This is a genomic window from Halobaculum gomorrense (assembly GCF_900129775.1).
Taxonomy (GTDB): Archaea; Halobacteriota; Halobacteria; order Halobacteriales; family Haloferacaceae; genus Halobaculum; species Halobaculum gomorrense.
In genome coordinates this window covers 113,792-450,886 of sequence record NZ_FQWV01000003.1, presented here as the reverse complement: position 1 = coordinate 450,886, position 337,095 = coordinate 113,792, and the positions used below count along the sequence as shown (strand labels likewise).

The window sequence follows — 337,095 nt, the reverse complement described above, 5'->3', positions numbered from 1 at the left end:
TGTGGCGTTTCGACCGACAAGCCGTTGTGGGTCCGTGAACACTCCTGTCCTGCCTGCGGGTTTGAGGCGGACAGGGACGCGAATGCGGCGTGGAATATTCTTTCTCGCGGCCTCGAAGACGTAAGAGTGGGATACTCCGAATCAACGCCTGTGGAGACTGCGCTCCCTGTGGATACCTCGGTATCTGCAAAGCGCGCCGTGGAAGCAGGAAGCCCTACTCTCAAGGAGCGAACGGCGAAAGCCGTGAGCGAGTAGGGTAGGGTAGTTCACGAGCGGTTCAGTGATGCAGTTCGTCCAGCATTGTGCATTCTGGTGGGGCCATAGCTCGTGTAGTCAACTTCCACGACTCACAGTAGTTGAGACTGGTTCTCTCAATGTATAGACCGCAGGCACGGTTTGCTCACTGACAACGGGTACTATTTGGACCGCTTGCACTCAAAGCGTGCCCCGCCATCGGTTCCGTCTGTCACCGAAACCGTCCAGCCGTGTGCCTTCGCAATATCGGCCACGATCGAGAGCCCGAAGCCAGTTCCTCCGTCACTAGACGTGACGCCATGCTTGAACACGTCGTCCTGCTTCTCTTGGGGAATCCCGCTACCGGTATCCTCAACGTAGAATCCATCGTCTCCGTCTAGTCCACCCACGGTCACCGTGACGTCGGCACCACCGTGCTCGATCGCATTTCGGAAGAGATTCTCGAAGAGTTGGGTCAGCCGCCCTGTATCCCCGGTGACTGTTGGAACTTCATCTGCAACTGTAAGCGTTGCCTCCCCAGTGCCGACGTATCCCCACGCCTCCCTCGTAATACTCTCGAGGTCGATCTCTTCTGCACCCTCGATCGTCGTCTCCCCGCGTGCCAGCGTCAGGAGGTCCTCGATGAGCCGTTCGATTCGGTCGTGTGCGGATTCTACTTTTTCAAAGTGCTCTGCCTTCCCGGTCTCCGCTGCGATATCGAGGAATCCCTTTGCGACGGAGAGGGGGTTCCGAAGGTCGTGGGCAACGACGCTCGTGAACTGGTCGAGTCGTTCATTCTGTCGATGTAATTCTTCCTCTCTGCTCGCTCGTGCGAGTGCTGCCTCGACAGTCGCACCAAGAATCCGGAACAGGTCGACATCCGTCTCAGAAAAGACCTGCGTGGAAACTGACCCCGTCGACATGAGCCCATACTCACCCAGTGGGACGAAAATCTCGCTCCGTATTTTTGTATTCGAATTGTGGGGTTGCCCCTCGGCCTGGATATTATCATATACCTGGGTTTCTCCGGACTCAAACGCGTCCCAAGCAAGGCTGTCTTCAGGAGTGAATCGGGGGGACTCGCCAAACAGGTCTCGTGCTGCGGACGTTTCCGTGATCGGGACGAGCGCGTTCTCTTGCTCGTTGTATTCCCAGATTCCGGTGACATCGAGGTCGAGTATCTCGGCCGCGGCAGCGACGGCGATCGCTCCGATCTCCTCGCTTGATTCAGCGCCGCTCAGCTGCTGTGCGGTGTCCTGAAGCGAGCGGAGGAGAGCTTCCAACCGTTTCTGTTCGGTGATGTCCTCCAAGACGGCAAGGACGCTCGTGACTTCCCCATCAGGGCCTGTAATCGGCGCGACCGACAAGAGCAGGTCCAGTTCGTCTCCGTCTTTCGTCTCCCGCCGTATCTCCTTCGCCCGAATCCGCTCGCCACTCAAGGCGCGCTGCTTGTGTGAGGCAAACTCTTCTTGCTGCTCGTCCGGAACGATCGGGTTGAACTCACCAAGCACTTCGTCTCGCGACCAGCCGAACATATTCTCGGCCTCGTCGTTCCAACGGATGACGTTGCCATCGGTGTCGATCTCCATGACGGTGAGTGGCGTGGCCCCGATGAGCGATTCCAGTCGCTCGTTCGTTGCCTCGAGTTCGTGCTCTCGTTCGACCTGCTCGGTGACGTTTCGAGCGATGCCCACGACTCGAACAATCTCGTTGTCGACGATCACTGGTGCGAGGCTGGTGTCCCAGAACTGAGCACCGTCACCGATGTCGAGTTCTTCGCGATACGAGATTGGGGCACCCTGATCGACGCAGCGAGTGTACTTGGTCTCGAGTTCAGCACCCTGCTCGTCGCCGAACACCTCTCGTGGCGACTTGCCGCGAACTTCTTCAGTTGAGAATCCTGTCTGTACCTCGTATCCGGGGCTGAGTCGGGCAAACTCGAACGAGGGGTTCTCACCAGCGGTATCGACGTCAAGCAAGAATATCGCGTCCCCGGACGTTTCGAGCAACGCCTCGTACTCCTCCGCCAGCTCTCGGTACTGACGGCGTTCCGCTTCTCGCTCCGTGATGTCCTGAAAAACGCCTCGAAGTGCTGGGTCGCCCCGTGGTGTGTCCTCAACGTACTCTCCCCACGCCCGCACGTCACGCACCTCGCCGTCGGATCGAACGATTCGGAGGTCGAGGTCGTAGGGTTCCCCGTCTTCGATTGCCTGGTCGACCGCTGCGGTAATCGTCTCTCTGTCGTCGGGGTGGTAGAACTCGATCGCGTCGTCGAGAGCGGGTTCGTAGTCCTCGTCGACACCGTGGATCTGGCGGACCCCGTCAGACCAGGTGAGTTCGCCGCTCGATGGGATGAATTCCCAGATACCGATGTTTGCGATGTCCTGAACGCGGTCGAAGAGGAATTCCTGACGTTCGAGTTCGGCACGGTCACGACGACGCGAGAGTTCGGTACTCACGAGTTGTGCGACCAGCTCGACGAACGTTCGTTCGAGCGCTCCGAACGGCGCGACTCGCGTTGTCGGACTCGAGAAATTGACGGTTCCGTAACGCGTGTCATCGACGACGAGTGGCACGCCGATGTACGATTCTAACTCGAAGTCACGGTAGGCAGGATGCGTCTCTTTCCCGGCGCTAACGGCGTCTACGAACGAACAGACCGAATCCGTGCCGACGACTTCCGCACAGTACGTCGATTCGAGATCGAACTGATCGCCAGCTTTGATATCAGCCTCTGGTGCATGAACTGCTTCGACCGTGTAGTCGCTGTCCTGAATCCGCGAGATGATGCCGATCTCGAGTCCGAGCGTCTGACAACCGACTTCAAGGAGATTCTCGAGGCGTGACTCGGCCGAGACATGGCTTTCTGCCATGACCGCCTGGAGGTCCTGGAGTGCGTCCCGCTCTCGTTCCAATTGACGCTTCACCTCGCTTTCTTCGGTCACGTTTCGAGCGACAACGACTACCTGCTTACTCGCTCGACTCTGAAACGGCGTCACCCGGACGTCGAATGTCCGCTCGCTGGTCCCGACCATGACGTCGAGTTGGAGGTCTGCATCGTACAACCCGGTCGACCCACCATCGCTCTCGATCTCGTCGAGCGTCGATTCGACTGCCTGGGAGAATCGCGATGCATCGGAATCGCTAACGCGGTCTCCGATGACCGTTTCGAGCTGTTGTCCTCTGAGCTGGGCCGACTGATCTCCGGCGAGCAACCACTTTGCAGCCGTATTCGCGAACTCGATATCGCCTTGTTCGTCGAGGACGAACACGACGTCGTGGATGTTCTCCAGAATCGCGTCACTGCGCTCTAGCTCCAGTTCCCGCTCTCGCTCGGCAGTAATTTCACGCGAAAAGACAGTCAGCCCGTCGTCATCTGGGAACGCTCGCACTTCGACCCAGTAGTCGAACGGCTCTTCGAGATGCTGTTCGAACGATACTGGTTCACCGGTCTCCATTGCCGTTCGATACTTGTCTTCGAGTTCCGTTCCGACGATCGACGGGAACTCTTCCCAGATGGTTCGTCCGACGACCGCGTCCGGGTCACGGTCGACTCGCTCGGCCATTTTCTTGTTTATATACTCGATGCGCCAGTCGCTGTCGACGGCGTAAATCGCGTCAGTTGCGCGTTCGAGCGTTCGTCGGAAGCGCCGTTTCGTCTGCTCGGCCTCCGTGCGTTTGCGAGCAGCACTCGTGAGCGTTCGAATGCGGGCCGCGAGTAGTGTGAAGTTATCACGTTCCGACCGGACTGGGATGTAGTCCGAGACGCCGGCACGAGTCGCTTCACTCGCGATATCCTCACTGCCTTTTCCGGTAAAGAGGAGTATCGGGATCTCGTCGTTCTCCTGGCGAATCGACTCCGTGAGCTCGATGCCGTCGGAATCTCCAAGCGAATATGCCGTTACGACGCAGTCGATCCGGTCCGCAGCAAGATTGTGCAGTGCTTCGTCGATACCGTCGGCAGAAACACAGTCGATCTCAGGACTCGTCTGTTGGAGCTTGGTTTGAACCAACTCCGCGAACGCGGGATCGGAGTTCACGTAGAGAACGCGAATTGGATCGTCCAGTTCGTCAGTAGTACCGAGCACAGTTGCAGAGATTCGACTGTCTAACCTGTTAAATATTTCTTGCGAGACACCCTCGTGGGCTATTGAGGTCGCTGACGACTGAAAAAGCGCACTAATCGAGGGGATTTTCGTATTTCGGTCAATATAATGAAACGGGACGGACACGCTGCTAGTATGTCTGCGGAAATTCTGGCTGCTGACGACGAAGACATCAGAGAGATGATCGATGTTAGTCTCAGTGAGGAGTTCGATGTGGAGACTGTAAAAGATGGTCGGGAGGCATGGGAGTACTTAGAAGAGTCCTCGGATTCATTACCGAAAGCGGTCATTCTCGACGTCATGATGCCAGAGATGGACGGGCTTTCGGTTCTGGACCATATTGGAGAGAACGACGGGTTGCAGGATATTCAGGTTATTATGCTGACATCTCGGAGTCGAGAGGAGGACATCGTTCGAGCGCTCGAGGCAGGCGCAGACGATTTCCTGGCGAAGCCCTTCAATAAATCCGAACTGTACGGACGTGTACAGCAACCTCTCCAGTAAGCGACCGTACAGAATTGAAAGGCTCTGTTGAACTCCTTAATCGGTGATATGTTCTCGGGGTCGTGCTGAATACAGAGCGCGTATGCAGTATGTCGCACATCGAGAACTGAGGGCGTCTGCTCCGGTCAGTGCAAAGTGTGTGAAGACTTCTGCATCCTGGCCACCTCGCTTTCAGCTAACCATCACTCAGAGAAGTTTGTCAAGCAATTGGATCGCTGTAGGAAGCGTAACACGTAGTAGTGCTCCATCGAACCCAAGACTAATGAATCCCATGAGAACAGCGAACTGCGATCTCTCGTGCTTGACTCCAACGAGAAAGTGATACAATACAAACGAGCCGGCACTCTGGACGGTGAACCATCCGGTTATGGCTCCGCCAATCACAAAGAGCGGGTCTGATTCGAGCGACAGGAACGGGTACGGTAGATTGAGCACTCCAACAAAACCTGCGACTGATCCGATCACAGCATAGAGCAGAAACCAACTCGCAAAGAAGTGCATACCATATAAACCAAGACGAAACGTGGTCTCAAGATGGGTTTCAAGAAGGATTGCGATCCGAACTGTTCTCGAGTGGGATGATGCCATCCTGTTGGAAACGGTGATCTAGGGTGAAAGTACGTCTGTGGCGATTATCAAGCTATTGTAGGGAATATATAAGACTGGATGGCGGTACGTGTCGAGTCAGTTTCTGAGATCGCTGTACATATACGTATTAAGGAGTGACAAATAAATACGCTATTATGACCGATGAGCCGACTTCGTCTTCTACGCAGGCAGAGGGTGGGCAAAGCGTAACCGAAGAACTCAATCCCGAAATCGGACTGCTCGGGGCACTCGCCATCGGCGTCGGCACGATGATCGCAGCCGGAATCTTCGTCCTGTCCGGCCTCGCAGTCGAGAAAGTCGGAGCCGTCGCCATCCTCTCGTTCATTATCGCAGCCATCGTCGCTGCCTTTACCGCTGCGGCGTACGCCGAATTCTCCTCGGTCTATCGAGAGAGTGGGGGCGGGTACATGTACACCGCCAACACCTTCGACAACGACCTCACCTACATCATGGGCTGGACGATGATTCTCGGCTATCCTGCGAGTGCAGCCTTCTACCTCGCCGCCTTCTCCGACTGGTTCTACCGGTTCATCTACCCGGCACTGAGCATCCCCCAGGCCATCCCGTTCTGGGTACCGGGCATCGCCATTCTCGCCCTGCTCGTGTTCGTCAATATGCGTGGGACCGAGGAGTCCAACCAGTTCCAGATCATCGTCACCGGTCTGAAAGTCGCGCTGTTACTGCTGTTCCTCTACGGGGGACTCCAAGCACTCGACGTCTCGGTCATCCAGCAGTCGGTCGCTGAGAATATCGGCGAATTCGCCAACATCGGGCTGACCAGTGCGCTGGTGTTCATCACGTTCTTCGGGTTCTCCGCGATTGCGACCAACGCCGAGGAAATCAAAGACCCCGGAGAGACGATTCCGAAGGCGATCTATCTCAGTATGGGAATCGTGTCGGTCATCTATGCGCTGGTCGTGCTGGTCATCGTCATCGCGGTCAACAGCGAGGCGTTCGTCCAGTTCCTGGCCGCAAACGTCGATCTCGGCGGGGTCGATGCAGCCGAGTACATCGCCTCTCATGGCGAGGTGTCGATGGGGTACGCCGCCCGGTTCTTCCTCGGGCTTCCCTACAATGCCGGCTTCTACGTCATCATCGTCGGGGCGCTATTCTCGATGCTTTCGGCCGCCAACGCGACGATTATGGCGGGGTCACGAGTGAAGCTCGCTATGGCGCGCCGGGATCATCTCCCCCGGAATTTCGAACAGATTCACCCGAGCTGGAATACGCCGTACAAGACGGTGCTTCTGACTGGAGGACTCATCTTCGTATACATCTTCGTGTTTGCGGTGCTGTTCGGAGAGACCGGCGGATCGAAGCCGCTGTTCGGCGTCCACCTCGGCATCGAGGGACTTGCACAGTTCGCCAACTTCCTGTTGATCACCGGCCTCTCCGTGGTCAACATCGCGCTCGTGGCTAACCGGCGCAAGTACCCCGACATCGACCGCGGGTTCCGGGTGCCTCTCGTCCCAATCATTCCGGCGATCGCCGTCCTCGCCAACATTGCGCTCATCGGAACCATCGTCACCGATACAGTCGGGCAGTACGCGGTCGCACTCGGGATCCTAGCGGAGGTAATCGGTGTCGGCGTCTGGTTCGCCTGGAAGAGCCGCACACCGTCCGTCGAGCAACTCGAAGAGGAGACCCCGACAGCGATCGCCGAGTACACGAATCCTGGCGGTAGTGGCTATCAGATTGTCGTCCCGATTGCCAACCCACGGAATGCACCACAGTTGATGCGGACGGCCACGACGTTGGCTGCCGAGAACGACGGTGAAGTGCTCGTCATGAGTGCGGTGACGGTTCCCGAGCAGACGCCGCTATCGCGGGGACGTGAACGAACCGACGAAAAGCGGGCGGTCCTCGATCAGGCGATCAACATCGCCGAGGACGCCGACGTCCCTGTCAGCGGGACGATCCGGATTGGTCACCACGCCGCCGACGCCATCGTCAACACGGTCGCGCAACACGACAGCGACGCCGTTATCGTGGGCTGGGGTGGCGACCGGTCGAAGGACAGCAATGCTGTCCTCGGTTCCGTCGTCGATCGCGTCGTCGCGGAGGCCGACTGTGACGTCTACGTCGAGCGGATTGGGATGGAAGCCGACGGCACCCTCGAATCGATCCTGCTGCCGACGGCGGGGGGCCCGCATGCGGAACTGGCGGCTGAAACGGCCGCGGCGCTGGCCCGTGGCACCGGCGCGACAGTCACGTCCGCGTACGTTATCGACTCGGACGCGTCCGAGACGGAGCACGAGCAAGCGCGGTCGTTACTGGCGACCGCAAGCGAGGCGTTCGAGAGCGGTGGCGCTTTCGAGACGAAGTTGCTCGAAAGCGACGATGTCGTGACGGCGCTTGTCGAAGAGAGTGCGGACCACGATCTCACGATCATCGGGGCGACGCGGGAGGGTGCGTTCCAGCGGTTCCTGTTCGGGACGATCCCGGAGACGGTCGCCACGCGGGCGGCAAACACCGTCATCATGGCCAAGCGGAATCTGGACGTGCGGTCGCGGCTCCAGCAGTCCTTTGATAAGTTGCGCGAGCGTGCGACGGGCCGTTCCAATACGATGGAACAGATCGAGGGGGACCAACAACCATGACCGGCAGGGATCCGCTCCGAGTCGAGTACACGACGGTGACAGAACTCACCGACTTCATCACGTATGCGATCGAGAGTATCAGTCTCGGATTCGACCGATGGGGACAGGAGTACGTGCGTGGACCAGGACTGTATTTCGTGGTCGTGACGGGCGTCCATTCGGGGCAATATGCCGATCCATTGGGTGAGAACATGTGGCCGACCGAGACCTGTCGGGTCGTCACGGATGATCTCGACAGGTTCGTCGAGGCGGCGCAGACGGTCGGATTGCGGCGTGATGGGGCCGTCATTATTAGTACGGACGGGACGGTCCAAGAACAGATGGTTCGTATCAAGAGCCAGAGTGACACGGGCGCGGACGCGACAAGTAGGACAGTCAAGTATGCCGATTGGATGGGAACGAAACACCTGAGTGCCATCGAGGTGTCGGTCCGTGAGGAAGTGGTTGCGGCCATCACTCTCAGTGAAGAGAACGGCCGGATGTCCATCTTCAAGGACGGTGACTACGACGATTATCAACGTGATGAGTTAGGTGGTACGTGGCGTCCTACGGACTGAACCGTTCTATCCTACGGCCGAAGTTCTGCCAGTTCCGATTAGCGTGAGAGTCGTTACGCAGTTCTACTGACCGGCTAATTCATCTGAAGTGGTGTGAAAACAAGGTGGTCAACTGCTGACTGCAGCCTCTGTATCGGTCAAGACGATCCTGACACACTCCGAGTAGTTCGAGTGGCTCGTGCTGCAGAGAGGGCGCGTATCTCTGATGGGTTGCTACGGGGCTCTCCGGATTAGTGCTCAAAGCCGTACCGGCCGATTCCCACCGCAATCAGCAACAGGACGAGTACGACCGGTGTATAGACGAGGTCGCCCGTATACGCCATTATCCCCACAATCATGGCTGCGATGAAGATCACGACGTTCGTCCAACGGTCGTTCACTCGCTGCTGAATCGTTCGATTCATATACATTATCTGTGTGGGGTCATCTTAGCTGTTGCTCCAATGGACTCTGTAAGGGACTGTTAGTCGTGGTGGCAACGGTCTGAATGATATATAAGCGAATACAGCGATACGCTGCTTCAGCATAGAGGCCGTTCAATCACTGCGGTTCCCCACGTTCACGCTGCTGACTGCAGCCTCTGTATCGGTCACGACTCTTCTGACGAGAATCAGAGGGGTTCGACCCATTTCACGTCCCGTTCATCGATATCCGCTGTTCAGAGTGCCTTTTCGATGTTGTGAGTGAGACAGCCGACAACGAGTTCACGGAACTGCTTCCACCAGTGTCGTGAGCGGACGAATGCGCCATATTTCCGTTTGAGACGAGAGTTCACTGTCTCGTTCTGACTCCGTTGGCCGTAGAGGTCGCCGTCCAGTCGAGCGTTCCACGCCTTGTGGAGCGACGAAAATTCTCGGTGCTTGATTAGGGGACGAACACCAGCCTCACGGGCTACCGCGCGAACCTTCCGGTCGTCGTATCCCTTCTCACCGAGGAGAATCGCCACATTCTCTGCATTCCGCTTGATGAGCGACGGTGCGATCTGCGAGTTGTGTTTTCTGGTCGTCGTCACGTGAAGATCGAGGATAGCATTCGCTCTCGTGTCTACGAGCAGTGTCAGTTTCAACTGCTGAATCGTCAGCTTCGTTCGCTTTGTGTGGCTCTGTTGAAATCCTTCAGAGTTGACATTGGGAAGAGCGACTCTCCCCACCGGTTTTCGTCGGTACGGTTGGAAACTAGTCTCTCAGAAAATCGCAAGACGTGAAGAGGATTTCAACAGAGCCGGAAGAATGAGTGGCACGAGACGACGCTGTTCTACCGCCGCAAAGAGAACGCTGAGCATGACGACCATCGACAGTACTCGGTGTTCATGACGAATAGAGGGACTGGGCACCTCACGGAGTACGGCTACCGATGGGAAATCGAGAGTGGCTACAGGTCGATCAAACGATTCATGGCCACGACGACGTCGAAGGATTTCGGGCTGCGGTTCTTTTACTTCGCGTTCGCCTGTTTGCTCTACTCGATTTGGCGAGCGGTGGACCTGCTGGTACAGGTTGAGTTGACCGATGAGTACGAGCACTCGCCAATTGTGACGGCCGATAACACGCTGATTCTGGTGAAGAAGGAAACGGGAATCGGATAGAGAGAGGTTTTATTTGTGTTAGCGCGGCGTCCGAGTGGCAACGCTGTCGAAAGCCGCCGAAATTCGTGTCTGTAGTTGTATTTCCAATAGGAATGGCCGTTTGGAGAGCAATCTGAGCCAGTTCCCGATCACTGAAACAGCCGAAACCACGCATTAAAGCTCCGCTAACCCCTCTGTAGTCTCAACTTTCAGGACTGAAAACCGGGCTTCGCTACACCGTGACCGAGGACACCGTCCCGGACATGGAGCGGGTGGTCGACCGCTTCTGCTTCTACCACCTCGCGTACGGCGGCCGCGGCGTTCCCGACGCGGACATCACGCCCGAGGCGCGCCGCGACGCCGTCGAGCGCCTCGTCGACCTCACCCGTGAGTACCACGAGGACGGCGAGGAGATCGAGACGCTGCTCGTCGGCAACTACTGCGACGCGGCGTACCTCGGCGAGTACGCCCGCCGTGCGTTCGGCCCCGAGCGCGTCCGCCGCTACCTCGCGGTGAACGGGGGCGACCCTGCGGGCGAGCGCGTCGCCGACATCGACTACCAGGGCAACGTCCACGCGACGTAGTTCTGGCAGTCGTACTCGCTTGGCAACGTCCGCGACCGCCCGTTCGGCGACATCTGGGAGGATGAGTCGAACCCCCTCCTCGGTCGTCTGCGCGACCGCCCGGACAGCCTCGGCGAGGAGTGTCGCACCTGCGCGTACAGCGACATCTGCCGGGGCGCATCGCGCCTGCGCGCGCTCACCGTGGAGGGCGAGTTCGGCGCGCGAGACCCGCAGTGCTACCTCACGCCCGCCGAGCGCGCCGGCGACGGAGCACGCGGTACCGGGTCGCCGCCGTCGACGGCCGACTGACGGGACGAGCGGCCGACCACCGTCGAACGTGTTCGGGGAGAGACTCTCCCCCGTCCGGAGCGGACGACTACGTATGAGCGCCGCAGAAGCGGACCGACACGACAGCCGGGAGGACCGGGAACGCGAACAGGTCGTCACCACCGTCGAGGTGAAGGGAACCGGCAGGCTCTACGACGCCCTGCCGGAACACCGCTTCGAGTACTCATTCGAGGGGACCACCCTCCGAGAGTTCCTCGAGGCGTTCCTCGCGGACTACGACGTGGCGCAGTTCCTCCTCGCCGAGACTCCCGAGGACGCCGTCGCACCCGGTTGGGCGCCCGCGCCCGACCCGGAAGACCTCCCGGACGACTTCAGCGGGAACCCGGAGGGAGACCGAACCCGCGCGTACGCCCGAATCGTCGTCAACGGCCGGTTTAACGAACACCTCGATGGCTTCGACACGGAGCTGTTGAACGGCGATCGCGTCGCGTTGATGTATCCGTTCATGTACTGTTGCTGATAACCGATGTGGACGACGCGCCATTGCGACACGCTGACGTGTCGTACGGTTTCCGCTCTGTGTCTCGTCACCAGCAGACGACGGTAGCACGGCCGACGACACGATCTGTGCGCCGCAAGTGGAACGATCGCGACTGCTCAGTGTCAACCACGCTCTTGTCCGCTCCTGTTCGGTGTTGCGGTGGCGGAACGAGAATCGACTGAGTTCGGATTCGTGAGCCAAACGGGGGTCAAAGCATCCCACCGAGCCCCAACCGACCTCCGTCCAGTGCGACATCCGAACCGGCTAGTCGTCTGCGACGGCCGGCCCGTTCATCATCGCCGGACGTGGGTCGGTCCGTTCGGACACAGGCGTCCATTCCAATGACTCCTCGTAGAGGAAGGCGCGGTGATCCTGCGTCGGATCGACGACCGTCAGTGAGAGCCAGTCGTTGTCCAGAATCTGGATCAGTTCCTCGTGGTCGGCCAGGATGGCTGTGACCCGCTCGACCGGCGCATGGACGACCGTCGAGAGGCGGAGCGGCTGGTGGTGCGGTTCATCGTCCGCGGTCATCAGCGACTGGAGCGGGAGCCCGGTCATCAGGGCGCCGCCGTTGCCTTGGTAGACGCCGACGTTTCCGACCGGGTTCTGGGTCACCTTCGACCCGCTGCCGTAGACGGCGTTGTCGACCGTCGAAAAGTAGTACTGGGTGTTGATCCACTGGGTGACGACCATCGGGCCAGTCAAGATGGCCTCGAGCGCGTCTCCGTCAGGGTCGGTCGACCAGTCGTACGAGTGGAGGAACGCACGCCCGTCGAGATCACAGCCGCTGGTCAATTCGCGGGGGCCGATCACGAAGCCGGCGTTGCCGGCTAGGCCCCACTCAGGACGCGTCTCGGCCCAGTCAGCGGCCCGCCGTTCCGTCTCGGCGACGCCGACCGAGCCGTCGGCGCCCATCGACTCGGCGCGCTCGGCAGTCGCGTGCTCGCGGGCTGCCGTGAGGTCCGTACGCAACTGGTCCAGGTCGTCCGCGTGGCTCTCGGGTACGTCGTCCGCGAACAGGTCCACTTCGTCGGTCGTCGTGTTGTGCTGGGCGGCGACGAAGACCGTGTCCTCGGGGATGTCGAACCCGCGGTCGCTGAGTTCGACCCTGACAGCCTCGTCGTTACAGATGTTCGCGAGGACGCGAGCACTCGGGCCGCCGGGGTTGCCCGCACAGGCACCGCAGTCCAGACTCGAGTCGAAGGGATTGTTTGTCGTCTCGCTGGCGTGGCCCGTGAAGACGACGAGGCGACTGAACTCCTCGAACCCCAGTAGCTCGAAGGCGGTCGCAGCGTACTCGACCTTCTCCTCGTAGGTCAGCCCCACCGGCAGGTCGCCGGAGTAGGTGTGCTGGTGGTGGACCAGCGGCTCACAGAACTCGTGGTCGTCGGGTACCTGTTCGGAAGCGGCGTCGAACAGGTCGTGAACGCGTCCGGGGACGAGCGTCCGGGCCGCAAGCGAGAGTCCGTAGCCGCTCCCAGCGGTCTCGACGTAGCCGTAGGCGGTAGCGGCGTTGGCCTCCAGTATCTCGATGACTTCCTCGGCGGCATCACGGATGCCCGACCAGCGATCGTGGCGTGCCTGTGTGTCGTCGTCGGTCGGGAAGTCGGTGATGTGATACTGCGGGTCGACGATCGGGGGGCACGCGTCGACCGACACGTCGGTTCCGTACCCCTGATACCGCATCGGAATGCCGAAGAAGCCGGCGTACCCGTGGGTCTCGTAGTCGCCCGTTTCCTCGATGTGGCGGCGGATGATCTCCGAGCGGGTGTCGATACAGAACACCAACTGCGCGTCCGGACGGCCCGACGCCTCGCTGCCGTCCAGCGACTGACTGTGGGCCGCGACGGTCCCGACGAGGTCCTCGCGGTAGGTCGCTTCCCACGCACGCAGGAACGCCTGAGCGAGGTCATCCGCCGAGTTCGCGTCGACGGCGTCGGTCGAGGGTTCGATGGTGGCGTCGACAGCGTCCAGCAGCGCCAGCCGCGCCGCAAGGTACCCCTCCAGCGAGATCGGGTACGTCGACTGCCACACACCCTCGTCCTCCGCGCGCTGTTTGATGAGCCCGGTCCAGCCCGGGAGCGCAGCCAGTTGTTCTTCCAGGATGGACACCCACTGGGCTTCCGGGTACGATGTGAGGACCCGCTCGATAGCCTCGAGTGGCGCCTCCGGGAGGTCGGCGACGACCCCCTCGTCGGGGATCTCGCTGTCGTGTTCCGCGATTCCACGGAAGGCGGTGTAGAACCCCGCCTCGCGGTTCGGCATCGCCCAGTGGGCACTCCCCTCGTCGAGGAAGGCCGACAGCCACTTCGTCAGCACTCGGTCGACCTGGTCCGTTGCGGCCTCCGCGTCGCCGTTTTCGGCGTCGGCCGACTCGGCCAGACGGTCGAGTAACCGCTCGGGGTCGTCCTCGTAGTCTGCGTCGGCGAGTTCGCGTTCGAGGATGTCCCGGTCGATCTGGCCGCGTTCCAGCGCCGTTGCGAACGTCTTGGCACTGGGGTAGCCACGCCCCCCAAGCAGCGTAGCCGCCCGTTCGACGGCCTCCCCGAACGGCCGGTCCTCGAACCCCGCGAGGGGGTTGGCCGTCACGAACGAGTGGATGGGCCAGAGGGCGCCGACGGTGGTCGCCGCGTCGTCGATGCTGTCGCGGATGGCGGATTCAGTACTCATTGTACTCCTCCGTCGAAGTCAGTAGGGTGTTCGATGCCGGTTGGGTGGCGTTCAGCAGTGCCACGTAGAGACGCTGGCTGTGCTCGTGGACGCCCGTCTCTATCGCGACGTAGATGCCGAGGAAGCCAACGGCGATGACACCGTGGAGTAGGGTCAGTTCGGTCGTCGCCGTGCTGACAGCCAAGAGGTCCGAGACGCCTTCGTAGACGACGGCGTAGATGACGATCGCCGGGAAGAACACCAGCGGGACGGCCGCGTAGCGGGCGATCGCCGGAAGTGAGGTGTGCTGGACGGTGCTGCGGGCCGCGTGCAGCGTGGTGACGACGACGAAGAAGGTCAACAAGAGGCCGCTGTCGACGCTTGCTCCCTTCCCCGTCAGCGCAGTAAACACGACGCCGCCGGCGAGCCCGGTCAGCACCGCCACGACGAAGCCGACGACACTCGTCAGCCCGCCTATCGTGTGCTCGGTGGTCTCGCTTGGACTCGTGTGTTCGACCCGTTCGCCCGAGCTGAGGAACTGATAGGCCTTGTAGAACCCGTGCAGGATGAGGTGGGTGATCGCGGCCCCGAAGAACCCGAGGCCGACCTGCATGATCATGAAGCCCATCTGCCCGACCGTCGAGCAGCCGAGTTTGCTCTTGATGTCCATCTGAACCGACTTCAGGAGCTTCCCGCCGCCGGCGCTCGCCGCGCCGACGGCGACCACCGCGAACATGAGCGTGGAGTCCACCGTAATGACCGGGGCGAAGCGGGTCAGCAGGATGCCGCCCGCGTTGACGAACCCGGCGTGCATCAGCGCAGACGCGGGCGTCGGTGCGGTCATCGAGGAGAGCAGCCAGTTGTGGAACGGGACGAGGGCCGACTGGATCATCGCCGCGAGCACGAGCGCGCCGGCGGCGACCAGCCACACCGGACCACCGAGCGTGTCGGCGGCCGCGCCGATCCCGGAGACCGTCGTCATACCGGTCGTCCACCACAGCGCTGTGAGCGCGATCCCAAGAAGCGCGCTACTGGCGATAAAGTACCTGCGAGCGACCGTCGCGGCGGCCTGTGCCTGTTTCCAGCCCTCGTTGATACCGATGAGTTCGGCCATCACGAGGCCCATCGCCACCCACAGGAACCCGAACAGCGCGATGTGGTCGGCCGCGACGAGGGCCATCACGAGCGCGGTGAATCCGAACGTGGCGGCGAAGAACTTCGTTTTGTGAGTGCTGCCGGCCATGTAGCGGCGCGAGTAGCTGTGAACGATACCACTGAAGAACGTGACTACCACCCACATTAGCGCAGTCAGGCCGTCGATGGCAACCACCCCGGAGAGCTCCCACACATCACCAACCCGGATCCTGGCGAGGAGGACGACGATGCTCGCGACGAACAGCGACCACACGAGCCACGTTAGTGCAACGGGCACGAGCGGCGAGTCCACCGTCGTGTCCGGGAGTGCTCCGACCGTCGGTTTCGAACTGTGTCCTGACATCGTTCGGCTCATCGGACGACTCATTGCGGCATCCGAGACGACCCCCGAGATTCCGCTTCTGGTCGCTTCTGCCTCTTTCTTGAACAAGATGGTTGTTAAGGCTACCTATATTCACAGTATGTTCGATTTGTGGCTATCAGGGAACAGTATGGTCTTCCAGAGATGTCGAAGACGCCCGGAAGCGGTAGTCAGGTCAGTAGGCTTGCGACACGTATCGACGCATCGTCGGGGAGACGAGCCCGGATTGCGGTCGGATCTGCCGCACCGTCGAACGCGACCAGATACCACCTATCTGGGAACGAACTGTACGCACCGTCTTGATCGTGAACGTAGCCAGCGACCGTCACCGTGGAGGGAAGTTCCTGCTGGAGAACTCGGACCTGTTGGCGGACGTTGTACTCGACGAGTCGGTGCTGTACCGTCTGAAGCGGCAACGATTCCGTCAAGACTCCCTCCTCGAACCCCGCTTCGACGAGCGAGCGGAGCGGGTCCAACCGCAGTTCGAGCCCGGCAGGTGACTCTGAACCGGGTGCGATCCACCGCTCATAGGCGTCTTCGAGAACCTCACAACTCGTGTGCCTCACAACGAGGACCGCTGTGATGTCATGCTACGTTTTGAGGTGTTCGATGGTGCTGTCCGGAACTGGTTGGCCTTCATACGGTTCCTGTGTCTGATTCCCGAGGGTCTGAACGCTAATGACGTTCCAGGTATCGTCGACCGGCCACAGCGGCCCCCGGCTTGCAACTGCCCATCGAGCACGAAACGAGGAGCACCGTCTGCGTGTCCGATTCGTGTCCCACGTCGCTTCGAGGCCCGGCCCAGCCTTGGACCGACGCGACGACAGATTCGAGATCGTTCCCGTTCATTCTCCGGTATCCCGATTCCACTCGGACCCATCACCGTCGCCCATCTCCCCTCTTCGACCAGCTTGGCTTTGATTTATTATTACCTTACCGGATCGTTCGATATATCCACACAGAAACTCATGTCGTTATCTGAGTGGGGTGTTGGTACGGACCACCCTCGGGAACTTCCCCCGTCGGCCGGTCGTTCGTGGTGCGGTCGCGAGCGGAAGGCGTACCGTGTTGAACGGGGTGCCCGTCCGCGACGCGTGTTGCACAGTGGCGAACGCGGACGTGAACGGTGCTCGAGACTATCTGATGGGAAGTCTCTGTCGAGTTCCTTATACACAGGAGTACCGGCTGGCTGACACAGCCATCGACGTACCTGTTCGATTCAGAGAGCGGGTGTTCCCACCGCGAGAACAGGCCACGTCCTACGAATCGTCTCCCGTCTGCGTCCCGGAATCGAACTTGCCGAACGGCGTCGTCTCGTGGCTCCGAACGAGGACCTCGTCGGCGACGGTCAGCCCCATATCGAGCAGTTCCTGTGCAACGGGTGTAATATCGCTGTCCATCTGGCCGACTGCAGTGACCAGGAGGTTCTGTTCACCAGTGACCAACTCCTGGACGGATACGACGCCCTCGATGTCCAGAATCTCGGGCACGATGTCACCACGTTCGGGAATCGCAGCGGTACAATAAATCAGCATTCGGAGCGGATACCCGGATCGCTGATAGTCCACGCTGGCGCTGTACCCTTTGATCACGCCGTCGGATTCGAGACGCTGAATCCGCTTCCGGACAGTGCTGTCGGAGGTGCCGGTCCGCTCTGCGATGTCTCCGGACGACATCTTCCGGGCGTCTTCTTGGAGTGCATACAGGATCGCCTTGTCGACGTCGTCGATCTCCGTGTCAGTCATACCAGTGTGTCCGCGACAAGGGCACTTTATGTTTGGACGTTGCTCGGCTATCTCACGGAACTCTCCACGCAGCAGTTCGTCGGTCGTCCGCTACCCGATTTGTCACTCACGATCGCTCCGAACTGTCGTACAGTGCGTCGAACTCCCGCTCACCACGAATCAGCTCATCGACGCCCTCGGTGAGTGTCACCTCGCCGAAGACGGTCGCCCGATAGTAGGTGTGGAGGCCGTCTTCTCCGCGCTCGGTTCGCTGGCGCTTCTCGATCAGCCCCACATCGACGAGTTTGTTGAGGTGGTAGTGAAGGGTACTGTCGTCGATATCCAACGCGTGTTCCAGTTCCTTCGGACTCATCGCTCCCGAGTGAACAAGACGGTAGAGGACCTCGTAGCGGGTGCGGTGACCAATCGCGGCGTGCATCTCGAGGTACTCCTCAAGCGTGAGCACACTCTCCTCCGGGAGGAGATCCTCCGGATCTTCCGGAACCCCACTGTCAACTGTCTCCGTCTCGTTCGTCGCCATGTCACTCATCAGTACGCGCCGGTACCGTTTAGTCGTTCTCAAGCCGAGAACTCTCAAATACCTTGCTTTTTATATACTCTGCGTAGGCACATTCGTGCATGTCGGGGGATATCACACGAGAGCGGATCAGCGACCGCCTGGGGGCCGTTCGATACGACCGATTTCTGTTCTACGTGATGGGGCCGTACAAGTCGTTCAACCTCAACTACGTGTTGAGCGAGGAGGAACGCAGCGAATTCGACGTCGAAGACCTTCCGGGGCCATTGCGGCGACTCTTTCAGAACAAAGACGAGGTCGACAGGGCACAAGCACTCTTACGGCGCGTACAGGGGTCCCTCCGTGTGAACCCGGGTGTGAATGCGTTCCTCGCGCTTGATGTCGATATCGACACGGACGAGATCGATGCGGCAACACAGAGTATCGCATTCACACGGTGTAGTAATGCGACCGCGTTCGTGTTGCCGTTCTTCGGGCACAACTTCGGCGTTGGCGAAGAGGCGGGAAGCATCCTCGAAGCGCTCGCACCGTCTCACGGCGATCGCCTCATCTTCGCCCACGAGGAGAGCGTGACGAGTGCGATGATCCGCTCTGCGAGGGTCCGATGGGACCTGCGGGTGGAGACATACGAGACGGAAGCAGAACTGGTCCGGAAACTTCGATACTTCGTCGGAGAGATCATGCAACGGGAACGTCGGGGCGACCTCGACCGATTGGACTAGCGTCGGGAGTTCAGTTCCACAACACTCGGCTCACACTCACTCCCCGACCGCCTCCTCGACGATCTCGATTTCTTCGTCGGTCAGCCCGTACAGCTCGTAGACGATTTCGTCGATCAACTCGTCAGTTCGCTCGATCTGCTCTTCCAGTTCCTCAGCCCGCTCTTGCGTCTCGATGTAGCTCTCCAGTCCGTCGCGAACGTCCTCAACCACAGGCAGCGTCAGCCCACGGAGCCGGTCCACCAGCGAGTTCGTCTTCGTCGCGGTCTCACGGAAGCCGGCGAACCCGCCCGCCTCGTCGACGGCGACCGGAACGAACGCCTCGATGAGATCCGCTTCGGTTTCGGTGAGGTCCGTGATTCGCATCGCTGGGAGTGGGTCCGTCTCCGTGTAGCCCCACTGGTCCGTCTCGTGTGCGTCTTCGTCGTCGGGTTTGTAGCGAGCGGTGAGGCGGACCTCGACCGTGGTGTCGGCCTCGCGGATGACTTCTGCGTGGCCGACGCGGAGGTTCGGTTTTTGTTCGGTTGTTTCTTGGAGGATGGAGTCAGCTGCGTTCTCTGGGGGTTGGGTCAGGCCGAATTCTGCAACTTTGAAACCTTCACCGTAGGTTCCAAGATGGTCAACCAGGTTTTGATTCAGGATTCTAAGCTCTTCTCTTGAATTGAGCATATGGACCACACTCTCCTCAAGCCGATGAGGAGCAGAATCTGGCACAGGGAGTTTCGAAAGGACCGCTGGTTTGTATGCTCGATATCCTCCTCTCTTTGGGGGAGAAATTCCTCGGTACAGGTATTCAAGTAAACTGGAATTCAGTAACCCGAGAAGTTGTTTATGCGTGAGTGATGTGTGACTATCGTCAAGAATTATTGATTTCACCTTGGTATTGAAATGGTGCTGTTGGTCCTCATCGAATGCGAAATTGTTCTGATTAGATACATCGGGAGACAGAATTTTTGGTGATGTGTATATCCTTGGCTCCCTTTCACGTTCCAACTCATACCAGTTCCGTTTCCCGGACCCAACAGAGGGTCTGGATTCAAGATCAGCATGGTACTGTTTGAGATGGTCATAGGCATTAGGGAACCTGTCAACAAACTCTGCCTCAGAAAATACGGAACCGTCGTCGTATGGATAAATACAGACCAATTCAGTCTGGCACTTGACGTATCTCTTAATGTCTTTACCCTTCAAAAAGGACCTTAGCACAGCTGACTCAATGCCTAAGTCCTCGGCCCTTTCACGACTTAGAACGAAGGCATCGTTATAACCGGTTTTGATTCCTTCTGACATTACATCTGTGATTTCAGAGAGTGTACGGTTGCGGGCACTTGTCTTCTCCAATAGCATCCGAACGTTCGGGGGAATGATTGGCCAGGCCTCCGAATCTAAATCAGAAATTTCCACAGTATATCTGCTGCTATAGACGCGATTAACTAATTCGGAGGCAGACCTGACAGGGAGAACGTCTATGACACCACTTGCTGTTCCCTTTTCTAGAATGAATATACCGACATAATTGGTAGCTCCCTCAAATACTTGATATTCCGTTAGATCCACAATACGTTCCAGAACAGAATTTGACTGCAGAATGTAGCTCCTCAGTCCACGGCCGTACGCCCTCCGCGTGAACATTGTCGGCTGGATATATCCTAGACGTCCAGAGATCAGTTGCTCTCCTTTCTCTGTAAACAGACAATAGAGGTCCCACTTTCCAGTTGAAGACTCGAATTGGCTCTTGTAGTAGCTCTTATATTTCTCCAATAGGTGGGTAGTGCCTAGGTACGGCGGATTCCCAACAACCGCATCGAACCCCCCATCAGCCCGTTTCTCCCCATCAATCCCGAAGAATACCTCGGGATACTCCAGTTCCCAGTGGAAGAAGTCCTCCGCCTCAGCCAGCGCCTGCGCACTCCGGAACCAATCCTCCTCCCGCACGTCGGCCCACTCGCTCTCGTCTTCGATCGCACCGGCCATCTGCTCGTACACGCCGTCGGGCACGTCCAGCCCGAACTGCTCGGCGGTGTGGACGTTCGCCAACTCGAACAGCCGCCCGTACAGCGGGTCCGAGCGGATCTCGTCGTACGTCTCCTCCATCGACTTGATGTCCGCGAGCGTCTCGTTGTCGATGGCCAGCAGCTCCGACATGAGTTCCATCACGTGCTCGAGCGTATCCCGACGTGCCTTCGCGAACACCTGCGTAAGCGTCAACTGTCCGCCTTCCTGGGCGCTATCATCAGACAGCACTTCGGTGATGTCCGAGCCCACCAGCGAGTTCCCATCCTTCAGGTGGTGGTCGAGGAACGCGAGCGGCTGGTCGGTCGCGAGCGTCTCCAGCCACATCGACAGCTTCGCCAACTCGACGGCCATCCCGTTGATGTCCACCCCATAGATGCACTCGCGGGCGATGATCCGCCGGATGTCCTGTTCGTCGTAGCTCTGGATCTCCTGCTGGCGGATGACCTCCATCACCTGCTCGGTGAGGTAGCCGGTCGCCTTCGTGAGGAAGTGCCCCGACCCCATCGCCGGGTCGAGCACGGTCAACTCGCGGATCTGCTCCAAGAACGGAGCAATGTACCCCTTGTCGCCGGGTTCGAGCCCTTCCTCCTCGCGGATATCCTCTTTGATCTCGTCGACGAGCGGATCGATCGTCTCCTCGACGATGTACGCGACGACGTAGTCGGGCGTGTAGTAGGCCCCAGTGGCTTTGCGCTCGCCGTCGTCGTTCACGACGTACAACTCGCCTGCCTCGACCGTCTCGATGGCGTCAGCGACGCTCACCTCCGTCGCAGGCTTCCACACCTGCCCGCCGTCCTCAGACACGGCGGCGTACTGCTCGGGGGCGATGCGGAACTCGTGTTCGAGCAGGCCCTCGTAGATCGTCCCCAAGTGCCGGGTATCGAGGTCGGCGTAGTCGGCGAGCACGTACCCATCGCCGTCGTCGGCGGTCGTCGTCCCCAGTCGGTAGACGACCTCGGCGATGTACCGATCGGCGACCTCGTTGTTCGCGAGGAACGCGTGCTCCTCGTCGTCGAACAGCCCGCCGTTGTACGGCGGGATGCCCAGCGACTCCTCGCCGGAGTCGATGAGTCCGAACAGGTCCTGGAGGCGGCTCCACATCGACGTCGAGTACTCGCTGTACTCGTCGAAGGAATCGCCCGCGTCGATATCCTCGTGGATCTCTTGGCGCAGTTGGTCGAGGCTGAAGTGTTCGTTGAACTCGGCCTCGCGAGCGGGCTCGTCGGGACTGATGAGGTGGCGCGACTCGGCATATAACACGAACATCAGCCGATACAGGAGGACGAGCGACTGCTCTTTCAGCTCCTCTTCGCTCAGCGCTTCCTCGTCCTCTGCGTCGATATCGAGATCATTTGTCTCGACGAAGCCCTCGCCGAGGATGCGCAGCGCGGTGAAAACGTTGTCCTGAAGATCCTCGCCGAGCTCCTGTGCGGCTGTCTCCGATTCGTTCCAGACGGTTTCGAGGAACGTTGTGCCCGCCGTCTCGCGGAACGCGGCCGGCCGGAAGAACGCATAGAAGTACTTGAACTGCTCAAGATCGCCCGACTCGAGGAGTTCGGGCAGGTTGACCTCGTAGTAGGTCTCGGTCGCGTAGTCTTTCGTCCCGTAGAGGCGCCACGTCTTGCCGTCGGTGAGGATGCCCCACTCCAGTCGCTCAGGTGTGTGTTCGAGGTAGTATTTGATCTGGTGGGAGGCGTCGCGATACGAGCGCGTCTCCGCGAAGCGCTTGGTGAAATCGGCGTCCCACTGCTTGGCTTCGAGGACTGCCGAGGCGAGCGAGTACATCGCGTCGCGGTCGCCGTCGCGCTTGCGGATGCTGGCGTCGCGGCGTGTCTCGTCGGATTCGAACAGGAGGCGGTCGTTGTACCCCTCGCTGTCCGGGAGCGTCGTCTCCGAAAGCGTGCCGAACCCGAGGATGTCCAGCACTTCGTCGATCCACGAGTCGAGCAGTTCGTCCTCTTTGTAGGAGGCGACGAGTTCGCCTTCCAGTTCCCACAGGTGTTGGAGTTCCGCGAAGGCGGCTTGGGCCTCATCGTCGCAGTCCCAGGCGTCGAGGTCGTCGACGCGCTCGTCGAGATAGTACCCCGAGAAGAGGTCCGAGTTGCGGTAGGGCGTGGCCCCGAGGGTGGCCCGGCTCATTCGATACCGCCTAGCCGTAACGCAATCGTCAAGAAGGCAGGGGGTCCGGGGCTTGGACTATCCGTGATGGCAGAGTAACCAGAAGCCAACGCAACGCTGTACAGACACAGGCAGCTTGTGTGGACCCGCAGCGCCCACCACGACGACACATTGAAACAGCGCCTCCGTGAGGCAAACTCGTGCCACTTCGGGAGGCAAAATCCATCGATACCCTCGCTGCCGAAACGCGTGAGGCCGACCTCACACTCTCTGCGGACCCACCACTCACGCTTGCGCTCGACCGACACACCAGTACCCCGCGCCTCGGTCGCGCCAGTGCGACGCCGCGAAGTCACGCCGCAAACGAGTTCGTTCCCAGTGACCGCCGTCGCTTGTTCACCGAGCTCATCACCCAGACGGACCTCACGTGGAAGCAGGCCCACCGGGCGCTCGATCGCTGCCTCCAGTGTTGGGACGCAACCGGGTCACTCGACACGATCACCGACTACCCGGAGTTCGATACGCCGCAGTTCCACACCGCCCGTGATATCCTCCATGAGACCGACTCGAGTTACCACGACCTCGAAGCCACGACACTCCCCGACAGCACCGATCTGGCGGTGATCAACGAGGCGGGACTGAGTCCACTCGATCGAACGCTCCTCCCCGATTCCTACCAACAGGTCGATCCCTTCACCGGTGACACGACCTCCCTCCCACAGGTACACATTTTCCCCTCGACTACGGCGATCGTCGACGCGCTTATCACGCAACTCGATACGCACACTGGCGAGGCCGTCGGCATCGTCCTCGACGAGTCGAGTCTCTTCAGCCCACTCGTCGAGTCCGCACTCGAGACGGCCGGCATCCCGTATCAAGGCGGGCCGGGCTTCATCGATGACCCCGACATTCGGACCTTCCTTCGGCTTGCCGAGGCGGTCTTCACTGGCAGTGATCTGCGCGTCGCCGACTTGCGCCCGCTCGTCGAACGGCTCGGCGTCGATCTCGACAGGGCAGCCGATCACCGACGCGTCGATCGTGTTGATGTCGGCCCTGCCTACGAACGGTTCGTCGATACGCTCCACACTGGCACTGTCGACGACGCGATAGCGACGTACGAACGAGCCGCCGAGAGTTCACTCACGCGACTTCGCGAGGAGTGCGCCAGGCTCGGTCTCCTCTCAACAGCGTTCACGCCCCAGCGACTCACTCGACTCCGGTACTATCTCGAGTCGTTCGATATCCCGGCCGACCAGCCGAACGAGGGTGTATTGCTCACTGACGGCGCTGCGACCAGCTACATCGATCGCCCGGTCGTGTTCTATCTTGGGTTAGGAGATGGCTGGGCCCAGCAACCCCCGGACAGACCGTGGGTCGACCCGGTCGAACACGTCCAGCAGGATCTCGACCGCTTCGAGATCCTCCTCCAGAACGGGCAGGAGCGACACTTCCTCGTGCAAGCATCGCAGGCCGACGCAAACACCACCCCGTGTGTGTACTTCCAAGACCTCGTCGAACACTCCGTCGAGTCGTTCAGTGACCTGCCGCACACGACCCACGGTGCCGACGCGACGCGTGAGAGCGTCGGGACGCCGTTCGTCGCCCCCGACAGGCCGGACACGGATCCCGAGCTACCGGCGACGATCAGTCAGTCCACGCTCCAGCGGTTGGCCAACTGTCCCCGTGCGGAGTTTTTCCACCGACTGGTCGAGTCACCGACGACGATCTCGATGGCCCGCGGTACCGTGATCCACGAGGCCGCAGAGCTGTGTGTCACGCATCCGGGGGCGGTTCGCGAGCACCACGATGCGGTCATCGACGCGATGCTCGAACAGATCCGTGCGTACGCGACGACGGCCCGCGAACGAGTCGAACGGACGCAGTGCGTGCTTGCACTCGAGACGATACAGCGATACCTGGACGCGCATCCACCGACCGAGACACCGTACGAGAGCTACAGCGACCGCTCGCAGTCCAATCGCCTCGCCGAACGGCTGGGACTCACTGTCGACTCCTCACTCACCGAGCGGTGGTTCCAAGCCCCCGGCATCGGACTCCACGGCTTTGTCGACCTACTCCACTCACAGACGGCACTCATCGACTACAAAACCGGCTCGCAGTCGTCGCCCAGCAAACTGCGCCAACAGGCGTCACTCGACCCACTGCACGACGAGCCGAACTTTCAAGCGGCGGCGTATCTCGCCCAGCACCGCCGTGAAACCCCCGGCCAGCCACTGGAGATCCGATTCGTCCACCTCCTCGAACACGACACGCAACTCGCCCGTGGCGACACTGTCCCGCTCGCCGATCTGGTTACCTCAGTCGAGTACCTGCCGTGTACGTTCGGCGAGTTCGCCGCCCGCCGCGAGACGTTCGACGCGGTCACCGACTACGTCGACTCGAACGACCGCGTGAAAGCACTCGACCCGCTTGGCTACGACGCGTACCGCGAGTTCTTCGAGGCACACGACCTCCCACGTGAGGGAGTCGACCCGGAGCGACGGGAGGCGATCATCCAGTCGTTCATCGAGTACACCAAACCCCGCGTCAACGACACGATGTACGTCGAACGCGGCTGTCGCTCGGCGGTCGAGGATATCGACGGCCTCGTGGGCGAGCGCTATCTCACGGAGGACCTGAACGCCTTCGAAGCGTTCGTCACCGACCAACGCGAGCGCCTCGCTGCATATCGGAAGGAGGGCTTCCCCGTCTGCACCCACGAAGACGGTCCGAACTGGGATCGCGTCGACGCCCGAGATCTGGTGATCGACGATGTCTGAGCCGACCCCGAACGAGAACCAGCAGCGCCTGATCGAGTCCATCGACGGGATCTACCGTGTCGACGCTGGCGCCGGGACCGGCAAGACGTTCGCGATCACTCGGCGGTACGCCCACATCCTCGACACGACCGACGCGACGCCGGAGGACATCCTCCTGGTCACGTTCACTCGCAACGCCGCCCGAGAGATGCGCGAGCGCATCGTCCAGCACACCGACTACGACCTCCGGGAACTCCAAGGCGCGCCCATCAGTACCTTCCACGCCTACTGTTTCCGACTGCTGTGTCGCTACGGCCACACCGTCCCCGAGACGCTGGGTATCGACGATCAGATCCCCGATTCGATCGACCTCATCGAGGAGCCGGTCCGCGAGCGGCAACTGTTCCAGCGCTTCATGTCCACCTTCGCCGACGACCATCCCGAACACGCGGACATGTTGCGCATCTTCCGTGACCCCGCCACGCTCCACACGCTCATCGGCGAACTCGCTGCGAAGGGCGTGATCCCCACTCGTGACGGCTGGTTCCGGTCGAGTGACGAGCCACTCCACGGTGACCGCGAGGCGTTCTTCGAAACTGTCGCCGACGCAAACGCCCCCGGCGAGGGGGCCTCCGGTCCGACCAACAGCGACGCGCGGGGGGCAGTCAGCGGGTGGGACGCGAGTGAGTACGCCCCAGACGCTCCATCGAAACGCGAGGTCCACGACGATCCTCGAGTCGATCGCGGCGTCATCGAACGCGCCTACGACGAGGATCGGACAGCGCTGCTGGCGTTCGTCCACGATGTCTACCACGAGTACATCGCGTGTTCCCTCCGGAACGACTACCTCACGCAGGGGCTGATGCTGGCGCTGGCGTTCGTCATGCTGTGTGACCGGCCGCAGGTCCGCGACCAGGTCGCCCACGAGTACGTGATGGTCGACGAGTTCCAGGACACGAACGAACTCCAGTTCAAGATCGCGGTGCTGCTCGCGAGCACGAACAACATCTGCGTCGTCGGAGATTGGAAACAATCGATCTACGGCTTCCAACACACGAGTGTCGAGAATATCATCGCGTTCGATGACCGGCTGGGGCGGTTCACTCGCGAGTTGAACGCCGACCGAACCCGCATCGACTACCCCGTCGAGTCGATCACCACGATTCCGCTGTACGAGAACTATCGCTCCGCGGCGTCGATCCTCGAGTTCGCAGAACAGAGTCTTTCGATTCCGGCGACCTACAGCGAGGATGTCGACGATCCGCTCGCAGGCGAGCGCTCGCTCGCGGCGACGAATCACGTCGACAACGCACAGATCGACGCGTACCACGCATCGAACGAACACGAACTCCTCCTCGATCGGATCCAGCTGGTCGTCGACAGCGACGACTACGCAGTCGAGGTCACCGACGAACCGCAACCGGACCCTGGCGCCACCGCTGCACAACAGGCGGCAGCCGAGCGCGAGCGACTGGGTGCACCCACCTACGGAGATATCGCCGTCTTCACCCGAACGCGCGCGTTCGCTCGGGAGTTCCTCGCCGTCGCCGACGAGTACGGCGTCCCGGTCGCCTACGACGGCGGCGTTGAGCTGTTCGATACTCCAGAGGCGAAGCTCGCACTCGCGTGGTTGCGCATCGCTGAGTCGAATGCCCGTCGAGGCTGGGCTCTCGTCCTTGAGCGCGCGGGCTACGCCTCCGATCGGACGGAGACAATCGTAGACGCTGAGGCGTACCCCGACGCGATGGGACGGTTCCGCGAGGAACTTGCAGCGATCGACACCCTCGGGGGCTTCCTTCGACGCGTCTTCGACCGCTACGGGCACACGAGCGCGACTGCCGATGCGTTGGTCGATCACCTCACGAGCCTCCATGAGACCAGCACACTCACCCGAGGCGAGGCGATCCAGTACATCGAAGCCAACCTTGCTGCGGGGACCACCGTCGAGATCGAGACGAGTCCGGGTGATGACGCCGTCACTCTGCAGACCATCCACGGGGCGAAAGGCCTCGAGTACCCGATCGTCATGCTCGGCAACCTCAACGACCGGGCGTTCCCACAGTATGGCCAGCCGCCAGCCTGTCCGATCACCTATGATGACGAGCTGGGACTTCGCCAAACCCGTGTGTACAGCGAAGCGGGCACTCATCCGCACGTCTACCCGCACTGGCCGACGAAACTGTTGCAGTCGATCCAGCCGCCGACGTACGATGAGGAACGGCGACTGCTGTACGTCGCGATGACGCGGGCGAAACGACACCTCCTGTTCACCGCCGGCGACGACCCGAGCCGCTTCATGGACGGCCTCTCGATCGACGCGACGACGGTCGAACCGGCACCTGAACACGGTACGGTCGATCGAGCGGCTGCCACTCCGTTCGAGACGACGATCCCTGACAGTAGCACCGTTCCTCGACGGCTCAGCGTCCACGATATCATGGACGACAGCGTCTACGACGAGCGCGACGGTGGTCGTGGGACGGACTTCGGAACCGCCGTGCACGACTTCGCCGAAGCGTACGCACTCGACGAACCCGTCGAACCGAGCAACGACGACGAGCGCGCCGTTGCAACGCTCATCGATGACCTCGATGGGGAACTCATCTCGGAAGAGCCTGCGTTGCTACCGCTGCCCGGTGAGCCGCAGCTAACTCTCGCGGGGGTCATCGACCTCGTCCACGTCACTGACGACGCTGTCGAGATCATCGACTACAAAACAGATCCAGATCGGCTGGCTCACGACGAGTATCGGACGCAGCTGAGTGTGTACTACCACGTGCTCGCGAGTGTGTACCCCGACCGGCCGATTCAGGCGACTGTCTTCTACACACAGACCGCTACTCCGATCACTGTCGATCCAGTTTCGCTCGATGCGATCGACCGGTTGTCGAGAGGGCGCCACGAGTGATCGAGAACGAGGCGTCTTGTGCCCCCGCGAGGGCGACACAACACGAGCACATGATGCTCCTTCACCACCACTCACGCGGGCGCTACTCACATGCGCTCAGTGACGGCTCCACAACCCCCGACACGGCCCGCTGAATCCGTTCGCGATCCCACCCCAGCGGCGACACCACACGCTCGGCGGCTCGAATCGCCTCCGCCGATATCACTCGATATCGTACCGCTTCAGCGATTCGCGCCAGAGCCGCGCGCGCCTTGGCCCGTCGCGCCACCATCCCAACGAGACGCAGACACACCCGCAAATACCCTCTGGAGACACGGAAACGAGCGGTCAAACATGTTCGCCGCCGTCCCCGAACGACCGGAACCGCGGCCGGACTAAACCCGTGGACGCGAGTATCGCCGACCGGCATGAAGGTAACCAGACGCACGCTGGCGAAGGCGCTCGTAGTCGCCTTCGTCGTGAACCTCGTCGTGATGGGCGCCGGCGCGGCGCTGGCGTACGAGCAGGCGCCGCCCATCCCCGACCGGATCGTCGGGCCGGACGGCGAGACGATCGCGACCGGCGACGACGTGCAGGCGGGGAAGGCCGTCTTCCAGCGGGACGGACTGATGAACCACGGGTCGATCCTCGGCAACGGCGCGTACTTCGGCCCGGACTACACCGCCGACACGCTCGACCTGAAGACAGAGGCGATGCGGGAGTACTACGCCGAGGAGCGCTACGGCGACGCGTACGGCGACCTCCCGCCGGAGAAACGGGCCGCCGTCGACTCGCTCGTGAAATCGGATCTCGACGACGGCACGCCCGGCGACGGCGTGATCGAGTACTCGGCCGCGGAGGCGTACGCGCACGCGCAGGTGCGCGAGGTATACGTCAAACGCTATCACGAGGGGTCGGACGCGCGCGGCGTCCCGGTCGGTATGATCGACTCCAAGGAGGAGGCGCGCCGGTTCGCCGATTTCGCGCTGTGGACCGCGTGGTTCTCCCACACCGACCGCCCGGGTGCCGACCACAGCTACACCAACGACTGGCCGCCCGCGCCCGCCGCGGGCAACACGCCCGGCGCCTCCGTGATGACCTGGAGCGTGATCGCGATGGTGCTGCTCGTCGCCGGCGCGGGCGTCGGCGTCTGGCTGTACACCTCGATCGACCTCTCCGAGCCGTCGGCCGCGGGGGTCGACGTACCCCACCCGGACGACATCGACCTTCTGCCGAGCCAGTCGGCGGCGCTGTGGTTCGTTCCGGTGGCGGCGCTGCTGTTCCTCGCGCAGACGCTGCTGGGCGGGCTACTCGCTCACTACTACATCGAACGCCACGCGTTCTTCGGGCTGGAGACGATCCCGGGGCTGGGCGTCGACGTGCTCCAACTCCTCCCGTTCGCGATGGCGAAGACGTGGCACATCGACCTGGGGATCCTCTGGATCGCCACGCTGTGGCTCGGCGCGGGGCTGTTCCTCCCGCCGCTGCTCACCGGATATGAGCCCGACAACCAGGCCACCTACGTGAAGGGGTTGCTGGGCGCGCTGGTCGTCGTTGCCGTCGGCGGCCTCTTGGGCATCTGGCTCGGCGCCCACGGCGTCTTCGACGCCGGCGGCGATCTGTGGTGGATCCTCGGTAATGAGGGGCTGGAGTACCTCGAGGTCGGGAAGCTGTGGCAGGTCGGCCTCCTCGTCGGCTTCCTGGTGTGGGCCGGCCTCGCCGCCCGCGGGCTGAAGCCCCTGCTGAAGCGTGAGGAGCCCTACGGGCTCGCGCACATGATCCTCTACGCCGGCGGCTCCATCGCGCTGCTGTTCTGTGCGGGGTTCATGTTCACCCCCCAGACGAACATCGCGGTGACGGAGTTCTGGCGCTGGTGGGTCGTCCACATGTGGGTCGAGGGCGCCTTCGAGTTCTTCATCGTCGCCGTCGTCGCGATGACGCTGGTGTCGATGAACCTTCTCCGGCGCCGCTCGGCGGAGAAGGCCGTGCTGCTGGAGGCGCTGCTCGTGATGGGCACGGGCGTCATCGGCGTCAGTCACCACTACTGGTGGATCGGCATGCCCGACGTCTGGGTGCCCCTTGGGAGCGTGTTCTCCACGCTCGAGCTGATTCCGCTGGTGTTCATCCTCTTCGAGGCGATCAACGAGTACCGCGCGCTCGCCGGCAGCGGCGAGTCGTTCCCGTACACGCTCCCATTCATGTTCATCATCGCCTCGGGCGTGTGGAACTTCGTCGGCGCGGGCGTGCTCGGCTTCTTCATCAACCTCCCGCTGATCAACTACTACGAGCACGGCACCTACCTCACCGTCGGCCACGCCCACGCCGCCATGTTCGGCGCGTTCGGCTTCCTTGCGCTCGGGATGGCGACGTACGTGCTCCGCTTCACCGTCTCGAACTGGAGCGGACGGCGCCTCCGGTGGGCGTTCTGGCTGTGGAACGTCGGCCTCGCGCTGATGGTGTTCGTCTCCGTGCTCCCGGTGGGCTTCCTCCAACTGGAGACGGCGTTCACGCAGGGGTACGACGCCGCGCGCTCGCTGGCGTTCTACAACCGGCCGCTCGTCCAGTCGCTGTTCTGGGCGCGCCTCCCCGGGGACACGATGATCATCGCCGGGACGGCGCTGTTCGCCTACGACGTGGCCGCGAAACTGCGCGCGCGCCGCGTCGTCGACGACCCCGACCGCGTCCCGACCGCCGGCCCGGTCCGCGCGTTCCTGCAGGACGACGACTGACCGCGACACCGCGTCCGGCCCCGTTTTTCGCCATCGCGTCACCCGGGTGAGCGGGGACTTATGTGCCTACCGCGAACCGGTTCGGGCCGCTCCCGAACCGTCGGGAACCACGAATCCTGTTGATGGGGTGATGGGACGTACCTGTAACCGCGAGGTGCCCACCGATGCCCACGACACGACGCACGACGCTGAAAGCCCTCGGAACCGGCGCGGGCGGGGCTGCGCTGGCCGGGTGTTCAGCGAACGCTCCGACCGCCGAACAGACTGAGACCGCACGCGAGACGACCGAGCGGACCAGCGGAAAACCGACGGCTCGGCGCGTCGCCGCCGACCCGACCGACATCCCGGACCCGATCGACCGCGACACCTCGAAGACGGTGCAGGTCGAGCTGACCGCCAAGGAGGTCCGCGCCGAGATCGAACCGGGGGTCGTCTTCGACTACATGACCTTCGACGGCCAGATCCCCGGGCCGATGGTCCGCGTCCGGCAGGGGGACACCGTCGAGTTCAGCCTGACGAACGCCTCGTCGAACGCGATGCCGCACAACGTTGACTTCCACGCCGTGTACGGTACCGGCGGCGGCAACGTCGCCACGACGGCGGCGCCGGGGACAGAGAACGGGATGCGCTTCGAGGCGCGGTACCCCGGCGCGTTCATCTACCACTGTGCGGTCCCGAACCTGGACTACCACATCTCGTCGGGCATGTTCGGGATGATCCTCGTCGAGCCGAAGGAGGGGCTCCCCGCGGTCGACCGGGAGTTCTACTTCGGCCAACACGAGGTGTACACCGACAAGCCCGCCGGCGAGAAGGGGCGCCACAGCTTCGACATCGACGCGATGAAGGCGGAGGACCCCACGTACGTCCTCCTCAACGGCCAGAAATACGCTATCACGCCGGACAACCTCGGCGCCGTTACGGCGGAGACGGGCGAGACCGTCCGCGTGTTCATGGTCGACGGCGGGCCGAACCTCAACAGCAACTTCCACCCCATCGGCAACGTCTGGACGGAGGCGTACCGCGACGGCGGCCTCGCCGGTCGCCCCGAGCGGTACCTCCAGACGGTCAACGTCCCGCCGGGAAGCTGCATGGTCGGCACCCTCGACCTCCCGGTCCCGGAGCACATCAAGCTCGTCGACCACGCGCTCTCGCGCGTCGCTCGCAAGGGGATGATGGGCGTGATCAGCGTCGAGGGCGAGGAGAAGCCCGGCGTGTTCGACCCCTCACCGAACGCGGCTCCCGCCGAGGACGAGGAGGGCCCGGCGTACTGACCGTCGCGCCCGCCGCTGCTACGGCGTCGAGGCGGCCGGCAGTCGGACCGTCGCCACGCCACCGCCGTTCGGCTCCGTCCCGACCGCGAGTGTGCCGTCGGAGAACTCGATCACCCACTTCGCGAGCCACAGTCCCATCCCGTCGCTGTGGTTGAGCGGCGTCTCGGTCTCGTCGCCGTTGATGAGCGCCAGCTCGCGCTCCGGGAACCCTCCGCCGTCGTCGATCACCCGTATCTCGACCTCGCCGCCGGTCCGCGTCTCCTCGACCCGGACCTCGGCCGGATCGCCGCCGTGTTCGAGCGCGTTCTCCACCAGCTCCGCGACCGCGGTCGCGACGTGGTCTCCGGCGAGGGCCGCGGGCGCTCCGTCGGAGTCGATCGCGACGGCGGCGTCCGGATGGTTGCCGGCCCACTCGTCGCGGCGGCGGTCCAGCGCCTCGCTCACGACGAGGGGCGTTCGGTCGTCGACCCCTTCGTCGTCGAGCAGCTCGTCGATGACCCAGACGCGCGATTGCGTCTCGCTCAGCTCCCACGCGACCGTCTCGACCTGCTCGGCGAGCCCCTCGCGGGCGGCCGGGTCGACGGGGTCACCGTCGCGGATCGCATCGCTGTATCTGAGCAACAACTGCGCGGCGTGTCGGAGGTCGTGGCGAACGAACCGGTTCACGACGGCCGCCCTCCGCTGCTGGTCTGCGACCGTCCGCGCGCGGATCCGGCGCACGTCGGTGACGCCGATCAGCACGTGCGCGAACGCGCTCACGCCGAGGACCACGGCCCCGGAGAGCAGCGGGGCGGTGACGCGCCCGCCGGTGGCCGCCTGAAACGAGGCGATCAGCGCGAGGACGGCCGTCGTCGCGACCACGCCGAGCGCGTTCCACCCGGCCACACGGAGTAGGTGGTCGGAATCGACCGAACTCCGGTACAGCGCCGGCCCTTCGCCCGCGAACGCGGCGCCGAGCGCGAGCACGGCGGCGACGACGATCCCGCCCGATATCTCCGGAACCCCGGCGACCAGTTCCCGCCCCCGCAACGACCGCCAGTCCGGCCCCGGTGACGCTGATCGTCGCCGCGGCTACCGCCCGTCGTCTATCTAGTATCGAGCCTACTCAGACGACCGGCAAAACGGCGTGGGGACGGGCACTCCGAGCTGTCAACGGCGAACACGTTCGGGGAAAGGGCGACCCTGACCCGGCCCGTATCGCTCGACGATGAACGCCGACGCGACCGGAGACGACTCGACCAGATCGGACGCATCGGGAGGCGACGAACCGGCCGACGACCGACCGGTCCACGACACCTCCTGGTCGGCGAACCTGGAGCAGCCGAGACACGCCGACGACGAGTCGGCGGTCGTCGCCGACGCGATCGACGCGGTCGAGCACACGGCAGCGGGCGTCCACGTGAACCTCGTCACGCACGGCGATCACGGCCACCCCGAGAGGTTCCTGTTTCCCGCGCTCGCCGACCGCTTCGGCGACGACGCGGACTGGGAGTTCGTCGATCGGTGCGGCTGCGGCGGCTACGTCACGCGCGTCCGCCGGTAGCCGCGCTGCTTCCAGGGGCGCGGTCACCGCGTCGATCCGGCGGCCGACCACCGTGTCGATCCGGCGGGTCGCCGGTCCTCACTGCTGGCCGTCGGTCGCGCCGCCCCGCACGAGCGTCGCCGGCGACCACGGCGCGTGCTCGCGGACGACGGTCGCGAGGTTGCGGGCGACGCCGACCGCGGCTCCGCAGGCGGCGACGGCGCCGAGGCGGCCGACCCAGCCCGGAACCGCCACGGACGCGGTCTCACCGACGCCCGCGACGAGGAGGGCGACGACGGCGACGGACAGCGCGACCGCGTCGAGGCGCTCGACGCGGCCGTCGTACAGATCCGCGACATCGGGGACCGGCTCCAGGCCGAGCCGGTCGGCGTACCGCTCCAGCCACACTAAGAACGGACCGATGTGGTACAGCGACCCGACGACGAGGAACGCGACGGCGCCCCACAGCGCCGCCTGCGCGACGGGGCCGCCCAGGACCGCAGACCGCGACAGCGGCGCCGTCGCCCACCGCGTCGACGCGACGGCGCCCCACAGGGGAAAGCCGATCGCGGCGCCCCAGTAGCGCCGGGTCGCCGCCGAGGACTCGCCCCCGGTCGCGAGACGGTGGCTGACGACGCCGCCGACGGCGACCGCGCACGCGCCGACGGCCACGCCGCCGACCGCCGCGACGGTCGCGACCCCCGCGGTCGCGTCGCCGCTCGCGGCCGCCAGTCGTCCGCCAGCGAGCAGGACGGCGCCCACCGGGTGGACGATCGAAACGGCGCGCTCAACGCCGGAGGCGACACGGGAGTCGGGCGCGCCCGTGAGCATCGCCGACAGCTGGAAGCCCCCCCCGTAGCCGACCGCGAGCACGCCGCCGACCACCATCAGCGTCACGTGTGCTGTCACCGCGCCGAGCGCGCTCACGCCCCCGAACAGCACCGGGACGCCCGCCCGGCCGGCGCCGACGGCCAGCCCGAGCAGGCTTCCGGTGGCGAGGCTCCAGGTCCCCGCCAGCAGCAAGCGTTCGGTGGCGTCCCACGGCCGCACCGCCGCGAGGGTCCGCGTCGTTGACGCCGCGAGCGCCCACAGGCCCGCCGCCAGCGCCGTTCCCCCGGCGACGAGCGCCGGCATCGACCCGGCCAGCAACCCGCCCGCGACGCCGGCGGTCCCGACGGCGACGAGCGGGGCGGCCGCGACCGCCGGTCGCCCCCAGCGCAGCGGGGCGCCCGACCAGACGGCGACGAACTTCGGCACCGCGGCCGCGATGGCCGTGCAGGCGACCCCCGCGAACAGCAGGTGATTCGCGGCGGCCCCCGCGAGCCCGCCGGCGACGCCGAGGCGGTCGGCGGTCACGACGCCCGCCCAGGCGAGCAGCATCGCCGCCGAGAGCGCCGCGCCGCGGAGCGTCGCCGCCGTCGACGGTCCGCGATCGGCCCCGCCGGAGCCGCCGCCGACGGCGACGCCCCCGCTCCCCGGGAGGCTCACGGGTCGCTCACCGCTGCGTCGGCGAGCTGTTCGTTGACCGCGTCGCTGGCGTGATACGTTGGCGACACCCTGACGACGACGCGGTCGAACCCGTGGCGCTCCGGATCGGCGTTCCAGGCGCGAAACGCCGCCGTCGCCAACGCGCCCCCCTGCGGGCAGAAGCCGGTCGTCGGGGTGAACTCCGCGCGCAACACCTCGTCGCTGTCGCTGTCACCGTCGCGGTCCCCGCCCGGAACACGGGCGTACCGAAAGCCGGCGTCGGGGTGGTTGCGGTCACGGTCAAGCGTCGTGAGGACATAGCCGAACGTCGCGTCGCGCACGCCGCGCTCCTCGAACAGCGTTCGGGCGGTGTCGCGGACGGCAACGTGCGCATCCCCCGTCAGCACCTCGGCGTCGCCCTCCCGGAGAAACGGCCCCGGCTCCGGGAGCGAGGCCGGGACGAACTCGTCGACGGGATCGAACCGCTCGGAGTCGGTCCCGCTCGGCCGGCCGTCGTCGGAGCCGGCGCCGTGGCCGTCGCCTGATCCGTCGTCCGATTCGGGGGGGACCGCGGCGTCGGAGCCGCCGATGGGCAGGTCGAACATAGCAACTACTACGCCCTCCGTACCCCTGTTGCTCTCCCCGAAGATGTTCCGCCCGACGCCGTTCGAACACGTTCGGCGAAACCCCGAGGGGCGGTCGGGGCCGAACGGGTTCCATGGAGCCAACCGACGCGGACGACGGAATCGCCACCGCGGAGGTCACGACGCTGGAGGCCTCAGTCGAGGACGGCGCCGGGGCGGCTCGAACGCCCGTCTTCGACGGCGACCCGCGGGTCGTCTCGCTGCGGCTCGAACGCGGCGAGTCGATCCCGAAACACCACCATCACGGGACGACGGTGCTGTTGCTGGTCAGATCGGGGTCGATATCGGCGACGATCGGGGGACGGGAACGGCGGCTCGACTCGGGGTCGATCGTCAGATTCGACGGCGGCGACGGCGTCGCGGTCGAGGCGCGGGAGCCGTGTTCGGCCGTGGTTGTACTCGCGGAGAACGGCGGGGCCTGAGGGGCCCGCTCCGTTCCTGCTGTCGCTCCGGCGACTTACTCCCGCCAGACCGCCGTCAGCGCCTCGTCGCCGCACTCGACGGTCTCGTGTCGGTATCCCCGCTCATCGAGCTGGTCGAACAGGTGCAGCGGCGCCCGGTCGTTACGCTGGAGCAACACCGTCTCGTCGCCGGCGGCTTCGAGGGTCTCCAGCGTCCGCGTGAGCGGGTTCGGCGCCGGCGCCTCGCGCACGTCGATGCCGGTGACGGGACGGTCGACGGGCACGCCCAACTCCTCGCGGAGCCGCTGCGGGAGCGACCGGACGGTCGTCGCCTCGCTCGGGTCGACCCCCCACGTGGCGTCGGTCGCCCGACCTCCGGCGTCCGGGTCGTCGAAAGCGTCCGTCATCCGTTCCTCCTCGGCGTCAGCGGCGAGCGGCCGGGGTCGATATCGAGCGTGTCCTCGGCGAACCGCTTGATCACCTTCCCTTCGGCGCGGTGGAGCCGCTCGCTCGCGGTCGACTTAGCGATCTCCTGCTGCTCGGCCAGCTCCGTCAGCGTCGTCTCGCGGGGCGTGTCGTAGTACCCCGCACGGATCGCAGCAGCCAGCAGCTCCCGCTGGCCGTCGGTGAGGAGGTCTTCGGCGTCGAGCGCGTCGTGGACGTACTCGACGGTGTAGCTCATTCCCATCGTCTCGAGCGCCGTCGCGAACGTGGAGAGGCGGTCGCGCGAGCCCGCGACGGTGAGCCCGGCGGTCCCGTCGGTGATCTCGACCGGGTACTCCACGGGGAGTCGAGAGTCGCGAAGCGGCAACAGCAGCCGCGGATCGGTCGTCTCGACGCGGACGATGGCCTCGCGGACGTCCTCGGCGGCCCGCTGGAGTTCGACCTCCTCGACCCCGTCGGCCGTGTCGATATCGCGGACGATCGCCGGGGCGTCGTCACCGCGGAGTGCGAGCAACGCGACGCCGCCCCGGTCGGTCGGCAGCACCGACAGCACCGACAGGGTCGCGTCGGGGTGCGATCGCGTGACCACGCCGGCCCACACGTCCTCCGGGAGCGTGACGTTCAGTCGTGCGCGGGCCACGGCGGATCACCTCCCCCCGTCGGTCCGCTCGTCGGGCTCTCGCTTTCCGGTTTCTGTTCGATATCCGACGCCGGTCTCGCCGGAGCCGTCGTCGAACGCGAGGAGGAACAGCCCGAACACGAGCGGCGACAGCGCCGCAGCGACGCCGCCGCCCAACAGGAGCCACGCGGGCGCGTCCCCGACACCGCCGCTCCCCGTGCCACCGTTTCCGCTCCCGCCTTCGCCTCCGTTCGTCCCGGCGGTCGATCCGTTCGTCGTCCCGGCGGTCGTCGTCGCGGGTGCCGTCGCTCCGCCGTCGGTGGTGGCCCCACTCGACCCGCTGACTGCGGCGTCGCCGACGACCACGGCGCCCTTCATCCCAAGCGGCTTGTGCGGCGTGCAGGCGTAGCGGTATACGCCCGCCGACTCGAAGGCGTGCTCGAACGTGTGGCCCGCCTCGGCGACGAGTTCGGACTCGAAGGCTCCGCCCTCCGCGACGACGTTGTGCGTCGACCCCTGTCCGGTCCACTCCCACGTGACCGTGGTTCCCGGATCGACGCGGACGGCTGCGGGACCGAACCCGTAGTAGCCGCCGTTGGCCTCCACGCCGACCTCGACCGTCACGGACGACTGGCCCGTCCGGTCGACGACGCCGTCGTAGTTGTCGGTGTTCGAGAACCACTCGGCGAGGCTGCCGCCGGACTGGGCGGCCGCCGGGGTGGACGCCGCGCCGCCAGCCGCCGCGGCGACGCCGCCCGCCACGGCCGACCGAAGCACGCTCCGTCGGGACATCGATGGTGTTCGGGTGCTCGGCATACATGTTCGGCTTTCGGCGCCGACCGAAAGGGCACGCGGCCTGGTTCCCACCGACTGGGAAGCACATCGGAGATGTCCGACTTCGGGACGCCCCCCGGAGATATCCGACTTCCGGACGCTCCGGGCCGATTGTCCGACACTCGCCCGCCGCTTGACGTTTTCGGCAAGCCTAAACGCATTCGAGCGCAGGTGGTCGTATGGACGAGCGAACGTACTCCCTCGACGACGTGAGCGTCGTCATGGGGGCGTACAACGAGGCGGAGGCGATCGGTCCCGTCCTCGACGACATCGAGGCCACGACCGACGGGCGCGCCGAGGTCGTCGTGGTCGACAGCTCCGACGACGGCACGGCCGACATCGCCCGCGAGCGCGGCGCGCGCGTCGTCGACCAGCCGCCGAGCGGCTACGGTGCGGCGGTTCGACGGGCGCTGTACGAGGCGACCAACCCGGTCCGGATCACCACGGACTGCGACGGGACGTACCCGATGGAGCGGATCCCGGAGTTTCTCGCGCTGATCAACGACGGCTACGACGTGGTCAGCGGGGACCGCCTCTACCACGGCGCCGAGACGATGCCGGCGATGAACCGACTCGGAAACCGCGTGTTCGCCGCGACGGCGAGCCTGCTCGGCGGGCGCACGCTCCACGACGTGACGACCGGGATGCGCGCGTACCACGCGGACGTGATCGAATCGATCCGGTGGACGGAGAACACCGGCCTGTCCGCGGAACTGCTCATCCGGCCGGCGATGCGCGGCTACAGCGTCCGCCAGGAGCCGATCGAGTACGACGAGCGACTCGGCGAGACGAAGCTCGACCCGTTCTCCGGCGGCGCCGAGATCGGCAAATCGATCCTGAAGTGCTGCCTGGAAGAGCGGGTTCGAAGCCTTCGGTAAGAGTCGACGTGGGACGTTCGATACCGCCCGTTTCACGATCCTCCGCTGCCCGTCCCCGCTCGCCCGACGGTACTGCCCTCCGCCATCCCGGAATGGGTCACCCCGAGGCCGTCAGCCTCACGTCGACGCCGCGGTCCACGGGCCGTTCGCCAACGCCGACCGGGACGCATCGGGTCGGGACGACACACCGCTCGACAGTCGGCGACAGCGCCGTGAGCGTGCCGTCGGCCGCCCGCTCGACGGGGAACACGAGCTGGTAGCTGTACCCGCTCCCGCGGCCGGTCGCGACGAACACTTCGACGTGGATCTCGTCACGGTCGTCGAGTGGGAGGGTCGCGGCCCGGTCGTCGCGCTGGTCGCCGGTCGGTCGGAGCGCGTCGCCGAAGATAACCAGTCGGTCGCCCTCGGCGCGGATCTCCAGTCCGAGCGGGCCGCCGTCGTCGGTGGCGACGAGGTACACGGACCCCTCGTCCCCGGTGACCCTCACCGTCGTCCCTTCGACGGAGTCCGGGCGCCCGAGCGTCGCCGACAGCGCGAGCCGGTCGCCGGACACGCGCTCGACCTCGCGGAGCGCCCCTCGCACGGCGGATTCGTCGGTCGGCGCCCACGACCCGGTGTACACGTAGCGGTAGAGGTCGCGCTCAGGGTACGCCTCGGCGACCGCGAGCTCGCGCGTGTCGCCGAGCGCGTACACCGTCTCGCCGTCGAAGCCGGGGTTGTTGCGGAGGAGCTGGAACGGGTGGTTCAGCCACGGCCCGTACGGTGTCGGCACGAACACCACCGCATTCTCCGGCGCGTCGCCGTCGGCGAACGGGCCGTACCCGTCGCGGAGCTCGGCCGTCACCGCGGCGTTGCGGTCGACCGGCTCCTCGACGGCGGCGACGCCGACGGCGCCGCCGACCGCCGCTGCGACGAGCAGGACGCCCGCCGCGACCGCCCGCGCGTGCCCGGTCGTCATCCAGTCGTGCTCGGTGGCGATCCCCGCGAGCCGGTCGCAGAGCGCGTCGGCGCCGGCGACGCACGCGACGGCGGCGAACACGGCCGTCGGGACGATCAGGTCGTAGTGGTAGTACGGTCCGAGGTAGTAGACCAGCCCGTCCGTCCCCACGTCGAGCGCGCCGAGGACGTTGTAGTTGCCCCAGAAGGCGACGTTCCCGGCGGCCACGCTCGCGAACGTGGCCGCGAGGAGGCCCCGCCGGACGCGCCCGCCGAGCGCGCCCGTCGCTCCGCCGCCGGGGACGCCCCGGGAGACGAGCGCGAGCGCCACGCCGACCGCGGCCGCGGCGGCCCCGAAGCGCCCGGCGACCACCCAGTCGGTGAACAGCGCCTCCAGCACGATCCGGTTCGCCTCGATCCCGAGCGAGAGCGTGTAGTTCACCTCGTGGCCGAGGATCGCCCGCTCGCCGAAGCCGACGCCGTCTCGGGGGGCGAACGCGAGGTACGGGAACACCAGCGGGTCGCCCGTGACGACCGCGTTGTACCCGAGCGTGAAGACGACGCCCGCCGTCCCGAGTCCCGCGGTGCGGAGCCGACGCGCGAACAGGTCGCGCGCCCGTCCATCGGACGGTCCTGCGACGGCACCGCCGGCTGCCAGCGGCACCCGCCACGCCCCCGAACGCACGAGCGTGACGACCGCGTGGCAGACGAACGGGAGCGCGAACAGGACGGCGGTGTACGGTCGCGCAAAGAACGCGAGGCCGACGGCGGCGCCCGCGAGCGTCGCCTCGCGGCGACTCGCGCGGCGCTCCCCGCGCAGGTACCAGACGGCGAACGCGACGTTCAGCGTCGTCGTCAGCGCGTACGGGAGGTACAGCCCGCTGTGAACGACGAACAGCGGCGTCGCGAGCAGGAGGACGCCCGCGAGAGCGCCGACGCGCCGGTCGAACAGCTCTCGACCCAGCGCGACCGTACCGGCGACCAGGCCGGCGGCGATCCCCGCGAGCGCGACGACGTAGCCCCCGAGCAGCTTCCCGAGCGCGAACACCGCTGCGGGGACCGGCGCGTACTTCGAGTACAGCCCGCGCTCGCTCTCGACGAAGAACCACGGGCGGAAGGCGTCCTCGACGGGCGGTCGGAGGAACAGCCGCCCCGCTAGCAGCATGTCCGCCTGTTGGAGATAGACGCCTTCGTCGTGGTTGAGCGACCGGAACGGGAACACGTCGACGGCGACGGCGACTGCGACGACGGCGCCGACCGCCGCGAGCACGAGTGCGGCGACCCGGCCGGCCTCGAGCCCGGATCGGAGGGGCTCGGCGAATCGGCCCGCGATCCCGGACTCGGCGGTGGCGTCGGTGGCGTCGGTTCCGCCGGTGGCGTCGGTGGCGTCGGTGGCGTCGGTTCCGCCGGTGGCGTCGGTGGCGTCGGTCCCGTCGGCGGGGTCGGTTCCGCCGGTCGCACCGCCGTCGGTCGATGGGTCGGCCATCTACTGTGCGGGGTACCACGCGAGCGCGTGGTCGGCGACGAGCGTCACCGCGACCGGTTCGCCAACGTCGAACTCCTCGGTGTGGTTGTGGAGACACCGGAGGACGGTACCGTCGTTGAGCTTCACGTGGTACACGAACGAGGGGCCGGTGTACTGTCGGCGGATCACCTCGCCGTCGGCGTCGCCCGCGGGGACCGGGGTGGCGCGGAGGTCGTCCGGGCGCACGAGCACGTCGACGTGGCTGCCGACGTAGCCGTCGCCCAGCCCGTTCAACAGGTCGCGGTCGTACGAGCCGACGCTCGTCTCGATGTCGCGTTCGCCGACTCGCGCGGGGAGGAAGCTCGCCTGTCCGAGGAAGGAGGCGACGAACCGCGAGGTCGGGTGCTCGAACACCTCGCCGGGGGCGCCGACCTGCTCGACGTGCCCGTCGTTGATGACGGCGACGCGGTCGGAGATCGACAGCGCCTCCTCCTGGTCGTGGGTGACGGAGACGGCCGTGACGCCCGCCTCGTCGAGGATCCGCTTCACCTCCTCGCGCATCCGCACGCGGAGGCTCACGTCGAGGTTCGAGAACGGCTCGTCGAGTAAGAGCACGTCCGGCTCCGGCGCCAGCGACCGCGCGAGCGCGACGCGCTGGCGCTGCCCGCCCGACAGGTCCGTCACCGACCGGTCGCCGTAGTCGTCGAGCCCGACCAACTCCAACAGCTCCGCCACCCGCGAGTCCGCCGCCGCGGAGTCGGGGTCATCGAGCCCGAACGCGACGTTCTCGGCGACCGTGAGGTGCGGGAACAGCGCGAACTCCTGAAAAACCAGCCCCACGTCGCGCTCCTCGGGGGGTCGCACCGCGCCGTGCCCGGCGACGACATCGCCCCCGACGGCGATGGTGCCGTCGGTGGGCGTTTCGAGGCCGGCGATCATGCGCAGCGTCGTCGTCTTGCCGCACCCGGAGGGGCCGAGCAGGGTGACGAGTTCGCCCTCGTGGACGGTGAGTTCCATTCCGGAGACAGCCGTCTCCGAGCCGTAGCGCTTGATCACGCCGTCCAGCTCCAAGACGGGATCGCCTCGCCGGTCGCTCACGCCATCGACCGCGTCGTCGGCGCGGTCGCCGACCGATCCGGGGTCCGACCGCGAGGCCGACGCTCCGTCGCCGGACGCGCCGACGGTCGCCCCCCCGTCGGTCGCCGCGTCGTCGCCGTCGGTCGCGTCGCCTCGCTGGGGCCGGTCGGCGTCGCAGTCCGTTCGAGGTGTGTCGTCACGCATCGTCTGAACCCTTGAGCAGCGGCACCATCGAGAGGCCGGAGACGGCCACTAACACGAGCGCCGGCAGCGCGGCGCGACCGTAGTATCCGGCCTCTTGAACACGCCAGATGTAGGTCACTATCGTTGTAAACCCTGTCGGATGGAGGATGAGCGTCGTGTCCAGCTCCTTCATCGTCGTGAGGAACACGAGCGCCGCCCCCGCGAGCAGTCCAGGCGAGATGAGCGGCAGCGTCACGCGCCGGAACGCGCCCGAGGGCGTCTCCCCGAGCAGTCGCGCCGCGCCGACGAGGTCGCGGTCGATTCCGGCGACCGACGAACGGGTCGCCCCGACGGCCTGCGGAAGGAAGCGAACGACGTACGCGAACACGAGCAGGGGCAACGACTGGTACACCGCCCGCGCGACGCCGACGCCGACTGCCTGAGTCAACCACTGGCTCGCGAAGAAGACGAGCGCCAGCCCGAGCACGACCCCAGGCATCGCGTAGCCGATGTACGTCGACCGCTCGACCGCCCGTGCGAGAAGTGAATTCGACCGGCCGGCGTACAGCGCCACCGGAAGCGCAAACAGGACCGTCACGCCGGCTGCGAGCGCCGCGGCGTACGCGGAATTGAGCGCGAACGCCGGCTCGAACGCAAGCCCGCCCCCAGAGTAGCCCGGCCCCGACCGCACCAGCCACATCGTCAGGATGCCCACCGGAAACGCGAGCGTGAACAGGCTCACTCCCGCCGGGAGCAGCGTCACGACCCACCGGAACCGACCCAGCGAGACGACCGGCGAGGCCGAGGCCGGCGAGCCGTACCCCGATGAGGTGTCGGCGCTCACCCGCGACTCCAGCGCGAGGATCACGGCCGTCACCGCGAGCAACTGCAGCGAGAGGAGCGTCGCGCGCGACTGGCCGAACGCGTTCAGCTCGACGTAAATAACCCGTGTGAACACGTCGTACCGCATGATCGCGGGCGTCCCGAAATCCGAGAGTGTGTACAACGCGACCAGCAGCGCGCCGGCGGTGACGCCGGGCGCGATCTGCGGGAGGATCACTCGCCGGAACGCCCGCGGGTAGCTGTGGTTCAGCGTGCGCGCCGCCTCCAACTGCGTCGTGTCGAACGACAGCAGCGAGGCGCGCGTCGTGAGAAACACGTACGGGTACGTGAACAGCGTCAAGACGAGCGCCGTCCCGCCGAGACCGTACACCGTCGGGAGATACGGAGTCACGAACCCCAGGCCGTACTGAGTCAGTAGGTCCGGGAGCACGCCGCTGGGGCCGAACGCCGAGACGTACGCGAACGCGCCGATGTAACTCGGTACGACCAGCGGAAGCGCCGCGAGGACCGTCCACAGTCGGCGAAAGGGGAGATCCGTCTGAACGGTCACGACGGCAAGCGGCACCCCGAGCGCGACGGAGGCGGCGGTGACGACGCCAACGAGCACGAGGCTGTTCGCCAGCACGTCGACGGCGGTGTCGGAGGCGGCCAGTCGGATCGCCTCCCCGATGCCGAGCCGGGAGGCGCGCCACCCGAGCCAGACGACCGGCGACAGCACCGCGGTTGCGACGGCGGCCGCGAGGACGACCAGCGCCGTGTCCGGCTGCTCGCGGCCCGCATCCCCCGTGAGTCGCTCCCGCAGGCGGCCGAACTGGCCGTCACTCGCGGTTCCCACCGGATTCGGCTCGCTCGAGTCGGCGCTCACGACCGTCCTCCGTCACACATTCGTCTTAGAGGACTCCCGTCTCCCGCATGAGTCGGAGAGTCGGTTCGAGGTTCGAGAGCTTCGTCAGATCGAAGCTCGGCGGGTTCAGTTCGTCGATGGTCGGCAGCCCGCCGACCGGGGGCACGCCCGGAACCATCGGGTACGCGTACGTCCGGGTGGCGAAGAACTCCTGTGCCTCGGCCGACAGCAGGTGTCGAATGAACGTGAACCCGAGCTGCTTGTTCTGGCTCGCCTGCATGACTTCCGCGCCCGCGGCGTTGATCAGCGCGCCGGCGTCGTCGCTCGTGAACGCGAGGTCGATCGGCGCGTTCGGCCGAGCGGCCTTCACGCGGAGCGCGTAGTAGTGGTTCGCGAAGCCGGCGTCGAGTGCACCGTCCGCGACCGCGTTCGAGACGAGGAACTCGTTGGAGTACTGGGTGACGTTCGATTCCTGCATGCCGTTGAGCCACTCTCGAGTGGCTTGCTCGCCGGAGAGCACCCGCATCGCGGTGACGAACGCCTGGAACGCGCCGTAGGTGGGTGCCCATCCCATCGGGCCGCTCAGCGCGTCGGCATTCGGGAACTCCATGACCTTCTCGGGCACCTCCTCGGCGGTGAGAACGTCGGTGTTGTACGGCACTGAGCGGGCCCGGCCGGCGATCCCGACCCACAGGTCCTCCGGGTGGAACTCCAGCGGCACCGGCTCGGTCACCGCCGACGGAAGCGTCGCGGTGAGCCCCCGCTGTGCGACCGCGGCGAGCGACCCGGCGTCGACCGACCAGAACACGTCCGCAGGCGTCGCCGGTCCCTCGTTGATCAGCGTGTTCGCGGCGTCGGCAGTCCCGGAAGCGCGTATCTGCGCCGAGAAGTCGGGATAGATGTTTTCGAACCGAGCGATGAGGTCGCGGTAGAGGCCGCCCTCGCCGCCGCCGAGGTAGATCGTGAGATCCCCCGAGAGGTTCGGTAGTTCTGCGATGGACGTTCCCCCGATGTCGCGGTTCTGCGCCAGCGCTCCCGACCCGCGGAACTCCTCGATGAACGCTTCGTCGACGGCCTCGCTCCCGCTCGTCTCGGTGGCGGTGCCGCCGTCGCTCGACGGCTCGGCAGTCGCGTTCTCGCCGTTGGAGCCGCACCCGGCGAGCCCAGCGATCCCGGCCGCGCCGAGTCCCGCGAGCACCTTCCGTCGCCGATACGTCCGCCGTCCCGTCGTCGTGTCGTCGTCGTGTGTCATGTTGGTGTTGTCTGCCATCCTGTCGTTCCCTGCGTCGTCAGTCATCGGCCGGTACCTCCGCGGCGTCCGCGGCGGCCGCGCGCGTCCCCGCGCCCTCGACGCGGTCGAGGCAGTCGAGCCAGTCGCGCATGTACTCGCCACAGTGGTTGAGGAACGCGCCGTTGTTCCATGCGTCGAAGTCGCCCTCCGCGAGCGCCTCGGCCATCTCCGCGAACGCGGCCTCGAAGGAGTCGGCGTCGGCGGCGACCCCGTCGAGCACCTCCCAGACGTGCTCGTTCAGCTCCAGCCCCGCCACCTCGTTAGCGAGGTCGTCGAACGTCGACCGGGGCGCCTTGTTGTGCTCGCACAGCGGGCCGCCGTTGTACACCTGCTTGCCGAGCACGTCGGCGGCGCGCTTGAGGAAGAGCCCGGACCAGATGTCGTCGAAGCGGCCCACCTCCCACTCGTTGTCGTCCATCGGGAGCTGGTAGAACGCGGGCACGACCTCGCGGCGGAACGCGAGGTTCATCGAGCAGACCGTGAGGTACTGCCCCGACGCGGCGACGAAGTCGCGCTCGAAGTCCGACGCCTCGGTCAGGGTCTGCGCCTGTCCCTGCAGGTCGCCGTCCATGAGGATGCGAACGGCGTCGAGGTCGGGGACGTTCGTCCACAGCCCCTGGGAGGCGACGACCTCATCGACGTGCTTGGTGTCGGTCTCGACGGTCTCGTCCATCGCGGCGTACGGGTAGCCGCGGGGGTACAGGTCGGTGTCCGACTGGTAGAGGACGTTCACCCACGACTCGTCCGAGCGGACGGATTCGATCTCGCCCTCGTGCGCGAGGTTGCGCATGTGCGTCCCGAAGAAGTCTTCCTCGGGGTGCGGGAGCGTGTCGTCGTCGATGAAGACGCCGTACTCGAAGCGATCGTGGGCCCACAGGTACAGCAGCCCGAACGAGGTCTGCGCGTGGCTCGCGGCGGGGATCAGGTGCGAGAACTCCGCGGCGTCGTGCTCGGCGAACCACGCCTCGCGGGCGGTGCCGTCGAAGACCGCGCCGTCGACGCCCTCCTCGTCGAGCATGGTCTCCATCGCGTCGGTGTCACAGAAGTCCTCGGTGACGAGGACGAAGAACAGCCGGTCGGTGTCGAAGCCGTGCTTCCGTGCGTTCGCGACGTACTCGCGAACGCACTCGTACTCCCGAATCGTCGGGATGACGACACAGATGTCCTGCGGTGCACTCATTCGTTCTCATCTATCAATTAGGCCGACCTAAAGGGTGTCGATATTTCGGGCGGCCAAAATCGGGGGCGTCGGATCGGTGGGGCGGGACGAAGTCACAGTCGCTCCTCGACGTGGTCGGCCGCCTTCAGCGACAGCGCGGCGATCGTGAGCGTCGGGTTCATCGCGCCGCCCGTCACGAACACGGAACTACCCGCGAGCGTGAGGTTTGCGAGATCGTGGGTCCGCAACTGCGGGTCCACGACGCTCTCGGCGGGGTCGGTTCCCATCCGAGTCGTCCCCATGTGGTGGTACGCGGGTCCCGTGTTCTCGGGGCCGACCGTCCAGCCGATGTCGACCCCCAACTCCGCGAGCACCGCCCGCTGGATCTCGTTGGCGCGCTCGATGGTCCGTCGCGTCGTGTCGTCGAGGCTCCACACCACGTCCGGCACCGGGTTCTCGTGGTCGTCGGTCCGGGAGGGGTCCAGCCGGATCCGGTTCTCCTTTCGCGGCAACTGCTCGACCAGCGCGCCCATCGCGATGTGTCGGCCGTAGCCGTCGCGGATCTCGGCCAACAGCTCGTCGCCGAAGCTGTCTGCGGTCAACGCGATGTCCGCGGGCGCCGGCCCCGCGTAGTTGAGGAACTCCAGCTTGATCGCGGTCCGGGAGTCGTCCGGCCGGTTGTAGAACTGGTGGCTCTCGGTCGTGTTGAAGCCCACGTGCTTCTGGCGCGTCGGCTCGTCGAGCGTGCCGCCCATCCCCGCGAACAGGTGATCCATGAAGTACCGACCCACGAGCCCCGAGGAGTTCGCGAGGCCGTTCGGATACGCCTCGCTCTCCGAGAGCAGCAGCAGGCGCGGCGTCTCCACGCCGCCGGCGGCGACGACGAACTCGCGGGCCGCCTGCCGGTGCTCGGTGTCATCCGGCGTCGCGTACACCGCCGCGGTGACGCGGTCGCCGTCGGCGTCGTGCTCCAGCCGCTGGACCGGTGCCCGATCGACGACGCGCGCGCCGTTCGCCTCCGCGGCGTCGACGTGGCGGGTCGCGTCGTACTTCGCGCCGGACGGACAGACGGGCTTGCAGGTGCCGTACCCGACGCAGGCGCTCGCCCCGTCGGCCGGCTCGGAGTTGCGCGCGTTCGGCACCGAGTGGGTCGTGAGCCCGACTGCCTCGCACGCCTCTGCGAACAGCGAGTCCGAGTACGACGGGGGGAACGCCGGCAGCGGGTGCGGCTGCTCCCGCGGCGGCGCGAAGGGGTTGTCCGAGGCGCCCGAGACGGACAGCTCCTCCTCGGCGGCGGCGTAGTAAGGCCGGAGGTCGTCGTAGTCGAGCGGCCAGTCGTCGGCCATGCCCGTCGCCGACGCGAGCGCGAAGTCCTGCTCGTGCAGCCGCATCACCATCCCCTGCCAGTGGAGCGTGCTCCCGCCGATCCCCTTCACCCGCGCGGCGTTCAGGGGGTAGTACCGGTCGCCGCTGCTGGTGTAGGCGTCGCGCTCGGGGTCGGTGTCCCACACCGGCGCGTCGATCCCGGGCCGGAGGTAGCGCTCCATCCGATCGTTCCGATCTTCGGGGTCGAACCGCGGGCCGGCGTCGAGCACGACCACGTCGTACCCGGCCGACGACAGCGCCGCGGCCACGAGCGCGCCCGCCGGCCCGGCGCCGACGATGCACACGTCCGCCCGCGGCGACGGCGTTCTGTCGATGCCGCCGCTCATCACTCGGGCCCCGTCCGGTAGGACTCGGTTCCGCCCGGGTGCCCCGGGGGATTCTCCAGCCCGGCGAGGGACGCGCCGGTCGGTGAGGTGTAGAGGGCGTACAGCAGCTCGTTCACGACGTAGTGGCGGACCCGCTGGGCGTCGGTGCCGTCGGGGTCGGGGTCGACGGCGTCGACGCTCATGTAGTCGAGCGCGTCGGCGCGGTCCTCGCGCGAGCGGGTGGCGTACTCTCCCCCGTAGAGCTCCGTCGCGTAGTCGTCGAGGACTGCAACCGCGTCGGCGACCCCGGCGGCGTAGTCACCGGCTCCGTCGACGCGCCCGCCGGTGTACGTCCGCACGAAGTCGTCGACGCCCGACACCGCCGAGGGGTAGACGACCTCCGCGACGGCCACGAGCGTCTCCAGTTCGTGGTCCCCGACGACGGAGGCCGTCTCCGACGCCCGCCCGCCTCCCGCCGACTCGCCACCGTCGGGACCGGTCGCCGTCGGCGCGGCACAGCCGGCGATCGAACCGACGCCTGCGGCCGACAGCGCGGCGAGGGCGTCGCGGCGTGACAGCTCCATTCGGAGCCGTATTAGGGCAGCCTAAACAAGAGCGTTTTGCTCTGCGTCCGTCGCCGCCGTGGTGCCTCACGGCCGGCCGTTCGCCGCGCGCAGGCGGCGCCGTTCGGCGGTAGCGCCGCGTGATCGTGGCGCGGTGTGATGGGGGGACCGTGCGGAGTGACCGTTCACTCGTCGGCGAGCGCGTTGACGAGCGACTCCACGGAGTACGACGACAGCGCCCGCGCGTCGTCGTACAGCGTCTCGATCACGTACGTGGAGTTCGTTCGCTCGACGGCCGGGATCCGCTCGAACTCGCGGAGTAGCCGCCCGACCGCCTTGTCGTCGGGGAGGTGGGCGACGGCGACAAAGTCCGTCTCGCCCATCGTCGACAGCAGCGTCGTCACCCCCTCGATCTCGGTGATCGTCGACGCCACGTCGGCGTGTTCGCCCGCGTAGTCCGCGAGCACCTCCACGAGCACCGTCACGCCCAGGCCGAGTGCGTCGAGATCCAGGTCGTACAGGTCGTTGGTGATCACTCCGGCCTCACGGAGGTTGTTCAGCCGGTAGTGGACGGTCGAGACGGGGATCCCCGTCTCCTCGGTGATCCGCTCGGGGCTGCCGGTTCCCAGGTCCGCGATCGCCTTGAGGATGCGAATATCGCGTTCGTCCATACCCGCCCTACCGGCGCCCCGCAGATAGTTCCAACCGCTCTCACCGAGTCTCCGACGCGACGGTCCCGAGCTCGACGGTCGCTCGGACGGACAGCCCACCGGTCGATTCCGGTTCGACTCCGATTCAACTCTGGTTCGACTCTGGTTCGAATCTCGTGTGGGTTCGTGAGAGACAACTCTCGACACACTACGAATGAGTAGTTGTATTTATCAACTTTAGGCCTCACTTCGGAATTAGAACCGATGAATATTCGATCTATTTGGAGAGACGCGCCAACTGACCGCGTGTTATTCGTTCTCCTTGCGACCCTGTGGGGCGGCTCGTTCGTCGCCATCGAGGTCGGCGTGACGGAGTGGCCGCCGCTGTTGTTCGCGGCGATCAGGTACGACCTCGCTGGTGCGCTCGTGCTCGCGATCGCTGCCGTGCGGGGCGGGCCCGCGCTCCCCCGAACCCGCGGCGACCTCACGGCCGTCGCGACCGTCGCGGTGTTCGTCATCTTCGGGCATCACGCGCTGTTGTACGTCGGCCAGGGGTCGGTCCCCGGCGCCGTCGCGTCGGCGATCGTCGCCCTCTCGCCGGTCGTGACGGCGCTGTTGGCCCCCGTATTCCTCGGCGGCGGGGAGCTCGGCGGCGTCCAGTACGTCGGTGTCGGGGCCGGGTTCCTCGGTGTCGTCGCCGTGACGAACCCGGGCGCCGCGGCCGGCGTCCCGGCGATCGGCGCGCTGCTCGTGTTCGGGGCGACCGTTGCGTTTGCGCTCGGGACGCTCCTATTGCGGCGGGTCTCGACGACGCTCTCCGCGGCCGCGCTCCAAGGCTGGGGGATGCTCGCGGGCGCCGCGCTGCTCCACGGCGGCAGCCGCGCGCTCGGCGAGCCGCAGGCAATGGCCGCCTCGGCCACGGGCTTGGGGACGCTCGCGTTCCTCGTCGTCGGACCCGGCGTGATCGCCTTCCTCCTGTATTTCCACCTGCTGGACTCGGTGGGTGCGACGCGGACCACGCTGGTCGGCTATCTCGAACCGATGGCGGCCGCCGGGCTGGCGTTCGCCCTCTTTGGCTACGTGCCGACGCCGGGAGCCGCGCTCGGCTTCGCGTTGGTGCTCGGTGGGTTCGCGCTCGTCGAGGGGCACGCGCTCCGCGTCGCTGCCGGCGACGCCGTCGGTCGGCTCAGGACGACCCTCTCGTAACCGAGCGTTCGGCAGCGGTACTCCGGGCCGGTCGCCGTCGAATCGTCACGTTACCGGCGAGTACGGCTGCCCGTACCGAACGCACGACCGCCGTACGTCGACGAGATCGCGACGCGGGCGCGGCCCGCTCGCACCGGCCCCGGTCGGGACTGCAAGGGCCGCCAGCGTTCGCGCTCGCGCTCGCCCCCCTGTTCGGTCGATTTTAGCCGACGGAGCGGGTAGGGAGACCGATGTCCGAGGCGGGCGCACGAAGCGGGGGTATAAGTTAGGGGCCGAATCGCCACCACCCCGTATGGACACCTCAAACCGGGTTTCCGGGCACGATCCCGGCGCTGCGGGACTCGCGAAGCTCGAGCGGTCGCTCCACCGCGCGCTCGCGACCGCCGAGTCCGAGGAGACGCGCTATCACGTGCGGACCGCGCTGCAGCAGGTGGCGGTGCTCTGCGAGCCCCCGTGGGAGTCCCCTGGCGCGCCCCAGCGCCCGGCAGAACGACAGTAACCGTCGATTCGAGGACGGTCACGTCCAGACTCTACCCGTGCTACTCCCGAGTTTCACCCAGCGATCTCCGGACGCCGTCGACCCGCGCAGCCGGTGGCTCACGCCCACCGAACAGCTCCTCCTTGCTGTTCGCGCGCCTCGGGGTCGACCCCCACGAGCAGCCGTCGGTCCTCCACGAATCGATCGACGCCGACGCACTGAACGCGCTCGCGGTGCCCCCGAGTACCACGATCTCATTCGAAGTGTGAGATCACTGGGTGCGGATCACGCCGGACGTGATCGAGGTGTACGCGATGGACTCGCGTCCGGATCACCCCGGCGCGGAGCGGTGACGACGCCGGACCGTCCGCGCGGGAACCTCGCGTCAGGCCCGGTCCGTGAGGTCGACGACGCTCGCTTTGTCGACGACGAGGAACGCGTCCTCGCGGAGCATGTCGTCGTCGGTCGGGAGGACGAGCACCTCCGCTCCGCCGCTGGTCGATGTGGGGATGAAGTCCAACTCGGCGAGATCGTACCCCAGGTCGTCGAGCGGGTCCGGGTTCGGGGGAAGCTCTCGCCAGTCATCTGATAGCTGGCGCATTACAGCCCCCGCTCGACGGCGAACGTCGCTTCGCCGTCGACGGTGACGGCGGTGATGTTCCCGCTGAAGCGGTACGCGTCGACGCCGGTGCCCACGAGACCGATGACCTTCCCGTCGCTCGCGAAGTCCTCGACGCGGTCCCAGTCGGTCCCGTCGGACGTCCGGTTGCTCGCTTCGGTGTCGCGGACGACCTCGCCGGAGACGGTGAACGTGTAGTTCGTCGGCGACCCGTCGTCCGCGCCGTCGACCACGACGCGCTTGCTCAGGTCGGCGGTGGAGCCGCTGTCGGTCGTGCTCCCGTCTGCGGTCGTCGTGTCGGTGGTGCTGTCCGTCGTCGTCTGAGTCGAGGTCTCCGTCGTCGTCGTCTCGCCGTCGGACGCGGTGGTGTCGTCGCTCGTCACCGTCCCGTTCACGATGTCCTCGAAGGTTGTCGTCGTCCCGTCCAGCGAGACGGCGTAGCCGTACCCGTCGTCGACGACGTAGTCGACCACCTCACCGTTGAAGCGGAACGAGTCCAGCTCGTCCGGCTGGAGGTCTTGGATCTCGATCAGCGTGTTCCCGTCGCTGGTCGTGGTGATGGTGTCGGAGTCGGGTTCGACTTCGTCTCCGAGCGTCGCGTCCCCAGTCACCACGATGTCCATGTCGAAATCGCCCGACTCGGCGCCGTCCGAGTGCGGGTTGTCCGCGTCGGCGTGGAGGACCAGCGTGTGGTCGTACCCGACGGGGTCTGAGTCGACGGACACCGAGCCGTCGCCCCACGGGCCGACGCCCGGCTCGATGCCGTCGATCTCGTCGGAGACCGCGTAGCCGGTGACGTCCGAGGGCAGCGGGAACTCCGGGGCGCCGTCGACGATGCCGTTCCCGTGGTAGTCGGGCTCGATTCGGTCGCTGCCGGAGCCCTGGAACGTACAGTTCTCAACGGTCACCTCGATGTCGCCGCCGGTCTTGTCGCGGACGATGTCGCCGTCGGAGTCGTTGTAGAAGTGGCAGTTGCGGATCGTGAGCGTCGAGCCCGCTGCGCCGTCGTGCGCGACGATCGGGTTCCCGACGACGCCGACCCGATCGAGCGCCCGGCGGCGCCATCTTGGCTGCTCCCGCTCCTCGGCGATGGCGGGCTCAGCGGGCTCGGCGGCCTGTTCACACCGGCGGAATCGGTTCCGGATGGGCCGTCCGTGATCGTCGCAGACAATCGGATCACGGAGAATCGCTACGAGGGAGTGTTCATCCGCGGGCAGAACGTGACCCGAATCTTGGGGGACGTCGTCTCGGGCGCCACCGATGGCATTCACCTCGTTAACGCCTCCGGCGGGACCGTCATCGGTAATACCGTCTCCGGCAGCACGGACGACGGCATCGCGCTCTCGTCCACCTGGGCGACGAACGTCTCCGCCAACCGGCTCACCGGAAACGCCGACGACGGGAACTACGTGTTCGGCTCTGGGAACGTGCTGACGAACAACACCCTCACTCGAAACGGCGACGACGGGGTCGACCTCGACAGCGGCGTCGACAACAGGCTGGTCTCGAACGTCGCTCACGACAACGTCGACGACGGGGTCTTCCTCCGCGAGTCGGACCGCAACGTCCTCCGGGACAACGGCGACGACGGCTTCGACATCAAGGCCTCCACCGGCAACGCGGTCTACAACAACACCGTCTGTCGCAACGCGAACCGCGACATGCAGGTCCGACTCGGCGTCGAGGGGAACGACGTGCGCGACAACACCTGCTGACGAACTCGGCCCTCCACTCGCGATTCGGCTTTTTTTGATCGCTTACTGACGCAAGCACCCAGTGGTAGCCTCGATCAGTGAGAACCGCGAGGGTACCGCTTGTCGATCAGGTGAACAGGACACGAAGTCTCGAGAGAACTGTGTTATGAACCTGAGACCGGATCAGTTCGGCGTCTCCTCTGCAGCGAGCGTCTGTGTCGTCCCGCCGTCCTCGGACGACCAGATCACGCGGACGGTGTCCCCGGTCGAGTAGTTCACCTGTGCGGACACCCCGGCGGTGACGGGATCATCACTCCACGACTCCGTCGTGTTCGTCCCGGCGGTCAGATTCAGCTGACTCTCGGGGATCGAATCGCCGCCGGTGTGCGTGGCGGTGACCGTGTTGTTGCCCGCGACAGTCTCGTACTCGAACTGGAAGTTCGCGGTTGGCGCAGTCGATTGGAGACTGTTCCCCAACCCGAGAACGAACGAACCGATGACCGCCGCGAGGATCACCGTGATGGCGACCATCAGGATGACACCGATCACCGGGGAAACGGCGCGGTCCTCCTCGTCGAACAGTTGCGTGATATCCATTTAGTATCGTGCTCCCACAGCGTCGGCCCGATCGAGTATGGACCCGACGATATGTCGTGTTACTTCTTAAGTTGGCGAGATTATTAACAGTAGCGGCTTTGTACCTGGTCTCAGTCTTACACTTCTACGGATCAGCCGGTCGGGGGACACGGCTCGTCTCCGCTCGTTCCTCCCCGGACCACGCCCCTGTTACTGCGCACGCGACGCGACTCGGTCGGACGACAGAATGAGCACGCAGGCCGGGAGTCGGGCGGGGTTGAGCCGCCGACCTTCACGGTCGCACCGGGCGTTCGGGGGTGAATTCCAGCCGACCCATCTCGGGACGGTCGAGGGGAAGTACGTTCGCCTACGATAGCACGGCCCGTTTTGGGACGTGCGGGCGGGACGGTGAAGCCGCGGGGACAAGCCCCGCGGTACTTCACTCCCGCTCGCCTCGCCGGCTGATGCGGGCAAGCAGCGCCGCGGCGCCGGCCAGCGCGAGCACCGCCGTGAGTGCGCGGAACCCCGGCGCGTTCGCCACGGTGCTGGATGAGCCCTCGCCAGCCTCCTCACCCGCGTGCGTCGCGCTCGTCGGCCGAACCGCGATCGCGATCGTCTGATTGCCGACGGTGGCGTTGTATTCGCCACCCGAGGCGATCCGCCTGGTGAACGTCACCCGCGTGCTCGTCCCCGGCGGGACGGACACGGTCTCGGCGGTGACGGTCACCTCCCGCTCGCCGGCCGACTCGAAGGCCGTGGTGAGCGTCGGTTCGGTGGTGTTCGCGTCGACCGCACCGTCGCCGTCGAGGTCCCAGTCGTAGCGGACGATCGTCCCGTTATCGGTCGACCCGCTGGCGTCGAGCGTGAGCGACTGGTTCACTGTGACCGTCGACGGCGACGCCGAGAGCGTCGCGTCCGGGGCGTACGGCTCCCCGACGACGAACGACACCTCGGCGGCGTCGCCGTTCCCGTACGTGTCGAACGCCGTCACGCGCACGGTGTACTCCCGCTCCTCGGCGAACGCGTGACTCACGGTCGGATCCTCGGTGACCGCGTCGACCTCGCCGTCGGCGTCGAGGTCCCACTCGTAGCCGGCGACCGTGTCCGCGGCGGTCGTCGCGCTCGCATCGAGGGTGATGTTCTCGCCGGCCGCCGGGTCCTCGGGCGCTTCCAGCGACGCGCTCACGTCTGACTCGACGCAACTCCCGGCGTGGACGAACACGCGCCGGTCGAGCGCGAGCGACCGCTCCGTCCCGTCGCCGCCGTAGAGCACGCAGTCGGTGATCCGGTGCTCCTCGCTCCCGGAGTAGTTCCACGTGCCCCACGAGGGCGCTCGCTCGTTGTAGCGCGGGCGGATCACGATCGTCCCCGAGAGCGAATCGAGGCCGCGGTAGGCACCCCCGTCTGTGCGGTTGTCCGCTCACTTCCAGTCGACGGTGGTCGTCGAGGCGCCGATGTCCCACTCGTCGCCGATGAACGGGTACTCGTCGTCGCCTACGCCGTCGGCGCGCTCGGCGTCGTCGCGTCGCTCGCGGGCCTCGTCGGTGCCGGCCCCATCGCGGCGCCGGCCGGCGGCCTCGTCGGCGGACTCGCCCAGTCGATACCTCCGACAGAGGCGTGTACGCGAGTGCATTCTGAGGGAGCTCAGTAGTCCGCCCGCGCGCGCTCGAACCGATCGGCCGGGAGGCGAAGGTCGTCCAGTCCGGGCAGGTGCTTGACGTTGTAGATCACCCGAAGCTCCTCGGTGACGGGCCGCCCAATACACGAGAGCCGGAAGCCGCGGTCGACGAGGTCGTCGGTGAGGACGTTGTCGACGGTGCTGTCTAGCTCGCCGTCGACGACGGCGACGGCGCAGTTCGCGCACGCGCCGCCTCGGCAGGCGAACGGCCAGGCGAACCCCCGGGCTTCGGCCGCCTCCAGCAGCGTCTCCCCGGGTTCGGCGAGGAACAGCCCGTAGTCCTCGTGGTCGAGGTCGGCGCCCGCCGCGGTCTCGAAGAGGTCCGGGTCGTCGACCTCCCAGCCGTGGTCCGCGACGACCTCGTAGTTCAGGTACTCGACCCGAGTCGTCGTCTGCGCCGAACCGTCCGCGCCGGTCTGGCCCGACCCGCGTGCTCCGGAGGCGGCGGTGCCACCGGCGCGGCCCGCGGCGTCCGCTCGCGCCCCGTTGCGCGCCGTCGGCGGCGCGTCCGTCCCCCACTCGTCGATTGGGCCGTCGGCCTCGTCCGGTTCGGCCGTCGGGGGCGCCGCCCGACCGGACACGACGACCTCGTACGCCTCGCGGACGCGCTGGAACTCCTCGGCGGAGCCGCCGCGATCCGGGTGGGCTTCCTTCACGCGGCGCCGGTACGCCTGTTCGACCTCCGCGTCGTCGGCGTCGGCGTCGAGCCCCAGCACGTCGTACGGAGAATCCACGATGCGTCGTAGGGGAGAGCGAGGTATATGGCCTTCCCCGGACCGCCGTCTGCTGTTGCATAGCTGACACACAACCCCGATGCAGAAATACGCGCACGGGTGCTGTACTCTGTGGGGAGTGGGTGCGGAACGGATAAAATGTCAGAGGGTTCCGCCGCCGCTCGCCCCCTCCACGGGGGACGGCGAACCCGTTTTCGCCCGCCGTGCGTCGAGTATCGGATGGGATCGTTCAGGTGTCTGGCGTCCCGGCCGGTGAGTCGGTAGTGGTTCCGTTCGGGGTTCGGATCGTCGTTCCGTTGGGGGCATCGGTGGGCGCCCCCGCCGGCGTTCCCTCCGGCGTCTCGGTGCCGCCGTCGTCACCGTCGCTGTCACCGTCGTCGGGGGCGCCGCCGGTCAACACGGACAGCGCGCCCTCGTCGGTGTGTCTGTAGGCGCTCTCCATGCCGCGGCGGCGGTACTCCTCCGAGAGGATCTCGTTGCCCCACGGCCCTTGGAAGCCGGACGCGCGGACCGCCTCGACGAACCTCGAAACGTCGAAATCGCCGTATCCGGGCACGCGTCGCATGTTCACCGTATTCTCGACGAACCCCCCCGACCGGTATCGGTGAAGCCGTCGTCGATCTCGACGGCGGCGACGTCGCCCGGTTGGAGCGACGCCACGTCGTTGTCCGAGATCGTCTCGATGTTGGTGATGTGCCAGGTGTCGAGGAAGAGCCCGCCGTTCTCCGGGGGGAAGACCCACTCCAACGCCTGATCGATCGTCTGCGAGTTCGGGTCCGGCGGGAGGATCTCCATCCCGATCAGCGTGTCGACGGCGGCGGCCTCCTCGCAGATCTGCGCGAATCGCTCCGCGAGCGCGTCGGTCTCGATCGGGTAGCCGTTGATGTTCCCGATCTTGATGTACCGGGCGTCCATCGCGTCGGCGGCGTCAAACAGGAGCTGGCGCGTCTCCTGTTCGGCCTGCCGCCGCGGGTCGTCCTCGGGGAGGAGCCAGTTCACGAGGAACTCCAACTCGATGATGTCGAGGCCGGCTTCGCGGATCGTTCGCCCGATCCCCTCCAAGGTCCGACCCTCCGCTTCGATCATGTGCTGGAGGTCGGCGTGGTAGAGCCCGATCCCGTCGAACCCGACCTCGGCCAGCATCTCGACCCGGTTCTCTAGATCCCACGGACTCCACTCGCGACTCGTGAACGGCTTCACGTTGCCCGCGTGCGCCCAGTAGGAGGCGATCAGATTCACGTCGGCCGCTTGTTGCTGCTGCTGGCTCGGTTCTACTGCTCGGTCGCCATCCGCATCGAGCGCCGAATCGGCTTCGGCGGCGCCCACGCCGAGCGCGACTGTTCCACCCGTCGCCTTGAGTACGTCTCGTCGTTTCGGTGGCATGGTGTCGTCACTCTCCGATTCGTTCGCGCCGCATCGCGGTGCGTCACACACAATATCTGTGTGACACGTTATACACCGACACGATCCACAAAAAGGGTAGTTGGCGGTTTGCTCCGTTCGGTCCTCGGTTCCTTGTCGCGCGTTCGCTCGTTTGTTTCCGGGTTGGTGACCCGGTCGCCGCCCCGATTACAGTGGCCGGCAACGGCGCCGCTTCGCGGGCCGTACTCGGCCCCGAGTGGTCGCCATCAGACGCGTACCGGTCGAGGCGTGGGCATCAGGTGACAACCTTCAGTCAACTTGATATGCTGGTACGTGAATAGGTAACGCGGGCCATGACAACTGCAAGCCCGGACCAGCTGCGACGGATGTACGAGGACATGGTGACGGCGCGCCTGTACGAGGAGCGCCTTCAGGACGAGTACATGGAGGGGAAACGACCCGGATTCGACATCAGTACGGGAGAGATCCCCGGTGAACTGCACCTCGCGGCCGGCCAGGAGGCGGCCGCGGTTGGGGTGTGTCACCACCTCCGCGACGACGACACGGTCACGGCGCCGCACCGCCCGCACCACGTCGCCATCGCGAAGAGAGTCGACCTGAAGCGGATGACCGCGGAGATCTTCGGCCGGGAGACCGGTCTCTGCTCCGGGAAGGGGGGACACATGCACCTGTTCGACCCGGACGTGAACTTCGCGTGCAGCGGCATCATCGCCGAGGGCTGCCCGCCCGCGGTGGGCGCCGGACTGGCAGCGAAGAAGCGCAACACCGACAGCGTCGCCGTCGCGTACCTCGGCGAGGGAGCGATCGACCAGGGCGGCTTCCTCGAATCACTCAACCTCGCGAGCGTCCACGACCTGCCGGTCGTGTTCGTCGTCGAGGACAACGACTGGGCGATCAGCATGCCGAAAGAGCGCGTCACGCGGCCCGACGACGGCTCTAAGCGCGCGGACGGGTTCGACATGCACGGCGTCCGCGTCGATAGCGACGACGCCCGCGCGGTCTACGAGGCCGGCGGCGAGGCGGTCGGCCGCGCCCGCGACGGCAACGGCCCGACCCTCCTAGAGGTCCAAGTCCACCGTCGGATGGGTCACTTCATGGGCGACCCCGAGACGTACCGACCTGAGGAAGACCAAGAACGCGCGGCCGCACGCGACTCAATCGACCGACTCGCAGCGGATATGCGGGAGTTCGGGATCGATGACCAAGAGCTGGAGGAGATCCGTGACCGCGCTGCGAACCGAGTCGACGAGGCGGTCACGTGGGCCAAACAGCAGCCGCTTCCGGAGCCGGAGGCGGCCCACGACCACGCGTTCACGAACCCGCCCGAGGGCGTGACCAGCGAGGAGCCGGAGTTCGCTGATTCCGGGGCGGCCGCCGGGGGTGACGACTGATGAGCACGCCCGAGCAGGAGGCCGTCGGTCGGACCGCGACGATGAGCGACGCGATGGTCGAGGCGGTCGCCCACGAGATGCGCGCGGACGAGGAGGTGTTCTACATGGGCGAGGACGTCGCCGACTACGGCGGCATCTTCGACTCGACCACGGGGCTGCTCGACGAGTTCGGGCGCGACCGCGTGATGGACGTGCCCATCAGCGAGACGGCGTACCTCGGCGCGGCTGTCGGCGCCGCACAGGCCGGGATGCGGCCGATTGCCGAGCTGATGTTCGTCGACTTCTTCGGCGTCGCCATGGACCAGATCTACAACCAGATGGCGAAGAACACCTACATGAGCGGGGGATCGTTCAGCGTCCCGATGGTGCTCACCACCGCGGTCGGCGGCACGTACAACGACGCCGCCCAGCACTCCCAGACGCTCTACGGGACGTTCGCGCACCTCCCCGGCATGAAGGTGGTCGCTCCCTCGACGGCGTACGACGCCAAGGGGCTGATGCACAATGCCATCCGCGACGACGATCCGGTCGTCTACATGTTCCACAAGCGGCTGATGGGGATCGGCTGGCTGCCCGCACCCGACGGGCCGAAGACGCCCGTCCCCAAGGAGGACTACACCATCCCGTTCGGCAAGGCCGACGTGAAGCGCGAGGGCGACGACGTGACGGTCGTCACGCTCGGCCTGCACGTCCACCGGGCGCTGGAGGCCGCCGAGATGCTCGCAGACGAGGGGATCGAGACGGAGGTGATCGACCTCCGGACGCTGAAGCCGCTCGACCGCGAGACGGTGTTGGAGTCGGTCCGGAAAACCGGTCGACTCGTCGTCGTGGACGAGGACTACCGGTCGTACGGCGTCACTGGCGAGATCATCTCCAGTGTCGCTGAGGCGGATCTGGACTCGCTGGAGGCGGTCGAGCGCGTCGCCGTCCCCGACGTGCCGATCCCGTACTCCCGCCCGATGGAGGACGCGGTGATCCCCGGTACCGACGACGTGGCCGAGGCGGTCCGCTCGGTCGGCGAATGAGCGACGCGAACGCGACGGACTCCGAGGCCGACGCCGACTCGGACGGCGACGCGAACCCCGTGGCCGGCGCCGAGGGCGGCCGCGTCCCCGTCGACAGCGGGGCGCTGTGGCCCGGCGACACAGACGACGAGGTGGGCCTGCTGCTCAACTGGTTCGTCCCGGAGGGCAGTCACGTCGCCGAGGGCGACCGCATCGCCGAGTTCCAAGTCGAGAAGGTCGACGTGGACGTGCCCGCGCCGGCGACGGGAACGCTGGCGGAGGTCGTCGTCGACGAGGACGGCGAGTTCGACCGCGGCGACGCGCTCGCGTACGTGGAGCCGGAGGGGTGATCGTGGCGTGAATCCCTCTCACCCTCCCGACCGTTCTGCAGGCCGCGCCGCCCGCACGAACGGCGGCGGCGCGGCCGACGCACCGAGAGACGAACCGGCGACACGCACCGTCGCCGAGGAACGCACTCCGAGCCCGATGCGGCGGACGATCGCCCGCCGGCTCCACGAGAGCTACAGCGAGGCGGTCCACGTCACGGCGACGCGCGTCGTCGACGCCGAGGCGCTGTTCGACGAGGTGGACGCCGCCGGCGACCGCCACGGCCTCGACCTCTCGCTGTCGGACGCGCTGCTGGTCGCGGTCTCGGCGACGCTGGACCGAAACCCGTCGTTCAACGCCACCTTCGAAGACGGAACCCACCGCGTGTACGAGGAGCACAACCTCGGCTACGGCGTCGATCTCGACCAGGGCCTCGTCGCGCCCGTCCTCGCGGACGTTGGCTCGCTGTCGGTCGCGGCGGTCCACCGACGCCGGACCGCGCTCGTCGACCGCGTGCTCGCGGGCGATTACGACACCGCCGACCTCGGCGGCGGGACGTTCACCGTCTCGAACCTCGGGCCGCTCGGGGTGGACTCGTTCACGCCGATTATCAATCCCCCGCAGGTGGCCATACTGGGCGTGAACGCCGTGCGAGAGCGGGCGGTCCGCGCCGGGGGAGGCGACGGAGCCGGCGACGCCAGCGGGACCGACGCAGGCGAATCCGGCGTTGCGTTCCGCCGGCACCTCCCGCTGGATCTCAGCTTCGACCACCGCGTCGTCGACGGCGCCGACGCGGGGCGGTTCCTCCGGACGCTCGCGAGCGTGATCGAGGACCCGGACGGACTGTTCGGGGGGTGACCGCGAGCGCCGGCTCCGCGTTCGCCCCACTCATCCCGTCGGGTCGAGCGCGTCGCGCAGCGCGCTCGCGGCGACCTACTACCGCCAAGCGACCGCTATTCGCCGTCCAGCGACCGCACGCGCGCCGCGCCGTCGACGTCGTCGACGACGGCCGCGACCGCGTTCGGGACCGCCTCGCGCCAGTTCCCTGCCTCCCCGTTGCCCGCAGCGTCGGTCCGTTCCCCACACCGGTCGTCGCCCGCCGCCATCGACTCGCGGATCGCCGTTCCGCTCACCGTCCGGTCGGCCTCGACGGTCCGCACCGCGCGGCCGTGCTCGCGCAGTCTGTCCGCCTTCACCTCGTGCCACGGTTCCAGCACCCGCAGGAGGTGCAGCGCGTCCGCTGGCGCGTAGTGCTCCCACAGCTCCGGTCGGTTGATCGGGAACGGGAGCACCCGCACGGGCACGCCGAGGTCCGCGGCGCCGAGGGCGGCCGTCACCATCCGGTGGCGCTCGTGGTAGCCGAAGGGGTTGTTCCGCGGGTCGTCGCGGTCCGGGTCGGCGGCCTCGTGGGCGACGTGGGAGGGGTCGGCGTTGGTGATCCCGACGATCAGCTCGTCGCACTCACCGGCGGCCCACTCGCAGTACGTGAGGTGGCCGTCGTGGAACGGCTGGAAGCGGCCGTGGACGTGACCGACGGTCATCGCCGCTCCCCCGCTGCCGGCCAGCGCGCGGCCGCCTCGACGAGCCGGGACGTGTCGCCGTCGGTGGCGTCGCGTATCGGCGCGTCGCCGCGATCGACCGGCCCGAGTCGGACGGGGTCGGCGCCCTCGACGCCCCGAAGCCGGTCGGTCACGCGCGCCAGCGCCTCCGGGGTTCCGATCGCGGCGAAGGGCCCGTTCGTCTCAACGGTCACGTCGGGCAGCGTCCACCATCCGGCGACCGCGTCGGCGACCGCCGGAAGCACCGGGAGTCGGTCAAGCCGAAGCGACCGCCCCTCGCTGGCGACCAGGCGGCCGACGCCCCCGACCCCCTCGCCCGACACGTCGGTGACGCGAGCCAGGTGCCGCGCCGGATCGAACGCCTCGCCCGGACTCGGTCGGCACGCGGCCAGCGCCTCCGCCACGGGCAGCGCGTCCCGAGCGAGCCGGTCGCGCCCCAGTTCGCGGAGGCCGCGGTCGCCGTCGAGGCTGCCGAGCGCGAACGCCGCCAGCCCGCCGAGCGGCCGCGTCACGAGCGCGCAGCAGTCGTCGGGCAGCGGCGGCGCGGTCGGGTTGACGCTCCCGCGGGCGATGACGCTCGCGCCGAGGACCCACCCCTCGCCTCCGTGGGCGATCACCGACGCGGGCACCACCTCCGCCTCGCGCGGGACGCCGGCGCGGTACCAGGCCGTCGCACGCGCCGCCGGCGGGTCGACCCCGGCGGGCGCGGCGACTACCGGTCGGACGGTGCGCTCCGCCGTCGCTCCTCGTGCGTACGCGTCGTTCCAGGCGTTGAGCGCGGCGATCCGTGCCTGCTCGGGGGGCAAGAGGTCCGGGAACGCGTGGACCGCGTCGACGTTGGCGGCGACGGACCTCACGAGGCCGGTGCCGGTGCCGGCCGCTCCGGGGTCGCTGCCGCCGCTGCGGCTGTCACCGCGACTGTCACCGTCGCTCCCGTCGATCGTACTGTCGGTCCCGTCGGCCGGGCCGTCGCCGTCGTCGTTCGCCGATCGGAGGTGTTCCAGCCAGAGGAGGCCGCCGCGGTGTCCGGGCAGCTGCACCGCGTGGCCCTTCCCGATCGTCACCTCCGGACCGTCGAGGGCGGCGTAGGCCGTCGCCAGCGCGTCGCCGAGCCCGTCCGGGTCGGCGAGGTCGTCGCCGACGAACGCGCACGCGAGCGTCACGATCGGGCGTGCGTCGCGGTCCACGGTCCCGTCGCCGTCGTCGGCGGTGAACGGCACCGCGGGCGTCGACTTCCCGAGGGCGACGACATCGGTGTGTCGCTCGATGTCGCTCACTGTCCCGTCGCGGCCGCTCGGCACCACGGCGGCGTCTGTCGCTGGTCCGAGGCGAACGCTCGTGTCCGCGAGTGCGGTCGCGATCCGCTCGCGCGCCGGGAACACCACCCTGTCGAGCGGCGTTTTCCCGGCACAGCCGCACCGACGTGGATTGGCGCCGATCCCGGGCGTTCTCGCCGGGGCTGCCGGACCCCGTTCGCGGTCACTATCGCCGGTGTCGGCCCCGTCGCGGTCGCGTCCGCCGTCGGCGACGGCGCGGCGCCGGGTCACTCCTCGCGGGGCCACAGCGGCGTCACCTCCGTCGTCGGGTAGTCCCGGACCGCCGGCGTCCGGCGGAGGCCGTCGAGCATGACGCGGTCCGCGGCCGCCCGCACTGTCTTCAACAGCTCCCGGCCGCGCACGTCCCGGAACCCGCCCCGGGCGGCGGGGCGCTCGCCGACCGACTCTACTTTGTCGACGCGGACGGGCTCGGCGACCATCGTCACCGGCACCGGCTCGCCGGAGTGGACCACGTCCTCCGCGCTCGGCGTGGTGTGATCGGCGGTGACGACGGTGACCAACTCGGGGTCGCTCAGCGCCCGGTCGACGACCGGCGCGAGCGACGCGTCGACGGTCGCCAGTTCGTCGCGCTTTTCGGCCGGGCCGGCTGCGTGAGACACTTCGTCCGGCTCCGGGTAATGGACGTGGACGAACTCGTGGTCCCCGAGCGCGTCGAGCGCGCACTCCGCCCGAGCGTCGTACCCCTCCAGGGGCGCGACGTGGGCCATTCCGAGGGTCCGCGCGAGCCCCGTCAACACCGGCTTGGGCGTCACGCTCGCCGCTTCCAGGCCGTGACGCTGGCTGAACGATTCGACTCGAGTCGGCGTTGCGGCCCACTTCGAGAGCACCACGTCGGCGGGTCCGGGCTCGTCGGCCAGCGCCGACCGCGTCGCGCGCGTATACGCCCGCAGCGCGTCGGCCGTCCGACGGGCGGCAGCCCGGTCGTCGGCGTCCCGCGTCGGCTCGCTCGCGATGACCGGCAGGTCCTCCTCGAAGGGGTCCACGTCGGTGACGGACGCCGACACCACCGTGTCCGCAGTAATCGTCACCAAACCACGGTTCTTCCACGTGTATTCGAACGTCGCGGTGCAGCCTTCGACGACCGGCACGTCGACGGTAGCGACGCCGGGACGCTCCGAGAGCGCGGGGAAGTCAACGGCGTCGGCATCGAGGTGGCGGTCTGCGACCCGCGTTCCGGTCTCGGGGTCCACCGACGCGAACGCCGCCGAGCAGACGACGCTGCCCGCGGGCGGCTCGCGGCCGAACCCTCGCGCCTCCAGCACGCCCCGCCCGGGCACCTCTGCGGGGTCGTAGCCGAACAGCCGGGTGTGCGCGAGGTCGCTCGACAGCGGGACGCCCGGGTCCGCGACGTGCATCGTCCCGTTGATCCCCGCCGTCGCGATCCGGTCGAGGTTCGGCGTCTCGGCCGCCTCCAGCGGGGTCCGGCCGTCCAGCGTCGCCGCCGGCCGGTCGGCCGCGCCGTCGAGCAGGAGCAGCAGGATAGAGCGGTCGGTCCCCCGCATCACTCGAGTCCGAGCGTCTTCGCGATCGTGCGCTTCTGGATCTCCGTCGTCCCCGCGGGGATCCGGAGGTTTCGGGCGACCCGGAACACGCGCTCGACGCCGCCCGCGCGCATCAGCCCGTAGCCGCCGAGCACCTGGATCGCGCGGTCGGCCCAGTCGAACAGCCGGTCCTCGGGGTAGTACTTCAGCATCGACAGCTTCCGGCGCGCGGTCGTCGGCTGGTGGAGGTCGTGGAGGTTTGCCTCCGCGTCGTAGGCGCCGAGCAGCGCCGTCCCAAACTCGCGGACGGCGTGGATCTCCGTCGCCGTCTCGACGATGGGCCACTGCACTGCCTGATTGGTTCCGATGGGTTCGCCGAACGTCTCGCGGTCTTTCGCGTACGTGAGCATCCGGTCGAGGAGGTACCGCCCCATCCCGGCGCACATCCCGGCCCGGCCGGCCCGCCGCCAGTTCACCCACGACAGCGCCAGCGGGAGCCCGTCGCCCACCTCGCCGACCAACTGGTCGCCGTCGACCCGGCAGTCGCGCAGATGCACGTCCGAGGTGATGCCGTCCATCATGATGTTCAGGTTCGGCTGGCCCACCTCGTAGCCGGGGTTGTCGGTGTCGACGAGGAACATTCCCATCGTCTCGTGGGGCGGTCCCTCCGCTCCCTCCACCGTCGCGAGGATTTGCGCGGTGTCCGCGAACGGCCCGTTCGTGATGTACCGCTTGTCGCCGTTGAGCACCCAGCCGTCGCCGTCGCGCTCGGCGGTCGTCGAGACGGCCGTCACATCGGATCCGGCGCCCGGCTCGGTGATGCCGATGCAGGCCGTCTCTCGCCCCTCGACGAGCGGGCGGAGCCACTCCTCCCGCTGGTCCTCGTCGAGGTGTAACAGCGCGGGTGAAGGGCCCTCGGTCCACGCCATCATCGCGCGGGCGACGCTCGACCCGTGGCCCGTCCCGTAGCGGAACACCGCCTCCTGCACGTAGAAGTGCTCGCGGTTCGTGAGGCCACCGCCGCCGACCTCCTCGGGGAGGTGCAGCGCGTACAGCCCCTCGTCGGCGCTTCGCTTCCGTATCTCCGCTTGCATCGCCCGCGTCTCGGGCTTCATGAGGCCGTCGTCGTCGAGGTAGTCCAGCGGACCGCCGACGTGGTCGGCGTGCGCCTCTTCGTACGGCAGCACCTCCTCTTCGATGAACGCTATCACCCTGTCGACGACCGGCTGTACGTCGTCGGGGACCGCGAACTCGCCGGCGAGCGCGTCGTCCTCGGGAAACGTTGACATACGGTAGCGATTCGCATACCGACGAATAAGTGTTGGCTCGTCCGGACCCGTTCGCCGGTTCACGTGCTGACCGGAGGGTTCTTGCCGCGCACGCGACAGTGCGAGTTAATTCGGTGACCTCCACAGAGGGGTATAAATTCGGGGAGCCCGTCCGTCGACCACTGGAGATGAATTCCGCACGACTGAGTACCCGGTTCGAGCGTTCCCTGGAGCTGTGTACTCTTGAGTTGTATACCACAACCCATTTGTTTTGATTCCCACACGCGATACCATACACATTCTCTGCGTCGATGACGACGCAGATTTTCTGGAACTCACGGCGACGTTTCTCGGACGAAAACTTCCCTCAGCGACGATCCACACCGCGACACGGATAGCCGAAGCGAACGATCACCTCGCGTCGCAGACTATCCACTGTATCGTCAGCGATCACGAGATGCCGGAGCAAACTGGGCTCGAATTCCTCGCGTCAGTGCGTGACTAGCACCCCAATCTGTTGTTCATCCTGTTCACAGGGCGGGGCTCCGAAGAGATCGCCAGCCGAGCCATCTCCGCCGGCGTCACGGATTATCTCCAAAAGCGGGGCACAGAACAATACGACCTACTCGCCACGAGAATACGTCACGCCGTCGCCGAGTACCAGACCGAACACCAACTCAACGAACGACTGAAAGAGCTCACTACCATCCAGGCGATCAGTACACTCCTGTCTGAGAGCCAGGAGGCTTCGACGAAACCGCTCCAGCAGATCGTCGAATACCTCCCGCAGTCCGTACAGTATCCGGACAAAGCCGTCGCACGACTCCGTGTGGACGATGAGACGTTTCGGTCACCGTCTTACGACTCTCCCGCGTCCAGTCTGACGGCTCACGATGTGACAGTCGCCGGTACGGAACTTGAGCTTACAGTCGGCTATGTGGATCCGCCGATCGCTGAGACCGAGGGAGATCTATTTCTCCCCGAGGAACAGGAACTCATCGAGACGGTTCTCCAATTAACTACTGCGCATCTCGACCGTACACACGTACTCTCTGATCTCCGTGAGGCCAGCAGGCGGCTCGAACTCATCTTGGAGAACACGGCCGCGTTGATGTATCTGAAAGACGAGGACGGCCGGTATGTGTTTGTAAACGCCGAGTACGAACGATTGTTCGATCTGCGGAGTGAGGAACTCGTAGGCCGGACTGCTTCGGAGATCCACCCGGAAGACGTGGCGGCCAGTTTCCGCGAGAACGATCAGCGCGTGCTCGACTCGGGGGACCCCCTCGAGGTCGAGGAACGAGTCATTGTCGACGGCCTCGAGCAGATATTCCTCTCGCTCAAAGTCCCTACGAGAAACGACGCCGGCGACATCGAGGGCGTCTTCGGGGTTTCGACGGATATCACACAACGGAATCGACGCGAGCAGCGACTGGAGAACCTCAATCAGACCATCACCCAGCTATTAGCTGCCGGGACAATAGAGGAGGTAGCCGAGGCCGGGGTGGAGGCGGCTCGGGACGTCCTCGACCTTCGAGCATGTGCGATCCACCTGTTTGATTCTGAAGTCGATGGGCTTGTTCCGGCTGCCAGCACGACGGAGATCCGGGACATCGTCGGCGAACTCCCGACATTGAATCGAGGGGAGGGCATCTGCTGGCGTGTCTATTCCGAGGGGTCCCCGGTCGCGATCGCCGATGTCACTGCCGACCCGGATGCGTACAACCCGGAGACGGGACTGCGAAGCGAATTATATCTGCCGCTTGGCGAGTACGGCCTCCTGATCGCTAGCTCACCGACGCCGTCGAAATTCGATAATCAAGAGGAAACGATCGGCGAACTCCTCGCGGTCAATATCGTCGCCGCATTTCGTCAGATCGAACAGAAGCAAGCAGTACGGGACCGGGAAGACGCACTTGCCGAACGGAACGAGCGGCTCGAACAGTTCGCCAGTATGGTCACACACGACCTCCGAAATCCGTTATCTGTGGCGTCGGGTAACCTCGAACTCTATCGAGAAACTGAAGCCGAATCGAATCTGGAGACGATAGACCGAGCGCTCACGCGAATCGAGGAAGTCATAACGGATCTCACTGCGCTCGCACGACACGGAACGACGGACGACGAACGCGAACCGGTTTCGCTCCCGGGGGTCGCCCGTGACGCATGGGACCTGCTCGATACGCGATCCGGGACGCTTTCGACGGAACCGTGTACGGTGACCGGTGACCGGAGTCAACTCCAATCGCTGTTCGAGAATCTGTTTCGGAACGCTGTCGGTCACGGTGGCGAAGGTGTGACTGTTCGGGTGGGGCCGCTTGACACCGGATTTTACGTCGAGGACACCGGCGAAGGGATCGCTCCCGAACGGCGCGATGCGGTCTTCGAGCACGGCTTCACCACGGGGTATGGGGGGAGCGGAATCGGTCTCACGATAGTCAACCGCATCGCTGACGCACACGGCTGGACGGCTTCCCTCGCGGAAAGTGTCGAGGGCGGTGCACGATTCGAGTTCCATGGTGCCATCGATGGTACATGACCACGGAGGGCTCCCCAGCATGCGGACCGTAGAGCGGCCGCCGAGGGAATCTCTCCCGAGCGCAGGCGACCCGCGCCGAACATCGGCCAGTCGGTGTTCGAGTCAGCTCCCGGCGTCGCCGAGGGTCCAACTGTGCTCACACATCCTGAGAGGACGCCGACGGCTCCGCCGGCTAGTCCGGGGAGTACCGCGCGTCTGGAGGGCATCGTTCTCACACCCGATCGAATCTCGATAGCCCTTCTGCACCGGACTCCGGTCGCCGTCTCAATTCGGGCGGAACCGAACGCGTTGACCCCCGAGCGCCGCTCCGGAGGGTTCGACGGCCCCCGGTGAATCACCGACCGGTCCACTCCAACACGGTCGCCGCCCAGGTGTACCCCGTGCCGGCCGCGAGAAAGAGGACCACGTCGCCGTCGGCGACGCGTCCGCGGTCGAGCCCCTCCCGGAGCGCGAGCCCCTGATCCGCGCTCTGCACGTGGCCGTAGTCGTCGAGGTAGTACTGCTCGCCCTCGTCGACCCCGAGTTCGCCGCAGAGGTACTCGTGGAACGACCGCTTCATGTGGGTGAGCGCCAGGAAGTCGATGTCCTCGCGCACGTACCCCGAGTCGGCGAGCGCGTCATCGGCGACCGCGAGGAACGCCGGCGCCGACACCTCCGCGAGTCGTCCCTTCATGCCCTCGGGATCCGGCACCGTCAGCGTGTGTTGACCCGCTTCGACGGTCTCACGGCTGGGGGGGTTCGCGGACCCGCCAGCCGGCATCACCACGTCTCGGGAGAAGCTCCCGTCGGTCGTCGCCGCCGACTCTCGGACGACCGCGCGCGTGCGGTCGGCCGCGGGATCGGCCTCCAGCACCGTCGCGGCCGCACCGGAGCCGAAGTTGAACATGAAGCTCGCGTCCTCGTCGGCGTAGTCGACGAGGTCCTCCTCGCGGCTCGCGGTGACCAGCAGCGCGCGGTCGATGTCGACGACGCGGAGCTGGGCGGCGGTGTGGCGGATCGCGATCGGCGCGCCGGCACACAGCGCGTACGACTCGTGAGCGTAGGCGTCGGCGGCGCCGAGCCGTTCCGCGATATCCGCGGCGGCCGACCAGACGACGTGGTCCTTGTACTCGCTGCCGTGGTACAGCACCAGATCGAGGTCGGCGGCGTCGACACCTGCGTCAGCCAGCGCCTCGCGCCCCGCGGCAACGCACATGTCCGAGACGTGGTCGTCGTCCGGGGGACATACGCGCTTCTCGCGCATGCCCATCTTCTCGACGACGACCTCTTCCGGAATCCCGCTGGTCGCGGCGATCTCCTCGCCGGTGAGCACCTCGTCGGGCACGTCCGTGCCGAGGCCGGTGAGGCCGACCGGCCGGCCCTCAGCCATCGAACCACCGCCGGAGGCGGCGCGGGACGGCCTTCGAGAGCGTCCCGCCCATCCGGTCGCGGGCGGTGCCCAGCAGGCCGTTCGGGACGTACAGCACGAACAGCACGAACAGCAGGCCGACGTACAGCGCCGCGTGGCCGTTCAGGAAGGTGTCGGTCGCTTCGGCGACGGTGAGCCCGTTGTAGATATCCGTCGCCAGCGTCGCGTCGCCGACGTTCGCGCGGAGGTACGGCAGCAGGCCGCCGCCGCCGCCCTCCTTCGAGAGGAACTCGCGGACACCCGCGTCGAACAGCTCGCCGTACAGCGGGCCGGCGAGCGTGCCGAAGCCGCCGATGATCGACACCAGCAGCGCGTCGCCGGCGACGAGGAAGTAGAAGCCGTTCTCGGGCGTCACCGAGCGGCGGAACCCGACGAACAGCGCGCCGGCGACCCCCGCGAAGAAGCCCGAGGCGACGAACGCGCGGAGCTTGTACGCGTAGGTGTTGTAGCCGATCGCGCGGGCGCGCTCCTCGTTCTCGCGGATCGCGATCAGCGTCCGTCCGAACGGCGAGTGGACGAGCCGCTGCATCGCCAGGTAGCACACGAGCACCACCGCACCGATCGCGTAGAAGGACACCTCGGTGGGCGAGAGGGTGATGAACCCGAGCAGGCCCTCGACGGAGTCGCCCGTCAACTGTCCGATCGCGACGTTGAGCGCGTCGACGCCGGGCACACCGATCTGGAACCCCTCCAGCTTCTCGGTGACGGCGACGCCGTCGCGCGGCGCCGTGCTCACGAAGTCCCAGTCGCGGACGAACACGTACAGCACCTGCGAGAAGCCGAGCGTGATCATCGCGAAGTACACGCCCGAGAGGCGGAACGACACGCTTCCGATGGCGAGCGCGAGCGCCGCGGCGGCGACCCCCGCGAGCACGAGCAACAGCATGAACGGCGTCTCCGGGCCGAGCAGGGGAAGCTTGTCGTTGGCAGCGAGCGCGACCAGGTACGCGCCGGTGCCGTAGAACGCCGCGTGACCGAACGAGAGGTAGCCGGTGTAGCCGCTGATGAAGTCGAACGACATCGCGAACAGCGCGAAGAACAGCACCACGACGAGCGTCTCGATCCGCGGGAGCAGCGCCGTGAACTCCGCCGACAGCCCGGAGTTCACCAGCAGCGCGTAGACGCCGGGGTACAGCGCGAACGCGAGGACGACGCTCAGGTGGACGAGATGGTCCTCGGCGTACCGTCGGTACCACGCGGTGTCGGTGTCCGTGGCGATGTCGGACCGCTCGACTGCGGCGGTCCCGTCGGGGCCATCGGCGCCGTCGGCGCCGTTTGCGCCGGTGTCGGCGTCGGCCGCCGGCTCGGTCGGGCCGGCGTCGACCGGCTCGCCGCCGTCGCCGGCGCGCTCGGGCTCCGGTTCCGGCTCCTCCCCGGCGTCGCCGCGGGAGCTAATGGCCCCCCACCTCCGAGACGCCGTAGAGCCCCTGCGGCTTCACGATCAGCGTGATCACGAGCACGAGGAACACGACCATCTCCGGCAGGCCGGTGAAGCTGACGACGTTCTGGAACCACCAGGTCATCGTCGAGTCGACGAGCCCGACGATCAGCGCGGCGACGACGGTGCCGCGGAAGGTGCCCAGCCCGCCGACGATGACGACGACGAACGCCGGGAGCAGCGTCTCGGCCCCGAGCGGCACCGACGCGCCCCAGGCGGGGTCCCACGCGAGCAGGACGCCCGCGGCGCCGGCGATCCCGGTTCCGAGCGCGAACACGACGGTGAACACCCGGTTCACGTCGACGCCGAGCGCGCTCAGCATCTCGCTGTCCTCGCTGCCCGCCCGCACGAACAGCCCGTATCTGGTGCGCGTGAGAAACAGGTGAACGCCGACGACCGTCGCGACGCCGAAGAGGACGTGAAACAGCTCCAGCCCGCTGGCGGACACGCCGGCGACGCCGATCGAGTCGGCGAGGAACGCCGGCTTCGTGCCGAGCACGTCCTGCCAGACCGTCGTCGGCTGGAGCCCGTAAAACAGCACGACGATGCGCGCGAGCTCGTCGAGCACCAGCGTCACGCCGAAGGTGAGCAGGATCTGGTACAGCGGCGGCCGGTCGTAGATGGGCCGCACGAGTCCGACCTCCAGCGCCCCGCCGAGCGCCGCGAGCCCGCCGAAGGCGACGACGACCGCGGCGCCGAACGCCAGCAGTCGCCCGACGCCGCCGGTTGACTGGGCGACCGTGATCACGAGCACGAGGCCGCCGAGGTACGCGCCGAGCATCGTCAGCGAGCCGTGCGCGAAGTTGAGCACGCCCATCAGCCCGAACACCAGCGTCAGCCCGGCGGCGATCATCACGTAGAGGCTCGCCTCCGCCAGCCCTCGGACGATCACCTCCCCGAGGGTCGATGGCGCGAGGAACTCGAACAGCGCGTCGGCGAACTGCAGCGGGAGCGCCGGAAGCGCCGACAGGACCGACAGGACCGGCACCGCGGACAGGGCGGACACGGCCGCGCTCATGCCGACAGGTACCTCCGGAGCCGTTCGGCGTCCGCGCTGACGTCGTCGGTGTCGCCCTCGTCGACGACGGTGCCGTGATCGAGCACGTAGAAGCGGTCCGCCACGTCGAGCGCGAGCGGGAGGTTCTGTTCGACCAGCAGCATCGAGGTGTCCGCGGCCGCCGCGGTCAGCGCCTCGGCGACCGCCTCGACGACGAGCGGGGCGAGCCCCTCGCTCGGCTCGTCGACCAGCAGCAGGTCGTTGTCGCCGACGAGCCCGCGGGCGATGGCGAGCATCTGCTGTTGGCCGCCCGAGAGGTCGCCCGCGTTCGCCTCGCGCCGCTCCTCGAGGTCCGGAAACGTCTCGAAGGCGAGCTCCAGCGCCGCCGCGGTGTCGTCGGCGTTCGGGACGGCGACCCGGACGTTCTCCTCGACGGTGAGCTGGGCGAACATCCGGCGGTCCTCCGGGATCCACCCGACGCCGCGGTCCGCGACCTCGTGGGTCTCGCGGCCGACCAGCTCCTCGCCGCGGTAGCGGATCGACCCCTCCCGCGGCGGCGTCAGCTGGAGCACCGACCGCAGCGTCGTCGTCTTGCCGACGCCGTTGCGGCCCATCAGCGCGACGACCTCGCCCTCGCGCACCTCCAGGTCGACCCCTTCGAGGACGTGGCTGTCGCCGTAGTACGTCTGGATCCCGTCGACCGCCAGGAGCGGTGCTCCGTCTGCGCCCGCATCCGCGCCCGCGTCGGCGTCGGCGTCCGCGCTCACGCGGGCTCGCCCCCGTCGGTCCCGTCGGCTCCGTCCGGATCGCCCGTTCCCTCCGCGGCGTCCCCGCCGGCCGTCCCGGGCTCGTAGCCGCCGAGATACGCCCGCTGCACCGCCGGGTCGTCCCTGACGGCGGCCGGCTCGTCGTCGGCGATGACGGCGCCTTGGTTGAGCACGACGACGCGGTCGGACACCTCCATCACGATGTCCATGTTGTGTTCGACCAGCAGCACGGCGTGGTCGGCCGCCACGTCCTCGATGAGGTCGACGACGCGGTCGACGCTCTCCGAGGAGACGCCGGCGTTCGGCTCGTCCAGCAGGAGCACGTCCGGGTCGCCCGCGAGCGCGACGCCGACCTCCAGTTGTCGCTTGGCGCCGTGCGAGAGCGCCCTCGCGGGCACGTCCGCGCTGTCCGCGAGGCCGACGCGGTCGAGGATGTCGTACGCCTCCTCGATGTAGCGGTCGAGCTGGCCGGCGTTGCGCCAGAAGTTCGTCCCGGCGCCGTCGGCCGCTTGCGCGGCCACGCGGACGTTTTCCAGCACCGTCGAGTTCGCGAAGACGTTCGTCACCTGGTACGACCGGTGGACGCCGAGGTTCGCGACCTCGTGGGGCGCGGCACCGGTCAGGTCGCGCCAGTCGTCGCCGTCGCCGTTGCCGTCGTCGCCGGCCCCGGAAGCGCCGTCGGTGCTCGCGGGGCCGGTCCGCAGTTCGACGGTGCCCTCAGTCGGTTCGAGCACCCCCGTGAGGAGGTTGAAGAACGTGGTCTTCCCGGCGCCGTTCGGGCCGATGAGCGAGCACAGCTCGTCGCCGCCGAGGTCGAAGTCGACGGCGTCGACCGCGGTGAGGCCGCCGAACCGCTTCGTGAGGCCCCTCGTTCGCAGCATCGACTTACAGCGAGCAGTTCATCCCGTCTGCGTCGGCGGGGATGGTCGTCTCGTCGGCCGCGATGCGGGCGACGGGCTCGCTCGGCTGGATCGGGGCGCCCCAGGAGTCGCTCCACTCGTCGGCCGTCGGCACGACGTTCGCGACGGTCATGGCCGACCGCGCCTGGTTGTTGTACTCCTGGAAGGTGTACGCGTCCGTCCCCTTCGGCGTGTCAGCGACGGTCATGCCGCGCAGCGCGCCGGCGATGTCGGCGCCCTCGGTCGAGCCGCTCTCCTCGACAGCCTGCACGATGGCGGAGGCGGCGGTGAAGGTTCCGGAGGTGAAGAGATCTGGGACCTTCCCGTAGGCGTTGACGTATCCTTCGACGAACGCCGAGTTGATCTCGTTGTCGTACTGGTTCCAGTGGTAGCGGGTCGTGAACGGCCCGACGCCGAGTCCGTCGAGCTTCTCGCGGGTGAGCGGTTTCCCGAGCTGGTTCTGGAGCAGGCTCCCGACGACGCTGTTGGTGATCTCCGTGGCGAAGCCGCCGAAGATCGTGTACGAGTACTCGCCGTTGAGATAGGCGGTGAACAGGTTCGGGAGCGTGGCGACGGTGAACCCGCCGACGATGCCCTCGGCGCCCGCGTCGGCCGCGTTCTGTAGCAGGCCGTCCCACTCGCTGTAGCCGCGTGGAACGAACCGCTTGCCGACGATCTCGACGCCTTCGGCCTTCAATACCGCCTCGTAGTTGTTGACGACGGCGCGACCGAACGAGTAGTCCGCGCCGAACAGGTACACTGAGGAGACGTCCGACTCCCGCGCCACGTATCGGCCGCCCGAACGGGCGTCCATCGCGGTGTTCTCCGAGGCACGGAAGATCTGCTCGCCGCAGGTCTCCGACTCCGAGGTGATCGAGGCGGACGCCGCCGGGCCGATCATCAGCGGGACGCCGGCCTGCTTGGCGACGGTCTGGATCACGCGCGTCGCCGCGCCCGAGGAGGTGCAACCGAACAGCATGTCCACGCTCTCGTCGGTGACGAGGTTCGTCGCGAGCGACTGCGCCCTGTCGGCGGAGAACTGCGTGTCGCGGACCACCAGCTCGTAGTCCACGTCGCCGACGCTGACGGTCTGGGTTCCGGTCTCGGCGGCGAGCTGCGGCGCTCCGCCGGCCTTGTACGCGAGCCCCGAGGAGAAGCCCCACAGCGCCTGCTTGCCGTAGTACTGAAGATCGCCAGAGACTGGCTGCAACACGCCGATCTTGACCGTCCCCGACGCCCCGCCCGAGCTTCCCGCTGTCGTGCCTTCCATGTCGTCGCTCGCCTCCGTGTCAGCCTGCGTGTCTGTCGACCCGTCGGTTCCGGTCCCGTTGCCGCCGCCGCTACAGCCGGCCAGGCCGGCGATCCCGGTCGCGCCGAGCGCGGCCAGCGTTCGCCGCCGTGTGATACGCTTGCTCATACAGGAGGATCCTGCGGGCTATCCGGCAAGAACTGCGTGGTTAACATGTGAACGCGACGCCGAGCGCTTCCTACTCCTCTAACTCGCTCATCGCGTCGACGACGCGCTGGAGCATCTTCCGCTGGCCGCGCCGGAGGTTCTTCGAGACGGCCGGCTTGGACACGTCGAACTGCTCGGCGAGCGTGCCGAGCGTGGCCGAACGCGGGCTCTCGAAGTAGCCCTCCGAAGCCGCGGTCTCCAGCGTCTGGCGCTCCACGTCCGAGAGGTCCTTGCAGCCCTCGATGAGCGTCATCGCCGCGCCGGCGTTCTGGATGAACCCTTGGAGCTCCGGGAGGTCCGGCTCGTCGCGTTCGAGCACCTCGTACTCGTTGTCGCGGTCGAGCCGCGAGAGCGTGCCGTCGGCCTCCCCGCGGTCGTCGAAGCCGACGTGCCACAGCTCCGAGCCGTCGGCGATGTAGAACGGGCCGGTGATGTAGCCGCCGCCGTCGCGGACGGTCGACATCGCGGCCGTCTCGTCGATGACGGTCCGGATGTGACCGACCCCGCCCGTCTTCGAGAGGAGCGTGTACTCGCGCAGGCCGTCGTGCTCGCGCAGTTCCGTCAGCCCCCGCCCGAGCGACTCGCGGTCGTCACCCTCGACGACCATCCGCGTCTCCAGCGAATCTGTCGCGGTGTCGAACTCCCAGTGCACCGCCGAGAACGCCAGATCGTGCTCCTCGGTGGCGTGGATGAACGGGCAGTCGTACTGCTCCATGTCCAGGGTGACGTCGATCATGGTGCTCCCTCCGATCAGTGGAACATTCGCGGAGACCTACATAATTGTTTATGCTGGTGCGGAGGCGGTTCCCGGCGGTCACTCCTCGCCGCCGAACCGCTCGCGCACCGCCTCGCGGTCGATCTTCGAGGGGCCGGAGTACGGGAATTCGTCGACGAACGCGAGGTGTTTCGGGTGTTTGAACCGCGCGAGGCGCCCGTCGAGGAACGCCGTCACGTCCGCCAGCGTCAGCGATTCGTCGCCGTCGATGACGGCCTTTCCGACGGTTCCCCACGTGTCGTCGGGGACGCCGATGACGACCGCTTCCCGGACGCCCGGGTGGTCGGTGAGCGCGTCCTCGACCTCGGGTGGGAAGACGTTCTCGCCGCCGCTGACGTACATGTTCTTCTTGCGGCCCTCGATGTGGTAGTAGCCGTCGGCGTCGACGCGCGCGAGGTCGCCGGTCGACACCCACCCGTCGCCGAACGTCTCGGCGGTCTCCTCGGGGGCGTTCCAGTACCGGTCGGCGGCCGCGGGACTCGACAGTTCGAGTTCGCCGACCTCGCCGTCCGCCACCGGGGATCCCTCGCCGTCGACGACCCGGGCGGTCACGTGTGGCGCTGGCACGCCGACGGCGTCGGCCTTCTCGCGGGGCCAGTCGTCGGGCATCGCGAAGTTGTTCGGGCCGCATTCGGTGAGGCCGTACCCCTGCGAGAGGTCGACGCCGCGGTCCCACCACGCCTCCAGCACCGATCGCCGGCACGGCCCGCCGCCGGATTTCGCGAACCGCAGCGACGACAGATCCGTGTCGGTCCAGCCGTCGTGGTCGCGCATCATCCGCAGTACCGCCGGCACCGCGACGAGCACCGTCGCGTCGCGGTCGTCGACGACGCCCAACACCTCCCCGGGGTCGAACTCGCGGGCGATCACGACGGTCCCGCCGACGTGGAACAGCGGCACCGTCAGGACGTTCCAGCCGCCGGTGTGGAACAGGGGGAACGGCATCGGCGTCACGTCGTCGCCGCGGAGGTTCCACGCCGCGATCGTCGTCATCGAGTTCCAGTACACCGCCCGGTGGGAGATCACCGTCTGCTTGGGCGTCCCGGTCGACCCGCCGGTGTGGAGGAACAGGTGCGGGTCCGACAGCGACACGGCCGGGCGGTCGAGCGCGGCCGTCGAGGGTCCGACGGGACCGTCGTCCGTCGGCCGGGCGGCCTCGAACGACTCGCCCCCGAGGTCGCCGGCGGCGGTCGCGGCGGCGTCCCCGTCGTCCCCGGCGACGAACACCCGAACGTCGTCGCGGTCGACGCCGGCGGTGTCGAGCGCGTCGCCGGCCAGGTCCGCGAACGACGCCTCGACGACGACCGCGGCGGGGTCGGTGTCGCCGACGAGCTCGGCGAGCTCCGGCGGCGCGAGCCGGTGCGACAGCGGCGCCAGCACGGCGCCGAGCTTCCCGGTCGCGAAGAACAGGTCGACCAGCGCCGGCCGGTTGCGCGAGAGCGTCACGACCCGGTCGCCCGTCCCGACGCCGGCCGACCGGAGGAGACGCGCCGTCCGGACCGCGCGGTCGTCCAACTCGGCGTACGTGTACTCCCGGCCGGTCGTCCCGTCCACGAGCCCGACGCGGTCGGGCGAGAGCATCGCGCGGCGGCCGACCCAGTCGCCGACCCAGTCGGGGCCCGCCGCCCCGGACTCCCCCGAGTCCGGCTCGTTCGGGACGCGTTCGCCCCCCTCAGCCATCGGCGAGGAACCCGACGAGCAGGTCGTTCACGCGCTCGGACTCCTCGATGAAGAACAGGTGCGAGCCGCCCTCGACGAACGCGGACTCGGCGTCCGGGATCGCCTCGGCGAGCAGCTCGCCGTTCCCGACGGGGAGCACGCGGTCGTCGGTCCCGTGCGCGACGAGCACCGGAACGTCGAGCGCGTCGAGTTCGTCGCTCGCGTCGAACGCCCGTACGGCGGCGGCCTGCGCCTCTCTCGCGCTCGGTGGCGCATCCGACTCGAGTCGCCAGTCGACGATCCGCTCGATGAGGTCGGGGTTTGCCTCGATGAACCCGTCGGTGACCGCCGGCGCCATCTTGTAGCGGATCGCCTCGCGTTCGTCTGCCCCGTCAGGGACCGAGAACATGTGTTCGAGCGTCGATTCCGGCGTCGACACCGCGTCGGGGCCGCCGGGGGAGGTGCACAACAGCGCCAGCGACCCGGCCCGGTCGTACGACAGGGCGTACCGCTGGGCGACCATCCCGCCCATGGACGCGCCGACGACGTGCGCCGCCTCGACGCCCGCGTCGGCCAGCACCGCCTCCAGGCCGCCGGCGAGCTGGTCGATCGTGTACGGTCCCTCGGGCACGTCCGACTCGCCGGTCCCTCGGTTGTCCCACAGCACCACGTGGTACGAGTCCGCGAGCGCGTCGGCCTGCCAGTTCCACATCCAGCGGCCGTAGCCGAGCCCCTCGCACAGGACGACCGTTTCGGCCCCTGCCGGGTCGCGGCCGCGTTCCTCGTAGGCGATCGCGACGCCGTCGTGATCCGCGGTTTGCACGAGGGGAACCTGTCGACGCGTCACCTTCAACGGGCCGCTTCACATGTTAACCCCCGAGACTTTCCGGCGGCTCGTCCGAGCACCGACATGTCAGTCGCAGCCGTCGGCGACGACGCGACCGCCAGCATCGACGTGACGACCGAGACGATCGACCAGTACGCCGCCCTCACGGGCGACGAGAATCCGATCCACCTCGACGAGACGTACGCCAGCGAGACGATGTTCGGCGGGCGGATCGCGCACGGGATGCTCGGCGCCGGCGTCGTCAGCGCCGCGCTCGCCGCGCTCCCCGGCGACATCGTCTACCTCGATCAGGACTGCTCGTTCGAGGCGCCCGTCTGTCCGGGGGACACCGTCGAGGCGCGCGCGACCGTCACGGAGTCGCTCGGCGGCGACCGGCTTCGCGTCGAGACGGTCGCGTCGGTCGGCGACGAGACGGTGATCGAGGGGACGGCGACGATCCTGTCGCTGCCCCACGAGTCCTGAACGGGGTGCCGTCGTCTGAGAGAACGTCGGATTCACGTCTGCCTCCCTGAAATACGGGGACGACTACGGGGCAGGAGTCCCACCGGTAGTCGGAGTTACTCAACTTCGATCTCACGAGACGATTCGGCCTCCAGACGCGGGAGCGTCACCGTCAACACGCCGTTGTTCATCCGGGCGGTGACGCCGTCCTTGTCGACTTCGTCGGGCAGGCTGAGCGAGCGGTGCACCGATTCGTGGCGTCGCTCGCGCCGCAGGACGCGCTCGTCTTCTCCGTGTTCCTCGGTCGCCTCCTCGCGCTCGGCGGCGATCCGGAGCATGTGGTCGGTGACGCTGACGGAGATGTCCGACCGCTCGAAGCCCGGCAGGTCGACGGTCGCGACGAACTCGTCGTCGTACTCCACCAGATCGACGGGGGCGTACTCCGATTCATCCCCGAACTCCTCGCCGGACACCGACCCGGTGGCGGTCTCGAGTTGCCGGGTTATCTGCTCGATGAGCCGTTCCACGTCTGTGAAGGGATCTCTCCGTGTCGTCATCGTGAGCACCTGACCGTGCGTTCGTCGAGCGACGCAAAGTACGCTCCGTCGATCGGCCCTTGGTGGGAACCGTCGCCGGGTCCTTCCGGCCGACAGCTAGAGGTACGTACCGCCCGTATGTTGTCGTATCGTTCCCCGGCGGGGTACCTCCAGCGCGGGACCGAACGCCATGTTCCCGAGGCGCCATGTTCGACTGTGACGCGGTGGTAGCCGAGCTACGTTCGGAGGACGCCGACCCGAGGATCGACCCGTCGCTCGTGCGGTGTCTGCGCGGTACTGACGGGACGGGCTCGGTGCTCCTCATCGGCGTGGTACACGACCATCCGGCGAGCGTGTTCCGGGTCTCGTCACTGCTCGAATCGTTCCCGCCGGACGTGCTCGCCGTCGAACTCCCACCGCTCTCGGTGCCGCTGTTCTGTCGGTACGCGCGCGACTCGCACGTGCCGCCGCGTCTGGGCGGCGAGATGAGCGCGGCAATCGACGCGGCCGACGCGGCCCGCGTCGTCGGCATCGACGCGCCGAACTCGTCTTACCTGCGCGCGCTGATCGACCGGCTCCGAACCGATGGCGAGGCACGGACGCTCGCGCGCGCGATGCTCACGGATTTCGTACGGGGACTCGCACAGGCCGCCGCGTGTCGACTCGGCGCGGTTGTCGCCGCCCTCACCCCGTACGTGCCTCGGGTGTACGCTCACATCCGGTACGACGTGACGCTGCTCGACGACCCGGAGACGCAGGCCGACCACGAGCGACGCCACCTCGCACAGCACCGCGCGTTCGTGGGCGTCGTCGACCCGCCGCCCGAGACCGCGATCGTCGACCGGATCCGCGAGGACGTGATGGCGGCGCGGATCGCGGCGCTCAGGGACGACGGCGATATCGCGGTTGTCGTCGGGATGCACCACCTCGACGAACTGGAGCGGTGGCTCGCGGCGCTCGGCTCCGAGGACGACGATTGAGCGGAGACCGGAATAAACGGTAGCAGTACTCATGGTTGTCGACTATGCGCCGTGCGCACGTACGTTATAGGCGCAGACACCGACGGCGGGGAGCGGGGTCGACGCGACACCCACGGAGGTCACCAATGTCACAGACACAGGCCGACACGACGGGATGGAAACGACTCGTGACGACGGACGGACGGACGGACGGCCGATAGGCTGGGCGCGCCGCGGCGACGACGGGTGGCGCGCCAAGCCCAACCCGGGACTGTTGCGCGGGTGCGACTCGTGGATCGCGCCCTCGTGGCGCGAGGCCGGGCGATTCACACTCGATTCGGACGCGGTGGTCGGCGAAGGAGACGCGACCGTCGTGCTCGCGATCGACTCCGACGGCGACCGGCCGGGCGATCCCCGGTCGGACGCCGCCGATCGGTCGGAGTCGACCCGCAACAGACAACCCGGAGCGCGTCGGTGACGCCGTCTCTCGGTGGCACCCGGTCGGACACCGCCGCCTGATCCGGTGGCCCGGCGGTGGCTGGGGTTCCCGAACCGTACAAAAAAGGTCCACCCTCGGTCGACCGCCGTCGAGGCGGTCACGATCGCGCCGACGATCAGAGATTCTGCTTCAGTCTGATCTCGTCGGCTCCGATATCGTCGACCTTTGAGGTCCGCAGTTCGTAGGTCTCCTCGCCCTCTTCGGCCCAGCCCAGGCGTCGTCGCACGCTCTGTGAAAGGTTCATCGCCGGTTTGACGTGCGCCGTCGATCCCGCTGTCTGTTCGATCGTGCCGATCTCGTCGCCGTCGGCGGTCATCACACGTTTCCCCTCGTCTTCGGCCCTGAAGTTTCGTACCATGAGTGCTGTTGCGCTCTGCATTCGGTCGCGCGTACTGCGGCCGGTCCCGCCCGCAGTCGCGTCGATCCCGTTCGGGGCGGTCGACGTGTCGGCGCTCGACCAGTTCCCCGGTCGGATCCTCGCCGTGCCACCGTATGAACGCTGAGTATCGGTCGCCAACGGGTTCAAGTCGGGGCGGGAATCGACCCCGGGTCGATGCCGGGCGGTCGAGTCCACGCTTCCACGTCGCGGTAACGACTGGCGTGATTCACGTCCGTGGCGGATCTCTCTCGGCTCATGGCCGTTCACGCGACGGTCGCGGTGGCGCCGAGGGAGTTCCTCCTCAGGAACGCGCTCGTCGTCGCCGGCGACGCGCGGATCGAGCTCGAGCGCGCCGTCCCGCTCGGGGACCGGTTCGCGCCGTATCTCAGGGTCGCGGCCGACGACCCGAAGACGGTGTGTGACCTCGTCGCCGCGGAGTCGTCCGTCGATGGCATCGAACCGGTCCGCCGCGGCGACGACGAGTGGCTCGTCCACGTCCGGTGGGCGGCCCGACCGCCGCTTTTGGCGGCGCTGTGCGACGCCGACGCCGCCTGCGTTGAGGCGGTGGCGGCAGGCGGCACGTGGCATCTCACGCTCCGGTTCGATAGTCACGAGCAGCTCGCCGACTGCTACCACCGATGCCTCGACCGAGACGTTCGACTGACCGTCGAGCGCGTTCGCGAGTCCGAATCTCCCGGGTCGTCGGTCGATCGCGCGCTCACCGGACCCCAGCGTGAAGCGCTCACGACGGCGTACGACGTAGGCTACTTCGCGGTGCCGCGAGCGGTGACGCTCGCGGAACTCGCCGACCGGCTCGGCGTCTCCGATACGGCCGCCTCACAGCGCCTGCGACGGGGCATGCAGAACCTCCTCGCGGACGCACTCGCCGAGCCGGTGAGCGAGCGCGCGTGAGTTCGACGACCGCTGACTCGGGCGCGCTGACCCAGGCGTGTCGATCGATCACGTCGAGCAGTTCGTTCCACTCCCCGTCGGTCGGCGCCTGTTCGCAGGTCGGTTCCGTCTCGTTCGACGAACCGTCGGAACCGTGACGCGACGGGAGACGCCGGTCCCGACGGCCCGGGTCCGTGGCGAGGAATTAACACCCAGCCGAGCCAACATATGAGTGATGACAACAACTGTCGAACTCAGCGACGATCTCACAGAGCGGATCGAGGGGCACCTCGAGGATGATGAGACCGTCGAGGAGTTCCTCGAAGAGCTGGTCTCGATCTACGAGCAGGAGGGTCGGTTCCTCCAAGAAGGCGCGTGATCGAGTCAGGGGGAATGGCTGGACACCACGCACGGAGGGTGCCCAGCGATGGAACGCCCGAGGCGACTTCACAAGCCTCGGCACCGTGTCGAACGCCGACGAGGGATAAATACTCCCCCCGGTGTGGCAATCTGGTTGCAACTCCGGTGCGGCAATCGGGAGTCAGTTATCCGATCGACGGTGGAACTCCCACGATTGCTCCGGTCATCGCGAACACGAACACCAGATAGAACACCGTTCCGAACACCGCACTCACAACGACGACGCTGTCCGGGTCGCGGTGGGGGAGTGCGTGGTGAACCACCGGAAGTGATCGGATTTCAGGACGAGTGAGCACCCGATTTGAGAGCACGGCGAAGCCGGCCACGATCACTGGGCCGAGTGCGAGACTGTTCACGCTCGTCGCGAGCAGTTCGACGGTCGCCGGTGTCAACTGAAGCGTCGCGACCGGGCCCAAGACCGTGGCAGGGGCGGGCCCGATGGGGAGGAACGCACCATATTTCGCGTACAGGAACACGGCCGGGCCGACGACGAACGCGGCGACCTTCGTCGGCACGACCCACCGCTCGGGTGCGACCCGCGGCAGTACGAACACACCGAGAACGACGACGAGATTCCCGCCAAGCCACGGGCCGATATCACGCAACGCGAACGGGAGCCCGGTCGCCAGAATGCCGACGCTGACCCAGTCCAAACTGAGGTATCGGGACTGCGGACACGACCCCGACAGCACTGCCCGTCGGTCTTCGGGATCCAGCAGGTGAAGGACGACTCGCGCGGCGAGGAAGACCGGGATCAACAGGACGTACGCGAGCAGTCTGACCTGCAGTCCCGCGGCCGACGATACGGCACCGATCGCGAGCGCCGTCGAGAAGTCGATGACTCCGTTGACGAACCAGAAGACGAACAGCGACGGTGCGAACACGCAGCCGCTCAGGATCGTCGTGACGTGACCGACCGACGGGGAGAACTCTTGGGAGACCAACTCGGAGAAGGCGTGGTGTACCCGAACCCCATCGGCGTCCTCGGAGTCAGTCTGCACCGACTGAGACGACACGATCGATACGTCGCCTCGGAGGTGTGTTTCGGTTTCGGGGGTTGGCATGCGTGCTGCACGTGCGCTTCAGTTGTATATACGCAGCTACGAACGAGGGGTCATGAGCGAACCGTCCGCCCGAGGGCAGTTGGCTGTCAACCCCGGCGGAGTGATCACTGCCGTGCTGGGGTTCGTGTTGACGCGCGGAGTGCTCACCGGACTCGTTCTCGGTGACGCCGCGCTCGTTCCGAGAGCGGGTTCGTTGGTGTTTCTCACCGCCGGGTTCGGAATCGTACTGTACGGCGTCAACCTCGCAGTCAGCACCCGAACCAACCGGTACGCTCGGACCGTCGGAAGCTGGTCTCTCGTGGGGGCGGGGCTGGGTGTTCTCGGAGTAGCTGCGATCTTCGTTTCCTCGGCTCCGGGTTCGCTGACTGGGATCGACAGCGGCGTGATCGCAAACTCGGGCATCCTCGGCGGGGGTATGGGAGTATTCTTCGGGATCAAACATGCCGAAGCCGAACGGTATCGGTCGGTCGTGGACCGGCAGATCGAGCAGGGGAGACTCCTCAACCGGCTGCTCAGACACGAGATCAGAAACTCGCTTACGATCCTCCGTGGCCACACAGCATTCGTCCTCGAGAACCCGACTGACGGCCCCCTCGAGAGCGAGTCGGCGATCTCCTCGGCGCTCGATCGGATCGAACGTGCGACCGACGAAACGGGATTTCTGACGTCGGTGACTGCGGGAGACGCCGAGCCGCTCAGGCCGATCCGTCTCGGCGATGTCATCGAGGGTGGCTCCCGATTCAACGCTCTTCCGTCTACAGCCATCGAACGATCCACGGACGTGGCGGTCCGAGCCGATTCGAATCTCGAGCGGCTCCTCACGGAACTGGCCGCACTCCCGACTCGAAGCGCCGACGCCGATGAAGCCGGATTCGATATCTCCGCTGCGGATCGGGCTGTCTCCATCACTGTGACCGCACCGGGGATGTGGCTGCGCGAACGGGAGGTGCTGCTCGACGGTGTTCCGGAGTACGAACGCAACGACGTGGATTACGGGGTCCCGATCGTCCGCTTGCTCACCGCCAGATACGCGGGCGTGGTCTCTATCGAATCGTCTGGCGACGAGACGGCCGTGACTGTTCGTCTCCCGCGGTCCGGCACGTCGGCCGCCCGTGTGACCGAGCACGGGTTCTCGAGCGGTACCCTCTGGCAGACGCTCGCCGTCGGGATCGGAGCCGGAACCGCAATGGGCCTCTTTCTCCAGTTTACGACCGGTTCATTACCGATCATCGGTGCGTTATACGGATCGCCGGTCTCGTCGGTCGGCTGGATCGCGCACTTGTTTCACAGCGCCGTCTTCGCCGTCGTCTTCGCGGTCGTTCAGTCGTACTCGCCGTTGCCGGCTCGGAGCGGGCAACTGAGATATTCAGTTGCGCTGGGGCTCGGCTACGGGTTCCTGCTGTGGTTCCTCGCGGCCGGCGTGATCATGGCTCTGTGGTTGAACGCGTCGGGATATGCGGTTCCAGTCCCGAACCTCGATGTGGAATCGCTCCTTGGACACCTCCTCTGGGGGGCGACCGTCGGAGCAACGGCTGGAAGCGGCACACCGGCTCGACCGCTGGAGGAACTCCGCTCACGGAGGTCGAGTGCGGCTCCAGAGCCCGAGTAGTCCTGTTTCGGCGCCTTCGAGCGGGTTCCGCCACCCGAACCGGTATGCGGGACTGTCCCGTTTCTGTCCGTATGGAGATCAGGGAGGTACTGCCCCGAGACGCGATACCGAGTATCGATGACCCGACGTTCGAGGCGTCTTATTTCGGTGCCCCCGGCGACGAGGCGATCGTCGTCGACAGCGACCCGCCGCGGGCGTATCCGCTTCGAATCTTGAGTTACCACGAAGTGGTGAACGACGCGATTCCGCGATCGAGCGACCCGACCGACGAGCCGAACGGGTCGGCCGGTGAGTCCGACCCGATCGCGGTGACGTGGTGTCCGATCTGTTGGAGCGCGTTGGTGTACGATCGTCGCGTCGGTGACGACGTTCTCACGTTCGGGGTCTCGGGGAACCTCGCGGACGACAGCCTCGTCCTCTACGACCGCGAGACGGAGTCGGAGTGGCAACAGACGAGCGGTCGCTGTCTCCGTGGGCCGCTGGAGGGATCGACGCTGTCGCTCCGGTCGAGCCGTCTCACGACGGTCGGCGACTTCCGCGATGACCATCCCGACGGCCTCGTGTTGCAACCGGTGCGAGGCGGTCCGGGGGAGCCGCCGGAACGCGTGTACGATATGGCCCCGTACGAGGGCTATCGGTCGCGCGACGCGTTCGGACTCCACGGGATGCGCGGCGAAGGAGCTCCCCGAGCGTGGGACCGATCCGACATCGACGCGAAGACTGTCGTCATCGGTGTGGAGATCGACGGCGACGCGAGCGCGTACCCCCGGCCGGTCGTCGAGCGGGCCGGCGGCGTCCTCGTCGACTCGGTCGGCGGGGTCTCGGTCGTCGTGTTCGCGGACGGCGATCGTCTCTCCGTCTTCGAAGACCCCGGGTTCGAGTTCGAGCGAACTGACGACGGGGTGTACGCCGACGGTGCGTCGTGGTCGATCCGAACGGGCGTCGCTGACGACGGTCGCGCGTTAGCCCCGGTAGACAGCAGACGGATGTTCGCGTTCGCGTGGCAGGACATCCACGGGAGCGATTCGATGCACGCTCCGGAGTCGGAGACTGACCAACGCTGACACCGGCCCCGATCGGTGGTGCGGTCAGCCTGCAGACCCGGAGTGAACTCAAACCGTTGCATGAGTTACGGTGCCACATGGCAGATGCTGAATCGCACTCGTCGACGACTCCGCGACAGCGCCTTCGAGACCTCCCACCGAGTGCGAAGCTCGTCGCAAAGACGCTCGATTACGAAGGTAAACAGACACAGAGCCAACTCGCCGAGTCGACGATGCTTTCGAGGCGAACGGTCCGGGACGCGCTCGACCGACTAGAACGGGCTCACATCGCCGACTCGAAGGTCTCGTTCATGGACGCCCGCAAACGGATCTATTGGTTGACTGCGAGCTTGTAGCGTCTGCTCACACAGTGGACGAGTGGGTCGCAGCCCGATCACAGGCGGGAACGACAACACTGGGCCAGTGGGGCCGCCGGACTCATCGAGGACGCGAACTTGACAAACGGGACTTCCTCGAAGCGAATCCAGACCGAGAGCTTCCGGGCGCTTCTGGGACGCGTTCGAGGAGCGTTGACACACCACTAGCGGATCGCGCTGGCACCCCCACCGGAGTCGGCTGATGTTGGACGACGGTGCCAGCTCTTCTATCGTGTGACACAGCTGCACACGCGCACCGTACTCATTACTCGATGCGTCGATGGCTTCGTCGATGACAGAGCCGGCACCCGAGTTTCCAGTCCCCAGCGACAAGGACGCGATCACGAGCACTCCGGCCGGACAAAGCCAACACGTGCTGGTGACCGCGAACCGCTACGCGGATAACCCGAGATACGAGTACGACGGGGCGATCATCGAGGAGACATCGGCGTTCCGGTCCGACGTCGAGCTGTTTTACGACCTCCACACGCTCGTCTGGGACGCCGATCTCGGCGAGACCCACGACGGACGCAATGACGCCGTCGCGAGCGACCTCGATTGGGCGTCGGCGGCCGTCCCGGAACTGCAGTTGACGAACGAATTCCGGTTCGGTGACGACACCGAAGGAACCGTACGACAGGAGGTTATCGCCAGCTCGAACCAGTGTTCGGTTCTCGTTCGTAACACGGCGTCCTTCGATGCACCGCACGAGCGAACGCTGTTCACCGTGTTCAATCTCGGTATCAGGGGGCACAGTCACGAGGACTCGAACGCCGTCCAGTCGGCCCACGTCGTCGACGGCGACGAGTATCAAGCGCTGACGGCGACCGACGGCACACGGTATCTCGCGTTCGTCCAGTCACATGATGACCGCAGGCGGTTCGACGGGCACCGTATCGGGACCGTGGGGCGGTCGTCCGGCTCCGAACGGAGCGCGTGGGCGGACATATACGAGGAGAACGACGGGTGGATCGACTCGACGACCTCGGGGGCCGGGAACCTCGACGCCGGGTTCGGGCTGCACGTCTCCGACGTGGAGTCCGCAGCGTGGCTCACCGCGGTCGGATTCGCGACCGACAGCGAGGAGCGCGCGATCGAACACGCACTGGACGCGCTCGACGCCGGGTACGAGGACGAGCGGACCGCCTTCGCCGAGGCGTGGGACGACTGGAACAGTACCGTCACGACCGCGCCGACCGGCGAGGAGTTCGTCGACGACCTGTACGAGCGTTCGTTGACGAGCCTCAAATGCGCCGAGGATCACTGCCAGGCGATGATCGCGGGAGCGTTCAAACCCGCTGATATGACGTACAAATTCATCTGGCCGCGTGACCAGGTGATCATCGTCCAGGCGCTCGCTGCCGCGGGCGCGACGAACGAAGCCCGTCAGGCGTTGGACTGGCTACACCGCGTCCAGATAACCGACGAGGATGAAGCGACGCACGACGATCGAGGGATAGACCGTCGGGGAAGTTGGTGGCAGAACTACTACACGACCGGTGAGCCCCACTGGCGCGCGCTCCAACTCGACCAAGTCGGCGGTCCGATCTACGCGCACTGGCTCCTGTGGCGTGAAACGGGTGACGACAGCCTCCGTGACGCCCACTACGAGATGAGCAAGCGCGCCGCGGAGTTCCTGCTCGATTGGGACAACGGCTACGGGTTCCCGAAGAGACATCAGGACCCGTGGGAGGAGGTCTGGGGCTACTCGACAGAGGGGAGCGCGGCGGCCATCGCCGGGCTTCGCTGTATGGCGGAACTCGCGGACTCCGTGGGTGAACGTGAGTTCGCCGTGGAGTGTCGCGAGCAGGCGGACGTGTGGGCGGACAACGTCCGGCAATACTGCTTCCGAGAGGGCACTGAGTACGGCGACCACTACGTTACCGCCGGCGAGCCGGAACACGGAACGCCCGCGCCGGACGGGAGACCCGACGCGGCCGCGTTCATGGCGTACTGGCCGTGGAACGTGCTCGACGCGGACGACGATGGACTCGTCTCGACGGTCGAACTCGCCGACGATCCGGTCTGGTCGGCCAGCGACACGCCGTGTGTGGGGCGATATCCGGGTGACGTCTACACACCCAGCGGAACCGCCGAGGACGGCGGGTGGCCGCTGTGTGAGGCGTACGCCGACGTGGTTCGCTGGCGCTCCGGCGTCGATCCGACCGCCGTCGAGGAGTACGTGACCGAACACGTCGGCGAGTGGACCACGTCGGCCGGGCTGCTTCCCGAACGCGTCGACGGTGACGGAACGGTGAGCTGGAACTCGAACCTCCAGTGGAGTCAGGCGATGTACGTCCTCCTCGTCGAGAGCCACGTTCGCGGGGAACCGTACGGGATGGCACCCACCGAGTGACCACGCTCGCCGGATCGATCGGGGCGGTATCGGGCCTGGCTTGCTCCCCAGCGGTGCGATCGAGCGACCGTCGGTTGCCCACCTGAGGGCGAGCTCCAAGCTATCGTTCGAGCTCGACCCAATCGCTGTGTCCGAATGGCCGATCGTACTCGATACCGAGTCGCTCGTACACCATCTGTGGGATGCTGATATCCGCGAGGTACAGCGTCCCGGGTACTGACTCGAGACCGGTCTTCGGGAGCGCGAGGGTGACCGTGCGGTCGGGCGTGACGGCGGTACCCAAAACGTCCCCCGTCGTCGCGTCTCGCCCCGACGGAACGTCCAGTGACACGACGGGGCCGGAGCGCTCGTTCGTGCGCTCTATCAGCTGGCTCACGGGTGATCGGACCTCACCGTCGAGCCCATAGCCGACGAGTGAATCGACCACGACTCGCTCGTCGTCCGACTGTGGGACCCATTCGCGTTCGGTGATCACGGGTACTCCCATTCGGTCGAGGATCCGGTGCTGTGTGGCCGCCGCGCCGGTCAGGTCTTCAGGCGACCTGTCGACGACGACTTCCACGGGGATCGCTCGGTTCGCGAGGTGTCTCGCGCAAGCCATCCCTCCCCCACCGTTTCCCCCGGTGCCAGCAACGACGACAACTGCCGTCCCCTCAGTTCGAACGTCGCGAACGTGCCACGCGAGGATCCGACCCGCGTTCTCCATCATCTGGAGCAGTCGCAGCCCGACCTCTGTGACCGCGATTCGGTCCACATCACGCATCTCATCTGCCGTCACCGCCGATATCTCACGGCCGGTGGTCGTTCGAAACGTGTTCCCGGTCACTGATCCACCGCTCCTTTGAGCGCATCGAGATCAGGTTGCTCCTGTGGCCCTCGCGCCTGCCACGCGAACCGGACGACGCGGTCGGGTCCGACGGCGAACGTCGCGCGGCTCGGAACGTCGCGGTGTCCGTCGAACTCCTCGGTCAACACGCCGTATGATCGACTCACCTGCCCGCCGCTGTCCGACAGGATCGGGAACTGGATGTTGTGCGCGTCCGCGTACTCGCGGTGCGCGTAGGCGCCGTCGCTCCCGATGCCCAGGACTACCACGTCCTCCAGCAGGGTGAGCCAGTCTGCGTCTCGGAGCGAACACCACTGGTCGGTACACGCTGGGTGGAAGTCGAACGGATAGAACACGAGGATGACCGACCACCTCCTGTCGGTGTACTCGGAGAGCCCGTGCGTCTCGATTGTCCCCGCGGCTGCGCCCGTGAGTGTGAAGTCCGGTGCCTCCTGTCCGACTTGGAGCATAGTCCCCGGTACGCGACGCTCGGATTTCAAGCAGCGGCGAGTGTGTGAGGTGATCACACAAACAGATCGTTCCCCGAGTTGAGCGCCGACCGGTGGGTGTCCGTCTTAGCGGTTGCCCCGATCGCAACGAGGGGAGAAGCCGATCGGCGTTTGTCCGGTTTCTCAGCGACCTCTCAGGCCAACAGATCGCTTGCGAGCACAATCACGCCGACGATCGCGAAGACGACGCCGAGCACCGGCTCCATCACCTCGCTCGGGACGTACTTGCCGACCCGTGTTCCGACGGTTCCACCGATCAGCACACCAGGGATCGACCAGGCGACGACGTACCAAACGGGCGCGGCGGAGAGCGCGTGTACCGCCGCGCCCGCAAGCGCGGAGATCCCGAGCACGAACACGCTCGTCGCGACCGCGACTCGCGGCGGCAGCCGACACCTGACGATGAGTTGCGTGGTCGAGATCTCGGGTAGCCCGGCCTGATCTGTCCCGTGATGAATCTGCCGACGGTAGCCAACCCGACACCGGGCGGTCGCCAGCAGGTGTCGTACGAAAACGTCTCCCCGTTCGTCGTCTCGACGGTCGTCCGTCCGCGACCGCTGTTCTTTTGTTTGAGATACTCGCCTTCGCGCTCGCCGGGGACGCATTCCTCGGGCGGGTCGTAGTAGACGAGGAAGCCACCGAGGACCAGGAGGCCGACGCCGAAGCCGAGCGTCAACAGCGTGGTCGGAATGAGGTGAGTCGCGAACGCGCCAGCGACGACCGCGGGCACCGCCCCCAACAGGAGCCACTTCGCCGTGCTGTAATCGACCACGCGCTGGCGAACGTAGTTCAATAGACCGTTGCCCATCCCGAACACCTCGGTCAGGAGGCCAGCGCCGATGGCCTGTGACGGGGAGAGCCCGACGACGAGCATGAAGAACGGACTGAAGAACAGCGCCCCGGAGACGCCCGAGGACAACGCGATCAGCGAGAAGAGCACGGACGCGGGGAACACCCACCAGTGGGCGACGAACTGATCGACCGGGAACCCCGCGGGCAACGGCAGTGACTGGAGGAAGACGACGGCGGATACATTGACCGGTTCACCGCCGAATACCACGATCATCGCTATCGCGACCATCCCGGCCGCAGCGGTGAACACTCCCGACCAGACCCGAGTCATCTCCCGCTCGTCCGGTGAGGGATCATCGGTTTCGATACGCCGTGGGGATGCGTGAGCGACGCTCCGACTGCTCGGTCGGCAGTTCCCGTTCTGTTCCGATCAGACCGACCGCACTAGAGAGCGCGGGACGCGTTCCGGGTAAGTCCGTGAGTCATCAGCGTCACCGCTTACGCGATGATACCGGCGCCGAGGAAGGCACCGAGGACGACACCGTACACGACGTGGACCGTGCCGAACATCATCATCATGCCCTTGTCGGGCTCCATTCCGATGACTGTCCGCATCCAGAACAGCATCCCGCCGATCATGAGGACGATGCCGTACGCGATCCCGAGGCCGACCGCGCTCGCTATCGCTCCGAGACTCAGTCCCACAAGCGGTACACCGACGGCGAAGACCGCGCCCGCGACGGTCCCATAGACCATGTGTAACGCCATCCCGGGCATCGCGTAGTCTTCGGGGTCTCCATCTGCGAACTTCGCGACCAGTGCCGCCGTCGGCGGCGGTCCGCCGTCGCCCATCACCATCATCACCATCGTCATCACGATCGTCGCGACGACGCCACCAGCCAAACCGGCAGTGATACCTATCATGAATCCACCGTCCTTGAGACGAGATGGCTACCTAACCTCGCCGGGGTTGTGGAATTCAGACACGTACACGCGGAAGTTCTAATCTCTGTTGATATCGCACGTACACACGATAAATACGCTGAGTCGACCACCTCAAGGCGGTCCTCGGTGTCGCCGCGGACGTCTCGGAGTTCGTCGACGATAACGACGAGAAAGAGAAACCGATACGGACGTGTTCCACAAGGGACTCCGATTGTCTCCGAACCACGACCCGGACGAGTGGGAGAGTCAGTTTGCCGACGCTCACACAGAGCCCGTTCCGGTCGCAGTGGGTCAGGCGAATCGGCGGACCCGGCGCCCGGACACACCGTCCGTTTGGGTGCTGATCGCACAAAAACGGCGTACGGTTATGCATGTCCCGACACTCGGACGAGTCGCGATGATCGTCGTACACGCTACGTTCCCGGTCGACACCGATAGCCGAACCGAAGCCGCCGACCTGTTCGCTGAGGTGGCCGAACAGTCTCGACGGGAAGACGGTGTGATCGACTACCGGGTCGGTGTCGACGTAGACGACGACACCGTCTTCCGGTTCGTCGAGGAGTACGAGGATGAGTCGGCGTTCGACTCGCACACAGAGACGCCCCACTTCGGCAAACTGGCCGAGCGGCTCCCCGACCTCCTCGCAGGCGAGCCCGACGTGACCCGATTCGATGTCGAATCGGCTACCGATGTCGAACTGTAGATCGGGATGTGATCACCAGGACCAGCGAGCGGACCTGACACGCGTATATAAATACGCGTCGTCGTCGTGGCGTGGATGCACGCCCGCGCATCCATCTAGCTCCAACCGTCGTAGTATCGCTCGTAATGACGAACGCAGCGATCATACTCTTGGCAGGGACAGACGGACACGACAGTCTCGGTCGCGTCGTGAACGCGCTCGAAGCCGCGAAGGAGTTCGCCGAAGCCGACGGGGACGAACTCGAACTGATATTCGACGGCGCGGGGACGACGTGGGTACCCGAACTCGAAGACGAGGACCACGACCTCCACGAGCTGTATCAGTCTGTTCGTGAGAACGCAGCGGTCTGCGAGTACTGCTCGGGTGCCTTCGGTGTCGGAGATGTCGTCGACGACTCCGGACTGGTTACGCTCGACGACCACGACGGTCACCCGAGTGTTCGGACCCTCGTCGATGACGGCTACGAGGTCATCACGTTTTAACTGTCGAGATCGACGCGTCACCTGCAGTCATCGCTCGGTCGCTACCGGATTCGCACGGTTTGCGTACAACTCGATTCATGAACGACGAATCACCGACCGATGGACTATCCGATAGCCCAACTGAGGCCGGGTTGTCCGACGCCGAATCGGCCCAACACTAGTACGAGGCGGGGATCGGCCGCCGAGACTTCGCCGACCAATGCAAGCCGACGGCGCTCGGCGAAACTGAGTGATTCGTCAAACTCATTACTGACGCCGAGACGGACGGATTACTCTCCGTATGTGTGGAAATCAACAGCTTGTTCGAGCAGTTCGTCGGGGATCCCGGGGACCTCCTCGGAACGCACTGGCCCCTGCTCGTCGAGGAGATCGGGGTCACGCGGGAAGTCCCGGAGCTCGAAGTGAATGTCGATGCCGGCCTTCGCACCTTGACCGAGCGCGACGGGTATCTGGTTGTGCCCCGGCGTACAGTCGCCGACGGCGTAGACATCGTCGACGGACGTTCGACCGTGGTCGTCGACCTCGATGGTGCCGTCGTCGTTGATGTCACAGCCGAGTTCCCTGGCGAGCCCGTTGTTGTACTCGGCGCCGTACATCGCGAACCCGCCCTTGTACTCTCGGACGCTCCCATCCTCGAACTCGAGCGCGTTCAGCCAGCCGTCATCGCTGTTCTGGACGCCCGAGATATCCTCGTGGACGACGTCGATCGGATGCGTTTCGAGCATCTCTGTGGTCTCCGAGCTCCACTCGGGCTCGTGCCCACGCGTGAGGATATCGACCTCGTCGGTGAAGTTCAGCATGATGCCCGCGACGTGAGCAGCGCTCTCGGCGTGACCCATCACGTACACCGATTCGTCGACGAACATGTGGGCGTCACAGTGCAGACAGTAGTGGAGCCCGCGACCCGTCCGCGGGAGGGGCGGATCCGGCCGGACATCGTTGAACCCGGTCGCGAGCACGACGCGGTTGGCTTCGTATTCGGCGCTGTTGCCAGCTACCCGGATTCCGTCCGAATCGGGGCGTGAGCAGGTCGTAACCATATCACGGTGGATGTCACACCCGTACGCCTCGAGCTGTTCTTGGCCGATGCCGAGGAACTCTCCCCCGCTCGTCTTCTCTTTCACGCCGAGGAGGTTGTGAACCTCCTGCATCATCGCCGCCCGTCCGCCGCCTCGGGTGACCACGGCCGTATCGTGACCGAGGCGCGTACTGTACAGCGCTGCGGTCATTCCAGCGGGGCCACCGCCAACAACGACGACTTCGTACTCGTGACTCTCCGATGATTCGCTCATCCACCTCAGAAACATAGCCCATCCCGCAAATAGCTATGCTCAGGCGACCCGCGTTCAGTTTCTCAGGTCGTAGATCTCCCAGGATAACTGTCCTCCTCGCCGCCGTTTGTGCGGGTGTGCGACTCTGTTCAACGACCGCATCGCGATTTAATACTCCTCTTGCGTCTGAAGAACTGAACACATGGCATCAATTATCGCCGGTCTAGCTGGTGGCGTCGTCGCGACGATCGTGATGACGATGGTGATGATGGTGATGGGTGATGGTGGACCGCCGCCGACGGCGGCACTGGTCGCGAAGTTCGCGGGCGGCGAGCCCGAGGAGTATGCGATGCCCGGAATGATATTGCACCTGATCTACGGCATCCTCGCAGGTGCGGTTTTCGCCGTCGGTGTGCCGTTGCTCAGACTGAGCCTCGGGTCGGTAGCTGTGGCAGTCGGTCTGGGACTCGTCTACGGTGTTATTCTCATGATCGGCGGGATGCTATTCTGGATGCGGATGGTCATCGGGATGGAACCCGACCGCGACATGATGGTGATGTTCGGCACGGTTCACGTCGTGTACGGTGTCATCCTCGGTGCCTTCCTCGGGACTGGCATCCTCGCCTGAGCGGATCGTCACCGTCACTTTCGCCTGTTGTATACAGACCTTCCAGTACGACACACTCGCATGATATGGAACCGTTCGGTCGTCTTCGGTGGCATCGCTTTCGTAGGTAGCTTGCTGACGGTCTCAGTCCCACACGAGGCAGCGACACTGTCGATCCAGTCTTCCGTGCTGCAATTGCTGCCGATCCCAGCTGGATTTCCGGTCGACCAGTTCCTCGCGCACTGGTGGGTGTTTCCCGCCTCAATTCTGTTCTCACTGATCGCGCTCGCGTCGGGCGTCTCAGGGGCACTCTTTTTCAGCCCGTTCTTCATGTTGATCGTCGGCCTCTCCCCCTCGCAGGCGATCGGTGCTGGTCTCTTGACTGAGGTGTTCGGGATGGGGAACGGACTGGTGAACTACGTCCGCCAGCGGGTCGTCGACTACGCGACCGCCAAGTGGCTCCTCCTCGGTGCGGTGCCGGCGGTCATCGTCGGTGCGTTCGCCGCCCATTACGTGCCGACGACGCTGCTCAAACTCGCCTTTGGGGTCGGGCTCCTCGGGTTGGGTGGCTTTCTGGTCTACTATGATCCGCCGGAGGAGTGCGTTCCCGGCGAGCGTGAAGGCGAGTACCTCAAGCGGAAAAACACCGGCCGTGGGGAGACGACCATCGAGACGACGGACGGGGAGACGTACAGCTACGACACCTGCTGGAGACCACCTGGTGTCGGCCTGGCGACCGCCGGAGGGTTCATTACCGGACTGATCAGCGCCGGCCTCCCGGAGGTTACGACCACCCAACTCATCGTCCGGTGCCGACTACCACCGCGAGTCGCAGTTGCGACGAGCGTGTTCGTCCTCGCGATCGCGGCGGTCGCGGGGGCCGTCGTTCACGCGTTGGCCGCGACGCCCGTCTGGTATATTATCGCCTGGTCCGTTCCCGGCGTGCTGATCGGCGGCACTATCGGCACACGCGTCGGAAAGTACGTTCCGAGCGAGATCATGGAACCGGCACTCGGCGTCGTCTTCGCGGTCGTCGGCGTCGTCGTCCTCGCGAGCGAACTGGTCGCGTGACCGCACCCGAGTCGGAGGCCTGGGACGCGTGACATCGCCCACCGCCCGCCCGTCCGAGTCGCGAACGCGACGGCGGGCCGTGCCGCCGTTCGCTGCCCTTCTGGTCGGCGTCCTGAGTACCGTCCCGGCGTCGTTCCCGGCGCAGGGGCTGTTCGAGACGCTCGTCATCGCACAGGCCTCGCTCCTCGCGATCGTCGTCTCGGTGTCGATGATGAGCATGCAGGTGTCGACGAACCGGTTCGCGCCGCAGCTCTCACGGCTGTATCGGGAGAGCGGGTTCGACGCGATCACCGCACGGTTTGGGTTCTCGATACTCCTCGACTTGATGCTGTTCGCGCTCCCGACGCCCTGGGTGGGCCGGACGCCGGTCCGGGCGATCGTCGTCGGCCTCGTCGTCGGCGTCGCGTCGTGGGCGTTCGTCGCGTTGCTCGACATCGAGGACCGCCTGCTCGTGTTTCTGAACCCCGACCCGGTGCTCTCGTCGCTCGTCGACTCAGTGTCGTTCGAACGCTATCACGACTTCTCCGTCGAGCGCCGCGAGGAGGGGCGGATCGCCCGAAACCCGATCCTCGAGATCGTTCAGATGGCCCAGACCTCCCTCGAACAGCGAGACAACTACAGCGCTCTCCGGGCGGTCGACGCACTGGACGAGGCGACCGAACGGCTCCTGACCGGGTACGCCGCCCTCTCTCCGGACCGCCGGCGGGAGACCGCTCCGGACATCCACAAGCTGTTCGATTACTGGAACCAGGTTGCGGACTTGGCCGTCGAACGCGGCGCCGACGATGTCCTCCACGCGATAGTCGACGCTGAGGAGGCGATCGGACGGGAGGCGATCGATCTCGATCTCTCGGCGGCGGCGACCGGCTCCGTCGACGCGGTGTTTCACTTCTGCGCCGTCACGCTCGCGACCAACCGGCTCGAGGCCCGATATCACGCAACGCTCGGAGAGCTGCTCTCGGCGAGCCTGGAGGCGGGGGCCCTCGCCGTCGCGGAGGGAGCTGTGACCGACCTCGCGCGGCTCTCGAAGCTCGTGGACCGCCGCGAGGACGACCTGCTGGTCGCGGACGACGACCGCATCGCACCTCACGAGGAGTTCTTCGACAACTGGGCGCACTTCCTGCGGGTCCATCACGAACGACTGGAGACGGACCAGTGTCGGTCGCTCTACGCGCACTTCGAGAACGAGTACCGAAGCATCCGTGAGGAGCCGATCCCGGACGACCGCGTCGACACCCTCACTCGTGCCGCCGGTCCGGGCTTCCGTGACCTCGGCGTCGCGGCCGCCGGCGCCGACGTACAGTGGGTGGTGAGTCGAACGACCGAACAGCTCCTGGAACTCGCGGTGCTCGCCGAGCGACCTCGGGAGGCGTCCGTCAGGGACGCCGAACGCATCGTCGAGGCCGGAGGTTGTGACGGCGTCCGCGACGCGATCCGGCGCCTCCGAGCGCGCCGCGAGGCGGGGGCAGACTCGCCGGACACGGACCAGTCGTGGCACGTCCCCGACCCGCTCGCCGACCGACTCGCCGGGGGCGACGGACCGAACCGCTCTGGGCACGGCCGACCCGTTCGTGCGGGGAGCCTGTCAGACGAGTTCGACCGGTTGCTCGACGAGATCGACGACGCCGTCTCGGAACCGACGGGGAGAGAGTGATCCCGCAGACCGGCTCTCCGCGAGTCGGATCGGAACCGGAACGGCCGGACCGGCCGTCGGCGGACGGCCGGTGCAGAGCGCAACTGCGGCTCCCGGGCGCGCTCGTCACGCCGCCGGAGTTGCGGCGACGGGCGCAGCTCTCCCGTGAGTGAACGCGCACGCTACCGGTCGGGGAACGACTCCCAGAAGATGTCCGGCAGGTCCTGGTCGGGGTTCCCCTCGAGGTAGTCTTGTTTCGTCAGGTTCGCGTCCTCGATGAGCGCGGCGGCTTCGCCGGCCCAGACGTAGAACCCGATCAGCGTCTCGCGGCGCATCCGTTCGAGATCGACCGAGTGATACACATTGACCACGCCACCCGCTTCGCGGTTCAATTCTGACCGTTCGAGTAACCCCAGTTCGACGAGTTTGCTCAGATACCGTGTGATAGTACTCCGGTCGTAGCCAAGCGACTCGGCCACCTCGTTCGCTGACAGCGGCCCCTCCCCGATGACACACAGGCAGATATCGAGCCCGGCTTTCGGAAGACCGAACGCCTGGAGGAGTACCTGTTTGACATCCGGAGGCTGGACGCTCATTTCCATGTCCGTCACGCGCTCCATCGGGTTGTCGTGACAGGACATTGGGGGTTCGTCGCGGCCGAGTGCGAGAACGATGTTATCACAGTCGGGGCATTCGTACAGGTCGTACCGACTGGATTCGGGATCGTACTGTACCGCTCTGGACTCCGCCGTCGGCTCGTCCGGTTCGTTCCCTGTCATTAGTTATTCAGCTCCATTTAATACACGATACTCTGGACTCCTGATAAATACCGGTTCTCTCATGATTCTGCGTTCGGTGTAGCAGCGTCGACGATGACTAGCTTGTCAGTATCGAGTTCAAGGAGTTCTTCACCAGTAATCGTCACTCGTGCGGTCCCATCGGGCCGGGCTCGGGCCAGGTCACAGGCCTGTAGCCCGTATAAATGCGATTCGACTGCGCGTTCGTCGGCGTCGAGCATCGCGGCGAGCGCTTCGATGGTGGTCGTCTCCTGTCGTGTCGCGTCACTCGCGGCAGCGAGCTGTCGTAAGACTGAGCGTCTCGTCACGGACATGGGGTGTGAGGGGCGTGCTGTTCTGTAGGGAGAGCCACCTGCGTCAGTCCCATGTTATTCTCTCCGGGTGCCGTTCATTGGTGACCGCGGTTCAATCTCTCGGTGGCGGGGTGTGGATAGCATCGTACTTCTGCGGATTACTCTTCGACAGTTCGGCTGATGTCTAGGGTGTATACTTCGAGCACGTCTCTGCCCAAGAGGACTGGATACGCCATCTCTGACCGGTCGGTGATGCTGGCTGTGACTGTCCGCCAGCGCCCGTTCAGACAAAGGTCGACGTCGACGAGGGGGCGCGTCTCCGTGTCACTGCCCGTTCCCGACCGCACGTCAGTCGTCCCGACGAGCGGGCCGGCGCCGATCCGACCGGCGAGATCGGTGTCGATGCTCGTTCGCTTGGCCCCCGTGTCCGACTTCGCTACCGCTCGTTCCGCACCATCACGACCGTTGATCCGTATCCGTGAGGTGTAGCCGAGGACGCCGTCGTCACCCTGTTCTCGGACGAGCGGCGGCTTGCAATCGGGGACAGAGTCGTCTAGTGTCGCTTCCAGTTCAACGACTTGTGATGTGTCGACGCTGCCGCCCGCCCGCTCGATAGCGAGGCGAGCGATGTGCGGAGCGGCCGAGACTCCCGTCGCTGAAAACAGCCCTTTGAATCCCGCGGTGGCGTTGACCTCGAGGATGTACCACTCGCCGTCGATCGGCATCAAGTCAACCCCGGCAAGATCCAATCCGAGGACACCCGTTGCCTCTTTTGCGAGTCGCCGAGGCTCCTGACCGAGTTCGTTAGTTACGCCCTCCACTTCACCACCAAGTGCGACGTTCGTCCGCCAATCGCCGTCCGGTGCGTGGCGTCGCATCGCCCCGACGATCTCTCTACCGACGACGTACACCCGAACGTCCGAAGGACGGGCCTCGGAGTCTTCGAGGAACTCCTGGACAAACGCATGTTCGTCGTTGACCATCGGACCGACGGGCTCGGTCGGCGAGACGACCGACATATTTTGTCCGTTCGTTCCAATGGTGTGCTTGTGGGCGGCGGCGTCCGGGAGGTACTCCGGCCACTCCTCGAAGGTCCGCGGGGAGCGACCGAAGAAGGCGTCCGGCACTGGCAGGTCGGCTGCGGCGAGCTTCGCGCCAGCGCGATACTTGTGGAGCGTTTTCTCGACGGCCTGCGATGCGTTCACGACGGGCGTCGTTTCCTCGTAGAGCGCAGCGAGCTGGAGGTCTTCGAGCAGATGGTCGGTTTTGGTCAGGAGCATCCGGTTGACGAGGATATCGACCCGTGGCGAGAGCTGGACGGTGCCGTCCTCGATCCACGAGGTGACGTTCTCGTCGCGGATCCACACGGGTTCGTGCCCCAAGACCCGAACCGCGTTCAGGATCGCTTTGGTCTCCTTGCTGTTGTGGGTGCTCAACACGCCCACTCGCTGTGTCCCAGCGTCAGTCTGCACACGATCGATGCTCGCAGATCGTGCGGAGTCAGTCGCACCCTCTGGTTCGGGGGGATTCGAAGAGGCGGTCATTAGCGTTGCTCTGGTCCATATTGGAGGTACCCATCATTACGGGTTCTGCGAATGTGTAACACAGTTACAACCGCTCTCTCGATTTAAGCCGACAGGATCAACTTGTAGGGACTGATGAGTAAACAACAGGCGGAAGCGTTCACATTCGATGGCGGCCGTGTGGAACCCGGTGAAACGGATGAACTCCGGTACCCAGTGAGCGAGACGTATCTGGGCGATCCGGTTCGAATTCCAGTGACGATCATCAACGGCCCACGCCCCGGGCCGACGGCGTTCCTCTCGGCCGCGATCCACGGTGACGAACTCAACGGCATCGAAGTCGTCCGAGAGGTCGCTCAGGAGTGGGACCATTCAGACATCTGTGGGACGCTCGTCTGTCTCCCCGTTCTGAACGTCCAGGGGTTCGTCGCGCAAGAACGGTATCTCCCGATCTACGAACGAGATCTGAACCGGGCTTTCCCCGGTAAACAGGGCAGCACGAGTTCGAACCGGATCGCCTCCCAGATCTATCATAACTTCATCGAGCCCTGCGACTTCGGTCTCGATTTTCACACCTCGACGCGTGGGCGGACGAATATGTTCCACGTCCGTGCTGACATGGACGACGAGGGGGCCGCGCGACTCGCTCGCGCCTTCGGAACGAATCTCATCATGGCCGGCGAAGGCTCCTCTGGGATGCTGCGTCGCGAGGCGACCGACGACGGCATCCCGACGATTACACTGGAGATGGGGGAGGCACATCGGTTCGAGCGGGAACTGATCGACCACGCCCTCGACGGCGTTCGAAGCGTCTTCGCTGAATACGGAATTTATCGACAGGAAATGGTTCGATGGCCGGGATGGCGGACTGTGATCGAGGGGTGGAGTGACAAGACGTGGCTCCGGGCCGACGCCGGCGGGATCGTCGAAATGAACTACAACCGGGGGGAGTTAGTTCACGAAGGGGAGACGATCTGCCGGATTGCGAATCCGTTCAAATCCGATGAAACGACCGTTGAGGCCCCGTTCACCGGATTGCTTGTCGGGGTACTCGAAAATCCGGTCGTCTATCCCGGGAACCCACTCTGTCACTTCATCAAGCTCGAAGAGAGACATGAACAGATTATCGAGAACCAACGTGATATTCCGCACAAATAAACCGCAAGACAGCGCTCTATCGACGATGTGCTTCACAAGATGAATCATCCTTTCTTTACGGAACCTCGTGACGCTACGTGCTCCTCTCAGGAATCTCGGTGCGCCCAGACAGTCAGCGCCGACGCCGGGTCGGTGCTCGACGACCCCGACGGTCACCGGAGTATCCGTTTGCTGGTCGACGACTACGAGATCAGCACGCCCTGACCGTCGAGACAACTGATTCCGCTTCAGTAACTAGCATCATCGGTCCGCACGAACGCGGACTGCCTCACCCGCGACCACCAGCGAGTGCGGTGGCCTCGGGAAGGCGTCGGAGCCAGAGCATCGCGACTGTCCCGACGAACGGTCCAACGGCCAGTGGTGCAAACGCCCACCGCCATCCGACGATATCGGCAACGATCGGTGTGACCTGGATCGACCCCACCGTGAGGAGAAAGCCGACAGCAGTCTGTAGCGTCAGGGCTGACCCGACGTACCTGTCCTCAGCGAGTTCGGAGACGGCCGCAGAGAACTGCGCGGAATCGGCGACGATGACGAACCCCCAGATCAACAGAAATGGGACGAGGACGAGCAGTGGACCGCCAAACACGAACCCGGCACCGATACAGGCTGTCCCGCTGACTATCATGCTCCCGCTCGTGACGGTCGTTCGCCCGATTCGGTCTGCGAACACACCGGCGACAACGGCGCCGATACCCCCCACTGCGATGGTTCCGAACGCGAGCAGCGCAGCGAGTGTCGGTGCCGGGTCTCCGCCGGCAGCGAAACTCGCAGCCAGATAGACGGGTATCCACGCCCAGACGGCGTATAATTCCCACATGTGACCGAAATATCCGAGGTTGGCGAGCATCGTCCCGCGGTCACCGAGCATCCGCCGAACGGCTCCGGGATCGAACGGTGCTGCCGGAGCCTGATACGGACCTGGACGCACAAAGAGAACGAGCACACCACTGACTGCTGCGAGCCCAGCCGCACCCAGTAAGACGAGCCGCGGACGGCCGACGCCACCGATCGCCCGAAGCAGATGCGGCATCGCCGACCCGATCGTGAGTGCACCGACGAGCGTGCCGATAGCGAACCCGCGTCCTTCCCGGAACCAGCCAGCCATGATTTTCATACCGGTCGGGTACACACCGGCCAGTGCGACACCGGTGAGAAACCGTAACAGAACAGCCGGGAGAAAAGACGACACGACGAGGGCAATAAGTGCAGTCGCTCCCACGCCGATGGCGGCTGAGACAGCAAACAGGTACCGCGGCGGAATCGTATCCGAGAGGGTGAGCGTCGCAGAAAGCACGGCGCCGACGACGAACCCCAGTTGCACCGCGTTCGTCAACCATGCCGTCTCAGCGCTCGAAAGATTCCAGAGCGACGCGAGTTCCGGCCCGACCGCTGATGCACTGAACCAGAGCGTCATCGCCAGCAGTTCGGCAACAGCAAGAATGAGGAGGACACGGTAGCGACTCGGTTTCGTCGGGTCCTGTTTCCGTGACTCCGTATTCATCACGGTGGTGTACTACTCAACGTGAATAAAAACTCATGAGCTGGTTCGGGTGTATTGCACACCGCAGCGAGTATTATATATTGGAGACGTCTGTCTCCACGAGAGAAGAATGACCGAGGACCGGGATAGCGATACCCCCCTGAGTGATCGTTCGGTGAATCCGTCCGCCGCCGCTGCTTCGTCCGCAAAAGAGCGGTATCGCAAGATCTTTAGATACAACAACGACGCGGTGATGGTCGTCGACCTGGAAACCGAATCCTTCGTCGATGTCAATCCCGCAGCCTGTGACCTGCTCGGCTACTCCCGCGAGGAACTTCTCTCGATGCATCCAGAGGACATCCACCCAACTGACATCGAGCGCATCCGAGAGGAGTTCATTTCTCAGGTCTCCCGGGAAGGATCTGGGTTCACCGACGATCTGATCTGTCTCACCAGAGACGGGGAGGAGCTTCCGACCGAGATCTCCGGAGCCGCACTCGACGCAGACGGAGATGGAACCGACCCGACACAGATGATCGCGATGCTCCGTGACATCTCCGACCGCGTCGAACACCGTCGAGAGCTCGAGGAGAAGATCGAACGGCTAGATCGATTCGCCAGTATCGTTTCACACGACCTGAAGAACCCGCTCTCGATCATCAAAGGCCATGTGACCCTTGCTCGGGAGAATGGCAATCCCGAACACTTCGACGCCATCGAGGACGCGGCCGATCGGATGGACGAGATGTTGTCTGAACTCTTGCAGCTTACCCGGGAAGGACACCTCGTCGGTGAGCAAACGGAAATCGAGTTGGAGCCCCTGGCGCGAAAGGTCTGGATCGACTGTGAACTCGACCCAACGACGCTCGAAATCGAGTCATCGAGGACAATTCACGCGGATCGAGACCGCCTCCACGAACTCCTTGCAAACCTCTTCGAGAACGCATACACGCACGGGGGGAAGTCCGTCACCGTCCGTGTCGGAACGCTCGACAGAGACGATAGTGATGGGTTCTACGTCGAAGATGATGGCAAAGGGATCCCAGCGGACGAGCAAGATACGGTATTCGAGTGGGGACATACGACGACCAGTGACGGAACCGGCTTCGGACTCGCTATCGTCGCCGAGATCGCTGAGGCGCACGGCTGGGAGATTACTGTCTGTGATGCCAAAGCAGGGGGAACTCGCTTCGAGATCGAACTCTCATCAGACCGATCGAGGGGGAACGGGGCGTCTCTCAGGATTTAATATATAAATACTGTGGAGGGGTGGAACAGAACGTAACGCCCGCGGCGTGATTAAGCCTGTTCTCCACGGGTCGCAAGTACATGGGCGCAAACTCGTCCCCGAACACGCCACACGGGGACATGACGTGGTACAAGGCACTTTCTCCAGATGAACTCCCAGCGGATCGAGTCAAGGCCGTAACCTGTGGCGAGACAACCGTCGCTGTCACTCATTACGATGGGGAGTACGCCGCGCTCGACAACAACTGTCCCCACCAGGGTGGCCCGCTCGGCGAGGGATCCATCGAGACAGGATACCTCCGATGTCCGTGGCACGGGTGGGACTTCGACCCATTGACGGGCGAAACGCCCGGTCCACACGACGACTGCGTCCAGACGTTCCCGGTCGAGGAACGCGACGACGGCATCTACGTCGGCTTTCCCGAAGAGGAACCCCATGAGCAGACGGTGTCGAATGTCATCGCCGAGACACTGGTCAACTGGGGGGTCCGGCAGGTCTGGGGGATCGTCGGTCACTCGAATCTCGGCCTCGCCGACGCGCTCCGCCGCGAGGCCGACCAGGGTAACCTCTCGTACTACGGCGTTCGCCACGAGGGCGCCGGCGCATTCGCCGCCTCCGCGTACGGGAAGCTCACCGGTCGGCCGGCGGCGTGTTTCTCCATCGCCGGCCCCGGCGCGACGAACATGCTCACGGGGCTGTGGGACGCCAACGTCGACGGTTCGCCGACCATCGCGCTCACGGGGCAAGTCGAGTCGCAGGTGCTCGGTACGGGCAACTTTCAGGAGGTCGACCTCGAAGCAGCCTACGGTGACGTAGCAGAGTTTGAAGCGACCGTCCTCCCCGACAGCCAGCACGCCGAACTCGCGACCCGAGCCGCCAAGACCGCGATACTCGAACGGGGCGTTTCACACCTGATCTTCCCCGACGAGATCCAGACCCAGTCCGCGGAGGGAGTCGAGCCCGGAGATCCCGAGGGGCGTATCACCGAGCGCGACATCAGCCCGCCGGAGGACGCGCTCCAAGACGCAGTGGACCTACTCGAAACCGCCGGGCGGCCAGTAATCATCGCCGGCCACGGGGCTCGCTTCGAGATGGATGGGATCGTCGACCTCGCCGAACGATTCGACTGTCCTGTGCTGACGACATTCAAAGGAAAGGGACAGATTCCCGACTCGCATCCGCTCGCGGGGGGCGTCCTTGGCCGGAGCGGGACGCCAATCGCGAGCCACTTTATGAACGAGGCGGATCTGCTGGCCGTCTTCGGGGCGAGCTTCTCAAATCACACGGGAATTGCGGAGTACAAGCCGACGATTCACGTCGACTACGACGCGATGACCCTCGGGAAGTTTCACAGTATCGACGTGCCTGTCTGGGGCGAGATCGGCGTCACCGTCAGCGAACTGCACGATCGCATCGGTGACGTTGAGGCGGAGAGTCAGCGCGAAGAACTCGCCGACCGGTGGGAGATCTGGCGCGAGGAGAAGGCGACGAGACGCGATCAGACGCCCGAGCGTGGCGTCAACTACGCCACCGCCTTCGACGCGATGACGCGGCTCGTCCCCGACGACGCCATCATCCCCGTCGACGTGGGGAACAACACCTACGCGTTCGGACGGTACTTCGAACCGGAACACCAGTCGGTACTCATGTCCGGCTATCTCGGCTCGATCGGATTCGCGTTCCCGGCCGCACTCGGTGCGTGGGCGGCCACGCAGGAACCCGAATCGCCGTTCGCCGGTCGGAAGGTAGTCTCGGTCTCCAGCGACGGGGGCTTCGGCCAGTATATGAGCGAGTTCACGACCGCCGTCAAATACGACATGGACATCACGCACGTCCTCTTGAACGACGACGAACTCGGGAAGATCAGCAAGGAGCAGCGAACGGGCGGCTGGGACGTCTGGCAGACCGATCTTGTCAATCCTGAGTTCGCTACATTCGCCGAGAACTGTGGCGGTCACGGTGTCTTCGTCGACGACGCCGACGCACTCGACGACGCTCTCGAAGCTGCAATCGCGTACGACGGCCCCGCCCTCGTCGAAATCAGCACCGACTCCGACCCGGTGTGAACATCCCCGAGACGACAGTCCAACAATGACACTCACTACATCGATTTCCAGTCAGCAGTCGGCGAGTCGTATCGAGCGTCGGTCTACTACCCAGGCAGGGAGGTACTCGACATGAGTCGCTCTGATGAGGAGATGGCCGAACAGGTCGCCGTCTGGAGCGATCTCCCTGATCGTGAGCCCATACACGCCCGGGTTGATGGCATCGATCTTGTTGTCATCCGATACGACGACGAGGTATCGGTACTGTATGGACGATGTCTCCACCGCGGTGTGCTCCTCGGAGACGGCCACGTCGAGGGTGACAACCTCATCTGTGGCGTCCACGGCTGGGACTATCGAGTCGACACCGGCATCAGCGAGTACGACAACTCGGAGGTGTTAGAAACGTTCCCTGCGTGGGTCGACAAAGACGAAGATGCCGTCTACGTCGACGCAGCCGAAGTAGCTGCCTGGGCGGCAGACAATCCCCAGCCCTATGACAACCCCGAGCCCGGGGATAGCAGCGACAGGCCGATGCAAGGATCCGCCGACGACATCGATGGCGGCTCGGTCGATCCCGAATTCTACGGCGAGCCCGACCACGAGAAAGAACCGTACTCCCATTACATCCAGTCCCTAGCTCAAAAGGGGCCCGAGGGAATCGGCGAGCACGGTAACATCTCCGCGATGGGCGTTCCACGCACGGAGCTGCCGTCGTGGGACGACCTGCAGATCCTGACGGCCCAGCTCGCGCGAACACCGCTCGACGACGAGGCGGCCGTCGATACGGAACTGGTGATCGGTCCGAACGCGGAGAATCCGCTCCAACTGGACATCCCGATATTCGTGAGCGACATGAGCTTCGGCGCGCTCAGCGAGGAGGCGAAGATCGCGATCTCGAAAGGAGCAGATCAGGCCGGTACGGGCATCTGCTCCGGCGAGGGCGGGATGCTCCCCGAAGAACAGGAGGTCAACTCCCGGTACTTCTACGAGTATGCGACGGGGAAGTTCGGCTGGGACATCGACCTTGTCGAGCGGGTCCAGGCGTTCCACTTCAAGGCCGGCCAGGGTGCGAAGACGGGGACCGGTGGCCACCTCCCGGGCGAGAAGGTACAGGGGCGAATCGCCGAGGTTCGTGACCTCGAACCGGGAACGGACGCCGTGAGCCCCGCGAGGTTCGACGACCTGCGCACTCCTGAGGACTTCGCCGAGATGGCCGACCATGTCCGCGACGTGGGGGGCGGCATCCCGGTCGGATTCAAACTCTCCGCCCAGCACGTCGAGGAGGACATCGACTTCGCGCTGGAGGCCGGTGCGGACTATCTCATCCTCGACGGTCGGGGCGGGGGCACCGGCGCCGCCCCGGAGGTGTTCAAGGACAACATCTCAGTGCCGACGATGGCGGCGCTCGCACGTGCTCGCCGCCACCTGGATTCGCGTGACCGCTCGGACGTGACGCTCATCGCGACGGGCGGCCTCCGGACGGAGTCGAATTTCATCAAGGCGATGGCGCTCGGCGCCGACGGCGTCGCAGTCGCGAACTCCGCGATGCAAGCGATCGGCTGTCTCGGGATGCGAGCCTGTGACTCGAACAACTGTCCCGTCGGGATCGCCACCCAGCGAGAGGATCTCAGGAACCGACTCGTCATCGATTCGGCGGCCGACGGACTCCAGAACTTCTTCGAGGCGACAGTCGAACTGATGAAGGTGATGGCCCGCGCTTGTGGACACGACGGCCTCTCCGGGTTCGATCGCCGTGACCTGACGACCTGGAAAAAGGACATCGCCGACCTGACCGGCGTCGACTATGCGGGAGTCACGGAACCGTGAGGATGACACCCCAACAGTTGAATTCCCGTGGGATACAGAGACAACATAATGCGAGTCCATGGCCGTCCAGCGATCCTGCGGGTGCCGCTGGCGGCGCTCGACCAACTATCGGGTCGGGCCCTATTCGGCGGAGTGGCCTTGCTGATGGCACCCTCCGGAGAGACTGTCGGCCTCTCGTCGGCTCCATTCGACGGGACGCCGTTCGAGAACGTTCTCGTTCCGGGCTTCATCCTCTTCGTCGTGTTCGGACTCGTCCCGGCAGTCGTGGGCTACGCGCTCTATACGCGACGCCGGTGGGGATGGACCGCGAGCGTCGGCGTCGCCGCCGCGATGCTGGTGTGGGTACTCGTGGAGGAGACCATCGGCTTCGATCGGCCGACGCTGTCTCTGAACCTCGCCACCGCCGCAGCGATCGCAGTGCTTGCCGTGCACCCAGCAGTCCGCCACAACATGCCGGACACCAAGCGGTCGTGAGAGACGAAATCCCGCCGAAAGTGGACGAAGTCAGTACCGGTGGAATGCGGGACGAGAACTGAACCAGCCAACTACTCCCCCCAATATGAACACGTCTGACTTGCCGACGACCGTTGCCGAGTACTTCACCGACAACCGGAGTGACCTGTTCGAGTTCACCGAGACGCTCGTCGGGCACGATACCCAGAACCCACCGGGACAGACCTCCGAAATCGTCGAGTGGCTCGAAGCGGTGCTCGACGAGCCATCGCTGGCAGTCGAACGCTGCGAGGTCGATCCGGACAAACCGAACCTCGTCGCCACGCTCCCCGGCCGGACCGACCACACGCTGTGTTTCAACGGTCACTTGGACACCGTTCCGTTCGACGAGGGCGATTGGTCGTACGATCCCCTGGGGGAGCGGGACGGCGAGCGCATCTACGGACGCGGGACGACCGACATGAAGGGGGCCGTCGCCGCGATGGTACAGGTCGCACTCGCGTACGCTCACACCGAAACCGAGCCGCCGGTGACGCTCCAGTTTGCGTTCGTGAGCGACGAAGAGACAGGTGGGGATGCCGGGCTCACGACACTCCTGGAGACGACGGAGTTCGATCCCGACGCCTGTGTCGTGGGCGAAACTACCTCCCGGAACGGACGATACTCCGTCTCGGTGGCCGATCGCGGGAACATCTGGCTGACGCTCGAAGCGTCCGGGACGGCTGCCCACGGCTCGCGGCCGATGATCGGGGAGAACGCGATCGATCGCCTGACCGCGGCAGTCGAGCAGTTGCGGAGCGAGTTCGGGCAGCGAGAGCTCTCGGTCGATTCAGCGATGGACGAGATCATCGAGGAGTCCGTCGACTTCTACGAACCGGAGGCCGGAGCCGAGGCCACCCGCACCCTGTACCGGTACCCGACGATCAACCTCGGCGTCATCGAGGGCGGAACGGCAATAAACACGGTGCCGGCCTCGGCGTGTGCGAGAGTCGACATCCGTCTGACCGCTGGCGTCGACACCAGAGACGCGCTCGGCGGGATCCGGAACTGCTTGACCGGGATGGACGGCATCGAGATCACCGATATCTCGTGGACCCGTGGGTCGTACGAGCCGCTCGGGAGCGCACTCGTCGAAGCGAGCGCGCGGGCGGCCGATCACGTCGTCGACGACCAGGTCTACCGGCGGAGCGCGACCGGTGGCGGCGACGCCAAGGTGCTTCGACACGAGGGGATTCCGACCGCCGAGTTCGGCTTCGGAACGCAGACGGCACACGGCACCGACGAGTACACGACGACCGAGGCGCTGGTTCGAAACGCCATCAGCTACGGGACACTCCCAGTCCTCTACGAGCAGCTCACGGGCGGTGACGAATGATCGCAGCCATCGGAGAATCGACAGTCGCACTGATGGCGATTGTCATTCTGGTCGCCGGGACGACGAACGGACTCGCCGGCTTCGGGTTCGCGCTCGTTGGGACGATGGCGCTCGCAACGGTAATCGATCCGGCAACAGCGGTCGTCTTCATGATCATCCCCATTCTCGCGGTGAACCTCTCGCTGGTCCGCGATCTCTCTCGGGACGAGCTTCGAACCTGTAGTCGACGGTTTGCCCCACTCATCGGTGCAGCGCTGGTCGGCACGGTTGTCGGAATGGCCGTCCTCAGTAGTATTCCGACCGCCCCACTGCGTGTCGGCCTCGGGCTACTCACCCTCGGCTTCGTCGCGACCGCCCAGCGATGGATCCCGCTCCCGGAGTGGTCAGAAGGTAGGATCGGCGCATTCGCGCGAAGCCGGGTCGGGATGCTCGGTGTCGGAGCCGTCTCTGGACTGCTGTTCGGCGGGACGAACGTCGGCGTCCAGCTCATCGCGTATCTTCGGAGCTTCGACCTCTCCCACGGACTGTTCGTCGGGGTCGTCGCGCTCGTTTTTCTAGGACTCAACGGGATACGCGTCGGAGTGGCGGGGATGTTCGGACTGTATCCGAGTCGGACACTCCTGCTCGCGTCCGTCGTCGCCGCCGTCCCAGCCGCGATCGGAGTCGCTGTCGGGAAACGCCTCAGAGCGACTGCCAGCGAGCGGTCTCGCAGACTCGTCGTCTTCGGCCTCCTCACGGCCGTTGGGTTCCGCCTGGTCGGTGGTGGGTTGGGGCTGGTCTAGCCGAGATATCGGTACGGTAGCCGCCAGTGATTCCAGCGAATGGCAGAAGGACACGGAACCAGTTCATCGGACGATCGAACGTGCGGTCACCAACCGGCCACCCGAGGGGTCACTCGGCCGCTGAGGCCCACTCCAACAGCGGTTCGAGGCGAGTTCGAACCTCGTCCCCGTCGTCGGTCAGTGAGTACTCCACCCGGGGCGGAATTTCATTATACTGGGTTCGATCGATCAGTCCGGCGTCCTCGAACTCGTCGAGCCGTTTGGAGATGGTCGAGGTGCTCGCTGTCGAGAGGTGCGCTTCGATCTCCGCGAACCGAAGCGAGTCGTGCGCCCCGATGATGCTGACGAGCTGCATCGCGTATTTCCGGCTCAGTGTGTCGATGACACCCGTGAGCGGACAGTAGCACATTCCGTCGATATCGCACACAGGCGCGTCTGCGGTAGTATCTGCCATAGCTTTGTGGCCTCGAACGTACTCCATAGCTTTGGACTCTGAAGTATAAGACCTTCCCGTCAGAACGAATAGCCACGAATGACCAGCACGGCAGACTACGATCTCGTGATTCTCGGCGGCGGGGCCGCTGCCTTCGCCGCGATCACTGAAGCGAGTCGTCAGGATCTCTCGACGGCGATGGTGAACACCGGCCTGCCACTTGGCGGAACCTGCGTGAACGTGGGCTGTGTCCCAAGTAAGCATCTGCTCGCGGTGGGCGACCAGGCAGCCACGCCGCAGGAGAATCCGTTCGAAGCGGTCCAGTACAGCGACGGCGAACCGACCGTCGACTGGGCGGCCGCACTCGACGGCACCGACGACCTCGTGGAAGGATTCCGCCAGGAGAACTACGTCGACGTCGCCGAGCACTTCGAGACCGACATCTACGAGGGCTACGGCCGGCTGATCGAGGACTCGACCATCGAGGTCGTCGACGGCGCCGACGAGGGCGCACGCATCAGTGGGGGGAAAGCGCTCGTCGCGACCGGGAGTTCGCCTTGGGCACCCGCCATCGGCGGTCTCGACGGGGTCGACTACTACACGAGTGAGACGATCTTGGAGGAGCGCGACCTCCCCGAGAGCATCGTGATGCTCGGCGGCGGCTACATCGCGCTGGAGTGGGGCCAGATCCTCCACTGCGTCGGCGTCGACGTGACCATCCTCCAGCGCTCCGAGCGTGTCCTCTCCGGGATGGACGGCCAGCTCGGGCGTGAGATGCAGCGCGCGTTCGAGGCGGAAGGCATCGAGGTGATCACCGGCAACGACTTCCAGCGCGTCCGCACGCCAGCAGCCGACGGTGGGGCCGAAACAGTCCAGTCGGGCGTCGCCGTCGAGACAGTCGTCGACGGCACCGAGCGGACAGTCTCCGGGGACGCGCTGTTCGTCGCGACCGGCGTCCAGCCGAATAGCGAGGGTATCGGTCTCGAATCAGTCGGGATTGAGACGAACCCAGACGGCACGATTCACGTCGACGAGCACTTCCAGACGACGAACCCGACCATCTACGCGGCGGGTGACGTGATCGGCGAGCCCGAACTCGAGACGGTCGCCGCTAAGGAGGGTAACCACGCCATCAAGAACGCTTTCGGCGACGAGGGCGTCAGCATCAACTACGACACAGTTCCCGCAGTCGTCTTCACCAGTCCCGAGGTCGCTGCTGTCGGCACGACCGAACTCGAATACATGGACGAGCACGGCACCTGTTCGTGCCGGACTGTCCAGATGGAGGACGTCCCGCGGGCGAAGGCCGTCAAGAACACGGATGGGCTGGTTCAGGTCGTCAAACACCACGAGACCGATGAGATTGTCGGTGTCCACATGGTCGGGCCCCGTGCCGCCGATATGATCATGGAAGCGACGCTGGCAGTGAAGTTCGGGCTGACAGTCGACGATATTATCGACACCGTCCACCCGTTTCCCACGTTCAGCGAGGCGTTCAAACAGGCGTGTCAGGCGTTCCGTCGAGATACCTCCACCATGAGCTGCTGTATCGAGTGAGCGCTCGACGGTAGTCGAGAGCGCCTCATCGAGCGTCCCGTTCTCGCATCGCTCGATGAGGGTCCGATTCGAGATTCGCGAACGAGGGAACACACGGAGGGTGACGCGGGAGGCGAGGGGGACGACGGCCGATCGGTTAGTCGAACGAATATCACTCCGACTTGATCTCCCCTCCGTGATCCACTTCGGGAGCGAACCACCTCGAAGAGGGCCACCAAACGCTGAACCGAGTCCGAAGCCAGCCACTACTGGATGCGACGGCAATCCCGTATCCATTCCTGGGGAGTGTCGACTCAGTATCATCCTGAGCGCTCTGGCAGTAATTTATTGGGCGCTCTGAATCTGAGTATTCGTTACTAATATTACTTAGTGGTGCATCCGGTCGGGTACACGTGGACCGAACACTGTCGACGTATCTGGTCTCTCAGGCGGACCGAAGTAACGGACGAGGGACGGCCACTGTCGTCCGTGAGGCGATCGCGGGCGGGATCGACGCCGTCCAACTGCGTGAGAAACACGCGAGTGCGATCGACCGGTACGAGTTGGGGCAAAACCTCTACGAGCTGACGAACGAGGCCGATATCCCGCTGATCGTCAACGACCGCGTCGATCTTGCTGTCGCACTCGACGCCGACGGCATCCATCTCGGCGACGGCGACCTCCCGATCCAGGTCGCTCGTGAGCAGCTCGGAGAGGACACGATCGTCGGTCGATCCGTGGCGACCCCGGAAGCCGCCCGGATGGCAGAGGCGGCCGGCGCCGACTACCTCGGCGTCGGCGCTGTGTTCGCCACTGGAACCAAGGACACGCGTCCGTCGGAATCAGCGATCGGCGTCGACACCGTGGCGGCCGTCGCAGACGTAGTGTCGATCCCGGTCGTCGCCATCGGTGGGATCACGAGCGAAAACGCCGGGCGCGTCGCCGCAGCCGGTGCCGACGGCGTCGCAGTCGTGACGACGATCACCGAGGCCGACGACCCCGCAGCGGCGACCCGAGAGTTGCACGAAGCTGTCGAAGCGGGTCACGAGGGTGCCACACAATGACCGACGACGGATCTCTATCGGCACCCGATTCGGGCTCAGTTGCCCCTGGGATAGTCACCCTCAGCAAGGCACGCGCTGCGGTGCGGGAGACGACGCCGCTGGTGAACGCGGTGACGAACGAGGTGACGGTGAACGACGTGGCGAACGTCACGCTCCACTGGGGAGGACTGCCGGTAATGTCAGACGACGACCGAGAGGTCGCCGACATGGTCGCAAGCGCACAGGGGCTGTTGCTCAACATGGGCACGGTGAGCGAGATGGGAGAGGCGACGATGCTGACCGCCGGAGCGGCCGCCGCCGACCACGGCGTCCCCGCCGTTGTCGACCCCGTCGGTGCCGGAGCGACCCCGACGCGTTCGCGCGTCGCCGAGCGCCTCGTGACGGAACTGAACCCGGCGATCGTGAGTGGCAACTACGGCGAGGTCGCCGCGCTCGTCGGCGACGACGCCGAGGTTCGGGGCGTCGAATCGGTCGGTGAACACACCGACATCGCCGAGACGGCGGTCGCCTGCGCCCGCGAGACCGACGCGGTCGTCGTCGCCAGCGGCGAGACGGACGTGGTCGCGACTGGGGAACGGGCGTTCGAGGTTCGGTCGGGTGACCAACTGATGGGACGAGTCGTCGGCACAGGCTGTATGTTGGGCGCCACACTCGCGACGTTCGCGGCCGCCATCGACGATCCGCTGGAGGCGTCGCTCGCCGGCACGCTGGCGTACGGGCTCGCGGGCGAGGCGGCAGCCGCCGGGGAGTTTGGCGAGTACCACGGCCCCGCGAGTTACCTGACGGCGTTCCACGACGCCGTCGCGGGGCACGAACCGACGACCGATCCTGCCGAACGCATCCGTGAGGTGGTGGCGTGACGGGCGTCGTCGTCACCGGTGGTACGGGCGGCATCGGCCGGGCAGTCGTCGAACGGTACGACGGTGTCGACGTGGTGTGTTCGTACCACAAAGATAATGAGGGCGCTCAAGCGCTCGTCGACGCGACAGACTCCGAGGCGGGACGGACCGTCGCCGTGGAGTTGGACGTGACCGATCCAGACTCGATCGAGCGGTTCGCCGAGGAGGCCGAGGCGGCGCTAGACAGCGTCGATGTCGTAGTTCACACGGTCGGCATCGTCGAGCCCGCGCTGCTCGAGGAGTCGACCGACGACCAGTTCGGCCGCGTCCTCGAGACGAACCTCACCGGCACTGCCCGCGTCGCCCGCGCGTTCCTCCCGGCACTTCGCGAGTCGGCCGGATCGCTGGTCGTGCTGTCGAGCGTTGGCGGGACCGCCGGCACGGTCGACACCAGCTACGCGGCGAGCAAGGCAGGGTTGCACGGCTTCGTTCGAGCCCTCGCACGCGAGGTCGGTCCGGACGGCGTCCGCGTGAACGCGCTCGCGCCCGGCCCGGTCGACACGTCGATGAACGACGCCATCGTCGAGCACCTCGAAGCCACGGGCTTCCTGGGACACGAGAACGTCGATACCCACCTGCCGGAGTACAGCTGTTCGCCGGAGGAGGTGGCCCGCTCGGTCGCGTATCTCGTCGACAGCGAGTTCACCCACGGTGAGGTCCACAGCGTGAACGGAGGGATGCACTTCCGATGACGGGGGTCGACCCAGTCTCGCGTGAGGTTCCGTACGCGCTGGCGATCGCCTCCAGCGACTCCAGTGGGGGAGCCGGTGTCCAAGCCGATCTCAAGACGATGGCCCGACTCGGCGTGTACGGCGGCTCCGTCGTCGTCGCGACGACGGCACAGAACACGACGGGCGTCCGCTCGACGCACCTCCTCCCGACCGACGAGGTGCGGGCACAGTACGATGCAGTCGTTGACGACGTGGCCGTCGGCGCGGTCAAAACTGGGATGCTCGCGACGGTCGAGGGCGTTCGGACGGTGCACGACTGCCTTCGCTCGTTCGACGGCCCGGTCGTCGTCGACCCGGTGATGGTGGCGACCAGCGGTGATCGCCTGCTCGAGGCCGAGGCGGTCGACGCCTACCGCGACCTGTTCGCAGAGGCGACGCTCGTGACTCCGAACGCTGACGAGACGGCCGAGCTCGTCGGCGAGCGTCCGAGCTCGAGCGCCGCACGCGAACGCGCCGCCGACCGCTTTTTCGACTGGGGCGCTGATGCGGTGCTGTTCAAGGGCGGCCATGTCAACGACGACTCCGCCACTGTCACGGACGTGCTCATCTCCGACGGTGAGGGCGGTCCGACCGCCGTCGACGCCGAACGCATCGCCACCGACGCGACGCACGGCTCCGGGTGTACGCTCTCGAGCGCGGTCGCCGCCGAACTCGCGAGGGGAGCGTCGCTGTCGGCGGCCGTGGAGCGAGGGATCGAGTTCGTCCGAGCGGGCCTCCGTGAACCCGCACGTGTCGGTGAACACGGGAGCGTCAACCACCTCGCGTGGAGTGAGCCCCGGGAGTGAACAGCGCGACCGGATACCCGCAGAGCCGCGGTCAGACGGTCGAAGTCGCATATCACCCGCCGCGCGCTCGGCACGGAAATTTTACAAGCCCACTTGTTCTTGGGCAAGTTGGATTGAGTATGCCAGCAACAAACGCGGTACACGAGCGGTGGAGCCTCGCCAAAGACGAACTCACGGCCGCACAGGCTGCTGCGGTGATACTGACGGCAGGAGCGCTGGGATTCGCGCTGCTGTTGATTCAGGAGCCGACCGCCCACGAGGCGATGCACTCCTTCCGCCACGCAGCGGGAATCGTCTGCCACTGAGATGATCGTCGAGTACCTGGTCCGGGGTGTCAAGGCGGGAGTCGTCGCGGGTCTCATCTTCGGCCTCCTCCTCGCGCTCGTGGCGAACCCGGTTCTCGGGTACGCTGAGGGGATCGGACACGAGAGCGGAACCCACGACCACGAGCAGTCGACGGGGATTCAGCACGACTCGCTGGTGTCCATTTTCAACGGGATCAGTGTCGTCTCGGGAGTGCTGTGGGGGATACTGCTCGGCGCTGTCGGGTTCGGGGTCGCGTTCTTTTTTCTCGAACCCATCGTTCCCGGTTCCGGACCGGTCAAGAGCTACGTGTTCGCAACGGCTGGATTCCTCACGACATCCGCCGCACCGTGGCTCGCCGTCCCCCCCGCACCGCCGGGAACTACCCACTCGCTGGGTGTCCAACTGCGACTCCTCGTGTACGGCGGGATGATGATCGCCGGAGCAGTCGCGGTGGTCGCGAGTATGCTGCTGTACGGGCGGCTTCAGGCGCGTCCAGACTTCCCGACCCCGTTCGCCGTCGTCGGCGGACTGGTACCAGTAGCGGCGCTTCCGGTGGTGGCGGCCGTGCTGCCGACTGACCGAACGACAGTCACAGTACCGGCGACGCTCGCGGATGGCGTGGTCGGACTGACGATCTTCGGACAGGTGCTGTTGTGGCTGACACTGGCCGTGGGTCACGCTCGACTCACTGGTGAACGCGCACGTGATCACGCGACTGGAGGCGTCGGACAGGTCAGCCACGGCGCTGGAGGCGACTGATGCGCGAGCGCACCTCAGACGTGTACGAGAACGGGTTCACCGACCACGTGCTCGTCTGCACGAACGCCCGCGACTCCGAGTACGCCGCCTGCGCGGAGGCACACGGCGACGCGGTTCTGGAAACCGTCACGTCGTGGCTCCGCGACCGCGGTGTGTTCTGGTCGCGGGTGCACGTCGCGGAGACGAGCTGTCTGGGGCTGTGTAGCGCAGACGGCACCGCGGTGGCGATCCACCCGCGCGGACGCTGGTACTCTGACGTTACTCCAGAAGACGTCCCACCGCTCTTGGCGGAGGAGTTCGGCACCGACGCGTCACGACTCGGCATCGAATCGACGACAAGTGAGGTGGAGCCACGATAGGAACACCCCGAGCTCGGGGAGTCGCCACATCGAGCAGCGGCGGCGCTGTCCGCACGTTAAACAATCACACTTGAATTAGAACAATCCAAATTGTTATATGCCGCCGTTCGTCTTATGAACCTGATGCCTCGGACACCGGCGATACGGCTCCCGCACGACGCGAAGGCGGGGCCGACCAAGCCCGCGGTACGAGCGGTGACAGTTTCGAAGCTCGGCCTCACCGAGACGGATCACTTCGTGGAGGTCGGGTCGTGCACCGGCGCGGTGACCGTCTCGGCGGCCCGCCGCGCCGGCCGGGTGACCGCGTTGGAGCGGTCGGGGTCGAAGCTCGACGTGACCCGCAAGAACCTCGCCGCCAACGACGTCCCGCTGTCGTCCGTCGACCTCGTTGAGGCGGAAGCCCCAGACGAGCTGCCGGCAGACGCGGACGCGCTATTCATCGGCGGGTCGCGCAACTTCGAGGCGGTGCTCGACCACGCAGTCGAGACGGGCGTCCAACGAGTCGTGATGAACGTCTCCCGGCTGGAGACGGCCGGACAGGCGGTTCAGGCGTTCCGCGACCGGGAGCTGTTAGACGAGGTGTTGCAACTCCAGGCGAGTCACGGCTACGAGCTCGCCGGCGCGACGAGTTTCGAGTCGGACAACCCGGTGTACGTGATCACCGGCGGCGTCGAAGACGAGGCGAGCGACGACGAGGAGGTGGCATCGTGACGCTGTATGGCATCGGGCTGGGTCCCGGCGATCCGGACCTCGTCACGGTCCGAGGACAGCGGGTCCTCCAGTCGGTCGACACCGTCTACACGCCGGGGCGACTCTCGCGGTCGGTCGCCGTCGAGCACGTCGACGAGTCCGCGCTCGGGGATCTGGACTTCCCAATGACGCGCAACGAGGACGAACTCCGTCGTGCGTGGCGGGCAGCGGCCGAAGAGGTGGCACCGGTCGCTCGCGACGGCGACGCCGCGTTCGTCACGCTGGGCGACCCGAACGTCTACTCGACGTTCGGCCACCTGCGCCGGACGCTCGACGCCTTCCACCCCGGCGTCGACGTCGAGACCGTCCCCGGCGTGTCCGCGATGACCGCGTTCGCGACGGCATTGGGCGTCGAGATCGATGCCGGAAGCGGCCTCGCCCTGCGGGAAGCGGCCGGCGGCGCGTCGCCCACCGGTCCCGACCGGATGGTGCTGTTCAAAGTGACCGACGCGCCGGCGACCCACGACGGCCTGGTCGACGCCGGGTACGAGGTGACGTACGGCCGACGGCTGTTCATGGAGCAGGGAGAGACGGTCGTCACCGACGACCCGACCGCGATCGAGGACCGCGACTACTACACGCTCGCGTACGCCCGCCGACCCGACGCCGGCACCGACCCCGCGACGGCCGTCTTCACCGAGTCCGAGGCCGGCGGCGACGGGGAGGCCGCAGAGGTGGCCGACGGATGAGCGACGCGCTCCCCGACCCGGCGACGGACGTGCTGGATGACCGGGAGGGTATCCCGTTCGTGGGCGCCGGACCGGGTGACCCGGGGCTGTTGACGGTTCGCGGCCGGGCGCTGTTGGCCGAGGCCGACCTCGTCGTCCACGCCGGGTCGCTCGTCAACAGCGAACTCCTCGACGAGTTCTGCGATCACGCCGAGCAGGTGAACTCGATCGGGAAGGATCTCGAGGAACTTGTGCCGTTGATGCGCGACGCCCACGAAGCCGGTCGAACTGTCGTCAGGCTTCACTCCGGCGACCCCGCCATCTACGGCGCCGCGCTCGAACAGATGGATGCGCTGGAGGCGGAGGGGGTGCCGACGTACTTCGTCTCGGGCGTGACCGCCGCGTTCGCGGCCAGCGCGTCGCTCGGCACTCAGCTCACCCTCAACGAGGTGGCCAACCACGTCGCCTTCACCCGTCCGCAAGGGAAGACGCTCGACCCCGAGGAGGACCACATCGCCGACTTCGTGCAGATGGGCGACGTGACCACCTGCATCTACCTGGGCACCCACGCGGTCCGAGAGACGATGGAGCGCCTGCTCGACGCGGGCGTCGACCCCGACCTCCCCGTCGCGGTCGTCTACCACGCGTCGTGGCCCGACGAAGACCGGATCACGGGGACCGTAGGCGACATCGCCGACGCCGTCGAGGAGGCGGGCTACCGGGCCTCGGCGCTCGTGGTGATCGGCGAGGCCGTCACCGGTGGCGGCTACGAGCGCTCGTACCTGTACGGCGACTGGGCGAACCGCGGCGACGACGAGACGACAGTGACGACGGAGGAATCCACATGAGTACAGACGAAGACACGACGGACGCATCGACCGGCGACGCGGCGTCGTCCGACGGGGGTGGCGGCCACTGCTCGACCCCCGACTCGGACGGCGAGGTCGCCGAGACGCTCGGGATCGTCACCTTCGAGCGGAAACGCGAGACCGCCGAGGAGATCAAGGCGGAGCTGGCCGACCGCTACGAACGCATCGACCTGCTGGAGTACCACGGCGACGTGTTCGCCGAGCACTGGGGCGAGTACGACGTGTTCTGCGGGCTGATGGCCAGCGGCATCGCCATGCGCAAGACCGCTCCCCTGCTCGACGACAAGTGGGACGATCCCGCGGTGGTCGTCGTCGACGAGGAGTTGACGTGGGCCATCCCCCTCACGGGCGGCCACCACGGTGCGAACCAGGTCGCAGACGACCTGGCGTCGATGGGTGCGATCCCGGCGATGACGACCGCCAGCGAGGCGGCTGGCAAACAAGGGGTCGAGGAGCGCGCGAAGGCGCTGGACGCCCATGTCGTCAACGGCGACTCGACGGTCGCGACGAACCTCGCTGTCCTCGACGAGGACCTCGGACCCGTCGCCAGGCTGGACGGGCCGCGTGCGGTGCTCGTCGGCGACGACGTGACCGTGCTGAAGCGCAACAGCGACGCCGAGGAGGGGATCGTCCTCGGCACCGGGTCGGTCTCGGGCGCGACCGCCGAGCAGTTCGATGACGCGTGGGAGCGGGCACTCGAGACCGCCGACGCGACGTGGGCCGACGTGGAGTTCGTCGCCACCGGCACGCGCAAGGCCGACGAACCCGGACTGCTGGAGGCGGCCGAGGATCGCGGTCTCGGCGTCGTCAGCTTCGAGAAGGAGACGCTCACCGAGTTCGAGGGGCCGACCCCGTCGCGCTCGAAGGAGCTGATCGGCTGGCCGGGCATCTCCGAGTCGTCGGCCATCGCCGGCGGCCGCGAGCACGAACTCGTCGTCGAGAAGATCAGCCACGAAAACAGCGTCACGGTGGCGGTGGGTCGATGAGCGGCGACGCCAGCGCCGACGCGACGCCGTCGCTTCGTTCGGCCCGCGCGGCCGCCGGCGGCGACCCCGACGGCGACGCGCCCGCGGAGTACGGCACGCTGTACGTGGTCGGCATCGGCCCGGGACTGCCCGACGAACTGACCGACCGCGCGCGACGCGTCGTCGAGTCGGCCGACTGCGTGATCGCCTCGAACCTGTATCAGGCCTTCCTGCGCGACGACGGCACGCTTCCCTCTGAATCCGAACAGGAGGCCAGCGACCAGGAACTCGTTCGCTCGTCGATGGGCAAGCAGGTCGAACTCGCCCGCGAGGCGTTCGAGCGGGTCCGCGACGGACAGGACGTGGTCCACGTCTCCGGCGGCGACCCGAACGTGTACGGGAAGTCCGACCTCCTGTTCACGATGGCCGAGGCGGAAGCGGCGACGGACGTCCCCATCGAGATCGTCCCCGGCGTCACCGCCGGACTGAGTCTGGCGGCGACGCTGGGCGCGCCGCTGTCGAACGACTGGTGTTCCGTCTCGCTGTCGGACAAGTGGCGCGGCTGGGAGGAGATCGAGGAGAAACTCCGAGCGGCCGCCGTCGCCGACTTCGTCGTCGTTCTCTACAACTGCTGGCGCGACTACGAGCGGGCGATCGAGGTGCTTCGCGAGGAGCGTCACGACGACTTACCGGTGGCGATCGTCAACGACGCCGGCCGGGGAGACGCCGGCCGCAACCTCGACGGCGAGACGTACACGATCACGACCCTTGGGGAGGCGACCGAGCACGACGACAAGGTCGGCGGAATGGGTACCTCCATCCTCGTCGGCACCCACGAGACCGAGGTCTGGCGCAACGACTACCGACCGTACCTCGTCACGCCCCGCGGCGGGCGTGACGTGGAGGACTTCTGAATACCATCACCATGAGCGACACCACCGATACCACAGACACGACCTGCGGCGGGTCGACGGACGAGACGAACAGCGCGGACACCGAGACGACAACCTGCGGTGCGAAGACCGACGGCGGCACCGCCACGGAATCGAGTTCCGGCGGGTGCACGGCCGGCTCGACCGACGCGGACGCGTCGGATTCCTCGGGATCGTCGGCTTGCGGCGGCTCCTCGTCGACGACCGACGAGAAGGTCGGGGCCGCCGTTGACGACTTCGACGCCGACCCCGGGCGCTTAGTCGCCGTTGGTCTCGGCCCTGGCCACGCCGACGGCATGACCGCGCGAGCGAAATCGACGCTGGCGGAGGCCGGACACATCGTCGGCTACACCACCTACATCGACCTCATCCCCGACGAGATCACCGAGCAGGCGGAGGAACTGTACGACACCCCGATGTGCGGCGAGGTGTCGCGCACGGAGGAGGCGATCGACCGCGCGCTTGCCGGCAACGACGTGGCGATCGTCGGCTCGGGCGACCCGAACGTGTACGCGCTGGCGGGCCTCACGCTGGAGATCCTCGAGTCGAAGGGCGCGACCGCGTCGATGGTCGACTTCGAGGTCGTCCCCGGCGTCCCCGCGGCCCAGTCGTGCGGCGCCCGTTTGGGCGCGCCGCTGGTGAACGACTCGGTGTCAGTGTCCCTCTCCGATCACCTCACGCCCATGGACGAGATCGAGTCCCGTCTGCACGCCGTCGCCGGCGAGGGGTTCACGATCGCGATCTACAACCCGTGGAGCCGCAAGCGCAGGGAGAACTGGGAGACGGCGTGTGCGATCCTCCGCGAGCACCGCGACGACGACACGCCAGTCGGGATCGTCCACGGCGCCGGGCGCGACGACGAGGCCGTCGAGACCACCACCCTCGGCGAGTTGGAGTCGTACGGCGAGACGGACCTGGTGGACATGACCACGACCGTCGTCGTCGGCAACGAAGACACGTACGTGTGGGACGGCCGGATGGTCACCCCGCGCGGCTACGAGAGCAAGTACGACTACTGATGAGCGACCGCTACACAGTCACGGTCGACCGCGAGGCCTGCGACGGCGTGTTCGCGTGCCTGGTCCGCGACGATCGGTTCGTCGAGGCCGAAGACGGACTCGCCGCGCTCGACCCGACGACGGCGGTGGCGACCAGCCGGTCGGAGACACGGGTCTCGGCGACGTTCGAGCGGGGAGACGGCGGCGAGGCCGACGCCCGACAGGCGGCCGCGGCGTGTCCGCTCGACGCCATCACCGTCGACGCGGAGGGGGAGCCGTGAGCGACGCTATCTCGGGTCTCGATGCCCCCGACTCACTGGTCGAGGCGTCACCCGAGGCGGCGTATCTGTGGGGCCGGGTCGCCGGCGACGGTCACGTTGACGGCGACACGGTCGTCGTTCGGGCCGGCGAGGCGACGGCCGCCGACCGGCTCGCGGCGCTGTTCGGCGCTACCGATATCGACCGCGACCGGCGCGTCACCGAACGCGAGTACGCCCACAACACGGCAGTGATGCGAACCAGCGACGAGTTCACCGTCCGCGCGACGACGCCGGTCGCCCGGCAGGCCGCCGCCGCGTTCGGCCTGCCGGCGGCCGGCGAGACGGGCGGCTACCGCTTCGACGCGCTCACCGCGCACCGGCGTGAACTCCTTCGGGGGATCGTCGAGGGGTGTGGAACCGTCTGCTACAAGTCGGATGCCAACGCGGTCGGCATCTCGGTCGTCCACGACGACCGGGCGCTGTTGGAAGCCGTTCAAAATCATCTCGACGCGGTGGTCGTCGACGCGCCGTACGGCGGCGTCAACCAGACCTCCTCCGGCGGCTACTGGTTCGGCGTCGCCGACGACGCCGGCCCGGCGCTCGGGGAGTGGCTGTACGACGGCGTCGACGACAGCGGCCTGTTCGCGCCCCAGCGACGCCAGAAGATCGAGTCGAGCATCCGCCGGGTCCGCGGAGGTGGCGATGAGTAGCGAGACGGCCGGCGGTGCCGCGGCGTTCGACGACGAGGCCGTCCTGCTGGTGGGTCACGGCTCGCGTCGCGAGAAGTCCAACGAACAGGTCCGAGAGTTGGCGGCCGACCTCGAACGGCGCCTCGGCGTCCCGGTGGACGCGGCGTTCATCGAACTGGCCCAGCCGGCGATCGACGAGGCCATCGCGGGGCTGGCGACCGCCGTCTCGCGCGTCTCGGTCGTCCACCTGTCGCTGTTCGCCGCCAGCCACGTGAAAAACGACGTGCCGCTGGCGATCGAGCAGGCGCGCGCGGCCCACCCCGACCTGCGGATCGACAACGGCGCACATCTCGGCGTCCACCCCGCGATCCTCGACCTGCTCGACGCCCGGGCGCGGGCGGTCGAGGCCGACCTCGGCGTCGACCGGGAGACCGACGAGGTGAGCGTCGTCCTGTGTGCGCGCGGCTCTTCGGACCCGGACTCCAATGCGGACGTGCACAAACTGTCGCGGCTCCTGTACGAAGGCCGCGCGTTCGACCGCGTCGAGACGGCGTTCATCGGCGTGACCGAACCGCTGCTCGACGAGGCGCTCCACGACGTCGCTCGCACCCGCCCCGACGCGGTGGTCGTGCTCCCGTACATGCTCGGCGACGGCGTGCTCACGGGTCGCATCCGCGAGGGTGCCGCCGACTTCGACGAGGAGTATCCCTACGTCGACGCCGCCTGCGGCGACCCGCTCGGCACCGACCCGCGCCTGCTCGACGTGCTCTCCGACCGGTGGCAAGAGGCCCGCACGGGCAGCGTCGAGATGTCGTGTGACACCTGCAAGTACAAGGTGGACCTCGACGGCTACGAGGCCGACGAGGGTGGCGCGCGGGCGATGCTGCGCGCGCTGACCCACCAAGCGACTCACGCCGACCGCGAGGCCGTCGACGACGACCCGCACAGCCACGACGCGCCCGCCCACCACGTCGCCGTCTGCACGAACCAGACGTGCGCCGCCGGCGGATCGCCCGCCGTGCTCGAACGGCTCCGACAAGCCGTCCGCGACTCCGACGCCTGCGACGCGCGCGTCACCCGGACCTCCTGTCTCGACCAGTGCGGCGACGGCCCCATCGTCGCCGTCTATCCGGACGGCGTCTGGTACGGCGACGTCGACGACGACGACGCCGACCGCATCGTCTCCTCGCATCTCGACCGCGAGCGAATCGTCTCCGACCTCGTCCACGATACACTCCAGTGACATGAGCTGCCTCGAACTCGAAGCCCTACGACTCGGCCTGCTGAACGTCCTCGGAACCGACGACCGCGCCGCCCGCGAGCACGCGGAAGCGGAGCTTGAGGGCGAGCTTCAGGGCCCCATCGAAGGGCTCGCGACCGCACAGACGCTCGATCAACTCCGGCGACACCTCGACGCCGCGCTCGTCGACCTCGAGGAGGAGGTCGCGACGCTCGACGACGACGACCCCGAGGCCAACTACGTCAGGGGTCGACTCGTCGCCGTTCGCGGCGCCGAGCGGAGCCTCGCCCGGCTCGCGTCTCATGGCGAGGGGCTGCTGGAGGGCCTCGGCGAGACACACCACGACCTGCACGATGCCTTCCCCGTCGAGGAGTGAGGCGGCCGGTCGTCCGAGCGGCACGCGCCCGGCAGACGACCACGCCGTCGCCTCCCTCGGTGAGATCGACCCCTGCGGGTCCCGCCAGCGCGGCCGCCGCTCGGCAGTGGCGGTCCTGGACGACCTCGTCGTCGTGGGGACCGCGAGCGGTGACCTCCTCGGAGTCGATCCGTCCGCCTTGGCGTCGACTCCTGCGAGCGACCCCGGTGACGACGGAGCAGATTCCACCCAGGCGGAGCCACGCTGGCGACTCACGGGGTCAGAACCGGTCGTCACGGCGACGCCGTTCGACGGCGGCGTTCTGGTCGGGACGCGTGGCTCGCGCGGACTCGTCCGCCTCGTCGACGCCGACGGGACCGAGCGGTGGCGCATCGACGCCGCTGCCGACATCGGGAGTCCGGTCGAGGAGACGCGGTTCCGGTATCCGTTCGTCGCGGCGCTGGCGACGGCCGACGGCCGCGCGTACGCGGCCGCTCGTCGGTACGAGCGCCGCACCGAGGGCGGCGACGCGGACGGCTCGGATCGCCGATTCGAGAGCGTCGTCTACGCCGTCGACCCCAGCGGATCGGTCGCGTGGCGCCACAACGCCCGCGCGTCGCCCGTCGCCCTCGGGACCGACGGGAGTCGGCTCGCCGTCGCGTACAACCGGTGTCCAGAGCCCCCCGCCCACGACGACGGACTGGTCGTTCTCGATGCGGCAACCGGCGCCGTCGACCTCCGATGGGACCCGCGACGAGACGCAGGCGGTGCCGCCGAAGACGCCACCGATACCGACCGGTCCGTCGGCGATGTCGCGCTCACGCCGGACGGGTACGCCGTCGCGAGCCACGCCGACAGACACGGCTACCTCCTTGACCGGGACGGACAGGTGACGGCGATGCTCGATGCGGGCGCTACCATCGAGTGCGGCGTGCCCGAGGGGGGCACCGACCGTGTGTACGCCTACCCGAACCACGTGGTCGCGACCGAGGACCGCGTCGTGTTCGTCCACGGGAACACCTTCCCGGAGGAGGGGCGCGAGACCGCAGCACGCCACCCCGCAGAGCACACAGCAGTCGGACTCGCCCACGACGGCACCCGGAGATGGCAGGCCGACGTCGGCGGCTTCGCCCACCACGTCGACGCACGGGCGGGACGACTCGCGATCCCGGTCGCACAACACTTCCGCGACCGCGACCCCGATGTCCACGGCGTCCGCGTGGTCGACATCGATGACGGAGCGGTGAGGAAGCGGGCGACAGCGGGAGTGTCGACGGCTGTTGCGCTCGATGCGACCGTATCGACCGTCGCAGCCGTCGAAGAACCAGTGACGTATCACGACGGTGCCGCGGCGGGCCACGGCGCGTATCGACTCCACCTGTGGGGGCTGTGACGTGGTTCGCGACCACCCCCACTTCAATCACTCCGAGCGCGCTTTGCCCGCCGCATGGTCAATCCGGTCGGCGGACAGCCGCGACAGCGGCACGCGGTCGCCGCCGGTGCGATCGAGCAGCGTCGGCACCACGCCGTCCTCGTCGCCGGCGTCGACGACGAGCGTCCGGTCGACCGCCTCGCGGAGTCGGTCGGCCGCGGCCGAGACCGCCGCAGTCGGCCGCTCGGCAGCGTTGGCGCCGCCGTCGGTGACCACGACCGCGAGGGCCACCTCGGGCGCCGCCCGCGTACACACCTCGGCGGCGGAGTCGAGGCCGGCGGCCAGCGGCGTCCGGTCACCCGCCGGGAGCTCCTTCAGGTGGCGGGCCGCTCGCCCCACGTCGTCCGTAGGCGGCAAGAGGACGTCCGGCTCCTCGCCGGCCACTGCCACGAGCGAGACGGCGTCGCGGTGCTCGTACGACTCGCGCAGCAGTTCGACGGCGACGCCTTTCGCCGCCCGCATCGGGCCGCGCATCGACGCCGAGGCGTCGACGACGAAACACACCAGCGTCTCCGCGCTGCCGGCGCGCACCGACCGCCGGAGGTCGCGCGACTCGACCCGGTCGCTGCCGCGCCGGGCCGCCGCCCTGACCGACGCGCCGGCGTCGACCGCCTCCGCGTCCGCGGAGTCGAGACGTTCCGTGCGGACGCGGGGGCCCCGACCGCTGTCGCCGGCGACTGCGTCGCTGCGACCGCTCGCGCGCTCACCGCCGACGCTCGCGTCGGGCGCCTCGACATCGGGGGCGCCCGCCTCGCCGACATCCACGCGGCTCCCCCCGAGCGTGAGCGGCGTCGCCCCCGACGCGTCGTCGTCGCTGTCGGTCCGGTCGCCGCCGGCGTCACCCTCGCCGTCGCCGCGGCCGTCGTCGCCGTCTGCGTGCGGCTCGGTACCGGCGTCGGCGCTGGTCGATCCGGTCGCGTTTCCCGTCCCGGACCGGTCACTGTCTCCGTCACCGCCTCCGTCGCCGTCCTGGTCGGCGTTCGCGGGCTGTGGCGCACGACCGGTCTCGGCGTCATCTGCCGACTCGGCACCGGACGGGAGATCGGTGTCGGAGGCGCCGCCGTCTGGGTCGCCACCCTCGCCGGCATCGGTATCGGTGGATGTCTCCCCGTCACCGTCCGTGTCGTCGCCCTCGGCGCTCTCCCCGGCACGCTCGCCATCCTGCTGGTCGTCGTCCAGTGCGTCGTCGATCAGGTCGGCGGCGTCCGGCGGATCGTCGAAGGGGTCGCTCCGGAGACGGTGCGGGATGGCCCACGACAGCGCCGTCCGGACATCGTGGTCGGTGACGCGAGCGCGACCCGCGCCCGCGGCCAGCGCGCGGGCGCAACGAGCGGCGGCGATGTCCCCACGGTGGCCGTCGAGGTCGGCGTCGTCACACACGGCCACGATGTCGCGCACGAGCGGCGAGGGGAGCCTGACGGAGTCGAGTCGGTCGCGAATCCCCCCGACCGCGGCCGCCGGATCAGAGAAGACCGGATCGTCACCGTCAGCGTCGGTGGAACGGCGCGTAGCCGCTTGCTCGTCGGCGTCGCCAATAGCTCGGCGGACCACCGCCGCTCGGTCGTCGGGGTCGTCGAGTCCGGTCACCTCGACGGCGAGGTCGAACCGGTCGCGAAGCTGCGGTCGGAGGTCGCCCTCCTCGGGGTTCATCGTCCCGATCAGGGTGAACTCCGCCGGATGCGTCCGCGAGACGCCGTCGCGCTCGACGCGGTTGACGCCGCTGGCGGCCGCATCGAGGAGTACGTCGACGAGGTGGTCGTCGAGGAGGTTCACCTCGTCGACGTATAACACGCCGCGGTTGGCCCGCGCGAGCAGTCCCGGTTCGAACGTGGCGTCGCCGTCGAGCGCGTCGGCGACCGACAGCGACCCCACGAGCGCCTCGCGCGTCGCACCGAGCGGCAGCGTGACGAACGGGGCCGGGCGCTCTGCGACGGGGACGCTGGCCCGCCGGCGACAGTCGGGACACTGGCGCGTGCGGTCCCCCGGCGGACAGCCGAACGGGCAGTCGGCGACGACGCGTCGCCGCGGTACGGCGTCGGCGAGGGCCCTCGCCAGCGTCGACTTCCCGGTGCCCTTCTCGCCGCGTACGAGCAGCCCCGAGAGGTCGTCGTGCGCGCCGACGGTCACCAGCGCCCGCTTCAGCTCTCGCTGGCCGACAACGTCGTCGAACGACGCGTCGCGGCGCTGTGACGGGGGCTCGTCGACAGTCGATGGATCGGAATCGAACACACTGAACACTCATACGGAAGTTATACAAAACTTATGACGACAATCGGACTATACACGGCAACGGAGAACGAACTCGGCGCGGTGGCGACGGCCGTGGAAGAGACGGCCGTCTCGCTGGAGGCGCGCTCGAAGAGCGACCTGAGCGACCCGACAGAGGTCGACGCGTTCTGTGACGCGCTCGAAGAGGCGGATGCCGCGGCGGCGGTCCTGTGGCTCCACGGCGGCACCGACAGCATGCCCGGCTACGAGCGGACGGTCGAGCGGCTCGACGAGTTGGGGATCCCGACGGTGGTCCACTCCACCGGCGACGCCTTCGCCGCCGAGGACACGACCGCCGACGCGACGGTGGCCGACCGAGTCCGCGACTACTTGGAGCACGGCGGGGCGGCGAACGCCGCCAACCTCCTGCGGTATCTCGCGGACGCGTACGACCCGGACGCGACGTACGCGTACGACGACCCCGTGTCGCTGCCCTCGGAGGGAGTGTATCACCCGGATCAGCCGGGCGTCAGCTACGAGGACTTGATCGCGACGTTCGACCCGGGCCGACCCACCGTCGCCGTCTGGTTCTACGAGTCCCACTGGACCCACGAGAACACGCGCTACGTCGACGCGCAGGTGCGAGCGCTGGAGTCACGCGGCGTCGACGCGCTTTCGATCTTCTGTAACCCCGCCGGCGACGAGGACGGCTGGAACGCCGAGCGGGTCACCGACGAGTGGCTCCTCGATGAGGATGGCGAATCGATCGTCGACGCCGTCCTCTCGTCGTTCATGTTCGCGCTGTCGATGGACGAGCGCGGCCGCGATGCCGACAGCGTGGGACGAAGTCCCACTGGCAGCCGGACGCAGTCCGGCGACGACGAGGGATCGGGTGCGGAGGGGGTATTCCTCGACCGCCTCGGCGTGCCGGTCATCCAAACGATCACGACGATGCGCTCGCGGTCGCGGTACGCCAGCAGCGACACGGGCGTCATGGGGTTCGAACTCGCGCTGTCGGTCGCGCTCCCGGAGTTCGACGGCAACGTGATCACCCATCCGATCTCCGGGAAGGAGCGCACCGACGACGACGCCGGGATCGGGTCGGCACCGAAACAGCACTTCCCCATCGACGAACGCGTCGAGCACGCCGCGTCGCTCGCGGTCAACTGGGCGCGCCTGCGATACCAGCCAACCGACGAGGCCGACATCGCAGTCGTCCTCCACAACTATCCGCCCAGCGACGACGGTATCGCCACCGCGTTCGGCCTCGACACCCCCGAGAGCACGGTGAACCTCCTGTCGGAACTCGACGCCCGCGGCTACGACCTGGGCGGCGGGCCGCCGACGGACGGCGCGTCGCTCATCGACGCGCTCACCGCCCAACTCACGCTTGACGAACGGTGGGTCGCGCCCGAGGACGTCCGCGAACTGAGCGTCGACACGGTCGCTCCCGACACCTACCGCGAGTGGTTCGACGACCTGAGCGACGGCTTCCGCGAGCACGTCACCGACGAGTGGGGCGCACCGCCGGAGCGGCCGTTCGCGATCCCCGGCGTCGAGTTCGGCAACGTGCTCGTCACCGTCCAGCCGCCCCGCGGCTTCGGCATGGACCCGGAGAAGGTGTATCACGACTCGAACCTCCAGCCCCCCCACGACTACGTCGCCTTCTACAAATGGCTCCGCGAGGCGTTCGACGCCGACGCCGTCGTCCACATGGGCACCCACGGTTCGCTGGAGTGGCTCCCCGGCAAGACGGTCGGCCTCGACGGCGACTCCGCCCCCGACCAACTCGTCGGCGACCTCCCGAACGTGTACCCGTACGTGATCAACAACCCTGGAGAGGGGACACAGGCGAAGCGGCGGTCGTACGCCGCCGTAGTCGACCACCTGACGCCGCCGATGGCCAACGCCGGCACCTACGACGACCTGGCACGCCTGGAGGAACTCGCCGAGCAGTACCGTGAGGCCGGGACGACCGCCGCGCGGGGCGACGACGGCGCGCGAATCGAGCGTCGCATCCGTGAGACGGTCGACGACCTCGATCTGGCCGTCGAGTTGGGGATCGACGGCGAGATCAGCGAGCAGGTCGACGTGCGCGGCCCCGAGGAGGCCGGGACGACGCTCGCCGAGGGTGACGTCGAGGGTGACGACCTGGACATCGACGACCTCGTCGAGCGGATCCACGCCTACCTCACCGACGTGAAGACCACGCAGATCCGGATGGGCCTCCACACACTCGGGGAGCCTCCCGCAGACGACCGCCTCGTGGAGTATCTCGTCGCGCTCACGCGGCTGGAGAACCCCGGCGCGCCCAGTCTCCGGGAGTCGGTCGCGGGGGTGCTCGGCGTCGACTACGACCGGATGCGCGACGACCCCGGGACGTACGACGAGGATCTGGGGATGACGTACGCGGCCGCCGCCGACCGCGTGCACGAGGTGAGTTGTGAACTGGTTCGGACGCTCGCCGAACATGGCTTCGACGTGCCCGCCTCCGAACGAGCGGGTGGACCCGACGACGAGGTGAACATGAATCTCCTCGTCGTCGACATCGACACCATCGGCGACGCACGGGCCCGTTCGGGCGCACACGACGACCTCCGGGAGGTGCTTGGCTACATCTGCGATGAGGCGGCCCCGCGCGTCGGCGGCGCCCGGGCAGAGGTCGGCAACGTCGCCGACGCCCTGGCCGGGGAGTATGTCCCGCCGGGCGGGAGCGGTGCGCCGACCCGCGGGGGCGTCGACCTCCTCCCGTCCGGTCGAAACTTCTATACGCTGGACCCCCGCAAGGTGCCCGCTCGCTCCGCCTGGGATGTCGGCCGAGAGGTGGCAGACGGTGTCCTCGACCGGCACTTGGACGACGAGGGCGACTACCCAGAGGAGGTCGGCGTCGTCGTGTGGGGCACGCCGACCGTCCGGACGCGCGGCGAGACGATCGCGCAGGTGCTCGCGCTCATGGGCGTCGAACCGGTGTGGACCGACGCCGACCGCGTCGACGACGTGGATCCGATCCCCTTGGAGGAACTGGGACGCCCACGCGTCGACGTGACGACGCGCGTCTCGGGGCTGTTCCGGGACGCCTTCCCCGCCGCCGCAGGAGTGGTCCACGACGCCGTCGACGCCGTCGTCGACCTCGACGAGCCCCACGACATGAACTACGTCAAGAAGCACGTCGAGGAGGAGACAGAGGAACTTGCCGCCGAGGGTGTCGACGACCCCGCGTCGGCCGCGCGCCACCGCGTGTTCACGACGACGCCTGGCGGCTACGGCGCGGGGACAAACAAGGCGGTCGACGAGGGCAACTGGGACGACCGCTCGGACCTGGCCGAAGTGTACACGCAGTGGGGCGGGTACGCGCTCGGCAAGCGCGGGCGCGTCAGCGAGGCCCACGACGCCTTCGCCCGGCGGCTCTCGGAGGTGGAGGCGACGGTCAAGATCGAGGACACCGACGAGCAGGACGAGTTCGACTCCTCGGACTGGTACGCCTTCCACGGTGGGTTCATCACCGCCGTCACGGAGCACGCCGGCGAGGAACCCGCTTCCTACGTCGGCGATTCAGCCGACCCGGACGACGTGCAGGTGTACACCAACGAGGAGAAGGTGCGCAAGACGATGCGCTCGCGGGTGCTCAACCCGCGCTGGCTCGATTCCATGGAGGAGCACGGCTACAAAGGCGCCGGCGACCTCTCGACGACGGTCGACGTCGTCCTCGGCTGGGACGCGACGACCGGCGTGGTCAGCGACACCCTGTGGGAACAGGTCGCCGACGCGTACGTCTTCGACGAGGACCGCCGCGAGTGGATGCAGGACGCGAACCCGTGGGCGGTCGATTCGATCACGGACACGCTGTTGGAAGCGATCGACCGTGGTCTGTGGGACGCCGACGCCGAGACGGCGACGCGACTGCAGGACCTGCAACTGCGAAACGAGGGCGCGATCGAGGAGCGACAGACGGCTGACGCGAACGCGCTCGCCGAGGTCGCGGACGACGACTGAGTCCCGACATTCAAACAAAGACACTTCGATACCATGAGCGACACACCCGACACGACACCGCAGGACGACGAGTCCGACCACGAAGCGTACGCCGACCTCGGCGCGACGACCGAGGCGGCGATGGACATCGCACAGACGAGCATGGGCCGCGTCCACGAGTTGGTGCCACAGGAGACGCTGGCCGACCGCCTTCGCGCGAAGTCGGTCCACGCGACCGGCGATCCGGAGTTTCAACACCTCGTGCGCTTCACCGGTGACGACGAGTCCGACCCGGTCCGTGCGGGCGCGCGAGCGGTTCTCGACGAGCGACCGATCGTGACCGACATCACGATGGTGAAAGCCGGAATCACCGGGCGCGGGCACGATTGCGAGGTGTGCAAGGCCATCGGCAACGGTGCGGAGCTGGCCGCCGAGACGGGGATGACCCGAACTGCCGCGGCCGTGCTCGAACTCGACCGCGAGCGCGTCTACGACGATGCGATAGCGGTCGTCGGCAACGCCCCGACCGCGGCGTTGGCGCTTGCAGACTGTATCGAGGACGGCACCCGCCCGGCCGCCGTCGTCGCGACGCCGGTCGGCTTCGTGAAGGCCGCCGACTCCCGCGAGCGGATCCGGGAGGTGTGCGCGGAGCACGGCGTCCCGGCAGTCACGAACGTGGGTCGCCGAGGCGGGAGCGGCCTTGCGGCGGGGTTAACAAACGAGTTCGTCCACGTCGCCAGCGACGTCCGCGAGGGAGCGGTGGAACTGTGAGCGACCTCGGCGACGAACTGACGCTCCCCGACCGGCCGGGCGTCGCCGCCGCCGCGAGCGTCGAAACCGACACGGCCGACGACACCGGCTCGCGAGTCCATGCCGTCGGCATCGGCCCGGGGAATCCAGCGTTCTTGACGCGGCGCGCCGGCGGCCTCCTCGCGGAGGCAGACGTGGTCGTCGGCTTCGAGACGGTCGCCGACTACGTCGCCGACGAGACCGACGCGGATCTGCTCACGTGCGGCTATCGAGACGAGCGGGAGGCGCTGGCTCGGTTCGGCCGTCGCGTCGCTGACGGCGAGGCCGGCGTCGCCGTGCTGATGGGTGACCCGAATCACTCGGGGTACCAGTTCCTCGGGAAGGTTGAAGCGGCCGTCGACGCGCCGGTTCGCGTCGTTCCTGGGATCTCGTCGGTTCAGATAGCGGCAAGCCGGGCGCGCACGCCCCTTGAGGAGTCGACGTTCGTCACGCTCCACGTCAGAGGCGACGTGTCCGCCGACCTCGACCGGCTCGCGCGGGACATCGGCGACCGTCACCTGATCGTCATCCCCCGGCCCTACGATTGGATGCCGGAGGACATCGCAGGCCGGCTCGTTGAGTCGGGAGCCGACCCCGATCTCGAAGCGATTGTGCTGGAGCGGTTGACGCATCCGGACGAGTCGATCAGACGGACCGATCTCGGGTCACTGGCCGCAGATCTGGGCGGTGATAGTCCGGAAGACAGCGCGTTCACAGATCTGTCGATCGTGGTTATTCGCCGATAGCTGCCCGCTGAGAAACACGAGTTCTCGGTGGTGAATACGGGTATCCGACTGCCCGCCTTCGAGTAGGATCGAACACACCCGTCGACCGGGCTCTCGCTGGAGGTCGCGTCGCTCGACGATGTGCTAGTGTTCAGATATGCTGATTCCATGCGAAGTCGAACGCTTGCAACCAGTTGTCGACGGGGTTTGCTTCGGCAGGGCTAAACCAGTTTGAGAATTGAGTAGTACGCGTTGTTACTTCTCAAAATATATATTCGACGCTGTTCTGAGCACCGTGTTTCTCGTATCTGTACTCGAGGCCACAGCGACGGAATGCCGTTTGTAGCCACGGTGCAGAATCGAGAAGAAAGACCGCGTCATCGACGAGATGTTTCTCGCGGTGTTCGACAAAAAGCTATCTCGATGATCGCCTGATTTCTCGTTTGAAAGCGCTTCGCGTGCAGTACTCGATTCGTATCGGGAGCGACGCCAGCGTACAGCCAGACCCGCTCATTGTTGAGCTAGATCACGGGTGCGTCGACCGCAACGTGTTCCGGTTTGCATCGTCGCGCGGGTGGAGAACTGCCTGTTGGATCCAGTTGCGGACGGTCGATGGATTCCCCTTGACACCAGAAGTATAAATAACCAAGATTGTATTTTAAAGTTATATTTCAGGATGAGATCGGATACCGAGCTTCATCGCAGGCTCGGGTGTCGCCTCTCGCTTCATACGATCTCTCACGGAGTCGAGCGGGCTGATCTCGATCTGTCCCCGAGTCCGCCCGGGCTACAGCGCCCGCACAACTGCAACGGGCCGTCCAGATGCCCCAGCACGACCCGGAATCACGTCAGTGCTGCAAGCCCGTCGACGCCGAGGACCTGTTCTACATGACCTCGCGGGGCGTCCTGCCGCGCCAGGCCCGGAACATGCTCGTGGAGGGCTTCTTCGTGACGGTGCTGGCGGAGGTCGCAGTGGACGAGCTGCGGGAGGACCTAGAGGCGGAGATCGCTGCGCGGTGCGGGGGGAGGAGACCGCTCCCGCTTCGTGGGTTGGTCGCGGCCGAGTATGTCCTGCTGAGATCTCACTGGCCTGACGCCGGCGGTTAGCGTGATCTTGGGAGTCCAAACCCTCGCACGTCTAGAATCGGTACTGTGGCCGTTCAGGCATCCGCCGCCACGCGGTGCAACGCCGTCCCTAATTCTGCCCCGTTATCCCAGACAAATTGCGAAAATGTTGCCGCCACCAAAGGTATTAATATGTCGGGTTAAGTGATCAGCCCCAATGTTCGACGGCAGGCAATCTATCGCTACCCGGTCGAGTGGGAGCGATTCCCGATTGCGCCCGCTTTGGAGACGCCCCACCAGGTCGGAGAACGGGGGCAATGGATGTTCAAGGCTGAGTTGACGAAGATCGAGGCGAAGTCGCTCGGTAGCACGTTTTCCTCTGACGACCTCATCATTGTCTTCCACATCGACGGCGGCGACGACCGCGATCCCTACTTTATCGACGGTCTGGAATTTTCGTCCACCGGCGACACGTGGGACCTCAGTCGGGGGCATCCCTACAACACGCAGGTCGCGATCACGCTTTACGAGGACGACATCGACTCCGACAACGAGATCGATACCGTGGAAATTACAGACACGTCGGCCACGACGAGCACACTTACGATTACCGACGGCGATGCCGAGTACGAGATCGACTACGAGGTCACCGACGAGGGTAGTACGACCGCAGCCGAGATCGCCCACCAAGATTTCGTCGACTCGAATCGACCGGGAGTTTGGTCGAAGATCAAAAAAACCGACCTCACCACGAATCTCGACCTCTTCGCGACGCCCCCCGCCGACCAGGACGGCGACGGCACCCCGGACGCTTTCCAGCTCGATCAGGGGACGCTGGGATACTGTTCGAACATCGCCGTTGCGTTCTCAGTGCTCTGGCGCCAGCCGAGGCGGTTCATCGAACTCGTTCGGGCGATTTACGAGGACGGCGAGTTCCTTTCGCGTACCGACGAGCAATCGATTTCGTCCGAGCTATTGGATAGCCCGGTGCCCTCTGGCATCGACTCGCTTGAGTGGCTGGTTTCCGCAACGATGGAGGACGCGGACAACTGGATCGACTCCGTCACCGCGGACGACAAACAGGCCGGAGCCTACAACGAGTTCGAGCAGTACTGGCTGGACGAACTCGCCGGGTACGACAATACCTCGATTACAGATGACGACGCTGGCGAAGCGACGGTCCGCAACAAATCGAACACGGCCCTCAATAACGGCGGCACGGCAATCCTCGGAATTCACGCCGACATGGTTCGGGCGCCGCCGGCCGGCTTTCGGAACAGCCCGGGTGGGAAGTCGGCCAATCAAATGGTCCTGAACCACGCCGTGACGCTCACCGGAAACTTCCAGACTACTGGCGCCAACACACAGTACACGATCCACACCTGGGGCAGTCAGGTCCAGATCAATCACCCCACGAACATTCTCAACAACTACCTCTACGATACTGTCGCGGGGTCGGACTGATGGCGACGATCGCCGAAGCGCTCGTCGGCGAGGCCGAGAAGCTGTTCGAACCGCTTGAGCGTGCTGCACAGGACACTCCTGAAGGCACCCAACAGCTAGTCACGCTGTTTGAGGTGATCGGCGTTGACCTTACGGAATCGGAGATCGACGACGTGCGGTCGGCACTCGGCGCCTTCGTCACTGCACTCGATGCGCTGGAGAGTGCCGACGACGAGTCGCTGGGTGCCCTCCTGGAACTCCTCGGGGCCATTGCCGACATCTCCGTCGCGATCGAGGACATCTCGACCGCTCTCCAGGGCTCTCAGGCCGACGAGGTTGTCGGCGATCTGATCGAATACCTCGCTCTCCAGTACGTCCAACGTGAGCAGATGTCGATCTACTACGTGGCCGTCCTTCTGACCCTGATCGACGTCGAGCAACCAGATATTGGCGATCTGGACGCAGCGGGCCGCCGGAAGCTGGACCTGCTGCCTTACAAGTCGACCGCGGCTGCCGAGTTCGACTTCGACCAGCTCGGGGGGATGCTGGAGACGCCGATCGAGGAACTGCGTAGCGAGTACCTCCCCGATGGACAGGTAACCGAGGAGGAATTGGCCGAGATCGAGGCCCGCCTGTTCCCGTGGCTGCGAGCCCTCGCTGCCACGGCTGGCTTCAGGCTGGCAATCAGCGACGCCGCCTTCTCGCCGGAGGGACAGCTCTCTCAGCCGGACGTTCACTACTCGCGACAGCTACAGCTCACGCTCGCCGTCTCCGACTCGGTGGCTTTCAGCCTCACCATCGCGTTAGCGGGCACTCCCGATGGCGTCAAGCTGTTCTTTTTCCCCACCGGGCAAACCACGCTCGACGAGTCGCTCGGCGAGTGGACCCTCGTCGTGGGTATGAGTGGGCAGACGGAGCCGATGCTGCTTTCCCCATCGGGAATCGAGCCGCTGGATCCGTCCGGGATGTCTGAGCTCACCGCCGAGTTCTCGCTTACCAAGCCGCCCGACCCGCAGACAGGCAATGCCTTCGTCCTCGGCCCAGGGGAGGGGACCCGCCTCGAACTCGGTGAAGTCGGCGTCGAGGGGGGTTTGACAGCTACCGACGCGGGTCTGGAGGGCGGATTCCAAGGCGGCGCGGGGAACTCCTCGTTCGTCGTCGACGCCGGCAACGCCGACTCGTTCATTCAGAAGATCCTTCCCGAGGAAGGTATCGCGATTGACTTCGACGCCGGGATCGGTTACCACACCGAGCGCGGGCTCTACTTTATGGGCGGGGCCGGCATCACGACGGATATACCGGTCAACCTCGACATCGCCGGCGTCGTGAAGGTCGAAACCCTCCGTCTCGCGATGGAGGCCAACCCCTCCGGTGGCAGCGTCACCGTCCCGGTCCAGATCGCCGCCAACCCACAGGTCTCCCTCGGGCCGTTCGACGCCGTCGTCAAGGGCATCGGCCTCGAGGCCAAACTCTCTTTCCCCCAGGACAACTCGGGGAACCTCGGACCGGTCCACGTCGACCTCGGCTTCAAGCCGCCGACGGGAGCGGGTATGTCACTGGACGCGGGCGTCGTCACCGGCGGTGGCTTCCTCACCTTCGACCACGAGAAGAAACGCTACAGCGGCGTCCTCCAGCTCAAGATCGGCGAGCTGACAATCACCGCCGTCGGCCTGCTGACCACCGAGCTCCCCAACGGCAGGGACGGGTTCTCGCTGCTCTTGATCATCTCCGGGCAGTTCCCGGCCTTCCAGCTCGGCTTCGGCTTCACGCTCGACGGCCTAGGCGGGCTGGTCGGCGCCAACCGCTCGATCGACGTGGACTACCTGACGGCTGGGCTGAGCGACGGGACCGTCCGCTCCATCATGTTCCCGGAGGATCCCGTCCGGAACGCTCCGCAGATCATCAGCGACCTCCGGAACGGTTTCCCGGTCGCGGCGGGGAACCACATCGTCGGCCCGATGGCCAAACTCGGCTGGGGCACGCCGTCGATGCTCTCGGCGAGCCTCGGCGTGCTGCTGGACGTCCCCAGCCCGGTTCGAATCGTCCTCCTCGGCCGGATTCACGTCGGCCTGCCCCACGAGGAGATCGGCATCGTCGTCTTCAACATGGACCTGCTCGGTGCCGTCGACGTCGAGGCCCAGCAGGCCAACGGCGCGGCGAGCCTCTACGACTCCCGAATCGTCGCCTACGTCCTCACGGGCGACATGGCCGTCAAGACCGGCTGGGGTGACGACGCGACGTTCGTCCTCTCGGTGGGCGGCTTCAACCCCCGGTTCGAGCCCCCCTCGAACTTTCCCTCGCTCGACCGGATCGCACTCTCGATCGGGCCGGGTAACCCGGAGGTCCGGCTTTCGGGCTACTTCGCGGTCACGTCCAACACGGTCCAGGTCGGCGCACGCGTCGACGCGTACGCCGCTGCGGCCGGCTTCTCCTTCGAGGGCAAGCTCGGGTTCGACACGCTGTTCCGGTTCCAGCCGTTCGAGTTAGTCGCGGACTTCTACGCGGGCTTCGCCCTGAAGCGTGGCGGGTCGACGCTCATGAGCGTCGACCTCGACGGGACGCTGAAGGGGCCGGGACCGTGGAACCTGCACGGCAAGGCCTCCTTCAAGATCTGGCCGATATCGTTCTCGGTGTCGGTCGACGCGGAGTTCGGACCCTCGAAGTCCGCCGACCAGCTCTCGCCGGCGGACATCTTCGGCCAGGTCGTGAGCGGGCTGTCGGACTCGCGCAACTGGACGGCCCAGCGCCCGGCCGGCGGCGAGTCGATCGTCACGGTCCGGGAGCTGAAACGCGAGGGCGACAAGGTGCTAGCCCACCCGCTCGGGCAGATCGCCGTCCGCCAGCAGGTCGCGCCGATGCAGGTGCGCATCGAGAAGTTCGGCAACGGTACGCCCGCTAACTACGACCGCTACGAGATCACGGGCGCGACCGTCGGCGGGATTGACGAGGAGGGCGAAACCACTCGCGAGCGGTTCGCACCGGCCGAGTACTTCCAGCTGAGCAACGCCGAGAAGCTGGAAGGGCCGGAGTTCGAACGCTACGCCGCGGGCTGGCGGCTGGGCAACACGGCACTTTCGTTCGGGGACCAGACCGCAGACGGCGTTCTGGACTACGAGACGGCCGTGATCGACGAACAGGCCTCCCTCTTTCCGGTCGGCGTCGGTCGAATCGCGATGCCCGCGTCGACGGCGAGGGCACTTGCCTCCGTGAGCGCAGTGGCACGGGGGGACCTCCGGACGACCGGCGAGGCGCGCTTCGCAGCCGACGACGAGACCAAGCCGACGGGCGTCGAGACGAGCCTGTCGGTCGGTGATGCGCAGTACGTGGTGGTGACCGCTTCAGACATGACACGACTCGACGTCGACGGGGTGCCGGCGGACGGAGCGACGAGGCGCGAAGCACAGGAGGCCCTGGACGCGTATCTCGCCGAGTCCGGAGGGAGTCCGGAGGACTACCGCGTCGTCGCCACACACGAAGCGGCCCAGGGGGGCCAGCCATGAGCAGCGACGCCAGGTACAGGTTCGTTCCCTGGGTCCGTGAGGGCTACCAGCCGAGCGACGGCAGCGGCGACGACTGGTCCGTGGGCGTGACGCTCCCGGTCGAGGGGACCGGGTCGAAGGGCACCGAGACCCGCGAAGCCTCGGTCGACCTGTCGCTGTACGGCCCGGGCGAGGTGACCGGCATCGACCTCCAGCAGGTGGTCCGGACCGAACCCACGTCCGGGACCAGTGACTTCCCGCCGAACCACTTCCCGCTCGTCGAACTTGACGATCCGACCCTGCCGTGGCTGTTCACCCCCGAGACGCCGGACGAACAGGGGAAGCTCCGGCCCTGGTGCTGCCTCCTGACCGTCGAGAAGACGGAGGGCGTCTCGCTCCAGACCGGCACCGACGCGCCGGCGGCGATACTGGACGTGCGTGACCCTGCGTCGCCGGGCGAGCACCTGCCGGACCTTTCGCAATCCTGGGCCTGGGCCCACGCGCAGGTGGTCGGCCTCGACGAGGGTGCGTCGGCCCGCGACGCCCTGACGACCGACCGGTCGACCAAGACGCTGGCACGGCTTCTCTCGCCCCGACAGCTCGAACCGGACACCGACTACTACGCCTGCGTCGTGCCGACCTTCGAGCCGGGGCGGCTGGCGGGGCTCGGGAAGCAACCCTACGAGCGCGACGATGACGGCACCGTCGTCAGGTCCCACGGGGACGCCTGGGACGCGAGCAGTCCCCCGGCACAGCTCCGACTGCCAGTCTACTACCACTGGGAGTTCTCGACGGGCAAGGCCGGGGACTTCGAATCGCTCGTCCGGCGGCTGGAGCCCTCGGTCCTCGACGGTGTGGGCGTCCGGCAGGTCGACGCCGGCGACCCGGGCCCGAGCGAATTGGAGAGCCCGGGAGAGGTCGTCACCGTCGAGGGGGCGCTGACGTCGACGACCATCTCGACGGACACCTACAGCGACTCCCTGAAACCGGCGCTGACGAACATCCTCGATCAGGCCAGCGCACTGGCCCCTGAGTCGGCGGTTCCCGGCGACAGCGGCGACGACCGAATCCTCGGCCCGCCGATTTACGGCCAGTGGCCGCCCGCCACCGAAGACGTTCCCGCCGAGGGCGACCCGCCGGCGTGGCTGCGGGACTGCAACGTCGACCCGCGCTATCGCGTCCCCGCCGCCTACGGGACCGAGGTCGTCCAAGAGCGCCAGGAGGCGCTGATGGCCGAGGCCTGGAACCAGGTCGGGGACATCCGCGAGGCCAACCGCCTGCTCCGCCACGCTCGCCTCGCACGGACCGCGAGCCAGTCCATCCACAACGCGATGGGTGATCTCTCGCCCGCGGCGCGCCTCACGCTCACCGAACCCGCTCACGGCCGTCTCCTCAACGACGCGACGAGCGAAACGATCGCCGCCGCCGTCGAGGGCAGCGCCCTCCCGTCGGCCGTCCTCTCGCCGGCGTTCCGGCGCGCAACCAGACCCGGTGGCCCACTGTCGAGCCGACTCGGCGGCGTCCGCCGCGAGCGGATCGTTGAAGGGATCAACGACGGGTCGATCACGCCGGGCGACGACGGCGACGCGCCGAGCGGGACGCAAGTGATCGGCGACGAACTGGCCGGGCAGCTCTGCTCGGCCGCCCGGGAACGCGAGGACGCGGTCGCTGACTGGCGACTGCTCGGCCCGACCGCTGATCAGCCGATCACAGAGGCCATCGACGCGGTCAGGAAGGCGTGTCGGGAGGCGCGCGAGCGGACCGAGACGGCTACGCAGAAAGTCGACGAGCAGGCGACAGCCGAACTAGGCGTCCTCCGGGAGGTCCTGTTCCCCATCTGCGGAACGGGTGACTGGGAGAGCGAACTCGACGCGCTCCAGGCGGCCGTCGAATCGGAAGATCAAGCGGCCATCCGGTCGGCCATCGACGGCGTCGAGCGGTGGCTGACCGACGCCAGGGCGAGCCACGAGACCCTTCAGGAGATGGCAACTCCCGGGAGCGAACTCGAGGAGGTACTCGAGGAGTCCCCGGGCGTGACGCCGGCCGTCGGGACCCTCGACTCGGCCGTCACGACTCTCTGGGTTCGCCTGATCCTCGACGGACTGTTCGCGCACGCCTGCACCCGCGGTCGCACCGCCCTCGACAAACACCTCGGCGGCGACGAGGACCCGCCCGCAGTCCTCGCCGAGTTGTCCTCGCTGTGCTCGCTCCTCTGTGGGAAACTCCGCCGGGCGCTTTCGGCCGCCGTCTGGACGGGTGACGTCCGCCGTGTTCGCCGGGTCGTCGCCACGATGCAGCAGGTCCTCGCGATGGCCGAGGCACGCCTCGCACGGCTCCGCGACCCCGAGGAGGGACCGCTGGCGACCCTCGGGGATGCCTGCGAGGATGTCGAGTGGTACCTGGACCTGTTCGAGCGCCGACTGGCCGACGCCCCATGGGACCCGGCAGCCGACGCCGTCGGCCCGCGTGTCTGCCCCCGGGACTCGCCGACAGATTCGCCCCCGCTCGACTTCCAGACCACGGCCGACGCCGTCCAGAACGCCACGGATCCGGCGGTTACGATACCGGACCGAATCGGCGGGCGACTCGACGGCCTGCCCCTCGACGGACGAGACGAACCGCTGGCCCAGATCTTGGCCCATCCCGAGTTTGACGAGCCGATGTACGGCCCGCTCCGGGACCTGAGCCAGGACAAGCTCGTACCCGGCGTCGGGGAGATTCCCCTCGACAGCGTGGGCGTCCTCGAGACGAACCCGGCCTTCGTCGAGTCGTACATGCTCGGCCTGAGCCACGAGTTCGCCCGCGAACTCCGCTGGCGGGAGTATCCCACGGACCTTCGAGGGACCTACTTCCGGCAGTTCTGGAACCCGGAAGGCCGGGATCCGCCCCTGTCACCGGAGGCGAAAAAGGACATCGGCTACGTCCACCGCTGGGACGACGCCGCGGACCTCGGCGGCAACTACCTGGCGAAGATGGCCGCCAAGACGGACGGTGGCCCCAGCGGCGACGCCGGCGCCAGAGTGGTCCTGGTGGTCCGCGGGGCGGTGTTCGACCGGTACCCCAACACCCACGTCTACGCCGCGAAGGGCGTCGACGCCGCCGAGGACGCCGAACTCGAGCGGAAACCGGACCTGCCGAACATGGACGACGGGGGCGGGACCGTGAAACACCCGATCTTCCGGGGGAGGCTCGACCCAGACGTCACCTTCTTCGGTTTCGACCTGACGGAGGAGGAGGCGAAGGCGGATCCGGGCTGGTTCTTCGTCATCGAGGAGCCCCCGAGCGGCCCGAGCTTCGGCCTCGACGTCGGCGGGAGCAACGACGTTCCCGACGCCGACTGGACCTGGGAGGACCTGACCTGGGACGACGTGACGGCGAACGGCTACGTCTCGGCGGGCCGGGACTCCCTGACTGACGCCGCGCCGGCCCCCGGGGACCTGCCGACCAATCCGGCCTGGAGCAAGAACGGCGCCCACATGGCCGAGATAACCTGGATCAGGCCGTTTCGGGCCGCGATCCACGCCGACGACATGCTGCCGACGAACGGAGGATCACAATGAGGACTAACCCACGACGAGCGCCGCATCGCCGGATCACCGCCGTCAACGGGGTGGTCGCGTGACCGACATCGGGACGCTCCGCGAGCGCTACGCGGCGGCGAGTGAGGACGCACGGCGGGCCTCGACCGACCGGTCGCAGCTGCTGACGAGCCTCGAAGCGGTCCAGCGCCACTTCGACGCGGCGAGGCGCGGCGAGCCACTGGACGGGACCGACGAGGTCGTCTCGGAACTCGAAACACTGGCCGCCGGCTGGAGGCACGAACGCTCCGAGCTCGCGGCCGTCGGCCTGACCGCAGAGGAGCCGCGTTTCCGGAAGTTCGGCGTGGAGACCCCCCAGGAGCTCCCCGGGCCGCTCCAGGAAGCCTTCGACGCGGGCGCCGGTCAGCGGTTCGAGGACGTCATGAGCCCAATCGAAGACGCCGTCGCGGGCGGCGGGGACGACTTCGAACCGCTGGAGACGGTCGTCGCCGACTTGGAACGGGCCTTTGAGGACCGGGACCGGGCGGCCTTCGAGGCGGCGACAGCAGCCCTGGTCGAGGGGTTCGAGAAACGCGGCGTCGAGACGCGGGCCGACCTGCTCAAGCTCCTTGAGGCCGAACGCGGCCCGTTCGTCGGCGAAGCCCTTCTCCGGCTTGGAACCGACCGGGACGCGCTGGAGAGCGAACTCGACGCCCTCACGAAGGCCATCGTGGACGCGGATTCCGCCGCGTACGCGTCGGCCCGTTTGCCATTCGACCGCGCCGGCCGCGCCCTCGACGCGTTTGCTCGACGCCGGCGGGCCGACCTCGGCGACGTGACCGCCGACCTCGTCGCAACGTACCCGAGCGGCCACGACGACGAGCACCCGGCGCTCGACCACGAGAACCCCGTCCTGTTGACGCCCACTCGCCTGGAAACCAGATTCAGCAGGCGGACCGACGGGAACGGCGACCCCGTCTCGGAACCGCCGCGGTACGAGTTGCTCGTGCGGGTCTATCCCGACGACCTCCACGTCGACACCCACGAGCGGGCACTGACAGCGGCCGAAGTCGACGGTGGCACCCGCTTCTGGGCGCAGGTCTGGTGGGCGAGCCACACCGGCAGCGCCGACGAACTGCAGGCGAACCTGCCGGCGGACCGCCTGGAGACCGTCGACCTGTCGGACTTCCCGACCGATCCGGCCGAGCGCCACGCCGCCGTCCTTGAGCGGGCCTGGACGCGGCTCGAAGAGCGGTTCGGCGCCGAACGGGCTGCCTGGGTCAAGCGGGCGATGGCCCCGGACGACGCCGCGACGCTGCTCGCGGGGCCGCCCGAGAACGGCCACGTCGCCGACGCGGACCCCGCGGCCTTCGAGGCCGCCCAGGCGGACCGCCGGGAGGCGGTCGACCGGCGACCGGGCTCGTGGACGCGGCCACCGCGAGCGCGCCTGCTCCCCGACCAGTGGATCGCGTTCGCCGAGACCGACGGCGACGAGGTGACGGCGACGAGCGGCCCCGTCCAGCGACCGCTGTCGATCGGCCCCGACCCGGGTGCCCTCCAGAGCAGCGTCGAGACCGCCGACGACCACGACGCGATGCGGTCCGGCGAGATCGAGTGGGTCTTCGACTACGAGACCGCCGAGGACGTCGGGATGGTACTGCGCATCCCGCTAACCCAAGCCCAGCGCGACGCCGGCGTCGACCGGCTGACCGTGCTGGGCGTTTCGACGGCACGTGACGCCACCGCTGGGGCGATCGCCCTCGCCGACCTGCTGGAGGGGCACCGCTACACCGACGGGCTCGAACTGCTCGAGCGCGGGACGCCCACGAACGACACACGCGACGACCCGGCGGGCACCACCCCATCCGGGGGGCTGACGCCGTTCGAGCGCCAGTGCGTCCAGGAGCCCGTCGCGGCGTCGGACGCCGACGCGGACGCCGCCCGACTCGCCGACCTGCTGGGCCTCGACCCCGCCGTCGTCGGCACCGACCGGGCCTTCGTCCTGGACCGCGTGCCGGGAGCCGACGGCCGGACGGCGGCCACCGCCGGGGCCGCCAACGCCGCGCTCTGGTCTGCGACCTGGGGCTACTACGTCCCCCACCTGCTGGCGCCGCGAAACTGGGCGGAGAACGTCTACCAGCGCCGACAGCTCCTCCAGTGGCTGGAGGACTACCGCCGGCACTTCGTGTCCTACGTCCGCGCCGGTGGACCGGCACCCCCGCTCCGTGTCGGTGACCAGCCGTACGGTGTTTTGCCCACGACGGCGTACGACGACTGGCAGCCCGTTTCCGCGCTCGCCGCGACGCCCGAGACCGACGTGCCGACGAATGCCGGGGACTTCCAGTACGAACGCTATGCCGACGACGACGTGTCCGCGCACCTTGACGGCCTCCTCGACGCCGTGCGGCCACACTTCGAGAGCGCCCTTGGGCAGGTCCCGACGGCGGGGGACGCGGGCGATCCGAACCTCATCGCCTCGGACCTCCTCTCGATGGCCGGCACGAGCTACGGCTACCGGCTCCGCGAGTTCCTGGGGAGCGACGCAATGGCGACGATTCACGAGGGCTCGGCGGTCGAGTCCGCCGTCGGCGACGCCCGGGCCGCGACCGCCGCACAGCTCCAGTCGGCCAGTTCCTGGGGACACGTCCCGCGTATCGGGGACCTGCTGGCCAGGCAAGACGCCGACGTCGTCGAGGTCCCGACCGTGGACGACGACCTCTCCGAGGTGTTGCACGCGCTCCGGACGACCCGCCACGATGGCCTTCGCGCGGGCCCGCCCGGCGTCGACGAGGGGCTCGACCTCGACATCGGCGACGGCCTCGGGGCCTGGCTGCTGACGCTGTTCGATAACGACGACGACTCGGTGGCGGCGACGCTCTGTTACGACGCGATCCTGCAGGAGTACCGCCTGGCACGGGTCCGTCTCGCCGACCACTACGAGAACTGGGCCCAGCGGTACGAGGCCGGGGCGGCCTGGACGGACGGGCCGTGGTCGCTCGTCCCAGAACCCCAGACCTACGACGACGGCGACCTGACGATGTGGGACGCTCTGGAGGACCAGGTACCGAAGCCGCTGGCCGGCCACCCCGACGCCGAGTCGGACTGGCGAATCGGCGACATTCTGCGGGAAATTCCCGCAGTCGACCGCCCCTTCGCCGAGCTGATCGACGGCTTCCGGACGCTCGAGGACGCCGACCCGGCCGTCGCCGAGCAGGCGGTCAGCGAGACGCTGGACCTCGCGAGCCACCGGTTCGACGCCTGGCAGACCTCGCTGGCGACGCGGCGCCTGGAGGGGATGCGCAACGCCGGCAGCGAGGGCGTCTACGTCGGCGCGTACGGCTACGTCGAGGACCTCCGGCCCGAGTCCGGCGACCGCTCGACGGGCTACGTCCACGCGCCCTCCATCGACCAGGCGACGGCCGCCGCGGTCCTCCGGAGCGTCCACGACGCCGAGACCGACGAGTACGGCGATCTCTTCGCCGTCGACCTCTCTTCCGACCGCGTCCGCGACGCCCTGGACCTCCTGGAAGGGGTCCGCGCCGGGCACTCCCTCGGCGAGCTGCTAGGGACGCGCTTCGAAAGGGCGCTTCACGAGGACCATCCCGACGTGGAACTCGATCAGTACGTCTACGCCTTTCGCGCGCTTGCGCCGCTGGTTGAGGGGAGCATCGACCGACAGGGGATGAGCGAGTCCGACGCCGTCGCCGAGCGCGAGACCGTCGACGGCGTGACGCTCCACGACCTGTGGCGCGAGGACGCCATCCCCTGGGGGCAGCAGGTCGGCAGGAGCGAGATGGACCCGTTACCGGATCCGAGCACCGCCGCCGACCAGGCAGCATACGACGCCATCACGGCAGAGCTCGACGCCATAGGGACGGCGCTCGATTCGGTCAGCGACCTCCTCGCCGTAGAGAGCGTCTACCAGCTCGTCCAGAACAACCCGGAGCGGGCCGGATCGGCGCTGGACGCGCTCTCGCGGGGCGGCAGCGTCGACGAGGTCGAGGTCGCCCGGACGCCGCGGACGGGAACCAGTTGCACCCACCGAGTCGCCGCGTTGCTCGACGCCGAGGCCGACGAGAGCGCCTGGGCGCCGGGACAGTCGCCTCGCGCCGCAGCCGAGCCGGCCCTGGAGGACTGGGTCGGCACGTTCCTCGGCGATCCCGCGCGGGTCGTCTGCCGGGCCGCCTACCGGCCGGACACCGACGACACGGACGAGTCTGGCGCCAGCGACAGCGGAACGGCGTCCGGCGGCGGTGGCTCGACCACCGGCAACGGTGAGGAATCAGAGCCGACCTGGCGCGTAGTGGCGGTGCGGCTTTCGCAGCTCGACCTCGCCGCGCTCGACGTCGTCTCGCTCGTCGAGGGCGACGAGGGAGCGTGGGCCTCCGAACTCGAGGGTCGCATTGCCCACTATCTCCGGCAGAGCCGCGAGGACGTGCCGGCGGACGGCGAGATTCGCCTCTCCTTCGAGGCACCCGCAGCGTGGCCCGACGCGGCCGCGCTGGGTGCCGACCCCGACCAGGACGTTGGCTTCGACGAACTGCTCGAGGTCGCCAAGACGGTGGGGTCGGTCGTTAGCGGCGGTCGCCCGCTGGACGCCCAGGACCTCGCACCGCCGGGCCAGGCGACGGCCGAGGGGCAGGTCGTCGGTGACCTCGACGAGCGGGCCGACGCCGCCGTCTCGACCTTCGAGGGAGCCGTCGAGACGCTCGGTGTCCAGTCCGCGGTGCTCGCCGTCGACGAGGGTACTGGCGACCGCGCCGTCGGCGACCTGCTGGCCCTGACGGAGGCGATCGAGGCGATTCCGACGGCGCCGGTACGGACTGCAAGCGAGCGCGTGGCTGAGGTCGAGTCCGACGACCTCCGGACGGAGCTGGACGCCCTCGCCGGGGCCGTCGCGGGCGACCACGTCCGGTTTGCCCGCACCGAGCGTGGCGAGATCCGGCTCGATCCCGAACGGCCGGTGCTTCGCGGGCTGGCGGATCCCGACCTCGAGAAGATCGAAGTCGTCACGCGGGCGAACGGCCGACGCCTCCAGGCCACGACCGGCAGGATCGCCGGGAACGGACGCGTCCGGGCGGGGCTGGACGTCGAGCAACTCTCCCCCGGCGACCGTCTGGAAATCGAGGTCAGCGACGGTCGCGGCTGGTCGGAAACTGTCGCCGCGACGGTGGCGACCGACCCCGAGCGCCACAGCGTCGCCGGGCCGGCCCTGCTGGCGCTCGGGGCGGCCGATGACGCGCTCGTAACCGTGGCCGACGCCGCCGCGTTGGCGGCTGCGGCCGGCGACGCGCTGGCCGACGGCGTCGTCGACGCCGCAATTGCCGACTTCGAGACGCCGCCCTGGACCGCTCAGGCCGAAGCGGACCTCGCGGCGGTCCGCGAAGTGCCCGGAGCCTCCCTGCCCGGGCTCCAGGATCCCGGCGGCTGGCAGCGGGTCGCGCCCGTTCTCGCGGCGGTCGGCGAGGAGCCCGTCACCGCCGACCACGTCACGAACGCCAAGCTCACGTCGAGCGTGCCGACGGAGTCGGCGCTGGAGTCGCTGCTCGACGCGCTGGCCGACGGTCTGGACGTCGTGGACCTCGGAATCGACGCCGCCGGCCGGGAACCACAGCGGGCCTACGTCGCCGCGGCGCTGGAGGCGGTCCGCGAGGCGCTGCTGACCTGTGCGGACTTCGGGGTCCAGGGCTGCGTCCCGGTGACCGCGACGGGAAGCGACGAGAGCGACCTGGCGGACCTCGCGCGACAGGCCGACTCGGTGTACGAGGAGGTCGCCGACACGCTCGCGACCGCGACGGACCACCGCGACCGGGGCGACGCCGAGACCGAACCCGCAGCCTACGTCGACTGCCTGGAGACGCTGTTCGGCGAGGCCTTCACCGTCCTCGTTCCCTTTGAGCCGACGAACCCCGGCGAGGTGAGGAAGTCACTCGCACCGGCCCATAGCGAGTCCCTCCAGGGTGGAGATCCGCTGGCCGTCGAGCGGTGGTTCGACCGTGTCTCGCGGGTCCGCGACGAACTTGCGACCTTCGGCCGGGCCCTGACCTACGGCGAGACCCTCGGAGCGCGTTCGCCCGCCGACGGACCCCGGTTCCGCGTGGGCCAGTTCCCCTACGGCGCCGGGGACCCGTGGGTCGGGCTGCCCGACGCCTGGGACGGCGAGCACCCTTCGGGGCGGCTCTCGGTGGCCGCCGACGTGCGCGGGGGCCAGTCCGGTCCCCGGTACGTGGGCCTGTTCGTCGACGAGTTCGTCGAGACGGTGCCGACGGAGACGGAGACCACCGGGCTGACCTTCCACTACGACCGCCCGTCCCAGCAGGCGCCCCAGTCGATGCTGCTCGCCGTGCCGCCGACGGACGCGGACTGGAGCGTCTCGACGCTAGCAGACGTGGTTCGCGAGAGCGTCGACCTCGCGAAGCTCCGGACGGTCGACCGGGACGCGCTCGACGCGGGCGGGCAGCTCCTGCCCGCGCTGGCGTTCGCGACCAACGAGAGTGCTGACCCGGCGGGGCCCGACACGGCCTCCATCGACCCGGCGGACCTGATGCCCGACTGGTGGCAGGTGGCGGGCTTCGGAGGTGGTGACTGATGGGAAAGCGCTCCGTGACCACGTGGTCGCGCTTGGAACCGCGGACCCGGGACCGAGAGCTTCGGGACGGCCTCCGGGCCACCGTGCAGGACCCCCTCTGGCTCCTGGGTCGCCAGTGGCAGACCGGCGAGCTGACCGGCGAGGACGGCGGATCGCTCGTCGACGCCAGCCTCGACGTCCGGATCGACCCGATGGCACGGTTCCGACCCGGCGGCGGCTCCGACGGCACCCACGACACCGTCTACGACGAGAGCGATCCGACGGCGACGCCACCCCTGGAGACGCTCGTTGAGCGCGAGCGAGTTCGACCGGACGCTCCCGACAAGTCCGGTAAGAACGTCCGGCTCGCCGCGGAGACCGGCGCGCACTTCCTCCGACTGCTGGCCGACGACTTCGGCCTGGCGGCCGCCGACTTCCCGGCGAGCCTGCACTGTGAGTCGACCGACGCCGACGACGAGGGGCGGCGCTACTCCTCGGTCGTGGCTGGCCGGGTCCTCGACGGTGACGAAGTATACGCCGCGTACGAATTCGCCGACGAGCGGGCCTTCCGAAATGCCGTCGCCGACGACGCCGTCTCGGTCCCGCTTCCGGACGGCGTCGATCCGAGCGACGCGAACGCACTCGGCGACTTCTGGGACGCGGTCGCGGCGTACCGCGAGTGGTACGACGAGACCTACGCGGAACCCGAAGCCGACGGCGCGACCTGGGACGACAACCGCCTCGAGTACTCCTTCGACATCTCGACGGGCGGCGGAGCCCAGGAAACGGTGCTCTCGGCCAGCGAATACGAGGGCGGCCGGCTCGACTGGTGGGCCTTCGACGTCGATCACGACGGCTCGCTGGAGCCCGGTGGAGCGTCCGGCCCCGCGAGCCGAACGCGCTCGAAACGTCGCGTCCCCACCCCCTCGCGGTTCGAGGGCATGCCGGCGTTTCGCTGGTGGGAAATCGAGGACGGCGGGGTCGACTTCTCGGCCGTCGAGGCCGCGCCGGAGGACCTCTCGCGGCTGCTCACTCTGGAGTTTGGGCTCGTCTACGGCAACGACTGGTTCACCGTACCGCTCGACCTGCCGACTGGTTCGATGGCCGAGGTGACGTCCCTGGAACTGGAGACGACGTTCGACGAGACCGTCACCGTCGACGACGCCGTGACCGCCGGCGACGACCCGACCACGAACTGGAACTGCTTCTCGATGGCCCTGGACGCCGCCGGCAACCGCCGCGGCCTGTTCCTTCCACCGGTCGTCGACGAGTCCCTGGCCGGCGACGAGGTCGAGTCCGTCGCCTTCGGCCGGGACGAGGTGGCAAACGTCGGCTGGGCCGTCGAGGAGACGGTCGAGGGCACCGTCGGCCAGGCCCGGGATCGCCAGACTGAGACCGCCATCGGCGACGGCCAGTCGACGCCGGTCGCGACCAGCGACGCCGCCGACGTCGCCTACCAGCTCTCGACGGACGTGCCGGCCAACTGGTTCCCGCTGCTGCCCCGGCGGGTGTCACTTGGCGACGTGACGCTGGACCGCGGGCGGCTGTTCGACGGCGACGGTGCCGCGGCCGACCCCCTCGGCGAGGTTCTGACCGACGACCAGGCGATCCCCGAGGACGAGGTCCCCCGGGGGGGCAAGCGCGTGTCGCGGCGGTACGAGTACACGCGCTGGACCGACGGCCGTGCGCACCTCTGGAGCGGCCGAGACGCCGACGCCGGGCGCGTCACCACCGACAGCGGTCTGGCCTTCGATCAGCTCGTCGACCCCCGCGTCGTCGGCGAGGAGTCGCCGGTCGACGAGCCCGAACCCTACCCGACGGGAGATCCCGTCCCGCCGACCGGCCGACTCGTGCTGGCCGATGTGGTCGCCGACACCCCGGGCGAACCTAGGGAGAACCTGACCCGGGAGCGCGTCGTCTTCGAGAACGCCGGCGGGGACCGGCTCCAGATCGGCGGCTGGCAGGTCGCCGACGCGGCCGGCCACGACTACACCTTCCCGGCCGACGCGGAGATCGCCCCCGGGCAGCGCGTGACGCTCCGGACCGGCCACGGCACGGACGGTGGTGGCGACTACTACTGGAACCGCGACGGCCATGTCTGGAACGACGAGGGGGACACCGTCACCGTGACCGACGCCGAGGGATCCATCGTCCTCGAGCAGGTCTACCCGACGCGACCGCCAGATGTGAGCACCGGGTCGATCCGAATCGCGGCGATCAGCGAGAACTCGCCCGGACCCGAGCGGGCGAACCTCACAGAGGAGTTCCTCACCTTCGCCAACGCCGGCGACGGGGACCTCGACCTCTCGGGCTGGCGCGTCGAAGATGCGGCGGGTCACAACTACACGGTCCCCGAGGGCACCACGCTGCCGGCCGGCGGGCGCCTGCGGCTGCGCACCGGTCAGGGGACTGACACGGACACCGATCTCTACTGGGAGTCGGGTGCGCCCATCTGGAACGACACCGGAGACACGATCTCCGTCTTCGACGCGGACGGCGCTCTCGTCCTCCGGGAGTCCTACTGAGCCCGACCACGCCGCGTCGGTCGGGTCGGTCCACGGTCCCCGATACGATGCCCTGGAACTCTCGTGACGCCTCGCCCCTAGCCCAACTCCTCCCGCTCGCGCAACTCGACCCGCCGGATCTTCCCCGAGGACGTCATCGGCAGATCGTCGACGAACTCGATGTCGCGGATGTGGAGTTCCCACCGCGACCGTCGGGACTGGTGGACCAACTGGAGCTGGCCGGCAGTCGCCTCGCCGTCAAGTAGCTGGTGCCACCACTCGTGTGACAGCGGACCCTCCCCAAAGAATCGTGTCACTTGAATTCGGTTCCACGGTGCTGTCCTGACCACAAACGTCTCATACGGTCACTGCGACGAACGGATATGGCGACTGCTGAACAGGGGGATCGGCTCCTGGCTCTCAGCAATCTACGACCTATTGTTGGCATTCTGGGCTTTACGATCGTCTGGTATCCAGTACTGTCGGTGAGCAATACTGTCCTCGGCACCCCGATTGCAGATACAACAGTGAATTTGTTCGTCGGTATTCTGGCGTTCGGCGGTGCGTATCCTGTTGTTGCCGGTGACTGGTCGCTCGGTCAGTTAGGTGATTTTGCGTTCGTCCTGACCGCGTCGGCGATCGGATTGGGCATTGTCGGAATGGTGAGTGTCCTCGCACTGGACGTGACCATCTCTGGGAGTAACCGTATGCCACAAGCGATCGTTTGGGGTGCTGCCTATGTGACTGCGTATCTTGTCATGTACCGGACCGAGCTGTCGATCTATCGGTAACAACCAGTGTCCGAACCCCACATCAAGCGGTAGACGATTACTTATCACGAATCAGTAACGATACTGCCGTATGTCCGGAAAGTTCAGTCGTGGGCTTGACATCGTCGACTACGCCGTTAGGGGTATTGTTGATAATAAGGGAACGGACACGGTATGCGAGGCACTCGAGCACCGTACACACGTTCGTGAGGAAGTGGCAGAGTTAGATCGCCGCTTGTTCGGGGATGTGACAGCAGACTACCGACTCGCACGCATTCTCGATAGCATTCAGCGGACAGCCGAACATGGCGGCAATATCGCAGAACGGGGGTTGCAACGGGCAATTCGACGCGGGAACGGGATCTTGTGGACCGGGATGGGTCCACAGTCGGGCGGTCCAACACAGCCACTCCAGGACCATCCATCGAAGACGACTGACAACAAGGCTCTCAACTGATATTACAGATAGACATCCTCGACTCACTCTGGCTCGCTTCGTCTGCGTCGAAAACGCGGGTCGGAGCCAGATTGCTTCCGCCATCGCTGAAACCCAGGTACAGATCCGTAATCGAACTAATATCGAAGTGATTTCCAGTGGGACTGACACCGACGAAGAAATCTATCCAGCCGTCGTCGGGGTGATGGGCGAGGCATCAGATGCGGCCAATTCTCCTGCCACCGTCTCTGGATACCCACGATTGGGCCCTCTCTGACAATTTACCGTCCCGAATCGGATGAGGGGCGGAATAGCTACGTTCTCCAACCACCGAGAGCGGCGGTTCGCCTTCGCTCATCATGTCCACACCAACACAACCAGACACAGCCACCGCTGACGACGCGCCACGCTCGATGGCGGCGACTGTTCCGGTCGCAGACCTGCTCGCCCGTGAGACGACCCTCTCCTTTGCTGGCCTCACTCCTGCCGACCAGGGCGACTACCCCGATGCGGTTTCATCGGAAGCTCGGTGTCTCGATCCCGATCCCCGGCCGCTGAAGGATGTCATCGCGATGCTTCCGCAGGCCGGTTCCGGCGAACTCTGGGCGACCAACGAGTTCGTCGGCGTGGACGGAACCGTCGATACCGAGGCGATCCGCGACGTTCACGGATTGGATGTCGACGCGCTCAAGGACGCTGCGGGGTGTTCACTCGACGAGCTTGCGACGAGAGCGTCGTCGGACCCGTTGGTTCGCATCCGCGACCACCAGGACATCGTCGACGAGCGCCGGAAGGCGCTGTATGCCCTCGGCTACGATGTCAAGTTCCGCTGGCAGATCGCCTCAGACAGGTATTCGATCATCAATCCACAGGGGGCGTATCTCCCCATCATCGGAGCGCTCCAGCAGCGCGGTGAGACTGCGGCGTTCGGCTGGGCGAGTTACCGGGACTGGGGTGGCCTCCCCAAGATGTTCGTCGTCTGTCCCGGTCTCGAACACACCGTCTCCGGGAGTGGGGACACAGAGTTCGATGACGACCCCGACGGCGTGACGAGCGTTGGTGACTCGGACGAGGCAGACTTGGTCGTATACGGCGGCTTCGAGACCGGGTACGACTTCCGCGGGACGCAGACGCTGTGGGCGAAGCCCATCCTCTACTTCCCCGAGACTGGTGCCGTCGTTGCAGATACGGGGAAGCGCTACACGCGCCGGCACTACGGGCGAACGACCGGGTGCCGATCAACGAGTGGTGGAAAGCGATCTACGACGACGTCGCCGACCGACTCGTTGACGTGGACCACGCCATTCGCCGCACCCGGGCTATCGCCTACGACTTCGAGACACTCCCGTTCGACGCGGCCACGTGCTACCAGTATTGGGGCGTGGCCGCGAAGTACGCCGAGGCCACTGCCGATCGGGCGACGACTCTCGCCTCGCCAGCGTCCCGACCGACGGTGTTCAATTTGCAACTCTCCCTGTTGATCTCGCTACTCGATTCGTACGAAGGGTCGTGGGCTTCAGATACATATCAGGAGTATATTGAGACCGCTTGGGAACTCCTTCGTAAACCAGCGATGATGATTCAACTCGCACTGAAAGAACATGACCGGCAGGTCGAGGAACCAGACGAGCGTGTCCTCCCGGATGACCAACAGACGTTGTCCGATGCGCTTGAGGATATCGTCGACGTTCCCGGTATCGAGGTCGACACCGAGGCAGATCTCTCCGACAGACAAGCCCAGCATTTGCACACCCGGATCCAACACTCCTTGGATGACCTCGATTGAGCCATGTGGTTCGATTTCTGTAGCTCCTCACACGCATCTGCGTTCAGTTCAACCACTCCGAGAACTATCCCGGGAGATAAAGTAGTATACTACTGAACCAAAGACCTATACTACTCCAAATCGTGGTTTGATACATGACAGACTCCGCCGCTCCCGGAAAATTCGACGAGGTTAACGAGGCAGTCGGCGAGGAATGGGAGGCTGAGACGACGCCGTATGAACGTGTCCGTGAAGTCATTAGCCGCGAATATACCCCACGCTCTGCTGAGACGGTCGCAGCGGATGCACGGACGTCACCGAAGACTGCTCGGAAACATCTCATGGCACTCGCCGAGGAGGGGTTCGTCGCCACGTCGACGGGAGACCATGGCGGGACGTACTATCGTCGATCGCCGGAGTCGATCGTCATGGAACAGGCGACGGACATTCTCTCTCACGTCTCTGTCGACGAACTCGTGAACCGTATCTCTGCCATGCGTGAAACGATCAGTGAGTTCCAGACGGCGTACGGCGTCGAATCACCTGATGAACTGATGGTTGAGCACACGAACCAAACACTCTCTGACGCGTCGGACAACGCGGACGGGATTGATCCTGACGCACTCCAAGAATGGCAGACTACGCGTCGAAATCTCGCCTTCGCTAACGCTGCGCTCTCTATCGCCAACGCAGAACGGTTCGTCGGCGGAGACTCGTCCGGTCCCGAAGAGAACACCTCTGCACCGTAGCGTATGAACGGAACCCGTGGCTCGGCTGAACGCCACTCGCTTAGAGGTGCCATCGATCGACCCGCACTCCTCGCTATCCGTGACGTCTTCAACGATGAGGAACCCCTTGCAGCGGCGACGTTAGACGATTTCCTCAATCCCACCGCTCTCGAAGTACGGTTCGAAGACGGCCTCTGCGATGCCGATTCCTGTCGCCTCGACATCCAGTGGACAGTTCAAGGTGACTACAAAATCCACTACACGGACACACTGAACGTCAACCTCCGTTGGGGGAAACACCCTCACGGTGGCGACTACATTCACGTCACCGGACTAGAACACTACCATCCCCCACCAGATGCGCCGTCCGACCCAAACGATGTCGAGGGCTCCTGCATACAACAGTCACCCGACCTTCTAGTGGCTCGTGCGGTGCTCAAACTGTGGCGGACTGCCTATCATGCGGACACGCTCAAGCCGCTCAACTTGGGAAGGAACCCCCCTTGAGGGCTGAGTTACCGTTCTCATTGAGAACTCTCAGTCTGTCTCGTCAGGAACGAGCCGGTTCGCCACCTGTTCCTCGTACACCGACTGGTTTCGAGCCTCAATGGCGCGCATCTTCTCGGGATGGCTGAACGCATACGCGAGTGCGGCGTGGACCTCAGCGACGGAGATATCGTAACTCGTGGCAATCTCTTCCGGGGTGTCGTCTCCGTCGACGTAGCGCTGGTAGACGTGATACACGCCGATGCGGTGCCCTTCGATTCGAGGGTCTCCGTCGAGGATGTCGTCCGTCGTCACGATCTCCGGCGTCGTCTCGTCGGAGCTCGATTGTGGCCCAGTTCCAGCCATGATTCGTTGGTGTCCTCTGTGCGCTACTAGCGCGTCTCGCGTCATAACCACCCAGGTCGACCGGGTGATCTCTACCGAGTGGTCTGTCCGGGATCTCGATCCGCCGCTGTTTTATCGACCCACAATCGGGTGGCGGGATTCCCACGTGGATTCCGTCCCCTACCCATGTCCTCATCTGAGTCAGATTCAGCTGTCGACCGGCCGGAACCGCTTGTCGTCCTCTCACACCTCGTCCATCGTCTGCTCAAGCACGAGAGAGGGAGTGTCCCGCTTGAACGGGTCACCCTCCGGGTCAGCGACTACGTCGATATCGGCGATCAGGAGGCCGCGGACCTCATCGATGCTGGTGCTGCCGAGGGGGTTTTCACTCTCGACCGGGGGGCCAGTGGAAGTACGACCATCGTCGGGGTCTCGCCGCAGGATGAGGAGCCGGCCGTGATCACGGAGGCCTTCGGCGGCCCTGCTTGCGCTACTGAGACTGCCGATTTTCAAGCCCTTGAGGTCGTCACCGAGAGTATCGCGACCGCACTCCGTGACGCTGGCTACGCGACGTTCACCGATCTCGCGGACGCCGATGTCGGTGATCTCGCTGGGTTTACCGGGACGCTAACCGAGAGTCGCGCTGAGGCGATCATCCAAACGGCACCCCGGCACGTCCCCGTTGGCGTGTGGCTTGCCCGGAGTGCCGATGTCCGATACGGTCGACGCGTGGATGAGACGACGAGTCGAGGGACGGCTCAGGTAGTCGATATCACCGCCGCCACCGAGCCCGTCACGAACTGCTCCATATCCTCAAGACGGCTATCGGCCCCATCGCAGAACTCCTCGAAACCGAGATCGATCCCGATTATCGCCAGCAGGTCCACGATCTCACCAACATCATCGAGGATGGGGCCATCGAACAGGAAGCCGTTGAAGGGGCGAACTTCAGTGACAACGCCGAGATTCGCCTCGAACTCACCCGCCGGATCCATTCGCAAGTGCCCGACGATATTCCCGACGGTGAGCAGGTTCGGTTCTCCTTCTGGGACGCCGTGACGAGTGCGCTCTACGAATGGACGATCTATCCGACGGGCATCACGGAGGTCCTCCTCGATGAAGATGACGAGCGGATCGTATTCGCATCGGAGGCGGATGCCCCGAGCTTCGATGTTGTTCAGAAAGCGCTCCAGGGCTTGGCAAGGGATGGCCTCGCGATCCGGAGCGCCGAACGCGAGGACATCACCCACAGCCACGACAAGACCGCATCTGTACGGCGAGCTCGACTCGTCGTCAAGACCTGGCAGTCGGCGATCCTCCCGCTCCTCGAGGACCATTCCGAAGCCTCCGCCGAGTCACCAACGGAGGGCGATGAACAAGAGACCGCTGCGGACTCCATCTCGTCGCCGGACTCGGACGGCTCGGAAACAGCTAGTCCTGAGACCGAAACTGACCCATCGAGCGACCAAGGGACTACCGGAGAGGGTGACGAGCACCCGCAGTTCGAACGGAGCGCAACGGACGATCCGTTCCAGGACGTCCTCGACCAGCCTACAATCATACCGGATCGGCTTGCTGGGGACCTCGACGAGACACCCGGCCTTGACGATCCGAATCCCCACACTGCCGATACCCCCGGATCAGACTCCGACGGTTCATCGCCATCGGTAGGCAGCGATGAAGACCAATCGTCCCCGACCTCGAAGCCTCTCGACTCCAGAGCGCGGGCACTCGCTCGCTCCATCGAGCGCCCGGACGCAGAACCCGAGTCCTCGTACGGTGAACGTGCCTCCAGTGGCGACGAGATGGATGGCGGCTCTGATACCGCACAACAGTCGACCATCAGGGACTTCGACACCAGCGGCGCTCCTCGTAACGACTGCTCATCTGGAGAAACGACTGACTCTCACGAGGACCGCGACTCCGACCATGAGCAATCCGAAGGCACGTCTCCAACCACGAGTACCTCCTCTGGGGTCGGATCGGAATCCGCAGCCGATCCCGAGCCGGCACACGCTGAGGTGCTCGATCGAGATCCTGCTGACGAGACGGACACCTACGAGGAAGCACTCAGCGCAGACCGGACTGCGGCTCACGACGAGGCAGATCGGGAGGGCATCAACACCGACGCGCTTTCGCTCGCGTTCCGCTTCAATGACGATCAGGTGCTCGACGACGACTCGAACGGTGGTCGGTGGTACAAACCGACGAGTTCGACACCTCGTTCGACTTCTTCGGCGACCGACCGGGGATGGAGACGCGCTCCCGGCCGGGCGGGCCGAGTGGGGGATCGTTCTGGGAATCACGCTCGTCTCGACGGTGGTGCCGCATCTGCTCTTCTACGAGGGCGTCTCGCGGCTGGCGGCGAGCCGGGTCGGCGTCGTCAGTACCGTCGAGCCGGTGGTGACGGTGACGCTCGGGGCGCTGCTGTTGGCGGAGCCGGTGACGCCGGCCGTGATCGGCGGCGGCGGCCTCGTCCTCGCGGAGGTGGTGCTCGTCCAAACCGACGGCCGCGAGGCGGTCCCGGAGGCCCCAGCGCCGCCCGACGCCGAGGAGTGAGCGCTGGCAGAATGTGAACGCGACCCGTGCAAGTTTGTCACAATATCATGTTTATTTCTCTATTCGGCAAAATAAGTTCAGAAGCGTTAAATCCCCGCAGCACCGAACTATGGTATGAACCGAACGACCGCAGAGTCTTCGGACGAAACCGATATGGACCTCTACCTGCCCGCGACGCCGAACCTCGAGAGCGCCGCTCGGGTCGAAGCCGTGCTCCGCCGGCTGCTGCGCCGCCGCGGCGCGCTTCGCCGGGTCGTCCGCCCGAAGTACTGAGCGACGCGCCGCAAGCGACGCCCAGAGTGACTGAAACGACCGAGAGATGACCCGCGCGACGGCCGCGAGCGATCGCGACGTCGCGGCCGGGACGAACGCCGCCGCCTCAACGGCCACACACGACATGATTTCTTCCCGACACGTCGTGGAATATCGGCCCCGGCGGTAGGTATATCCGGATACCACCGTCAGCTATCGCTAATGGCTATGAATCCGACCGAGACGCTCCCGGAGCGGGCGGGTACCGTCATCGTAGGAGCCGGCATCGTCGGCTGCAATATCGCCTACCAGCTAACTGAGATGGGCCGTGACGACGTGGTCGTTGTCGATCAGGGGCCGATGCCGACGACCGGTGGCTCCTCGACGCACGCGCCAGGGATCATGTTCCAGACGGCCGAGCCGAAGACGCTCAGTCAGTTCGCGAACTACAGCCGGACGCTCTACTCCGAGCTCGAAGGCGCGGACGGGACCCAGGCGTACAACGAGACGGGCGGCATCGAGGTGGCGCGCTCCGAGGAGCGGATGGCGTTCCTCCAGCGGCGGGTCGAACACGCCAAGGCGTGGGGGATCGATGACCCACAGCTACTCTCCCCGTCGGAGGTGACCGACCACCTGCCGCTCGTCGACGAGAGCCAGATCCTCGGCGGCTACTACTCGCCGACGGACGGGCAGGTGTCCGGCGTGGTCGCGTGTGACGCCTTGGCCCGCGAGGCGATGGACCGCGGCGCGACGTTCGTCCCGCACACCCGCACGGAGGACGTCGAGACGGCCGACGGCGCGGTGCAAGCGGTCGTCACGGAGAACGGGACCATCGACTGCGACGAGGTCGTCGTCGCGACGAACATCTGGGCGCGCCAGCTCGGCGAGAAGCTCGGCGTCCACCTGCCGGTGACGCCGGTCGAACACCAGTACACGATGACCGAGTCGCTCGAGGAGCTCTCCGAGAGCGCGGTCGACGTGACCGACCACCCGCTGTTCGAGAACTACGAGAACGTCTCCGGGGAGAAGGCCAAGCGGCTGCTCGTCGGGCCGGACCGGCCCATCCTGCGCGATCAGGACAACGCGATGTACTTCCGAACGCACGGGGACTCCTACGGTATCGGCTCGTACAACCACGAGCCAATCGTCCCCGATCCGCAGGAGCTGGGCGGGAACGACCCGGACGGCGAGCAGGGGTCGGTCCACGAGTTCACCGACTACCACATGGAGAACGCGACCCACCCAGATCGCCCGCACAAGGCGCCGCGGCAGGCCAGCGACGAGCTGCTCCCGGCGACGGCCGGCAAGGAACTGGAGTTCAAGTACAACGGGATGTTCGCCGAGTCGCCCAACGGGCTGCCGGTCATGGGTCCGGTGCAGGAGTACGACGGGCTCTGGACCGCGGCGGCGATCTGGGTCACGCACGCGGGCGGCGCGGGGAAGGCGCTCGCGGAGTGGATGGAGACCGGGGTCCCCAAGCTCGACGACGGGCCGATCGACCTCGCCCACTCCGACGTGAACCGGTTCGACGACCACGAGGGGAGCTGGGACTTCGCCCGCGACATCGGCGCCGAGGAGTACCGCATCGTCTACAACATCATGCACCCGAAGTGGGTGTGGACCGACAGCCAGCGGGACATCCGGCGGACGCCGATGTACCACACCCACAAGGAGTACGGCGCGGAGCTGTGGGCGGAGGCCGGCTGGGAGGAACCCCAGTGGTTCGAGTCGAACGCCGACCTCGTCGACCGTTACGAGGATCAGATCCCCGACCGCGACGGCTGGGAGGGGATCTACTGGTCGCCCATCGAGGGCGCCGAGACGCTCCACGTGCGCGAACACGTCGGGCTCCACGACATGACCTCGTTCAACAAGATGGAGGTCGTCGGGGCCGAGGCCGGCGCGTTCGTCCAGCGGCTCTGTACGAACGACATGGACCTCGACGTGGGCGACGTGAAGTACACGCTGATGTGCAACGAGGGCGGCGGCGTGCGCGCCGACATCACCGTCACGAGGGTGGACGACGACCGGTATCTCCTCTTGACGACGGGACGGGAGGTCGGGAACAACCACGTCGCGTGGGTGCGCGAGCAGTCGCCCGAGGGGGTCCTCGTCAACGACGTGACCTCCAACCTCGCCGCGATGGTGTGTACCGGGCCGGACGCCCGCAAGGTGCTCTCGAAGGTGACGGACGTCGACCTCTCCGACGAGGCGTTCCCGTTCTTCACGAGCCAGCAGTTCTTCGTGAAGAACGTCCCCGTCACCGCGTTGCGCGTCTCCTATGCCGGCGAGCTCGGCTGGGAGCTGTACACCCCGTCCGAGTACGGCGAGCGGCTCTGGGAACACGTCCTTGAGGCGGGCGCGGAGTACGACATCCGACCGTACGGCAACGGCGCGCTCGACTCGCTGCGCATCGAGAAGGGGTTCCGACTGTGGGGGAAGGACCTCCACACCGAGCACACGCCCTACGAGGCGGGGCTCGGCTGGGCGGTCGACATGGACACCGACTTCATCGGGAAGGAGGCGCTCGCGGAGTCGACCGCGGCTGCCGCGGACGGCGGCGAGCGGCGCCACGAGGTCGCCCCGCTCACGCTTGACGATCCGGACGCGACGATCCTCGACGACCGGCCGGTGTTCGCGCCGGGCGAGGACGAGACGCTCGGCTACGTCCACAGCGCCGAGTACGGCTACTCCGTGGGCGCCTGCATCGCGTACACGTACCTGCCACCGGAGTACGCCGAACCGGGGACCGACGTGGAGGTCCTCTTCGAGGGCGACCGCTACGCCGCGACGGTGCGCGAGGAACCGATTCACGGCGGGTAACCTCCCCGGGCACCGGTCCCTCGGGACGCGTCCCGATTGTATTCACAATTCTGACGTGTTGTGGTTCCCCCTGCGGTTCAGCGACGTGCTCCACCCACAGGGGCTCGCCCTCCGGCGGTTCTCAGCAGTGACCACCGAATTTATCCCGGGTTCAACCGGTGTAGGGGTATGAGCACACGGGAGCTACCCTCGCGGGCGGAGACGGTGATCGTCGGCGCCGGCGCGGTCGGCTGCAGCGTCGCGTATCACCTGACCGAACTCGGCGCGGAGGACGTGGTCGTCCTCGACAAGGGACCGCTACCGGTGACCGGCGGATCGTCGGTCCACGCGCCGGGGATCATGTTCCAGACGTCCCCGTCGAAGGTCCAGACGAAGGCGGCGTACTACAGCAGTCGACTGTTCGAGGAGGCCGGCGTCTACGACGAGGTCGGCGGGATCGAGCTCGCGCGCAGCGAGGCACGGATGGACTTCCTGCGGCGGCGCGTCGAGTGGGCCACCTCCTACGGCTTACCCGAGCCGGACCTCCTCTCGCCGTCGGAGGTGACCGACCACCTGCCGCTGGTGAACGAAGAGGAGATCCTCGGCGGTTACTACTCGCCGACCGACGGCCGAGTCGACGGGATCGGCGCGCTCCAGTGGTACATGAGCGAGTCGGCGGCCGACTTCCACGGGAACGTCACGGTGACCGACCTCGATGTCGCGGGCGGCGAGGTGACCGCCGTCGAGACCGGCGACGGCCGGATCGAGTGTGACCGCTGTGTCATCGCGACGAACAACTGGGGCTACCAGACGGGGCAACTCGCGGGCCTCGACCTCCCGATCGCGCCCGTCGAACACCAGTACGTCGTCACGGAGCCGATGGCGGAACTCGCGGACGCGGGCACCGGCGTCGGAAGCCACACCGACGGGCTCGACGTGCCGGGGAACCGCGACATCCAGGAGTACATGAGCGAGGGGCCACACCGCCCGGTCGGCCGCGATCAGGACCACTCGCTGTACTTCCGCACGCACGGTGACGCCGTCGGGATGGGCTCGTACAACCACGAGACGCTGTCGGTCGACCCGAGCGCGATGGGTGACAACACGGAGCGCCAGCAGGCCTCCGTCCGGGACTTCTCCGAAAAACACTGGACGCGCCCGACCCATCGCAACCGCGATAAATCCGCGAAGCAGGCGTTCGACGAGTTGCTCCCCGCCACGGCCGACGAGGAGTACGCCGTCACCGAGAACGGCATCTTCGTGTTCACGCCCGACGGGATGCCGGCGGTCGGCGAGACCGAGATCACGGACCTCTGGTCGGCGCTCGCCGTCTGGTGGACGCACTCGGGGGGGTACGGCCGCATCATCGCCGAGTGGATGGAGAACGGCGTGCCGCGGCTCCCCTCCGGCCCCGTCGACACCAGCGGCATCGACGTGAACCGCTTTGCGCCCCACACCGGCGAGACGGACTACTTCGTCGACCGCGGGGCGAAACGCTACGAGCAGGTGTACAGCATCGTCGAGCCGCGCTGGCAACCCGACGACCACCGCGGGCTCCGCCGCAGCCCCTTCTACCCGTATCAGGAGCAGTTGGGTGCGGAGTTCTACCAGGCGGGCGGCTGGGAGAGCCCCCAGTGGTACGAGTCGAACGCTGACCTCGTCGACCGCTACGAGGAGCGGATTCCCGAACAGGACGGCTGGCAGGCGATCAACCGCTCACAGATCGAGGCCGCAGAACACCTCCACACCCGCGAGCACGTCTCCATGTTCGACATGACCTCCTTCACCGCCATCGACGTCTCCGGCGAGGGGGCCGAAGCGTTCCTCCAGCGGGTCTGCACCAACGACATCGATATCGAGGTGGGCGACGTGCGCTACACGACGATCCTTAACGAGGGCGGCAACGTCCTCGCGGACCTCACCGTCGCCCACCACGCGCCCGGCGAGTACATGGTGACGACCGGCGGCGGCAACTCGCCCGGCATCCACGGCGGCTGGCTCCAGCGGCACGCCCCCGAGACCGTCGACGTGAACATCAACGAGTCTGGGACGTGTACGGTCGGCGTCTGGGGGCCGAAGTCGCGGCTCCTCCTCCAGCGCGTCACCGACGCGGACGTCTCGAAGGGCGGGTTCCCCTACTTCGGCTGCAAACAGCTCTACGTCGGCGAGATCCCCGTCGTGGCGCTGCGCGTCTCCTACGTCGGCGAACTCGGCTGGGAGCTGTGGGCGCCCACGGAGTACGGCGCCCGGCTCTGGGAGACGCTGTGGGAGGCCGGCCAGGACCTCGACGTGCGGCCGATGGGCGGCGGCGCCATGGAGAGCATGCGCCTCGAGAAGGGGTTCCGGCTGTGGGGGACCGACATCGACACCGACGTGAACCCGCTGGAGGCCGGGCTCCCGTTCGCCGTCGACTTCGACACCGACTTCATCGGGAAGGAACCGCTGGAGGCCGCGAAGGCCGACGGGATCGACTCACGGGCGACTGCAATCACGCTCGACGACTCGACCGACATCGTGTCGAGCGGCCGGCCGGTGCTCGACGCCGACGGTGAGACGGCGCTCGGCTACGTGCTCGCGGGCGATTACGGCTACTCGATCGGCGAGTCCATCGCGTACGCCTACCTGCCGAGCGAGTACGCCGAGGCCGGAACCGACGTGACCATCCGGTGTGAGGGGGAGACGTACGCGGCGACGACCCGCGACGAGCCCCTGTTCGACGCCGGCCGCGAGAAGATCCTGCGGTAACGGCGCCCTCGCTTCACGTCTCCCGCCGTCCGCCTCACCATCCGACCGGCCCCCACGCGTGGCTCCTGCGGCGCGGGTCAGTCGCGCCCGACGATCAGGTAGAGGACGACGACGAGGAGCGCTCCGGAGACCGTTCCCACGGAACCACCCCCCCGCGATGCCACCGAGGACGGTCGCCACCGTCCACAACCGCCTATCCTCATTGTTCCGCTTCCCCGCGTCGTTGTACACGTAGTACGCCGGCAGCGCGATCGAGAGGAGGGTGACCAGACCGATGACCAGGAACGGGCCAGCGGGAAGGCTGAACTGTAGCGGCGGGAATCGCATCGGTGGGCCACGTACGCGTTCCCCGGCGGAATGACGCTTTCGGCTCTCACGACTGCGACCGGTCCAGCGTCGACCTGCCCGGTCACCTACGGAGGAAGCGGCCTGCGGAGTCGGACGTCCACGTGCGCCGGGACCGACGGTTCGACTCCCCGGCCGGTCACTCCTCGCCGATCGTCCGGGCCGCCGTCCGGACGGCGTCGGCGTTCGGCGCCACGTCGTGGACGCGGACCACGTCGGCACCTCGTTCGGCGGCGAGGGCGGTGGCGGCGACGGTGGCGGCGAGCCGGTCGTCGGGGTCGGTCGCCACGTCCGCGAACATCGACTTGTGCGAGTGGCCGACCATCACCGGACAGCCGAGCGCGTGGAACTCGTCGAGCCGGTCGAGCAGCGCGAAGCTCTCACCGCTCCGCTTCCCGAATCCGAGCCCCGGGTCGACGACGAGCTGTGAGCGGTCGATCCCCGCGCGCTCGGCGAGCAGCAGCCGCTCTGAGAGCGCTTCGAGCACGTCGTCGACCACGTCGTCGTAGGCGTACGACCGGTTCGGGTCCACCGGCGCGGCGAGGCTGTGCATACACACCGCCGGCACGTCGTACTCGGCGACGGTCCGGCGCATCGCCGCGTCGGAGAGCCCGGTCACGTCGTTGACGATGTCCGCGCCGGCCTCGAGCGCCGCCCGCGCAACCGGGGGTTTGCGCGTGTCGACGGAGACCTGCGCGTCCAGCCCCGCGACCGCCTCGATGACGGGCACGACGCGGTCGATCTCCGTCTCGACGGGAACCGGGTCGGCGCCCGGTCGGGTCGACTCGCCGCCCACGTCGACGATGTCGGCGCCCTCGGCGACCATCGTCTCGGCCCGCGCGACCGCCCGCTCGACGGTGTCGTACTCGCCGCCGTCGTGAAAGGAGTCCGGCGTCGCGTTGAGGATCCCCATGACCGCGGTGCCGTTCGCCCACGGGTGGTCGCCGCCGGCGTCGACGCCGATGTCGAGCGCGTCGGTCAACGCCGCGACGACGCTGCTGCGGCCCTCCCACCCCCGGACCCGTCCCACGAGCCGCTTGAGCTCGGCGTGGGTCCCCGAGAGGACGGCCTCGACGTGCTGGTCGGCGTCGGTGATCGCCGAGACGGCCGCGGTCCCGCCGAGCGACCGCAACTCCGTGGCGAGCCGGTCGGCCATCCCGCGGCGGGCGTGGAACCGCACCGTCCGCCCCACCGTCTCGTCGGCGCGCTCCCGCCGGGTCCGCCGGGACGCGTCGGCCCGCTCCATCACGGCCCGCGCCGCCCGCGGCGTCGAGGGCTGGAACGTCCGGGGGATCCGCGTCCAGCGGTCCCGCGCCTCCGCGACGACGTACAGCGACCCCGTGGCGAGCACGCAGTCGCCGGGGTCCGCGGCGCGCAGCGCCCGGTCGAGCGCCCCGGCGACCGAGCCGAACGTCTCGGGAGTGGTTCCAGTCGCCCGCTCGAAAACGGCCGCGAGCGCGTCCGTCCGCCGCGCCCGGTCGGTCTCCGGCTCCGCGAGATAGGCTGCATCGGCCGCCGGGAGCGCTTCGCACATCGCCGCGTGGTCCTTGTCGCGCATCGCCCCGAAGACGAGATGGCAGTCGTCGTACGCGAAGCGGTCGAGCGTCGCGGCGAGCGTCTCACAGGCCCCCGGGTTGTGCGCCCCGTCGAGCACGACGAGCGGCGCCGTCTCCATGAGCTCGAACCGCCCGGGGGCGGTGACGTTCCTGATCCCGGCGGCGATCGCCTCGTCGGACACCTCGAACTCGGTTCGGGCGTCGAGCTGTCGGGCGAGCGTGGCGGCGACCCCCGCGTTGGTCGCCTGGTGGGCCCCGAGGAGAGTCGTCTCCGCCGCCACCGCCCAGTCCGGGCCGGCCACGGAGACGGTCGCGGTCGTCGGCGGGTCGTTCGGCGTCTCGGTGGCGGTCACGTCCGCGTCCTCGCCGCCGACCGTGACGACTGCCGTCTCCCCGCGGATCGCGTCCAGCGCCGCCCCGGTCGCGCCGGTCACGAGCGGACCGTCCGCCGGCGCGACCTGCGCTTTGTCGCGGGCGATCTCTTCGACGGTGGACCCGATGATGTCCGTGTGTTCGAGGCTGACGCTCGTGACGGCGCTGGCGACGGGGTCGACGACGCTCGTCGCGTCGTAGCGGCCGCCGATCCCGACCTCGAGGATCGCCACGTCCACGTCCTCACGGTCGAAGTGCCAGAGCGCGAGCACGGTGAACGCCTCGAAGAACGTCGGTTCGTCCCCGTCGACCGCGCGGTCGACGATCGAGGGCCACACCACGTCGACGAACCTGGCGACCGTCCGTTTCGGGATCTTCTGCCCGCCGACGCGGATCCGCTCGCGGAGGTCGTTCAGGTCCGGCGAGGTGTACAGCCCCACGTCGACGCCGGCCTCCCGCAGCACGCGCTCGAGGGTCCGGGCGGTGCTCCCCTTCCCGTTCGACCCCGCGACCTGGACGGTGGCCATCCCCTCGTGAGGGTCACCAACCGTCTCGAGGAGGGCGGCGGTCGTCTCCGTCCCGAGTTTCGGGCGCAGCCGCCGGAGCCGCTCGAGGTCGTTCACCGCTTCGTGATACTCCATGTCGGACGTGGTTCCCCGGTAATGGAATAAAACGGTAGGCCAGCCGCGCCGAACCTCGACCGGTCGCGTCGCTTGCATGTCGAGGGGAGGCACAACGCATTAACCGTCGACCCGGATACGACGGTCGTGACCGACGACCGGGGAACGCTGGACTTCCCATCCCTCGAGCGGCTGGACGCCGACGGGGCCGCCGCGGTCCACGAGGCGTCGATGCGGATCGTCGAGGAGCTCGGCGTCCAGCTGAACCACGACCGTGCTCGAGCGCTGCTCGACGCCAACGGCGCGACCGTCGACGGGGACCTCGTCCGGGTCCCCCGGGACCTCGTCGAGGAGTGCGTCGCGTCGGCCCCCGCGGAGTTCACGCTTCACGCGCGCAACCCCGACAACGACGTGACCGTCGGCGGCGACGGCGAGCCGGTCCGCGCGCCCGGCCACGGCCCGGCGAACGTGGTTCGCTACGGGGCGGAGCGTCGACGGGGGACGCGCGACGACTACGAGACGCTGTTGAAGCTCGCCCAGACCGAGGACGTGATCTCCTGTACGGGCTACCGACTGTGTGAACTCGACGACGTGCCGCCGGGCACGGGTCACTACGAGATGTTGTGGCGGGCGCTCACCCACACCGACAAGCCGGTCATGGGGTCGACGTACGGGGCCGACCGGGCCCGCGACTGTCTGGAGCTGGTCGCGATAGCGGTCGACGACCCGGACCTCAGCAAGCCGTACGTCGCGGGGCTCGTCAACACGACGCCCCCGCGCAGCATCGACGAGGCACATCTCGGCGGCCTGATGACGTACGCCGAACACGGGCAGCCGCCGATCGTCTCCTCGTTCACGATGGCCGGGGCGTCCGGCCCGGCGTCGCTCCCCGCGGCGATGGCGCAGGCGAACGCGGAGAACCTCGTGGCGATCACGCTGACACAGCTCGTCAACCCCGGGACACCGGTCGTCTACGGCGTCCCCTCCTCGAACATCGACCCGCGCCACGGGTCGCTGTCGATCGGGAGCCCGGAGTCGGCGCTGTTCGTCTCCTTCGCGGCCCGCATGGGGCGATACTACGGGCTCCCGTCGCGGGGCGGCGGCGGGCTCTCCGACGCGAAGGCCGTCGACTACCACGGCGGGTTCGAGTCGATGCTGCTCCAGACGGTGACGGCCTTCAGCGGCATCGATTACGTGCTCAACGCCGTCGGGGTGATGGAGTCGTACTCGACGGTCTCCCCGGAGAAGTTCGTGCTGGACTGTGACGCAATCCGGTATCTCGATCGGTTCCGGGCCGGCTATCGGATCGACGAGGGGACGTTCGCGCTCGACGCGATGGCCGCGACGGACCCCGCCGGCCACTTCCTCGACGAGGGGGCGCCCGACGAGTCGGCGTTCTTCTCGCCCGCGTTCGTCGACAAGCGAACGCACGGCGACTGGTCGGCCAGCGGCGGGAAGTCGGCGATGGAACTCGCCCACGAGCGGGTCGAGGCGCGTCTCGCGGCGTACGAGCGACCCCCCATGGACGCCGACATCGAACGGGATCTGGCCGCCTACGTCGAGCGCCACACCTAGGAGCCGGCACGCGCCGCGAGACACGACCCGTTGGGCGTGCGCCGCGAAACTCGACATCTCCATCCAGTTATATCTACGCGAACATTCATACGGAGGCTCCGAATCTTCCCTGTAGAATGTCACCAGACGACGGAGGGTTCCCGACCGACTACGAGATCGCACAATCAGTACAGACGGAGCACATCGCCGACGTGGTCGAGCCGTTCGGGCTCGCCCGCGACGACCTCGAGCTCCACGGCGAGGAGAAGGCGAAGGTGAAACTCGACGCCATCGAGCGGATCACCGAGGAGTCGGACGCCGACAGCGACCTCGTCCTCGTCACCGGGATGACACCGACGCCCCTCGGCGAGGGGAAGACGGTGACCACCGTCGGCCTCGGGCAGGCGTTCAACCGGATCGGCCAGGACGCGCTCATCGCCATCCGTGAACCCTCGCTCGGCCCCGTGTTCGGCGTGAAGGGCGGCGCCGCGGGCGGCGGCTACTCGCAGGTGCTCCCGATGGAGGACATCAACCTCCACTTCACCGGCGACCTGCACGCGCTCACGTCGGCGCACAACCTCATCTCGACGATGCTGGACAACCACATCAAACAGCACAACGAACTCGATATCGCGGTCAACTGGGTGAACTGGCCGCGTGCCATCGACATGAACGATCGCGTGCTCCGCGAGATCGTCATCGGGCTCGGCGGCGACGTGACGGGCGTCCCCCGCGAGGACGGGTTCATCCTCACCGCTGCGTCCGAGCTCATGGCCGTGCTGTGTCTCGCCGACAGCATCCAGGACCTCAAGGAGCGGATCGGCCGCATCATCGTCGCCTACGACCGCGACGGGGACGTGGTCACCGTCGACGACATCGACGCGACCGGCGCGGTCACCATCCTGCTGAAGGACGCGCTGAAGCCGAACGTGGTCCAGACCATCGAGGGGACGCCCGCGTTCGTCCACGGCGGCCCGTTCGCCAACATCGCCCACGGGACGAACTCGCTGATCGCCGACGACGTGGCCTCGAGCCTCGCCGACGTGCTCGTCACGGAGGCGGGCTTCGGCTCCGATCTCGGCGCGGAGAAGTTCATGAACATCGTCTGCCGGTTCGGCGACATGGAGCCGGATGCGGTGACGCTCGTCGCGTCGGTCCGCGCGCTGAAGTACCACGGCTACGACATGTGGCCGCCGGACGTTGACGAGCTCGAATCCGAGAACGTCGAGGCGCTGGAACGCGGCTTCGAGAACCTCGACAGGCACGTCTCGAACCTCCGGAAGTTCGGGGTCGAGGTCGTCGTCGCGATCAACCGGTTCCCCGAGGACTCCGACGAGGAAGTCCAGACCGTCATCGACCACTGCGAGGACGAGCTGGGCGTCGCGGCCGCGGAGTCGAACGTGTTCAGCGACGGCGGCGAAGGGGGCGTCGAGCTCGCCGAGAAGCTCACCGACGCGATCGAGGCGGACTCCGACTTCGCCCCGCTGTACGACGTCGACGCCTCGATCAAGGAGAAGATCGAGACCGTCGCCACCGAGATCTACGGCGCCGAGGGCGTCGAGTACCACGGCTCCGCCGAGGACGACATCGAGCGGCTGACCGACCTCGACTTCGATGACGTTCCAGTCTGCATGTCGAAGACGTTCCACTCGTTCAGCGACGACGCCAGCAAGAAGGGTGCCCCCGAGGGGTGGACGCTCGAGGTGACCGAGGTGTACCCGTCGGCCGGCGCGGGCTTCCTCGTCGTGCTTACCGGCGACGTGTTGACGCTGCCCGGCCTGCCGGAGGAGCCGGCCGCCGCCGGCATGGACATCGACGCCGACGAGAACATCAGCGGGCTGTTCTGAGGGCCCCGCTGCACCCGCCGTCGACACGATGACCGAACGACACCGATCGACGGGCCGGCTCCCGTGACCGACCCGACCGAGGTCCCCGATTTCGCCGCCTCGCTCGCCGAGCGGACGCGCGGCACCGTGCTCGAACCCGGCAGCCCCGACTACGAGTCGGCCCGGACGATCTGGAACGCGCGGATCGACCGCGAGCCGGCAGCGATCCTTAGCTGTCGCGGCGTCGCCGACGTCGTGGCGGGGGTGAACGCCGCCCGCGAACACGGTCTCGACCTCTCGGTCAAGGGCGGCGGCCACCACGTCTCCGGGAGCGCGCTCACCGACGGTGGGCTGACGCTCGACCTCGGCGCCATGGACGGCATCCGGGTCGACCCCGAGGCGCGGACGGCGCGGGTCGGACCCGGGGCGACGTGGGGCGACGTCGACCACGAGACGACGGCGTTCGATCTCGCCGTGCCGGGCGGACAGGACCCGAACATCGGGGTCGCCGGGCTGACGCTCGGCGGCGGTGTGGGGTGGCTCTCGCGGAAACACGGGCTCACCAGCGACAACCTCCGCTCGGTAGATCTCGTCACCGCCGACGGGGAGCTAGTCCGGGCGAGCGCGACCGAGAACCCGGAGCTGTTCTGGGCGCTGCGGGGCGGCGGCGGGGCTTTCGGCGTCGTGACGAGCTTCGAGTTCGACCTCCACGAGATCGGGGAGGTGTTCGCCGGCTCGCTCGTCCACCGGCTGGAGGACGCCCCGGCGTTGCTACGCCGCTACGCGTCGTTCACCGCGGACGCGCCGCCGGAGGTCAGGCTGCTGTTCGGCGTGATGGAGCTGCCGGCCTCGCCGACGTTCCCCGAACACGCACACGGGACCCGTGTCGCCATCTTGATCGCCTTCCACGCCGGCCCGCCCGCCGAGGGACGGGAGGTGCTCGCGCCGCTCCGTACCTTCGGCGACCCGCTCGCGGACACGCTCCAGGGGCGAGCCTACGAGACGTTCCAGCGAGCGGGCGACAGCGGCGGGGCAAAGCGAACGCACCTGCGGAGCCAGTATCTCGACGCGCTCCCCGAGCCAGCCATCGAGACGGCGGTCGAGTACGCAACCGACGTGCCCGACGGGGAGGCGACGCTGTTCGTCTCGCCGCGCGGCGGCGCGGAGACGGCGCCACCCCCGGACGAGACCGCCTACCCGCACCGCGACGCGGCCCACCACCTGCTCCTCGAAGCCCGGTGGGAGGACCCGGCCGCCGACGCGGCTCACGTCGAGTGGGTCGAGACCGGCTACGAGGCGCTGGCGCCGTACACGACCGGGGCGGCGGCCGCGAACTTCCTCACCGCCGACGAGGGCGATACACGGCGCCGAGCAGCCTACGGCGGGAACTACGACCGGCTCGCGGCGGTGAAGCGCCGGTGGGATCCCGAGGGGCTGTTCTCGACGGTCGCGTTCCCCGACTGACCAAGGGCGCGTCAGTCCGGTCCACGGCGCGTGTATCCCGCGAGCAGCAGCAGCCCGCCCAGCAGCCGCGAGCCGAGGGTGAGCAGGGTGTCGGTCGTCCGCTTGGCGTCGGCGGCCTCGCAGAACCCCTCGCCGCTCGACGCACAGAAGCTCCCGCCGCCACCGTACCGCTTGCCGGCGGTCGGCAGGACCGTGTAGTACGCGCCCTCGTGCTCGATCAGCTGGTTCTCGACCGACAGCTCGCCGTAGACGAGCACCGTCTCGCCGTCGATGGCGCGACGGACGGACGGGGAGTAGTCACCCGTCAGGGCGATGCGGCCGAGCGGGTCGTCGTCGGTCACCGGTTCGAGCGCTGCGGTCGTCCCGTTCGGCCCGTCGGTGGCCGTCTGCCCGTAGAGCGTGTCGTTGAAGTAGACGTACGTGTACTGCGCCTCGGTCAGGAAGGGGTCGGGCCCCCCGATGTCGGTTCCGTCGAGCACCGCACGCTCGAACTGGCAGACGCGCCCACCCAGCTCCTCACACCCGATGTCGTCGTCGACGTCGACGAGCTCGCGCGGCTCGCCGCTCGACACGTCGACGATCCGGAGCCCGTCGGCGTCGTCGTAGCTCACGCGCGCCGCCTCGTATCTGGTGACCTCGCCCTCGCCGACGTGAACGCCGGGGACGGCGGGGTTGACGAGCAGGGCGATCTCGACGACGAGCAGCAGGCTGGCCGGCACCGCGTCCGGTAGCCGGGACTCGAGCGCTCGCACCGGCGGTCACCTCGGGGTCGTCGCTGCCGGCGGTCGAGCGGGTGGGGTTCGTTGGAGGGCGTCTCCCATCGCTCCCCACGAGGCACAGCACGCGAAAGAACCTTCGGGCGGCCCGGGATCAATCCTCGCGGTCGGCGCCGAGTCGCCACAGCGCCCGGTAGAGGGTCCACGCGTCCACGTCGAACCGCTCGCGGAGCTCCCGACAGCGTGCGTCGTACGTCTGGTAGTCGTCGATCGACGGGACCTCAGGGTAGGGCGCGTCGAGTTCGCCGGCCGCGTGCAGGACCGTCCACTCCCGCTCGCCAAGCACGACGTATCGAGACGGAAATATGAATAGGAGGAACGCCGAGGCGACCGGGACGTCCACCCCGTCGAGCGTCGTCAGACGGTCGAGTTTCTCGGCCGTTCCCCCCGACGAGCGGACCGTTGTCAGCGCGTCTCGCACCGTCGTGAACTCGTTGTCGCGGAACGCCTCTTCGGTCGCTCGACGCTCCTTGTCGGGGTACGCACCGAGGAACCGCCTGAAGTACCACTGAACGACCCATTGGGCGTCGCGACGGCCGAACTCGCCGCTTTCGAACGTCCCCGGGAGCAGCTCGACGTGTTCCGCCTCGACGGTGGCTAGCGGCTCGAGCTCGGCGTATTCCCGGGCATTCCGCTCGACGAGCGAGCGCGTGAGTTCCATATCACGTCGCTTCGAGGACGACCGGGGTCAACGTTTCCCCGAGCCGGGCTGAGCGCGGTACGCTGGCGACTGAACGGGTGGTCGCGGAAAGCTTCATACAAGTGGGGCGGTCATATCAGAGGTAAGACTCCGAGAGGTGGGCAGCAAGCCCGGGGTTCACCAATAATGTCAACAGAAAATAACGAACCGATCAAGACGATCTGTCCGTACTGCGGTGTCGGCTGTGGCATCAAAGTACGGCCCGGCGACATGCGATTCATGCCGTGGGCCGACGCGCCGGTCAACGAAGGGAGCATCTGCATCAAAGGCGGTGCCGCCACGGAGGTCGTTGAACACGAGGACCGACTGACCGACCCGCTCATCAAGGAGGACGGGGAGTTCCGTGAAGCGTCCTGGGACGAGGCGTACTCGTACATCGTCGAGGAGATGGAGCGCATCCACGACGACTACGGCCCGGACGGGATGGGCTTCTTCAGTTCCTCGAAGACGATGAACGAGGAGAACTACCTCCTCCAGAAGCTCGCCCGCCGCTACGGCACCAATCAAATCGACAACTGCACGCGGATGTGTCACGCGTCGACGGTGTGGGCGCTGCGGACGAGCCTCGGCGCCGGGGCGATGACCAACAGCATGGCGGACCTCGAGGAGAAGGCCGACGTGTTCTGGATCCAGGGGGCGAACCCGGGCGAGCAACACCCGATCGCCAACAGCCAGTACTTCCGGCAGGCCGTCCTCGAGGGGGCGACGGTCATCCAGGTCGACCCGCACGCGAACAAGACCACGCGCTCGTTCGACATCGAGGGGACGGAGCGACACATGCACCTCCAGAACGAGCCGGGGACGGACATCCCGCTGCTCAACGTCGTCATCAAGACCATCCTCGAGAAGCACGAGGAGAACCCCGATGAGGGGTGGATCGACGAGGCGTTCATCGAGGAGCGGACGCAGGGATTCGACCACCTGAAGGAGACGCTCTCGGACTTCGTCAAGGCGGAGGCTGCAGAGCAGTGCGGCGTCCCCCTCGAGGACATCGAACGCGCCGCCGAGAAGTACGCCATGGCGAACAACTCCGCCATCTTCACCGGGATGGGGATGAGCCAGCACACCTGCGGCGTCGACAACGTGCAAAACGAGATCAACCTCGCGCTGATCACGGGCAACCTCGGCCGACCGGGGACCGGTGTCAACCCGCTGCGCGGCCAGAACAACGTCCAGGGAGCCTGTGACGTCGGCGCGATGCCGAACGTCCTTCCCGGCTACCAGCTCGTCGACGACGACGAGGCCCGCGAATCGGTCGAGGACGTCTGGGGGTTCGAGATCCCGCCGGAGCCGGGGTTGACGAACGTCGAGATCTCACACGCCGCCGGCGACACCGTCCACGGGCTCTACATCATGGGCGAGAACCCCGTGATGTCGGAGCCGGACGGCAACCGCGTCGAGGAGCGCATCAAGGACCTCGAGTTCCTCTGTGTCCAGGACATCTTCATGACCGAGACCGCCAAGTACGCCGACGTGATCCTGCCGGCGACGACGTGGGCAGAGCGCGGCGGGACGGTCACCAACACCGACCGGCGGGTCCAGCGGATGCGCGGCGCCGGGAAGGTCCACGAGACCACGAAACACGACCTCGACATCCTCTGTGAGGTCGGCACCCGACTGTTCGGGGAGGGATTCGACTTCGACGGCCCGGAGGACGTCTTCGAGGAACTCCGACAGGTGTGTCCCGACTACCACGGCATGACCTACGACGCGCTGGGTGAGACGGGGATCCACTGGCCGTGCAAGGAGCCGGGCGACGAGGGCGACTCGTTCCTCTACGAGGACGGCTTCACGACGGACAGCGGCTACGGCCAGATCGAGGGCGTCCGCCATCAGTCGCCGGCGGAAGTCCCGGACGAGGAGTATCCGCTCATCCTCACGACCGGCCGGCTCGAGGAGCACTACAACACGGGGACGATGAGCAGACGTTCCCCCACGCTGAAGCGCCAGCACCCGGAGAACTTCGTCGACATCCACCCGAACGACGCCGACCGGTACGGCATCGAGGACGGTGACACGGTGAAACTCCGGTCGCGACGCGGCGAGATCGAGGTGAAGGTACAGGTGACGGAGGCGATCAAGGAGGGGTCCATCTGGACGACGCCGCACTTCGCCGCCGCCTCGGCCAACCGGCTGACGAACGACGTGCTCGACGAGCGCGCGAAGATCCCCGAGTACAAGGCCGCAGCCGCGGAGATCGAGGTCGACATCGACCCCGCGGACGAGGCGTCGACGGACGACACGCCGGCGGACGACTGACCGCGGTCGTCCGCGCCGACCCGTCCGGGATCGCCGCGACTGCGTGACCGATGCTTATTGATACGAAAGTCGCCGAGGGCGTCAGGATGCGTCGGCGATGGCCTCGATCTCCAGGGCGGCGCCCTTCGGAACGTTCCCGACCTCGACGGCGCTGCGCGCCGGCGGCTCGTCGTCGAAGTAGCCGCCGTACGTCTCGTTCATCTCGTCGAAGTCCTCGATGTCGTCGAGGAAGATGGTCAGTTTCAGTGCATCGCCGAGGTCGAGCCCCTCGGATTCGAGGATGGCGGCCACGTTGTCGAGACACTGTTCGGTCTGGACGGCGACCGACTCGTCGTCGAGCAGCTCGCCGTCGGTCGTGAGCGGGAGCTGGCCGGCGGTGAAGAGGAGGTCGCCGTTCGTCGTCGCCTGACTATACGCGCCGACGGCCGCGGGGGCGTCGTCGGTACTGATGATCCGTTTCACGGTCGGCCTGTCCGTCGGGAGCGGAATATACGTACCGACAGCGACCGGCGAGATCGGGGCAAACACGAAATATAAGACAGATTATACGATGTGGTCGCGTCTCGACCCCGGGGGTCCCCCCGCGGTGGAAGTTTTATGCCCCGACTCCCGAGAAGGGACAGCATGGCCGGGGAGCCGCCGGAGGAGCTGCCGGATTCGGCCCTCGAGCGACTGTTCTACGACGCCGACCGGGTTCGCCTCGTCGACTGGCGGCGGGTCTCCGGCGCGAAGCCCGCCGTCCTCGCCACCGGCGTCGCGACCGTGCTGGCGTTCGTCGCCGGGCTCTCGAACCTCAGCCAGCCGAGCGTTCCGCTCGACGGACCGCTCGCGGCGGTCGTGCCCGCGGCCGGGACCTACGCTCAGTTCGCTGGGGTGCTCTGTGCGTTCGCGCTCGGGCCGATCACGCTCGGGTTGAACCGCGGGAAGGCGCTGGCGTGGTACGCCGCGCTCGCCGTGTTGCCGGCGGTCGGCGTCTTGCCGCTGGTGACGCTCCAGCCGACCGACGTGCCGCTGCTCGCCACGGTCGGCCTCGCGCTCCCGCTGTTGGTGTGGAACCGGGAGCGGTTCGACGAGTCGCTCGACCTCTCCTCGCTGCAGATCGCCGCGCTGGCCGCGGTCCTCGGCGTCGTCGTCTACGGCAGCGTCGGCAGCTACGGGCTCCAATCGGAGTTCACGAACCTCTCGTCGTGGAGCGACGCGGTGTACTACGTGATCGTCACCATCGGGACGGTCGGCTACGGCGACATCACGCCCCTGTCAGCCAGGGCCAAGTGGTTCTCCCTCTCGGTGATCCTCTTCGGCACGGGCGCGTTCACCATTGCGGTGAGTTCGCTCGTCGCGCCGGCGATCGAGTCGCGGATGGCGGCCGCATTCGGAAACATGAGCGCATCGGAACTCACACTGCTCGAGGACCACGTGCTGGTGCTCGGCTACAACGACCTGACGGAACCGCTCCTCGAGGAACTGGGCGACGGGACGGACGTGGCCGTCATCACCGACGACGGCGACGCCGCGAGCCACCTCGAAGCCGAGGGGGTGAACGTCCTGACCGCGGACCCGACGGACGACGCGGCGTTACACGACGCGAACGTCGGCACGGCACGGGGTGTCGTCGTCGCGCTGACCGACGACTCGGAAGCCGTGCTGGCCGTCGTCACCGCTCGGAAGGCGAACCCGGACATCCGGATCGTCACCGCCGCGAGCGACCGCCAGCAGGCGGACAAGCTCCGTCACGTCGGCGCCGACGAGGTCATCAGCCCGACCCGGATCGGCGGGCGGCTCCTCGGGCGAACCGTCCTCGGCGCGTCGGCGCTGTTCGACGGGGACGATCAGGACGACGACGCGACCTGAGCTGTGACCCTCATCGGCGGTACGCCTTTGCCCCTCGGTACCGAGTAGCGAACGATGAGTACCGGCACCGGCGGGGCCGAACGGACCCTTCGGCAGCTCCTCGCGCCGACGTGTGCCCTTTCGGGCGCGGTGGTCGCGGCCGGCTTCTTTTTCCCGTCGTTCGTCGGGTCGACGGTGGACGGCCGGGGGTGGCTCGTGATCTCGCTGCTGTTCTTCGGTTCCGGGCTCGGTTACCTCGCCGTGCTCCCAGGCGGGACCGAGGAGGAGTCGAACGCGGCGGCCTACCTGTTGCGCGTCCGCCGGGCGACGCTGCGCGAGGCCGTCGGCGAGTTCCTCGCCCGCCACGATCCGGTCATCCTCGGGGTTCCGGTGGCGACGTTCACGCTGTTCTTCGCGCTCCAGTTCGTCGCCCCGTCGGCGACCGTCGGCGCGGTCAACGCCGTCCGCGACGTCCTCCTGCGGGACACCGGGCCGCTGTTCCTCGGGGCGATGCTACTCGCCGTCTGTTACTGTGCCGTCCTGCTCGTCGGCCCGTGGGGGGAGATCAGGTTGGGCGGGCCCGACGCCGAGCCGGCCTACACCTACCCGACCTATTTCACGCTGGTCTTCACCGCCGGTATCGCCGCCGGCATCGTCTTCTGGGGGCCCGCGGAGGCACTGTTCCACTACGGGACGCCACCCCCGTACTTCGGCGCGACGCACGAATCCGCGGGGGCGGTCGGGCCGGCGCTGACGTACGCGCTGTTCCACTGGGGGGTCTCCGCGTGGAGCGCCTACGCCGTCATCGGCGTTCCCATCGCCTACTTCGTCTTCCAGCGGGGGGCCCCGCTGCGCGTCTCGACGATTCTGGCGCCGTTCCTGGGCGTGGACGGGCTCGACTCCCCCGCCGCCCGGCTCGTGGACACGCTGGCGGTCTTCGCCACCATCGGCGGGATCGCCACCTCCGTCGCGCTGGTCGGCCAGCAGTTCCTCACGGGCGTCGGTTTCACGTGGGGGGTCGAAACCGGGAGCTCCGGGCCGCTGCTGTTCGTCGGGGGGCTCACGCTGATCTACGTGCTCTCGGCGACGACCGGCGTCAACCGCGGCATCCGCCGGATCGCCGGCCTCAACGTCGCGCTGTTCGGGCTGTTCGGGCTCCTCCTCCTCGCGGTCGGCCCCCGGTCGTTCGTCGCCGCTCAGGGGACGGCCGCGCTGGGCTCGTACCTCGGGAACTTCGTCCCCATGAGCCTCTTTCTCGGGGATGAGTGGGTCGCTTCCTGGACCGTGTGGAACTGGTCGTGGTGGTTCTCGTGGGCCCCCTTCGCCGGCCTCTTCCTCGCCGCGCTATCGCGGGGAATGAAGATCAGGACGGTCGTGTTCACCGGTGTCGTCGCGACGGCGGCCGCGACGATGGGCTGGTTCCTCCTGATGGGTGGCACCTCGCTGTTCGTCCAGCGGCGCGGGGCGGTGGACGTGCTCGGACGGATGGCCGCCAGCGAGGGTGCAGAGGCCGTCGCCGGCTTCCCCGTGCTCGCCGCGCTTCCGCTCGGCGAACTGCTCGTGTTCGCTTTCCTCGCGTTGATCGTCGTCTTCATCACGAGCTCGGCGGACACCTCGACGCTGGTCGTCGCCGTGCTCTCCTCGGAACGGGGGCTCGCTCCGACCCCCGGCAGCATCGCCTTCTGGGGTGGGTTCCAGGGCGTGGTGGCCGTCTCGGTGCTTCTGCTGGGCGGCGGGGAGACGCTGCAGGCGATGGCGGTGCTCACCGGCGGCCCGTTCGCCGTGCTGTCGGTGGTCGCACTCGCCGGGCTCACGCTCACGTTCCGGCGGGAGGAGGGTGGTCACACCTCGCCGGTCGTGCGGCTCTGGAACAAACTGCCCACGATCCACGGCCACCACGACGTCGACCCGTCGAAGGAGGACTGATCGCGCCGGTCACACGAGGACGGTCAGCGGACAGGACCGCGGCTACAGGCAATCACATAAAGAAAATTATATGTCGTGCTTCGAGCCTGCGAACGCACCTGAGGCGGCTCAACCGGCGCCTCCGTCCCGATCCACCGTCGTCGCCGGAAGCTATTTCTTCCTGATTCGAAAACTCCAGTTGAGGCGAGGGAAATGTACGAGAGCATACTGATCCCGTACGACGGGACGGACGAAGCGCAGAAGGGGGCTAAACACGGTATCGAACTCGCGGCCGCGCTGGGCGCGTCGGTACACGCGCTGTACGTCATCGATCTTCCGGGGGCGCCCCGGGCGCTGGCACTGCGCGACGACGAGGAGGAGATGCGCGAGGAGTACCGGGAGTACGGCGAGGAGGTGCTCGGGAACATCTGCGAGTACGCCACCGAACGGGGGGTCGACTGTGAGACGGCGTTCCGCACCGGCACGATCTCCGAGGAGATCGTCGACTACGCGGAAGGTTCGGGGATGGACGCCATCGTCATGGGGTCCGCCTACCGGGGGAAACTCGGGGGGATCCTCGGCGGAACGACCGACAAGGTCGTCCGCACGTCGACGGTTCCCGTCATCACCCACCGGATGCAGGTCGACGACTAGGTCGCCGGATCACCCCTCCTGAGCGAGGGTTTCCCGGACGTAGATGGCGATGCTCGCACAGAGGAACGCGGCACCAGCGAACCCGAACCGGCCCGCAGTCATCAGCCACAGCGCGAGCGCGAACAGTCCGATCGCAACGACCACGAGCACCGCAGGGAGGATCTCGGCCATCACCCCGGAGAGGCGTGGCCCCCACGTATAGTTCCCCCGCGTAGCGGCTACCTGTCGCCGACGTAGGAGTGTTTGAACTCCCAGTGATACCGGCAGGCGTTACAGGTGGCCCACTCCGGAATGTCGAACTGCTCGGGATGCCGCTGGCCGTGGAGCATCCGGCTGCCACAGATCGGACAGGTGAGGTGAAGCAGCTCCAGGTCGGTGAACTCCTCGTATTCGAACTCCGCGACGCAGCGCGGACAGTCGATGCTGTCGCGTGCGTTGTGCTGGAGGATGTCGCTCCCGCATCGGGGACACTCAAGCGTCGCCGGCGGTCGCTTCGCCCACCCGTCGTCCCCCTCGTACGTCGTCGTCGCCGTATCGACCGAGGAGAGGTCGAACTTGTTCGGGCCGTCCCCGCGCTGGAGCGGTTTCGCGACCCGCTGCCCGGCGGTTTTCAGCGTCCGGAACAGGGCCCGCAAGGCGCTTGACACGACGTGGTAAGATAGGGGAGCCGGAAGGATAAGTGGCTCGCCGTATCGTCCGCGTCACACACGACAGCGACGCGAACGAGGCGGTGTCCGGTCGCGGCGGGTGGCCACACCCGACACCTTTTCACGGCGCTTCGCCCACGTGTGGGGTATGACTCCGTTCGGCCCTGCGGCCGTCGACCCCTCGATCGTCGCCGACGGGCCCGGGATCGTCAGGGCCGTCGTCTCGTTCGTGGCGGTCTTGCTCGGCGGGACCGCGTTCGTCGCCTGGCGGCCAGCCATCGTCGACCGGGGAGTCGATCTCGCCGTCGAGGAATCCCTTCTCGTGGTCGGCTACGGGCTGGTCGCGTTCGGGCTGGTCGCGTTCATCGGGGTGTACGCCGCCCTGCTGGCCGCCCGCGTGCGTATCGGGGTGATCGCGTGGCTCGCCGTCGCGGCGCTCCTCGTGGCGGTGCTCCTCGTGGCGGCGCTCGGCTACGTCGTCGTCGGAACGTGGCTCACCGGCGTCGAGGGGGCGCGTCGCCCGTGGGTCGGCGCGGTGGTCGGGGCGGTTCTCGGCGCCCTCCCGTGGCTCGTGCTGCCGCCGCTCCCGGCCGCCGGCGTCTGGCTCGTACTCGCCGCGGTCGGACTCGGCGGGCTCACGCGACGGTGGATTCACGCTGACCGGGAGGTAACTGATCGAACCGTCGGCTGAGTCGGCGGCAAGCTTCTTCGCCACAGCGGCCGTTAGAATGCGTATGCGTCCCGTACCGCTCCAGTTCGGGGGCGGACTGCTCGAGTCGGTCGCCCAGGCCGCCGCGATCGCCGCGAGCCTCGTGCTCGTCCTCATGGTCGTCGCGCTCGGCACGTACGCGTACAAGCAGCTCCGCGGCGGCGGCGTGGAGTGGCCCGACGAAGAGCCCGACGACGGGGAGGTCAGACACGGCGACAGCGACGACGAGTGGAAGTACTACTGAGGCGGTGACGGTGCCGGGCTGGCGGGAGCGGCGTCGCTGGCCGGCCGGTGGGGTCACCGAAAGAAAGGTCCGCGTCGACGGCCGCTCAGTCGCTGCTCACGGAGTCGTCCCGTTCGGAGATGTCCGTGACGGTCTCCTTTCCGGAGGTGACGACGTCCACGTCGTCCGCGGCGGTCATGTCCTCGATGCGATCAGCAAACGCCTCCGATTCGAGGATCTCGTACTCATTGTCGAGTCCGAGATAGACGGTGTAACACATCAACGTCAGGATGACCGCGAACGGTAACCCCGTCGTGATGGCTGCCGTCTGGAGCGCGGTCAGCCCGCCGCCGATGAGCAGCAGGGCGGCGACAGCACCCTCGGTGACCGCCCAGAAGACGCGCTGGGTCTTCGGCACGTCGTGCTTCCCACCCGAGGTCAGGTGGTCGACGACCAGCGACCCCGAGTCCGAGGAGGTGACGAAGAACGTGATGACGAGCAGCGTCGCGAGCGACGCCGAGATGGCGCCGAGCGGGTACTGTTCGAGCATCACGAACATCCCCAGCGTCTCGAAAGCGGCGTACCCCATCTCGTTGTACGCGCCGACGACCGCTCCGGCACCCTCGCTGGTGACGGAGTCGGCCAGCGCACTGCCGCCGAACGTCGCGAGCCAGATCGTCGAGAACAGCGACGGGAGGAACAGCACCCCGATGACGAACTCGCGGACTGTCCGCCCCTTCGAGATGCGTGCGATGAACATCCCGACGAACGGCGACCACGCGATCCACCAGCCCCAGTAGAACACCGTCCACGCGGTGACGGTGCCGCCACCGGCAGCCATCGCGCCGCGGAAGAAGCCGAGCTCGACCACGTTACCGAAGTACGCGCCGAGGCCCTCGATCCAGGCCCCGAGCACGAAGATGGTCGGCCCGACGAGGAGGAGGAAGGCGAGCAGCACGAACATCAGGTAGAGGTTCAGCGTGCTCAGCCGCTTGACCCCGCCGTCGAGCCCGGCCGCGACCGACAGCGTCGCGATACCGGTGATGCCCGCGATGAGCACCACTTGGACCAGGGTGTTGTTCGGGAAGCTCCCCAGGACGCCGAGGATCTCGACCGAGACGTACTGGATCCCGGAGTTCACCTGTGCGACGCCGAGCCCGAGCGAGGTCGCGAGCCCGAACAGCGTCGCGAACACCGTCACGAGGTCGATGATGTGGCCCGCCCAGCCGTAGATCCGCTCGCCGAGCAGTGGCCAGAAGATCGACCGGAACGTGAGCGGTAACCCCCGATTGAACGAGAAGAACGCGAGGCCCAGACCGACCAGCCCGTAGATCGCCCACGGGTGGAAGCCCCAGTGGAAGAACGTCTGGGCCATCGCCGCCGTCGCGGCCGCGCCGGTCCCGGCTTCAACTCCCCAGTAGCCCGGGGGGCTCGTGAAGTAGAACACCGGCTCCAGGACGCTGAAGAACATGAGGCCGATCCCCATGCCGGCGCTGAACAGCATCGCCATCCAGGAGAAGTCGCTGAACTCCTTTTCGGCTTCCACGCCGCCGATCCTGATGTTCCCGTACTTGCTGAACGCGAAGTACAGCAACACGACGATGAAGATGTTCACCACCAGCAGGTAGAACCAGCCGAACGTGTTCCCGATGAAGTTGAACAGCCAGGTGTAGCCGGCCGCCACGTCGAGCCCGAACTCCGGCCCGAGGATCGTGAGTGCGATGAACGCCGCGATGAGGACTAGCGCGACCGGGAACACCACTGGGTGAACGTCGAACCCGTACCCTTGGTAGTTGGTGTCCCCCGGCTCGCGGTCGGATTCCGGGTGGAACAGTTCCACCTGCAACCCGTCAGACATCTCGCCCGTGGTTTCTTTCTCACCGTCAGCCATACTGTACCCCTCCGTCGTCGGTTCCGTTGTTCCGTATCATTTCGTCCCTCCGTTCGCGTTTCGCGTCCGTCGGTTGCCGTCGGTTCCGTCGTGGGGTGACAGTATCCGGGCACCGCGCCACGGTGGCCGGTTCCCCCAATGTCGACTGTCACCGATTATCATGTGACTTTGCCTCATAGGGTTCTACGAGCTTTCGAGGATAAGCACCCGGGTGGAATAGTTGGGGTGTTTAAGTACTTTGTGGCAGCCGTCGTTCGTCTCCCCGAGTCGGTCACGGATTCAACTAGCGTCGACGCGGTTCACAACGTCGACGGGGTAGCCGTGGTCCGTAATAGCGTCGATCACCGACCGCGCGTGGCCGGAGCCGGTCGTCTCGACCTCGAAGACGAGATACGCCTCCCCGATGTCGAGGTCCTCCACGGCGCGGTCGTGGCGGACGGTGTGGATGTTCGCGTCGTGCTCCGCGATCACCGAGGAGATCTCCGCCATCCGGCCCGGCCGATCGTCGATGTGGACGCGGAGCCGAAGCATCTGTTCGCGCTGGGTCAACGCGTGGATGAGCACCGCCCGCAGCATCGTCATGTCGAGGTTTCCGCCGCACAACAGCGGGACGACGACCTCCCCTTCGACGTCGAGGTCGTCGCCGATGACGGCCGCGACCGAGGCCGCCCCCGCGCCCTCGACGACCTGCTTCGCCCGCTCCATCAACAGCAACACCGCCTCGGCGATCTCGCTGTTCGTCACCGTCACGACCTCGTCGACGTGCTCCTCGATGATCGAGAGGGTGAGTTCGGAGATACCGCCGGTCGCGATCCCGTCGGCGATCGTGTCGACCGAATCGAGGGTCTGCGGGATCCCCTTCTCGAGGCTCTCGGGGACCGTCGCCGCGCCCGTCGCTTGGACCCCGACGATCCGCGTCTCCGGGTTGCGTTCGGCGAAGGCGGTCGCGATGCCGCTGATGAGCCCACCCCCGCCGATCGGGACGACGACCGTGTCCGCCGCGGGGACGTCGTCGTGCATCTCGACCCCGAGGGTCCCCTGTCCCGCGACGGTCAGCGGGTCATCATAGGCGTGGACGAACTCGACGCCGTCGCCGTCCGCCTGTCGCTGCGCGTACTCCATCGCAGCCTGGAAGTCGTCCCCGACGAGCTCGACGGTCGCGCCGTACCCGCGGGTCGCGTCCACCTTCGTCTGGGGGGCGTTCTCCGGCATGACGATCGTCGCGTCGACGCCGAGCGTCGTCGCCGCGAGCGCGACCCCCTGCGCGTGGTTGCCGGCGCTCGCCGCGACGACGTGCTCGACGCCACCCTCGCCCACGCAGTGTTTGATCTTGTTGTACGCGCCCCGCGTCTTGAACGAGCCCGTCCACTGGAGGTGTTCGAGCTTCAGCTGTATCTCCTCGGCGCCGGTCATCTCCTCCAGCGACGTGCTCCGCTCGACCGGCGTCTGCTTCACGACCCTCGGGTCGTCGAGCCGTCGCTGGGCGGCCTCGATGTCGGCGAATTCGACTGTGTCGGTGGTGTTCCGGTCCATGCGTAGTCGGTTCGTGGTAACGGCCCGACTGGTCGCCCACTCGCTCCGACCGCCATATAAGCTTCACGGATACCACTCCGCAGTCTGTCGGTTTCATCCCGCACGGACAGGACGTTCGACGAGAACAAGACGTCTCACATCACGGAGACGTCTCGCCGGCCTCAGGGGAGGTCGACCGGGTGATCGTGCTGCAGGCTCGCGGCTTTCACCGTGTTGTACAGGAGCATCGTGATCGTCATCGGCCCGACGCCGCCCGGGACGGGCGTGATCACGTCGGCGACCTCCTCTGCGCTCTCGAACTCGACGTCGCCGACGAGTTCGTACCCCTTCTCCGTGTCTGCGTCGACCCGGTTCACGCCGACGTCGATGACCGTCGCGCCCTCCTTCAGCATCGAGCCGTCGATCATCTCGGGGACGCCCGCGGCCGCGATGACGATGTCGGCCTCGCGGGTCTTCGCCGCGAGGTCGCCGGTCCGGGAGTGACACACCGTCGTCGTGGCGTTGCCGCCGTCCGCCTTCTGGATCAGCAGGTTCGCCATCGGCTTCCCGACGATGTCCGACCGGCCGACGACGACCGCGTCGGCCCCCTCCGTCTCCACGTCCGCGGCGTCGAGGAGCTTCTGGACGCCGTGGGGTGTACAGGGTTTGAACCGCGGGTTCCCGGCGACGAGCCGCCCGACGTTCTCCGGGTGGAACCCGTCCACGTCCTTCAGCGGGTCGATGCTGCGCAACACCTCGCGGTCGTCGACGTGATCCGGGACCGGCATCTGCACGAGGATCCCGTTGACTGCGGGGTCGTCGTTCAGCTCCTCGACCGTCCCGAACAGCTCCTCGGCCGGTGCGTCGGGGTCGAGCTCGCGGTGGATGCTGTCGATGCCGACCTCCTCACAGGCCTTCATCTTCATGGAGACGTACGTCTCGCTGGCGGGGTCGTCGCTCATCAACACCGTCGCGAGCCCCGGCGTCACCCCCGCGTCCGCCAGGTCGTCGATCCCCTCGCGGAGGCCGTCCCGGATGCGGTCGCCGACCGCGTTCCCGTCCAGTACGTGCGTCACGATCCTCTCACCCGTCCGCTCGTCGTCGTGTGTTCGTCGTTCATTGGTGTCACCCGGTGGCCGCCGTCCGGCGCCCGAAGCGCGTCGTCCGACCGTCCCGGTGCGACCGATAAGAATGGTCGGGTCGACGGCCCCGTGAGCGGCCACCGTACCGCCGATTCCATAACGTACCAGCGCGCTAGCACGTATAGTTGCGCGGCCGTCGTGACCGGCACGCTCGGCGGGCAGTCGAAAAACGGCTCTTACTCCCGTTTTCGACACTCTCGGGCCGTCAGCGCGCCGGTATCCGTCTCGTTTCTCCCCGTTATTTATGTAGGACCGGTTTCCACGGGTAAAGGATGGCAGACGACCCGTCACAACAGGCGATGGACCACCCGAACCATCCACAAGTCGACCAGTCGGACCGGACAGTCCCGAGGAACCTGCGGCAGACGGGCGACCCCGGCATCGAGATGCTGGTGTCGACCCGCGTGCGGAAGTCACCGTTCTTCCACAAGTCGTTCAACGAGGAGGGCGCCTGGCGGGCCACCGTTTACAACCGCCTCTACCACCCGCGCGGCCTCATCGAACCCGAGGACGGCGGCGTGATGAAGGAGTACGACGCGCTGACCAACGACGTGACGCTGTGGGACGTGGCCGTCGAGCGGCAGATCCGCGTGAAGGGGCCGGACGCGGAAGCGCTCACGAACTACGTCGTCACGCGTGACGTGACGGGCATGGACGCGATGGACGGCAAGTACGTCATCCTCTGTAACGAGGACGGCGGCGTGCTCAACGACCCGGTGTTGCTCCGTCCCGAGGAGGACGAGTTCTGGTTCTCCATCTCGGACTCGACGCTGATGCAGTGGCTCCAGGGCGTCAACGTCGACAACGACTTCGACGTCGAGATCGACGAGATCGACGTCGCGCCGATGCAGATTCAGGGGCCGAAAGCCCTCGATGTGATGGTCGACGTCGTCGGCGACGAGGTCAAGGAGATCCCGTACTACGGCCTCATGGAGGCCGAGATCGACGGGGTCGACGTGCTTATCAGCCAGACCGGCTTCTCCGGCGAGGAGGGCTTCGAGATCTACGTCAAGGAGGCCTCGAAGTACGCCGAGCGCGTCTGGGATCCCGTCCTGGTGAGCGTCAAGGATCACGGCGGCCGCCAGATCGCGCCGGGCCACCACCGCCGCATCGCCGCCGGCATCATGTCCTGGGGCCAGGACCTCGACCACGAGACCTCCCCGTTCCAGGTGAACCTGGGCTACCACGTCCCGGACGACAAGGACGCCGACTACATCGGCAAGGAGACGCTGGAGACGCAGAAGGAGCAGATCGAGAACGGCAACTACCCGTTCGAGCACAAGCTCGTCGGGCTGAAGATGGCCGGCGAGCCGATCCGCGACTACGCGCCGGACTTCTGGCTCATCTCCGACCCCGAGACGGGCGAGGAGTGCGGCTACCTCACCTCGCCGTGGTGGAACCCGGACCTCGAGACCAACATCGGCATGGGGTTCGTCCCGGCCGAGAAGCTCCAGGAGGTCACCGACACGCCGCTCAACGACGAGATCTACGACGAGGCCCCCGATCTGGAGTTCCAGGTCCACCTCCCCGACGAGTACTCCGAGGAGCCCGGCGAACCGACGTTCGCCACGGTCGCGAAGGTACCGTTCAAAGAGTCCGTCAACCCGAGCGCACGCGAGCAGGCGAAGTTGAACGCCCGCAAGGAAGCAGAGGAGTAACCGACGCCCGAACGCCGCGCCTGGGCCGCGTCCGCGGGACGACGCCCCGGCGGGGACCCACCCGGCCGCCGACAGGAACACCGAACGAATGTCACTGGAATCACCACCGACGACCGACGAGGGGGTACAGCAGCTGCTCGCGGAGCCGAAGTTCGAACTGATGCCGTTCGACAGCATGGCCGAGCAGCTCGACCAGCTGCCCGACGGCGCGACCATCGCGGTCACCACGTCGCCGACGCTGGGGATCGGCGCGACCGTCGAGTGGACGGAGACGGCGGCCGAACAGGGGTACGAGATGGTCCCCCACATCGCGGCCCGGTACGTGGAGGACACGGACCACCTCGAGGAGATCGCGCGCCGGCTCACCGAGGCCGGCGTCACCGACATCTTCGTCCCCGGCGGGGACCGCGAGGAGCCGGCCGGCGAGTTCACCTCCGCCCAGGAACTGCTGGTGGCGCTCGACGACCTCGACTACGAGTTCGAGGACGTCGGCATCACGGGCTACCCGGAGGGCCACGAGTTCCTCTCCGACGAGACGCTCGCCGAGGCAATGGAGAAGAAGGAACCGTACGCTACCTACATCGTCACGCAGCTCTGCTACGATCCCGACGCGGTGATCGCGTGGATCGAGGAGATCCGCGAGCGCGGGGTCGACCTCCCGGTCGACGTGGGGATCCCCGGTGTGATGAAATACCAGAAACTGTTGAACATCTCGAAGAAGGTCGGCGTCGGCGACTCGGTGAAGTTCCTCCGGAAGACGACCGGGGTGCTCGGCTTCGTCAAACAGCTCATCGGCTCACGGGGGATGTACACCCCCGACCGGCTGATCGACGGGCTCGCGCCGTACGTCGGCGACCCCGAGTACGGCCTCCGGAACGTCCACGTCTACACGTTCAACCAGTCGGCCGACACCGAGGACTGGCGCTACGGCCGGCTGGACGAGTAGCCGCACCGGGAGCGTCTCGGAGAACGCCACTCGTGTTCTTCCACGCGACCGACGTGATGGATACAGACGCCGAACTCAACGCGAAGCGTCTATTCCTTTCATGTATTCGATACTCGGTCAACCATTCGTAAAGGAAGATATGTGAATCTCCTGTTTCGTCCCTCCGTAGTTAAAATCCACCGAAATCTCCAAATCCTATTGCTCTACCCACAGTAGCGTTGATGGGGGGGATGCCAATGTCTCAGGGGTTGGATATCCGGGACGTTTCGGTGGTGTACAGTGCTCCGATGTGGAGGATCACGAAGAAGAATATCGCGGTCGCCACGGGGGTAACAGACGACGGCCGACAGGTGCAGGGGATTGGCACGAATCGATGGTCGGGCGATACGGCGATGGATGCGGCCATCGAAGACCTCAAGCAGAACGTCACAGAGAGGGATTTCTCCTTCCGGATCGTTGCCTTCGAAGGTGGGTACGCAAACGTTCGGATCGAGTTCCTGGATGAGCAGGGCGTCTACCGAACGACAGGTTCGACGCGGGGGTTGACCGGGAACAAGCGGGTCGAAATCAATGCCTCAAGGGACGGGCGGAGTGTGAGCGCGAACAACGACGAGAGAGGATTTTCGTGGGATAACGTTGGATTCGAACGGAGAGACTGGTCGGAAATGCTCGAGGGCGCATTGGACTCCGCCGCTTCGAGACTTGACCGCGTCGGGACGACCACAGTTTAGATGTGCCCATCGAGGCGGTCAATTCGGAGGGTGTCTCGGTCAATCGGTAGTCGTTGTGCCCGATGGAAACGAGGTCGGGGACTGGATGGCCGTCGTCCAACTCACCCGGAAGACACTGCTAAGAAGGGGAGACACACGTACGACGCCGCTTTCCTCGCACAGCGGTAACCAGCAGTATCAGGAACAGTCGCTCTGATGGAACCGCACGTCGTCATCATAGACGTCGATGCGAACGCCGATTTCATCGACCTCACCCTGCGAACATGTGGGTTCGTACCGGTAGCGGGCTGCCCGGTCGGCATCGATGAACGAAACCTGGACAGCGTACTCCCTCGAGGGAGCAAACGAATCCGCACGCCACATGTCCTCCTCGCCCGCCATTGTCGGCAGGGTTACGCGCATCTGGTAGACGGCCCGGTTTTCCTCGTCGGCACCAGCGGGCAACACCACGAGTTCGATGTCAACAGGTGTGTCGCGGTAGTTGGCGACAACGAGATCCATGTCAGGGCGAGATGTGAAGACCGACGCACAGCCAGAGAGACCCCCGATGACTCCGGCTGCGGCAGCTCCGAACAGATGACGGCGCGTCATGTTCGAGCAGCGCTCCAGTCGCCTCGAACCTTCACCCGCTGTCATACCCGTATTAAACACGCTCCACTGTAACAAATACTGGCCTGTAGTGCACTTTCTGAAATCACTACACGGACCGTGATTACCGAATGTGTAGTGGCTACCCGACAGTCGACTCGCCGCCGACAGGGAGAAAACAACTCGGCGGTGACGAGTGTACGACACGCACGCCCGGAGACTCACGGCACGATCCCACTCAGTCCGTCGGCTTCCGCTCCTGTTTCGGGTGGTCGGCGACGTAGACGCTCGTGTGGTCGGGGACGTCCTGGGTCACCCACGAGTTCGCGCCGATGCTCACGTGATCGCCGACCGTGATCGGGCCGAGTACCTTCGTTCCGGCCCCGATGACGACGTTGTCGCCGACGTCCGGGTGGCGCTTGTATCCCTTCTTCAGCGCCTTCCCGTCGGTCTCGTCCTCCTCGAAGTGGAGCGCGCCGAGGGTGACGTCCTGATAGATCCGGACCCAGTCGCCGACCGTCGCGGTCTCGCCGATGACGACGCCGGTCCCGTGATCGATGAAGCAGTACTCCCCGAGCTCCGCGCCGGGGTGGATGTCGATGCCCGTCACGGCCTTCGCGTACTCCGTGAGTTCGCGGGCGTACTCGGGCGCGTCCGCCTCGTAGAGGGCGTGTGCGACCCGCTGGATCATCACGGCGTGGAAGCCGGGGTACGAGCGGATGATCTCGAGGTAGGTCTTGGCCGCGGGATCGCCCTTGTAGGCGGCCGTGATGTCCTTCTTGAGTTGGTCGCGGATCCGCGGGAGCTGGTCGAAGACGCCGTCGACGATCTCCGTCGGGTCCGCTCCGGTGTACGGTTCGATCCCGGCGGCGAACAGCCCGCCGAGCTCGTTCAGCTGCGCCCGCACCTCGGCCGGGTCCTCGGTCAGGGGCCCGGCGTTCCAGCAGGCGGGAAACAGCAGCCGTTTGAGCACGTTCACCTCTTCACACCGGTTCGTCCGCGGGGGGAAGGTGGTCCCGGACGGCGTCGGGAACGGGTCCTCGTCGGCCCCGTATGCCTCGAACAGTTCGGTGCTCGCCGTCCCGTCGTAGCTGTACTGCATGTTCCGAACGTTCCCTCCTCGGGGAATAAAGGGCGTCGGCGGCAGCCACGCCCGCGGCTCGAGCGCGTGCGAGGTCTACAGCGGTGGTGCGGGATCAGATCCGTTCGAGGATCGCGTCGCGGGCGCGCCGCGCACACTTCCGCCCCGTCCGGGGGAAGTAGAGGGTGTTCTCGTCGACGGGGTGACTCAACAGGCCGCCCTCGGCGGGCTCGACGCCGGCTTCGACAAGCTGGAGGTGGCCGCTCAGGAACCCCGGGTCGTAGACGACATCGCGGATGTCGGCCATCGGGAGCGTCTTGTCCTCGAACATCGACGCCCCAGATCGGTCGATCCGCACCTCCGTCTCATACACCGACAGCGTTCCGCCCTGCAGGTCACAGCTGAGGATCGGGCTCTCGTCTCCCCCGGTACTCATCGTCGTATCGAGGACCGACCGGGGAAAAAGGGTATCGGCGCCACCGGTCAGTGCTCTTCGTCGAGGAGGAGCGCCTCGATGAGTCGCTTCGAGCCGCGTCGGAGCCGGCCGCTGACCGCGGTCGGCGAGATGTCCATCACGGCCGCCAGGTCCTCGAGCGAGCTCTCCCGCGGCTCGTCGAAGTAGCCGCGGTCGAACGCGGCCAACAGCGCCTCCCGCTGGGGTTCGGTCAGCCCGAAGTCGGTGTCCCGCTCGTACCCGTCGACGTGGTTGAGCTCCATGATATCGAGGTGGATCCCGCGCCCCTCGGCGTACTCGTTGAGCGCGTACAGCCCGTCGTGATCCTTGAACTGGAGGTCGAGCACCCACCCGTTGAGGTGGCTCGACGCACCCATCGTCAGCCCGCCGACGTCAGCGAGCGGGGGCGAGAGGAGCTCCGTCTCCTCGCTGTACTCGATGCGATACGTCCCCGTCTCCTGCTGTTCGAACACCAGTGAGAACGAGGCGACGGTGTGGTCCGCCTCCAGCAGCGTCTCGAGTCGATCGAGGTCGCCGGTCTCGACTTGGAAGAAGTAGACGTCGTTGTCCGGGTCGGTGCTCGCGTCCGTGACCACGGAGATCTCGGTGTCGGCGTCGGACCTGATCGTCGGCGTGAGCGCGAGGTTCTCGTGTTCGGCGTAGATCTGCGTCGAGATCACTGGCGGTTCCCTCTCAGCTCTTCGGTGGGCCCTACGGACCGGTGTCGACCGGTTCCGTTCGACTGCTGGCCAGCCACCGCCCTAACGGTTCGGTTCGTGTGGCGCGTCCACGCACGAGCGCTCACCGCCGGTCCTCCGCGCCGATGCTCGCCGCGACCAGCGCGTACATCCCCCGCCGCAGTCGCCCGGCCACTGCCGTCGGAGAGAGCTCGAGCGTCGTCGCAAGCTCCTCGAGCGAGACTTCGCGCGGCTCGGCGAAGTACCCCTCACCGTAGGCGATGACAAGCGCTTCGCGCTGTTCGTCGGAGACGGACACCGGGCGGTCGTACTCGCCCTCAGAGGGACCCCGTTGGCGGATGTTGAGGATGTCGAACGTGAACCCGGCCTCGCTCGCGTACTGCCAGATCTCGTGGAGCGCGTCGCCGTCCGGGAGGAGCCAGCGCTCGTGCCACATCCGCGTCGTCTCCCCGTCGCCGGAACTCCGGGCCTCGACGACGAACCCGTCCCGCCCGGTCACTTCCGGGGCGAGCAGGCGCGTGTCGTCGGTGAACTCGACGCCGACAAGCTGTTCGTCGCCGAACCCCGGCATCGGCTCGACCGCGGCCACCGAGTGGTCCGTCTCGAGGGCGTCGCGAGCCGTCTCGGGGTCGACCCCCGCGAACTGGAAGACGTAGATGCTCCGCTCCGGCGTGGTGCTGGCCTCCCGAACGACGGAGATCCGGCAACCGGAGAGCCGCTGGAAGGTGTCCGTGAGCGCGCCGTCCGGGTGGACGAACCGGACCTCTGCGATGAGTGGCATGGATTGCCCAGTCGACTACCCTATGGGTAGGCCGTGGTATAACTCAATCCCTCCAGCTACCGGACGGTATCCCGGAGCGCCGCCCTCGTCACCCCTGCGGCAGCTGCTGCAGCCGGCCGATTATCTCGTCGCGGCTGATGTCACGCTCCGCCTCGGTCGCGAGCCGCCCCACCACGATGTCGAGGAGGTTGAGCTCGCGGAGGACCTCCAGGGCGTCGTCGCGTTCGAGCCCCATGTCCTGTTTCACCTCGTAGATCGTGTTCGAGCGACGGACCGTCTCGATGAGCGTCTCGACGGTGATGTCCTCCGGAAGCCCGACCCCGTCCGCCAGGATCACCGGGGTCTCCGTCCCGTCGCCCGCACCCGCGGTCGGTTCCTCGCCCGTCCGGTCGGCGCTTGCCCGCTTGTCGCCTGCCGGCGCGTCGTCCCCCGTATCGTAGCTGTTCGGCTGGTGGATGTCGTAGTCGATCATGTAGCGGCGGACGGTCTCGGCCGTGACGTCCATATCGAGCGTCTCGGCCATCTCCGCGAACGTATCACAGCGGTCGTACACGTCCGCGAGCAGCTCCGGGTTCCGGAACGGCGGCACCTCCGGCTCCGATTTGGACCCGCCGTCGTCGATCGCCGCCGTCGTCCCCGGGTCCGGGGCCGGGGATTGCCGCCCACCGTCCGTCCCCCCTGTGCTGTCGGTCGCGGCGGGTTCTGCGGCCGTCGGTACGGACGCCGTCAGCGAGACCGTCACCGTGCCGTCCGCGATCTCGGTCCCCGTGGTCTCGACCGAGACCGGCCCCTCCCCGACGGGGACCACGGGTTCGTCGGATTCGAGCGTGAGTCGGAGCGACCCGTCGCCGGCGACGTCCACCGCCCGCAGGGTCGTGGGCTCCCCGTCGTTCGCGGTGAGCGGGAGCGTGAGGGTCACGTCGGCGGCGAGGGACCCGTCGCCGTCCGGACCGTCCGCGAACTTCACGTCCGTCACCCGGCCGTACGATTCACACTCCTCGAGGAACCCGCCCAGTTCTCGAAACGCCTTCGATACGAGCATGTTAGTCGTTACCACTAATGGGGGATGAACGGCGTATCAAGGTGCGTGCTGAATAGTGGCTATGTTTATAATACCCCTCTCGATCGGCCGAGGCCGTCTTCACCGGAGAGGCCGCCGAACGGACGGTTCCGCCACGCGAAACGCTTTAGTCGCCATCAATCCGATTTCCCCCATCAGCAACCGGCTGCCGGACCGGAGTATCATGTCGAACGAGTCACCACGCGTCGTCACGACCGAGGCCGCGTTCCGCGAGGCCGCGAGCGCCGCCGGTGTGCGCGTCCCCGTGGAGGTCCGTGTCGAGGTCGCCGACCCGTTCGTCGCGTACCGACGCGCCCGACGCGAGGAAGGGAAGTCGCCGGGCAACGGCGTCTACCTCGAGACCACCGGCGGCCAGTCCGGCTGGAGTTACTTCGCCGTCGACCCGGTCGAGCGGCTGCAGGTGGGGAGCGACCTCGTCGATCGCGACGGGACGGACCCCTCGCCGACGCTAGCCGCGCTCACCGACCTGCTGGACGGTGAGACGCTCGTCTGCGGTGACTGCGACGTTCCCTACCCCTGCGGCGCGTTCGGCTGGCTCTCCTACGACGTGGCCCGCGAACTCGAACGGCTCCCCGACACGACCGTCGACGACCGCGGGCTCCCGCGCCTGCAGGTCGGCGTCTTCGACCGCGTGGCCGCGTGGGAGGAACCCAGGTCGGGCGAGACGACGACGATGCGCGTGACCGCCTGTCCCCGGGTCGGCGACGACCCGGTCGCGGCGTACGAGCGGGGGCGCGAGCGGGCGCTCGACCTCGCACGGACCGCCCTGGCCGGGGATCCGTCCGTGGGCCCGCCGCCCGCCGAGGGCGACGACGTGACGTTCGAGAGCGACTGTTCGCGGGCGGCCTTCGCCGACCGGGTCCGCCGCGTCAAGGCGTACATCCGCGACGGCGACACGTTCCAGGCGAACGTCTCCCAGCGGCTCACCGCGCCGGCGGCCGTCCATCCCGTCGCGGCGTACGACGCGCTCCGACGGGTGAACCCGGCGCCCTACTCGGCGCTGCTGGAGTTCCCCGGGGTCGATCTGGTGAGCGCATCGCCGGAACTGCTCCTCGAGCGGGACGGCGACCGGCTCCGGACCGAGCCGATCGCCGGGACGCGCCCGCGCGGCGCGACTCCCGAGGAGGACGCCGCGCTGGAGCGTGACCTGCTGGGCGACGAGAAGGAACGCGCCGAGCACGCGATGCTCGTCGACCTCGAACGGAACGACCTCGGGAAGGTGTGTCAGTACGGGAGCGTCGAAGTGACCGAGTATCGCCGCGTCGACCGGTACTCCGAGGTGATGCACCTCGTCTCGCTAGTCGAGGGGGACCTCGCCGAACCGTACGACCTGGCGGACGCCATCGCCGCGACGTTCCCGGGCGGAACCATCACCGGTGCCCCCAAGCCGCGGACGATGGAGATCATCGACGAGGTGGAGTCGAGCCGCCGCGGCCCCTACACTGGGTCGATCGGCGTCTTCGGCTTTGACGGCAGGGCGACGCTGAACATGACCATCCGGACGCTCGTCCGCCACGGCGACGAGTACTCCCTCCGCGTCGGCGCGGGCATCGTCCACGACTCCGACCCGGACGCCGAGTACGAGGAGACGCTCGACAAGGGCCGCGCGCTCATCACCGCGCTCGACGAGGCGCTCGGGGAACGGACGGACATGGAACTGGGCGCCGTCGACGAGGGGGCCGCTGACTGATGGTGCGCGTCCTCGTCATCGACAACTACGACTCGTTCGTCTACAACCTCGTCCAGTACGTCGGGGAAGCGGTCGGCGCGCCGGACGAGGGGACGGTGAAGGTACGACGCAACGACGCCATCGACGTCGACGGCATCCGCGAGCTCGACCCGGACGGCATCGTCGTCTCGCCGGGCCCCGGCACGCCGACGGCGGCCGGCGTCTCGGTGCCGGTGTTCCGCGACCTCTCCTACCCGACGCTGGGCGTCTGTCTCGGTCATCAGGCGCTGTGTGCGGCCAACGGCGCCGCCGTTGGGCACGCCCCCGACGTGGTCCACGGGAAGCCATCGACCATCAGCCACGACGGGCGGGGCGTCTTCGCCGGGCTCCCGGCGGAGTTCTCGGCCGGCCGCTACCACTCGCTCGCGGTCGAGCGCGACGACCTCACGGACGCGCTCGTCGAGACCGCACGCACCGAGGACGAGCGCGAGGTCGTGATGGGCGTGCGCCACACGACGAAGCCACACGAGGGCGTCCAGTTCCACCCCGAGAGCATCCTCACCGACGTCGGAATGCAGCTGGTCGAGTCGTTCGTCCGGTCGTGTTCCGGCGGCCGCGCCTGACCCGCTCCCGCCCCGTCACCCGGGGCCTCCGCGCCGTCGTTCGGCGGCCGTGACCGTGTTCTCGAGCAGCGCCGCCAGCGTAACCGGCCCGACGCCGCCCGGGACGGGCGTGAGCGCCCCCGCGACCGATCGGGCGCTCGACTGATCGACATCCCCGACCACCTCCACGCCGTCGTCGGTCTCCCGGCGGATCGAACTCGCGTCGACGACGACGCTCCCGGGCGCGAGCATCGAGCCGTCGATACAGCCCGGTTCGCCGAGTGCCGTGACGACGACGTCCGCCCGGCGCGTCACCGCCCCGAGGTCGGCGGTCCGGTCGTGGCAGACGGTCACCGTCGCGTCCGCGGCGACGAGGAGGTTCGCGAGCGGCCGACCGACGACCGCCGACCGGCCGACGACGGCGACCGCGGCTCCGGCGAGCTCCACGTCGTACGCCGAGAGCAGCCGCAGGACCGCCGCGGGCGTCGCCGGGCGGAACCGCGGGGTGCCGGCGACGAGCCGCCCGAGGTTCGCGGGATGGAAACAGTCGACGTCCTTCTCGGGCGCGATCCGCTCGCGCACCGCCTCGAGCGCGACGCCGTCCGGGAGCGGCACCTGCAAAAAGACGGCGTCGACGGTCGGGTCCCGCGACAGTTCCCCGACCGCTTCGTACACGCGGTCCGGGGAAGCCTCGGGATCGAGCCGGCGATCGCGGTGGGTCATCCCGGCCGCGGCGGCGGCCTCGCCTTTGAGTTCGACGAACCGTGCGTCGCTCGGGTCGTCGCTCGCCAGGACGGTGCCGAGTGTCGGCGGCGTGTCGAGGCGCGCCACCCGGTCGCGAACGGATTCGCGAAGCCGTTTCGCGACGGGCTCGCCGCGGAGTCGCTCGGCCGGCATGTGTCGACGGTCGGCGGCGGCCGGTTTCAGTCTACCCCCGGCCCTCAAACGTTTTGACGCCCCGGCGACTCGAACGGGACGATGCCCTCGCGCCGCGCCGACGCCAAGTTCGAATTCGACGTTGAGCTCGGTGCCCTCAAGTACCGCCCCGTCGATTGGCTGTTGCTCAGCGGAAACCGGCTCCTCGTCAGCGGCCTCCTCATCGGGTTCGTCGCGGCGGTGTTGGCCTGGGCGGTGGTGAGCGGGCTCGCGCCGCTCCGGGAACGGACGCCAGTGCTGTTCCTCCTGTTCGCGCTCATCGGCGGGAACTTCACGCTCATCTCCATCGTCGTCTCGATCAGCCAGTTCGTGCTCTCGCGACACCTCGAGTCGCCGGGCGAGATCCGCAGCGGGCTCCGGGAGATGGTCGAGTACCGCCGGTACGTGAGCGAAGCGACCGGGGAATCCGTTGTCCCGGTCTCCCCGTCGGCGTTCATGTCGCTGCTGTTCGGCAACGTCAAGCGCGAGCTCGAGCGGCTCCGGGGGATCGAGTGGGAGGGGGCGAACGCCGACCTGCGGTCGGAAGGGAAGATGCTCTCGGACGAACTCGAGGCACACGCCGAGCACGTCCTATGGCTCCTCCGGGGGAGCGACAGGGGCACGCGGTACGCGCTGCTCGCCGTGTTGGACACGAACTACTCGCGCTACTTCGACGCCGCGTACCGGATCCGCGCGGAGTACGACGACCTGCCGCCGTCGGCCGCGGAGTCGCTGAACACCCTCGAACGCACCGTCGAACAGATCGACGTTGCCCGCCGCTACTTCAAGACCGTCTTCATCCAGTCGGAGCTCGCGTCGCTGTCCCGCCGGCTCCTCTACGTCGGCATCCCGGTCCAGATCGTCTCGGTCGTCCTGATGCTTTTGTTCACCGTGCCGGAAGGGGGGCCGTTCCCCGTCCCGGCGGCCGACCTCGTCATCCCCGCGGTCGTGACGGCGGGGTTCACCCCGATCGTCCTGCTCACCGCCTACTTCCTCCGGCTCGCGACGCTCGTACGGCGGACGGCGGCGATGTACCCGTTCACGAACTCGGTCGACCGCTGACCGCGACCCCTCAGCGAACGGTAGTGTTCAGATAAGCTGATTCCATTCGAAGGCGAACGCTCGTAACCACTCATCAGCAGTTTCTCGACTTGCGTTGCTGAAACAGTTCGAGAAACAGGTAGTTCTTCGTTTTACTTCGCGAAAGACACGTTCGACGCTGTTCCGATTTCCGTGTTTTTCGTATCTGAAATCGAGGCCGTGACGAGAGCAGGCGTCTTGAAGCGGTGCGGCGCCATCAACGAGAAACACGGCGTCATCGACGTCGTGTTTCTCGCGTAGTTCGACAAAGAATCCGTGAGCACAAGCGTTAGTTCGGACAGGTTCAAGCTTTGTGTGCAGCAAATTATTTGTAGCCGGATCGACAGCGTCGTACAGCCAATACTGCTCATCATTCAGTCGGATCACGGTCTCGTCAACCGCAACGTGATCCGGATTACGACCTTCCTCCGGCTGTAAATCAGCCTTGTGAACCCAGTTATGAACGGTAGATCGAGCCCGGTTAACACCAAACTTATCCAGGATCGAGACGGTAGTCGAAAGTGATAGTCCTCGCAAATGAAGTTGAATACCGAGCTTCATAAACTGTTTCGGTGTTGCTTCCCGCTCCACAAAACCTAATTTGATCTCGCTCAAACAGCCGTTGAGGCGGTCGTTTTCGGGCATGAATCACTCAGAAAACGCACCGCCTCACTCTTCATCCTTATCTGAACACCGCCCCGATGACGGGGCGAGTACACTTCCGACGCGCGTTCGCTCGGCTGGGACGGGGCCGACACGGTCGGATCCGATGGCCTCGGTCGGGGCGAGCCCGCCCGAACGGGGCTACGGCGTGGACCCCGCCCCGAGTCGGAAGGGTTCTTGCCGCGGGAGAGCCATCGCTCAGTGTGCAGCGGATCCGTCTCACCAACACCGTCTTCGAGGGGCTGAACAACGTCTACGTGCTCGACGGCCCCGCCGACGGCGGCGACCCCGACGAGCTCGTCCTCGTCGACGCCGGCGTCGCCCTCCCGGACGTGCACGGGCAGTTGGCGTCCGGACTCGCGGATCTCGGCTACGAGATGGCCGACATCGACCGCGTCCTTCTCACCCACTGGCACGCCGACCACGCGGGCCTCGCCGGCGCCATCCAAGCCGAGTCCGGCGCGACGGTACACGCACACGAGGCCGACGCGCCGCTGGTCGCCGGCGACGAGGCCAGCCTCCTGGAGGAGCGACGGCTCCAGCGAGCGAAGTTTCGCGAGTGGGGGATGCCCGACGAAATCCGGGAGACGCTCGTCGATTTCCTCGACGACCACGGCGACCTCGGTGGGGAGCCGTGCGACGTGGAGCCGTTCGCCTACGGCGACGCCTTCGAGGTGAACGACCGCACCCTCGAGGCGGTCCACCTTCCGGGCCACGCGGCGGGCCTGACCGCGTTCTTCGACGCCGCCGACGACGAGGCGTTCGTCGGCGACGCGATCCTCCCGAAGTACACCCCGAACGTCGGCGGCGCGGACGTCCGCGTCGACGACCCGCTCGCGAGCTACGTCGAGAGCCTGTTGACCCTGATCGACCTCGACTCGGCGACGGCGTGGCCCGGGCACCGCGACCGGATCGACGACCCCGCGGGCCGGGCGGCGACGATCCACCGTCACCACGTCGAGCGCACGCGGAACGTCGTGGACGCGCTCGTCGAGCGCGGTCCGATGACGCCGTGGGAGGTGAGCGCCGTGCTGTTCGGCGAGCTCCACGGGATCCACGTGCTCCACGGCCCGGGCGAGGCGTACGCCCACCTCGATCACCTCGCCGACGCCGGCGTGGCCGAGCGCGATGGGACCCGCTACGCCCTCGTCGACGCCGATCCCGACGTGGCCGCGCTGTTCCCGGACCCCGGCATCGACCGCGTCGTCGAGTGGAGCGGGGAGTGAGCGGGCGGCGCACGCGACCCGATTGCCGACGCGCGAAACCGCGGAACACAAGCTTGAAACGCGCCTGCGGCGAACAATCCCGTAATGGAACTTCGCGTCATCGACAAGACGGACGAGGAACTCCGCATCGAGATCGCAGGCGAGGATCACACGTTCATGAACGTCCTCAAGGGGCAGCTGCTCAACACCGACGGCGTCGCCGCGGCGACGTACGACATGAACCCCGAGCAGTCCGGCGGACAGACCGAGCCGATCCTCTCGGTCAAAACCGAGGACGGACTGGACCCGCTCGACGCCCTCGGCGAGGCCGCCACGGGCATCTCGGACAACCTCGCCGACCTGTACGACCGGATCGAAGCCGCCTTCGACGACGCCGCGGCCGAAGCCTGAGGCGGGATCTCCCGCCGCGGCGTCGGCTGTTCTCCGCCTGTTACTCGTCGGGGAGCGTCTCGCCCGCCGGGATCTTGACGGCGAGCCAGTTCTCCATCGGAACGAGCGGACACTCGTACGCCTCCGAGTACGCGCAGTAGGGGTTGTACGCCTCGTTGAAGTCGAGCACCCAGTCGCCGTCGTCGGTCCGGTCGTCAGGGTCCTCTACGTCGAGGTACCGGCCCGCGGGATAGGTCCACTCGCCGTTGGTCTCGTCGCGGAACGGCACCCACAGGCGGTACTCGTCGCTGGGGGATCGGTACGCCTGGACCGTCACGTCCTCGCCGTCGACGGGTATCCGGAACTCGCCGACGTTGTCGTACTCGCGCGCGCCGTCTTGCGTCGTCTCGACGGTGATCCGCTCGGGGTCGTCGTGCTCGTGGAGCGCCGCTTCGAAGCGGTACGCCGGGTCCGGATCAAAGTAGTTGAGCCCCGAGAAGCCCGCCTGCTCGGACTGCGGGATCGGCGAGCGCGGGTGCTCGGCGAAGAACTCGTCCTTCTCGCGACGCTGGTCGCGGACGCGGTCGGCGTACGCGTCGGCGTCACCGTCGGTGTCGCTGTCCGTACTCATACCCGACCGTTCGCCGTCACCGGTGTTCAACCTTCAGCGTCTGTGCCCGAACCGCACAAGCGCGCGGTCGAGACCGGCAGCGCGACCGGGGGCCGGTCGTCTCCCTCAGAGTCTAACGGGAACGCCGTGCTCGTCGAGGTAGCGCTTCACTTCGCCGATGCCGAACTCGTCGAAGTGGAAGATGCTGGCGGCGAGCCCCGCGTCGGCGCCGGCCTCGACGAACACCTCCTCCATGTCCTCTGGCCCGCCGCAGCCCGAGGAGGCGATCACGGGCGTCGACACGGCGTCGCACACCGCCCGCGTCAGCGGGATATCGTAGCCGTCCTTCGTGCCGTCTGCGTCGATGGAGTTGACGAACAGCTCGCCCGCGCCGCGTCGCTCGGCCTCCTTCGCCCAGGTGACCACGTCCATCCCGGTCCCCTCTCGGCCCCCCTTGACGGTGCACTCGTACCAACACTCCTCGGTCGTGCCGTCCCCGCGCTCGACCTCGACGTACTGGTCGCCCTCGTCGTCGAACCGCCGCCGCGCGTCGACGGAGATGACGATACACTGCGCGCCGAACGCGTCGGCGCCCTCAGTGATCAGTTCGGGGTTCTCGATGGCACCGGAGTTGATCGACACCTTGTCCGCGCCCGCCCGCAGCGTCTCCTTGATGTCCGCCTTCGTCCGAATCCCGCCCCCGACGGTCAACGGGATGAAACACTCGTCGGCGACCGCCGACACCGTGTCGAGCATCGTCTCGCGCCCCTCCGCGGAGGCGGTGATGTCGAGGAAGACGAACTCGTCGGCGCCGGCCTCGTTGTACTTTTTCGCCATCTCCACCGGGTCGCCGGAGTACTCCAGGTTCTCGAAGTTGACGCCGGTGAAGACGGCCGCGTTCCCGTCGTCGTCCATGTCGACGTCGATGCACGGGATGATCCGCTTGGTGAGGGTCATACGGTCGATAGCCCCGAACCGGATTTCATCGTTTCGCCTGTCCGCGCAGGCGTCGCCACACCGGTCGCGTCGGCGGGGGGTCGGTTCGGCGTCGGAGACCACACCCGGTTTCGCTTCCGGACGCCACGTAGCCGTTCGGGGGACGGGACCGCCCGCCGACCAGTCACGACAGCAGGTACACTCGCGCCTCCCACGGTCGGGCGGTGTACGCCTCGACGGTGCCGGGCGACGGGGAGTCCGGGTAGTTCGACAGGGCCAGCGTCGCCTCCTCGCCCGTCACGGCCGCGGGTGGGTCCACCTCGACGCGGTCGCCGCTCCAGTTGAGGGCGACGAACGCGCGGCCAGGCCCGTCGGCTCCCGCCAGCGTCCGGCTGTAGGCCCACAGCCGCTCGTCCTCGGGAGTGTGGTTCACGTACTCCCCGTAGACGAGGACATCGTGGTCGTCGCGGAGGTCGATGAGCCGCCGGTAGTAGTGCCACGCGGACTCCGGGTCCGCGCGCTCGACCTCGACGTTGACCGACTCGTGGTCCTCGTGGAGACGGATCCAGGGCTCGCCGTCGGTGAACCCCGCGTTCGAGCCGGCCGTCCACTGCATCGGCGTGCGGCTCGTGTCGCGGCTGTGGGCTTTGAGCCTCTCCTTGATCACCTCGAAGGACTCCACCTCGCCCGACTCGATGGCTTCCTCGACGGTCCGAACGGTCTCGACATCGCGGAACTCCGAGAGCGACTCGAACGTCGGGTTCGTCATCCCCAGTTCCTCGCCCTGGTAGACGTACGGCGTCCCGCAGAGCGTGTGCACCAGTGTGGCGATGCAGGTGGCCGACTCGCGGCGGAACTCGCCGTCGTCGCCGAACCGGGAGACGGCGCGGAGCTGGTCGTGGTTGTTGAAGTAGAGACTGTTCCACCCCCGCCCCTGGATGCCCTCCTGCCAGCGGTCGAACACCGACTTGAGGTCCGTCAGCGCCCACTCGGTGCGGTCCCACAGGCGCTCTCCCCGGCCGATCCCGACGTGGTCGAAGTGGAAGATCATCCCCAGGCCGTGGCCGTCGGGACCGACGTACCGGGCGGCCTCGTCGACGGACGTCTCGACGACGCACTCGCCGATGAAGAGCAGGTCCTCCCCGGCGAACACGCGGTCGTGGAGCTCGGAGATGTACTCGTGGATGCGCGGGCCGTTCGGCACCAACAGCAGCGTCCCCCGGTAGGGCCAGTCGGGGTCGCCCGAGGGGAGGCCCTCGGGCTTCGAGAGGAGGTTCACCACGTCGAGCCTGAAGCCGTCGATGCCCTCGTCGACCCAGAACGCCATCTCGTCGGCGACCGCCTCGCGGACGGCCGGCTCCTCCCAGTTAAATTCTGGCTGTTTGCGGTGGAACAGGTGAAGGTACCACTGCCCTCGCTCGTCGTCGTAGCTCCAGGCGGGACCGCCGAACAGGGACTGCCAGTTGTTCGGCGGCGCCTCCCCCTCGGGGCCGTCCTCGGCGTCCCACGCGACCTCACCCGGCGTCGACGCCATCGCGTCAGTGGTACCAGTCCGCGGTCCGACCTCCCCGGCGTGAGGCCTCGAACCACTCGTGCTCGTCGGTGTGGTTCGGGACGAAGTCCATCACGAGCCGGATGTCCCGCTCGTGGAGGGCGTCGCGGACGCGTCGCCAGTCGGCCATCGTCCCGAACGTGTCGTTGATGGCGCGGTAGTCGGCCACGTCGTAGCCGTTGTCCGCCATCGGCGACTCGTACACGGGATTGAGCCACACCGCGTCGACGCCGAGGTCGGCGAGGTAGTCGGCCCGCGCGGCTAGTCCGGCGAGGTCGCCCACGCCCTCGCCGTCGCTGTCGGCGAAGCTCCGGGGGTACATCTGATAAACGGTCGCCTCCTTCCACCAGGCGCGGCTATCGTCGTTTATACCCCCCACCACCGCCGCCGTCGGGATAGGTGTTTTTTTGCCGCGGCGTCGCCGATGCGAGTACATGGCCGACCACCACGATCACGACCACTTCAAGGAGTTCGACTACGAGCGCGTGACCTCGCCGATGCAGGATGTCACGAGCGGACAGGCCATCACCGGCGCGATCATCGCGCTCGTCGGCGTCGTTGTCGCTTTCGGACTTCCCCTGCTGCTGATCTAGCCTGGATCACTCCGGTCCGTCGACCCGAACGGTCACGGCGCCGTCGGTCCAGCCGTCACGACGCCGTCGGTCCAGTTCTGTCCTCGCGCGCGTCGCGAACCGCTATGTTGCCGAGGAGCGCCATCGCGGGCCTCGTCGGTACGGCGGGCGTCGCGTCGGTCGGGGCGGTCAGTCCAACTCGCGCTCGATGACGGCCCGGAGGTCCCGGATCGACTCGGCGTCGTACGACAGATCCACGCCCCCGACCGTGAGCGAGAGCACGCCGTCGGTCGTCGTCTCGCCGATCGCCTCGACCGGCGCGACGCCGTCGAACGCCTCGCGGACCCCGTCCGGGTCGGTCGTCTCGATCACCGCGCGGCCGGGCGTCTCGTCGAACAGCGCGAGCGCGCCGTCGAGCGTGACATCGGCGCCGGCGGCGTCGGTCACTAGCTCCGCGAGCGCGACCGCGAGGCCGCCGTGGCTCACGTCATGGACCGCGAGGGTGTCCTCGCGGTCTGCGACCGCCGCGAGCGTCTCCACGACCACCGGCGCGTTCTCGGGAAGTTCCGGGAATCGGTCGCTCCCGCCCGCCTGTGCGAGGTACTCCGAGCCGCCCAGCGATCCGCCGGCCGCGCCGACCACCAGCACGGTCCCCTCCCCGGCGAACGCCGCCGGCGGCGCGTCGAACCCGGCTTTCTTCCCGATGACCGCGAGCGTCGGCGTCGGCGGGATGGGACCGGCGACGGAGTCGTTGTACAGCGAGACGTTGCCGCCGACGACCGGGACCGAGAGGGCCGCGCACATCTCGGCGAGCCCGTCGACGGCGGCCGCGAAGTCGCCGTACACTTCGGGCTTCTCGGGGTTGCCCCCGTTGAGGCAGTCGACCGCCGCCAGTGGTGTCGCCCCCTTCGCCGCGAGGTTCGTCGCGTTCTCCAGGGCGACGGCGCGGGCCCCTTCGTACGGCGCCGCCTCGGTCCACCGCGGCTCAGAGCCGGAGGACAGCGCCAAGCCCAGCGGCTCACCGGACTCGGTCTCTGCCTCGCGGACGGCCATCACCGCGGCGTCGTCCCCCGGCAGCACCCCGGTTCGAACGCCGACCTCGTGGTCGTACTGGCGGTACACCCAGCGCTTGCTCGCGGTGTTCGGGTGCCCGACGACCGCCTCGACCACCTCGGCGAGCGCGTCTGGGTCGGTGGAGCCGTCGTCGCCCGCGACGAGCGCGGGGAGGTCGCGGTCGGGCTGGCTCGGCGCCTCGCTCGGGAGCTCGTTCATCGGTGCGCCGTCGGCGAGGTACTCCGCGGGGGCGTCCACGACCGTCTCGCCGTCGAAGGTGCACACGTAGTTGCCGTCGGTCACCTCGCCGATGACCGAGCAGCCCAGATCGAAGCGCTCGGCCACCTCGGCGACGCGATCGGTGTCCTCGGGGCGGACCTCATACACCATGCGCTCCTGGCTCTCGGCGAGAAGGATCTCCATCGCGTTCATCTCCGGCTCGCGCTGGTGGACGCGATCGAGTGCGATCTCGGCGCCCAGGCCGCCCTTGGCGACCAACTCCGAAGAGGCGCCGCCGAGGCCGGCCGCGCCGAGGTCGCGCGCGGCCACGAGCAGCCCCTCGTCGACGAGCGCCTCGTTGCACTCGATGAGGCGCTTTTCGGCGTACGGGTCGCCCACCTGTACGGCGGGGCGGTCCTCCGTCTCGGCGTCTTCGGCGAGATCCTCCGAGGCGAACGACGCGCCGCCGAGGCCGTCGCGACCGGTGGCGTTGCCGACGAGCACCAGTTTGTTTCCGGGCGTCTCGGCCGTCGCGGTCACCAGCCGGTCGGGGGTCGTCAGCCCCACGCAGGCGACGTTGACGAGCGGGTTCCCCTCGTAGCCGTCGTTGAACGCGACAGAGCCGGCGACGGTGGGCACGCCGATGCAGTTGCCGTAGTGGCTGATCCCCTCGACCACGCCCTCGAACAGGTATCGCGAGTGCTCGCGGTCGAAGTCGCCGAAGTACAGCGAGTCCGCCAGCGCGATCGGGTACGCGCCCATCGACATCGTGTCTCGGACGATGCCCCCTACGCCCGTCGCGGCGCCGTCGAACGGGTCGACGTAAGAGGGGTGGTTGTGGCTCTCGATGCCGAGGGTGGCGTACGTGTCGTCGTCGAGCGCGACGACGGCCGCGTCGTCGCCGGGGCCGACCACGACATCGTCGGACTCGCTGTCGAAGGCGCCGAGCAGCGGTCGCGACGACCGGTACGCGCAGTGCTCGCTCCAGAGGTTCTCGAACAGCGCGGCCTCGGCTCGGGTCGGCTCCCGTCCGAGTTCCGCCTCCACCAGTTCGCGGTCCGCGTCGGCGAGGGGCATTCACGTGTACGGTGATCGCTCCGTCTCAAATGGCTTTCCATGTGCATGTTCGTGCGTATTCGTGTCTCCTTCGGCGCCGTCGCCGATCGGACCGGATTCCTTTTCTACGGCCCGGATCTATCATCGCTCGTGCTATCGGTCGAGCTGCACAGTCACTCCGCGCTCTCGCACGACGGCCGCGATCCGGTGGACATGCTCCTCGAACAGGCGGCAGCCGTCGGCCTCGACGCGCTCGCTGTCACCGACCACGACGAACTCGACGCGAGCCTGGAGGCCGCCGAGCGAGCCGACGACTACGGGCTCGTCGGCATTCCGGGCATGGAGATCACCAGCACCGCGGGGCACGTGCTCGCGTTCGGTATCGAGGAGCCGGTTCCCGCCGGCCGCGACTACGACGAGACGCTTGACCGGATCCACGAGCAGGGCGGCCTCGCGGTCGTCCCGCACCCGTTTCAGAAGTCCCGTCACGGCGTCGCGCCCCACATCACCGACGAGCAGTTATCCAGCGCCGACGCCATCGAGGTGTACAACTCCCGGCTCCTGACTGGGCGCTCGAACCGCCAGGCGGAGTCGTTCGCGGTGAACCGCGGGCTACCGATGACCGCCGGTAGCGACGCCCACATCGCCGAGATGGTTGGGCAGGCCGTCACCGAGGTCGGCGCCGAGGAGCGCTCGGTCGACTCGATACTCGCGGCGATCCGCGACGGTCGAACGAGCGTCGTCGGCAAGCGGACGCCGTGGTACATCTCTTTCCGGCAGGCCGCCGGGGGCGCCAAGCGCCGGATCGGCCGCCGTGTCGCCGACTTCCTGTGATGCCCCGCCGCCCCACGGGGACCGACCTCGACGGCGACGCCGGCGCCGCCCTCATCCGCGGTGCGCTCGCTGACGGGGACCCACTTCCCGGAACCGACGGCTTCGCGGGCGTCGTCGACGGGACGCTCGTCCGGGACGTACTCGGACGCTGGCCGCTGTTCGTCGACGCGGACACCGACGCCCCCGACTGTTGGAGTCGATCTCTCGACCGCCTCGAAGACCCACGACCGCTGCCCGCGGGGTTCGCAGCGGACAATCAGGGCCAGCGGCGAGTCTGGTCGCTCCCCGATCCCGAGCCGACCGCGGACGCGTCCGCGCTCGCGGCGGTCGCCGACGCCGTCGAGACGAGCGTTCGCGCGGTCGACCCCGACGGGCTCGCGGTCGCGTTCTCCGGCGGCGTCGACTCGGCAGTCGTCGCCGCCGGCGTCCCCGAGACCCCGCTGTACGTCGCCGGCTTCGAGGGCGCCCACGACGTGGCTGCCGCTCGCGACGCCGCCGCGGCGATGGACCGGGAGCTTCGGGAGGTCACCCTCTCACACGCCGACCTCGAACGCGCCGTCCCCGAACTCGTCGCCGCGACCGGGCGGCGCAACCCCATGGACGTGGCGATCGCGCTGCCGCTGTACCTCGTCGGCGAACGGGCGGCGGCGGACGGGCACCACCGCCTTGCGATCGGGCAGGGCGCAGACGAACTGTTCGGCGGCTACGCGAAGGTCGTCGACCCGGCCGACGACCCCCGTGTCGACGCTGATACCGTCCGCGGGGCTCGCCGTGAGACGGTGGCGACGCTCCCCGACCAACTGGAGCGCGACGTGCTCGCGCTGCGGGCCGCCGGCGTCGAACCGGTCGCGCCGCTCCTGCACGACCGCGTCGTGCGGGCCGCGCTGGCGCTGCCGGGACACCTGCTCGTCGCCGACGGCGAGCGGAAGGTCGCGCTCCGTGCGGCCGCCGCTGATATGGTCCCTCAGCACGTCCGCTCTGCGGAGAAGAAGGCCGTCCAATACGGCACGTACGTCTCGCGGGAGTTGGACCGACTCGCTCGGCAAGCGGGGTTCAAACGGCGGATGGACGACCACGTGGGTCGGTATCTCGCCGACCTGTGCGGTGAGACGCACTCGCCGAACGACGGCTCGTAGACGCCGCTATCGACAGCTGATGGCTGACAGGCGACACGGCTTCTCGGGCCACCGCCGGACGACGCGGTGTCGCGCACCCGCCGTGCATCGCCCGTCTCGGGTCACTCGATGTCGGCTCTGGTCCCGGCATCCCTGAAAAAGGTTCGCGGCGACGCTGTGGCGCAGCGGTGGACGGGATTCCGCACCGGCGACTCGTCGCTCCCGGTTCGCTACCGCTCGCCCGCGGCGCCGACCGTCTCGATCGCTTCGATGCCGATCGCGGTCGTGTCGCTGTCTACGTCGCTCTCGCGGAGCTCCCCGGGTGTGTACCACGCCCAGGCGTCGGCGCCGACCTCATCGTCACCGTCGGGGTCGATCCGCCGGTCGTCGACGGCGGCGAAGTAGACCGAGTCGATGTGCTGGTGACCGACGGTCCCGTCGTCATGGACGTTGATGTCGTACAGCATCGTGTGCCGGGGAGTCGGAAGAGTCTCGCCGGCCGGCGCGCCGACCGCCTCGGTGTCGTCGATCAGCGTCGGATCGAGGCCGGTCTCCTCGCGCGCCTCGCGGAGGCCCGCCTCGTGAGGAAGCTCGTCGCGGTCGACGTGCCCGCCCGGCGGGATGCGGATGCCGAGCCGCGGGTGGTCGTGCAGCGCGGTCGCGCCGTCGTGCACGAGGTAGACGGTCGCGGTGAAGTGACGCGTGGTCTCCATATCCGTGCCTGGCGGGTGGACGGCTTCGGCGTTACGGAACTGCGACCGCGGTCGCGCTCCCGGCGCGGTTCAGTCGATCTGAACCTGCTCTTCGGCCTCGAGGAGCTCGTGGTAGCGGTTGCGGATGGTGACCTCCGAGATGTTCGCCACCTCGCTCACTTCGCTTTGGGTCACCTTTTCGTTGGTGAGCAGTGAGGCGGCGTAGACCGCCGCGGCCGCGAGGCCGACGGGTGACTTGCCCGAGTGGACGCCCTTCTGCTTGGCCGTCTGGAGGAGTTGTCGGGCACGGCGCTCGGACTCGTCGGACAGCTCCAGGTCCGAGGCGAACCGCGGCACGTAGCTCTCGGGGTCGGCCGGCTGGATCTCCAGCTTCAGCTCCCGGACGACGTAGCGGTACGTCCGCGCGATCTCGTCTTTCTCGACGCGCGAGACGTTCGTGATCTCGTCGAGGCTCCGGGGCGTCCCCGCCTGTCGAGCGGCCGCGTACAGACTCGCGGTGGCGACCCCCTCGATGGAGCGACCGGGGAGCAAGTCCTCGTCGAGCGCGCGCCGATAGATGACCGAGGCGGTCTCGCGGACGTTGTCAGGCAGGCCAAGCGCGCTGGCCATGCGGTCGATCTCGCCGAGCGCCTGCTTGAGGTTGCGCTCCTTGGAGTCGCGCGTGCGGAAGCGTTCGTTCCAGGTGCGCAGCCGCTGCATCTTCTCTCGCTGGCGGCCCGACAGCTGGTTCCCGTAGGCGTCTTTGTCCTGCCAGCCGATGTTGGTCGACAGTCCCTTGTCGTGCATCATGTTCGTCGTCGGGGCGCCGACGCGGGATTTCTCGTCTTTCTCCTTGGAGTCGAACGCTCGCCACTCCGGCCCGTGGTCTATCTCGTCCTCCTCGACCACGAGCCCGCAGTCCCGACAGACCGTCTCGCCGCGCTCGGTGTCGTTTTCGAGTCGACCGCCGCACTCGGGACACTCGAGCTGTTCTCCCTCCGACTCGGACGCCGACTCGTCCTCGTCGATGGTGGCCGTTCGCGACCGGTCGTCCGTGTAACTTCGGACGTTCTCACTCATTGTGGGATTGGGAAACGAAAGCCGGAGAGGCGTCTCCCCGACTGGTTCGCTGTACCAATTACAGGTCCGCGAGTCACTTATACCTGCTGGCTGATTTCGACGAGTCGTCGAACAAAAGCTACCCGACGGCGACGGGCAGGATCGGCGAGACCCGGTCGCCGCGAACGACACGCTAAGCCGCTCTCCGTCTTGATCTCGACGTGGACCGTGGTCCGCCTGTGCGCGTGGCATCCGTCTCGGAGGGGCCGCGGGGTGTCCGGCCCGTGTGTGTCGATCTGATCACGTGAAGTGATCGCACTCCAACGAGGGCCGGGCGTCGAGGGTATCGAAACCCTTACTCGCGGTCCGCGGCACCCAACGCACATGACAGCGACGGACGAGGGCGACGCGTCGAACGCCGACGCGGACGCCGTCGACCCCGACGAGGTCCGCCACGTCGCCGACCTCGCGCGGGTCGACCTCGACGACGACGAGGCGGCGGCGTTCGCCGAGCAGTTCGCGGACGTGCTCGACTACTTCGCGGCGCTCGACGAGGTTCCCGAGGTGGAGGATGAGCCCGACCTGGTGAACGTGATGCGGGCCGACGAGGTTCGCGACGGCCTCACTCAGGAGGAGGCGCTCGCGAACGCGCCCGACTCCGAGGCGGGCTTCTTCAAGGGGCCGACGGTCTCATGAGCGCGGACGACGCTCCCACCCACCGAGGCGGCGACGCGGCGGACGACCTGAACGCGTTTATCACCCGTGAGACCGTCGTCAGCGACGCCGACGGCCCCCTCGCCGGCAAGACGGTGGCCGTCAAGGACAACATCTCAACCGAGGGGATCCGCACGACCTGCGGCTCTGCGATGCTGGAGGAGTACGTCCCGCCGTACGACGCGACGGTCGTCGAGCGCCTCCGCGGGGCCGGCGCGACGCTCGTGGGCAAGACGAACATGGACGAGTTCGGGATGGGCGGGACGACCGAGACCTCGGCGTTCGGCCCGACGAGCAATCCCGTCGACCGCGAGCGCGTCCCCGGCGGCTCCTCAGGCGGCTCGGCGGCGGCCGTCGCCGCGGGCGAGGCCGACCTCGCGCTCGGATCCGACACCGGCGGCTCCGTGCGCAACCCCGCGGCGTTCTGCGGCGTCGTCGGGATCAAGCCGACCTACGGGCTCGTCTCGCGGTACGGGCTCGTCGCGTACGCCAACTCGCTGGAGCAGATCGGCCCGTTCGGCCGCTCGGTCGAGGACGCGGCGGCCCTCTTGGACGTGATCGCCGGCCCCGACGAGCGCGACGCGACGACGCGCTACGACGCCGCCGAGGGCGGTGCCCCCGATGCGGCCGGCGTCCCCGACGACACCCACCCGGCCGAGGCGACCGCGTACGCCGCGGCCGCCGACGGCGACGTGGAGGGGATGACCGTCGGCGTCCCGACTGAGCTGATCGAGGGCGCCGACGACGAGGTCGTCGCGGTGTTCGAGGACGCCCTCGCGGATCTGGACGCGCAGGGCGTCGAGACCGTCGAGGTGTCGCTCCCCTCGGTCGAGCACGCGGTACAGGCGTACTACGTCATCGCGATGTCGGAGGCGTCCTCGAACCTCGCGCGCTTCGACGGCGTGCGCTACGGGGTCTCCGGGAGCGAAGCGACCGGAGGTACGGAGGGCGAGCGCGGTTCGTCCTCCGAAATCGACGGCGGCGACGGCAACTGGAACGAGTCGTTCGCCCGCGCTCGCGAGGAGGGGTTCGGCGACGAGGTGAAACGGCGGATACTGCTCGGCACCTACGCGCTCTCTGCGGGCTACCACGACAAGTACTACAAGAAGGCGCAGGACGCCCGCGCGTGGGTGAAGCGGGACTTCGACGAGGCGTTCGCCGAGGCGGACGTGCTCGCGACGCCGACGATGCCCGTGCTCCCGCCGAAGCGCGGCGAGAGCCTCGACGACCCGCTGTCGCTGTACCTGATGGACGCCAACACGGTGCCGGTGAACCTCGCGAACCTCCCCGCCATCTCGGTGCCGGCCGGCGAACGTGAGGGGCTCCCGGTCGGGATGCAGTTCGTCGGCCCCGCCTTCGGCGAGGCGGCGGTCATCCGCGCCGGCAGCGCCGTCGAGGAGTAGCGCCGACCGCGGCGAGCGGCCCAGCCGACGCGACGGCGGAGGCGTCCGACCGGAACGGTACTTTTTCGACCGACCGCGGCGTCGGCGGGCGCATGTACGTGGTCATCGTCGGTGCGGGCGACATCGGCACCCCGCTGATCGAACTCGCGACCGACGGCGGCAACGAGGTGGTCGTGATCGAACGCGACCCGGACCGGGCGGAGGAGGCGGCGACGACGTTCGACTGTCTCGTCATCGAGGACGACGCGACCTCCAAGGACATCCTTCTGGACGCGGGCGCCGACCGCGCCGACGCGGTCATCTCCACGACCGATCACGACGCCACGAACATCATGGTGTGTCTCCTCGCCGAGGAGCTGGCGGTCCCGACCGTCGTCTCGGTCGTTCACGACCCGGCGCACATGGACGTGTTCCGCCGCATCGGCGTGAACACGATGGAGAACCCGCAGCGGCTCATCGCCGACTACCTCTACCGGGCCGTCGAGCGCCCCACCATCGTCGACTACATGCGCGTCGGCGACGAGGCGGAGGTGTTCGAGATCCGCGTCGGCGAGAGGTCCGAACTGGACGGCCGCACGATGCAGGAGGCCCACGAGGCCGGCGCGCTCGGGGACGACACGCTCGTCGTCGCCATCGAGCGCGACGGCGCGGACGAACCCATCATCCCGCGCGGGGGGACCCGAACGCAGGCGGGCGATCTCTGCACCGTCTACTCCGGTCGCGGCGCAGTTCCCGAGGTCACCGAGCCGTTCGGAACGTACGAGGACGGGGACGGCTCCCGGAACATCGACCCCAACGCCGGCGGGACCTGACCGATGGCGATCCGACGCCGGGCGGGACGCGACCGACGCGTCGCCGGCCTGCCCGAGGACCTCGCGACCATCGCACACGACATCGGCTCGCTGCTCGTCGCCCAGGCGACGATGATGGCGCTCACGGTCTGTGTCGCACTCGTGTGGCGGGAGCCGTACCAGGCGCTGGCGTTCCTCGTCGCGGGCGGGGTAACCGCGTCCGTGGGGTTCGGCGCGCGTTGGCTGTTCGCGGCCGCGCCGGCGCCCCGGATGAAACACGGGATGGTGATCGCCGCCGGGGGCTGGTTCGCCACCGCCGTCTTCGGCGCCCTCCCGCTGTTCCTGTCGGCCTCGCTCACCCCGCCGGCGGTCGCGGCGTCGTTCGTCCCCGCCGGCGCGGAGTACGCGACATCGAGCCTGGCCGCGTTCGCGAACCCCCTGCACGCGCTGTTCGAATCGATGAGCGGGTGGACCGGATCCGGGCTGACGATGGCCGTCCACGAGCCGTCGCTCCCCCGGACGGTACAGTGGTGGCGGTCGTTCATCCAGTGGGTCGGCGGCGTCGGGGTGATCGTGTTGACCGTGTCGGTGCTCGCTCGCCCCGGATCGGGGAGCTACGCTCTGTACCGAAGCGAGGCCCGCGAGGAACGGATCCACCCGAGCATCGTCTCCACCGTCCGGACCGTCTGGAAGATCTTCCTCGGGTACACGGCGCTGTCGGTCGTCGCGCTGTTTCTCGCCATCAGCGCCTCGGAGTACGGGGCGAGTCTCACGCCCGTCGAGGCGGCCTGGCAGGCGCTCAATCACGCGATGACCGGGCTCTCGACCGGCGGGTTCTCGGTCACCGACGACTCCATCGCGACGTACGACTCACCGCTCATCGAGGGGGTGTTGCTGCCGGTGATGGCGTTGGGCGCGATCGCGTTTCCCGTCCACTACGCCGTGTTGCGCGAGCGCGACCTCGCGGCGCTGTCCGGCGACCTCCAGACGCGGTGGCTGTTCGTGCTGTTCGCCGCCGGCTCGCTTGTCCTCTCCGCTCAGAACGTCGCGCTGTTGTCGAGGACGACCGGGGCGTTCACCGGGGACTGGCTCGGGCTGTCGACGCTGTTCGGTCCGGGGGTCGGGGATGTCGTCCGCGACTCGGTGTTCCAGTTCGTCTCGGCGCTGTCGGCGACGGGCTTTCAGTCGGCGCCGATCGGCGAGTGGAGCGCCGGGGGGAAGCTGCTGGTCGCGGTCGCGATGACGATCGGCGGCGCCGCGGGGTCGACCGTCGGCGGGATCAAGATCATCCGGGCGTACACGGTCGCCCGTGGCATCCGCTGGCAGTTCGGTCGCGTGTTCCTGCCGGCGAATGCGATCGTGTCGGTGACGCTCGGCGACCGACGGCTCGACCGCGACGAGATGGAGCGGGAGTTCTCGGAGGCGTCGATCGTCTCGCTGCTGTGGATCGTCCTGCTCGTCGCGTCGTCGATCCTCCTCGCGGACCTCGCGGGGCCGGCGTTCAGCTACGCCGACGCGCTGTTCGAGGTCGCCTCCGCGCAGGGCAACGTCGGCCTCTCGACGGGGATCACCGGCCCCTCGATGCCGCCGCTGGCGGAGGCGATGTTCCTCCTCAACATGTGGGTCGGTCGCCTGGAGATCATCCCCATGCTGGCGCTGATTCGGTCGCTGCTCTACGGCATGGACCCGTGACCGCGCCGGCGCGGTCCCGCCTCCGCCTCGGCGGTCGAGTTCGTGCCCGCTTCCGGTCCGGCGCGGGGCGGGTCACCGACGCCAGTACTCCGGCGTGAGACAGACGAGCACCGGGATGATCTCCAGGCGACCGACCCACATCAGGAACACCATGTACAGCGTGCCGATGTCGGTGAACGCCAGGTACCCGCCCATCGGACCCACGATGCCGAACCCCGGACCGACGTTTCCGAGCGTCGCCGCGACCGCGCTCATCGTCTCGAGCACGGTGAACGACGCCGACAGCCTGGTCGCGTCCAGAAATAGCAGGAACACCGACAGGAAGAACAGTACCAGGTAGAGGAGCGAGAACGCGAATATCCCCCGCACCCCGCGCTCGTCGAGCGCGCGCCCGTTCAGGCGAACGGGACGAACGGCGTCCGGGTGGGCCGTCGTGAACAGCTCGCGCCGCAGCGACTTCGCGATGACGACCCAGCGGATGACCTTGATCGACCCGCCGGTCGACCCGGCTGACCCGCCGATGAACATCCCGAACAGCAGGAGGTACTGGGCGGGCGCGCTCCAAGTGTTGAAGTCGATGCTGGCGTAGCCGGTCGTGGTCACGATCGAGACGACCTGAAACACCGCGTGACGGATCGCCGGCTCGGCGTTCCCGACGACCGCGTCGGTCACCGACGAGAGGTACGCGGCGTCGTACGTCTCCCCGCCCGGCGGCACCGCCTCGACGAAGCTCCCGCCGAACAACAGCAGCGAGAGCACCGCCGCGAGCACCCCCATCGCCCCGACGTACGCCCGGAACTCCACATCGCGGACCATCCGCCGTGGGTCGCCCGTGAGCACGCCCCAGAACAGCGCGAAGTTGACGCCGGCGGCGATCATGAACGGGACGATCACCCACTGGACGGCCGCGGAGAACGCCTCGATGGAGCGCGCCTCCGGCGAGAACCCGCCCGTGGGCATCGTCGTCAGCCCGTGGGCGACGGCGTTGTACAGCGTCATGTTCGGGGCGAGACCGGGGATCCCGAGCGCCGGTCCGGCGAGGTGCATCCCGTACAGGAGCACGATCTCCAAGGCGGTGAGCCCGGCGTAGACGCCCCACAGCACGCGCGCCGTCTCGGCGATCCGCGGCGTGAGCTTCTCGATGCCGGGGCCGGGCGCCTCCGCGTCCATGAGCTGGGCGCCGCCCACCGACAGCTCGGGGAGGATGGCGACCGCGAGGACGACGATCCCCATCCCGCCGAGCCACTGCGTCAGCTGGCGCCACAACATGACCCCGCGTGTGTGCGAGTCGAAGGAGATGTCGCCGAGAACGGTCGCTCCGGTCGTCGTGAACCCCGACATCGCCTCGAACAGGGCGTTCACGGGGTTCCCGAGCGTCGACTCCGGGTGGAGCGCCGGGACCAGCCCGGGGACTCCGTGCGCCTCGACGAGGTAGGGAACCGCTCCGACGACCGCGACCGCGATCCACGTCGCCGCCACCATGAGGAACCCCTCGCGGGCGCCGATATCGGGGTCGGGGTCGAGCCGTTCGAGCCCGCTGCCGACCAGCAGGGTGAGGAGGATCGTCACGGCGAACGGCGCGACCGATTCGCCGTAGTACAGCGAGACAAAAAACGGGGCCACCAGCGGGACCGAGAGGTACCGCACGACGGTCCCGACGAGACTCAGGCTCGCCCGGTACTCGACGCGGATGTTCACTCTCGATGTCGGCGAGCGCGTCGATGTTGAAGCTACCGTTCCGGCGCCGACGGTTTGGACGGGAGCGGGCCGCCCCCGCGACCGCGACGTTCGGGGGCGAGTGCGCAATCGCGGCGCGCAACCGTGAAGTCCGCCCGGCGGATTCTGTGGGTATGAACAGCCTGCTCCAGGTCGCCCCGGGCGTTCAGGGAGTCGCCTACGCGGTCGTGGTCGCCGTCGGCGGCGTCGCCGGCGCGCTCCTGCTCGGACTCGGGCTCGCGGCGTTCTTCCGCCGCCGCTCGCGGTCGTACCTGCTCGTCGCGCTCGCGCTCGGCGCGCTCGTGGCCCGCGCGGGCGTCGCCGCCGCCTCGGCGGTGGGGGTCGTCGGTCCCGACGCCCACCACTTCGGCGAGCACGTCCTCGACGTGGTCATGGCGGGCCTCGTCGTCGCGGCGGTGTACTACGCCCGTGATGTCCGGGCGGAGGCCGCGTCGTGAGCGAACCGCCCGCGACCCGGGGCGACCGCCCGACGCGCGAGCGCGTGGCCGACTACGTGCTTGCACACCCCGGCCTCCACTTCAACGAACTCGTCCGCCGCCTCGACCTGGCGCCCGGACAGGCCCAGTACCACCTCCGCCGGCTTGTCCGGGCGGACCGCGTCGTCGACGAAGAGGTGTCTGGCCGGACGCACTACTTCGACCCTGGGATCGACCCGATCGAGCGCGAGCGGCTGGCGCTGTTCCGCCGCGAGACCGCGCGCGAGGCCGTCGTCGAACTCCTCGACGGTCCCGCCCGGCCCGACGCCGTCGCGGGCGAGGTCGGTGTCGCTCGGAGCACCCTAGAGCACCATCTCGACGGCCTCGTCGACGCCGGCGTCGTCGAGAAGCGGCGCGACGCCCGCGGGCGGGTGACGCTCGCTCTGACTGACCCGGAGGCGACCGCGCGGTCGCTGCGTCGGATCGAGCCGTCGCTCCCCGACCGCCTGCTCGACCGGTTCACTCGTCTCGTGGACGCCCTGTTGGAGTGAGGCGTCGGCTCCGCCGGCCCCGTCGCCGCGGGCGACGCTCGGTCGCCGCGGCCGCCGTTCGACGCCCGCACCACAACCCCCTTCTCTGTGACGCCGATAGGTCGGGTATGACCGACGCGGACGCCAGCGATGCGGACACGGACGCCCCCGCGGACGACTCGGCGGCGGACGCCCTCTCGCGCCGCGAGGCGCTGAAGGCGGCTGTCGCGGTCGGCGGCGCGACTGGGCTCGCCGCCTGCGTCGACCGACTCGACGGCGCGGAGCCGGTGCCGGCGGGCGACGGTCCCGACGCTCACCCCGAGCGACAGTTCGCCTGGAACGACTTCGTGCGCACCGACGACGCCGGCAACTGGCAGTACCCGTCCCACCAGACGCTGCTGTATCTGACCTTCCCTCGCGAGGGCCCGCCCGCCGACGCCGACCGCGAGGCGGTCGCGGGCGCGCTGGACGCGCTCGACCGAGCGTACGCGTGGAGCCACGAGGGGCTGCTCCACTCGGCTGCGTACTCCCCGCGCTACTTCGAGCGCTTCGGCGACCCGCTCGCGGTTCCCGACGACGTGTCGCTGCCGGAGCCGACGCCGCTCGCGGACTACGAGACGCCGGAGTTCGACACCCAGGACGTGCTCGTCCACCTCGCCTCCGACCGCCCCGACGCGCTGCTGGCGGCCGAACGCGCGCTCACCGGGGACGCCGACGAGGCGAACGGCGTCTCGTTCCCGTCGGCGCTGACGGACGCGCTGGAGGTCGACGCGCGTCGGACCGGCTTCGTCGGCGCGGGGATACCGCGACAGAAGGCCGACGGGATCGAGGGCATCCCGGCGGACAACCCCGTCCCGAAGGCGTCACCGCTGTTCATGGGGTTCATGGCGGGGTTCCGGCAGAACCAGGCGACCGAGGACGACGTGACGATCGGCGAGGGGCCATTCGCCGAGGGGACGACCAAGTCCGTCGGCAACTGGCGCCAGCGCCTGAGCGACTGGTACGGCGAGCAGGACCACGAACAACAGGTGATGGAGATGTTCTCGCCCGGCCACGCGGTCAACGACCTCGTCGAGGGGGTGGGAGAGAACCTCGGCGACGACTCCGGGATCGACCGGTTCACCGACGAGGTCGTCCCGAACGCGAAGGAGTACGGGCGCGTCGGTCACGCCCAGAAGGCCGCGAGGGCGAACCGCGACGGCGACGGGAACCCGCTGCTGCTCCGGCGGCACTTCGAGTCGGCCGACGAGGGGATCGCCAGCCTCCACTTCCCGTCGCTCCAGCGTTCGATCGACCAGTTCGAGGGGGTTCGGCGGGCGATGAACGGCGTCGACGCGACCGAGGCGACGCCGGCCGTGCGCCAGCGCGTCAACAACGGCATCCTTGAGTACATCTTCGTGCGCCACCGGGGGTACTTCCTCGTGCCGCCGCGGTCGCTGCGCGCGCTGCCGACGCCCGACGGGGCCGCGGGATAGCGCCCGCATCCAGCCGATAGCCACGCATCCAGCCGATAGCCACGCATCCAGCCGATAGCCACGCATCCAGGCGGCTACGCCAGCAGGACCGCCGCCGCCGCGCCGGCGATCACCAGCGCGGCGCCGGCGCCGACCCCGGCGCTGCGCGCACGCTCGGTGAGGACCCCCTCCCGGGCGAGCAGCAGCGCCCCGGAGACCAGCGCGAGTCCTGCGAGTCCGATGCCGACCCCCACGGGCGACGCTCCGGCCAGCGGTCCCGTCGGCGTTGAGGCGACGTGGCTCGGGTGGGCCGCGGCCGAGGCGGGCAGCGCGGCGAGCGCGAACACGACGGCGGAAGCGACCGCCCCGAGGCGAACGTGACGCGACCTCATCGCCGTACCGGAGGGCCGCTCGCCACAATACGATTTCGGCCGGTCGCCGCGGTCGCCGCGTTCGGTCACGAATCGGCTCCGTTGTCGGCGGAGTCCAACGAGACGACCCGCCCGTTCGCGTACGGGACGAACACCTCGTCGTCGCCGTCCCCGTCCACGTCCGCGAGCGTGGGATGGGTGAACACCGCCTCGTCGCGGGTGTAGCTCGCCACTACGCGCCCGGCTGCCGGGTCGATCACCGAGACGACCCCGCCGTTGGTGACGGCGACCACTTCGAGGGAGCCGTCGCCGTCGAGGTCGCCAATTGCGGGCGGCGGTGTCATCTGTGCGCTCCCCTCTGCGAGATCAACTGTCCACTCCGTCCGGCCGGTGGCGCCGTCGAGCGCGCGGAGGCGCTGGTCGCGCGCCGTCACGTACACCTCTGGGTCGCCGTCGCCGTCCCCGTCGCCGACGGCGCCCACCGCGGCGAACTCGTCGATCTGCCGCGTCCACAGCGCGTCGCCGGTCGCGCCGTCCAGCGCCGCGACCGTGCCGCCGGTCGTAGCGACGACGAACTCCGCCGCGTCGTCGCCGGTCACGTCTCCCGTCGCGGTCCACGCGACCGACTCGCCGAAGGCGTCGCGATCCCAGACGACCTCGCCGCCGGCGTCGAACAGGACGACCTCGCTCGTGCCGAGGCCGACGGCGAACTCGGCGGTGCCGTCGCCGGTGAAGTCGCCGACGCCCGGGGGCGCATACGCGCTGCCGTCGAGGGGCTCGGTCCACACGCGCTCGCCGTCGCCGTGGAACGCGTGGACGGTCCCGACGGCGTCGACGACGAGCACCTCGACGGTGCCGTCGCCGTCCAGGTCGGCGACCGCGGGGCGGCTGTAGCCGTACGCCGACAGCGTCGTCCGTAACTCCACGGCGCCCGTCCGCGCGTCGTAGCCGACGAGCTCCTCCGTCGTCGAGGCGGCGAGGACCTCGGCCGCGCCGTCGCCGTCGATATCCGCGATCGCGGGATCGGCGACGGAGTGGAGCGTGCAGTTCGCCGGCGGCACGCCGTCGCGCCAGCGCGTATCGCCGGTGTCGCCGTCGAGGGCGACGAGGCGGCACTCGCCGCTCCCCGTGGCGCCGCTGACGGGGGCGAACACGAGCCCCTCGCCGTCGACGACCCCCGCGGCGACCGCGTGGTGATTCGCGCCGATGCTGGTCTCAGTGTCGCTCGCCCAGCGCTCCTCGAGGGCGTTGTCTCCCCCAAGGGCGATCCTCCCGTCGAGCGCTCCCGATACCGCGATGCCGCCGCCGACGGCGGCCAAGGTCACGACCGCGGCCGTCAGGGCGATACGAACGTCCATCGCCGGAGCGACGACGCGACCCGTGGTAAGCGCTCCTCCTCTCGACCGACGTTCGACGGGCGTACCACTCCGTTCGGCGAACGGACAGGTCGGTTCGACGGGCGTACCGCTCCGTTCGACGGGTGTACCAGAATCCCCTTTCGTGGCGAGCCCGCAGGGTGCATATGGACAGACGAGCGTTTCTGCGGAGCGCAGCGGCGACCGGCGCCGTCGCCGGGGCCGGGGGGGTCTCCGGCTGCCTCGGCTTCGAGCTCGCGACCGGCGGCGACGTGCCGCGAGCGCCGCCCGTCGTTGAGGACCGCCCGGACGGCGTCTACCTCCCGAGCCACATCGAGGGGATGCAGATGGGGGGGATGGCGTCGGCCGGGGACTACACCGTGGGCGTGTTCTACTCGTACGCCCACCGGTTTTGGAACGTCACCAGCGAGTCGGTCGAGCGGACGGATATCCAGTCGAACGACGACGTACACCTGATGGCGAGCGTCTGGGATACCGAGACCGGCGAGGTGCTCCCCGAGACGGGGCTCTCGGTGGAGATCGAGACGGACGGCTCGCTGGTCTCCCAGGAAGTCATCTACCCGATGCTCTCCCAGCCCATGGGCTTTCATTACGGCGCGAACTTCGGTCTCGACGGCGACGGCACCTATACAGCGACCGTCTCCGTCGGCGGCGTGCGCACCCGTCGGACAGGCGCGTTCGGTGACCGCTTCGCCGAACCCGCGGACATCCCCGTCGAGTTCGAGTTCACCCGGTCGAAGCTGCAGGAGGTCTCCTACCGCATCCTCGACGACGCCGGAGCGCCGGGCGCCGTCGACCCGATGGACATGGAGATGATCCCGGACGCGACCGCCCCCGCCGTCGGCGACCTCCCCGGGACGGCGCTCGGGGAGGCGAACAGCAACGACGCGGTGCTGGTCGCGACCGCGCTCGACGAGCCGCCGGCGGGGGTCGACGCCGCGGGCCCCTACCTCGCCGTGTCTGCGCGCACGCCGTACAACCGGATGGTCATCCCCGCGATGGGGCTGGAGGCGACGCTGACGCGCGACGGTGAAGAGCTGTTCTCGGGCGAACTCGCCCGGACGCTCGATCCCGACCTGTCGTACCACTACGGCGCCGCCCTCGACGGGGAGACCGTCGAGTCGGGCGACGAACTGACGCTGGCGCCGACCGTGTGGCCGCAGGTGGCCCGCCACGAGGGGTACGAGACCGCCTTCGGCGGCCTGCTCGGCGGGATGCCCGAGCGGACGATCGCCGTGGAGTGAGCGCGCGTCGCCGTGGCCGTCCCTCGGGACCCCCTACAGCTTCGAGGTGACCTCGTCGACGACGGTGGTCTCGAAGAAGACGACGACGTGGTCACCGGGCCGGATCACGGTGTCGCCGCGGGGCGTGACGAGCTCTCTCTCGCGGGTGATCGCGCCGATGACGAGGCACTCCGGGAAGTCGTGGATCGATTCACTGATCGGCCGGTTCGCGAGCAGCGACTCCTCGGTCACCTCGACCTCCAGCACCTCCGCGCGGTCGTCCTCGATGAGCGCGACGTTCTCGGCGCCTCCCTCCCGGGTGAACCGCGATATCTCCTCGGCGACGACCGCCCGCGGGCTGACGCCCACGTCGATGCCGACCGTCTCGAACAAGTCGACGTAAGCGGTCTGGTCGACGACGGCGACCGTGCGCTCGACCCCGAGGCGGGTCGCCAGTAGACACGAAAGGAGGTTCTTCTCGTCGGAGTCAAGCGCGGCGATGAGCACGTCCGCGTCGCCGACGCGCTCGCGTTCGAGAAAGCCCACGTCCGTGGCGTCCGACTGCATCACGAACGCCTCGGGCAGCTTCTCGGCCAGGGTTCGAGCGCGGTCCTCGTCCTGTTCGATCAGCCGGGGCGAAAAGCCCCGGTCAGTCAGCAGGCGCGCGGTGTGATAGCCGATCTCCGAGCCGCCGACGATGACCACCTCCTCGCCGGTCCCGACGTGCTCCTCGGGCGCCACGTCTGCGGCGAACCCGCGGACGCTCCCGGACGAGCCGATGACGACCGCGCGGTCGCCCGCCTCGATCACCGTCTCTCCCCGGGGGATCACGATCTCGTCCTCGCGGATGATCGCGGCGAACGTGAGCGAGTCGAAGCGGTCGGCCTCGCTGACGGTCTGTCCCGCCAGCGGGCTCGTCTCGCTCACCTCGAACTCGGCCATCTGCACCTTGCCGTCGGCGAACGGGTCCACGTCGCGGGCGGCCGGGAGGCCGATGACGCGAACGATGGACTCGGCGGTGAGCAGGTTCGTGCACACCATGAAGTCGATGCCGAACGCCGACTGCGAGCGCTCCCACGTGCGGAGGTACTCCGTGTTCTTGATCCGCGCGACGGTGAACGCGTCGCTGACGGCCTTCGCCGTCGAGCAGGCGACGATGTTCGTCTCGTCGTCGTCGGTCGAGGCGACGACCATGTCGGCGTCGGCGATCTCGGCGTCTTCGAGCGTCGAGACGGCGGTCCCGTCGCCGTTGACCGTCAACACGTCGAGCGAGTACGTTAGCTCCTCGCACCGCTCGGCGTCGCGCTCGACGATCACCACGTCGTGGCTCTCGTCGAGGTCCGCGGCGATACGCTCTCCCACCTGTCCCGCGCCGATGATCACGACTCGCACGGCGGGGCCACCCCTGTCATGCTCGTTGGTGCTCGAGCGAGCGAAATGAGCGTTCCGGAGTCACGTCACCACGACGCCGACACGACGCCGCCGCGACATCGGCGCGACATCGACGCCACGCCCCCGTCTGACGGCTACAGTGCGTCGGCGCTCTCGCGGACGACGAGCGTCACGTCGCGCTCGCGGCCCTCCAGGTCCGAGACGGCCCTGCGGACGACCCGCTCGGCCTCCTCTGTGATCAGGTCCGTCACCTTGTCCAGCACCCACCCGAACGACACCAGCGGCGGGAGCGACACGGCCGAGGCGTCCGCGCTCTCCGCGTCGAACCGGACCTCGAACGTCACGCGCGACCCGGCCGCCGCGTCGTCGGGAGCGTCCGCGGGCAGTTCATCCAGCGGTTCGATCCGCCACGAGCCGTGCGCGCGGATGTCCCTGCGGACCCGCCAGTCGATCCGGTTCGGCGGGTCCACGTCGGTCACCTCCGAGTGAGCGGTGTACGTGAGCTTCCACCACGCGAACCGGAGCGCGTAGCGGGTCCCCGCCCCGCCGTCGCCGTGGGTGCGGCTCACTCGGTCGAGGTACTCGCTGTAGCGCTCGTAGCGCGGGAAGTCCAACAGGAACTCGTACGCCTCCTCGGGGGGGACGTACACGTCCGTTGAGACGACGAGCTCGTCCATGGCTTCGGGTTTGCCGGACGAGAAGTAAGCGTTCGGGGTCGTTCGGAGGCCGACGGCGATCGCTTCGGGTCTGTTTCGGCTCGCCTAAAATCCGATGCGCTTATATTCGATTAGGCGAGCCGAAACGCATGGATCTGAATCGACGGCGGTTCGTCGAACTGGGCGTCGGCGCCGCGGCCGCGGGGCTGGCCGGGTGTACCGGATCGGACGCCGAGGACGGACCGACGGAGACCACGGAGAGACGATCGACGGCGACGGCAGGCACCGAACCGGGGACCGCGACGCCGACGCCGGCTCCCGGGTACTCGGCGTCGATGGCGCCGGTCGGCGAGGTGACCCTCGAATCGGCGCCGTCGAGCCTCTCGGTGTACAGCCTCCTGTACGCGGACATGGCCGTCGCGTACGGCTACGGCGACGCGGTGAACTCTCTTGGGTTCGACGCGGCCGCCGGCGGGAACACGCTCGACGCGTACTACGAGCGCCTCAACGGCGTCTCATTCGACTACGAGGACCTCGCGCAGCTCAACAGCGGCTCGGGCGAGATCCGCGTCGAAAAGGAGCTGTTCTACGAACTCGACTCCGACCTGCATCTCATGGACCCGGCGCTGATCGACTCCTTCGACGGCTGGGAGCGCGCCGACATCGAGGAGATCGCGGCCAACGTGGGCCCGTGGTTCGGGAACGTGTACAGCCGGACGCACGGCCAGCCGCCCGAGGGGTGGCGCGAGGAGTACGAGTACTACACGCTGTGGGACATCAGCGAGCGTGTCGCCGCGCTCTTCGGAGCGTCCGAGCGGGCCGAGCGTCTCGCGGCGGTCCACGACGACCTGATCGCGACCATCGAGGCGGGGCTCCCGCCGGAGTCCGAACGCCCCTCGGTGGCGGAGGGGATCTTCTTCGACGGGACGTTCTACCCCTCGAAGATCAACGCGCCGGGGTTCGGGAACGCACACGTCCGGCCGCTGGGCGCGACGGACGCGTTCGCCGGGACCGACGCCGGCTTCGGGACGACGTACGACTACGAGACGCTGCTGGAGGTCGACCCCGACGTGATCCTCCACCAGTACGGCATCAACTCCTACTACGACGTTGCGTCGATCCGCGAGACGATCGCGAACGACCCCGTGGGCGGGGAGCTCGCGGCGATCCGCAACGACCGCTTCTACCCGTCGGCGACGCCCGTTCAGGGGCCCCTGATGAACCTCTTCCAGCTGGAGATGACGGCGAAGCAGCTGTACCCCGAGCAGTTCGGCGAGTGGCCGGAGTACGAGCACGGGGACCCCTACCCGGAGCTCCCCGAGGCCGAACGCCTGTTCGACCGCGACCGCGTCGCCGACGCGGTCGCCGGCGACGCCGAGTAGCCCGACCGCGACGGCGACCCCGGGGAGACCGTCACCCGCGACGGGTGTCGGCCACCGGCCGCCGGCCGAGAACCGAACGGCGATGCCTGACGGCCGCCACCGACCCGCGACCGATGATCGGAACGACACTCGTCGACCTCCGCCGCCACATCGAATCGCTCGCCGACCCGAGCGGCGCGTATCGGGTGTGCTGTGGGCGAACCGGCGAGCGGCCCGTCCCGGTCGACGGACTGGCGTTCGAGAGCCGCGAGACCGCTCGCGCGGCGATCCGGTGTGCGGCGCAGTATCGGGCCGCCCTCAGGCGGTACGATCCACAGGTGCCGGTGTGCGACCTCATCGCCGTCGACTGTCCCGGAGTGTCGACTCCGACGCGTCGGGCGCTCGCGGTCGAGTCCCCGCACGCGGACCCGGCTTCGGCGCCCGATCCCGCCGGCGGTCGCCCGTCGGCGGGGTCGGCGATCGACTTCTGTCACTCGGTCGCGGGCGCCGTCTTCGAGGCGATCGCCGACTCGCCGCACGCGGTGCTCCAGGACGCCATCATGGACGAATACTTCGACGCGGCCGAATCGGTCAAGGAGCCGGACGAACTGTGTCTTCAGTTGCTTCGGAGTATCGCGGTCGAGCTCGCCGAGCGCCTGAACGGCGAGGAGACACTCCGCGTCCTCTGCTCGGCCGGCGAGCGGATGTCGGTCGAGCGCGCCCCCGGACGAGGCGACCCCGTCGAGTCGATCCTCGGTCGCCTGCGGTCGGTGGGGATGCTCCGGTCGTACTCGGTGTCGGCTCCGACGGTCGACATCGACGAGTCGGCGCGGCGCTGGCACGTCGAACTCGACGGCTACGCGCTCGCGGACGACGCCGACGGCCGCCTGATCACGCTCCCCGTCGTGATCGCGCTGTTCGGGCGCGCGTCGGTTCGGGCGGTGGCGATCACCGACGCCGTCCGAACCGCGTCCGGGTCGTGGCGGCTCACCTTGGAGACGAACCCCGAATGCGAGTCGCTCGGCCTGACCAGCGTCGAGACGGAGCGGTGACGGGGTCGGACGAAGGCCCCCGACGGAAACTGGCAGTCCGCTCTCAATTTGGGTTGCCTAAACTTCGAAAGTATTACTTTGGATTAGGCCGCCCGAAAACGTATGGACCTGAACAGACGGCGATTCGTCGGACTGGGCGCGGGTGCACTGATCAGCGGGCTGGCGGGCTGTACGTCCTCTTCCGGGGGGAGTGAGGGGGACGAGCGCACGACCGAATCGGGGACGCCAACTGCGACGGCCGAGCCGACCGCGACGGAGACGGCAACGGACACGGGGACCGAGCCCTACACGGTGACCATGGCTCCCGTCGGCGATGTGACGTTCGACGCGGTGCCGGAGACGTTCACCGTCTACGAGTCCGGCTACGCAGACATGGGTATCGCGCTGGGCAAGGGCGAGGACCTGCTCGCGGTCGGTAACACCGCGCGCTACTACACCGACCACGTCGACGAACTCGACGGCGTGCGCGCAAACGCTGAGCCGACGCAGCTGCTCGGCGACTCCTACGCCATCGACTCGGAGCTGTTCTACGAGCTCGACAGCGACGTGCACCTGATCGACCCGCAGTGGCTCCTCAACAACGGCTACTTCAAGCTCGAACAGTCCGACCTCGAGAACGTTCGAGAGGACGTCGGACCGTTCATCGGGAATACGATCTTCCGGCGGACCGATTCTTGGCACACCTACCGCTACTACACCATGTACGGCGCCTTCGAGAAGGTCGCGCAGGTGTTCCAACGTCACGACCGCTACGAGGCGGTCAAGCAGATCCACGACGAGATGGTCGCCGACGTGCAGGCGAAGCTCCCGTCGCCCGACGCGCGACCGAACGCGCTGCTCACGTTCGCCGCGGGCAACGAGCCCGAGGTGTTCTACCCCTACCGGCTCTCCGGGCTGGGAACGAACAAGAAGCAGTTCCACGATCTCGGGCTCTCCGACGCGCTCGCCGGGACCGGGATCCAGGGCCTCTCGACGAACGACCGCGGCCAGATCGACTACGAGACGATGCTTCAGGTCGATCCCGACTCGATCCTCATCCGGGGCCACGAGGGCCAGACGAGAGCGGAGTTCCGAGACACCGTGCTCGCGTTCATGAAGCAGCACGATGTCGCCTCCGAGCTGACCGCCGTCCAGGAGGGGCGGGTGTTCCGTGGCGGCCCCATCTATCAGGGTCCGCTCCAGCACCTGTTCAACCTCGAACGGTTCGCGACGCTGTACTTCCCCGACCGGTTCTCCGGGGAGCTGTTCTCGCGGGCGGAGCTGTCGGCGGCGATCAACGGCGAGGCCTGATCCCCTCGTCGGGTCGTTCGGTCACCCGCTTCGACACGCTTTTGAACAGTTAGGGCGACCTAAACTGTATGACTCGACGGAGGGGTCGGTGTGGCGAGTGAGACGAGCGAGACGGTGCCGGACCTGGACGGCCCGTTCTCGTGGGTGGATTCGTCGCTACTGACGGTGATCGTCGCGAGCACGGCTGTCGTCGTCCTCTCGGGGCTCATCCAGGTGAGCTTCGGCGCGTTCACCATGTCGGTCGCGACGGCGTGGAGCGCCGTATTCGACCCCGTCGTCTGGACGAACCCGCAGGTGCTCCTGCGGCTGTTCCTCGGCGAGGGGATCGGAAACGCGGTCGCCGGCGCGCTCGGGATATCGACCGCCGCGGTCGATCTGCCGAAGGAGACGCTCATCGTCTGGCAGATCCGGATGCCGCGAGTGCTCGTCGGCGTGTTCGTCGGCGCGAACCTCGCGGTCTCGGGAGCGGTGTTTCAGGCGGTCACGCGTAACGAGCTCGCGTCGCCGTTCATCCTCGGTGTCTCCGCGGGCGCGGGGCTCGCGATCCTGCTAACGCTCATCGTCTTCTCGGGGCTGGCCGGGTTCCTCCCGCTCATCGCGGCCGGCGGCGGCGCGGCGGCGTTCCTGCTCGTGTACGCCATCGCGTGGAAGAACGGGACGAACCCGGTGCGGCTGATCCTCGCGGGCGTCATCGTCTCGACGGTGTTCGGCTCGCTCCAGACGGGGCTGTTCTTCTTCGCGAACGACCTCGGCGTCGTCCAGTCGGCGCTGGCGTGGACGACCGGCTCGCTCACCGGCGTCGACTGGGAGCAGGTCCGGATGGCGCTCCCGTGGACGCTCGTCTCGCTTCCGCTGACGCTCGTGGGCGCCCGGCAGCTGAACGTGCTGCTGCTGGGCGAGCGGACGGCCCGGTCGCTCGGCATGTCCGTTGAGCGGGTGCGGTTCGCCCTCTCGGGGGTCGCGGTGCTCGCGGCGGGGACCGCCATCGCCGTCGCGGGCATCGTCAGCTTCGTCGGGCTTATCGTCCCGCACATGGTCCGCCAGCTCGTCGGCTCCGACTACAAGCGGCTCGTCGTCGCGTGCGTGTTCGCCGGGCCCGCGCTGGTCACGCTCGCGGATGTCGGCGCGCGGCTCGCGCTGTCGCCCGCGCAGCTGCCGGTCGGTATCGTCACCGGGCTCATCGGCGGCCCCTACTTCTTGTACCTGATGCGCAAGCAGGACGGCATGGGGGACGTATGAGCGCCGAGAAGACGACCGGAACCGACGCGGCCGACGGCGACGACGACGGCGAGGCGGCGACCGCCTCCGGAGCGGGCGGGTCTCCGCCGCTGTCGGTCCACGACATCGCGCTGTCGTACGGCGACGGCGACCCCGTCGTCGAGGCTGAACGCCTGGAGGTGCCGGCGGGGGAGATCACGGCGCTCATCGGCCCCAACGGGAGCGGCAAGTCGACGCTGCTGAAGTCGATGAACGCGGAGCTGTCCCCGGATCGCGGCACAGTGACGTTCGACGGCTCCGACGTAGATGAGTACGATACCACCGAGTTGGCACGCCGACTCGGCCTCCTCTCGCAGGACCACGTCGCGCCCGATTCGACGACGGTCCGGGAACTCGCGACGCACGGTCGCTACCCGCACCGAGGCTTCTTCGAGGGGATGCGCGAGGCGGACTACCGCGCGGTCGACCACGCGATCGAGCGCGTCGGCGTCAGGCATCTCGCCGATCGAGAGGTCGGCGGGCTCTCCGGCGGGCAGGCACAGCTCGCGTGGCTGGCGATGGTGCTGGCTCAGGAGACGGACGCGCTGCTTTTGGACGAGCCGACGACGTTCCTCGATCTCCATCACCAGCTCCGGGTGCTCGACGCCGTCCGCGACCTGAACGAAGACCACGGCGTCACGGTCTGTGTGGTGCTGCACGACATCGGGCAGGCGGCCCGCTTCGCGGACAACCTCATCGCCCTCAAGGACGGCGAGCCCTACGAGTGGGGGCCGCCCGACGAAGTGGTCACCGAGGACCTCCTGCGCGACGTGTTCGGCGTCGACGCGGAGGTCGGCTTCGGCCCCGACGGGCCGCGCGTCACGCCGCGACGGGCGATCGACGAGTAGCCGCGCCCCCGCCGTCCGCGTCGACGGCGGGCGCCCGGCGCCGCGCGCTCGACCGGGAGCGCAACCGTAAACCGTCGCCCTCGCCGACTCCCGACGACTCCCGTGTCCGTCGCCTCGAACCTCGCGTCCATGCTCGCGCTCTTGGGCGTCGGCGTCGCCGCCCGGCGGGTCGGCCTGCTCACGCCGCGCCGGCGCGACGCGCTCACCGACGCCGCGTTCTACCTGGCGCTGCCCGCGCTGGTGTACAGTTCGACCTACGGGCAGCCGCTGGGCGAGGTGCTGTCGGTCACGTTCGTCGCCGGCGTCGTCGTCGCGCTCGCGGTCGGCATCGGCCTGAGCTGGCTCGTCCACCGCCCGCGCGGCGACGCCGCGACCCGGAGCGTCGCCGTCGTCCAGTCGTACCACGCCAACTTGGGGTTTCTCGGCGTTCCGCTCGTCGCCGTCACGTTCGGCGCCGGCACCGTCGAGGCAGGCAAGGCGAGCGTGATCCTCGGCGTCGGCGCGCTCGTCCACGTGCCCGCGACGGTCGTCATTCTCTCGGTGGTGAACGACGCCGACGCCGACCTCGCGAGCGAGGCCGTCTCGCTGCTTCGAAACCCGGTCCTGCTCGCGCTGGGCGCGGGACTCGCCTCCGCGGCCGCGCGGTGGGCGCCGCCGGCCGCCGTCGCGACCGGGCTCTCGTGGGTCGCGGAGGCGGCGCTGCCGCTCGCGCTGCTCGGGGTGGGGGCGTCGCTCGCGCTCGACGGCGCCGCGATCGACTATCCCACCGTCGGGACCGTCGCGGCGATGAAGCTGCTCGGGATGCCGCTGATCGCGTTCGCCGTGTTCGCCGCGCTCGGCGGGACGCCCTCGACGGTGCGGGCGGGCGTCGTGATGTTCGCGATGCCGACGGCCGTCTCGACGTTCGTGTACGCCAGCGCGCTCGGCGGCGACGACGGCCTCGCGTCGGTCGACGTGTTCGCGACGACGGTCGCCTCCGCGGTGACGCTGCTGCCCGTGCTGTGGCTCGTCGGGTGACGGCAGCTCCCGACGCCGGATCGGCCACGTGTCGACCGGCGGCGGTCAGGGGTCGACGACGATGTCGAACCGCGCGCCGCCGGCTTCGCCGTCGGTCGCGCGGATGTCCCACCCGTGCGCGTCGACGACGCGGCGGACGATCGTCAGCCCGAGACCGGTCCCGCCGGACGCTCCGGACGCGCCCCGTTCGAACAGGCCGTCGGCGCCGTCGGGCAGCCCCGGTCCGTCGTCGGCGACGTAGAAGCCGTCCCGGTCGCCGTCCAGGCCGCCGACCGTGACGGTGACATCGCTGCCGGCGTGGTCGATCGCGTTCCGAAAGAGGTTCGAGAACACGTCGCGCAGGCGCCGCTCGTCGGCGCTGTACTGCCCGGGCGCGTCGACGACGAGGCTCGCGCTCTCGGTGTCGACGGCCGTCCAGGCCGCGCGGGCGACCCTTCCGATCTCGACCGTCTCGGTGCTGCCGATGTCCCGACCCGCACGCGAGAGCCCGAGGACCGTCTCTATGATGCCGTCCATCCGGTCTGCGGCCCGGGCCGCCCGTTCGAAGTACTCCGGATCGCCGGTCCGCTCGGCCAGGTCGACCGACGCCGTCATGACGTTCAAGGGGTTCCGAAGGTCGTGTGAGACGACCTCCGCGAACTCCTCCAGGCGGTCGTTCTGCGCGGTGAGGCGTCGCTCCCGCTCCACCCGCTCGAACGAACTGGCGATCAGGTCCGCCAGCGAGCGGACGAGAACCACCTCGTGGTCCGCCCACCGCCGGCGGTCGGTGCCGCCGACGAACAGGAGCGCGCCCCACAGTTCGTACTCGCGGACGATCGGGACCGCGAGGACGCTCCAGTCGCTCGTCCGCTCGCTCCCCGCGGGGCCGTCGCCGGCGGGCGCTTGATCACCGAGCCCCGTCGCCGCCTCGACGCCGGCACGATCGTCGCCAGCGATGCGGACAGCGTCGCCCCCGTCGATGCGATCGAGGGCCGGAGCCGTCGCCGCCTCGACGCCCGACGACGAATCCGTCCCGCCGGCGGCGTCTCGGTGCCACCCGTACCGACGTACGAAGTCCTCGTGCCCGTGATCGTCTCTTTGTCCGGCCTCGTCGACCACGTCGACCGCCTCGTAGACACCCGCGTAGTCCGCTCCGAGACCGGTCGCGACGGACCTGAGCGTCCACGTGAGTTTCGTGTCGAGCTCGTCCGGGTTCGCCGACAACAGCGTGGTCGAGGCATCGATCACGAGCGCCTGGAGGTCCTCGTGACCGGCGACCCCGTCGTCTGCATCGGGCGCGTCCGTCTCCGACCGGTCCGTCCCCGAAACGCCGTTCATACACGTGACGCCGTCGCAGAGGTTCAAATGGGTGTTCGTCCGGCTATCACCGATGAGACCGTCCCCGACCGGGTCGCCTAAGTCGCCCGCGTCGGTTTCGAAACGTAATGAGCATAGAAGCGGAGAGCACCTTCGACGTGTACCGCGACCGCGTCGACCGGCCGCTGTACCGCCTGTTCACCGAGTACGGGCTCGACAAGCGGCCGTGGCTCCTCGTCGGCATGGCGGCCAACATCGTCGCCCGCGGCGCGAGCCTGCTGCCGCCGCTGGTGCTGGGCATCGCCATCGACGCCGCCTTCACCGGCGACCAGCCGTACGCGCTGCCGCTGGTCCCGACAGCGTGGCTCCCGACGACCGCGCCCGACGTGGCGCAGTTCTGGTTCTCCGCGTGGCTGATCGTGGGCGCCTTCGCCGTGACCGCGGCGCTGACGTGGGTGTACGGCGTCGCCGCCAACAACTTCGCCCACCGCGTCATGCACGACGTGCGGACGGACTCGTACGCGAAGATGCAGGACCTCGACATGACGTTCTTCGACGACAAGCAGACCGGCGAGGTCATGTCCGTCCTCAACAACGACGCGACGAACCTCGAGCGCTTCCTCGACGACGCGCTCCAGAACTCCGTGCGCCTCGGGGTGATGCTGCTGGGGATCGGGGTCATCCTGTTCGAGCGCAACGCCCAGCTCGCGCTCGTCACCCTCGTCGTCGTCCCGGGGATGGTGCTGTTCACCTACTGGTTCATGAGGGCGGTCGAGCCCCGGTACGCCGCCCAGCGCGAGGCGGTCGCCGACCTCAACACCCGCCTGGAGAACGCCCTCGGCGGCATCCAGCTGGTGAAGACCACGGGCACTGAAGCCTACGAGACGAGTCGCGTCGAGGACACCTCCCACGACTACTTCCGCAAGACGCTCGCGATGCTCCGGCTCAACTACGTGTACCGCCCCGGGATGGAGCTGTTCGCCGGCATCGCGTTCGCGGCAACGTTCGTGGTCGGCGGGCTGTGGATCGTCTCCGGGAGCGCGCCGGGGCCGCTGACGGGGGAGCTTCGGGCGGGGACGTTCGTCACCTTCCTGTTTCTCACCCAGCGGTTCGTCACGCCGCTGGCGGAGGTGTCGAACATCGTCTCGCAGTACGAGAACGCCAAGGCCTCCTGCGAGCGCGTGTTCGGGCTGCAGGACATCCCGGCGCGCGTCACCGACGCCGAGGACGCCGTCGAACTCGACGGCGTGGAGGGCCACATCGAGTACGACCACGTGGACTTCGCGTACGACGGCGAGGACGACCTCGTCCTCCGCGACGTGGACTTCGCGGTCGACCCCGGGGAGACGGTCGCGCTCGTCGGCCCCACCGGCGCCGGGAAGTCGACGCTTTTGAAGCTCCTCATGCGGCTGTACGACGTGGACGACGGCGCCGTGCGGATCGACGGCCGCGACGTGCGCGAGGTGACGCTGCGGAGCCTCCGCGAGTCCGTCGGCTACGTCAGCCAGGACACCTACCTCTTCGACGGGACCGTCGCGGAGAACATTCGGTACGGCCGCTTCGACGCCGACGACGAGGCGGTTCGCGAGGCCGCGAGGGCCGCCGAGGCCCACGAGTTCATCGAGAACCTCCCCAACGGCTACGACACCCGGATCGGCGAGCGCGGCGTGAAGCTCTCGGGCGGCCAGCGGCAGCGCCTCTCAATCGCCCGCGTCGTGCTGCAGGACCCGGACGTGCTCGTCCTCGACGAGGCCACCTCGGCGGTCGACACGGAGACCGAGCTGCTGATCCAGCGCAGCCTCGATCGGCTCGCGGCCGACCGGACGACGTTCGTCATCGCCCACCGCCTCTCGACGGTGAAGGATGCCGACGAGGTGCTCGTGTTGGAGGGCGGCGAGGTCGTCGAGCGCGGCGAACACGAGGAGCTGCTGGCGGCCGACGGGCTGTACGCGAAGCTGTGGGGGGTGCAGGCCGGCGAGATCGAATCGCTGCCCGAGGAGTTCGTCGAGCGGGCGCGCGAGCGGCAGGCCGAGCTCGCGGGCCCGTCGGGCGACGACTGAGCCCTCACCTCGTCGGACCGTCGTCCGCGACCGCTTCCGAGCCCTTCTTGCCGGTCGCTCGCGGTTCTCAGACCATGACCGACACGACGCTCGACACCGACGCCGACTACGACGCGCTCGTCGTTGGCGGCGGCGGCGCCGGCCTGACCGCGGCGACGTTCCTCGCGCGCGCCGACCTCGCGACGCTCGTGGTCGCCGGCGACGAGTCCATCCTCCGGCGCAACGCCCACCTCGAGAACGTCCCCGGCTTCCCCGCGGGCGTGAACCCCCGGCTGTTCGCCGATCTGCTCCGCGAGCAGGCCGAGCACAGCGGCGCCGACGTTCGGTCGGGGCTCGTCGAGGGGGTCACCGGCGAGGCCGGCGCCTTCACCGCCGCGCTCGACGATGGGTCCGCGGTCACGGCGGCGCGGGTCGTCGCGGCGTCGTGGGCCGACGCGGACTACCTCGACGGGCTCGGCGTCGACGTTCGCGACGCCGGGAGCAAGCGCTACGTCGAGGAGCACGCCCTCGGGCGAACGTCCGTCGACGGCGTGTACGCGGCCGGTCGGCTCGCCGAGCGCTATCACCAGGCCGTCGTCGCCGCGGGCCACGGCGCGGAGGCGGCGATCACCCTCCTGCACGACGCGGAGGTACCGTTCTACCACGACTGGGTCGTCCCGGCGGGGTACTTCACCGACCGCGGGCGCGAGGTACCCCCGGGCTGCGAGGAGATCACCGCCGCCGAGCGGGAGCGCCGCGCCGCCGAGTCCCGAGAGACGATGCGAGAGTACTTCGCCGAGGAACACCCCGACCGCCAGCGGACGCACCCGAGCCTCGTCGACGACGACCTCGGTCGCGTCGACGACGAGTGGTACGAGGACGGCGGCGGCGGGGCGGCCGGGCGCGAGGACTGACGCGCCCGCGGCCGACGGCGGGGTCGCTCACACACCGCGAGGCTTTACCATCTGAACCCTCCTATCTCACGGCCGATGAGCGACCTCCTCGCCGACACCAACGTCGCCCTCGGCGTCTCCGGTTCGATCGCGGCGGTCAAAGTGGTCGAACTCGCCCACGAGCTTCGCCGCCACGGCGCCGCCGTCCGCGCGGTGATGACCGACGCCGCGACCGGGATCGTCCACCCGTGGGCCGTCGAGTTCGCGACCGAGCGCGATGTCGTCACCGAGATCACCGGCGGCGTCGAGCACGTCGAGCTGTGCGGGCGCGACGGCTGGGCCGACGTGCTGCTGCTGGCGCCGGCGACGGCCAACACCGTCGGCAAGATCGCTGCCGCGGTCGACGACACGCCGGTCACGACGTGCGCGACGACCGCGCTGGGGGCGGGCGTCCCGGTCGTGTGCGCGCCCGCGATGCACGAGCCGATGTACGACCATCCCGGTGTGCTGGAGGCGATCGACCGTGTCGAGTCGTGGGGCGTCGCATTCGTCGACCCGCGGATCGAAGAGGGGAAAGCGAAGATCGCGACCGAGACGGCGATCGTGACCGAGACGGCCCGTGCGGCCGGTGACCGGCCGCTGGCGGGTCGGCGGGTCGTCGTCACATCGGGCGCGACCAGCGAGGCCGTCGACGACGTGCGCGTGCTCACCAACCGCGCGTCCGGCCGGACGGGGCGGGCGGTCGCGCGCGCGCTCCACGTCTGCGGCGCCGACGTGACGCTCCTGCACGACGCGAGCCGGGCGGGCGGGGGGCCCGAGAGCAGCGAACTACCGTACGCGGACGTGGTCGACGTGGAGTCGGCCGCCGAGATGACCGACGCCGCCGTCGAGGCGTGCGCGGACGCCGACGCGCTCATCTCGGCGGCGGCCATCTCGGATTACACCGTCGAGGCCGCCGAGGGGAAGATCCGCTCGGGCGCGGAGTCGCTGACGCTGGATCTGACGCCGACGCGGAAGCTGTTGGACACCGTGCGTGGGGAGTACCCCGATCTCCCGCTCGTCGGGTTCAAGGCCGAATCCGGCGGCGACGACGAGGCGCTCGCCGGCAAGGCGCGCGAGACGCTCGCGCGCGCCGACCTCGCGTTCGTCGTCGCCAACGACGCGGCCGTCATGGGCGAGGCCGAGACGCGCGCGCTGATCGTGCGCGCGGACGAGGCGCGCGAGGTCGCCGGCGAGAAGCTCGACCTGGGGCTGCGTATCGCGGACGAACTGGCGTCCGAGTTGGCCGGCCGCGCGTAGCCCGTCGTGCCGGCAGAGGCAGCGTCGGTGACGGCCCGTTCGGTTCGTCGCTTCAGTCGTGCTCGTTTCCGTCGGCGGGCTGCTCGGGCGTCTCGTCGACGCGACCCGGCCAGGTGACGCCCTCCTCGAACTCGACGCCCATGCGCTGGGCCGCCCGGGAGATCATGTGTCCGCCCGTCGGCGCCGTCAAGAATAGAAACAGCACCGTCACCAGCGCCTTCATCCCCGCGCCACCGGGGCCGAAGTACGCCCAGGCGGCGAGCGCGATGCCGGAGGCGCCGAGCGTCGTCGCCTTCGAGGTGGCGTGCAGGCGGTTGTACACGTTCGGCAGCCGCAGCAGGCCGATCGTCCCCACGGTGAGGAAGAACGACCCGACGACGACGAGCGCGACGACCAACAGCGACACGAGCGGTCCGGGCGGCGCGGTTGCGATTGCTCCGGCCATGGTCACTCGATGATGTCCCCCTCGGTCACGTACCGAGCCACGGTGACGGTGCTGATGAATCCGATGATCGCGAGCACGAGCGCCACGTCGAGAAACAGGCCCAATCCCCGGATCATCGCGTACAGCGCGGCTATCGCGACGACGTTCGTTCCGATCACGTCGAGGGCGACGACGCGGTCCGGCGTCGTCGGTCCGGTGATGACGCGGTAGCCGACCGCGAGCGTGAGCACTGCCGACAGCACGAGCGCCCCCTGCAACACGAGCGGAAGCACGCCGCCGAGCGCGGACGCTTCGGTCATCGCTCACCTCCGTCGTCGCTGTCGGCGGCGGTGGTGTCGCTGTCGGCGGCGGCGTCACGCGGCTCCGGCACCGGGTCGCCGGGCTTCAACGGCTCGTTGAAGATCACGAGCGCGTAGTCCTCCCAGGTCCGGATCGGGTCGAGGATGTCGTCGCCGTCGAGGCTGTGCACGTATAGGCTGTTGGCGTCTGCGTCGTAGTCCATGGTCAGGGTTCCGGGCGTCAGCGTGATCGAGTTCGCGATGGTCGTCACCGCGGCGTCCGACTCGACCCGCAGCGGAACCTCCACGACCGCGGGGTCGATCGGTAGCGACGGCGAGACGACGGTCCGCGCGACGGCGACGTTCGCCACGAGCAGCTCCCGGAGGAACACCAACAGGTACAGGCCGACGGACGGGAGCACCCGGATGCTCCGGGCGACCGGTGCTCGGCCGTAGAAGTTCCGCACGGCGTACGCGAGCGGGAGGCTCACGAGCAGGCCGATCAGGCCCTCCTCGACGAGGCGCACGGGCGTCAGCTCGACGCCCCGGACGAAGATCCACAGCGCCGTGAACGCCACCGCGTTGGAGATCCAACGACGCATCAGCGCTCACCCCCGTCGACCGCCGCCGACGCGTCGAGGCTGTGGCTTCCGTCCGACGCGTTCGCGGCGCCGGCGGCGTGCGACGGACTGTACTCGGCGCCGGGGTCGACCGGCGCGACCGCCTCGACGTACGCGTCGGTGCCGGTCGCCGCGTGCGCGGCGTCCGTGGCGGCGTCGACGACGACCTCTGCGCCCACGCCGAGACCGACCAGCCCGAGCGCCAGCGCGACCACGACGGCCACCTGCACGACGAGCGCGCGGTCGGTGACCGTCGACGGACCGCCGTCGGGCGCGATGCTGCTGGAACCCGCGTCGCCGTCGCCGGCGAACCTGCTGCGACCCCACCGCACCGGGATCAGCTGCTGCACCCGTTCGGTCGGCTCGCCCCAGAACACCTGATTCCACCCCCGGGTGACGTACGCGATGGTGAGGATGGCACCCACGAGCATGGTCGCGGCCGCGAGCGCGCCGGCAGGCATGCCGGCGGCGATCCCCTCCGCGACCGTTCGAAACACGAGCAGTTTCCCGAAGAACCCGAGGATCGGCGGGACGCCGACGAGCGCGAGGCTGCCCAGCAGGAACCCCCCCGCGAGCAGCGGGGTGCGCCGCGCGAGACCGCCCAACTGCGCGAAGTCGGTCGTCCCCAGCGCGGAGCGGATCGTCCCCGACGCGAGGAACAGCAGCGGCTTCGCGAGCGCATGGGTCAGCGAGTACACCAGCGCGGCCGTCACGCCGAGAACCGCGAGCATCGTCTCCGCGCCGGCGAGCGTCGTCGTCGCCGCGGGAACGGTCATCGCGGCCCCCAACGGAAGCACGATGAAGCCGACCTGTCCGATGCTGGAGAACGCCAGCAGCCCGTCGACGTCCTCGCGGCCCGCGGCGCCCACGCCCCCGAGGATGATCGACGCACCGGCCAACAGCATGAGCACCGGCCCGACGTACGCGAACGTCGAGGTGCTCGCATAGGCGGCGCCGCCGAAGACGGTGAAGAACAGGCGTATCACCGCGTACACACCGACTTTCTTCACGACACCGGCGAGCACCGCGGTGACCGGCGCGGGCGCCGCGCGGTACGCCGACGGGACCCAGAAGTGGAACGGGACCGTCCCGGCTTTCACGGCGAACACGGACAACAGGAGCGCGCCGAGGCCCAACGTGGGAGCGACCGCGACGCCATAGGCCGCCGGATCGGCGAGTCGTCGGGCCATGTCCGCCATGTTCAGCGTTCCCGTCGTGGCGTACAGCCCGCCGATGGCGACGAGCATCAGCGCCGACGCGAGGAGGTTGAGGACGACGTAGCCGAGGGCGGCCCGCGTGTGCTCGCGCCCCGAGTAGAACAGCACGAGCACGTAACTGGACATGAGCATCACCTCGAACCACACGAAGAGGTTGAACACGTCGCCAGTGAGGAACGCGCCGGAGACCCCGAGGACCATGAAATGGAACAGCGGGTGGTACGACAGCCGCTGTCCCCGCTCGTCGACGGACACGACCGAGTAGACCGCCGCGGCGACGACCACCGGCGCCGCGAGCGCGAGCATGAACGCCGACAGCGCGTCGGCGACGAGGACGATCCCGAACGGCGCCTGCCAGTCGGAGACGCCGTACGTGAGCGTCGTCGGCCCGCCCGGCGCGAGCACGACCGCGTCGAACAGGGCCGCCACGGCGACGGCGTAGCCGCCGGCGCCGACGAGGCTCACGGCCTTCTCGACGCGGCCGTCGAAGCGGGCCAACAGCGCGAGGATCGCCGTGCTCAGTGCCACCAGCATCGGTGCGATGACGATCTGACCGGTCATCGCTCGTCACCTCCGTGAGTCATTCTGTCGTCTGTGGTCTCCGTGTCGAGGGGTCCGTCGTGGGTCGCGGTCACGGCTCGGTTCGCCGTCCCGCCGTCGGCGGACGCGCGGTCGGGGTCGGCCTCCGCCAGTGCGTGCGTGTCGATCGTGCCGTGCTCTTCGTACACCCGGTACGTGAGCACCAGCGCCAGCGCCGTCGTCCCGAAGCCGATGACGATGGCGGTGAGCACCAGCGCCTGCACGAGCGGGTCCGTCGGGGGCGCGCCCTCGCCGAATGAGCCGATCGGCGCGCCCCCCGACAGCCCGCCCATCGTTATGAGGTAGACGTTCGCGGCCTGCGAGATGATCGAGACGCCCCAGACGACGCGAACCACGTCGCGCCGGAGGACGAGGAACGTCCCCAGCGCGAACAGCAGGCCCAGCGTCGCCGCGAGCACCACCTGCGCGGTCATTCGGAACCCACCTCCCCGAGGACCGTGAGCAGCCCGCCGACGACCGTGAGATACACCCCGAGGTCGAAGGCGAACGCCGAGGCGAGTTCGAACTCGCCGTACAGCGGGATGTGATGCAAGAACAGGACGGCCTGCGTCAGGAACGGGAGTCCCGCGATCAACGGAGCCATACCGCTCCCGGCTGCCAGCGCGAGGCCGGCCGCGAACAGCCACCGGTAGTACTCGACGGCTGCGTGAGAGCCGCCATCGGCCGCTCTGAGGCCCAGAAAGTCGTCCTGGAGGTACTCCATCCCGAAGATGACGTACACGAGCACGAACGCGGTCGCGGTCAGGACCGCGCCGATGAAGCCGCCACCCGGTCGGTTGTGTCCCTGTAGCAGCAGCCCGACGGCCGTCACGAGGATGATCGGAACGACGACCCGGACGACCGTGCGCGCGATGACTGTCGTGTGGCGGTCATAGCTCTCGCGGACGGCGCGTTCGGTCGCCGCTTCGCGGTCGGCCGCAGCGGAGCGGTCGCCGGCGACGGCGTCGTCGCTCACTGCGCTTCACCCCGCTCGCGCATCCGGATCAGCGTGAGCACCGACAGGGCGGCCATGGCGACGACGGAGATCTCGCCCATCGTGTCGAACGCGCGCAGATCGACGAGGATGACGTTCACGATGTTCTGGCCGCCGCCGTAGTCGGTGAACAGTCCGACGTGTTCCCCCGGCGGGAGGCCCGCGCGGGCGATCAGCCCCTCTGCGATCGTGTCCGGCGACGCCGCCGTCGAGACCAGCACCGTCCCGGCGACCGTGAGTCCGACCGCGCCCGCGACGGCCGCGTCCCGCACGGCGGTGAGTCGGTCGGTCTCGCCGTACCACGCCGGCAGTCGATCGAGGACGAGGAGGAAGATGACGAGGACGAGCGTCTCGACGGTCAACTGCGTGAGCGCGAGGTCGGGCGCGTCCGCGAGGACGTAGAACACCGCGACCATGAACCCGAGGATCGAGAGGGTGAGCACTCCGGCGACGTGTGAGGGGGCGTCAGTCACCGCGATCGCCCCCACGACGGCGACCGCGAGGACGACGCTCACGGCGACGGTGGTCTCCGCCGGCACCGCCAGCGCGGGGAGTTCGACGCCGGCTGCGACGTACCCGCCGACCGCCAGCGCGCTGGCTCCGACCAGCACCCAGGCGGCGTACGTGCGCACGAGGCCGTTCTGGACGCGAGGGACAACCCGCTTCGACAGCGCCGTCAGCCCCGCCACGGCGTTGTCGTACCACCAGTCCGCCCGCACCGGACCCCGCAGCGCCGACCGGACGCCGTCGTGGATCCGGTCGTACTGGGGCCACGCGAGCGCGCCGACGCCGATCGTGACGGCGCTCATGACGACGGCCGGCTTGAGCGCGGTCGGCAGGCCGACGGTGAACGAGTGCGCCTCGCCGGGGACGGTCGACCCGTACACCTCGCCGACGATCGCGTTCACCGCGATCATCGGGTCGAGGCTGACGACCCCGACGACGACCGCGAGGACGGCCGGCGGCGCGAGCATCGACAGCGGCGGCGAGTGCACGTGACCCAACGCCTCGTCGCGCTCGCCGAGGAACAGCGAGAGGAACTTGATCGAATAGAGGAACGTAAACACCGAGCCGAGGACGGCGACGACGGGGAACGCCCACGTCAGCCCGCCGATCTCGTGGGCGTACTCGTAGGTCGCCTCGAACAGCAGTTCCTTGGAGTAGAATCCGTTGAACGGTGGAACGCCGGCCATCGACAGCGACGCAACCGCGGCGACGATCGCGGTGACCGGCAGGTCGTGTCGCAGCCCCGAGAGGCGGTCGATCCGCCGGGTGCCGGCCTCGTGGGCGACGATCCCCGCGACGAGGAACAGCGCCGCCTTGAACGAGGCGTGATTCAGGATGTGAAACGCCCCGCCCTCCGCACCGTAGGAGTTGGCGATCCCGAAGGCGGCGACGATGAGTCCGAGATGCGAGGCCGTCGAGTACGCGAGCAGCTGCTTGATGTCGGTCGACCCCACCGCGAGCACGGCCGCGACGGTCATCGTCACCAGTCCCAGCGTCGCGAACACGACCGTCCACTCGGGGACGAGCGCGGCGGCGGCCTCCGCCGCGGCGGCGCCGTGGCCGCCCGCGGTCTCCGACAGGAAGAACGGTCGGAACCGGCCGACGAGGTACACGCCCGCCTTCACCATCGTCGCCGAGTGGAGGAACGCAGACACCGGCGTCGGCGCCTCCATGGCGTTGGGCAGCCAGACGTGGAACGGCACCTGCGCGGACTTCGTCGCCGCGCCGACGGCGAGCAACAGCAGCGTCGGAACGAACAGCCCGGCGGTTCGGAGCGTCTCGATCACCCCGCCCGCGTTCGCGGTGAGCGACCCCTCCCCGGCGATGAGGGTGGTGTCGCCCGCCCACGACAGCAGGAGGAAGCCGACGAGCATGAACAGCCCGCCAGCGACGGTGATGAGCATGGATTTGCGCGCCGCGTACTGACTGTCGGCCTCGCTCGTGTAGTGGCCGATGAGCAGGAACGACGAAAGGCTCGTCAGCTCCCAGAACGTGAACAGCGCGAACAGGTCGCCCGCGAGCGCGACGCCGAGCATCGAGCCCATGAACGCCAGCAGCGTGGCGTAGTACTTCGCCTGTCCCGGTTCACCGTGCATGTACCCCCCCGAGTACGTCAGGATGAGCACCCCGACGCCCGAGGCGAGAAACGAGATCAGTAGCGCCAGCCCGTCGACGTAGAACGCCAACGAGACGCCGAGCGACGGGACCCACTCGACGGCCGCGACCCCGTGGGCGCCGGTCAGGTACAGCCGGGTGACGAGCCCGAGGCAGACGGCCGCGACGGCGGCCGCGTAGTACGCCGTGCGCTCCCCAAGCACCCGATAGACGAGCGGCGTGAGGGCGGCCCCCACGAACGGGAGGAACACCACGGCGAGAACTGTTTCGAGCACACGTCCGCGGTCGGCTGTCGCGGACTTAGGTGTTCCCGAATCGACCGTCGGTAGCGCCGGCGACCCGCCCCTCGTGCATCGTCGTGGGGCGGGACGCGCACCCGAGCGCTACCGGGATCCGCCGCGCTTTTCACCTCCGTGACGGTACCGGCGGCATGGACCGCCTGCGCCAGTCCCTGCTGGATGCGCCGATCATCGAGAAGGGAGAGTACCAGTACTTCGTCCACCCGATCAGCGACGGGGTTCCCATGCTCGAGCCGGAACTCCTCCGCGAGATCGTCATCCGGATCATCCGGAAGGCCCAGATCGAAGATGTCGACAAGATCGTCACGCCGGCCGCGATGGGGATCCACATCTCGACGGCGCTGTCGCTGATGACCGACATCCCGCTGGTCGTCATCCGCAAGCGCGAGTACGGCCTCGACGGGGAGGTCGCGCTCCAGCAGGAGACGGGCTACTCCGAGGGCGAGATGTACATCAACGACGTATTCGAGGGCGACAAGGTGCTCGTGCTCGACGACGTGCTCTCGACTGGCGGCACGATGAAGGGCATCCTCGATGCGCTCACCCACATCGGCGCCGACGTGGTCGATGTGGTCGCCGTCATCAAGAAGGCCGGCCCGAACAAGCTCGACGACACCGACCACTCCGTGAAGACGCTGATCAACGTCACCGTCGAGGACGGCGAGGTCGTCATCGTCGACGAGGACGGCGACGACTGAGACGCCGTTTCTCCCCGAGGGGCCCGCCTGGAACTCCGCGAACCCCACGATCCTTTTCACGCCGGGACACCGACGTACGGCATGGTCTCGACTCGGCTTCTCGGCGTGGTCTCCACGTCGATGCTCGTCGTCGGTGCCCTCTCGATCGGTCAGGCGCTGCACCGCTCGGTCGTTACCGGCGAACTCGGCGTCACCGCCACGCCCGTCGTGGTATACGGCGTCGCCGGCATCATCGCCATCGCGATCGGCTATCGCGCTCGAAAGCCCGTCGCCGAGGAGTTCGCGCTCACGAGCGACGCGCGCGAGCGCGGCGAACACGAGCGCCGCGACCGGTCGCCGTCCGGTGGCGACGGCGACTCACCGAGCGATGATGAGGCGTTCAACCCCGCGATGAGTCCGCTCGGCGACGCCGCCCCGGGAGACGCCGCGACGGATCGAAGCGGCCCGGGCGGGGACTACGAGCAACGCACGGAGTAACCCACCGTGACCGGACGGGCGGTCTCGACCCGGCGGACCGACCAGCTGTCGCGACTAGGGCTCGTGTGCCTGCCCCATGTGCCACCGCGTAACGGGGGAATTAAGACCCGGCACCACCGTATCCAGTCGTACGAATGTCCGTCAGTAACCGCGTTCCCGAGGGGCTGAAGGGTCCACTCGGCCTCGCCTCCCTCTGCGTGATGATCCTCGGCCTCGTGCTCGGGTACATTTTCACCATGATCGGGGTCACGCTGTTCTTCGACCTCAACGGGCTCCAGGGCCTCTCGAACTCCGAATCCGTCGTCGTGCTCGTGACCGGCCTCGTGTGTATCGTCGTCGGATACGCCGGCTGGCGGGGCTTCATGGGGTTCGCCTACTGAGATGGCCGTCGACATCACCGAACACCCGCAGGCGCCGCCGATTTCGGAGCTGCAGGAGTTCACGCTGGTTCCCGTCGGTCGCGAGGAGATCGAAGCCCGCCGAGCCGACGGCGCGTCGCTCGACGAAGTGAACCTCCGAGAGTCACGGGACGACGTGTACGTCGAACTCGACCCGGACCCGACCGAGCGCGGCCCGCACGACGACATCGGAACCGCGCTCTACCGGCTGGTCCAACTGTTCGGCACTCCGAACGTTCCCGGCTACGACGCCGGCGACGACCTCTCCGAGCGCGACGACACGACGTTCAAGTACCTGTTCCGGCTCGTCAACGGCGCCGACGAGGAGGACCGGACGCTCCCCGACGAGTGGCTCGTGACGGCGTACGACTGGCACACCGAACTCGGCGTCGGGGTCGCCGGCTGGGACGACGAGACCGACCCGACGACGTATGAGGGCGCCGTCGAACTGGTGTCGATGGCGCTCGTGACGAACGTCGTCACCGAACCCGTCCAGTGCGTGTACAAGGACAAGTGGTACTGACGCGCGCAGGTCGTCGACCGACGCGGCCGAGTAGCTGACGGCAAGTAGCTTTCTCCTCGGTCGCCACGACGCCGACGACTACCGACCGGTTCGGTAGTGCATCACGGCGAACACGGCCGCCAGCGACCCGATCAACAGCCCGGCGAACGCGGGAACGACCGCGGACTCCGAATACAGACCCATCCAGTAGCCCGCGTATGCCGCGGTGACGAGCGTCGGGACAGAGAGCACGAAAAACAGCGAGGAGAGGTACGACGCGACCGTGGGGTCGTTGCCGTCGTTGGCGTACGTCCCCCGCTCGCGAACGGATTTCTCCTCGGTCGGGATGTCCCTCGGCACACCACCCCGTACCGACCCGGCGGGCAAAGGCCTGTCGTCGGCGGCGCATCGCCCGGTGTCCGAGAGAGAAAGAAACAGAGAGTCGCCGATGCACTCCCGGGAGCCGGGCGCGGGGCCTACGCCGTCGCACCGTCGTAGACGATCGCCATCAGATACCCGGTAACCTGCAGCGGCACCTGCCCGAACACAAGGAACGTGATCACGTCCCGAAACACCGGCAGCAACGCGAGGCCGCCGAGCGTGGAGATGTTCAGCAGGAGATACGGCGCCACGGCTGCGGCGAACGCGAGGGCGGCGCCGACGACGGTCGCGACTGCCAGCGCCGAGAGGCTCGTTCGAAGCTGCTCACACAGGAGCTTCACGAGCATGCCCGACGCGAGTACTAACGCTGCCATCGCTCCGTCGCCCGCCCACGACGGCGCCAACGACTGGAGCCGCAGCACGTACGTCGCCATCGCTCCCAGCGCGCCCGCGAGGCAGCCGACGATCAGGGCCGCAGCGTAGCGCTCGCGGACCGTCCCGAACGACGCCGCCGCCGGCCGGGTCGCGGCAGTCACAATCGCGGAGCGACTCTCAGACATCGACGGAGGCGCTCCGTTCTCCGATGGTGACGCTGAACGTGCCGGACACGAGGGCGTCTCCGGACTCGATCGCGGCGGCCGTCCGATCGACCATCCCCGACTCGATGTCGGCGACCACGGTGACGGTCGCCGTTCCACCCGCCGGCACCGTTCGATCGCCGTTCGGGGCCCGCGCAGTGCGCGGAACGGTCAACTCGGTGGCTTCGGACACCCGTCCGTCGTAGACGATCACGGCGGAGGGCCGGACCGTCACCGCGGCGGTGGTGGGGTTCGACACTGTCATGGTAACCGTCACGGTCGGGTTGTCCCCGCCGTCGAGCCGGTACTCGGTCGCGTCGATGCCGATCGCGTCGCGCTCGTGCCACGCCAACTGTGCGGACGCGGTCGCGACGAACGCGGCGGCGCTCACCGCGATCAGCACGGCGAAGCCGGCCAGGAGGAGCTGTTGAGAGCGCGGGGACCGAACCACGTTAGTCCTCCGCGGGGGCCGCGCTCAGCCCCGCGCCGGAGCCGTCGAGCCCGTCGGCGCCGCCGTCGTCGTAGCGGTGACACGCCACCTCGCGCGTCCCGGAGGGCTGCGGTTCGGGCTGGCGCTCGGCACACGACGTGGTGAGTGCGTCGTCGAGCGTCGACACGGCGCGGTCGGCGTCGCCCGCGAGGACGGCTTCCGCTGCCTCCGTGAGCACTCGACGGGTGTCGGTCGGGAGGTCGACGGCGCTGAGGTCGACGCGGTGACCGCCGGTGGCGACCTCCGTCTCCGTGCGGTACTCCTCGGGCACGTCGAGCGTCAGCCCGTGCTCGACGAGCGCCTCTGCGGTCTCGATGTCGCCGGAGTCAACCGACTCAGGAGAGATGTCCCCGCGGCGCACCTTCAGTTTGAACTGGTAGGCGCGCCGGAACGCGTCTTGGCTGCCCGTCCAGTCGTCCGGCGGGATAATGTGGGCACACCGAGGGTGGTACCGACAGCCGCTGGGTGGGTTGCGCGGAGAGGGGACCTCGCCGGTCGCGTTCGCCCGTCGGCGCTCTTCGCCCAGCTCCACGTCCGGAACCGCGTCGAACAGCGCCTCCGTGTACGGGTGCTTGGGGTCGTCAATGATGTCGTCGGTCGGCCCCTGTTCGACCATGTTGCCGAGGTACATGATCCCCGCGCGGTCGCACATGTAACGGATGAGCGAGAGGTCGTGGCTGATGAACAGGTACGTGAGATCGTACTCGGACTGCAGTTCCTTCATCAGGTTCAACACGCCCGCCCGGATCGACACGTCCAGCATCGACACCGGCTCGTCACAGACGATGAAGTCCGGGTCGACGACGAGCGCCCGCGCGATCGCGACGCGCTGGCGCTCCCCGCCGGAGAGTTCGTCCGGGAACGCGTCGAGGTACACCTCCGCGGGACCGAGTCCTACGTCTTCGAGCACCTCCGTCACCCGATCGCGCCGCTCGTCGTACGACTCGATCATGTCGTTGATCTTGAGCGGCTCGGCGACGGTGTCGTACACCGTCATCCGAGGGTTGAGCGACTCGAACGGGTCCTGGAAGATCATCTGGACCCGCTTGCGGAACTCGCGCTCCGCCTCGCGGGTCATGTCGGTGATGTCCTCGCCGTCGAAGCGGATGCTCCCCTCGGTCGGGTCGTGAAGCTTCACGAGCATCTTTCCGAGCGTGGTCTTCCCGCAGCCAGATTCGCCCGCGATTCCGACGATGTCTCCCTGGTAGATGTCCAGCGAGACGCCGTCGACCGCGCGCACCGGCTGGGGGTCGCGACCCAGGATGGTGTCGACGACGCCCTGTGACTGGTCGAAGAGCTTCTGCAGCCCGTCGATCTCTACTAGCGGCTCTCGATCCTCTGCTCGGTCCATGTGGATTCCTCGATTGCGTCGGTTCGCAGCTGTTCAAGCTCGTCGATACGGTAACACGCCGAGCGATGGGCGCGTTCGTCGGTCCCCTCCTCGGACCGACCGAGCGACTCCGCCGCCTCGACGTCGTACATCGGCGGGTGGCTCGCGTGACACTCCTCGATCGCGAACGGACAGCGATCGCGGAACCGGCACCCGTCGTCGGGATCGCGCAGCGTCGGCGGCGTACCGGGGATCGAAACGAGATCCTGGTCGGCTGAGGTGATCGTCGGGAAGGAGTTCTTCAGCCCGAGCGTGTACGGGTTCGCTGTCTCGCCGAAGATCTCGTCTTTCGGGCCGGACTCCATGACCTTCCCGCCGTACATGACGGCCATCCGGTCACAGATCTCCGCCATCACCGAAATGTCATGGCTGATGACGAGGATGGAGACGCCGAACTCCTCTTGGAGCTTCTCCAGCTCCTCGAGGATTCGGTCCTGGATGATCACGTCGAGCGCGGTCGTCGGCTCGTCCGCGATGAGCAGGTCTGGACTACACGCCATCGCCATCGCGATGACGGCGCGCTGTTTCATCCCGCCGGAGAACTGGTGGGCGTAGTCGTCGGCGCGGTCGGGCTCGATGCCGACGCGCTCCAGGAGGTCCCTGGCGCGTTCGTGCGCCTCGTCGGCCGTCGTCTCCGGCTCGTGTCGGAGGATCGCCTCGACGATCTGGTCACCGACCTTGTACACCGGATTCAACGCGTTCATCGCCGACTGCGGGATGATGGCGATGTCGCGCCAGCGGATGTCCCGGATCTGAGCGTTGGTAAGCGCCGCCAGGTCCGTCTTGCCGTCTGCGCGGACGGGCTTGTCGGGGTCGTCGATCACCGACTGGGTGGCGTCGCCCTGCTCGTCGCTCCACTGCGGGAGCGTCCCGTCGAACCAGACGTTCCCGTTCTCGACGTAACCGTTGTCGTCGAGCAGGTGGACGAGGCTCTTCGCGAGCGTGGTCTTGCCACAGCCGGACTCGCCGACGAGCCCGTACGTCTCGCCGCGCTCGACGGAGAAACTCACATCGTCGGTCGCGTGGACCGACGAGCCGTCGTCGACCGCGTATCGGATCGAGAGGTCGTTTACTTCGAGTAGTGTCATTTGGTATCGGTAGCTGTCACCGCTGCGGATTGGTCACGTCCTCCATCGAGAAACCGATGAAGTAGAACGATGCGGCCATCAGCATCAGCGCGATGCCCGGCGGGATCAGCCACCACCACGCTTTGAACACGTAGCCGGTGGACTTGATGTTCTCAAGCATGAGTCCCCACGAGTTGGCCGTGAAATCGGCCAGTCCGAGGTACGCAAGCGACGCCTGCGCGATCACCGCGCCAGCGGCGTCTTGCGCGAGGAACACGAACGAGATCGGGAGCACGTTGGGCATGATGTGCCGGAAGATGATCCGGGTGTCTGACGCCCCGGCGACCTTCGCGGACTCGACGTACGAGCGCTCCTTCAGCGAGAGCGTCTCCCCGCGTACCGTGATGCAGTTGTTCAGCCACGAGGTGACCGCGATGCCGATGATGATGTTCGTCGTCGTGATCCCGCGGATCGCGACGAGGACGATGAGGAACGGGAGAAACGGCAGGCCGTACATGATGTCGACGAAGCGCTGGATGGCCTCGTCGATCCAGGTGTCGCCGTAGAAGCCGGAGATGAGCCCCAGCGGCACGCCGACCAGACTGGAGAGCATTCCGGCAGCGAGTCCGATGTACATCGCGTTTTGCGCCGAGTAGATCACGAGCGTGAGGACGCCGTTGCCGAGGGAGTTGGTCCCGAACGGGGCGAAGAACGGATCGCCGAATGCGGGCGGGTGCGGCAGCGAACGGATCTGCTCGCCGGTCAGCCGCGATTTGATCGGCGGTTCCCCGAGGTACGCGACCCAGTCTGGCGAGTGCGGCGCGAACACTCCCGGCGCGATCGACCATAGCGCGTAGATGATGAGGATGATCAGCCCGACCACGCCGATCTTATGCTCGGTGTATCGGTCCCACCCTCGCCTGAGCCGCTCGATGCGCGGCTCCCAGCGTCGTCTGATCGATCGCCCGTCTTGTCCGGAGTCTGATTGCTCTGTTGCCATTATTCACCCTCCCCGAACTTGATCCGGGGATCGAGGTACGTGTACACCACGTCAGTCAGCAGTCGCATCACGACGATCAACAGCGCGAGCATGAAGAACACCGCCTGCGCGACCGGGAAGTCCCGGTTGAGCACGGCTGAGACGATGATCTGTCCCATGCCCGGCCAGTTGAAGACGTTCTCGATAATCACCGACCCGTCGATGAGGAACGCGAGGCTGACCACAGCCCCCGTCGCCACCGGGATGAGCGCGTTCCGCGCGGCGTGTTTCACCATCACCGTCCGCTCCGAGAGGCCCTTCGCGCGTGCGAGAAAGACGTAGCCCTCGTCGGTGACCTGGTTCATCGTCGGGCGCATGATGAGCATCGAGCCGACCCAGCCGATGAACGTGAGGCTCATGACGGGCAGCGCGATGTGATACAGCACGTCGCGCATGACGGTGAAGGCGGTCCACTCAAACTCGGGGAACTGCGTGAACATGTACGCGCTGGGGAGCCAGTCGAGCTCGTAGTTGATCACCCAGATGAACAGCCACGAGATCCAGAAGCTCGGCATCGAGTACAGCAGCAGCGACGTGCTGAAGATGGACTTGTCCTTGGTGGACCCGCGCCACCAGCCGAGGTACATCCCGACCAGCGGCCCGATGATGAACCCGATGATGAACGTCGAACCGAACAGCACCAGCGTTCGCGGCATCCGACGGACGATCAGGTCCCACACCTGCGCATTGTAGGTCGGAGACCGACCGAAGTTCCCCGTCTGGTAGTTGATCATGAACTGTACGTACTGTTTCCAAAGGGGCTCGTTCAGTCCCCACGTCTCCCGGATGCGCTCGATCTGCTCGGCCGTCATCCCCGAGGAGATCATGCTCGTGATGAACGAGCCGGGCATGCTTCGGAGGAGAACGAACAGGAGCGACATAATCACCAGGAGCGTCAGGTACGAAACGACGATCCGTTTGGCGAGGTATTTTCCACTAATTCGGGTCATGCGTTGGGTGACCGCGCTGCGTACGTTTGTATCGTGAAGGGCACTGTATGAACCTGTTGAATCGTCCGTTCAGGACCCGCCGCCGCCGTCTGAAACTCCGGTAGGGGAACGAGGTTCCCGGCGGCGGCCGGGGTGCAGATCGGGAGCGGTTACTATTTCTGGTTGACCTGCAGGAACTGCGTCCCGAGGTACGTCGAACCCGGGCCGGGGATGTTCCCAATGAAGCCCTTCCAGTCCGCGGAGTTGACGGGCCACTTCGTCACGTCGTAGGACGTGACCATCGTCGGGAAGTCGAGGTAGATCCGCTCAACCGCCCGGCGAGCGACCTGGTTCCGCTGCTGGGTATCCATCGTCGTCTGCGCTTCCGAGATCAGTTCGTCCGCGCTCGCGTCGTCGAACAGCCCGTAGCCCATCGGGTTGTTGAGCAGGGTGCCGGTGTTCTTTTTCGCCCCCTCGCTTTCTGCGACCGAGTGGTCGTCAGCGTTGTCCGAGTGGAACAGGCTGTACAGCGTGTTCGTCGCGAACGGCGAGAGGTTCACCCATCCCATCGGGAAGATGTCGAAGTCCTCCTCGGCGTACACCTTCGTCAGCATGGTGTTGAACGACATCACCTGACGGTTGATCGGGATGCCGATCGACTGAAGCGCGCCGATGTAGTTCTCGACCATCTTCGCGGTCTGCGGCGAGTCCTTCGCGGGGTAGACGTACATCGTCATCGGCCCGCCGTTGATCTCGGTGATCGTCTTTCCGTTGACCCGGATCTCCTTGTCCGGGTTCTGGTCGGACTCCTTCAGGACGGTCGACTGGACCGAACCGAACGTGTATTGGTGTTTCGTCTCGCCTTGGCTCCCCTCGACGCCGGTGAGGCTGCCGGGGTACTCCTGGCCGACGAACGTGCCCTGGCTTCCGTTGATGACCTTGCCCTCTGTGAGGAACTTCCGAATGCCCGCCACGTCCGGGACGCCGGGCGAGGACTGGCGGAAGTGGAACGCCTGCGTGGAGGGCCCGGAGAGGAGCTGCTGGTCGCTGCCGGTCTCGGGGCGCACCGCTTTGTACCCCGGTGGCATGACGAAGTCACCCTCCTGTGCGTAGCCGCGCTGGAGCCGCTCGGTCCAGTAGATGTCGTCGAAGGCGAATCCGAGGATCTGCCGGAACGTCGCGTCGTCCAGGGGCGTCTTCCGCAGGTTGAACGAGTAGTGACCGTACCCGGTGTCGAAGCCGTCAATGAGCATCTTCCCTTGCGCGTCCTTCACGTCCTGGATGCGCGAGGTGCGGATGCCGCTGTACATCGAATCGATCTGTCCCTCGAAGAACGCCTGCGTGAGCGCGGACGTCGACGAGTAGACGCGGATCCGGATGGCGTCGACGAACGGGCCGCCGGTGATGAGGCCCGGAATCTCCTCGCGCCACGACAACTCGGAGAGGTTGTACTCCCCACTGCGGTCGGCGTAGGAGATCTCGATGGCCGTGTCGGGCTCGTAGCGCGTGACGACGCCGGGGCCGAGACCGACGGGGCCGCCGTTCTTGTACGGCTCGTAGGTCTTGAAGTCGCTGACGCCCTCCCATTTGTGCTTCGGGAGGATCGGCAGCGCGAGCTGCGTCGAGTCGTACGTCCCGATCGGCTTGTTCAGGATCATCTTGGCGTCCCAGTCGGCGCTGTCCGAGGTGGACACGCTCTTGATCGGGCTCAGCGACGCCGTGAAGCCGCCGGGCATCTGTTCAAGCAGGTAGTTGTACGACCAGACCACGTCGTCGACGGTGAACTCCGTGCCGTCGTTCCACGTCAGGCCGTCCGTGCGGACGTTGAACTGAATGCGGACGTTCGGCTGGTCGTTGTCGCCCGTCTCGTCGAGTTCGGTGAAGTCCCAGTCGGTGAAGACGTTGGGGTGAACTCCGAAGTTGACCGGGTCGATCGTCGTCCCCGCCTCGTAGATCTGGTCGGTGATGACTCCCGAGTACGCGGAGGACGTGGCGAGGACGTTGATCCCCTTCGGGGCCGTCCCCATCCCGAAGTTGAAGATCCCACCCTCGGTAATGTCGGTGTTCTGTCGCTCGGTCGGCGTCTGGTCCGCGGTGGTGGTCGGTGCCGCCGAGGTGGTCTCGGTGGACTGACCGCCGTTCCCCGAACACCCCGCGAGCCCTGCGGAGACCGCTGCGACACCAGTTCCCTGGAGGAACCGGCGCCGGCTGGATCCGGACTGGTTATCTAACATACGGACGTTCGTTATGGAATCCTGAACTTAAGTATATGGGATTTGCCCATGAGGGACACCCTCATTGGATCTAGTGGGATCCGTTTGGAATTCACACATATTTCCACAAGAGGGCCACACTATTGAACGTTCGAACTACATATCGGTGTCTACCGTGCAGTTCGAAGATTGCGAAAACCGCCGTAAACGAAAGAATAGTTTTTGTGTAACAGCCGACAGTGGTGCACCTCCCTCCGGCTGGGTCCGCAGGTCGATGGGCCACGCGCTGCTAGCTGCTGGTCGCGAGTGCGCGAGCCCGTAATCCGAAGTACACGGTAAGCGTAACGGCCGCCATACCGCCCGAAAGATACGTGTTTGCCGGGACCGACGCCGCTCCGCGACGTGCCAGCTCCATGCCCAAGAACGCCCACCCGGCCGCCGTCGCGAATCCCAGCGCCATCACGGCGTATCCGGCGCTCTCGCGTTCGGTCGCGTGGAGATAGATCCCGACGGTTAGCACGACCACCCCAAGGAGAGCGAGCACTGTCCGCGTCCCGACTGCCATGGGTCCGTCTTGTCGGTGGCCCAGTATAAACGGCCCGGAGCCGCCGGTTCCGCCGCCGACACGTTTTCCCGAGTCGCGGCCCTCCTCCGGGACGCATGAGCGACACCACGGCGCTGTTCGTCGTCAGCGAGGAGGGGTACTGGGCCGAGGAGTGTATAGAGCCGCTCACGACGCTCGGCGCCGCCGGCGTCGACGTGACGGTGGCGACGCCATCCGGAGCGCCGCCGGTGGTGGACGAACGCTCGCTCGACCCGGATGACTTGGGCGAGGAGACCGTCGAGCGGTATCGCGAGATCCACGAGACCGACGACCGGCTGCGCGACCCCGAGCCGATCGCGGCGGTCGAGGCCGCCGACTACGACGCCGTCGTGTTCCCCGGCGGCCACGGCACCGTCTGGGACGTGAACCAGGACCGCCACGCCCGATCCGCCCTGCGGGAGACCGTCGCCGGCGACGACGGCGTCGCGCTGGTCGTCTGCCACGCGGTCGGGATCCTCGGATTCGCCCGGACGGACGACGGAGCGTTCCTCGTCAACGGCCGGAACGTGACCGGCTTCCCGAACGAGTGGGAAGAGGGAATCGTCGACGACCTCGACCGGATCGAGGGGCGCAAGCTTCCCTACTGGGTCGAAGACGAGGTGGTCGCCGCCGGCGGGAACTTCGACGCCGACCTCGATTCCGACACCAGTGTCACGGTCGATGGTGACCTGGTCACCGCACGCGGGCCCGAGTCGTCGAGCGAGGCCGCCGAGACGCTGCTCTCGGAACTGGGCGTCGCGGCGACCGCGTAGGCCACGCCGGCTCCGCTACTGTCTGGCGGAATCGATCACGAACTGGGGTTCTTCTACGGACTCGCCTTTGCACTCCGGGCACCGAGAGGGCGCATTCACCGGGTCGTCGAAGCCGTCGAAGCCACAATCGCTGCACTCTGGCGGGGCGACGAGGAACTCCTCGTCGCTCGGGAGCGACCGCGCGACGTGGTCGAGGTGATCGTATACCGCCGACCGAGTCACGTCGAATTCGACCGCGAGCGCGCTTCCGCTGTGTACCCGCTCGCGCAGGGCGTCGGCGATCCGCTCCCGGGTGGTCCGCTCGGGCATACCCTCGGTTGGCGGTCGGCGAACGAATCGCTTTCGACGAGCGGTGCCGCTTCGCCCGCGGGGAACCGGTCAGCCGACTGGATCGAAAGAGGAAAACCCTTGTCGGTCCGGCGTAACCGTGCGTTCATGAAGGCAGTTGTGCTCGCAGGGGGATACGCGACCAGGCTCTGGCCGATCACCCGGAACCGACCGAAGATGTTGCTTCCGGTCGGCGACGGCACCGTCATCGACGAGATCTTCGGCGATCTCGAGGCCGACGACCGGGTCGACGAGGTGTTCGTCTCGACGAACGAACGGTTCGCCGGGGAGTTCGAGGCGTACCTCGCCGAATCTGACTTCGAGAAGCCGACCGTCTCCGTCGAAGACACTACCGCCGAGTCCGAGAAGTTCGGCGTCGTCGGCGCGCTCGCGCAGCTGATCGACCGCGAGAACGTGGACGACGACCTGGTCGTCGTCGCCGGCGACAACCTGATCTCCTTCGACGTGAGTGAGTTCGTCGACTTCTTCGCTGAGAAGGGGACGCCGGCGCTTGCGGCCTACGACGTGGGGTCGCGCGAGCGCGCAAAGAGTTACGGGTTGGTCGAACTGGAGGGAGACCGCGTCGTCAACTTCCAGGAGAAGCCCGAGAACCCCAAGAGTACGCTTGTCTCCATCGCCTGTTATGCGTTCCCGCAGGAGACCCTTCCGGACTTCGATGAGTACCTCTCCGACGGCAACAACCCGGACGAGCCCGGCTGGTTCATCCAGTGGCTCCAGTCGCGCCAGCCCGTCCACGCGTTCACGTTCGAGGAGGCGTGGTTCGACATCGGCACTCCCGAGAGCTACCTCGACGCCGTCTCGTGGTACCTCGACGGCGAGTCGATCGTTCACCCGGACGCGACCGTCGAGAACTCCGAGATCGACGACGACGTGTACGTCCTCGCGGGCGCCGAGATCGTCGACTCCTCGATCGAGGAATCGGTCGTGTTCGGCAACGCGACCGTCCGCGACGCGGACATCCGCCGGAGCATCATCGATGAAGAGACCGTCGTCGATGGGCTCGACCTCTCGGGCGCGCTCATCGGCGCGCACTCGCGGTTGACGAACGACGAGGACTGACCGCGTCGCCCGCCGTCGTCGAGGCGACCCCGTCGTTGGGACGCGCTCTCTCCGTCCGCGCGCTACTCCGCCAGCCGCGCGTCCGTCACGCGGATCCGCCCGCGCGTCCCGTCCCACTCGGTGTCGTACGCCAACTCGATCCGGCGGTCCATGTGCGGGCCGTCGGTGACGAACGTCTCGAACTCCCCGCCCTCGCCGAGCACGTGGACCCCGTACTCCTCGTTGAGCTGTTCCAGCTCCGTGAGGGCATCGCGGTCGATCGTCCGCCCGAGCCACGACTCGTCGAGCCCGGCGGCCGCGACCTGGAGGACCCGGATCTCGAACCCCGCGTCGAACATCTCCTCGGCCAGCGCCCGGGGGTCGCGCTGCCACAGCGGCGCGAACAGGTCGATCCCGAGTCGGTCGCACATCGCCTCAATCCGGCTCGTCTGGAACGCCGATTCGACGGCGCCGGCGGTGACGCCCGCGAGCGGCAGGTCCGTCGCGAGGTCGGTCAGCGCAGCCTCCAGCGGCTCCAGTTCGTTGTCTCCCTGCGCGCCCGAGTCGGTCGCCTCTCCGGCGCCGAAGTCGTCCGGTTCGACCTCGACGAGCGGGAGCCCGATGCTCTCGGCTGCGAGCGTCGCGAGGTGCGTCTCGGGGACGTGATACATGTACGAGTCGCCCGCGGGGTGAACCGTCAGCAGGCGCTCGACCGAGAGCCCGCGCTCCAGCGCCCGATACACCGCCCAGGATGAGTCTTTCCCCCCGGAGAACAGGCCGACGTAGGCGCCCTCGTCGGTCATATCCGCGCCGGTGTCGTCGCCCATATCGACGATACGCGCCGAGTGCCCCTTACCCGTACCGGTCGGCGTCGAGGTCCGTCGCACCCACCGTCATCGTTGAGGAGCGGTGGCTCGCGGAGAGCCGATCGCGACAGGCGGCAGTGAATCCGAAACCGAAGCAGTCGATCGCTGTGGCGACGGTTCGAAGCGTCAGGCTTGCGCCGTCCTCACATGTAGCCCAGGTCGCGGAGGCGCTCCATCAGGTCTTCCTTGTCCTGGGCGCGACCGGCGCGCTCGGTCGTGTTCTCCATGTCCTGCAGCCAAGCGGGCTCCTCGGCGGACTTGTCCGTCGAGATCTCCGAGCCGAGCGAGCGGAAGCCCGCGAAGTACTTCGGCGAGACCGGGATGTCCTCGATTTCGATCCCCTCCGGCAGGTCGTCGAACCCCTGCGGGACGTAGCCGTCCTCGGGGTAGCCCTCGACGGTCTCGGGCACGACGAAGTACCAGAAGGCGTCCCACACGTCGGCCTCCTCGAACTGGAGGATCGGCTGGATGCGGTCGTGCGGCGGGTAGATGTCGGGGTCGTGGCGCGGCGAGAAGAACGTCTCGTCGGCGCGGGCCTCCTGCTCGTCCCAGCGGATGCCCGAGATGATGCCGTCGATCTCCTCGCTCTCCAGCGTGTCGTTGAGCGCGACCGTCTTCAGCAGGTGGTTGCCGACGTACGTGTCCAGCAGGAACGGGAACGTGTCCTCCTCGTACTCAAGGATGTTCCGGATGTGGTGTTGGTTGTGCTCGGAGAGCGCCTCGACCGGGATGTCGTCGCCCGGCTCCAAGCCGTTCTCGTCGACGTACTCGCCCACGTCGGTGTTCCGGGCCCACTTCACTTCGAGGTCCCACTCGTCGGCCCAGTGCCGGACGAAGTCCATCAGCTCGTCGAAGTGCTGGTAGTGGTCGATGAAGACGGTGGTCGGCAGCTCCAGCTCGTCGTGCCGCTCGACGACCTCCTTCACGAAGTACAGCGTGAGCGTCGAGTCTTTCCCGCCGGTCCACATCACCGCGGGGTTCTCGTACTCACGCAAGCCGGTCTCGACGACCTCCAGCGCCTTCTCGAGCTTGTGCTCGATGCTGGGGTAGTCGCCGGGCTCCTCGCCCTCGCCGTCCGTGTAGTCTACGTCCAGATAGTCCGGGAACTGCTGTTGTGTGTCGGCCATGCCTGGTAATGAAATATAATTAGACGGGTAAAGTTCTTGTGACCGTACTCGGAGGTCGCAAGGGTCACAACACGACTCCTTTTGTCGGCCGTCGGATCGGCTCGCTACACGAGTTCGACGGCGCCCGACCGCCGGTGCGGGACCGCGATCAGCTGATGAACTTGTTGTCCCGCCACTCGACGCCACCCTTCTCGGAGTTGCGGTCGGGCGTCTCGACGACCTCGACGCTCGCGGGTCGCTCCTCGCCTTCGACGATGCGGTGAGCACGAAGCTCGTTGTCGATCTCGGTGATGGCGGTGAGCGTGCCCTTCTCCGATAGCAGCGCGATCTCTCGCAACACGAGGAACATCGGATACTGGAGCGCGGTGTTCTGGAGCACCGTCTCGCGGTCGCCTTTGAAGCAGGCGAACTCCACGAGTTCGGAGGGGATCTCCTCTTCTTCCTCCTGCATCCAGCCGCCGCCGGTTCGGGGCGGTTCCTCCTCGTACACGCGCGTCTCGGAGACGCTCGCCTTGAGCTGCGCGGTGGGGGTGTACTTCCCAATCGATTCGTCGTTCGAGACGGCTTTCAGGATCAGCGTGTTGTTCCGGCGTGTGATGTCGACATCCTCGACGCCCTCCGGAAGCTCCGGGTCGGACGCGAAGTGGTCCTGCAGGTCTTCCAGTGGCAGTTCGAGCGTCGAGTGAAGTCGGTATACGCGGCCTGACATATGTGGGATGGTGTGGGGTGGATGGGAGCTGTGAGGAGTGGCCGCGGCGGTCCGCGGCTGTCCGTCCGTACGTCCCTACTCGCCGGTAACTACGCACCCGAGGCGTAAAACACCTGTCCCCGAGGGCGGTGGCGTCGGCACGACGCGATCGATCGCTCGTATCGGCCGTCTTACGCCTCGGCAACGAGGGTTTCTGCCAACTCGCCACGCTCGTCGAGTTCGGCCAGGATGTCGCTGCCGCCGACGAACTCCCCGTCGACGTACGTCTGCGGGATCGTCTCCCAGCCGCTTTCCGCCTCCAACGCCTCCCGGAACTCCGAGAGCGCGGGGAGCACGTCGATCGTCTCGAACTCCTCGACGTGCTGAGAGATGAGTCCCACCGCCCGCTTGGAGTAGCCGCACTGGGGCATGAGCCGGTTCCCCTTCATGAACAGCACCACGTCGTTCTCCGAGAGCGCCTCCTCGACGCGCTCGGCGGCCTCCTCGGCCGTCAACTCGCTTTCGGGTTGAAACGCCATACGTGTGCGTAGGCGACTCCGGTTGATAGCCGTTGTGACGGTGCCGGCGAGCGGACCGGGGACGATCGCTGTCTGGCGTACGCGTTCTGGCCGAGTGCTGCGGCGACGACACCCACCCCGAGCAGCAGGGGCCGCCGAGAACCGCCGGGAGACGACAGCGGAACCGACCGTGCTAGTCGCGGCCGACGCCGACGACGTTGATCAGCGAGTAGACGGGGACGCCAGCGACCTCGTCGAGGCCCTGTTTGTCGACGATGACGACGCACGCCTTGGGATCGCCGCCCTCTGCCTGCACCGCTTCGACCGTCTCCGTGAGCGTCGTCCCGGAGGTGACGGTGTCGTCGACGACGAAGCACTCGCGGCCGCGGATCGTCGCGAAGTTGCGCGAGAAGCCGCCGCCCACGTCGTCGATGTCGCCCTCGTCCCACTGGTGTTTTGCGGGCGCGTACGCCGCGAGGTCCGTGTCGAGTTCGCGCGCGATCGTCGTCGCCAGCGGCGTCCCCGCCTTCTCGATGCCGACGGTGAGATCGACTTCAGCGCCCTCCTTGGCGAGCAGGTCGGCCATCGCCCGGCCGACGTGGGTGAGGCGCTTCGAGTCGCGGCCGATCGCTGACCAGTCGACGTGGATGTCCTGCGGGCCGGACGGACCGGTCGCGCCCGCGTCGTCGGTTCCCGCGGCGTCGCCGGGGATCGCGCCCGATCGCTCCACGAGCCAGGAGGCCGTCTCTCGAGAGACGTTCAGCTCGTCGGCGATCTCGCCCTTCGAGAGGCCCCGCTCGGCCAACTCCGCTGCGTCGTCGATGAGGTCGTCGACGTTTTTCATCGTGACCCGAATTCCACGGCCGTCTTGATAGTGGTGTCGTCGTCGTCGAACGCGCGCTCGAACTCGTCGAGGCCGTAGACCCCGGTCACCAGATCGTCGGTGAACCACTCCGGGAGCGCGGCGACGGACTCGACAGCCCGCTCGAAGTGGCGGACGTTCGAGTTCACCGACCCGACCAGCGCCTTGTTGTGGAGCACGAGCTCCCGGTGGAGCGCGCCGCCGTCGAGTTCGAACGTCCAGTCGTTCGGGACCCCCAGCAGGGCGCCCACGCCGTTGGGCGCCAGCGCCTTGATCGTCTCGAAGGCGTGCTTCGCGTAGCCGGTCGCCTCGTACACGAAGTCCATCGGCTCGTACGCCTCGGGTACCTCGTCGACGGGCGTATGGCGGGAGTCGACGTACGTCGCCCCCAGCTCCTCGATGATGTCGATAGTGGGGTCTGGCCGGTCGCGCCGCCCCAAGCAGTAGAGTCGGTCGAACGACTCCTGAAGCATCGCCACAGTGAGCAGGCCGAGGCTCCCGTTCCCGAGGACGAACGCCGACTCTGGTGACCACTCGAACGCCGACCGGCTCGCGCGGGCGTGTTCGATCGCCTTCTCGGTGATCGACGCCGGCTCCACGAGGAAGCCCAGCTCCGCGATCTCGGGCGGGCACCGGACCAGGTGCTCCGCCGAGCTGGTGAAGTACTCCGCCATGAACCCGTGGGCGCCGTCGATGCCGCGCTCGTGGTAGAACCCGTCAGGGGCCATGTCGGGCTCTCCCCGGGCGAAGTAGTCGTTCGAGCCGTTGGGTCGGCGGCGAACCGTCGGGACGACCACGTCCCCCTCCGAGAGGCCCGTCCCGTTGGGGTCGACGACGACGCCTACCGCCTCGTGGCCGAGCACGATGTGATCCTCGCCCTCCGGGTAGCCGCCGTGGCTTCCCGAGATGACCTCGTGATCGGTGCCGTCGACGCCGACGCGGAGCGTCCTGACCAGCGCCTCACCGGCCGCTGGGTCCGGCCGCGGCTTCTCGACGATAGCGGGAGTTCCCTCCCCGCGACGAACAGCGATAGCTTTCATGTCCGGGCGTACCACGCGCGGCGGCAAAAGGCTTATTCTATCATGAGTAAATAGTTCTCAGCGCGGCGGACCCGACGGAGCGCCACCGGCCACACCAGTCCGCTCCGACGTCTGTCACCAGCACGCCACCACGTCTGCGGGCGCCGCCGCGTTCCGTGCCACGGACGGTCGCGAGGGCGACGCGCGAGCGCCGTCGTCGCGTCTGCCTTCTGCACCGGGGTCCGGTTCGCTGGCACGCGTTCCGTCCGATCACTCCACCCGTCGGTACATCCCCTTCGACGCCGGTCGCGTCTCCGCGTAGCCGGCGCGCTCGTAGAAGCCGTCCACGTCCGCCATGAGGTTGACGTACGCTCCCGGCGGCGCGTCGTCGTCGACGAAGCGGTCGACCGCGCCCAGCAGGTCGCTCCCCAGCCCGCGGCGCTGGTGGTCCGGGTGCACCGCCATGTCGCAGACGTGGTACACCGACCCCCCATCTCCGACGACGCGGGCCATACCGACGACCTCGCCGTCGTCCGCGCTCGGCGTCTCGACCGGAACCGCGGCCGGGTCGGCCGCGGTGTCGACGACGCGGACGGCGTAGCAGCTGTTCGGCAGCCCCCGTTCGACACCCTCGCGCGGTCGTTCACTCATGTCGACGACCGCCCGCAGCTGCTGGAACTCGTCGACGGTCGGCAGCCCCTCGCGCAGGTCGTACCGATCCTCGTGCATACTCTCGACTGGACGGTGTGGGTGAAAAGCGGCCCGCCAACGCGGCGGAGAATGGGGCTCCCCGCACCCCCGAGGTTCGACTCCCGCCGGGTCCGTTACTCGTCGGCCGCGCCCTCGGCGTCGCCGTCCGCTCCGTCGTCTTCGGGCGCCAGGTAGCCGAACTCGTCGAGGTAGCCCTCGATGGACGCGGCGTCGTGATCGACGTACTGCTCGTCGTCGACGTGGATCGTGCCCAGTCCGACGCCGTCGGGCTCGAGCCCGTCGTCCTCGCCGGACTCCGCGAGCGCGGCGAGCGCGAGTTCGATCCCATCCTCCATCGTGAGATCGTCGCTGTACCCCTCCTCGAGGCGCTCGCGCACGTCGGCGCGGTTCGCGCCGATCGACAGCGCCTTCCACTCGTAGGGCGTCCCCGAGGGGTCCGTCTCGAACAGCCGCGGTTCGCCGTTCTCGATGCCGCCGACGATTAGCGCGACGCCGAACGGGCGCGCGCCGCCGATCTGCGTGTACTGCTGGATGTGGTCGGTGACGGTCTTGGTCAGCGTCTCGATGCCCATCTCCTCGCCGTAGCGGAGGCGGTTCACCTGCGCCTGCCGGCGGGCGAAGTCGATGAGCTGGCGGGCGTCGGCGACGTGGCCGGCGCTGGCGATGCCGACGTGGTCGTCGATCTTGTGCAGTTTCTCGACGGAAGCAGGCTCCATCAGCTCCGACCGCGAGCGCTTGTCCGCAGCGAGCACGACCCCCTCGCTCGTGCGAACGCCGACGCTCGCCGTGCCTCGTTTGACTGCCTCGCGCGCGTACTCGACTTGATAGAGGCGGCCGTCCGGAGAGAAGATGGTGATCCCCCGGTCGTACGCCTGCTGTTGGGCTTGTCCCTGCATCGTGTCTCAGTTGTCGTCCGAAGCCGCGTCGTCGGCCGGGTCGGACCGCCCCGGGCGGGAAGTGTCTCGATCGGTCGCGCCCACGTACCCCGACGGTGTCGAAACGTCGACCGCCCCGTCGCGGCGGCGGCGACCGGTTCCGGTCGCGCCGTCGTTCGCGAGTTCGACCGTACTCTCGTCTCCGAATCCGCCCGCGTCGCCTAAATAGCTTTCCTCACCGGCCCGTATCGTCCCCGAGACGCCGCGAACTCGCATCCCGACCGGATGGCCGTCCACCGCGTCGACGCACGCCAGCGCCGCCCGCCCGCGCTCGACCTCTCCGTGGCGTGCGCGGACGACCGCAGCGCCGGTCCCCTCCTCGAACCGGAAGCGCACAACCGTCAGGTCGGCGTCGGCGCTCCCGGGATCGCCGAGGAGGTTCTGAGCGGCGTACCACACCTCCCGCTGGAACGGTCCGCGCGAGATGTCCGCGTCTGGCCACGCCTCCAGCCCGACGACGAGGTAGCGCCACCGCGGGCGGAGGTGCTTGGGCAGGTGTTTCACGGGCGTCCGGTCGGCTCGGTCCGTTCGGTCACGACTCCCGACCGCCGGAGACGACGCGCTCGGCGGTGATCACGCCCACCTGGTCGTGGACGCGGTCCACCTGTGTCACGGCGTAGCCGGCGTCGGTGACGTAGTCGACCAGCGTCCCGACGGTCGCCGGGTCGTCGACCTCGGGGCTGTAGAACGGCTCCTCGGGGTCGGGCTCGCCGAAGAACATCACGTCGCCCAGCACGATCCGCCGCGGTCCCACCGCGTCCGTCCGGCTGGGCGTCGTCCCGCCGTCGAGGCCCGCCCACGTCTCGATCGCCTCGCGCTTCTCCTCGTCCGCGAGGTGGTGCAGCGCGAAGTTCGAGGTGACGATCTGCGCGTCGCCGTCGTACTCGGGCGCGCGGAACTCGCCGTAGCCGAACTCCACGTTCTCGACGCCCCGATCGGCTGCCTTCGACTCGGCCTGTTCGAGCATCGCCTCGCTCACGTCACGGCCGACGACACGTCCGGCGTCCTCGGCCAGCGCCAGCGCGATCGCACCGGTGCCGGTGCCGAGGTCCAGCACCGTATCGCTCCCGGCGGGCGCCGCACGCCGGATGACCAGTCCGGCGCACGCCTCGTACTCCCGGCTGTTCTGATCGTCGTCGTAGTCGGCGGCGGCCTCGGAGAACCGCGCCGCGTGTTCAGCGATCGTCTTCTTCACACCGGTCCACTCGGACCCCCGGGGAAATGAACTCCGCGGAGCGCCGCCGACGGTTGCGCGCCGCGAGCCGCCCCCACTCTGCCAGCCCCGCGCGCAGCCACGCCTCCTCGAACCCCAATTGCGACCCCACGGCGACGAGTTCCCGCGGCGACCGCAGCTCCAGATGGGAGGTTGGACGCGCGCTCACTACGTACGGCGCGTCGTAGTAGCCGACGATCTCGCGGAGCTTCCGCAGCCCCTTGAGCGCGCGCACCCGCTGTCCGCCTGACTCCCGCAGCGCCGAGCCCAGATCGAACTCCACGCGCGTCCCATGGGTCGCCGCCGCCTTCGCGAGCACGTGGTTGAACCCGCCCTCGCCCGACAGCGGCGCGGCGAGCACGTCGATTCGGTCCTGCTCGACGGCGAAGCGGTTGAGCGCGTCCGTGCCGCCGCGCACGAGCACCAGCGGGAAGTCCGGCCGGAAGTTGCCGACCGCGCCGCTGGCCGAGGACGGCTCCCCAGCGACGACCTCGACGGCCGGGACCACGTCCACGTCGTAGCGCTCGCGGAGCGCCCCGGCGTCGACGTCGGCCTCGCGCGTGCGGATCACGAGCCCGTCGTAGCCGTACCGCCGGGCCGTTTGAGCGAGCCGCGCCGCGGTCGCGTCGCCGTCCGGGTGCGCGTACGCGGCCTCGTACGGTCCCGGGTGGGTCGCGGTCACGCGTCCTCACCCGAGCCGCCGGCGTCGAACCCCCCCGGGTCGGCGGCCGCCCGCGCAACGCGGACCGCCGCGACGTTCTCGGCGGCGTCGTGGACGCGGACGATGTCGGCGCCGTTGGCCGCCGCCAGCGCCGTCGCCGCGACGGTTCCGTGCGGCGCGTCGCCGGCGGTTTCGCCCGTGAGCTCGAACATCCGCTTGTGCGAGTGGCCGAACAGAATCGGGCACCCGAGCGCGTCGAACTCCCCGAGGCGCCCGAGGATCTCGAAGTTCTCGCGGGGCGACTTGCCGAAGCCGATCCCCGGGTCGACGACGACGTTCTCGCGGGGGATGCCCGCCTTCTCCGCGAGCAGCAGGCGCTCACTCAGCGCCGCGATCACGTCCTCGACCACGCCGTCGTAGTCGGGATCGTTCTCGGGGTCGACTGGCGCGTCGATGCTGTGCATCACGATCACCGGAACGTCGCGCTCGGCGGCGAGCGCGCGCATCTCGGGGTCTTCGAGCCCAGTCACGTCGTTGAGGATGTCCGCGCCCGCGTCCAGTGCCGCCGACGCGACGGCGGCCTTGCGCGTGTCCACCGAAACCAGCGCGTCGACGCCCACGATCGCCTCGATCACCGGTTCGATGCGGGCGATCTCCTCCTCGACCGGCACCGGCTCGGCGCCCGGCCGGGTCGACTCCCCGCCCACGTCGATGATGTCGACCCCGGCGTCGACGAGCGCCTCCGCCCGCGCGAGCGCGTCGCCCTCGTCGAAGAAGTCTCCGCCGTCGTGGAACGAGTCCGGGGTTACGTTCAGGATGCCCATCACGGCGGTTCGGTCCGCCCACGGATAGCGGTCGTCGTCGTCGCCGGGTGCCGCGGCCGCCGGTTCGACCGCCTCGCAGAGGTCGTCCGCCACGCCCGAGAGCCCGTCGCCGAGATCGGCGAGCGCGTCGGTCAGCTCGGCGAATGCGGCGCGCGACCCCGAGAGCACGACCGCCGAGAGTTCTCCCCCATCGACGCCGCTGACGCCGCAGGCGACGCCCGCGCGGGCGGCCTCCCGACGCAGCGTCACGGCCTGCGTCTCCGAGACGCGCGTCTTCACCGTCTCGTGGACGCTCTCGCGGACGACCGGGTCCGCCTCCGCGGCCGGGACGTTCGCCTCCGCGAGCGTCCCGCGAGCGTCCGCCCCGTCGGTGAGGTCCTTCCGGACGACCCGCCGGGTCCACCTCGTTCGCGCCTCTGCGACGCAAAACAGCGACCCAGTGAGCAGCACGCAGTCGCCGGCGTCTGCCGACTCGCGCGCGGCGGCGAGGGCGTCGTCGACCGAGTCGACCGCGGTCACGTCGGCGTCGGTCTCCCGCTGGAACACGCGCGTGAGCACCGCAGGGTCCTCCGCGCGGTCTAGCGCCGGTGCGCACGTGCGGACGGTCGCCGGCGGCGGGAGGGCCGCGGCCATCTCGCCGTGGTCCTTGTCGTGCATCGCGCCGAACACGAGGTGCAGGTCGTCGTAGTCGAGTTCCGAGAGCGTCTCCCCGAGCGTCTCGCAGGCGGCGGGGTTGTGCGCGCCGTCGAGGACGACGAGCGGCGCCGACTCCATCACCTCGAAGCGGCCGGGCCAGTGTGCGCCCCGGAGGCCGCGCGCGAGCGTCGCGCCGTCGTCGACGCCGACCGCCCGCGCGAGCCCGGCGGCGACGCCCACGTTCGTCGCCTGGTAGGCCCCGAGCAGCGGGATCCGGGTCTCGACGGCCCAGCCGCCGCCGACCAGCGCGACCCGCGACTCCTGCGGGCTCACCGCACCCTCGTACGTCGCGGTCAGGTCGGCGTCGCCGGGGTCGGGACCGCCGGTCGGTCCCGAGACGGTGATCACGTCTGCGCCCCGGTCGCCGGCGACCTCCCGGACCGTCGCGAGCGCGTCACCGTCGGTCGCCGTGACGAGCGGGCCGCCGGCGGGCGCGACCTTCGCTTTCGTGCGCGCGATCTCCTCGACCGTGTCGCCGAGGACGGCCGTGTGCTCCAGCGAGACGTTCGTCACCGCGGCGGCGACGGGGTCGACGACGCTCGTGGCGTCGAACTCCCCGCCCATCCCGACCTCCAGCACCGCCACGTCCACGTCCGCGCGGTCGAACCGCCACAGCGCCAGCGCGGTGACGGTCTCGAAGAAGGTGAGCGGCTCGCCGTCGGCCGCCCGCTCCACCAGCCACGGCTTTGCCGCCTCGACGAACGCTGCGACTTCCGCCTTCGGGATCGACCGGCCGTCCACGCGCACGCGCTCGCGGACATCCTCGAAGTGCGGCGAAGTGTAGAGCCCGACGCGGCGGCCGTCCTCCCGGAGGACGGACTCCACCATCCGAGCGACGCTCCCCTTCCCGTTCGACCCCGCGACCTGAACGAAATCGGTCCCCTCGTGTGGGTCGCCGAGGTGGGCCAACAGGTCACGCACCGACTCGGTGCCCGGCTTGACCTTAAAGCGCCGGAGGTCGAAGAGGAAGTTCGCCGCCTCGTAGTAGCGCATACGCGCACGGATTCGCGGCGCGCGCTTATGGCTAACGGAGCGAGCGGGGCGCCGTTGCGTACGGCGACCCTACCGAGATCGTGCCCTGTATAACAAACACCGGAGTGTGCGTTCGAGCAGTCGGTGCACACACCATGACAAAACAGATCGTCTGTGCTGACGCGGGGATGGACTGTTCGTTCGTCGTGCAGTCGGAGTCCGAGGACGAACTCGTCGAGATGGTCACCCTGCACGGCGAGCACCAGCACGACGTGGAGATGGAAAAGAACGATATCCGCGACCTGATCAAGCCGGCGTGAGTCGGGGAGCGTCGCCGATCCGGAGCCAGCGCCGGGGCGAACCGACTTCTCGAGGTGGTCACGCCGACCGTTCAGCGTGATTCAAGCTGGAGCCTCCGGCCTCAAGGAGCGACCGAAGCGTAGCGAAGGGAGCGAGTAGGCCGGAGAGGAAACCGACATGGTACGACACAACCGTCATACTCCGACCGACCGACTCCCGAGCGTATAAGTACCCCCGAATCCTCTCTGAAGTATGGATGTGCGTCGAACCGCCGTCGTGAAACTCGCCGTTTCCGACGAGCAACGCGATGCACTCCACCGAACTGCCGACCAATACCTGTACTGCGCGAACCGAACCGCCGACTACTGTTGGTCGGACACGTCGTTCACCGAGTGCAAGACCAACAAACGGCAGGTTCGTGACGCGCTCTACTCGGCACTTCGAGAGGAGACGGACCTACAGGCACAACTCGTCCAAGCCGCCATCAAACGCGCCGTCGAAGCCGTCAAAGGGTGTGTCGAACGCTGGAAGAAGGGACAGCGCGTCTCTTGCCCGACGTTCACCGCCGAAACGATGGACTACGACACGCGAAGCGCGACCTTCTACCGAAACAAGGTGTCGCTGGCAACTGTCGAGGGCCGGGTTGAACCGTCGTTCGTTCTCCCGGCAGACAGCCCGACGCCCTACGAGCAGTACGTTCTCTCCGAGGATTACGAGTTCCGCGAGAGTACGCTTCGGTACGACCCGGTAGACGACGAGTTCTACCTCCACATCTCGACTCGGCGGACAGACGGCGACGCAGAGGTTCCGGCAGATACCGGGCACCCCGACCAAACGGTCCTCGGTATCGACCTCGGCGTCAACAGCCTCGCCGTCTCCTCAACCGGCACGTTCTGGCAGGGAGACGACTACGACCACTGGTGCCGCGAGTTCGAGAAGCGACGGAGAGAGATGCAACAGCGCGGCACGCAGGCCGCGCACAACGCCGTGCTTCGCCTCGGGAAGCGCGAAGAAGCATGGCGCAAACAGTACATCCACACCGTCGCCAACGAACTCATCTCGGAAGCCGTCGAACACAACTGCGACGTAATCGCGTTCGAGGACTTGACCGACATCCGCGAGCGGCTTCCACACGCGAAGTGGCACCACGTCTGGGCGTTCCGACGCCTGTTCGAGTACGTCTCCTACAAGGCCCCCGAGAAGGGCGTCACTGTGGAGCAAGTCGAACCGAACCACACGTCCCAACGCTGTTCTCGGACGGACTGCGGGTTCACACACCCCGACAACCGCCGCGGCGAACACTTCGAGTGCCAGAAGTGCGGATACGAGGTGAACGCGGACTACAACGGCGCGAAGAACATCGGGCTACGGTACGCTCGAAAGCGAATCCACAGACTCCGTTCCTCGCCTAAGTCGGGGGACAGAGACGCAGAAGTAAACCTGCGTGTGAATGGTGGGACGTTGAACGGCAAGAGTCACCAACCTATTGCTGGCGACTGATTGCCGGGAGTCCACATCAAAGCCCTACCCTCAAGGACCGAGGCGCGGAGCGCAGAGGGAGTAGGGTAGGGTAGTTTACTCGTGACGGAACGCGCGGTCGCCGGTGAACACCATCGCCATGTCGTGCTCGTCGGCGGCCGCGATCACGTCGTCGTCGTTGACGGAGCCACCCGGCTGGATCACCGCGTCGATGCCGGCGTCGGCGGCCTCCTCGATGGCATCCGGGAAGGGGAAGAACGCATCCGAGGCCATCACGGCGCCCTCGGCGGACTTACCCTCGGCGTCCTTCTCGGCCTTCATTGCCGCGAGTGTGACCGCGTCGACGCGGCTCACCTGTCCCATTCCGACGCCGACCGTCTCGGTGGCGGAGGCGAACAGGATGCCGTTGGACTTCACGTGCTTCATCACGCGCCACGCGAACAGCATCGTCTCCACCTCGTCGTCGGTGGGAGCCCGCTCGGTGACGACCTCCAGGTCGTCGCGCTCGGGCGCCTGCAGGTCGCGCTCCTGGACCAACCTGCCGCCGACGATGGGCTTCTCGGTCAGCGTCTCCGTGCGCTCGCCGAAGGACGCCTCGTCGCCCACGTCCAGCACCCGGAGGTTGTCTTTCTCGAAGAGCACGTCCAGCGCGTCGTCAGCGTAGCCGGGAGCGACGACGACCTCCTTGAACGAGTCGACGATCTGCTCTGCGGTCTCGGCGTCGCACTCGCGGTTGAGCGCGACGATGCCGCCAAAGGCCGACTTCGCGTCCGTCGCGAGCGCGTCGGCGTACGCCTCAGCGAGCGTTTCAGCCGTGGCGCAGCCGGCGGGGTTGGTGTGCTTGATGACGGCCGCGGCGGGCTCGTCGAACTCTTTCACCAAATTCAGCGCGCCGTCAGCGTCGTTGTAGTTGTTGTACGAGAGCCGCTTGGCGCCCTCGTTGAGCTGATCTGCCGCGACGACGTTCGCCTCCCCGCAGGTTGTGTCGGCGTACAGCGCCGCGTCCTGGTGGGGGTTCTCGCCGTAGCGAAGTTCCCGGACGCGGTCCTCGCTGATCGTCTGTCGGGCCGGGAAGCGTCCGTCGCCGGCGTCGTCGCCGTCGACGTGGACCTCGTGAGCGTCGAGGTCGACCGTCACACGGCCCTCGGCGAACCACTTCACCGCGCGGGGGTACGCCGCGAACTCCGCCTCGTACAGCACGCGCTCCTTCAGGTCGGCGGCGTCGTCGCCCTCGTAGACGGGCACCGCCTCCTGCGTGACGATCGGGCCGCCGTCGACCTCCTCGGTGGCAACGTGGACGGTACAACCGGTCTGGCGCACGCCCGCGTCGAGCACCCGCTCGTGCACATCGTTGCCGGCGAACGACGGGAGCAGCGACGGGTGGACGTTCAGCGTCGTCGGCGCGGCGTCGAGGAAGGTGTCCGTCAGCACGCGCATATAGCCGTCGAGGCAGACGATGTCGAACTCGTGGTCGGCGAGCGCGTCGAGGACGCGTTCCTCGTGGTGCGCCCGCTCCTCGCCGTCCGCGCGCTCGACAACCTCCGTCGTCACGCCGCGCTTGGCCATCGCGTCCAGCACCGGCGCGTCCGCGTCGTTCGTCAGGACGACCGACACCTCGGCGCCGCCAGGCGCTCGGTCCGCGATGTTCCGAAGGTTGCGCCCGCGATTGCTCGCCATGCCCGCGATCTTCATGGTCAGACGCTCCCCCGCCGGCGGAAAGAGCGTTGCGGTCTGTGCGTCGGGTGTATGCACATGTCCGGATCGAAACAGCGCTGATAGCGGACTCATCGCGCAGTCGTATGCACGGCCATGGTTATTCGCGCGGTGAGCAACCGAAACCGCTTTGCCGCGCGCGAGTGGACCGCCGGACATGGACATCTCCCGCGAGGATCCCCTCGCAGCCGTCTCGCCGCTCGACGGGCGGTACGCTGGGCGGACCGCGTCGCTGGTCCCGTACGCCAGTGAGGCCGGCCTGGTCGGCGCACGCGTCGAGGTCGAAGTCGAGTACCTGCTCGCGCTCGCCGACGAGCCCGGGGTCGACCTGACGCTCTCCGACGCGGAGCGCGCCGACCTTCGCGCCGTCGTCGACGACTTCTCGGCCGCGGACGCCCGCCTCGTCAAGCGGCTGGAGACAGAGGGCGCCGAGGGATACTCCGCCACCAACCACGACGTGAAGGCCGTCGAGTACTTCCTGCGCACGGAGACGCCCGAGCGCCTCCACCCGTGGATCCACTTCGGGCTGACCAGCGAGGACGTGAACAACCTCGCCCAGCGCCTGCTCGTCAGGCCGGCTGTCGAGGACGTGCTCGTGCCGGACCTGCGGGACCTCCGCGACACGCTCGCCGCGGAGGCCCGCGAGCACCGCGACGTGCCGATGCTCGCCCGCACCCACGGCCAGCCCGCGACGCCGACGACGTGGGGGAAGGAACTGGCCGTCTACGCCGCCCGCCTCGGAACGGCGCTCGGGCGCGTCGAGGCCGCCGCCGACGAGCTCTCCGGAAAGCTCGCGGGCGCCTCGGGCACCTACGCCGCCCACCGCGCCGCCTACCCCGACGTTGACTGGGGGGGATTCTCCCGCGAGTTCGTGACCTCGCTCGGGCTGGAGCATACCGCGTTGACGACGCAGGTGAACCCCTGCGACGACCTCGCGGCGCTGTTCGACGCGCTCCGCGGCGTCAACAACGTCATCCTCGATTTCGACCGGGACGTGTGGCTGTACGTCTCGGACCGTTACCTCGGCCAGGAGGCCGCGACGGGCGAGACCGGGTCGTCGACGATGCCGCACAAGGTGAACCCCATCGACTTCGAGAACAGTGAGGGCAACCTCTCGAAGGCGAACGCGGACCTCACCTTCCTCGCGGACTACGTCACCACCTCGCGGCTCCAGCGCGACCTCTCGGATTCGACGGTCAAACGGAATATCGGCGCCGCCTTCGCGCACTGCCTCATCGGCTACTCGAAGACTGCCGCCGGCCTCGGGAAAGTCGTCCCGAATGAGCGGGTGATGCGCGAGGAACTGGAGGCGACTCCCGAAGTCATCGGCGAGGCCGTCCAGACGATCCTCCGGCGCGAGGGCGACACCGACGCCTACGAGCGCGTGAAGGAGCTCACCCGCGGCACGCGCGTCACACTCGCGGACTTCCGCGACCTGTTCGACGACCTCGACGTGGACAAGTCCGTGCGCGAGGAACTGCACGCGCTGACGCCAGCGACGTACGTCGGCTACGGCGGCGACCTCGTCGACGAGCTGGACGACGCGGCGTAGCACGCACCCTCAGCGCGGCCGGACCGAGGCGAACCGCTCGTCGTCGAGGTACACGTCGCCGTCGCGGACCTCGACGCCGACGGGGTCGAGTTCCTCGCCGACGCACGGGCCCCAGGTGCACAGCCCGTCGCCGCACTCGAAGCGCGCGCCGTGCTCGTGACAGACGATCTCGCCGCCGTCGACCCGGGCGCCGCGGCCGGGATCCAGCGGCACCTCGGGCCGGTGCGGGCAGGAGTTGCGCCACGCGAACACCTCGCCCGATTCGGCGCCGCGCCGGAGAATGAACCCGACGCCGCGACGGCCGTCCGGCCGCATCGCCGTCCGGCGGATCGTGGAGTCGGTCGGCACGTCCGAGAGCGGCGCGACGAACAGCGGGTCCCCGTCCCTCTCTTCAGGCTCGTCGTCGTCCCCGGCGTCCTCGCCCCGGTCGCTGTCGCCGTCCGAGTCGCCCGCGCCGCCGACGCTGAACCGGAACGTCGCGTCGCCGGCCTCGACTTCTCCCTCCGAATCGAAGATCCTCTCGCGTGTCGCCTCGTCGTCGGACTCGACGGTCACGTGTACGGGGTCGTTCATCTCTGGCGACCGTAGCTGCACGCCGCGGATATGCGTGTCGCTCCCGGCGGGGACGGCGACGTGTCGCTGCGGTTGCTGCTGACGGGGTGTCCGGACGCGAGAAACGGTGAGCGGGGCGAGAGCGGTGGACGGAGACTCGGCTCAGTACTCCTCGTACGCGAGGTTCATCAGCCACTGCGTGAACGCGTCGGAGTTGGGATCGATCTCCTCCTCGCCGATGAACGGCGAGAGCATGTCGCCGGCCATCAACAGCGCGAAGTCGAGGTCCTTCGCGGTCGGCGCCAGGAAGTACGTGTTGTGACCGTTGTAGACGGCGTCTTCGCGCTCGATGAGGCCGAGGTCTTCCAGCTTCTCGGCGATTCGACTCCCCTTGCGCGATGAGACATCCAGCTCCTTCCAGAAGTCGGACTGATGGATACCGCCGGTCTCGCGGACGAGTTCGAGGCCGGCGAGCTCGTCCTCGGCGAGGCTCGCTTCGGCGTCGGAGGCGCTCATACACGCCCCAACGACGGCGCCCCCGTTTACCCTTTCCCTTTTATTCCGTGCGGCGACCCGTCGCGAGCGCGTCGTGACCCCTGTCGGGATGGATGCGCAGAGTCACCCGTCGACCGCCACCGGCTCGAACGGCGCCTCGCAGGGCGGCCCGTCGGCGTGGTCGTAGCGGATGTCGCCGTCGGTCCCGAGTCGGATCAACGTCGAGGAGACGGTCCCGTACCCGTCCCCGTGGACGCACACGCCGAACTCGTGATCGCCGAGCGCCGCGCCGGCCCGGCCGAGCCAGTCGTCCGCGACCTCCCCCGGCTCCGGCGCGAGTTCTCTGCGGAGCCGCGTCGCGTTTCGCGCCTCCTCGGGGCCCGCGGCGGGCCGGGCCGCGGGCTCGAAATACTGCCCGTCGTAGCCGGTGTTGCCGACGACGTGGACCCCCGGACGGAACTCCCTCACCGCGAGGTAGCCGTCCCACTCCAGCAGGACCGCGGCGTCGGCGTCCGCGAGCACGAGGTTGAAGCCGTCGTACTCGTGGTCGCGGCAGGACTCCGCGACGTGGCGGGCGGCGGCTTCGGCCGACTCGGCGCGCAGACAGTCGTCGACGAGGAGCCCTCGGGAGCGCTCGCCCGCGAGTCCATCGACCCACCGGTTCGTGATACCGACGAACAGGCCGGCGCGCGTGACGCCCATCCAGGTGCCGCCGGCGCGGGCGTCCCGGGGGGCGATCACGCCGCCGCCCCGGTCTGCGGGCGGCTCCGAGGGCCGACCGTACGACTCGTCGCGGTTGGCCGCCACCGCGACCGGCGCCTCGTCGAACACCCGCCAGGCCAGCGTCAGCGTACACATGGCGTCGGCTACCGACCCGACGGACAAAGCGACGGCGGTCGGAGAGTGACAGAGATAGCGGTCGGAGAGTGACAGAGACGGCGGTCAGCCGGGCGGATCCCCACGCCCGGGCCGCCTAGCCGATCAGCGAGTCGAGCGCCCGGCGCACCGCCTCAGCGGCGTCGCGGACGCGGTCGACGCGGACGTACTCGCGCTCGCTGTGGGCGACCGCGCCGGCGTCGTCCGCCAGGTTCCCCGGCCCGAACACGACCGTCGGCGCGGGCGCGAAGTAGGACGCCTCCGTCGCCGCGCCGAACGGGCGGACCTCGCCGTCCGCGTCGCCGCCGACCGACCGCGCCGCGTCGGCGACGGCCGTCACGAGCGCGTGGTCGGGGTCGGTGTCGAACGCTTCGAGGAACGGCGTCGGGCGGTCGGTCAGCGCGAACTCGACGCCCACTTCGTCGGTGACGGCCTCGCGAACGGCCGCCTCCAGCGTGGACCGGAACTCCTCTGCCGTCTCCGGCGGCACCGAGCGGCGGTCAAGCATCATGGTCGCCTCCGCGGGCACCTGATTGGTCGCCTCGCCGCCGTCGACGCCCGTCGCCACGAGCGTCGGTCCTCCGAGCATCGGGTGCGTCTCGGCGTCGAACGCCCGGATCGCCGCGAGGGCGTCCTCCAGCGCGGCGACGGCGTTGACGCCCGAATCGGGCTCCGCGGCGTGCGCCGCCGCCCCCGACAGCGTCAGCGTCCCCTCGAAGCGCCCGCGGGCGGCGACGCAGGCGTCGCAGTCGGTCGGCTCGCCCACAAGGAAGAAATCGCCCTCGACCGGCTCGACCGGGCCGTCCGGGTGGTCGGCGTCACGACCGCGCACGAGCGCGTCCGCGCCGGTCGACAGCGTCTCCTCGTCGGGCGTGACCGCGAGCGTGACCCGCCCGCGGGCCGGGTCGACCGAAAGAAATCCCGCAAGCAGCGCGGCGAGCGGTCCCTTCGCGTCACAGGACCCACGGCCGCAGAACACCTCGCGACCGCTCTCGTCCGTTCCGCGCTCGAAGTCGACGTGCGGCGGCACGGTATCGATGTGCGTGTTGAGCACGAGGTGCGGGCCGTCGCCGGGCGCCGGCGACGCCCGGGTCGCGCGGACGTTCCCCGCGCCGTCGACACGGGCGTCGACGCCGTGTTCGGCGAGCGTCTCGAGGAGGTAGTCACGCATCTCGTCGACGGACTCGTGCGATTCGACGGGCACCACGTCGGCGAGGAACGCGACCGGATCGAAGGCCGTCGGTGACGCCGGCGACGCTGTCGACGTTCCGGAGTCGTCGCTCATTCCCGCTCCTCTCGGTCCCGCTCCGTCGTCGGAACGGCAAGATCAACGTCGAACTCCCAAGCGGCCGGGCCGGTGAGCGTCGCCGGCGCGTCCTCGGGAACGGTGATCCGGAGGGTGCCGCCCGGCGGCGAGACGGCGAGGTCAGTCCGGTCGGTGACGCCGAGGCGGCGCGCGACCGCGCCGACCGCGACGGCGCCGGTGCCGCACGCGAGCGTCTCGCCCTCGACGCCGCGCTCGAACGTCCGCTGGGCGAAGGCACCGTCGCCGGTCCGCTCGGCGAGAGTGACGTTCGTCCCCTCCGGGAAGGCGTCCGCGTGGCGGACGGGCGGCGCGACCGCCTCCAGGTCGACCGCGTCCACGTCGTCGACGACCGCGACGGCGTGCGGGACGCCCGTGTCGACGGCGGTCACGGTGAGCCCCTCTACCGACTCCTTGACGAGGGGGCCGTCTCGGTCGGCGGCCAGCGGCACGTCCTCGGGAGCGAACGACGCTTCCCCCATCTCGACCTCGACGGTGACCTCGTCGTGGGTTCCGTCGCCGTCGTCGTCACCGCCGTCGCCGCCGCGGACCTCGGCGCGGCGGACGCCGGCGGGCGTGTCCAGGTCGACCACGTCCGCGCCGGTTCGCTCGCGCACCCACGCGGCGGCGCAGCGCGCGCCGTTGCCGCACATCTCTGCGATGGAGGCGTCCGGCTGGACGAGCGTCATCGTCGCGCGGGCGGTTCGGTCGGCAGCCGCGGCTGGCGCGTCGGCGACGCCGTCCGCGTCGCCGCCAGCGTCGTCGCCGTCGTCGGTGACCTCCACGAACAGCACGCCGTCCGCGCCGGTCCGGCCCCCGCCCTCGACGCCGGTCTCGCGGTCGCAGTGGCGGACGGCGAACGCGCCGCGGTCAGGCACCAGCCTGTCGGCGTCGGCCGCGTCGACGACGAGGAAGTCGTTGCCCGTGCCGTGGTACTTGACCGCCGGGACCGTGCGGGGTCCGGCGGAGCCGGTCGGGTCCGTCGACTCGCTCATTCGTCTCTCCCTCCGTGCTCCAGCCGGGTAACCCCCGCGAGCGTCTCGCGTGCGCGCAGCACGTCACTCGCGAGACGCACCTCCGCGGGGCGCGGTCGTGAGTTGTACGTCGAGGCCATCTCGTAGCCGTAGGCGCCGGCGTTTCCGACCGCCAGCAGGTCGCCGCGCTCCGGGATCGGCAGCTCGCGGCCGTCGCAGAAGGTGTCGCCCGTCTCGCAGATGGGGCCGGCGACCGTGACCGGACCGGTGTCCGCGGACGCGTCGGCGCCCGGCTCTCGATCGAGGTTCCGGATCGCGTGGTAGGCGTCGTACATCGCCGGGCGCAGCAGGTCGGTCATGCCGGCGTCGACGCCCGCGACCGTGACCTCCGGCGTCGGCTTCACCGTGTTCACTTCCGTGAGCAGGACGCCCGCGTCGGCGACGACGTAGCGCCCCGGTTCGACCGCCAGCGTCGCGGCCACGTCGCCCAGCGCCTCGCGGGTCGCGTCGGCGACCGCACGGATGTCCAGCGCCGGGTCGTCCTCGCGGTACGGGACGCCGAAGCCGCCGCCCACGTCGACGAACTCGATGTCGTCATCCCCGATCTCGCGGGCCAACTCCCCCATCCGCGCGACGAGGTCGCGGTGGGCGGCGAGGTCCTCCTCGCCGTGGATCCCCGACCCCGCGTGGGCGTGGAGACCGACCACGTCGAACTGCTCGCGGGCGTCGGCGACGACATCCGCGGCCCGGTCGTACGGGACGCCGAACTTCGGCGCGGCGCCCGTCCGGACCTTCTCGTGGTGGCCCGCGCCGACGCCGGGGTTGACGCGGACGCAGACGCGGCCGTCGTAGCCGCGCTCGGCGAGGCGGTCGAGCGTGTCGCGCGCCCCGACCGTGACCGTGAGGTCCGGGTGGTCGCCCCACCAGTCGACGACGGCGTCGAGGTCTCGGGCGGGGGGATTGACGGCGGTGTAGTCGACCCGGTCGCCGGAGAAGCCGGCGTCGAGCGCGCGGCGCACCTCACCGGCGGAGGCGCACTCGGCGTCGAGGCCGGCCTCGCGGACCGTCTCGAGGACGGCCCGGCCCGTGTGTGCCTTCACCGCGTACTTCACGTCCGCGTCCGGGAAGGCCGCCCGGAGCCGCGCGCAGTTCTCGGCGACGCGCTCGGGGTCGGTGACGTACAGCGGCGTGCCGTGTTCACTCGCCAACTCGCGCAGACGCCCGGTGTCCCAGTCGGTGAGCCGGCGAATCGGGGGGTTCTCGGCCTCCCCGGACTGCTCGGCGCTCATTCGCGCAGCGCGTCCTCGCGCCGCGTCGCCTCCAGCGTCTCCGTCTCCACGTCGGTGGCGACGACCGCGGGCTTGTACGCGCCGCCGTCGAACAGATCGTGGTCGCTGACGCTCGACTCGACGAACCGGGTGAACGCCCGGCGGTTCTCGGGGAGGTGGCCGTAGACGACCTCCTCCTCGACGAGGTCGTACACCGGGATTCGGGGGGTGAGCAGCGTGTTCTCGCCGACGATCGAGTTCTCGCCGACGCGGAACCCGGAGGTGACGCGACAGCCCGCGCCCAGCGAGACGCCGTCCTCGAGTATCACGGGCGCGTCCTCGACCGGCTCCAGCACGCCGCCGATCAGCGTGTTCGCGCCGAGCTTCACGTCCTCGCCGATCTGCGCACAGGAGCCGACAGTGTTGCAGGAGTCGACGAGGGTGCCGTCGCCGACGAACGCGCCGATGTTCACGAACGACGGGCTCATCATGATCGTGTCGTCTCCGAGGTGCGCGCCGCGCCGGAGGACGGTGCCGTCGGGCGTGTTGCGCGCGCCCCTCGCCGCGAGGTCGTCGGTCTCGCGCAGCGGAAGCACGTCGTAGTAGCCGACGCCGCCGTACTCGCGGCGCTCGGTCTCGCGCAGGCCGAAGTTCAGGAGAACTCCTCGCTTGACCCACTCGGTGGCCTCCCACGAGTCGACGCCGTCGCCGGTCTTGCGGGCCGCCCGGACCTCGCCCGCCTCCAGGGCGTCGAGGAACTCGTCGAGGGTCCGGCCGACCCCGGCGTCGGCGTCGGCCGCGGTGAGTCCGTCGTCGTAGCGCTGCCACAGGTCGTCGATGTCGGATTCCAGTGTCGTCATTCGAGTACCTCTGTGAAGTCGTAGGCGCCGGCGTCGCGGCCGGCGAGCCACGCGGCGGCATCGAGCGCGCCGGCGGCGAACACGCGCCGGGAGCCGGCACGGTGGGTCAGTTCGAGCACGTTCTCGTCGCCGGCCATGAGCACCTCGTGCTCGCCGGCGATGTCGCCCGCGCGTCGGGCGTGGACGCCGATCTCGCTCTCAGTCCGCGGGGCGTCGCCCTCGCGGCCGTGGACTCGCTCGCGCAGGTCCGCACGGGCGTCCTCGATGTCGTCGAGCAGGGTGAGCGCCGTGCCGCTCGGGGCGTCGACCTTCCCGCTGTGATGGGTCTCGGTGACCTCCACGTCGTAGCCGGGGAGCGCGGCCGCCGCCTCCGAGACCACACGCCTGAGCGCGGCGATCCCCCGCGAGAAGTTCGAGGCCCGCAGCACGGGGACCGACTCGGCGGCGGCGTCGATGGCCGCCTCCTGCTCGCCGTCGAAGCCGGTCGTGCCGACGACGCAGGCGACCCCCGCCTCGGTCGCGGCGGCCACATACTCGACGCTGGAGCCGGGACCGGTGAAGTCGACGAGCGCGTCGACCGCCGGCTCCGCGTCCGCGAGCAGGGCCGGGAACTCGGCGGCGTCCGCGACTGCGACGCCCGCGACGGGGTCGACCGGCGATCGGTTGACCGCGACCGCGACCTCACAGTCGCCGCGCTCGCGCGCGGCCTCGATCACCTCGTGGCCCATTCGGCCGCCGGCGCCGGTGACAGCGAGTCTGACGGGGTCGCTCACGTCAGGCCTCCGTCTCGGGGGCGGCCCCGTCGCCGCCGGCCTCCAGTTCGGCGAGCAGGTCCGTCAGCACCCGAAGGGTCTCGTCGCTGCCGCGAGTCAGCGGCGGCCGCATCTCCGGGGGGCCGTACCCGCGGATCGCCATCGCCTCCTTCACCGGAATGGGGTTCGTCTCCCGGAACAGCGCCCGCATCAGCGGCCCGAGCTCGTGGTGGATCTCGCGGGCGCGCTCGAAGTCGCCGTCGAGGGCCGCGTGGACCAACTCCGCGGTCCGCTCGGGCACGACGTTGGCGACGACCGAGATGGTGCCCGTCGCGCCCATCGACATGAGCGGGAGCGTCATGCCGTCGTCGCCCGAGAGCACGTCGAACCGCTCGTCGCGCGTTCGCTCGACGAGCTCCGAGATCTGGTTCGCGTCGCCGGAGGCGGCCTTGTACCCCTGCACGTTCTCGTGGGCCGCGAGGTCGACGACGGTGTCCACGTCGAGGTTCAGGCCGGTCCGGCTCGGGACGTTGTACACGATCTGCGGGATGTCGACGGCGTCCGCGACGGTCGCGAAGTGCTCGTACTGCCCGGCCGGCTCCGGCTTGTTGTAGTACGGCGAGATGAGCAGGGCGGCGTCGGCGCCGGCGTCGGCGGCGCGCTCGGTGAGGTCGAGCGCCTCCCGTGTCGAGTTCGAGCCGGTGCCGGCGATCACGGGCACATCGACGGCGTCGACGACGGTCTCGACGACCTCGGCGTGTTCGTCGTGTGTGAGCGTCGCGGCCTCGCCGGTCGAGCCGACGGGGACGAGCCCGTCGACGCCGGCGTCCGCGAGCCGGCGGGCGTCGGCCGCGAGCTGTTCGTGGTCGACCTCGTCGGTTCCGTCGGTAAAAGGCGTCGTCATCGCCGGGTAGACGCCGGCGAAGGTGTCGTGGTGAATCGTCATGGATGTGTGGTGTGGTTCGGCGGTCACGTCGGGTGGTCTGCTGTCGGTACGTGTACGAGTGCGGGCCGAAACTCACCCCCGACCGGCCGCTACGCCAGGCCGAGGACGATCTCACACACGTTTCGGTTTCGCGGAGAAGGCGGGGCGGACGCGGGGCTCGACGACGGCGTGCGTCGAGGTCGGCGTCTCGCTCATTGGCGGTATAGAGATCAGACGCGAGTAAAGGCGTTTCCCTGTTGGCCGAATTTGTCATCCGTGCGCTGCCGTCGCGACCGACGAACCGCGTCTCGGCCGCTCGCACGGCTGACGGGTGACGCGGATCTGAATGCCTGGGCGGTCGGTGTGCGCTGTCGGTGTTCCCCGACGGTTGCGACCGCCTCTCGGGCGACCCTACGAGCCGATCGGTGATTCCGGTGACTCGGACGGCTCCATCTCTCGACTCGATGGCGGTTCGACGACCGTGAAACCCGTGAGCTCGAACCGGGCGCCGCCGGTGTCGCTGCTGGTGGCACGGATCTCCCAGCCGTGTGCCTGGACGATTCTGTCGACGATTGCCAACCCGAACCCGCTGCTCTGGGACGATGTTGTGTGGCCCAGTTCGAACACCGCGTCCGCCTCGCTCTGCGGGACCCCCAGGCCGTCGTCCTCCACGTAGAACCCGCTCCGTCAGCCAACAGCCCGACGCGGATCGTCACGTCCTCGCCGGCGTGTTCGATCGCGTTGGCGAAGAGGTTCTCGAAGACGTGACGGAGTCGATTGCCATCAGCCTCGATCGTCGGGAGCGGCTCCGTGACGAGCTCCGCGTTCCCCGTCTCGACGGTTCCTCAACACAGCCCGACGATCGAGCCGAGGTCGGTCCGCATCGTCTCCCCGACCGCCTGTCCCTCGCGCGCCAGTAGCAGGGTCTCCTCGATGATCGTCTCCATCCGTTCCAGGGCCGACTCCACCCTGTCGAGGTGGTCGATCTCGCCCGTCTCCTGTGCGAGGTCGAGGTGTCCAGTCACGATGTTGAGCGGGTTTCTGAGGTCGTGGCTGACGATACCGGTGAACTCCTCGAGGAGCTCGCTCTGCCGCTCTATGGCCTGCCGCTCGGCCGAGAGCCACTCGGCGACGCGGGCCCGCTCGAAGGCCCGCGCCTAAGAGACTCCGAGGAGCAATCCCACACCCCCGCCGAGGCTGACCGCCCATCGGGCCCACGCGATCGCGAGTTGTAGCGACTCCGGAGGCATCGTGAGCATGAACACGAGGTTGAGCAGCAAGAACGCAGCACTCGCACCCAAACACCAGCCGGCTATCCGTCGATATCGATCGCTGGAGAGGTCTCTTCGTTCGATCCAGCGTCTCGCGTAGACGAGCGGCCCGATAGACAGCAGCGACGTGACGGCTCCGACGGCGAACTCCGAGGAGAACGACTGCGTCCAGACGAGGACGGCGATCGTTTCGCCGAGTAGCACGAGACCGAGACAGACACCCAAGCCGGAGATGAGGAGCAGCCAGTGTTCGTCGGACCGAACCAGGGTGCTCATACGGGACCGATCCGGCTCGGATATGTAATTATAACCCGTCCGGTTGGCGGAGATCTCGACGCCGCGGTCTCCGGGGCAGGCTCCGAGTACTGTACTCGAAGCGGAGCTGGGCGCATCGGAACGCCGGACCGGCGAACTCGGACTCGGACCCTCACCACACGTCCCGGACCGGTGCAGGGACGCCGACCTCCATGACTCGTTCGAACTCCGGGTATCAGGTCCGTACACGCCGTTGGCCGCCGCGGCGACCCGACCGTGACCGAGCGCGTCCCTCGACCGATGGGAGTGTCTTTCGCGGCCGCCCTCGGTCCCGGTAGGCTATCGGTCGGCCGGGTGCGTCGCGGGCGACGACTCAGGTCGGTGTTTCACCGGGTTCCGTGAGCCCCTCTGTAAACCCTTATACGAACACCGACACGAGAACTCGGTAATGAGCGACCTCCCGGACGACTTCGACTGTACTGTCACCAATTGGGGGTACATCTACGGGCTCTGTCGGGACGTCTCCGATCAGGTGAAAGCTGCCAACTTCGAGCCGGACGTGGTTGTCGCGCTCGCGCGTGGGGGCTGGTTCGCGGGGCGGTGCATCTGCGACTTCCTCGGGCTCAACGACCTCACGAGCCTCAAGATGGAGCACTACGTCGGAACCGCCGAGAAGTCCGGCGAGCCGACCGTCCGCTACCCGATGCCGGAGGGGAGCGTTCAGGGGAAGGACGTACTCATCATCGACGACATTGCTGACACCGGCGGCTCGATCAAGCGCGCCCACGAGTACGTCGCCGACCGCGACTGCGGCGAGGTGCGCACCGCGACACTGCAACTGCTGCAGACCTCGGAGTTCGAGCCCGACTTCGTCGGCGAACAGCTCGAGGAGTGGACGTGGATAGTGTACCCATGGAACTTCATCGAGGACATGATCGACCTCACCTCGGGGGCGATGGAGCAGGCAGACGCCGAGGCGTTCACCGTCGAAGACGTGCGCCACTACCTCTCGGAGTTCCACGGCATCGACCGCATCGAGATGGAGATCGCCCAGCCCGACCGCGTCGAGGAAGTCCTCGAGGAGATGGTGCGCAGGGACGTGCTCCGTGAGACCGCGGACGGCTACCGCCTGCTCGACAACGGCGTCGGCGGCGCCGACGATGAGTAACCCGACGACCGCGTGGCGCTTCTCGACATCTTCGCGGGGGCGGTCCTCCCGATCATCGCGGTCGCGGCCGTCGGCTTCGCGCTCGGGCGCGCGAGCGACATCGACGCCGACCCGCTGAATACAGTCGTCGTGTACGTGCTCGCCCCCGCGCTCGTGCTCCACAGCCTCGCGACCGCTGCCTTCTCCGGGGGCACTATCGCGCGCATGACGGTCGCCGTCACGGCGTATATCCTCGGGATGATCGTCATCGCGGAGGGGGTCGGACGGCTCCTTGGCGAGCCCGAGCCACGGCTGTCGGCGCTCGTGCTCGCGGCGACGTTCCCCAACTCCGGCAACTACGGCATCCCCCTGTCTGACTTCGCGTTCCCGGCGGGCGGCCGGGCGGCGGCGGTGCTGTACCTCGCCATCCAGTCGGTGCTCATCTACACCGTCGGCGTGTACGTCGCCTCCCGGGCCGGCGGCGGGGGCGGGCTCCAGGGGCTCCGACGGGTGTTCACGATCCCGCTCGTGTGGGCCGTCCCCGTCGCGCTGGGCGCGCGGGCGCTCGGCGTCGTGCCACCCGCCGCCGGGACCGCGATGCAGACGCTCCAACTGGTCGGCGACTCGTCGATCCCGGTGATGCTACTCATCCTCGGGATCCAGCTTTCGCGAACGGACTACGGCGCTGCGCTCTCGCAGGCGGCCACCCCGTCGATCCTGAAGATGGTCGTCGCGCCCGCAGTCGCGGTCGCCATCGCAGTCGCCGTCGGCTTTCAGGACGACACCGTCGCGCGCGTGTTCGTCCTTGAATCGGCGACGCCCGCGGCCGTGACTCCGCTCATCCTCGTCGGCGCGTTCGCCGACGACCTCGATGTCGGCGGCGTCTCGGTGTCGGAGTATATCAGTACCGTGATCCTCGTGACGACGCTGGCGTCGATCCCGATGTTGACGGGGCTGATCGCGCTGTTGGAGAGCGGGCTCCTCGTGTGACTCGTCGGGCGTACATCGGCGGCGCGGACGCGTCAGTCGTCCGCGGGCACGCCGGACCGCGGATCGACGACCGCGCTCGTCCACGACCCGTGGTAGAGCCATGCGAGCGCGACGACGGCGCCGGCGACGTCGCCGGCGACGACCGCCCACCAGATCCCCGGCGTCCCGACGTCGAACACGAACACCGCCGCGTACGTCACCGGCACGCGGACGAGCCAGACCGCCACCAGCGAGAGCGCGAGCGCGGTCGTCGTCCGGCCGGCGCCGCGGAAGGTCCCGCGCGAGACCTCAAAGATCCCCGTGAACACGAACATCACCGATGCGACCCGCAGGTACGTCGAGGCGTACGCGATCGTCTCGCCCGCGTCGGGCGATCCCGGCGGGAGGAACACCTGGACGATCGGCTGTGGGAACGCCGCCGCCAGCGCCGCGACCGGAAGCATGACCGCGGCGACGACGCCGAGGGCCGCCCTGACGGCGCGCCACGCGCGGTCGGGCTTCTCGGCACCGAGGTTCTGCCCGACGACGGTGTTCACGGCCTGCGCAAGCCCCATTGCTGGCAGGAACACCAGCGAGATGAGCCGGTTCCCGAGCCCGTAGGCCGCCACGACCGCCGGCGGGAACGTCGCCACAAGCGCAGTCAGCACGACGAACGCCAGCGAGACGCCCGACTGTTCGAGTGCCGAGGGAACGCCCAGTCGGAGGACCCGCTTGACGATCCGGGGCCTCGGAACGAGGTCGCGGGGGCGGATCGTCGGCCCGGCGGGCGTCCCGAACAGGACGTACCAGCCGACGACGGTCGCGATCGCCCGCGAGACGAGCGTCGCCCACGCTGCGCCCTCGATCCCGAGCGCGGGGAACGGCCCCCACCCGAAGATCAGGAACGGGTCGAGGGCGACGTTGACCGCGACGGAGACGACCATCACCCGCAGCGGCGCGCGCGTGTCGCCGTACCCCCGCATCAGCGAGACGAACGTGAAGAAGCCGAACAGAAACGGCGTCGCGAGAAAGAACACCCGCATGTACGCCGCCGCAAGCGGGACGATATCCGTCGCGGTCTGCTCGTCGGCGGGGATGAGCGCCAGCGCGGGCTCGATGGCGAGGTAGCCGAGCGCGCCCAGCACCATCGCCACGAGCATCACGAACCCGAGGGCCGTTCCGGCGACCTTGCCCGCCTCGCGAGAGCTCCCCGAACTCGCGGCGCTCGCCCCGGTGTGTTGGGCGACGAGGATGGCGCCCGCGGCGGTGAATCCGCCTCCGATGCTGATGAACAAGAACACGATCGGAAACGCCAGCGAGAGCGCGCCGACCGCGTCCGACGAGAGCCGCCCGAGCCAGAACGTGTCGGCGACGTTGTACATCACCTGTAGCAACTGGATCAGCACCAGCGGCCACGCGACGCGCAGCATCGGCCGGAGGAGATCCCCCTCGACGAGATCCGACGCGTGCGCTGGCGAGGAGGATTCGCTCATGCCACCTATGAAGCGAAGGTGGGGCTTGAACGCTTCTCACACGTGGTACCACGGCACGCGACGGGGCGACCAGCGCCATCGTCCGATCCGCCCGGGATCGGGGCGTTCACGCGTCGACGCCGGGAACGTCGAACGCGTTCGCCTCGCGGCGGACCCGCTCGGCGTCGAGCGTTCGGTGGCCGCCCGCGCCCTCGTCGTACAGCACGTCGCCATCGACCATCGTGAACGCCACGTCGTCGCCGTGGGCGGCGAACACCAGATGGCCGATCGGGTCGTGCAGCGGCGTCGCGCGCGTGTGATCCGTGTCGATGCCGAGCACGTCGGCCTTCCACCCCTCCCGGAGCGCGCCGACGTGCTCAAAGCCCGCCGCCCGCGCGCCGTTCAGGGTCGCCATGCGAAGGGCCGTCGAAGCGTCGACCGCCGTCGGGTCGAGCGCGTCGACCTTCGCGAGCAGGCTGGCCTGCTTGAGTTCGGTGAAGGGATCGAGGGTGTTGTTACACGGCGGCCCGTCGTTGCCGAGGGCGACGTTGACACCGCGGTCGAGGTAGTCCTCGACGGGCGCGATTCCGGAGGCGAGTTTCATGTTCGAGGACGGGCAGTGAGTCACGTGCGTTCCCGTCTCCGCGATCAGTTCGCGTTCGTCCTCGTCGGTGTGGACGCAGTGGGCGAGCACGACGTCCTCGCCGGTCAGGCCGACCTCGTCGAGGAAGGCGATGTTTCGCTCGCCGGTGCGCTCCTCCACGACGGCTATCTCGTCGGTGTTCTCGGAGGCGTGGGTGTGGATGCGCACGCCGTCGTACTCGTCGGCGAGGTCGCGACAGCCGCGCAGACACTCCTCGGTGCAGGTGACGGCAAAGCGCGGCGTGATAGCGTAGCGGATCCGGCCGCCGTCCGCGCCGTGGAACCTCCAGATGAGCGCCTCGGTCTCCGCGAGGCCGTGTTCGGCCTTCTGGCGCAGGCCGTCTGGCGCGTTCGTGTCCATGAGGACCTTACCGGCGCGAGCCCGGATGCCGGAGTCGACGGCCGCCGAAAGCGCCTCCTCGGCGTGGTGGACCGAGAGGTGGTCGATGACGGTCGTGACGCCCGATTCGATACACTCCAGATAGCCGAGTTCGGCCGCGAGGCGCGTCCCGTCGGGGCCGAGGCCGGCCTCCATCGGGAGCACGTACTCCTCCAGCCAGTCGAGCAGCGCCACGTCGTCTGCGATGCCGCGGCCGAGCGACTGCACCGAGTGGATGTGCCCGCCGACGGTGCCGGGCGCGACGATCCCGAACTCGCGGCGCTCGTGGTCGGTGTAGCGGTCGACGAGCGTCGACTCGTCGCCGACGGCGGTAATCGTGTCGTCCTCGACGACCACCGCACCGTCATCGATGACGGTGTCGGGGTCGGCGACGACGGTTCCGGCGAGTAGCATTTTCCCGACCGTTGTCCAGGAGGCGCGTACAAAGACGTGTGGATATCCCGGCGGCGGTCAGTCGCGCGCGAGGACGCGCCGGAGCGTGCGGACGCCGACGAACCGCGGGACTGAGCGGCGGTACGTCTCGTACGCCGCGCCGTACTGCTCGCGCAGCCATGGTTCCTCGACGAACACGCTCGCCACCATCCAGGCGACCCCGAGCGCGGCCAACACGCCCGCGACCGGGGCGGCGGTCGCCAGCGCGTAGCCGACGAACAGCCCGACGAACCCGACTACCTGCGGGTTCCGGCTGTACCCATACGTTCCCTCGGTGACGAGGCCGTCGGCCCGTCTCCGGGTGTTCGCCTCGCCGAGGTCGGCCCGTGCCAGCGTCCAGAACGCGACGACGGCGAGGACGCCGCCGGCGACCCGCGCCGCGGCTGGGACCTCGGCGCCGCCGAACCCCAGCGCGCCGGCGACGAGCAAGCACACGAAGAACGTGCGCGAACACGCGAGGTAGGCGTTCCGGAGGCGGTCGTCGTCGCCAGGAGGCCAGATCCTGATGTCCGGGATGACGAGCGTCGCCGCGAGACCGGTGAGCACCGCCGCGGCGGCCGTCATCCCGACGACGCCGACGGCGGCTACGAGCGTGCCGACGACTGTCATACTTCCACGCCGGACGGTCTGTGAATAAGTGTTGGGGATCCGTCTCGACGACCACGTCGACCACAGGATCCGGGGGGACGACAGACGATCCGTGGCCATTTATCGCGGCCGAGCGAACGACCGGGTACCAATGACCATCGGCTTCATCGGCGGCAGCGGCATCTACGAAGCGCTCCCACTCCAGAACACCCGCACCGAGTCCGTCACCACCCCCTTCGGCGAGCCATCCTCTGATCTGGAGATCGGCGAGTTCGGCGACACCGGCCGCGAGGTCGTGTTCCTCCCGCGCCACGGCCCCGACCACCAGCGCTCGCCCACGGACCTGCCGTACAAGGCGAACATCCACGCGCTGAAGCAGGCCGGCGTCGAGTACGTCATCGCCAGCAACGCGGTCGGGTCGCTGAAGGAGGAACTGCCGCCCCAGACGCTCGTGATCCCCGACCAGATCTACGACCGCACGAAGAACCGCGATCTCTCCTTCTTCGGCGATGGGATCGTCGTCCACCAGCCGATCACGCGGCCGTACTCGCCGAAACTGGCCGAGCACCTCGCCGAGGCGGCCGACCGCGCGCTCGACTCGCTCGACTCCGACTCGGACGTCGTCGAAGGCGGCACGTACGTCTGCATCGAGGGGCCCCAGTACTCGACGAAGGCGGAGTCGGAGTTCTACAAGAGCCAGGGCTGGGACCTCGTCGGCATGACCGCGGTCCCCGAGGCCAAACTCGCCCGCGAAGCCGAGATGGCCTACGCGACCGTCACCGGCGTCACCGACTACGACGTGTGGAAACAGGACGCCGAGGTCACCCTTGAGGAGGTGCTGGAGAACGCCGCCGCCAACGAGGAGGCGATCAAGGAGACCGTCGAGGAGGCCGTCCGCACGTTCCCCGACGACATGGACTGCGAGGCCCACGGCTCGCTTGAGGGCACGATCAACACGCCCAGCGAGGCTGTGCCGGAGGAGACGCGCGAGCGCGTCGGGCTGTTCGTGGACGACTACCTCGACGACTGAGGGCGGCGATTCGGAGAGCACATCTCCACCTGCACGCCACGGTTTGGTTTATCGACCGACGGCTAACCCGGCCGTTAGGTACATGCTGCCCACCCACCTTTTGCTGCGCTCGGAGCCTCCGGCTCCTCGCTTGCAAAATGTGGATCAAAAGCACTGCGTCACCCCCTCAGCGCGGCGAAGCCGCGCTTCGAGGGTTCCTTGGCCCGCTCGCTCGCTCGCTGCGCTCGCTCGCGGTCGGTGAACGACCTGAGTCCAGCATCCGCGAGCGAAGCGAGCGGTTCACCGCCGGAGCGGGGTGAAACCCCGCGACGGCGGCTTTTTGGCATCATCAGACGCCTTTGGCGTCTGATTAGCAGCAGGAACGCGAAGCGTTCCTGCAGCATCAGCAGAATCGCACTGCGATTCTGATTAGCAGTCAGACTCTACGAGTCTGACAGCATCGACGGGTTTTCGCCGAGCGGTTCCCGCAGCCCGCCGAGGAAACCCGAGGCGAAAAGCGGTCGTGGTTCAATCCGCGATCGCCCCGTCGCCGGCGGTCGCGACGCCCGCATCGCGCACCCACAGGTCGCCGAACAGGTCGTCCTGTTCCAGCGTGATCTCGCCGCGGTGTGCGAGGAACAACAGCGCGAGATACGTCATCACCGCGGTGCTGCCGGCGTCGGCGATCTCGCGGAACAGCACCTCCGCGCGGCCGCGGTCGTACTGCGGATTGAGCCGCGCGCGAACGTCGTCGATCACGGTCTCGATGTCCTCCTCGTGAGTCGTGCCGGTCACGTCCTCCTCGCCGGGTTCGCCGTCGCGGCGGAGGTCGTCGGCGCCGTGGTACTCCAGCGTCTGCGTCCCGCGGGAGAACCCCCGCGGCGACTCGCTGGTGTCGTACTTGCGCGACTCTTTCCACCACGTGCCGCGTTCCGCCTCCCGGAGTTCGCGGACGAGTTCGTCCAGCGTCTCCGGCGACCCGCGCGTGCTCTTGCGGTCGAGCCGTCGGTCCATCTCGTCTTCCAACGCGGTCACCGGGTCGAAGCCGTCGTCGACGGGCGCGCCGTCGCCGCCCATCGCGTCGCCGCCCTCGAAGGCGGCCTCCCACGGCTCCAAGTCCTCCTCCTCGTCGGGATCGTCATCGGCGAGCATGTCGTCGGACTTCATCCGGAGGAGCACGCTCGCGTAAAACAGCGCCCGGCCACCGGTGCGGAGGTCCGCCTCGTCGAGGCGGTCGAGGAACGCGTCCGTCACCTCGACCACGTCGATGTCCCACGGGTCGATCTCGCCCTCCTCCGCGAGGTTGACGAGGAGTTCGACCGGCTCGACCTCGTCGTCGTCGACGTCGTCGGGCCGCTCCACCGAGACGTCGCCGGGCGCCTCAATCATCGGCTTTCACCTCCGGCACCGGCTCCCCGTCGTCACCCAACTGGATGCCGGTGACGGCGGAGACGTTGTCCGACTGCATCGTCACGCCGATGGCGCGCTCGGAGCGCTCCAGCAGCGCCGACCGGTGGCTGACGACGACGAACTGCGCCTCGCCCGCGAGGTCGTGGACCATCTCGCCGACGCGCTCGGCGTTGACCGCGTCGAGGAACGCGTCGACCTCGTCGAGCGCGTAGAACGGCGCGGGGTTGTGCCGCTGGATTGCGAAGATGAACGCAAGCGCCGTCAGCGACTTCTCCCCGCCGGACATCGCGTCGAGACGCTGGACCGGCTTGTCCGCCGGCTGCGCCTTCATCGTCAGCCCTCCCTCGAAGGGGTCGTCGGGGTCCTCCAAGACCAACTCGCCGGTCCCAGCCGAGAGGCGCTGGAAGATCTCGGTGAACTGCTCGTCGATCGCCTCGAAGGCGTCCATGAACGTCGCCTTCTTTTGGGACTCGAAGCGGTCGATGCGCTCCTCGATCGCCTCGCGCTCTTCGACGAGCACGTCGCGGCGCTCCTGCAGGTCGTCGAGATCGGCCTGCACGTCCTCGTACTCGTCGATCGCGAGCATGTTGACTGGCTCGAGTTCCTCCATCTCCGCGGACAGCCTGGCGATCTCCGACTCGACGGTGTCGCGGTCGGGGATCTCCTCGGGGTCGTAGCTGCCGACCTGCTCTTCCAGCGAGTCGATCTCCCACTCCAGCCGCTCGGCGGTCTCGCGAAGTGACTCCAGCTTCGAGACGACGCGCTCGACCTCGCTCTCCTGTTCGTCGCGGGCGGACTTCGCCTCGCGGAACGACTCCTTGACGGCCTCGCGCTCCTCCTTGAGGTCCGCGAGTTCGTCTTCCAGCTCTGCGATCGCCTCGCGCTTCGCCTCCAAGGTCGATTCCTTCTCGGCGATCCGCTCCTCGAACTCGTCGATCGCCTCCTCGGCGTCGGCCTTCTTCGACTGCGCCTCCTCGACGGTGTCGTGGAGGTCGTCGACGGCGTCCTCGGCGTACTGCTTCTCCAGTTGGAGCTGGTTCAACTCGCCGTCGAGGTCGTCCATCCGCGCCTCGAGATCGTCGATATCCGCGCGGATCTCGTCGGCCTTCGCCGACAGCTCCGGGATCTTCGAGTCGGCCAGTTCGGTCTCCAGCTCCTCGATGTCGGCCTCGACGGTCCCGATCTCGTCGTCCGCCGCGTCGATCTCCTCGTCGAGTTCGGTCATCTCCTCGTCGACGGACTCGCGCTCCTCGCGCAGCTCGTCGAGTCGGTCCTCCAGCTCGTCGATCCGCTCCTCTTTCGATCCGAGCTTCTCCTCGGCGCGCTCGATGTCGGACTCGATGTCGCGGACCTTCTCTGCGGCGTCGGAGGCACGCGAGCGGGCGTCCTCGAGGTCGTCGTCGATGTCGGCGATCTCGGCTTTGATCCGCTGACGCTCGTCCTCCAGGTCGTGGATCTCCTCGGCGACGCGCTCCAGTTTCCCCTTCCCGGACTTCGAGAAGGAGTAGCGCGAGCCGCCGCCGGAGCCGCCGGTCATCGCACCGGACTTCTCGACGAGGTCGCCGTCGAGGGTGACCATCCGATAGTTCCCCATCAGGTGGCGAGCCGTCTCCATGTCCTCGACGACGAGCGTCGACCCGAGGACGTACGAGAAGATCCCCTCGTACTCCGGGTCGTAGTCGACGAGGCTGCGCGCGAAGTCGACGACGCCCGGGTCGTTCGGCAGGGACGGGAGGCCGCGGTCGTCCATCTCCGTGATCGGGAGGAACGTCGCGCGACCGGCGTTGCGCTGTTTCAGGTAATCGATGCAGTCGGAGCCGACGCCGTCGTCGTCGACGACGACGTTCGCGAGGCGGCCGCCCGCAGCGGTCTCACACGCCTTCGCGTACTCGCCAGGCACCGACGCGAGTTCGCCCACGGGGCCGTGGACGCCCGAGAAGTCGGCGTTCCTCACGGTCGTCACCGCCCGCGGCCACGAGGTGTCGCCGGAGTCGCCCGCCCGCGCTTCCAGTTTCGAGTACTCCTGTTGTTTCGCCCGGATGTCCTCCTCGACCTCGTCGAGTTCGTCTTGGAACTCGGCCTTCTCGCCGCGCAAGTCCTCGATGACCCCGTCGATGCTGGCTTTGTTTTTCTCCGCCTTGTCGAGTTCCGAGTGGAGGTTCGATACTCGCTCGTTCAACTGAGGGATCGCCTCGCGCGTCTCCTGAATCTCGTCTTCCACGTCGCCGATCTCGTTCGACCGTCGGCGCGCGTCGTCGAGGAGCCGGTCCTTCTCGCGCTGGAGCTCGTTCTTCTCGGCGCGGAGCTCCTCCAGGGTCTCTTTGCTGTCCGCGAGTTCGGCCTTCAGCTCGTCGAACTCGGTGTCGACGCTGTCGATCTCGGCTTGCACCTCCGCCAGCTCGGTCTGTTTCGACGTGAGCGTCGACTTCAGGTTCGCCTTCTCGACTTTCGTCTCGCGGATGTCGGCCTCGAGCTCGTCGATCTCCTCGGTCTTCTTGTCGATTGCGACGAACGCGTCGCGTCGCTCGGTCTCGGCCTCCTCGACGCGCTCGCGCTGGTTCTCGATCTTCCCTTCGAGGCGGGAGACGTCGCCTTTGATCTCCTCGATCTCGGCTTTGATCGCGATCTGCTCGTCCTCGCCCTTGCGCTCGATCTCGCGGTTGATCTCCTCGAGGTCGCCCTCCAGGTCGTCGACCCGCGCCTGTCGCTCGTCGAGTTCCGCGCGGAGGTCTTCGAGTTCGTCCTCTCGCGTCGCCATCGACTCGCGGGTTCCCTCGAGGTCGGCGCGCTTGTCCTCTAACTCGGCGGCCTTCAGATACCCCTCGTACTCCTCCTTCTCGTCGCGGAGGTCCTGGTACTGGAGGGCGGTCTCGCGTTCGTCGGCCAGCTGGTCGAGCCGCTCTTCTTTCTCCTCGATCCGGAGATCGGCCTCGTCGATGCGCTCCTCGACGGTCTCCAGTTCGCTGAAGGCGTCCTCCTTCTTGGCGTCGAACTCAGCGACGCCGGCGATCTCGTCGATGATGCCCCGCCGCTCGTGGGGCGTCATGTTGATGATGTCCGTCACGTCGCCCTGCATGACGACGTTGTACCCCTCCGGGGTGACGCCGGCTTGCGCGAGCAGGTCCTGGATGTCCGAGAGGTTGACCGACCGGCCGTTGAGGTAGTAGTACGAGTAGTAGTTGTCGTCGGTCTCTTTCACCCGGCGCTTGATGGTGATCTCCTCGGTGTCGCCGATGTCGTCGCTGCCGGCGGCGCTGACGACCTGCGAGCGGTCGAGCGTCCCGTCGGCGTTGTCGAGGACGACCTCGACGCTGGCCTCGCGCTCGCCGGTCGGTCCCTCGCCGCCCTCGAAGCCGGGGTTGTAGATGAGGTCGGTGAGCTTCTCCGCGCGAATGCCTCGCGTGCGCGCGAGCCCCAGCGCGAACAACACCCCGTCGATGATGTTCGACTTCCCCGACCCGTTCGGACCGGTGATGACCGTGAAGTCCTCGTAGAAGGGGATCCGCGTCCGGCGCCCGAAGCTCTTGAAGTTGTCCAGTACGAGTTCCGTGATGTGCATGCGTGAGTGGAACGGTGGTGTGGTGTCCGCCGCGCCGCTGCGGTTCGGCAGCGTCGGCGGGGTTGATTACGCGACCGTGGTCGTTACGCGACGATGATGTCGTCGGAGTCGTCGTCGGAGGAGTCGGACTCCTCGGCGGCCTCCCCGTCGGCGCCGCGCGCCGCCTTCTGCGCGGAGCCCTCCTCGTCGGCCGCCACGCGGTCGTCGTCGCCGCCGGCAACGCCGTCGGTCGCCGACTCGTTAGGGACGAACTCCGCGTTCGGGTTCCGACTCGTGGTCGACTCTTCTTCGACCTCGGTCGCGCGCTCCAACTGCGAGATGCGCTCTTTCGCCTCCACCAGCTCCTCGGTCAGTCCGTCGACTGCAGCCTGTAACTCAGCGACCTGCGCCTCGAGATCCTCGACCCGATTTCCCATACACGGGGACACGCTCCCAGCGTCATAAACCCGCGTCAGACATCCGGGACGGGGACACAACGTCAGTACGTGCTGATATCCGGCGATAGAGCCACATCCGGGCCGGTTTACTTCGAGCACGCATAAACCGCAGCGAGCGATACAGAACCCACGCTATCGCGAACAGGTGGGTCGGTCGCAGCGGTCACCAGAGCGCGTTGACCGCCGTGCGGCCCGCGAACGCCGCGATGTACCCCGCCGCGAGCGCCGTCGTCGACGGACCGCGTCCGAGCACGGCGACGAGCGCGAGGACGACCGGCCCGGCGAGCAGGAGCGCGTCGTAGCCACGGTCGTCGGCACCGGTTCGGAGGACAGTCCGGACGACCGGGAGGTCGTCGGGCCTCATCGGTACAGTCCCCCGCGGTTGAACACCGCCCTGAGCGTCACGAGGATCGGGATGATCTCCAGTCGGCCGATCCACATGTTGAACAGAAACATCACCTTCACCGGGGTCGGCAGGGAGTCGGGCCCGGTGATCCCTGCCGAGAGGCCGACGTTGCCCTGCGCGCTCGCGACCTCGAAGAGGACGTTCTCGAGGGTGTACGCCCCGTCAGGAAGCGTGAGCAGCAGGACGAACACGCCGGCGACGAGGAAGGCGACCCACAGGACGGTGACGATCGCCGCCTCGCCGAACTCGCGGTCGGCCTCGCGCTCGTCGAGCGCCCGGCCGTTGATCCGGAAGCGGCGGACGGCGCTGTCCGGGTAGAACACGCCGGCGATCTGGTGGCCGATCCCCTTTATCAGGGTCGCGAGCCTGGCGAGTTTGATCCCGCCGACCGTCGATCCGGCGGCCCCCCGACGACCATCCCGAACGTCACGGTGAGCTGTGCAGTCGCCGGCCACCGTCCGAGCGCCACGTTCGTCGCCTCGACGGCGGTCTGGAACGGCCCCCGGGTCGAGGTGATCGTCGACAGCTACGCCGTGGTGAACGGGCAACGAGAAGTGGTGGAGACGGCGTTGTATGCGGTCAGCCGGGACCCGTTCCCCGCACAGTCCGGGGACGGAGACAATCCGTTCGCGGCAGCGTCGGCGCTTCACTGGCACTACCTCGGCAGCGTCGACCCCGATTCGGTGGCGCACGGTGCCGCCTCCGGCGACGGGAGCGACGAGGAGAGAGACGGGAGAGAGGGACGACAGAGAATCGCGACGAGGGCGAGCGGAGCGAGGGCGGGACGGCAGACGGCGGGGCGTGACGCCGGTCAGCCGCTCCCGAAGACGCGGATGAGGTCGTCCGAGACGCCCGTGCGACAGAACAGCGTAACGAGGTCGTCAGGCCGGAGTCGCGTGTCGCCCTTCGGGGTGAGAACGTCCTCTTCTCGCTCGACGGAGACAATAAGTACGCCCTCGTGGAGAATCCCGACGTCGTTCGCCTCCGCCAGCGTCAGTCCGGCGACGCGCGCGTCGGCGCCGACGGCGATCTCGATCACCTCCGCGCCCGCCGACAGCGACATGAAGTCGGCGATCGACTGCCCCTCCCTGGCGTCGTCGGGACCGAAGGCCCCGTACGGCCGGTGGGTGTCGGACTCCACGAGGTTCTCGTCGTCGATCTCGATCCCGAGCGCGGAGCGGTCGCGGGCGATCCGCGTGAGTCCGTCCATGTCCTCCGCGACCGCGGTGACGTGGAGGTTCCCCCGGCCGCTGAGGAGCTGGCGCACGTGGACGACGCCCAGGATTTCTGCCGCCTGCTTCGCGTGCCGGTCGCGTTCGGGAACGGGGCTCGTGCAGGTGAACAGGTTCGTCAGCCGCCCGCCGGCCCGCTCAAAGTTGATGGTGGCGTGGTAGCCCCTAATAATTCCCTCGCGTTCTAGTCGATCGATACGATTGCGAACTGTCCCAGATGTCACGTTCACCTCGTCGGCGATGTCGGGCGCGGAGGTGCCGCGCGCGTCCTGTACGAGGCGATAGAGGATCCGGCGGTCAATGGAGTCGAGCCGTTCGGTCATATGGGGTAGTCAGGCGAATGGACTCATAAACGATAGCACGGACGGTCGGCAGTCGACACGGACGGTCGGCCGTCGGCGAGCGGCCGTAGAACCGCGACCGCGATCCCGAGCGAGACCGCGACCGCAACCACAACCACCAAACGCGGGCCATCCCAACCGGCAGGCAATGAAGGCTCGCGCAGTCCGCGGCGTCCTCCTCGCGGGGCTGTTGTTCCTCGTGGTCCACGTCGGCGCCGTCTCGCTGGCGCCCACGTTCGAAGCGGCCGGCTACCAGACCGTCGAGGACCCACAGAACCCCGCCAACTCGGCGCTGTACCTCGGCGCCATCCTCGTGGTCACGGCGCTGATGCTCGCGGCGTTCAAGTACGACTTCGACTGGGCGGTCCGGCTTGTCATCGTCGGCTCCTCCGGCATGCTCTCGTGGTACGTCTTTTCGGTGTTCCTCCCCGGGCTCGCGGCCGTCGCCGCCGCCGGACTCGTGACCGTCGCGCTGCTCGCGTACCCCGAGTGGTACGTCATCGATGCCGCCGGGGCGCTGATGGGGGCCGGCGCCGCGGGGCTGTTCGGCATCTCGTTCGGCCTCCTCCCGGCGATCGTGCTCCTGACGGTGCTCGCGGTGTACGACGCCGTCTCCGTGTACGGCACCGAGCACATGCTCGACCTCGCGGAGGGCGTGCTTGACCTCAACATCCCCGTCGTGCTCGTCATCCCGCTGGAGTGGTCGTACTCGCTGCTCGAGGAGGGGTCGACCGAGGGCGCCACCGAGGTGACCGACGAAGACGAGCGCGACGTCTTCTTCATCGGCCTCGGCGACGCGGTGATGCCGGCGGTGATGGCGGCCTCCGCGGCGTTCTGGTCGCCCGCGCCGGCGTTCGGACTCCCGATCGTCCCCGCGATGGGGCTGCCGACGCTGCTCGCCATCGTCGGGACATTCGTCGGCCTCGGCGTCCTCCTGCGGATGGTGCTGAAGGGGCGCCCCCACGCCGGCCTCCCGCTGTTGAACGGCGGCGCCATCGGCGGCTACCTGCTCGGCTCGGTTCTCGCCGGCGTCCCGCTCGTACGGGCGCTCGGGGTGGCGCGGTACCTGTGACAGATCGTCCCGTGACCGGTCGCCCCATGGTCGGGAAACTGACGCGCGTCCGCCGGGACCCTCGCGTCCGCGGCGCCGTCGGGATCAGCGCGCTGTTTCTCGCGGTCCACGTGCTCGCGCTCGCGGCCGCCCCGCGGCTCGCCGGGTCGGGCGTGAGCTACGGGAGCGGCGGCGACGCGCTCGTCCCGTTGGTCCTCGGTCTCGTCGTCGGAACCGTCCTCTCGCTGGCGGTGGTCCGATACGGCGCCGACCGCCGGCTCGTTCGCGGGGTCATGCTCGCGTCGCTTTGTGCCGCCCAGTGGTTCGCGCTGTCAGCGTTCCTCGGCCCCGTCGCCGGCGCGGTCGCCGCCCTCGCCGGCACGCTGCTCGCGTGGCGCGTCCCTCGCCCCGCGGTCTGCAACGCGGTCGCGGTCGTCGGCGTCGCCGGCGGCGCCGCGCTGTTCGGCGCGAGCCTCGACCCGGCGTACGCCGCCGCCGCGCTCGTCGTCGCGGCCGGCTACGACGCCTACGCCGTCTACGGCTCGGGCCACATGCTGGACGTGGCCGACGCGAGCGCGGCGCTCCGGGTTCCGTCGATGTTCGTCGTTCCCACCGACGACGGCGACGGCGACGCCGACGCCGCGGCGACGGTCACCGGCGGCGGTCGGCCGGCGGCGACGCTACTCGGCGCCGGCGACGCGCTGTTCCCCGCGATGCTGACGGCGAGCGTGGGCGTCGCCTCGTCGGCCCCGCTTGCCGCGGGCGCGCCGCTCGTCGGGTCGCTCGTCGGCCTCGCGGCGCTCCAGGTGTTCGTCCACCGCGTCCGCGGCGTCCACGCCGGGTTACCGCTCGTGAACGGCGGCGCGCTCGCCGGCTGGGCGGCGCTGCTGCTCGCGTGACGGCGGCCGGTGTCGTGCCGCGCTCGCCGGCTCCGGATCGGTCCGAAGTCGGGCGATCCCGCCGACACATTTATTTCGAGCCTGTCCCGACCCGCGGACGCGGGAGGCTCGCGTGCCTGGGTCGCCACTGTGTCCCCGAGCGGGGAACGCGGGAACCCGTCTCCGGGCGCCGGTCACTCCGGGACGGCGCCCGACCGCACTTTTACCGCCATCCCCGTCGAGAAGTCGCGCATCTCCGCGGCCGCCAGCTCCGCGCGGCCGACGCCCAACACGGTGCCGTCCTCGTGGACGACAGTCACCTCGTCGCGCGGGCGGACGGCGTCGCCGACCTCGCTCACGAACTTCGCGAACACGTTCTTCCCGTCGCGCACGAACGGCGCCGACTCGTCGCCGACGACGACGCTGTACTCGGGGTGCGCCAGCGCGGAGCGGAGCCGACGGCCGCCCTCGACGCCGAGGGTGAACCGGCCGTCGGTCCGGTAGGAGACGACCCGCCCGGCGTCGCAGGTGACCTGTCGGGGGCGGCCGCTGGTGGAGCGCCGCACGGTCACGTCCTCGTCGGGGGGAAACAGGGCCCCGCCGGCGCCGGCGCCGAACTGGTAGTCGGCGACCGTCCGCAGGTCGTCGAGGGTCGCGTCGCCGCTCATAACAAGAAAGTGTCCTCGCGCTTGCTCATGTCGATGAACGAGTCGGCGGCCGCCTTCAGGTCCGCCGCCGCGGACTCCTCGAAGGCGACGACCTCGACGCGGACGCCCTCGTGGCGGAGGTGCGAACAGAGCCGGGAGAAGTCGGCGTCGCCGGTGCAGAGGATGAGGGTGTCGACGTGGTCGGCGAGCGTGACGGCGTCGAGGCTGATCCCCACGTCCCAGTCGGCCTTCTTCGACCCGTCGCCGAACGTCTTGATCTCTTTGATCTTCGTCTCGAAGCCGATGTCGCGCAGCGCCTCGAAGAACGACTCCTCGTCGGGCGAATCCGCGCGGATGACGTACGCGATCGCCCGCGTGAGCTGGCGGCCCATCACGGCCTTCTCCAGCATCTTCGAGTAGTCGACGTTGCGCGAGTAGACGCTCTGTGCGGAGTGATAGAGGTTCTGTGAGTCGGCCAACACGGCCACCCGCTGTCCCTCGTGAATCTCGGTCATACCGGACGGTGTTGGACGGGCGAGTTAGTCCTGTCGGGGCGCGGCTCGCGCCCCCGCGGCGGGCCACGGTTCGGCCGCATCCGCGACCGGCCTCCCCGACGAATTCGCCGGCCGGTCCTCCGAATCGGAGCCGGGCGTCGATCGCGAGGGCGTCGGACGGTCTCCGACAGTGCCGATGCCGTCGGTATCGCCGATACTAACGGCCTCGATGCCGACGGTGCCGGATCCCGCTCGTGGCACTGCCGACAGCTACACGTCTCCGGGTGGATACCCACCAGTATGGCACTGCCCCCCGGTGATCTGCCGGCTCGCTTCACCGACCTGATCCACGAGGAACACGTCCGCGAGGCGATTGACCTCGCCCGCAGCGCCGCCGAACGCGGCGACGACCCGTACGGCTCGGTGCTCGTCCGCGCCGATGCCGACGAGGTCGTGATGACCGAGCGCAACGCGGTCGTCACCGAGGACGACGTGCGCCGACATCCCGAGTTGACGCTGGCTCACCGCGCCGCGCGGGAGTTCTCGCCGGCCCAGCGCGCGGACCTCATCATGTACACCAGCACGGAACCGTGCCCGATGTGCGCGGGCGGCATCGCCCACGTCGGTCTCGGCGCGGTCGTCCACGCTACGTCCGCCGAGCGCGGCGCCGAGCTGTACGGCGCGGACTCGTGTCTTCCCTCCACGGAGGTGTACGACCGACTCGGCAGCGACGTGATCGCCGCGGGGCCGGTGCTGCCAGAGGAGGGCGACGCCGTCCACCAGGAGTCGGGCGGCGCGGTCGACCGCACGGAGTGACCGAACCCCGACGACTGCGGTCCGGATCGGAGCCCGACCGGAACCACCCAGGAGGACGGACCGGCGCCGCACGGTCGCCCGCGACACCCCGGCGACCGCGGAACCACGGGGTGTTTTGTCGCGCCCGGTCGGAGACGTGCGCATGACCGACGCCACCGACGCGTCCGGCGACGCGCGACGCGACGCCGCGCTCGTCGACGCGTTCACCACGGAACCGACGGACGGCAACGCCGCGGGGGTCGTCCCCGACGCCGAGGGCCTCGACGACGCGCAGATGCAGGCGATCGCCAACGAGTTGGGAGCTAGCGAGACGGCCTTCCTGCGACCGTCCGGCGAGGCCGACCGCCGGGTCCGCTACTTCACGCCGACGACGGAGGTCGACCTGTGCGGGCACGCGACCGTCGCCGCTCACGCCCGCCTGTACGAGCGGGGAGCGATCGACGCCGGCACCCACTCGCTGGAGACGAACGTCGGCGTCATCGAGGTCGAGGTGACCGACGAGGGGCGCGTGTGGATGACGCAGAACCCCCCGACGGTGTACGAGGTCGAGGCCGACTACGACCGCCTCGGCGACGTGCTCGGCGTCGACGGCGAGGCGTTCCGTGACGTGGGCGCCGAACTCCCCGTCGCGTACGCCACCTCGGGGCTGCCGTTCCTCGTCGTCCCGGTGAACTTCCTCGAACACCTGGGCGACATGACGCCGGACTACGGCGCCGTCGCGGCGCTGGCCGACGAGCACGACGCCGCCGGCGTGTACGCGTTCACCTTCGACGCGCTCGGTGCCGACTCCACCGCCCACGGCCGGTGTTTCGTCCCGGGGAGCGGCATCGACGAGGACCCGGTGACGGGGACCGCAAGCGGCGCCTGCGGCGCCTACCTCGACCACTTCGCCGCGTTCAGCGGCGGCGACACGACCGACGTTCCGGGGTCGGATCCCGGGGACAGCGACGCGGGGACGCCGGCCGAGATGGTGTTCGAGCAGGGCCACTACGTCGACCGCCCCGGAGTGGTTCGGGTGCGCGCCGGTGCTGGCGGTGGTGACGGCGGCGCACCGGTCGTCTGCGGCGACGCGGTCACCGCGTTCGAGGGGCGGATCCGCGTTCCCGAACGCGAGGACAACGATATCATCGAGATCTGACGAGTTACTCCGAAACCGATTGCAGTACTGCGATAATTGTCTCACTGTCTAAACTCGATAGTACCGCGAACCCCGGTACAGAGTCGGAGCTTCGATCAGTATCGCGCCGCTTCGAGCGCTTCCTCCGGAGGACGGTCGGGGGCCGCACCGGGGTTCGCGTCGAGGTGCGCCTCGGCGTCGGCGATCATCGCCTCGTTCTCCAGGCCGTACTCGCGTGCGGTCGCCGCGTCGACGCTGGCGGCGACGACCTCGGGCACGTCCGTCGGCCCCGCTTCGCCCTCGCCGACGTGGCGGCGCACGACGACCGCGGCCGTGACGGCCCCGATGACCGCGCCGGCAGCGAGGCCGAGCGTGCCCGCGAGGAGCCAGCCCGCGGCGGGCAGCCCGACCGCAGCGACCGGGATGAGCGCGAGCGCGATCCGGCGACGCGAGCGTGCCCGGCGCGTGTACGTGGTGACCACGGCGGACCCGGCGCCGGCAGGGACGACGCGGTGGACCGGCTCGGGGTCGTCTTCGTACCGAAGGACGTCCCACCGATCGGCCGCCGCCGCCGCGAGGTACGGCTCTTCGGGAGGGTCGTCGGTCGGATCCACGGCCGGTTCCCCGGCGACCTCGCGGTCGGTTCGCTCGCTCATACCGGCGGTGGGGACGGCAGCGTCGAAAAGCTCGCGGTCCGCCGGAAGAACGCGGTTCCGCGAGCGTCGACCGCGGCGCTTGGCCCATGATCACGGCCCTCACGAGACGCCGCGAAACGCGTCGAGAGGAACTCAGAACCGAGTACAGAGTTCCTCGGCGTTGCGTCGGTCGATACCTTCATGGTTCCGTCCTCGGTCCGTCCAGACACGAAATGGCTGTACTTTGGCTGGACGACGTCACCGCCGACGACCTGGACACCGTCGGCGGGAAAGGAGCCTCGTTGGGGGAGCTGACCGGCGCCGGCCTGCCGGTCCCGCCGGGGTTCGTGGTGACCGCGGGCACCTACCGGACGTTCATCGAGGAGGCGGGCATCGACGAGGAGTTGTTCGCCGCGATGGAGATCGACCCCGAGGACTCCGCGGCGCTGCGCGCGGCCGAGCAGACCGCCAGAGATCTCATTCTCGGGACGGAACTGCCCGAGACCGTCCGCGAGGAGATCCTCGACGCCTACCGCTCGATGGGCGACGATGGCGAGGCGTTCGTCGCCGTCCGCTCGTCGGCAACGGCGGAAGACCTCCCGGACGCCTCCTTCGCGGGACAACAGGAGACGTTCCTCAACGTCCGAGAGGACGCGCTGCTGAAGCGGGTCAAGGAGTGCTGGGCGTCGCTGTTCTCCCAGCGCGCGATCTACTACCGCCAGCAGAAGGGGTTCCCGCACAGCGAGGTCGACATCGCGGTCGTCGTCCAGCGGATGGTCGACGCCGAGAAGTCCGGCGTGATGTTCACCTCTCACCCCTCGACCGGTGAGCCCGAGATCATCATCGAGGCCGCGTGGGGCCTGGGCGAGGCCGTCGTCTCCGGCTCGGTCTCCCCCGACAACTACGTCGTCGACCGCGAGACGGCGACCGTCGACGAGGTCACCGTCGCCGACAAGAAGATCCTGATGGAGAAGGACCCCGAGACGGGCGAGACCGTCACGCGCGACGTGTCCGAGGACAAGCGCGAGGCCCGAGTGCTCACCGACGAGGAGATCGAGCGACTCGTCGATCTCGGCCGACAGGTCGAGGATCATTACGGTGCCCCGCAGGACGTGGAGTGGGCCGTCTACGACGGCGACGTGTACATGCTCCAGTCGCGTCCGATCACGACGATCTCGGACGCCTCGGGCTCGACCGGGTCCGGCCCCTCGGGACAGGAGCGCGAAGCCGCGACGAACGGGGGCATCGACACCGGGTCGAGTTCGCGCGCGAACGCGGGCAAGACCGACGATGACGACGAGGTACTGTTCCGCGGGCTCGGTGCCTCGCCGGGAATCGTCTCCGGTGAGGTCCGGATCGTCACAAAGCTCGACCACCTCGACCAGGTCGCCGAGGGCGACATCATCGTCACCGAGATGACCATGCCGGACATGGTGCCCGCGATGAAGCGTGCCGTCGGCATCGTCACGGACGAGGGCGGCATGACCAGCCACGCCGCCATCGTCTCGCGCGAACTCGGCGTGCCGGCGGTCGTCGGTACCGGCTCGGCCACGAGCGCGCTCTCGGACGGCCAGGTCGTCACCATCGACGGCGACAAGGGGACGATCCGACAGGGACGCGCGACCAAGGAGGAGGAGGAGTACGAGCCCGTCGAGGCGGTCCGCCCCGAGACGCCGGTCAAGCCGATGACCGCGACGGAGGTGAAGGTGAACGTCTCCATCCCAGAGGCGGCCGAGCGCGCAGCCGCGACCGGCGCCGACGGCGTCGGCCTGCTGCGGATCGAGCACATGGTGCTGTCGCTCGGCGTCACGCCCGAGACGTACATCGCCGACAACGGCGCCGACGCGTACGTCGAGGAGCTGGTCGACGGCATCCGCGAGGTCGCCGAGGAGTTCTACCCGCGTCCCGTTCGCGCGCGGACGCTTGACGCGCCGACCGACGAGTTCCGCGAGCTGGAGGGCGGCGAGAGCGAGCCGAACGAGCACAACCCGATGATGGGGTGGCGGGGTATCCGCCGGTCGCTCGATAAGACCGACGTGTTCCGACAGGAGCTGACTGCGTTCAAGCGCCTCTACGAGATGGGGTACGACAACGTCGAGTTGATGCTCCCGCTGGTCAACGACGCCGCCGATGTCGAGGCCGCGAAGCGCCACATGGAGGCGGTCGGCATCGACCCCGCGAAGCGACGCTGGGGCGTGATGATCGAGACGCCTGCGAGCGCGCTCGCCATCGAGGAGCTGGCCGACTGCGGCATCGACTTCGCCTCCTTCGGGACGAACGACCTCACGCAGTACACCCTCGCGGTCGACCGCAACAACAGCAACGTCGCCGACCGCTTCGACGAGCTCCACCCGACGGTCCTCTCGCTCATCGGCGACGTGATCGAGACGTGCCGCGAACTCGACGTGGACACGAGCATCTGCGGACAGGCCGGCTCGAAGCCGGAGATGGTCGACTTCCTCGTCGAAGAGGGCGTCACGAGCATCTCCGCGAACATCGACGCCGTCCGCGACGTGCAACACGAAGTCAAGCGCACCGAGCAGAAGCTGATCCTCGACGACGTGCGCTGATCGGCACCCGCGAGCGCGCACCGCCCGCCCGAAAGCGCAACCCCTAATTCCCGTTCGCCCCGTTCTCGGGACGATGCAGCCGTCCGTCGCCGAGCGCCGTCCGCAGTCGTTCGACCGCGTGCTCTCCTCGATGTGCACTGAGCCGCACCCCGCGGCGCGACGGGCGGCCGAGCGCTTCCTCGCCGCGAACCCCGGCGATCCGGCGACCTACGAGACGATCGCCGCGTTGGAGGAGGACACCGTCGCCGCCCTCGCCGAGATCACCGGGCTCGCGGACGCGGTCGGGGGCGAGGGGGCCGGCGGCCACGCGGACGGGGCGGACCGCGGCGACGACGGCCCCGCCGCCCACGGCTACGTCACCAGCGGCGGCACCGAGTCGAACATCCAGGCGGTGCGCTCGGCCCGCGAGCGCGCCGACACGGACGATCCGGTCGTCGTCGCGCCCGAGTCGGCCCACTTCAGCTTCCACAAGGCCGCGTCGGTGCTCGGCGTCGACCTCCGGACGGTCACGACCGACGGCGACGGCCGCGCCGACGTGGACGCCGTCGCGGCCGCCCTCGACGACGACGCGGCGCTGGTCGTCGCCGTCGCGGGCTCGACCGAGTACGGTCGCGTCGACCCGGTCCCCGCGCTCGCCGACCTCGCGGTCGACGCCGGCGTCCCGCTCCACGTCGACGCCGCCTGGGGCGGCTTCCACCTCCCGTTCTCGGGCCACGAGTGGGGCTTCGAGGTGGACGGCGTCGACACGGTGACGATCGACCCCCACAAGGTCGGCCGCGCGGCGGTGCCTGCGGGCGGGCTCCTCGCGCGCGATCCCGCGGCGCTGGATGCGCTCGCGGTCGACACGCCGTACCTCGAGACTGCCTCGCAGGCGAGCCTCACCGGCACCCGTTCGGGTGCCGGCGTCGCCAGCGCGGCCGCGGCGGCGGACGCGCTGTGGCCCGACGGCTACCGCGCGGAGTACGAGCGAGCGAGCGGGCTGGCCGAATGGGTTGCCGACGAGCTTCGCGACCGCGGACTCCGCGTCGTCGACCCAGAGCTCCCGCTGGTCGCGTTCGACCTGCCGTCGGCGACGTTCGAGGCCCTCCGCGAGCGCGGCTGGCGCCTCTCGCGGACCGGCGCCGGCGAGGCCCGCGTCGTCGTGATGCCGCACGTCACCCGAGCGTCGCTGTCGTCGTTCCTCGACGACGTGGACGATCTATTGTAGGGCTCCCGTAGCGATCGCGCGCCCGTGGGCGTTCGGCTCCTCGCCGCCGGTCCCCGGAGTGACCGGGCGGTGAGTGAACACGAAGCTCGCCGGGAACCACCGAACTTATTCTTCGGTGCCACCGCTGTTCGAACGTGCCCGTCGTTCCCGCCTCGATCGCGCTCCAGTCTTCCGCGACGACGGCGGGCGACGCTGTCGCCGCCGCGACTGCGCTCGCGCCAGTCGTCGACGCCGCGGTCCCGCTGACGACCGATCCGACGTGGTGGCCGGAGTTCGGGTGGCTCACCCGGCTCGTGGAGACCGCGACTGGGTGGACCGGGTTGGGAATCATCTTCGTGTACTCGTTTCTCATCGCGTTCGCGCTGCCGGGGGTGAGCGAGGTCGTCCTCCTGGCGCCGCTGGATCTCGGGATCCCCGGGTGGGCGAAGATCTCGCTCATCATGGTCGTCTCCGGCCTCGGGAAGGCCATGGGATCGGTGTTCGCGTTCCATATCGGCCAGGAGGCCAAGGAGTCGGGGCCGGTGATCCGGTGGCTGCGCGACTCCCGATTCGACGTGGTAGAGTGGTCCGAGAGCGCGACTGTCCAGCTCGCCCGCCGGTACGGCTACGCCGGGCTCGCGCTCGCGCTGTGCGTCCCCTTCTTCCCCGACACCCTCTCCATCTACGCGTTCGCCGTGCTTGAACGCGACTACTTGCGGTTCGCGTTCGCGACGTTCGTCGGCAGCGTCGGTCGGCTGATCGTCACGATCGGGCTGGTCCGCCTCGGAACGATCACGCTCGCAGCGGTCTGACCCGCCACCGCTCGCGACGGCCCGGGGATCGACCGCTCGCCAGCCGTCAGGGGTCGACCGCGTCGATCGGCTCGTGCCGGACGCGGTAGCCCCCGGTCGTCGACTCGACGCCGGCCGCCTCGTAGACGCGGATGTCTCGCTCTGCCTTCGTCACGACCGGGAAGTCGTAGTGCGTGGCGTCGTAGGCAGGCGCGTCGTCGCGCTCGGCGACGAACGCGCGGTGCTCGCGCAGCCGGCGGCGCCCGCGCTCGCGAGAGAGGTCCGGCGCACGCCGGGCGTCCGCCTCGAACGACGCGACCAGCCCGGGGTCGCGCTCGACGCCGACGGAGTCGCGGCCGGCTGCCATCGCCGCGAGCGTCGTGGTGCCCGTGCCCCAGAAGGGGTCGAGCACGCGGTCGCCGTACGTCGAGTACATGCAGATCAGCCGGTAAGGAAGCTCGAACGGGAACGCCCCCGAGCGGTCGCGGGCGGCGGCCGTCGCGTCGGCTCCGAGCGACTGGTCGACCCCTCTGAGGTCGTCCCAAGTGTCCGAGAACCAGCGGTTGCGCTCCTCCCAGAAGTACGCCGACGCGTAGCGCGCGGGGTCGCCGGCGTCGAACGACCGGCCGTCCCCCTTCCGGAAGACGAGCACGTGCTCGTGTTCGAGCGTGACGTAGGCGTTCGGCGGGAGCGTCCCGCTGCCCATGAACTTCGTCGGGGCGTTCGTCGGCTTGCGCCACAAGATCCCGGGAAGCCGGTCGAGGCCGGCGCCGGCGAGTCCGCCGGCGACGCGGGTCGCGTTGTCCCACAGCCGGAAGCGGCCGCCGGCAGAGCGCGTCGCGTCGCCGACGTTGATACACGCCACGCCGCCGGGCGCGAGGACTCGGGCGACCTCCCGCCACGCCGGTGCGAGCGCCTCGTGCATCGCGTCGAAGGCCCGGTCGGCGGCCGCGGCGCGACCGTCGCCGGTCGCACTGCCGGCGCTCTCGGACCCGCGCTCGTCCGTCGATTCGGCCGCGGCCAGCGCGTCGTCGACCGCGGGGTCCAGCGCCGCGAACAGGTCGTCCCACTGCTCGACCATCGGGTACGGCGGCGACGTGACGACGAGGTCGACCGACTCGTCGGGCAACGCGAGCGCGCGCGCGTCGCCGACGCCGACGGCGTGTTCGGTGGTGAACGTCGGTCCCACACCGGTCGTGTCGACGCCTCGGTCGGCGCCGGCGGAGGGCTCGTCGTCGCCGCTCATCGCGTCATCGGATACCCGGGGACGGCCCGGTCAGATAAACCCCGGCGATTCGATCGGCGACGACGCTGGGGAGACGGCGATCCGCGGGCCCGAAAACGCGCTACTCGGCGCAGGCGTCGAGCCACTCGCCCGCCCACGACTCCACTTCCTCGAAGACGACAGACAGCGACTCGCCCTTGTCCGTCAGCGAGTAGTACGTCGCCACCGGCGCGTCCGGCTCCATGCGCTTCTCGACGAAATCCATCTCGCGCAGGTCGTCGAGCACGCGAGAGAGTGTCCGCGCGCTCGCGTCCGTTGAGCGTTTCAGCTCGTTGAACCGCTTCTCGCCGTCGAGCAGGTCGTGCAACACCACGAGTCGCCACTTCGATCCGACCTGTTCGAGCGCGTCGACGACGGGACACGGCCCCGCGTCGAGCGACTCCACGGACTCGACCGCCTGCGACTCTTCGACTGCCATTGGTCACGGTACACAAGCGGCGGATAAAGAGGTTCGGATCCGAACCGGGTTACAGCAGACAACCACGTGTCACGATGCGAGCGGTCCAGGCGCACGCCGTCGGCCGCCGCCTCACTCCTCGGCGTCGACCGCCGCTCGCTTCGCCTCCCAGCGCTTCAGCGAGTCGCGTATCGCCGAGAGGTCCTCCGGGTCGCCCGCCTCGCGGCTGTCGACGACGGTCCAACCGGTCTCCGGGTCGTAGCCGAGGCCGTGGATGGTCTCGCCCGCCTGGACGGCGAGCGCGCGGATGTCGTCGTCGCCGGATTCTGTCCGGCTGTTCGCGGGGCTCCGCCCCGCGCTGTCGACGCCCAGCGGCGCGGCCTCGGCGACGCTGTCGGCGTCCCGGAGCGCCTGAAGCTCCGCGGACCGCAGCGGTCGGGCCGGGAGCGAGTCGAGTAGCGTCATACCGTCGTCGACGAACGGCGCCGAGTTCAACGGTTCGACTCGACGGCGCGGGAGTGTCCGTCCGACCGGACGGCGAGACCGGCACGATCGAGGTGCCAAGTTTGAGGATCCGAGTTACCGACACGGCTTTTGGCTAGTCTGTGAAGCCTCTAGTCACGGATCGTGCGAGCCGATGTCCTGACCGGGCATGGTGAGACTACTCATGGGCAACTCACAACACCGGATACCGACCGAAATAGCGCTGGAACTGCTGACCAAACAGCAGCGACGACAGGTCCTCCGCCGAATGGCTGACACAGCCGACGGAACGACTGTCGACCGACTCACGCGGGATCTGCGAGGGGCTGACTCACCGCGACCGGACGGCGACGGCTCCGTGGACCATCGAGGCATCGAGCTTCGCCACGTTCACCTGCCGAAGCTACAGGAAGCGAACGTGATCGAGTACGACAGCGACCGGGGTACCGTGCATCGAGGCCGAGAGTTCCAGGACGTTCTCTCCCTGCTTGATGCCATCGACGGCCACGGAGAAGAGACACCGTCCACCTCCTGCTGATCGCAGATCCGTCCGAGAGGCTGCAGAACCGATCCGCCATCTTCCTCTCTGAAGCCTCCATCACCGTGGATCTCCATACCGCCGTTACCGCCCACCGTGCGAGTCGCGGTTGGTGTCGAGCTGCCAGGTGTACAGCCCTTTCAGCACGACGACAAGGCTATTCGTCTGAACCGCACCCCAGATGGCGGTTTCGTCGCGCGGCTCGAGTGGATAGGCTCCGTTAGCGTCGACGAGGACGCTCACGAGCGTCTTCTCCTGGTCCACCATGAGGAGGCGACCGGCAGGCGTATCCGACCAGTCCCACAGCCATTCGAACAGTTGCGCGTCAGGAATCTCCCGTTCGAGTCGGGCTTCGGCGGACTGAGACATCTCCGCGAGTTGAATCGAGACCCGACGGTCGCTGACGGTCGAGAGACAGTCAACGACCTCGTCGGTCAGGAGCTCCTCGGCAGTGACGTACACGACTTCGTCGTCGGCGGACGAGACGAAATCTACCACGCGGTCGGTCACGGGGTCCCGGCCGGTTACCGTCCAGACGCCCTGCTGTTCACTGTCGCGATTCGTTGTTGTAAGCCGATCGAGAGCGTCTGTTAGGACCGTCACTCGGTGGTCGTATTCCTGTTCGAAGTAACGGCCGGCCGTCTCCGTCGAAATGGCCCAATATCGCTTGGGACTCGACTGTTTCACGTCGACGAGACCGCGGTCGTGGAGTTCGCCAGCCGCGTCGTAGACGCGCGTCTAGGGAACATCGGCGACTTCACTCACGTCCTGGGTGGTTCCCTCGCCGAGACTGACGAATGCGACGAACGTCCGGGCAGCGTAGGTACTGAGGCCGAGCGCTTTGAGCTGTTTGACGGCCGTCGATCGTGCGTGGTCGGATGGGTCGTCGGAAATTGACTCGTCACCGGTCTCGTGAAAACCACCGTGTGTAGTGGTATTTGACATGTAGCGACAGAGCCGTTGGGACCAGTTCTGCGACTACACGCCACTCTCCGTGCTACCCGCACAAAGAAGTATTGTGATTAAGTGAGTGAACGTCCGAATAGCACCGATTTTGAGGGCCCCGAGGACCCCTGAATACGTATACTTCTGTGATGATTCGAGTGACACTGGTATCGTTCGGTGCGACGTACTAAACACCAAGAGGACGAGCGGAACGGTAGCAGTCGAGGTTGGGACCATGAACGATATTTCAAAACAAAGCCAAGCGATCGAACTGCTGCAAGAGCTTGGGCTCAAAGAGTACGAGGCCAAGTCGTTCGTCGCGCTTGCACGGCGCCAGCACGGGACGGCCAAAGACATCAGCGAGACGTCCGAGGTGCCCCGAACGCGCGTCTACGACGCGATCCGCGTATTAGAATCGAAAGGACTGGTGGAGACGCAGCATTCGAACCCACAGGTATTTCGAGCGGTCTCCATCGACGAGGCCGTCAACACGCTCCGGTCGGAGTACGTCGAACGGACGGAGTCCCTTCGGAACAGCCTGAGCGGGCTCGAACCGGCTAATGAGGGGGAACAAACAGAAACCACCCACGAGGTGTGGTCCATCTCCGGAGATCAAGGTATTACGAGCAGGACACGCCAGTTGATCGAAGGATCGACCGAAGAGGTGATCCTCGTGATCGGGCACGAGGGTATTTTCACCGACCAGTTGATCGAACTGTTGCAGTCGGCCCAGGAACGATCTGTGAACGTCATCATCGGGACGGTCGACGAGGAGCTTCAGACCGCGGTTCAGGATGCCCTCCCGAACACCGAGGTGTTCGTGTCGGGATTGGAGTGGTTGAACCGGTCACCGCTTCCGGGCGACGACACCGAGATCAGTCGGCTGTTACTGACCGACCGTGAGACAATCTTGGTGAGTTCGTTCACCGAGACGAGGGTGGACGGTCGTGAGCACGAACAAGGTGTCTTTGGCGGCGGATTCGACAACGGGATCGTCGCGATCACCCGACGACTGATGGCGACGGGATTGCTGTCTGTGAACGACCCCAAAACCGAGAACGCCTGAGTCTCGCACGCGAGCGAAGCTTTTTTGAACGCTGTGTCCCTCCCTGCTCGGGCTTACCGTTCGGTCTGCGCTCGCTGAGGAGTGGGCTTCGTGTCTCACTTCAGCTACCCCCGCTGTTGTCTCAGTTCCGTCCACAACCTCGGAGGATGGATTTGATGCGTGCCTTCTATTCTTTCGAAGAGCCCATGAAACAGGAGCTGTCTTGCGCTTCTATACTTCTATCACTCAGAAAACTTTTTGATCGACATACTCCACGACCGTCTCTTACTCGCCAGACGAAAGCCTATCCGTTCGTAAACATCGTGAAAATAAGACACGCATCAGATCCCAAACTCCGAAACTCTGATTCCGTCCACAACCTCGGAGGATGGAATTGATACGTGCCTTCTATACAGGGTTACATCTCTCGAATATGTGTGTGGTACCCGTCGGTTATCGACACCGATATTAGCCGCACGACGAACCTTGTTGGGAGATTGCTGTGTTCAGCTGTTCCCAGCCCACCCCGAACGCCGGCGGATCACCGGTCAGGTCCGGCAGCGTGGTTTCCCACTGGTGCCGGACCGTTTCCTGTTGCTCGTCCGGGGGCCCGCCGTTCAGATCAACGGTGAGCCCATCGTGTTTGCACGTCGCGTCGAAGGCAGGCCCCACTCGGCAACGGTGGTCGTGACCGAATCGGTGTCGAGCAGCGGATAGCGGTCGTAGTAGTCACGGGCGGCCCCGCACTGGTAGATCGCCCGGAGCTTTTCTGCGAAGATGTCCTCGACGCTGTACGCCTGGAGATCGAATTCGGCCGAGAGCAACCACGGGGCCTTCAAGATGCGGGTGTTTTCTACTGGTGCCCAGTTCGTACGGTTATGACCACAGACGCGAGTAGCCAGGAACCGCCGCATCCGTTCTTTGCGGCGGTCTATGATCCTGCGACGGCGCTTATCGAACGAACTCTGTTGCGCCCTCACCGTGAGTATCTCGTAGCCGATCTCGAGGGTGCTGTCCTTGACCTCGGATCTGGTACCGGCGCGATGTTTCCATACGTTGCGGCTGTCGAGAGCGAAGTGACGACGTTTCACGCTATCGAACCGGACCCACATATGCGGCGACAGGCCGAGGAGCAGGTACGAACTCACTGCTTAAATGTCTCCATCGACGACTCACCAGCCGAGTCGCTTCCATATCCCGATAACACGTTTGACGTCGTTATTGCATCGATGGTATTCTGTACGATCCCCGACGTCGAGACTGCGTTGCGTGAGGTGTCACGGGTACTCAAGCCGGGCGGCGAGTTCCGATTCTTCGAACACGTCGCCGATGATGGCTGGCGTGGGCGCCTGCAGACGGTGCTCGCACCACTTTGGAAACGGCTAGCCGGGGGCTGTCATCTGACGCGGCAAACCGCGTCGCGATTCGCAGCTGAGCCTGCATTCGATATCGTCGAGGTCGAACGTCTGCATCTCGGCGTACCACCGATCCGGCCGTTCGTACGAGGAATCCTTCGAAAACGGGCGTAACGAACACGGGCGTAATCTCCTATCTGAGCTCGCCAATCAGGAGGAACGTCCCCGGCCGGACGGCAGTGTGCTCGATGTGAAATCCAGCGTCACGGAGGTCGTTCGCCGTTTCCGTACCACTGAATCGTTCAGCAAGCGGAGGCCCGTGGTCTCCACTCCCCGTTGCCGCCCAGTCGGCGATGATCAACCGACCGGCGTCCGCCAGCATCCGAGTGATCTCGTCTAATGCCTCCTCCCCAGCGAACTCGTGGTAAAACATCGTCGAGAATACTGCGTCGAGACTGTCGGCTGCGAATGGCAAGTCATCGACGCCGCTCGTCACGAGGTCGACGTTGTGGGGGCGCCTTTCTTGCGATAGTAGTCGTGCATCGCGTCCTGGATGTCGACGGCGTACACGTGGTCGACAGCCGGCGCGACATCGTCGGTATAGAATCCGGTCCCACTATCAAAATCGGCTACTGTTTCGTCGCCATCTGGTGACAGCGCCCAGAGCAACTCCTCCGCGGAGAGAAAGCGGTACCGTTGCTGTGCATCTTCGGGTTTGTCTGCGCGGTCGGCGTCGAACGGATGTATCCCGTTAGAGGTTGGCGAACGCCTCGTCGACGAGTTCGCCGGTGTCGGCGACGATGTCCGCCATCTCCTCGTTGTCAGGCGCCATCCCGACGAGGCGAGCGATCCGCATGATAGAAACGTGATAGACGACCTGCTTGTTGGGCTCTTCTTCCCAAATGACGACGTTGCAGGCCATGAGCGCCCCGAGTTTGTTGTCGGTTGCGTCGAGCGCACGGTCTGCGACCTCGGGATTACACGCGCCGAGCACGTAGTAGGGGTCCCGGCCCGCGTCGACCTTCTCGTTGAGCATCTCTGAGGGCGAGAACTCCACGGGAACGCCGAAGCCGGCGTCCGTGAACACGTCGCGGACGTGTTCGATGGCATCTTCGTGGCTCATCTCGAGGGTCGCCTGTTCCTCGCCGATATCAGCAGGGTCGATCTGGCTCGGGTCGATTGGGAGCGTCATTCGTGTATAATCTTGGGTCGATAGGACAAAATATCTTTGGTTAGACTCCCAAGAAAACGCTGCAACAGGAAATTAGAAGCCTACTTCACATTCTCGGCTAAAATAGTATTGTGGTATACAGAAACAGCTTTAATCCCCTGTGCCACGCCATTCCCGAACACAATGGCCACCTCAGTGCGTGATGACCTTGAGCGCGACTTGGAGTATCTCGATCTCCTGAGACGTATTCACTGACTCAACGAGCGGGATCAGATGGCCTTTCAGCTGCTACATCAGGCCGAGGGAGGACTGACAGTCGACGACGTCGCAGATCAACTGGAGTGAGCGAACGACGGCGTATCGCTCACTTTCCCGGCTTCACGAGGCCGACGTTGTCGTACAGGAGCAAATAAACACCCACATCAGTGGCTACTACTACGTGTATTGTCCGCGGACACCGGAGGAAGTCGCTCATGACATGCAGCGATTGCTCAACGACTGGTATGCGGACATCGGACAACTCATCCAGGAGTTCGAAGATCGATGTAGTCGGGACTCGAACGACCGAGAGAACCAGCCGCTGCAGTCCAGTCTCTGACACCCGTTGTTCAGCTCTTTGTCGAGTTAGTATTGTACAATACACACAAAATACATAAGTCGGTCCGGGTCGAACAGATGCCTAATGGCTGATGATATCGAGGAGATCCGACGACAGAAATTGGCGGAGCTTCGCAATCGAGGTGAAACGGGCGGTGCCGAGGAGGTAGCCTCAACGAGTCCGCCTGAATCGGCTCTGGTGAATCGCTAGAAGGCGCCCGGATTGGGTGTTTTGAGATGGGTGAGATTACGGTGAAATTCCTCTTCAGGTTGATCTCAACGGTAGTTACGCTCATACCGATTCCAATCGGCACTCATCTGGGGCCATCACACTACACGTTCAACAGCTGAACCCAATGCAGTCCGGCGATTCACCAAAGCCCCTGAATCTATTTATATTAACGGCGACGCTGAGCTATCCGACACTGTCGCCGAGTACGACCTCGTGCTAGCCAACTTCTATGCCGACTGGTGTGGCCCGTGCCAGATGCTCGCTCCCGTCGTCGAAACGATTGCGGCCGAGACTAGTGCGACCGTGGCGAAAATCGATATCGACACGAATCAGCAACTCGCCGCCGAGTACGGTGTCCGGGGCGTTCCGACGCTTGTTTTGTTCGATGACGGCCAGCTAGCGGAACGACTCGTCGGAATGCAGGACGAAGCCAAACTTCGCTCTGTGGTCGAAGCGCACGCGTGAATCGATGATGATCGGGCCTGCTGATGCGCATGGGCGCCAGTCGAACGACCGCCACGTGCGGCTGTCGCTGTCCACCTCTCATGACTGAACTCCGGGACGCTGATCTGGCATACGCGCCGCCGTTCAGCCCCGTCTGGGACCCGATTCTCACAGCGACGAACGTCCTCGAGGGGGAGTTGGCTAGCGAATGAGCAACAGAACTCCCGCCGAGTATGTCCGGGCACACCGTGAAGATCTGATCTCGTTCGGCCTCGACCTGCTCGCAATCGACACGGCAAATCCGCCGGGCGACACCCGCGAGATCGTCACCGAAATCGAGCGATTCCTCGAACCACTTTCAGTCGACGTCGAGCGTGCCGTGGCCGATCCGGCGAAACCGAACCTTCTCGTACGGGTTCCAGGCCAGGCGGACCAGACGCTGTTGTACAACGGCCATCTCGACACGGTGCCGTTCGATGCTGACGAGTGGACGCATGATCCTCTCGGCGAACACATCGATGACGGCGTCTACGGCCGTGGCGCGACCGACATGAAGGGTGCCGTGGCGTCGATACTGTTCGCGATCCAGGCCTTTGCCGCTACCGACGCAGATCCGCCCGTCGATCTCCTGTTCGCGTTCGTCAGCGACGAGGAAGTGGGCGGTGACGCCGGGCTGCCAGCGCTGCTGGCGGACGGCCAGCTCGACGCGGACGCGTGCGTGATCGGTGAACCGACCTGCGAGGCGGAGAGGTACTCAGTGACGGTCGCCGATCGTGGGAGCATCTGGTTGACACTCGAAGCGAACGGTGTGAGCGCCCACGGCTCACGCCCACCACTCGGCGTGAATGCGATCGACCGACTGTACGATGCGGTCGAGACCATGCGTGAACGGTTCAGCTCTGAGCGACTCGAGATCGCCGCCGACGTAGTTCCGATCATCGAGGAATCGGTCGAGTATTACGCCCCATCGATGGGCGAGGACGTCGCTCGCGAACTGTTCTGGTACCCCTCGATCAATCTCGGCATCTTGGAAGGTGGTGACGCGATCAATAGCGTCCCGCAGTCTGCCCGTGCTGAGGTCGACGTGCGGCTGGCAGCTGGGGTCCACACTCCCGACGTACTCGCGGGGATTCGGGAGTGTATAGCCGACTGCGAGGGGGTCACGAGTATGGATGTCTCTTGGAGTGTCGGCACTGCCGAGGCGCCCGACAGCCCGCTCGTCGAGGCTGTCGCGTCGACGGCAGCGGCTGTCACGGATACGCGTGTCTACCGCCGGAGTGCTACCGGCGGCGGTGACGCGAAGAAACTCCGGAATACGAGCATCCCGACCGTCGAATTCGCGCTCGGAACTGACACCGTCTATGCACCCGACGAGTACGTCCCAGCGGACGTGCTCGTTGACAATGCAGTCGTCTACACTCAACTTCCAGCCGCGTGGCGTTCCCAGATCGAGCAGTAGCGAATCTCCGCTGTGATTGGCCTGCCGTCAGATAGTCTCCAGTGGCAGCCTGTTCAGTAAAGAAGATTCAGGTAGATATGTTGGGCGTTGATGACGATATTTGTCGCGCCGGTCGGTCTTCTCACAGGCCCATATTAGTATTGTGGAGTAATCCCAAGACTATTAACCGCTCGGCACGTAGCGTCTCTAATGGCAATCAAAATCGCAGAGACGGGTAGTGTGATCTCGCTTGGCGATGACGATGATATCGAATCGGTGGTCGAAGACACCGGCGTCACCCTTGTGGAATTCTTCACGGAGTGGTGTGGCACATGCCAGCGAATGAAGCCGATGCTCGAAACGATCACAGCAGACACGGATACAGCGGTCGCAATGATTGATATCGAATCTCACCTCGAAACAGCGATCGAGTTCGGTGCCCAGAGCGCTCCCACGTTCGTTCTGTTCGCGGACGGCCAGCCGGTGAAACAGCTCCGGGGTGGCCAAACCGAGCAGTCACTCCGCGAACTGATCGCGACGTACAGCGACTAACGTACGATACACAATCGATGACTCCCATTGAACTCCGCGCTGACACGCCCGCACTACACGACGACGTCTACCTGAATTTTGGTGCTCACGGCCCGAGCCCACAGTACGTCGTCGAGGCTGCTGATGAGTTCATCCGGTCACACGAGTACGAGACGAACACGCGAAACGACCCCTACGAGGTGGCGTTCGACACATACGACCGCGTGCGGGAGCGCGTCGCCAGGTTCGTCGGTGCGGACGACGACGAGATCGCGCTCACGGAGAGCACGACCGCTGGCATCAACACCGTTGCGACCGCCATCGACTGGGAGCCCGGCGATACTGTCGTGCGAACCGACCTCGAGCACCCCGCCGGGATGCTCCCGTGGCAACGCCTGGAACAGACGGGCGTCGAGGTTCGCGTCGTCGAGACCGAGGACGGCCGCGTCGATCGCGACGCCTTCGCCGAGGCCGTCGCCGACGCGCGACTGGCCTGTTTCAGCGCGGTCACCTGGACACACGGTACCCAGCTGCCCGTCGCCGACCTCGTCGACATCGCCCACGACGCAGGCGCGTTCGCGCTCGTCGACGCCGTGCAAGTGCCGGGACAGCTCCCGATGGACGTCGGCGAGTGGGGTGCAGACGCCGTCGCGGCGGCCGGTCACAAGTGGCTGCTGGGGCTGTGGGGTGGTGGTTTCCTCTACGTCGACCGCAACGTCGCTGACTCCCTCACGCCCGCCACAGTCGGCTACCGAAGCGTCAAAACGCCGACTGAAGATCCCTACGAGTTCGCAGCTGGCGCCCGCCGATTCGAGGTCGGCTCGGCCAACCCGGCGCCACACGTCGCCCTGACTGAGGCCATTGATGCGATTGACGAGGTCGGCGTGGAGCGTATCGCTGGCCGGATCCGGGAATTGGCCGACCAGCTTACCACAGGCGTCCCCGACGATCGGCTTCTCAGTCCTGTAGACCCCGAGTCTGGACTTGTGACCATCGACGTAAACGACCCCGAAGCGACGGTCGACCGCCTCGCATCGGAGGGGATTATCATTCGTGCCTTGCCGACGCCGGCCGCCGTCCGTGCGTCGGTCCACGCGGTCAACACTCACGCCGAAGTCGAGCAGCTGCTGGACGCCCTCGAATCGGAGTGGACCTGACTCGACCGCCGTTCTCCGCCGTGCCCCGTTCTCACCGCTCCGCAGCGTCTACTCATGGAAATCGAACGCCGCTGCTGGAGTGGCCATCGGTGGATACCGCTATCGAAGAGAAATGCTGTCTGTTTCACTCGACCTGTACGCGACCGCTGTCGTCGACGACGACGTCGTGACAACGATACGCGAATTGAACTTCGAGGTCGGACGCCGTCGACTACTCGACCAACCGTTCTACTACATCCGGATCGACGACCTTGGCTAGCGGCGGGTCGAGTGCGACTGGTTCGATGCCCTCTACCTCTGCGACGGCGGCGACGATCTGAGGAATCGGGCTTTCGAGCTTGTTCATCGACGGTTAGACGAGGAGTTGGATGTCGGCGTCCGCCATGTCCTGGAGCGCGGTCGCCGCGCCGACGCCGGTGGTAACTCCGTCGTAGAAGTCGGCCTCGTCGTAATCCATCAGGTCGATGGTCATCTGGCAGGCCTGGAACTCCACGCCCATATCGAGGCTCGTCTCGATGAGTTCCTCGATCGTGGCCGTGTCGTTGTCCGCAATCTTCTTTTCCATCATCTTCGTGGTCACGCGGTCCATTCCCGGGAGTGCTGCGACGGCGTTCGGGACAGGCATGTTGGGGTTGCCGACGGAGCTGAGTTTCAGGCTCTTCGAGCGTTCCTCGTGGAGGATGTCCAGCCCCCAGAACGTGTGGAAGACGGTCACCTCGTAGTCGAACGCGGCCGCAGTGCTAGCGAGGATGAGCGGCGGGTACGCCATGTCCAGCGTCCCTTTCGTCGAGATGATGCTCATCTTCTTGGTGTCGTCCTGGTCGGTCGCCTCGGCGAGAGCGTCCTCCAGTTCGTCCACGCGTGCGGCCAGCTCCGCACGGGACGGCGTGTCGTCGACCGTCGCGTCAGGTGTGTCCGTGCTCATCGTTACTCCGTCTTGCGGATGTAGTGTGTGTACACGTCGTCGCCTTCCTCCTGGTCGACGAGTTCGACGCCGTCGGTGCCGGACGCCCACCCGTCGATGTCACTCATACTTCCCGGATCGGTCGCCAGCACTTCGAGGATCTCACCTTCGGCGAGGTCGTCGATGGCGGACTTCGTCTTCACAACTGGCATGGGACACGATGCACCCTTGACGTCGAGCGTCTCCGTGATGTCGAATTCAGCACTCATTGGGTATCTGCTCCGGTAGTCTGTATTGGAGCTAACGCACAATACCCCCCGCTCAAGTAAAAGATTGTCGATTCTTGTGAAGGCTACAAACTACTATTCTCCACACTTTCTCGGCCATAAGGGTTCGAAGGACGGTATAAGTGCGAAATAGCTACTCTCAGAGCGTGGAGCCACCGCCACAGTATTGTTCAGATTAGGAATTACTATGCGAATGCTTTTGTACGTCCACCCGGTAGAAGCGACTGCACAACATGGACGCCGACGACTTCCCGACTCCGGACGCCGACGTTGAATCCGTCGACCCGGACACGCTGAAGGACCGTATCGACGCCGGCGAGGACGTCACGCTCCTCGACGCGCGTATGCAATCGGACTACGAGGAATGGCGTATCGACGGCGACAACGTCACGTCGATCAACGTCCCGTACTTCGAGTTCCTCGACGAGGAGATCGACGAGGACGTCCTCGAGCAAATCCCGGCTGACCGCGAGGTGACCGTCCTGTGCGCGAAGGGCGGGGCCAGCGAGTACGTCGCGGGTACGCTCGCGGAACGCGGCTACGACGTCAACCACCTCGAAGATGGAATGAACGGCTGGGCGAGCATCTACGAGGCCGTCGAAGTCGAGCGCTACGACGGCGCCGGCACGCTGCTACAGTACCAGCGGCCCTCTTCGGGCTGTCTCGGCTACATGCTGTACGATGACGGTGAGGCTGCGATCATCGACCCGCTGCGGACGTTCACCGACCGCTATCTCGAGGACGCCGACGACCTCGGTGTCGACCTGAAATACGCGCTGGACACCCACGTCCACGCCGACCACATCTCGGGCGTGCGCAACCTCGACGATGAAGACGTCGAGGGAGTCATCCCCGAGGCTGCGGTCGACCGTGGTATCACGTACGCGGACGAACTGACGACCGCTGCCGACGGCGACACATTCGACGTCGGTGACGCCACCATCGAGGCCGTCCACACGCCCGGCCACACGACCGGAATGACCTCCTACCTCGTCGACGACAGCCTGCTTGCGACCGGCGACGGGCTGTTCATCGAGAGCGTCGCCCGCCCCGACCTCGAAGAGGGCGACGATGGCGCGCCCGACGCGGCCCGGATGCTCTACGAGTCGCTACAGGAGCGCGTCCTGACGCTTTCCGACGAGACGCTCATCGGTGGCGCCCACTTCAGCGACGCCGCCGAACCCGCCGCAGACGGAACCTACACCGCGCCCATCGGTGACCTCGTCGAGGAGATGGACGCCTTGACGATGGACGAGGACGACTTCGTCGAGCTCGTCCTCTCGGACATGCCGCCCCGCCCGGCCAATTACGAGGACATCATCGCGACGAACCTCGGGCAGAACGCCGTCGACGACGACGAGGCGTTCACGCTCGAACTCGGGCCGAACAACTGTGCTGCGAGCCAGGAATCCCTCGCGGGTGACTAATACCGCCAATGGTGACTGATCCACTCGTCCTCCAGCTGGCCGCCGAGCTGTTCCCCAACGGGATCAGTCGCTACGCTATCGGCGGCCTGCTGGTCGGCCTCGGTGCGGTCGTGATCTACGTGGGCACGGGTATCCCGGCCGGCGCGAGCACGTTCCTCGAGTCGACGCTGTCGTACGTCTCGGACCAGTCGCGCTTCCAGCGGTACGTGGGCTCCCGTGACTGGCGCGTCGTGTTCACCCTCGGCATCATCCTCGGTGCCGCGGTGTTCGCGGTGACGGTCCAGTCTGGCGTCATCACGACGTCGCTTTATCGAGCTGGCTCCACCGGTCGGACCTACGAACTCGCCGGTATCACGCTGTGGCTGACCGACGTCCAGCCGTGGCGGCTGTTCCTCGGCGGCATCCTCGTCGGGATCGGTACCCGAGTCGGGAAGGGCTGTACGTCCGGACACGGCGTCTGCGGCGTCGGGTCGGCGTCGAAGACGTCCATCGTCGGGGTGGCGACGTTCCTGCTGGTCGCCATCGGGACCGCACAACTCGTGGCAGCGCTGGGGGTGAGTCCGTAATGGCGGATCGACATCCGCTGTTCAAGCCGCTGATCCTCGTCGGCGGCCTGATCTTCGGATTCGGACTCGGCTTCAGCCAGATGGCGCGGCCGGAAGTCGTGTTGAACTTCCTCCAGTTCGAGGACTTCGGCCTGCTGTTCGTCATGTTCGGTGCGGCCATCGTCTCCGGCATTGCCTTCGCGGTGATGCCACGGATTCGAGACACCGCGCCGCTGACTGGCGACCGGTACGAACGGCGGTTGAAGCCGTTCGACAGAAACGTCCTCGTCGGTGGCGCCATCTTCGGCGTCGGCTGGGGGCTCTCCGGCATCTGTCCCGGTGCGGCCTACGCCAGCCTCGGTACCGGTAACATCACCATCCTCTGGGCGCTCGCCGGGATGTTCGTCGGCGCGTACGCACAGGGCTACTGGCGGAGCCAGCGTCAGGCACGTGACGCCGCCGCGACGGGCGCAGACTAACCCACTTCTATGGACCCCGCTCTCATCGCCCTCTTCACCGGGGCAGCACTCGCCAGCCTGTTCATGGCGTGGGTCATCGGTGCCGGGTCGAGCGGCGCCACGCCGTACGCCCCTGCTGTCGGGGCGAACGCCATCGCGACGATGCGCGCCGCGCTGCTCGTCGGGATTTTCGGCTTCGCCGGTGCCGTTATCCAGGGTGGCAACGTCTCGGAAGCCGTCGGGAGCGGCCTCGTCGGCGGCATCAGCCTGCCCGTCGCCGGGGTCATCCTCGTGCTCGTGTTGGGTGCGGGGCTGATGGCGGTCGGCATCACGACCGGCTATCCGATCGCGACGGCGTTCACCGTGACCGGCGCCGTCATCGGGGTCGGCCTCGCACTCGGCGGGACACCGGTCTGGTCGAAGTACCAGCAGATCGCCGCCGTCTGGGTGTTGACGCCGTTCGTCGGTGGCGGGATCGCGTTCACCATCGCGAGCCTCCTCCCGCGTTCCGGCGTCCCTGAACGGTACAGTATCCCTGTCCTTGCCGGCCTCGTCGGGGCCGTCCTCGTGAACGTCCAGTTCAGCTTTCTCGGTGAAGGGAGCGCGGCGGGAACTGTCCGCGGGCTCGGACAGCGAGTGCTGGCGGTCGACGGGCTCGCATCGGCGTTCGGAATTACCGTCCTCACGGCGCTGGCTATCGCAGCTGTCGTCTGGTGGGATATCAGCCGTGACGAACGCGGCGGTCTGCGTCGGGTATTATTGGCGCTCGGATCGCTCGTGGCGTTCTCCGCGGGCGGGAGCCAGGTCGGGCTCGCCGTTGGTCCGTTGCTCCCGCTGCTTGACGAGATCGGGATGGTTTCGACGTTCGCCGTACTTGTTGGCGGTGGTTTGGGGATGCTCGTCGGCTCGTGGACGGGGGCGCCCCGGATGATCAAATCGCTGGCGCAGGACTACTCGTCGTTGGGGCCGCGGCGCTCCATCTCGGCGCTCGTCCCCTCGTTCCTGATTGCACAGCTGGCCGTCCTGCTCGGCGTTCCCGTCTCGTTCAACGAGATCGTCGTCAGCGCTATCATCGGGAGCGGCGCCGCCGTCGGCGGGCGGGCGGCGGTGGATGCCCGAAAAATCGGTATGACCGTGGGAGCGTGGGTTGGGTCGTTCGTTCTCTCGTTCGCGCTCGCGTATGTCGCTGGCACGGTGCTGCTGTAGCCGCTGCTGACGGTGTTAGTCCGCGGCCTGTTCGGTTCCTCGACCGCTCTCGACGCCCAGTGGATCGGCCGTTGAGGTTGCGGTGACCAGCCGCAGGAACTGGCCTGCATTCGTGAGCAGTTTGTTTTCTGCCTTCCGGAGGTGTTCTTCGTACGTCGAGCGAGCGACGGCAGTTTGTTCGGCGAGGTCACGAAGGGAGGTCTTTCGGGGTTGTTCGTAGTAGCCACGTTCGAGGGCAAACTGGAGTGCGGCTAGCTGCCGGTCAGTGATGTCTTCGAACAACTGATTCGCCGGCGCCAACATACTATGCGGAATCTGTGTCTCCGAGATAGACGTCTTCGAGAGGAGTTCGATCTCTCTGTCGGAACGAAGCGATTCGAGCAGTTCGCGCACGTCCTCGCCGTCGAACGCGACGACCGTGTAGTGCTCCCAGCCCTGGCGGTAGATCGTCGGTGACTGGTATAGGCAGTTGTGCTCCTCGAAGCGGTCGATGACGGAGTCTTCGAGCGAGCACAGACAGGACTGAGTGACTACGTGATACCCGTTGTCGTCCGCCGATTCGTACAGTACGGTGCCGATCTCGTTGATCTCGTCGAGTAGCTCGTCGGTCGGCGTCGTCTCCGTCGTGATTTCGAGCACTTGGCAGTCGCTCAACGGCCACTCGCGTATCGTCAGATCGGGGTATCGCTCCGAGATACGTCGGTACGGGCATTCGTGTTTGACCCGTATCGAGGCCTCGTACAGGCTCATACGACCAAATTTGGACTGGTCAAAATTAACGGTGCCGGTCATGTCCGGCAGCACCTATATGCAAATATACCTTCTATTCAGGAATACTGATGCAGGAGATCACGCCGGAAGAACTCAGCGAACAATTGCGAAATGGTGATGACGAGCCGCTCGTCCTCGACATTCGCCACGAAGCGGATTTCGAGGACTGGCATATCCCGGGCAGCACCAACGTCGATGTCTACGACCAATTAACAGACGACCCTGAACAAGCCAAGGAAGCCCTCTCAGACCTTCCCCGTGACGAGCGAATCGTCACTGTCTGTGCCGCTGGTGTCGTCTCTCAAACCGCGACAGAAGTCCTCCAGGAGCTGGACTACGATGCTGTGACGCTCACCGATGGGATGAACGGCTGGAGCCGTGTCCACCGCCACGCGCAAGTGCCCGCTGATCTCGATGGCACGCTCATTCAGGTCGCACGCCCGGGGAAGGGCTGCCTCTCGCACGTTCTCGTTTCAGATGGTGAAGCAGCCGTCTTCGACCCGTCACACTATCTCGACGAATACGAGGCGATCCTCGACGAGTACGACGCCGAGATTGTCGGCGTCTTCGACACACACGCTCACGCGGACCACGTTTCAGGGGCGGCAGACCTCGCTGCCCGCCACAACGTTCCATACTATCTCCACCAGAAAGATGCGCTCGCACTCGACGCGACGCCAGTCGAGGATGGGGAGACCGTCTCAGTCGGCAGTCTCGACATGGAGGTCGTCCACACGCCCGGCCACAGCGAGGGAAGCGTCTCCTTCGATGTCAAGGGTGCGGCGCTTCTGACTGGCGACACGCTGTTCCATGACAGCGTCGGTCGCGTGGAACTCGGTGTCGAAGCCGGGATCGAAGACTCCGAGCTAAAACAGAACGCGGCGACGCTCTACGAGAGCCTCCAGCGATTACTGGACCGTCCAGACGACGCGCTGGTCCTGCCAGCACACGATCCTGGCTCCCCTGAACCGCCGGTGACCGCGACCCTTGCGGAGGTCAAGGAACGGAACGACGACCTCGGCCGCGACCGAGAGGAGTTCGTCCGCGAACTCGCAGCTGACATCCCGGATCACCCGCCGAACTTCGAGCGCGTCAAGCGGACGAACGTCGGACAGGAATCGGTCCCTACCGACGAACTGGCCGAGTTGGAACTGGGCCCCAACAACTGCGCTGCTGAATGAATCCATGAGTACGGGAGCTGAAATCAAACAAGGAATCCGCGAGCACCTCGGACAGTTCTCACTCCACGTCCTGCTGGTGTTCGCCACGGGCCTGACCATTGGGTCTGAACGGACCGTCGTCCCTGTCCTTGGCGAAGAGGTACTCGGCGTTGAGTCGTTCCTGGTTATCGGCTCGTTTGTCGTCTCGTTCGGGATCGTAAAGTCGATCCTCAATCTCTACGCCGGCAAATGGGGTGAGGAGTACGGCCGCAAGCCAGTACTCGTCGCAGGGTGGGCAACGGCACTCCCCCTGCCGATTATCCTCATCTTCGCTCCGAGTTGGGGCTGGATCACCGTCGGGAACATCCTGCTGGGTATCAACCAAGCGTTGACGTGGAGTATGGCGATCAACGCGAAGATCGACCTCGCGAGCACAGACCAGCGTGGCCTCGCGGTCGGCATCGACGAGGCGTTCGGCTACACCGGCGTTGCCGTCGGGGCCTGGATCACAGGCGTTATCGCCGGTCAGTGGAGCCTCCGGCCGGAGCCGTTCTACTTCCTGGCTGTCGTCGTCGTGCTGGCGTTCCTCATCTCGATCTTCTTGATTAAGGAGACCGTCCAGTACGCCCAAGCTGAGGGGGATGACGACCACCACGACGCGAACCTGCCGTTCAACGAGGTCCTGAAGCGGGCAACCTACGGCGACCGGACGCTGTTCGCCGCGGCACAGGCCGGTCACATCGAGAACTTCGTCGACACGTTATTCTGGATTGCCGTCCCGCTGTACCTGACGAGCCAGGGGCTGGGCATCGCAGCGGTCGGGGTCGTCGTCGGTGTTCACAGCGCGATGTACTTCCTCCAGATCGCGACCGGTGGGCTCGCGGACCGCATCGGTCGCCGCCCGCCAGTCATCGCGGGGATGTTCCTCGCTGGCGCGGGCGTCCTTGGGATGGTGCTCGTCGATAGCTACATCGCGTGGGCCGTGCTGGCTGGCGTCTCCGGGCTGGGCATGGCGCTGCTCTACCCGAACCTGATGACAGTCCCGAGCGATGCGGCCCACCCGACGTGGCGCTCGGCGGGGATGGGCGTCTACCGGATGTGGCGGGACTCTGGCTACGCAGTCGGCGCGGTCCTGATCGGACTCTCGATGGAGTTCGTGAATGCGGCGGCCGCGTTCTACGTGACTGCCGGCCTGATGTTCGCGTCAGGTGCAGTGGTGTACGTCTGGATGGAGGAGACTCATCCCGAGTTCGGTACGCACGAGCCTCCTGCACCTGCGACAGTTGGAACGGTGGAGGGCGTCACCGAAGACTGACTACTCAGTGTCGGTCCCCTCCCGTGGGCTCCACACGCGATCCGAGAAGCGACTGGGTCTGCCGACATTCAGCGATATCACGACTCTGGTGTCTTTCTCTCAGACTGCCCGGGGTGGCGGAACGAGGAAAACGTTCCCCGTCGCCCGTGCGACGATCTCCTCTGAAACGCTGCCCAACAGAAGCCGCCGGATACGGCTTCGTCCTTTCGACCCGACGAGGATCGTCGACGGCTGTACGTCTGCTTCGACGGCGAGGATTTCGTCGGCGGGATCGCCCTGCAGGACCTCGATCCGTGTCTTGATGCCCCAGCTTTCCAGCGTGTTCGCGTGCTCGGCCAACTGCTCCTGAGGGCTGATATCGACGTCGAGCCCCTCGTCCTTCGGCGACCGAACGTGAACAAGCGTGGCTTCCTCGGTTGCGTGATGGAGATAGGAGAAGGCAGTGAACGCTCGGTCGGCGTGTTCGGAGAAGTCTGTCGCGAAGAGCACACGCTGGAAGAGGTGTTCTCGGAGAACCTCTGGTTCGTCGGTCGCCCGTTCGATGCGGTTGACCAGCAATGGAACGACGGTCGTCCGCGCAAGATTTCGGGCGGTCGAGCCGATGACACGATTTTCGAGCGGGCTCTGTCCCCGTGAGCCGACGACCACGAGGTCGGCGTGGATGGTCTCGGCAATACCGTTGATCCGACGATAGGGTGTCCCTCGGACGACGTGGGCCTCGACGTCGAACCCGGCGGACTCGATAACCGTTCGATACTGGTCGAGCGCCTGTTGGCGTCGCCCCTCGAAGTTCACACCGGGCATGCCGGAGTGAACGTTCGCCGGGACGACGGTCACGAGATGGATCGTCTCGACGCCGATGCGTCCCAGACACTCGAGGCAGGTTTCGTTCTCTATTGCGGCCTCGCTTGCAGCCGATAGGTCAGTCGCGCACAGGGCCCTCATATCGGGTATTAGTCGTGTGCCGACAACATGGTTTTGCTCAACAGGTGGCGCTGTCTGTGGTGGTAGCCTGAATTAGACCGGTTGATTTTTAGAGATGTCTTGGTGTATATGTTCTCTCTAAGTTATCGGAACTCCCCTCGTGGTTACCCGAATATAGTATTGTGCGATAGTCCCAAAACCGTTTTGTACCCCGGTCGGCTACGTAGAATTGCACAGAAAAGTATGAAGCGGATAAGTCTAACTGTCATAGAAGAGGTGGCGTACAATGATCGGTGTTGAATCGCTGGGCGGATGGGGACAAGCAGCGACCGTCATCGGAATCGTGCTACTGGAGGCAATTGTGCTCTATGTCGGGTATGGAGCACTCGAAAAGCTCGTCGGCTCGAAGCTCATTGCCGCAATTCGAGGTGATCAGTGATGGAGATTTTCGGTATCGCTGCATCACTACTCGTGATGTTTACCGGGTTCGGCCTGCTCATCGGCCTCCTGTTCGGGTTTTTCGGAATGGGTGGGTCGTTCCTCGTTACGCCAGCGCTGCTCGTAATGGGGTATGAGCCCAGTGTCGCCGTTGCATCTGGGCTTGCCTTCGTGTTCGGGACGTCAGTCATTGCGACGTTGAAGCATCGCGACCTTGGACAGGTCGATTACAAACTCGGGGTGCTGATGATCGCTGGCACTACAGCTGGCATTGAGGTCGGGAAGCAGGGGCTCCATTGGATGGAATCACTCGGTATCGCAGGGACCGTCGTCAGCGTCGCGTACGTCGTCCTGCTTGGCGGCATCGGACTGTTCGTCACGCGAAATGCGCTTAAAGACGATGGCGGCGGTGGCATCAGTCACGACGCCGACGTCGACGGTGACCTTGATCCGGAAGATATCCCTGACATCGCGAAGAAGATCCAGTCGTACGAGGTTCCGCCGATGATGACGCTTCGCGGCGGCGTGACGGTTTCGCTGTGGATGATCCTCGCCGTCGCGTTCGCTACGGGGCTGTTATCCGGCTTCCTCGGTGTGGGCGGCGGTTTCATTCGGATGCCCGCCCTGTTCTACCTCGTGGGTGTCCCCGTGCCCGTCGCGGTCGGGACCGACCTGTTCGAAATCGTGTTCTCGGGCGGAATCGGGAGCTTCCTCTACGCACTCGACGGGGCAGTCGATCTCGCGATCGTCGCACCGTTGCTTGCAGGAAGCGCCCTCGGGGCCCGGATCGGCGCTGCGGCAACGAGTATCGTCGACGAGGATGAAATCAAGGTGTACTTCGGTGTGATGCTCCTGCTGGGAGCGATTGCCGTGGCCGTGCGCAAAATCGGCGGTGTCATCGAGATGCCCATTCTTGACACCGTCGCACTGGTCATCATCATGGGTGCAGCACTCCTCGTCAGTAGTGCGGTCGTCTACAGCTCTATCCAGGAGCTTCGGACGCCGTCTGCCGACACTGATTCCATCACCGCTGACTGACGAGCCCTCCCGCAGTTCCGTTGTAGCACACAAGTCTTTATCCGGCCGAGATCTCTGTTTCTCTCCGTTTTGACTACGGGTTCGTACAGGATTGTGGATTCTATACACAAGTCTTTTAACAGCCCAGTACGTACAGATACGCGATAACAATGCCAGATTCGATGTCTGAACAACTCCGTCGGGATATGGAGTGCGAGGGACTGCTTGAGTGCTTCCACGGTCTCAAAGAACTCGACAAGGAGTGCTTCCGGGCGCTCGTCGATGCCGAGGAGCCGTTGACTGTCGACGAAATCGCCGAGGCTGTCGATCGTGAACGGTCGACTGCGTACCGTGCGGTCCAGCGGCTTCTCCAGACCGGCTTCATCGAGAAAGACCAGGTCAACTACGAGCAGGGCGGCTACTACCACGTCTACTCGCCGACGGACCCGTCGCAGATCGCCGACGACATGCAGCGGATGCTCAACGACTGGTACGCGAAGATGGGCCAACTCATCCAGAAGTTCGAAAACAAGTACGAGCAGTCCGACAATACTGTTCCCGCTGCTGAAAGCTAACTCTTCTCTTCGTTCTGTATCAGATCTCACCCGTTTCGTTGGTGAGCTGGGTTTCCAGTAATCCAGAGACACCTGCAGCGCCGCGTGCAGATGCTATTGTATAATATTGCGTATATTCTACAAGTCTACTAATTGCCGACGGTGCGTACGTACTGGTGATGGCAACTGACACTGCAGGCGACGCTGGCATCACTACCACGAGTGAACCGCTTCACATCAACGGACACTCCAAACTCGATGAGATCGTCGCCGAACACGATGTCGTCCTCACGGACTTCTACGCCGACTGGTGTGGTCCCTGCCAGATGCTCGAGCCGGTCGTCGAGCACCTGGCCGTGGAGACTAATGCAGCCGTCGCCAAGGTCGACGTCGATGCTAACCAGCAACTCGCTAGCGTATACGGCGTTCGGGGCGTCCCGACTCTGATCCTGTTCGCCGACGGTGGGCAGGTCGAAGAGATCGTCGGGGTCCAGGGCGAAGAGCAACTGCGCTCCCTGATCGGGAGGTACACCGAGTGAACCGAGAAACTATATTTTGGGTAACAGCCTCCCAGTCTTTCGATGTCCTGAGCATCGAGCATCTGATGTGGGACCGACCCGGTGTGGCTGTTCCCCGTTGTCGGCTTCGAAAGCGGCGTCCCCGGTAGGTGCGTCGTTCATGTTGGCCGCAATCCGTGTGAGAAGGGATGTGCTCCGCCGACAAGCCCGAACCGGGAGTATAGAAGTCAGTTCGCTGCTTCGTCCCGAACAGGCGAAGACGATTCCGTGCTGACCATATCCCGTCGGACGGTCATGATGACTCCGCTGGCAAGCATCAGGACGGCGATCGCAACCATTCCACCATCCACACCCATGTCTCCAGCTGCCATCCCCCCGTCCATACCGGACCCCATGCCGGAGTCCATTCCGCCACTCGTGCGTTCGGTGGTCATCATAATTCCCTGATTCGATCGGCTTGGTCGTCCGGGTCAGTGACGGCCGTCCGAAGGTCGTGGTCGACGGCCAACCCGAGGACGTCCTCGGCCAGGTCCTCGATGTCGCCGGTGACAGCCTCGAGGACATCGTCTTCGTCGTAACTAGTGCGCTCGGCGCGGCCGATGGGATGACAACGGCGAGCACGACCGCGCGGGGGACGGTCCGAGTCGGGTCCTCGGCATCCTCGGCGGCGGTGAACGCGACGTTGAGCTTCGCCGAGAGGTCGATTCCCAGTAGTTGGTCGCGGAGGCGACGACCGCGGCGAGCAGGAACGCCAGCGGTACCGACTCGCCGGCGACCCCCGCGGCGGCGCCGAGGATCGCGTAGATCCCGGCCCCGAGGATCAGTCCGACGCCGTAGACGACGACCTCGAAGCGGCCGAGGTCCCGCCGGAGCGACGGCGAGGCCGCGCCGGTCACGCCCGCCGTACCGGGTGCGACACCGTCCGTCGCGCCGGGCGTATCGCCGTCCTCAACTCGGGAGCCGTCTGACGGGCTCACACGTCGGGGCTCGACTCCTTGCGTCCGGTGAGGCTGTCGGGAACGAGCCGGTAGAACTTAAATTGCACGTCCGCGGTCGGCCGACCGAAGATGTCGACGAGCGGGATTCCCACCCTATCGAGCCCGGCCAACGTCTCCGTCGAGATGTCGTCGTCGGTGGTCCGTTCGAGGCTGCCAGACGCGACGACGCTGTGCCACCGGCCGTCAACGGTGTCGTAGCTGACGAAGGTGACGGCGCGGTCGTCGAGCGGGGGCTTTCGGCTGTCGCCGCCGACGGCCAGCCTGAAGTAGAACGTCGTCTCGCGCTCGTCGTACCCGTAGGAGACGGGGACGCTGTGGGGCGGGTCGTCGGTCCCGCCGTCGCCGGAACCCAGCGAGAGGACGCCGACGCCGCCGCTCCCGAGGAATTCGTCGCGCTCGGCGTCGTCCATGGTCACCGCATCTGGAGCGCTCATACCCGCAGATACGTCACCGAGCGTGAAAAAACGCGCCGGCGGATCCCGGCGGACCCGAAGAGACTCGCGCCCGTTCGTGCGGACCGACCGTCGACATCCTCCCCCCCGCCTGAAGGGCGAGGATTCCCGACCGCGGTGGGATAACCGATCTCCCTGTTCGATCACGCGGTCATCAAACGGGTCGCCGCGATGTCGACGCGCCGACGCCGCGGCGACCGATGAGTTATACGCGGTCCGACGAATTCGTCGATATGGCAACAGTTCGCAAGGTCGTCGTCGACGTGTTGAAACCACACGCGCCGCCGCTCGTCGAGTTCACCGAGCGGGTGAGCGAAACAGCGGGGGTCGACTCGGCGAGTTCGCGACTCATCGAACTCGACCGCGACGTGCAGAACATCGAGGTGACCGTCGAAGGGGTCGATGTCGACTACGGTGCCGTCGTCGACGCCGTCGAGGGGATCGGGGCGACGGTCCACTCGGTCGACGAGGTGGTCTGCGGCGACGGTCCCTCAACCGACACGTTCGCGGCGGAGTCGGACGGCTGATCGACCGTGTCGTCGCTCCGAACGCGGTTCGCACGGACGCTCGCGCGCGACGACGTCCGGGCGATCGCCCGCCGGTATTTCGTCTCCAACGGATTCGACGGGACCTTGACCGGGATCGGGATCGTCGTCGGCGCCGTGCTGTCCGGGGTCCCGAGCGGGACCGTCGTCATCCGGATCGGCCTCAGCGCCGCCGTCGGGCTGGGGACCTCGGCGGTGTGGAGCGTCTGGGAGATCGAACGCGCCGAGACGCGAGCGGAGATCCGCCGACTGGAGGCGACGATGCTCGTCGACCTCGACGACACGCGGATCCAGCGTGAACAGTCGACCACCCGAGTCGTGCACGCCGTCGCGAGCGGGCTCGGCCCTCTGATCGGGATCCTCCTCCCGCTCTCGCCGTTCGTGTTCGAGGGGGGCGCGTTCACGATGGTGACGGCCGGAGTGGCCTCCGTCGCGATCGCGGTCTGCGTGCTGGGCGCCTTCGGGGCGTACATGGGCTCGATCTCCGATCAACGGTGGTACGTCGCCGCCGCCAGAATGGGGCTCGCCGGCGTGGTCGTCGCCGGGATCAACGTCGCGTTGCCGGCGTGAGGCCCACCGCCGGACACCCACGCTGTCGGACGGGTCAGGTGCCCCGGGCGTGCAACGAGTGCCGCTCGCCGCGGTCCCGCAGGTCCGACTCGGACGCCGCCCCGAGTCACCGATCGCCGTCGACCCCGTCGAACCCGCTGAAGTACCTCGCGCCGGTCTCCGCGGCCGCATCGAGCGTCGCGTACGTGTCCGCGCCGCCCTCGGCCTCGGATATCACCCAGTCCACGCCGTGCTCGCGGGCGGCGCAAGCGACGGCCGACAGGTCGAGGTCGCCCTCCCCGAGTGCGGCCGTCGTCCCCGACTCGCCGTCGTAGTCTTTGAGGTGGACGAGGTCGACGCGGTCGGCGTACCGCGCGAGCAGCGCCAGGGGGTCGGCCCCCGCGGCGCCGGCCCATCCGAGGTCCAGTTCGAAGCAGACGCCGTCGGCCGCCGCCAGCAGGCGATCGAGGACGTACTCGCCGTCGACGCGGGCGAACTCTTGATCGTGGTTGTGGTAGTGGAGGTCGAGGCTGTGTTCGGACACGGCGTCGGCGGCCGCAGCGAGCCGGTCCGCGGTCTGCCGAACCGCCGCAGCAGACCGGAAGTGGTCCGGGTCGAGCCACGGGACGACAATGCGATCACAGCCGAGCGTCCGGCACGTCGCCGCGACCCCCGCGGGATCCGCCTCGATCGTCTCCATATCGGCGTGTGCGGCCGCGGCCGACACGCTCGCGGCGTCGAGCGCCTCACGGACGGCGTCGGCGTCCTCGCCGGCGACCCCCTCGGCGTCCACCCGCGCGAACTCCACCCCCTCGATACCGGCGTCGCCGACGCGGTCGACGACCGCGGCGAGGGGGTCGTCGATATCGCGGAGGCTGTACAACTGAAAGCCGAACCGAGACCGGCTCCCGCGGCCGGAATCGCTCATTCGCGTTCCTCCCCGTCGCCGGCGGGTGATTCCGCTCCCACGTCGTCGGCCCCAGAGAGCACCGACTCCGGCAGGTACGCCGAGACGGTCCAGTTCGGCGCGTCGACGACCTGACTGATCTTCAGGTCGACCGCCGCCGAGCACAGCACGTACGCGTCCGGGCGGGAGAACCCGCGCTGCTCGTGGAGGTGGGCGACCATGTCGCTGATCGCGGCCTTCGCCGCGTCCATCAGATCCGGCTCGATGCCGGTCGTCGCGTACATCCGTTCGTCGCGCCCGGTCGGGGTGAACGGGCCGTCCGTCTCGAACTGCGGCCCGTCGACGGCGGGGTCGCCGCCGGGAGTGTCGTCGACGAGGTCGAGGCGGGCGGTGACGGCCATCGGCGCCTCGATGCCCGTGAGACACACCTCACCGTCGCCCTGCGCGGCGTGGCAGTCGCCGATCGAGAACAGCGCGCCGGCCGCCTCGACGGGCAGGTACAGCCGCGAGCCGACGGTCAGGTGCTTCACGTCCATGTTGCCGCCGACCCGACGCGGCGGCATCGTCGAGTGCGGTCCCACGTCGCCGGGAGCGACGCCGAGGTTGCCCGGGAACGGCGCCAGCGGCACCGCCACGTCCGGCGCGCCGTCGTCGGCGAACGTGGCTACCGGCGTCCCGTCGCAGCGGGCGTCGAGGTCCCACTGCCTGACGTGCGGCTCGCGGAACTCCTCGGGGAGCAGGCCGCCCTCGCGCTCGCCCGGGGAGACCGCGGTGACGCCCCAGCCGCGGTGCTCGACCGCGAGCAGGTCGACCGCGAGCGTGTCGCCCGGCTCGACCCCCTCGACGGCGACGGGGCCGGTGAGCGGGTGGCCGTCCGCGTCGACGGCGAGCAGTTGCTCGACGGTCGCAGGCGGGTCGACCTGGCCGTCGTAGGCGTCGCGGCAGTCGAAGCGGACGACGCTCCCCGGCTCAACGGTGAGCGCGGGATCGATCGCGGCGTCCCACTCGTAGTGGACGGCGTCGTCGGCGGACAACTCATACTCTGGGGCAGGCGCGTCGGGGACGGCGAAGCGGCGCTGTGTCACTGGTTGCTGTGTCGTCGCCACCGGCATAAGTCGATCCCGGTGACCCGGGCCGCTGGCGGCGATAGGTAGGAGTAGGAGTGGCAGTGCCGACGGTACCGACGGAAGGCGGACGCGCGAGACGAAAGGTTCAGACGCGCCGGCGACGGACTCCGACCGTGACACGGTATCGATCGCTGGGGCTGTTTCTCGTGCTGGCGGCGATCTGGGGTTCGGCGTTCATGGCGATCAAGGCGGGCTTGGCGTTCTTTCCGCCGGTGCTGTTCGCTGCGCTTCGCTACGACATCGCCGGGGTCGTGATGCTCGCGTACGCCCTGTACGTCACGGACGTGCCGCTACCTCGCGACCGGGCAGAGTGGACCGAGGTGGCGATCGGCGCGGTACTGCTCATCGCGGCGTATCACGCGCTGCTGTTCGTCGGCGAGCTCGACCCGCGGGTGACGAGCGCGGCCGCGGCAGTCGTCGTGAGCCTCAGCCCGGTGCTCACGACCGGGTTCGCGCGGGTGCTGCTCCCGAGCGAGCGGCTGACGGCGGTCGGGATCGTCGGCATGGTCCTCGCCCTCGTCGGCGTGGCGGTCCTCTCCGAGCTCGATCCGTCGAACCTCCTCGCGGGCGGCACCAT

General features: G+C 67.4%; 316 protein-coding genes and 9 pseudogenes (1 of these 325 running past the window's edge). 160 read left to right on the top strand and 165 right to left on the bottom strand.

The features are described from left to right. Window positions 1-255: zinc ribbon domain-containing protein (locus BUE16_RS08305; protein ID WP_143165395.1), on the top strand; the 255-nt coding region annotated here is incomplete at its 5' end. Between the two features lie 161 nt (window positions 256-416). Here the strand turns inward: BUE16_RS08305 and BUE16_RS08300 are convergent. Beyond that, the gene (locus BUE16_RS08300) at window positions 417-4,322 is read right to left on the bottom strand and encodes a PAS domain-containing protein (RefSeq protein WP_079991565.1); all 3,906 of its coding nucleotides are present in this window, start codon (window positions 4,320-4,322) and stop codon (window positions 417-419) included. A gap of 153 nt (window positions 4,323-4,475) precedes the next feature. Here BUE16_RS08300 and BUE16_RS08295 point away from each other — a divergent pair, with 153 nt between their 5' ends. Next, window positions 4,476-4,844, top strand: coding sequence for a response regulator transcription factor (locus BUE16_RS08295; protein WP_234972363.1), 369 nt, complete (start codon window positions 4,476-4,478; stop codon window positions 4,842-4,844). 186 nt (window positions 4,845-5,030) lie between these two features. On the opposite strand, the gene BUE16_RS16335 is transcribed toward BUE16_RS08295, so the two are convergent. Next, window positions 5,031-5,309 (bottom strand): hypothetical protein, encoded by a 279-nt coding sequence (locus BUE16_RS16335; RefSeq protein ID WP_143165394.1) that lies wholly within the window; start codon window positions 5,307-5,309, stop codon window positions 5,031-5,033. 278 nt (window positions 5,310-5,587) lie between these two features. Between BUE16_RS16335 and BUE16_RS08290 the strand changes: the two genes are divergently transcribed. Next, a complete protein-coding gene (locus BUE16_RS08290) occupies window positions 5,588-8,053 on the top strand; it encodes an amino acid permease (RefSeq protein WP_073308426.1) in 2,466 nt (821 codons plus the stop codon). Between the two features lie 35 nt (window positions 8,054-8,088). Beyond that, entirely contained in the window at window positions 8,089-8,610 is a 522-nt protein-coding gene (locus BUE16_RS08285) for a diadenylate cyclase (protein WP_234972362.1), read from the top strand. A gap of 230 nt (window positions 8,611-8,840) precedes the next feature. Here BUE16_RS08285 and BUE16_RS16680 read toward each other — a convergent pair whose 3' ends face one another. Both BUE16_RS16680 and BUE16_RS08280 read right to left on the bottom strand, forming a co-directional pair. Next, window positions 8,841-9,014 (bottom strand): hypothetical protein, encoded by a 174-nt coding sequence (locus BUE16_RS16680; protein WP_159435751.1) that lies wholly within the window; start codon window positions 9,012-9,014, stop codon window positions 8,841-8,843. Between the two features lie 254 nt (window positions 9,015-9,268). Next, window positions 9,269-9,712 (bottom strand): annotated as a pseudogene (locus BUE16_RS08280) (transposase); the annotation flags it as partial. 123 nt (window positions 9,713-9,835) lie between these two features. Here BUE16_RS08280 and BUE16_RS08275 point away from each other — a divergent pair. The 3 genes and pseudogenes from BUE16_RS08275 to BUE16_RS08260 all read left to right on the top strand — a co-directional run. Beyond that, window positions 9,836-10,195, top strand: a pseudogene (locus tag BUE16_RS08275) (transposase); the annotation flags it as partial. 191 nt (window positions 10,196-10,386) lie between these two features. Then, window positions 10,387-11,046: pseudogene (locus BUE16_RS16040) on the top strand (SPASM domain-containing protein); the annotation flags it as partial. Window positions 11,047-11,194: 148 nt separating this feature from the next. Next, window positions 11,195-11,545 (top strand): ubiquitin family protein, encoded by a 351-nt coding sequence (locus BUE16_RS08260; protein ID WP_394327426.1) that lies wholly within the window; start codon window positions 11,195-11,197, stop codon window positions 11,543-11,545. 285 nt (window positions 11,546-11,830) lie between these two features. On the opposite strand, the gene BUE16_RS08255 is transcribed toward BUE16_RS08260, so the two are convergent. From BUE16_RS08255 to BUE16_RS08235, 5 genes are all read right to left on the bottom strand, one after another. Continuing rightward, on the bottom strand, window positions 11,831-14,236 hold the full coding sequence (locus tag BUE16_RS08255) for a DUF2309 domain-containing protein (RefSeq protein ID WP_073308415.1): 2,406 nt from the start codon (window positions 14,234-14,236) through the stop codon (window positions 11,831-11,833). After that, window positions 14,226-15,713 (bottom strand): proton-conducting transporter transmembrane domain-containing protein, encoded by a 1,488-nt coding sequence (locus tag BUE16_RS08250; RefSeq protein ID WP_073308516.1) that lies wholly within the window; start codon window positions 15,711-15,713, stop codon window positions 14,226-14,228. The genes BUE16_RS08255 and BUE16_RS08250 overlap by 11 nt, the downstream gene beginning before the upstream one ends. 188 nt (window positions 15,714-15,901) lie before the next feature. Then, a complete protein-coding gene (locus BUE16_RS17215; RefSeq protein ID WP_234972361.1) occupies window positions 15,902-16,297 on the bottom strand; it encodes a hypothetical protein in 396 nt (131 codons plus the stop codon). 693 nt (window positions 16,298-16,990) lie between these two features. Continuing rightward, window positions 16,991-17,476 (bottom strand): Lrp/AsnC family transcriptional regulator, encoded by a 486-nt coding sequence (locus tag BUE16_RS08240; protein ID WP_073308412.1) that lies wholly within the window; start codon window positions 17,474-17,476, stop codon window positions 16,991-16,993. A 106-nt stretch (window positions 17,477-17,582) separates the two neighbouring features. Beyond that, the gene (locus BUE16_RS08235) at window positions 17,583-17,996 is read right to left on the bottom strand and encodes a winged helix-turn-helix domain-containing protein (RefSeq protein WP_073308410.1); all 414 of its coding nucleotides are present in this window, start codon (window positions 17,994-17,996) and stop codon (window positions 17,583-17,585) included. Window positions 17,997-18,094: 98 nt separating this feature from the next. On the opposite strand from BUE16_RS08235, the gene BUE16_RS08230 reads away from it, so the two are divergent. Next, entirely contained in the window at window positions 18,095-18,715 is a 621-nt protein-coding gene (locus tag BUE16_RS08230; RefSeq protein WP_073308408.1) for a DUF7509 family protein, read from the top strand. Between the two features lie 36 nt (window positions 18,716-18,751). Here BUE16_RS08230 and BUE16_RS08225 read toward each other — a convergent pair whose 3' ends face one another. Next, entirely contained in the window at window positions 18,752-22,867 is a 4,116-nt protein-coding gene (locus BUE16_RS08225; RefSeq protein WP_073308406.1) for an Eco57I restriction-modification methylase domain-containing protein, read from the bottom strand. Window positions 22,868-23,046: 179 nt separating this feature from the next. On the opposite strand from BUE16_RS08225, the gene BUE16_RS08220 reads away from it, so the two are divergent. From BUE16_RS08220 to nirK, 4 genes are all read left to right on the top strand, one after another. After that, window positions 23,047-25,626 carry a PD-(D/E)XK nuclease family protein gene (locus BUE16_RS08220; RefSeq protein ID WP_079991564.1) on the top strand — a complete coding sequence of 860 codons (2,580 nt, stop codon included), beginning with the start codon at window positions 23,047-23,049 and terminating at the stop codon, window positions 25,624-25,626. Then, window positions 25,619-28,513: a UvrD-helicase domain-containing protein gene (locus BUE16_RS08215; protein ID WP_073308402.1), complete on the top strand. Its 2,895-nt coding sequence runs from the start codon at window positions 25,619-25,621 to the stop codon at window positions 28,511-28,513. The genes BUE16_RS08220 and BUE16_RS08215 overlap by 8 nt, the downstream gene beginning before the upstream one ends. A gap of 407 nt (window positions 28,514-28,920) precedes the next feature. Then, entirely contained in the window at window positions 28,921-31,221 is a 2,301-nt protein-coding gene (locus tag BUE16_RS08210; RefSeq protein ID WP_073308400.1) for a nitric-oxide reductase large subunit, read from the top strand. Between the two features lie 164 nt (window positions 31,222-31,385). Further along, the gene (gene nirK / locus BUE16_RS08205) at window positions 31,386-32,492 is read left to right on the top strand and encodes a copper-containing nitrite reductase (RefSeq protein WP_073308398.1); all 1,107 of its coding nucleotides are present in this window, start codon (window positions 31,386-31,388) and stop codon (window positions 32,490-32,492) included. 18 nt (window positions 32,493-32,510) lie between these two features. Here the strand turns inward: nirK and BUE16_RS08200 are convergent, their stop codons facing one another. Then, a complete protein-coding gene (locus BUE16_RS08200) occupies window positions 32,511-33,521 on the bottom strand; it encodes a sensor histidine kinase (protein ID WP_073308396.1) in 1,011 nt (336 codons plus the stop codon). 178 nt (window positions 33,522-33,699) lie between these two features. Here BUE16_RS08200 and BUE16_RS08195 point away from each other — a divergent pair, with 178 nt between their 5' ends. After that, window positions 33,700-34,035, top strand: a complete 336-nt coding sequence (locus tag BUE16_RS08195; protein WP_073308393.1) for a CGCGG family putative rSAM-modified RiPP protein — start codon at window positions 33,700-33,702, stop codon at window positions 34,033-34,035. 78 nt (window positions 34,036-34,113) lie between these two features. On the opposite strand, the gene BUE16_RS08190 is transcribed toward BUE16_RS08195, so the two are convergent. Together BUE16_RS08190 and BUE16_RS08185 are read right to left on the bottom strand one after the other, a co-directional pair. Beyond that, a complete protein-coding gene (locus tag BUE16_RS08190; protein ID WP_079991563.1) occupies window positions 34,114-35,502 on the bottom strand; it encodes a hypothetical protein in 1,389 nt (462 codons plus the stop codon). Continuing rightward, a complete protein-coding gene (locus tag BUE16_RS08185) occupies window positions 35,499-36,086 on the bottom strand; it encodes a hypothetical protein (RefSeq protein ID WP_200778398.1) in 588 nt (195 codons plus the stop codon). The genes BUE16_RS08190 and BUE16_RS08185 overlap by 4 nt, the downstream gene beginning before the upstream one ends. A 113-nt stretch (window positions 36,087-36,199) precedes the next feature. Here BUE16_RS08185 and BUE16_RS08180 point away from each other — a divergent pair, with 113 nt between their 5' ends. After that, window positions 36,200-36,547: a cupin domain-containing protein gene (locus tag BUE16_RS08180; RefSeq protein WP_073308391.1), complete on the top strand. Its 348-nt coding sequence runs from the start codon at window positions 36,200-36,202 to the stop codon at window positions 36,545-36,547. A gap of 35 nt (window positions 36,548-36,582) precedes the next feature. On the opposite strand, the gene BUE16_RS08175 is transcribed toward BUE16_RS08180, so the two are convergent. The 3 genes from BUE16_RS08175 to BUE16_RS17510 are packed head-to-tail and all read right to left on the bottom strand — an operon-like array spanning window position 36,583 to window position 38,381. Continuing rightward, window positions 36,583-36,933 (bottom strand): DUF2249 domain-containing protein, encoded by a 351-nt coding sequence (locus tag BUE16_RS08175; protein WP_079991562.1) that lies wholly within the window; start codon window positions 36,931-36,933, stop codon window positions 36,583-36,585. Beyond that, complete coding sequence (locus BUE16_RS08170) at window positions 36,930-37,610, bottom strand: helix-turn-helix domain-containing protein (RefSeq protein ID WP_073308389.1); 681 nt, start codon at window positions 37,608-37,610, stop codon at window positions 36,930-36,932. Before BUE16_RS08170 ends, BUE16_RS08175 begins: the two co-directional genes overlap by 4 nt. Before the next feature lie 6 nt (window positions 37,611-37,616). Continuing rightward, entirely contained in the window at window positions 37,617-38,381 is a 765-nt protein-coding gene (locus tag BUE16_RS17510) for a halocyanin domain-containing protein (RefSeq protein WP_394327422.1), read from the bottom strand. Window positions 38,382-38,602: 221 nt separating this feature from the next. Here BUE16_RS17510 and BUE16_RS08160 point away from each other — a divergent pair, with 221 nt between their 5' ends. Next, complete coding sequence (locus tag BUE16_RS08160) at window positions 38,603-39,301, top strand: dolichyl-phosphate hexose transferase (protein ID WP_073308385.1); 699 nt, start codon at window positions 38,603-38,605, stop codon at window positions 39,299-39,301. A 97-nt stretch (window positions 39,302-39,398) separates the two neighbouring features. On the opposite strand, the gene BUE16_RS08155 is transcribed toward BUE16_RS08160, so the two are convergent. From BUE16_RS08155 to BUE16_RS08120, 8 genes are all read right to left on the bottom strand, one after another. Next, entirely contained in the window at window positions 39,399-41,723 is a 2,325-nt protein-coding gene (locus BUE16_RS08155) for a DUF7846 domain-containing protein (protein ID WP_079991560.1), read from the bottom strand. Then, window positions 41,724-42,983, bottom strand: a complete 1,260-nt coding sequence (locus BUE16_RS08150) for an ABC transporter ATP-binding protein (protein ID WP_234972360.1) — start codon at window positions 42,981-42,983, stop codon at window positions 41,724-41,726. It lies immediately after the preceding gene. Then, the gene (locus BUE16_RS08145) at window positions 42,976-44,607 is read right to left on the bottom strand and encodes an ABC transporter permease (RefSeq protein ID WP_073308508.1); all 1,632 of its coding nucleotides are present in this window, start codon (window positions 44,605-44,607) and stop codon (window positions 42,976-42,978) included. Before BUE16_RS08145 ends, BUE16_RS08150 begins: the two co-directional genes overlap by 8 nt. An 88-nt stretch (window positions 44,608-44,695) precedes the next feature. Beyond that, window positions 44,696-45,946, bottom strand: coding sequence for an extracellular solute-binding protein (locus tag BUE16_RS08140; protein WP_079991559.1), 1,251 nt, complete (start codon window positions 45,944-45,946; stop codon window positions 44,696-44,698). Then, window positions 45,939-47,120, bottom strand: a complete 1,182-nt coding sequence (locus BUE16_RS08135) for an alpha-1 4-glucan-protein synthase (protein WP_073308383.1) — start codon at window positions 47,118-47,120, stop codon at window positions 45,939-45,941. Before BUE16_RS08135 ends, BUE16_RS08140 begins: the two co-directional genes overlap by 8 nt. 92 nt (window positions 47,121-47,212) lie before the next feature. Beyond that, window positions 47,213-48,811 carry a GMC family oxidoreductase gene (locus BUE16_RS08130; protein ID WP_200778397.1) on the bottom strand — a complete coding sequence of 533 codons (1,599 nt, stop codon included), beginning with the start codon at window positions 48,809-48,811 and terminating at the stop codon, window positions 47,213-47,215. After that, window positions 48,811-49,374: a gluconate 2-dehydrogenase subunit 3 family protein gene (locus BUE16_RS08125; protein ID WP_073308381.1), complete on the bottom strand. Its 564-nt coding sequence runs from the start codon at window positions 49,372-49,374 to the stop codon at window positions 48,811-48,813. Before BUE16_RS08125 ends, BUE16_RS08130 begins: the two co-directional genes overlap by 1 nt. 164 nt (window positions 49,375-49,538) lie before the next feature. Next, window positions 49,539-50,024 carry an Lrp/AsnC family transcriptional regulator gene (locus BUE16_RS08120; RefSeq protein WP_073308379.1) on the bottom strand — a complete coding sequence of 162 codons (486 nt, stop codon included), beginning with the start codon at window positions 50,022-50,024 and terminating at the stop codon, window positions 49,539-49,541. Between the two features lie 285 nt (window positions 50,025-50,309). Between BUE16_RS08120 and BUE16_RS08115 the strand changes: the two genes are divergently transcribed. Together BUE16_RS08115 and BUE16_RS08110 are read left to right on the top strand one after the other, a co-directional pair. Then, window positions 50,310-51,209 carry a DMT family transporter gene (locus tag BUE16_RS08115; RefSeq protein ID WP_159435750.1) on the top strand — a complete coding sequence of 300 codons (900 nt, stop codon included), beginning with the start codon at window positions 50,310-50,312 and terminating at the stop codon, window positions 51,207-51,209. Window positions 51,210-51,501: 292 nt separating this feature from the next. Then, the gene (locus BUE16_RS08110) at window positions 51,502-51,708 is read left to right on the top strand and encodes a hypothetical protein (RefSeq protein WP_073308375.1); all 207 of its coding nucleotides are present in this window, start codon (window positions 51,502-51,504) and stop codon (window positions 51,706-51,708) included. Window positions 51,709-52,072: 364 nt separating this feature from the next. Here the strand turns inward: BUE16_RS08110 and BUE16_RS08105 are convergent, their stop codons facing one another. Further along, complete coding sequence (locus BUE16_RS08105) at window positions 52,073-52,288, bottom strand: hypothetical protein (protein ID WP_073308373.1); 216 nt, start codon at window positions 52,286-52,288, stop codon at window positions 52,073-52,075. After that, entirely contained in the window at window positions 52,288-53,577 is a 1,290-nt protein-coding gene (locus BUE16_RS08100; RefSeq protein ID WP_234972368.1) for a hypothetical protein, read from the bottom strand. Before BUE16_RS08100 ends, BUE16_RS08105 begins: the two co-directional genes overlap by 1 nt. On the opposite strand from BUE16_RS08100, the gene BUE16_RS08095 reads away from it, so the two are divergent. Next, complete coding sequence (locus BUE16_RS08095) at window positions 53,461-54,021, top strand: right-handed parallel beta-helix repeat-containing protein (RefSeq protein WP_321166970.1); 561 nt, start codon at window positions 53,461-53,463, stop codon at window positions 54,019-54,021. The genes BUE16_RS08100 and BUE16_RS08095 overlap by 117 nt on opposite strands. Window positions 54,022-54,183: 162 nt before the next feature. Here the strand turns inward: BUE16_RS08095 and BUE16_RS08090 are convergent, their stop codons facing one another. The 6 genes from BUE16_RS08090 to BUE16_RS08065 all read right to left on the bottom strand — a co-directional run bounded on the left by BUE16_RS08090 (window position 54,184) and on the right by BUE16_RS08065 (window position 58,371). Beyond that, window positions 54,184-54,597: a type IV pilin gene (locus BUE16_RS08090; protein WP_073308366.1), complete on the bottom strand. Its 414-nt coding sequence runs from the start codon at window positions 54,595-54,597 to the stop codon at window positions 54,184-54,186. Window positions 54,598-55,015: 418 nt separating this feature from the next. Next, complete coding sequence (locus BUE16_RS08085) at window positions 55,016-55,936, bottom strand: PKD domain-containing protein (protein ID WP_073308364.1); 921 nt, start codon at window positions 55,934-55,936, stop codon at window positions 55,016-55,018. Between the two features lie 60 nt (window positions 55,937-55,996). Then, the gene (locus BUE16_RS08080; protein WP_073308362.1) at window positions 55,997-56,209 is read right to left on the bottom strand and encodes a hypothetical protein; all 213 of its coding nucleotides are present in this window, start codon (window positions 56,207-56,209) and stop codon (window positions 55,997-55,999) included. A gap of 11 nt (window positions 56,210-56,220) precedes the next feature. After that, entirely contained in the window at window positions 56,221-56,988 is a 768-nt protein-coding gene (gene fer, locus BUE16_RS08075) for a ferredoxin Fer (RefSeq protein WP_073308360.1), read from the bottom strand. A gap of 229 nt (window positions 56,989-57,217) precedes the next feature. Beyond that, complete coding sequence (locus BUE16_RS08070) at window positions 57,218-57,553, bottom strand: hypothetical protein (RefSeq protein ID WP_073308357.1); 336 nt, start codon at window positions 57,551-57,553, stop codon at window positions 57,218-57,220. Window positions 57,554-57,555: 2 nt separating this feature from the next. Beyond that, on the bottom strand, window positions 57,556-58,371 hold the full coding sequence (locus tag BUE16_RS08065; RefSeq protein WP_073308355.1) for a sugar phosphate isomerase/epimerase family protein: 816 nt from the start codon (window positions 58,369-58,371) through the stop codon (window positions 57,556-57,558). 365 nt (window positions 58,372-58,736) lie between these two features. On the opposite strand from BUE16_RS08065, the gene BUE16_RS08060 reads away from it, so the two are divergent. From BUE16_RS08060 to BUE16_RS08045, 4 genes are all read left to right on the top strand, one after another. Further along, window positions 58,737-59,762, top strand: coding sequence for a thiamine pyrophosphate-dependent enzyme (locus BUE16_RS08060; RefSeq protein WP_073308353.1), 1,026 nt, complete (start codon window positions 58,737-58,739; stop codon window positions 59,760-59,762). Continuing rightward, the gene (locus tag BUE16_RS08055; RefSeq protein WP_073308351.1) at window positions 59,762-60,787 is read left to right on the top strand and encodes an alpha-ketoacid dehydrogenase subunit beta; all 1,026 of its coding nucleotides are present in this window, start codon (window positions 59,762-59,764) and stop codon (window positions 60,785-60,787) included. Before BUE16_RS08060 ends, BUE16_RS08055 begins: the two co-directional genes overlap by 1 nt. After that, the gene (locus tag BUE16_RS08050) at window positions 60,784-61,116 is read left to right on the top strand and encodes a lipoyl domain-containing protein (RefSeq protein ID WP_079991556.1); all 333 of its coding nucleotides are present in this window, start codon (window positions 60,784-60,786) and stop codon (window positions 61,114-61,116) included. The genes BUE16_RS08055 and BUE16_RS08050 overlap by 4 nt, the downstream gene beginning before the upstream one ends. A 136-nt stretch (window positions 61,117-61,252) precedes the next feature. After that, the gene (locus tag BUE16_RS08045) at window positions 61,253-61,951 is read left to right on the top strand and encodes a 2-oxo acid dehydrogenase subunit E2 (protein WP_079991555.1); all 699 of its coding nucleotides are present in this window, start codon (window positions 61,253-61,255) and stop codon (window positions 61,949-61,951) included. Between the two features lie 95 nt (window positions 61,952-62,046). Here the strand turns inward: BUE16_RS08045 and BUE16_RS08040 are convergent, their stop codons facing one another. From BUE16_RS08040 to BUE16_RS08025, 4 genes are all read right to left on the bottom strand, one after another. Then, window positions 62,047-62,634: an adenylyltransferase/cytidyltransferase family protein gene (locus BUE16_RS08040; protein ID WP_073308346.1), complete on the bottom strand. Its 588-nt coding sequence runs from the start codon at window positions 62,632-62,634 to the stop codon at window positions 62,047-62,049. Next, window positions 62,631-64,034 (bottom strand): hypothetical protein, encoded by a 1,404-nt coding sequence (locus BUE16_RS08035; RefSeq protein WP_143165393.1) that lies wholly within the window; start codon window positions 64,032-64,034, stop codon window positions 62,631-62,633. Before BUE16_RS08035 ends, BUE16_RS08040 begins: the two co-directional genes overlap by 4 nt. Window positions 64,035-64,195: 161 nt before the next feature. Then, window positions 64,196-65,491: an alkaline phosphatase family protein gene (locus tag BUE16_RS08030; RefSeq protein ID WP_073308342.1), complete on the bottom strand. Its 1,296-nt coding sequence runs from the start codon at window positions 65,489-65,491 to the stop codon at window positions 64,196-64,198. Beyond that, a complete protein-coding gene (locus BUE16_RS08025) occupies window positions 65,491-66,759 on the bottom strand; it encodes an acyl-CoA dehydrogenase family protein (protein WP_073308341.1) in 1,269 nt (422 codons plus the stop codon). The genes BUE16_RS08030 and BUE16_RS08025 overlap by 1 nt, the downstream gene beginning before the upstream one ends. A gap of 250 nt (window positions 66,760-67,009) precedes the next feature. Here BUE16_RS08025 and BUE16_RS17205 point away from each other — a divergent pair, with 250 nt between their 5' ends. Both BUE16_RS17205 and BUE16_RS08020 read left to right on the top strand, forming a co-directional pair. Next, window positions 67,010-67,243 carry a response regulator gene (locus BUE16_RS17205; protein WP_234972358.1) on the top strand — a complete coding sequence of 78 codons (234 nt, stop codon included), beginning with the start codon at window positions 67,010-67,012 and terminating at the stop codon, window positions 67,241-67,243. Window positions 67,244-67,255: 12 nt separating this feature from the next. Next, window positions 67,256-69,277 (top strand): sensor histidine kinase, encoded by a 2,022-nt coding sequence (locus BUE16_RS08020; protein WP_234972357.1) that lies wholly within the window; start codon window positions 67,256-67,258, stop codon window positions 69,275-69,277. A gap of 334 nt (window positions 69,278-69,611) precedes the next feature. On the opposite strand, the gene BUE16_RS08015 is transcribed toward BUE16_RS08020, so the two are convergent. The 9 genes from BUE16_RS08015 to BUE16_RS07975 all read right to left on the bottom strand — a co-directional run bounded on the left by BUE16_RS08015 (window position 69,612) and on the right by BUE16_RS07975 (window position 79,499). Then, window positions 69,612-70,646: a 3-oxoacyl-ACP synthase gene (locus tag BUE16_RS08015; RefSeq protein WP_073308339.1), complete on the bottom strand. Its 1,035-nt coding sequence runs from the start codon at window positions 70,644-70,646 to the stop codon at window positions 69,612-69,614. Beyond that, the gene (locus BUE16_RS08010; RefSeq protein WP_234972356.1) at window positions 70,639-71,793 is read right to left on the bottom strand and encodes a branched-chain amino acid ABC transporter permease; all 1,155 of its coding nucleotides are present in this window, start codon (window positions 71,791-71,793) and stop codon (window positions 70,639-70,641) included. Before BUE16_RS08010 ends, BUE16_RS08015 begins: the two co-directional genes overlap by 8 nt. Before the next feature lie 283 nt (window positions 71,794-72,076). After that, complete coding sequence (locus BUE16_RS08005) at window positions 72,077-73,141, bottom strand: branched-chain amino acid ABC transporter permease (protein WP_079991553.1); 1,065 nt, start codon at window positions 73,139-73,141, stop codon at window positions 72,077-72,079. Further along, entirely contained in the window at window positions 73,138-73,827 is a 690-nt protein-coding gene (locus BUE16_RS08000; protein WP_143165399.1) for an ABC transporter ATP-binding protein, read from the bottom strand. Before BUE16_RS08000 ends, BUE16_RS08005 begins: the two co-directional genes overlap by 4 nt. Before the next feature lie 56 nt (window positions 73,828-73,883). Beyond that, on the bottom strand, window positions 73,884-74,768 hold the full coding sequence (locus BUE16_RS07995; protein ID WP_073308333.1) for an ABC transporter ATP-binding protein: 885 nt from the start codon (window positions 74,766-74,768) through the stop codon (window positions 73,884-73,886). A 4-nt stretch (window positions 74,769-74,772) separates the two neighbouring features. After that, window positions 74,773-76,056 (bottom strand): ABC transporter substrate-binding protein, encoded by a 1,284-nt coding sequence (locus BUE16_RS07990; RefSeq protein WP_394327425.1) that lies wholly within the window; start codon window positions 76,054-76,056, stop codon window positions 74,773-74,775. Between the two features lie 217 nt (window positions 76,057-76,273). Further along, complete coding sequence (locus BUE16_RS07985) at window positions 76,274-76,978, bottom strand: helix-turn-helix domain-containing protein (protein WP_073308329.1); 705 nt, start codon at window positions 76,976-76,978, stop codon at window positions 76,274-76,276. Between the two features lie 78 nt (window positions 76,979-77,056). After that, window positions 77,057-78,697, bottom strand: coding sequence for an AMP-binding protein (locus tag BUE16_RS07980; RefSeq protein WP_079991552.1), 1,641 nt, complete (start codon window positions 78,695-78,697; stop codon window positions 77,057-77,059). Then, the gene (locus tag BUE16_RS07975; protein WP_073308326.1) at window positions 78,690-79,499 is read right to left on the bottom strand and encodes an alpha/beta fold hydrolase; all 810 of its coding nucleotides are present in this window, start codon (window positions 79,497-79,499) and stop codon (window positions 78,690-78,692) included. Before BUE16_RS07975 ends, BUE16_RS07980 begins: the two co-directional genes overlap by 8 nt. Window positions 79,500-79,586: 87 nt before the next feature. Between BUE16_RS07975 and BUE16_RS07970 the strand changes: the two genes are divergently transcribed. After that, window positions 79,587-79,985, top strand: a complete 399-nt coding sequence (locus tag BUE16_RS07970; RefSeq protein WP_073308323.1) for a MaoC family dehydratase — start codon at window positions 79,587-79,589, stop codon at window positions 79,983-79,985. A gap of 95 nt (window positions 79,986-80,080) precedes the next feature. On the opposite strand, the gene BUE16_RS07965 is transcribed toward BUE16_RS07970, so the two are convergent. Beyond that, window positions 80,081-80,521, bottom strand: a complete 441-nt coding sequence (locus BUE16_RS07965) for an Hsp20/alpha crystallin family protein (RefSeq protein WP_073308496.1) — start codon at window positions 80,519-80,521, stop codon at window positions 80,081-80,083. Between the two features lie 185 nt (window positions 80,522-80,706). Between BUE16_RS07965 and BUE16_RS07960 the strand changes: the two genes are divergently transcribed. Together BUE16_RS07960 and BUE16_RS07955 are read left to right on the top strand one after the other, a co-directional pair. Next, window positions 80,707-81,480 (top strand): hypothetical protein, encoded by a 774-nt coding sequence (locus BUE16_RS07960; protein ID WP_073308321.1) that lies wholly within the window; start codon window positions 80,707-80,709, stop codon window positions 81,478-81,480. A gap of 154 nt (window positions 81,481-81,634) precedes the next feature. Then, window positions 81,635-81,937 (top strand): hypothetical protein, encoded by a 303-nt coding sequence (locus BUE16_RS07955; RefSeq protein ID WP_073308319.1) that lies wholly within the window; start codon window positions 81,635-81,637, stop codon window positions 81,935-81,937. 136 nt (window positions 81,938-82,073) lie between these two features. Here the strand turns inward: BUE16_RS07955 and BUE16_RS17200 are convergent, their stop codons facing one another. Further along, entirely contained in the window at window positions 82,074-82,532 is a 459-nt protein-coding gene (locus BUE16_RS17200; RefSeq protein WP_234972355.1) for a hypothetical protein, read from the bottom strand. 39 nt (window positions 82,533-82,571) lie between these two features. On the opposite strand from BUE16_RS17200, the gene BUE16_RS07945 reads away from it, so the two are divergent. Together BUE16_RS07945 and BUE16_RS16930 are read left to right on the top strand one after the other, a co-directional pair. Further along, on the top strand, window positions 82,572-83,249 hold the full coding sequence (locus tag BUE16_RS07945) for a helix-turn-helix domain-containing protein (RefSeq protein WP_143165392.1): 678 nt from the start codon (window positions 82,572-82,574) through the stop codon (window positions 83,247-83,249). 214 nt (window positions 83,250-83,463) lie between these two features. Further along, entirely contained in the window at window positions 83,464-83,607 is a 144-nt protein-coding gene (locus BUE16_RS16930) for a DUF7557 family protein (RefSeq protein WP_200778396.1), read from the top strand. A 166-nt stretch (window positions 83,608-83,773) separates the two neighbouring features. Here BUE16_RS16930 and BUE16_RS07940 read toward each other — a convergent pair whose 3' ends face one another. Continuing rightward, window positions 83,774-84,712, bottom strand: coding sequence for a hypothetical protein (locus BUE16_RS07940; RefSeq protein ID WP_234972354.1), 939 nt, complete (start codon window positions 84,710-84,712; stop codon window positions 83,774-83,776). 79 nt (window positions 84,713-84,791) lie between these two features. On the opposite strand from BUE16_RS07940, the gene BUE16_RS07935 reads away from it, so the two are divergent. The 4 genes from BUE16_RS07935 to BUE16_RS07920 all read left to right on the top strand — a co-directional run bounded on the left by BUE16_RS07935 (window position 84,792) and on the right by BUE16_RS07920 (window position 90,097). Further along, window positions 84,792-86,321, top strand: a complete 1,530-nt coding sequence (locus tag BUE16_RS07935; protein WP_159435749.1) for a histidine kinase — start codon at window positions 84,792-84,794, stop codon at window positions 86,319-86,321. 71 nt (window positions 86,322-86,392) lie between these two features. Further along, entirely contained in the window at window positions 86,393-87,385 is a 993-nt protein-coding gene (locus BUE16_RS07930; protein ID WP_073308311.1) for a DUF3179 domain-containing (seleno)protein, read from the top strand. Between the two features lie 77 nt (window positions 87,386-87,462). After that, the gene (locus BUE16_RS17195) at window positions 87,463-87,720 is read left to right on the top strand and encodes a MarR family winged helix-turn-helix transcriptional regulator (protein ID WP_073308309.1); all 258 of its coding nucleotides are present in this window, start codon (window positions 87,463-87,465) and stop codon (window positions 87,718-87,720) included. Between the two features lie 313 nt (window positions 87,721-88,033). Next, the gene (locus BUE16_RS07920) at window positions 88,034-90,097 is read left to right on the top strand and encodes a glycoside hydrolase family 15 protein (RefSeq protein ID WP_073308307.1); all 2,064 of its coding nucleotides are present in this window, start codon (window positions 88,034-88,036) and stop codon (window positions 90,095-90,097) included. A gap of 100 nt (window positions 90,098-90,197) precedes the next feature. Here BUE16_RS07920 and BUE16_RS07915 read toward each other — a convergent pair whose 3' ends face one another. The 5 genes from BUE16_RS07915 to BUE16_RS07900 all read right to left on the bottom strand — a co-directional run bounded on the left by BUE16_RS07915 (window position 90,198) and on the right by BUE16_RS07900 (window position 93,148). Beyond that, the gene (locus tag BUE16_RS07915; RefSeq protein ID WP_268762485.1) at window positions 90,198-90,875 is read right to left on the bottom strand and encodes an NAD(P)H-hydrate epimerase; all 678 of its coding nucleotides are present in this window, start codon (window positions 90,873-90,875) and stop codon (window positions 90,198-90,200) included. 44 nt (window positions 90,876-90,919) lie between these two features. After that, the gene (locus BUE16_RS07910; protein WP_073308305.1) at window positions 90,920-91,393 is read right to left on the bottom strand and encodes a redoxin domain-containing protein; all 474 of its coding nucleotides are present in this window, start codon (window positions 91,391-91,393) and stop codon (window positions 90,920-90,922) included. Between the two features lie 173 nt (window positions 91,394-91,566). Beyond that, window positions 91,567-91,785 carry a hypothetical protein gene (locus tag BUE16_RS17190; RefSeq protein ID WP_234972353.1) on the bottom strand — a complete coding sequence of 73 codons (219 nt, stop codon included), beginning with the start codon at window positions 91,783-91,785 and terminating at the stop codon, window positions 91,567-91,569. Then, the gene (locus tag BUE16_RS17185; RefSeq protein WP_234972352.1) at window positions 91,689-92,555 is read right to left on the bottom strand and encodes a sulfite exporter TauE/SafE family protein; all 867 of its coding nucleotides are present in this window, start codon (window positions 92,553-92,555) and stop codon (window positions 91,689-91,691) included. The genes BUE16_RS17190 and BUE16_RS17185 overlap by 97 nt, the downstream gene beginning before the upstream one ends. Window positions 92,556-92,722: 167 nt before the next feature. Next, window positions 92,723-93,148, bottom strand: a complete 426-nt coding sequence (locus BUE16_RS07900) for a hypothetical protein (protein WP_073308303.1) — start codon at window positions 93,146-93,148, stop codon at window positions 92,723-92,725. 418 nt (window positions 93,149-93,566) lie between these two features. Between BUE16_RS07900 and BUE16_RS07895 the strand changes: the two genes are divergently transcribed. After that, entirely contained in the window at window positions 93,567-93,872 is a 306-nt protein-coding gene (locus BUE16_RS07895; protein ID WP_073308301.1) for a putative quinol monooxygenase, read from the top strand. Window positions 93,873-93,997: 125 nt separating this feature from the next. After that, the gene (locus BUE16_RS07890; protein WP_073308299.1) at window positions 93,998-94,354 is read left to right on the top strand and encodes a DsrE family protein; all 357 of its coding nucleotides are present in this window, start codon (window positions 93,998-94,000) and stop codon (window positions 94,352-94,354) included. A 269-nt stretch (window positions 94,355-94,623) separates the two neighbouring features. Here the strand turns inward: BUE16_RS07890 and BUE16_RS07885 are convergent, their stop codons facing one another. Next, window positions 94,624-95,646, bottom strand: coding sequence for an NAD(P)/FAD-dependent oxidoreductase (locus BUE16_RS07885; protein ID WP_073308297.1), 1,023 nt, complete (start codon window positions 95,644-95,646; stop codon window positions 94,624-94,626). Window positions 95,647-95,827: 181 nt separating this feature from the next. Here BUE16_RS07885 and BUE16_RS07880 point away from each other — a divergent pair, with 181 nt between their 5' ends. From BUE16_RS07880 to BUE16_RS07870, 3 genes are all read left to right on the top strand, one after another. After that, window positions 95,828-96,253, top strand: coding sequence for a hypothetical protein (locus BUE16_RS07880; RefSeq protein ID WP_073308294.1), 426 nt, complete (start codon window positions 95,828-95,830; stop codon window positions 96,251-96,253). Window positions 96,254-96,418: 165 nt separating this feature from the next. Then, window positions 96,419-97,303: a sulfite exporter TauE/SafE family protein gene (locus BUE16_RS07875; protein ID WP_234972351.1), complete on the top strand. Its 885-nt coding sequence runs from the start codon at window positions 96,419-96,421 to the stop codon at window positions 97,301-97,303. 28 nt (window positions 97,304-97,331) lie between these two features. Then, window positions 97,332-98,957, top strand: a complete 1,626-nt coding sequence (locus BUE16_RS07870; RefSeq protein ID WP_143165391.1) for a hypothetical protein — start codon at window positions 97,332-97,334, stop codon at window positions 98,955-98,957. Between the two features lie 161 nt (window positions 98,958-99,118). On the opposite strand, the gene BUE16_RS07865 is transcribed toward BUE16_RS07870, so the two are convergent. Next, window positions 99,119-99,715 (bottom strand): helix-turn-helix domain-containing protein, encoded by a 597-nt coding sequence (locus BUE16_RS07865; RefSeq protein WP_073308290.1) that lies wholly within the window; start codon window positions 99,713-99,715, stop codon window positions 99,119-99,121. Between the two features lie 469 nt (window positions 99,716-100,184). Then, window positions 100,185-101,498, bottom strand: a complete 1,314-nt coding sequence (locus BUE16_RS07860) for a putative ATP-dependent zinc protease (RefSeq protein ID WP_073308288.1) — start codon at window positions 101,496-101,498, stop codon at window positions 100,185-100,187. Window positions 101,499-101,684: 186 nt separating this feature from the next. On the opposite strand from BUE16_RS07860, the gene BUE16_RS07855 reads away from it, so the two are divergent. Continuing rightward, complete coding sequence (locus BUE16_RS07855; RefSeq protein ID WP_073308286.1) at window positions 101,685-102,707, top strand: succinylglutamate desuccinylase/aspartoacylase family protein; 1,023 nt, start codon at window positions 101,685-101,687, stop codon at window positions 102,705-102,707. Between the two features lie 268 nt (window positions 102,708-102,975). Here the strand turns inward: BUE16_RS07855 and BUE16_RS07850 are convergent, their stop codons facing one another. After that, window positions 102,976-104,211: an MFS transporter gene (locus tag BUE16_RS07850; RefSeq protein ID WP_073308284.1), complete on the bottom strand. Its 1,236-nt coding sequence runs from the start codon at window positions 104,209-104,211 to the stop codon at window positions 102,976-102,978. Window positions 104,212-104,320: 109 nt separating this feature from the next. Between BUE16_RS07850 and BUE16_RS07845 the strand changes: the two genes are divergently transcribed. From BUE16_RS07845 to BUE16_RS07820, 7 genes and pseudogenes are all read left to right on the top strand, one after another. Then, window positions 104,321-105,439, top strand: a complete 1,119-nt coding sequence (locus BUE16_RS07845; protein ID WP_079991549.1) for a two-component system sensor histidine kinase NtrB — start codon at window positions 104,321-104,323, stop codon at window positions 105,437-105,439. Between the two features lie 80 nt (window positions 105,440-105,519). Further along, on the top strand, window positions 105,520-107,505 hold the full coding sequence (locus BUE16_RS07840) for a thiamine pyrophosphate-binding protein (protein ID WP_073308282.1): 1,986 nt from the start codon (window positions 105,520-105,522) through the stop codon (window positions 107,503-107,505). Between the two features lie 111 nt (window positions 107,506-107,616). Further along, a pseudogene (locus BUE16_RS17180) lies at window positions 107,617-107,817 on the top strand (Rieske (2Fe-2S) protein); the annotation flags it as partial. A gap of 201 nt (window positions 107,818-108,018) precedes the next feature. Further along, a complete protein-coding gene (locus BUE16_RS07835; protein WP_234972366.1) occupies window positions 108,019-109,314 on the top strand; it encodes an FMN-binding glutamate synthase family protein in 1,296 nt (431 codons plus the stop codon). 144 nt (window positions 109,315-109,458) lie between these two features. Further along, entirely contained in the window at window positions 109,459-109,788 is a 330-nt protein-coding gene (locus tag BUE16_RS07830; RefSeq protein ID WP_073308278.1) for a hypothetical protein, read from the top strand. An 85-nt stretch (window positions 109,789-109,873) separates the two neighbouring features. Further along, entirely contained in the window at window positions 109,874-111,142 is a 1,269-nt protein-coding gene (locus BUE16_RS07825) for a M20 family metallopeptidase (RefSeq protein WP_073308277.1), read from the top strand. Next, a complete protein-coding gene (locus tag BUE16_RS07820; protein WP_073308276.1) occupies window positions 111,139-111,924 on the top strand; it encodes a sulfite exporter TauE/SafE family protein in 786 nt (261 codons plus the stop codon). Before BUE16_RS07825 ends, BUE16_RS07820 begins: the two co-directional genes overlap by 4 nt. Before the next feature lie 109 nt (window positions 111,925-112,033). Here the strand turns inward: BUE16_RS07820 and BUE16_RS07815 are convergent, their stop codons facing one another. Beyond that, window positions 112,034-112,378: a winged helix-turn-helix transcriptional regulator gene (locus BUE16_RS07815; RefSeq protein WP_073308275.1), complete on the bottom strand. Its 345-nt coding sequence runs from the start codon at window positions 112,376-112,378 to the stop codon at window positions 112,034-112,036. Between the two features lie 78 nt (window positions 112,379-112,456). On the opposite strand from BUE16_RS07815, the gene merA reads away from it, so the two are divergent. From merA to BUE16_RS07720, 19 genes are all read left to right on the top strand, one after another. Next, a complete protein-coding gene (gene merA, locus BUE16_RS07810; RefSeq protein WP_073308274.1) occupies window positions 112,457-113,914 on the top strand; it encodes a mercury(II) reductase in 1,458 nt (485 codons plus the stop codon). A gap of 404 nt (window positions 113,915-114,318) precedes the next feature. Continuing rightward, window positions 114,319-114,957 carry a thiamine phosphate synthase gene (gene thiE, locus BUE16_RS07805; RefSeq protein ID WP_200778404.1) on the top strand — a complete coding sequence of 213 codons (639 nt, stop codon included), beginning with the start codon at window positions 114,319-114,321 and terminating at the stop codon, window positions 114,955-114,957. Further along, window positions 114,954-115,817, top strand: coding sequence for a hydroxyethylthiazole kinase (thiM, locus tag BUE16_RS07800; protein ID WP_073308272.1), 864 nt, complete (start codon window positions 114,954-114,956; stop codon window positions 115,815-115,817). Before thiE ends, thiM begins: the two co-directional genes overlap by 4 nt. Continuing rightward, window positions 115,814-116,548 (top strand): SDR family NAD(P)-dependent oxidoreductase, encoded by a 735-nt coding sequence (locus tag BUE16_RS07795; protein ID WP_073308270.1) that lies wholly within the window; start codon window positions 115,814-115,816, stop codon window positions 116,546-116,548. The genes thiM and BUE16_RS07795 overlap by 4 nt, the downstream gene beginning before the upstream one ends. After that, window positions 116,545-117,372, top strand: a complete 828-nt coding sequence (gene thiD / locus BUE16_RS07790; RefSeq protein WP_073308269.1) for a bifunctional hydroxymethylpyrimidine kinase/phosphomethylpyrimidine kinase — start codon at window positions 116,545-116,547, stop codon at window positions 117,370-117,372. Before BUE16_RS07795 ends, thiD begins: the two co-directional genes overlap by 4 nt. Before the next feature lie 119 nt (window positions 117,373-117,491). Continuing rightward, window positions 117,492-117,677, top strand: a complete 186-nt coding sequence (locus tag BUE16_RS07785; protein ID WP_073308267.1) for a CbtB domain-containing protein — start codon at window positions 117,492-117,494, stop codon at window positions 117,675-117,677. A gap of 1 nt (window position 117,678) precedes the next feature. Beyond that, entirely contained in the window at window positions 117,679-118,437 is a 759-nt protein-coding gene (locus tag BUE16_RS07780) for a CbtA family protein (RefSeq protein ID WP_073308265.1), read from the top strand. Then, on the top strand, window positions 118,437-118,796 hold the full coding sequence (locus BUE16_RS07775; protein WP_073308263.1) for a (2Fe-2S) ferredoxin domain-containing protein: 360 nt from the start codon (window positions 118,437-118,439) through the stop codon (window positions 118,794-118,796). Before BUE16_RS07780 ends, BUE16_RS07775 begins: the two co-directional genes overlap by 1 nt. 123 nt (window positions 118,797-118,919) lie before the next feature. After that, window positions 118,920-119,507, top strand: coding sequence for a precorrin-6Y C5,15-methyltransferase (decarboxylating) subunit CbiT (gene cbiT / locus BUE16_RS07770; protein WP_073308261.1), 588 nt, complete (start codon window positions 118,920-118,922; stop codon window positions 119,505-119,507). Further along, window positions 119,504-120,235: a cobalt-factor II C(20)-methyltransferase gene (locus BUE16_RS07765; RefSeq protein ID WP_073308259.1), complete on the top strand. Its 732-nt coding sequence runs from the start codon at window positions 119,504-119,506 to the stop codon at window positions 120,233-120,235. Before cbiT ends, BUE16_RS07765 begins: the two co-directional genes overlap by 4 nt. Next, on the top strand, window positions 120,232-121,062 hold the full coding sequence (locus BUE16_RS07760; RefSeq protein ID WP_079991548.1) for a cobalt-precorrin-4/precorrin-4 C(11)-methyltransferase: 831 nt from the start codon (window positions 120,232-120,234) through the stop codon (window positions 121,060-121,062). The genes BUE16_RS07765 and BUE16_RS07760 overlap by 4 nt, the downstream gene beginning before the upstream one ends. Continuing rightward, on the top strand, window positions 121,059-122,069 hold the full coding sequence (cbiG, locus tag BUE16_RS07755; protein WP_073308257.1) for a cobalt-precorrin 5A hydrolase: 1,011 nt from the start codon (window positions 121,059-121,061) through the stop codon (window positions 122,067-122,069). The genes BUE16_RS07760 and cbiG overlap by 4 nt, the downstream gene beginning before the upstream one ends. After that, on the top strand, window positions 122,066-122,962 hold the full coding sequence (locus tag BUE16_RS07750; RefSeq protein WP_073308255.1) for a precorrin-3B C(17)-methyltransferase: 897 nt from the start codon (window positions 122,066-122,068) through the stop codon (window positions 122,960-122,962). Before cbiG ends, BUE16_RS07750 begins: the two co-directional genes overlap by 4 nt. A gap of 11 nt (window positions 122,963-122,973) precedes the next feature. Beyond that, window positions 122,974-123,999 carry a precorrin-3B C(17)-methyltransferase gene (gene cobJ, locus BUE16_RS07745; RefSeq protein WP_073308253.1) on the top strand — a complete coding sequence of 342 codons (1,026 nt, stop codon included), beginning with the start codon at window positions 122,974-122,976 and terminating at the stop codon, window positions 123,997-123,999. Continuing rightward, complete coding sequence (locus BUE16_RS07740; protein ID WP_073308251.1) at window positions 123,999-124,259, top strand: ferredoxin; 261 nt, start codon at window positions 123,999-124,001, stop codon at window positions 124,257-124,259. The genes cobJ and BUE16_RS07740 overlap by 1 nt, the downstream gene beginning before the upstream one ends. Continuing rightward, window positions 124,256-124,948, top strand: coding sequence for an EF-hand domain-containing protein (locus BUE16_RS07735; protein ID WP_073308249.1), 693 nt, complete (start codon window positions 124,256-124,258; stop codon window positions 124,946-124,948). The genes BUE16_RS07740 and BUE16_RS07735 overlap by 4 nt, the downstream gene beginning before the upstream one ends. Next, window positions 124,941-126,170 carry a CbiX/SirB N-terminal domain-containing protein gene (locus tag BUE16_RS07730; protein WP_073308486.1) on the top strand — a complete coding sequence of 410 codons (1,230 nt, stop codon included), beginning with the start codon at window positions 124,941-124,943 and terminating at the stop codon, window positions 126,168-126,170. The genes BUE16_RS07735 and BUE16_RS07730 overlap by 8 nt, the downstream gene beginning before the upstream one ends. Window position 126,171: 1 nt before the next feature. Then, on the top strand, window positions 126,172-126,543 hold the full coding sequence (locus BUE16_RS07725; RefSeq protein ID WP_073308247.1) for a DUF3209 family protein: 372 nt from the start codon (window positions 126,172-126,174) through the stop codon (window positions 126,541-126,543). A gap of 106 nt (window positions 126,544-126,649) precedes the next feature. Then, complete coding sequence (locus BUE16_RS07720; RefSeq protein WP_234972350.1) at window positions 126,650-127,915, top strand: outer membrane protein assembly factor BamB family protein; 1,266 nt, start codon at window positions 126,650-126,652, stop codon at window positions 127,913-127,915. Between the two features lie 27 nt (window positions 127,916-127,942). Here BUE16_RS07720 and BUE16_RS07715 read toward each other — a convergent pair whose 3' ends face one another. Further along, window positions 127,943-130,183: an ATP-binding protein gene (locus tag BUE16_RS07715; RefSeq protein WP_073308245.1), complete on the bottom strand. Its 2,241-nt coding sequence runs from the start codon at window positions 130,181-130,183 to the stop codon at window positions 127,943-127,945. 33 nt (window positions 130,184-130,216) lie between these two features. Here BUE16_RS07715 and cobN point away from each other — a divergent pair, with 33 nt between their 5' ends. The 3 genes from cobN to BUE16_RS07700 are packed head-to-tail and all read left to right on the top strand — an operon-like array spanning window position 130,217 to window position 135,669. Further along, a complete protein-coding gene (gene cobN / locus BUE16_RS07710; RefSeq protein WP_073308243.1) occupies window positions 130,217-134,155 on the top strand; it encodes a cobaltochelatase subunit CobN in 3,939 nt (1,312 codons plus the stop codon). 33 nt (window positions 134,156-134,188) lie between these two features. Then, the gene (locus BUE16_RS07705; protein ID WP_073308241.1) at window positions 134,189-134,905 is read left to right on the top strand and encodes a precorrin-8X methylmutase; all 717 of its coding nucleotides are present in this window, start codon (window positions 134,189-134,191) and stop codon (window positions 134,903-134,905) included. Beyond that, window positions 134,902-135,669, top strand: coding sequence for a cobalt-precorrin-7 (C(5))-methyltransferase (locus tag BUE16_RS07700; RefSeq protein WP_073308238.1), 768 nt, complete (start codon window positions 134,902-134,904; stop codon window positions 135,667-135,669). Before BUE16_RS07705 ends, BUE16_RS07700 begins: the two co-directional genes overlap by 4 nt. Window positions 135,670-135,799: 130 nt before the next feature. On the opposite strand, the pseudogene BUE16_RS07695 reads toward BUE16_RS07700, so the two are convergent. Beyond that, window positions 135,800-136,378, bottom strand: a pseudogene (locus BUE16_RS07695) (IS6 family transposase). Between the two features lie 8 nt (window positions 136,379-136,386). Further along, a pseudogene (locus tag BUE16_RS17560) lies at window positions 136,387-136,524 on the bottom strand (DUF7558 family protein); the annotation flags it as partial. Here BUE16_RS17560 and BUE16_RS17505 point away from each other — a divergent pair. From BUE16_RS17505 to BUE16_RS07665, 6 genes are all read left to right on the top strand, one after another. Next, window positions 136,471-136,755, top strand: a complete 285-nt coding sequence (locus tag BUE16_RS17505; protein ID WP_073308236.1) for a SufD family Fe-S cluster assembly protein — start codon at window positions 136,471-136,473, stop codon at window positions 136,753-136,755. The pseudogene BUE16_RS17560 and the gene BUE16_RS17505 sit on opposite strands and share 54 nt — an antisense overlap. 162 nt (window positions 136,756-136,917) lie before the next feature. Then, window positions 136,918-138,177, top strand: coding sequence for a hypothetical protein (locus tag BUE16_RS07685; protein ID WP_143165390.1), 1,260 nt, complete (start codon window positions 136,918-136,920; stop codon window positions 138,175-138,177). Then, the gene (locus tag BUE16_RS07680) at window positions 138,177-141,656 is read left to right on the top strand and encodes a DUF6603 domain-containing protein (protein WP_073308232.1); all 3,480 of its coding nucleotides are present in this window, start codon (window positions 138,177-138,179) and stop codon (window positions 141,654-141,656) included. Before BUE16_RS07685 ends, BUE16_RS07680 begins: the two co-directional genes overlap by 1 nt. Further along, on the top strand, window positions 141,653-145,195 hold the full coding sequence (locus tag BUE16_RS07675) for a hypothetical protein (RefSeq protein WP_073308230.1): 3,543 nt from the start codon (window positions 141,653-141,655) through the stop codon (window positions 145,193-145,195). Before BUE16_RS07680 ends, BUE16_RS07675 begins: the two co-directional genes overlap by 4 nt. Before the next feature lie 58 nt (window positions 145,196-145,253). Further along, the gene (locus BUE16_RS07670; RefSeq protein WP_073308228.1) at window positions 145,254-151,742 is read left to right on the top strand and encodes a hypothetical protein; all 6,489 of its coding nucleotides are present in this window, start codon (window positions 145,254-145,256) and stop codon (window positions 151,740-151,742) included. Then, window positions 151,742-154,246, top strand: a complete 2,505-nt coding sequence (locus tag BUE16_RS07665) for a lamin tail domain-containing protein (protein WP_073308226.1) — start codon at window positions 151,742-151,744, stop codon at window positions 154,244-154,246. The genes BUE16_RS07670 and BUE16_RS07665 overlap by 1 nt, the downstream gene beginning before the upstream one ends. 77 nt (window positions 154,247-154,323) lie before the next feature. Here BUE16_RS07665 and BUE16_RS07660 read toward each other — a convergent pair whose 3' ends face one another. Further along, window positions 154,324-154,542, bottom strand: coding sequence for a hypothetical protein (locus BUE16_RS07660; protein ID WP_073308224.1), 219 nt, complete (start codon window positions 154,540-154,542; stop codon window positions 154,324-154,326). 66 nt (window positions 154,543-154,608) lie between these two features. On the opposite strand from BUE16_RS07660, the gene BUE16_RS07655 reads away from it, so the two are divergent. From BUE16_RS07655 to BUE16_RS17495, 6 genes are all read left to right on the top strand, one after another. Beyond that, window positions 154,609-155,016, top strand: a complete 408-nt coding sequence (locus BUE16_RS07655; RefSeq protein ID WP_073308222.1) for a hypothetical protein — start codon at window positions 154,609-154,611, stop codon at window positions 155,014-155,016. Window positions 155,017-155,086: 70 nt separating this feature from the next. Continuing rightward, entirely contained in the window at window positions 155,087-155,452 is a 366-nt protein-coding gene (locus BUE16_RS17170; RefSeq protein WP_234972349.1) for a hypothetical protein, read from the top strand. Beyond that, window positions 155,415-155,708 carry an arsenate reductase/protein-tyrosine-phosphatase family protein gene (locus BUE16_RS17500; RefSeq protein ID WP_394327424.1) on the top strand — a complete coding sequence of 98 codons (294 nt, stop codon included), beginning with the start codon at window positions 155,415-155,417 and terminating at the stop codon, window positions 155,706-155,708. The genes BUE16_RS17170 and BUE16_RS17500 overlap by 38 nt, the downstream gene beginning before the upstream one ends. 954 nt (window positions 155,709-156,662) lie before the next feature. After that, window positions 156,663-157,217 carry a hypothetical protein gene (locus tag BUE16_RS17165; protein ID WP_234972348.1) on the top strand — a complete coding sequence of 185 codons (555 nt, stop codon included), beginning with the start codon at window positions 156,663-156,665 and terminating at the stop codon, window positions 157,215-157,217. Between the two features lie 134 nt (window positions 157,218-157,351). After that, window positions 157,352-157,945 carry a DUF7342 family protein gene (locus BUE16_RS07640; protein WP_073308218.1) on the top strand — a complete coding sequence of 198 codons (594 nt, stop codon included), beginning with the start codon at window positions 157,352-157,354 and terminating at the stop codon, window positions 157,943-157,945. A gap of 3 nt (window positions 157,946-157,948) precedes the next feature. Continuing rightward, window positions 157,949-158,431, top strand: a complete 483-nt coding sequence (locus BUE16_RS17495) for a hypothetical protein (protein ID WP_073308216.1) — start codon at window positions 157,949-157,951, stop codon at window positions 158,429-158,431. Between the two features lie 30 nt (window positions 158,432-158,461). On the opposite strand, the gene BUE16_RS07630 is transcribed toward BUE16_RS17495, so the two are convergent. The 3 genes from BUE16_RS07630 to BUE16_RS16670 form a co-directional block, all read right to left on the bottom strand. Beyond that, window positions 158,462-158,725 (bottom strand): DUF433 domain-containing protein, encoded by a 264-nt coding sequence (locus BUE16_RS07630; protein WP_200778393.1) that lies wholly within the window; start codon window positions 158,723-158,725, stop codon window positions 158,462-158,464. Between the two features lie 273 nt (window positions 158,726-158,998). Continuing rightward, the gene (locus BUE16_RS16675) at window positions 158,999-159,268 is read right to left on the bottom strand and encodes a hypothetical protein (protein ID WP_159435748.1); all 270 of its coding nucleotides are present in this window, start codon (window positions 159,266-159,268) and stop codon (window positions 158,999-159,001) included. A gap of 245 nt (window positions 159,269-159,513) precedes the next feature. Then, entirely contained in the window at window positions 159,514-160,092 is a 579-nt protein-coding gene (locus BUE16_RS16670) for a hypothetical protein (RefSeq protein WP_159435747.1), read from the bottom strand. 340 nt (window positions 160,093-160,432) lie between these two features. Between BUE16_RS16670 and BUE16_RS17405 the strand changes: the two genes are divergently transcribed. The 4 genes from BUE16_RS17405 to BUE16_RS07610 all read left to right on the top strand — a co-directional run bounded on the left by BUE16_RS17405 (window position 160,433) and on the right by BUE16_RS07610 (window position 167,113). Next, complete coding sequence (locus tag BUE16_RS17405) at window positions 160,433-161,314, top strand: EamA family transporter (protein WP_079991547.1); 882 nt, start codon at window positions 160,433-160,435, stop codon at window positions 161,312-161,314. A gap of 114 nt (window positions 161,315-161,428) precedes the next feature. After that, window positions 161,429-161,587, top strand: a complete 159-nt coding sequence (locus BUE16_RS16665) for a hypothetical protein (RefSeq protein ID WP_159435746.1) — start codon at window positions 161,429-161,431, stop codon at window positions 161,585-161,587. A gap of 207 nt (window positions 161,588-161,794) precedes the next feature. After that, window positions 161,795-164,389, top strand: a complete 2,595-nt coding sequence (locus BUE16_RS07615; RefSeq protein ID WP_073308210.1) for a GcvT family protein — start codon at window positions 161,795-161,797, stop codon at window positions 164,387-164,389. Between the two features lie 168 nt (window positions 164,390-164,557). Beyond that, a complete protein-coding gene (locus tag BUE16_RS07610) occupies window positions 164,558-167,113 on the top strand; it encodes a GcvT family protein (protein ID WP_073308208.1) in 2,556 nt (851 codons plus the stop codon). A gap of 484 nt (window positions 167,114-167,597) precedes the next feature. On the opposite strand, the gene folP (BUE16_RS07605) is transcribed toward BUE16_RS07610, so the two are convergent. Beyond that, entirely contained in the window at window positions 167,598-170,027 is a 2,430-nt protein-coding gene (gene folP / locus BUE16_RS07605; protein WP_073308206.1) for a dihydropteroate synthase, read from the bottom strand. Between the two features lie 126 nt (window positions 170,028-170,153). Between folP (BUE16_RS07605) and BUE16_RS07600 the strand changes: the two genes are divergently transcribed. The 3 genes from BUE16_RS07600 (at window position 170,154) to BUE16_RS07590 (ending at window position 174,850) form a co-directional block, all read left to right on the top strand. Beyond that, window positions 170,154-171,581 (top strand): trimethylamine methyltransferase family protein, encoded by a 1,428-nt coding sequence (locus BUE16_RS07600; protein ID WP_159435745.1) that lies wholly within the window; start codon window positions 170,154-170,156, stop codon window positions 171,579-171,581. Between the two features lie 116 nt (window positions 171,582-171,697). After that, complete coding sequence (locus BUE16_RS07595) at window positions 171,698-173,407, top strand: formate--tetrahydrofolate ligase (protein WP_073308204.1); 1,710 nt, start codon at window positions 171,698-171,700, stop codon at window positions 173,405-173,407. A gap of 63 nt (window positions 173,408-173,470) precedes the next feature. Further along, entirely contained in the window at window positions 173,471-174,850 is a 1,380-nt protein-coding gene (locus BUE16_RS07590; protein WP_073308202.1) for an FAD-binding oxidoreductase, read from the top strand. An 11-nt stretch (window positions 174,851-174,861) separates the two neighbouring features. On the opposite strand, the gene BUE16_RS07585 is transcribed toward BUE16_RS07590, so the two are convergent. Next, window positions 174,862-175,602 (bottom strand): hypothetical protein, encoded by a 741-nt coding sequence (locus BUE16_RS07585; RefSeq protein ID WP_073308200.1) that lies wholly within the window; start codon window positions 175,600-175,602, stop codon window positions 174,862-174,864. A gap of 118 nt (window positions 175,603-175,720) precedes the next feature. Beyond that, entirely contained in the window at window positions 175,721-176,287 is a 567-nt protein-coding gene (locus BUE16_RS07580) for a hypothetical protein (RefSeq protein ID WP_073308198.1), read from the bottom strand. Window positions 176,288-176,452: 165 nt separating this feature from the next. Here BUE16_RS07580 and fdhF point away from each other — a divergent pair, with 165 nt between their 5' ends. Continuing rightward, complete coding sequence (gene fdhF, locus BUE16_RS07575) at window positions 176,453-178,585, top strand: formate dehydrogenase subunit alpha (protein WP_073308196.1); 2,133 nt, start codon at window positions 176,453-176,455, stop codon at window positions 178,583-178,585. 81 nt (window positions 178,586-178,666) lie between these two features. On the opposite strand, the gene BUE16_RS07570 is transcribed toward fdhF, so the two are convergent. Continuing rightward, window positions 178,667-179,047, bottom strand: a complete 381-nt coding sequence (locus BUE16_RS07570; protein ID WP_073308194.1) for a Rid family detoxifying hydrolase — start codon at window positions 179,045-179,047, stop codon at window positions 178,667-178,669. A gap of 162 nt (window positions 179,048-179,209) precedes the next feature. Between BUE16_RS07570 and BUE16_RS07565 the strand changes: the two genes are divergently transcribed. The 3 genes from BUE16_RS07565 (at window position 179,210) to BUE16_RS07555 (ending at window position 182,974) form a co-directional block, all read left to right on the top strand. Then, complete coding sequence (locus BUE16_RS07565; protein ID WP_073308192.1) at window positions 179,210-180,436, top strand: NAD-binding protein; 1,227 nt, start codon at window positions 179,210-179,212, stop codon at window positions 180,434-180,436. A gap of 54 nt (window positions 180,437-180,490) precedes the next feature. Beyond that, entirely contained in the window at window positions 180,491-182,341 is a 1,851-nt protein-coding gene (locus BUE16_RS07560; RefSeq protein ID WP_073308190.1) for a BCCT family transporter, read from the top strand. Between the two features lie 192 nt (window positions 182,342-182,533). Beyond that, the gene (locus tag BUE16_RS07555; RefSeq protein ID WP_073308188.1) at window positions 182,534-182,974 is read left to right on the top strand and encodes a universal stress protein; all 441 of its coding nucleotides are present in this window, start codon (window positions 182,534-182,536) and stop codon (window positions 182,972-182,974) included. Between the two features lie 9 nt (window positions 182,975-182,983). Here BUE16_RS07555 and BUE16_RS16660 read toward each other — a convergent pair whose 3' ends face one another. Then, window positions 182,984-183,145, bottom strand: a complete 162-nt coding sequence (locus tag BUE16_RS16660) for a hypothetical protein (RefSeq protein ID WP_159435744.1) — start codon at window positions 183,143-183,145, stop codon at window positions 182,984-182,986. Window positions 183,146-183,192: 47 nt separating this feature from the next. Further along, window positions 183,193-183,621 (bottom strand): hypothetical protein, encoded by a 429-nt coding sequence (locus tag BUE16_RS07550; protein WP_079991545.1) that lies wholly within the window; start codon window positions 183,619-183,621, stop codon window positions 183,193-183,195. A 148-nt stretch (window positions 183,622-183,769) separates the two neighbouring features. Between BUE16_RS07550 and BUE16_RS07545 the strand changes: the two genes are divergently transcribed. Both BUE16_RS07545 and BUE16_RS07540 read left to right on the top strand, forming a co-directional pair. Then, the gene (locus tag BUE16_RS07545; RefSeq protein WP_073308184.1) at window positions 183,770-184,312 is read left to right on the top strand and encodes a hypothetical protein; all 543 of its coding nucleotides are present in this window, start codon (window positions 183,770-183,772) and stop codon (window positions 184,310-184,312) included. Window positions 184,313-184,355: 43 nt separating this feature from the next. Next, complete coding sequence (locus BUE16_RS07540) at window positions 184,356-184,574, top strand: hypothetical protein (protein WP_073308182.1); 219 nt, start codon at window positions 184,356-184,358, stop codon at window positions 184,572-184,574. Window positions 184,575-184,659: 85 nt separating this feature from the next. Here BUE16_RS07540 and BUE16_RS07535 read toward each other — a convergent pair whose 3' ends face one another. From BUE16_RS07535 to BUE16_RS07525, 3 genes are all read right to left on the bottom strand, one after another. Beyond that, window positions 184,660-186,444, bottom strand: a complete 1,785-nt coding sequence (locus BUE16_RS07535; RefSeq protein WP_073308180.1) for a BCCT family transporter — start codon at window positions 186,442-186,444, stop codon at window positions 184,660-184,662. Between the two features lie 279 nt (window positions 186,445-186,723). Then, window positions 186,724-187,977 carry a threonine ammonia-lyase gene (ilvA, locus tag BUE16_RS07530; RefSeq protein WP_073308178.1) on the bottom strand — a complete coding sequence of 418 codons (1,254 nt, stop codon included), beginning with the start codon at window positions 187,975-187,977 and terminating at the stop codon, window positions 186,724-186,726. A gap of 161 nt (window positions 187,978-188,138) precedes the next feature. Then, on the bottom strand, window positions 188,139-189,032 hold the full coding sequence (locus BUE16_RS07525) for a bifunctional methylenetetrahydrofolate dehydrogenase/methenyltetrahydrofolate cyclohydrolase (protein WP_073308480.1): 894 nt from the start codon (window positions 189,030-189,032) through the stop codon (window positions 188,139-188,141). 338 nt (window positions 189,033-189,370) lie between these two features. Here BUE16_RS07525 and BUE16_RS07520 point away from each other — a divergent pair, with 338 nt between their 5' ends. The 3 genes from BUE16_RS07520 (at window position 189,371) to BUE16_RS07510 (ending at window position 192,433) form a co-directional block, all read left to right on the top strand. Continuing rightward, the gene (locus BUE16_RS07520; protein WP_073308176.1) at window positions 189,371-190,756 is read left to right on the top strand and encodes an aminomethyltransferase family protein; all 1,386 of its coding nucleotides are present in this window, start codon (window positions 189,371-189,373) and stop codon (window positions 190,754-190,756) included. Between the two features lie 88 nt (window positions 190,757-190,844). Then, the gene (locus BUE16_RS07515) at window positions 190,845-191,702 is read left to right on the top strand and encodes a methylenetetrahydrofolate reductase (RefSeq protein WP_073308174.1); all 858 of its coding nucleotides are present in this window, start codon (window positions 190,845-190,847) and stop codon (window positions 191,700-191,702) included. A gap of 236 nt (window positions 191,703-191,938) precedes the next feature. Further along, the gene (locus tag BUE16_RS07510; RefSeq protein WP_143165389.1) at window positions 191,939-192,433 is read left to right on the top strand and encodes a hypothetical protein; all 495 of its coding nucleotides are present in this window, start codon (window positions 191,939-191,941) and stop codon (window positions 192,431-192,433) included. Between the two features lie 177 nt (window positions 192,434-192,610). On the opposite strand, the gene BUE16_RS07505 is transcribed toward BUE16_RS07510, so the two are convergent. The 6 genes from BUE16_RS07505 to BUE16_RS07480 all read right to left on the bottom strand — a co-directional run bounded on the left by BUE16_RS07505 (window position 192,611) and on the right by BUE16_RS07480 (window position 197,077). Continuing rightward, window positions 192,611-192,934: a hypothetical protein gene (locus tag BUE16_RS07505; protein ID WP_073308170.1), complete on the bottom strand. Its 324-nt coding sequence runs from the start codon at window positions 192,932-192,934 to the stop codon at window positions 192,611-192,613. Window positions 192,935-193,259: 325 nt separating this feature from the next. Continuing rightward, on the bottom strand, window positions 193,260-194,123 hold the full coding sequence (epsC, locus tag BUE16_RS07500) for a serine O-acetyltransferase EpsC (protein ID WP_073308168.1): 864 nt from the start codon (window positions 194,121-194,123) through the stop codon (window positions 193,260-193,262). A 94-nt stretch (window positions 194,124-194,217) separates the two neighbouring features. Further along, entirely contained in the window at window positions 194,218-194,538 is a 321-nt protein-coding gene (locus tag BUE16_RS07495; protein ID WP_073308166.1) for a hypothetical protein, read from the bottom strand. A 47-nt stretch (window positions 194,539-194,585) separates the two neighbouring features. After that, window positions 194,586-195,236 (bottom strand): helix-turn-helix domain-containing protein, encoded by a 651-nt coding sequence (locus tag BUE16_RS07490; RefSeq protein ID WP_073308164.1) that lies wholly within the window; start codon window positions 195,234-195,236, stop codon window positions 194,586-194,588. Window positions 195,237-195,357: 121 nt separating this feature from the next. After that, complete coding sequence (locus BUE16_RS07485; RefSeq protein ID WP_073308162.1) at window positions 195,358-196,035, bottom strand: helix-turn-helix domain-containing protein; 678 nt, start codon at window positions 196,033-196,035, stop codon at window positions 195,358-195,360. Window positions 196,036-196,123: 88 nt separating this feature from the next. After that, a complete protein-coding gene (locus BUE16_RS07480; protein WP_073308160.1) occupies window positions 196,124-197,077 on the bottom strand; it encodes a hypothetical protein in 954 nt (317 codons plus the stop codon). Between the two features lie 202 nt (window positions 197,078-197,279). Here BUE16_RS07480 and pabB point away from each other — a divergent pair, with 202 nt between their 5' ends. Next, a complete protein-coding gene (pabB, locus tag BUE16_RS07475) occupies window positions 197,280-198,806 on the top strand; it encodes an aminodeoxychorismate synthase, component I (protein ID WP_073308157.1) in 1,527 nt (508 codons plus the stop codon). Then, window positions 198,806-199,408: an anthranilate synthase component II gene (locus tag BUE16_RS07470; protein ID WP_073308155.1), complete on the top strand. Its 603-nt coding sequence runs from the start codon at window positions 198,806-198,808 to the stop codon at window positions 199,406-199,408. The genes pabB and BUE16_RS07470 overlap by 1 nt, the downstream gene beginning before the upstream one ends. 15 nt (window positions 199,409-199,423) lie before the next feature. On the opposite strand, the gene BUE16_RS07465 is transcribed toward BUE16_RS07470, so the two are convergent. Beyond that, on the bottom strand, window positions 199,424-200,284 hold the full coding sequence (locus tag BUE16_RS07465) for a bifunctional 5,10-methylenetetrahydrofolate dehydrogenase/5,10-methenyltetrahydrofolate cyclohydrolase (RefSeq protein ID WP_073308153.1): 861 nt from the start codon (window positions 200,282-200,284) through the stop codon (window positions 199,424-199,426). An 81-nt stretch (window positions 200,285-200,365) separates the two neighbouring features. On the opposite strand from BUE16_RS07465, the gene BUE16_RS07460 reads away from it, so the two are divergent. Further along, window positions 200,366-201,364, top strand: a complete 999-nt coding sequence (locus BUE16_RS07460) for a hypothetical protein (protein ID WP_073308151.1) — start codon at window positions 200,366-200,368, stop codon at window positions 201,362-201,364. Between the two features lie 27 nt (window positions 201,365-201,391). Here the strand turns inward: BUE16_RS07460 and BUE16_RS07455 are convergent, their stop codons facing one another. Next, window positions 201,392-202,027, bottom strand: coding sequence for an IS6 family transposase (locus BUE16_RS07455; RefSeq protein WP_073308149.1), 636 nt, complete (start codon window positions 202,025-202,027; stop codon window positions 201,392-201,394). A 221-nt stretch (window positions 202,028-202,248) separates the two neighbouring features. Between BUE16_RS07455 and BUE16_RS07450 the strand changes: the two genes are divergently transcribed. Next, window positions 202,249-203,271 (top strand): MBL fold metallo-hydrolase, encoded by a 1,023-nt coding sequence (locus BUE16_RS07450; RefSeq protein WP_073308146.1) that lies wholly within the window; start codon window positions 202,249-202,251, stop codon window positions 203,269-203,271. A gap of 84 nt (window positions 203,272-203,355) precedes the next feature. Next, on the top strand, window positions 203,356-203,661 hold the full coding sequence (locus tag BUE16_RS07445; RefSeq protein ID WP_073308144.1) for a DNA-directed RNA polymerase subunit L: 306 nt from the start codon (window positions 203,356-203,358) through the stop codon (window positions 203,659-203,661). A 40-nt stretch (window positions 203,662-203,701) separates the two neighbouring features. On the opposite strand, the gene BUE16_RS07440 is transcribed toward BUE16_RS07445, so the two are convergent. The 4 genes from BUE16_RS07440 to BUE16_RS17335 all read right to left on the bottom strand — a co-directional run bounded on the left by BUE16_RS07440 (window position 203,702) and on the right by BUE16_RS17335 (window position 207,060). After that, entirely contained in the window at window positions 203,702-204,271 is a 570-nt protein-coding gene (locus BUE16_RS07440; RefSeq protein WP_073308142.1) for a DUF1684 domain-containing protein, read from the bottom strand. A gap of 105 nt (window positions 204,272-204,376) precedes the next feature. Continuing rightward, the gene (hisF, locus tag BUE16_RS07435) at window positions 204,377-205,207 is read right to left on the bottom strand and encodes an imidazole glycerol phosphate synthase subunit HisF (protein ID WP_073308139.1); all 831 of its coding nucleotides are present in this window, start codon (window positions 205,205-205,207) and stop codon (window positions 204,377-204,379) included. A gap of 163 nt (window positions 205,208-205,370) precedes the next feature. Then, window positions 205,371-206,720, bottom strand: a complete 1,350-nt coding sequence (locus BUE16_RS07430) for an alpha-amylase family glycosyl hydrolase (RefSeq protein WP_268762484.1) — start codon at window positions 206,718-206,720, stop codon at window positions 205,371-205,373. A 4-nt stretch (window positions 206,721-206,724) separates the two neighbouring features. Further along, a complete protein-coding gene (locus tag BUE16_RS17335; RefSeq protein WP_268762483.1) occupies window positions 206,725-207,060 on the bottom strand; it encodes an alpha-amylase family glycosyl hydrolase in 336 nt (111 codons plus the stop codon). A 112-nt stretch (window positions 207,061-207,172) separates the two neighbouring features. On the opposite strand from BUE16_RS17335, the gene BUE16_RS16920 reads away from it, so the two are divergent. Next, window positions 207,173-207,331, top strand: a complete 159-nt coding sequence (locus BUE16_RS16920; protein ID WP_200778392.1) for a DUF7550 family protein — start codon at window positions 207,173-207,175, stop codon at window positions 207,329-207,331. 168 nt (window positions 207,332-207,499) lie between these two features. Here BUE16_RS16920 and purL read toward each other — a convergent pair whose 3' ends face one another. Continuing rightward, a complete protein-coding gene (gene purL / locus BUE16_RS07425; RefSeq protein WP_073308137.1) occupies window positions 207,500-209,659 on the bottom strand; it encodes a phosphoribosylformylglycinamidine synthase subunit PurL in 2,160 nt (719 codons plus the stop codon). Window positions 209,660-209,788: 129 nt separating this feature from the next. Here purL and BUE16_RS07420 point away from each other — a divergent pair, with 129 nt between their 5' ends. Together BUE16_RS07420 and BUE16_RS07415 are read left to right on the top strand one after the other, a co-directional pair. Continuing rightward, a complete protein-coding gene (locus tag BUE16_RS07420; protein WP_073308477.1) occupies window positions 209,789-210,472 on the top strand; it encodes a PHP domain-containing protein in 684 nt (227 codons plus the stop codon). Then, window positions 210,472-211,608: an asparagine synthase C-terminal domain-containing protein gene (locus BUE16_RS07415; RefSeq protein ID WP_073308135.1), complete on the top strand. Its 1,137-nt coding sequence runs from the start codon at window positions 210,472-210,474 to the stop codon at window positions 211,606-211,608. The genes BUE16_RS07420 and BUE16_RS07415 overlap by 1 nt, the downstream gene beginning before the upstream one ends. A gap of 209 nt (window positions 211,609-211,817) precedes the next feature. Here BUE16_RS07415 and BUE16_RS07410 read toward each other — a convergent pair whose 3' ends face one another. Further along, complete coding sequence (locus BUE16_RS07410; RefSeq protein WP_073308132.1) at window positions 211,818-212,300, bottom strand: NUDIX hydrolase; 483 nt, start codon at window positions 212,298-212,300, stop codon at window positions 211,818-211,820. Window positions 212,301-212,369: 69 nt separating this feature from the next. Then, the gene (locus BUE16_RS07405; protein WP_073308130.1) at window positions 212,370-213,359 is read right to left on the bottom strand and encodes a transcription initiation factor IIB; all 990 of its coding nucleotides are present in this window, start codon (window positions 213,357-213,359) and stop codon (window positions 212,370-212,372) included. A 363-nt stretch (window positions 213,360-213,722) separates the two neighbouring features. Between BUE16_RS07405 and gatC the strand changes: the two genes are divergently transcribed. From gatC to BUE16_RS07385, 4 genes are all read left to right on the top strand, one after another. Further along, the gene (gene gatC, locus BUE16_RS07400; protein ID WP_073308128.1) at window positions 213,723-214,034 is read left to right on the top strand and encodes an Asp-tRNA(Asn)/Glu-tRNA(Gln) amidotransferase subunit GatC; all 312 of its coding nucleotides are present in this window, start codon (window positions 213,723-213,725) and stop codon (window positions 214,032-214,034) included. Then, complete coding sequence (gatA, locus tag BUE16_RS07395; protein ID WP_073308126.1) at window positions 214,031-215,455, top strand: Asp-tRNA(Asn)/Glu-tRNA(Gln) amidotransferase subunit GatA; 1,425 nt, start codon at window positions 214,031-214,033, stop codon at window positions 215,453-215,455. The genes gatC and gatA overlap by 4 nt, the downstream gene beginning before the upstream one ends. Before the next feature lie 92 nt (window positions 215,456-215,547). Then, on the top strand, window positions 215,548-216,267 hold the full coding sequence (locus BUE16_RS07390; RefSeq protein ID WP_073308124.1) for a potassium channel family protein: 720 nt from the start codon (window positions 215,548-215,550) through the stop codon (window positions 216,265-216,267). Window positions 216,268-216,270: 3 nt separating this feature from the next. Next, window positions 216,271-217,938 (top strand): TrkH family potassium uptake protein, encoded by a 1,668-nt coding sequence (locus BUE16_RS07385; protein ID WP_073308122.1) that lies wholly within the window; start codon window positions 216,271-216,273, stop codon window positions 217,936-217,938. A gap of 72 nt (window positions 217,939-218,010) precedes the next feature. Here BUE16_RS07385 and BUE16_RS07380 read toward each other — a convergent pair whose 3' ends face one another. Next, window positions 218,011-219,636, bottom strand: a complete 1,626-nt coding sequence (locus BUE16_RS07380) for a TrkH family potassium uptake protein (protein ID WP_073308120.1) — start codon at window positions 219,634-219,636, stop codon at window positions 218,011-218,013. Window positions 219,637-219,788: 152 nt separating this feature from the next. On the opposite strand from BUE16_RS07380, the gene BUE16_RS07375 reads away from it, so the two are divergent. From BUE16_RS07375 to BUE16_RS07365, 3 genes are all read left to right on the top strand, one after another. Continuing rightward, the gene (locus tag BUE16_RS07375; protein ID WP_073308118.1) at window positions 219,789-220,112 is read left to right on the top strand and encodes a DUF7471 family protein; all 324 of its coding nucleotides are present in this window, start codon (window positions 219,789-219,791) and stop codon (window positions 220,110-220,112) included. Beyond that, a complete protein-coding gene (locus BUE16_RS07370; RefSeq protein WP_073308116.1) occupies window positions 220,109-220,642 on the top strand; it encodes a winged helix-turn-helix transcriptional regulator in 534 nt (177 codons plus the stop codon). Before BUE16_RS07375 ends, BUE16_RS07370 begins: the two co-directional genes overlap by 4 nt. Window positions 220,643-220,749: 107 nt before the next feature. Further along, window positions 220,750-222,096 (top strand): Dyp-type peroxidase, encoded by a 1,347-nt coding sequence (locus BUE16_RS07365; protein ID WP_234972345.1) that lies wholly within the window; start codon window positions 220,750-220,752, stop codon window positions 222,094-222,096. Window positions 222,097-222,170: 74 nt separating this feature from the next. On the opposite strand, the gene BUE16_RS07360 is transcribed toward BUE16_RS07365, so the two are convergent. Continuing rightward, window positions 222,171-222,467 carry a hypothetical protein gene (locus BUE16_RS07360; protein ID WP_073308114.1) on the bottom strand — a complete coding sequence of 99 codons (297 nt, stop codon included), beginning with the start codon at window positions 222,465-222,467 and terminating at the stop codon, window positions 222,171-222,173. 65 nt (window positions 222,468-222,532) lie between these two features. Then, entirely contained in the window at window positions 222,533-223,804 is a 1,272-nt protein-coding gene (locus tag BUE16_RS07355) for an outer membrane protein assembly factor BamB family protein (RefSeq protein WP_073308112.1), read from the bottom strand. A gap of 164 nt (window positions 223,805-223,968) precedes the next feature. Between BUE16_RS07355 and BUE16_RS07350 the strand changes: the two genes are divergently transcribed. After that, window positions 223,969-225,066: an iron transporter gene (locus BUE16_RS07350; RefSeq protein ID WP_073308110.1), complete on the top strand. Its 1,098-nt coding sequence runs from the start codon at window positions 223,969-223,971 to the stop codon at window positions 225,064-225,066. Window positions 225,067-225,099: 33 nt separating this feature from the next. Here BUE16_RS07350 and trkA read toward each other — a convergent pair whose 3' ends face one another. Both trkA and BUE16_RS07340 read right to left on the bottom strand, forming a co-directional pair. Continuing rightward, window positions 225,100-226,437, bottom strand: a complete 1,338-nt coding sequence (gene trkA / locus BUE16_RS07345) for a Trk system potassium transporter TrkA (RefSeq protein WP_073308108.1) — start codon at window positions 226,435-226,437, stop codon at window positions 225,100-225,102. A 134-nt stretch (window positions 226,438-226,571) separates the two neighbouring features. Beyond that, window positions 226,572-227,114 carry an SRPBCC family protein gene (locus tag BUE16_RS07340; RefSeq protein ID WP_073308106.1) on the bottom strand — a complete coding sequence of 181 codons (543 nt, stop codon included), beginning with the start codon at window positions 227,112-227,114 and terminating at the stop codon, window positions 226,572-226,574. A 128-nt stretch (window positions 227,115-227,242) separates the two neighbouring features. On the opposite strand from BUE16_RS07340, the gene BUE16_RS07335 reads away from it, so the two are divergent. From BUE16_RS07335 to BUE16_RS07310, 6 genes are all read left to right on the top strand, one after another. Next, window positions 227,243-228,475, top strand: coding sequence for an ABC transporter substrate-binding protein (locus BUE16_RS07335; protein WP_073308103.1), 1,233 nt, complete (start codon window positions 227,243-227,245; stop codon window positions 228,473-228,475). Window positions 228,476-228,588: 113 nt separating this feature from the next. Beyond that, window positions 228,589-229,506 carry a DUF7551 domain-containing protein gene (locus BUE16_RS07330; RefSeq protein WP_073308101.1) on the top strand — a complete coding sequence of 306 codons (918 nt, stop codon included), beginning with the start codon at window positions 228,589-228,591 and terminating at the stop codon, window positions 229,504-229,506. A 102-nt stretch (window positions 229,507-229,608) separates the two neighbouring features. Beyond that, window positions 229,609-230,796, top strand: coding sequence for an ABC transporter substrate-binding protein (locus BUE16_RS07325; protein WP_073308099.1), 1,188 nt, complete (start codon window positions 229,609-229,611; stop codon window positions 230,794-230,796). Between the two features lie 90 nt (window positions 230,797-230,886). Next, the gene (locus tag BUE16_RS07320; protein ID WP_073308097.1) at window positions 230,887-232,035 is read left to right on the top strand and encodes a FecCD family ABC transporter permease; all 1,149 of its coding nucleotides are present in this window, start codon (window positions 230,887-230,889) and stop codon (window positions 232,033-232,035) included. After that, a complete protein-coding gene (locus BUE16_RS07315; protein ID WP_073308095.1) occupies window positions 232,032-232,901 on the top strand; it encodes an ABC transporter ATP-binding protein in 870 nt (289 codons plus the stop codon). The genes BUE16_RS07320 and BUE16_RS07315 overlap by 4 nt, the downstream gene beginning before the upstream one ends. Window positions 232,902-233,003: 102 nt before the next feature. After that, window positions 233,004-233,918 (top strand): AEC family transporter, encoded by a 915-nt coding sequence (locus tag BUE16_RS07310; protein ID WP_073308093.1) that lies wholly within the window; start codon window positions 233,004-233,006, stop codon window positions 233,916-233,918. 45 nt (window positions 233,919-233,963) lie between these two features. Here BUE16_RS07310 and BUE16_RS07305 read toward each other — a convergent pair whose 3' ends face one another. After that, window positions 233,964-235,235: a sensor histidine kinase gene (locus BUE16_RS07305; RefSeq protein WP_073308091.1), complete on the bottom strand. Its 1,272-nt coding sequence runs from the start codon at window positions 235,233-235,235 to the stop codon at window positions 233,964-233,966. Between the two features lie 107 nt (window positions 235,236-235,342). On the opposite strand from BUE16_RS07305, the gene BUE16_RS07300 reads away from it, so the two are divergent. The 3 genes from BUE16_RS07300 to coaBC all read left to right on the top strand — a co-directional run bounded on the left by BUE16_RS07300 (window position 235,343) and on the right by coaBC (window position 239,445). Continuing rightward, complete coding sequence (locus tag BUE16_RS07300) at window positions 235,343-237,274, top strand: ABC transporter ATP-binding protein (RefSeq protein WP_073308089.1); 1,932 nt, start codon at window positions 235,343-235,345, stop codon at window positions 237,272-237,274. A 74-nt stretch (window positions 237,275-237,348) separates the two neighbouring features. After that, complete coding sequence (locus BUE16_RS07295; protein ID WP_073308087.1) at window positions 237,349-238,167, top strand: FAD-binding protein; 819 nt, start codon at window positions 237,349-237,351, stop codon at window positions 238,165-238,167. 75 nt (window positions 238,168-238,242) lie between these two features. Then, on the top strand, window positions 238,243-239,445 hold the full coding sequence (coaBC, locus tag BUE16_RS07290) for a bifunctional phosphopantothenoylcysteine decarboxylase/phosphopantothenate--cysteine ligase CoaBC (RefSeq protein ID WP_073308085.1): 1,203 nt from the start codon (window positions 238,243-238,245) through the stop codon (window positions 239,443-239,445). Window positions 239,446-239,497: 52 nt separating this feature from the next. Here the strand turns inward: coaBC and mnhG are convergent, their stop codons facing one another. The 7 genes and pseudogenes from mnhG to mbhE all read right to left on the bottom strand — a co-directional run bounded on the left by mnhG (window position 239,498) and on the right by mbhE (window position 245,974). After that, window positions 239,498-239,896: a monovalent cation/H(+) antiporter subunit G gene (mnhG, locus tag BUE16_RS07285; protein WP_394327420.1), complete on the bottom strand. Its 399-nt coding sequence runs from the start codon at window positions 239,894-239,896 to the stop codon at window positions 239,498-239,500. Further along, complete coding sequence (locus BUE16_RS07280; RefSeq protein WP_073308081.1) at window positions 239,893-240,189, bottom strand: monovalent cation/H+ antiporter complex subunit F; 297 nt, start codon at window positions 240,187-240,189, stop codon at window positions 239,893-239,895. The genes mnhG and BUE16_RS07280 overlap by 4 nt, the downstream gene beginning before the upstream one ends. After that, complete coding sequence (locus tag BUE16_RS07275; RefSeq protein WP_394327423.1) at window positions 240,186-240,773, bottom strand: Na+/H+ antiporter subunit E; 588 nt, start codon at window positions 240,771-240,773, stop codon at window positions 240,186-240,188. Before BUE16_RS07275 ends, BUE16_RS07280 begins: the two co-directional genes overlap by 4 nt. Continuing rightward, the gene (locus BUE16_RS07270) at window positions 240,770-242,566 is read right to left on the bottom strand and encodes a complex I subunit 5 family protein (protein WP_073308076.1); all 1,797 of its coding nucleotides are present in this window, start codon (window positions 242,564-242,566) and stop codon (window positions 240,770-240,772) included. Before BUE16_RS07270 ends, BUE16_RS07275 begins: the two co-directional genes overlap by 4 nt. A gap of 128 nt (window positions 242,567-242,694) precedes the next feature. Next, window positions 242,695-243,018 (bottom strand): annotated as a pseudogene (locus BUE16_RS07265) (sodium:proton antiporter); the annotation flags it as partial. After that, window positions 243,015-243,458: an MnhB domain-containing protein gene (locus BUE16_RS07260; protein ID WP_073308473.1), complete on the bottom strand. Its 444-nt coding sequence runs from the start codon at window positions 243,456-243,458 to the stop codon at window positions 243,015-243,017. The gene BUE16_RS07260 and the pseudogene BUE16_RS07265, both read right to left, overlap by 4 nt. A gap of 98 nt (window positions 243,459-243,556) precedes the next feature. Continuing rightward, window positions 243,557-245,974 (bottom strand): hydrogen gas-evolving membrane-bound hydrogenase subunit E, encoded by a 2,418-nt coding sequence (gene mbhE / locus BUE16_RS07255; protein WP_073308074.1) that lies wholly within the window; start codon window positions 245,972-245,974, stop codon window positions 243,557-243,559. Between the two features lie 155 nt (window positions 245,975-246,129). Here mbhE and hpt point away from each other — a divergent pair, with 155 nt between their 5' ends. The 4 genes from hpt to BUE16_RS07235 all read left to right on the top strand — a co-directional run bounded on the left by hpt (window position 246,130) and on the right by BUE16_RS07235 (window position 248,094). After that, a complete protein-coding gene (gene hpt / locus BUE16_RS07250) occupies window positions 246,130-246,696 on the top strand; it encodes a hypoxanthine/guanine phosphoribosyltransferase (protein ID WP_073308072.1) in 567 nt (188 codons plus the stop codon). A gap of 81 nt (window positions 246,697-246,777) precedes the next feature. Then, window positions 246,778-247,173, top strand: a complete 396-nt coding sequence (locus tag BUE16_RS07245; RefSeq protein ID WP_073308070.1) for a hypothetical protein — start codon at window positions 246,778-246,780, stop codon at window positions 247,171-247,173. Between the two features lie 134 nt (window positions 247,174-247,307). Next, window positions 247,308-247,553, top strand: coding sequence for a hypothetical protein (locus tag BUE16_RS07240; RefSeq protein ID WP_073308068.1), 246 nt, complete (start codon window positions 247,308-247,310; stop codon window positions 247,551-247,553). A 1-nt stretch (window position 247,554) separates the two neighbouring features. Beyond that, on the top strand, window positions 247,555-248,094 hold the full coding sequence (locus BUE16_RS07235; protein WP_073308066.1) for a hypothetical protein: 540 nt from the start codon (window positions 247,555-247,557) through the stop codon (window positions 248,092-248,094). 78 nt (window positions 248,095-248,172) lie between these two features. Here the strand turns inward: BUE16_RS07235 and BUE16_RS07230 are convergent, their stop codons facing one another. The 9 genes from BUE16_RS07230 to BUE16_RS07190 form a co-directional block, all read right to left on the bottom strand. Continuing rightward, window positions 248,173-248,433, bottom strand: a complete 261-nt coding sequence (locus BUE16_RS07230) for a hypothetical protein (RefSeq protein ID WP_073308064.1) — start codon at window positions 248,431-248,433, stop codon at window positions 248,173-248,175. A 116-nt stretch (window positions 248,434-248,549) separates the two neighbouring features. Further along, entirely contained in the window at window positions 248,550-249,014 is a 465-nt protein-coding gene (locus BUE16_RS07225) for a hypothetical protein (RefSeq protein ID WP_073308062.1), read from the bottom strand. Further along, window positions 249,007-249,483, bottom strand: coding sequence for a hypothetical protein (locus BUE16_RS07220; RefSeq protein WP_073308060.1), 477 nt, complete (start codon window positions 249,481-249,483; stop codon window positions 249,007-249,009). The genes BUE16_RS07225 and BUE16_RS07220 overlap by 8 nt, the downstream gene beginning before the upstream one ends. A 1-nt stretch (window position 249,484) precedes the next feature. Continuing rightward, window positions 249,485-250,873: an ABC transporter ATP-binding protein gene (locus BUE16_RS07215; protein WP_073308058.1), complete on the bottom strand. Its 1,389-nt coding sequence runs from the start codon at window positions 250,871-250,873 to the stop codon at window positions 249,485-249,487. Next, a complete protein-coding gene (locus BUE16_RS07210) occupies window positions 250,843-252,000 on the bottom strand; it encodes an ABC transporter ATP-binding protein (RefSeq protein ID WP_073308056.1) in 1,158 nt (385 codons plus the stop codon). Before BUE16_RS07210 ends, BUE16_RS07215 begins: the two co-directional genes overlap by 31 nt. 16 nt (window positions 252,001-252,016) lie before the next feature. Then, window positions 252,017-252,979 (bottom strand): ABC transporter permease, encoded by a 963-nt coding sequence (locus BUE16_RS07205; protein ID WP_079991542.1) that lies wholly within the window; start codon window positions 252,977-252,979, stop codon window positions 252,017-252,019. Beyond that, window positions 252,979-253,968, bottom strand: a complete 990-nt coding sequence (locus tag BUE16_RS07200) for an ABC transporter permease (RefSeq protein WP_200778390.1) — start codon at window positions 253,966-253,968, stop codon at window positions 252,979-252,981. The genes BUE16_RS07205 and BUE16_RS07200 overlap by 1 nt, the downstream gene beginning before the upstream one ends. A gap of 152 nt (window positions 253,969-254,120) precedes the next feature. Further along, a complete protein-coding gene (locus BUE16_RS07195; RefSeq protein WP_079991541.1) occupies window positions 254,121-256,181 on the bottom strand; it encodes an ABC transporter substrate-binding protein in 2,061 nt (686 codons plus the stop codon). A 268-nt stretch (window positions 256,182-256,449) separates the two neighbouring features. After that, the gene (locus BUE16_RS07190) at window positions 256,450-256,725 is read right to left on the bottom strand and encodes a hypothetical protein (RefSeq protein WP_073308052.1); all 276 of its coding nucleotides are present in this window, start codon (window positions 256,723-256,725) and stop codon (window positions 256,450-256,452) included. Window positions 256,726-256,820: 95 nt separating this feature from the next. Here BUE16_RS07190 and BUE16_RS07185 point away from each other — a divergent pair, with 95 nt between their 5' ends. Beyond that, window positions 256,821-257,516, top strand: coding sequence for a type 1 glutamine amidotransferase domain-containing protein (locus BUE16_RS07185; protein ID WP_073308050.1), 696 nt, complete (start codon window positions 256,821-256,823; stop codon window positions 257,514-257,516). 15 nt (window positions 257,517-257,531) lie between these two features. Here BUE16_RS07185 and BUE16_RS07180 read toward each other — a convergent pair whose 3' ends face one another. Next, a complete protein-coding gene (locus BUE16_RS07180) occupies window positions 257,532-257,825 on the bottom strand; it encodes a transcriptional regulator (protein ID WP_073308048.1) in 294 nt (97 codons plus the stop codon). Between the two features lie 126 nt (window positions 257,826-257,951). On the opposite strand from BUE16_RS07180, the gene BUE16_RS07175 reads away from it, so the two are divergent. Next, the gene (locus BUE16_RS07175; protein ID WP_073308046.1) at window positions 257,952-258,923 is read left to right on the top strand and encodes a sugar phosphate nucleotidyltransferase; all 972 of its coding nucleotides are present in this window, start codon (window positions 257,952-257,954) and stop codon (window positions 258,921-258,923) included. 62 nt (window positions 258,924-258,985) lie between these two features. Here BUE16_RS07175 and BUE16_RS07170 read toward each other — a convergent pair whose 3' ends face one another. The 12 genes from BUE16_RS07170 to folP (BUE16_RS07115) form a co-directional block, all read right to left on the bottom strand. After that, window positions 258,986-259,705, bottom strand: coding sequence for a diphthine--ammonia ligase (locus BUE16_RS07170; protein WP_073308467.1), 720 nt, complete (start codon window positions 259,703-259,705; stop codon window positions 258,986-258,988). 206 nt (window positions 259,706-259,911) lie between these two features. Then, window positions 259,912-260,895, bottom strand: coding sequence for a phosphoadenosine phosphosulfate reductase family protein (locus BUE16_RS07165; protein ID WP_073308044.1), 984 nt, complete (start codon window positions 260,893-260,895; stop codon window positions 259,912-259,914). A gap of 148 nt (window positions 260,896-261,043) precedes the next feature. Next, complete coding sequence (locus tag BUE16_RS07160) at window positions 261,044-261,604, bottom strand: DUF7110 family protein (protein ID WP_073308042.1); 561 nt, start codon at window positions 261,602-261,604, stop codon at window positions 261,044-261,046. A 170-nt stretch (window positions 261,605-261,774) separates the two neighbouring features. Beyond that, complete coding sequence (locus tag BUE16_RS07155; RefSeq protein ID WP_073308040.1) at window positions 261,775-262,122, bottom strand: glutaredoxin family protein; 348 nt, start codon at window positions 262,120-262,122, stop codon at window positions 261,775-261,777. Window positions 262,123-262,294: 172 nt separating this feature from the next. Beyond that, window positions 262,295-262,945: a transcriptional regulator GfcR gene (gene gfcR / locus BUE16_RS07150; RefSeq protein WP_073308038.1), complete on the bottom strand. Its 651-nt coding sequence runs from the start codon at window positions 262,943-262,945 to the stop codon at window positions 262,295-262,297. Then, window positions 262,942-264,003: a glucose 1-dehydrogenase gene (locus tag BUE16_RS07145; protein WP_073308036.1), complete on the bottom strand. Its 1,062-nt coding sequence runs from the start codon at window positions 264,001-264,003 to the stop codon at window positions 262,942-262,944. The genes gfcR and BUE16_RS07145 overlap by 4 nt, the downstream gene beginning before the upstream one ends. A gap of 249 nt (window positions 264,004-264,252) precedes the next feature. Next, a complete protein-coding gene (locus BUE16_RS07140) occupies window positions 264,253-264,711 on the bottom strand; it encodes a GNAT family N-acetyltransferase (RefSeq protein ID WP_073308034.1) in 459 nt (152 codons plus the stop codon). 95 nt (window positions 264,712-264,806) lie between these two features. Then, window positions 264,807-265,589 (bottom strand): archaeal proteasome endopeptidase complex subunit alpha, encoded by a 783-nt coding sequence (psmA, locus tag BUE16_RS07135; protein ID WP_073308026.1) that lies wholly within the window; start codon window positions 265,587-265,589, stop codon window positions 264,807-264,809. A 6-nt stretch (window positions 265,590-265,595) separates the two neighbouring features. Beyond that, entirely contained in the window at window positions 265,596-266,132 is a 537-nt protein-coding gene (locus BUE16_RS07130; protein WP_073308025.1) for an Rpp14/Pop5 family protein, read from the bottom strand. Window positions 266,133-266,160: 28 nt separating this feature from the next. Beyond that, window positions 266,161-266,823, bottom strand: a complete 663-nt coding sequence (locus tag BUE16_RS07125; RefSeq protein WP_073308023.1) for a class I SAM-dependent methyltransferase — start codon at window positions 266,821-266,823, stop codon at window positions 266,161-266,163. Next, entirely contained in the window at window positions 266,804-267,523 is a 720-nt protein-coding gene (locus tag BUE16_RS07120) for an RNase P subunit p30 family protein (protein ID WP_073308021.1), read from the bottom strand. Before BUE16_RS07120 ends, BUE16_RS07125 begins: the two co-directional genes overlap by 20 nt. Next, the gene (folP, locus tag BUE16_RS07115) at window positions 267,520-270,015 is read right to left on the bottom strand and encodes a dihydropteroate synthase (protein ID WP_073308019.1); all 2,496 of its coding nucleotides are present in this window, start codon (window positions 270,013-270,015) and stop codon (window positions 267,520-267,522) included. Before folP (BUE16_RS07115) ends, BUE16_RS07120 begins: the two co-directional genes overlap by 4 nt. 134 nt (window positions 270,016-270,149) lie before the next feature. On the opposite strand from folP (BUE16_RS07115), the gene BUE16_RS07110 reads away from it, so the two are divergent. Together BUE16_RS07110 and BUE16_RS07105 are read left to right on the top strand one after the other, a co-directional pair. Beyond that, on the top strand, window positions 270,150-270,314 hold the full coding sequence (locus tag BUE16_RS07110) for a DUF1059 domain-containing protein (RefSeq protein WP_073308017.1): 165 nt from the start codon (window positions 270,150-270,152) through the stop codon (window positions 270,312-270,314). A 232-nt stretch (window positions 270,315-270,546) separates the two neighbouring features. Further along, a complete protein-coding gene (locus tag BUE16_RS07105) occupies window positions 270,547-271,794 on the top strand; it encodes an RNA-guided endonuclease InsQ/TnpB family protein (protein ID WP_073308015.1) in 1,248 nt (415 codons plus the stop codon). 75 nt (window positions 271,795-271,869) lie between these two features. On the opposite strand, the gene purH is transcribed toward BUE16_RS07105, so the two are convergent. Then, entirely contained in the window at window positions 271,870-273,465 is a 1,596-nt protein-coding gene (gene purH, locus BUE16_RS07100; protein ID WP_073308013.1) for a bifunctional phosphoribosylaminoimidazolecarboxamide formyltransferase/IMP cyclohydrolase, read from the bottom strand. Window positions 273,466-273,643: 178 nt separating this feature from the next. Here purH and purB point away from each other — a divergent pair, with 178 nt between their 5' ends. Next, window positions 273,644-275,038, top strand: a complete 1,395-nt coding sequence (gene purB / locus BUE16_RS07095) for an adenylosuccinate lyase (protein WP_073308011.1) — start codon at window positions 273,644-273,646, stop codon at window positions 275,036-275,038. A gap of 9 nt (window positions 275,039-275,047) precedes the next feature. Here the strand turns inward: purB and BUE16_RS07090 are convergent, their stop codons facing one another. From BUE16_RS07090 to BUE16_RS07035, 12 genes are all read right to left on the bottom strand, one after another. Beyond that, complete coding sequence (locus BUE16_RS07090) at window positions 275,048-275,611, bottom strand: Rieske (2Fe-2S) protein (RefSeq protein WP_073308009.1); 564 nt, start codon at window positions 275,609-275,611, stop codon at window positions 275,048-275,050. A 141-nt stretch (window positions 275,612-275,752) separates the two neighbouring features. Then, entirely contained in the window at window positions 275,753-276,106 is a 354-nt protein-coding gene (locus BUE16_RS07085; RefSeq protein ID WP_073308007.1) for a helix-turn-helix transcriptional regulator, read from the bottom strand. A 102-nt stretch (window positions 276,107-276,208) separates the two neighbouring features. Then, window positions 276,209-276,943, bottom strand: coding sequence for an NRDE family protein (locus BUE16_RS07080; protein ID WP_073308005.1), 735 nt, complete (start codon window positions 276,941-276,943; stop codon window positions 276,209-276,211). Window positions 276,944-277,058: 115 nt separating this feature from the next. After that, the gene (locus BUE16_RS07075) at window positions 277,059-278,246 is read right to left on the bottom strand and encodes a M20 family metallopeptidase (RefSeq protein WP_073308003.1); all 1,188 of its coding nucleotides are present in this window, start codon (window positions 278,244-278,246) and stop codon (window positions 277,059-277,061) included. Then, window positions 278,243-279,259 (bottom strand): diaminopimelate epimerase, encoded by a 1,017-nt coding sequence (gene dapF, locus BUE16_RS07070; protein WP_073308001.1) that lies wholly within the window; start codon window positions 279,257-279,259, stop codon window positions 278,243-278,245. Before dapF ends, BUE16_RS07075 begins: the two co-directional genes overlap by 4 nt. Next, window positions 279,256-280,527 (bottom strand): diaminopimelate decarboxylase, encoded by a 1,272-nt coding sequence (lysA, locus tag BUE16_RS07065; RefSeq protein ID WP_073307999.1) that lies wholly within the window; start codon window positions 280,525-280,527, stop codon window positions 279,256-279,258. Before lysA ends, dapF begins: the two co-directional genes overlap by 4 nt. Then, complete coding sequence (locus tag BUE16_RS07060) at window positions 280,524-281,366, bottom strand: 2,3,4,5-tetrahydropyridine-2,6-dicarboxylate N-succinyltransferase (RefSeq protein WP_073307997.1); 843 nt, start codon at window positions 281,364-281,366, stop codon at window positions 280,524-280,526. The genes lysA and BUE16_RS07060 overlap by 4 nt, the downstream gene beginning before the upstream one ends. Further along, window positions 281,363-282,139: a 4-hydroxy-tetrahydrodipicolinate reductase gene (gene dapB / locus BUE16_RS07055; protein ID WP_073307995.1), complete on the bottom strand. Its 777-nt coding sequence runs from the start codon at window positions 282,137-282,139 to the stop codon at window positions 281,363-281,365. Before dapB ends, BUE16_RS07060 begins: the two co-directional genes overlap by 4 nt. A 1-nt stretch (window position 282,140) precedes the next feature. Beyond that, the gene (gene dapA / locus BUE16_RS07050) at window positions 282,141-283,064 is read right to left on the bottom strand and encodes a 4-hydroxy-tetrahydrodipicolinate synthase (protein WP_073307993.1); all 924 of its coding nucleotides are present in this window, start codon (window positions 283,062-283,064) and stop codon (window positions 282,141-282,143) included. A gap of 390 nt (window positions 283,065-283,454) precedes the next feature. After that, window positions 283,455-283,715 (bottom strand): sensor histidine kinase, encoded by a 261-nt coding sequence (locus BUE16_RS07045; RefSeq protein ID WP_073307991.1) that lies wholly within the window; start codon window positions 283,713-283,715, stop codon window positions 283,455-283,457. 173 nt (window positions 283,716-283,888) lie between these two features. Continuing rightward, a complete protein-coding gene (locus BUE16_RS07040) occupies window positions 283,889-284,068 on the bottom strand; it encodes a hypothetical protein (RefSeq protein WP_073307988.1) in 180 nt (59 codons plus the stop codon). 132 nt (window positions 284,069-284,200) lie between these two features. Continuing rightward, a complete protein-coding gene (locus BUE16_RS07035) occupies window positions 284,201-284,590 on the bottom strand; it encodes a hypothetical protein (RefSeq protein WP_073307987.1) in 390 nt (129 codons plus the stop codon). A 427-nt stretch (window positions 284,591-285,017) separates the two neighbouring features. On the opposite strand from BUE16_RS07035, the gene BUE16_RS07030 reads away from it, so the two are divergent. Both BUE16_RS07030 and BUE16_RS07025 read left to right on the top strand, forming a co-directional pair. Next, window positions 285,018-285,737 carry a phosphoribosyltransferase gene (locus tag BUE16_RS07030; protein WP_073307985.1) on the top strand — a complete coding sequence of 240 codons (720 nt, stop codon included), beginning with the start codon at window positions 285,018-285,020 and terminating at the stop codon, window positions 285,735-285,737. Between the two features lie 12 nt (window positions 285,738-285,749). Beyond that, complete coding sequence (locus BUE16_RS07025; RefSeq protein WP_073307983.1) at window positions 285,750-286,706, top strand: AEC family transporter; 957 nt, start codon at window positions 285,750-285,752, stop codon at window positions 286,704-286,706. 32 nt (window positions 286,707-286,738) lie between these two features. Here the strand turns inward: BUE16_RS07025 and BUE16_RS07020 are convergent, their stop codons facing one another. From BUE16_RS07020 to BUE16_RS07010, 3 genes are all read right to left on the bottom strand, one after another. After that, window positions 286,739-288,178: an MATE family efflux transporter gene (locus tag BUE16_RS07020; RefSeq protein ID WP_073307981.1), complete on the bottom strand. Its 1,440-nt coding sequence runs from the start codon at window positions 288,176-288,178 to the stop codon at window positions 286,739-286,741. Between the two features lie 106 nt (window positions 288,179-288,284). Continuing rightward, window positions 288,285-289,592, bottom strand: coding sequence for a 5'-deoxyadenosine deaminase (locus BUE16_RS07015; RefSeq protein ID WP_073307979.1), 1,308 nt, complete (start codon window positions 289,590-289,592; stop codon window positions 288,285-288,287). A gap of 57 nt (window positions 289,593-289,649) precedes the next feature. Continuing rightward, complete coding sequence (locus tag BUE16_RS07010; RefSeq protein WP_073307977.1) at window positions 289,650-290,240, bottom strand: methyltransferase family protein; 591 nt, start codon at window positions 290,238-290,240, stop codon at window positions 289,650-289,652. Between the two features lie 130 nt (window positions 290,241-290,370). On the opposite strand from BUE16_RS07010, the gene mtnP reads away from it, so the two are divergent. Continuing rightward, entirely contained in the window at window positions 290,371-291,249 is an 879-nt protein-coding gene (mtnP, locus tag BUE16_RS07005) for an S-methyl-5'-thioadenosine phosphorylase (protein WP_073307975.1), read from the top strand. A gap of 507 nt (window positions 291,250-291,756) precedes the next feature. Here mtnP and BUE16_RS07000 read toward each other — a convergent pair. The 6 genes and pseudogenes from BUE16_RS07000 to BUE16_RS06975 form a co-directional block, all read right to left on the bottom strand. Beyond that, window positions 291,757-292,617, bottom strand: a complete 861-nt coding sequence (locus BUE16_RS07000; RefSeq protein ID WP_079991538.1) for a segregation/condensation protein A — start codon at window positions 292,615-292,617, stop codon at window positions 291,757-291,759. Then, window positions 292,610-296,197, bottom strand: coding sequence for a chromosome segregation protein SMC (gene smc, locus BUE16_RS06995; protein ID WP_073307973.1), 3,588 nt, complete (start codon window positions 296,195-296,197; stop codon window positions 292,610-292,612). The genes BUE16_RS07000 and smc overlap by 8 nt, the downstream gene beginning before the upstream one ends. 83 nt (window positions 296,198-296,280) lie before the next feature. Then, window positions 296,281-296,613 carry a DUF7518 family protein gene (locus tag BUE16_RS06990; protein ID WP_073307971.1) on the bottom strand — a complete coding sequence of 111 codons (333 nt, stop codon included), beginning with the start codon at window positions 296,611-296,613 and terminating at the stop codon, window positions 296,281-296,283. A gap of 184 nt (window positions 296,614-296,797) precedes the next feature. Then, on the bottom strand, window positions 296,798-296,998 hold the full coding sequence (locus tag BUE16_RS06985) for a hypothetical protein (protein ID WP_073307969.1): 201 nt from the start codon (window positions 296,996-296,998) through the stop codon (window positions 296,798-296,800). Beyond that, window positions 296,995-297,551, bottom strand: a pseudogene (locus tag BUE16_RS06980) (potassium transporter TrkG); the annotation flags it as partial. The gene BUE16_RS06985 and the pseudogene BUE16_RS06980, both read right to left, overlap by 4 nt. Before the next feature lie 300 nt (window positions 297,552-297,851). After that, a complete protein-coding gene (locus BUE16_RS06975; RefSeq protein ID WP_073307967.1) occupies window positions 297,852-298,595 on the bottom strand; it encodes an Lrp/AsnC family transcriptional regulator in 744 nt (247 codons plus the stop codon). A 166-nt stretch (window positions 298,596-298,761) separates the two neighbouring features. Between BUE16_RS06975 and BUE16_RS06970 the strand changes: the two genes are divergently transcribed. Then, complete coding sequence (locus tag BUE16_RS06970) at window positions 298,762-299,685, top strand: presenilin family intramembrane aspartyl protease PSH (protein ID WP_073307965.1); 924 nt, start codon at window positions 298,762-298,764, stop codon at window positions 299,683-299,685. A gap of 26 nt (window positions 299,686-299,711) precedes the next feature. Then, window positions 299,712-300,563, top strand: a complete 852-nt coding sequence (locus BUE16_RS06965) for a presenilin family intramembrane aspartyl protease (RefSeq protein ID WP_073307964.1) — start codon at window positions 299,712-299,714, stop codon at window positions 300,561-300,563. 173 nt (window positions 300,564-300,736) lie between these two features. Here BUE16_RS06965 and BUE16_RS06960 read toward each other — a convergent pair whose 3' ends face one another. After that, a complete protein-coding gene (locus tag BUE16_RS06960; RefSeq protein ID WP_073307961.1) occupies window positions 300,737-301,210 on the bottom strand; it encodes a PUA domain-containing protein in 474 nt (157 codons plus the stop codon). Then, the gene (locus tag BUE16_RS06955; RefSeq protein WP_073307959.1) at window positions 301,207-301,704 is read right to left on the bottom strand and encodes a LabA-like NYN domain-containing protein; all 498 of its coding nucleotides are present in this window, start codon (window positions 301,702-301,704) and stop codon (window positions 301,207-301,209) included. Before BUE16_RS06955 ends, BUE16_RS06960 begins: the two co-directional genes overlap by 4 nt. A 279-nt stretch (window positions 301,705-301,983) precedes the next feature. Here BUE16_RS06955 and BUE16_RS06950 point away from each other — a divergent pair, with 279 nt between their 5' ends. Next, window positions 301,984-302,499: a nucleoside deaminase gene (locus BUE16_RS06950; protein WP_073307957.1), complete on the top strand. Its 516-nt coding sequence runs from the start codon at window positions 301,984-301,986 to the stop codon at window positions 302,497-302,499. Window positions 302,500-302,641: 142 nt separating this feature from the next. Then, window positions 302,642-303,637: a PhzF family phenazine biosynthesis protein gene (locus BUE16_RS06945; RefSeq protein WP_073307955.1), complete on the top strand. Its 996-nt coding sequence runs from the start codon at window positions 302,642-302,644 to the stop codon at window positions 303,635-303,637. Window positions 303,638-303,732: 95 nt separating this feature from the next. Here the strand turns inward: BUE16_RS06945 and BUE16_RS06940 are convergent, their stop codons facing one another. Next, window positions 303,733-304,272 (bottom strand): hypothetical protein, encoded by a 540-nt coding sequence (locus tag BUE16_RS06940; protein WP_073307953.1) that lies wholly within the window; start codon window positions 304,270-304,272, stop codon window positions 303,733-303,735. A gap of 212 nt (window positions 304,273-304,484) precedes the next feature. Here BUE16_RS06940 and ppsA point away from each other — a divergent pair, with 212 nt between their 5' ends. The 3 genes from ppsA (at window position 304,485) to BUE16_RS06925 (ending at window position 308,819) form a co-directional block, all read left to right on the top strand. Then, window positions 304,485-306,821: a phosphoenolpyruvate synthase gene (ppsA, locus tag BUE16_RS06935; protein WP_073307951.1), complete on the top strand. Its 2,337-nt coding sequence runs from the start codon at window positions 304,485-304,487 to the stop codon at window positions 306,819-306,821. 73 nt (window positions 306,822-306,894) lie between these two features. Then, window positions 306,895-308,028, top strand: a complete 1,134-nt coding sequence (gene mfnA, locus BUE16_RS06930) for a tyrosine decarboxylase MfnA (RefSeq protein ID WP_073307949.1) — start codon at window positions 306,895-306,897, stop codon at window positions 308,026-308,028. 242 nt (window positions 308,029-308,270) lie between these two features. Beyond that, complete coding sequence (locus tag BUE16_RS06925; RefSeq protein WP_079991569.1) at window positions 308,271-308,819, top strand: YqaA family protein; 549 nt, start codon at window positions 308,271-308,273, stop codon at window positions 308,817-308,819. 46 nt (window positions 308,820-308,865) lie between these two features. Here the strand turns inward: BUE16_RS06925 and BUE16_RS06920 are convergent, their stop codons facing one another. From BUE16_RS06920 to BUE16_RS06910, 3 genes are all read right to left on the bottom strand, one after another. Beyond that, window positions 308,866-310,044, bottom strand: coding sequence for a DNA-methyltransferase (locus tag BUE16_RS06920; protein ID WP_079991537.1), 1,179 nt, complete (start codon window positions 310,042-310,044; stop codon window positions 308,866-308,868). A gap of 100 nt (window positions 310,045-310,144) precedes the next feature. After that, window positions 310,145-310,501 (bottom strand): winged helix-turn-helix transcriptional regulator, encoded by a 357-nt coding sequence (locus BUE16_RS06915; protein WP_073307947.1) that lies wholly within the window; start codon window positions 310,499-310,501, stop codon window positions 310,145-310,147. 111 nt (window positions 310,502-310,612) lie between these two features. Next, on the bottom strand, window positions 310,613-310,945 hold the full coding sequence (locus BUE16_RS06910) for a hypothetical protein (protein WP_143165388.1): 333 nt from the start codon (window positions 310,943-310,945) through the stop codon (window positions 310,613-310,615). Window positions 310,946-311,132: 187 nt separating this feature from the next. On the opposite strand from BUE16_RS06910, the gene BUE16_RS06905 reads away from it, so the two are divergent. Next, complete coding sequence (locus BUE16_RS06905) at window positions 311,133-311,501, top strand: DUF7344 domain-containing protein (protein ID WP_073307942.1); 369 nt, start codon at window positions 311,133-311,135, stop codon at window positions 311,499-311,501. 84 nt (window positions 311,502-311,585) lie between these two features. Here BUE16_RS06905 and BUE16_RS17400 read toward each other — a convergent pair whose 3' ends face one another. Continuing rightward, complete coding sequence (locus BUE16_RS17400) at window positions 311,586-312,011, bottom strand: hypothetical protein (RefSeq protein ID WP_321166969.1); 426 nt, start codon at window positions 312,009-312,011, stop codon at window positions 311,586-311,588. Window positions 312,012-312,681: 670 nt separating this feature from the next. Between BUE16_RS17400 and BUE16_RS06895 the strand changes: the two genes are divergently transcribed. Then, the gene (locus BUE16_RS06895; protein WP_200778402.1) at window positions 312,682-313,512 is read left to right on the top strand and encodes a TrmB family transcriptional regulator; all 831 of its coding nucleotides are present in this window, start codon (window positions 312,682-312,684) and stop codon (window positions 313,510-313,512) included. A 596-nt stretch (window positions 313,513-314,108) separates the two neighbouring features. Here the strand turns inward: BUE16_RS06895 and BUE16_RS17490 are convergent. Next, entirely contained in the window at window positions 314,109-314,639 is a 531-nt protein-coding gene (locus BUE16_RS17490) for a nucleotidyl transferase AbiEii/AbiGii toxin family protein (protein ID WP_394327419.1), read from the bottom strand. Here BUE16_RS17490 and BUE16_RS06885 point away from each other — a divergent pair. After that, on the top strand, window positions 314,535-315,020 hold the full coding sequence (locus tag BUE16_RS06885; RefSeq protein WP_394327418.1) for a class I SAM-dependent methyltransferase: 486 nt from the start codon (window positions 314,535-314,537) through the stop codon (window positions 315,018-315,020). The two genes, BUE16_RS17490 and BUE16_RS06885, sit on opposite strands and share 105 nt — an antisense overlap. A 19-nt stretch (window positions 315,021-315,039) precedes the next feature. On the opposite strand, the pseudogene BUE16_RS17485 reads toward BUE16_RS06885, so the two are convergent. Both BUE16_RS17485 and BUE16_RS06875 read right to left on the bottom strand, forming a co-directional pair. Beyond that, window positions 315,040-315,593 (bottom strand): annotated as a pseudogene (locus BUE16_RS17485) (class I SAM-dependent methyltransferase). A gap of 4 nt (window positions 315,594-315,597) precedes the next feature. Continuing rightward, the gene (locus BUE16_RS06875) at window positions 315,598-316,038 is read right to left on the bottom strand and encodes a DUF302 domain-containing protein (protein WP_073307940.1); all 441 of its coding nucleotides are present in this window, start codon (window positions 316,036-316,038) and stop codon (window positions 315,598-315,600) included. Between the two features lie 967 nt (window positions 316,039-317,005). Between BUE16_RS06875 and trxA (BUE16_RS06865) the strand changes: the two genes are divergently transcribed. The 4 genes from trxA (BUE16_RS06865) to BUE16_RS06850 all read left to right on the top strand — a co-directional run bounded on the left by trxA (BUE16_RS06865) (window position 317,006) and on the right by BUE16_RS06850 (window position 320,416). Then, entirely contained in the window at window positions 317,006-317,311 is a 306-nt protein-coding gene (trxA, locus tag BUE16_RS06865) for a thioredoxin (protein ID WP_073307937.1), read from the top strand. A gap of 187 nt (window positions 317,312-317,498) precedes the next feature. Next, window positions 317,499-318,749, top strand: coding sequence for a M20 family metallopeptidase (locus tag BUE16_RS06860; protein ID WP_073307935.1), 1,251 nt, complete (start codon window positions 317,499-317,501; stop codon window positions 318,747-318,749). 189 nt (window positions 318,750-318,938) lie between these two features. Then, window positions 318,939-319,280, top strand: coding sequence for a thioredoxin family protein (locus tag BUE16_RS06855; RefSeq protein WP_073307933.1), 342 nt, complete (start codon window positions 318,939-318,941; stop codon window positions 319,278-319,280). 17 nt (window positions 319,281-319,297) lie between these two features. After that, window positions 319,298-320,416, top strand: coding sequence for an aminotransferase class V-fold PLP-dependent enzyme (locus BUE16_RS06850; protein WP_073307931.1), 1,119 nt, complete (start codon window positions 319,298-319,300; stop codon window positions 320,414-320,416). A gap of 211 nt (window positions 320,417-320,627) precedes the next feature. Here the strand turns inward: BUE16_RS06850 and BUE16_RS16655 are convergent, their stop codons facing one another. From BUE16_RS16655 to BUE16_RS06840, 3 genes are read right to left on the bottom strand one after another with little or no spacing between them, the layout of a single operon-like run. After that, a complete protein-coding gene (locus tag BUE16_RS16655) occupies window positions 320,628-320,762 on the bottom strand; it encodes a HalOD1 output domain-containing protein (RefSeq protein WP_159435743.1) in 135 nt (44 codons plus the stop codon). A gap of 6 nt (window positions 320,763-320,768) precedes the next feature. Next, window positions 320,769-321,341 (bottom strand): DsrE/DsrF/DrsH-like family protein, encoded by a 573-nt coding sequence (locus BUE16_RS06845; protein WP_073307929.1) that lies wholly within the window; start codon window positions 321,339-321,341, stop codon window positions 320,769-320,771. Window positions 321,342-321,343: 2 nt separating this feature from the next. Then, entirely contained in the window at window positions 321,344-321,589 is a 246-nt protein-coding gene (locus BUE16_RS06840) for a sulfurtransferase TusA family protein (protein ID WP_073307927.1), read from the bottom strand. A gap of 251 nt (window positions 321,590-321,840) precedes the next feature. On the opposite strand from BUE16_RS06840, the gene BUE16_RS06835 reads away from it, so the two are divergent. From BUE16_RS06835 to BUE16_RS06820, 4 genes are read left to right on the top strand one after another with little or no spacing between them, the layout of a single operon-like run. Then, a complete protein-coding gene (locus BUE16_RS06835; protein WP_073307925.1) occupies window positions 321,841-323,034 on the top strand; it encodes an MBL fold metallo-hydrolase in 1,194 nt (397 codons plus the stop codon). A gap of 8 nt (window positions 323,035-323,042) precedes the next feature. Then, window positions 323,043-323,600, top strand: a complete 558-nt coding sequence (locus tag BUE16_RS06830) for a YeeE/YedE family protein (RefSeq protein ID WP_073307923.1) — start codon at window positions 323,043-323,045, stop codon at window positions 323,598-323,600. After that, window positions 323,600-324,058 (top strand): YeeE/YedE family protein, encoded by a 459-nt coding sequence (locus BUE16_RS06825; RefSeq protein WP_073307921.1) that lies wholly within the window; start codon window positions 323,600-323,602, stop codon window positions 324,056-324,058. Before BUE16_RS06830 ends, BUE16_RS06825 begins: the two co-directional genes overlap by 1 nt. Window positions 324,059-324,067: 9 nt before the next feature. Next, entirely contained in the window at window positions 324,068-325,243 is a 1,176-nt protein-coding gene (locus BUE16_RS06820) for an inorganic phosphate transporter (RefSeq protein WP_073307919.1), read from the top strand. Between the two features lie 15 nt (window positions 325,244-325,258). Here the strand turns inward: BUE16_RS06820 and BUE16_RS06815 are convergent, their stop codons facing one another. Next, window positions 325,259-325,993, bottom strand: a complete 735-nt coding sequence (locus BUE16_RS06815) for a helix-turn-helix domain-containing protein (protein ID WP_073307917.1) — start codon at window positions 325,991-325,993, stop codon at window positions 325,259-325,261. An 89-nt stretch (window positions 325,994-326,082) separates the two neighbouring features. Between BUE16_RS06815 and BUE16_RS06810 the strand changes: the two genes are divergently transcribed. Then, window positions 326,083-327,195, top strand: a complete 1,113-nt coding sequence (locus tag BUE16_RS06810) for an MBL fold metallo-hydrolase (RefSeq protein ID WP_073307915.1) — start codon at window positions 326,083-326,085, stop codon at window positions 327,193-327,195. Window positions 327,196-327,199: 4 nt separating this feature from the next. Then, entirely contained in the window at window positions 327,200-328,489 is a 1,290-nt protein-coding gene (locus BUE16_RS06805; protein WP_073307913.1) for an MFS transporter, read from the top strand. Between the two features lie 99 nt (window positions 328,490-328,588). Here BUE16_RS06805 and BUE16_RS06800 read toward each other — a convergent pair whose 3' ends face one another. Then, on the bottom strand, window positions 328,589-329,434 hold the full coding sequence (locus BUE16_RS06800; RefSeq protein WP_073307911.1) for a universal stress protein: 846 nt from the start codon (window positions 329,432-329,434) through the stop codon (window positions 328,589-328,591). 265 nt (window positions 329,435-329,699) lie between these two features. Between BUE16_RS06800 and BUE16_RS16915 the strand changes: the two genes are divergently transcribed. The 4 genes from BUE16_RS16915 (at window position 329,700) to trxA (BUE16_RS06785) (ending at window position 331,961) form a co-directional block, all read left to right on the top strand. Then, complete coding sequence (locus BUE16_RS16915) at window positions 329,700-329,852, top strand: DUF7512 family protein (RefSeq protein ID WP_200778389.1); 153 nt, start codon at window positions 329,700-329,702, stop codon at window positions 329,850-329,852. Continuing rightward, window positions 329,852-330,889 (top strand): sulfite exporter TauE/SafE family protein, encoded by a 1,038-nt coding sequence (locus BUE16_RS06795; protein ID WP_073308450.1) that lies wholly within the window; start codon window positions 329,852-329,854, stop codon window positions 330,887-330,889. The genes BUE16_RS16915 and BUE16_RS06795 overlap by 1 nt, the downstream gene beginning before the upstream one ends. 149 nt (window positions 330,890-331,038) lie before the next feature. After that, the gene (locus BUE16_RS06790) at window positions 331,039-331,443 is read left to right on the top strand and encodes a helix-turn-helix domain-containing protein (protein WP_073307909.1); all 405 of its coding nucleotides are present in this window, start codon (window positions 331,039-331,041) and stop codon (window positions 331,441-331,443) included. A gap of 158 nt (window positions 331,444-331,601) precedes the next feature. Further along, on the top strand, window positions 331,602-331,961 hold the full coding sequence (gene trxA / locus BUE16_RS06785; protein WP_073307907.1) for a thioredoxin: 360 nt from the start codon (window positions 331,602-331,604) through the stop codon (window positions 331,959-331,961). A 557-nt stretch (window positions 331,962-332,518) separates the two neighbouring features. Here the strand turns inward: trxA (BUE16_RS06785) and BUE16_RS06775 are convergent. Both BUE16_RS06775 and BUE16_RS06770 read right to left on the bottom strand, forming a co-directional pair. Beyond that, window positions 332,519-332,917 carry a hypothetical protein gene (locus BUE16_RS06775; protein ID WP_073307905.1) on the bottom strand — a complete coding sequence of 133 codons (399 nt, stop codon included), beginning with the start codon at window positions 332,915-332,917 and terminating at the stop codon, window positions 332,519-332,521. Further along, window positions 332,914-333,372 carry a pyridoxamine 5'-phosphate oxidase family protein gene (locus BUE16_RS06770; RefSeq protein WP_073307903.1) on the bottom strand — a complete coding sequence of 153 codons (459 nt, stop codon included), beginning with the start codon at window positions 333,370-333,372 and terminating at the stop codon, window positions 332,914-332,916. The genes BUE16_RS06775 and BUE16_RS06770 overlap by 4 nt, the downstream gene beginning before the upstream one ends. A gap of 251 nt (window positions 333,373-333,623) precedes the next feature. On the opposite strand from BUE16_RS06770, the gene BUE16_RS06765 reads away from it, so the two are divergent. Both BUE16_RS06765 and BUE16_RS06760 read left to right on the top strand, forming a co-directional pair. Then, window positions 333,624-333,917, top strand: a complete 294-nt coding sequence (locus tag BUE16_RS06765; RefSeq protein WP_073307901.1) for a DUF211 domain-containing protein — start codon at window positions 333,624-333,626, stop codon at window positions 333,915-333,917. 6 nt (window positions 333,918-333,923) lie between these two features. Next, entirely contained in the window at window positions 333,924-334,505 is a 582-nt protein-coding gene (locus BUE16_RS06760) for a VIT1/CCC1 transporter family protein (RefSeq protein WP_073307899.1), read from the top strand. Between the two features lie 106 nt (window positions 334,506-334,611). Here the strand turns inward: BUE16_RS06760 and BUE16_RS06755 are convergent, their stop codons facing one another. Together BUE16_RS06755 and BUE16_RS06750 are read right to left on the bottom strand one after the other, a co-directional pair. Continuing rightward, entirely contained in the window at window positions 334,612-335,412 is an 801-nt protein-coding gene (locus tag BUE16_RS06755) for a sugar phosphate isomerase/epimerase family protein (RefSeq protein WP_073307897.1), read from the bottom strand. After that, window positions 335,409-336,476, bottom strand: a complete 1,068-nt coding sequence (locus tag BUE16_RS06750) for an acetamidase/formamidase family protein (RefSeq protein WP_234972340.1) — start codon at window positions 336,474-336,476, stop codon at window positions 335,409-335,411. The genes BUE16_RS06755 and BUE16_RS06750 overlap by 4 nt, the downstream gene beginning before the upstream one ends. 155 nt (window positions 336,477-336,631) lie before the next feature. Between BUE16_RS06750 and BUE16_RS06745 the strand changes: the two genes are divergently transcribed. Then, on the top strand, window positions 336,632-337,095 hold the beginning of the coding sequence (locus tag BUE16_RS06745) for a DMT family transporter (protein WP_073307893.1). 472 nt of this gene lie beyond the right edge of the window; only the first 464 of its 936 coding nucleotides appear in the window; it begins with the start codon at window positions 336,632-336,634; its stop codon lies off the right edge, out of view.

Bases quoted from the DNA above. Each gene is read 5' to 3' on its own strand.
- BUE16_RS08295 (WP_234972363.1), top strand. From the start codon at position 4,476: ATGTCTGCGGAAATTCTGGCTGCTGACGACGAAGACATCAGAGAGATG.
- BUE16_RS08290 (WP_073308426.1), top strand. From the start codon at position 5,588: ATGACCGATGAGCCGACTTCGTCTTCTACGCAGGCAGAGGGTGGGCAA.
- BUE16_RS16680 (WP_159435751.1), bottom strand. From the start codon at position 9,014: ATGAATCGAACGATTCAGCAGCGAGTGAACGACCGTTGGACGAACGTC.
- BUE16_RS08255 (WP_073308415.1), bottom strand. From the start codon at position 14,236: ATGAGTACTGAATCCGCCATCCGCGACAGCATCGACGACGCGGCGACC.
- BUE16_RS08250 (WP_073308516.1), bottom strand. From the start codon at position 15,713: ATGTCAGGACACAGTTCGAAACCGACGGTCGGAGCACTCCCGGACACG.
- BUE16_RS08240 (WP_073308412.1), bottom strand. From the start codon at position 17,476: ATGACTGACACGGAGATCGACGACGTCGACAAGGCGATCCTGTATGCA.
- BUE16_RS08235 (WP_073308410.1), bottom strand. From the start codon at position 17,996: ATGGCGACGAACGAGACGGAGACAGTTGACAGTGGGGTTCCGGAAGAT.
- BUE16_RS08230 (WP_073308408.1), top strand. From the start codon at position 18,095: ATGTCGGGGGATATCACACGAGAGCGGATCAGCGACCGCCTGGGGGCC.
- BUE16_RS08225 (WP_073308406.1), bottom strand. From the start codon at position 22,867: ATGAGCCGGGCCACCCTCGGGGCCACGCCCTACCGCAACTCGGACCTC.
- BUE16_RS08215 (WP_073308402.1), top strand. From the start codon at position 25,619: ATGTCTGAGCCGACCCCGAACGAGAACCAGCAGCGCCTGATCGAGTCC.
- BUE16_RS08210 (WP_073308400.1), top strand. From the start codon at position 28,921: ATGAAGGTAACCAGACGCACGCTGGCGAAGGCGCTCGTAGTCGCCTTC.
- nirK (WP_073308398.1), top strand. From the start codon at position 31,386: ATGCCCACGACACGACGCACGACGCTGAAAGCCCTCGGAACCGGCGCG.
- BUE16_RS08195 (WP_073308393.1), top strand. From the start codon at position 33,700: ATGAACGCCGACGCGACCGGAGACGACTCGACCAGATCGGACGCATCG.
- BUE16_RS08185 (WP_200778398.1), bottom strand. From the start codon at position 36,086: ATGTTCGACCTGCCCATCGGCGGCTCCGACGCCGCGGTCCCCCCCGAA.
- BUE16_RS08180 (WP_073308391.1), top strand. From the start codon at position 36,200: ATGGAGCCAACCGACGCGGACGACGGAATCGCCACCGCGGAGGTCACG.
- BUE16_RS08175 (WP_079991562.1), bottom strand. From the start codon at position 36,933: ATGACGGACGCTTTCGACGACCCGGACGCCGGAGGTCGGGCGACCGAC.
- BUE16_RS17510 (WP_394327422.1), bottom strand. From the start codon at position 38,381: ATGTCCCGACGGAGCGTGCTTCGGTCGGCCGTGGCGGGCGGCGTCGCC.
- BUE16_RS08160 (WP_073308385.1), top strand. From the start codon at position 38,603: ATGGACGAGCGAACGTACTCCCTCGACGACGTGAGCGTCGTCATGGGG.
- BUE16_RS08155 (WP_079991560.1), bottom strand. From the start codon at position 41,723: ATGGCCGACCCATCGACCGACGGCGGTGCGACCGGCGGAACCGACCCC.
- BUE16_RS08150 (WP_234972360.1), bottom strand. From the start codon at position 42,983: ATGCGTGACGACACACCTCGAACGGACTGCGACGCCGACCGGCCCCAG.
- BUE16_RS08140 (WP_079991559.1), bottom strand. From the start codon at position 45,946: ATGACTGACGACGCAGGGAACGACAGGATGGCAGACAACACCAACATG.
- BUE16_RS08135 (WP_073308383.1), bottom strand. From the start codon at position 47,120: ATGAGTGCACCGCAGGACATCTGTGTCGTCATCCCGACGATTCGGGAG.
- BUE16_RS08130 (WP_200778397.1), bottom strand. From the start codon at position 48,811: ATGAGCGGCGGCATCGACAGAACGCCGTCGCCGCGGGCGGACGTGTGC.
- BUE16_RS08125 (WP_073308381.1), bottom strand. From the start codon at position 49,374: ATGGAGCTGTCACGCCGCGACGCCCTCGCCGCGCTGTCGGCCGCAGGC.
- BUE16_RS08120 (WP_073308379.1), bottom strand. From the start codon at position 50,024: ATGGACGAACGCGATATTCGCATCCTCAAGGCGATCGCGGACCTGGGA.
- BUE16_RS08110 (WP_073308375.1), top strand. From the start codon at position 51,502: ATGGACACCTCAAACCGGGTTTCCGGGCACGATCCCGGCGCTGCGGGA.
- BUE16_RS08105 (WP_073308373.1), bottom strand. From the start codon at position 52,288: ATGCGCCAGCTATCAGATGACTGGCGAGAGCTTCCCCCGAACCCGGAC.
- BUE16_RS08090 (WP_073308366.1), bottom strand. From the start codon at position 54,597: ATGGATATCACGCAACTGTTCGACGAGGAGGACCGCGCCGTTTCCCCG.
- BUE16_RS08080 (WP_073308362.1), bottom strand. From the start codon at position 56,209: ATGCACTCGCGTACACGCCTCTGTCGGAGGTATCGACTGGGCGAGTCC.
- BUE16_RS08070 (WP_073308357.1), bottom strand. From the start codon at position 57,553: ATGCGACGCGTGCCCGGATACGGCGATTTCGACGTTTCGAGGTTCGTC.
- BUE16_RS08065 (WP_073308355.1), bottom strand. From the start codon at position 58,371: ATGCCACCGAAACGACGAGACGTACTCAAGGCGACGGGTGGAACAGTC.
- BUE16_RS08060 (WP_073308353.1), top strand. From the start codon at position 58,737: ATGTACGAGGACATGGTGACGGCGCGCCTGTACGAGGAGCGCCTTCAG.
- BUE16_RS08055 (WP_073308351.1), top strand. From the start codon at position 59,762: ATGAGCACGCCCGAGCAGGAGGCCGTCGGTCGGACCGCGACGATGAGC.
- BUE16_RS08050 (WP_079991556.1), top strand. From the start codon at position 60,784: ATGAGCGACGCGAACGCGACGGACTCCGAGGCCGACGCCGACTCGGAC.
- BUE16_RS08045 (WP_079991555.1), top strand. From the start codon at position 61,253: ATGCGGCGGACGATCGCCCGCCGGCTCCACGAGAGCTACAGCGAGGCG.
- BUE16_RS08040 (WP_073308346.1), bottom strand. From the start codon at position 62,634: ATGACCGTCGGTCACGTCCACGGCCGCTTCCAGCCGTTCCACGACGGC.
- BUE16_RS08030 (WP_073308342.1), bottom strand. From the start codon at position 65,491: ATGCGGGGGACCGACCGCTCTATCCTGCTGCTCCTGCTCGACGGCGCG.
- BUE16_RS08025 (WP_073308341.1), bottom strand. From the start codon at position 66,759: ATGTCAACGTTTCCCGAGGACGACGCGCTCGCCGGCGAGTTCGCGGTC.
- BUE16_RS08015 (WP_073308339.1), bottom strand. From the start codon at position 70,646: ATGGCTGAGGGCCGGCCGGTCGGCCTCACCGGCCTCGGCACGGACGTG.
- BUE16_RS08005 (WP_079991553.1), bottom strand. From the start codon at position 73,141: ATGAGCGCGGCCGTGTCCGCCCTGTCCGCGGTGCCGGTCCTGTCGGTC.
- BUE16_RS07995 (WP_073308333.1), bottom strand. From the start codon at position 74,768: ATGCTGCGAACGAGGGGCCTCACGAAGCGGTTCGGCGGCCTCACCGCG.
- BUE16_RS07990 (WP_394327425.1), bottom strand. From the start codon at position 76,056: ATGGAAGGCACGACAGCGGGAAGCTCGGGCGGGGCGTCGGGGACGGTC.
- BUE16_RS07985 (WP_073308329.1), bottom strand. From the start codon at position 76,978: ATGATCGACGTCACCCTGGACATGGAGCAGTACGACTGCCCGTTCATC.
- BUE16_RS07980 (WP_079991552.1), bottom strand. From the start codon at position 78,697: ATGGCTGAGGGGGGCGAACGCGTCCCGAACGAGCCGGACTCGGGGGAG.
- BUE16_RS07970 (WP_073308323.1), top strand. From the start codon at position 79,587: ATGTCAGTCGCAGCCGTCGGCGACGACGCGACCGCCAGCATCGACGTG.
- BUE16_RS07965 (WP_073308496.1), bottom strand. From the start codon at position 80,521: ATGACGACACGGAGAGATCCCTTCACAGACGTGGAACGGCTCATCGAG.
- BUE16_RS07960 (WP_073308321.1), top strand. From the start codon at position 80,707: ATGTTCGACTGTGACGCGGTGGTAGCCGAGCTACGTTCGGAGGACGCC.
- BUE16_RS07955 (WP_073308319.1), top strand. From the start codon at position 81,635: ATGGAAACGACTCGTGACGACGGACGGACGGACGGACGGCCGATAGGC.
- BUE16_RS16930 (WP_200778396.1), top strand. From the start codon at position 83,464: ATGACAACAACTGTCGAACTCAGCGACGATCTCACAGAGCGGATCGAG.
- BUE16_RS07940 (WP_234972354.1), bottom strand. From the start codon at position 84,712: ATGCCAACCCCCGAAACCGAAACACACCTCCGAGGCGACGTATCGATC.
- BUE16_RS07930 (WP_073308311.1), top strand. From the start codon at position 86,393: ATGGAGATCAGGGAGGTACTGCCCCGAGACGCGATACCGAGTATCGAT.
- BUE16_RS17195 (WP_073308309.1), top strand. From the start codon at position 87,463: ATGGCAGATGCTGAATCGCACTCGTCGACGACTCCGCGACAGCGCCTT.
- BUE16_RS07920 (WP_073308307.1), top strand. From the start codon at position 88,034: ATGACAGAGCCGGCACCCGAGTTTCCAGTCCCCAGCGACAAGGACGCG.
- BUE16_RS07910 (WP_073308305.1), bottom strand. From the start codon at position 91,393: ATGCTCCAAGTCGGACAGGAGGCACCGGACTTCACACTCACGGGCGCA.
- BUE16_RS17185 (WP_234972352.1), bottom strand. From the start codon at position 92,555: ATGACTCGGGTCTGGTCGGGAGTGTTCACCGCTGCGGCCGGGATGGTC.
- BUE16_RS07900 (WP_073308303.1), bottom strand. From the start codon at position 93,148: ATGATAGGTATCACTGCCGGTTTGGCTGGTGGCGTCGTCGCGACGATC.
- BUE16_RS07895 (WP_073308301.1), top strand. From the start codon at position 93,567: ATGATCGTCGTACACGCTACGTTCCCGGTCGACACCGATAGCCGAACC.
- BUE16_RS07890 (WP_073308299.1), top strand. From the start codon at position 93,998: ATGACGAACGCAGCGATCATACTCTTGGCAGGGACAGACGGACACGAC.
- BUE16_RS07885 (WP_073308297.1), bottom strand. From the start codon at position 95,646: ATGAGCGAATCATCGGAGAGTCACGAGTACGAAGTCGTCGTTGTTGGC.
- BUE16_RS07880 (WP_073308294.1), top strand. From the start codon at position 95,828: ATGGCATCAATTATCGCCGGTCTAGCTGGTGGCGTCGTCGCGACGATC.
- BUE16_RS07865 (WP_073308290.1), bottom strand. From the start codon at position 99,715: ATGACAGGGAACGAACCGGACGAGCCGACGGCGGAGTCCAGAGCGGTA.
- BUE16_RS07855 (WP_073308286.1), top strand. From the start codon at position 101,685: ATGAGTAAACAACAGGCGGAAGCGTTCACATTCGATGGCGGCCGTGTG.
- BUE16_RS07850 (WP_073308284.1), bottom strand. From the start codon at position 104,211: ATGAATACGGAGTCACGGAAACAGGACCCGACGAAACCGAGTCGCTAC.
- BUE16_RS07845 (WP_079991549.1), top strand. From the start codon at position 104,321: ATGACCGAGGACCGGGATAGCGATACCCCCCTGAGTGATCGTTCGGTG.
- BUE16_RS07840 (WP_073308282.1), top strand. From the start codon at position 105,520: ATGGGCGCAAACTCGTCCCCGAACACGCCACACGGGGACATGACGTGG.
- BUE16_RS07835 (WP_234972366.1), top strand. From the start codon at position 108,019: ATGCAAGGATCCGCCGACGACATCGATGGCGGCTCGGTCGATCCCGAA.
- BUE16_RS07830 (WP_073308278.1), top strand. From the start codon at position 109,459: ATGGCACCCTCCGGAGAGACTGTCGGCCTCTCGTCGGCTCCATTCGAC.
- BUE16_RS07825 (WP_073308277.1), top strand. From the start codon at position 109,874: ATGAACACGTCTGACTTGCCGACGACCGTTGCCGAGTACTTCACCGAC.
- BUE16_RS07820 (WP_073308276.1), top strand. From the start codon at position 111,139: ATGATCGCAGCCATCGGAGAATCGACAGTCGCACTGATGGCGATTGTC.
- BUE16_RS07815 (WP_073308275.1), bottom strand. From the start codon at position 112,378: ATGGCAGATACTACCGCAGACGCGCCTGTGTGCGATATCGACGGAATG.
- merA (WP_073308274.1), top strand. From the start codon at position 112,457: ATGACCAGCACGGCAGACTACGATCTCGTGATTCTCGGCGGCGGGGCC.
- thiM (WP_073308272.1), top strand. From the start codon at position 114,954: ATGACCGACGACGGATCTCTATCGGCACCCGATTCGGGCTCAGTTGCC.
- thiD (WP_073308269.1), top strand. From the start codon at position 116,545: ATGACGGGGGTCGACCCAGTCTCGCGTGAGGTTCCGTACGCGCTGGCG.
- BUE16_RS07785 (WP_073308267.1), top strand. From the start codon at position 117,492: ATGCCAGCAACAAACGCGGTACACGAGCGGTGGAGCCTCGCCAAAGAC.
- BUE16_RS07780 (WP_073308265.1), top strand. From the start codon at position 117,679: ATGATCGTCGAGTACCTGGTCCGGGGTGTCAAGGCGGGAGTCGTCGCG.
- BUE16_RS07775 (WP_073308263.1), top strand. From the start codon at position 118,437: ATGCGCGAGCGCACCTCAGACGTGTACGAGAACGGGTTCACCGACCAC.
- cbiT (WP_073308261.1), top strand. From the start codon at position 118,920: ATGCCTCGGACACCGGCGATACGGCTCCCGCACGACGCGAAGGCGGGG.
- BUE16_RS07760 (WP_079991548.1), top strand. From the start codon at position 120,232: ATGAGCGACGCGCTCCCCGACCCGGCGACGGACGTGCTGGATGACCGG.
- cbiG (WP_073308257.1), top strand. From the start codon at position 121,059: ATGAGTACAGACGAAGACACGACGGACGCATCGACCGGCGACGCGGCG.
- BUE16_RS07750 (WP_073308255.1), top strand. From the start codon at position 122,066: ATGAGCGGCGACGCCAGCGCCGACGCGACGCCGTCGCTTCGTTCGGCC.
- cobJ (WP_073308253.1), top strand. From the start codon at position 122,974: ATGAGCGACACCACCGATACCACAGACACGACCTGCGGCGGGTCGACG.
- BUE16_RS07740 (WP_073308251.1), top strand. From the start codon at position 123,999: ATGAGCGACCGCTACACAGTCACGGTCGACCGCGAGGCCTGCGACGGC.
- BUE16_RS07730 (WP_073308486.1), top strand. From the start codon at position 124,941: ATGAGTAGCGAGACGGCCGGCGGTGCCGCGGCGTTCGACGACGAGGCC.
- BUE16_RS07725 (WP_073308247.1), top strand. From the start codon at position 126,172: ATGAGCTGCCTCGAACTCGAAGCCCTACGACTCGGCCTGCTGAACGTC.
- cobN (WP_073308243.1), top strand. From the start codon at position 130,217: ATGACGACAATCGGACTATACACGGCAACGGAGAACGAACTCGGCGCG.
- BUE16_RS07705 (WP_073308241.1), top strand. From the start codon at position 134,189: ATGAGCGACACACCCGACACGACACCGCAGGACGACGAGTCCGACCAC.
- BUE16_RS17505 (WP_073308236.1), top strand. From the start codon at position 136,471: ATGCCCCAGCACGACCCGGAATCACGTCAGTGCTGCAAGCCCGTCGAC.
- BUE16_RS07680 (WP_073308232.1), top strand. From the start codon at position 138,177: ATGGCGACGATCGCCGAAGCGCTCGTCGGCGAGGCCGAGAAGCTGTTC.
- BUE16_RS07675 (WP_073308230.1), top strand. From the start codon at position 141,653: ATGAGCAGCGACGCCAGGTACAGGTTCGTTCCCTGGGTCCGTGAGGGC.
- BUE16_RS07665 (WP_073308226.1), top strand. From the start codon at position 151,742: ATGGGAAAGCGCTCCGTGACCACGTGGTCGCGCTTGGAACCGCGGACC.
- BUE16_RS07655 (WP_073308222.1), top strand. From the start codon at position 154,609: ATGGCGACTGCTGAACAGGGGGATCGGCTCCTGGCTCTCAGCAATCTA.
- BUE16_RS17170 (WP_234972349.1), top strand. From the start codon at position 155,087: ATGTCCGGAAAGTTCAGTCGTGGGCTTGACATCGTCGACTACGCCGTT.
- BUE16_RS07640 (WP_073308218.1), top strand. From the start codon at position 157,352: ATGACAGACTCCGCCGCTCCCGGAAAATTCGACGAGGTTAACGAGGCA.
- BUE16_RS17495 (WP_073308216.1), top strand. From the start codon at position 157,949: ATGAACGGAACCCGTGGCTCGGCTGAACGCCACTCGCTTAGAGGTGCC.
- BUE16_RS16670 (WP_159435747.1), bottom strand. From the start codon at position 160,092: ATGGTCCTCGAGGAGCGGGAGGATCGCCGACTGCCAGGTCTTGACGAC.
- BUE16_RS17405 (WP_079991547.1), top strand. From the start codon at position 160,433: ATGAAGACCAATCGTCCCCGACCTCGAAGCCTCTCGACTCCAGAGCGC.
- BUE16_RS16665 (WP_159435746.1), top strand. From the start codon at position 161,429: ATGAACCGAACGACCGCAGAGTCTTCGGACGAAACCGATATGGACCTC.
- BUE16_RS07615 (WP_073308210.1), top strand. From the start codon at position 161,795: ATGAATCCGACCGAGACGCTCCCGGAGCGGGCGGGTACCGTCATCGTA.
- BUE16_RS07610 (WP_073308208.1), top strand. From the start codon at position 164,558: ATGAGCACACGGGAGCTACCCTCGCGGGCGGAGACGGTGATCGTCGGC.
- folP (WP_073308206.1), bottom strand. From the start codon at position 170,027: ATGGAGTATCACGAAGCGGTGAACGACCTCGAGCGGCTCCGGCGGCTG.
- BUE16_RS07595 (WP_073308204.1), top strand. From the start codon at position 171,698: ATGTCACCAGACGACGGAGGGTTCCCGACCGACTACGAGATCGCACAA.
- BUE16_RS07580 (WP_073308198.1), bottom strand. From the start codon at position 176,287: ATGGAACTCACGCGCTCGCTCGTCGAGCGGAATGCCCGGGAATACGCC.
- fdhF (WP_073308196.1), top strand. From the start codon at position 176,453: ATGTCAACAGAAAATAACGAACCGATCAAGACGATCTGTCCGTACTGC.
- BUE16_RS07565 (WP_073308192.1), top strand. From the start codon at position 179,210: ATGGCCGGGGAGCCGCCGGAGGAGCTGCCGGATTCGGCCCTCGAGCGA.
- BUE16_RS07560 (WP_073308190.1), top strand. From the start codon at position 180,491: ATGAGTACCGGCACCGGCGGGGCCGAACGGACCCTTCGGCAGCTCCTC.
- BUE16_RS07555 (WP_073308188.1), top strand. From the start codon at position 182,534: ATGTACGAGAGCATACTGATCCCGTACGACGGGACGGACGAAGCGCAG.
- BUE16_RS16660 (WP_159435744.1), bottom strand. From the start codon at position 183,145: ATGGCCGAGATCCTCCCTGCGGTGCTCGTGGTCGTTGCGATCGGACTG.
- BUE16_RS07545 (WP_073308184.1), top strand. From the start codon at position 183,770: ATGACTCCGTTCGGCCCTGCGGCCGTCGACCCCTCGATCGTCGCCGAC.
- BUE16_RS07540 (WP_073308182.1), top strand. From the start codon at position 184,356: ATGCGTCCCGTACCGCTCCAGTTCGGGGGCGGACTGCTCGAGTCGGTC.
- BUE16_RS07535 (WP_073308180.1), bottom strand. From the start codon at position 186,444: ATGGCTGACGGTGAGAAAGAAACCACGGGCGAGATGTCTGACGGGTTG.
- ilvA (WP_073308178.1), bottom strand. From the start codon at position 187,977: ATGGACCGGAACACCACCGACACAGTCGAATTCGCCGACATCGAGGCC.
- BUE16_RS07520 (WP_073308176.1), top strand. From the start codon at position 189,371: ATGGCAGACGACCCGTCACAACAGGCGATGGACCACCCGAACCATCCA.
- BUE16_RS07515 (WP_073308174.1), top strand. From the start codon at position 190,845: ATGTCACTGGAATCACCACCGACGACCGACGAGGGGGTACAGCAGCTG.
- BUE16_RS07510 (WP_143165389.1), top strand. From the start codon at position 191,939: ATGTCTCAGGGGTTGGATATCCGGGACGTTTCGGTGGTGTACAGTGCT.
- BUE16_RS07505 (WP_073308170.1), bottom strand. From the start codon at position 192,934: ATGGATCTCGTTGTCGCCAACTACCGCGACACACCTGTTGACATCGAA.
- epsC (WP_073308168.1), bottom strand. From the start codon at position 194,123: ATGCAGTACAGCTACGACGGGACGGCGAGCACCGAACTGTTCGAGGCA.
- BUE16_RS07495 (WP_073308166.1), bottom strand. From the start codon at position 194,538: ATGAGTACCGGGGGAGACGAGAGCCCGATCCTCAGCTGTGACCTGCAG.
- BUE16_RS07485 (WP_073308162.1), bottom strand. From the start codon at position 196,035: ATGCCACTCATCGCAGAGGTCCGGTTCGTCCACCCGGACGGCGCGCTC.
- BUE16_RS07480 (WP_073308160.1), bottom strand. From the start codon at position 197,077: ATGCTCGTATCGAAGGCGTTTCGAGAACTGGGCGGGTTCCTCGAGGAG.
- pabB (WP_073308157.1), top strand. From the start codon at position 197,280: ATGTCGAACGAGTCACCACGCGTCGTCACGACCGAGGCCGCGTTCCGC.
- BUE16_RS07470 (WP_073308155.1), top strand. From the start codon at position 198,806: ATGGTGCGCGTCCTCGTCATCGACAACTACGACTCGTTCGTCTACAAC.
- BUE16_RS07465 (WP_073308153.1), bottom strand. From the start codon at position 200,284: ATGCCGGCCGAGCGACTCCGCGGCGAGCCCGTCGCGAAACGGCTTCGC.
- BUE16_RS07460 (WP_073308151.1), top strand. From the start codon at position 200,366: ATGCCCTCGCGCCGCGCCGACGCCAAGTTCGAATTCGACGTTGAGCTC.
- BUE16_RS07455 (WP_073308149.1), bottom strand. From the start codon at position 202,027: ATGCCCGAAAACGACCGCCTCAACGGCTGTTTGAGCGAGATCAAATTA.
- BUE16_RS07445 (WP_073308144.1), top strand. From the start codon at position 203,356: ATGGAACTTCGCGTCATCGACAAGACGGACGAGGAACTCCGCATCGAG.
- BUE16_RS07440 (WP_073308142.1), bottom strand. From the start codon at position 204,271: ATGAGTACGGACAGCGACACCGACGGTGACGCCGACGCGTACGCCGAC.
- hisF (WP_073308139.1), bottom strand. From the start codon at position 205,207: ATGACCCTCACCAAGCGGATCATCCCGTGCATCGACGTCGACATGGAC.
- BUE16_RS07430 (WP_268762484.1), bottom strand. From the start codon at position 206,720: ATGGCGTCGACGCCGGGTGAGGTCGCGTGGGACGCCGAGGACGGCCCC.
- BUE16_RS17335 (WP_268762483.1), bottom strand. From the start codon at position 207,060: ATGTACCCCCGGAGCTTCGCCGACAGCGACGGCGAGGGCGTGGGCGAC.
- BUE16_RS16920 (WP_200778392.1), top strand. From the start codon at position 207,173: ATGGCCGACCACCACGATCACGACCACTTCAAGGAGTTCGACTACGAG.
- purL (WP_073308137.1), bottom strand. From the start codon at position 209,659: ATGCCCCTCGCCGACGCGGACCGCGAACTGGTGGAGGCGGAACTCGGA.
- BUE16_RS07415 (WP_073308135.1), top strand. From the start codon at position 210,472: ATGCCCCGCCGCCCCACGGGGACCGACCTCGACGGCGACGCCGGCGCC.
- BUE16_RS07410 (WP_073308132.1), bottom strand. From the start codon at position 212,300: ATGGAGACCACGCGTCACTTCACCGCGACCGTCTACCTCGTGCACGAC.
- BUE16_RS07405 (WP_073308130.1), bottom strand. From the start codon at position 213,359: ATGAGTGAGAACGTCCGAAGTTACACGGACGACCGGTCGCGAACGGCC.
- gatC (WP_073308128.1), top strand. From the start codon at position 213,723: ATGACAGCGACGGACGAGGGCGACGCGTCGAACGCCGACGCGGACGCC.
- gatA (WP_073308126.1), top strand. From the start codon at position 214,031: ATGAGCGCGGACGACGCTCCCACCCACCGAGGCGGCGACGCGGCGGAC.
- BUE16_RS07390 (WP_073308124.1), top strand. From the start codon at position 215,548: ATGTACGTGGTCATCGTCGGTGCGGGCGACATCGGCACCCCGCTGATC.
- BUE16_RS07385 (WP_073308122.1), top strand. From the start codon at position 216,271: ATGGCGATCCGACGCCGGGCGGGACGCGACCGACGCGTCGCCGGCCTG.
- BUE16_RS07375 (WP_073308118.1), top strand. From the start codon at position 219,789: ATGAACAGCCTGCTCCAGGTCGCCCCGGGCGTTCAGGGAGTCGCCTAC.
- BUE16_RS07365 (WP_234972345.1), top strand. From the start codon at position 220,750: ATGACCGACGCGGACGCCAGCGATGCGGACACGGACGCCCCCGCGGAC.
- BUE16_RS07360 (WP_073308114.1), bottom strand. From the start codon at position 222,467: ATGAGGTCGCGTCACGTTCGCCTCGGGGCGGTCGCTTCCGCCGTCGTG.
- BUE16_RS07355 (WP_073308112.1), bottom strand. From the start codon at position 223,804: ATGGACGTTCGTATCGCCCTGACGGCCGCGGTCGTGACCTTGGCCGCC.
- BUE16_RS07350 (WP_073308110.1), top strand. From the start codon at position 223,969: ATGGACAGACGAGCGTTTCTGCGGAGCGCAGCGGCGACCGGCGCCGTC.
- BUE16_RS07340 (WP_073308106.1), bottom strand. From the start codon at position 227,114: ATGGACGAGCTCGTCGTCTCAACGGACGTGTACGTCCCCCCCGAGGAG.
- BUE16_RS07335 (WP_073308103.1), top strand. From the start codon at position 227,243: ATGGATCTGAATCGACGGCGGTTCGTCGAACTGGGCGTCGGCGCCGCG.
- BUE16_RS07330 (WP_073308101.1), top strand. From the start codon at position 228,589: ATGATCGGAACGACACTCGTCGACCTCCGCCGCCACATCGAATCGCTC.
- BUE16_RS07325 (WP_073308099.1), top strand. From the start codon at position 229,609: ATGGACCTGAACAGACGGCGATTCGTCGGACTGGGCGCGGGTGCACTG.
- BUE16_RS07315 (WP_073308095.1), top strand. From the start codon at position 232,032: ATGAGCGCCGAGAAGACGACCGGAACCGACGCGGCCGACGGCGACGAC.
- BUE16_RS07305 (WP_073308091.1), bottom strand. From the start codon at position 235,235: ATGAACGGCGTTTCGGGGACGGACCGGTCGGAGACGGACGCGCCCGAT.
- BUE16_RS07300 (WP_073308089.1), top strand. From the start codon at position 235,343: ATGAGCATAGAAGCGGAGAGCACCTTCGACGTGTACCGCGACCGCGTC.
- BUE16_RS07295 (WP_073308087.1), top strand. From the start codon at position 237,349: ATGACCGACACGACGCTCGACACCGACGCCGACTACGACGCGCTCGTC.
- coaBC (WP_073308085.1), top strand. From the start codon at position 238,243: ATGAGCGACCTCCTCGCCGACACCAACGTCGCCCTCGGCGTCTCCGGT.
- BUE16_RS07280 (WP_073308081.1), bottom strand. From the start codon at position 240,189: ATGACCGAAGCGTCCGCGCTCGGCGGCGTGCTTCCGCTCGTGTTGCAG.
- BUE16_RS07270 (WP_073308076.1), bottom strand. From the start codon at position 242,566: ATGACCGGTCAGATCGTCATCGCACCGATGCTGGTGGCACTGAGCACG.
- hpt (WP_073308072.1), top strand. From the start codon at position 246,130: ATGGACCGCCTGCGCCAGTCCCTGCTGGATGCGCCGATCATCGAGAAG.
- BUE16_RS07245 (WP_073308070.1), top strand. From the start codon at position 246,778: ATGGTCTCGACTCGGCTTCTCGGCGTGGTCTCCACGTCGATGCTCGTC.
- BUE16_RS07240 (WP_073308068.1), top strand. From the start codon at position 247,308: ATGTCCGTCAGTAACCGCGTTCCCGAGGGGCTGAAGGGTCCACTCGGC.
- BUE16_RS07235 (WP_073308066.1), top strand. From the start codon at position 247,555: ATGGCCGTCGACATCACCGAACACCCGCAGGCGCCGCCGATTTCGGAG.
- BUE16_RS07225 (WP_073308062.1), bottom strand. From the start codon at position 249,014: ATGTCTGAGAGTCGCTCCGCGATTGTGACTGCCGCGACCCGGCCGGCG.
- BUE16_RS07215 (WP_073308058.1), bottom strand. From the start codon at position 250,873: ATGGACCGAGCAGAGGATCGAGAGCCGCTAGTAGAGATCGACGGGCTG.
- BUE16_RS07210 (WP_073308056.1), bottom strand. From the start codon at position 252,000: ATGACACTACTCGAAGTAAACGACCTCTCGATCCGATACGCGGTCGAC.
- BUE16_RS07205 (WP_079991542.1), bottom strand. From the start codon at position 252,979: ATGGCAACAGAGCAATCAGACTCCGGACAAGACGGGCGATCGATCAGA.
- BUE16_RS07200 (WP_200778390.1), bottom strand. From the start codon at position 253,968: ATGACCCGAATTAGTGGAAAATACCTCGCCAAACGGATCGTCGTTTCG.
- BUE16_RS07195 (WP_079991541.1), bottom strand. From the start codon at position 256,181: ATGTTAGATAACCAGTCCGGATCCAGCCGGCGCCGGTTCCTCCAGGGA.
- BUE16_RS07190 (WP_073308052.1), bottom strand. From the start codon at position 256,725: ATGGCAGTCGGGACGCGGACAGTGCTCGCTCTCCTTGGGGTGGTCGTG.
- BUE16_RS07185 (WP_073308050.1), top strand. From the start codon at position 256,821: ATGAGCGACACCACGGCGCTGTTCGTCGTCAGCGAGGAGGGGTACTGG.
- BUE16_RS07180 (WP_073308048.1), bottom strand. From the start codon at position 257,825: ATGCCCGAGCGGACCACCCGGGAGCGGATCGCCGACGCCCTGCGCGAG.
- BUE16_RS07175 (WP_073308046.1), top strand. From the start codon at position 257,952: ATGAAGGCAGTTGTGCTCGCAGGGGGATACGCGACCAGGCTCTGGCCG.
- BUE16_RS07170 (WP_073308467.1), bottom strand. From the start codon at position 259,705: ATGACCGACGAGGGCGCCTACGTCGGCCTGTTCTCCGGGGGGAAAGAC.
- BUE16_RS07165 (WP_073308044.1), bottom strand. From the start codon at position 260,895: ATGGCCGACACACAACAGCAGTTCCCGGACTATCTGGACGTAGACTAC.
- BUE16_RS07160 (WP_073308042.1), bottom strand. From the start codon at position 261,604: ATGTCAGGCCGCGTATACCGACTTCACTCGACGCTCGAACTGCCACTG.
- BUE16_RS07155 (WP_073308040.1), bottom strand. From the start codon at position 262,122: ATGGCGTTTCAACCCGAAAGCGAGTTGACGGCCGAGGAGGCCGCCGAG.
- gfcR (WP_073308038.1), bottom strand. From the start codon at position 262,945: ATGAAAAACGTCGACGACCTCATCGACGACGCAGCGGAGTTGGCCGAG.
- BUE16_RS07145 (WP_073308036.1), bottom strand. From the start codon at position 264,003: ATGAAAGCTATCGCTGTTCGTCGCGGGGAGGGAACTCCCGCTATCGTC.
- BUE16_RS07140 (WP_073308034.1), bottom strand. From the start codon at position 264,711: ATGCACGAGGATCGGTACGACCTGCGCGAGGGGCTGCCGACCGTCGAC.
- psmA (WP_073308026.1), bottom strand. From the start codon at position 265,589: ATGCAGGGACAAGCCCAACAGCAGGCGTACGACCGGGGGATCACCATC.
- folP (WP_073308019.1), bottom strand. From the start codon at position 270,015: ATGCGCTACTACGAGGCGGCGAACTTCCTCTTCGACCTCCGGCGCTTT.
- BUE16_RS07110 (WP_073308017.1), top strand. From the start codon at position 270,150: ATGACAAAACAGATCGTCTGTGCTGACGCGGGGATGGACTGTTCGTTC.
- BUE16_RS07105 (WP_073308015.1), top strand. From the start codon at position 270,547: ATGGATGTGCGTCGAACCGCCGTCGTGAAACTCGCCGTTTCCGACGAG.
- purH (WP_073308013.1), bottom strand. From the start codon at position 273,465: ATGAAGATCGCGGGCATGGCGAGCAATCGCGGGCGCAACCTTCGGAAC.
- purB (WP_073308011.1), top strand. From the start codon at position 273,644: ATGGACATCTCCCGCGAGGATCCCCTCGCAGCCGTCTCGCCGCTCGAC.
- BUE16_RS07090 (WP_073308009.1), bottom strand. From the start codon at position 275,611: ATGAACGACCCCGTACACGTGACCGTCGAGTCCGACGACGAGGCGACA.
- BUE16_RS07085 (WP_073308007.1), bottom strand. From the start codon at position 276,106: ATGAGCGCCTCCGACGCCGAAGCGAGCCTCGCCGAGGACGAGCTCGCC.
- BUE16_RS07080 (WP_073308005.1), bottom strand. From the start codon at position 276,943: ATGTGTACGCTGACGCTGGCCTGGCGGGTGTTCGACGAGGCGCCGGTC.
- BUE16_RS07075 (WP_073308003.1), bottom strand. From the start codon at position 278,246: ATGAGCGACGACTCCGGAACGTCGACAGCGTCGCCGGCGTCACCGACG.
- dapF (WP_073308001.1), bottom strand. From the start codon at position 279,259: ATGAGCGAGTCGACGGACCCGACCGGCTCCGCCGGACCCCGCACGGTC.
- lysA (WP_073307999.1), bottom strand. From the start codon at position 280,527: ATGAGCGCCGAGCAGTCCGGGGAGGCCGAGAACCCCCCGATTCGCCGG.
- BUE16_RS07060 (WP_073307997.1), bottom strand. From the start codon at position 281,366: ATGACGACACTGGAATCCGACATCGACGACCTGTGGCAGCGCTACGAC.
- dapA (WP_073307993.1), bottom strand. From the start codon at position 283,064: ATGACGATTCACCACGACACCTTCGCCGGCGTCTACCCGGCGATGACG.
- BUE16_RS07035 (WP_073307987.1), bottom strand. From the start codon at position 284,590: ATGAGCACCCTGGTTCGGTCCGACGAACACTGGCTGCTCCTCATCTCC.
- BUE16_RS07030 (WP_073307985.1), top strand. From the start codon at position 285,018: ATGAGCGACCTCCCGGACGACTTCGACTGTACTGTCACCAATTGGGGG.
- BUE16_RS07020 (WP_073307981.1), bottom strand. From the start codon at position 288,178: ATGAGCGAATCCTCCTCGCCAGCGCACGCGTCGGATCTCGTCGAGGGG.
- BUE16_RS07015 (WP_073307979.1), bottom strand. From the start codon at position 289,592: ATGCTACTCGCCGGAACCGTCGTCGCCGACCCCGACACCGTCATCGAT.
- BUE16_RS07010 (WP_073307977.1), bottom strand. From the start codon at position 290,240: ATGACAGTCGTCGGCACGCTCGTAGCCGCCGTCGGCGTCGTCGGGATG.
- mtnP (WP_073307975.1), top strand. From the start codon at position 290,371: ATGACCATCGGCTTCATCGGCGGCAGCGGCATCTACGAAGCGCTCCCA.
- BUE16_RS07000 (WP_079991538.1), bottom strand. From the start codon at position 292,617: ATGATTGAGGCGCCCGGCGACGTCTCGGTGGAGCGGCCCGACGACGTC.
- smc (WP_073307973.1), bottom strand. From the start codon at position 296,197: ATGCACATCACGGAACTCGTACTGGACAACTTCAAGAGCTTCGGGCGC.
- BUE16_RS06990 (WP_073307971.1), bottom strand. From the start codon at position 296,613: ATGGGAAATCGGGTCGAGGATCTCGAGGCGCAGGTCGCTGAGTTACAG.
- BUE16_RS06985 (WP_073307969.1), bottom strand. From the start codon at position 296,998: ATGAGGCCCGACGACCTCCCGGTCGTCCGGACTGTCCTCCGAACCGGT.
- BUE16_RS06975 (WP_073307967.1), bottom strand. From the start codon at position 298,595: ATGACCGAACGGCTCGACTCCATTGACCGCCGGATCCTCTATCGCCTC.
- BUE16_RS06970 (WP_073307965.1), top strand. From the start codon at position 298,762: ATGAAGGCTCGCGCAGTCCGCGGCGTCCTCCTCGCGGGGCTGTTGTTC.
- BUE16_RS06965 (WP_073307964.1), top strand. From the start codon at position 299,712: ATGGTCGGGAAACTGACGCGCGTCCGCCGGGACCCTCGCGTCCGCGGC.
- BUE16_RS06960 (WP_073307961.1), bottom strand. From the start codon at position 301,210: ATGAGCGGCGACGCGACCCTCGACGACCTGCGGACGGTCGCCGACTAC.
- BUE16_RS06955 (WP_073307959.1), bottom strand. From the start codon at position 301,704: ATGACCGAGATTCACGAGGGACAGCGGGTGGCCGTGTTGGCCGACTCA.
- BUE16_RS06950 (WP_073307957.1), top strand. From the start codon at position 301,984: ATGGCACTGCCCCCCGGTGATCTGCCGGCTCGCTTCACCGACCTGATC.
- BUE16_RS06945 (WP_073307955.1), top strand. From the start codon at position 302,642: ATGACCGACGCCACCGACGCGTCCGGCGACGCGCGACGCGACGCCGCG.
- BUE16_RS06940 (WP_073307953.1), bottom strand. From the start codon at position 304,272: ATGAGCGAGCGAACCGACCGCGAGGTCGCCGGGGAACCGGCCGTGGAT.
- ppsA (WP_073307951.1), top strand. From the start codon at position 304,485: ATGGCTGTACTTTGGCTGGACGACGTCACCGCCGACGACCTGGACACC.
- mfnA (WP_073307949.1), top strand. From the start codon at position 306,895: ATGCAGCCGTCCGTCGCCGAGCGCCGTCCGCAGTCGTTCGACCGCGTG.
- BUE16_RS06920 (WP_079991537.1), bottom strand. From the start codon at position 310,044: ATGAGCGGCGACGACGAGCCCTCCGCCGGCGCCGACCGAGGCGTCGAC.
- BUE16_RS06915 (WP_073307947.1), bottom strand. From the start codon at position 310,501: ATGGCAGTCGAAGAGTCGCAGGCGGTCGAGTCCGTGGAGTCGCTCGAC.
- BUE16_RS06910 (WP_143165388.1), bottom strand. From the start codon at position 310,945: ATGACGCTACTCGACTCGCTCCCGGCCCGACCGCTGCGGTCCGCGGAG.
- BUE16_RS06905 (WP_073307942.1), top strand. From the start codon at position 311,133: ATGGTGAGACTACTCATGGGCAACTCACAACACCGGATACCGACCGAA.
- BUE16_RS06895 (WP_200778402.1), top strand. From the start codon at position 312,682: ATGAACGATATTTCAAAACAAAGCCAAGCGATCGAACTGCTGCAAGAG.
- BUE16_RS06885 (WP_394327418.1), top strand. From the start codon at position 314,535: ATGTTTCCATACGTTGCGGCTGTCGAGAGCGAAGTGACGACGTTTCAC.
- BUE16_RS06875 (WP_073307940.1), bottom strand. From the start codon at position 316,038: ATGACGCTCCCAATCGACCCGAGCCAGATCGACCCTGCTGATATCGGC.
- BUE16_RS06860 (WP_073307935.1), top strand. From the start codon at position 317,499: ATGAGCAACAGAACTCCCGCCGAGTATGTCCGGGCACACCGTGAAGAT.
- BUE16_RS06855 (WP_073307933.1), top strand. From the start codon at position 318,939: ATGGCAATCAAAATCGCAGAGACGGGTAGTGTGATCTCGCTTGGCGAT.
- BUE16_RS06850 (WP_073307931.1), top strand. From the start codon at position 319,298: ATGACTCCCATTGAACTCCGCGCTGACACGCCCGCACTACACGACGAC.
- BUE16_RS16655 (WP_159435743.1), bottom strand. From the start codon at position 320,762: ATGAACAAGCTCGAAAGCCCGATTCCTCAGATCGTCGCCGCCGTCGCA.
- BUE16_RS06845 (WP_073307929.1), bottom strand. From the start codon at position 321,341: ATGAGCACGGACACACCTGACGCGACGGTCGACGACACGCCGTCCCGT.
- BUE16_RS06840 (WP_073307927.1), bottom strand. From the start codon at position 321,589: ATGAGTGCTGAATTCGACATCACGGAGACGCTCGACGTCAAGGGTGCA.
- BUE16_RS06835 (WP_073307925.1), top strand. From the start codon at position 321,841: ATGGACGCCGACGACTTCCCGACTCCGGACGCCGACGTTGAATCCGTC.
- BUE16_RS06830 (WP_073307923.1), top strand. From the start codon at position 323,043: ATGGTGACTGATCCACTCGTCCTCCAGCTGGCCGCCGAGCTGTTCCCC.
- BUE16_RS06825 (WP_073307921.1), top strand. From the start codon at position 323,600: ATGGCGGATCGACATCCGCTGTTCAAGCCGCTGATCCTCGTCGGCGGC.
- BUE16_RS06820 (WP_073307919.1), top strand. From the start codon at position 324,068: ATGGACCCCGCTCTCATCGCCCTCTTCACCGGGGCAGCACTCGCCAGC.
- BUE16_RS06815 (WP_073307917.1), bottom strand. From the start codon at position 325,993: ATGAGCCTGTACGAGGCCTCGATACGGGTCAAACACGAATGCCCGTAC.
- BUE16_RS06810 (WP_073307915.1), top strand. From the start codon at position 326,083: ATGCAGGAGATCACGCCGGAAGAACTCAGCGAACAATTGCGAAATGGT.
- BUE16_RS06805 (WP_073307913.1), top strand. From the start codon at position 327,200: ATGAGTACGGGAGCTGAAATCAAACAAGGAATCCGCGAGCACCTCGGA.
- BUE16_RS06800 (WP_073307911.1), bottom strand. From the start codon at position 329,434: ATGAGGGCCCTGTGCGCGACTGACCTATCGGCTGCAAGCGAGGCCGCA.
- BUE16_RS16915 (WP_200778389.1), top strand. From the start codon at position 329,700: ATGATCGGTGTTGAATCGCTGGGCGGATGGGGACAAGCAGCGACCGTC.
- BUE16_RS06795 (WP_073308450.1), top strand. From the start codon at position 329,852: ATGGAGATTTTCGGTATCGCTGCATCACTACTCGTGATGTTTACCGGG.
- BUE16_RS06790 (WP_073307909.1), top strand. From the start codon at position 331,039: ATGCCAGATTCGATGTCTGAACAACTCCGTCGGGATATGGAGTGCGAG.
- trxA (WP_073307907.1), top strand. From the start codon at position 331,602: ATGGCAACTGACACTGCAGGCGACGCTGGCATCACTACCACGAGTGAA.
- BUE16_RS06770 (WP_073307903.1), bottom strand. From the start codon at position 333,372: ATGAGCGCTCCAGATGCGGTGACCATGGACGACGCCGAGCGCGACGAA.
- BUE16_RS06765 (WP_073307901.1), top strand. From the start codon at position 333,624: ATGGCAACAGTTCGCAAGGTCGTCGTCGACGTGTTGAAACCACACGCG.
- BUE16_RS06755 (WP_073307897.1), bottom strand. From the start codon at position 335,412: ATGAGCGATTCCGGCCGCGGGAGCCGGTCTCGGTTCGGCTTTCAGTTG.